The sequence below is a fragment of the Streptomyces sp. TLI_55 genome, from assembly GCF_900206255.1.
GTDB lineage: Bacteria > Actinomycetota > Actinomycetes > Streptomycetales > Streptomycetaceae > Streptomyces > Streptomyces aquilus.
In genome coordinates this window covers 113,383-565,567 of record NZ_OAOJ01000001.1, presented here as the reverse complement: position 1 = coordinate 565,567, position 452,185 = coordinate 113,383, and the positions used below count along the sequence as shown (strand labels likewise).

Below are 452,185 nucleotides of genomic sequence, written 5' to 3'. Positions count from 1 at the left end.
GGCGGTCGTGTCGAGGGTGACGGTGACCGTCCGCCACTCGTCCGCCGGGAGCATCGCATAGCCGCGGACCTGGGACTCCGCACCGTTTCCACCGGTGGTCACGGAGGTCTGGAACAGTCCGTTGCCGTTGTACGGGGTGCTGAACAGGTACTTCGTGGTGTTGGTGCCCAGGTCGAAGAGGCGCTGCCAGGACGACTTCTCGCCGCTCCACTTCACGCGGGCGGAAACCGTCAGGTCGTTCGCGTCGCCGACCACCTCGCGGGGCAGTCGGACGTAGGCGCCGTCGGAGGTGGGAGCTCCGCCGGGCAGGGAGAGGGCCTTGCCGCCGCCGGTGCCGTCCACCGAGCGGGCCGTGGAGCCGTTCACCAGGGTCGCGGTGAGGCCGTTGCCGGAGCTGTCGGTGATGCGGCCGGAGGCGAGATCGTCCTGGTCGAAGGTGTAGCGGGCGGTGGGCTGAGGGGCCTCGGCCGCCTGCGCGGGCACGGCCGGCGCGGCGAGCAGGCCCGCGCCGAGGGTCAGCGCGACGGCGGCGGAGGCGCGGCGCGGGCCGGGCGGGGTGGGGCGCCGGGAAGGGGTGTCGGGGGAGGGGGATGCCATGGATTGCGTCCTCAATCCTTGCGTTCGGCGACTCGAACCGGTTCGACTGCGCCGGATGCGGCGGTCAACTGGTGCTGAGGATCTTCTTGTCGAACCGGTTCGGCAAGCTAGCACCGGGGCAGGGGGCGGGCAATCCCCCGGGACAAGGAACTCCGGATGCTGTCAGAGGTGTTGACAGGCGCCGGGGCCCTTCCTACCGTCACTTCACGCGAACCGGTTCGACAGCGGTTCGCACGTGAATCGGTTCGTCAGCGGTTCGCGCATGAATCGGCTTCGACTTCGACGAAGGAGTCCCCGTGAACATCGGTGAGATCGCCCGGCGGGCCGGTGTCTCGCGGAGCACCGTCTCCTACGCGCTGAGCGGCAAGCGCCCGGTCTCGGAGGACACCCGCCGCAAGATCCAGCAGGTCGTCGACGAGCTGGGCTACCGGCCCAGCGCCAGTGCCCGTGCCCTGGCCAACGGGCGGACCAGCACGATCGGGCTGGTCTTCCCGCCGGCCGGGAACCACTACACGGGCATGCAGCTCGATTTCATCGGCAGCGTGGTCGAGGCCGCCGCGGCCTACGACTACGACGTGCTGCTGTCACCCAGCGGCGTCGACAGCGACCGTTCCTTCCAGCGGATGCTGGGGGAGCGGCGGGTCGACGGCGCGATCCTGATGGAGATCAGGCTGGCCGACGACCGGGTCGATCACCTGGCCGAGCTGGACTTCCCGTCCGTCGCCATCGGCCGCACCGCCCACCCCGAGGGCACCTGGTGGGTGGCCCTCGACCACACCGCCCTCGCGGCGGCGTGCGTCCACCACCTGGCGGACCTCGGCCACCGCCGGGTCGCCTTCGTCAACCGGCCCGAGCAGCTGCTGCGGGCCGGGTACGAGTCCGCGCACCGTGGCCTGGACGGCTTCACCAAGGCCGCGGCCGAGCGCGGGCTGACGGTCCGGACGTACTGCTGCGGGGACGACGCGGCCTCGGGCCAGGGCTGCGTGGAGCGCATCCTGCACGACGACCCGGGCACCACCGCCCTGGTCACCCTAAACGAGGCCGCCCTCGGCGGCATCTACCGGGGGCTCGCCCAGGCGGGCCGCCATGTGCCGCGCGACTTCTCCGTCACCGGGGTGGTGGCCGGCCGCTGGGCGGAGACGGTGACCCCGCGGCTCACCGCGGCGGACGTACCGGCGGCGGAGCTGGGCCGGCTCGCCGTCGAACTGCTCGTGGAGCGACTGGACCAGCCCGACGCACCGCCCCGCCACCATCTGCTCACACCGCCGATCTCGCTGCGGGCCAGCACCGGGCCCGCGGGAGCCGGCACCGCCTGACCCCGGCTCGCCCGGAACCCTTCTCGACCCGCCGCTTCTTGGCTCGCCCGGAACCCTTTCCCGACGCCATCGCACCACGGCGCCCTCCGCCGTGCCCGTTTCCGCCCGGCACCCCACTGCCCCGGCACCGCCCCGCCCGAAAAGTCCGTGCCTCGGCACCCGCATGCCGAAAACCGTTAAGGAACCCGCGATGAACAGCACTTTCAGGCACCGTCGCCTGACCGCCGCCGCCCTCGCCGCCCTGGCCCTCGCCGGCACCGCCACCGCCTGTGGCTCGGGCTCGGACGGTGGCTCGAACACGGCGGACAGTGGGACGTACACGATCTGGGACCCCTACCCGCAGTTCGACAAGACCTCGGCCTGGGCGAAGCTGCTGGACTCCTGTGGCACCGAGGCCGGGGTGAAGGTCAAGCGGACCGCCTTCGACACCAGCGACCTGTCGAACAAGGCGCTGCTGGCGGCCCAGCAGGACAACTCCGCGGACGTCCTCATCGTCGACAACCCGGTGGTCTCGACGCTGGCCGAGGCGGGCGTGCTCACCACCACCGACGACAACAAGCTGGACACCTCCAAGGTCGACCCGAACCTGCTGGCGGCCGGCCAGACCGGCGGCAAGACGTACGGCACCCCGATCGGCGCCAACACCCTCGCCCTCTACTACAACAAGGACGTCCTCAAGAAGGCCGGCGTCGACGTCGCCTCGATCAAGGACTGGGCCTCTCTGACGGCGGCCCTCGCCAAGGTCGACAAGGCCGGCAAGAAGGGCATCACGTTCTCCGCGATCGGCACCGAGGAGGGCAGCTTCCAGTTCCTGCCGTGGTTCTGGGGCTCCGGTGCCCAGCTGACCCAACTCGACTCCGCCGTGGGCGTGTCGGCGCTCGCGCTGTGGAGCGACTGGCTGAAGAAGGGGTACGCGCCCAACTCGGTCATCAACAACACCCAGACCACCAGCTGGCAGGAGTTCGCCAGCGGCGACTACGCCTTCGCCGAGAACGGCACCTGGCAGCTCGCCAACGCCAAGAAGGCCGGCTTCGACTACGGCGTCCTGCCGATACCCGGCGCCAAGGGCGGCAACGCGGCGGCCCCGACCGGCGGCGAGTTCGTCACCCTCCCCGTCCAGAGCGACACCGAGCGCTACGCCACCTCGCAGAAGCTCGTCGCCTGTCTGACCAGCACCGACCACCTCTACGACACCGACACGACCCTGTCCTACGTGGCCCCCACCAGTGAGGTGCAGGCCAAGCAGGTCGCGGCGAACGCCGAGTTGAAGCCGTGGGTCGACGCGGTCAAGGCCGCCAAGGGGCGGACCAGCGACGACCTCGGCACCAAGTACCCGAAGATCTCCGAGCAGATGTGGAAGGCCGTCCAGTCCGCCCTCAGCGGCTCGAAGTCCCCGAAGGACGCGCTGGCCGCCGCCCAGTCCGCGGTCAAGTGACCCCACGTCAGGGCGATCTGATGAGTGCCACACTCCAGAAGTCGGACCACCGGGCCACGCTCGGTGGCCCGGCCCCCACCGCACCGCGCCGCCGCCGTCCGACTTCCCAGCAGTGGGCGGCCTGGGCCTTCCTCACCCCGGTCACCCTCTACCTCCTGCTCTTCTACGCCTATCCGCTCTACCGCAACCTCGACCTGAGCCTGCGCCACTACACCGTCCGCTCCTTCGTCCAGGGCGACGCGCCCTTCACCGGCCTCGCCAACTACCGCACCGTCCTGGACGATCCGACCTTCGCGCCGGCCCTGCTGCACACCGTGGTCTTCACCGCCGTGTGCCTGGTCTTCCAGTACGCCCTCGGCCTGGCCCTCGCGGTCTTCTTCAACCAGCACTTCCGGCTCTCGGCCACCCTGCGCGCCCTGTTCCTGGTGCCGTGGCTGCTGCCGCTGATCGTGTCGGCCTCCACCTGGTCCTGGATGCTCAACAGCGAATCGGGCGTGGTGAACGCCCTGTTGAGCGCGGTCGGCATCGACCCGGTCAACTGGCTGACCTCACCGGACTGGTCGCTGGCCTCGGTGATCATCGCCAACGTCTGGATCGGTGTCCCCTTCAACCTGGTCGTCCTCTACAGCGGCCTCCAGTCCATCCCGGCCTCGCTCCACGAGGCCGCCGCCATCGACGGCGCGAACGCCTGGCAGCGGTTCTGGCGCATCACCTTCCCGCTGCTGCGCCCGGTGTCCGCGATCACCCTGCTGCTGGGCCTCGTCTACACGCTCAAGGTCTTCGACATCATCTGGATCATGACCAAGGGCGGTCCCGCCGACTCGTCCACCACCTTCGCCACCTGGTCCTACCAGCTCGGCTTCGGCAACCTGGTGCCCGCCTTCGGCCCGGGCGCCGCCGTCGGCAACCTGCTCGTGGTCGCCGCGCTGGTCTTCGGACTGATCTACGTCCGGGTGCAGAGAAAGCAGGCGATGTCATGAAGACACGGAAGACCCGATGGAAGACGGCCCTCGGTGTCCTGCTGACCGGGATCATGCTCTTCCCGGTCTACTGGATGGTCAACGTGTCCTTCACCCGCGACCAGGACATGCGCAAGAGCCCACCGGACCTGTTCCCGATCCACGGCACCCTGGCCGGCTACCGCACCGTCCTCGACGAGCAGTTGCCGTACCTCGGCACCAGCCTCGTCGTGGGGCTCGGCACCGTCGTACTGACCGTGGCCCTGGCCGCACCCGCCGGCTACGCCCTGGCCAAGCTGCGGCCCCGTGGCGGCGGCGTCCTGAGCTTCCTGCTGCTGGCCGCGCAGATGATCCCCGGCATCATCATGGCGATGGGCTTCTACGCCATCTACCTCCAGCTCCACATGCTCCAGTCCGTCCCCGGCCTGATCGTCGCCGACTCCACCCTGGCCGTGCCCTTCGCGGTGCTCATCTTCACCGCGTTCATGTCCGGCATCCCCGGCGAGCTGATCCAGGCCGCGCAGATGGACGGAGCGAGGGCGCTGCGCACCTTCTGGTCGATCGTCCTGCCGATGAGCCGCAACGCCGTCGTCACGGTGTCGCTGTTCGCGTTCCTGTGGTCCTGGTCCGACTTCGTGCTGGCCAGCACGCTCGTCAACGGCGGTGCCCACGAGCCGATCACGCTCGGCATCTACCACTACATCGGCAACAACAACCAGGAGTGGAACGCCATCATGGCCACCGCCGTCGTGGCCTCGCTGCCCGCCGCGGTCATCCTCGTCCTCGCCCAGCGCTATGTCGCAGCGGGCGTCACCGCCGGTGCCGTGAAGGACTGAAGCGACCTCCGCACCCCCTCGCTGAAGAGCACCCCTTGCTGAAGTGCATCCCCTGCTGAAGTGCACCCCCTGCTGAAGAGCACTCCCTCGCTGAAGAAACGAGTAGCCCCTTCATGACCGTCGCCCGAACCGGCCCGGCCTTCTCCCTCGCCGACATCCCGTTCAGCACCTACGGATCGTGGTTCGACGTCTCGCCCGTGGTGGCGGAGAAGACGTACGCCGACGACCTCCATCTCGTCTCGCACCAGAACGGCATGCACGCCGTCCTGCGCCTGGTCCCCCTGTCCGCGGGCGAGCGGGCGGAGACCGACCGGCAGGGGACACCGGGACTGCTCACCTGGACCGGGGAGGCGGGCCGCGTCGAGCTCGCCTACGAGTCGCCGGACACCGTACGGCTGCGGGGCAGCGGCCTGGACATCGGGGTGTTCGCCGCGGCGCGGGCCCTGACCCCGTTCAGTGGTACGTACTTCTTCCACGACCCGGCGGCGGACGCGCACGTGTTCACGTCGTACGAGACCGGACGCCGCTACCGCGTCACCCTGCTGTCCGGCGCCATCGCCGCCACGCCCGGCGACCAGACCCTGGGCAGCACCGACCGAGGTCTCGCCGTCACGGCGTCGGCGGGCGGCGGCTGGGAGATCGCCATCGAGGAACTGGACACCGCCCGCCCGCCGTACGTGTCCTCGACTGCTTTCGACGACGTCGTGGAGGCCGCGCGGAGTGCCTTCGCGGACTTCGTGGACGCCGTGGCCCCCTGGCGCTCGGCCGCCACCCCGGCCGCCGAACTCGCCGCGTACGTCGTCTGGTCGGCGACCGTCCGGCCGGCGGGACTCGTCACCCGGCCCGGCGTGCTGATGTCCAAGCACTGGATGGACAAGGTCTGGAGCTGGGACCACTGCTTCAACGCCCTCGCTTTGGCGTCGGGTTGTCCCGAGCTGGGCCTCGACCAGTTCCAGCTGCCCTTCGACCACCAGGACGCCAGTGGCGCCCTGCCCGACTCGGTCACCCACTCCGAAGTGCTGCACAACTTCGTCAAACCGCCCATCCACGGCTGGGCCTTCGGCCATCTGCGCCGCCGGTTGCCGACGCCGCCGGGCCGGGCCGAACTGGCCGAGGTGTACGAGCGGCTGGAGCGCTGGACCCAGTTCTGGCTCACCGCCCGCCGCGCTCCCGGCGCCCAACTGCCCTACTACCAGCACGGCAACGACAGCGGCTGGGACAACGCCACCACCTTCGACCCCGAGCGGGTCGTCGTCACCGCGGACCTGGCTGCCTTCCTGGTCCTCCAGATGCATGAACTCGCCGCCATCGCACGGGAGTTGGGAAAGGAGGACGAAGCACGCCGGTGGACCCTGACCGCCGAGGAGACGCAGGCCACGCTCCTCGACCAGCTCTGGACCGGCGACCGCTTCGTCGCCCGGGGAGTCGCCACCGGGGACACCTGGAGCACCTCCAGCCTGCTCGACCTGATGCCCGTCGTGCTGGGCGAGCATCTGCCCGCCGAGGTCGGCAGCACGCTGGCCGATCACATCAAGGCCCACCTCACGCCGTACGGCCTGGCCACCGAACTGACCACCTCCCCGCACTATCTCGCCGACGGCTACTGGCGCGGCCCCATCTGGGCCCCGGCCACCGTCCTCATCGAGGACGGACTGCGCCGGGCCGGCCACCACCGGCTCGCCGACGACATCAGTGCCCGCTTCCGGACCCTCTGCGAGACGCACGGCTTCGCCGAGAACTTCGACGCCGTCACCGGAACGGGTCTGCGAGACCGCGCCTACACCTGGACCGCCGCCAGCTATCTCCTGCTGGCCGAGGCGCACGCACACAGAGACGGCCGCTGACCGGCCGCCTCCTGCACCACCCCGGGCCCGACCGGGCCCGGGGCCCACCCCCACCCCCGCAGGAGCCGCACCGTGACATCGCCCCGCAGATCCCGACGCAGGTCCACCGCCTCCCTCGCCGTCCTGTTGGCCGCCCTGGCCACGACCCTGCTCCCCGCCGCCCCCTCCCAGGCCGCGGACACCGCCGTCACCGTCGACTTCGCCACCGCCGGAGGCGCCCCCACCTACCGCGCCTCCGGCATGATCTACGGACTGACCGTCGACGGGTCACAGCCACCGGACCACTTCTTCAAAGACATCAAGTGGCATTTCGAACGGGCCGGCGGCGCGCAGCTCAACGGCGGCGGCTACGCCTCCAGCCTCGCCGAGTACCGGACCCGCTGGAACGCCACCCTCGCGCAGTACAAGCGCACCAAGGCGCTCGGCGGCACCTTCGTCATCCTGCCGCACGACCTGTGGGGCGCCGACGGCACCACCAACACGGGCTTCCCCGGCGACAACGGCAGCTGGACGCAGTTCGACAACTTCGTCAACCAGCTCATCTCCGACGTCAAGGCCAACAACATGACGGTGGAGTGGGACCTGTGGAACGAGCCGGACCTCAGCGGCTTCTGGGGCCGCTCCCAGAGCCAGTACCTCCAGATGTGGTCCCGCTTCTACGCCGCCGTGCGGGCCAACCTGCCCGGGCAGCTCATCGTCGGCCCCAGCATCGCCAACCCGCCCAGTTCCTCCAACAGTTGGTGGACCACCTTCCTGAACCACGTCAAGGCCAACAACGTCGCCCCCGACATCTACAGCTGGCACGCCATCCCGCACGACCCCGTCACGGCCGTCAACAACGCCAACTCGACCCTCGCCGCGGCGGGCCTGACCAACACCCGGCCGTACCAGATCAACGAGTACGCCGGGCGCGAGCAGCAGAACCCCGGTGGCGGCGGCTGGTTCATCAGCCGCCTGGAGCGGGCCGGCGCCGACGGCCTGCGCTCCAACTGGGGAGGGGGCCCCAGCCTGCACGACTACGCGGCCGACCTGCTCACCAAGGACAGCTCCGGTCGGTACCTGCCGAAGGGCGAGTGGTTCCTCTACCGGTACTACGGCTCCCAGACCGGGAACATCGTGAACCTCACGCCCGGTACGAACACCGACGGGCTGGCGACCAAGGACAACACGGCCCGCAACGCCAAGATCCTGCTGGGCACCAACAACAACACCGGCAACGTCACCGTCAACCTCAACCGCCTCGACACCACCTCGGTGGTGGAGAACGGCCGGGTGCGCGCGGTCGTCCAGCGCATCCCGAACAACGGCGGCGGCGCGGTCACGGGCCCGGTGACGGTCTCCGACCAGACCCTGACCGTCAGCGGCAACTCGGCCTCGGTGAGCGTGCCGTGGACGGACGCCGCCGACGGCTACACCGTCACGCTGCTGCCGCCGTCCGACACGACCGTCTCCACGGTCGCGGTGGCACAGCACAGCGGTCAGTGCCTGGACGACACCAACCTCAGCACCGCCGACGGCACGCAGTACCAGCAGTACCTGTGCGAGGGCGGCTACCAGCAGATGCTCGACTTCAAGCCGGTGGCCGGCCGGGCGAACACCTACACCATCGTCAACGAGCACAGCGGCAAGTGCCTGGACGTCTCGGGCGCCTCCACGGCCGACGGCGCCGCCGTCATCCAGTGGACCTGCAGCGGCACCACGAACCAGATGTTCACCCTCAACCCCGTCACCGCACTGGGCAACGGCAAGGACTACCAACTCGTCGCCGTGCACAGCGGCAAGTGCGTCGACGTCAGCGGCGTCTCGACCACGGCCGGCGCCCTGGTCCACCAGTGGACCTGCGACCCGGCGAGCGCGCTGAGCACCAAGAAGAACCAGATCTGGCGACTCCTCGGCAAGAGCTGACGGGGAGGGAGCGCACGGCGCCCGGCCGTCCCCGAGGGTGATCGACCCTCGGGGACGCCGGAAAAGCAGGTGTCCACCGCCGGGCGCCGTTGCTACCCTCGTCGTCATGATCACGCCTTCGACTCAGCACCGGATGATGCCCCCGCACTGGGGCTGCTGAGCACGGACGCGTACCGAATCCGAGGCCCCGGGACGGGGCCTCGACGCGTGGTGCGGACAGGTCCCGGTACCGGCGGGAGGACCGATGACCACACCACGCCACTACATCACCACGACCATCCCGTACGTCAACGCCCGCCCCCACCTGGGCTTCGCCCTGGAGCTCGTCCAAGCGGACACCCTGGCCCGGCATCGCCGGCAACGGGGCGACGACGTCCGCCTGTTGAGCGGCACCGACGACAACTCGCTGAAGAACGTGCTCGCCGCGGAGGCGGCGGGCGTGGACGTGCGGACCCTGGTGGACCGCAACGCCGACGCGTTCGCCGCCCTGCGCGACCCGCTCGCCCTGTCCCTCGACGACTTCATCCGCACCAGCAGCGACCCGCGGCACCGGGCGGGGGTGGAACGCCTGTGGCGCCGGTGCGCGGCGGCCGGGGACCTCTACCGGAAGGCGTACGAGGGGCTGTACTGCGTAGGCTGCGAGCAGTTCTACACCCCGGAGGAACTGGTCGACGGCCGGTGCGCCGAACACGGCACCGCACCGCAGCGGGTCGCCGAGGAGAACTGGTTCTTCAGACTCTCGCGGTATGCCGACCGACTCCGCGAACTGACCACCGGCGGCGCGCTGCGCATCGAACCCGCCGCCCGCCGCAACGAGGTCCTCGCCCTCATCGACGGCGGACTGCACGACTTCTCCGTCTCCCGCTCCCACACCCGTGCCCGCGGCTGGGGCATCCCCGTGCCCGACGACCCCGACCAGGTCGTGTACGTGTGGTGGGACGCCCTCGGCAACTACGTCACCAGCCTCGGCTACGGCACCGACGACCCCGCCTACGAGCGGTGGTGGGCCGCCGGGGACCGCCGCGTCCATCTCGTCGGCAAAGGCGTCGTACGCTTCCACGCCGTGTACTGGCCGGCCATGCTGCTGTCGGCGGGCCTGCCGCTGCCGACCGACATCCTCGTCCACGACTATCTGACGGTCGGCGGACGGAAGATCAGCAAGTCCGGGAAGGGGACGACCACCGTCGATCCGGTCGCCCTGACCGCCGCGTACGGCACGGACCCGGTGCGGTGGTGGCTGCTGCGGGACGTTCCCCGGGTCGGGGACGCCGACTTCACCGAGGAACGGCTGACCGCCCGTGCCGACGCCGACTTCGCCGGGGGCCTCGGGAACCTGGTCCACCGGATCGTGACCATGGTCCACCGGTACCGCGCGGGCACCGTACCGGCGCTCGGCACCGACCGGTTCGCGGTGACGCCGCTGCTCGACGTGTGCCGGGCGGCGCCCGGGCGGATCGACGCGGCACTCGGCGACTTCGACTTCCGGCGGGCCGTCGACGCGGCCTGGGCCATCGTGGAGGAGGCCAACCGCTGCATCGACGCCACCCGCCCCTGGGAACTGGCCCGGGCGGAGCGCCAGGGCAACGCCGACGCGGCCGAACGCCTCGACGCGGTCCTCGCCGCGCTGGTCACGGCATGCCGGGTGCTCGGCGAGGAACTGGGGCCCTTCGTGCCGGGCGCGGCGGAGCGCATCGCCCGCCAGGTGACCCCGGTGGGCGGCGCCCTCCCGGAGGCGGCTCCGCTCTTCGGCCGCCTTCAGGAACAGCGCTGACGGCGGGGGCGGGTCAGTCCTCCTTGCCGCGGCCCGTCAGCGCGTCGCGCATCCGGTCGACCAGGCCCAGGCCCGGCGCGAGCAGCTTGTTCGCCGGCGGCTCGCTCGGGGTGGACGGGTGCGGGCGGGTCGGCGCCAGCTTCTTGGCCTTGCGGATCTTGTCGCCCAGCTCGTCCAGGCGCTCCGGCGGACAGACCGCGCGCAGCTGGGGGAACAGGTTCTCCTCCTCGTCGGCGATGTGCGCGCGCACCTCGGCCATCAGCTCGCCGACGATCCGGTCGAACTCCGGGTCGTCGGCCTCGCAGGACTCCAGGTCCTTCATGAGCTGCTCGGCCTTCGCGTGGTCCTCGATTTCCCGGTCGGCGAGGGTGTTGCCGTTCGCCAGGTGCTCCCGCACGGCGGGATACAGGTACTCCTCCTCGGCGACCGAGTGCCGGACCAGCTCGATGGTGGCCTGGTCGGCATGGACCTTGCGGTCCTTGTCGCCCGGGGGCAGTGCCTCGATGCGACCGAAGAACTCCTCGACCTCGCGGTGATCGGTGACCAGCTCGTCGATCACGTTTCCGCCGTGCCCCATGCTCTCCACCTCCGACTGGATCGGGCGACTCCGGAGGGAAGCCGCCGCGGCCCCCGAGTGCCCCGGCCGCCCGAGGGGTAACGCGGTCGGGCGGCCCGGGTTCGATCATGCGTGGCGGCTCATCCGTGCAGGCCGCGCAGGCCGACGACGAGATCGCGGGGCAGACCGTGGGTGTCGTGGAGGTAGCGGTAGTCCTCTTCCGTCAGCTGCCCTCGGAACTGAGGGCGGGAGAGGACGCGGTGGCCCCGGTCGAGGAGCTTGCCGAAGCGGCGCTCTTCCTCCAGCAGGACGCCGAGCACGGGGTCGGTGCCGCCCGGCAGCCGGAAGTGGTCCAGGGTGTGCTCGACGAGCTCCCGTGGCAGGTCGGACAGGGTACGGCCGCGGTCCTGCTGCCAGAGGGTGGTCAGGAGGCGGCGGACGAGGCGGCGCAGGACGTAGCCGCGCCCGGTGGGGGAGGGCCGTACGCCGTCACCGATGACGACGACACCGGAGCGCAGATGGTCGCAGACCAGGCGGAACGAGGGCTCGTCCAGGTCCCACAGCCGCGGGAGCAGCCGTGTCCAGGGTTCGAACAGATCCGTCTCGTAGACCGAGCTGCGCCCCTGGAGGACGGTCAGCAGGCGTTCCAGCCCCATGCCCGTGTCGATGTTCCGCTGCGACAGGGGCGTGAGACTGCCGTCCTCGTGGCGGCGGTAGCGCATGCCGACGTGGTTCCAGACCTCCACCCAGCGCGGGTCGGTGGTGGGGCTGCCCTCCGGCGAGGTGTCGCCGGTCCAGACGAAGATCTCCGAGTCGGGGCCGCACGGGCCGACGGGGCCGTTGGACCACCAGTTGTCCTCCACGGTCGGCTCGACGGGGACGTCCAACTCCTCCCAGGTGCGCAGGGATTCGGTGTCCGGGCCGACCTGGTCGTCGCCGCCGAAGACGGTGACGTACAGGTGCCGCTGCGGGATGCCGAAGCCGTCGCGGAGCAGTTCGTGGCCCCAGCGCAGGCTTTGCGAGTGGCCGTAGTCGCCGAGCGACCACGAGCCGAGCATCTCGAACACCGTCAGATGGGTGCGGTCGCCGACCTCCTCCAGGTCGGTGGTGCGCAGACAGCGCTGGACGTTCACCAGCCGCCGCCCCTGGGGATGCGGGCGGCCCTCCAGATACGGGGTGAGCGGGTGCATGCCGGACGTGGTGAACAGCACCGGGTCCGAGGGCGGCGGGAGCAGGGTGCTGCCGGTGATCAGGTGGTGGCCGCGCTCGACGTAGAAGTCGGTGAAGGTGCGCAGGGTGCGGTCGGTGTTCATGACGGTCTTCCTTCAAGTGCGGGGCACCGGAAAGGACCGTGCAAACAGCGAGGGGCGTACGCGCACTGCACCGGCGGTCCGTTTCCGGCCGCCGGGGAGAGGTGACGTGAGGTCAGGCGGTGGCAGCCGGGGAGCTGGTCGCTCGCGCGGCTGCGGTGTGGGTGTGCTGGGTGACCTCCATGGGTCAACGGTAACGATCGGCGCCCGGGACGTCTTCCGGATTTCCCGGCGTGATGAGCCCCGACTCGTAGGCGAGGACGACCGCCTGGACACGGTCGCGCAGCTCCAGCTTCGACAGGATGCGGCCGATGTGGGTCTTCACCGTGGTCGGGCTGAGGAACAGGCGCTCCGCCAGCTCGGCGTTGCTCAGGCCCGTCGCGAGCAGCCGCAGCACCTCCACTTCGCGCGGGGTCAGCGCGGAGAGGTCGCGGTGCGGGGAGGCGGTCGGGCGCGGCTCCTCGCGCTGGGCGAAGCGCTCGATCAGCCGACGGGTGATCGCCGGCGCGAGCAGGGCGTCGCCGGACTGCACGAGACGTACGGCGGCGACCAGGTGCTCGGGGGTGACGTCCTTGAGCAGGAAGCCGGAGGCGCCCGCGGTGAGCGCCGCGTACACGTAGTGGTCGAGGTCGTACGTGGTCAGGATGATGACGCGGGTGCCCTCGGCCGTGTCGTCGGCGAGGATGCGCCGGGTGGCCTCGATGCCGTCCATGCCGGGCATCCGGATGTCCATCAGCACCACGTCGGGGCGGGTGCGCCGGACCGCGGCGACCGCCTCGGCGCCGTCGGCGGCCTCCGCGGTCACCTCGATGCCGTCCGCGGCGAGGATCATCCCGAAGCCGGTCCGGACGAGGGCCTGGTCGTCGGCGATGACGGCGCGCAGCGCGGGCCCGCTCACGCGGTCCGCCACGGGACGAGGGCTCTGACGCGGTAGCCGCCCGCGAGCGTCGGACCGGCGGTCACCTCACCGCCGTAGACGGCGAGTCGCTCGCGCAGCCCGATCAGACCGCGGCCGTTGCCGTCCGGCGGTGCGGCATCGCGGACGGCGCCGGTGTCGACGACCTCGATCTCCAGCCGGTCGTCGCCGTAGCCGATCGTGACGGACGCCTCGGCGCCCGGCGCGTGCTTGATCGTGTTGGTCAGCGCCTCCTGCACCACGCGGTACGCCGTCAAGTCGACGCCGGGCGGCAGGGGTTCGGGCGGCAGCGACACCGCGATGCCGACCGGCGTACCGGCGGCCCGCACGCGGACGATGAGCGCGTCGAGCTGCGCGAGCCCCGGCTGGGGCTCCAGTGCCTCGGGCTGGTCCGGGTCCGGGGCCGCCAACAGCCCCATGACGTGCCGTAGTTCGGACATCGCCGCCCGGCCGCCCGCCTCCACCGCCAGCAACGCCTCCTTCGACCGCTCCGGTGCCGCGTCCATCACCTTGCGGGCCGCGCCCGCCTGGATGACCATCACGCTCACATTGTGGGTCACGACGTCGTGCAACTCGGCGGCTATCCGGGCGCGTTCCTCCTCGACCGCCCGGCGCATCGCCTCCTCCTGCTCGCGCTCCAGGCGGGCGAACCGCTCCCGGCCCGCCGCCAGCTGCCGCTGCCACACCCGGGCGAGCCCGGCCAGCACCCCGGCGATCAGCAGGACCACCGCGGGGCTCGACCACCCCGGCAGCACCGGCTCGGTGTCCCGGAACGCCAGCCCGGCGAGCACGGCCGCCACGAACAGCCCGGCCAGCGCCCCCACCCGGTGCCTGCTGTACATGACGGCGCTGTACGCCCCGACCACGCAGGTCAGCACGTTGATCCAGGAGGCGTCGTCGCCGATGGCCAGCGTCGCGCCCATCACCACGGCGAACACCACGAACGGATAGCGCCGCCGGACCGCCAGCGGCAGTGCGGAGAGCACGACCAGGACCAGGGGCGGGGTGACCGGCCGCTCCTCCACCCCCCACCGTCCCGGCGCGGGCGGCCGGGGCGGGGTCGGTCCACCGAGGTCGACCGGGGTGACGTTCATCGGCCCGTCGCCCGGATAGCGCGCCGCGACGAACAGCGCGACGGCGGTCAGCAGCACCGCCAGCACCGCGTCCGCCCACACGGCCCGCCGGGACAACGGCTCACGCCTCGGCTCAGGGCGCAGCGTGTCCCGCAACTGCCGCCGCCACCCGCGCCGGTCCTCCGTCTCCATCCGCACATTGTGCGGTCCCCCGACCGGGGACGCGTCCGCCTGTCGGACCGGCGAACCGTCCCCGAGGCGTACGCCGCAGGGATGACCCCAGGACCGGATCGTCCGCGCGAAGGGGCGCAAGTCGGTGCCCCGGCCGACGCGCCGCGCCCGCGCCCGCCCCTACTTTCGCTGGGCCGGTGCACAGCAAGAGCCCACTCCACTCACAAGGACGGACGACTCCCATGACTCAAGTGATCGAACTGTCGGGCGTGGCCAAGCGCTACGACAGTTCCGGCGCGCCCGCGCTCGGACCGATCGACCTCGGTGTCGCCCAGGGCGAGGCCCTCGCCGTCACCGGCCCCTCCGGCAGCGGCAAGTCCACGCTGCTGAACCTCGTCGCGGGCCTGGACAAGCCGACCAGCGGCACGGTGACCGTCGCCGGTGAGCGCGTCGACCGGCTGAGCGAGCACGCGTCGGCACGGTTCCGCCGTGAACGGATCGGCATGGTCTTCCAGTTCTTCAACCTGCTCGACGACCTCACCGTCGCCGACAACATCCAGCTCCCCGCCCAACTGACCGGCACCGCACGCCGCAAGGCCGCCGCCCGGGCCGGCGAGCTCATGGAGCTGCTGGGCATCCAGAAGCACGCCCGCGCCTACCCGGGCCGGTTGTCCGGCGGTGAGCGGCAACGGGTAGCGGTGGCAAGGGCGTTGGTGAACCGGCCCGCGCTGCTCCTCGCCGACGAACCGACCGGCGCCCTCGACAGCGCCTCGGGCCACGACGTACGGGAACTGCTGGTGGACCTGCACCGGGGCGGCCAGACCATCGTGCTGGTCACCCACGACCCGTCCCTCGCCGAGGCGGTGGCGAGCCGCACGATCCACCTGGTCGACGGTCACCTCGCTCTCGACACCCAGGCGGGGGCGGCCCGATGAGTGCGCTCAGTCGTGTCGTGCGGTCCGGGGTGGGGCGGCGGCGGGTGCAGACCGTTGTCATCGCCCTCGCGACCCTCATGGCCGTGGCCTCGGCCGTGGTCGCCGGATCGCTCATGGTCGCCTCCAACGCGCCCTTCGACCACGCCTTCGCCGCGCAGAACGGGGCGCACCTCGTCGCGCAGTTCGACCCGGCCAAGGTGAGTCCGGACCGACTCAAGGCCACCGGACGGCTCGACGGGGTCACGGGCAGCGCGGGCCCCTACCCCGTCACGACCATCCGGCCGGTGGACGAGGGGGGTGGCCACCTGCCGCCCGTGACGCTGGTAGGACGGTCCGAGCCGCACGCCGAGGTCGACCGGCTCGACTTGAAGTCGGGACGGTGGCCGACGAAGGCCGGCGAGGTCGTCCTGTCCAGCGAGTTCGAGGGCCCCGCCCTCCGGCTCGGTGCCACGCTCCACACCGCGGACGCCGCGGACAGCACGGCCCTCACGGTCGTCGGCTTCGCCCACTCGGTCGGCGAGACCGCCGACGCCTGGGCAACCCCCGCACAGGTCACCGCGCTCGCCTCCGACGACACCCGCGTCACCCGTCAGATGCTCTACCGCTTCGACTCCGCGGACACCAAGGCGCAGCTCGCCGCCGACCGCCGCGGGCTCACCGCCGCCCTGCCCTCCGGCGCGCTCATGGGCACCGAGTCCTGGCTGGACACCAAGCGCGCCGCCGACCAGAGCGCGGCGCCCACCATCCCCTTCCTCATGGCGTTCGGCGTCCTCGGCATCGTCATGTCGGTCATCATCGTCGGCAGCGTCATCAGCGGCGCCGTCGGCACCAGCCTGCGCAGGATCGGCATCCTCAAGGCCCTCGGCTTCACCCCGCGCGAGGTGGTCCGCGCCTACGTCGCCCAGGCGCTGGTCCCCGCCGGAGCCGGGATCGCGCTGGGCGTCGTACTCGGAAACCTGATGGCCATGCCGCTCCTGGAGGACACCGAGACGGTCTACGGCAGCGCGTCGCTGTCGGTGGCCTGGTGGGTGGACGTCCTGGTGGCCGGAGCCGCGCTGCTCGTCGTCGCGGTCGCCGCGCTGGTGCCCGCGCTGCGGGCCGGACAGCTGCCGACCGTGGAGGCCATCGCGGTCGGCCGGGCGCCACGCACCGGGCGGGGGCAGTGGGCCCACCGGGCGGCGGGACGGCTGCCGTTGCCGCGCGCGGTGACGTACGGCCTCGCCGGTCCCTTCGCGCACCCGGTGCGCACCCTCGCGATGCTGCTCGCGGTGGCCTTCGGTACCGTCGCGGCGACTTTCGCGCTCGGGCTGACCGCGTCCCTCAACGCGGTCGGTTCGGCGCAGGACCCGGAGGACCGCGCCCCGGTCACCGTCTTCACCGGCCAGCCCCGCTCGGGACCCGGCGGCGGCGAGACCGCCACGGCCGATCCCACGCGGGTGGCCGCGGCCATCGAGCAGCAGTCCGGCACCGACACCTCCTACGAAAGGACCCAGACGGACGGCACCGCGCTCGGCGTCCCGGGTGCCGTGCAGGCGGTGCTCTACGACGGCGACCTGCGCGCCGCCGCCTACGAGATGATCTCCGGGCACTGGATCACCGGGCCCGGCCAGGTCGTGGTCTCCACCCACTTCCTCAACACCACCGAGACCGAGGTCGGCGACCCGCTGCGGGTGACGGTCGGCGAGCAGACGCGGACCCTGACGATCGTCGGCGAGGCCTTCGACACCTCCGACGACGGACTCCGCTTCCACGCGAGCCTCGCCGACTTCCCCACCGTCGAGCCGCAGATGTTCCTCGTCGACCTCAAGTCGGGCGTCCAGGCCACCCAGTACGCCATGAAGCTCGACCGGACGGTGAGCGCGCTCGGCGGTCAGGCCATCGCCAACTCCCCCTCACGGCAGGACAACCTGATCCTCGTCCTCGACGCGATGGCGGCGCTGCTCACCCTGATGCTGGTCTCCGTCGCCGGCCTCGGCGTGCTCAACTCCGTCGTCCTCGACACCCGGGAGCGCGTCCACGACCTGGGCGTGTGCAAGGCGCTCGGCATGTCGCCGCGGCAGACGGTGAGCCTCGTGCTGGCCTCGGTGGCCGGGATCGGCGTGGTCGGCGGGCTGATCGGGGTGCCTGTCGGGTTCGCGCTGCACGGTTACGTCCTGCCGAAGATGGCGGAGACCGCCGACACCGGCCTGCCGAAGGCGGTCCTCGACGTGTACGACACCCCGGAACTGCTCCTGCTCGGCTGCGCCGGCCTCCTCATCGCCGCGCTCGGCGCGCTGCTCCCGGCGAGCTGGGCGGCGCGGACCCGCACCGCGACGGCACTGCGCACGGAGTAGCCGAACACCCCGCTCATCAGCACATTTTCATTACGACACCTCCACAATCACGGTCCCCCGGGCGATGATTGATCGCGCAACAGAACCATCCCTGGGGGGACCATGAGTTACGACAACACGCAGCCGCCCATGCCCGGCTACAACCCGCCGCCCGGGCCCGGCTATTACCCGCCGCAGCCGCCGCAAGCGCCGCAGTCGCCGAAGAAGACCACCACGGTCCTCATCGCCGCCGGCGCGGCGGTGGTCGCGGCCGTCCTCGCCGCCGTCGTCACCGCGAGCGTGACCGGTGACGGCAAGGCCGAGGCGGCGCCGACCGTCACCGTCACCAAGACGGCACCGGCCGAGGGCGGCGACAGTGCCGCCGACGACTCCGCCACCGACGCGGCGGACTCCGACGCCCCGGCCGAGGACTCCGGCGACGACTCCTACGGCTTCGACGACACGATCGCGTACGACAACGACGTCGAGATCAGCCTGACCAAGATCACTCGGGCGGTCTCCAGCGAGTACGCGTCCCCGGAGAAGACTCCGTACGCCAAGTTCACCATCAAGATCGTGAACAAGTCGGACAAGAAGATCGACGCCTCGATGATGACGGTGAACTGCGCCTACGGCGACGAGGGCAAGGAAGGGGAGTCCATCTACGACGACGGACTCGACGGTCTGCCCGACACCAACATCCTGGCCGGCCGGTCCCTCTCCGTGCCGTGGGGCTGCGAGCTGCCCAAGGGCGAGTCCTTCCTCCAGATCGAGGTGGCGCCGGACTACGAGTCGGAGACCGCGATCTTCACCGGCAAGGTGAAGTAGCCCGCGCGGCGGCCACCGCGTTTGCGCCGGGTGCCCGGCCGACGGCAGGGTGCGGGGTGTGCCTACCTTGCTGATCGTGCATCACACCCCCTCGCCCAACTGCCAGGCGCTGCTGGAAGCCGTCGTCTCCGGGGCCACGGACCCGGAGATCGAGAACGTCCAGGTCGTGCGGCGGGCCGCGCTCGCGGCCACCGCCTCCGACGTGCTCGCCGCCGACGGCTTCCTGCTGGGCACACCGGCGAACCTCGGCTACATGTCCGGGGCCCTCAAGCACTTCTTCGACCAGGTCTACTACCCGTGCCTGGACGAGACGCGAGGGCGGCCGTTCGGCTACTGGGTGCATGGTGGCAGCGACGTGACCGGCGCGGTACGCGGCATCGAGGCCGTCACCACGGGCCTCGGCTGGCGCCACGCGGCGGACGCCGTGACGGTGACCGGAACACCGGACAAGCCCGACGTGCAGGCCTGCTGGGAACTGGGCGCGACACTCGCGGCCGGGCTGATGGAGTGACGGCTACCGGGCCGTGCGTCAGCGTTCCGTCGTCCAGGGCCGGAGCTTGTCCGGGTTGAGCAACGCCCAGATGCGCGCGGCAACGGGCCGGCCGGCGTAGAAGCGGGCGATCGAGCAGGCCGACGAGAGCGTCGATGTCCTGCGCCTCCCAGGCCTGTCCGAAAGCCCTGACGACGTCGGCGTGCCGGGCGGCCGGTGCGGCGGGGCCGCGTCTCGTGCCCCCGGCGGCGGGCGACGGACGCCAAGTGACGGCAGGCGACCGGCGTACGTTCCAGTCGGGAAACCCCTACGGCGCCTCCCACGTGGCCGGCGACGGTCCGCCCGGAGAGGTCTCCCCGCAGGCGGCCCGCCATCAGGCGCGCCGCGTGGTCGACACGGCGGCCGCCCTCAAGGCCGGTCGAGCCGCCTGACCGGCGTTCCACGCCGGGATGACATGCTGGCCGTATGGGCGATCACGCGCGGCATGAGTCCGTACGGCACAGCTACGACACCGTGGCCGAGGAGTACACGACCCGGCTCCATGCCGAGCTCGAAGGCAAGCCCCTGGACCGGGCGTTGCTGACCGCGCTCCTCGAACAGACCGAACCGGGGGCGGTGATCGGTGACTTGGGCTGCGGCCCCGGGCATGTGGCGGCCTGGCTGGCCGGGAAGGGCGCCCGGACGGTCGGGATCGACCTGTCCGCGGGCATGGTCGAGGCGGGTCGCGGCCGCTTCCCGGAGGTCGAGTTCCGCCAGGGCGACCTGCTGGAACTCCCGGCGAAGGACGGCGAGTTCGGCTCCCTGATCGCCCTCTACACCGTCATCCACCTCGAACCCGGCGAACTGCGGAGCGCGTTCGAGGAGATGGTGCGGGTCCTGCGCCCACAGGGCCTGCTCCTGCTCTCCTTCCACGTCGGCGAGGAGGTCCGGCACCTGGACGAATGGTGGGGCCACTCCGTCGACGTCGACTTCCGTTTCCTCGACCCCGCGCACCTCACGGACCTTCTCGCATCGGTCGGCTTCACGGTGGAGATGCAGCTGGAGCGCACGCACTACGCCCACGAGGCGGAGACTCGCCGCGCCTACCTGCTGGCCCGCCGCACCTGACACGTCACGACCGGCTGGTAGAACCCCGTCGCCTCCGGCGCGTGCCACAGGACGTCGGCGTAGCCCGCCTCGGCGAGCAGCCGGGTCAGCTGCGGCCGCGGCAGCGCCCAGGAGGTGGCGGTACGCCGCCGGACCGTCCAGCCGTCCCCGGCGGGGATCAGCTGGAAGTGCTCCAGGTCGTAGCGTTCGCCGTCCTCGTGCCAGTGCCAGAGCTGAAAGGTGACCACCCGGCCTTCCGGCGTCTCCGTGACCTGCGGAGGTGTCGCGGTGGGCCGGGTCCGGCGGAGTTCGTCGTAGTCCCGGACCGTGAGCACCAGCACCCCGCCGTCCCGCAGCACCCGTCGCATCTCGCCCAGGGCCGCCGCGACGTCCTGCGCGGAGAGCAGGTGAGCGAGCGAGTTGTCGGCGCTGACGACGACGTCGAAGACGGACGGCGCGAACGGCAGCCGGCGCATGTCGGCGGCGGCCGCCGGCAGGCCGATGCCCCGGGCCGCCGCCTCGGCCGTGGCGCGCGCTGCCGCGCGGGGACTGAGGTCGCTGCCGACGACGTCGTACCCGGCCCGGGCCAGCCCGATCGCCTGGGTGCCGATCCCGCAGGAGCAGTCCAGGACGCGGTGCGGGCCCGCGCCCAGACGCTGCCGGACGAGGGTGTCGAGGGCGGCGGCCTGGCGGGCCGTGCTCGCGTCCCAGTCCGCGAACATCAGGTGGTAGTCGGAGGCCAGGTCGTCGTAGAAGTCCCGGGTCGAGGGCATCCGCGCACCTTCCGCCGCCGTGCTCAGGTCAGAACCGCTTCCCAAGTGTCGACGGCGTAGTGGAGCTTCATCCCGTTACGTCCGTACAGCTCGGGCGCCCCGGTCGCGTTGGCCGTGTCCACCCCCAGCCCCACGGTGTCCCGCCCCCGCGCGGCGAACGCGGCGAACACCTGCCGCAGCAGCAGCCCGCCCAGCCCCCGCCCCCGGGCTTCCCTGAGCACCCCCACGCTGCGGATCCACCCCATGGCCGGGCGGTCGTCCCGCGCGATCAGGAACCCGGCGTCGCCCAACTCCTCGGTGGCGAGGAGCCACACCAGCGACCAGTCCAGGCGCTCGGCGTCGATGTCGTGCAGCCACTGCTCATAGGCGCGCGGCTGGAAGTCGAAGTGCTCCGCGAAGGTGGACTGGTAGAGCAGATGGGCGCGTTGCCGGTCCGCCTCGGTGGCGCAGAGACGGATGCGTACGCCCTCGGGCAGCTCCGGGGTGTGATCCACGGCCTGGTCGAGCCGGCGTTCCAGCACGTGGTAGCGGCGTACGACGTACCAGCCCCGTGCCTCGATCAGTGAAGTGTCCAGGGTCGGCCGGGTGTTGAGGTGCAGATGGACGACGGCCTTGGCGGCGCCGTTCGCCCGGGCCCGCTCGACGGCCCTGATCTGGAGGGCGTCCAGGATCTGTTCGCCGGCTTCCTGATCGTCGGGCAGGACGTAGTGGTCGACGTCGATCCGCTCGTTACCGGAGTCGTCCCACAGCAGCCCGTACGCCACCAGCCGCTCCCCGTCGAAGGCCAGCCAGGAGTCGCGCTCCAGATCGACCTCCGGATGCCTGAGATCGGCCTCGACCTCGGGGAGGTCGGTCTCGCGCCGGCCGATCTCGATCTCGTCGACGGCATTGAGCAGCTCGGTGATCGCGGGCGCGTCGCCGAGCCGCGCGGAGCGCAGGAGGTAAGGCATGAGGGCCAGGGTCCAGGGGGAGGCGGGCGGCCGCAACGGGTTTTCGGCGTCACCCGCGGCGCGGTTTGCCCGGACGCGGGACACCGTGCAAGCCTCGTACGGCATCTCTCCGGAAGGACCCCTCGTGACCCTCGGCATGGTGCTGGGCGACGTCTCCTCGCGCGCTTCGACGCGGGAGCCGTAACTCTTCCTGCCCGCATCCCGAGCCCGTGCCGCGGCACGGGCCGCCGGTGCTGCTCCTCGTCGAAGTGCTCTTCGTGCCCTTGCACGTTCGATCACGAGGAGTACCTCCGTGTCCACGATCCACTGGACCGAAGACCGCACCGCCCGATCCGCCCGCTGGCACTCCGAGAGCGCCGCGCCCCCGCCGCGCCGGGTCGTCGTCGCCGACGACCGGACGACAGCGGCCACCGCCCACCGACTCGCCCGCGAGGGAACGGCGTTGCTGTGGCGGGGCGACTTCCACAACGCACGCCAACTGCTCAACGCGATGCGCCGCCGCGCCGACCGGCGACCGCTTCGTCAGGGGAACACCCCGGCGGAGACCTTCCACCTCCACCGCCAGGCCCGCGGCCACCGGGCCCGCCTGCTGGGCAGGTTGATCGTGCTGCTGGAGGACGACCACACCCTGGCCCTGCGCCGGGCGCCCGACGTGCGCCAGGCGTGCGTCGAGGCGTACGGGGCGCCGGCCGGTCGTACGGCGGTCGCCCTGACGGAACTGCTGGGCGTCCTCGGCGCGCGGCAGTGGCGGGAGAGGGGCGTCGACGTACCGGCCCTCGGCGGCCGCATCCACCCGCACTACGGCGTGTTCTCCCCGGTCAGGGGCGAGTACGTCGACCTCGTCGCGCGAGCGCCTCTGCCCGCCTCGCCGTCCAGCCGAACCGCCTTCGACCTCGGCACGGGGACCGGTGTGCTCGCCGCCGTCCTGGCCCGGCGCGGTGTCGGCCAGGTCGTGGCCACCGACATCGCTCCGCGCGCCCTGGCCTGCGCCCGTGACACCGTGCGGCGGTTGGGGCTCGGCGGACGGGTGGAGGTGGTGGGACCGGCCCTGTTCCCCGAAGGCCGCGCCGACCTCGTCGTGTGCAACCCGCCCTGGCTCCCGGCCCGGCCGACGTCCGCGGTCGAGCAGGGGGTGTACGACCCGGACGGCGAGATGCTCCGCGGCTTTCTGGACGGCCTGGCGGGCCGTCTCGTCCCGGGCGGCGAGGGATGGCTGATCCTCTCCGACCTCGCCGAACACCTCGGGTTGCGCAGCCGCCGTGATCTGCTGACCGGCATCGAGGCGGCGGGGCTTCGTGTGGTGGACCGGCTCGACACCCGGCCCCGGCATCCCCGGGCGAGGGACACCACGGACCCGCTCCACGCCGCCCGAGCCGCGGAGATCACCTCGCTGTGGCGCCTGGCCCCGCGATGAGCTCAGAGCCTGTGTCATATCCGTGTCGGGCGACCGGAGGACACAGGCTCTCAGCCCACCCGGCCGCCCACGCCCGAGCGCCCCTCGGGCACTGCTGTCAGGCTCACCGCCACCTCCTCGCGCACCGGCTCACCCAGCACGTCGACCACCGCGTCCGTGATCGCGGCGATCAACCGGGCCGGCGCGTCCGGCACGTCCGGGAGCCGGTAGGCCGGCTCGCGCAGGCTCAGCCTGATGTCCGGGGCGGCCCGCTCGCTCGGCACGCCGCCGACGCCCCGCCGGTGGCGCGGGATGCCGATGAGGTCCACGGCGACCATGCGGCGGAACGGCTCGCCGTAGACCGCGCCGACCGCGTCCGCGAGCCCTCGGATCAGGCCCTCCTCGGTCTTGCCGTCGAGCACGCTCTCGCTGATGTGCACGGTGAAGTGAGGCATGGTGGAATCTCCGTTCGGGCCGGTTCTCGGGCGTGACGTTCTTGGGCGTGACGTTTTTCCGGTTTGATGTGAGTGGGTGTGATGCCTTTGAAAGCAAAGCATCTTTGACATCAAAGGTAAATGGCGAGGGGTGCGTGATGGCCGGATCCGTGCGGCGCGAGGCCGAGACGGATGGCGTGGACACCGCGGTGCGTGAGCTGCTGCTGCTCATGCCGCGCATGGTCGGCCGGGTGAAGCGCATCCCCGTGCCCGAGGCGCTGGAGTCGCTGTCGCTGGCGCCCCGCCATCTCTCCTTGCTGGCCTGCCTGTTGTTCGACGGTCCCTTGACCGTGAACGACCTCGCCGCCCGTCTGGAGGTGGCGCCCACCACGGTCAGCCTGATGGTCGGCGACCTGAGCGGCAAGGGCGTCCTCGACCGCCGCGAGGACCCCGCCGACCGGCGCCGTCGCATCGTGGCCATCGCCCCGGACCAGCACGAGGCCATCGCCGCCTGGCTCGCCCCCGGCGCCGAGGCCTGGCGTCGCGTGCTCACCCCGCTGGAGCCGGAGCAGCGCCGCCTCTTCGTCGACACCCTGCTCGCCTACGAGGCGGCGGTCGCCGAGGAACGTGAACGCTGAGGCGCCTGCGCGGCGGCGACGGTCGTCGGCGTGTCGGGCGCAAATCACCCTGTAACGTCGCGAATCCAGGCCCGCTCGCGCTCGGGGGAATCCCATGGACTACTACGACCTCGGCACCCACACCCGCACGGTGACCACTTCGTCGCCCGAGGCCCAACTGTGGTTCGACCGAGGGCTGGTGTGGACGTACGGCTTCCATCACGAGGAAGCGGTCGCGTGCTTCCAAGCCGCAGCAGAGGCCGATCCCGACTGCGCCATGGCCTACTGGGGCATCGCGTACGCACTCGGCCCCAACTACAACAAGCCCTGGGAGTTCTTCGACGGCGACGACCTCACCCGCACCGTCGAGCGCACCCACGCCGCCGTCGAACGGGCCCACGAGAAGGCCGGGGTCGCCGCCACCCCCGTGGAGCGGGCCCTGATCGAGGCCCTGCGCGCCCGCTATCCGCAGGCGAAGCCGGTGGCGGACTGCTCGGTGTGGAACGAGCCGTACGCCGACAGCATGCGCGCCGTCCATCAACTCGCCCCCGGCGACCCCGACATCGCCACGCTCTACGCCGACGCCCTGATGAACCTCACCCCTTGGCAGCTGTGGAACCTCAGGACCGGTCAACCGGCGGAAGGCGCCCGCACCTTGGAGGCCAAGGCGGTCCTCGACCGGGTGCTCGCCTCGGGCACCGGAGCGCGGCACCCCGGCGTGCTGCACCTGTACATCCACCTCATGGAGATGTCCCCGACACCCGAGCAGGCCCTGCCCGTCGCCGACCGGCTGCGCGGCCTGGTCCCCGACGCCGGGCACCTCCAGCACATGCCGTCCCACCTGGACGTCCTGTGCGGCGACTACCGCCGGGTCGTGTCCGACAACAGCGCCGCCATCAGCGCCGACGAGAAGTACCACGCCCGGGCCGGCGCGATGAACTTCTACACCCTCTACCGGTCGCACAACTACCACTTCAAGATCTACGGCGCGATGTTCCTCGGCCAGTCCCGCATCGCCCTGGAGACCGCCGCCGAGCTGGAGGCGTCGATCCCGGAGGACCTGCTGCGCGTACCGAGCCCGCCCATGGCCGACTGGCTGGAGGCCTTCCTCGCCATGCGGGTCCACGCGCTGATCCGCTTCGGCCGCTGGACCGACATCCTCCAACTGCCGCTGCCCGCCGACCCGGAGCTGTACAGCGTGACGACGGCCATGCTCCGCTACGCCCGCGGAGTCGCCCTGTCCGCCCTCGGCCGCGTCCCCGAGGCCGAGGCCGAACGCGTCCTGTTCCACGAGGCGGTGGCCCGGGTCCAGGAGACCCGCATGCTGTTCAACAACACCTGCGCCGACATCCTTGCCGTCGCCTCCGCGATGCTCGACGGTGAACTCGCCTACCGCAAGGGCGACTTCGACGCCGCCTTCGCCGCGCTGGAGCGGTCGATCGCACTCGACGACAACCTGCCCTACGACGAGCCGTGGGGGTGGATGCAGCCCACCCGGCATGCGTACGGCGCCCTGCTCCTGGAACAGGGCCGGGTCGCGGAGGCGGAGGCGGTCTACCGCGCCGACCTCGGTCTCGACGACACCCTGCCCCGCGCGGTCCAGCACCCCGGCAACGTCTGGGCGCTGCACGGCTTCCACGAGTGCCTGGTCCGGCTCGGCAAGACGGGGGAGGCGCGGATCGTCGCCCAGCAGCTGAAGCTCGCGGTCGCGCTGGCGGACGTACCGATCGAGGCGTCGTGCTTCTGCCGGCTCGACGCGGTGTCGGGGGACGGGGGAGGGGGTGGGTGCTGCGGGTGAGGCGGCGCGGTTCCTCCGTCAACGTGACCGCAGAAGCGGGTCTTTGCTCATTCTATTGACGTGTACCTGGCGCGTCGCTTTCATGGGAGCGCTCCCATAATCGATCCCGCCATGCTCCCCTCCCATGCCTGAGTTTCTTGGCGCTCACTCCCAGGAGTCGCAGTGAGAAGAACAAGAAGCACGACGAGAAAGAGCACGTCAGGGAAGACCCTGTGCGCCCGCCTCGCGGCAGCCCTCCTCGGGCTCGTCCTCCTGGGCGCCCTCTGGCCGGCCGCCGCGTACGCCCAGGCCGAGCCGCCGGACACCCGGGCCACCGGGCTCCACATCGGCAACGGCCGGCTGCTCGAAGGCAACGGCAACGACTTCGTGATGCGCGGCGTCAACCACGCCCACACCTGGTACCCGAACGAGACGCAGTCACTGTCCGACATCAAGGCCCTCGGCGCCAACGCCGTCCGTGTCGTCCTCGCCGACGGGCACCGCTGGACCGCCAACAGCGCGGCGGACGTTGGCAACGTTGTCAGTCAGTGCAAGGCCAACCGGCTCATCTGCGTCCTGGAGGTGCACGACACCACCGGGTACGGCGAGGACACCGCGGCCGGCACCCTCGACCAGGCCGCCGACTACTGGATCGGCCTCAAGGACGTCCTGGCCGGCCAGGAGAACTACATCATCATCAACATCGGCAACGAGCCCTGGGGCAACACCGACCCCGAGGGCTGGACCGCCCCGACCATCGCCGCGGTCAAGAAGCTGCGCAACGCCGGCTTCGCGCACACGATCATGGTGGACGCGCCCAACTGGGGCCAGGACTGGCAGGGCGTCATGCGCGCCAACGCCCAGAGCGTCTACGACGCCGACACCACCGGCAACCTGATCTTCTCGATCCACATGTACAGCGTCTTCGACACCGCGGCCGAGATCACTGACTATCTCAACGCCTTCGTCGACGCCGAACTCCCCCTCCTCATCGGCGAGTTCGGCGGCCCCGCCGACCAGTGGGGCGACCCGGACGAGGACACCATGATGGCCACCGCCGAGCGGCTCCACCTCGGCTATCTGGCCTGGTCCTGGAGCGGCAACACCGACCCGATCCTCGACCTCGCCATCGACTTCGACCCCAACAAGCTCAGCTCGTGGGGCCGGCGCATCTTCAACGGCACCAACGGCATCGCCCAGACCGCCAAGGAAGCCACCGTCTACGGCGGAGGCGGGTCCGGCGACACCCAGGCGCCCACGACCCCCGGCACCCCGAGCGCCTCGGCGGTGACGGCCACCTCCGCGGCCCTCACCTGGACCGCGTCCACCGACAACGTCGGCGTCGCCGGTTACGACGTCGTCCGGATCAGCGGCGGCACCGAGACGAAGGTCGCCGCCTCCACCACCAACTCGGTGACTCTGACCGGGCTTTCGGCCGAGACGGCGTACACCTTCGCCGTCTACGCCCGGGACGCGGCGGGCAACCGCTCGGCCCGCTCGGCGACGGTGAACGTCACGACCGGCAAGGCTCCGGTGCTCAACTGCTCGGTCGGCTACCGGGTCGTGGGAGAGTGGCCGGGCGGCTTCCAGGGTGAGATCACCATCCGCAACACCGGGACCACCGCCATCAACGGCTGGACGCTCGGCTTCTCCTTCGCCAACGGCCAGACGATCTCCACCATGTGGGGCGGCACCCCGGCCCAGAGCGGTGCGAACGTCAGCGTCACCCCCGCGTCCTACACCTCCACCATCGCCGCCGCCGGTGCCGTCACCGTCGGCTTCATCGGCGCCAAGAGCACGGCCAACGCGGCGCCGACCGCCTTCACGCTGAACGGCGTTACCTGCGTGACCAGTTGATGCCTGCGCCCGGCTGAGGGGCGGGTCCCGAGGCTGACCGGCGGTGTCTTCACGCGCCGGTCAGCCACGGCCTGGCTGTCAGAGGTCGAACTCGTGCGGCGGCAGGTCCAGAGCGAAGCAGGCCTCGCGGACTACGGCCTGCTCGGTCTTGTCGAAGTCGCCGTCGGCGCCGCCGATGACGATGCCGATCTGGATCACGGCACGCGCCTCGGCCGGCTTCTTCTTGGCCTTCCCGATCTCCTGGAGCACGCTGACCTTGCCGAAGGCGAAGTCGGCGGTGAGCTTGTTCAGGTTCTCGTCGAAACGTCGCTGGAGGTCCATGGCGTCGAAGTTCTGAAGAACCTCGTTGGTGGCGATCAGCTGGGCGACGCGCTGGCGCTCGGAGGGATCCACCGTGCCGTCGGCGGCGGCCACCAGCGCGCACATCGCCATGCTGGCATCACGGAACGCCCCGCTCTTGAGGTCGTTCTTCTTCGCCACGAGCTGGGTCTGCATCGTCGACGCGGACTCCTTGATGCGGTCCCACAGAGCCATCGGTACTCCCAAAGGTGTGTCGGGGCCCGGCCCGTCCCGCTGACGGACCGACACCCCTCATATCTACAGCTACGTAGAAACTAGCGGCCGGGCCGATAAGTTCCGGCGCGCACCAGGAGGCCCGGTCAGGCGTTCGTGTAGGGGCGGGCGGCGGCGAGTGCCTGTTCGGCGTAGGAGCGGCCGAACAGGACGGCGTGGACCAGGAGCGGGAACAACTGGTGCAGTCCGACGCGCTGCCGCCGGCCCGGGGCGAGGGGCGCCGACTCCTCGTAGCCCTCCAGTACCTGGGCGAGGTGCGGGCAGCCGAACAGTTGGAGCATGGCCAGGTCGGTCTCGCGGTGGCCGCCGTGCGCCGCGGGGTCGATGAGCCAGACGTGGCCGTCGGCGCCCCACAGCACATTGCCGCTCCACAGATCGCCGTGCAGTCGCGCGGGCGGCTCGGCGGGGCCGGCCCACTGGTCGACGCGCTCGCAGACCCGCTCGATCACGGCGGCCTCGGCGGACCGCAGCGTGCCCTCGTCGACGGCGCGGCGCAGATAGGGCAGGACGCGGTGACGGGCGTACCAGTCGGGCCAGTCGTCCCCCGGCACGTTGCTCATCGGGGCGGCGCCGATGTACGCGTCCGTCGGGCCGCCCGGGGGCGGGGCGCCGAAGGTCTCGGCGCCGGCGGCGTGCAGTGCGGCCAGCTCGCGGCCGAAGCGCAGGGCCGCCGCGGCCTCCGGCCGCCCCTCCGGGACCGACCCGGTGACCAGCCACCGCCCCTCGCACCCGTGCACCACCGGTACCCGTACCGCACCGGCCGCGCCCAGCCAGTCAAGGCCCGCGGCCTCGGCACGCGCCGCCCTCGCGCTGCCGGCGTCCTTGACGACCACCGGCCCGCCGTCGAGGGCGACTTCGGTGACCGCCCCGGTGAGCCGCCGCCGCGTCACCACGGTCCGCCCGGTGAGCCGGGCCGCCACGGCGTCGGGGCCCTCGCCGCTCATCCCTCGGGCTCCGTGTCCAGCAGCATGCCGACCTCCCTCGCATCCGGCCCACGAGTCTAGGAACCGGCGCTCTCCAGGGCGGCGGCCGACACCCTGTCCGCCGGGTGGCGCAGGGTGCGAACCTGGGGTGACAGCAGGGCGGCCGCCGTGGCGAGCACCACCAGGGCCGAGCAGCCGGCCAGCGCCGGGCCGACGCCCACGGCGGAGGCGATCGGGCCGGCGACCAGGAGGCCGAGCGGGGCGAGACTCAGGGAGCCGAACCAGTCGTAGGAACTGACCCGGGACAGCACGTGTTCGGGGATCTCCCGCTGGACGGTCGTGGACCACAGCACACCGAAGACGTCACTGGCGACGCCGGCGGCGAACATGGCCGCGGCGATCACCCACACCGGGGCCCGCGCGCTGAGCAGTGCGATGGGTACGGCGGCCGGGAACATGCACACCACGGCGACCAGGAGCGGACGGCGCACCCGCACCCGGGCGGCCAGCCCCGCCCCGGCAATCGTCCCCACGGCCTGCGCGGCCACCACGACCGACCACGCGCGCGCCCCGCCCAGGTACCGGTCGGCCATCAACGGGCCCAGGACACCGAGGTTGGCGTTGAGCGCGGCGACCACGACCGCGCTCTGGGCCACCACCACCCACAGCCACTGCCGCGAGGCGAACTCCCGCCACCCCTCCCGCAGTTCGTGCCAGCCGGACGCCTTGGCGCGCGGCCGTGCGGCCACCGCGAGCCGGGCGGTGAGGACGGCACTCAGGGCGAACGAGCCCGCATTGACCGCGAGGGCCCAACCGGCACCGACCAGGGCCACGGTCACCCCGGACAACGAAAGGCCCAGCAGCAGGGCGGAGTTGGTGCCCATCCGCAGCAGCCCGTTCGCCCGTTGCAGACGGTCGGCCGGCACCAGCAGCGGCACCAGGCCGTCCATCGCGGGGGCGAACAGTGCGGTGGCCGTCCCGGCGGCGACGGCCAGCAGACACATGCCCACCAGCGGGGCGTGACCGCTCAGCACCATCCCCGCCAGACCGGCGTACGCCGTCGTGCCCAGCACGTCCGCCATGACCATCAGCCTCGACCGTGACATCCGGTCCGCGATGACCCCGCCCGCCAGCACGAACACCAGCTGCGGCAACGCCTGGCAGGCCAGCACCAGGGACAGGCGGCCCGCGCCTGCGCCCGGCAGGGTGAGCACCGCGAACGCGAGCGCCACGCGGGCGAAACCGTTGCCCAGGACGGAGACGACCCGCGCGCACAGCAGCAGCACGAACCGCTGGTCACGCCACAAGGGCGAAGGGTCCGAAGAGCGTGTCATGACCACGGACCCTAGAAGATCGAAACCGGGAGAGGATGTGAACCGGCCATCCCGTACGGACGACCTTCTGGGGGAGCGACATGGAGTACTTCATCTACTGCCGGGACCGGGCGGACTCCCTCGACCTGCGCATGCGGCTGAACGAGGACCACTGGACGTTCATGGACGGCTACGCCGAGGAGATGATCGCGCGCGGGCCCACGTTCCCGGCCAAGGGCGACGGTGTGAGCGGCAGCATGCACATCGTCGACCTGCCCGACGCGGCCGCCGCGCAGCGGTTCGCGTTCGAGGAACCCAACTACAAGGCCGGTGTCTACCGTGACGGCCTCATCCGTCGCTGGCGGAACACGCTGGGGCGCACGATGTGGGAGTACACGGGGACGACGGCCGGATTCGGTCGCTTCCTGATCATCGCCCAGGGCGGGCCGGAAGCGGTCGCGGAGCTCGGACTCCTCGACGCGGCGCAGCGGCGCTACCTCGAGGACGGCTTCCGCGACCGGCTGATCGCGTACGGGCCGCTGCTCGCCGAGGACGGCGTCACCTGGCGGGGCACCGCGGTGCTGGCCGAGCTGGCGGACCGTGAGGCTGCCGAGGCGATGATGGCGGGCGATCCGTACGCGCGGGCGGGGCGGTACGAGAGCGTCGAGATCCACGACTGGCGGTTCGGCGGACGCCCGGAGGACTGAGCAGGGGGCCGGCCGCCGCCGCTCAGCGCGGGTCGGCCTCGGGGAGCGGCTGCTCGAACCAGACCACCTTGCCCGAGCTCAGCCGCGTCGCCCCCCAGCGCTGGGCCACCTGGTCGACCAGGAACAGCCCCCGGCCGCCCTCGTCGCTCAACCGGGCGTGCCGCATTCTCGGCACCACCGGGGAGTCGTCCCCGACCTCGCAGCGGAGCACGTCCGTGCGCAGCAGACGCAGGGTGATCGGGCGCGAGGCGAACCGCACGGCGTTGGCCACCACCTCGCTGACCATGAGCTCGGTGGACTCGATCAGGGATTCGAGCCCCCAGCGGCCCAGCGTCCTGCGGGTCAGCCGGCGGGCCTGGCCGGCGGTCTGCGGGCGCGGGGCCAGGTACCAGTACGCGACGGTCTCCGGCAGCAGGCCTTCGAAACGGGCGGCGAGCAGCGCCACGTCGTCGTCCCGCTCGCCGCCGCCCAGGGTGTCGAGCGCCGCGTCGCACAGGGTCTCCAGTGACGGGGGCGCGGCCCCCGCGGTGGCCGATTGCAGCCGGGCCCGCAGGTTGTCGATGCCGGTCACTACGTCGGAGTCGCGGGACTCGACCAGGCCGTCGGTGTAGAGCAGCAGGGTCGCCCCAGCCGGCGCGTGGATCTCGGTGGCCTCGAAACCGCCGCCGCCCACGCCGATCGGCGCCCCGGGCGGGACCGAGAGGATCTCGCCGTGCCCGTCGGGGTGCAGCAGCACCGGCGGCAGGTGGCCGGCGTTGGAGACCAGCAGCCGTTGGAGGACCGGGTCGTAGAGGGCGTACAGACAGGTCGCGGTGTGCTCGGTGCCCAGCCGTTCCGCCTGCTCGTCGAGGTGGTGCAGCACCTCGGCGGGAGGCAGGTCGAGCAGGGCCAGGGTCTGCACGGTGGTCCGCAGCTGCCCCATGATCGCGGCCGACGTCATGGAGTGGCCCATCACGTCGCCGATGACCAGGGCGACCCGGTTGCCGGGCAGCGGGATCGTGTCGTACCAGTCGCCGCCCACCTGCGCGGTCCGCGAGGCCGGCAGATAGCGGCTGGCCAGCCGGACGCCGGGCGGCTCGGGCAGCGACGGCGGGAGCATGGTGCGCTGGAGGGCGTCGGCGACGGACGCCTCGCGGGCGTACAGCATCGCCTTGTCGATGCCGAGCGCGGTGTGGGTGGCGAGCTGGGAGGCGACCAGCAGATCGTCGTCGGTGAAGCCCGGGCGGCCGGCACCGCGCAGGAGGGTGACGCTGCCGAGGACGTGGCTGCGACCGTGCAGGGGAGCGAGGATCAGGCGCCGACCGCGCGGCAGTGCCCCGGGCGGGTGCGCCGCGCCCAGGAGTTCGGCCACCGTGGCGGCCGCGTGCGGGGCGTCGCCGAAGATCGGCCGGCCGTCCCGCAGCCGTGTCGCCAGCGGGCCGCCCACGGCGGGATGGACGGCCTCGGCCGCGGCGGCCGGGGCCTCGGAGGACGCCTGCTCGGTGGTGAGCAGCCGCAGGACGCCGGGGACGGGGCCGGTCTCGTCGCCCACCGGCAGCGGGTCGTACAGATGAACGAGAGCCGTGTCGGCGAAGGCCGGGACGGCCGCCCGGCACAGCTCGGACAGGGTCTCGTCGAGGTCCATGCCGCGGGCGATGCTGCGGGTCGCCGCGTCGAGGTACCGCAGCCGGTCCGTCTGCGCCTCGGTCCGGCCCTCGTCCGGACGGTCACCGGAGACGGGCGGCGGGGCGGAGCGCGTCGGCAGACGGGAGGCAGCGGCACGCCCGCGCGCCCCGGCCGCCTTGCCGCCGGTGCGTTTGCCGCTGCCGAGGCGCTTCGTCATGCGTGTCCTTCCCGCCGGGCGGCCCGCGTGGGGCGGCCGGAACAGGAGTCGTCAGGCGTGCCGCCGTCGGCAGCGCAGGAAGATCTGCACCTCGGGTGGGATGTCCGCGGAGGCCGGGGCGTAGGTGAACGACGACTCGTCGACGATCTCGAAGCCCGCCGCCTCGACCACCTCGCGCAGCTCCTCCCTCAGATAGCCGGAGACCCGGATGCTCTCCCCGACGAACGGGATGGAGAAGTCGTCGACGTCGGCCTCCACCATCGACAGCGCGAACAGGCCGCCCGGCACCAGCAGGTGGTGCACGGTCCGCAGCGCCAGCGGGATCTCCGCGCGCGGCAGCATGAGCAGCGAGAAGAAGGCGGCCACCGCCTCGAAGCGGCCGAGGTCCAGCGGGCCGCCCGGCCGCAGATCGGCGATGTCCGCCTGCTGGAACCGCCCGCCGGGCACGTTCTTGCGCGCCAGGGCCACCATCCCGTCCGACAGATCGACACCGACCACGTCGAAGCCCGCTTCCGCCAGCTGGAGCGCGGTCGGAATGCCGGTGCCGCACCCCAGATCAAGGGCGCGGGACCCGGTGGGCAGCGACCGGACGAGCCACTCGGCGGCCGCGACCTGCCCCTCCTTGTGCGGGAAGGCCTCGTCGTAACGGTCGCCGAGGGCGTCGAAGGCCGCGGCCTGACCTGTGCGGTCGAACTGGATGTTCCCGTAGCCGGACTCGTCGGCGGGGCTGCTCACAGGAGTTCTCCTTCGGTGCCGCTATAGGCGATTTTTTCATAGTTGCACCGATGGCGGCGTGGCTGTACCGCGAGGGGCGCGTGGAGGTGAGCGGGGGCCCGGCTCGCCGAGCGGCCGCCGACGAGGGACCAACGGCCCCGTCCCCTCGCCCGGCGCCAGGGGCACGCTCGAAGGACCGTGCCGCTTCTGTGCCGACGTTCGTGCGGGAGTGGGTGCGAAAGGAGGTCATCATGCGATCGACACCCCTCGACGCCAGGACCCTGGAAGCCTGCCTCGCCGCGGCCGTGGCCGCGCCGTCGATCCACAACACCCAGCCGTGGCGGTTCCGGCTGGACGCCGAGACCCCGGCGTTCGAGGTGTGGGCCTCGGCGGAGCGGGGCCTGCGCCACACCGACCCCGTCGGCCGTGCCCTGCATGTGTCGGTGGGGACGTCCGTCTTCAACCTCCGTGTCGCGGCCGCCCACTTCGGCTGGTCACCGTTCGTCCGACTGCTGCCCCGCCCGGACGACCCGGGCCTGCTCGCCACCGTCCGTCTGGACGGCTGCCGCAGCGGGCACCCCACCGGCCACCGCGACGACCTCTACCCGGCCGTCTGGCGCCGACGCAGCAGCCGCTTCCCCTTCTCCGGCCGCCCCCTGCCGCAGCACGCACTCGCCGAACTCGCCGATGCCGCCCGGACGGAAGGCGCCTCGCTCGGCTTCCCGGCCGTCGACGAGACCGCCCGTCTGCTCCGGGTGGTGCAGGAAGCCGAACTCCGCAACCGAGCGGACGGCGCGCGCGGAGCCGAGAGCCGTCATTGGGTGCACCAGGACCCGGACTCGCCGGCGGAGACCGGTATGCCGTGGGCCGTGCTCGGCCCGCAGGACTCCCGGGAACGCATCCCCATGCGCGACTTCACCGCGCAGCGGCACGCCGAACGGCTCCCCGCCCAGCCCTTCGAGACGGAACCGGTCGTCGGGCTCCTCACGACGGGCCACGACCGCCGTACCGACTGGCTGCGCGCCGGGCAGGCACTCGAACACGCCCTGCTCGTCGCCACCGTCCACGGCCTGCGCGCGTCTTTGCTGCACCAGCCGATGGAGTGGCCCGACCTGCGGCGCACCCTGAGCCCGCACCCCGATCGCAGCGGACACGCCCAGATGCTGATCCGCATCGGCTACGGCCCCGAGGGCCCCCTCACACCCCGATACGACCCGCACGCCGTGCTCGACGCGCAGTCGCCGCCCAGTTAGCCGACGGCGGGGCGCGGGGGCGACCCCCTCGGGCAGCCGGGACAGCACCTCGAAAGCGTCGCCCAGATCCACACACCGCAGAATCCCCAGCAGCCGGGCGCTCTCGGTGACCAGGCGGAACCGTCCGCCGCGGGCGAGGACCCGGTTGCGCGCCCGGCACAGGGCGCGCAGTCCGCTGCAGTCGACGAAGGACACCGGGCGCAGGTTCCACCGATCAGGGCGCACCGAGTTGGCTCGGACCATGTTCAAGACCCACGAGGAGTCCACGCCCTGCCACACGGAACGTCGAGGGCCGGTCGGCCCTGTTCAGGAGGCTGGCCGGGGCCTTGGCGGATGGCTCGCCGCGGCGGGCGGCGGAACCGGGCAAAGGGGGCCCGACCGGCCCAAGCGGGCACCGGCCGTCAGGGCCGATGCTGAACCTCGGGGGACGCGAGGGGGACCGGCGGCAAGGGCCCGGTCCGCCCCGGGCCGTTCAGGCGGCCCGGCACCAGCAGGAGGTGAGACATCGTGGCCGACACGACATCATCCGGTACGACGGCACGCACCGAACGCCCCGGAGGCGACCTGGGACGCCGCCTCGTACGGCGTCGCACGGAACTCGGGCTGACCCGGGCCGACACCGCCGACCGGGCGGGCATGTCCTGCTCCTACCTTCGGTACCTGGAGGAGTCCTCCGCCGCGATCCCCGGCAGGAGCGCCCTGCTGCGGCTCGCCGCCGCGCTGGAGACCGGGGTCACCTCCCTCACCGGCGGCGAGACCGAGGCCCCGCCGGGCCGGGAACAGGCGGCCCGGCATGCCGAACTCGTCGCGCTGAGCGACGCGGAGTGCCGTCGCCGGCTGGGTACACACGGGGTGGGCCGCCTCGCGGTGACCACGGCCGACGGGCCCACGGTCCTGCCCGTCAACTACACCGTCGTCGACGGCACCATCGCCTTCCGGGCGGCGCCCGGCACCGCTCCCGCCGAGGCCCTGGGCCGGCGCGTCGCCTTCGAGGTCGACCACATCGACGAGGCCATGAGCGGGGGCTGGAGCGTGCTCGTCCGCGGACGGGCCAGGCAGGCGCAGGAGCCCGCCACGATCCGCCGGCTGACGGAACGGGCGTACAGCGCGCCCTGGGCGGGCGGCCGGCGCGAGCTGTGGGTGTGCGTCGACGCCGACGAGATCACCGGCCGGGAGATCCGACAGATCCCCGCCGACCTTGACGACGACCCTCCCCGACAGGCCTGAACGGGCCCTGCGGGCAAGGCCGTTCGGCCCCCCGACGCAGGCCGCGCAGCCCCTCCGCCGCCGGCCGGCGCAGCGGGACATTGAGGGTGCGACGACAGTCGTCGAGCACCCGAGCGTCACCCCTGGAAGGGATGAGCACCATGGCCGTTCACGATCACCCGCACCGTCACCCGGGATTCCGCTTCCCGTCCCTGCGCCGGAGCGGGACGGCGAGCTCCCCGACCGAGACGAGCGCTGTCACGACGGCGACGGCGAACAGCCCGTACGTCCTGGCGGTGCTCCGCGTCCTGACCGGGTTCGTCTTCCTGTGGGCGTTCCTCGACAAGACCTTCGGCTTCGGCTACGCCACCCCGTCCGGCAAGGGCTGGATCGACGGCGGCTCGCCCACCAAGGGCTTCCTCGGCGGGGTCGCCGCGGGACCCATGGAGTCCACCTTCCACGACTGGGCCGGGGCCGGCTGGGCGGACTGGCTGTTCATGCTCGGCCTCCTCGGCATCGGCCTCGCGCTGATCGCGGGCATCGGGCTGCGCCTCGCCGCGGTCGCCGGGACGGCGATGATGGCGCTGATGTGGATCGCGGAGTGGCCGCCGGCGAAGCACCTGTCCGACGGGACGCCGAGCATGTCGACCAACCCGTTCACCGACTACCACGTCGTCTACGCCATTGTCCTGATCGCCCTCGCCGCCGCCGGCGCCGGCGCCACCTGGGGGCTGGGCAGGGCCTGGGCGCGGCTGCCCTTCGTCAGCCGGAACCGCTGGCTGATGTGAACCGGCCCGCCCGCACGCACCGGGGCCACGCCGCACGGACGCGGCGTGGCCCCGGCGCGTGCGATCAGGCGTCCGCCGCGGTGAGGAGGACCCCGGTCACCAGATCGGGGCGGATACGGACCGCGTAGTCCATCGTCTGCTCCACCCAGGGCCGCAGCATCGCCCGGTAGCGGGCCAGCTCCCGCGGGTCCGTCACCAGATGGGCGTAGCCGGTGACGACGACGCTCCAGCCGAGGTGGGTGTCGGGGTCGATGAGGTCGGCCTCGTACGCGACCACCACGCCCGGGCCGTCCGCCTGGCCGGTGTGCGAGGTCAGGGCCGCGCCCTCGTGGGTGCGGATGACGATGTCGCCGCCGTCCACCACGTGATTGACCGGGCGGATCTGCGGCAGCGCGTGACGGGTGAAGACGACCCGGCCCAGGGACACCCCGCCGAGCAGTCTCAGCGCTTCGGAACTGTCCAGTTCCCTCTTGATCGTCATGAAGGTCTTCCGTGAGCTGCGGCACCGGCTGTGCGTTCTGCCGAAGGGCGGGGGACAGATCGATGGAACGCCCGGTGGCGGGGGAGGGCCAGGGCCGTTCGGCCCTGCCCGTCGTCCGTCCGGCCCCCCGGGACGCGGCCGGGGCGAGAGAGGGCCGACCGGCCCTGGTCTTTCGGCCCGGGAAAGAGAAGGATCTCCAGAAGAGGCCGATGCGACCCACGAGCAGCGGGCACCGGCACGGCACACGGGACGAGGAGTGTTCGATGGCGGACGGCGCGGGACAGCCCGGCCCCGACAACCCGATCAGGGTCTTCCTGCTGGACGACCACGAGGTGGTACGACGCGGGGTGCGCGACCTGCTCGACGACGAACCGGACATCACCGTCGTCGGCGAGGCCGGCACCGTCGAGCAGGCCCTGGTCCGGGTTCCCGCCCTGCGTCCGCGGGTCGCGGTCCTCGACGTACGGCTGCCGGACGGCGACGGAGTGACCGTCTGCCGGGAACTGCGCTCCCGCATGCCCGAGCTGACCTGTCTGATGCTGACCTCCTTCGACGACGAGGAGGCCCTGCTGGACTCGATCATGGCAGGGGCGTCCGGCTACGTCCTCAAGCAGATCCAGGGCTCCGACCTGGTGTCGGCCGTGCGCACGGTGGCCGCGGGCCAGTCGCTGCTCGACCCGAGCGCCACCGCCAAGGTGATGGCCCGGCTCCGTCAGGGACAGCAGCAGGAGGAGGAGCCGGAGGCGCTGCCGGGCCTGACCGGGCGGGAGCGGGAGATCCTGGCCCTGATCGGTGAGGGGCTCACCAACCGGCAGATCGGGCAGCGGCTGTATCTCGCCGAGAAGACCGTGAAGAACCACATCTCCCGGCTGCTGGCCAAGCTCGGCGTGGAGCGGCGCATCCAGGCCGCCGTCATCGCCACCCAGGCCCAGGACCGGCTCCGGCAGGAAGGCCGCTGAACCCGGACGCGGCACGGGCGTTCCCGGACTCCGTACCGTTCGCTCCGGCGGGCCGATACCGTGGCAGGAAACCGGCACGGTCGGCCGCCGCAGGGCGTACGGGACCTGGAGGATCGCAGGTGGGAAGCGCCGAGGAGTTCGATCGGGCCCGGGTGCGGCTGCCGCAGCTGAGGCTGGACGAGCTGCTGGAGGAGCTGCAGGCCCGGCTGGACGCGGCCCGCGGCACCCGGGACCGGGTGCACAGTCTTCTGGAGGCGGTGCTCTCGGTGGGGCGCGAGCTCGACCTGGAGCAGGCCCTGCGCAGCATCGTGGAGGCCGCGGCGGTCCTGGTGGACGCCCGGTACGCGGCCCTGGGCGTGATCGGCTCGGACGGCAAGCGGCTGTCGGCGTTCCACACCGTCGGCGTCTCCGAGGAGCAGATCGCCCGGATCGGCCCCTACCCCGAGGGCCACGGCATCCTCGGCGAACTGATCACCAACCCGGAGCCGCTGCGGCTGGCGAAGCTCTCCGAGCACCCCTCCTCGTACGGGTTCCCGGCCCACCATCCGCCGATGAACACCTTCCTCGGCGTCCCCATCCGGGTGCGTGACCAGGTGTTCGGCAACCTGTACCTGACGGAGAAGCGGGGCGGGGCGCAGTTCGACGAGGAGGACGAGTCGGTCCTGTCGACGCTCGCCGTCGCCGCGGGCGTCGCCATCGACAACGCCCGGCTGTACGAGGAGTCCCGGCTCAGGGAGCGCTGGCTGCGGGCGAGCGCGGAGATCACGCACAGTGTGATGTCCGGCAGCGAGCGCGGCGAGGTCCTGCGCGTGATCGCCGAACGGGCCCGGGAGATCACCAACGCCGTGCTCGCGCTCGTCGCCGTCCCGGTCGAGGGCACCGGCTCGCTGACCATGGAGCTGGCCATCGGCGAGGGCGCCGAGGCCTACCGCGGGCTGCTGGCCCCCGTGGACGACGGGCTGATCGGCCGGGCCTTCACCAGCGGCGTCCCCACCACCATCGCCGACGTCTCACGGGACGCCTGGACCGCGGCCGTGCCGTCGGGCGTCGGCGGACTCGGCCCCGCGGTCGCCGTGCCCATCGGGACGGGGGAGGGCGTAAGGGGTGTCGTCCTGCTGGGACGGGAGGCCGGACACCCGGTGTACTCGGGGCAGGAGATCGAACCGCTCCAGGCGTTCGCCGCGCAGGCCGCGGTCGCCATGGAGCTCGCGGACCGCCGTCGTGACGCCGCCCAGATCGCCGTCCTCCAGGACCGCGACCGGATCGCCCGCGACCTGCACGACCTCGCCATCCAGCGACTGTTCGCCACCGGCATGACGCTGCAGAGCGCGGGCCGCTTCATCGACCACCCCGAGGCGTCCAAGCGGGTGCTGCGGGCGGTCGACGACCTCGACGAGACCATCAAGATCATCAGGTCGACCATCTTCGGCCTGCGGGCCCGCGAGGACACCCCCGGCTCCGGGCTGCGGGCCCGCGTGGTGCGCGTCGTCGGGGAGGCGGCACCGGTGCTGGGGTTCGCGCCGAGCGTGCGGATGGAAGGCCTGCTGGACACCCACGTGTCCAAGGACGTCGCCGAACACGCGGTGGCCGTTCTCTCGGAGGCCCTGACCAACATCGCCCGGCACGCCCACGCCACCCGTGCCGACGTGGTCCTGGCGACGGACGGCCGCGACCTCCGGCTGACCGTCTCCGACGACGGGGTGGGCATCCCGGCCCAGGGCCGCCGCAGCGGGCTGCGCAACATGGCCGAGCGCGCCGAACAGCTGGGCGGGGAACTGGAGTCGACCTCACCGCCCGGCGGCGGGACGAGGCTCGTGTGGCGGGTGCCCGTCCAGGAGACATAGCGGCCGCGCCGCGCCTCACAGCTTCAGCGTGAACCACGTGGTCTTGCCCTCGTCGGTGGGCCGTACCCCCCAGCCGTCGGCCAGGGCGCGCACGAGCAGCAGACCGCGGCCGGACTCCTCGTCCTCCGCCGCGATCCGCGGCTGGGGCAGGTGCGGACTGCGGTCGCTCACCTCGACCGTGAGGTCCGTGGCCGTCCGGCACAGATGCAGCGTGATCGGGCCCTCGGCGTGCTGGACCGCGTTCGTGAGGATCTCGGAGAGCAGCAGCCGGGCCTCCTCCGCCGACTCGGCGCACTCCCAGGCGATGAGCGCCTTGTTGAGGAACGTGCGCCCGTCCGGGACCGAGGACGGCAGCGCCGGCAGATCGGTGGTGAGCGCCGCCAGCGGCGCCGCCGGCAGCTGGGCCAGCAGCAGGGTCACGTCGTCGTCATGGCTGTCGGCGTCGGGCAGCAGGCTCGTCAGGACATGGTCCGCGGCGATCTCCAGAGAGGGGGTGTCGACGAAGAACCCGTCCAGGACGGAGGTGAGTTCACCGAGACGCTCCTCGATGTCGCTGCCGGGCGTCTCGATCAGCCCGTCGGTGTACAGGACGAGCGTGGCGCCGGGCGGAATGTCGGCGCAGGACTGCTCGTAGAGGATGTCGCCGACGCCGAGCGGCGCGTTCACCGGGGTCGTCAGCCCGCGGACCCCGCAGCCCGGGGGAGCGACCAGCACCGGCAGATGACCGGCCGAGCAGACGGTGACGGTTCCGCTGTCCGGGGCGACGACCAGGTAGCAGCAGGTGACCAGCTGGTCGGGGACGTCCAGATCGGCGACACAGGTGTCCAGGGCCTGCATCAGCTGCCGGGGCTGCATGCCGGTCTTGGCCAGGGCGTGTGCGGCGGAGCGCAACTGGCCCATCACCGCGGCGGCTTCGAGGCCGCGGCCCATCACGTCACCGATGAGGACCCCCACCCGGCCGGCGCCCAGCGGGATCAGGTCGAACCAGTCGCCGCCCACGCCCGCGCCCTGGGTGGCGGGCCGGTACCGGCTGGCCGTGGCCAGGCCGGGGACCGCGGACGGGGTACCCATCAGGCTGCGTTGCAGGGTGAGCGCGATGTGCCGCTGCTGCTCGTAGAGGATGGTGAGTTCGGCCTCGGCGCGCTTGCGGTCGCTGATGTCGCGGACGATGGCGCAGGCGCCGACGACCGTGCCCGCCGTGTCCCGGGTGGGCCACAAGGTGACGTCGACGTCCAGCAGTTCGCCGGAGCGGGTCAGGCGCAGGGTCTCGAAGTGCTCGACCTTCTCGCCGTGGCACAGCCGCTTGAGGAGGGCCGTCACCTCGCCGCGCTTCTCCCTCGGCGCCAGCACGGACACGTGCCGGCCGATGGCCTCCTGGGCGGTGTAGCCGTACAGGCTCTGCGCGGCGGCGTTCCAGTAAGTGATGTAGCCGTCGAGGGTCTTGGCGAGGATCGCGTCCTGGGACGACTCCACGAGCGCGGCGAGCTCGTTGATCCGGGCCTCGGCGGCCCTGCGGTCGCTGACGTCGCGGACCGCCGCGGAGACCAGGAGCCCGTCCGCGGTCTCCAGCGGCGAGAGACTGATCTCGACGGGGAACTCGGTGCCGTCCTTGCGCAGTCCGTGCAGATCGAGTCCCGCGCCCATGGGCCGGACCTGGCGGTTGGCGGCGTAGCCCCCGCGGTGCCGGGTGTGGTGCGGGCGGAAGCGGTGCGGGATCAGCAACTCCACCGGATGACCGAGGAGTTCCTCGCGGCCGTAGCCGAACAGGGCCTCGGTCTGGGCGTTGACGAGTTTGATGATCCCGCCGTCGTCGACGATGACCATGGCGTCCGGGGCGGCTTCCAGAAGACCGCGGAACCGGTCCTCGTCGGCCCCCGGCTCGGTGGGACGGACCTCTGCGCCGCAAGTGCACGACGTCCGCTCGGGGCCGTCCGCCACGTCCGGTACTGGAATCGGACCCATGTCTCTCCCCACCCGCTGCCGGTCACGGTTCGGGTCATCTCACCGCACCAGGACGGGACTTGAGGCGCCATGTCACTTACTGTCCGCACCCCGGCGGAACCTGTCCGCCGCATATGCGTCTCGTGGCTGTCTCGGTGCGGTACGACGGTCAGGAACCCCTGGGGGTACGACAGTCACGGACCTCCGGCCGTACGACAGGTACGGCACTCGGCGGCCGCCGTCGGCTGTCCGTTCCGGCGGCGGCCGCCTGGGCGAGGCGGCACGGCCCCCACCGCACGGCCTCGCATGGTCGTCCCCGCGGCGCGGCGCACGAGCGAGCGTGCCGCCGGAGCGGGACGCGGGGACGAGGCTGATCCAAGGGCGCCCACTGACGCGTCAGTTGCGCTTCCACCCTCCTCCGGAGTGAAGGACCGCGCGAGCGGTACCGCGTCAGGACGCGTCCGGCAGCCACAGGTCGGGGCCGAACACCTCGTAGCGGATGTGCCGCGGCGGGACACCCCGGTCGAGCAGCTGGGTGCGGACGGCGCGCATGAACGGCAGCGGGCCGCACAGGTAGACGATGGCGTCCGTCGGCACGTCGATCCCGTCGAGGTTCATCAGGCCGGAGCGAGCGCCGGGTTCGGCGATGCCGTAACGCTCGTACCAGAACACGGCCTCGGCGTCGGGCAGTTGTGCGGTGAGCGCGCGGGTCTCGGTGCGCAGGGCGTGGGTGCCGGGGGAGACGTCGGCGTGCAGGGTCAGGACCCTGCGGGTGGAGCCGGTGGCGGCGAGGTGGGCGAGCATGCCGACCATGGGGGTGCAGCCGATGCCGGCGGAGACCAGGACGAGCGGTGTGTCCGTCTCGTCGAGGACGACGTCACCGAAGGGCGCGGACAGGGTGAGCTCGTCCCCGGCCCGCACCGCGCCGTGCAGGAGGGTGGACACCTCCCCGCCGCCGACCCGCTTGACGGTGATACGGCGCAACTCGCCGCCCGGGTCGCCGGACAGGCTGTACTGGCGCAGCTGGTGCACGCCGTCCGGCATCAGGGCCCGGACGCTGACGTACTGCCCGGCCTTCGCCGCGGGGGCCGGACCGCCGTCGGCCGGACGCAGGACGAAGGAGACGACGTCCGCGGTCTCCTCGTGCCGGTCGACGACCGTCCACGGCCGCCACACCTCACCCGCCACGACCCCCGCCTCCCGGTAGATACGGGCCTCCTGGGCGATGAGCGCGCCGGCCATCAGCCAGTACACCTCGTCCCAGGCGGCGGCCACCTCCGGGGTGACCGCGTCGCCGAGCACCTCGGCGATGGCACCGAACAGGTACTTGTGGACGACCGTGTACTGGTCCTCGGTGACCCCGACCGCGGTGTGCTTGTGGGCGATCCGCGCCAGCAGCGCGTCCGGGCGGGCGTCCGGATCGGCGAGGAGGGCGCTCGCGAAGCCCGCGATCGCTCCGGCCAGCGCACGCCGCTGGGCGCCGCTGGCCTGGTTGCCCCGGTTGAACACCCCGTCCAGAAGTTCGGGGCGGTCGTGGAACATCGCGCCGTAGAAGCGCGTGGTGATCTCGTCGAGGGCTCCGGCCACGGCGGGCAGCGTGGCCCGGACGACGGCGGCGGACTCTGCGGACAGCATGAAGCCTCCGGGAAGAGAGGTGGAACAAGAACAAGTCGGTGCCGGGCACGGTTCCCGGGACACACCACCCTCGCTGCCGGCCCCTCCCGTGCCCCAGGGCCCCATGGGGACGGCCCACAGGGCCGATCGGCCCAACGGCGGCAGGGCCTCCCGCGACGCGGGGCGACCCCCGGGCGCGTCGGCCCGGGCGTCAACTTCACGTCCCGTCACGGCAGTTCCGGTCTCCCGAACGATCCCGTCGCGCCGTTGTTCGGTCGTTGTCCGCCGCGCACGGGTCAGTCCCAGAGAGTCGGTCCGCGCGGCGCGGCCGCATGCGTACGGTCCGGGGGCATCGAGGCGGGTCGGCGGCGCCGGTCCGTCGCAGTCAACCAGCGCAAGGGAGGCACTGTGGCGAGTGTGGAAGTGTCGCTGAAGGAGATGATGGCCGGGGTCGAGGGGGCCGTGGGAGCCGCGGTCGTCGACTACACCAGCGGAATGGCGCTGGGCACCCTGGGCGGGAACAAGGACCTGGACCTGACGGTCGCCGCAGCCGGCAACACGGACGTCGTCCGGGCCAAGGTGCGCACCATGGAGCAGGTCGGCCTCAAGGGCCGTATCGAGGACATGCTGATCACGCTGGACAGCCAGTACCACCTGATCCGGCCGGTCACCGGCCGCAGCGGCAACGGCCTGTTCCTCTACCTCGTCCTCGACAAGACCCGCTCGAACCTGGCCATGGCCCGGCACCAGCTCAAACGCGTCGAGGAGGCGATCGAGATCTGACCCGGGCGACGCAGCCGGGGCCACCGCTGCCCATCATGTGAAGACTTCTTCAAGTCACCACATCAGCATGGTCCCAATGTGTGTTCGCGCACGGCCCGGGGCGTGAAGGATCGGCATCCGAGGGCGGCCTGTGATGCGGCGGTGCCCCCTCAGGTGCCGTCGCACCGCGGTCCCACCCAGCCGACAAGGAGCGAGCAGCCATGCAGGCCCCCCTCTACCAGGTCAAGGCGGAGTTCTTCCGCATGCTCGGCCACCCCGTGCGCATCCGGGTGCTGGAACTCCTCCAGCACGGGCCGGTGTCCGTGCGGGACCTGCTCGCCGACATCGAGATCGAGCCGTCCAGCCTGTCCCAGCAGCTGGCCGTGCTGCGCCGCTCGGGGATCGTGGTGTCGATGCGCGAGGGCTCGACCGTCCGCTACGCGCTCGCCGGCGGCGACGTCGCCGAACTGCTGCGCGCCGCCCGCCGGATCCTCACCGAACTGCTCACCGGCCAGAACGAACTGCTCACCGCACTCCAGCAGGTGGACGACGCCCCCGCCGAACCCCTGCACACCGGCCGGTGACGGCGGGGCGTCAGAGACCTGCCGCGTGGTCCGGGACGTAGGTCTGGAGATCGCGCGGTGTCCGCACATAGCCGGTGGACTCCGGACGCTCCGGGAGCTCCAGCACCGGCGGCGGGACCTCCTGGTAGGGCAGCGAGGCCAGCAGATGGGCGATCATGTTCAGCCGGGCCCGCTTCTTGTCGTCGCTCTCGACGACGTACCAAGGGGCCTCGGTGATGTCGGTGTGCACCATCATCTCGTCCTTGGCCCGGGAGTACGCCTCCCAGCGGGTGAGTGACTCCAGGTCCATCGGGGACAGCTTCCAGCGGCGCAGCGGGTCCTCCAGCCGGCGCCGGAAACGGTCCTGCTGCTCGGTGTCGCTCACCGAGAACCAGTACTTGCGCAGCAGGATGCCGTCCTCGATCAGCATCCGCTCGAAGATGGGGCACTGGCGCAGGAACAGCTGGTACTCCTCCTTGGTGCAGAAGCCCATCACATGCTCCACGCCGGCCCGGTTGTACCAGGACCGGTCGAACAGCACGATCTCCCCGGCGGCCGGCAGATGCCCGACGTACCGCTGGAAGTACCACTGCGTCCGCTCCCGCTCGGTCGGCTTCGGCAGGGCCGCGATACGGGCGACGCGGGGGTTGAGATGCTCGGCGACCCGCTTGATGGTGCCGCCCTTGCCGGCCGCGTCCCGCCCCTCGAACACGACGACCAGCCGCGCGCCCTCGGCCCGCACCCACTCCTGAAGCTTCACCAACTCGGTCTGCAGGCGCAGCAGTTCACCCTCATAGACCTTGCGCGACAACTTCTCCTTCGCCTTGCCTGCCATGCGTCCACCTCTTCGCCTACGTGGTCGAGTCCCCGTGTCGGCACAGTACTGTCCGACACCCTGAGATTCGGGAGTCGGCTCAACGGGTCGGGTGAATTTCCCCTCGTGGAGCCTGTTGATAGTGCGGCGGACGCGCTGTGAGAATTCCCGTCCTCCCACGCGAATCGGCAAATTCCGCAATTCGCCGACCCCATATCGACTCGAAGTAGTGAATTGTCCTCGCCATGGGGGAGTTCGTGGCGGACCTGTGGATATTTCGTCGATCACCCACGCGGTCTTGCCTCGCCAACTTCCGTGCAGTAATTAGGTGAATCATGAATTTGTTCAGTCGTGGTACTCCATTCCGCCGCACGGAGCCCACCCTCACCCCCACACCCCCCACCGGCCGGCCGGGCACCCCCACCACACTCCTGCCGGACCCCACCCTGGCCGCCCTGACCGGCGAATGGGTCATCGACCCGGCTCACAGCAGGATCGGCTTCTCCGTACGGCACGCCATGGTGACCACGGTCCGCGGAGCCTTCGCCGAATACCAGAGCCGCCTCTACTTCGACGGCCGGGACCCGTCCCGTTCGCAGGCCGAGATCACCGTGTCCACGGCCAGCGTCGACACCGGAGTGGAACAACGCGACGCCCACCTCGTGGGCCGCGACTTCTTCGACTCGGCGAACCACCCGCGCATGCGCTTCACCAGCACCGCCGTGGAGCCCCTTGGCAACGATGTCTATCGCATGGCCGGCGATCTCACCATCAAGGCCACCACCCGCCCCGTGCTCCTCGAACTCACCTACATCGGCCACGTCACGGACCCCTTCGGCTACCAGCGGGCGGGCTTCGACGGCACCACGACGATCGACCGCACGGAGTGGGGCCTGAACTACAGCTCCAGGCTGGCCGAGGGCGGCGCCATGGTGAGCGAGAAGGTGCGCCTGCAGTTCGACATCGCGGCCATCCGCACGGCTCCCATCGGCTGAGGCGGCGCCCGGTCCGGGCGATAACATCATGATCATGGCGGACTGGGAGCTGCGGGCGGCGTCGATGGCGGATCTCGAGGAGATCGTCGAGATCCGTGCCGTCGCGATGAGGGCGGACCTGGAGCGGCTCGGGCGGTACGACGAGCACCGGGTGCGGCAGCGGCTGCGTGACGCCTACCAGCCGGAGCACACCTCGGCGATCGAGGTGGCCGGCGCCCTGGTCGGCTGCGTGGCGCTGCGGCCGGCCGACGACGCCTACTGGCTGGAGCACTTCCTCCTCGTCCCGGAGCTCCAGGGCAAGGGCATCGGCTCGGCCGTCCTGGGCAGCCTGCTGGAACGCCCCGACCGGGAGGGCGCCCTGACCCGGCTGAACGTCCTCCAGGGCAGCGCGGCCCGCAGACTGTACGAGCGACACGGCTTCGTCCTGGAGTCCGAGGACGGGGTGGATGTGTACATGGTCCGAACCCCCGGCAGCCGGTCCGGCCCCCCGGCGGCCGGCAGCCGGTCCGGCCCCCCGACGAACCACACGTCCTGACCCGCCTCAGGTACGTTGCCGCAGCAGGAGGCCGAAGCCGGCGGTCTCCAACCGCTTGGCGAGCACGGTGGCCTCGACGCCGAACTCGGCGGCCGTGTCCGCGAGATGCCAGTCGTGCGCGGCCAGCCGGCTGAGCAGGAAGCCGCGGCGGACCTGGTTCTCGGAGAGCCGGAAGGTCTTGAGGTAGACGGTCCGGCCGTGCTCGTCGAGGATCGCCTCCCCGATGTGGTTGTCCTGCTTCGGACGGAACTCCGGCAGGAAGCGGGAGAGCGTGAAGCGCCCCATCCGCCGGACCTGCTGCCAGCTGCTCTCCTGCTCCACCAGCCCGGCCGACATGGTCGTGTCGTGGAACTCCGCCCACCGGTCCGTCTGTTCGGCCGCGGCCGCCCGCAGCTCGCCCAGCGAACGGATGCCGCTGTCGTCGACGCGCGCCCGGAAGTCCGCCACCGGCGGCATCAGCGTCGCGTAGTGGTGCACCAGATCGCCGTACAGGTCCTGGACCAGCGTCGGATGCAGCGTCCGGTAGTCCTCCGGATGCGGCACCACGAACGCGGCGGCCAGCGCGTCGGCCAGGTACACGAGGACACCGCACTGGCCGGGGTGGATCTCGAAGACGCTCAACGCCTCGGCCAGCCCCGGCACCTGGAGCCCCAGGTAGGCGGCCTCGACGCGCGGCGACAGCCCCTGCCGCACCGCGTGCCGCGACCACTCCTCCCACGCGATGGTGGGACCGCCGAAGTGCAGCGCGAGATAGCCCTCCAGCGCGAGATGCAGCGGCAGGAACCGCAGCCGCCGCTTGGCCTCCTGACGCGCCATCCGGCGATGGAAGTGCAGCCGCACCGCGGCCACCGACTCCCGCTCCGCCGGGCCCTCGGCCAGCTGCGTGCCGTAGGCGGCGGCCGGGGAGCCGTCCCCGGTCCACTCGGCGACGAAGCTGTGCGGGATGTAGGAGCAGTAACTGCCCTTCCGGCCCAGGTCGACGACCCCGGGCCCGGGGTGGATGCGTGGATGCAGCCGCAGATCCGTCACCGGCTCGGCGCGCACCAGCGGCACCAGCCGCACGGCGCCCCACACCTGCGCGGGCCGCGTCCGCAGCCCGTCGAACAGGGCCGACGGGGCATGGTCTTTGCTGTACGTCGTCATCGCGCACCCCCGGCCGCGGTCCGCTGTCCCGGCACGGCGACGAGCTGATCCGCGCGGGCGTCCAGATAGGCCGTCAGCTCGGCAAGACCGGTCCGCCCCTCGGCGAACTGCGCGATCTCGACGAGCGCCGGCAGATCCTCCGCGTCCCGCACGCCCGCCGTCGGCACACTCGGGGCGAGCCGTCGTACGTCGAAGTCGTCGGCGTCGTAGACCGGGTTGAGGTGGACCACGCTCGTGCGGTGCTCCGGGTCGAGGCGGGTGCGCCAGACGCGGAGCACCTCGGCGGCGAGTCCGGGCGGGGCGTTGTCCCAGCCGTCGGAGACGATCACCAGCCGGTCCGGGGCCGTCTCCAGCGCGTCGAGGATCCGCTCGCCCAGCGGGGTCGGACCCACGGGATGCGCGAGCAGCGCCTCACGGCGGCCGGACGTCCACAGCCCGGCGTACCGGCCGGCGAGCGCCTCCAGCAGGTAGTGGCAGGCGAGGGCGACCGCGAGCGGCCTACGCCGCTTCACGCCCGAGCCGTAGGAGGAGAAGCTGTCGTCCAGTACGGCGGTGACCCGGCCCCACGTCCCGCGGTGTGCGACGGCGACCCGCGCGGCGGCCGAGCGCAGCGCGCCGGTGAGCTCGTCGCGCCGCTCGACCCGCTCCGCGGCCGGCAGGGAGAGCACATAGCCGGCGAGCCGGGTGAGCGGCATCCGGGCGAGGTCGACCGCGACCGCGTCCGCGACGCCTCGTCGCTGCGCCGTCTCCTGGAGCCGCAGCGCCTCGAGTCGGGTCATCCGGGGCGCGATCCGCTCCAGGAAGACGGCACGCGGAATGCCGTGCTTGGCCGCGAAACCCTCGGCCACGGTGTACGGCAGCTCGTACACGGCCGCCTGCTCGTAGTGCGCCCGGCGCCAGGTCTCCAGGATCGGGGTGTCGTAGGGGGCGCGGCTCAGCGGCGCGAACAGGAACGTACCCAACTCGCCGTCGCCCGGCGCGAGATGCGCGTGCCGCAGGGCCTGCTTGAGGCCGCTGCGGTACTTGACCGCGTCGAAGGCCAGATCGGGGCGGCCGGCCAGCCAGTCGCGCAGCAGCGCGCGGGTACGGCGGTTGTTCACCCCGGCGCGGCGCAGCGCGCGGAAGAGCCCGTAGACACGCTGCGGCGGCAGCAGCGCCAGCCGCCCCGCGATCAGCCGCCCCTCGCTGCGGCGCTGCTCCACGGTGGCCTCGGCGGAGGTCTCCAGCAGCCGGCGGACGATCAGCGCGGCGTTGTGGTCGTTGATGTCCAGCGCCAGCACACCCGCGTAGAGATCGCGGTAGTTGCCGAGCATGTACGCGTGCAGGAAGTCGAGCGAGAGCCGCTGCTCGTCCGCGTCGGCGTGGAACTCGCGCTGCCCGGTCGCGGTGATCGCCGCGTTGACGAAGAGCAGCACGTCGTCGGCCGCGACCAGATCCCCGTACGACTCCATCCCTCTTCCCGCCCCCTTGTTGCTGAATGCCGGCCGGGGAATGGAGGCACGAGCTGCGAATCATTGCTTTATAGGCAGGTTCCGGAAGTCGCACCGAAGTCCCGCGGCCGGCGTGGGGACGCTAACACGCCCCCGAGCTGCGGCTCCACGGCATTTCCCCGGGCCGGGCTCCGGTCACCCGGCGGTGCCGAAGCGCGCCTGCCACAGGTCGCGCAGGAGGGCGATCTCGGCCATGTGGTGGATGAACTCCAGGTTCGCGCCCCACAACACAGTGATGTACGGCTCGTCGGCGTCGCCACCGTACGGGTACTGGGAGAATCCGACCGTGTCGAGCTGCTCCTCCGTCATCCGGCCCACGCTCTCGCGCCAGCGGTCGATCACCGGCCAGAACCGCTCCAGCGTCACGGCCGCCGAGGGCGAGAAGTCGACCATCAGCTTCGGATCCCGGCGCCGCTCGCCGAAGGCCCACTCCCACGTGCCCGCGAACTCGAAATGCAGATGTCCGAGGCGCCACGCGATGGTGGTGACCGGCGTCTTCGCGGGTTCCAGCGGGCCGGTGTGGTCGAGGACCTCCTGGACGCGTTCGACGCTGACGCTCCAGTCATCGGCGATCTTCTCGACGGACATGCCGGAGGCGGCCTGCCGGGCGACCTCCGTGTACTCGTTCGGGGGGATGTCCGGCGCGCCCAGGTCGAGCACCCACTCACCGGGCCCGAACGCCCTGGGCGTCACCGCCTCCGCGCGGCGCCGCAGCGACCAGCAGTCGGCCACGGGCTCCCACAGGTACTCCTCGTCGCTGAGGCCGGTGAGCCGGACCTCGGCCATCTCCCGGGCCCGGTCGAACTGGTCGAGCAGCAAGCCGAAGCGATCGGTGCGTGAGCCGGGCGTTTCCATGGTGGTCCCCTCGCGGTCGTGTGTCGCGTCCCAGGTGCGCGGGCGGGAGCCTATGTGCCCGGCTTCCGGCCGGGCGAGTGAATTACCGGCTGGGGAAGTGAAGTTGCGCGGGCGGGGGCGGCCTAGGCTTTCCCCGACCCGCCCGACCCCGAGGAGCACAGCGTGTCCCACCCCGCACCGGAGTACCCGTACGGCGAAGCCCACGGGCCGGACGCCGCACCCGCACCCCACGCCCTGCTGAAGCCGGTGCTCGGCTTCCTGGGCACCTGGCGCGGCCGGGGCCGCGGGGGATACCCGACCCTCGACGGGGACTTCGCCTACGCGCAGGAGGTCACCTTCAGCCACGACGGCCGCCCCTTCCTCCGCTACGAGGCCCGGGCCTGGCTGATCGACGCGGACGACACCCCGATCCGCCCGGCGGCCCGCGAGAGCGGCTGGTGGCGGCTGCAGCCGGACGGCCGGGTGGAGGCGTTGATCACCCAGCCCACCGGCATCGCGGAGATCGCCGTGGGCCATGCCGAGGAGCGCGCGGTCGACCTGTCCACCCACGAGGTGGCGCTGACCCCGACGGCCAAGGAGGTCGAGGCCACCCGCCGCCGCTACACGCTGACCGACGCCGACACGCTCACCTTCGTCCACGATCTCGCGGCGGTCGGGCAGCCGTTGCAGCATCACCTCTCGGCGGAACTGCGGCGCAGGGAGCAGGGCTGACCGCTGTCGCACAGGGTTCACCCTGGTGGGCAGCCGGGATACAGTCCCCCTCCAGAAAATCCGGGGCAGCGGAGTTCACCAGGGGGAGATGCGTGATGGCTGGTACCGAAGACGGCGCTTACGAGGGGTTCACGGCCGAGGAGCGGGCCGCGATGAAGGAGCACGCGCGGGAGATGAAGACCGCCGCGCGGCGCCGCTCGAACGCGGACAAGGCGGCGGAGGCCGAGCGGGACGTACTCGCGAAGATCGCCGAGATGCGGGACCCGGACCGGGTGATGGCCGAGCGGGTGCACGCCGTCGTCACGGCCGCCGCTCCCGCGCTCGCGCCCAAGCTCTGGTACGGCATGCCGGCCTACGCGTTGGACGGCAAGGTCGTCTGCTTCTTCCAGAGCGCGGAGAAGTTCAAGGCGCGCTACGCGACCCTCGGGTTCAGCGACCTGGCGAAGCTGGACGACGGTCCGATGTGGGCGGCCGGGTTCGCCCTGACCGAGGTGACGGCCGAGGTGGAGGAACGGATCGGCGCGCTGGTGAAGCGCGCGGTGGGCTGAGAGGGGCAGCTGGGGCGCGGGCTCCGCGGGGCCCGCGCCAACGCGCCTTGGCGCTCCCGCCGTTGAGCACCCCCGAAGCCGTCTGTTCGACCCGTCGGACATTGTTCGAAACCTCTTGACGCTGCCCCACAACCCGTTTGACACTCTCGCAACACGACGTCACACAGCCGCAACGTCAGGGCGCCCTTGGCCGAGGCGCCCGTTCCCGGCTGACTCCTGCTTGCCCCCCTCCTCCGTCAGCCATGCCTCAGCAGGGAAACCCCACATGACGCACCTCGCACGTCCGCGCCCCCGCGCGAGACGCTGGGCGGGCCGCCTCGCGGGCCTGACCGCCGTGTCACTGTTCCTCGGCCTCACCGCTCCGGTGACCTCCGCGACCGCCGCCGACACCGCGGACATCACCGACGGACTCGCCCTCTGGTACAAGCTCGACAACGCCTCCGGCAGCACCGTCACCGACGCCTCCGGCCACGGCCGGGACGGCACGGTCAGCGGTACCGCCGACTGGTCGGCCTCCGGCCAGGGGCTCACCTTCAACGGCTCCGACACCTACGTCAAGGTGCCGAACGACGTCATGAAGGGCATGAGCGCGATCACCGTCTCGACGGACGTGCTGGTCGATGCGGCGCAGTCCACGCCGTACTTCATCTACGGCTTCGGCAACTCCAGCGGCAGCAGCGGCAACGGCTACCTGTTCACGACCGGCAACGGTTTGCGCACCTCGATCGCGACCGGCAACTGGTCGACGGAGCAGACCACCAAGCCCTCGGACGCGCACAACCTGACCCGCGCGGTGTGGAAGCACCTCACCTACACCCAGACCGGCTCGACCGGTGTGCTGTACGAGGACGGCGTCGAGGTCGGCCGCAACACCGCGGTCACCATCACCCCGGGCGCCATCGGCTCCGGCACCACCACCGCCAACTACATAGGAAAGTCCGTCTACTCGGGCGACAAGCTCTTCAAGGGCCGCATCCGCGACTTCCGGGTCTACGACCGTGCCCTGGACGCCTCCGAGGTCGAGCGGCTCTCGCTCCCCGTGGCCGCCCAGGGCGTCGCCGACGACAAGGCGGCCCTCGACCTCGGTGACACCAGCGCCGTCACCGCCGACCTGGACCTGCCCAAGACCGGTACGGCGGGCGGCTCCACGATCAGCTGGGCCAGCGACAACACCGCCGCCGTCTCCGACACCGGCCAGGTGACGCGCCCCGCCGCGGGCGAACCGAACGCCCACGCCACGCTCACCGCGACCCTGAAGAAGGGCACGGTGACGGACACCAGGTCCTTCGACGTCACGGTCCTGCCCGCCTTCGACGACAAGACCGCCACCGAGCAGGCCGCCGAGGCCCTCACCGTCCACAACCTCGACGACGTACGCGGCAACCTCACCCTCCCCGCGGACGGCGACTACGGCACCAAGGTCGCCTGGTCCTCGGCGAGTTCGGACGTCATCACCGACGACGGAGTCGTCCACCGCCCCGCGCACGGCGCCGGCGCCACCACCGTCGACCTGACCGCCACCGTCACCAAGGGCGAGGCGTCCACGACCCGCACCTTCACCGCGAAGGTCCCCGAACTCCCCAAGCAGGAAGCCCTCAAGGGCTACATGTTCAGTTACTTCACCGGTGAGGGCACCTCGGACGGCGAACAGCTCTACGCCGCCCTCAGCAAGGGCGACGACCCGCTGAAGTGGCGGGAGTTGAACGACGGCAAGCCGGTGCTGACCTCCACGCTCGGCGAGAAGGGCCTGCGCGACCCGTTCATCATCCGCTCCCCGGAGGGCGACAAGTTCTACCAGATCGCCACCGACCTGCGGATCTACGGCAACGGCGACTGGGACGCCGCCCAGCGCAGCGGCAGCAAGTCCATCATGGTCTGGGAGTCCACCGACCTCGTCCACTGGACGAACCAGCGCTTGGTCAAGGTCTCCCCGGACAGCGCCGGCAACACCTGGGCCCCGGAGGCCTTCTACGACGCCGAGCGCGGCGAGTACGTCGTCTTCTGGGCGTCGAAGCTGTACGACAACGAAGCGCACTCGGGCGACACGTACAACCGCATGATGTACGCGACCACCCGCGACTTCTATACCTTCAGCCAGCCCAAGGTCTGGGTCGACCGCGGCTACTCGGTCATCGACTCCACGATGATCCGTCACGACGGCACCTACTACCGCCTGTCGAAGGACGAGCGGAACAACTCCTCCTCCACCCCCAACAGCAAGTTCATCTTCGAGGAGAAGAGCGACTCGATCCTGGGTTCGTGGAGCCCCGTCGCCGAGGGCATCGGCAAGGGCGCGATGAGCGCCGCCGAGGGGCCGCTGGTGTTCAAGTCGAACACCGAGGAGAAGTGGTACGCGTTCCTCGACGAGTTCGGCGGGCGCGGCTACCTCCCCTTCGAGACGACCGACCTCGACTCCGGTGTCTGGACCCCGGTCGCCGACTACGACCTGCCGTCCAGGCCGCGCCACGGCACGGTCCTGCCGGTCACCCAGGCCGAGTACGACCGGCTGCTGCGCGCCTACCAGCCCGACCAGTTGGTGGAGAGCGTCGAGGGTGTCCAGGTGAAGACGCGGACCGGTGAGGCTCCGGTCCTGCCGGGCACCGTGATCGCCACCTACGCCGACGGCGTCAAGCGCCCCGTCGCCGTCGACTGGGAGGACGTCCCGGCGTCCAAGTACGCGCAGCCCGGCACCTTCACGGTCACCGGCAGCCTGCCCGACGGCGCCGCACTGCCGGTGCAGGCCGAGGTCACCGTCTCCGCGGAGGGCCCCGACGTTCCGGCGGACCTGCTCCTGGAGTACGACTTCGACGAGACCGGCGGCAACATCGCCCGCGACGCCAGCGGCCACGGCTACCACGGCACCTACGCCCGAACTCCCGCGTTCGGCACCGGAGTCCACGGCGGCTCGTTCAAGATGTCCGGCGATGCCGGCACGTCCCCGTACGTGAAGATCCCGAACGGCGTGCTGAAGAACGCCGACAGCGTGACTGTGTCGACGTACGCCAAGTGGCAGGGCGGCGCGAGCTTCCAGTGGCTGTTCGGGCTGGGCCCCGACAGTGACAAGTACCTGTTCGCCACCCCGTCCAACGGCGGCTCCAGCCTCTACTCGGCCATCACCAAGGCGAGTTGGTCCGCCGAGTCGAAGCTGACGGCCGGCTCCCAGCTCACCCCGGGCGAGTGGAGGCACGTCACCGTCACCCTCGACGGCACGACCGGCACGATGATCCTCTACGTCGACGGCGTCGAGGCGGCCCGCACCACGACCGGCATCAAGCCGTCCGAACTGTACGACGCGAACAAGGACTACAGTGGCTACATCGGCCGCTCCCTGTACGCGGCCGACCCCTACTTCGGCGGCGAGGTCGACGACTTCCGCATCTACGACCGCGCCCTGACGGCCGCGGAGGTCATGGAGCTCAGCGGCAACACCGCGGGCATCGCCAAGGCGACGCAGTCCGGTCTGAAGGTCGACGCGATCATCGACAACGCGGACGGCAAGATCACGCTGCCGCTGAAGGAAGGCGCCGATCTCACCTCGCTGGCACCGGAGTTCACCCTCGCGCACGGCGCGGCGATCAGCCCCGCCTCCGGCAGCGTCCAGGACTTCAGCAAGCCGGTGACGTACGAAGTGACCGGCTCCGACGGCAAGAAGCGCACCTGGACGGTCTCGGCGCTCATCATGAAGAGCCCGGTCCTGCCCGGCCTCAACGCCGACCCGAACATCGTCCGCTTCGGCGACACCTTCTACCTCTACCCGACCACCGACGGCTTCGAGGGCTGGAGCGGCACGCAGTTCAAGGCCTACTCCTCGACCGACCTGGTCCACTGGAAGGACCACGGCGTCATCCTCGACCTCGGTCCCGACGTCTCCTGGGCGGACAGCCGCGCCTGGGCGCCGACCATCGCCGAGAAGGACGGCAAGTACTACTTCTACTTCTGCGCCGACGCCAACATCGGTGTCGCGGTGTCCGACTCGCCGACCGGCCCGTTCAAGGACGCCCTCGGCCGACCGCTGCTGAAGGCGGGCCAGCTCAGCGGCCAGATGATCGACCCCGCCGTGTTCACGGACGACGACGGGACGTCGTACCTCTACTGGGGCAACGGCCATGCCTACGTCGCGCCGCTGAACGCCGACATGGTCTCGATCGACACCGCGAAGACGAAGGACATCACCCCCAGCGGCTACAACGAGGGCTCCTTCGTCATCAAGCGCAAGGGCACCTACTACTTCATGTGGTCGGAGAACGACACCCGGGACGAGAACTACCGGGTCGCCTACGCCACCGGCTCCTCGCCCACCGGCCCGTGGACCAAGCGCGGGGTGATCCTGGAGAAGGACCTCGCGCTCGGCATCAAGGGTCCTGGCCACCACTCCGTCGTCCACGTCCCCAACACGGACGACTGGTACATCGCCTACCACCGGTTCGCCATCCCGGGCGGAGACGGCACACACCGTGAAACCACCGTCGACAAGCTGGAGTTCGACGCGGACGACCTGATCAAGAAGGTCGTGCCGACGCTCACCAGCATCGACCCGGTCACCGTCGTGCACGCCGGCCCGAACGCCGAGGGCACCGAGGGCGACGCGCTCGCGCTGAACGGCACCCTGTCGGGGGCGGGCAGCCCGAAGTGGACGGTCGAGGACGGGGCACCCTGCGCCTTCGCCGACCCCACCGCCACACACACCACCCTCACCTGCACCGACGACGGCACCTACACCGTCACCCTGACCGGCGGCCGCAGCCGCGACACGGCCACCGTGAAGGTCGCCAACGCGGCACCGGCCATCACCGCCGCCACCGGACCCCGGTCCGCGGTGTCGGTGGGCAGGACCGCCGTCGTCACGGCCGCCTTCACCGACCCCGGCTCCTCCGACACCCACACCTGCAAGGTCGACTGGAAGGACGGCACCGCACCCCAGGCCGGCAAGGTCACCACGACCGGCTGCCGGGCCGAGCACACCTACACCAAGGCCGGCATCCGCCGCCCGGTCGTCACGGTCACCGACGACGACGGCGCCGCGGACAGCAGGACCCTCCCCGAGCTGATCGTCTACGACCGCTCCGCCGGACCGGCCTTCGGCACCGGGGTCTACACCTCCCCGGCCGGCGCCTACCCCGCCCGCCCGGCCCTGACCGGCAAGGCCGCCTTCTCCCTCGTGGCCCTGTACGAGAAGGGAGCCACCATCCCCACGGGATGGGCGTCGCTCGACTTCGGCCCGGCCAAGCTGAAGTTCCGCTCGACCGGCTCCGACTGGCTCGTCGTCACCGGCGACCAGGCCGTCTACCAGGGGTCCGGCACGGTCAACGGCGGCAGCGGCTACGGATTCCGGGTCACGGCCACCGCGGACACGTTCCGGATCAAGATCTGGAAGAAGGCGGGCGGCGAGGTCGTTTACGACAACGCTACCAGCCCGAAGCTGGCCGGCATCATCACCATCGGCGCCGCCCGACGGTGAGCCGGACACCGGGCGGCGCGGGCACTGACCGGTGCCCGCGCCGCCCGTCACCGTGACCCCTCCGGGAGGGCCCGCCCATGGCAGAGCTTGAGATCGACGCCGTCGTGTTCGACGTGCTCGGCACCCTCGTCGACGAACCGGCGGGACTCCGCGCCGCCATCCGCGCACTCGATCCCTCGCTCGACGAGCCCAGGGTCGAGGAGCTCCTCGCCCTCTGGCAGCGGCACGTAGAGCACGAGCAGGCCCGCGTCGTGGCGGGGGCGAGGCCTTTCACCACCAGCGAGGTGATCGACCGGGAGGCGGCGCGGCTGGTCGCCGACGCCACCGGAGCCGACGACTCGGCGGCCGCCGCGCTGGCGCTGTCCGCTCGGCGGCTCCCATCGTGGCCCGACACCCTGGCGGGTCTGGCGCGGCTCGCCCAGCGGTTCCCGCTGATCGGGCTGTCCAATGCAAGCCGTACGGCTTTGCTGGAACTCAGCGCCCACGCCGGACTCCGCTGGCACCAGGCGTTGTCCGCCGCGGAGGCCGCGACCTTCAAGCCGGACCCCGCGGTCTACCAACTGGCCGTCAGCGTCTCCGGACGACCGCCGGAGCGGCTGCTGATGGTCGCCGCCCACGCATGGGACCTGCGCGGAGCCCAGCGCCTCGGCCTGCGCACCGCGTACGTCGCCCGCCCGGTCGGCGATCCGCCCGCCCCCGAGGACCGCTTCGACCTGTACGCCGACGGCCTGGCCGATCTGGCGGACCAGCTCGACAAGGCATAACTGAGCGAGGCGCGGAACCGTGCCCGCGTAGGGTGCCGATCATGAGCGCACCCGCCCCTCGCCCCTCCTCCTCCGGCTCCGCTCCTCGGGCCCGGGACATCGGGCTCGGCGTCGGTGATCTGCCCACGGGGCCGCACAACGCGCTCACCGACGTGCCGGGCGTCCGGGTCGGCCACACCACGCTGATCGACCCGCCGCGGGTGCACAGCGGTGTCACCGCGATCGTGCCGGACGGGATCGGCCCGCAACGTCCGCTGCCCGCCGGGGTGTTCGTGGGCAACGGGTACGGCAAGCTGCTGGGCGGCACGCAGCTGGCCGAACTCGGCGCGCTGGAGACGCCGGTGCTGCTCACCTCGACCCTCTCCGCGTTCCGGGTCGCCGACGCCCTGGTCGGCTGGATGCTGGAGCGGCCGGGCAACGAGGACGTGCGGAGCCTGAACCCCGTGGTGGGGGAGTGCAACGACGGGCTGCTGTCCGACATCCGCTCCCGCCCGGTGCGCGAGGAGCATGTCCGGTCCGCGCTGGAGAACGCGTCCGACGGACCGGTGGCCGAGGGCTGCGTGGGGGCGGGCACGGGGACCTCCGCACTCGGGTTCAAGGCCGGTGTCGGCACCTCGTCGCGACGGCTCGCGCTGAGCGGCCGGGAGGTGACGGTGGGGGTGCTGGTGCAGGCCAACTTCGGTGGCACGCTCAGGATTTCGGGCCGCACGGTCACTCCGGTCGACGTCGGTCTGCCCGACCCGGACGCCGGTCCGGACCGCGGTTCCTGCATGGTCGTGGCCGCCACCGACGCGCCGCTGGACGCCCGCCAGCTGACCCGGGTGGCCCGCCGCGCGGTCTACGCGCTGGCCCGCGTCGGTGCCGCGTACGGCCACGGCAGCGGCGACTACGGCCTCGCCTTCGGCACCCGCCCGCTGGGCGAGCCCGCCGGTCCGGCCGTGCTGCCCGACGACCGGCTCGACCCGCTCTTCGGCGCCGTGCTCGACGCGGTGGAGGAGGCCGTCCTCAACTGCCTGCTGACGGCCACCACGACCACGGGCCCGCGCGGCCACACCCGCCATGGACTGCCGGCGGAACCCCTGCGCACGCTGCTGGAGTGAGCCCGCTCAGTGGGAGCGGGCCGCGGCGATGAAGGCGGCCATCTTCTCCCGGCTCTTGATCCCCGGCGCGGTCTCGACGCTGCTGGAGACGTCCACGCCGTAGGGGGCGAAGGTTTCGATCACGCCCGCCACGTTGTGCTCGTCGAGGCCCCCGGCGATCACGACCCGCCCGGGCACGTCCTTCACCCACGCGGGGATGTCCGCGAAGACACCGCTGCCCGTGCTGGCGTCGTAGAAGAAGTACTCCAGGGCCTCCGGGTGCTCGGGTGGTGTGCCGGAGGCGAGGGCGAGATGGGGGATGTCGACCATCTCGTAGACCTGGATCGTGTCGAAGTGCTCGGCGACGGCCTCGGTCTCCTCATGGGCCAGCGCCACGGCGAACGTGGGAATCCGTCCGCGCGCGTGGTCGGCGAGCGCCACGGCCCGCTCGGGCGGGCAGTACCGCTTGCTCTTGGGGGTCACCACGACCCCGATGGCGTCGTAGCCCAGCTCGATGGCCCAGTCGATCTGCTGCTCCTGGGTGAGCCCGCACACCTTAACGAACCCGCCGGACCCCGTCGGCCGCCGCCCGCTCATCCTGTCTCCTTCTCGCACACGTCACGAAGCTGTGCTCACCGTATGCGCAGTCGGTTCAGTCGTCGGACAGCAGCCAGCCGATGTGCAGTTCCTCCGCGGCCGGGCGGAACGTGCGGATGAGTTCGGCGCGCTCGGGGTCGTCCTCGGGGAGACAGCGGGCGAGGAGCGCCTGCGCGGCGACGGTCTGCGGCCGGGCGCCGAGCGCGCCCCGCAGGTGGAGCGAGCGGCGCAGCAGCGCGATCCGCTCGGCGGGCTCCCTGCGCGGAGCGATGTGCCGGATGATGTACGACTCGAGGAACTCGTCGCCCGTAGCCGTGGCGATGGCGAGTGCCGTGTCGTAGTGCGGGTCGGCGGCTGCCGGGTCCTCGTCGATGTTGTCCAGCAGGACCCCCCAGTGGAACTCGGCCCAGCCGCGCAGCTTCTCGTCGCCGCCCTCGACCGCCGCACGGTAGCCGGCCTCGGCGACGGCGCGGTCGTCGGGACGCGGGTCGCGGCGGAACAGCAGTCGGCTGTAAGCCAGTCGTGCCGTGAGCAGCTGCGCGGTCGGCGACGCGGGGTCGAGCGCCGCGACCGCCTTCTCGGCCTCCTCGTGACCCTGGATCGTGAAGAACCAGCGCTCTACGGCGATTTCGGCACGCAACTCGGGTTCACCGTCGGGACCCAGGACGGCCAGCGCGGCATCCCATTCCCCGAACAGATGCAGTCGACGGGCAATGTAGGTGTCGTCAGATATCATGGTGCCTACATTAGGAAGCGGCGATGTAGGTGGTCAAGTGCAATACGGTGACTACGTCGGGAACGTGACGAGGCTGGCCGTCGAGTTGGCCAACACGAGGACCCTCGACCCACACGGCGAACTGGTCGGCCAGTTCTTCGAGGAACACGAGGTCACTCCGCCGCCGGGCGGCGACTACGGCGCGCTGCCGGACCTCGTGCGGGAGGCCTTGGCGCAGGCGGTCGACGGCACCGCACCCGAGGCCGTGCACCGGCTGCTGCGTGACTATCCGCCGGAGATGCACCTGTCCGACCACGACGGACTCGGCGGCTGGCACGTCCACTTCAGCCGCAACGGCACTCCGGCCCAGCGCTGGGCCGGCCAGCTGATCGCCGCCCAGCTCGCGCTCGTCGTGGCCGGGGAGCCGGCGGTGACGCTGGGGCGGTGCGCGGCGGAAGGCTGCGACAACTACTTCGTGGACCAGTCACGGAACCGGACACGCCGCTTCTGCTCCAACGCCTGCGCGAGCCGGACGACGGTCGCGGCGTACCGGGCCCGGACGGCGAAGAAGTCCTAGCGCGGTCCTTGAGCGGTCCCGCTGCGCTGTCAGTGGCCGTCCGTAGGGTGGTGGCACATCCAACGGGGAGGCAGCGATGCGCAGGCCGGTCGAAGGCGAAGTGTTCGTGCACTACGGGCAGATCTATGTCGAGAGCGACCCGGACAGCTTCGGCCCGGATCTCTCCGAGGCGTTCGCCGGACAGCGCGCGGGCCTGTGCGGCGCTGCGATCCCGGGCGCCCTGTGGCTGACGACCGGGCTGCACACGGGGGACGTCGGTTTCACCGTCGAGGTCCATGAGGAGCCGCCCGCGTTGGACCCGCAGTGGGAGGACGTGGTGGAGGTGTCCTTCCGTCCCGTCTCGGCGGACAGCCGACTGGTGCAGTGGGCGGGCGAGGCCGTCTGGGAGCTGGACCTGGAGGAGACCGACTACCGCGTGCGCTACTGCGCGAAGGGCATGGACGAGGCGAACAGACAAGACACCCGGATGGACGACGAGCCACAACTGGACAGCTATCTCCTGCAGTTCTGGCCCGCCCCGCCGGCCACCGACCGCGTCCTCAAGCAGACGTCGGAGATCGCCGCCTACTGGCACAACTACGCGGCCGAGCAACATCCTCCGCCCACCCCCGAGGAGCGGGCCGAGGCCGAGCGCCGTGAGCGACTCGAACAGGAGCGGGTCGAGCGGGAGAACCGGCTCGCCCTGGAGCGCTGGGAGTGGGGCGGGCAGCTGCCGAGCCAGGCCCTGCGGGAGGTCCTGGGCAACGTCCGTGGTCTGGTGCCGTTCGACCCGCCCCTGGTCCATGCGATCGACGCCGCGGGTCCGGAAGCCCAGCGTGCCGTCGCCCTGTTGGCGGCTCGGCGCGCCTGCGAGCGGTCCGGTCTCACGGCCCTCGACTGGGTCACCGACGGGCTGACCGCGCTGGCGGAGGGACGCCCCCTGCCGCCGCCCTTCGACGACTGGGACCGCATGTGGCGGACCTTGGCCGACGACCCGCACGCCCCGGACGGGACCGTGGGCGAGGCCGTCCCGCCCGAGCGGCCCCCGTTCCAGCCGCCCGTGCCACGGCCGGAGCTGACGGCCTGGGAGGAGCCGCAGGTGGTGGGCCCGGCGGCTGCCGTCGTGGAGTGGCCGAACCCGCAGCCGGTGCCCGGGCGGCGGTCCCGAACCGCCGCGTTCACCATGGCAGTCACCTACGGAGCCCCGGACCCGTCCCGGCGGATGTCCCAGCCGCACATGGCGCTTCCCGCGGTGACCGGAGCCGCGGAGGCGGACCCGCTGCGGGCCGCCCTCGACGCGGTGTACGCGGGCGTGGTCACTTACGGGGAGCACTACGAGACGCTGCTGCAAGAGATCTGGGCGGCGCTGCCGCCGGTGGGCGACACGCCGTAGGGCTCGCCGCGCCGGGCCCGGGCGCGGGCCCAGTCAGTCGCCGCTCCTGACGGGCGCGCTGCTGCGTCCGCTGCGCCGACCGCTGAGCTCCGCGTCCAGCGTCTCCTGGGCCACGCGCATGGCCTCGGCGTACACCGGCTCGCGCAACCGCTGCCACATCTCCGCCTCGGGCACGTCCTCCACATGGCTGACCACCCACCAGATGTTGCCGAACGGGTCCCTGATGCGACCGCCCCGCTGCCCGAAGGCGTCGTTCGTCACGGCGGTGACCACTTGGCCGCCCGCCGCCAGGGCCCGGGAGAACGCCTCGTCGGCGTCGCCGACGAAGACGCGCAGCAGGCTCGGCATGACCGGCCAGTCGGCGCGGCGATCGAAGGCGAGCACGACCGTGTCGCCGACGCGGATCTCCCCGTGTCCGATCAGGCCGTCCTCGGTCACCACCCGCCCGAGCTCCTCACCTTCGAATGCCTGGGCGACGAAGTCGAGAAACGCCCCCGTGTCGTCGGTGACGACCCAGGGGGCCACGCTGGTGTAGCCCTGGGGAGCGGCAGTCCTCTGCTCGGTCATGGTGTTCCCCTTCGCCGGTGGTGCCCGATGTGTCGACGGTAGGCCGCTCCTAGGTCGGTTCCTGTCCTATACGGCGGACGACGCCCGGTCGTCCCTCCGGCGGGCCGTGTTCTCCGGCCCTGCTGCCCCCTGCCCGGGGAACTCTCTGTCCCGCCGCACCACCCTGCCGGCCACACGCACGGCCGCGGTCACCGGCCTGTTGGCGGCGGTCCTGCTCGATCAGCTGAGCAAGGAGCGCCGGGCAGCCGCGTGACAGGGCCGTTGTCCGGAACATCCGGGACTGACGGCCCTTCGCGCACGATGCCCGTTCGCCGACCATGGACGGACGACGTGCTCCTCACGCCTGCCGCTCCCGGCGAAAGACGGTCTGGCCATGTATCCCAACGACGGATTCCGCGAACTCGAACGGCAGGAATGCCTGCGGCTGTTGGCCGAGGTGCCCATGGGCCGGATCGTCCACACCCGCCAGGCCCTGCCCGCCGTGCTGCCGGTCAACTTCTGTCTGGACGGCGACGGCGCCGTGCTGCTGCGCACCGCGGCCGCATCGGAGCTGGTGCGCGCCATCGACGGCGCGGTCGTGGCCTTCGAGGCCGACCAGGTCGACGCCGGCACGCACTCCGGCTGGAGCGTCGTCGTCACCGGCGCCGCCTCGGTCGTCAGGGACCCGGCCGAGCACGACCGCCTGACCCGCACCGGTCCGCGCTCCTGGGTGCCCTCGCCCGACGAGGTCTTCGTCCGGATCGAGCCCGACCTCGTCACCGGCCGCGCACTCGTCGGCGGCCACACGCTCTACGGCGTCCACCTCCCGGACTGACACCGGTCCGTACGGCCCTGCGAAAGGGGCCGTACGACGCTTCATCGGGTGCGCCCGGCCCCTGCCCGGGGTGGTGCGGGCGGACAAGCATCGGGACCACAGAGCAGAGGAGGAGGGGACATGACTCTCCAGCAGGTGGTCGTGGGAACGGACGGTTCACTGGTCGCCGTACGGGCCCTGGACTGGGCCTCGGACGACGCGGTGCGGCGCGGTGCCGAGCTGCGGATCGTCTACGCCGTGCCCGACCGCGACCAGGCCGGACCGGTCCCTCGCCTCGGCCGTCGCACGCGTGCGTGAACGCCACCCGGGCCTGACGGTGACGTCCCGGGCCGTCGCGGGCAGCCCCGTACGGGCGCTCGCGCAGGAAAGCGAGGGCGCGGCCCTCACGGTCGTCGGCACCCGGGGCTTCAACGGGGTCACCGGCCTGATGGCCGGTTCCGTGAGCCTGCGGCTGGCCACACGGGTGCGGGGCCCGCTGCTCGTCGTACGCGGTGATCACCCGTGCGACGGCAAGGAGGAGGTGCTGCTGGGCCTGGAGGACGACTCCGACGCCGAGGCCGCCGCGTACGCCTTCGACGAGGCGGAGCGCCGCGCTGTCCGGCTGTGCGTCGTGCACGCCCGCATCCACCGGCACATCACGCCCGAGCAGCCCTCGCCAATCCCCGCCACCGGCCCCGGGCAACGGCGCCGCGAGCGCGAGGACCGGGCCGAGGAAGCCGTACCCCGCTTCAGCCTGGCCCGGCTGGAGGAGCAGCACCCCGGCGTCGGCGTGGCGGCCCGCACGGTGCGCACCGGACCGGCGCACGCCTTGCTGGCGGCCACGGGCGACTCGGCCGTCGTCGTCATCGGCGTCCACCGCCGTGCCGGTCACCTCGGCCCCCGGCTCGGCCCGGTGGCCCACACCCTGCTGCACCGCTCGCACTGCCCGGTGGTGCTGGTGCCGACGACCTGACGACCGTCCGCACGACGTGGAAGGGGTGAGGCCCATCCGGCCTCACCCCCTCTTCACCCCTTCGTCCCCGTCGCTCAGCCGTCGGTCTCCGTACCCGGCCCCCCGCGCCACGGCGGCGGTGTCGCCGCCTTGCGCGCCTCGTCGCCGCGATGGGCCAGTCGGTTGGCGCGGCCACGCAGCCGGTCCTGCAACCGGTCGGCGAGCTCGGTCGCGCTCGCCTCCTGGGCGTGTACGACGACGAGGGCGTCGCCCACCCGGATCTCGGCCGCCGCCGACCAGGGCTGCGCCACGTGCTGCGCCGCCGCGTGGTCGATCCGTACCTCGCCACTGACGTCCGGGAGCCCGGGCCGCTCGAAGGCTGCGACGACCTTCGCCCGGACGTACCCGAGCGCCTCGGCGTCGACATCGCCCGTCGCCCGCACCTGGATGCCGCTGAAAGCCATGTGCCCCATCTCCCTCTGATCTTCTGCCGACGACTCCACCCTCCCGCCCACTGATGCTCGCTCCCAGGGCCGGGTGGCCCGGGCCCCGTCCCCGTACGGCCCCTCCCGCGGCGGGCACCCGGGCCGGAGGCTGGCAGCGCACCGCAACCACCGGACACCGATCAGGAGGACGACGGACATGAGCGTGCGCGTGGGCATCAACGGATTCGGCCGCATCGGCCGCAACTACCTGCGCCTCGTACTGGAGCGCGCGGAGCGGGCGGTCGGCACGCCCGTGGAGGTCGTGGCGGTCAACGACATCACCTCGCCGGCGGCGCTGGCGCACCTGCTGGCATACGACTCGACGTACGGCCGAATCGGCCGCACCGTCGAACACGACGAGGACTCCCTCACGGTGGACGGCCGGCGGATCGCGGTGACCGCAGAGCGGGACCCGGCCGCGCTGGCCTGGGGCGACCTGGGCGTCGACATCGTCATCGAGTCCACCGGACGCTTCCGCACCCGCGAGGACGCCGGTCTGCACCTGAAGTCGGGCGCCCGCAAGGTGCTGCTCTCCGTACCGGGCAAGGGCGTCGACGCCACCGTCGTGATGGGGGTGAACGAGGGCTCCTACGACCCGGAGAGCGACCACGTCGTCTCCAACGCCTCCTGCACCACCAACTGCGTGGCGCCCATGGTGAAGGTGCTGGACGAGTCGTTCGGCATCGACAAGGGGCTCATGACGACCATCCACGGCTACACCAACGACCAGGTCGTCCTCGACGGACCGCACAAGGACCTGCGCCGCGGCCGCAGCGCCGCCGTCAACATCATCCCGACCAGCACCGGGGCCGCCCGCGCCGTCGGCCTGGTGCTGCCGGAGCTGGCGGGCACCCTGGACGGCATCGCCGTGCGCGTGCCGGTGGAGGACGGCTCCCTGACCGACCTGACCGTCGTGCTGGAGCGGCCGGCGACCGCGGACGAGGTCAACGCGGCGTTCCGGGAGGCGGCCGCCGGGGCCCTGAAGGGTGTGCTGCGGGTCTCCGACGCCCCGATCGTCTCCCGGGACATCGTGGGCGACCCCGCCTCCTGCGTCCTGGACGCACCGCTCACCCAGGCACACGGTGAGCTGGTCAAGGTGTTCGGCTGGTACGACAACGAGTGGGGATACACCAACCGCCTCCTGGACCTGACCGAGTACGTCGCCGCGCGACTTCGGCGCGACTGACGCCCCCGGGCCCACCTGCTCGGATTCTGTATTGCTTCTCGCCCTGGACCATTACCGTGGCATGTGACCGCGACGGTCGGTCTGAACGTCGCGAGGAGACGTGGAGGAGCGCGGGTGGGAAGCCATGAGCGGGCCGGGGAGGCCCGCGTCCGGCTGCCGCAGCTCAAGCTCGACGAGTTGCTGGAGGAGCTGCAGGCCCGGCTGGACGCGGCCCGCGGCACCCGCGACCGGGTGCACAGCCTCCTGGAGGCGGTGCTCTCGGTCGGCCGCGAACTAGACCTCGAACAGGCCCTGTACAGCATCGTGGAGGCCGCAGCGGTCCTGGTGGACGCCCGGTACGCCGCCCTGGGCGTGATCGGCTCCGACGGCAAGCGGCTGTCGGCGTTCCACACCGTCGGCGTCTCCGAGGAGCAGATCGCCCGGATCGGCCCCTACCCCGAGGGCCACGGCATCCTCGGCGAGCTCATCACCCATCCGGAGCCGCTGCGCCTGGTGAAGATCTCCGGGCATCCCGCGTCCTACGGGTTCCCGGCCCACCATCCGCCGATGAACACCTTCCTCGGCGTCCCCATCCGGGTGCGTGACCAGGTGTTCGGCAACCTGTACCTGACGGAGAAGCGGGGCGGGGCGCAGTTCGACGAGGAGGACGAGTCGGTCCTGTCGACGCTCGCCGTCGCCGCGGGCGTCGCCATCGACAACGCCCGGCTGTACGAGGAGTCCCGGCTCAGGGAGCGCTGGCTGCGGGCCACGGCGGACATCGCCCAGAGTCTGATGTCCGGCAGCGAACGCGGCGCGGCCCTCGCCCTGATCGCCGAGAGCGCACGGGAGATCACCGGCGCGGCCCTCGCCGTGATCGCCATGCCCCTGGAGGGCACCGAGTCGCTGCGGGTGGAGCTGGCTGTCGGGACGGGCTCCGAGGCGCATCACGGGCTCGTCCTGCCCGTGGGCAACAGCCTGATCGGGCAGGCCTTCGCCGACGGCTCCCCGGTGATCAGCCCGGACGTGTCGCGTGACGAGCGGGTGCCGAACGCCGAGCCGCGCTTCGCCGGCCTCGGCGCGGCCGTGGCGGTGCCCATCGGCACGGGGGAGGGCCTGCGGGGTGTGCTGCTGCTGGTGCGGGAGGCGGGCCGGCCGGCGTTCTCCGAGAAGGAGACCGAACCCCTGTACGGTTTCGCCGCGCAGGCCGCGATCGCGCTGGAACTGGCCGAGCGCCGCCAGGACGCCGAGCAGATCGCCCTGCTCCAGGACCGTGACCGGATCGCCCGCGACCTGCACGACCTCGCCATCCAGCGGCTCTTCGCCACCGGTATGACCCTGCAGAGCGCGGGCCGCTTCATCGACCACCGGGAGGCCTCCGAGCGGGTGGCCCGGGCCGTCGACGACCTCGACGAGACCATCAAGATCATCCGGTCGACCATCTTCGGCCTGCGGGCCCGCGACGGCGCCTCGGGCACCGGCCTGCGGGCCCGTGTCGTCCGGGCGGCGGGCGAGGCCGCCACCGTGCTGGGCTTCGCGCCCAGCGTCCGCATGGTCGGCCTCGTCGACACGGATGTGCCGCGCGAGATCGCCGACCAGGTCGCTGCCGTCCTGACCGAGGCCCTGACCAACGTCGCCCGGCACGCGCACGCCACCCGTGCCGAGGTGTCCCTGGAGACCGACGGGCACGAGGTGCGGCTGACGGTCACCGACAACGGGGTGGGCGTCCCGGCCGGCGGGCGGCGCAGCGGCCTCGACAACATGGCCGAGCGGGCCCGGCAGTCGGGCGGCGCGTTCGAGATCCGCACGCCGGAGGGTGGGGGGACCAGGCTGGAGTGGCGGGTGCCGGTGCCCCGCGACGAGGAGTAGGAGCGCCCGTCCGGCACCACCGCTACTGTCCGATCGCGGCATTCACCACGGCCATCCTCTCGCCCGTGATGGCTGTGCTCACGGCCCAACGTCAAGAGCGAGGAAAGCGCAGAGCCACCGACCTCGAAAAGCTCCAGTTGGCTGTTCTCGCCTTCCGCTCCCACCTCGTCCATCACCGATCTAGGGCTTCAGTCCGGCGGGAGTACGACGCGGATTTCCTGCCCGATGTGGTGATCGAGAACTTCGTCGAGGAGGTGGTCAACAGCTCTCTCAGCCAGGAGGGCCGTCGGCAGGAGGCGATCCGAGCCTCGTTGGTACGCATCGCGGGCGACATGCGGGTGCGTATGGCGGAGGAGATCGGTCTGGCCGCGGCGAAGCTCAAACAAACCAAACTTGAAGAAGACGCCATCAAGCGGCAGGATGCACGGTTGGGTTGGCACCAGCAGAACTACGTAGTGCCAGGGCTCGTAGACATCTCGGGGGTTCTGGACCGGCTGAGCCAGAACCCGAACACTGACGAGCTGTACGATGCGGCGCTGAAGGAAGTGGACGCTCTCCTGAAGACCGTAGGCATCAAACGGATCGGGCTGAAGGGGAGGCACCCCCTTCCTGATGCGGCCTCCCTTCCAGACCCCAACTACGTCTCCAACTGACAAGAACAACCGAGCCCAGTCGGAACCGGTTTCGGACGGCTCGCGCTCCTCGAACCCCGGCTGCCCAGGGCACGCGATTTTCCCTACCAATAAAGGGTCCAGCCCGGAGCAGTGGAATCCGGCGTCCACCCAAAACAACACCCGGACCTTCAGCTCGCCCGCCCCCGGCCACCGACAACGTAATGGGCCCCCGACTCCGTCGGCGGCCCATTACGAAATTACGGCTAGGGATTATTGAAAGGTGTCCTTGCTGCCAGAGAATTGGGGTCGCTCCCAAACAAGCTCAGCGCAGGCACCTGGGTCGGCCCCATCTGGGACACGATCGCTTTGTGGAAGGCCAAGTATGAACCTGTAAAGCTGTTGTTGGCCCATGTCCTCATCAGGGTCGTGGTGAAGACTCCGTTGCCGTTGGATTCCTGAGAGAGCTGAGAATCTAGGCATCCCGAGATGAGAAGTCCATTGGCTACAATGACCCCTCTGGACCTCGCGACCTCCTTAGCGGCTTCGAGTGATTCGGCCTGTGCTGAATTGGCAGCGGCGTTGAACCCCAGCGGCAACTCACGCGTCTCGACACCCGTTGTTGTGTCTGCGTCTCGACCTCCGCTGGTGCTGCCGCGTTCAAGGACATTGGCCATCCGCTCACTACCCTGCCCCGGGAACCGCACTACGTAGGGACTCTCGAAAGCCTGTAGAGGGCGGCCCATACGCGTTCGCCGACTCGCTTGCGGGTCTTGGCGTGGTGGGTGAGGCCGAAGCGTTCGGACCACAGCGACTGACCGGGTGTGCGGCCGAGCGGGTCGTCGGGACTGTCGGCGATGGCGGGCAGGTCGATGACTCGCCAGGCGTTGCGCTCCGTGGCGAGGATGCGTCCGGCGAGGTCGTCTTCGTGCCACCGGGTCTGAATGAGGCAGATCGCGCCGACGGGTTCGAGACGGGTCTGCAGGACGGAGGTCCACCAGTCCCAGGCGCGCTTGCGCATGGTGGGGCTGTCAGCGTCCGCCATGTCCTTGACCGGGTCATCGACGATGGCGATGTGCGCGCCGCGTCCGGTGATGCCACCGCCGATACCGGCCGCGAGGAGGCCGCCTTCGCCGTCGGCGATGTCAAAGCGGTTGGCCGCCTGGTTCCCCGCCTTGAGTTGGATGCCGAGGTCGTCGCCCCAGGTGTTGATGGCGTCCCTGATCCACCGGCCGTGATCGTCGGCAAGGTCGGCGGAGTAGCTGGCGATCATCATGCGGTGGCCGGGATTGCGCCGCAGGTACCAGAGGGGCGCCCACCGAGAGGCCCGTCGGCTCTTGCCGTGCCGCGGGGGCATGGTCAGCATGACCCGGTCGCATCGGCCATGTCGATGAACGCGCGGTCGATGAGATCCAGGTGTGGGGCCTGCATCTCGCGCCCGCCGGTGAGGACGGCGGCGAGCGCCCCTGGCGAACAGTCCATGGCGAGTTGGCGTTCGACGCGCACCAACTCGGCGCGCAGCGTGGGAGATGCCGCCCGCACGATGGACCGCCGCTGCGCTGACGGAAGGGTCTTGTAGTGGGCTATGACGCTCTCGTGATCGCGCGGGGTCATGCGCCGTCCGGATCGGTCAGCGCGATCAGAGCGTCGAGTTCGTCGACGGCCACGTTCTCGACCTGGACCGGTCCACCGGCCGGGCCGGACAGTTCCGCACGGACAGGCATGTCGAGGCCGAGCAGCCGTGCCCGGCGCTCCATGATCCGCAGGGTGCGGTCGATGGGAGCAAGGTCCTGGTCCCGGACGGCCTTCTTGCACGCAACGAAGAACAGCCGGTCGAGCCGGTCGGCTTCCAGTGCACGCAACTCATCTACGTCGTCGTTGAGTTCGGCGCGGCGGTCGGCCAGTGCGGTGCGGACGTCCCGGCAGGCGGCATGAATCAGGGCCTCGTTGGTGGGCGGGTCCTGGTCCTTGCGGTACCGCTCGACCCCGTAGCCCTGCGGGTAGGCGATCCCGTCGGAGTTGACGGTCGGGTCGGCGGCGAGCTTACGGGCGATCGTCAACCAGTCCACGCCAGCGAGACGTGGATCGATGGCGTCCGAGCGGCGGCGCGCGATGGCCGCACGCGCGGCTTTGTCGGGGCGTCCCACGGCGGGAGTCCTTCACAGCTCGGGTGCGCCCCCGCGCCCGCACCCATGATCGCACCCATGCCCGCAACTTGGGCTAGTCTCGCCTCATGCGCGCCCCACTCGTCCCCTTCACCCTCCCGGTTGGCCCCCCGGCCGGTCGCGAGCTGGGTGGCCGGGATGAGTTGGGAGCAGTTGGAGCAGCAGTCACCCGTCTTGTCATCACAGCGGAGCACTACCTTGCACCGCAAAGGGTGGGTTGGAGGGCCCTAGAGACTGCAACGGGCAAAACTTTCCAACTGGCCATCATTTGGGGTAAGGCACGGGCAGGGATTGAACCCGAAGTCCTGTCCCGGAACCAACTCGTTTCTGACCTACGGGGTGCGCGACGCGCCGTTCACGCGTACCAGCAACTCACGGATTGGCGCCTTTCCGAGTCTTGCGCAGATAAAGCAGCACAAGGCACGGTTCCCAGCATTCCCACTTTCACAGCGAAGTCTTGCCTTGCAACAGCCTTTGTGACGAGGGAGTGGGGCGCCCTCCAACGCGCCGTGACAGCCATCCTGCAGTTCCTTGGCCAGTTGGTTGAGCAACTGCGCATACTGCTGCGAGCGTTGCCGGTAAGAATCCTCCCCGCACCCCCGCCTCCAGTGGGCACCGCTCCATGCGCCGTAGCTCGACTGCAGGGGACCCGCGTGCCGCGAGCACCGCAGGCAGTGTTCTCCCGCTTCCTGTTGACGCCCTAGCTGCATCACGGCACGCCCCCGGGAGGGGCCTCGAAGCAGTGCTGACGCGCGCTGGGCGAAAGTCACCAAGGGGACAAACTGGTGGACTCCGCCATCTTGTGGATTGTTGGCATTTCAGGCGTATTGGCGATCACCTTGTTCGCAATCAAGGGTCTCCTCGATCAGCTACCCGATATCGCCGAGTCGTGGCATCGCGCGAAGCGAGCGTTTCGTGATCCGGACGACCCTGGGGACGATGGTTCGTGACACGGGAGCACCCCCGCACCACGCCGCTCAGATGAATGACATCTGTTCCTCGCCAGGCCGCTTGGGCGGCGCGTACTCAGCTGGCGCGTCGGGCGCGTTGCGCTCAGTGCGCAACCACCAGGCGAACTGGTAGCTGCGGCAAGTCCGGAAACGGACCGACTTTCGGCGCGGCTCGTTCTCTGAATGTTGTGCTCGCCCCATCCGGTGATGGGGCGAGCGTTCGCCAGGTGCACATACAGGCCCGGTACCAGGGCGGGCCTCCCGCTGCTCTCCCGGTGCACTCTCGAAGGCAAGGTGCGCGTTATCGCTCCACTTCCACGGATTGAGCGGCGCGCACAGATACCAGGCCGGGGGCGGGTTGCTCTCGGGGAGCTCGATCGTCTGGCGCCGGCGGCTAATGTCGAGCCGGGGGTGGTCGGGCTGGCCGAAGCTGCGCAGGCAGTGTTGGTCGAGGGCTACGTGCCGCACGCCTGCCGGCCACATGATGTAGTACCGAGTTCGTGATTCAATTTGGACCTGTATTCGCTGCGACATGCGCTCCCCATTCACCCGTTTCAATTGGCAAGAGATTCATTTCTCTCTACTGTCAATTTTATCAAATTTCCCACCAATTCCAGATGCCTGTCATGTCGGAAGCCGTTCGGGTGCGGCATGTTGAATTCCTCTTCGAATGCCTTCTCGTATTCCTCCTTGGGGAGCGCGATGGGGTGTCGACAGGTGGCCTTGATGTTGGAGCCGCTGAGGTCGGTGACTTGCACGTCCTCGAAGTAGCGGCGTAGCAGCGGCTCCAGGGTCTCGGGGGCGTGGAAACGCAGCTTCTGCCACTTCCCCTTGACGAAGTTCATCTCGACGTTGTCCTCGTCGAGGAAGCTCATTTTCGTTGTGGCTGTCTGGGAGGTGACCCGCTTGGCTTGCTCGTCCCTGAGTTCGCGGGCGAGGTTGCGGGTGCCGAGGCATACGACGCCGTCCGCCGCGCAGAGGGCATTGACGGTGGTCATCACCCAGTGTTAGTAGTCGAGGGTGGTGGTGGCGTTGATGACGGAGTTGAGGACCACCACGTCGTACAGGCCGTTGACCTGGATGTCCTTGTCGATGTCGCGGATCATGCCGACGACGGCGCGGATGTCAACGGCGTATGAGCCGTCGCGGCAGCGGTAGGGCTCGTAGTCGTGGATACTGAAGCCCTTCGCGCGTAGGTACTTGGCGTAGTCGCCGTACCCCGCGCCGAAGTCCACGACCCGGTGGGTGGGCTTGAGCCAGGGCGTCTCCAACTGGTCCCAGGTCTCAGAACCATAGGCGAGCTTTCCGGCCTTGGCCTTGGAGGAGAACTTGCGGAGCCTCTTGGGCTGCACGATGTGCTGGTTCCACACCGGGGCTTTACTCTCGATGGCGGTCCAGTCGTAGACGCCGTACTCGCCGGTGAGGTCGGCGTGGAGTTGGGCGGCGTCAGCGGACGTGACGGTCCAGGCGAGGAGGTCGAAGCGGTTGATGGAGGCGACGACGGCCTATTCGGCGTTGAGGACGATGCGGCCCTGATCGTCGATGACGACGCTTCCCCAGGGGCCATGGCCGGCGGTCATGTGCCCGATGGCGTTGATGAAGGAGAGGTTCTTTCCTTCCGCGACCCGGATGGACTGCCATGGAATCCACGACCAGGCGCCGATGACGCCGGGCTCGGCGCAGACGACACTGGCCTCGGGCTCGACGCGGTTGTGCAGCAGGTTGAACTCCTCCGGGCCCATCTCCTCCCGCACGACATGCAGAGGCGCGCCTCGAAGAGCGCCGTGGATGCCGGAACTCCCGCGCGATGTCCGGGATCATCTCCAGCGCTCCGCCAGCCGGAAGGCCTGCGGATGCAGATCGGCGGCCTCCTGGTTGGCGCGGGCGTACAGCTGGATCCAGCCGGAGTCGCGCTGGGACATGGAGTCGCTGTGGTCGTTCCAGATGTTGATGGACACGCCGATCGCCCGGTTGGCGACCGTCATCACGATCGGCAGCCCGAGCCCCGAGGCGTTGTAGAAAGCCTCCACCATGTACAGCAGGCCCTGGCTCGCCGTCGCGGTATAGGTACGAGCGCCGGCCGCCGAGGCGCCGATGCACAGCGACATCGCCGCGCATTCCGACTCGACGTTGACGTACTCGCACGGCTTCAGCGCACCGGACTTCACCAGGTGGCTGAGCTCCTCGAGGATGTGGGTCTGAGGGGAGATCGGGTAGGCGGCGATCACTTCCGGGCGGCAGGGTGCGACGGTCTCTGCGACCGCGCGGGCGAGGCCGAGAGGCTCCGATATGGCCCTTCCCCGTCGGTGTACCCGCGTCCCGACCGGGAAGGACGATCTCTGCCCTCTCGGCTCACTCGTGAGGTACGACGGCGACCGGGCAGGGGACATGGTGCATCACCGCGTGCGCGACCGGCCCGGTGTGCGTGCCGACATGGGGCGGCCGGAGCCTGCGGCCGACGGCCAGCAGGCCGGCGTTCTGGGCCGCGTACGTCAGTTGCACCGCGGCACGGCCCTCCGGCACCAGCTCGTGCACCTCCACGGTGGGGTACTTCTCCCGCCACGGTTCCAGGGCCGTCTGCAGAGCGTGCGCCGCGGCCCCGACCACCGCCATGCGGGCCCTGGCCTCGATGGCGCGGGACAGGTACGGCAGCCGCCAGGTGTACACCGCCCGCAGCGGCGCGGCTCGTATCATCGCGCTCTCGAAGGCGAACGCGAGCAACTCCTCGCAGTGGTGCGCGGGGTCGACGCCCACCACCACGTCGCGGTACGGCGTGCCGACCGAGGGCCGGCCGTCGGCGTCCGGCACGTGCTCGGACTCCGGCGTCTGGGGGGCCCGTACGAGCACCACCGGCCGCGTCGCCCGGGCCACCGTCGCCAAGGCCACCGATCCGGCCATGAAGCCACCGAAGCCGCTGAAGGCGCGGCTGCCCAGCACGAGCAGCTCGGCCTCGGCGGCCGCGGCCACCAGAGCGTCGGGCGCGGAGTTGGGGACCTGATCGGCGCTCAGCCGCACCTGCGGGTAGCTCTCACCGAGCCGGTCCAGGCCGGCGCGGAGAATCCGCTGCGACCAGTAGCGGGGCGCCGCCAGTTCGGGCAACCCCGGCTCGCCGGCCGACGTCCCGCCCTCCCACGCGTGCACCAGGCGTAACGGCAGGCCGCGCCGCAGTGCTTCCCGGGCCGCCCAGTCGGCGGCGGCGAGACTCTCGCGCGATCCGTCCAGTCCTACGACAACGGGGCGAGGCACGGACCTCACCTCCCCGCATCAGTGTCCGCGCGCCGGTGCGCGGATCCCTTCGTCACCAGCCTCCGTCGGGCCGGCGCGGTGCGGGCAGGGGCTGACCCGGCCCGGCAGGGGGCCGAACGGCCCCTGTGGGCAGCGCCGGAGCGGCCACGCCGGGGAGATTGCCCTGTCGGGGCCCTTGACGAGGGCCGGTCGGCCCAAGCCCGCTGATGGTCGCTCGCCCCAGTCTGGAGACAGACGTCGTCCCCGCGACGACGGCCGAGCTCAGCCGGAGGCCACCATGCACAGCACCCCCCGCCTCGTGAGCGACGTGATGACCCGCACCGTCGTCGCCCTCGGGAGCACCGTGACGTTCAAGGACATCGTGAAGGCCATGCGGCGCCGCCAGATCAGCGCGCTGCCCGTGGTGGACGCCGGGCACCGGGTCGTGGGCGTGGTCTCCGAGGCCGATCTGCTGCCCAAGGAGGAGTTCCGTGCGCACGACCCCGACGCGGACGTCCGCCTGCGCCGCCCCGAAGCCCTCGCACGAGCCCAGGCGCGTACCGCGAGCGAGCTCATGACGGCACCCGCCGTCACCGTCGGCGCGGACGTGAGCCTCGCCCGGGCCGCCCGGATCATGGCACGGCACCAGGTCAAGCACCTGCCGGTCGTCGACGACGCCGGTGTCCTGACGGGCATCGTCAGCCGCACCGACCTGCTCAAGGTCTTTCTGCGCACGGACGCGGACCTCGCCGAGGAAGTGCGCCGAGAGGTCGTCGGGCCGCTCTTCCCCGACCCGCTGGAACCGGTCCGGGTGGACGTGCGCGACGGCGTCGTCACCTTGACCGGCCGCGTCCGGGACACCGGGCTCGTCCCCATCGCCGTACGGCTCACGCGGGCCGTGGAGGGCGTGGTGGACGTGGAGAGCGCGCTCACGGGCCCGCCATGGCGGCCGCTCCTCGACCCGGATCTCGTGGAGGAGCCCTGAGCACCAGGGACACGGGGACCCCGGGTCCGGGCCGGTCGGCTCATGTGCCCGGTGTCGTGCCGGAGTTTGCTGGAGGTGTGAGGGAAACGACGCCGACCGAGGAGGGGGCGAGGACAGTGGGCACGAGTCTGACACCGGAGTTCTGGGAGAGGTTCGCCCTGTTGCTGTTCGCGGCGATGGGCCTGACCTTCGCGCTCGCCGCGCTCTTCGACGAGCTGTGGCTGCGCCGGATCAACCGCCGTACGCACCGCCCGCCGACGGCACCGCGGCCGACCCCGTCACGTACCGGCACCACGGACCACCGCACCTCTGTTTCCTGCTGAGCGACCGGGGCGCCGCACCCGCCTCGGCCCTCGTGGCCCTGCTCAACGCCACTGCTCGGGGATGTTCGCCAGCTGACGCAGCAGGTCCCAGTCGCGGCTCTTGTGCCGGCGTTCCGCGCTCGGACTGCGCCACGGGGCGCCCTGCCCGACCCAGTAGCCGCGGTAGGTGCGCAGGCCCATGACGCTTGCGTCACCGACATCGGACTCGTTGCCGCAGCAGGAGCAGATCTCCGCCGTCGGCCAGCCGTCCGCCCAGAAGACGTCATCGTCGTCGTACCCGCACACCCTGCAGACGGTCTCCCAGGTCTCGGTGTCGTTCATGCGCTCAGTCTATGAACCAGTCCGGGGCGCGGCCTCGGCTTTTGTGCGTCCGGGCCGGGCCGCCACGGGGACGGTGCCGTCGGTGGTCACGCGCGGTAGTTGCGGTGATCGTCGTGGTCGCCCGTGGAGGGCCGCTCGACGACCGTTTCCCGATCGCCCGATCGCCCGATCGCCCGATCGCCCGATCGCCGACCCGTGCCCGGCTTGGACATGAAGGCCGTGCGGCCGATGAGGCCGGCGGGCCCGGTGGAGAGCACTCTCTCCGGCTTCTCACTTGCAGCTCCTCGGGCCGGCGGAGCCCGGCCAGGGGCCGATCGGCCCCCGGCCAGGGCCGATCCACCCCTCCTGTGGTGCGCCCGCGCATGGGACGGTGAGCGTGGAGCTCCGCGCTGCAACGGTGCGGCCCGACACAAGGCGGTGGAAGCCATGGAGCTGCCCCTGGTCGTGGGCGTCGACGGATCGGAACCGAGTCTGCTGGCGGTCGACTGGGCCGTGGACGAGGCGGCCCGGCACGGCCTGCCGCTGCGCCTGGTGTACGCCTCCTTGTGGGAGCGCTACGAGGGCGCCCTGCCGTCGACGAGCCCGGACCGGCCGTCCGAGCAGGTGAGGGCCGACAACATCGTCGCCGACGCGGCGGATCGTGCCGGCCGGCGCAACCCCGAGGTCAAGGTGTCCACCGAGGTGATCGCCGACGAGGCCGCCGAAGCGCTGCTGCGCGAGGGCTATGGTGCCTCCGCCCTGGTGACGGGCAACCGTGGCCGCGGTGAGCTCCAGGGCCTGCTCCTCGGCTCGGTCGGGCTGATCGTGGCCGCCCGCGCCCACTGCCCGGTGATCGTCGTCCGCGGCGACCGCGCGGGCCGGGAGGGCGCCCACGAGCGGATCCTCCTGGGCGCCGGTGAACCCGCCACGTCCGGCGAGGCCGTACGCTTCGCCTTCCGCGAGGCCGAGGCACGCCGGTGCACCCTGGACGTCGTGCGTGCCTGGCGCTGCCCCGAGTACGAGACGGCCGATCATCCGCTGCTGTCCGGACACCCGGCCCACGAGCACTCCGAACAGGCCTCCGCCCTGCTGGACGCGGTGCTCCACGACGCCGCCTCCGACCACCCGGGAGTCCCCGTGCGCCGGGCCACCGTGGAAGGACCGGCCCGCAAGGTGCTGCTGAACCGGTCGGCCGCCGCGGATCTGGTGATCATCGGTGCGCGCCGCAGGACCGGTAACTTCGGTCTCCAGCTGGGCCGGGTCGGACACACGCTGCTGCACCATGCGGACTGCCCGGTCGCCATCGTCCCGCAGCAGGTGTGACCGTGGGCCGCTCCGGCACCCCCGCGGACCTCGGCGAGGAACTCGCCCCCGCCCTGCGTGACATCCGGGCCGTCGTCTTCGACACGGACGGCGTGATCATCGACTCGGCCCGGGTGCACGCCGCGGTGTGGAAGACGGCCTTCGACGCCTTCCTGCGCGCCCACCCGCCCGACGACCCCGCCCTGCGGCGCCCGTTCGACGTCCGCGACGACTATCTGCGCCACGTGGACGGAAAGTCCCGCCTCGACGGCGCCGCCGCCTTCCTCGCCTCCCGTGGCCTCGACACCTCGGACGACACCGTGCGGGCCGTCGCCGCCGACAAGGAGCGCCTGTTCACCGAGCGGCTGCGCGCGCACGGCGTCGACGCCTATCCGGGTACGGTCCGCCTGGTGCGCGCCCTGCGCAGGGCGGACGTGCCCGTCGCGGCGGCCTCCGCCTCCCGCCACGCCGGTGAACTGCTCGACCATGCCGGGGTGTCGGACCTCTTCGACGTCCTCGTGGACGGCGGCGAGGCCGCGCGGCTCCAGCTGCCCGGCAAACCGCGGCCCGACCTGTTCCTGGAGGCGGTACGACGCCTCGGCGTCCCCGCCGCTCGCGCCGCCGTCGTGGAGGACGCCCTGGCCGGTGTGTCGGCGGGCCGCAGCGGCGGATTCGCCCTGGTGGTCGGTGTGGACCGCGCCGCCACGGGGGACTCGGGGGACCGGCTGCTGCACAGCGGTGCCGACATCGTCGTACGGGATCTCGCGGAACTGGTCGGGGCAGGGGAGACGCAGTGACGGGCTGGACCTGGGAGTACGAGGGCTACGCGCCCGCCGGCGAACGGCTCCGCGAGTCGCTGTGCACGCTGGGCAACGGCTACTTCGCCACCCGGGGCGCGCTGCCGGAGTGCGCTGCCGACGACGTGCACTACCCGGGCACCTACGTCGCCGGCTGCTACAACCGGCTCACCTCCGAGGTGGCGGGCCGCAGCGTCGAGAACGAGGACATGGTCAACGTCCCCAACTGGCTTCCGCTGCGCTTCCGTCTCCCCGGCGGGACATGGCTGACCCCGGAGAGCACCAAGGTGCGCGACCACCGGCTCACCCTGCATACGGCCTCCGGCGTGCTGGAGCGGCGCACCCGCTACGACCTGGGCGGGGAAGGGGTGTTGACGGTACGTCAGCTGCGGATCGTGCACATGGCCGACCCCCATCTGGCCGCCCTGCGCACCGAGTTCACGGCCGAGGGCTTCGCCGGGCCGCTGGAGGTCGAGGCGGCGCTCGACGGGGGTGTCACCAACGCGGGCGTGCCCCGCTACCGCGACCTCGACGGCCGCCATCTCACGCATGTGCACACCGGCACCGCCGACCCGGACACCGTGTGGCTGCGCTGCCGCACCCGCACCTCGGACATCCGCATCGGCATGGCGGCCCGGCTGACCGCCGGCGCGCCCGTCACCGTACGGCACGAATCGCCGTATGCCATTCAGGAGTTGAGCCTCGACCTGGAACCCGGCCGGCCCGCGACCGTCGACAAGACCGTCGCCCTGCACACCTCCCACGACCCGGCGATCAGCGACCCCCTCTACGCCGCGGTCGACCGGGTGGGCCGGGCACCGGGCTTCGATGACCTCCTGGAGTCGCATCTGACCGCCTGGGACCAGCTGTGGCGCCGGGCCGCCCTGGACGTGGCCGGGGAGGCGGGCCGTGTCTTGCGGCTGCACCTCTTCCACGTCCTGCAGACCCTCTCCCCGCACACCGCCGACCTCGACGTCGGCGTGCCCGCCCGCGGGCTGCACGGCGAGGCCTACCGCGGCCATGTCTTCTGGGACGAGCTGTTCGTCCTGCCCTACCTCAACCTGCACTTCCCCGAGGTCTCCCGCGCCCTGCTGCGCTACCGCCACCGCCGCCTCGAACAGGCCTGCGCCGCCGCGCGCGAGGCCGGCCGCAAGGGGGCGATGTACCCCTGGCAGAGCGGCAGCGACGGACGCGAGGAGACCCAGCAGCTCCACCTCAACCCGCGCTCCGGGCGCTGGCTGCCCGACCACTCCCGGCTCCAGCACCACGTCGGCTCGGCCGTCGCCTACAACGTCTGGCAGTACTGCGAGGCCAGCGGCGACACGGAGTTCCTGCACACCAAGGGCGCCGAGACGCTGCTCCAGATCGCCCGTTTCTGGGCCGACTCGGCCGTCTACGACGACGATCTCGGCCGGCACCGCATCAAGGGCGTCGTCGGACCCGACGAGTACCACGAGGCCTACCCCGACGCGAGCACACCCGGCCTCGACGACAACGCCTACACCAATGTCACCGCCGCCTGGGTCCTCACCCGCACCCTGGAACTACTGCGGGCCCTGCCCGAACCCCGTCGCCGCGAACTCGTCGAGCGCACCGGCCTGGACGAGGGCGAGCTGGAGCTGTGGGAGGACGTCTCGCGCACCCTGCACGTGCCCTTCCACGCCGGAGTCATCAGCCAGTTCGAGGGCTACGGCGACCTCGCCGAGCTCGACTGGGACGGCTACCGCGGGCGCTACGGCGACATCCGGCGCCTGGACCGGATCCTGGAGGCCGAGGGGGACAGCGTCAACCGCTACCAGGCCTCCAAGCAGGCCGACGTGCTGATGCTCGGCTACCTCTTCTCGCCGGCCGAACTGCGCGGCCTGTTCGACCGGTTGGGGCTGCGGCTCGACGACGAGACGTGGCGCCGTACCGTCGACCACTACCTGCACCGCACCAGCCACGGCTCCACCCTCAGCGGCCTGGTGCACGGCTGGGTGCTGGCCCGGGCGAGGCGGGCGGAGGCCTGGAAGTACTGCCAGGAGGCACTCCAGGGCGACATCGCCGACATCCAGGGCGGCACCACCGGCGAGGGCATCCACCTCGGTGCCATGGCCGGCACGCTCGACCTGGTCCAGCGCGGACTGACCGGCCTGGAGACACGGGGCGGGGCCCTGTGGCTCGACCCGGTGCCGCTGCCGGAGCTGTCCTCGTACGGCTTCAACCTCCGCTACCAGGGCCACTGGGGCGTACGGCTGCACCTGGAGCGCGGCCGGCTGGAGATCTCGGTGCCGTCGTCCGACGCCACCCCCATCGATGTGCGGCTGCCGGACCGCGCGGTGCGTCTTGCGCCGGGGGAGACGGGGCACCTGGACCTGCCGGACTGAATCCCGGCCGACCGGCCCCCTGCGTGCCGGGGCCGTCCGCCGTCACGAGGCGATCCGGACACCGGAGATCAGCCGGCCCTTACCGCCAGTCGCGCGCGGGGATCAGTGAAGATCCGCCTGCTCGCCGTGGTCGAGCCGGAACTCGATGTCCACGACCCCCTCCACCGCGCGGACCAGCCGTGCCGCCACCGGGACCAGGGACGTGTCACGGACCCGGCCGCCCAGCCGTACGACACCGTCGCGGACCTCGACGCGCACCGCGTCCGCCTGGGTCGGGAACAGATACGCGACGACCTCCCGCCGCACTTCCTCCGCGATGTCCTCGTCGCCGCGCAGGAACACCTTGAGCAGGTCGGCCCGGCTGACGATCCCGGTCGGCCGGCCCTCGGCGTCGACGACCGGCAGCCGCTTGACCCTGGCCCGCGCCATCGTCCGCGCCGCCTGGGCGAGCGTCACGTCGGGCGTGACGGTCAGGGCGGGGGAGGTCATCAGCTCGCCGGCCGTCACCGAACCGGCCTTCGCCAGGTCGGCCAGCCGCCGCAGCTGGGTGTACCGGTCGGGGTCGCTGTCGCGGAACTCCTCCTTCGGCAGCAGATCGGCCTCGGAGACCACCCCGACGATGCGGCCGCCGCCGTCCACCACGGGCAGCGCGCTGACCTTGCGCTCCTGCATGGTCCGCACGATGTCCTTGAAGGCGGCGCCGCGCTCCACGCAGGCCACGTCGCGCGTCATGACGTCACTGACGATGTGCGGTGCTCCGGACACGGTGACTCCTCGGTACGAGATCGATACGGACTCAGGTCAGCGCAGTCCGCCGCTGCCGTAGGGGGCGTACAGGTCGAGCAGCCGGGTGCGGGCCGCCTGCAGGCGATGCGCGACGACCTCGGCGACCCACCGGGCGATCGTCCGGCCGAACTCGGGGTCGTCCTCGCACAGTCGGCGCACCGCGGCCGCGTCGAACTCGTACGCCCGCAGCGGCGACGATGTGCCGGCGCCCAGGTGCCAGACGTACGGCGGGAACAGCCAGGACCAGCCGACGAGTTCGTTGTGTCCCAGGGACTCGATGACCGCGGCCCGCCGGCCCGGCACATGGACGTCCAGGTCGACCGTTCCGGTGCGGATGATCCAGAACCGGTCGGCGTGAGAGCCCTCCTCGAAGAGCCGGACGCCCTCGGGGAAGGAGACCTCACGGCCGATGCGCATCAGGCGGTCGCGGTGTGCGGCAGGCAGCGCCCGCGGCATCGTCGTCGTTGCGGGTGCGTTCATGGCGTGCCTCCAGAGGGTCGTGTGCCGCACGGACCCGGGGTGGGGAGCCTCGGGCGTCGGGGACGGCATACGGAGCTACCACCACCAGCGTGGACGCCCGGGGACGTCCCGACCATGGGCCACCCGGCCCCGTCCCAGGGCCGGCCGGCGGCGCGCCGATGCCCTTCAGCACCCTGCGGACGGGGGCGGGGACGCCGTTCGATGGGACCAGCTCCAGCGGACCCGGATCGAGGAGTCCAGCCATGCGCATCGTCGTCGCCCTCGGCGGCAACGCCCTGCTCCGCCGCGGCGACCGCCCCGAAGCGGACGTCCAGCGGGCGAACGTCGTCCGCGTCGCCACCGCCGTGGCGGCCCTCGCCCATGAACACGACCTCGTCATCACCCACGGCAATGCCCCCCAGCTCGGCCTGCTGGCCCACGAGAGCGTGGCGGACCGGTCGCTCGTCGAGCCCTACCCGGTGGACCTGCTCGGCGCCCAGACCCAGGGCCTGATCGGCACCCTGCTGGTGCGCGGTCTGCGGGACGCGCTGCCCGGGCGCCGGGTCGTCGCCCTGCTCACCCATACCCAGGTGCGGGGCGACGATCCGGCCTTCGAGCGGCCCACGGAGCCCGTCGGACCGGCCTACCCGGACAAGGTGGCCGACTTCCTGGCGGCCGAGCACGGCTGGGTGATGGCCAGGACGCGGGGCGGCCGGCGGCGGATGGTCCCGGCACCGCAGCCCGAACGGGTTCTGGAGTGCGACTCGGTCCGGGTGCTGCTGGAGACGGGCAGTGTGGTGGTGTGCGCGGGCGGTGGCGGCGTACCCGTCGTCTCCGACGGGGTCACCGGAGCGCTGCGCGGCGTGGAGGCGGTCGTCGACAAGGACCTCGCCGCCGCCCGGCTCGCCGAGGACGTGAAGGCCGACTTCCTGCTCGTCCTCACCGACGTCCCCAACGTCTACGCCCGACACGGCACCCCCGACCGGCGGCCGGTGCTCGACGTCACCCCCGCCGAACTCCGTGCCGCCGCCTACGACCCCGCCACCATGGGGCCGAAGGCGGAGGCCGCCGCCCGGTTCGTGGAGCACACCGGTCAGCTGGCCGCGATCGGGGCGCTGGACGCGGCGTACGAGATCGTGCACGGCCGCTCGGGGACCCTGGTGCGACCCGATCTGCCGGGCGCCTGACCGGGGTTCAGCGCGCGGCCGACCAGCTCCGGTACGCCGCCACCGCCGTCGGCAGCGTCGGGAAGATCAGCTCCCGGCCCACCGACTCGACGAGCCCGTACGCCTCCAGGTCGTCCAGCAGATCCTGCTTCACCCGGGCCAGGGCGAACACGACGCCGCGGCGGGTCAGTTCGCGCCGCAGGTCGTCGACCGCGTCGAGGGCGGTGATGTCGACCTCGACGTTCGCCTCCGTGTTGAGGACGAACCAGCGGACCGGCTCGGTCTGTTCGTCGACGGCTGCCAGGGCGCGGCGGTGGAAGTCCTGGGCGTTGGCGAAGAACAGCGGGGAGTCGTAGCGGTAGACGAGCAGCCCGGGGATGGTGCGGGCCGAAGGATAGTCGTCCACGTCGTGCATGCCGGCCACGCCGGGCACCAGCCCCTCCACCGCGTCGTGCGGCCGGGCCACCCGGCTGAGCAGCTCGGCGACCGACAGACCGACGGCGACCAGCACGCCGTACAGCAGGTCCAGCGTGAGCACACCGGCCAGGCAGCCGAGCGCCAGCAGCAGTTCGCGGCGGCGGAAGGAGGCGAGGCGGGCGAAGCCGGCCAGGTCCATCATGCGGACCGCGGCGTAGGCGACGAGCGCGCCGAGCACCGCCGACGGGGTGCGGGCCAGCAGCGGGCTGAGGAACAGCAGCACGGCGAGCACCGCCACGCCGGCCACCAGGGAGTACGCAGGGCTGCGGGCGCCCGCCGAGGAGGCGAGCGCGGTACGGCTGGCGCTGCTGCTGACCGGGAAGCCCTGCAGAAAGCCGGAGCCCAGGTTGACCGCGCCCAGCGCCAGGAACTCCTGGTCGGCGTCGAGCCCCCGGCCACTGTCGTCGTGGGGGTCGAAGGCGCGGGCGGTGAGGATGAAGTCCGTGTAGGCGACCAGCAGGACACCGAGGGCGGGCAGCACCAGCCGCGGCAGCTCGGTGAGGTCGGGGGTCGCGACGGAGGGCAGGCCCGAGGGGACCGCGCCGATCACCTTCAGGCCGTGGGTGTGGTCGAGGTCGAACACGGCCACGGTCGCGGTGCCGAGGACCACCGCGAGCAGCGGACCGGGGACCGTGCGGAACAGGCGTGCCACCGTGAACAGGAACGCGAGCGCGACGGCGGCGAAGATCGTGGTGGCCGGGTCGAGCTGCTTCAAGTTCCCGAAGAAGGACCACAGTTGGGGGAAGAAGCCCTCGCCTGAGGTGTCGACGCCCGTCAGCTTCGGCAGCTGGTCCACGATCATGATCAGGGCCACGCCCGCCAAGTACCCGATGAGGACCGGACGGGACAGCAGATCGGCGACGAAACCCAGGCGCAGCAGCCAGGCCGCCAGACACAGCAGGCCGACCGTCACCGCGAGCGTCGCGGCCAGCGTGGCGTAACGGTCGGGATCGGCTCCCGCCAGGGGTGCCACCACGGTCGCCGTCATCAGCGCGGTCGTCGACTCCGGGCCCACCGACAGCAGGCGTGACGACCCCAGCACCGCGTACAGGCCGAGCGCGGGCAGGATGGCCCACAGCCCGGCGACCGGCGGCAGCCCGGCCACGCCCGCGTACGCCATCACCTGAGGCACCAGATAGGCCGCCACGGTGACCCCGGCCAGCAGGTCCCCGCGCCACCAGGCCCGGCGGTAGCCCGCCAGCGCGGCCAGTCCGGGCGTGAGGCGACGCCATCGCGGGGCGCGTCCGCCCGAGCCGTGTGACATGCGGATCCCTTCGCCGGCTGCCTTCAGGTTCGGCGACGGTACCCCCTGCGGCGAAGGGCCCTTCAGACCACCGCCCGAGGGTGGGCCGTTCGGCCCCGTGCGGGGACCTGCGGCCCCTGCTGCACCGGCGTCACCCGGCGCGACGCTGAGCACAGACACCGACAGGAGGCAGAACTCATGGTGCGCACCGTTGTCGCAGGTCTCGACGGCTCCTCCGAGAGCCGGGCCGCCGCCGAATGGGCGGCCCGCGAGGCGAAGCTGCGCGGCCTGCCGTTGAAGATCGTCCATGTCTGGGAGCCCGTCCCGGACCCCATGGCCCAGGCCCCGCTCCTCGGCGAGGAGACCCGGCAGCACTGGAGCGAGCGCATCCCCCGCGAAGCCGCCGAGGGACTGCGGCTGCGGCACCCCGGTGTCGAGGTGACCGTGGAGCAGTCGACCGGCGGCGCGGCCGAGGTCCTCACCAAGAGTGCCGAGGACGCCGAACTGCTCGTTCTCGGCTCGCGCGGACTGAGCGGGATCGGCGGATTCATGGTCGGCTCCGTCGGCCTGTCCGTCATCGCCCACTGCGAACGGCCCGTCGTCCTGGTCCGCGCCGGGGAACAGGCCGCCGACGAGCACGAGGCGGACCCGGCCGGCATCCCTTCGGCCGCCACCCCCTTCAAGCCGGTCGTCCTCGGACTGGACCCGCACCGCCCCGACGACACCGTCATCGGCTTCGCCTTCGAGACGGCCGCCCGGCGCGGTACCGGCCTGCGGGCCGTGTACGGCTGGAACCTGCCGCCGTACTACGTCTACGGCCTGTCCGCCGACCCGTATCTGCACGACGAGATCACCCGTCACCAGGCCGCCGCCCTGACCGAGGCGCTCAAGCCCTGGCGGCAGAAGTACCCGGACGTCGAGGTCACCGAGGCACCCGCCTCCGGCAGCCCCGGCAACCGGCTCGTGGACGCCGCCCGCGACGCCGGCCTGGTCGTCGTCGGCCGCCGCATCCGGCGCAGCGCCCTCGGCGCCCACATCGGGCCCGTCGCGCATGCCGTCCTGCACCACGCCACCGCGCCTGTCGCCGTGGTTGCCCACAACTGACGTCACCGACAGAGGAGTTGACCCCATGAAGGCAGCCGTCGTACGGGCCTTCGGCGAGCCCCTGGTCATCGAGGAGCGCCCCGACCCCGCACCCGGCCCCGGCCAGATCCGCATCCGGGTCGAGGCCTCCGGGCTGTGCCACACCGACATCCACGCCGCGCACGGCGACTGGCCCGTCAAGCCCAGCCCCCCGTTCGTGCCCGGGCACGAGGGCGTCGGCATCGTCGAGGAACTCGGCGCCGGCGTCGCCCACCTGAGCCTCGGACAGCGGGTCGCGGTGCCGTGGCTCGGCAAGGCCTGCGGGCGGTGCGAGCACTGCCTGTCCGGCTGGGAGACGCTGTGCGAGCAGCAGATCAACACCGGGTACGGCTGTGACGGCGGGTACGCCGAGAAGATGCTCGCCTGGGGCGACTTCGCCCAGCCGGTGCCCGACGGCGTCAGCGCCGTCGACGCCGCCCCGCTGACCTGCGCGGGCGTGACGACGTACAAGGCGCTCAAGGTCGCGGGGGTGCGCCCGAGCCAGCTGGTCGCGATCTCCGGCGTCGGCGGACTCGGTCATCTCGCGGTGCAGTACGCGAAGATCGCCGGTGCCACCGTCGCCGCGATCGACGTCACCGACGACAAGCTCGAACTCGCCGCGGAACTCGGCGCCGACCTCGTCATCGACGCCCGCAAGCAGGACGTCGCCGAGGTCCTCAAGGAACACGGCGGGGCCCATGCGGCGATCGCCCTCGCCGTGAACGAGGCCGCCTTCACGGCCGTCAACGCCGGGCTGCGGCGCGGCGGGAAGCTCGTCATGGTCGCGCTGCCCGCGCACGGCACGATCCAGGTCCCGATCTTCGACACCGTTCTGAACGGGACGAGCGTGATCGGCTCCATCGTCGGCACCCGGCAGGACCTCGCCGAGGTGTTCGACCTGCACGCGGCCGGTCGCACGAGGGTCATCAGCGAGACCCGGCCGCTGTCGTCCGTCAACGAGTCGATCGAGGACGTCCTGCGCGGCCAGGTCAAGGCCCGCATCGTCTTCGACCTCGCCCCGGGGAGGTGAACGTGATGGAACTGCCCGTCGTCGTAGGCGTCGACGGCTCCGAACCGAGCCTGCGCGCCGCGGACTGGGCGGCCGACGAGGCCGCGCTGCGGGGAGTGCCGCTGCGGGTGGTGTACGCCTGCCGGTGGGACCGCTACGAGAGCGCCGCCCTCGCCCGGGACCTCGGCAAGCCCGACGCCGAGGTGCTGCCGCAGGACGTCGTCGCCGGCGCCGCCCGACGCGCCCGCAGCCGGCAGCCCGAGCTGAAGGTGACCACCGACGTCGTCTTCGAAGAACCCGAGTACACCCTCGTGCACGAGGGCCGCAACGCCTCCGTGCTGGTCGTGGGCACTCGCGGCCGCAGCGGCATCGCCGAAGCGCTGCTCGGGTCGGTCAGCCTGACGGTCGCCGGCCACGCCCACTGCCCGGTCATCGTGCTGCGCGGCAACCACGACACCAAGGCCTCGCACGGCACCCACGGCCGCGTCGTCGTGGGCATCGGCGAGGACCCCGACGAGGCGGCGGCCGTACGGCGGTTCGCCTACGAGGAGGCCCGGCGGCGCGGGGTGGTCCTGGACGCCGTGAAGGCCTGGCGATGCCCCGCGCACGAGACCACCGACCACCCCCTGCTGGCCGACGCTCCCGCCCGGCTGCACGCGGAGGAGGCCGAGAAGTCCCTGACCGAGGCCCTGCGCGACGCCCCGCCGGACGTCGAGGTACGTCCCCGCACGCTGGAGGGCCCCGCCCGCCACGTCCTGGTGACCACCTCGCACGGCGCCGACCTGCTGGTGGTGGGCGCGAAGCGGCGCAAAGGCCACCTGGGTCTGCAAATCGGCCGGGTCGCCCACGCCGCCCTGCACCACTCGGCGTGCCCGGTGGCGGTCGTACCGCATCCGGTGTGAACGGCGCCCTTGCCGCGCGATCCCGGGCTCCGGCCCGCGGACCGCGCGGCGGGCAGCCGCAGTCCGCCGTACGCCGAGACGCCGCCTCCCCGAGCGGCGGCAGACCCTCGGCCGGAGGGGCCGACCGGTCCGGCGGAGCCACCCGGGTGGCCCATGGGAGCGGTGCCGGTTCCGCAGGACGCTCCGAGTACGAGAAGACCTGTGAGGAGATCCGTCATGACGGACGACACACTCGACCGGCCCTCGGTCCACGCCCTGCTCGCGGACGGCCGCACGGTCCGCATCCGCCCGGTGCGGCGCGACGACCACGACCAGCTCCAGGGGCTGTACGAGGAGATGTCCCCGGAGAACCTGCGCCTGCGGTTCTTCGCCGCGAGCCGCCGGTCGGCCGCGAGGGCCGCCGACCGGGCCTGCGCCCCGCGCCACCCCGGCTACCGGGCGCTGCTGGCCGAGACGGAGGGCCAGGTCATCGGCCTCGCCGAATACGACACCGGCGGCACCGAACCAGACGCCCGCACGGCCGAGATCTCCATCGCGGTTGCCGACGGACTGCACCACCGCGGCGTCGGCACCCTGCTCGTCGAGCATCTCGTCTCGGCCGCCCGCGCCGAGGGCATCACGACCTTCACCGCCGACGCGCTCAGCGAGAACCACGAGGTACTGCGGCTCTTCGCCGACCTCGGCCTGCGCACCGCCCGCCGCTTCGAGGGCCCGGAGGTGCGCTGCACCATCGCTCTCGACGACAGCGACAGCTACCTCACCGCGGTCGAGGAACGCGGCCGGGGCGCCGGCATCGCCAGCATGGAACCGCTGCTGCGACCGCGTGCGGTCGCCGTCGTCGGCGCCGGACGCAAGGCCGGCTCGGTGGGCCGGGCCGTGCTGCACCAGCTGCGCACGGGCGGCTACACCGGGCAGCTCTTCGCGGTGAACCCCGGCGCGCATGCCATCCTCGGCGTGCCCTGCCACCCTTCCGTCACCGCGCTGCCCAGGACACCGGACCTCGCGGTGCTCGCCGTACCGGCCGCCGCCGTCCCCGCGACCGCCGAGGAGTGCGGCAAGGCGGGCGTGCGCGCCCTCCTCGTCGTCACCGCGGGACTGGACACGGACCAGGCCAGGGCCCTGCTGACGGCCTGCCGCGAGCACGGCATGCGCCTCGTCGGCCCCAACTGCCTCGGCCTGTCGAACACCGACCCCGCCCTGCGCCTCGACGCCACCTTCGCCGCCGGCCACCCGCACCCCGGCACCGCGGGCGTCGCCGTGCAGTCCGGCGGCGTCGGCATCGCCCTGCTGGACGGGATGTCCCGGCTCGGCATCGGCGTCTCCTCCTTCGTCTCCCTGGGCGACAAGTACGACGTCAGCGGCAACGACATGCTCCAGTGGTGGGAGAGCGACGGCCGCACCGACCTCGCCCTGCTGCACCTGGAGTCCTTCGGCAGCCCCCGCGCCTTCTCCCGCACCGCCCGCCGCGTCACCCGCCGGATGCCGGTTCTCACGGTCGACGCCGGCCGTACCGAGGCCGGACGACGCGCCGCCGCCTCGCACACCGCGGCCGCCGCCACCCGCACCATGACCCGCGGCGCCCTGTTCACCCAGGCCGGCATCACCGCCACCCGCTCGGTCGGCGAACTACTCGAAGCCGCCGCCCTGTTGCACTCCCAGCCGGCGCCCGCCGGACCCCGCGTCCTGATCGTCACCAACGCGGGCGGCGCGGGCGTCCTCGCGGCCGACGCCTGCGCCGAGGCCGGGCTCACGCTGCCGACGCCCACCCCCGAACTCATCGACGAACTGCTCGCCGTACTCCCCGAGGGCGCCGCCGTCGGCAACCCCGTCGACGCCACCGCCGCCGTCTCGGAGGGGCAGCTCATGGACTGTGTCGACCGGATCATGCGGTACGGCGGGATCGACGCCGTCCTCGTGGCCCTGGTCCCCACGGCGGTCGCCGCCGCGACCGGCGACGACCTCGTCCGGGCTCTTACCGGCGCCCCCGGCCCGAGGACGAAGCCGGTCGCCGCGGTCCGGCTGGAGCAGGCCCTGCCCGTCGAACTGCTGCCCACCGCGCAGGGCGACGGCACCGTCCCCTCGTACTCCGAACCCCAGGCGGCGGCACGGGCGTTGGCCCACGCGGCCCGCCGTGCGGCCTGGCTCGCGCGCCCGGCCGGCACGGTCCCCGACCTCGACGGCGTGGAGACGGAACGCGCCCACACCGTCGTGGCCGCCTGGCTCGACGCCCATCCGGACGGCGGCTGGCTCGACCCGCGCGACTGCGCCGAACTCCTCGACTGCTACGGCATCCCCCAACTGTCCTGGGCATGGGCCGACACCGAGGACGGCGCCGTCCTCGCCGCCCAGCGGCTGCGCGGTGCCGACGGCCGGGTCGTGATGAAGGCCCACTGGCCGGGACTGCTGCACAAGAGCGCCGAGCACGCGGTCCACCTCGACCTGCGCGGCGACGCCCAAGTGCGCGCCGCCTACCGCGACTTGGAGACCAGGTTCGCCGGCCGGCTGACCGGAGTCGTCGTGCAGCCGCTCGCCGACCGCGGCACCGAGCTGTTCGCGGGGGTCGTACAGGACGAGGTGTTCGGACCGCTCGTGCTCTTCGGGCTGGGCGGCACCGCCACCGAGATCCTCTCCGACCTCCCCCAGTCTCGGCTTCGCTCGACCGGGGGGACCCCCATCGCCCGCCTCGCCCCGCTCACGGACCACGACGTACACGACCTGATCACGGCACCGCGCTGCGCCCCGCTTCTCCTCGGAGCCGGCGGCGCCCGGCCCGTGGACCTCGAAGGCCTCGAACAACTGCTGCTGCGGCTGTCCCGCATGGCGAGCGACCTGCCGCAGCTCGCCGAGGCCGACTTCAACCCCGTTCTCGCGACACCGGGCGGGATCAGTGTGCTCGATGCGCGCGTACGCCTGCTGCCCCGCAGCCCCCACGACCCGTATCTGCGCCGTCTCCGCTGAGGAGGGACAACGATGAAGCACAACAAGGTCGGCTCCGTCATGACCACGGACGTCGTTCGGGCCCGGTACGGCACGCCCTTCAAGGAAGTGGCCCGGCTGCTGGGCGAGCACCGCATCAGCGGACTGCCGGTGGTCGACGAGGACGAGAAGGTCGTCGGCGTCATCTCCGAGACCGATCTCATGGTCCGGCAGGCCGACGCCCCGGACCCCTACGAACCGAGGAAGCGCTACCGGTTCGCCGCGCTCACCCGCCGGGGCCGTGCGCGTGCCGTGAAGGCCAGGGCCCGTACGGCAGGCCGGTTGATGACCGCGCCGCCCGTCACGGTCTTCGCCGACGACACCATCGTCGAGGCCGCCCGCACCATGGCCGAGCACCACATCGAGCGGCTGCCCGTCCTGGACGAGGAGCAGCGCCTGGTCGGCATCGTCACCCGCCGCGACCTCCTCCAGGTCTTCCTGCGGCCCGACGCCGAGATCCGCGCCGAGGTCATCGACGAGGTTCTGATCCGCGCCCTGTGGCTGCCGCCGAGGAGTGTCGAGGTGGCCGTGGTCGAGGGCGTCGTCACGCTCTCCGGACACATGGAACGCAAGAGCGAGACGGAGATCGCCGTCTCGATGGCCCGCCAGATCGACGGCGTGGTCGATGTCGTCGGCAAGCTCACCTACCGCCTCGACGACTCCCATGTGGAGCCCGCGGCACAGGCGCTGCACGGCGTGGGCGACGACTGGCTCCGCAAGCCGTGAACTCATGAATCCAAGGGTGGAAAGGAGGTGGACCGTCATGTCGGCCGGCGTGCTGGTCGCCTACGGGACGACGAACGGATCCACCGCACAGATCGCCGAGACCGTCGCGGACGTACTGAACAAGGCGGGCCTGCATGCATGGGCCCGGCCGGCCGCCTCCGTCGCGAGCGTGGCCGATTACGACGCCGTGGTGGTGGGCGGAGGCTTGTACGCGGGGCGCTGGCACCGGCAGGCGCGCCGCTTCGTCCGCCGCCATCACCGCGCACTCGCCGAGAAGCCGCTGTGGCTGTTCAGCAGCGGACCGCTGGACGCCTCGGCGTCGGAGAAGGACATCCCGCCGGTGCCCGGCGTCCGGCGGGCCATGAACCGGCTCGACGCCCGCGGCCACGTCACCTTCGGCGGCTGTCTGGTGGAGGGCGCCGAGGGACGCATCGCCAAGATGATCGTCCGCAGCGGAAAGGGCGGCGACTTCCGGGACTTCGCCCGCATCGAGGAGTGGGCCCAGGGCATCGCCGACGAGCTGACGAAGGACGCGACGGAGCGCTGAACGGGCGGCGAGAGCGCAGATCCGTCGAGGGAGGGCTGCTGACGCCGCGCGCCGAGCGCACCGCGGAGCCCACCGACAGGCACCGCACCGAGTTCCGGCACGGCACCTTCGCCCGCTGCGTCCGGCTGCCCGCCGGGGCGAAGGGCGACATGACGACCGCCGCGTACCAGGACGGCGTGCTGACGATCACGGTCCCGGTGCCCAGGGCGAAGTCGGGCACCACGACCATTCCGGTGCGGCACGGCGGCTGATCGGGGCCCGTGCCGTCACGTCCGCGCACCCGGGCAGGGAAGACCGGGTGCGCGGACGGCCCGCACACCTTCCCGCCGGACGCCATGGAGGAGGCGTACGACGTCTTCGCCCGCGTCGCCGACACGTACGCGCGCTGCCACCCGGGCGTCGGCCCGCCCCCGGAGGACGCGCGCGGGATCTCTCCGAGGACGATCCTGGACGCAGGAGGTGCCGCTCATGCTTCGGCACGGACCGCGGGCATGGACGGGCCCGTGGGCCGGGTGAGCCGCTGGGCCGGTCGGGTGCCGGACGCACCCGAAGGTCCCTGGCGGACGTCCGGTCGGCCCCTGCCGCTCATGCTGCCGGGGCTGGGAGATTCGTCGGCAGGAGCGGTCTTCGGCTGTGGTTCGCCGACGAGGAGGTGTCGGACGATGACGCGGACAGTTCGCGGGAAGGCACGCAGGGTGCGGCTGTGGCGGTGGCGGGGCAACCCGCTCAGGCGGCGCAGCGATGTCGTCGAGGGCTGGCTGCTGCTCACCCTCTGGTTCCTGGCCCTCGTCGCGGGAGCCGCCGTCGGCATGGTGACCGCCCACGCGGTGGAGCAGAGCCTCGACGACCGGCGGGCCCAGCGCCACCCCGTGTCGGCCGTCCTCACCCAGGACGCCTCCGACACCGCCACCACCTCCACCTCGTCGGGCGACTACGCCTGGGCCAAGGTGCGCTGGACGGCCCCCGACGGCTCGCCCCGCACGGGGCTCGCCCGCGTCGAGCCGGGGATCAAGGCCGGCAGCGTGGCCCGGATATGGCTGGATCAGCGCGGCAACCTCGCCACCGCGCCCGTGAGCAGCGAGGAAGCCGAGCTCCAGGGCGTCGTGCTGGGCGCGGCGACCGCGGTGTGCGCGAGCGTGCTCGTCCTGCCCCTCGGCTGGGTCCTCCACGAGCGTCTGGACCGGCGGCGCATGGCGCAGTGGGACAAGGAATGGGCCTGCGTCGGCCCACGCTGGGGTCACAAGACCGGCTGATGTCCCGTCGACCGCCCGACACCCCACCAGGCCTCAGCCACCCCTCAGCAGACCGGCACCCACCGCCGTCCCTCCTCAGCAGACCGGCACCCTGGGCCGCTCAGACAGCCGGGCCAGCACGGCCCAGCCCACGCCGTCGTCGCGCCGGAACTCGTTCCCGACGCCGATGACGGCGATGCGACCAGGCCTCTGCATGTCTCTCACGGTGCGATGCGGCCGCCCCGGCCCACAGGGGCCGAAGGGCCCCGGCGCGAGGGCCGACCGGGACTCGGGCGGGTGGGACGGCGACCGGGTCTCGGGCGGGTGGGACGGCGACCGGGACTCACGCGGGCACGACGGTGAACAGGGCTCACCCGGGTGCGACGGCGACCACGGCTCACGCGGGCACCACGGCCACCGGGCAGCGCGCGTGTTCCAGCAGGGCGAGCGCCGTGCCGCCCGAGCGGCGTCCGGTGACCACCAGGCCCGAGTTGCGGGCCGTGTGGGCGAGCGCCTCGGCCGGCGTGAACAGCACCACGTCCTCCAGGACGTCGACGTGCGGGTACTTGCCGCGCCACGGCCGCAGCGCGTCCGCCAGCGTCTGCACCTCCTGGTCCTCCCAGGTCGCCCGGTCCTCCTCCAGCACCGGGAACGGCGAGTGCGCCGCCTGGGGCGGAAACCTCCAGGCGTGGACGGCGTGCAGCCGCACGGCCCGCAGCCGGGCGGCCTCGAAGGCCAGGTCCACCGCGGGGCCCACCGGGTCGCGGGCGTCGATCCCCAGGGTCACCCCGTCGGCCCGGCCCGGCGGCTCCTCGCCGGCGAGGGTGCCGGGCACCAGGACGAGCGGCCCGGGGCAGGACACGGCCAGTGCCGCAGCCGTCGACCCGACGGCGACTCCGGCGTGACCGCCTTCGCCGCGCAGGCCGACCACCAGCAGTTCGGCATCCTCCGCGAGGGTACGCAAGACGTCCGCGGGCGCCCCGTGAAGGGTGCTGCCGCGACCCGCCAACTCCGGGTGTCGCCGGACGAGTGCGGCGAGCACCCGATCCGCCACCGGGTCCGGGCGGTGCGGCCACTCGTCCGACGCCGTCACGTGGACCACGTGCAGGGGCAGGTCCCGCAGCAGCGCCTCGCGCGCCGCCCAGTCGGCCGCCGCCCTGCTGCGGGCGGACCGGTCGACGCAGGTGATGATCATTCGGCCCATGGTGTGCCGCCTTTCGGAGCCGCGGTCTCCACCCTCGCCGCGCGCCCGCCTCCCACACAGGGGGCCGAACGGACCCGGAACGGGCCCCTGGGGCCCCTACCTGCCGGTAGCGCGCGGGACGACGCTGGAGACGAGCAAGGGACGACCCCTAGGAGGTGCGCGCCATGCTGCTGCCCGTCATCGCCGCCGTCGACGGATCGGCCGAGAGCCTCGCCGCGGCCGAATGGGCCGCGCGGGAGGCGGCACGGCGCGGTCGCCCGCTGAAGCTGCTGCACGCCTGGAGCCGGCACCCGCGCCAGGACGGCGAGCCCGCCACCGCCGCGCAACGGCACCTCGCCCGGCGCTGTCTGCGCCAGGCCGAGGAACGCGTTCAGCACACCTGCCCCGGCGTCCGCGTCGAGGAGGAGCAGGTCGAGGGGCCCGCGACCGCCGCTCTGCTGCACGCGGCCGAGGAGGCCGACCTGCTGGTGCTGGGCTCGCGTGGCCTGAGCGGCTTCACCGGGTTCGTGGTCGGCTCCGTCGCCCTCGGCGTGGTGGCCAGGGCCGCCCGGCCCGTCGTCCTCGTGCGCGCGGAGGAGACGGCGCCGGACGAGCACGTTCCGGACGCCGCCGGACACGACTCCACCCGTACCCCCTACCGGGACGTCGTCCTCGCCCTCGACCTCGACGACCGCTGCGACGAGGTGATCGAGTTCGCCTTCGAGGCCGCCCGGCTGCGCCACGCTCGGCTGCGTGTCGTGCACGCCTGGCAGCAGCCCTCCGCGATCGCGCTCGGCCCCGGGGACATCGGCCTGGTGCAGGAGCCGCAGCGCGCCGACGAATGGCTCGGCTTCATGACCGCCGTCCTGCAGGTGTGGCGGGAGAAGTACCCCGAGGTCGAGGTCGCCGAGACCGTCACCGAGGGCCGTGCCCGGTCCGTGCTGGTCCGCGCCGCGTCCGGGGCGAGCCTGCTCGTCGTCGGCCGCCGCGGCACCGACCGCCCGGCGGGCCCGCGCACCGGCCCCTTCGCCCATGCCGCCATCCACCACGTCGGCTGCCCCGTGGCCGTCGTACCCCACGCCTGAGAGGCCACGATGAACGCGCCGGTCAAGTACGTCCACGCATTCGCCGAGGGCAGCCGCGACCTGGCCGACCTGCTCGGCGGCAAGGGAGCCGGGCTCGCCGAGATGACCCGGCTCGGGCTGCCCGTCCCGCCCGGGTTCACCGTGACCACCGAGGCCTGCAAGGTCTACCTGGCCACCGGCGAGGAGCCGCCCGAGCTCGCCGTCGAGGCCGCGACCGCCCTCGCCGCGCTGGAGCGCGCGATGGGCCGGACCCTCGGCGCCCCCGACGACCCCCTGCTGGTGTCCGTGCGCTCGGGCGCCCGCTTCTCCATGCCCGGCATGATGGAGACCATCCTCGACATCGGCCTCAACGACCGGTCCGTCACCGGGCTCGCCAAGGCGTCGGGGCAGGAGCGGTTCGCCTGGGACTCCTACCGCAGGCTCGTCCAGATGTTCGGCCGCACCGTGATGGGCGTGGACGGAGAGCTGTTCGAGCAGGCCATCGCCGCGCACAAGGCCCGGCGCGGCACGACGGACGACCACGACCTCGACACCGGCGAACTCGTCGAACTCACCGAGGAGTTCAAGGACGTCATCCGCCGCGAGACCGGCGAGGACTTCCCGCAGGACCCCGCCGACCAGCTCGCCCGCGCCGTCCGCGCGGTCTTCGACTCCTGGAACGGCGAACGCGCACATGTCTACCGCCGCCGCGAGCACATCCCCGAGGACCTCGGCACCGCCGTCAACGTCCAGGCGATGGTCTTCGGGAACCTCGGCCCCGACTCCGGCACCGGCGTCACCTTCACCCGCGACCCCGCCACCGGCCGCCGCGGCATGTACGGCGACTACCTGCCAGACGCCCAGGGCGAGGACGTCGTCGCGGGCGTCCGCGACGCCCTGCCGCTCAGCGCGCTGAAGTCGATCGACCCGCGCGCCTACGTCGAACTCCGCGACCACCTGCGCACGTTGGAGGACCACTACCGCGACCTGTGCGACGTGGAGTTCACCATCGAACGCGGCAAGCTGTGGATCCTGCAGACCCGCGTCGGCAAGCGCACCGCCGAGGCCGCCTTCCGCATCGCCCACGACCTGCGCGTGGACGGCACCATCAGCGCCGACGAGGCCCTGATGCGGGTCGACGGCACCGAGCTGACCCGGCTGATGTTCCCCCGCTTCGCCACCACCTCGACCGACGTGCCCATCGCCCACGGCGTGCCCGCCTCACCGGGTGCGGCGGTCGGCGCCGTGGTCTTCGACTCCGCCGAGGCCGTACGACGGGCCGCCGCCGGCGAGAAGACGGTCCTGGTCCGCCGCGAGACCACCCCCGACGACCTGCCCGGCATGATCGCCGCCGAAGCGGTCCTGACCAGCCGGGGCGGCAAGACCAGCCACGCGGCCGTCGTGGCCCGCGGCATGGGCAAGGTCTGTGTGTGCGGCGCGGACGGACTGGCCGTCGACCCGGTGGCCCGCCGGTTCACGACCGCCGAGGGTGTCGTCGTACGCGAGGGAGACACCGTCTCCGTCGACGGCACCGCGGGCACCGTCCACCAGGGCGCGCTGCCGCTCGCCGCGTCCGAGGTCGGCAGCGCTCTGGAGAACGGCACCGGCAGCGGGTCCCTGACACGGGCCGTGCTGGGCGCCCTCGCCCACGCCGACGCCGTACGCCGCCTCCAGGTCCGGGCCAACGCCGACACCCCGCGGGACGCCGCCCGCGCCCGCGCTCTCGGCGCCCAGGGCATCGGCCTGTGCCGCACCGAGCACATGTTCCTCGGCGAACGCCGCAGCCTGGTCGAGGCGATGATCCTGGCCCGCGACGACGCGGCGAGGGAGCAGGCGCTCGCCGCTCTCCTGCCGCTCCAGCGCGCCGACTTCACCGGCATTCTCGAGGCGATGGACGGCCTGCCCGTGACCATCCGGCTGCTCGACCCGCCGCTGCACGAGTTCTTGCCCGACCGCACCGAACTCGCCGTCCGCCTCGCCTCCCGCGCGCACCCGGACCCGCACGACCGGGCCCTGCTGCACGCCGTCGAGCGCATGCACGAGCAGAACCCCATGCTGGGGCTGCGGGGTGTCCGCCTCGGGCTCGCCGTGCCGGGGCTGATGGCGATGCAGGTGCGGGCCGTGGCGGAGGCCGTGATCCGGCGGCTGCGCGACGGCGGCGCCCCGCGCGCCGAGATCATGATCCCGCTCGTCGCCACGGTCGAGGAACTCCGCCTGGCCCGGACGGAGACGGAGCGTGTCCTCGCCGAGGTCGCGGCGGAGACCGGCACCCCGCTCGACCTGCCCATCGGCACGATGATCGAACTCCCGCGCGCCGCCCTCACCGCCGGACGCATCGCCGAGGCCGCCGACTTCTTCTCCTTCGGCACCAACGACCTCACGCAGACCACCTGGGGCCTGTCCCGCGACGACGCCGAGGCGTCGTTCTTCCCGCTCTACCTGAGCAAGGGTGTGTTCACGACATCGCCGTTCGAGACGATCGACCAGGACGGCGTCGGTCGCCTGGTGGAGCTGGCCGCGCAGGCCGGCCGCGCCGTCAACCCCCGCCTGGAGGCGGGGGTGTGCGGCGAGCACGGCGGCGACCCGGACTCGATCCACTTCTTCCACCGGGCCGGTCTGGACTACGTCTCCTGCTCGCCGTTCCGCATCCCCGCGGCCCGGCTGGAGGCGGGCCGGGCGGCCGTGGCGGACGGCACCGGGAACAGCGACAGCAGGTGACGTCTCTCCAGTGTGAGCCTCACGGCGTACGGAACCCGCGGAACGTCACCGGCTTCCGGCTCTCGAAGCCGAGCCGTTCGTAGAGCGCGAGCGCTCCGGTGTTGCTCTCGGCCACGTGCAGGAAGGGGCGCTCGCCGCGGGCGGTGATGCGGGCGGTGAGCGCACCGATCAGACGGCGGGCGTGGCGGCGCCCGCGTGCCTCGGGCGCGGTGCAGACCGCGCTGATCTCGGTCCAGCCCGGCGGCCGCAGCCGTTCGCCCGCCATGGCCACCAGGCGGCCGCCGTCGCGGATGCCTAGATACGTGCCGAGTTCGTGAGTGCGCGGCCAGAACGGGCCCGGTTCGGTCCGCGTGACGAGGTCGAGCATCTCGGGCACATCGGCCGCGCCCAGCTCCACGACATCGGTCGGCTCGACCGGGCCGTCGTGGGGTCCGATCATCTGTCGGCCGTCCAGGACGAAGACCGGTTCCCAGTCGGACGGCGGGGTGGCGGTGCAGCTGAACAGATCGGCGAACCGGCCGCCCCCGAGGAGCTGGGCCAGATCCGCCCAGTCCGCCGCCTCCGCGTCGGCGGGCACCGCCGAGAAGGTCGCCACCCCTGGCACATAGGTCGCGGCCCGGCCGAGCCGCCGGCCGAGATGAGCGTGGTGACCGCGCAGCGACGAGCCCACCGGGTCGTCGAGTGCGGTGACATCGCCGTACGTCATCGTGCGGGGCCTTTCGTGAGATGCCGGGGCGGCCGGAACGGCCCGGGCATCGTACGTCCCGGCCGGTAGGAAACGGCCCAAATGCCGTGCCGCGCAAGCGGGGAGAAGGACCTGGCTACGCCGCCGCGCGGGCCTCCACCAGCCAACAGGCCGCCGTGAAACGGACCTCGGGACCCTGCACGAACGGCTCGAACGCGGCACGGACCGTCTCGACGACACGCTGCCGGGTGTCCTCGTCCACGTCGGGCAGGACCAACCCGAGCGGGCCGAGCTTGGTGAAGTAGCCCACGAGCTCGCTCGTCGGCAGCGTGCACGGCAGCTCGACCGGTCGGACGGTGACCTCGCCCCACCCGCTCTTCGCCAGGATGCCGCGGACCGCGTCGGGGTCCGCGAAGGCGAACTGGCCCGGCCCGTCCGGCCGGCGGGGCGGAAGCTGCGGAAGCAGTGGCGCGGCGGCCTGTTCGGCGGTCGTCATGAACGGGTTCTCGGCGGCGCCGCGCCAGGCGACGAACCGCAGCGATGCCCGGTCCTTGGCCGCGCGCCGCAGCCGGGTGAAGGCGTGGATCGGGTCGTCGAAGAACATCACGCCGAGGCGTGAGACGACGGCGTCGAAGCTCGCGGGCTCGAACGGATGGTCCGCCGCGTCGGCCACCACGAACGACGCCGCCACGCCCGCCCGCTGCGCCCGGTCCCGGGCGGCGGCGATCATCGGCTCGGAGATGTCGACGCCGACGCAGTGCCCTTCCGGGCCGAGCCGCCGGGCGACGGCGACCGTAGTGCTGCCGGTGCCGCAGCCGACGTCGAGCACCCGGTCCCCGGTGCCGCTGGGGAGCCCCTCGACGAGCACCTCCTCCAGGGGCCTGAGCAATCCGTCCAGCAACTCCTGCTTCTCGACCCAGACATGGCCGGCCCGACCCCAGCGGGCCCCCTGGTCGTCGTCGGGCGACTGCTTGAACTCCATGAGCGTCTCCTGTGCTTGCGTGCCATCGGCGGCTTCTTGCCATCGGCGGGCTCGAATGACAGCGTGCTACTTCAAGTCGACTTGAGGTCAAGAAGATGACAGTGCTGGACATCGGCGAGGTGGCGCGACGCGCGGGCGTCCCCGCCTCCACCCTGAGGTACTACGAGGAGAAGGGGCTGATCACCTCCTCCGGCAGGCGTGGTCTGCGCCGGCAGTACGACCCCGGCGTGCTCGAACGCCTCGCGCTGATCGCGCTGGGGCGCACCGCGGGGTTCTCGCTCGACGAGATCGGACGCATGGTCGCGCCGGACGGGCGGCCCGACCTCGACCGGCAGAAGCTCGCGGCCAAGGCGGACGAACTGGAGGCGCGGATGCGGGAACTGGCCGTCCTGCGCGACTCCCTGAGACACGCCGCCGCCTGCCCCGCCCCGAGCCACATGGAATGCCCCACCTTCCGCGGCCTCCTGAGAGCCGCGGCGACGGGGGTGGTGGCCGTACCGCCGAAGCGGACCCCTGGGCCGCCCTGATCCGACCGGCATCAGGGACAACGCGTACGGTGAGGGCCGTCCCAGCTGCCGGCGGCGAGGACGGCGGCCGCCGCGCCGGTGCCCAGGACAGCGCCCGCGATGACGTCACCCGGGTAGTGCACCCCGGTGTGGATGCGGGAGTAGCCCACCGCGCAGGCGAGCAGCCCGAGCGGAAGCGTGGCGACGGGGAGGACCGGGCCCACGGCGGCGGCGAAGGCGACGGCCGACGCGGTGTGACCGGAAGGGAACGACGCAGACTTCGGCATGGGCACATGCCGGCCGGGGAAGGGCGAGTCCTCCGCGCGGTGCGGGCGGCGCCGGCGCACCAGCCGCTTGCCCAGCAGGTTCGCGGTCGTCGAGGCGACACCGATGGCCGCGACACCCAGGACCGCCGCGCGGCGCGGCCGCCCGGGGCACAGAGCGAGCAGACCGGCGACCGCGAACGAGATCTTGGAGTGGTCCGCCGCCGCGGACAGCCGGCGCAGGGCATGGTCCAGGGTCGGCGTGTCGGTGACCGTCACGGCCTCGTACAGCGCCTGGTCGAGGGCGGCGAGATCGCGCAACAGTGCTCGGGAGGCGCGGGGGTCACGCTGCGGGCGGTCAGGCATCGTTGTGCTCCTGCGGTGTGCTGGTGGTGGGGGAGGGGCGGTCGAGAGCGAGGCGGACGATGTGCCGCCAGTCGACGGACGGGGCCGTGTAGGGCGCACCGGGCCGATGCCGGGGCACCCGGACCCGCAGCGCGCCGGGCCGTACGGTCACGACCACCGGCGGCGGCAGAGTGAGCGCCTCGCCGTCCACGGCCACCGCGATCCGGTCCGCTTCGGACTCGACGGTCACCTGACGTGCGGTCAGCGAGGTGATGCCGCTGGCTCGCTCCCCCCGGAACGCCAGCTCGGCGGCCTGGGCCGCGCCCTCGATCCGGACGGCGACCACCCCCAGCCGGCCGGTGTCGAGCCGGGCCCGCCGCCCCGCGCCGAGCGGGTCGGCGAGGACGTAGGGGTTGTTGCTCACCAGGAGCGCCTGCGGCACCGGCAGCCGGTCGCCGTCGGCCTGGGCCTGAAGCCTCGTGGCCGCGTCGGGGGCGAGCAGGTCAGGCAGCTGGTCGAGCGCGGTGACGGCCTTGGCGTCGCGGTAGTCGGGGGACTGCACGATCTCGGCGTACGCCCCGAAGGAGACCGTGTTCACGAACGGCAGCCCGGCCACGTCGCCGAGGTCGACGCGGAGCTCCACGCCGTCCGTGAGGGCGTCCAGGCCGGTCGCCGGGTCGGTGCGGTCCAGGCCCAGGTCCATGGCGAAGTGGTTGCGGGTCCCGGCGGACAGGACCATGAACGGCACGTCGTGCGCGGCGGCCACCTGCGCGACGAGGGCCTGGGTGCCGTCGCCGCCGGCCACGCCGAGCAGATCCGCGCCCTCGGCGACGGCCTGCCGGGCGATCGCCGCCGGGTCGGGCCGGGCGTCGAGGTCGAGCAGGATCACCCGGGCGCCGAGCGCCTCGGCCCGCTCCACCAGCGAGTGCCGGCCGACCTTCCCGCCTCCCGACCGCGGATTCATGATCAGCACGGGCCGGACGGGCCGCCGTACGGAACGCGAACGCATGCCGTGCGGTCTGCGGCGCCGGCGCAGCGCGCTCCGGGCGCAGGCCAGCGCCGCGGCCCAGGCCCCCAGCGCCGCCACCGCGACCAGCCACAGGCCCGAGACGGCGTACAGGACGAGGACGCCGACCGGCGCGCACACGGCCAGCAGCGCGCCGCACAGACGCGCCGGCCCGCGATGCGCCAGCGCCCACCACAGGCCCGCCCCGGCCAGCCCCAGCCCGCCCAGGCCCGCCAGCAGGATCAGCAGCTGGCTCGCACCGGCCGCCACGGCCGCGACGGCACCCGCGAGACACACCAGGGCGAGCCGGGCCAGCGCCCGCGCCCGTCTGTCGAAGCCGTCGGGCTCCGTTCGGTTCGTCGATGAGGCCGGGTTCATGACGCTCCGGGCGAGTCGCGAGGTCCCACGGGTGGGGTGGTCGCTGCCATTGTCCCCGCAAAGATCGCCCGACCGCAGTCCTTTGCTCCGCCGGGTGCCGCCAGGGCGGTCCGCACGGCACGATGGGGAGGCGCGGGAGCGCGGACCGGCACCTGGGACGGCGGCCAGTCCTGGGCCTGCCTGACGGGGGAGTGGCGGGGCATGGGTGAAGACGGGCGGGGGAGCGGGTCGAACGGCTCTGGGGACGACGACGCCCGGAATGGGGGAGACGGCTCTAGGACTGGGGGCGGCGGCTCTGGGACCGGAGGCGATGGCTTCCGGAGCGGGGGAGACGGTTCTGGGACCGGAGGTGACGGCCTCCGGAATGGGGGCGACGGTTCTAGGCACGCGGGCGACGGCTCTCGCGACGGAGGTGACAGCACCCGGAGCGGCGGCGACGGCACCCGCAGCGCGGGTGACGGTTGGCGCACCAGCCTGACGGCGCTGGCGATGGCATCTGTACTGGCGTTCGTCACGGTGTTCTTCGGCTGGCTGCCCAACCCGTTCGCGCCCGGTGACGAAGGCCCGGCGGGCGGCGCCGCGCAGTCGGCCCCCGTGAGCCCGGCGGCGCCGTCGAAGTCGGCCCGGGTCGAGGTCGTCGCCCGGGAGTTCCCGGCGCCGCAGAAGATTCCGGCGAGGTTCCGTGCCGGCACGCGATGGCGCGCCGGCACCGTCCTCGCGACGAGACTCACCCTCACTCTCCGCAATCCGGGCGAACTCAAGGCGGCGATCGGCGAGTTCCGCTTCACCCTGCGCGAGGTGCGGGACCTGCTGCCGCCAGACGACGCACCGCCCTGCCTGCCCAAAACCGGCGGCATCACGAAGATCACCGCGGACTACGACATCGACCTGTCCCCGACGGCGGATCGGCATCTCCCCGCGACCGTGTCCGTCGACGGGGACTACGACCTCGCGGCGGGGGAGGTGGAACGCGTCCTGTTCACGATCGGCGACGCACCGTCCTTCAGCCCGAGCCTCTACCTCCTGGACGTCACCCTGACAGAGGGGTCCGCGAGGACGCCCGTCCCGGTAGGTTCGGTCGCCTTCCTCGGCCCGCTCGCGTACGACGCTCCGGCCGGGCTCGCCACCGGACTGGACACAGCGGACGACTACCTGCGCCGGCTCCACGCCGTCGCCCACTCGGACCGCGGCATCTGCGACAACGCGCTGATCGCGGACGCGGCCCGGATCCTCGCGGCGGCCGACGACCTCAGCCCGGAGGCGGAACGCCTCAAGACCGAGATCGAGGCGCTGCGACAACGTCGGGAGTCAGCCCGCGCCCACTGATTGACATCCTGGCCGCAGCACCATGAGGGACTCCTCGCGTCGCGCCACCATCGCGAAGGAGAAGCGGTCGACCTCCAGGCAGAGTTCGACATCGTCCCGATGAACTCCCCGGTATCCGAGCCGCACTCCCTCCGCGAGATCGGCTGCGGCCCGGGAAGCCCGCGCCCTGCGGAGATACGGGGCTGCTTCGACATCGTCCCCGTCGATCCGCCGGCCGATGTACTCGGCGCAGGCCAGATCCTCGTCGGCCCGGCCCTCCTCACCGGTGACGACGAAGGTCACGGGACCATGCCCCGCGGCCCGCAGCAACCGTGCCGTCGCCCCGGCCACCACGAAGCTCGCGCACAGCACCAGCGGCGCGTCGGCGACGGCCAGCGCGCCCACGGTGCCGGCGGTCGTCTTCTGCACCACCGTACGACCGCTGAGTTCGGCCGACTTGATCAGCCCCGGGGAGTTCACCGTGTCGAAGCCCGCGGCCGGAGGACCGTCCTTGAGCGCCAGCCAACCCGGGCGGCTCTCCTTCAAGGCCAGGGCCTCCTCCTCCGACGAGGCCAGGACGATCCGCTCGGCACCGCGCGTGAAGGCCCAGGCGGCCACGGTGAAGGCCCGCATCACATCGATGACGACCGCGACGCGCGGAACCTCGGTCAACTCCCCGATACCGACGGCCACGCGGTCGACCGCACCGCTGTCCACGTCGTCCTGGTCGGTGCCGTCTTCCCGCACTGAACCCGCCCTTCCGATCGAAACAGTGTTCCTATCCAGAGAAGCGTGGGATATGGTCACATTCCGTAAGGATCTTGTACGGAGGTGCCCCGGATGGAGAACACAGCGCCCGCCCGCCGGGGCCGTCCCCCAGGCGCGAAGGTCGCCGAAGGCGAGCTGACGAACCGCCAGGCGGCCATCGTGCGCTACATCACGGAGACGGTCGCGCGGCAGGGCTACCCGCCGTCGATGCGGGAGATCGGCCAAGCCGTGGAGCTCGCCAGCACGTCCTCGGTCGCCCACCAGCTGATGGTGCTGGAACGCAAGGGCGTCCTCTACCGCGACCCCCACACGCCCCGTGCCTACCAGGTCCGGCCCTCCTGGGCGCCCGACCTGGGGCATCGCGGTGCCGTACCCGTCGAGGTGCCGCTCGTCGGCCGGATCGCCGCCGGCGCCCCGCTGCTCGCCGAAGAGATGGTCGAGGACGTCTACTCCATGCCCCGGCAGGTCGTCGGTGAGGGAGACCTGTTCGCGCTGACGGTGTCCGGCGACTCGATGATCGAGGCGGCGATCTGCGACGGCGACATCGTGACCGTCCGCCGCCAGGACAGCGCCGACCACGGCGACATCGTCGCCGCGCTCCTGGAGGACGAGGCCACCGTCAAGGTGCTGCGCCGCCAGGACGGACAGGTGTGGCTGATGCCCCGCAACCCCGCCTACGACCCGATCCCGGGCGACCAGGCCCAGATCCTCGGCAAGGTCGTCGGAGTCCTGCGCGTCCTCTGACCCACCCCACCGGCAGGCTGGCCCCGCGACCACCGTCCGCCGCCGGGGGCATCGCCGGAGGCTGTGGCCACGGCGGAACATGCCGTATCAGCGCCTCCAGGATGGTGTGACTGATCCCGCACTCCCGTCGCACCACCGCGACCGTCCTCCCGGCGGCGCCCTCTGAGGGCTCCCGAAGACGAACCGAGACGGACAACGTCGAAGGGCCCCACCGCGGACGGTGGGGCCCTTCGGCATCGTGCCCGGTGAGGTACTGGCGGAGGGCACGAGATTCGAACTCGTCGGGGATCGCTAGGCGGCCTTGGGTCGCGCCGGACCCGTGCCCGGGGCGGGCACCTGCGCATCCTCGGACCAGAGGACCTCGGCGTCTCCGAAATCCGGGGCTTGGAAGGGGCTGATCGTCGGAGGCGGCGACACAGCGGTGGAACGGCTTGGCTGCCCTTCCGGGGCGGAGAACAGCGACGTGGGGTCGATGAGAGGTCTGCCTTTCGTTGCAGGTCCCTTACGGGGCCTGGAGTGCCGTGACGGGCACCGTGGTCCTACAGCTTGGTCATCTTGGCGTACGGGCTCAAGATCCGCATCTGCGTCGAGCCGAAATCCACGAGCGCCGCGATCCCGTCCTCCATGCCGACCACCCGGCCGAGGCCGTACATGTCGTGGGTGACCTGGTCGCCCTCGGCGAAGTGCTTGGGAGCCGGTGTGGCCGGGGCTTTGAAGGGGCTTGTGGGCAAATGACGCGTTCGTGCCGCAGGCTTTGTCATGGCTCAGTATGCGCCTTCGTGCAGCCGGCTTGCTGTGGCTGTCGACACAGACCCGGACGGGAATCATCGCATCTCGTGACAAAACGCACCATCGTCTGAGAGGGACGTCGACGCGATTGCGCAGGTCAGGGCCATCGGTGGCAGTCACCCCAGCTGCTAGAGCTCCAAATCGAAGTCCTCCTCGAAGTAGCTGTCGTGCCGGATGCGGAACTCCTTGAGTTCCTCGCGGCTGCGCCGGGTCATCTCCGCGACCTGCTCGAAGTACTCCTCGCGGGGAGCGCCGGGGGAGAACAGCATCAGCATGGACATCGGCTCGTCGGTCACGTTCTTGAAGGCGTGCAGTCCGCCGACGGGGACGTAGAGGAAGTCGCCCTCGCGGCCGGTGACCCATTTCTCGCCGTTGTAGAGCTCCAGTTCGCCGGAGAGGATGTAGAAGGACTCCGACATCGCCTTGTGGAAATGCGTCTGGGCGCCGGCTGCCCGTGCCCCCAATTCGACTTTGTAGAGCCCGAATTCGCCGCCGGTCGAGGCGTGTGTGGCGAGGTAGTGGGTGGAGGCGCCGGGGGAGGAGATGTCCGGTGGGGTGCCGGCCGGGCGGAAGGCCGCGTTCACCTCGCCCTTGTCTCCGTGGTAGCGGGGCTCCGGGTAGGCGATGTTCGACATGCTGCGCTCCTTCGGCGGGGTGACGCCGAAAGGATGGCTGCCGCCCCGGGAGGCTGCATCGGGCTCGCGGACGATCTTCAGGCGGAGCCCGCCTCGTGCCGCGGACCTAGTACCCGCGGCACCAGGCACGGCCCGGAAGGCCGGGGCGTCAGGGCCGCTCCGCGTCGCGGCGGCAGTGCAGGAACAGGTGGGGCTCGGGGGCGGCGTCCGGGTGGTCCGGGGTGAAGGTGGGGTGCTGCCGGGCCAGCACCGTCAGGCCCGCCTCCTCCACCGCGGCGGCGACGTCCTCCTCGGCGAAGCTCGTCGCGCGGACCGCCCGGCCCATGAAGGCCACCTCGACGTCCTCCACGTCGGCCGCCACCGTGGCCAGCACCAGATGCCCGCCCGGCCTGAGGGCCCCGCCCAGGCGCCGCAGCAGAGCCGACTGCTCGGCCCGGCTCATCTGCAGCAGTGAGAAGAACACGCACACCCCGTCGAACGACGCCGACTCCAGCGCGAGTTCACGGATGTCGGCCTGGCGGAACTCGGCCTCCGGCACCTGGCGGTCGGCCAGTTCGACCATGACGGGGGAGACGTCCACGCCCAGCACCGAATGGCCCGCCGCGACGAGCGCCGCCGCGGTGGGCCGCCCCGTGCCGCTGCCCACATCCAGAACGCGCGCGGCGGGCGGCAGCCGCTCGACCAGCCACTCCAGCGCCGCCAGATGCGCGGGCGCGTGGGCGAACGCCTTCTCGTAGTCGGCGCCCAGCGCGTCGAACAGCACTGCGGCAGGCGGCCGTTGGTCCTCGCGCGTCACGTGGATGTTCCCCTTCGCTCGCCGACCTGCATCGTCGCAGCCGCCGTAGGCGTGGCACAACGGTCGCCCGGTGCGCGTCCCTCCGGCCGGCGCAGGGGAGAATGGGGGCCGTACGCAATGGTCGACTCTTGCGGAGGTGCGGGGAAATGCAGGACGCGCGAGCGGGACAGGTCGCCGGACCCGAGGACCTCATCGACGTGGCCCGGCTGGTCACGGCGTACTACGCGCTCCACCCCGACCCGGCCGAACCCGGGCAGCGCGTGGCGTTCGGTACCTCGGGACACCGCGGCTCGTCCCTCGTGGCGGCTTTCAACGAGGACCACATCGCCGCCACCAGCCAGGCCATCTGCGAGTACCGCGTCGCCCAGGGCACCGACGGCCCCCTCTTCCTCGGCGCCGACACCCACGCCCTGTCCGAGCCCGCCCGGATCACGGCCCTGGAGGTGTTCGCCGCCAATGACGTCACCGTCCTGATCGACCAGGCCGACGGCTACACGCCCACCCCCGCCGTCTCGCTCGCGATCCTCACCCACAACCGGGGCCGCACCTCCGGTCTCGCCGACGGCGTGGTCGTCACTCCCTCGCACAACCCGCCCGCCGACGGCGGCTTCAAGTACAACCCGCCGAGCGGCGGCCCGGCCGGCTCCGAGGCGACCTCCTGGATCCAGGACCGCGCCAACGAGATCATCACGGGTGGCCTGAAGGACGTACGACGCATCCCGTACGCCCGCGCGCTGGCCGCCCCCGGCACCGGACGCCACGACTTCCTCGGCGCCTACGTCGCCGACCTGCCGAGCGTGCTCGACCTGGACGCGATCCGGTCCGCCGGTGTGCGCATCGGAGCCGACCCGCTCGGCGGCGCCTCGGTCGCCTACTGGGGCCGGATCGCCGAACAGCACCGCCTCGACCTCACGGTGGTGAACCCGCTCACCGACCCCACCTGGCGGTTCATGACCCTGGACTGGGACGGCAAGATCCGCATGGACTGCTCCTCCCCGTACGCCATGGCCTCCCTCATCGAGCAGCGCGACCGCTTCGACATCGCCACCGGCAACGACGCCGACGCCGACCGGCACGGCATCGTCACGCCGGACGGGGGCCTGATGAACCCCAACCACTACCTGGCCGTGGCGATCTCGTACCTGTTCTCGCACCGGCAGCAGTGGCCCGCCGGTGCCGGGATCGGCAAGACCCTGGTGTCGTCGAGCATGATCGACCGGGTCGCCGCCGACGTCGGCCGGCCGCTGGTCGAGGTGCCGGTCGGCTTCAAGTGGTTCGTGGACGGCCTGTCCGACGGCTCGCTCGGCTTCGGCGGCGAGGAGTCGGCCGGGGCGTCCTTCCTGCGCCGCGACGGCTCGGTGTGGACCACCGACAAGGACGGCATCCTGCTGGCCCTGCTCGCCTCCGAGATCACGGCCGTCACCGGCAAGACCCCCTCCCAGCACTACGCCGAGCTCACCGACCGCTTCGGCGCCCCCGCCTACGCCCGCGTCGACGCGCCCGCCTCCCGCGAGGAGAAGGCCCTGCTCGCCAAGCTCTCCCCGCGCCAGGTCACCGCCGACACCCTCGCCGGCGAGCCGGTCACCACGGTCCTCACCGAGGCGCCCGGCAACGGCGCCGCCCTCGGCGGCATCAAGGTCGGCACCGCCAACGCCTGGTTCGCGGCCCGCCCCTCGGGCACCGAGGACGTCTACAAGATCTACGGGGAGTCCTTCCTGGGCGCCGACCATCTGCGCCAGGTCCAGGAGGAGGCCAGGGCCGTGGTGCTGAACGCGCTCGGGAGCTGACGCGTCAGTCGCCGACGCGCGGCGGTTTCACTTGCGCGTCAGCGTCAGATGCGTGACCCCGCTCGGCGAGGAGACGGCCTCGATCGCGTACGCCGTCTCCAGTTCCTCCAGCCCGTCCCACAGGCGTACGCCCCGGCCGAGCAGGATCGGTACGACCACCACGTGCAGGTGGTCGATGAGCCCGGCGGCGAGGAAGTCACGGATGACGGTGGGGCCCCCGCCGATGCGGACGTCCAGGCCGCCCGCGGCCTCGCGGGCGGTTTCCAGCGCCTCGGCGGGCGAGGTGTCGAGGAAGTGGAAGGTCGTGCCGCCCTCCATCTCGATCGACGGACGGGTGTGGTGGGTGAGGACGAACGTCGGTGTGTGGAAGGGCGGGTTGGGTCCCCACCAGCCCTTCCAGTCCGCGTCCTTGTGCCACCCGGGGTAACCGAACTTCCCGGCGCCCATGATCTCGGCGCCGATCCCGGGGTCGAACCGGCGCACGAAGACATCGTCCAGGCCGCTGCTCCCGCCGTTGCCGCCGGTGGTCTCCTGCCACCACCGGGTGGCGAACATCCACCCGTGCAGCCGTTCACCCGCGTGGCCGAACGGTGCCTCGAGACTCAGGTCCTCGCCGGTGGCGAAGCCGTCGAGCGAGATCGAGAAGTTGTGCACGCGGGCGAGTGACATGACGGGCGTCTCCTTGTGTGCTTGCGGGTGTTCCGGTCGTCGAGCCGGCGAAGAACCCGAGATGCTGCCCGCCGGCGCCCCGTCAGTCCACCAGATCCCCGGCGGAGCCGTCGGAAAATGAGTGGAGCGGCGTCACCGAACGGCCCTACGGTGCTGCCGGACCGAGTCGTCTGGCAAAGGACGTGCCGTTGTACACCGTGTGAGACCCCCCGAGAGCTGATCTGTCGCGCGTCGCACCTGTGCGCCGCGCTGCTTCCTGCTGCGGATTTCTCACTGAAACCGGTGTATCTCTGTGCTCAACACCTGGGTCGTCATGCCCACTTGCCTGCCGACCGTCCTGCGCCGCTGCCCCGCGTGCGCGTCCCCGCGCTTCCGGGCGAACGGCAAGTTCCGCGTCAACGCCCATCACAAGCGCCTCGACGCCTGGCTCCTCGTGCTGTGCGCCGGGTGCGGCGACACGGCCAAGCTCACCGTCTGGGAGCGGATGAACGTCCGCTCCGTCCGGCCCGACCAGCTGGACCGGATGCACGCCAACGACCCCTCCCTGGCAGCCGAGTTGCTCCAGGACCCGGTAGTGCAGCGCCGTAACCGCGTCGCCCTCGACTGGGACGGCGCCTGGCGTCTGGACACCGGCGGATCGGATCACCTGGAGTGCGAGGTGCTCGACGTGTCGGTCCGCTTCGCGGCGCGGATCCCGGTCCGGCCGGTGCGGCTGATCGCCGAAGCCTGCGGTCTCTCGCGGGCCGAGGCCGAGCGACTGATCGCGGAGGGAAGGCTGGTCTCGGCGGTCCGGCTGACCGGCAAGGTCTCGGACGACTTCACGTTCACGCTGAAGCGCTGAAGCGCTGAGCGTTGATTACCGCTGGGTACCGCTGAGTACCTGTCACCTCTGAGACGGCGCGGCCGGACATCGCGATGATGTCCGGCCGCGCCACCCACCAAGCGCTTGTCAGCTCGTCGCGCGCACCGCGTCGCGGATCAGGTCGGCGACCTGCTCGGGCTGGGATACCGCCACCGCGTGCGAGGCACCCTCCAACTCGACGATCGTGGCTCCGGCCCGCTTGGCGCCGAAGCGCTCGACCTCGGGGTTGATCGCCTCGTCCGCGCCGGCGACGAGCGCCCAGGACGGCTTGGTCTTCCACGCGGCCACGGGTGCGGTCTCCTCGAACGCCGAGGCGGCCAGCGGGCGTTGGGCCGCGGCGAGAACCTTGGTGAGGTCCGCGGGCACGTCGGCGGCGAACACCGACGGGAAGGCGCCCTCGGCGATGGTCACCTCGACACCCGGGTCGGCGCCCGGGATCGGGTAGGTCCCCTGCTTGAGGTTGCTGACGAGCGGGGAGAGCGGGAAACGGCCCTGCAACTCGCCCAGGCTCTCGCCCTCTTCGAGGACGTAGGCGGCCACGTAGACCAGACCGACCACGTTCTCCGTGACGCCGGCGACGGTGATGACAGCACCGCCGTAGGAGTGGCCGACGAGGACGACGGGGCCGTCGATCTGGGACGCCAGGGAGGCGATGTAGGCGGAGTCCGAGGCGAGGCCGCGCAGCGGGTTGGGCGGCGCGATCACGGGGATGCCGTGGCCCTGGAGTTCCTCGATCACGCCGGACCAGCTGCCGGCGTCCGCGAAGGCGCCGTGCACGAGGACGACGGTGGGAGTGGTGGACATGGGTGGTTCTCCTTCTCGGGTCAGCCGTGCAGCGCGGTGCGCAGGGTGGCGACGGCCTGGTTGATGGCGGCTTCGGCGGCGTGGGTCTCGCGCAGGGCGTTGAGCATGACGAAGTCGTGGATGACGCCCTGGTAGCGGACGGCGGTGACGGGGACGCCGGCGGTGCGGAGCTTGTTGGCGTAGGCCTCGCCCTCGTCGCGCAGGACGTCGGCCTCGCCGGTGATGACCAGGGCCGGGGGCAGTCCGGTGAGCTGGTCGGTGGTGGCGCGCAGCGGGGAGGCGGTGATCTGGGCGCGTTCGGCCTCGTCGGTCGTGTACTGGTCCCAGAACCACTGCATGGCGTCGCGGCGCAGGAAGTAGCCGGTGGCGAACTGGTGGTAGGAGGCGGTGTCGAAGCTCGCGTCGGTGACCGGGTAGAACAGCACCTGCTGGACCAGGGGGACGTCGCCGCGCTGCTTGGCCATCAGGGTCAGCGCGGCGGCCATGTTGCCGCCCACGGAGTCTCCGGCCACCGCGATCCGGCTGGCGTCCATGCCCTTGCCCGCGCCCTGTTGCACGACCCAGCGGGCGACGGCGTAGTTCTGCTCGATGGCGACGGGGTAGCGGGCCTCGGGCGAGAGGTCGTACTCGGGGAAGACGACCGCGGCGTTCGCGCCGACGGCGAGTTCCCGCACCAGGCGGTCGTGGGTGTGGGCGTTGCCGAACACCCAGCCCGCGCCGTGGATGTACACGATCACCGGGAGGCTGCCGGTGGCGCCTTGGGGCTTGACGATGCGGGCGCGGACGCTGCCGGTGGGGCCGCCGGAAACGGTGATCCACTCCTCGTCGACGGCGGGCTTGGTGATGTCCCCGGACTGCACCTCGTCGACCGCCTTGCGGCCCTCGACCGGGCCGAGATCGAAGAGGTAGGGCGGGTTGGCGGTCGCCTCGGCGAAGGCCTGGGCGGCCGGCTCCAGCACCGGCTGGACCGGCTCGACGGCGTCGGACATGGGGTTCTCCTCGGTAAGGGAATGCGTTGTAACGGGCGCCTCGACGACGACGCTAGAACTGCGAGGCCAGGGTCGATTGCTCATCAGTGCACCGATGCCGGTCCGGCAGCGCACGGCAGCGCGCGCCAGGTCCTTCAGCCACCCTGCCGCTGCCCCCGGTACTGCACGGGAGACACCCCGTACGCCTTGCGGAAGGCGTGGCTGAAGTGGGTCGGGCTGGCGAAACCCCAGCGGGCGGCCACGGCGGCGATGGTGCGGTCGGCCGCCGAGGGGCGGGCGAGTTCGGCCCGGCACGCCTCCAGCCGGCGTCTGCGGATCCAGCCGCCGACCGTGGTGCCCCGTTCCTGGAAGAGCTTGTGCAGATAGCGCAGCGAGATGCCGTGCTCCGCGGCGAGGACGCCGGGGGAGAGCTCGGGTTCTGCCAGGCGCGCCTCGATGGTGGCCTTGACGCGGTCCAGCATCGCGGCCTGCCCGGTCCCGGCCGACGGCCCCGTGTCGGCTGCCTCGGCGCCGGTCGACCGGGTGGCGGCCAGGGCCGCGAGGAGGTCCGCGACGGCACGCGCGAGGTCCTCGCGGGTGGCCGGGGCGACCGCGTCGATCTCGCGCACCAGCCCGTCCAGCAGCGGAAGCAGCAACGCGCCCGGGCTGTCGGGTGTGTCGTCGATGACCTTCGCGGTGACCCGGCTCAGTTCCGCCTCGCCCAGCCTCAGCAGCGGCCGGGGGACCATCAGGACCCGCGCCCGCTGCTCCTCCGGCAGCACCACGCTGAACGGCCGGCCAGCGTCGTAGAAGACCAGGCCCCCCGGGCGCAGGCGGGCGCGGCGGCCGTCCTGGAACACCAGGGCGGTGCCGTGCAGTTGGAGACGGGCGAACAGATGCGTGCGGCCGTCCGCCGCCGTGTCCCGCGTGGTCCGTACGACCTCCACGGCGTCCGTCTCCTCGCTCGCCACCTGGAGCACGCCCAGGTGCAGCAGGCGCAGGGAGCCTCGCCAGGACGCCGGGTCGGTACGGGTGACCAGTTCGACGTCGCCGTACGCGTGCGAGAAGGACCGCTGCTCGCACGCGGGCCCGTTCAAGACGGCTCCAGGCAGCGGCGGTCGCGTTCGGTGAGCAGCCAGTCGGTGGGAGAGGTGCCGTACTCGCGGCGGAACGCCCGGGCGAAGTGCGCGGTGCCGCTGAATCCCCAGCGGCGGGCGACCGCGCCCAGCGCGGCGGTGTGGGTCAGCTCCCTGCGGCACTCCTTCAGCCGCAGCCGGCGGATCCAGTGGCCGACCGTCGTGCCCTCCTGCTCGAACAGCCGGTGCAGATAGCGCACCGAGATGCCGTGGGCCCGGGCGATGACCGCGGGTGTGAGGCCGGGGTCCGCCAGGTGCCAGCGGACGAACCGCTGGACGCGCAGGAGCAGCACCCGCTCGGCGCCGGGCAGCTCGGCCGGTGCCCCGCCCAGCTGCTCGGCGGCGGCCGCGGCCAGCAGGCCGACGGCGCTCTCGGCGATCCGGTCGGCGACCGGCCCCGAGTAGGACTCGGAGGTGTCCGCCAGACGTGACAGGAACGGCGACAGCAGTGCGGCGAGCCCGCCCCGCGGGCGGACGGCCCGTGCCGTGATCCGTCCGAGGGCCGCCTCCGGCTGGCCGAGGAGGCCGCGGGGCACGGCGAAGATCTTCAACTGGAACCGCTGCGGGAAACGCGTGCGGTACGGGCGTACGGTCTCGAAGAACGCGATGTCACCGGGCCGCAGTTCCGTGTACCGGCCGTCCTGCTCGACCTGGGCGGTGCCGCTGGTCTGGACGGCGACGAACACCTGGGTGCCGTCCCCGCGGGCCACACGGTCCGCGTTGCGGTGCACCTCTCCCGGGTCGCAGTCGACCGTCGTGATCCGCAGGTCGCCGAGGCGGTCCGTGCGCATCGTGGCGTCGTAGGTCCCGCTCTCCGTGCGGATGTCCATCCCCACCAGCGTGGCGAACACCGCGTCGTGCCAGAACTCCAGGCTCTCGCGGGGCGGCACCGAACGGGTGCAGAACACCTGGCCGCGCCCCCGCGCCGCGCAGTCGTCTTCCGTGAAGGAATCGTAGAAGGCTGACATACCCGTCAGCCTGCCTGGGGGCGGGCACTTCAGGCATCAGTCGGTCGACTGGTTCGCGCCGCCGAGCCGCTCGCGCAGGAAGGCGGCACCCTGCCGTACGGCCGCCCGGGTCGAGGGGCTGTCGCGCAGGCCGGTGAGGGAGACGAAGTCGTGGACGGTGCCCAGATAGCGGGCCGCGGTCACCTCGACGCCTGCTCGGCGCAGCCGTCGCGCATACTGCTCCGCCTCGTCGCGCGTCACGTCCGCCTCGGCCGTGATCACCAGTGCCGGTGGCAGTCCCGTCAGTTGGGCGGTGCCGGCGCGTGCCGGGGAGGCGGTCGGCTCGGTGAGCCGCCGGGGATCGTCGCTGTAGTGACGCCAATAGGCGCGCAGGGCTTCCCTGGTGAGCAAGTACCCTTCGGCGAACTGCCGTTGGGAGGCACTCGCGCAACGGGCGTCGGTGATCGGGTAGTAGAGCAGCTGGGCGCCGAGGCGCGGGCCGCCACGCGACTTCGCCAGCAGGGTGAGCGCGATGGCCAGGGTGGCGCCGGCGCAGTCTCCGGCGACCGCCAACCGGGCGGCGTCCACGTCCAGTTCGGCGGCGTGCTCGGCCACCCAGGACAGCAGGGCGTAGCACTCCTCGACGGCCACCGGGTAGCGCGCCTCGGGGGTGCGGCTGTACTCGGGAACGACGGCGGCCACCCCCGCGCCGACCACGAGGTCGCTGATCAGCCGCGCGTGCGTGTGCGCGTCGCCCAGCATCCACCGGCCGCCGTGGGTGTAGAGCAGGGCGGGCAGCGGCCCCCGGGATCCGGCGGGTCTGAACAGCCAGAACCCCACCAGCCCGGACGGCCCCACGGGCGCCACCTGGAACACGGCGTCCACCGCGAAGTCCTCGATCCGCTGCACCTGGGACTCCCTCAGGACCTGACGGCCGGCCGCCGGGGACAGCTCGTGGAGGAACGGCGGCGCCGAGGACGCGTCGAGCAGGCGCTGCGCCAGGGGCTCCAGAACCAGCGGGGACGGGTGCTGCCCGTCCGGCTCCATGCGATGTCCGCCTCTCGCCCGGTCACTTCTCGCACACGAGGAGATCACGCAGCTGATGGCGGCTGCTGACGCCGAGTTTGGGATAGACGTTGTACAGGTGCGAGCCCACTGTACGCGGCGACAGGAAGAGCTGTTCGCCGATCTCCCGGTTCGACATGCCCTTCGCGGCCAACCGGACGATCTGCCGTTGCTGGGCGGTCAGTTCGGCCAGCGGATGCTCCGCTGCGGGAGCCTCGGCCACCCCGCTCGCACGCAGCTCGCCCCGCGCCGATTCGGCCAGCTGCCGGGCACCGAGCCGCTCGGCTGCCTCCCGTACGACGGTCAGCTGGGCGCGCGCCTCCAACGGCCGCCTGCGTCGACGCAGCCAGCGGGCGAGGTCCAGCCGGGCCAGAGCGCGTTCCAGCGGCCAGTGGGCCGCCTCGGAGTTGACCACCGCCAGCTGGAAGTGGTGCTCGGGGTCCGCGTCCTCGTCGACCAGGGCCGCCGCGTGGTGCATGAGCAGCGTCATCCGGGTCGTCGGGCGGTCACCCTGACGATGCCGGACCCGGGCCAGGACATGGGCCGCCTCCCGCTGCCGGCCCGTGCGGTGCGCGGCGACGGCGAGTTCGGCGACGGACCGCGGCGAGAGGAAGGGGTCCAGGGGCTCGCCGTCGTCCGCGAACAGTGTCCGCAGCTGCCGGAAGGCGCCCTCCGCGTCCCCGAGGGCGAGCGCGGTCAGGCCGCGGGCCCGCAGCAACCGGGCATGGGTGGCCCGGTTCTCGTGGAGGCTGACGGAGCGCCGGTCGGGGCCGGTGAGGGCGGTGCCCGGGACGCTCTCGCCGCGCAGCGCCCGCAACGTCATGCGCAGGGCCTGGAGGTCCATCTCGACGCGGGTCCAGCGGTGGACGGCTGCGCGGTCGAGGCCCTCCTCGATCAGCGACTCGGCCTCCGCCCACCGCCCGAGACCCAGCAGGGCGTCCACCTGGTCCGGCAGCATCCACCCCAACGGCCCCAAGGCGCCCTGGGCGCGCAGCAGTTCGCCCGCCTGACGGTACTGCTCCGCGCACCGGTCGGAATCGTCGGTGTGATGGGCGAGCGAGGCCGCCGCGAGCAGCCGGCCCGTCCGGCTCGACCCCGATGCGGCCGAGGCCCGCGCGCTCAGGGCCGCGAGGACGTCGTCGGCGTCCACGCCGGCCAGCCGCCCGACCTCCCGCCGGTGCTCCGGAAGCCCGGACTGACGGGCGACGGCGATCGCGAGGGCCAAGAGCGTCGACGGGTCATCCGTCCGCCCCATCACCAGGTCGAACGCCTCGCGCTGGTGCGACTGGAGCGACAGCGCCCCGCTCAGGGCGCAGACCGCGGCACCCGATCCCGCCGCGCCAGGACTCGCCTGCGCCAGCGCCGCGTACAGCTCGCGCACCCACTCCGGGTCGCCATGTTCGCTCGCGGCGGTGAGGGCCGCGGTGAGCCGGCGGACGCGGTCGGAGGGGCGGGGGCTGAGTTGCGCGGCGCGCTCCAGTGCGCGGGCCGCGGTGAAGCGGTCGGCCCGGTCGGCGGCCTCTTCGAGTGCTGCCGCCACCGATTCGTCGGGGCCGATGGCCGCCGTGGCCAGATACCCGGCGCGGTGGACCGACCGGGCGGCCAGGTCCCGGCAGGCCTGCCGGCGCAGTGCCACCGGTTGCCGTTGCAGGGCCGCGAGGCGCGTCAGCGCGTTGCGGAAGACGACGCGGCCGTCGGTGACGGTGACCAGTCCGGCCGCCTCGGCCGCCGCCCACACCCGCAGGTCGTCGGTGCCCAACGCGGCCATCAGGGTGGCGAGTTCCTCCTGCGGTTCGGCGAGGGCCGCGTACAGCAGGGCACGGCAGGTGTCCTCCGGCAGCGCGTCGACAGCCTCGGCGACCGCGCGCGGGATGCGCCCGGGCCGGCCCGCGGCACGGCTGAGCTCGATGACCGCCAGCGGATTCCCCGCAGCCTGCCGGAGCAGCTCCAGCCTGGCCCGCCCGGTGGGCGCACCGGGCTGCGCGTCCAGCAGCCGGGCCGCCGCCTTCGGGGTCAGGGGGCGCAATGACCGTACGGCGATGTCATCGGGGAGTCCGGGAGGGGGCGTGTCGCCGCTCGCCGTGAACAGCGCGGTGACCGCCTGGCCGGTGAGCCGCCGGGACACGAAGGCCAGCACGGCCGCGGAATCGCGGTTGCAGTGCTGGAGATCGTCGACCGCCAGCAGCACGGGGCCCGACCGCGCCAGGTGGGTCAGCAGAGCCAGGACGGCGGTGGCCAGGTCCCGTGGCCGGGGTGGGTCGTCGTACGCCGTGAACAGGGCCTGCACCACCCGGCGTTCGTCCTCCGCCAACATCTCGCACTCGTCCCGGACCGGCAGCAGGAGCTGGTGCAGGCAGGCGTACGGTTCCCGCGCCTCCGACGGACAGGCGCGCGCCGCCAGCACACGTGCCCCCTGGGCCGTAGCCCTCCGCGCGGCGATCAGCAGCGTCCGGGTCTTGCCGCTGCCGGGTTCCCCCAGTACCAGCAGGGACCGCGGTTCGCCGGCATCCGTCAGGAGCCGGTCGACGTCCGCTTCCCACCCCACCGCTGCTCCCGCCTCTGTGTCCTGCCCGGTGCTCGCAGGCTGCCAGCGAGGGGGCGGGCCGCGCTTCTGTCATGTGACCAGTCCTGTGCCGGTGACCTGGCAGTATGAGGCGTGAGCAGTGGCGGGCGGGAACGGGACTTCATGGACTTCGGCGGGATCAGCGGCTTCGACGACTTCGGAGCCGGGCAGGAGGACATACCCGCACTGCTCGGCCGGGAGCGCGAACTGTCACGGATCGCCCGCCTGATCGACGCGGCGGACGGCGACGGCCCCCGCGTGCTGGTGCTGACCGGTGAGCCGGGAGCGGGCAAGAGCGCCCTGGTCGACCGGGCCGCCGCACAGGCCACCGAGCGCGGCCGCCGGGTGCTGCGGCTACGGGGCTGCGAGGGCGAGCAGGACCTCGGCTTCGCCGGGGCGCACCAGCTGCTGCGCCCCGTCCTCGACGGCGTCGACCGGCTGCCCGCACACCAGCGTGACGCCCTGCGCCAGGCGCTCGGCATGGACCCGGCCGGCGGAGCGGCGGCGCCGGACCCGCTGACCATCAGGGCCGCGGTGCTGACGCTGCTGCTGGCCGCGGCGGCCCGGCAGCCGCTGCTGATCGCCGTCGACGACGCCCAGTGGCTGGACGTCGGCTCACTGGACGTCCTCGCCTTCGTCGCCCGGCGCCTCGACGGGGAACCCGCGGTCCTGCTGCTCGCCGCGCGTGAGGCGGCGGTACCGGCGCGCTTCGACCGCGACTTCCCGCATCTGATCGCCGGGCCGCTGGACCGGGCCGCGGCGGGGCGGCTGCTGGACGCGCAGCCGCAGCCCCCGACGGGCCGGATGCGCTCCCGCATCCTCGCGCAGGCGGCGGGCAACCCGCTCGCCCTGATCGAGCTCACGCGCGCCTTCGCCCGCGACCCGGGCGGCGCACCGCCCATGGCCGACCGCGCCCTCGGTTCCGCCGCCGACGCCCTGCCGCTGACCGCCCGCCTGGAGAATCTGTTCGCCGCCGACCTGCCCGCCCTGCCGGCCGCCACGCGACGCGCCCTGCTCCTGGCGGCGGCCGCGGGCACCGCCCGGCTCTCCGATGTCCCGGACGTCGGTGACCCGGAGATCTGGGCCCCGGCCGAGCAGGCGGGGCTGGTCCGGGTCGAGGGCGGCCAGGTGCGGCTGCGGCACCCGCTGGTCCGCTCCGCCGTCCAGCAGGCGGCCACCTTCGCCGAACGCCGTGCCGCCCACCTCACCCTCGCCGCCGCGTTCGCCCACGAACCCGACCGCCGCGCCTGGCACCTCGCCGCGGCCGCCCTCGGCCCCGACGCGGAGATCGCCGACGCCCTCGCCGAGAGCGCCCGCCGCTTCCGCGACCGAGGCGGACACGCCGCCGCGGCGACCGCCCTGGAACGCGCCGCGGACCTCACCCCCGACCCGGGCGAACGCGCCCGCCGCCTGCTCGCCGCGGCCGAGTCCGCCATGTACGCGGGGCACCCGCAATGGGTCGGAGAGATCGCGGGCCGCGTCACCACGCTGACCGACGACCCCCAGCTCCTCGCCGAAGCCTCCCTGCGCGCGGGCTGGTCCCTCGCCGTCACCCTGCGCCACGACGACGCCCTGGCCTTCCTGATCCCCGTCGCGGAATCCATGGCCACGCCCGCACCGGCCCTCGCCCTGAGCGCCCTGGGAACGGCGGCGACCCCCGCGTACAACTCCGGGGACCCCCGCCACCGGCACGACATCCAGCGCATCGACGGCCTCGTCGCACCGCAGCCGGACGGCACCGACCGGGTCTGGACCCGGGGGGCGACCCACCCGTTCACCGACCGGCCGCAGCTGGTGAAGCAGCTCACCGCCGCCGTCGACACCCTGCCGGACGACTCCGAGCGCACCCTGCCAGGACTCGTCACCCTCGGCGGCGCGGCCTGGATCCTGGACGAGACCGATCAGGCCGTACGTCTCCTCGGTCGCGCCCGGGACCACCTGCGCAGCGCCGCCACCGCCGGCGCCAACTGCACCGTCGCCCAGGCCCTGGCCCTGGCGCACTTCGAGAGCGGGTCCTGGGACGCGGCACAGGCCGCCGCCGAGGAGGCCTTCTGGATGGCGACCGAGGCGGGCGCGGACAACGTCTCCGTCGGCTCACCGATCCTCCGGGCCACCCTGCGCGCCGCCCGCGGCGACCACACCGGCGCGCGGGCCCAGGCGGCGGACGCCGTCCGCGGCCGGGACCTGCGCGGCTCCCGCAGCCTGTACGTGCGTCACCGTTATGCGCTCGCCCTGGCGGCGACGGCGGAGGGCGACCACGAGACGGCGTACGGACAGCTCCGCGCCACCTTCACCGACGAAACCCGGCCCGCCCCCGTCCACTACCACGCCTCCCTCTACCACCTCGCCGACCTCGCCGCCGCGGCCGTCCGCGCCGGGAGGGCGGACGACGCCCGGGCCGTGCTCGACGCCGTGCAGCGCACCCTCGGCCGGCCGCGCTCCGCCCGGCTGGCCGCGCTCGTGCACCGCGCCGCGGCCCTGCTGAGCGAACCCGAGGACGCCGAACCCCACTTCCGCGCCGCGACCGAGGACCCGGCGGCGGCCCGCTGGCCCTTCGAACTCGCCCTCGCCCGCCTGGACTTCGCGGAATGGCTGCGCCGCCGTCGGCGCACCGCGGAGGCCCGCCCCCAGCTGACCGCCGCCCACGACACCTTCGTACGACTGGGCGCGCGCCCCTGGACCGAACGGGCCGCCGCCGAACTCCGCGCGGCGGGCGTGTCCTTGACCCCCGCCGACGCCGTGGGCGACCTGACCCCGCAGGAGCGGCAGATCGCCCGGCTGGCGGCGGAGGGCCTGACCAACCGGGACATCGGCGCCCGGCTCTACCTCTCCCCGCGCACCGTCGGCTACCACCTGCACAAGATCTTCCCCAAGCTCGGCGTCACCGGCCGCGCCCAACTCCGCGATGCCCTCGGCCGGTTGCCGGAGCCGGACTGACGACTCCTCAGCGCCTCACAGTTGCACGAGCTTCTCGAAGAAGAACTCGTGCTTGAGGAACGAGGTTTCGTGCTCCGCGCCCGGGTAGGGCGGGATGAGCTGGGCGGCCTGGAAGAGCCGCCAGCCGTCCTCCAGCGCGGCGACGCCGGTGGCGTAGGGAGGTTCGTCGCTGTCGCCGGTGGTGGGACGGGTGGTGCCGGTGCCGTCGTAGCGGGCCCAGCCGACCACCTGCGCGTCGAGCGCGGACGTGGACAGGTACAGGACGAGGACCTGCTGGCGGGTGACGCCCGCGGGAATCGGGGTCGCCTCGTGTTCCGCGATGGTCATGCCTGGCTCCTCAGGGCGGGCCGGTTGGCGATACGGGTGGCCCAGTAGTCGATGTCGAAGCCGCTGTCGCCGCTCAGGGCGCGCCACAGGTGGATCCGGTTGTGGATCTCCAGCCGGCCGGTGGCGCCCTCGTACCAGGGGAAGGTGCGCACCAACTCCTCCGACACGGCCGGGGAGTTCAGATCCGACACGTCCCACAACCGCACCTGCGGCACGGTCGGGTTGAAGCGGATCTTGTACATGTGGCGGACGGTGTCGCTGTCGTTGCGCCGCCCGCCGTGCCAGATGCCGTGGTGCAGCAGCATGACCGTGCCGGCCGTGCAGGTCAGCCGGGTCTGGCCGAGCAGGTTCTGGTAGCGGCCGGTGTCCGACTCGTTGATGCGGCGCAGATGGCTGCCCGGCACGACGAGCGTGCCGCCCATGTCCGCGGTGACGTCCTGCGGGTAGTACATGAGCTGCACGTCGAAGGCGTCCGGGCGTACGTCGATGAGGGCGTCGGCGTGCAGCGGTTGTGCGCTGCCCTCGTGCGGCTGACGGGTGTGCACGAAGTGGTGGTCGACGGTCGGGTCCGGGCCGACCAGGCTCCGCAACGCCCCTGCCACGGCGGGCAGTTCGACGAGCCTGCGGGCGAACGAGTCCTCGGGGAACGCCTTCGGCACGGGTGTGCCGTACGGCACGACGGGCAGATCGGCGGCGAAGACGCCCAGCGCCTCCGCGTTCATCTCCGCCGGCACGACGCCGTCGAGACGCAGGAAACCGTGCGCCACGAACCGCGCCACCTGGACGCTGCTCAGCAGCTGAGGTGTGGTTGACATACGGCGAGCCTAGGATCGGTCACCGCTCCCGCAATGGGCTGTAATCGACGACCACTGGTAATTTTCCACCATGCGGCATGACGTGGAACTGGCCCTCGACCTCCCGCCCGAGGTGGCGAACGCGGGGGTGGGCGTGCACGGGGCGGCCGGGCCGCACGAGGTGTTCCGGCTGCCCAGGCTGTGGCAGCTCCATCTCTACAGCTACTCCGGGACCTTGGAGTTCGGCGGGGTGTCGCACCCGATCCGGCCGGGGCATCTGAGCCTGGTGCCGCCCGACACCGAGGTGCACTTCCACTACGACGCCCCACGCTGCGAGCACCTGTACGCCCACTTCCGGCTGCCGGGCGAGGGCGAGCGACGCCGGCTTCCGGCTATGCAGGACACCGGAGCCGACGCGACCGCGCTGAGCGGGCTGCTGCGTCAGACGGTCGCGGCGATCACCCAGTCCCCACTGCGCGCCTCGGCGGAACTGTGGACCGTGCTGTGGCGCACGACCACCCTGACCGACTCCGCCGAGAACAGCCCGAGCCCCCGGCACCCCGCGCTGCGCACCGCCATGGCCCACATCGAGGAACACCTGGCAGGCCCCCTGACCATCCCGGCCGTCGCCCGCGCCGCCGGTGTCTCGCACACCCACCTCACCCGCCTGTTCCGCGAGGACACCGGGTACACGGTCGTCGGCTACATCAGACACCGCCGCATGGAGCGCGCCCGGCACCTCCTCAACGCCTCCACCCTGGCCATCCCGGCGATCGCCGCAGCCGTCGGCATCTCCGACCTCCAGGCCTTCAACAAGACCTGCCGCAAGGAACTGGGCGCCTCACCTCGGGCGGTGCGGCAGGCGGCGAGCGGGTGAGCGCCCGGCACGTCTAGTCGGCCCGAGTGAAGGTGCCCAGCCCCTCGGCGTCGAGGTACTCGACGGTGAAGGACTTCCTGCCCGGATCGAAGGTGACGCCGGTCCGGCCGACCGCGCCCTGGTCGACGGCCCGCTGCACTTTGAAAGACTCCCGCCGCCGTCTGTCGCGCGGTGCCCGGCGTCGCTACCGCGGCGGGATCGGACGGGCGTACACGTGGTCCGGCGTCACGATCTCGGTGATCGCCCGGGCCAGCAGGGTCGACGGCTCCTGGCCCTGGGAGAAGATGTCGGTGTTGATCATCAGGACCAGGGTGGCCTTCTTCGAGGGCAGGTAGACGGTGACCGTCTCGTATCCGGGGATGGACCCGTTGTGCCCGATCCAGCCGCCGCTCTCGAAGATGCCCAGGCCGTAGTCGGTGCCGGGGAAGCCGGTGGGGAGCATCTTCAGCCGCTGCGCCTGGGTCTCGGGCCGCAGTAGGGTGCCCGTGGCGACGATCTTCGCCCACCGGCGCAGGTCGTGCAGGTCGGAGATCATCGCCCCGGCCGCCCAGGCCCAGCTGGGGTTCCAGTCCGTGGTGTCGGCTACCTCACCGGTCAGCGTCTGGTCGGTGTACCCGCGCGGGTGCGGCTGCGGGAACTCGAAGCCTCGCGGCAGCAGCGTGCGCGACAGCCGGGCGGGCCGCAGCACCCGCTCCTCCAGGAAGTCCGCCAGGGGCCGCCCGCTGACCTTCTCCACCACCAGACCGAGGAGCACGAGGTTGGTGTTGGAGTACTCGAACTTCTCGCCCGGCGCGAAGGTGTTCTTGTGCTTGAAGCCGTACGCCAGGACCTCCCGCGGGGTGAAGAACCGCTTCGGGTCGCTCAGCAGATCGTGCTGGAAGTCCGCGTCGGCGGTGTAGGGGTAGAGGCCGCTGCGCATCTCGGCGAGCTGGCGCAGCGTGATCCGCTGCCCTCGGGGCACGCCGTGGACGTAACGGGAGATCGGGTCGTCGAGCCCGATCAGGCCGTCGTCGACGAGTTCGAGCAGCGCGGTGACCGTGAACGTCTTGGTCTCGCTGCCGATCCGCACGAACACGTCCGAGGTCATCGGCCGGCCGGTGGCCTTGTCGGCGACGCCGGTGGCGCGGACGTAGCTGCCCTTGCCCGGCATCCACAGCCCGGCGACGACACCGGGGATGCCGGCTTCCCGGCGGACCTTCTCGATGGCCGCGTCCAGCCGGGCGACCAGCTTCGGATCGAGTTCACGCGGGGGACAGTCGTCGCCCGCGCTGCTGCGGGGCGACTCGGCGGCGGTGGCGGGGGCCGCCGCCAGCGGGGTCAGCAAGGACGCCACGAGCAACGCCGCGGCGAGGACACGGCGGGCGGGGATACGTCGTCTCACGTCTCGGTGCCTCTTCCAGGTCTGGGGCGAGGCAGTCACGTCACCATCCGCGCCGTGAGCGCGCGTTCTCCGCAGGGGCGCCCACCGCGCAAGTCCACCCGTTCGCGCCGCACGAATCGCTCCGACGTACGCACTGGTCGGAGGGTGACGGGGTGCGTCATCGTTGTTGAGCTGCCAACCGTCCGGTGTTGAGGGGGAGACGCGAGTGAGGATCGTCGTGACGGGCGCGTCCGGGTTCCTGGGACGCCTGCTGGTCAGGGAACTCCGGCGCGCCCGGACGTTCACCGGCGTACCGATCACCCGGCTGGTGCTGGTCGACCGCGTGGCTCCGCCCGAGGCCGGGCCGACCGCTGACGCGTTCACGCAGGTGGTGACCGGCGACCTGGTCGACCGTCTCGCCGAGGTGTTCGCCGAGCCGGTGGACGTGGTGTTCCATCTCGCCGCGGCGGTGTCCGCCGAGTGCGAGGCCGACTTCGACCTCGGTATGCGGGTCAACGTGGACGCCACCCGAGCCCTGCTGGAGGCGGCGCGGACGCAGTCGGCGACCGGTGGCCCGACGGTACGGGTGGTGTTCACAAGCAGCATCGCCGTCTACGGCCGACCGGCGGGCGGGGACCTCCCCCAGCCGGTCTCCGAGACGACCCTGCCCGCACCGCGATCGAGCTACGGCACACAGAAGTTGATGTGCGAGCACCTCATCGCGGACATGAGCCGCCGCGGCTACGTCGAGGGACGCGTGGCCCGGCTGATGACCGTGGCGGTACGACCGGGACGGCCCAACGCGGCCGCGTCCGGTTTCGTCTCCGCGATCATCCGCGAGCCCCTTGCCGGACGGCCGACCGTCTGCCCGGTCGCCCCGGAGCTGACGCTTGCCCTGGCCTCCCCGCGGACCACGGTCCAGGCCCTGCTGCGCATCGCGGAAGCCGAGCACGGCGACGGGCCGGGCCGGATCCAGGGCCCGGCCCCCGTCAACGTGCCCGCCCTCACCGTCTCGGTCGCCGACATGCTCGACACCCTGCGCCGGCTCGCCGGGCCGGAGACCGCCGACCTCGTGACGTTCACCCCCGATCCGACCGTGGAGTCCGTCGTGGCCTCCTGGCCCGCCGACTTCGACAACACCCGCGCCGCACACCTGGGCCTGCGGCCCGACGCGAGCTTCGAAGCGGTCGTCCGGGAATATGCCGCCGACCATCCCGAGGCGCTCGTGGACCGCCTGCGCCTACGGCAACTCGGATGAAGGGCGGACCTGTTGTGGGGCGACGGGCGAAGGCGTTCCACCACGGCGAGTCCTGATCTGTGCGCTGCCGACCGTCATCCGGTCAGTGCCGCGAAGAGGGGGTCCAGGCCTCCGCGGACCCTGGCCGCGGCGAGGTGGTCGAAGTAGTCGCGGGAACTCACGATCTGCCCCTCGCGCACCCGCAGGACGAAGATGCCGGGGAGGGCGAACTCCTCGCCGCTCTCGGCGACGTGGCCCTGGTACTCGAACTCCGCGACGATGACCTCGGGGTCGGCGGTCTCATGGATGGTGATGTTCGCCGGGCGGCGGATCAGGAGCGGGCCCGTGCCGGTGGGAGCGAAGTGTGCGCGCAGCTCCTCGCGGGTGCGCAGGGCCGGGGCGCGCAGCGGGTGGAAGGGGTGGACGACGTCGGTGTGCTCGGCGTAGAGCTCGGGGAGTTCCTCCCAGCGGCCCTCCGCGACACCGTTCACCAGGGCGAGGAAGACGTCACGCGGGCTGCGGTGCTCGGGCTCGGGGACCTCTGACATGGACTCTCCTCAGGCGTGCGGTCCGCTATTATCCGGAGTGATGACTCCGAATATATGGAGTCGTCACTCCGGTAGTCAACGGACTTACGAGAAAGCGGTGTTGGATGGCACGGCGAGCTGACGCGCAGGCCAATCGCGAGCGTGTCCTCGATGTCGCCGAGGACGTTTTCGGGCACGGCGGAAAGTCGGCGTCCACCGAGGAGGTGGCGCGCCTCGCCGGGGTCGGCATCGCGACCGTCTTCCGGAACTTCCCCACCAAGGCCGCCCTGTTGGAGGCCGTGCTCGTCCGGCACTTCGAGCGGCTCACGGCGGAGGCCGAGGCGCGGCTCGACGCCCAGGAGCCGGGGGAGGCGTTCTTCGGCTTCTTCCGCCATCTCGTCGCCGACGCGACGAAGAAGATCGCCCTCGCCGAGGCCTTGTCGGAGGCGGGCGGCGCCGCCGACAGCCGGGCGACGGACGCCGCGCAAGCCCTGCGCCGAGCGGTGGGCGAACTCCTCGACCGCGCCCAACAGGCCGGCTCGGTCCGCGACGACGTCGAACTGCCCGAGGTCTACGCCCTGTTGGTCGGTACGTCCCGCGCCGCCGCCCACGCGCCGCTGGACGACGAGGTGCGCTCCCGCATGCTCGACATCGTGTTCGCGGGCCTCGCGCCGACCACCGGTCTCGCGTAACCCGTGATCCCAGGGCCCGGCACCGGTCAGACGGATGCCAACCAGGCCGCGGTGTCCTCAGGACGGGTGAAGCGGAGGGTCTTCAACGGGGCGAAGCGGGGATCGTGGACCCGGCGTTCGATCTCGCGCCGGCGGGGCCCGTGCTGGGACCAGGCCCACCAGGCCGGATGCTCCCGGCTCAGCCAGCCCCTCCAGGTCTCCCTGTTGCCGCCGAAGAGGGACTCGCGGGTGATGCTGCGCCGGAGGGAGCGGCGGAGTACGCGCGGCATGACGACCCGCTTGGGATAGTCCAGCCAGACCACGCTGTCGGCCCGGTCCCACAGCAGGTCACGCACCTCCGGGTAGCCGAGGGAGTCGATGACCCACCCGCCTTCGGCGGTCAGCCGTGACACGTCCTCGGCCAGGTTGCCGTTGACCACCCACCCGGGGCCGTTGAAGTACAGCGCGTCCATCTCGTGGTAGTGCAGCCCCAGTCGACCGCCGAGGGCTCGCGCGAGCGTCGACTTGCCCGCGCCGGTGACACCCACCACCAAGATCCGCTTCAAGAGTGCACGCCTTGCTCCCGACTGCCGCTGGAACGCTGTCGTCCGTCTGACTTCAGCAGTATGGCGTAGTGACCCATACCCCACCGATCCGTACGCTCCCCGGTGGTACCGATCCCTGACCGAGCGATTCGCTCGAAGTGGAGGCTCGCTGTGCACCCTGGTCGTGTCCGTCTGCTGCTCTGGACAGCCCTGGTCGCCTTGGTCATGGCGGTCCTGCCGGGGACCGCGACCGCGACCGCGGCGGCCGGTGGGGCGGGAGGCGGCGGAAGCGGCGGCGCCAAGGTGGTGGCGGAGGAGAAGGTGGGCAACCGCCTGGTCGACCTGACCGTCTCGTCGCCCGCGCTGGGCCGCACGGCCAAGGTGCGGCTGCTCACCCCGGACGGCTGGGGCGAGCGGCGCACGCACCAGCGCTGGCCGGTGCTGTTGCTGCTGCACGGCTGCTGCGACACGTACGACAGCTGGACCCGCCAGACCGACGTCGCGACGCTGCCCGAGCTGCGCGGCACCCTGGTCGTCATGCCCGAGGGCGGGGAGTACGGGTGGTACAGCGACTGGTGGAACCACGGCAAGGGCGGGTCGCCGGCCTGGGAGACCTTCCATCTGCGGGAGCTGCTCCCGCTGCTGGAGCACGGCTACGGCGCCGGCCATCGCAGGGTGATCGCCGGCCTCTCCATGGGAGGCCTCGGCACCCTGCTCTACGCCGCCCACCACCCCGGCATGTTCCGGGCGGCCGCGAGCTACAGCGGCGTGGTGCATCCGCTGTACGGCGACTTCCCGAACGGCCTGATGAGCCTGTTGCGGGACTACGGTCAGGACCCGCTCGCGATGTGGGGCGACCCGGTGGCCCAGCGCGCCATCTGGGAGGAGCACGACCCGTACTACCTCGCGAAGCGGCTGCGCCCGACCCCCGTCTTCCTGTCGAGCGGCGACGGCACCGCCGGCCCCTTCGACCCGCCCGGCGTCCACGACGACCTCGAGGCGACGCTGAACGAGATGAACCACGCGGTCGCCGACCGGCTGAAGGCGGCCGGGGTGCGGCTCACCACCGACTTCTACGGCCCCGGCACCCACGACTGGCCCTACTGGGAGCGCGAACTCCACCGCTCCCTGCCCCTGTTGCTGGGAGCCCTGGGGCCGGCGTAGCCGCGGAGGCTCCGAGACGCGTCGAGTGTTCGCAGGGGTCCTTGATGGCCGGATGCCGTCTGTTCACGGGTGGGTGAACGCCCGTACCGTGTGCGGGCTTCGCAGCCTGGGAGGTCTCGTGAACGGTCTCCGCGCGATCATCATCTGCCTTGTCGTCACCTGTGCCGCGGTCGTGTCACCGGCCGCGGTCGCGACGCCGGCCACGAGGAGCTGGTCGGTGCTGCCGGTGCCGGCGGCCGCACCGCCGGTCATCGTGTCCGATCTCGCCGCCCGCGGACCGGGGGAGGCGTGGGCGACGGGCTACGAGCAGGCCGCCGACGGACTGCGGCCGATGCTGTACCGGTGGGACGGCACCGCATGGAACCGTGACACCGATTTCCCGGGTGCCGCCGAGCCGGGCTGGCTCGGGAAGGTGCAGTTCGTCGGCGAGGACATGTGGATCCTCCGCAACCGCCAGGGGACGGGAGAGCTCCTGCGCCGGTCGGCCGGCGGGTGGAGTGCCGTGCCGTTGCCGCAGACGCTGTGGACCTACCAGGACTTCGCCGCGGTGCCGGGCGCCGCGTGGGTGGTCGGTGAGGACGACACCGGGCTGAAGGTGCTGCACTACGACGGTTCCGGCTGGACGGCCCAGACCACCCCGGACGGGGTGCTGTTCCTGATGGGGATCACCGCGCGCTCCGCCACTGACGCCTGGGCCTGGGCGGACACCAGCACCGGGACGGCCGTCCTGCGCTGGGACGGCACGGCCTGGCGGGACGCGAAGGTGCCGCTGCCGCCGGACAGCAATGTGCACACGATGCTGCTCGAACCGTCCGGAAGGATCACGATCGGCGGCAGCCAGTACACCGACGGTGTGTCCCGCACCTACCTGATGACCTTCAACGGGCATGCCTGGCGCACCACTTACCCACCCGTGGGCGACACCTACACCGCGGGCATGGTGCGCGGCCCGGACGGCGCGCTGTGGATCCCGCTGCGCAGCGACCGCGCGTTCCAGTCGAAGTACGGACGCGTGGACGGCTCGCGCACGAGCTTCTCCTACGGCCCGCAGCGCACGAACGCGATCGACGTCAAGCCGAGCGTCCTGGCGAGGGCCGGGTCCGCGCTGCTGTCCTTCGGGACCGTCGAGATCTACGGCTCGAAACCGAACCTGATGAGCGAGCGGCTGGGAGGCTGACCATGGCACGCCGACTTCTCGTCGCCGCTCTCGCCGCCGCCATGACCTTCCTGACGCTCATGACCTCGGCCGCGGCGGACACCACGTCCTGGCAGCACGTTCCGCTCCCGGCGCAGGTGCGCCCGCAGGCCGCGCTGAACGAGGCCGTGGCCTTCGGTCCGGACCGGGCGTGGGCGGTGGGCGCCGACGCCGTGGGGCGTGAGGCGCCGGGCTTCCCGCTGGTGCTGCGCTGGGACGGCACCGCGTGGCAGAGACAGGCGCTGCCCGGGATCGGCTGGCAGGGAGAGCTGCTGTCCGTCGCCGCGACCTCGCCGACCGCGGTCTGGGCGGTGGGCCGCGACGCGGCGGGCGGCACCCGTCTGCTGCACTGCGACGGCACCACCTGGTCCGAGAGCCGGCCGCCGCGCGGGGTCGTCCTGACGAAGGCCGTCGCCGGCGGCGGTGAGACCTGGCTGATCGGTACCCGGGACGGCGCGCAGGCGCTGCTGCGCCGGGACGGGCGCGGCTGGCGGGACGTGCCGGTGCCGCCGGGGTCGGTGTACGGCCTGCACCTCCTGGCGGCCGACGACGTGTGGGCCGCGGGGGAGACCAACTCGGGGGCGGCGGTGTCCCATTGGGACGGCCAGGAGTGGCAGCAGACCGTCGTCGACGGGTTCCCCCGGTCCGCCGTGGGCAGTGTGCTGGCCGTCTCGCCGACGGAGGTGTGGGCGGGCGGCACGGCCGGCTTCGTCGGCGGTCCGCCGGGGCGGCCGATCCCGCCGCTGCTGGTCCGCTTCGACGGGCAGACGTGGAACAAGGTGACCGTACCTACCGACTTCGGCGGGGTCACGTCCCTGACGCCCGCCCCCTCCGGCGCGCTGGGCTGGATCTCGGTGGCCCGCTCGCAGAAGTGGGGCCCGCCGGGCAGCACGCCCCCGCTGGTGCCCGGACCGGACTTCCTCGCCTGGGACGGGCAGTCGTTCACCGGGTACGACGAACCGGCCGTGGCTGGTGAGGGGGATTCCCGGACGCTGCGGCTGGCGCCGGTGCCGGGTACGGCGACGGTGTGGTCGGTCGGCCGCGCCGACGGCCCCGAGGGCACCTTCGCGCCGCGCGTCCTGCGGTTCGGCTGAAGCGAGAACCAGCGGACGACGAACAACGAGCCGCACAGGGCGGCTCGTTGAGCGTCAGGGGGCCGGCAGCGGCCCGGGGATGCTGCGGTCGGTCTACTCGTCGATCACCGAGCCGAAGTGCGCGCCGTGGGCGGTGCCGCCGAGGGCGGAGGCCCCGTAGGACCGGGAGCCCTCGGCGAGCAGGCCGCTGCCGCTCGCGGGCAGCAGCCACACCGCGCCGTCGCCGGCGTTCTCGTCGGGGGCGGCGGCCACGAGCTCGGCGCGGCCGTCACCGTCGGTGTCCACGAGCCGCACCTGGGCGCCCCACGCGTCGCTCGCCTCGGCGGTACCGGGGATGTTCGCGGTGTTCTGGTCGAAGGACTGCGAGCCGGTGCCGGTCAGGCCGGTCCGCGAGCCGCGCAGCAGCCACACCGCGCCCGCGTCGGCGACGGTGCCGACGTCCTCGCCGGGTGCGCCGACCGCCACGTCGGCGCGGCCGTCACCGTCGACGTCGGCCACGGAGAGGTCGTTGCCCCAGGCGTCGCCGCGCTCGGCCGTGCCGGGCACGCCGGGGGAGTTCTGCGACCACCACTGCGGGGTGCCGGCGGGGCCGTGCGCGCCGCCGTAGTACACGCCGACGAGGCCGCCGGGTGCGTCTGCGTCGCCCGTGGTGTCGTCGACGCCGCTGAGCTGGCCGACGACGAGGTCGTCGTACCCGTCGCCGTTGATGTCGCCGGAGGCCGAGCCCAGACCGCCGTGCAGGTCCCGCTGGTAGGCCAGGCCCTCGGGGCCGCCGGCGTAGAGGGCCGACCAGCCCTTGCCGTAGTCGTCGTCGGGGCTGTAGCCGGAGACGACGAGGTCGGCGAAGCCGTTGTGGTCGTAGTCGCCCGTCGTCAGATAGGCACCGTTGAGGGCGTGTCCGGTGGAGTGCGGGGTGCCGACCTGGCGCAGGACGCCCGCGTGGTACGTGAAGACGTTCAGGCCCGACTGGTCGAGCACGGTGAGCTGGTCGGCGTCGATGTCCCCGGTGAACCGGGCGGCGGCGAGCGCCAGGCCGAAGCGGGCGTCGGCGGTGGGAGTGGCGGCGGTGAAGCTCGCCGTGCGTCCGGTGTCGAGGCCTTGGGCGGAGCCGTACACGACGGTCACCCGGCCCGCGTCCTCGACGCTGCCCTCGTCCTCGCCGGGCGCGCCGACGATCAGGTCGTCATAGCTGTCGCCGTCGAGGTCGCCGGTGGCGATCGCCTGTCCGAAGCGGTCGCCGAACTCGGAGGTTCCGGGCACGCCGGCGGTGGACTGGCTGAGGAGCTGGACCTCGCCCCTCGGCACGGTGTTGTTGGTGCCGATTCCGTTGGGCGCGCCGTACTGCACGGTGACGTACCCGGCGATTTCCTTGCCGTCGACGGTGCCGTCGGGGGCGCCGGTGACGACGTCGTTGTAACCGTCGCCGTTGAAGTCGCTGTTGCGGTCGGCGGCGGCGGTGCCGCCGGGGACGCCCGCGAACGCGGTGGGCGCGGCCAGGATGCCGGCCCCCGTCAGCACCAGGAAGGAGGCCGCGGCGACGGCGGCCGAGCTCGCGGTGCGGCGGGTGTTGCGCAGGGTGAAGCTCATGTCTGTTTCCCCCGTGGAAGGTTGATGGTCAGTCAGTGATGGCGCTGTCGGCTGGTCTGGGTCCGACGCGGTGTTCGACACGGCTGCCACGCGTCAGGTTGTGAGGCCCGGGAGGGCTGTGACACGCCGGTGACATCTGTTGCGGCGCCGAAACGCGCGGTCACAGCCGTCTATTGGTAGCAAGGATCGCCGCACTGCACGGTGACCGTGCCGCTGGTCTCCCAGGGCATCGGCGCCGCCAGGGCCGGAGCGGTCAGGCCGGCCAGTCCGGTGATGGTCAGGAAGGTCACGGCCAACAGGCGCTTGCGGAGGTTCATTTGCTTCCCCTGTTCCTCTCGGTGGTCACCGGGACAGTCGCATCGGACCCTCGGGCGCGGCCATGCTTTCGATCCTCATCGAATCGTCGCCCCGGTGCCGGACAGGAGGTTGTGCGCCAGCGCCGTGGCCGAGTGCTCCACGTGTTTGCCGTCGCGGTGGCTCACGATCAGGCCCGCCTCGCGCAGGACGCCGATCTGGTAGCTCGCGCTGGCGGGTGCCAGCCGCAGGCCCCGCGCCACCTCGCTCGTCGTACGGGTGCGGTGGCCCGCCACGTCGGCGAGGACGGCGCTGCGGGTCCGGCCCAGCAGCCGGTCCAGCCGTTCCCCACCGGTGCGCAGGATCTCGATCGGCTGCTTGGTGACGGGGTACACCAGCACCGGATCGAGGCCGGGATCCGCGAGCGCGGTGGGTCTGCGCCAGCAGAAGTACGAGGGCACGAGCACCAGCCCGCGGCCCTCCAGCCGTAACTCCCGCTCGACGGGATAGTCGACGTCGAGGTACGGCGGGTTCCAGCGGGCGAACGGGCGCAGACTGCTCAGGAGGGCGGCGGTTCCGCCGTCCAGCAGGGCCCGGGTGCGCAGGGAGACGTCGTCGCTCACCGCGGACCGCACATGCCCCCAGTACGGCTCCAGCAGGGTGCGGAAGGAGTGCCGCATGACGTCCGCGACGAGCATGAGCGAGCCGTACGTCGGCTCGTACAGCCCTCTCGCGCGTCGTGGCAAGGGCGTTGACACGGCGAGCCGGGTCAGTTCGGCCACCAGCCGGTCACGGGGTGTCGCCCGGACCGCCTCCAGCCCCGCCTCCAGCCCTTCGCCCGTGAGCGGCGGCGTGAGGAAGTCGGGGATGTAGCCGGTGGCCGGGACGAAGGTCCGCAGGGTGCGCAGGGCGCGAGCGGCGCGGACGTCGAGCGACAGCCGCTGCGTGGTCTCTCTGCGCCAGTGGCCGAAGGACAGGGGGCCCTGGCGAGTCTGCCAACGGCAGATAGCGCACATCAACTCCCACAGCGGGTCGGGCTGTTGAGCGATCCGCACGTTCTGCAGGTCGCTCCAGTCGAAGTGGATGCGAAGCACGGGTGGTCCTCGACGGCGATGAGATTCGGATCGGCTCGGACCGCCGGCGAGCGGTGGGACGGCGGGCCCTTGCCGTCCCCTCGCCGCGGCAAGGCCCCGTCATCGCCTGCGGGTTCGCCCGGCAGCTGTGTCGATCCTGTCCAGACCGCCTCGCACCGGAAAGATCAGAAGGCGGAGAGGATCGGCTCCTTCTCGATAAACTTCCCTGTATGAGTCCTGGTCGTGGGCCCGGCGGCACACGCGAGCCGAGCATCCACCAACTCCGTCTACTGCTGGTCCTCGCGGAGGAACTCCACTTCGGGAGAGCCGCGGCGCGCGTCTACGTCACCCAGCCCGCGTTCAGCCAGCAGATCAGGTCCCTGGAACAGCGGTTGGGCGTCGAACTGGTCGAACGCGGCAGCCGGGCCGTGCGGCTCACCCCCGCCGGTCAGGGGCTCGTCCACGAGGCGAGGGCGGTGGTCGACGCCATGGCCCGGCTGCTCCAGGCCGCCGACGTCCATGCCGGAACCACCCGCGGACGCCTGCGGATCGGCAGCCTCGGCGCCGAGGCCGCGATGCCGTACGCCCAGGCGATCCTCGCCCGACTCCGCGGCGGCCACCCGGACTTGGAGATCGAGGTCCGCAACCTCACCTTCGTCGACATGTTCAGCAGGCTCGGCACCGGCGAGGTCGACGCCGCCTTCCTGCGCGGCCCGCTGCCGCCGGGCATCCAGTCCCTGCACCTGGCCACGGAGACCCGCGTGGTGTGCTTACCCGCCGACGACCCGCTCGCCGACCGGGACGTGCTCACCCTCGCCCAGCTCGCCGACCGCGTCGTCGTCGACATGCCTCCGGAAGTACCGCGCTCGTGGTGGGACCACCTCACGGTCAACCCGCGCCCCGACGGGACGCCGGTCCGCTTCGGGCCGGTGGTCCGGGACACCGAGAGCATGGTCCTGGCCGTCACCCAGCAACAGGCGATCACCTTCCTGCCCTCCGCCGCCCGCCGGCTGTATCCGCGCGCGGGCCTCACCTACGTCGACGTCCCGGAGCTGGGCGTCTCCACCGCCGAACTCGCCTGGCTCCCCGGGAACCGGGACAAGCCCGCCGTGGCCGCGCTGCGCGAAGTGGCCCGCCAGGTCCTGCAACAGGCGCGGACCACGGAGCCCGCGGCACCCTCCGGTGTCACAGCTGCGGCCGAGCATCCTGACGGGGCGTGAGCGCCGTACCGGTCCAGCGGTGGTACGCCGCCATGTCCACGTTGCTGCCGCAGACGATCGTGACCACATGCCGGCCCGCGAAACGGTCGCGGTCCTCCAGGACCGCCGCGATACCGAGCGCGGCCGACGGCTCGACGACGAGCCCGGCGTGGTGGAGGAGCAGTCGCATCCCGGCCATGATCGACGACTCCTCGACCAGGACGGCGTCGTCGGCGACCAGCAGAAGGTCGTCCAGGACGGCGGGAATGGGGTGCCGGCCGGCGACACCGTCGGCGATGGTGTCGGCCGACTCGGTGCTGACGACCCGCCGGGCACGCCAGGACAGGGTCAGCGCCGCAGCGCCCCGCGGCTGGACGCAGATCACCTCGACGCCGGGCGCCAGATCCTTGAGCACATGCCCCACGCCGGTCGCCAGCGCCCCGCCACCGAGAGCGATCAGGACGGCGTCGTGCGCCGGGACGGCGGCCTGCTGGGCGACGAGTTCCAGGCCGATGGTCGCCGCGCCCTCGCAGGTCTCGAGGTCGAGGCTGTCCTCCAGCAGTCTGATGCCCTCACGCCGGGCGAGGGCCGCCGCGCGCTCGCGGGCCGCCTCGTGGTCGCCGTCCACCAGCTCCAGCCGGGCGCCCAGCGCGCGGATGCGGTCGAGCTTGGCCGCGGTCGCGAAACGCGAGGCCACGACGGTGACCTCGAGGCCGCGGTCGCGGGCGGACCAGGCGAGGGCCTGACCGAGGTTGCCCGCGCTGGCGCACACCACGGCTCCGGGTCCGTGCTCGGCGAGTCGGCTCGCGACCAGTTCGGTGCCGCGGCCCTTGAAGCTGCGGACCGGGTTCGCCGTCTCCAGCTTGACGCTCACCGCGCAGCCGAGCTCGGCTTCGAGCGCGTCGCAGCGGTAGAGCGGGGTGTCGAGGAACGCCGGGTCGATCACCTGGCGGGCCGCCCGGATGCGGGCGGTGTCGAGGCGTGTGGGCCGCATGGCGCACGAGCGTAGCGACGTCCGCGATGACCTGGCGGAGGTCGAATTCCTGGGGGCCGGCCTCGGCGAGGCCGGCCCCCTTCGTCAGGGCGGGGTCAGCAGGAGGTGACCCAGCGGTGGGAGCGGATTCTGACGTTGAAGTCGTCGTCCCAGCCGCCGTTCTGGGACAGGCAGCCGAGGTAGCCGCTGTAGTTGGCGCCCGAGTAGAAGGCGACGCCGGCGTAGGAGGAGGACGTGCCGCGGTTGTAGGCCGAGCGGGCGTTCTGCGTGTCGGACCAGGAACACTGGATGGAGCCGCTCCACCAGTCCGGGTCGGCGTTGGTCCAGGAACACCGGCTGCCGGTGCCGTTGGTGGCGTTCCAGACGCACACATCACCGCTGCTGCACTCCCACGCCTGTGCGGAGGCGTTGGCCGTGCCGGGCACGACCAGGCTCAGGGCGGCCAGGGCGCCGGTGAGGACGGCGACCGCGAGGGGCCGGCGGAACCGGCGCGGCCGGCGCGGTGCGGGGGTGCTCTCGTGCTCGTGCTCGTGCTCGTGCGAGGACATACGGATCCCCTTCTGGTGGTCGGTGCCGTGATCCGCCGTGGGCGCCGCGTCGACCGCGGTCCTGCGACGGCGGTGCCGGGCGCCCCGTAGCCCCGTTTCGCCCGACGGACCCGGCTGGCGTGAACTCATGTTCCGCGCCCCTCCCGTCGCTGTCATGCTCATGCGACAGAGGTGAAACATCGCAGGTGGCAGTCGGGGAGGGAGGGGCGAATGGGATGCTCCGCTTTCATTTCACGCCGGAGGACCTGACCCGCCTCACCGTGGCGGCCGGGCCTCATCCGCTGTGGGAGGTCGCGGCCAGCCTGCACCGTTTCCAGACCCGCGACGGCCGCTGGGCGCACGCGCTCTGGTACCGCACCGCCCGTTCGACACTCCACCGGACCGGTCTGGACCGCACCGTCATGCCGCTGCTCCTGCCGCTCTTCCCACGGGCCAGCTACTTCCCGGACTTCCTCACCCCGACCGAGGGCGTCGACGGTCTGGACGCCGGTCTGGAGAGCATTCTCGCGACCCCGCGCCACCGGGTGACCGAGGAGGTGACGCGGCTCTGCGGGACGGTGGGCGGCCCGGCCTGGGCGCACCGGGTGGCCGAGCGGGAGACCCGGGGCGAGCTCGTGCACGCCCTGCGCGCCTACCACCACGCCGTGATCGCCCCGCACGAGGAGGACATCCACGAACGCCTGTACGCCGAGCGGGCCCGGCATGCCCGGACGCTGCTGCGCGCCGGGACCGAGGCCGTGCTCGCCGGCCTGTCGCCCGCGATCCGCTGGCGCCACCCGGTGCTGGAGATCCCGGGATATCCGCGGCGCCGCGACGTCCACCTCGACGGGCGCGGACTGCTGCTGATCCCCTCCTACTTCTGCTGGGACGCCCCCGTCGCGCTGGCGGACCCCGGCCTCCCGCCCGTCCTGCTCTACCCCGTCCAGCATGTCCCGACGGCAGTCCCCCGTACTGACGCCGCGCCCCTGAACGGCCTGCTCGGGCCCACCCGCGCCGCCGTCCTGCGCGCGGCCGCGGCCGGCGCCACGACGACGGAGGCCGCCCGGTACGCCGGCGTCACACCCGCCACGGCCAGCCACCACACCACGCTGCTCCGCGACGCCGGTCTCATCACCAGCCACCGGTACGCCAACACGGTCGTGCACACCCTGACCCCGCTCGGCGCGGCCCTGCTCCGACGCGACGCGTGCGGAGAGGAACGCCAGCGGCACCTCCGGAAGGCGGAGACCGGCGGTGCGATGCGGTCGCCGCCTACGAAACGACCGCCGGCAGTTCCACCGTGATGTGGATCCCGCCCGCGGCGCGCGGAGTCAGCGTGAGCGTTCCGCCGTGAGCCTGCGTGATGGTCTTGATGATGGCCAGCCCCAGGCCGACACCGGCATGGTCGGCATGGATGCGCTCGGTGCCGCGCTGGAACGGCTCGGTCAGGGTCGCGGCCAGCTCCGGGGTGAGCCGCTCGCCGGTGTTCTCGACCGAGAGCACCACCGTCCCGCCCCGGACACCGGTGCCGACCCACACGGTGCCCTGTTCCGGCAGGTTGTGGACGATCGCGTTGTGCACCAGGTTCGTCGTCAGCTGGAGCAGCAGCGCCGGCGACCCGCTCGTCAGGGCGAGGTCGGCGTCGGTCTCGATGGTCACCCCGTGCTTCTCCGCGAGCGGCAGCAGCGTTTCGGTGGCCTCCTCCGCAAGGAGGGAGAGGTCGACGGGTTCCCTGACGAAGGACCGCTGGTTGGCGCGGCTGAGCAGGAGCAGCGCCTCGGTGAGGTCGATCGCCCGGGCGTTGACGGCGTGGAGGCGCTCGACGAGCTCGCCGGTGTCGGCGTGCGGGTCGCCGCGCGCCACGTCGAGCAGCGTCTTCGAGATCGTCAGGGGGGTGCGCAGCTCGTGCGAGGCGTTCGCCGCGAACCTCTGCTGCTCGGCGACGTGGGCCTCCAGCCGGGCGAGCATCGCGTCGAAGGCGTCGGCGAGTTCACGGAACTCGTCCCTGCGGCCCGGCAGCCGGATGCGGTGGGCCAGCGAGCCGTGGGTGGCCAGGCGGGTGGCGTCCGTGATCCGGGTCAGCGGGGCGAGCATCCGGCCGGCCAGGAGCCACCCGCCCACGAGCCCGAACACCAGCAGGAACGCCAGCACCGCGGCCGCCCGCGGAGCGAAGACGTGCTGGAGGGCACCCCGGACGGGAAACACGCCGTTCGGCTTGTCGTCGGGGTTGTAGAGCATCGCCCGGTCGGGGACGTACCGCAGCAGGAACAGCCACACCGCCGCGAGCAGCAGCAGACCGGCGACCATGAGGAACCCGGCATAGCTGAGCGTGAGCTTGAGGCGGACACTCACCCCGGGCTGCCTATCCACGGTCCCCACCCGCGCCCCCGGCCCCCGGCTGCGCGTCGATGCGATAGCCGACGCCCGGCACGGTGGCGATGATCCACGGCTCGCCGAGCCGCTTGCGCAGGGCCGACACGGTGATGCGCACGGCGTTGGTGAACGGGTCGGCGTTCTCGTCCCACGCCCGCTCCAGGAGTTCCTCGGCGCTGACGACCCCGCCCTCGGCGGCGACGAGGACCTCCAGCACGGCGAACTGCTTCCTGGTCAGCGCGACGAACCGGCCGTCCCGGTAGACCTCCCTGCGGAACGGGTCGAGGCGCAGCCCCGCGATCTCCCGCACCGGCGGCCTGCTGTGCGCCCGCCTGCGGTCCAACGCCCTGAGCCGGAGGGCGAGTTCGCGCAGTTCGAAGGGTTTCGTGAGGTAGTCGTCCGCGCCGAGTTCGAAGCCGGAGGCCTTGTCGTCGAGGCGGTCGGCCGCGGTGAGCATGAGGATCGGCATCCCGCTGCCGGAGGCGACGATGCGCTTGGCGACCTCGTCACCGGACGGCCCGGGGATGTCGCGGTCGAGGACGGCGATGTCGTAGGAGTTGACGCTCAGCAGTTCCAGCGCGGTGTCGCCGTCACCCGCGATGTCGGCCGCGATCGCCTCCAGGCGCAGCCCGTCGCGGACGGCTTCTGCCAGATACGGTTCGTCCTCGACGATCAGCACACGCATGCACTCCAGGCTACGAGCCCCCACATATCGTCGGCATATCGAAAACCGCATACGGCCAGGCAACACCGCCCTGCCTTGACTGGCCGCATGACTCGAACCACCCCACGGACATCGGTGCAGGCCCACGCCCCGGAACGGCCCCAGGAGGACGCCGTACGGCGAGACGTGGGCCCCGCCACCTGGCGTGCGGGCGTCCGCCGGGCGGTCCGCGGCGTCCTGCGGCCGGAACCCTGGAGGCGCGGGCCGGTCCTCGCGGCGCTGGCGCTGCTGCTGGGCCTGGTCATGCTGCTGCACGCGTCGATCACGGACCGCGGGGGCCTCGGCAGCCTGGTGGAGACCTTCCTTCCATGGTTGGGGCTGCTCGTCCCGCTGCTGCTCGCCGGGGCACTGTGGCGCCGCTCCGCCGCGGCCGTCGTGGCACTGCTCCTGCCGACGACGGTGTGGCTGAGCCTCTTCGGCGGGCTGCTCACCGACAAGTCCCACGGCGCCGGCGATCTCACCCTCGTCAGCCACAACGTCGGCGCCGACAACCCCGACCCGGCGGGCACCGCCCGGGACCTCGCCGCGTCCGGGGCGGACGTGCTGGCCCTGGAGGAGCTGGCCGAGCCGGCCAAGGGGACGTACGAGAAGGAACTGGCGAAGACCTACCCCCACCACGCGGTGCTGGGCACGGTCGGACTGTGGAGCAGACTGCCGCTGTCGGACACCCGGCCGGTCGACATCAAGCAGGACGCCGGACCGCTGGGCGCCACCAAGTCGGTGGAGGAGAAGATGGGCTACCAACGGGCACTGCGCACCACCGTCGCCACGGACCACGGCCCGCTCACGGTGTACGTCGCCCACCTCGGCTCCGTACGCGTGATGCCCAGGGGCGGCTTCTGGACCGGTTCGCGGGACATGGGCGCGCAGGCGCTCGGCGAGGCCCTCGCCGCCGACCGCAGCGAGCGGATCGTCCTGCTCGGCGACCTGAACGGCACCACGGACGACCGCGCCCTCGACGCCATCACCTCGCGGCTGCGCTCGGTCCAGGAGACGGCCGGGGACGGCTTCGGCTTCACCTGGCCGGCATCGTTCCCGGTGGCCCGGATCGACCAGATCATGGTCAGGGGAGTGGCGGCGGAGAGCTCGTGGGTGCTGCCGGCGACGGGCAGCGACCATCTGCCGGTGGCGGCTGGGATCAGCTGGTGAACATCCGGGAAGGGACGAAGGTCACAGAAGCGTATCGGGCATTTAACCCTTCAACCTTCACTAAAGAATTACAAGTTGGCTAGGTTGGTCGCTGCCCGCACGACTTCCTCCGCCAGGCAGGCCGTCTCGTGCGCTCTCGTACGGAAGGAGCCCGTCCCATGTCGCCGGAACCTCTGCTCTCGCAGTCCCCAGGTGGCGCGTCGATGGACGGAGGCGAGGCGCCGAGCCGTGACGAGGTGGCCCGACGGATCAACAGCCTTTACGACAGGGCCGAGAGCGACACGGGCACCTTCAACGCGACCCGCGCGGCGGCGATTCCGCGGCAACGCGGTGCTTCCGGCCGGGGGCGCTCCCAGGGGCCCACGGAACCCGCGTTGCGGGATCTGACGCGCCAGTGGTTCGACGTGGCCCGGGCCAAGTTGGGGCCGACCGTGCCGGTGACCCAGCCGGAGGGGCGCGGCCCGGACCGCCCGAGCCGCCCGGCCCGCGCGCCGCAGCCCGCCCGCCCCGTGGAACGCCCTGCCGAGCGCAGGGCCCTTGAGGCGCCCACGGCTGCCGCGGGAGCGTCTTCAATGCCGGCTGCTCTGCCGTCTGCCGCGCAATCGGCCAGGCCTGTAGCCGAGTTGACCGCCGGACCTGCCCCGGAGAGGGCGGCGGCGGGACCTGTCGCGGAGCGTACGGGGGGACCTGTCCCGGAGTCGACGGCCGGACCTGTCGCGGAGCCCACCGCATGGCCTGCCCCGGAGCGGGCGGCCGGACCGGCTTCGGAACGCACCGTATGGGCCGCCCCGGATTCGACGTCCGGCCCGGTCTCGGAACGCACCCCATGGCCTGCCGGGGAGTCGACGGCCGGACCTGTCGCGGAGCCCACCCCGTGGCCCGCCCCGGAGCTGACGGCTGGACCCGTCCCGGACCCCACGGCATGGCCCCTCCCGCAGCAGACCCCGGCGCCCGCCCCGGTGCTGCCCGTGGCGCCCGTCCCGCCGTGGAACGCCGAGCCTGTTCCCGAGTGGAACGTCGGGGGCGTGCCGGAGCCTGCCGCCGGTGCCGTCACGGAGTGGAACGCCGGGCCCGCTCCCGAGTTGGCCGCCGGGCCCGCCGCGCCCTTCCCACCGGTCGAGCCCGTCGAGGCCTTCGGCACCCGGTCGGAGGAGGACGTCTGGCGCACGGGCCCGCTGCCGGTCCTCGGAGACAACACGGCACAGTGGCCGCTGCCCGAGCCCGCCGCGACGACACCGCCGACCGCTCAGGACCCGCTCGCCGGTTCGTATGACGCGGATCTCCGCGTGACCGTGGCCACGCCCTACGGCGCCGCACCGTCGACCGGCCCGATCGCCCCGTACCTCACTGGTGTGCCCACCGATCCGACCGCCGCCTACGCCACCGACTGGCCGACCGGCACGACCACGGCGACCTACGGCGCCGGGCTGCCGTCGATCACCGCGCCGCCGGTCACAGAACCGCCGGTCACGCAACTGCCCTTCCCTGAGCCGCCGGTCGCACAGCTACCGGTCGCCCAACCGCCGGTCACGCAGCCGTCGGTCGCCCAACCCCCTCAATCGCCCGTCACCGCCCCGGCGTTCACCGGCACGGCCGGTGTCGCCCCCACCACCAAGGCAGACCGCGTCATCGCCTTCGCCCGTGCCCAGATAGGTCGCCCGTGTGTCTGGGGAGCGGCGGGGCCGGGGTCCTTCGACGCGCCGGGTCTTGCCCAGGCCGCCTGGAGGGTGGCCGGGGTGACGCTCCCCCGAACCGCTCAGGAACAGGCCGGGGTCGGCACGCCGGTCGCCCTCGCCGAAGTGGAGGCGGGGGACCTGGTCTTCTTCCACGACGACCTCGGCCACGTAGGCATCTGGACCGGCAACGGCATGATGATCCACGCCCCGGGCCCGGGAGCCGCCGTCCGCGAGGAGTCGGTGTTCTTCGCCGGTCAGTCGGCGATCAAGGGGGCGATCCGTCCGGCCTGACCCCTCTCGCCCCGTCGTGTGTCACGGCTTCTCAAACCTCTGATGAATCACAGTTGAACATTTTGTGATCTCGGGGTGCACAACCATGCGAGGCCCTCCCGGGTCGAACTGGCGACCAACGGTGATACGGCCGTGCACAGTTCCGTGGGGGGAACCTTGTCGATGATCGTGCGTCAGTTGTGTGGTGCTCTGAGAGTGCGCGGGACGACTGACCTGTTTCTTGCTCTGCTGCTGGCGGCGGGTTTCGTGGCGCTGCCGGTGTTCGCTCTGCTGCCGTGGCTGGGGGGCTTCGCGGTGGCGTCCGTGGTGAGTTACGTCGCGGACGAGGCGCTGCATGTCCGCTCGCCGGGGTTCGTGCGGCGGCTGGCGACGCTCCAGCTGGACCGCACGCTGCGGTTCGCCGTCCGGACGGTCATGCTGCTGGCCCTGGCCGAGCGGATGGACGCGCCGGATGCGATGCTGGTCGCCGCGCTCGCCGTGTTCAGCGTCCACTTCGCGCTGGTGATGCTGTACACCGCGCTGCATCACGCGGTACGGCGGCGCCGGGTGCTGCCGCTGGTGGTGCGCAACCTGGACATGAGCGGGCTGCCGCTCCCGCAGCAGCCGCCGGCGCTGCTGTTCCGGCGCTTTCTGCGCAAGCTCCTGCACCTTGACCTCCTGGCCCACGCGGGCTTCCTGGTGGCGCTGGCCACCGGGACCTGGGCGTGGGCGTACGCCGGTTTCGCGTTGACCGTCGGCATCACCGCGCTGGCGGTGCTCGCGCTGGCGGTGCAGTACCTGAGGACACGTCACATGCCCGCGCGGGAGGACGTGTTCATCGAGGTCAACCGTCAACTCGCCGCGTACGGACCCGAGGTGGCGCTCTACTTCAGCTTCGCCGCGGTGTCGCGGGACTTCATGTACCAGGTGAACATGTGGATCGAGACGCTGGAGCGGCTGGAGCGGCGTCCGCTGATCATCCTGCGCGAGCGGGCCTCGTTCCGCCACCTCAGCCGCACCCGGCTGCCCGTCCTGTGCGTGCCCAAGGCCGACGACCTGGCGGAGCTGGACCTGTCCGGCGTACGAGTCGTCCTCTACCCGGGCAACGCCGGCAAGAACGTGCACATGCTGCGCATCGCGGAGGCCAAGCACGTCTTCATCGGGCACGGCGACAGCGACAAGCTGGCCAGCAGCAACCGGGTCAGCAAGGTCTACGACGAGATCTGGGTGGCCGGGCGGGCCGGGCGCGACCGTTACCGCCGGGTGCGGCACGCCATCAGCGACGCGGCCATCGTCGAGGTGGGCCGACCGCAGCTCGCGCCGATCCAGCTGCACGCCGACCGCCTCCCCGGCCCGCGTCCGGTCGTCATGTACGCCCCCACCTGGGAGGGGTGGAGCGACGACGACTGCCACACGTCCCTCATCCCGATGGGCACGCGGCTGATCGAGAAGCTCCTGGCCGAGGACGTACGGATCATCTACAAGCCGCACCCGCTCACCGGCAAGCGCTCGGCCGAGGCGGCGGCCGCCGACCAGGCCATCCGCGATCTGCTGCACGCCGACAACGAACGCCGCCAGGCCGTCCGGACGCAGTCCGACCTCGCCGCCGTCCGCCCGCGGCTGACGGAGATCCGGTCCCGGCTGGACGAGCTGGCCGGGCGGCTCAAGGGCGACGACGCACAGCAGACCCGTGAGGCGCGGCTGCCCGAGCACGACGACGCGGCCGAATGGCACACCCTGCGCGCCGAGTGGCACCGCCTGTTCTGGGAGAGCCACGGCACCAGCCGCCACCACGTCATCCTGGAGCAACTGCCCACGCTGTACGAGTGCTTCAACCAGGCGGACATCCTCGTCAGCGACGTCTCCTCGGTGGTCGCCGACTTCGTCGCCAGCCTCAAGCCGTACGTCCTGACCAACGCCCACGACCTGCCCGACGACGAGTTCCGCGCCGCCTACACCACGGCCGGGGGCGCCTATCTCCTCGACCGCGACTGCACCCGTCTGCCGGAGATCCTCGGCTCGGTGCGCACGCCGGCGAACGATCCGATGGCACCGTTCCGCCGCACCCTGAAGGAGTACGTCCTGGGCCCGGACCACCCCACCTCGATGGAACGGTTCAACGCGGCCGTCAACGCCCTGGCCGACAAGAGCGCGGCCGAACTGGCCGCGGACCGCCTGCTCCTGGAGCAGACCGACCTCGTCGGATGACCCCGGCGGCCCGCCCTCCTCGGTCAGGGGGGCGGGCCGCGAAGGCGGGTGGACCACCTGTATCAGCCATCGCCGACAGGTTGCCGACAGGCGGGTCGCATAGCCTCTGGTACGGAGTGGTCGTAGCTCGTGCGGGGAGGCGTCGGTGTTCGGAAGGGGCGCGCGGCTGTGTGCGGGCGCGATGATCGTGGTCTGCGTGCTGCTTCTCGGCCCCAGTGCGCCGGGCGATGCCCTCGTCGGCAGGCCGCTGCCGGCCGGCGCCGCCGGAGAGGTGGTGCCGAACCGGGTCATGACGTGGAACCTCTGCAACCCCTGCGAGAAGAGCAACGTCGACCGCGCGGCGGAGATCGCCACCTACGCGCCCCAGGTGATCGGGTTGCAGGAGGCGTGCACCGGCGACGTGAAGCGGATCCGGGATCTCCTGGAGAGCCTGTACGGGCTGGTGTACCACGTCGAGTACGGGGCGGTCCTGCAGAACTGGGGCCGCTGCGGGGGAGTGCCGTGGAGTCCGGGGGGCTTCGGCCAGGCGCTGCTCTCGGCGGCGCCGATGACCGACCGCGTCCTGGTGGAGTATCCCGACGGCGGCTCCGAGGACCGCGGATATCTGGCGGTCACCACCACGGTGGACGGCCGGAAGGTCCGGGTCTTCAACACTCATCTCGCCCAGCGGCAGCAGGAGTCGGTGCGCGTCGGCCAGGTACGGGTGCTCGCGGCGGCGGTCGCCAAGTACGACCGGGCGATCGTGATCGGCGACTTCAACGCCACGCCGGACACCCCTGAACTCGCCCCGATGTGGACCCTGGCCGCGGACACCGACCCGCAGTGCCACCCCCAGACCTCCGGCACCTGCGACACGACCACCGACTGGTACAGCAAGTTCGACTACGTCTTCCTGCGAGGCATCGCCTCGCTCCGGCACCAGGTGCACCCCACCGCGTACTCGGACCACGACCTGCTGCAGGCCGACGTGGATCTGACCTAGGGCGCCCGGGGAGCCCGCCCCGACGGCTCGGGGCGGGCTCGGGCTCACTTCAGGTGCCGGGTGAAGAACTGCCCTGCCGCGTCCGCCGCGTACTGCGGGACGCCGGTGTGGCCGCCCATGTTGGCGTGCAGGGACTTCTCCTTGGAGGCGAAGGCGTCGAACAGGTCCAGGGCCGCCTGCCGGTCGTTGCCTTCGTCGTCCCACTGCAGCAGGACGTGCAGCGGAATGGTGACCCGGCGGGCCTCCTCGAGAATCGCTCGGGGCACGAAGCTACCGGCGAAGAGACCGGCGGCCACGATGCGCGGCTCGACGACCGCGAGGCGGACGCCGATGGAGATGATCCCGCCCGAGTATCCGACCGGGCCGCCGATCTCGGGCAGCGTCAGGAGGGCGTCCAGGGCGGCCCGCCATTCCGGGACCGCTTTGTCGACGAGGGGGAGGACGAGGGGATCGATGATCTCCTCGCCCACCGGCTCGCCGGCTTGCAGGGCCCGGCGCAGCTCGGCGCGGGCCTGTTCGAGGGCGGGCCACAGGGGCCGGTCACCGCTCCCGGGCAGCTCGATGGTGGCCGTGGCGAAGCCGTCGGCGGCGGCGTGCCGGGCTCGTGCCACCAAGCGGGGGTACATCCTGTCCAGTCCGATCGGCGGGTGGCCGAGCAGGATGAGCGGCGACGGCGCGGCCGCGGAGGAGGGCGTCCAGAGGAAGCCGGGGATCTCGCCCAGGGTGAATCCGCGTTCGAGGACGCCGTCGTCGAGACGCTGTTCGGAAGTGAAGCGAAGGGCCATGGTCGTGCCTTTCGGGAGTGCGCTGGAACGGCGCTCCCGGACGACCTATCGCCCGACCGTGACCCCGGAGGAGAGCACCCACGTCGATACGTTCACGGGTACCACCTCCTCGTTCTCTCGCACGGCCTCCGGAAAGCTAGCAGCGGCCGCCGAGCTCCGCCAACGGGTTTTCCGCGAGCGGCTCCGTGGCAGGCCGCCACGGAGCCGCTCGCGGAAAACCCCTTCGCGCACTCAGACCTTGCCTGCGGCGAAGGTCGCCGCCGCGTCGGCGTTCGCCGTGTAGCCGAGGTGGGCCAGCACGTCGGTCCCGCCGCTCTGGCAGATGGGGTCGCCCGTGGCGCAGAAGTCGACGGTGCGGCTCTGGTAGACGCCGGTGACGCTCTTGCCGAGGGCCCGGATCGGGTTGCCGAACAACAGCACGGCCGCGACGCGCGGTTCGACCGCGGCCGGCAGGGTGGCGACGATGGGGCTGCCGACCACCGCGCCCTCGCTGCTGATGCCGAGGGAGTTGTCGACGACGTTCGCCCCCTGCGAATAGCCGACGAGGACGAAACGCTGGCTCGGGCAGGCGGCGGCCTGCTGATCGACGTGGTTCACCAGATCCGCGTTGCCCTGCGCGGCCGACGTCAGAGAGAGGTCGGCCGGGTAGTTCACCTTGTAGCTGGAGAAGGTCTTTCCGCTGATTTTCCGCTGCAATGCGGAATACACGGGGTCGCCGACGATGAAGCCGAGCGTGCCCGGTTCGAATGTGCCGCGGGCCGCGACGACGTCGATGTCCGTGCAGGCCGCGGCGGACGCCGTGGGCGTGGCGAGGGTGGTGACGCCGGCTCCGCCGACGAGCGAGAGCGCGGCCAGGCATAAACGGATACGCATGGAATCCTCCGCGAGGGGGGCGCGGGAAGCGCCTGCGAAAGGGGACTTCGTCAACGTATTCGCGATGCCTGAAAGGGTGTTATGAACGCGATGATGGAAGTGCCGCGCTTTTTCGTCCTGCGGTGAGTGCGGAATTCATTCCTGTTGCGGCTGTGCGGATTCCGCGCGCAGCGCAAGGATCATCTCCAGACGGGCGTCCGGATCGTGCAGGGCGTCGCCGAACAGCTTCTCCAGCTGCCGCAGCCGGTAGCGGACCGTCTGCGGATGGATGTGCAGCCGGGCGGCGACGTCCGGGACGTTGCTGCCGTTGAGCAGCCAGACCAGCAGGGTCTCGGTGAGCCGGGCGCGCTGCCCCGCCGACACCGCGTCGAGCGGGGCGAGCGCGCGGGCCTGCAACCGGCCGAGGAGCGGCTCGTCCGCGTGGAGCAGCAGCGTCGACAGATGATCGGCGCAGCGCACCACCTCCTGCCGGGGCAGCACACCGCGCCCCATCAGGCCCAGCGCCCGCGTGGCCCACCGCAAGGACTGCGCCGCCTCGGCGAGCGGCACGGTCGGCCCGATCGCGGCCGGCCGGCCCCGCAACGCGAGCGTGAAGCTGCGCCCGGCCCACCGCCCGGAGCCGTCGGGATCGGGCACCAGCATGCGGGGCGGCCGGGACTCCATGTCCACCAGCGCCCCCGACGAGGCCAGCGGCCGGTCCTCCTCACCCCGCCCGGGGCCGCCCGCGAGGGCGACGACGGCGACCTGCCGCGGCACCGTCCACCGCGCGCCGTGCGCCAGCTTCCGCACCACCTCCGGAGCCGGCGGGTCCGCACCCAGCAGCAGGTCGAGCAGCCGGCGACGGCGCCGCTCCAACTCGTCCGAGCTGCCCAGCTGCCCCTCCGCGTACCCGGCGGCAGCTGCCTCGGCGACCTCGTGCACGGTCTGGAACGCCAGCTCGCCCAGCGCGGCCACGACCGTCGAGTCCAGCCCGAGCGTCTCCGCGGTGCGGCCCATGCACCGCCAGGCGTGCATGCCGCCCACCCGCAGCGCGGACTGGAGCACCTCCAGGCTGCGGCCCTCCTGGGCCACGCCGCGCCCGAGGGCGTAGTAGGTCGCGGCGATCGACTCCCCGTCGTCGTCCGGGTCGGCGATGTGGTCCACGAACAGGGTCAGCGCCTGCACTACACCGGCCCTGAGGTTCCTGCCGTACGGACCGTCGCGCGGCACGGCGTACTCGGGCACCTGACGGCGGACCTCCTCCTCCACCTGATCGGCGACGGCGGCGAGTTGGGCGCGCAGCAGTTCGGCCAGTTCGGCCGGGACCGGTGTGGGCCCGGGGCCGCCCGTCAGGCCGCGCGGAGTGGGGAACGCCATCGCGGACACTCCTTTCGCCCGGAGTCGGCTCGCCCGCGCGGGGTTGCCCGTGGGACGGGTGGGGCGTCCCTGGTTGGACGGGCGTCCCCTCCGCTCCGTTCCGTGCCCCCACGGCACCGACATCACTCCGGTACGCCCAGGGCACGGGCGAGCATCGGCCACGACCGGGCGAACTCGCCTTTCCAGTAAGCCCAGTTGTGCCCTCCGCCCGCGTAGAAGTGGCTGTCCACGGCGATGCCGAGGCGCGCCAGCGCGTCGGTGAACCCGTGCGCCGAGGGCCACAGCGCGCTCTCCAGCACCCCGGGCAACGGATCGCCGCCGCCCCCGAGCAGACCGCTGCCCTGCGAGACGAACAGCGGTGTGCCGCGCAGTCCCTCGGCCCGGGCACGGGGATTGAAGTCCCGCCAGGTGAGGAGGTTCAGGATCGGATTACCCCACAAGGAGGCGGCGGGCAGGTTCTCCCGGGCCACGATCGCGTCCACGATGGCGGGCACGCCGAGCGCCGTGGTGTCCAGGACCCCGCTGTAGGAGGCCGCGGCGGCGAACACGCCCGGATGCCGGGCCGCGTGCGCCATCGCCCCGTACCCCCCGGTCGACACCCCGGCGACGGCCATCACGCCGGAGGCCCGGTAGTCCCGGGCCAGCAGCGCGGGGACCTCCGTCACCTGGAACGTCTCGTAGTCGACGCCGTCGCGCCAGACGCTGGGAATGCCGGTCGGCCCCGCGTCCGGCATCGCCACGATCACGTCGCGGCCCGCGGTGAAGGCCTCGATGTCCGTCTCACGCGTCCAGGACGTGTAGTCGTCGTGGGCGCCGTGCAGCAGGCACAGCACCGGATACCTCCGGGTCGGCGCCGAGTCGAAGCCCGTGGGCAGGATCAGCCGCACCGGTGCGCTGCGGCGCAGGGCGGCGGAGGCCACGGACACGTCGAACGTGCGCGCCCCCACCTGCGTCGCCGCCCGGGCACGGCCGATGCCGGTGGCAGTGCCGAACAACGCGGCCAGACCCACGGCGGTCGCCGCCTTCGCGACAGTGCGCCGGGACATTCTGGTGATGCGGTTGGGCATGGCGGCTCCTCGCGTTCGGATCGGTTCAGGGAGCGGGGACGCGTGCGGCGAGCGCCCGGCCGAGACGGGCGGCGATCTCGTCGACGTACGGCGGGTCGAGCAGCGCCAGATGATGGCCGGGCACCCGGACGACCTCCAGACGCGGGCACACCTCGTCCCAGCCCAGCGCCTCGTCGTCGCGTTCGTACGCCGGATCACGGACCGTGTGCGGAGCGGGATCGGTGGCACGGAGCAGCAGCACACGGCCGTCGTACCGTTCCGGCCGATGCGCCTCGCCGATCCTCAGGTCCAGATAGGAGGCCCGCTGGTGCTCCAACGCGGCGCGCGGCACGTCGGCGGCTTCTCGCACGGCGGCCAGCACTGCGTCGATACGGTCCCTGTCGTCGTCCATCGCCATCAGCTCGTCGAACGGCAACTCCAGCCGCACGTCGTAGGTTTCGGCGACGTACCGCGCGAAGCCCTCGAAGTGGGCCCGTATGCGGCCGCCCGGCGTCTGCCCTGGCCGGGGGAGGGGGCGCACGGAGTCGATGAGCATCACGAGCGGTATCTCGCGTCCGGCGGCTGCCAGTTGGCGTGCCGTCTCCTGGGCGACGAAGCCGCCGAAGGACCAACCACCCAGCAGAAGCGGCCCGTTGGGGTGAGCGGAACGGATCGCGTCGGCGTAGCGGAGTGCCTTGTCCGTGACCGTGCGGGCCTCGTCGAGCCGGTCGAGACCGAACACCGGTTGCTCGGCGCCCAGTCGATCGGCGAGTGGCTGGTACACGGTGCTCCGACCGCCGGCCGCGTGCACGAGGAACAGCGGCGGCCGGGAGCCGGTGGCGCGCAAGGGACGCGGGGTCGCGCCACCGGCCGACTGGGGGAGGGCCTGCTCGATGCGGGCGGCCGCGTCGGCGACCGTGGCGGCACCGAGCAGGTCACGCAGGGACAGTTCGACGCCGAACTCCCGCTCGACGGCCGTACGGACACGGACCGCCATGAGGGAGTCCAGGCCGAGATCGGCGAGCGCGGCCGTGGGGACGACGCGGGTCGGGGAGTGACCGGACACCGTGGCGATGTGGTGGCTCAGACGGGCCAGGACGGGGGAGTGCTCGGTCGGGTGCGCATGGCCTCCGGTGGCCGGGGCGGTGGCGAACTGCCCCTGTCCTCGGCCGTGTTCGACCGGACTCACGCCACCAGCAGTGGCGTGACGTCGGGCTGATTCCCCCGCCCTTCCGTCCGTCCACCAGTGCCGCACATGCCGCCACCGCGGCCTCGGCAGGTCGATGACCCGGCCGGGTGGCAGGGGCAGTCGTTGGCCCGCCGCGTACAGGGCGCCCAACTGCCCCAGGAACGCAGTCAATCCGTCCGCGTCACGCCGCAGTGTGGCCGTCGCGAGCGCGTCGGGCACGGTGTCGGCGACGGCGCCCGTGAGCACCGGATGGGGTGAGATCTCGACGAACGCGGTGTGGCCGTCGGCGGCCGCCGCGGCGACGGCCCGGTCGAGGCGTACGGGTCTGCGCAGGTTGGCCGCCCAGTGAGCGGCGTCGAACGCGCTGGTGCCGCGAGGGTCGTCGAGGACGGTGGAGTACACGGGCACGCGTGCCCGCCGCCCCCGCACCCCGGCCAGCGCCTCGGTCAGCCCCGGCAGCAGCGGGTCGACCTGCGGGGAGTGCCCGGCGCCCACGACCCGCATCGCCCGCGCCACTCGGCCCTCCCCCCGCAGACGGTCGACCAGACGGCCGACCACCGCCTCCGTTCCCGTCACGACCTTCTGTCGCGGCGAGGAGTGAACAGCCACCTGCACTCCCGGGAAGTCCCTTTCCAGATCGCCGAGTTCGCGGTCCTCCAGATCCACCACGGCCATCGCGCCACCCCGCAGTCCGCTCAGCAGCCGAGCCCGTACGGCGATGACCCGCGCCGCGTCCGCCACGTCCAGGGCGCCGGCGCACACACTTGCCGCCACCTCGCCCATGGAGTGACCGATCACGGCCGCGGGTTCCACGCCGTACGCGCGCCACAGTTCGGCGAGCGCCAACTGCATGCCGAACAGCAGGGGTTGGGCGGTGTCGAGGCGGTCCAGGCCGGTGCCGGCCGCGAGGTGGTCGTACAGGGACAGGCCGTCGCACTCGGCGGCGAGCTGCGGGTCGAGCTTCTCCACCGCTGCGGCGAACGCCGGTTCCTCGGCGAGCAGCCGGCGTCCCATGCCGGGCCACTGGGTGCCGTATCCGGAGAAGACCCACACGGTGCCGGGCCCCACGAGGTCCCGGTCGCCGATCGTGACGCGTCCGTCGGGGCGCGCGGACGCCAACTCGTCGAGGGAGGTGGCGCGTTCGTCGCGGTCGCGGGCGACGATCGCGGCACGCACCGGGCCGCGGCCGGTGCGTCCGGCGAGTGTCCTCGCCACGTCGGCGGGGTGTGCCGCGCGTCCCTCGGGCGTCCGCAACCAGGTGGCGAGGCGGCCGGCGGTGTCGCGGAGGCGCTCGGGGTCGGTGTCGGAGAGGAGGTGCAGACGGGCGGCGGGATCGTCGTGCGGGGCGGGGAGCGGGGTTCGCCACTCCTGCAGCACCGCATGGGCGTTGGTGCCGCCGAAGCCGAATCCGGAGACTCCGGCGGTGGCCGTGCCGCTGTAGCGGGGCCACGGCTCGGGTTCGCTCACGACCCGCAGCCGGGGGCCGGGCAGGGCGCTGCCGTCCGCGCAGTGCAGGGACGGAGGGATCAGGTCGTGGTGCAGGGCGAGTACGGTCTTCACCAGCCCGGCGATTCCCGCGGCGGCTTCCAGATGGCCGAGGTTGCCCTTCGCCGAGCCCACCAGCAGCGGCTGATCGGGATCGCGACCGTGTCCGAGGACCGCGTCGAGCGCGCCCGCCTCGATCGGGTCGCCGAGCGGGGTGCCGGTGCCGTGCGCCTCGACGAGGTCGACCTGCGCGGGGGTGATCCCGGCTCGCGCGTAGGCCGTCTCCAACAGGGCACGCTGGGCGGCCGGGTTGGGGGCCATGAGGCCGTTGGACCGTCCGTCGGAGTTGACGGCCGTCGTACGGATCACCGCCAGCACCCGGTCGCCGTCCCGCTCGGCGTGCGACAGTCGCTTGAGGACCACCGCCGCGCAGCCCTCGGCGCGGCCGATGCCGTCGGCCTCCGTGGAGAACGGTTTGCACCGGCCGTCCGGCGCGAGGGCGCCCGCTCGTCGGAAGGCGACGGTGACGGCGGGCGACAGCAGCAGGTTGACCCCGGCGGCGATCGCCATGTCGCTCTCGCCCGCCCGCAGACTGACACACGCGTGGTGCACCGCGACCAGCGAGGACGAACAGGCGGTGTCCACCGCCAGGCTCGGCCCACGCGTGTCCAGGACGTACGCCAGCCGGCCCGCCGTGACGCTCAGCGCCGCACCGGCCGGCGCCCAGGGATCGACGGCGTCGGGGTCCGCGCCGGTCAACTGCCCGTACTCCGGGGCGGAGACGCCGACGAAGACGCCCGTGGCGGTGCCGGCGAGGGAGGCGGCCGGGACGGCGGCGTGGTCGAGGGCCTCGTGGACGACCTCCAGCAGCATCCGCTGCTGCGGGTCCATCACGGCGGCCTCGCGCGGCGTGATGCGGAAGAAGTCCGCGTCGAACCCGGCGATGTCGTCGAGATAACCCCCGTAGGGGTGGGCGTCGGCGGGCGGGAACGCGGTGAAGTCCCGCCAGCGGTCCTCGGGCACCCGCCGGATCGCGTCCCCGCCCTCACAGAGCAGCCGCCAGTAGTCCTCCGGGCCGTGCACCCCGCCGGGCAGCCGACAGCCGACGCCGATGACCGCGACGGGCTCGCCGGGCGCGCCCGCTGCCCTCACCAGCGGCGCGGGGCCGGGAGCCGTGCCGCACAGCCGCGCCACCAGCGCCTGCCCGGTCGGCGCCTCCCACAGCAGGGTCGGAGGCAGTTCGCAGCCCGTGACGCGGGACAACTCCGCGGTCAGGGCGATCGCGTCCCGCGACGACATGCCGAGCTCCGCGAGCTGCCGGTCCATCGGCACGTCCTCCGGGGCGGTGCCCAGCCAGGAAGCCACCCGCTCGGCGATGAGCCGCCGCAGCGCCGCGGCGTCGCTCCCGCTCATCCGACGGTCCTTGACGTGACGTGGGCCGAGGAAGCGGGCGCGGTGCCAGGGGCATCACCAGCCGCGCCACGGAACGCGCCGCCGATCGAGTCATCAGGCGTGCCGCCACGCGCGGCGTCACCCCCCGACCCCCTCCCCGCCTCCCCACCCCCCTCCCGCCCATACGCCCCCTCCAGATACCGCGCCCGCGTCAGCGCCCGGGACACCTTGCCGCTGGACGTGCGGGCGACCGCCCCCGGCGGTACCAGCACGACCTCCGCGAGCCGCAGCCCGTGCCGCGTGGATACGGCGCCGCGCACCGCCCGCACCACGGCCGGCACGTCCAGCGAGGCGAGGGAGGCGGCCCGCACGTGCTCGGCCACCAGCACCACTCGCTCGCCCGCCTCACCCGCCTTGCTCGCCTCGCCCGACCCGCTCGTCTCTCCCGTCCTGCCCGGCACGGCGAACGCGGCGAGTCGGTCGCGCCGGACCGCCGGATGCGCGTCCTGGGCCGTGGCCTCCAGGTCCTGCGGATAGTGGTTGCGCCCGTCGACGATGACGAGGTCCTTCAGCCGCCCCGTGACGATCAACTGCCCGTCCAGCACCGCCCCCAGGTCACCGGTGCGCAGCCACCGCCCGTCCGGTGCATCGGCCCCACCGGCGAAGGTGGCGCCGAAGACCCGCTCGCTCTCCTCCCGCCGATTCCAGTACCCGCGCCCGACGTTGGGCCCCCGCACCCAGACCTCCCCGACCTCCCCCTCGGGCAGGACGGTACGGCTGACGGGGTCGGCGATCCGTACCCGCTGACCCGCCGGGGTGCCGCAGCCGGCCAGCAGCACGGCCCTCGGATCATCGGGGCGCGCGGGCAGCGCCTTCCCGGCGGCGAGCGCGTCCCGGTCGAGCGCGAACCGGCCGAGCGGCTGTCCGGGCCGGGCGGCACTGACGAAGACCGTGGCCTCGGCGAGCCCGTACGAAGGACAGTGCGCGGCGACGGGCAACCCCCGGTCGGCGAAGGCCGCCTGGAAACGCTCGACCGTGCCCGGGCGGACCGGTTCGCTCCCGTTGATCAGCGCGGCGACACCGTCGAGGCGCAGGTCCGCCTTCTGGTCGTCGGTGACGGCGCCGGCGCAGTAGTCGTACGCGAAGTTCGGCGCGGCGCCGATGGCCCGCGGATGGGCGCCGAGCAGCCGCAGCCACCGTACCGGCTCGTTGAGGAAGGCGGCCGGATCCATCAGCACCGACAGCGCCCCGCGCACCACCGGCGCGGCGACGCTGAGCACCAGCCCCATGTCGTGGTACAGCGGCAGCCAGCCCACACAGGTCACCGGACCGGTGTCGGCGCCGTACGCCGCCAGGGCCTGCCCGGCGTTGGCGACGACGTTCGCGTGGGTGATCTCCACACCCGCCGGGGCACGTGTCGAACCGGACGTGTACTGGAGGTAGGCCAGCGCTTCGGCGTCCACGTCGACCGGCGGCCGGTCGTCGGCCTCGTCGTCCGGCACCTCGTCGGCGCACACGATCCGCGTCCCGCTGCCGTTCAGCAGATCCCGCACCTCGCTCGCCATACGGCTCGTGGTCACGACGGCCGCGGGACGGGCGTCGGCCAGGACGCCCGAGAGCCGGTCGCCGTGCCCGGGCAGGCCGGGCGGATACAGCGGTACGGCGACCAGTCCCGCGGTGAGCGCGGCCAGGAACCCGGTGACGTACTCCGTGCCCTGCGGGCACAACACCGCGACGCGCGCACCCGGTTCGGCCTGTGCGGCGAGCCGGGCGGCGATCGCCCGCACCCGCAGGTCCAGGCGCCGCCAGGTCAGCGTCCGGTGGACGCCGCGGGAGCCCGGCGCCGGGAAGTCGACGAAGGTGAGGGCGCGCCGGTCGGGGGTGGTGTCGGCCCAGTGCCGCACGTACTGGGGCAGGGTCCGGCACGCGGGGGAGAGCGGGGGGTGGCGGCGGTCCATGGGGTGTGGCTCCTGACGTCGCGGGGGCGGGATGTGCCTCGGTGCGGATCGCTGGGAGGGCCTCAGGGCTCAGAGCGGGATGTTGCCGTGCCTGCGCTGCGGCAGCGGGGCGCGTTTGCCGCGCAGGGCGGCCAGGGCGCGGCGGATGTGGTCGCGGGTGTCGCGCGGGGCGATGACGGCGTCGACGTATCCGCGTTCGGCGGCCGGATAGGGCGTGCCGTGGGTGCGTTCGTACGCGGCGACCAGGCGAGCCCGCAGTGCGACGGGATCGTCGGCGGCGGCCAGTTCGCGCCGGTGCAGGACCCCCACCGCCCCCTCGGCGCCCATCACGGCGATACGGGCGCTGGGCCAGGCGAGGTTGATGTCGGCGCCGAGGTGCTTGGACCCCATCACCGCGTACCCGCCGCCGTACGCCTTGCGGACCACGACCGTGACCTTGGGGACGGTGGCCTCGGCATAGGCGTACAGCAGCTTGGCGCCGCGGCGGATGATGCCGCCCCGCTCCTGCCGTACGCCGGACAGATAGCCGGGGACGTCGGCGAACGTCACCAGCGGGATGCCGAACGCGTCGCAGAACCGTACGAACCGCGCGGCCTTCTCGGACGCGTCGATGTCGAGGACGCCGGCGGCGTGCAGCGGCTGGTTGGCGACGACCCCGACCGACCGGCCCTCGACCCGTCCCAGGGCGCACAGGATGTTCGGCGCGAACAGCTCCTGGACGTACAGCAGTTCACCGTCGTCGACGACCGCGCGCAGGATCTCCCGCATGTCGTAGGCCTGCCCGAGCCGGTCCGGCACGACGGCGTCGAGGACGTCCCCGGCCGGGGCGTCGCCGGGGGCGAACTCCGGTGGCGGTTCGAGGTTGTTGGCGGGCAGATACGACAACAGCTCGCGTACGACGTCCAGGGCGTCCTCCTCGTCGGCGGCGAGGAAGTGTGCGTTGCCGTTGACGGCGTTGCTGGTGCGGGCGCCGCCCAGCTCCTCGGCGGTGGCCCGCTCGCCGGTGACGGCCTCGATGACGTCGGGGCCGGTGACGAACATGTGCGAGGCGCCGTCGACCATCACCGTGAAGTCGGTGATCGCGGGGGAGTAGGCGGCCCCGCCCGCGCAGGGGCCCAGCACGACGGAGATCTGCGGGATCACGCCGGACGCCTGGACGTTGCGGCGTACCAGTTCGGCGTAGAGGGCGAGGGAGGCGACGCCCTCCTGGATGCGGGCACCGCCGGAGTCGTTGAGGCCGACGACCGGGCAGCCGGTCTTCAGGGCGAGGTCCATCAGCGCGACGGTCTTCTCGCCGAACGCCTCGCCCATGCTGCCGCCGAAGACCGTGGCGTCCTGGGCGAACAGGCAGACCCGGCGGCCGTCGACCGTACCGAAGCCGGTGACCACCCCGTCGCCGTAAGGGCGTTGGGCACCACTCCCGTCGGCCCGGGCCCGCACGAACAGCCCGGTCTCGGTGAAGGACCCCTTGTCCACCAGCCGCTCGACCCGCTCCCGCGCCCCGAACTCCCCACGCCTGCGCGCCCCGCCCGCCACCAGCGCCTGCTCACGGCGCCGGCGCAGGTCGCCGATGCGTTCCGCGGTGCTGCGCCGGGGCAGGTGCGCACCCTCCTGCGGCGGGCCGGATGTCGTCGCCTCTTGAGTCACAACCACCTCCGAAGTGGTTGTCGAATATGGCAGTCCGGCGACGAATATTTGAGCGAATCACCTTCGGCTGTGGGGGAGTTGAGTCCTCCGGATCCCGATTTCATCCCCACATGACAAGGGGCGGCGGGCCGCCGGTCCGTAAGGCGGCCAAGCCGGCCGGGGCGGTCGCGGCTCGACCTGCACCGCCCCGGCGACCGGTCAACCGGCCGCGAGCAGCGTGAGGGTGTCGATCACGCGGTGGGAGAAGCCCCACTCGTTGTCGTACCAGGCGACCACCTTCACATGACGGCCGTCGACGCGCGTGAGAGCCGAGTCGAAGATCGACGAGGCGGGGTTGCCCACGATGTCGGACGAGACCAGCGCGTCCTCCGAGTACTCCAGGACACCGGCCAGCGGCCCCTCCGCCGCGGCACGGTACGCCTCCAGCACCTCGTCGCGGGTCACGTCACGGGCGACGGTCGTGTTCAGCTCGACGATCGAACCCACCGGCACCGGTACGCGGATCGAGTCGCCGGACAACTTGCCGTCGAGGTTCGGCAGCACCAGGCCGATCGCCTTCGCGGCACCGGTCGTGGTCGGCACGATGTTGACACCGGCGGCGCGGGCACGCCGGGCGTCGCGGTGCGGACCGTCCTGAAGGTTCTGCTCCTGGGTATAGGCGTGCACCGTCGTCATGAACCCGTGCTCGATACCGGCGAGTTCGTCCAGGACCGAGGCGAGCGGCGCGAGCGCGTTGGTGGTGCAGGAGGCGTTCGAGACGATCGTGTGCACGGCCGGGTCGTAGGCGTCGGTGTTGACCCCGTACGCGAGTGTGACGTCGGCACCGTCGGACGGCGCGCTGACGAGCACCTTCTTCGCGCCCGCGTCGAGGTGGGCGGCGGCCGCCTTGGCCGAGGTGAAGCGGCCGGTGGCCTCCAGGACGATGTCGACGCCGAGTTCGGCCCAGGGCAGCTGCGCCGGCTCGCGCTCGGCCGTCACCTTGATCCGCCGGCCGTCGACGACGAGGGTGTCCCCGTCGACGGTGACCGGGCGTCCGAGCCGGCCGGCCGTGCTGTCGTAGGCGAGGAGTCGGGCGAGCGTGGCGGGCTCGGTGAGGTCGTTGACGGCGACGACCTCGAGGTCGCTGTCGCGCTCCAGCAGTGCGCGCAGCACGTTGCGTCCGATGCGGCCGAATCCGTTGATGGCGATGCGAGTCATGTGTGGGGTCCCTTCCCTTTGCCCCCAGGTTCGCGCGCGGGGCGGCCCGCCGACAGTGGCGTGATCGCCATGGTTCAAAAGGATCCCGCCAGGCCTTTACGGGGGGTCCTTGCGGGGGTCTTGAGGGGCGGGTCACTCACCCTTGGTGAAGGTGCGCCGGTACTCGCTCGGTGTCGTCCCGAGGATGCGCTGGAAGTGCAGACGCAGATTCGCACCCGTGCCGAGCCCCACGTCGGCGGCGATCTGCTCGACGCTGCGCTCGGAGCGTTCCAGCAGCTCGCGGGCCAGGTCGATGCGGGCGCGCATCACCCACTGCATCGGCGTGTACCCGGTCTCCTCCACGAAGCGCCGGGAGAACGTGCGCGCCGAGACCCCGGCCTGCCTGGCCAGCGTGTCGAGGGTGAGGGGGTCGCCCAGCCTGTGCAGCGCCCACTCGCGGGTGTCGGCGAAGCGCTCACCGAGCGGCTCGGGCACGCTGCGCGGCACGTACTGGGCCTGGCCGCCGCTGCGGTAGGGGGCGGCCACGAGCCGGCGGGCCGCGTGGTTGGACGCGGCCACGCCGAGGTCGCCGCGCAGGATGTGCAGGCACAGGTCGATCCCGGAGGCGGCACCGGCGGAGGTGAGCACGCTGCCCTCGTCGACGAACAGCACGTTCTCGTCGACCTGGACGAGCGGGTGCCTGGCGGCGAGGGCGCGCGTGTAGTGCCAGTGCGTCGTGGCGCGCCGGCCGTCGAGCAGGCCCGTCGCGGCGAGCGCGAAGGCACCGGTCGAGATGGCGGCGAGCCGCGCGCCCCGGTCGTGGGCGGCGATCAGCGCGTCGACGACGGCCGGCGGCGGCTCGTCGCGGTCCGGGTGCCGGTAGCCGGGGACGAAGACGATGTCGGCCCACGCGAGGGCGTCGAGGCCGTGTTCGACGTAGTACGCGAGGCCGTCGCCGCCGGTCACGAGCCCGGGCGTCGCCCCGCACACCCGCACCTCGTACGGCATGCTCGCGCGGGTCGTGAAGACCTGCGCCGGGATTCCGACGTCGAGCGGCTTCGCACCCTCGAGCACGAGGACGGCGACGCGATGCAGACGGGAGGGTGACACAGGGAGAGGTTACGTGGGTCCGACCTCGGCCCCTGCGCCGGTCGAAGCGGTAGACCGCTGTGCGCGGCGCGGGCTCGAGGACGACGCCGGGGCGATGGATGATCAGATACGGGCTGCGGACCCAGGGGCCGGAGCCCTGACCGTGCCCAGGGAGATCACGCGGGGCCGGAACCGGCCCCTTCCATGAGCAGCGTGCGCAGGGGAGCGGTGTCGGGTGTGTCGGCGACGGCCGCGTCGATGGCGTCGTCCATGCCCTTCTCCCACGACTCGGGCAGGACCAGCCCCGGCTGGCCCGACCAGGCGATGTCCGGCGCGACGTGACCGGACTCGGCGAGGCGCAGGTGGATCAGGCCCGCGATGCCGTCGAAGATCCTGGGCCGGATGAAGTTGCGGGCCGACTGCCCGGTCAGCCGAGCCGCCTGATACGGCTTGGGCATGCGGTCGGCGATCTCCATCCACAGCAGACCGCGGTCGACGGCGTCGAGTATCTCCTCCAGACCGGGCAGCAGGTGCTCGTCGCCCGTCTCCGCGGACGCCTCCGAGCGCAGTGTTCTGGCCACGGCGAGCCGCAACGGCCCGGACCACTCCTCGGCGTCGGCGACCGCGCGGGCCATGGTGAGGTCGTCCCAGCTCATGCGCCGCAGCAACGCCGCTTCCGGCGCCAGCGTGCGCGCCTCCAATTCGGCGAACACCCGGTCCGCGTCCCGCACCAGGACCAACGCAGACGGCTCATCGGCCAGGTCCGCCGCCGACTGCTCGGGCCGGTCATCGGCGGGCAACTGCTCGATCAGTGCGATCCGCTCCGCCAGCGGCGGGTGCGAGTCGTACGGGTGTGGCCGCGGCGGTCGCTGTCCGGCGCGCAGCGCGCCGAGCTGCTCCCCGCTCCGGGCGGCGAGCAACCGTCGGAAACCGCCGTGGACCTCGCCCACCGGGGGCAGCGCTTTCAGCGCGCTGCCCATCGCGGCGTACGTCTGCATGTAGTGGGTGTGCGCGGCGGCGAGCACCGGCAGCGTCCGCAGTGCGGCGGCCGTCACGTCACGGCCCGCGTACCGGGCGGCCATCCGGTCCGCGGCGAGTTCCTGGTGCCGGGCCGCGGACTGGGTGATGCGCAAAAACATCCTGGCGTAGCCGACGTACAGGACACCGACGACGTAGTGGAACCGGGTGCCGCCCTCCTGGAAGGCCTCCACCGTGTGGATCAGCGCCTGCCGGCCGCGCGCCGTGACACCGCCGAGCCGGGTGTCGCGGTTGCCGTAGTGCCCGAACTCGTGGACGAGGACGGACCGCAGCTGCGGGACCGTCAGCCCGGCGAGCAGCGGCAGGCCCAGGAACATCCGGCGTCGGCCGTGCAGCAGTCCCAGCAGCCGGCTCTGCTCGATCACGCCGGCGTTGGCGTCGGCGTCCAGATACAGCTCGTCCGGCGTCCGCTGCCCCGTCACTTCGGCGGCGGCCCGCACCTGTTCCCACAGTTCGGGCTGGTCGTCAGGGGCGACCGCCACCGCGTCGGTCACCGGCCCCAGCCGGCCGGCCCGCAGAAAGGCGAACATGCCGCGCAGGATCGCCCACGCCAGCAGGAAGGTGACGGTTATCGCCGCACCCTCGATCCCGGCCGCGCTCTCGGTGACCAGCCGTGTGATCACCAGCCAGTCGAACGCCACCATGACCGACAGCAGGGCTCCGCCCATGAGGAAGAAGCCGACCAGGAGCACGAACGCGCGGACAGCACGCAGTCGGTACGACATCGAGAAACCCCCACCCACGTGCCGCGACTGCACGAGAAGTTCACAAAGTGTTCGCGGATCTTACCCACAGGATGCGGGGCGGATCCGAGGCGCCCCCTCGACGAAGGAGGCCACGTTCCCGCGCGTCGCGATGAGTTCGGAGGTGTGTGGCGGTCGTACTGTCGAACCCGCCACCGAGGAGGACCACTCATGCGCACCGTGACGTACTCGATGAACGTCTCACTTGACGGCTACATCGCCGACTCCGGCGGTGACTTCGCGTGGTCGGAGCCGGACGACGAGGTGTTCCGGTTCTGGATCGACGAGATCCGCGGCGTCGACGTCCATGTGCTCGGGCGTCGGCTGTACGAGACGATGCTGTACTGGGAGACCGTCGACCAGGACGATCCGACGCTCGACGAGGCGACGCGCGAGTGGGTCGCGCTGTGGAATCCGCTCCCGAAGGTGGTCTTCTCCCGGACGCTGTCGTCGGTCCGGGGGAAGAACGTCCGGCTGGTCTCCGGGAATCTGGTGGAGGAGATCGAGCGGTTGCGGGCCGAGCCGGGGGACGGCGAGATCGCGATCGGCGGCGCGGCGCTCGCCGCTCAGGCGGCCGCGGCGGGACTGATCGACGAGTACCGGAGCATCGTGTACCCGGTGCTGGTCGGCGGCGGGAACTCGTTCTATCCGCGGCATGAGCAGCGAGCGGATCTCGAACTGGTCGAGACCCGCACCTTCAAGTCGAAGTTCGTCTACCTGCGCCACCGGGTGGTGCGCGGCGTCAGGCAGGGATGAAGCCCGGCCACCACGGCGGCACGTTTCCCGGGCACAGCGGGTCGGGATAGGAGTCCGGCATACCGAGCCACGTCATCAGGAACAGCAGGGTCATGGCGTTGGCCGCCGCACCGTTGCCGGTGTCGCACGTGGCCCACGCCTTCCCGATCGCGGTGACGGACACCACCGCGGTCAACCCGCCGAGGAGGACCCCGACGCCGACTCCCGTGACCCGAGGGTCGGGAAGGGCCCGGTGACCCTGCTTCCACGTCTGTCTCCCCCTGTCGATGTGGCCGGTCCGTCTTGTAGGTCGTCTAGCGATGCAGGCGGGTGTTGAGGCGCGCCGCCTGGCGGGTGAGGTGGTCGCGTTCGGCGAGGTTGGGGGCCTGGTGGGCGGCCTCTGCGTACAGGCGGGCCGCCGTCTTCAGGTCGCCGTCGCGTTCGTGGAGGTAAGCCGCCACCGCCGTGTGCCGGGGCAGCGCGGCGTCCAGCTCGGCGAGGGCGGCCAGGCCCGCGCGCGGGCCGTCGGCCTCCGCCACGGCGACGGCGCGGTTGAGCCGGACCACCGGACTGTCGGTCAGGCGCACCAGTTCGTCGTACCACTCCACGATCTGCACCCAGTCGGTCTCCTCGGCGCGGGACGCGTCGGCGTGCAGGGCGGCGATGGCGGCCTGGGCCTGGTACTCGCCCAACCGGTCGCGGGCGAGGGCCGCCTGGAGGATCTCCACGCCCTCGGCGATCAGGCGGGTGTCCCACCGGCCGCGGTCCTGCTCGGCGAGCGGCACCAGGCTCCCGTCGGGCGCCGTCCGGGCGGCGCGGCGGGCGTGGTGGAGCAGCATGAGCGCGAGCAGCCCGGCCGCCTCGGGATGGTCGACGACGGCCGTGAGCTGCCGGGTGAGCCGGATCGCCTCGGCGGCCAGGTCGACGTCGCCGGAATAGCCCTCGTTGAAGACGAGGTAGAGGACGCGCAGGACGGTGGCGACATCGCCGGCCTGGTCGAACCGTACGCCGGAGACGGTGCGCTTGGCGCGGCTGATGCGCTGCGCCATGGTCGCCTCGGGCACCAGGTAGGCCTGCGCGATCTGCCGGGTGGTGAGGCCGCCGACCGCGCGCAGGGTGAGCGCGACGGCGGACGACGGGGTGAGGGAGGGGTGGGCGCACAGGAAGTACAGCTGGAGGGTGTCGTCGACCGTGGACGCGGGACCGGGCTCCGGTTCCTCCTCGAAGCGGTCCTCGCGGCGGCGGCGTGCGGTCTCGGCGCGGGTCGCGTCGAGGAACTTGCGCCAGGCCACGGTGACCAGCCACCCCTTGGCGTCCCGCGGCGGGTCGGCCGGCCACACGCGCAGCGCCTCGACGAGCGCGTCCTGCACGGCGTCCTCGGCCGCCGCGAAGTCTGCTCCGCGGCGGACGAGGACGGTGAGCACGCTCGGGGTGAGGCCGCGCAGCAGGGCCTCGTCCATCGGTGGGGTCACTCCGTGACCGTGCAGTGCGTGCTCATGACCGGCCGGACCTCCAGCCACTCGTGGATCGGCCTGCCGCCCGCCCCCGGCGCGGCGGACAGCTCCGCGGCCAGCTCCAGGGCCCGCTCGTGACTGTCGACGTCGATGATCGTCCAGCCGGCGATGAGGTCCTTGGTCTCGGCGAACGGGCCGTCGGTGACCGGCGGACGCCCCTCACCGCCGTAGCGGACCCACGACCCCTCAGGGGCGAGCGCCTGACCGTCGACGTACTCGCCGGACTTCTCCAGCCGTGCCGCGAAGTCGTTCATGTACTGCATGTGCGCCGAGATCTCCTCCGGCGTCCACTGGTCCATCGGCACGTCGTTCACCGGTGCCGGGGCGCCGCGGTAGTGCTTGAGCAGCAGGTACTTGGCCATGATCGCTCTCCTCGGTGCGGGTGCGGCCCATTGTGGCCGCGTTCATCCCGGGGACGGAGCCGGACGCGGGATCTCGACATCACCGGCAGGACAATCTTCTTCTCTGCCTCACAGGGTCGGGTCGTCCTCGGTGAACGCGCTGATGAGTCCGTGGGGTGTGGTGTCGCCGAAGAGGAGCTCATGGAGGCGGGTGCCCTCGGCGGCGGCCTGGGCACTGCGGGGGAACAGGGACTGCTCGTATCCGGCGAGAGCGGCCTCGACGTCGTGGGGGTGTGCGGCGATGGCCTTGCCGAGTTCGGCGCCGTCATACATGGCGAGGTTGGCGCCCTCGCCGTTCGGGGCCGAGAGGTGGGCGGCGTCGCCGAGCAGGGTGACCCCGGGCACCCGCTGCCACCGGTGGTCGACGGGCAGCGCGTGGAGGGGGCGCAGGAGGGGTGCGGTGTCGCTGTCCGTGAGAAGAGCGGTGAGCTCCGGCGCCCAGCCGTCGAACTCTCCTACGATCCGTGCGGCGGCGGCGACGGAATCGCCGAAGTCGATGTCGGCGAACCATTCCTGCGGCCGCGCCAGCGCCACATACGTGTGCAGGGTGTCACCCTTCTCCCGGTGGGCCTGGATGCCCTTGCCGGGGGCGAGCGCGAGCAGCGAGCCGCCGCCGACGGCTTTCGCTGCGGCCGGGTGCCGGGTGTCAGCCTCGAAGAGATACGTCTCCACGAACGACATGCCGATGTACCGCGGCCCGGCGGCGGACAGCAGCGGCCGCACCCGCGACCAGGCGCCGTCCGCGCCGACCAGAAGGCTGGTGATGACGGTGCCGCCGTCGGCGAAGGTCACCTCGTGCCGGCCCTCGCCCAGGGCGCGTGTGCCGGTCACCTTGTGGCCCCACCGGACGGTCCCGGCCGGGAGCGAGTCGAGCAGCGTCCGGCGCAGCTCACCGCGCAGCACCTCGGGGCGCCCGCCCGTACCGTCGTCGGCCTCCTCGAACAGGACGGCCCCACTCTGGTCGAGGAGCCGCATCGCCTGCCGGCCCTCCAGTACGAGACCGCGGAACTCGTCCCTCAGCCCCGCCGCCTCCAGAGCCGCCTGGCCGTCGTGCTCATGGATGTCCAGCATCCCGCCCTGCGCCCGCGCCGCGGGGGAGACCTCCGCCTCGTAGACCGTGGCCGGGATGCCGTGGACATGGAGGACGCGCGCGAGGGTCAGCCCGCCGAGGCCGGCGCCGATGATCGTGACATGCGTGGTCATGACGACTCCTTGCAGCCGTACACCTGCCGACCGGGCGCCGACAGGTTCTCCGGAAACCCTCCGGCCCCACGCCGACAGATCCCCGACACCGCCCCGACAGCCCCGACAGGCAACCGACACGGGACACTGCACCGGTGCTGCTGACATGGATCGCCGAAGTGGCGAACGAACCCCTGGTGCTGGACCCCGCCGACCGGCAGGCCGAGTGCGATAGCAACACCTGGTGGCTGAGTGCGGCGGACGGGGACAGAGCGTCGCTGTCCGTCTCCGATGTGGTCGCCGCGTTCGAACGGACCGCTGCAGCGATCCGGGCCCGAATCCGTGAGCTGGGGTTCTCCGGTGCGGCGACGTTCTACGTGTGGCACGACGCGCAGGCGGGGCAGCTCAGGTGCTCGACCGGGTCCGGGACCGCGGACGAGCTGCCGTTCCGCGGTGCTTACCGCCCCTCGGACGATCTCGCGCCGATCGTCGAGGAGTTCCTGGCGGACGGGGAGCCGGGGCCGCTGCGTGTCTGGGTGAGCAGTGTGGGAACAGGCGAACGCCCGGCCGGGGAGGCCCAGCCGGGCGTTCGGTTCGATGTGAGACGGGGCTGATCAGCTCACCTCGGTGATCCGCCAGCGCTGGTTGGAACCGGAGTTGGCCTGCCACGTCGTGACGGCCGCGCCCTCGGTCGTCGCCTGGCCGCCGACCTCGAGGAGTCGGCCGGTCGCCTGGTTGACCAGCGTCCAGGTGCCGTCGCCCGTGGTCGAGAGGATCCACTCCGTCGCCGGGTCGCGGTCGCCCGTGTCGGGCTCGATCACCGGCACGTTGTCCCGTACGGCGAGCCGCTTGCCCTCGGCAGGGTTGGCGAAGACGTAGCGGGCGCGGTTGCTGCCCTTCTTGCCGTACTTGGCCTCAAGGCGCCACTCCTGCGCGACCGTGCCGTTCGCCGAGTTGATGACCAGGTTCGTCCCGTTGGTACCGACGGTCACCGCCTTGCCGCTCTGCACACCGGTCAGCGTGTACGACGCGCCCTTGCTGAACAGGCTCGCGTCCTTCGCCACGCCGGAGACACCCTTGACGGCGAAGGAGGTCACGGACTGCGCGGGGACGGTGTACGTCGCCTTGCCGTCGACGACCTCGACCGGGGCCTGCTCGACCAGCTTGCCGGCCGCGTCGGTCACGGTCGGGATGACGGTCGCGTCGTCCTTGATCTTCCCGAACTTGGACAGGTCGATCGTCACCGCCCGCGGGGCGGTCGTGGAGTTGACGTGGACCAGCGAGGCGCCCTTGCCGTCCTTCGTGACCGCGGCGGCGCTGGAGGTGTCGTTCACCTTGATCAGGCGGTCGCCGGGCTTGATGAAGTGCGTGAAGTTACGGGCCGTGTCGAACTTGGTGTTGGTGTAGATCGGGCAGGACTTCAACGTGTCCGTGGAGGTGCAGCTGAACGGGAGCTGGACGGAGCCCCAGTTGCCGCCCTTGGCGGACTCGCCGCCCGGCTTCATGTTGTCGTAGTCCTCGACCGGCTGCCAGAACACCCAGGCCTTGGGCTCCAGTTCGCGCAGGTCGTTCACCATCTGCTGGGCGAGGCCCAGCCCGGGACGCATGTCGGTGAAGCTCTGCCCGTCGCCCCAGTCGCCCTCGACCTCGCTCATCCACAGCGGCTTGTCGGCCGCCTTGGCGAGGTCGCGGACCGTGGTGCGCTGACCGGTGCCGTAGGTGTGGACGTTCATCTGGCCGACGAGGTCCTTGGACGCCTGCGAGTAGGAGTTCCAGTTGGTCGCGAACAGACCGGGGTTGGTCTCGTCCATCGCCGATATGTCGGCCCTGACCTTGGCCTTCTTCAGCGCGGGCGCCAGCGCGGCCAGCACCTTCTCCTGCATCGCCGGCCCGATGTGCGCACCCTCCTGACGGCCGCCCACGGGCTCGCCGTTCGCGTCCAGACGCGTGCCCCAGTAGCCGGTGTTGGGCTCGTTGAACGGGTCGACGGTGTCGACCTCGATGCCCTCGGACTTCTCCAGCCGCTTCGTCGCCCCGGCGAGGTAGGCGGCGAAGTCACCGACCGAACTCTCCTTCAGCTGCTCGGCGTTGGCGTTGAACCCGCCCGAGACATAGCCGCTCTCGGTCATGAACCACGGCGGGGAGTTGGAGAACGTCTCCCAGTGGTCGATGTCGTGCTTGATCCGCTCGACCCACCAGCGCTGCGTGGCGTCCGCGTCCGGGTTCCAGTCGGCGGGGTCGTCGGCGCTCCACCAGTCGGTGTCGGTACGGGTCGTGCCCGCCGGCGCCTTCCACCAGCCCTCGACCGCGCCACCGGCGCGCAGGTAGTCCTTCACGTCGGGGGCGTTGCCGCCGCCGATGTTGTAGCGCGCGATGTTCAGCGCCAGACCGTCGTCCCCGAAGAGCAGGTCGGCGAGCTTCTCGCGGATCTCCTTCGGGTAGTCGCCGGTGGCGTTGGCGAACCAGACCAGGCTGGTGCCCCAGCCCTCGAACGCGTCCTGCTTGTACGACGGGTCGGGCTGCACGGTGACCGACGCGGTGGCCGTGTCGGCCTGCGCGAGCGGCGCGGGCCCCGAGAGCAGCGCCGCTCCGGTCGCCAGCGCGGTCATCGACGCGGCCCCGAGAAGCCGTCTGCTGCGGGTGAGTCCTGCCATCGTGTGCTCCCAGCTTTCATAGGTGGAAACGCTGCGGTGGTCCCTCCCGCCGGACCTCGCGGGGAGGGTCGTGCCCCGGGCGGGGCCATGTGCCGCCCGGGGAGACAACTGCGGTCAGGCCGACGGCCGGCGCACCACGCCGACCTCGCGCGGGCCGAGGACGAGTCCGCCGTCGCCGGTCGTGCCGTACAGCACGTCACCGGCGAATCCGGGCAGCGGCACCGTGTCGTCGGTGCGGTTGACCAGGAACAGGAACTGTTCGTCGTCGTTGCCGCGGACGACCAGCTCGACCCGTCCGCGCGCCTCGGCGGGGAGTTCGCTGTGCACGCCCGCCGGTTCGAGCAGGCGCGGCAGCAGCGCGGTGAGCCCGGCGACGCCGAGGCGCGTGGAGACGTACGACGCCGAACCGGCCGCCGCCGTACGGCGGGTGACGGCGGGCCGCCCGGCCTGGTCGCCGGAGTCGTAGCGGGCGAGGACCTCGGTCCGGTCGTCGGCCAGGGTGATGCGGTCGGTCCACAGGGTGCCGGTCGAGCCGTCGTCCAGGGCGACCGACTCGTCGGCGAGCAGCGGGCCGAACTCCTCGACACGGATGCCGAGAAGGTCGCGCAGGGCGCCGGGGTAGCCGCCGAGCCAGATGTGGTCGTTCTGGTCGACGACGCCGGAGAAGTAGGTCGTGACCAGGTGGCCGCCCTGTTCGGCGTACCGAGTGAGCTCCTTGGCGAGCTCGGCCGGGACCACGTGCAGGACCGGTGCGATCAGCACGTCGTAGCGCGCGAAGTCGCTCTTGGTGGTGATCAGGTCGGCGCGCACGCCGAGCGCGAGCAGCGCGGAGTACCAGTCCAGGCCCTCCTGGCGGTAGTTGAGCAGCGAGGTGGGGTGCGAGTCCTGCTCGCTCGCCCACCAGGAGTCCCAGTCGAAGACGATGCCGACCTTGGCGCTCTCCCGGGTCGAACCGGCCACCGGAGCCAGCGTCTTGAGGGTGGCGCCGAGTTCGACGACCGCGCGGAACAACTCGCTGTCGGCGCCGGCGTGCGGGACCATCGCCGAGTGGTACTTCTCGGCGCCGGCCGCCGACTGCCGCCACTGGAAGTAGCAGACGGCGTCGGCGCCGTGCGCCACGTGCAGCAGCGCGTCACGGGCCAGCTCGCCGGGCCGCTTGGCCACGTTCACCGGCTGCCAGTTGACGGCGCTGGTGGAGTGCTCCATCAGGAACCAGGGCCGGCCGGCCGCGATGCCGCTGGTGAGGTTCGCGGAGAAGGACAGCTCGTCACGGGACTGCGGGCCGGGGTGGACGTAGTGGTCGTTGGAGACGAAGTCGATCTCCTCGGCCCAGTCCGCGTAGTTCATGCCCTTCGTCTCGCCCATCACCATGAAGTTGGTGGTGACCGGAACGTCTGGGGTGATCTCCTTCAGCAGGTTCCGCTCGGCGCGCAGATAGTCCTTCAGGACGTCGGAGGAGAAGCGCTTGAAGTCCAGCTGCTGCGTCGGGTTCGGGTGCGAGGCCGCAAGGCGCGGGGGCAGGATCTGCTCCCAGGCGCTGTAGCGCTGCGACCAGAAGGCCGTGCCCCAGGCGTGGTTGAGGGCCTCCAGCGTGCCGTAGCGGGCGCGCAGCCAGTCGCGGAAGGCGCGGGCCGCGTCGTCGGAGTAGTCGTAGACGTTGTGGCAGCCCAGCTCGTTGGAGACGTGCCAGGCGACCAGCGCGGGGTGGTCGGCGTAGCGGGTGGCCATCTCGCGGACCAGGCGCAGGGCGTGCTCGCGGAAGACGGGGGAGGTGGGCCGCCAGTGCTGGCGGGCGCCCGGCCACAGGGTCTCGCCGGTCGCGGTGACCGGCAGGATCTCCGGGTGGGCCGTGGTCAGCCACGGCGGCGGGGAGGCGGTGGCCGTCGCCAGGTCGACGCCTATGCCGCCCGCGTGCAGCAGGTCCATGACCTCGTCGAGCCAGCCGAAGTCCCAGGTGTCGGCGGTCGGTTGCAGCCGCGCCCAGGAGAAGATCGCCACGGAGACGACGGTGACACCGGCCTCCCGCATCAGCCGGACGTCCTCCTCCCACACCTCCCGGGGCCACTGCTCGGGGTTGTAGTCGGCGCCGAAGGCGAGACGCGGGGTGAGGTCACCGTCCGCCCCGCGGCGGCGGGAGTGGAGGGTGGAGATCATGGCGGTCCTTCCGAAGGGGTGGTGCACGGGGGCGGCGCGGCCCGGGAGCCGCGCCGCCCGGCGTTCAATGCTTCCGCGAGAACTGCTTCGCTTCCGCGAGCACTACTTCTCGATGGTGAAGCCCTGCTCCTCGCCGTACTTGACCGAGGCGTCCTGCCAGGCCTTCAGACCGGCCGCCAGCGTGGTGTTGGAGACGTACGCCTTGCCGACCGTGTCGTTGAAGATCGAGTTCGCGTACTGCTGGAACGGCAGGTAGGACCAGTCGCTCGCCACGTTCGCCGCGGACTCGGCGAAGATCTTGTTCGCCTCCTGGCCGTCGAAGTAGTCGAACTTCTTGCTCTGGAACGCGGGGTCCTCCAGCTGCGCCTTGGTGGCCGGGAAGGCGCCCTGGTCGACGCGGGTGGTGACGCCGGCGCCGGCGTTGGCGTACTCGGTGAAGGCGTAGGCGAGTTCCTTGTTCTTGGCCAGCGCCGGGACGGTCAGCGAGGAGCCGCCGTTCTCCGCGCTCGCCTTGTCGCCCTTGGTCCAGGCCGGCATCGCGGCGGCCCGCCACTGGCCCTTGGCGCCCGGGACGCCGGTCTCGAAGTTGGCGGGCATCCAGGCGCCGGTGGTCAGGGTGGCGATGGTGCCGTCACCGAGGCCCTTGTACCAGTCGTCGGTCCAGCCGTTGATCGGGGCGAGCAGCTTCTCGTCGATCAGCTTCTGCCAGACGGTCTCGAACTTCTTGGCGCCGGCGTCGTCGAAGTTGATGCCGACCTTGGTGCCGTCGACCTTGTACGGGCGCGAACCGGCCTGCCACAGCATGGAGGTGGTGAAGCCCGCGTCACCGGCGTCGTTGGCGATGTACGCCTTCGGGTCGGCCTTGTGGATCTTGCGGGCCGCGTCGAGGTACTCGTCCCAGGTGGTCGGGACGGCGACCTTGTACTTGTCGAAGACCGTCTTGTTGTAGAACATCGCCATCGGGCCCGAGTCCATCGGCAGGCCGTAGACCTTGTCGCCGTCGCTGACCGCGTTCCACGGACCGGCCGTGTACTTCGAGGCGAGCTTGCCGGCGCCGTACGGGGCCAGGTCGGTCAGGCCCTTGGTGAGGGAGTACTGGCCGAGCGCGAAGTACTCGACCTGCGCGACGTCCGGGACACCCTTGCCGGCCGAGATCGCGTTGGACAGCGCGGTGTAGTGCTTGTCGCCGGAGCGCTCGCTGACCAGGTTGACCTTGACCTTCGGGTACTTCTCCTGGAAGTCGGCGGCCACGGTCTTCAGGGTGGGCTCCCAGGCCCAGACCGTGATGGAACCGCCCTTGTCCAGGGCCGCCTTGATGTCGGCGGCGGAGACGGCCTTGGTGTCGGAGTCGTCGTCCGAGCTTCCGCAGGCGGTGACGCCGAGGGCGAGGGTGGAGACGAGGGCGATGCCGCGCAGGATGCGGCTCGTGGTTCTGCGCATGGAGGTGCTTCCACTTCTTCGTGGGTGGGACAGTGAGGGTGGTGGTGCTTCAAACGGGTGTTGCAGTGGTGCTTCAACGGGTGTTTCAGAGGTGCTGCATTGGGGGGTTCGGGGGCGTCGCCGAGGTCACTCCTTGACGCTTCCGGCGGCGAGGCCGGACTGCCAGTACTTCTGGAGGAACAGGAAGGCGGCGATGAGGGGGATGATCGTGACCAGGGAGCCGGTGATGACGAGGTTGAAGATCACGTCGCCGCCGATGGTCTCCGCCTGGGAGTTCCAGGCGCTGAGCCCCAGGGTCAGCGGGTACCAGTCCGGGTCCTTCAGCATGATCAGCGGCAGGAAGTAGTTGTTCCAGGTGGCGACCGTGGTGAACAGCAGCACGGTGACGATGCCCGGCGCCAGCAGCGGCAGCGCGACCTGGAAGAAGGTCCGCAGCTCGCTCGCCCCGTCCACCCGGGCCGCTTCCATCAGCTCGGTCGGGATCGCCTCGGCGGCGAACACCCACATCAGATAGAGGCCGAACGGCGAGACCAGTGACGGGATGATCACGGCCCAGGGGGTGTCCGTGAGCCCCATCTTGCTGAACATCAGGAAGGTCGGCACCGCGAGGGCCGTACCCGGCACGGCCACCGCGCCGATGACGACGGCGAAGATCCCGCGCTTGCCGGGGAAGTCGAACTTCGCCAGCGCGTACCCGCCGAGCACCGCCAGCAGCGTCGCGCCGCCCGCGCCGAGCACCACGTACAGCAGGGTGTTGAGCAGCCAGCGGACGAAGATGCCGTCGTGGTAGGTGAACGTGGTCCGGATGTTGTCCCACAGGGCGAAGTCGTGGGCGAACCACAGTCCGTTGGAGGAGCCCAGACCGGCCTGGGTCTTGGTGGAGTTGATGACCAGCCAGATCAGCGGCGCCACGGTGTAGAGGACCATCAGGGCCATCAGTCCCGTGAGCAGCAGGCTCCGCTTCGGCTTGTCGGGAGTGTGCTTCTTGCGCGTGGTGCGCAGCGGGGAGGCGCTCTTGGCGGGGGGAGCGGTGACAGAGGTGCTCATCGGGTCACGCTCCCTTGCGCATGCCGCGCAGCTGGACGGCGTAGGCCACGATCATCGTGAGGACGCCCATGATGATGGCCACCGTCGCGGAGTAGTTGTGCTGCTGGCCGTTGAAGGACAGCGAGTACGTGTAGAAGTTCGGCGTGTAGTCGGTGGTGATGGCGTTGCGCGCCAGCGGGCGCAGGATGCTCGGCTCGTTGAAGAGCTGGAAGCTGCCGATGATCGAGAAGATCGTCGCGATGACGATCGCGCCGCGGATCGCGGGCAGCTTGATCGAGCTGATGATCCGCCACTGACCGGCGCCGTCGATCTCCGCCGCCTCGTACAGCGAGGTCGGGATGACCCGCAGCGCGGAGTAGAAGATCAGCATGTTGTAGCCGACGAACTCCCAGGTCACGATGTTGCCGATGGAGGCGAGCACCCAGTCGGGGGAGAGCAGGTCGGGCAGCGAGGTGCCGAACGCCTCGTTGATGTCGCCGACCAGGCCGTACTTGGTGCCGTACATGAAGCCCCACATCAGGGTGGCGACCACGGCGGGCACGGCGTACGGCAGGAAGATCGTGATCCGGAAGAAGCTCTTGCCGTAGAGCCGGCCGCTGTCCAGCGCCAGGGCCACCAGCAGGGCGATGCCCAGCATGATCGGTACCTGGATCGCCAGGAAGAGCCCCACCCGGCCGACGGCCTGCCAGAACTGGTCGTCCTTGAGGGCCTGGGTGTAGTTGTCCAGGCCGACGAAGTGGTTGCCGCCGATGAGCTGGTTGCGGTACAGGCTCAGATAGATCGAGTACGCGATGGGCGCGAGGAAGACCAGTGCGAAGACCGCCACGAACGGGCCGATGAAGCCCCATCCCGTCCACGAGCGTCGGTCCCGTTTCGCCGGAGGCGGTGCCGGGCGCGGCTCGGCGGCTGCCGGCGGTTGCAACGTTGTCATGATCGTTCCTCGCTCGTTCACTCATGGAACCCCCGCCCCGCAGCGGTTTCCCGTTACACGGGGCGGCCGAGATGTTTACGTAAACACCGATCAGCAGAAAAAGTGACTTGAGCTGTTATGTTTACGTAAACATCCGATGGCGGCATGTCTACACTCCTCCGATGACACCGGTCAAGGGTCTCCCCGGAGGATCGTGATCAAAGCGATGCCGGGAGAGGCAGGGGGTAGGGGGAAGCAAATGGACGCGACACACGACTCGCCGCCGCAGGCGCCGCGCCGAGGTCGCCGCGTGAGCCGTTCCTCGGTCTCGATGGCCGACGTGGCACGGCTGGCCGGGGTGTCCTCCCAGACCGTCTCCCGCGTGTCGAACGGCTACGCGGGCGTCAACGAGGAGACCCGCCGCCAGGTCCTCGACGCCATGCGGGAGCTGGGCTACCGCCCCAACAGCGCCGCTCGTGCCCTCAAGCGCGGCGAGTTCCGCACCCTCGGCGTCATCACCTTCTCCCTCGCCACGACCGGCAACGTCCGCACCCTGGAGGCGATCGCCACCGCGGCCGCCGCCGAGGGCTACGCCGTGACCCTGCTGCCCCTCTCCGTCCCCACCCAGGACGAGGTGCGCGGCGCCTTCTCCCGGCTTCAGGAACTCGCCGTCGACGCGGTGATCGTCATCATGGAGGTGCACCTCCTCGACGCGGCCACCATCAACATGCCGCCCCGCGTCCAGGTGGTCGTCGCCGACTCCGACGCGGGGGACCGGTACACGGTCGTCGACACCGACCAGGCCGGGGGCTCCCGCACCGCCGTCGAGCACCTCCTCGGGCTCGGCCACCACACCGTCTGGCACCTCGCCGGACCGGAGGACTCCTACGCCGCCCAGCGCCGCAGCGACGCCTGGCAGGCCACGCTCACCGCGGCGGGGCGTCCGGTGCCGCCGCTGGTGCGTGGCGACTGGTCGGCGGAGTCCGGCTACCGGGCGGGCCTGGAGCTGGCCGCTCAGCAGGACTGCACGGCGGTCTTCACAGCCAACGACCAGATGGCCCTGGGCCTGTTGCGGGCCCTGCACGAGAGCGGCCGGCGCGTCCCGGAGGACGTCAGCGTCATCGGCTTCGACGACATCGCCGAGGCGTCGTCCTTCCTGCCGCCCCTGACCACGGTCCACCAGGACTTCGCCGAGGTCGGGCGGCTCTGCGTCCAGGCGGTGCTGCGCAAGCTGCGCCATGACGACACGCCGCACGGCACGACGCTGGTGCCGACGCGTCTGATCATCCGACAGAGCACGGCCCCGCCGCCGAGCGCACGCTGAGTGCCGGGTGCGTGGGTTGGCTATGGCAGCTCTTCCTGGGGCGTTCCGGGCGCGGTGTGCGGCGGCTGCTCGTCCGGGTGGGCCGGGCGCGGGGTTCGTTTGCGGCTGCCGGTCGAGGGTGGCCCAGGTCGGCCGTTCGGCCACAGCTGCTCCTCCAGGGTGGGCCGGATCAGGCCCGTCCGGTGGGTGACGACGAGTTGAGCCCGGTCGCGGGCTTCCAGCTTCGTCATGGCGCGCTGCACATGGGTGCGGACGGTGAAGGGGCTGAGGAACAGCCGCTCGGCGATCTCCTGGTGGGGCCGCCATCTCGCGTTCGCGCGGCGTGAGCCGTTCGGGCCGTTCGGTGTCACGGCGGGACGGTGTTCGGCGCGGTGCGGAATCGGGCGACCAGGGAGCGCGTCTCGGCGGGGCGCGGGAGCGTGCCGTCGTCGGCGATCGTCCGCACGGCGTTGAGTAGTTCGCCGGCCCCGATGCCCTCGCCGATGAACCCGCCGACTCCCACGCGCAGCGCGGCCGGCGCCAGGACACCCCGCCACACACCGCCCACGAGCCGCCGCATCGTCCTCCGCTGCACCTGCCCCCAGTAACCGGCGTCGCCCAGTGCCAATGCACCACAGGGGAACACCCCCGCTGCCCGCTGTGGCTGTCCCCACCCGCGATCCGGCGGTCTACCCGAGTGACCCCGCCCCGGTGTCTGCCTAGCGTTGTGGCGCATGGCATCCTCCCGCACCACCTCGACGCTGGGCAGACGCGCAGGCGTGGCGGCCCTGTTGGCGGCCATGGTCGTACCGGCAGCACCCGCCGCCGCGCGCCAACTCCCCACTGGACACGACACCGTGTGCGGAACCCACGGCGAACTCCGCGAGGCGCTGCGCACGCTCACCGATCGCGACCGGATCACCGGCGCCGCGGTCCTCGTGACCGACCCCACCGCGGGCGCGCCCTGCGGGAGTTGGACCGAGACCGCGGGGACGGCGGACCTGCGCACGGGCCGCGCCATGAACGCCACCGACCGCTTGCGCGTCGGCAGCGTCACCAAGACGTTCACCGCGACCGTCGTGCTCCAGCTCGCCGCCGAGCACCGTATCGCGCTCGACGCTCCCGTCGACCGCTACCTCCCCGGCCTGATCCGGCACGGCGGCCACGACGGCCGACACATCACCGTACGCCAACTCCTGCGCCACACCAGCGGGTTGCCCGACTACCTCGACGCCCCCGAGTGGGAACACCCCGAGCGCCTCCGCCACCGGCACTTCGAGCCTCGCGAACTCGTCGCCCGCGCGCTCGACCTGCCACGACCGACACACCCCTGGCACTACGCGACCACCAACTACCTTCTCGCGGGCCTGATCATCGGCAAGGTCACCGGCCGCTCCCCGGAGGAGGAGATCACCCGCCGCGTGATCCGGCCCCTCGGGCTGCGCGACACGTACTGGCCCGGCGATGACACCCGCATCCACGGACCGCACTCGCGCAGCTACTTCACCGCCGACGACGGCCGCCTCACCGACGGCACCGCCTGGAACACGACCTTCGGGGGCGTCGGTGGCGCGCTGGTCTCCACCCCCGCCGACCTGACCCGGTTCATCACCGCGCTGCTCGGCGGTCGGCTGCTGCCCGCGGACCAACTCGCCGACATGCGGCGGACGGTGGCCGCCGACCCGGACCGGCTGTGGCCCGGCGCCCGCTACGGGCTCGGCCTGATCGCCTCCCCGCTGCGCTGCGGCGGGCAGTGGTGGGGCCACGCGGGGACCGTACCCGGAGGCCACCGGGCGCTGACCGCCGTCGGCCCCGGCGGACGCAGCGTGGCCGTCGCGCTCAACAAGGTGCCCGACACCCTGCAAGCCGAACAGGACTTCCTCGACACAGTGCAGACCGCCTTCTGCGAAGGGCGGCCCGCCGAAGGAACAGCACGAACAGAAGGGACCCCTCAGTGATCCGTTTAGCCCGCTCGCCGCAGAGCGCTTCGCCTACGACGAGAAAGACGGCCCTCGGCCTGGCCGCCACCGCTCTCGCCGTCACCGCGCTGCCCGCCACCGCCCTCCCGGCCCAGGCGGCCTCAGACCCCCTCGCCCGCTACCACCACCAGCGCCTCGACTGGAAGAGCTGTGTGCGCGGCCAGGACGACACGACCGGCAAGGAGTTGGAGCAGGCGGGCGCCCAATGCGCCGACGTGACCGTGCCGTTGGACTACACGACCCCCGACGGGCGGACGATCACCGTCGCCATCTCGCGGATCCGTGCCACCGACACCGCCCACCGCGTCGGACCGCTGCTCCTCAACGGCGGCGGCCCCGGCGGGCAGACCCTCGGCGACCCGCCGTGGGTGCGCCAGGCGATGAAGGACGTCGGCGCGCGCTACGACGTGGTGGGCGTGGACCCCCGCTTCGTCGGACGCAGCACCCCGCTGGACTGCCACTGGCCGACCGGCTCCGCCTTCCGCAGCGCCGGCTTCGACCGGGCGGGCTTCGACCGTATGACGGCGTTCGCGGCAGACCTCGCACAGCGCTGCCGGCAGCACGCGGCGGACGTGCTGCCGTACGCCACCACCCGCAACACCGCCCGCGACATGGACGTCATCCGTGCCGCGCTCGGCGAGCGACGGATCTCCTACCTGGGCTACTCCTACGGCAGTTACCTGGGCGAGGTGTACACGACGATGTTCCCCACCCGCGTCGAGCGGGTCGTCCTGGACGGTGTCATCGACCCGGACCGGTACGGCCCCCGGCTGCTGCGGGGCACGGAGCAGGCCAACCGGCACGCACTGGAGGGCTGGGCCTCGTGGGCCGCCGCCCGCGACGCGACGTACGGCCTGGGTCGCAGCCGTGGGAAGGTGCTGGCGGCCGTGGACCGGGTCCAGGCGGCAGCGGCCCGCACCCCCCTCCGCGTCGGGGACCACCGGGTGGACGAGCACGTCGTCCCCCTCATCGTCTTCAACGGCCTCTCGCAGGACAACGACTCCGCCTACGGGGACTTCGCCCAGGCGATGCGCGACCTGTCGAGGGCGGCGGACGGACATCGGGTCACCGCGTCTCCGTGGCTGGCCGAAGCCCTCGCCTTCCTCCTCACCGGAGCCGACTCCTCGTACGGCAGCGTCCAGACGGCGATCCTGTGCGGGGACGTCGCCGCACCACGCGACCCGGAGGTCTACTGGCGCGACGTCCAGAAGGCCCGCGCGCGGGACCCGCTGCTGGCCCCCGTCACGAACAACGTGAACCCCTGCGCCTTCTGGGGCCCGCCCCGCGAGCGCCCGACCACCCTCAGGGACGACCTCTCCGCCCTCCTCGTCAACGCCACCGGAGACCCGCGCAGCACCTACGAGGGCGCCACCGCGGTGCGCCGGGCATGGCCCTCCTCCCGCCTGGTCACCCTGCGAGGCGCCGACCAGCACGCGGTCTACGGTGTCTACGGCACCCCCTGTGTCGACGACACGGTCAACGCCTACCTCGCCACCGGCCGCCTTCCGGCCACGGACGTCACCTGCGCCGCGCGGGTGCCGTGACGGATCACTCACACGGCCCGGCGTCGAACGGCTGGACCCGCCTCGCGCCAGGGCCGATCGTGGGAGCCGTGCACGATCACCGTACGGTCCCCGGGTCCTGGGAGGCGGAAGCCGCCGAGGTCCGTCGTTTCTGGGCGGAGCTCGGCCTTCCGGGACTCATCGACGTCCACACGCACTTCATGCCCGAGCGCGTCCTGGACAAGGTCTGGGCGTACTTCGACACCCAGGGGGCCCTGACCGGCGGGCTGGAGTGGCCGATCACGTACCGGCGGCAGGAGGCGGAACGGGCGGATGTGCTGCGCCGGTTCGGCGTGCGGGCGTTCACCTCGATGCTCTACCCGCACAAGCCCGGCATGGCCCGGTGGCTGAACGGCTGGGCGGCCGACTTCGCCCACCGCACCCCGGAGTGCCTGCACACCGCCACCCTGTATCCCGAGCCGGACGTCGAGGCGTACGTCCGCGAGGCGGTCGAAGCGGGCGCGCGCGTGTTCAAGGCGCATGTGCAGGTGGGGGCGTACGACCCGGCCGACGAGCTGCTCCGGCCGGCGTGGGGCGTGCTGGCCGAGGCCCGGATCCCGGTGGTGATCCACTGCGGCTCCGGGCCCGCGCCCGGCAAGCACACCGGCCCCGAGCCGATCGCCCGGGTGCTGGCGCGCCACCCGAGGCTGCGGCTGATCGTCGCGCACATGGGGATGCCCGAGTACGAGGACTTCCTGAGCCTCGCCGAGCGGTACCCGGAGGTGCGGCTGGACACCACCATGGCGTTCACCGATTTCACCGAGGCCTTCATGCCGTTCCCGCGCGGTTCCCTGCCCCGGCTCGCCGGTCTCGGCGACCGCGTCCTGCTGGGCTCCGACTTCCCCAACATCCCCTACCCGTACGTCCAGCAGCTGCACGCCCTGGAGCGGCTGGGCCTCGGACCTGAGTGGCTGCGCGCCGTGTGCCACGACAACGCGGCGGCGTTGTTCGAGGTGTGAGCAGGAGCTCTTCCGCGCCCGCCGCCTGCCCGGCCTCAGCGACCCTTGCGCACCCGGGCCGCCGCGCGGGCCTCCGCGATCTTGCGGGCCTCGGACGTCTTGCGGGACTCCTTCGCGGGGCGGCCCGTACGGTCGCCGAGGCCGCGGAAGGGGACGTTGCCGGTGGAGGTCTTCGTCCCGGCCGGCGGGCGCTTCGCGCCGGTGATGGCGGTCAGCTGCGCCTCGCCGGAGCGCACCTGGGTGACGGTCGGGCGGATCCCGGCCTCGGACATCATCCGGTTCACCTCGCGCCGCTGGTTGGGCGTGACCAGGGTGACCACGGTCCCGGACTCCCCGGCGCGCGCCGTACGTCCGCCACGGTGCAGGTAGTCCTTGGCGTCGGCCGGCGGGTCGACGTTGACGACGAGGTCGAGCGTGTCGATGTGAATGCCCCGGGCGGCGACGTTGGTGGCGACCAGCACGGTGATCTCACCGTCCTTGAACTGGCCCAGGGTGTGCGTGCGCTGCGGTTGCGACTTCCCGCTGTGCAGGGCGCCGGCCCGGATGCCGCTGGCCCGCAGATGGCGGGTGAACTGGTCGACGCCGGCCTTGGTGTCGAGGAACATCAGGACCCGCCCGTCGCGCGCGGCGATCTCGGTCGCGGTCGCGTACTTGTCGGCGGCGTGGATGTTCAGCACATGGTGTTCCATCGTGGTGACCGAGCCCGCCGCCGGGTCGACCGACGCGAGCACCGGGTCGTGCAGATAGCCGCGCACCAAGTGCTCCACGTTCTTGTCCAGCGTGGCGGAGAACAGCAGCCGCTGGCCGTCCGGGCGCACCTGGTCCAGGGTCTGTGTGACCTGCGGCAGGAAACCCAGGTCGCACATCTGGTCCGCCTCGTCCAGCACCGTGATCCGCACCTGGTCGAGGTGGCAGTCCCGGCGCTCCACGAGGTCGGTCAGCCGGCCCGGCGTCGCGATGAGCACCTCGACGCCGGCCCGCAGCGCCGCCTGCTGCCGGTTGATCGACAGCCCGCCGACCACCGTCGCCAGCCGCACCTTCAGCGTCTGCGCGTACGGGGTCAGCGCGTCGCTGACCTGCTGCGCGAGTTCCCGGGTCGGCACCAGCACCAGCGCGAGCGGACGCTTGGAGTCCGCCCGCAGGCCCGCGGTCCGGACGAGGAGCGCCAGCCCGAAGGCCAGCGTCTTGCCGGAGCCGGTCCGCGCCCGGCCGAGGACGTCGCGGCCGGCCAGCGCGTTGGGCAGGGTGGCGGCCTGGATCGGGAACGGCTCGGTCACCCCGAGGGCCGTCATCGCCGTCACCAGCTCCGAGGGCAGCCCGAGCGCGTCGAAGGACGCGGCCGGAGGCAGGCCGGGGGACACCGGCTGAGGCGCATCGGCATCGGAGCGTCCGGGGTGCGACGGCTTGGCGTTCATCGGGGGAACCTTCCTGATCAGGCGCCCCGGAATGGCCCGGGGCCCGTACCGCTCGGTACGGGCCCCGGCGAAGTCGAAGCGTGCGGCCATTTTATCAGTGGACACGCGGAATAAGGTGCCCGTACCACCGCGTCCACCGCACACATCGGGACGGTCGACTGACGTGTCACAACACCCTGCGGGACTGTTCGTCGGCCTGTGCACGTTCGACGTCGTCCAACTCGTCGACCAACTGCCGGGCCCGAACGAGAAGGTGACGGCCCGTCGGCAGACGGTGGCCGCGGGCGGTCCGGCCGCCAACGCGGCCGCGGCCTTCGCCCACCTCGGCGGCGCGGCCACACTCCTCACGTCGATCGGCTCCCATCCGCTGGGCGTCGCGGCCGCGGCGGACCTGGAAGGGCTCGGCGTGACGGTGCGGGACCTGTCGGCCGACTCGACCGAGCCGCCCTCCGTGTCCTCGATCCTGGTGACCGCGTCCAGCGGTGACCGGGCCGTGGCGTCGACGAACGCGGCGGGACGCCGGATCGCGCAGCCCCCTGACCTCACCGCTCTGGTGGCGGGCTACGACGTCGTCGAGTTCGACGGCCATCACATGGACCTCGCGCTGGCCGTCGCGCGCGCCGCACGGGCCGCCGGATGCCGGACCGTACTGGACGGCGGCAGCTGGAAGCCGGGAACGGAACAGTTGCTGCCCTCCATCGACGTGGCCGTCTGCGCCGACTCCTTCCGCCCACCCGGCACCACCGGTCCCGAGGAGGTCCTGCGGTTCCTGCGCGACCGTCACGTCCCGTGGAGAGCGGTGAGCCGGGGCGGGCAGCCCCTCGTGTGGGAGGGGCCGCACGGCGGTGGCACGGTCGACGTCCCGGCCGTGCGGGTGGTGGACACGCTCGGCGCGGGCGACGTACTGCACGGCACACTCGCCCACCAGCTGTCCCTGCAGCCCGAGCTGACCGACCCGGGATTCGCCGGGGCGCTGCGCGCCGCGACGGCGTGGGCGTCACGGGCGTGCACCTCGTTCGGCACGCGGGAGTGGATGAAGTAGCTGAGCCGCCCCCGAAGGTCCCGCCGGACAGTCCCCGAGGGGAAACAGAGTTCAGCGTGTGCGCGCGGCCGCGTCGAGCAGCGGGGCCAGTTCCCGGGCCGCGGTCGTCAGGGCCCGTACGTCCTGTTCGGCGCGGGCGATGAGGAGTGCTCCTTCCAGGGTGCTGATCATCAGCGTGGCCAGGTCGGTGGTCCGCTCCTCGGGTACGCCCATGTCGGCCAGCGCTCGGGCCACCGGGCCGGTCCAGGCGGCGAACGCCGCCGCTGCCGCCTCGCGGGTGGACGCGGTGGACTCCGCGCAGTCCACCGTGGCGGCGGCCACCGGGCAGCCGCCCGCGAAGCCGGCGCGTTCGTACTCGTCGGTCCACTGGCGCACCATCTCGGCGAACAGCCCGCCCGGTGTCGGCTCCGGAAGTGCGGCCAGGAAACGGGCGACACGGTTGCCCGCGTACCTGCCCGCCCAGGCCACCGCCTCGTTGACCAGCTGTTCCTTGCCGCCGGGGAAGTAGTGCTGCAGCGAACCGCGCGGCGCCTCGGCATGGGCGGCGACCTCGCGCATGCCGGTGGAGGCGACTCCGTCGCGCCGGATGAGCTGCGCCGCGCTGAAGACCATCCGCTCACGCGGTCCTCGTTCGGACATCCCCGGCCTCCCTGAGTCGTCGAACCGCCGCCATCTTATGACGGTGGTCATAGGCCTCGGCTACTATGACCGCTGTCATAGTGGATGGTCCGCCGTCCTGTGCGGTTCCGCGGTTCCTCGCGACCCAAGTGGTGGTGCCTTGTGTGCGTCGGTTTCGTCGGCCTCGGGGTCATGGGGCAGCCCATGGCGCTCAACCTCGCCCGCGCCGGCACCCCCCTCGTCGTCTGGAACCGCACAGCGGACCGCTGCGATCCCGTGCGCGCCGCCGGAGCGGAGGTCGCGGAGAGCCCGGACGAGCTCTTCGCCCGGGCACGGACCGTGATCCTCATGCTGGCCGACGAGAACGCCATGGACGAGGTCCTCGGACGCGGCACCCCGGTCTTCGCCAGCCGGGTCGCCGACCGCACCCTCGTCCACATGGGCACCACCTCGCCCGAGTACTCCGCCGGCCTGGAGGACGCGGTCCGCAGCGCGGGCGGACGCTACGTCGAGGCCCCGGTCTCCGGCTCCCGAGTGCCCGCGGAACAAGGGGAGTTGGTCGGGATGCTGGCCGGCGACGAGGAGGCGGTGGAGGCCGTACGTCCGCTGCTCGCGCCCCTGTGCCGGGAGACGTTCGGCTGCGGTCCCGTACCGGGCGCGCTGCTGATGAAGTTCTCGGTGAACCTCTTCCTGATCACCCTGGTCACCGGCCTCGCCGAGGCGTTCCACTTCGCCGACCGGCACGGCCTCGACCAGCGGCTGCTGCGGGACGTGCTGGACGCCGGCCCGATGGCCAGTGCCGTGTCCCGGGTGAAGGCGGCCAAGCTGGTGGCCGGTGACTTCGGTGTGCAGGCGGGCGCCGCGGACGTCCTCAAGAACAACCGGCTCATCGCGCAGGCCGCCCGCAAGGCCGACCTGGCCTCCCCGCTCCTCGACGTCTGCCACGCCCTCTACGACGAGACCGTGGCGCGGGGCCATGGCGACGAGGACATGGTGGCCGTACTGCACGCGCTGCGGGCCCGGACCGACGGCGATCGGTAGCGTCCGCGCCCTCGGGTACCGTTTCGTGGACGACGAGCGGGACATGTCCCGCCATTTCCGCTGATGGTCGCAGAACCCAGGGATCGGATGCTGCACTGGGATCTGCACTACGCCAACGTCCTTGCCGCGCAGCGTGAACCTTGGCTCGCCATCGGGAGCGACTCGCCGGGGACCCCGGCTTCGACCTCTGGCCCGCTCTGGACAGCAGATGGGACGACGTCGTGGCGAAGGGCGACGCCCCGCGCGTGGTGCGGCGCCGCTTCGACCTTCTCACCGAGGTCCTGACGTCACCATCGCGCAGGCGCTGCCCACGCCGTGATCGCCGGGGCTGCCTGAGGCCGTGTGCCCGGGCGGCGGAAGCGGCCTCCCGGCGGCATGACAGCATCGGGTGCGATGAGAGGGTCGGTGGCGGTGCGGAGTGTGCGCGCGGCGGTGTTCGCCGTGCTGTGCGTGCTGCTCGCCACCGGAGGACATGCGCTGGCCACGGGTGAGGCACCGCCGGTGTGGGTCCAGATCGCGGCGGCCGTTCCCGTCTTCGCGGTCGGCTGTCTGCTCGCGGGCCGGGAACGCTCGCTGACCGGCATCGGCGCGGTGACGCTCGCCGCCCAGGCCGCCCTGCACTTCGCCTTCCACTCCCTCCGGCCGCAGCACACCGCGATGGCCCTGCACGGCATGCGGATGACCGACCACTCCCACGCCCTGACCCCGCACGCCACCGCCGTCCACGTCGGAGCTGCGCTCACCCTCACCTGGTGGCTGCGGCGGGGCGAGGCCGCGCTGTGGTCGCTGCTGCGCTGGGCGATCGCCTTCGTGCCGGGGCTCGTCGCATGGTGGCGGACGGACGGAGGAGTGCCGGACCGGCCGCTGCCCGGACCGCGGACCCGTGAGGCGTCCCGGTCGCTGACGAGCGCGCGGTTGCGGTACGCCGTGCGTCGACGCGGACCGCCGGCCGGGATGTCGTACGCCGTCTGAACCCCGACATCCCTTTCGCAGTACGGAGATCCACTCAGCCATGTCCACCACCCTGCGCCGCGCCGGCGCCGTCACCACGCTCGCCGCCGCCGGTGTCCTCGCCGCCGCGGGCATCGCCTCCGCGCACGTCACCGTCCACCCCGAGAGCTACGCCAAGGGCGCCACGGACGGCGTCCTGACCTTCCGTGTCCCCAACGAGGAGGACACCGCGAGCACCACGAAGGTGCAGGTCTTCCTGCCCACCGACCACCCCGTCCTCGGCGTCCTCGTCTCCCCGCACGACGGCTGGACTCCCAAGGTCACCACCACCAAGCTCAAGACGCCGGTGAAGACCGACGACGGCAGCATCACCGACGCCGTCTCCGAGATCACCTGGACGGGAGGGAAGATCACGGCCGGGCAGTACGAGGACTTCGACGTGGCCTTCGGTCAACTGCCCGACGACACCGGCCAGTTGACCTTCAAGGCCCTCCAGACGTACTCCGACGGCAAGACCGTGCGCTGGATCGAGCAGGCCACACAGGGCGACGAGGAGCCGGAGAACCCGGCACCGGTCCTCAAGCTCACCACCGAAGGCGCCGAAGGCTCCGACTCCGAGGGCTCCGGCGCGACGGCAAGCGCCAAGGGCTCCGCGAGCACCGCCTCGACGGCGTCGACGGCGTCGAGCAGCGACTCGACCGCACGCGGCCTCGGCATCGCCGGCCTCGTCGTGGGCGTGCTCGGACTGGCGGCGGCGGTGTTCGCCGTGCGGCGCGGCCCGTCGCAGCGTAAGTGACGTAGATCACATCAAGGCTGCGGAACTTGACGCTCCGTCGACCCGACTCCTGAACCGGCGCGGCCCGATCCGACCGGCGCCGTACGACGTGATCTGGAGTCGCGGTTGATGGACGAGTTCCGGCATTCCTCCTCCGGCGTGGGCGCGGTGCTGCGGAGATGCGTGCCGCCGCCCGCGTTCTGCGCCTTCCTCCTGCTGCTGGCCCTGATGTTCACCGTGTCGTACGCCGTCGGCGCGGCCTCGGGCCCGGTGGCACCCGGCATGCGCGGCACCGGCACGAGCGGGGCAGGCGCGGGCGGCTCGGACATGAACGACATGGACATGGGCGGCGCCCGGTGACGGGCACGGAATCCGTGACTTCTCTTGTCGCCACCGACCTCACCATCGGCGGCATGACCTGCGCGGCCTGCGTGCAGCGCGTCGAGAAGAAGCTCGGCAGGCTGGACGGCGTCACGGCGACCGTCAACCTCGCCACCGGTCGGGCTCGCGTCAGCCACCCGGCCCACATCAGCCGACGAGAACTCGTCGAGACCGTCGAGAAAGCCGGCTACACGGCCGCACTCCCCGAGTCACCGAAACAGCAGCCAAGCGAGGCCGACGAGTCCCGCGAGGAGCGGCAGCGGCTGCTGACCACCGCGCTGCTCGCGCTGCCGGTGCTCGTGCTGTCGATGGTGCCCGACCTGCAGTTCCGCAACTGGCAGTGGCTGTGCTTCGTCCTCGCCGCGCCCGTCGCCGTGTGGGGCGCCTGGCCGTTCCACGAGCGCGCGGTAAGGGGGTTGCGGCACTCGGCGGCCACCATGGACACCCTCGTCTCGCTCGGGGTCATGGCCTCCTTCTCCTGGTCGGCGTACGCGCTGTTCCTCGGCGGCGCGGGCGACCCCGGCATGCGGATGCCGCTCAGCCTGCTGCCCTCCGCCGCGGATGACGGCGTGGCACACCTCTACCTCGAAGCGGCCGTCGGCGTACCCCTGTTCGTGCTGGCCGGACGCTTCCTGGAGACGCGGGCCCGCCACGGGACCGGGGCGGCGCTGCGCTCGCTCGCCCGACTCGCCGCCAAGGACGTCGCCGTACGGGAAGGCGGCACCGAACGGCTTATCCCCATCGAGGGGTTGGAGGTGGGACAGGCCTTCGTCGTGCGTCCCGGCGAGCGGGTCGCCACCGACGGGCTGGTGACGGAGGGGAGTTCGGCCGTGGACCTGTCCCTGGTCACCGGGGAGAGCGAGCCCGTGGAGGTCGGACCCGGCTCTGCCGTCGTCGGCGGGGCCGTCAACGCGGGCGGGCTGCTCCTCGTACGGGCCACCGCGGTCGGCGCCGACACCCAACTCGCCCGGATCACGCGGCTGGTGACCGAGGCTCAGGCGGGCAAGGCGAAGGCGCAGCGACTCGCCGACTCGGTGGCCGGGGTCTTCGTCCCGGTCGTGCTGGCGCTGGCCGTCACCACGCTCGGCTTCTGGCTCGGCGCCGGAGCCGATCCCCAGGCGGCCGTCACCGCGTGCGTGGCCGTCCTGGTGGTGGCGTGTCCGTGCGCGCTCGGCCTGGCGACGCCGACCGCGTTGATGGCCGCCACCGGGCGCGGGGCCCAACTGGGCGTCCTCGTCACCGGTCCGCAGGCCCTGGAAGGCCTCCGGCACCTGGACGCCGTGGTCCTCGACAAGACCGGCACCCTCACCACCGGCCATATGACCGTCGCCCGCGTCACGGCCGTACCGGGAGGTCTCGGCCGCGACGCCGTGCTGCGGCTGGCGGGCGCGGTGGAGCAGGGGTCGGAGCATCCCGTGGGGCGGGCGATCGCCGCACAGGCCCGGCGGGAGCTGGGGGAGCGGCTCCCCGCGGTGGGCGAGTTCAGCGCGCTCCCGGGCCGCGGGGTGCGCGGACGGGTCGAGGGGCACCTCGTCGAAGTCCGTTCCCCCGACGACGAGTTGCCCGCCGGACTGGCTGTCACGGAAGGCGCCGCCCGCACGCCGGTCCTCGTGACCGTGGACGATGTCGCCCAGGCGATCATCGAGGTCGGGGACGTGCTGCGGCCCGGCAGCTACCGTGCCGTGGACCGGCTGCGGCGGCTCGGCGTACGACCCGTGCTCGCCACCGGCGATCGCGAGGCCCCCGCGCGGGCCGTCGCCCAGGCGCTCGGCATCGACGAGGCGTACGCCCGCTGCACCCCCGAGGAGAAGGCCGGCCTCGTGCGCGGTCTCCAGGGCGAGGGTCACCGGGTCGCCGTCATCGGCGACGGCGTGAACGACGCGGCCGCCCTCGCGGTCGCCGACCTCGGCATCGCCATGGGCACCGGAACCGACGTGGCCATCGGCGCCGCCGACGTCACCCTCGTACGCGGCGACATCGAGGCGCTCGCGGACGCCGTCCGGCTCGCCCGGCGCACGCTCGGCACGATCCGCGCCAACCTCGTCTGGGCGTTCGGCTACAACGCCGTCACCGTCCCGCTCGCCATGGTCGGCCTGCTCAACCCCATGCTCGCCGCCGCGGCGATGTCGGCCAGCTCGGTGCTGGTGGTCGCCAACAGCCTGCGGCTGCGCGCCTGGCAGCCCTCACCCGCACGCCCCGCCCCGTCCGCCCGGAGCCGCACCCGATGACCGCACCGAACCCATGGCGCCCGACCCGACGCCGCCTCACCGACACCCTGAACTCCGCGCTCGCGCCCGTCGCCGCGTGCAGCCTCGCCCTCGGTGGACTGACGACCTGGGTCACGGCGGGGAAGGCGGGCGAGCCGCCCCGGATCGCCGTGTCCCCCGGGCGGGTCCTCCTGCCGTACGGCGACACGACACGCACCGCGGCCTTCTTCGACATCGCCAACACCGGCGACGCGGACGACCGGCTGCTCCGGGTGACGTCCACCGAGACCGGGGGAGACCTGGAGCTCAGCCGGCACGTCATGACCGGGAAGGCGGCCGCTTCCCGGGAACCGGTGGCTTCGGTCGCCGTCCGGGCGGGCCGCGGGCTGTCCATGTCGCCGCAGGAGGTGGATGTCACCCTGCGGTCCAGGGCGGGATGGCGGGAAGGCGAACTCATCGCCTTCACCCTGCACTTCGAGCACAGCGGTGCGGTCAGCACCCTGGCCCTGGTGGTCCGCCCGGGCAGCCGCTCCCGCACGGTCACAGGGGTGGGGGAGTCAGCGCGGTGAGGTTCGGGAGGCGGTGCGGGTGGTAAGCGGCCAGGCCGGCGCCGGCGAGCCACCAGCCGCGGTACACCAGCGCGCGGCACAGGGGCTGCGGCATCCGGTCGAAGACGGTCGGCACGAGGGCCAGGTCGCGGCCGTCGTAGGTGCGGTGCTCGGGGAAGGCGGCCCGCCACTTGTCCAGCTGTCCTGCGCCGTGCTCGGCGAAGTCGGTGGCCAGGGCCACCAGGACGCCCCTGCGGCTGCCGGGAGGCAGGGGGCCGTCGGGGCCCGCCGCGTGACCGCGCCGGAACCGCTCGACGATCAGCCGGGTGCGCAGGGCCGTGCTCTGCCGGTACAACAGGGAGTTGGCACGCGCCAGATCGCGGACGACGGGTACGCCGCCGTACGGGCCGGGGCGCAGCAGGCCGCCGGAGTTGAGGACGAGCAGGAAGACATCGCGGTAGCGCTCGCCGTCGACGGACTCGGTGCCGGTGTTGTCGTAGACGCCGCCGTCCAGCAGGGCGGGTGCGTCGGTGCCGCACGGGAAGCTCGCGCGGTCGAGGACCAGGGGCGGGAAGGCGCCCGGCACCGCGGCGGAGGCGGCGACCGCGCGGCACAGCTTCAGGCCGGTGCCGGCCGTGGGCGCGAGACCGATGGCGTAGTCGCCGTACACGTCCCGTTCGAAGGTGAACCGGGTGCCGGTCGTCAGGTTGGCGGCGTTGAGGATCCAGCGGACCTGCGGGTCCAGGTCGGCGAGCCCGGTGCCGTGGAAGAACCACTCGTCCAGACGCCGGGCGAGGAGGTCGGTGCGGGTCGCGGGGCCCAAAGTGCGCCACAGGCCTCGCAGGAGCGCCTTCTTGAGCGAGAGCGAGGTGATCCTTTCGAGGGTGGGTTCGACGAGGAGTTCGTCAACGGCCGCTGTCGTGAAGCCCTGTTGGCGCAGGGCGGCCCAGTGGGCGGCGAGCAGACCGTTGGCGATGGAGCCGCCGGAGACCGAAGAGGCGTATCTGAGGTCCCGCAGCATCCCCGCGTCGGCGAGGAGCCGGATGACGCCCAGTGCGGAGAGCGTTGCCCGGAAGCCGCCTCCGGACAGGGCGAGGGCGACCGGGTCGGCGGCGGGCGGCGGCGCCGCGGGGCGCAGGGTGTCGCCGCAGGGCCGGGCCTGGAGGCCGGTGCCGAGGGTGGGCGAGTCCACCGCCCAGCGGTGGTCCTTCTGGCCGTGGGACGGGGTCATGGCTCGTCACCGATCTCTATGACCAGGGCCTGCTCCTCCGGCGACCGTTCGTGAATCGTGAAGCTGCGGTGGTCGTGCAGCTCCGCGAGGGTGTCGTCGGCGAAGCCGATCCGGTTCGTCAGGTGGATGGTGTACTCGTCGTCGCGGTCGCGGGAGTCGACCAGCATGCGCAGGGTGTCCTCGCTGGGGTGATGGTGTTTCACCCCGTCGGCCGAGATGACGTAGTGATCGGCGTGGATCTGCTCGAAGAAGTCGCTCTCCACGTTGCGGTCGCTGCCGTGGTGGGGGAGTTTCAGCAGGTCCACGTGGAGCGGGCCGGTGTCGTCCAGGAGTCCGGTGGCGCGCAGTCCGTCGAGGATGCGGTCGCCGCGGGCGTCCCCGGTGAGCAGGGCGGTCCGGCCCTGGTGTGTCAGCAGCAGGACGATGCTGGACAGGTTGGGTATGGAGCCGTCGGAGTAGGCCGAGGTGATGACACCCGGGTCCTGGAGTTCGCGCGCCTTGAGCCAGCGGTCCGTCAGCTCCTCCAGAGCGGTCGCGTCCGGCGCGACCACGGTGACGTGCAGCTGGTCGAGGGTCGTCTCCTCGCCGGTGATCAGCGGTCCGTCGATGGGCCGGTTGCCCGCCAGCCCCAGTTTGGCCGCCGCGTCGCGCAGGGCCCGGCCCTGGTTGTAGCTGGCCCGCACCGCACTGCTCTCGGTGCTCGCGTGGTCGACGAGCTCCTGGGCGGAGGCGCTCAGCCCCGGCTCCTCCCGGTCGACCAGTTCCTCCACGGAGTTGAACCAGACCCGCCGCACGGCGAAGGGATCGGGTTCCTGGTCCTCCCGGGCGTGCTGGATCTGACCGAGCAGCTTGAGCAGCCCGACCGCGTGGTCGTCGTCGACGTGGGACAGGCAGACGACGTCGATGCGCGGGGCGCCCGCGCCGTCCGGCGGCAGCTGTGTCAGCCGGTCGCGCAGGGACGTCTCGTAGACCTGGCTCGGACCGCCGTCGACGAGCATGACCCGTTCGTCCGGCCCCCACCGGACCAGGAAGGAGTCGCCGTGCCGGGCGTTGAGGAAGTCGAAGGTGAACATGGCGTCCTTCCTTGGGCGTTCGGCCGTCTCAGACGGACTGCATGGCACGCAGGACGTCGACCAGGCCGGACCCCTGGTAGTGCCGCTCCCGGCCCAGGTCCGTCGCCGTCCCGCACAGGATTCGCTTGACCTGCTCCGGGCGCCCGATCAGCTCCCGGTTGCGGGCCAGCAGCATCGCGGCCGCCCCGCTCACATGGGCCGCCGCCTGACTGGTCCCGTGCAGCGCGGCGATGCCCTGGTCGGGCACGGGCCCGTCGATGTCCTCGCCCGGCGCCAGGAGGTCGGGCTTCGGTCGTCCGTCGCCGGTGGGGCCGCGGCTGGAGAAGTAACTCACGCCGTGGCGGTGCGGATTGCTGCGATGCGTGGAGCCGACCGTGATGACGGACTCCGCGTTCCCGGGATCGGAGATGCTCGCACCGCGGTAGTCCTTGCCCAGGGTGTGCACGGCGCCCGCGTAGCCGGAGTTGCCGGCCGCGGCGACGACCACGACACCGGAGCGGACCAAGCGGTCGCACTCGATGCACACCGGGGTCCAGCCGGTGGAGTGGCTCGCCACGTCGTGCGGCACCGACAGGCTCAGGTTGACCCCCGCGATGACGAACCTTCCGGCCTGCTCGTTGATGTACCGGACGGCCTGAAGGGCCGTCACGATGGAGAACTCGTCCCCCGTCCCCGTGTCGCCCAGGACCCGGAAGTCGTACAGCTGGATCCTCGGGCAGATGCCCCGGAACTCCTCCTCGGGACGCGGCCACCAGCCACCGATGATCCCGGCGATATGGGTGCCGTGCGGGTCCACCGGGGTCGTGTACTGCTGGTAGCGCGGGACCACGGAAGGCTGTGCCCTGGAGGTGACCTGGGCGAGGTCGATCTCGGCGTACGGCAGGGCCTCGGGCCAGTCGATCCGTCCGTCGTTCAACGCGTCCAGGGACAGGGTCCTGCGGACGCCGACGAAGTTGAAGGCGCGCGGGATGCGGGAGCGCAGCGGCATCGGCTCCGGCTTGGTCGTGGTGTCCCAGTCGTAGAAGGCGGGGTGCCGTGCGTCGATGCCGCTGTCGACGACGGCCCAGCCGATCGCGCTGCAGTCCACGGAGAACACGTGCTCGGCGGCGTCGGCCTTGATGGTGGCCCGGGAGCGCACGACGGCCGAGGACGCATGCCGGTTGGCCGTCACGGAGAGGATCGGATACCGCTGCCGGCGGTCGAGGACACCTTGTGCCCCCGGATCCACCGAGGGTTCGGTGTCGGCCTCCTCCAGACGGACGCCGGTCAGCATCCCGGCCACTTCGGTGCAGACCGCCTTGTCCGTCGGCCGTTTGCCGACCAGCGCCGGGTTCGACTCCGCGACGATGGCGGTCAGCAGCCTGAGGAACCACCGCTGGTGCCGGGTGCGCTCCTGGCGTCTGGCGGAGTTGTCGTGCACGTCGCTGGCCCGCTGCCTCACCGCGCCGGGGCCTGCCGTGCCCGGGTCGTCCTCCCGCAGCGCGTCCGCGACGCCGGCCCCGCCCAGCTTCCTCGCCAGCTTGTTCACATCGCGGATGACACGGTTGAGGTTCGTCTTCGGCAGCACGGTCTGGACGACTTCGCGCAGGGTCAGTTTCGCCGCGATGAAGCTGCCGGACGCGATCGGCTGGGTGTCGCCCATCATGTGCAGGTCCCGGAAGCTCTGCAGGATCTGCTGGACACCGTGTTCCTCGTTGATGGCGAGGATCAGGTCCTCGCGCGGCTCCGTCGTGTCCTCGGGCGGGTGCGCGAGGGTCAGCAGGGCGTCGAACCTTATGGGACAGTCCGTCGCCCAGGGAACGGGCCGGGGACCTTTGCCATAGAAGAGCTCTTCGAGCTTCTTGCGGTCCATCGGGGGCCTCGCCTGGGGTCAGGTGCCGGTGCGGATCGTGATCTCCCAGCTGCGCAGCATCCCCGCGGAGCCCTCGACCGCGTCCGTGACCTTGAGCTGCCAGCCGCCGGTCACGGCGTCGCCGATCAGCGGCGCCAGCAGCGACGGCGGTTGTGAGGTCAGGGTGAGACGAAGGTTCTTGGTGTCGCCGCCCGTACGGTTGTGGATCACGGCCCGACGGCCCGACGGCGCCAGCAGCACCACCCGCAGATCGCCGATGCGGGCGTGCTCGATGTCGATCGAGACGGTCAGGTCGCGGACCGTGCCCGCCCCCTCCAGCGCGATCGAGTCGGTCAGCCCGCCGACGTCCTGGTCCGGGATCTCGGCGCCCGGCGCCGACCGTCCCGTGATCTGCGTGCCCGCGATGCCCTGCTCGCCGGTGGTGAAGGCGATGACCTCGCCCGGGGCGCCGATCCCGGAGAGGGTGAGACCGGATTCGCTGCCGTCCCACCACAGGGACGCGGGGTGGCTGCCGTGCGAGAGCGCGGTGCCCGCGATCGGCCCGTACAGGTCGCCGCCGTCACCGAAGTTCAGCCCGGTCTCCAGGTCCAGGTGGCCGTCCGCCTGGAGCAGCGCGCACTGGTAGTGGCGTACCTGGTTGCCCTGCTGAAACTCGTTCGACCCCTTGATGTCGCAGTGGTAGACCGCCAGTCCGCTGGAGGTCAGCCGGGAGTCGAAGCCGAGCCTGCTGCGGTTCTCGACCAGGTAGTACTCGACGTTCTTGCGCTGCGGGTTGTGGTAGATGAGCGCCTTGTCGTACTCGCCCTGCACGGCCTCGTACGAGCCGGGTACGGAGATGTCGACGTCCCGCGTCCAGCCCACGAGCCGGCGCAGGTACACGCAGACCGCCGACGGCAGGAACCCGTCGCCCAGGTGGTCCCCGGCCGACATGGCGCAGTAGGTGCCCATGCCCGCGCTGGTGAAGTCGTCGCCCTCGCGCTCGACGGTTCCGTAGTCGTAGAGGTCGGGCCAGCGGCACAGCAGATGCCCGCTCTCGTGGCAGAAGGTGCCGATGCGCAGGTCGGCCGCCGTGTCGCCGATGCTGGTGACGGTGTAGAAGTCCGTGCGCACGTCGCCGATCTGGGCGGGGAAGCGGGAGTTGTGCGGCCACAGGTCCTCGCGGAACTCCGTCTGCCCGGCGTACATGATGCACACGGAGTCGACGATGCCGCGCTCGAGGGAGTCGAAGCGGCTGAAGTCCACACCGGCGTCCGCGGCCGCCTGCAGCGCCTCCGGCACGAGTTCGCCCCGGTGCTGCTTGAGCCCGTACGCGAGCCTGGGACGGCTCATGCGGAACGGGCCGACGACCGTGTTGGTGAAGCGGAGCTTGCCCGTCGACATGGTGCGGAAGAACTCCTTGACGGAGCAACGGTTGCCGTTCGCCGTGAAGTTCGGGCTGTTGAGCAGGGCGGAGACGTCGTCCACCGTGACGTCCGTCGCCGTGTCCGGGAAGTCGACCAGGATCGTCAGCCCCTGTACGTCGCCCGCCGTCAGGGCGTCGCCGGGCAGCAGGCCCTTGACGGGGCCGAAGGTGAGCAGGGTGTCGGGATCGAGGTGGGCCCGATCCTCCTCAGGGATCGTCTGCAGCACCCGGTCCTTGAAGACCTCCCGCCGGTAGCCCTGGCCCTCTCGCAGATGCCGCGGCAGGCCCACGGGCGCGGGCTGGGACAACGGAACGCCGCTGGAGACGAACCGGCGTCCGGGGCCGGCACTGTCGGTCTCCGCGTAGCAGTAGGCGCCCCGGTCGGCGTCGTAGACGACCGAGTAGCCGTCGACGGTCTCGTACCTCGCGTACTTGTCGTCACCGAAGGCGACGAGTTCGACGGCGCCGCCCTCCTCCTGATGGAAGGTGAGCGTGTCACCGAAGATGCCACTCATCGCGGAAGACCTCCCGAAGCGGCGTTAGAGGGTTCTCGACCTCAGTGTGGAGCGCGGAGGAGGAGCCCCACAGGGCAGAAGAACCCACATCCCGCAGGGGTAGCGTTACCCCTGCCAGGAGGCCGCGGGGATGATGTCGTGCGTGAGGGCGAAGCGGGTCAGGTCGGCCCGGCGCCGGGAGCCGACCTTGTCGCGCAGCCGGTCCAGATGGGAATGGACGGTGTGCTCGCTGATGCCCAGCCGGGCGGCGATGGCGTGGTCCGTCTCCCCGTGCGCGATCAGCTCCAGGATCTGCCGCTCCCGATGCGTGACATGGCAGGCCGGCTCGGTGTCCGGACGTACGGCGAGAGCCGCGGAGACGTACGAGCAGCCGTCGGCCACCAGCCGGACGGCGGCCAGCAGTTCGGCCTCGTCGGCCTGACGGCTGAGGCAGCCGCGGGCGCCCGCGCGCATCGCGGGCACGGCGTGGTTCTCCCGCACGGAGCAGAAGACCAGGACCCTCGCACCGCCGCCGACGAGCCGCCCCACCACCTGTGCCAGGCAGACGGGGGTCAGCTGGAGGTCCACCAGCGCGACGTCACCGGTTGCGAGAGCACGCGCCGCCTCGTCGGCCGACCGGGTGGCGAGGACGAGCGTGAGCCCCTCGGCGCCTTCGATCGCCCGGGCCACGCCGCTGCGGAGGAGCGGACAGTCGCCTACGACGGCGACCCTCCTCGCTTCCGCCCGCATCGCCACCTCGCTCCGCCCGGGCCGCCGCCCCCGGCGGCGGACATGGCCTCAGAGCTCCAGTGTTGTGCCTCCGGGGCGGACCGGCATGCGGAGGGCGGTACGACCGTCGTGGGGTGTCCGGGTCAGCGCAGGCTCGTGCGGCGGCCCGACAAGGCGATCAGGGCGAGCACGGCGAGCAGGATGGCGGCGAACCAGGTCATGACCGTGACCGAGGAGAAGCCGAGGGTGGCCACCCCGATGCCGATCGCCGGGATGGTCAGTCCGAGATAGGCGATGAGGAACAGGCCGGCCAGCGCCTCGCCGCGGTGCTCCGGCACGGCCAGGGCCGCGACGGTGCCGAGGGAGGCCTTGAACAGCACGCCCGCCCCGATGCCGGCGACCACACCGCCCGCGAGGAAGGCGGCGAGGTCGGCGGTGTGCATACCGGCGACGAGCGTCACCACGCCGACCGCCTGGGCGGCCTGCCCGAGGCGGCTCTTCGCCGTGGTGGACAGGCGTGAGGTGAGGCTCTGCGCGGTGGCGGCGCCGCCGAAGACCATGAAGACGATCGCCCCGGCCAGCGCGCGGGAGGGGTGGTGCAGGGTGCCGGCCACGAAACCGGGGGCGACGGAGGTGAACAGGCCGAAGACCGCGAAGGAGGCGAAGGCGCCCGCGGCGGCGACGAGGTAGCCGGCCCGGTCGCCGGTGTCGAGGCTGATGCGCTGCGGGCGGTAGGAGGGCCGCACGAACTGCTCCTCGACCGTCTCCGGCGCCAGCGCGACGGCGACCATGGCGAGCACCAGCAGGACGGCGAAGACGAGGTACGGGGTGCGCAGGGGCACGGCGACGAACTGGGCGAGGAGTCCGGCGACGAGGGCGCCGACCCCGAGGCCGCCGATGTTCGCGCCGGTCGACACCAGCTCGAAGCGCTGCGTCGAGGCCTGCGGACGGTGGGCGGCGTGCAGTTCCTGGAGGTGGGCGGTGGCGGTGGCGGTGATCATCCCGACCCCCAGCCCGGTGATGAAGCGGGCGGCCAGCAGCACCGGCAGCGCGGTGCCGGTGAGGAAGAGGACCGCGGCGAGCAGTTCCAGCGCGAGCGCCGGCAGCAGGATCTTCTTGCGGCCGACCCAGTCGGAGACGTGCCCGGCCAGCAGCAGGCTGACGACGACACCGACCGCGTAGACGGCGAACACGACGGTGACCATGAAGGTGGAGAAGCCGTCGCGTGCCGTGTAGAGCGGGTACAGCGGGGTGGGAACGGTGGAGAACGCCATCGCGGTGAGGAAGGCGAACGCGACGAGGCCGAAGCCGATGCCGTGGCGCCGGGCGCCGGCCCGGGGCCGCGTCGCCGTGCGGCGGGTCGGGGTGACGGGCCGGTGCTGGGTGGACGCCGTGTGGCTCACGGGAGCCTCCAACCGAAGAAGGTGGGTGAACGCTGAACAGTCTTGCGCGGCCCGATCATCGCGTCCAACGCAAGTAGAAGACCGTCACCATCTCTCTGAGAGATAGTTGGGCGCATGGAACTGCGCCAGCTCGAGTACTTCGTCGCCGTCGCCGAGGAGAAGAACTTCACCCGCGCCGCCGCCCGGCTGCACATCGTGCAGTCCGCGGTCTCCGCCACCATCAAGGCCCTGGAGCGCGAACTGGGCGCCCCGCTGCTCGACCGCAACTCCAAGCGGGTGCTGCTCACCGACGCCGGCGCCGCCCTGCTGCCGCGGGCCCGCGCCACCCTCGACGCCGCGCGCGAGGCCGCCGATGCCGTCGCCGAGGTCCACGGCGGACTACGCGGCACCCTCCGCCTGGGCACGCTCACCTCGGTCCGTCTCATCGACCTCCCGGCACTGCTCGGCGAGTTCCACCGACGTCATCCCGGTGTGCTGCTCCAGACCTCCGCGGCGCAGTCCGGCTCCCAGGGCCTGGTCGACGCCCTGCTGGAGCATCGCCTGGACCTCGCCTTCGTGTCCCTGCCCGGCCCACCGCCGGCCGGCATCAGCCTGATCGACCTCGGCTCCTCGGTGCTCGACCTGGTCGTCCCGGTGGGCCATCCGCTGGCGGAGCGCGACAGCGTGCCGCTCGCCGAACTGGCCGGCCTGGACTTCGTCGACTCCCCGGCGGGATACGGCAACCGGGCGGTGGTCGACCGCGCCTTCGCCGCCGCCTCCCTGGCCCGCCGCGTCGCCGTCGAGATCACCGACATCGGCACCGGCGTGGACTTCGTCCGCAACGGACTGGGCGTCGCCCTGCTGCCCCGCTACTTGCTGGGCGACGCACCCGGGGTGGTCACCCTGACCGTCGACGACGCGGACCTGGAGTGGCCGCTGTCCCTGGCCGCCGCGGCCGACCGCCGCCCCGGGGCAGCGGCGCGAGCGATGGTCGCGCTGGCCCGCGAACAGGTCGCCTGACCGGCGCCGGTCAGGCGACCTGTTCGCGCCGCGTCACCCGTGGGGCTTGGGCGGTGACGGCTTCACGTGGTGCGCCGACGTCCGCGTACGACAGCTGACGCACGACCAGGTGAAGGTCTCGCCGGCCTGCTGGGGCGTCAACACGGACGCGGCTCGCTTCCTGGGCGGCAACCCGCCGCAGCAGGACGAATACCGGCTCGCAGCCCGACGCGGAGGGCCACCTCGCCATCACCGTGCCCCGCACCGCTGCCTGAGAGGCGTGCGACTGATCAGGGGGTTGCGGTGGTGTCCAGGGGTTCGACGCCGGCGTCGCGTGCCAGGGCGAGGAAGCGTCGGAGGGTCTCGGCCGGCATGTCGAGGCCCTCGCACGCGGACGGCTCGTCGCCGAAGACGCGGACCGCCTCGGCGACGGCGACGGCCAGTTCGGACTCCGCCTTGCGGACCTTGCCCTCGGCCTTGTCCACCACGTCGACCGCGAGCAGCTGGCGGCGCTGCCGTTCCTGAAGCCGCTGCTTGCGCGAGAGGGACTTTTCGGGGGTGTGCACTGTCATGACCAAGATCATAGTGGCACGCGGGGACGGCATGCTTTCCCCCAACTCACGTCCACTGCCCTCCCGTTGAGGCGCATATGGTGACGGCTTACGGCTTACGTGCGAGGCCGCCGTGCTCGGCCACGATCTCCGGAGCGGGGGTACCGGGCTCCGGCCGCCACTGCGTGACCGAGACGACGCCGGGCTCGATCAGTTCCAGGCCGTCGAAGAACGCGGTGATCTCGTCGACGGTGCGCAGGTTGTACGGCACCGCGCCGCTGCTGTTGTAGGCGTCCTGGGCCTGCTCGAAGACCGGGTCGATGCCGCGCGAGCCGTCGTTGATGGAGAGGTAACTGCCCGAGGGCAGGGCGCTCATGAGGCGGGTGACGATGGAGCGGGCCTGATCGAGGTCGGCGACATGGCCCAGGATGTTGCTGAGGATCAGCCCGGTGGGCTGGTCGAGGTCCAGCGTCTTCGCGGCTTCGGCGAGGATGCGGTCCGGGTCCGTGACGTCGGCGTCGATGTAGGCGGTCGCGCCCTCGTGGGTGGAGTAGAGCAGGGCGCGGGCGTGTGCCAGGACCATCGGGTCGTTGTCGACGTAGACGATCCGGGCCTCGGGGGCGATCTGCTGGGCCACCTCGTGGGTGTTCTGCGCGGTCGGAAGCCCGGTACCGACGTCGAGGAACTGTCGGATGCCCGCCTCGGAGACCAGATACGTGATGGTGCGGCGAAGGAAGGCGCGGCTGCCGCGGGCGATGGTGACGATGCCGGGGAAGACGGCGGTGTAGGCGTCGCCGGCCTCCTCGTCGACGGGGTAGTTGTCCTTGCCGCCGAGCCAGTAGTTCCAGATCCGGGCGGAGTGCGGCACCGACGTATCGATCTTGTGGTGCTCTGTCGGTTCGGGCGTCGTCACTGGGTCAGTCATGAGTCACGTCAGTCTTTCAGCGAGGTGTGGTCCTTCCGGCGCCCAACCTACGTCTGAACTCCCTTTTCCCGCGCGTCTGTTCGGGCATCCAGGTCGATCGGACCGAGTGACGTGGGCAGAATCCGCTCGGTTCCAGCATCCTGTGGTGGGCCGCGCACAAGGCGAGGCCCCCAAAGGCTCCTCAGGAACCAGCGGCAATGCACACAACCCGAGGAGAGCAGTGACCCGTTGGTCCGCCGCCCTGACCGAGGCCGGCATCACCGACCCGCAGCTGAGGCGCTCCTACGACGCCCAGCGCAAGCTCGTGCGGCGCAACCGCCGTGAGGAGTATCTGGCGGTCAGACTGCTGCTCCCGGCCCGGATCCACCCGGCCGTCATCGCCGCCGTCGCTTTCATGGACGAGAGCGACAGACGCGTCGACACCGGCGACATCCCCGCACGGCAGGACGCCCTCCGCACCTGGGACCGACAGACGACGGAAGCCCTGGCAGGCGGACCCACCGAGAACGGAACCCTGCGGGCCCTGGCGGACACGGCGCGGCGCCACCCGGTCCTGGGTGCGCAGGTACGGCGCTTCCTGGACGGCGCACCGGTGGAAGCCACCTGGTCCGGCTTCGCGACCGACGCGGACTTCCAGGACTACGTCGACCGCTACTCCCTGCCCGCCCTGATGCTGACGGCCTCGCTGATCGGCCCGGAGCCGGACGCCGAGCACCACGACCGGTTCCGCCACGGGTGCCGTCGCCTCATCGAGGCGATGCAACGCACCGACTTCCTGGCCGACCTGGGCGAGGACGTCGACCAAGGCCGCGTCGGCATCCCCAAGGACGAACTGGAGCGACACGGGCTGGACATCGACGGACTGCGCGACAGGCCCGAGGAATGCGCCCCGGCGCTGGCACGCCTCGTCGACGAACAGGCGGCGCGCGTGGACGCCGTGCTCTCGGAGTGCCGACGCCTGCCGGAACTGGTCGCCCCGCCGTACCGCCCCTTCCTGGACGCCCTGATTTCGGTCCAGGTACTGCGACTTGATGCCGTGAAGCGCCACCGCGCCACCCTTCTGCACACCGGAGCGAGCCCGGCGAGCGCGGCAGCGCTGCGCATTCTGTGGCGGGGTTATCGGGCGAGGTGAGTCAGTGGGGCAGCGGGGGCAGTGGTGCCACGCCTTTCCGCCCGTGTTGTGGATGAACCGCTGCAGCACCTTGAGGGTGGTCAGGTATTCCTCGTCGGAGACGCCGGCGTGCCGTTCCGTCCAGAGTTCGCCCTGAAGGGCGGCCGCCTTGTCGTAGAAGGCGGATGCGGGTGACGACGGCCTTGTAGGGCGCCCAACTCCAGTATCCGATGGGCTGCTTGATCAGCTCGGTGTCGCTGTGCGAGTACTCCATGTCAGGGATCTCTTCGTTGGCCCGCTCGGTTCGACCGGATCGACCGTAGAAGCTCAACTTGACTTGAGGTCAAGGGCCGCCCGGCAGGGAACGACGACGCCGGCACCGGGAAAATGCTTCGCCGTCCGAGTCGGGTGGATGACAGGGTGCGGCGCATGGCACCCCAGTTCCAGATCCGCGCGGACTACGACGCCGACACGATCGTGGTCTACCAGGCGTACGCACCTGCCATAGCCGACGCCGCACTGCGCGCCGGGCGCTTCGTCGCGCCGTACTCGTTCCATCGTATGACCTGGATCAAGCCCTCGTTCCCGTGGCTGATGCACCGCAGCAACTGGGCCCGAAAACCGGGCCAGGAGCGCGTTCTCGCCGTACGGATCACCCGGCTGGGCTGGGAGGAGGCACTGTCCCGGGCCGTGCTCACCACCAGGGATCCGGCAGCCGTGGGCCGGGCGGCCGTACATGTCCAGTGGGACCCGGAACGCTCGGTGCGTGGAGCCGCACTGAACCACTACAGCATCCAGGTCGGCATCGGCCGCGACCTGATCCGCACCTTCGTCGACGACTGGATCGTCGGCCTCACGGACCTCACTCCCCAGGTCCGCAAGGCCGCGGCGCTGACACAGAGCGGGCACGCGGCCAAAGCCCAGCGGCTGCTCCCCGCGGAGCGCCCGTACCCCCTGTCGCGGACGCTGGAAAGTCGCCTCTGCCAGGGGAGATGACGGCCTAGCGGCACACGGGCCGGCGGTCGTGCCGGTCACCGTGTGCCGGTCCTGGTGACGTGGTGGGTCACTGTGGCGCCGCTCCAGAAGTGGACCACCCGGCTCTTCAGCGAGGCCTCATCCGCGATGCGGGGCCGCCCCCTTCTGAACAGCACCTCCAGCCAAGTCCGTATCGAGTACCGATCCTCGATTCCGTCCGCAGTCTCCTCGCCGCTGCTGATCATGTCGCTCCCCAGGCCCCCAGCGATGAGTTCTGCCGTGGCGTCCCGTCTGAATCCACGGACCCGCTCCACCACACCCCCGAGGAGAGCACCGTGACTGCCACCTACACGTACGAGGCCGAGCAGCGGATGGTGCTGGGGGCCAACACCTATCGCACGTTTGCGCAGGTCCTGACTCCAGTCTTCGAGAAGGTAGGACGTGACCCCTGGGTCGCCCGGATGATGGACCTGCCCGCGACGGTGGTGTCGAACAGCCTGGTCGACCGCGTCCAGGTCACGCTCTTCCCCGTGATCACCGGCCGGACCGATGGACTCCCGGTCTTCCGAGACGCGGCCGGCTTCGACCTCGACCTGCTCGAGAGCCGCACTCTCGACGGCAACATCCGGGAACTGATCTACCGGCCCACCCTGCACGCCTGAAGCGGCCGAGGCAGCCGAGGGGCCGCGCCGGGAACACCCGGTCCGGTCGGCGAGGTTGCACGGACACAGGGGCCGGCGCCGCACGGACGGGGAACACGGAGACCACGAGGTCGTCCGCGCCACCGGGATCCGGCCCCCAGGACCGCGGCACACCCGCCGCACTGCTTGGATGATCCACACATATTTCTCCAGGAGGACTCCATGACCAACCGGCCCTTGACGCTCATGGCAGTGCACGCCCACCCCGACGACGAGGCCACCGGGACCGGGGGAGTCCTCGCGCGGTACGCGGCGGAAGGAGTCCGCACGGTGCTCGTCACCTGTACCGACGGCAGTTGCGGTGACGGACCGGGGGGCGTGAAGCCGGGCGATCCCGGGCACGATCCGGCGGCGGTCGCCGAGATGCGCCGACAGGAACTTCACGCGAGCTGCGAGGTGCTCAAGATCAGCGACCTGGAGATGCTGGACTACGCCGACTCCGGAATGATGGGCTGGCCGAGCAACGACGCCCCCGGATCCTTCTGGCGGACCCCGGTCGAGGAAGGCGCGGCCCGACTCGCGGAGCTCATCCGTCATTACCGTCCTGACGTGGTCGTCACCTATGACGAGAACGGCTTCTACGGCCACCCCGACCACATCCAGGCCCACCGCATCACGATGGCGGCGCTGGGGATGACCGAGCTGACCCCGAAGGTGTACTGGACGACGGCGCCGCGCTCGATGATGCAGCGGTTCGGCGAGGTCATGCGCGAGTTCGCAACGGACCTGCCGGAACCGGACCCCGAGGAGGCCGCCGCTCTCGCCGAGATCGGTCTCCCCGACGACGAGATCACCACGTGGGTGGACACGACCGGGTTCAGCGACCAGAAGTTCGACGCCCTGGCCGCGCACGCCAGCCAGGGCGAGAACATCTTCTTCCTCAAGATGGGTAAGGAGAAGTTCGGCGAGTTGATGGGCATCGAGACCTTCGCCCGCGTGCGGGACACCACGGGGGCGGCCGTACCGGAGAACGACCTTTTCGCCGGGCTGCGCTGATCCGCCCGCCCCTCGCTTCGACAAGCGCTGCCGCCGTGCTGGTCCTGTTCCTTGGGGTGGGAGGTAGCTTGGTGGAGGAGGCCTTCGAAGGAGGGCGATGGGATGCCATGGTTCGTGTGGCTGTTCCTTGCCGCGACGCTGGGCGTCGCGGAGTTCTTCACCCTGACCCTGGTTCTGGGGCTGTTCGCGGGCGCGGCGCTGGTCGCCGCGGTGGTCGCCGGTGTGGGCGTCGGGACCCTCGGACAGCTCGTGGCGCTCGGCGCGACGGCGGCGGCGGGCCTGCTCCTGGCCCGCCCCGCCGCCCTGCGGTACATGGCACAGCCGCCGGTGATGCGTGACGGCAGCGACGCGCTGATCGGCAGACGCGCCGAGGTCGTGCAGGAGGTCACCGCGACCCGTGGCCTGGTCAGACTCGGCGGCGAGGAATGGACCGCGCGGGCCTTCGACGAGAGTCATGTGATCCCGGTGGGGGCCCTGGTCGACGTGATGGAGATCCAGGGCGCCACCGCCGTCGTCTACCCTCGCGAGCTTCTTCCCTGAGCGGCTGAACGCAGAGCTGCGGCTGAACGCAGAGCTATGGAGGCACTGTGGAACCAGTTGTCATCAGCATCGTCGTGGCGGCCATCGTCATCATCTTCCTCGTCGCCTCCTCGGTGCGGATCGTCCCGCAGGCGCGCCGCTACAACGTCGAGCGGTTCGGCCGGTACCGGCGCACCCTGCAACCGGGGCTGAACCTGGTGCTGCCGATGGCGGACCGCATCAACACCAAACTCGACGTGCGGGAACAGGTCTATTCGTCCGACCCGCGGCCGGTCATCACCGAGGACAACCTCGTGGTGAACATCGACACCGTGCTCTATTACCAGATCACGGACCCGCGGGCGGCGGCCTACGAGGTCGCCGACTATCTGCAGGCGATCGACCAGCTCACCGTGACCACGCTGCGCAATGTCATCGGCAGCATGGACCTGGAGGAGACGCTCACCTCGCGCGAGGAGATCAACTCCCGGCTGCGGGCCGTCCTCGACGACGCCACCGGCAAGTGGGGCATCCGGGTCAACCGCGTGGAGATCAAGGCCATCGACCCTCCGCACACCATCAAGGAGGCGATGGAGAAGCAGATGCGGGCCGAGCGGGACAAGCGCGCGGCCATCCTGCACGCCGAAGGGGAGCGCCAGGCCAAGATCCTCACGGCGGAGGGCACGAAGCAGAAGGACATCCTGGAGGCGCAGGGTGCCCAGCAGGCCATGATCCTGCGGGCGGACGGCGAGGCGAAGGCGGTGGAGCTGGTCTTCCAGGCCGTGCACCGCAACAACGCCGACCCCAAGGTCCTGGCCTACAAGTACCTGGAGACGCTGCCGCACCTGGCGAGCAGCGACAACAACACGTTCTGGGTGATCCCGGGGGAGCTGACCGAGGCGGTACGGACCGTCACCCGCGCCTTCGGGGACGACGGCGCGTCGACGGCTCCCGCTCCCTCCGCGGAACCTGCCGCCGGTGCCGCGGAGGCGCCGGGCGAGGCCCGCGGCCCCGAGCTGGAGGCGGGCTCGTCGCTGCTGCTCGACGCCGCCGCGGCCGCCGACGAGGCCGAGAAGCAGGCCGCAGCGGCGGTGAGCGACGCCAAGGCGGAGGCCGAGGCCGCGCAGTCGCCGCAGGTGCCGCGCCGGGCGTAGCACTACGGCGATCCGGCGCGCCGGACCGGGAATGAACGGCTGGGGGGCCGCGTTACAGACACTGCATGACATGACCGGGTCAATCGGCCCGGTGATGGTGGAAGGAGAACCTCATGGCACGCAGCACCGCGCGGCCCGTGGTCAAGCTCAGGTCGACAGCCGGCACCGGAGTGACCTACGTGACCCGCAAGAGCCGTCTGAACGACCCCGACCGGCTCGTCCTGCGCAAGTACGACCCGGTCGCCGGCCGGCACCTGCTGTTCCGCGAAGAACGATGACCACCGCCTCGGCCGCCGACCGAGGCACACCAAGGAGGCACCACCCATGAGGCCCGGCATCCACCCCGTCTCCCGCCCCGTCGTCTTCCGCGACCGCGCGGCGGACTTCCGACTGCTCACCCACTCCACGCTCGACGCGCAGGACACCGTCGAGTGGGAGGACGGCAACATCTACCCGGTCGTCGACGTGGACATCTCGTCCGCGAGCCACCCGTTCTACACCGGCACCTCGCGGATCATGGACACCGCGGGCCGCGTGGAGCGCTTCGAGCGGCGCTACGGCCGTACGGCTCCCGCCCGTCACTGACGGCGCCCGAGCCCTCGTCCCCACTGGAAGGAGACCGCTGTGAAGGTGCGTAATTCCCTTCGCTCCCTGAAGGCCAAGCCCGGCGCCCAGGTGGTCCGCCGACGCGGGGTGACCTTCGTGATCAACAAGAAGGACCCCCGCTTCAAGGCCCGCCAGGGCTGACGCCTCGGCTCTCGGCTCCACAGCAGCCCGGCACCGCACAGACGGTGCCGGGCTGCGCTGTATGCGATCCGCGCGAAAGCCCGCGTCAGACGCCCTTCAGAACGCGATCAAGCGCCGCCCGGCCCACAGGCCCCCAGTGCGGCTTGCCGCCGGGAAGGCCCCGATCCCCGTTCCGTCCCATGAGCATCAGGAAGAGGCACTTCATCGCGGCCAGTCCGCGGGCCCGCAGGATCGCGGCGTCGTCCGCACGCCCGTACGCGTCGAAGAACCGTGAAGCCGCGCCCGCCGGCAGCAGTACCCATGCGGCGGCGAGATCCCACGCCGGATCGCCGGCGAACATGTCACCGAAGTCGACGACGCCCGAGAGCGTTCCGTCCGCGACGACGACGTTCGCGGGATGCAGGTCGCCGTGCACCCACACGGCCGGACCCTCCCACGCGGCAGCCGCGACGGCCTCGTCCCAGACGGCCCGGATCTCGGCCGCGAGGTCGTCGTCGGGGGCCACGGCCTGGAGGAAGTTCTCGAAGCCGTCCGTGCAGTCCCTGGGGTGCGCGCCACGGTCCCGGGCGACCGGTGCGTCGGCCGGCGCCGCCACATGGAGCGCCCGGAGGAAGCCCGCCAGGGTGTCGGCCGCGTGCGCACCACGGCTGATCGAGCCGAGGTCCAGCGGCTCACCGGGAACCCACGTCATCACGGTCCAGTGCTTCGGGAACCGCGCGGACGGCTGGCCGAACCGCACCGGAGTCGGCACCGGCAGCGGCAGGCGCGGAGCCAGCACGGGCAGCCACCGCCGTTCCTTGAGTTGCAGCTCCGGGGTGGGGTCCATGCGCTGCATGCGTACGGCCAACTCGTCCCCGAGACGCCACATCTGGTTCCCCCAGCCGCCCGCCACCTCGCGGACGGCCAACCCGGCGAGGTCCGGATGCTGCTCCCGCAGCAGATCGCGGACCAGGTCCGCGGTGATCTCGATCTCCGTGTCGGTCATACGAAGCGACAGTACCGAGACGGCACGCGGAGCGGCGCCCGCTCTCCGGAACGGCCGACCGCACGTGCCTAGGGTCGGCACAACGACCGGATACGGATGTCGAGAACGTGCCACCGGCTCCGTCCCAGGGACAACAGCGGCCACCACCGGCCGCACGACGAAGGAGGAGAAACCGTCATGGCGATTCAGCGGATGGACAACGTCGGCATCGTCGTCGAGGACATGGACGCGGCCGTCGCGTACTTCGTGGAACTCGGTATGGAGCTGGAGGGCAGGGGGGAGGTCGAGGGCCTCTTCGCCGACCAGTGCACCGGGCTCGACGGCGTCCGCTGTGAGATCGCGATGATGCGGACCCCCGACGGGCACAGCCGACTCGAACTGGCCAAGTACCGCAGCCCGGCGGTGATCGAGGACGGCCCGCGCAACCGGCCGCACAACGTTCTGGGCACGCACCGCGTGATGTTCGCCGTCGACGACATCGAGGACACCGTCGCCCGCCTGCGCCCGCACGGCGCCGAACTCCTCGGTGAGATCGCCCGCTTCGAGGACAGCTACCTGCTCTGCTACGTCCGAGGCCCGGAGGGAATCATCGTGGGACTGGCCGAGCAACTGGGCTGAACCCTCCGGTGCTGCTGCTCAGCCTCCGTCGGGCCGCCACAGCCAGCGCAGGGCGTCGGGGAGCAGCACACCGCCGTGGTTGGGGCTGTGGCCGCCGTCGCCCAGGACGAGCCGGAAGTCGTATCCGGCTTCCGCGAGTGCGGCCGCGACGCGCAGGTTCTGGGCCAGCCAGTTCGCATCCGGTGCGTTCCAGCGAAGGTCGCGATGGCCGGCTTGGAGGAAGACGCGCAGCGGTTTGCGGGGGGTGCGCAGGATCAGCTCGGGGTAGGGGTTGCCGCCTGGCATCTGCGGGAAGCTGGACAGGTACCCGATGACGCGGCGGAACCTGTCCGGGCGCAGCCACGCCGCGGTGAAGGCGCAGTTGCCGCCGCTGCTGCCTCCGCAGATGCCCCACCGGTCGGGATCCGCGGCGATCGTGTACCGCCGTGTGACCTCGGAGACGATCTCGTCAAGGAGGAAACGGGCATAGCGGTCGTCGAAGGCGTCGTACTCGGTGTTGCGGTTCTTCGGGTCCTCGCGGTCAGGGGCGACGCCGGGGTCGACGAACACGCCGATGGTGACCGGGATGTCGCCGCGATGCACGAGGTTGTCCAGGACGATCCCGCCGCGGACCTGGCCCTCGGGGTCCAGGTACCACCAGCCGTCCTGGAACACCATCAGCGACGCCGGTTGTGCGGGGTCGTACGCGGCGGGCACGTGGACCCAGAACTTCCGGGAGGTGCCCGGGTAGATCGCGCTGTCGGTCCAGTCGAACTCGAGTGTCTCGCCGGCCGGCACGCCGGGCTGGACGGCCGAGTCGGGGCCGTAGGCGTAGCGGACGTCCGACTGGTCGACCGGAAGCGGCTGGAAGGGCACCTCGATGCTCACGCGGGCCAACCTAGGAGAGATCACGAGCGCTCTCAAACGGGTTGTTCGTCATCGAGCGCCCCGCCGAACTCCGCGGCATACGCGGAGGTGCCGGGCTTGTGCGCGAGGTCAGGCCGGTGCCGGTGCCGCGGTGTGTTCCAGGCGGACCATGACGCTCTTCGACGTAGGTGTGTTGCTGATGTCGGCGACGCTGTCGAGTGGCACCAGGACGTTGGTCTCCGGGTAGTAGGCGGCGGCCGAGCCCGGGGGAGTGGGGTAGCCGACGACCCGGAAGGCTTCCGCGCGGCGTTCGACGCCGTCGGACCAGACGCCGACCAGGTCGACGAGGCTGCCGTCCGCGAGGCCGAGGTCGGCGAGGTCGGCCGGGTTGACGAGGACCACGCGCCGTCCGCCCTTGATGCCGCGGTAGCGGTCGTCCATGGCGTAGGGGACGGTGTTCCACTGGTCGTGCGAGCGCAGGGTCTGCAGGACGAGGTGACCCTTGGGCGCCTGGAGCAGGGTGAAGTCGTTGACGCTGAAGACGGCCTTGCCGCTCGGGGTGCGGAACTCCCGGGAGTTGACCGGGTTGGGCAGCCGGAATCCGCCGGGGCGGCGCACCCGCTCGTTGAAGTCCTCGAAGCCGTCGACGACCCGGGCGATGCGGTCGCGGACGAGGTCGTAGTCGGTCTCGAATTCCGCCCACGGGATGTCCGGCGAGGAGCCCAGCACCTTGCGGGCGAGGCGGGTGATGATGGACACCTCGCTCATCAGGTGCGGGGACGCGGGGGCGAGGCGGCCACGGGTGGCGTGGACCTCGCTCATGGAGTCCTCCACCGTCATGAACTGCTCGCCGCCCGCCTGGAGGTCGCGGTCGCTGCGGCCCAGCGTGGGCAGGATCAGCGCGGTGCGTCCGCACACCGTGTGCGAGCGGTTGAGCTTGGTCGAGATGTGCGCGGTCAACCGGCAGGTGCGCAAGGCCTGTTCGGTGACGTCGCTGTCCGGTGTGGCCCGGACGAAATTGCCCGCCACGCCGAGGAAGACCTTCGCGTGTCCGTCGCGCATGGCCCGGATCGAGTCCACGGAGTCCAGGCCGTGGCGGGTGGGCGGGGTGAAGCCGAACTCCCGTTCCAGGGAGTCAAGGAAAGCCTGCGGCATCCGCTCCCAGATCCCCATCGTGCGGTCGCCCTGGACGTTGCTGTGTCCGCGCACCGGGCACACGCCCGCGCCCGGGCGGCCGATGTTGCCGCGCAGCAGCAGGAAGTTGACGACCTCGCGGATGGTGGGCACGCCGTGCTTGTGCTGGGTCAGGCCCATCGCCCAGCAGACGATGACGCTGCGGCTGGCCAGCACCCGCTCATGGACCCGCTCGATCTCGTCCCGGGTCAGCCCGGTGGCCTCCAGCACGGCATCCCAGGAGGTCTGCCGGATGTGCTCGGTGAAGGCGTCGTAGCCGGTGGTGTGGGCGTCGATGAACGCGCGGTCCAGGACGGTGCCCGGCTCCTTGTCCTCGGCCTCGACCAGCAGCAGGTTCAGCGCCTGGAACAGGGCGAGGTCACCGCCGGGCCGTATCTGGACGAACTGGTCGGCGATGTCGGTGCCGCGGCCGATGACGCCGCGGGCCTTCTGGGGGTGCTTGAAGCGCAGCAGTCCGGCCTCGGGCAGCGGGTTGACGGCGACGACGTGGCCGCCGCGGCGCTTGGTCTCCTCCAGCGCGGACAGCATGCGCGGGTGGTTGGTGCCCGGGTTCTGGCCGACGACGAACACGAGATCCGAGTCGTAGAGGTCGTCGAGGCTGACGCTGCCCTTGCCGATGCCCAGGGTCTCGCCCAGGGCCGAACCGCTGGACTCGTGGCACATGTTGGAGCAGTCGGGGAGGTTGTTGGTGCCGAAGGCCCGCGCGAACAGCTGGAGCAGGAAGGCGGGTTCGTTGGCCAGGCGGCCGGAGGTGTAGAACAGCGCCTCGTCCGGATGGTCCAGGGCGCGCAGTTCACCGGCGAGGAGGTCCAGCGCCTCGTCCCAGCCGATCGGCTCGTAGTGGGTCGCGCCCTCGCGCAGCACCATCGGTTCGGTGAGGCGGCCCTGCTGGTTGAGCCAGTAGTCGGACTTCCGGCTGAGCTCGTCCACGGAGTGCCGGCGGAAGAAGTCGACGGTGACCCGGCGGGAGGTGGCCTCGTCGGCGATGTGCTTGGCGCCGTTCTCGCAGTACTCGTTGCGGTGGCGCTTCCCCGGGGCGGGCTCGGGCCAGGCACAGCCCGGGCAGTCGAACCCCTTGGTCTGGTTGATGTTGAGCAGGGTCAGCGCGGTCCGCTTCGGCGAGGTCTGACCCAGCGCGTACTGCAGGGCGTGCACGACGGCGGGAGCGCCGGTGGCCCAGGTCTTGGGCGCCGACACCGACAGCCCGTCCTCACTCGGTTCGTCCCCGTCGAAGTCCCGCATCACGCCACGCCCCTTCCGCCCTGTCCTCCCGCCCACTCTTCGCCCGTGCGTCGGCCCAGGTCAAAGCGGTAGTTCCGATCACGTGAGAGGCGTTGCCGATCAACCCGGTGGAACGGCGGACCCCCGATGCCGACGTGCCGCGGGCCATGGATCATGGGCAGGGTGCTGCTGCGCCAACTCGAATACCTCGTCGCCCTCGCCCGCGCCCGCCACTTCGCGAAGGCGGCGCAGGCCTGCTACGTCTCCCAGCCGACCCTGTCCGAGGGCATCCGGAAACTGGAGGACGAACTCGGCGTGCCCCTCGTGCAGCGGGGGCGGCGGTTCGAGGGGTTCACTCCGGAGGGCGAGCGGGTCGTCATGTGGGCCCGGCGCATCCTCGCCGACCGGGACGCGATGCAGGGCGAGCTCCAGTCCCTGCGGGCCGGGCTGAGCGGACGGCTGCGCATCGGCACGGTGCCCACCGCGGCCACGGCGGTCGCCCTGCTGACCCAGCCGTTCTGCGCCGCCAACCCTCTCGCCACCGTGCAGGTCTTCGCCGACCTGCGGTCCGAGGACATCATCAACCGGCTCCGGACGTACGAACTCGACGCCGCCGTGACCTACTACAGCACCGTCGCCGCACATGATTTCAAGTTCGTGCCGCTCTACCAGGAGCGGTACGTCCTGCTGACCCGGCGCACCGCCCCCGAGTCGGGCCCGGCGGAGATCCCCTGGGCGGACGCCGCTCACCACCCGCTCTGCCTGCTGCACCCCGGGATGCAGGGGCGTCAGGTCATCGACGCGGCGTTCGACTCGGTGGGCGTGCGGGTCACCCCCAGAGTGGAGACCGACTCGATCGCCTCCCTGTTCGCGCAGGTCAGGGCCGGACACTGGGCCAGCGTCGTACCGCACGCCTGGCTGCATGTCTTCGGCGTCCCGCCCGGCATGCGCGCCGTCCCGCTGGTGGACCCGGTGCGCACCGAGCGGATGGGCCTGGTGCTGCCCGCCCGTGAACCGGTCTCCCCGATCGGCCAGGCCTTGATCGACGTCGCGGACCGCGCCGTGATCGCGGCGACGCTGGAGGGACTGCCGGACTGAGGGCGCCGTCCCGTGGGTGCGGGAGCGGCGCCGTCCGGTAGTGCTTCTCATGCGACCGGGAAATCGAAATAGGTGTCCGGGTAAGGCTCGTCGGCGAGCGTGTAGTGCCACCATTCACACTCGTACGCCCTGAAACCGCAGGTCTCCATGAGGGAGCGCAGGTGCTCGCGGTTCCGCGTCTCGACGGGCTTGATCCCTGGTGCGCCGTGGTGCGAGACGGGGTCCATCAGGTCGTGGCCGCCGCCCATGGGCACGAGTTCACCGGAGGCCAGGTCGTAGAGCGTGAGGTCGACGGTGCTGCCCCGGCTGTGGCCCGACCTGGTGGCCACATATCCCTTCTCGAACATCTGGGCCCTGTCGATTCGGGGATAGTGCCGACGCTTGGTCCGGCCGTCCTCCGGCTGCCGCGACCAGCGCAGAAAGCAGTCGACCGCGTGCTGCGGGCGGTAGCCGTCCCAGAGCAGCAGCCCGAACCCCCGTGACGCGGCCTTCTCTTGCGCCTTCTTCAGGGCCGCGCAGAGAGCCGTCGTGCCGACGACTCGATTGACGAGGTAGCCGTCCACCGGTTTGCCGGTGAAGTTGTCCCAGGTGGCGTACTTGGCGTCCCAGCGTATTCCGGGCGCCACGTCGTCCACGAAGAGGAAGTCGCCCCTCATCGACTCCATCGGCTTCATCGGAGCTTCCCCGTCAGGGCGAGGGAGATCGCCCGGTCGATGACCTCGGACAGCGGCAGTCCGGCGGCCGCCATCATCCTCGGATAGCGGCTGTAGGAAGTCATGCCGGGGAAGGTGTTGACCTCGTTGAGGACTATTTCTCCGTCCTCCTTGAGGAACATGTCCACCCGCGCGAGCCCGCCGCAACCCAGGGCGCGGTACACGGCCTTGGCCGCTTCCTGGACGCGCAGACGTGACGCCTGCGGAATGTCGGCGGGCACGATCGCCGTGGAGTTGTCGGAACCGGTCTCCGGCGTCTCTTCCTGGTGGATCCTGAAGAACCCGTGCGAGAGCGCGATCCGGTCCACCTCGCCCGCCACGAGCTGCGACCCGGCGCCGAGGAGGGCGCAGCCGATCTCGCTGCCGACGACGGCCTCTTCGATCAGCACCTTCGCGTCGTACTGCCGTGCCGCTTCCAGCGCGCCCGGAAGTTCCTCGGCCCCCGACACCTTGGTGACGCCGAAGGACGACCCCGATCGGGCCGGCTTCACGAAGACCGGATAGGTGAGTCCGGCGGGATCGATGCTCTCGCCGTCCGTGACGGTCCGGAATTCGGGCGTGGCGATTCCCGCGCTTCGGGCGACGAGGTAGGCGAGGGATTTGTCCATGCAGAGGGCGGAGCTCTGGACGTCGCAGCCGACGTAGGGGATGCCGGAGAGTTCCAGCAGGCCCTGCATCGCACCGTCCTCGCCGAGGCTGCCGTGCAGGACGGGCAGGACGACATCCAGCCGGATCGTGTCGTAGCGGCCCTGATCCAGTGTGAGCAGCCCGTGCACGTCGCTGTCCGGAGACAGCACGACGGGGCGGCATTCGGCGTTCTCCCATTCCGCGTCGGGCCCGTCGCAGAGCCTCCAGGCGCCGCTCTTGGTGATCCCGATGTAGAAGGGTTCGTATTTCTCGGGATCGAGGTGGCGGGCCACCTCACGGGCGGACTTGAGGGAGACGGGGTGCTCCTCGGAACGGCCCCCGAAGACGACGCCGACCTTCAGCCTAGCCATGCTGGATCCTGCTTTCGAATGTCAGACAGTTGGTGAGGGAGTTCGCCACGGCGTCGCGCAGGGCACGGTCCGTGTAATACGCGGTGTGCGGGCTGATGACGGCGTTCGGGAGTTCCTGCAGCCGCAACAGGGCTTTGCTTTCCAGGGGTTTGTCCCGGCAGTCGGCGTAGAAGATGCCTTCCTCGCCCTCGACGACATCCAGCGCCGCGCCGCTCAGCCTGCCGTTCTCCAGTTCCTGAACGAGGGCGTCCGTGTCGATGAGCGCACCCCGTCCGGTGTTGACGATCAGCGCGTCGTCCTTCATCTGCGCCAGGCGCTGCCGATTCAGCAGATGGTGGGTGGCGGCGGTGAGCGGGGCATGCAGCGTGACCAGGTCGCTGCGCCGCAGCAATTCATTGAGCGGTACGTACTCGACACCGGAACGGGGGCGGTTGTCATGAGCGAGAATGCGGCAGCCGAAACCACGCAACCGGTCGATGACGGCGGTTCCGATGCGGCCCGTTCCGATCACTCCGACGGTCAGATCGCGCAGCTCTCTTCCGCGGACATCGCTCAGTCGGTAGTCGTGCAGGTCGGTACGGCGGACGAGGGACTTCGCGTCCCGCAGCGCCATCAGCATGAGCATCAGCGTGTAGTCGGCCACGCTGTCCGGTGAGTAGGAGACGTTCTCGACGACGATGCCGATACCGGCCGCGTATTCCACGTCGATGTGGTTGCAGCCGATACTCCGGGTGGATATGTATCTCACGCCGAAGCGGTCGAGCGCGCGCAATGCGGCCTGCGTGACCGGAGTTTTGTGGCCGACGCTGATGCACCGGCTGCCGGAGGCCAGTTCGGCATTGGCTTCGGACACCGGCGCGGTGATGATGGCCGGCTGCACACCGAGACCGGGTGCCAACTCGCCAAACAGAACAGCTTCGTCCGGGCCGCACCCGTAGACGGTGATGCGGGTCGTTTCGCTGTGGGTCATGCCGTCAGTCAAGACGGGCCGCTGTTGCCGGAACGTATGGGGTTTTCGATATGCCCGCGATACGTCCAACTCCTTTGACTGGAGGCATGACTTGTACAACACCGTGCCTGACCTCCGGGGAGTCGGAGTGATCCCGCTGAGCCTCGGCGAGATCGCCGAAATCGTCGGTGGAAAAGCCGAGGGCGACAGTTCCTTGACCGTGACCGCGCCGGCCGTGCTCGACAGTCGGCGAGCAGAGCCGGGCGGCCTCTTCGTCGCCTTCGACGGCGAGCGTGCCGACGGCCACGACTTCGCCGAACAGGCCGGGCAGGCCGGTGCGGTGGCCGTGCTCGGCTCCCGGCCGACGCCGCTGCCCACCGTCGTCGTCGAGGACGCCCGCAGCGCGTTGCAGCTGCTCGCCGCCGCGGTCGTGGCCCGGCTGCGCGACCGGCTGACCGTCGTCGCGGTGACCGGCTCACAGGGCAAGACCGGCACCAAGGACCTGCTGGCGGCCGTGTTCTCGGCCGCGGGACCGACGGTCGCCACGGTCGGCTCGCTCAACAACGAGCTGGGTGTGCCGCTCACCATGCTGCGCGCCGGCCCTGCCACCCACTTCCTCGTCCTGGAGATGGGAGCCCGCCATCTCGGCGACATCGCCGCGCTCACCGCCCTGGCCGCGCCCGACATCGCCGTCGTCCTCAACGTCGGCGTGGCCCATATCGGGGAGTTCGGGTCACGCGCCGCCATCGCCAGGACCAAGGGCGAACTGGTGCAGGGGCTCGCGCCCGGCGGGACCGCCGTCCTCAACGCCGACGATCCCCGGGTCATCGCGATGCGTGCGCTCACCGACGCTCCGGTACTGACCTTCGGCCGGGCGGCCCACGCCGACGTACAAGCACACGACCTGGCGCTCGACCGGCTCGGCCGGCCGTCGTTCACGCTGCGCACCGGTGGCGCCTCGGCTCGGGTCACGCTGCCGCTCGTAGGCGCCCACCAGGCACTCAACGCGTCGGCCGCCGCGGCGGCGGCACATGCCGCCGGAGTTCCCCTCGACCTGGTCACGACGGCCCTGGCCACCGCCTCGCTGTCACCCCGGCGGCTGGAACCGCGCGACCTCGCCTGCGGGGCGATGCTGCTGGACGACTCCTACAACGCCAACCCCGACTCGACCCGAGCGGCCCTGGACGCCCTGGCGGCCGTCGAGGGCGGGCGCCGGATCGCCGTGCTCGGCGCCATGCTCGAACTCGGTGACGACAGCGAGGCCGAGCACCGTGCCGTCGGGGCGTACGCCGCCGCGCGGGCCGACGTGGTGGCCGTCGTCGGCGAGGCCGCCCGGCCGATCGCCGTCGGCGCGGGAGAGCGGGCGGTGGTCCTCGCCGGCAACGACGCGGCCGTCGTCTGGCTGCGCGAGCGCGTCACCACGGGCGATGTGGTCCTGGTCAAGGCGTCGCGCGGGGCTCGCCTCGACGAAGTCGCCGCCGGGCTCTAGTTCAGCGTCCGCGTCGCCTCATGTAGAGGTCGAAGGCCCGGTACACCATCGGCCGCAGCGGCAGGTCCCACTCGCCGACGTACCGCACCGCCCGGCCCCCGGTGCCGACCTTGAACCGGACCAGGCCGACGTGCGGGTCGTCGGCGTCGAGGGTCGGGGTGATGCCGCGCAGGTCGTAGACGTCGCAGCCGGCCGCGAGCGCGTCGCGGATCATCGCCCACTGGCAGGCGTTCGAGCCGCGCACCTCGCGCTTGTCGGTGGCGGAGGCGCCGTACGCGTACACCGCGTGGGCTCCGACGCGGACCAGGACGGTGGCGGCGACCAGGTCGCCCTGGTGGTGGGCCAGGTAGAGCTTGATCCGCTCGGGGGCCTCGGCGCTCAACGCCGCGAACATGGTCTCGAAGTAGCGCAGCGGCCGGGGCGTGAAGCGGTCGCGCTCGGCGGTGTGGACGTAGAGGTCGTGGAACGCCTTGAGGTCTGCCGCGCTCCCGTCGCCGACCGTGACCTCGACGCCCTCCCCGGCCGCCTTCTTGATGTTGCGGCGCCACTGCTGGCTCATGCCCCTGAGCAGCTCGTCCTCGGTCCTTCCCGCCAACGGGACCTGGTACTTGAACTGCGGATGCCCGACCCCGAATCCGTCCTGCGGGTTCTGCGGCAGCCACCCCGCGTCCTTGAGTGCGCCGCTCACGCGGGCGCCGCCCGGATCGCCTCCCTGTCCTGGCAGGTCGGTCAGCCGCCGGATGCCCGGGTCGGCGATGCCCTCCTTGACCTGGGCGGCGCTCCAGGCATCGGTGACCACGGGAGGGCCGAGCCGGATCGCGAACGCGCCGTGCTCCTTGAGATACGCCGCCAGCGGATCGAGCCACGCACCGATGTCGCCGCTCCAGTCGATGACCGGGCCCTCGGGCAGATACGCCAGCGTGAAGCGGTCGAGGCGCGGCACCGGTCGGTGCAGGACGAGCCCGGCACCGACCATGCGGCGGCCTTCGAACCAGCCGAGGGACTCGCTGCGCCACTCGGTCTTGACGCGGCCCCACGCCGGGGTCTGCAGAAAGCTGACCGACCGCTGGGACCGTACGAACGCCAAGTGATCGGCGGCGCCGATCGGCCGGACGACCGGGTTTCCGGTTGCTGCTGCTCGTACTGGTGCGCTGGAGGACATGCGACCAGCCAAGGTGGCGGGGTGTTGCTCGCGCGTATGCAGTTCTCGATACGCGGACGATATGCGCGCCCTCGTAGCCTCGACGTATGTGTGTCTCCATGCTCATCGCCACCGCTCCGAGGGCCGGCAGACGTCCCCAGGCAGCGCGGTGGAGGTGGTGACCGTGGGCAGGCCGCCGGGGTTGAGCGTCCGCCTCAAGCTCACCCTCAGCTACGCGGGATTCCTCCTGCTGGCGGGTGCCCTGCTGCTCGTCGCCGTAGGAGTCTTCCTGCTGCGACAGGGGTGGTTGGAGACCAATGAGGCGGGTGCGGTGAGGGTGACTCCCGGCACCCTCTTCGTGCGCGGGTTCGCCCCGACGGCGGGCGCGATGGTGGTCTTCCTGCTGGTGTTCGGCTTGTTGGGAGGATGGATCCTCGCCGGACGCATGCTCGCTCCCCTGGACCGGATCACCCACGCCACCCGCACGGCCGCCGCCGGATCGCTGTCCCACCGGATCCGGATGCCGGGCCGCAGGGACGAGTTCCGCGAACTCGCCGACGCCTTCGACATGATGCTCGCGCAGCTGGAGGCGCACGTCGCGGAACAGCGGAGGTTCGCCGCCAACGCCTCGCACGAGCTGCGTACCCCGCTGGCGATCTCGAAGACACTCATCGACGTCGCCCGCGCCGATCCGCACCACGACACCGGCGAGCTCGTCGAGCGCCTCCACACCGTCAACACCCGGGCCATCGACCTCACCGAGGCGCTGCTTCTGCTCAGCCGGGCCAACCAGCGGTCCTTCACCCGAGAACAGGTCGACCTGTCCCTGGCCGCGGAGGAAGCGGCCGAGACACTGCACCCGCTCGCGGAGAAGCACGGCGTCACGCTCGAGACCAGCGGGGACATCGCCCCCACGAGCGGTTCCCCCGCCCTCCTGCTGCAACTCGCCATCAACCTCGTGCACAACGCGATCGTCCACAACCTGCCCGAACGGGGCACCGTCCGGGTCCGTACGAGCAACCGCCCCCACTCCGCGGTGCTCACCGTCGAGAACACCGGCGAGCAGCTCACGCCCCGCCGTGTCGCGACCTTGACCGAGCCCTTCCAGCGGGGCACCGAGCGCATCCACACCGACCAGGCGGGCGTCGGCCTGGGCCTGGCCATCGTCAAGACCATCACCGAGGCTCACGACGGATCCCTGACGCTGACCCCGCGCCCGGGCGGCGGGCTGTGCATCACCGTGGAGCTGCCGGCGGCGTCGGGAGGGTGACGCCTGAGCCGCGGATGTCCGGGCCGCTTCCTGATCGGTCTCGCGGCGCTCAGCCTGCAGTCCGGCGCAGCGCCTGACTCAACCCAGTCGCACCGGAAGTGCGGCCAGCCCGCGCAACAGGGTGCTCGTGCGCCAGGTGAGTTCCGCCGGCTCGGTCGCCAGTGCGAGCGCGGGACGGTGGTGCAGGAGCAGACGTACGGCGACCGAGGCCTCCAGCCGGGCCAGCGGGGCGCCGAGGCAGTGGTGCAGGCCGTGGCCGAAGCCGAGATGGCCTTGGGGGCGGCGGGTGATGTCGAAGCGGTCGGGGTCGGGGAAGTAAAGGGGGTCGCGGGAGGCCGCGGCGAGTGAGACGAGGACGGCGTCGCCGGCGGCGATCGAAGTTCCCGCGAGATCCAGAGGTTCGGCGGCGAACCGGAACGCGGTGGTGTGCACCGGCGCGTCGTGGCGCAGCGTCTCCTCGACGGCGGCCTCGGTCAAGTCCGGTGTGTCGCGCAGGAGTTGGTGCTGCTCGGGGTGGGTGAGCAGGTTGTGGAGGGTGGCCGAGATCAGGTTGACCGTGGTCTCGTGTCCGGCGACGAGGAGCAGGAAGGCCATGCCGAGAAGTTCGTCGCTGTCGGGTGCGTCGGGGCCGTGGGCGAGATCGCCGAGCAGGGTTCCCTCGCGGCCGGTGAGCTCGGTCAGGCAGCCGGTCAACGCGGTCGCCGCCGCGGCCGCCGCTTCCTGCGAGGTGGGCATCACCAACTCGTTCGACCAGGCGTGGAAGGCGGTGCGGTCCTCGACCGGGACACCCAGCAGGTCGCAGATGACGGTGACCGGCAACGGCAGCGCGTACCGGGCGACCAGATCCGCCGTGCCCCGTCGCGGGAGTACGGCGATCAGCTCCTCGGCGATCTCCTCGACCCGCGGCCGCAGTCCGGCGACGCGCTGCGGGGTGAAGTGTCCGGCGACCAGTTTGCGGAGCCGGGTGTGCTGGGGCGGGTCGCTCTGCAGCATGTTCCGCCCGAGGGCATGGCCGCCGTCGCTCCGCCAGGACGCGGAGTGCCGGATGTCGTTGCGCAGCCGCGGATCGGTGAGCGCGGCGCGGGCGACCTCCCGGCTCACGACCAGCCAAGCCTCACCGCTGCCGGGTATGTGGACGCGGCGCACGGGGTGTGTGAGTTGCTCCTGCGGGCCTCTCAGCCCTGCCACGCCGCTCCCACCGTCGCCGCGGCCCTGGTCGCCTGCGCGTGGCCCGCGAGCGCCGCGGCCACGCGGTGGGCGTCGGAGGTCAGATCGCGGCCCATGGCCCGGCGGGATGCGGCGTCCGGGGTCAACAGGCTGACGGTGGCGCCCTCGGCGGTGAGGTCCATGGCCTGTCGCGAGGCGCTGGGGTGCGGTCCCACGGCCTTGTCGACCGGGGCGACGGCCAGTACGCGGTCGTAGCCGCGGGCCAGGTGGAGGTTGGCGGTGGAGCGGGTGCCGCCGTCCATCCAGTGCTGTCCGGCGGCGGCGACGGGTGCGAGGACCAGCGGGACCGCGCAGCTGGCGGCGACCGCGTCGACCATCGTGAGGCCGGAGTCGGAACCATGGACGGCCACGACGCCCGTACGGGCGTTGACCGCGGCCAGCCGCAGATCACGGGCGGGCCAGTCCTCCGCCCCGCGCAGCACCTGTCGTACGAGAGTGCGCGCGTCGGCACCGGAGCGTGCCCCCAGCGCGGCGCGCCCCAGGCGCCGTATCGACCGCTCGGGGTCAAGGGAGCCGAGCGCGGCCCACAGGAAGCGGAGAGTCTGTGCCGTCGTGACGTCCAGCAACAGCCGGTCGGTACCGGTGAGTTGGCGTTCGTACAGTTCGCGAGGTGGCTCGCCGTGCGCGAGCCGGGTGCCGAAGACGGCCCCGGCGGAGGTGCCGATGACGACGTCGGCACGGGCGAGGTCGACGCCGGCGTCGGCGAGCCCGGCCAGCACCCCCGTCAGCCACGCACCGCCGACCGGACCTCCGCCGCCGAGCACCAGTGCCGACTCGCCCATGCCATGCCCCCCCATCGGAAATGGGGAGTGCTCCCCATTTCGTGATCCGACGATAGCATGCGGACCGGGGAGCACTCCCCACTTGGGGCTGGAGGACGGCGATGAGCGCACTGCGACGCGACGCGCGGCGCAACCGGGAGCTGCTGGTGGAAGCGGCTCACGAGGTCTTCGCCGAGCAGGGCCTCCAGGCGCCGCTGGACGTCATCGCCCGCCGGGCGGGCGTGGGCAACGCGACCCTCTACCGGCATTTCCCCACCCGAGCGGCCCTCATCGACGCCGTCTTCCAGGACCAGCTGACCGACACCATGACCGCCGGAGCGCAGGCCCGGAGCGCGCCGGACGCCTGGACGGGACTGACCGCGTACCTGGAGGCGGTCTTCACGACCTTGGCCACCGACCGCGGCACCAACGACCTCATGACCATCCGCCTCGACGGCGTCGACACGCTTCTGGAGGCGCACGCCCACAACCACGAGACGGTGGAACTCCTGCTGCGGCGAGGCCAGGAGGAGGGCACGGTGCGCGACGACGTCACCGTCGAGGACGTCCTGTTCGCGCTGGCTGCCCTGGGCCGCGCGATCCCGTCCCTGACCGGCACGGCCACCCCCGACGCCTGGCGCCGCCCCCTTTGCCTGTTCCTCGCCGGCCTGCACACCGCGCGGACGGTCCAGCCCCTGCCCGGACAAGCCCTGTCCTCCGCCCAACTGGCCGACGTGCTCCAGGACTTGGGGCCGCATCGCATGGCGTGAAGACGTGGAGAGGGGAGGCCGAGCCCTCGCGTTCCGGCCGGCCCGCTCCCTACCCTGGTCCCTGTGACTGCCTTGGGGGACGGTGTCGATGCGCTGGCACGCGAGAGCGGGTTCAGTGGGGTCGTGGCGGTGGATCGAGGCGGCGTGCGGGTTCTCGCCAAGGCGTACGGTCTCGCCGACCGCCGCCACTGCGTTGCCAACACGCTGGAGACCAGATTCGGGATCGCCAGCGGAACCAAGGGGCTGACCGCACTGACGGTGGTCGGCCTCATCGAGCACGGTGCGCTGAGTCTGTCCACGACCGCCCGTTCCGTACTCGGCCGGGACCTGCCGCTGATCGACGAGCGGGTCACCGTGGAACATCTCCTCGGTCACCGCTCCGGCATCGGCGACTACGTCGACGAGGACGCAGGACATGCGATCACTGACTACCAACTGAAGGTCCCCGTTAACGAGTTGTCGACCACCGAGGCGTATCTGGCGGTGCTGCACGGCTATCCGGCCAAGTTCCCGCCCGGCGAGCGGTTCTCGTACTGCAACTCCGGCTATGTGGTGCTCGCGCTGATCGCCGAACGCGTGGCGGGCCGGCCGTTTCACGAACTGGTGCGTGACCGGGTCTGCACACCCGCGGACATGCGGGGCACCGAGTTCCTGCGCTCCGACGAACTGCCGCCGGGCACGGCCACCGGCTATCTCCCCATCGAGGGGGTGAGTCGGACCAACGTGTTCCATCTGCCGGTGTGCGGCAGTGGTGACGGCGGGATCTACTCCACCGCCGCTGACATCAGTGCACTGTGGCGTGCCCTGTTCGCGGGGAAGATCGTGTCGCGTGACTGGGTCGCCAAGATGACGCGCCCGCACAGTGACGTGCCCTCGGAAGGCAGACGGTACGGCCTGGGCTTCTGGCTGCACGCCACACACGACACGGTGATGCTGACGGGATACGACGCCGGAGTCTCGTTCCGCAGCGTGCACGATCCCCGGGCCGGCCTGACCCACACAGTGCTCTCCAACACCTCGGACGGCGCCTGGAAGATCACCCGTCACTTGGACCACAAGCTCGTCCCCGAACCCGAGTAGCACCCGATTCAAGGGTGTTTTATCGGCGGACCGCCGAGATCAGTCCGCCGGGCCGCTCCTCGCGCTGCGGCGGAGTGCTGAACGGCCGGCCGTACGCGGCGGCGCGCTCGCGCAGGGTGTGACCGGCGGCGTCCCAACCGTGTCCGGCCAGCCAGCCCACCGGGTCGTCGGGCATCTCCGAGACCCACATGGACGCCGCCGACCCCGGCGCCGCATCCGCGGCGAAACGCTCGATCACACCGCGCGAGCCCAACGTCAGCCCCATCCAACTGCCCACGGCGGACAGCGCGCTGATCCGGTCCAGCAGCAGCTCCACCGCATCTTCGGGCAGATAGATCAGCAGCCCTTCGGCGATCCACACGGTCGGCGCCGCCGGATCGTGCCCCGCGGCGGCCAGCGCACCGGGCCAGTCCTCCCGTAGATCCACGGGGACCGTGATCCGCTCGCAGCGAGCGACGGCCCGCTCCTGACGCAGCACGGAAGCCTTGAAGTCCAATGGCGCGGACGTGTCGACCTCGAACAGCCGAGTGCCCTCGGGCCAGTCCATCCGAAAGGCCCGACTGTCCATCCCGGCACCCAGCAGCACCACCTGCCGCACCCCGGACTCCGACGCCTGCCGCAACAGGTCGTCGAGGAACTTCGTCCTGATGACGATCGAGAACGCCACGGCCAGCCGTCGCCGCCGTGCCGCCTCGTCATCGGGCGGCGACGAGGAAGGCCACAGTCCGCCCGCGGCGGCGAAGGCCTGCGCCAGCGGATCACGGAACAAGGCGTCCCGCCGCTCACTCTCCAAGGCCCGCACCCGGGCAACCCCGACGGCCGTCGCCCACACCCCTGACGGCTGCACCCACTCCTGCTTCTCGGCCACCGAGCCAGCCTAGATGAGGTTCCGCGCGTTCAGGCGAGCCCGTTCTCGCCATGGCTGGAACGACGGGCTCTCCACCACGCAACTCCTGTGTTGAACTGTGCGGCATCACAGTCCGTACGCGACGACGGGGTGAACGCGATGCCGCTTGAGGGCGAGTACGAGCCGAGTCCGGCGCAGTGGGTGCGTGAACAGGTCGAGCTGTACGAGAGTTCGGGCGGCACTCAGGGCACGACGCTCTGGGACACGGGCCTGCCCGTCGTCATCGTCACGATGCGCGGCGCGAAGAGCGGCAAGATCCGCAAGATCCCGCTGATGCGCGTGGAGCACGAGGGCCGTTATGCGGCGGTCGCCTCGAAGGGCGGCTTCCCGCGTCATCCGGTCTGGTACTCCAACCTCACGTCGGACCCGCGTGTGGAGCTCCAGGACGGGCCCGTACGCCGGAACATGACGGCCCGTGAGGTGAGCGGCGACGAGAAGGCCGAGTGGTGGAAGCGCGCGGTCGCCGCGTATCCGCCTTACGCCGAGTACCAGGAGAAGACCGACCGCGAGATCCCCGTCTTTGTCCTGGAACCCGTATCCGCGGCGTAGGCGGCAAGAGACCCCGCCGCGCACCAACCCCCTCCGAAGGTGTCCCTCGTGTCCACATAGCCGACTACGACCCGAGCTGGCCCCAGCAGGCCGCTGCCGCCATCGACGCCCTTCGGGCAGCGCTACCAGGGCTGTTCGTGGAGATCGAGCACATCGGCTCGACCGCCGTCCCGGGGCTGGCCGCCAAGCCCGTCATCGACCTGATGGCCGCCGTCCACGACCTCGCGCACGCAGCACCTCATGAGGGGACGCTCGCGGACCTCGGCTTTCGACCGCACGACAACGGGATGACCGACCGGCTGCTGTACGTCCGTGCAGTGGACGGCGTCCGCAGCCACATCCTGCACGTGGTGACCCTGGAGAGCTGGCCCACCCGGAACCAGCGGCTCTTCCGGGACTACCTGCGCGCCCATCCCGCCGACGCCCTCCGATACGCGCAGCTCAAACGGTCGATCGTCGCCGCCGGAACGGGACCAGGTGAGTATGCGCGAGCCAAGACGGCGCTGGTGCAGGAACTCACCGACCGCGCTCGCTCACAGCTCGGCCTCCCACCGGTCCCCGTGTGGGAGAAACCGTGAGGCGATGCCGATCTGACGCCGGACTGCTGCTGACGCCTGGCGAGCCGAAAACTCGGTTGATCTGAATCGTGGCCCATGAAGACTGGCTGTCGTGCCAGTTGATCTGGTCCGCTTGCGGCGTTTTTCGGCCGGGCCAGGGGGAGGATGCGCGGGAATGACCATGCACGTTGACCAAGTGGACGTGACCACTGACATCGTGGCGACCTTGATCGAAGACCAGTTCCCTCAGTGGAGCGGCAAGGTCATCCGCCTCCTGTCGACGACCGGGACCGTCAACGCCATCTTCCGCATCGGGGACGACCTCTGCGCGCGCTTCCCCCTGCGTCTGATCGATGCCGCCGAGGCGCTCGCGGTTCTGGAACAGGAAGCCCGGGCGAGCGCGGAGCTGGCACAGGTGTCGCCGTTCCCCGTTCCGGAACCCCTCGCCCTCGGCAAGCCGGGCGCGGGTTACCCCATGCCGTGGTCGGTCCAGACATGGCTGTCGGGAACGGTCGCCTCCGACGCCGACCCGAGTGGATCGGACGCTTTCGCCGAGGACCTCGCCACCTTCATCGCGGCCCTGCGGAACGCCGAGACGAAAGGGCGGCGCTTCAACGGCGAAGGGCGCGGCGGCGTTCTCGCGCATCACGACGACTGGATGGCGAAGTGCTTCGCGGAGAGCGAGGCACTGCTCGACGTGCCCCGGCTGCGTCGGATGTGGGGGCGCTTTCGGGAGTTGCCACGCACGAGCGCCGACGTGATGAGCCGTGGCGACCTGATTCCGGGCAATGTACTCGTCGCCGGGAACCGGCTGACCGGCGTACTGGACACCGGCGGCTTCGGCCCGGCCGACCCCGCGCTGGACCTGGTCAGTGCCTGGCACCTGTTCCAGCCGGGCCCGCGGGACGTACTCCGGCAGACACTGGCCTGCGACGACGTGGAGTGGGAGCGCGGCAAGGCATGGGCGTTCCAACAGGCGATGGGCCTGGTCTGGTACTACGCCGAGAGCAATCCGCCGATGAGCAGCCTGGGGCGCAGGACGCTCGACCGGATCCTGGAGTCGTGACACCGATCGCTGTCCGATGCGCGATCCGGTGTCCCAATTGCGGACTTGGCGCGCCGGTCGGCCGTCGTGGGTGTCACAGTGGACACGGGGTCGATGCCAGGCCCTGGGCAGCGGGGGGTTCTGGACACACTGATGCACGGAGGGGCAGCGATGATCGCGCGCGTGGCCGTATGGGAACCGATGCCGACCGACGACCGTGACTGGGTACTGGAGGCCGCCGCCGGTGTTCCCGGCGTGCACGGTAGCTATCACCTCATCGGTCCCGTCACCGGAAACGGACTGAGCATCGCCTTCTTCGAGGACGAGGCCGCCGCCAGAGCCGCGCGAGCGGCGATCGAGAAGCGTGCGGAAGAGATCGGCTGGAACGACGTTCCGCATCCGGCGCCCGCGTCCGCGACCATGTACGAGGTCATCCGCCACGCCTGACGGCAACCCGGCCTGCCTCGCCCCAGTCCTCCACCCGTGGCGCCCCGTCGGGCAGCCTCAGGGATAGAGCCCGGCCCGGAAGATGAACGACACGAGTTGTGCCCGATCGCGTGCGCCGACCTTCGTCATGGCCCGTACCGCATGCGTCTTCACGGTGAACGGCGACACGGACATCTGGGCCGCGATCTCGTCGTTGCCGAGACCGCTCGCGACGAGAAGGACCACGTCCCGCTCCCGCGGTGTGAGAGCGTCGAAGCGCCGCAGCAGTTCCTTGTCGATCACCGGGGGCGGGTTGTCGGTCATGTGGCCTATGAGCGCGGCCGTCGCGGCGGCGGACAGCGCACCGCCACCGCCGACGACCTCGGTGATGCCGGCGACGAGTTCGGCGGGGCTCACGGTCTTGCTCAGGAACCCGTTGGCGCCCGCGCGCAGCGCGGCGAGAACGATGTCGTCCTGGTCGAACGTGGTCAGCACGATCACCCGCAGCTCTTCGGGCGGATGCTCCTTGCGGATCCGGCGAGTGGCCTCGACACCGTCGATGCCGGGCATCCGGATGTCCATCAGGACCAGGTCGACAGGGTGGTCCCGGAGGTAGGGGGCGACCTGGAGCCCGTCGGAGAGGTCACCCACGACCACGAGGCCGGGGTCGAGCCGGAGCATCGCCCGGATCCCGGCCCTGATCTCGTCCTGGTCGTCGACGATCAGAATCCGCGTCGTCATACGGCGGCTCCCAGGGGGCTGAACTCCGCGTGGACCCGGAACAGCCCGTCGTCACTGGCGATCGTCAGCCGCCCGCTGGAGGACTCGACGCGTTCGCGCATCCCCACCAGTCCCAGCCCGCCACCTGCACCGGAACCGTGCGGCGCCGCGCTGACGCGGTTCTCGACGGTGACGCAGATCCTGCCGTCGCGCTCGCTTACGGTCACCGTGGCCGACCCCTCGCCATGCCGGTAGGCATTCGTGAGCGCTTCCTGCACGACCCGGTAGACCGTCACGCCGACACTGGGCTCCACGAAACCGGCGGGGAGGACGAGGGAGGACCGGACGTCGAGGCCGATGCTCCGGAACGAGGCGACCAGGCCTTCCAGGCCGCTGAGCGCCGGGGTCGGCCGGAGCGCCTCGTCCGGCGAGACGTCGTCGCCGATGCGAAGGAGCGCGAGGATCCGCTGCGTCTCCACGACCACCGTGCGGGCGCTCGACCTGGCCGATACGAGGGCCTGCCGGGCCGGCTCGGCGTCCTCCGGCAGCCCGATCTCCGCGGCACCGAGATGCATGCTCAGCATCGCGACCTGGTGACCGATGACGTCGTGGAGGTCCCGGGCGATACGCAGCCGCTCCTCGGTCACCCGCCGGGTGGCTTCGATCTCGCGGGTGGCGATGGCACTCTCGGCCCGCTCCTCCAGCGTCCGCCAGTGCGCTCGGTGGATGCGCAACGCGGCCCCTGTCGCACCTCCGGCCACGGCCGAGAAGAGGGCGGCGGCCCCCACGACCGCGCCGCCCCGGAATCCTCCCACCGTCATGAACGCCCCGAGGAAGAACGCCGCAACGACGGCGGTCCCGGCCAGCGGCTGCTTTCCCCTGAGAGTGATCGAGAACAGTACGAGCACGGCCATCATCCACACCGACAGCGGATCGTGGCCCACCGCCGTGACGGCGAAGGACGCCGCGCTCACCACGACCAGTCCTGCCCACGGGCGCCACCACGACAGGGCGACCCCGCCACCGGCGAGGAGCACGGAGAGGGCCGTCGGCCAGTCCGATCCTCGGAGGATCACCGCCACGATCTGGCCGGTGAACACCAGCGCGGCCACCGCATAGGCCACGAGGTGCAGCGCCTCGGGCCGTCGCACCCACAGGGGTGCCACGGGACCGTCGTGACTGTTCTGCGCCTTGCCCATGGCCTGATTCTCGTGCACATGTGCCGCGGCCATGTACTTCGAACGATGTAGACGGCGAGCCCGATCCCGGCGAAGGGGGGCGCGTGAAGCCCTTCCGGCCGACGTCGATGACAGACCTACTTCGTTCGAAGTACGCACCCGCACCCGAAGCCTCTGAGACTCCTCATCGAGACGACCGTCTCACACCACCACGATCACCAACGGGACACCCGATGACTCAGACCACCGTGCCTTCGCATAGGACCACGACCATGACCGCGACGACGTCCTCCGGACTCCGATCGCTCCATCTGATCCGAGTCGCCTTCTCCCTGATCTGGGTGGCACTCGTCGTCACGACCTCCGCCTCCCTCGTGGCCACGGACAGTCCCACAGCGATCGCGGCCGTGCTGCTCGTCGTCTACCCCCTGTGGGATGTCATCGCCACGCTCCTCGAACGTCGCCTGGCCGGCACCGCCTCCGAGGACCGTGCCCGCACCGCCAACATGGCGCTCGGCCTCGCCGCCACCGCCGGGATGATCATCGCCGTCTTCTCCACCATCGGGACGACGCTGCTCGTGTTCGGCATCTGGGCCCTGCTTTCCGGAGCGATCCAGCTCATCGTGGCGATCCGGCGCCGACACACCGTCGGCGCCCAGTGGCCCATGGTCATCAGCGGCGGACTGTCCGTCCTCGCCGGCGTCTCCTTCGCCGCGATGTCCGCCTCGGCGACGAGCGGCCTGTCCTCCGTCGCCGGATACTCGGCCTTCGGCGCCTTCTGGTTCCTCGTCTCCGCGGTCGCCCTGACCATCCGCAGCCACCGCGCAAAGCAGTGACAGCGGCTCCCGTACTGGGCGGCGTCTTCGCCCGCAACGTCGCGGCTCCCTCACGCGCCGGAGCCCCTGGCGAGGTCGTCCACCGTTGTGGTCTGCCGAGGCGCGCCGGGACGTCTCCGCCACCAGCCGCCGCGCCGTGCCCATGAAGGAGATCGGCTCCTGCCGATCGGGCGGGCCTTGTCCCACCGTTCGGCGGCGGAGATCATGACCGCGTGCGACGCCGAGAGAATCTCCACGACCTGCTGACACGCGCCGACCTCAGGGTCGTGGAGGAAACACGCCCGGGCAGCCTGTTCCCGCCGGAGGCCGCCTGGCGGATCGCGCGCGGGGTCGCGGCGCCGGACGGGACGGCCCGCGAAGCGCTGGACGCCGCGTGGTGGCGCCGCCTTCGCGATGCCGGCGGCGAGTTCCTCGTCGCCGTGCTCGGCTACCGGATCGGCGGCAACGACTCCTGCTGGACCCGGGTCCGGCACACCGGGAGCGGCGTGCCGGGCTTGACCGGCGACCCCGGGTTCGTGGCGCTGTCCCTCGACGGGCAGGTGCTGCTGGCGCAGCTGCCCGTCGCGGACGGCACTCGGGTGACGGCCCTCGACCGACTGCCGGAGCGGTTGGAGGAGGCGGCCGAGGTCGTCGGGAGCGAGACGGAGGCCGAGCGCGCCGAGGTGTGGGCGGCGGTACCTGGCCGGCCCGCGTGGCCCCTGCACTGGGCCGAGGGGCTCGGGTCCAATCCGGCAGCCACGGACGCACAGTTGATCCGGCTGCTGGACGTGGAAGCGGGCTTCCTGCACGGCTGCGACCGGCCCGCCGTCCTCGACGCCGCCGTGGCACACCCGGACCCGCAGGTGCGATCGAGGCCCGCCGACACGTTCCGGCCCAAGCTCACATCGGATCAGTGGGTACGACTGGTGCGCGCCGAACCGTCACCGGAGCGACGCGTGTTCTGGGCGCAGCGCGCCCGCGTCTGGGGCGCCGGACTCCCCGACGACGTGTACGACGACCTCCTCGCCGGCCCGTCCCGAGCAGCGGCCGCCGAACTTCCGGACCTCCCCGCACAGCACCTTCCTGATCTCGCGACCGACACGCATGCCCGGGTCCGGAAGGCGGCGTGTACCCGGTGGAAGGAACTCGCCGAGCCTCTGCGTGAGCGGCTGCTGACTGACACTGACCAAGCGGTACGCACGGCTGCACTGCTCGCCCACCACACCGCCGTACCGATGCCCCGCGAAATTCTCGCCGCCCTGCCCGACCCACAGCAGGCCCTCGAACGGTGCCGCCTCGAGCCCGAGTTGGAGGCGGAACTGATCCGGGACGGGGACCCGGAGGTGCGTCTGGCGTTGGCCGCCAACCCCGCCCTGAGCGCGTACGGCGTCGCCGCACTGGCGCGGGATCCGCAGGCCGACATCCGCTCCACGGTGGCGCTGCGCCCCGACCTCACCGAGGAGCAACGCACCGCCGTGCGCCACGACTTCGACCCGACGTCGATGTCGTACACCCTTGCCTGGGTCGAGGAACTGCACGCGGACGCAGACGCGATGCGCCGTCTCGCCGCGTCGTCCCACCCGCTCATCCGCCGCAGTGTGGCCCGAGCCCGCCGCCTCCCGCCGGATGTCGTGGCGCACCTGGCGCGCGACGAGGACCGGGCGGTCCGCCTGTTCCTCGCCGAATCGTGCGAAGACGCGCCGGGCGAGCTGCTGTTGGATGTCTGGCGCTGGTGGGACGGCAGCTTCAGCCACCCCGGCCGGCCGCGAAGCCACCCCAACTTCCCGCGTACGGGCCTGCTCCACCACATCACCGACCCCAGCGGCCGGATGCGCCGCCTGGCACTGGACGACCCGGAGTCCACACCGGCCGACGTCGCACACCTGGTCCGGGATCCCGAAGCCGAGGTGCGCCGCCGCGCGGCTGAGGACCCCCGGCTGTCACCGGCCGACGCGGTACGGCTGCTCAGCGACCCGGCGGCTCACGTCCGCGACACCGTGACACGCAATCCGCGACTGCCGGCCCGCGTCCTGGCGGGACTGCTGCACGACCGCGACACAGCACACACGGCGGTCACCAACCCGGCGATCCCAGCCCCGGTCCTGGACCGCATCCTGGCCGCGGCAGCGGCGGCCGTGGCGGAGCGCCACTGACCATTGCGTGTCGCTGTCCGTCACAGATCCACCACGAACGGCGCTCGGCATATGCAAAAATGCACGGGCCGATCATCATCGTGGAGGGGCCCGTCGCCCGCCGCGCCAGGGGAGGGGGAGCCCCGCATGGCCCTGCTGTCGTCAGGCCCGAAGTGGCCCACTCTGCCTGACTACTTCCACGACTGGGCGCTGGTGGACGTGGAGACGTCCGGGCTGCGACCGGGCCGCGACCGTGTCCTCTCGCTGGCGATCCTCACGTTGGACGCACAGGGCAACCAGACAGGGGAGTTCTCGACCCTTCTCAACCCGGGCTGTGATCCAGGCCCGGTGCACGTCCACGGCCTCACTCCGGACCGTCTCGTCGGCGCGCCCACGTTCGAGGAGATCGCACCGCAGGTGGGGGCGCTGCTCAGCAGCCGCGTCCTGGTCGCCCACAACGCCCAGTTCGACTACGACTTCCTGGCCCACGAGTTCGCCCACGTCCGTTCCTGGGTCCCGGTGAGCAGGCGGCTGTGCACGCTGGCCCTCAACCGTCTGGTCGGGCCGTCGACGCCCGACCTCAAGCTGGGCACGCTCGCCGCGCACTACGGCGTGCACCAGGAGAAGGCCCACGACGCGCAGGACGACGTACGGGTGCTGTCCGGCATCCTGCGCGGCTCGCTGAGCGCCGCCGAGCAACTGGGCCTGGCCCTACCGCTCCTGGAGTGTCCGCCGCGCCAGGACTACCGGCCGTACGTGCCCAAGACGCCCTGCGCGTACCGCAATCCGGGTCGGCTCGCATCGGGTGGGCCGCTGGTGCAGGGGATGAAGGTGGCCATCACCGGGGACACCCGGGTCGCTCGTGAGGAACTCGTCGCCCGCTCGGTGGCGGCCGGGCTCAACATGATGACGTCGGTCAGCGGCCAGACCAGCGTCATCGTCAGCAACGACCCCGGTGCCGGTTCCGCCAAGCTGAAGCGTGCCGCGAACGAGGGTGTCCCCCTCGTGGACGAGCCGACCTACCTGCGCCTGCTGGAGGCGGTAGAGCCGGGCCAGGCCAAGGGCGCCGCCCGCCAGGGCTCCACCGCGCCCACCGCACCGCCTGCGCCGACACCTGCTGTTCCGACGCAGCGAAGCGCCACACCGGCAGCGTCCGTTGCCAGGGCGGATCAGCCGCTCACGGGGCGCAGGGTGCTGGTCCTGGGCGGCACCCACGACGAGGCCGTCGAGGCACGCGCGCGTGCCGTCGCCCTGGGAGCCTCCGCGGCGGTCAACCTCTCCGCCAGCGTGTCCGACGTCGTCGTGCTGCCCGGCGGGGAGGCGGACCGGCGCATGAGCCGTGTCGCCACGCTCGGCCTGCGCGTGTACGACGCCGCCTGGCTGCTCGCCCCCACGACGTCGGCGATGCCCGCGTCGGCCCGGAACGCGGCCGCAAGCCGACCGGACACGGCGGCGGTCCTGGTCCGAGGCGCCGTCCTCGATCTGACGGACACCGGCACGGCCTGGACGGTGGCCGCCGTGTGGCGCCAGCAGGCCGTGTGTGACGTGGACGTCGTCGCTTTCGCGGTCGACGCGGGCGAACAGGTGGCAGGAGACGAGGACTTCGTCTTCTACGGCGCGCCCGAACACCCCGACGGCACCGTGAGGCTCACCCCGGACGGTCCGACGGAGCAGGCCGTCACCGCCGACCTGGAGCGGCTGCCCCTGGAGGTTCACCGGGTCGTCGTCGCCGCCGCGATCGACGGTGCCGCGACCTTCGCCGACGTCGGTGCCATCGAGATCACCGCCACCTGCGGAATCGGTGCGGCCCCGACCGCCCGCGCCACCCTCGACGCGGCCACCACGGAACGCACCATGATCCTTGCCGAGCTCTACCGCCGCGGGGACGGCTGGCGGCTGCGTGCCGTGGGACAGGGCTACGACCATGGCCTCGCCGACCTCGCTCGCGGTTACGGCGTCGACGTCGCCGAATAGCCGGCAGGTCCCCCTGCAGAGCCGTCTCGCTGGAACGAACAGGTCGATCCCGGCGATGACGGAGGGCCCGCGCATGCCGCTTCCTGCGCGGCCATGACGTCATCGCCGTACTCGAAGGCCCAGGCGCCGAAGGCGTCGATCGGTGCCAGCAAGGTCCGCCCCAGCGGGGTGAGTCGGTACTCGACCCGTGATGGGGTGTCAGGGGCCGTCTGCCGGTCGACCAGGCCGTTGAACTGCAGTCGGCGCAGCGTCTCCGTGAGGACCTTGGAGCTGATGCCCCCGATCCGCTCCCGTAGTTCGACCGGGCGGCTCGGGCCGTCGCGCAGTGCCCAGAGGACCACGGCGTTCCAGGTGTTGGAGAGCAGGTCGAAGGCGAGACGGGCGCGGCAGTCGGCGAGGAAGGCGTCGGTGGTCACGTACCAAATGGTGCCCGAACGGCCTTCTAGCTTCGGTGTGAACGGTCGAAGCAGACGAGGAGAGGGACCGCGTGATGAGGATCGGCGTACTGGGCACGGGCAACATGGCCGACGCGCTCGCCACCCACTGGGTGCGGGCCGGGCACGAGGTGGTCATCGGGGGTCGGGACGCGCAGCGGGCGCAGCGGCTCGCGACGCGTATCGGAGAGGGCGCGAAGTCCGCCGGCCTGCGCGCGGCCGCCGACTCGGCAGAAGTGGTGCTGGCCGCGCTGCCCTTCGGGGCGGGAGGGGACGTGGTACGGAGCCTGCGCACGGCCCTGGACGGCAAGGTGCTGCTGGACTGCTCCAATCCGGTGGGACCGGGGTTCCGGCTGCTGACGGACGGCGGCCCTTCAGCAGCGCAGCAACTGGCCGCGGCGGCACCGGGAGCCCACGTGGTCAAGGCCTTCAACCTCTGCCACGAGGACGTGTGGCGCATGCGGCCACCGGTTTTCGACGGCCGACCGCTGGCCGTTCCGGTCTGCGGAGACGACGAGACGGCCCTCGCGCGCGTGCATGAGTTGGTACGGGACGTGGGCTGTGAAGCCGTGCCCGGCGGCGGTCTCGAACGTGCGGGACTCCTCGAAGCGACCGCCGCGCTGTTCATCGCCCTGTGGGTCGGAGAGGGAGCGGATGCCCAGGCGATCGCCCCTCCGCTGGCCTACGCGGCCGGACCGCCGAGCCGCCAGGAAGCGGAGGGCGACGACATGTAGCCGTCCCTCAGCTGCGAAGGGCAGCCGTGATTGCTGTGCCGCCGCATCGCGTGATCGAATACCGGCAGCATCGCGTGTCGGTGACGGGTCGCGTCAGACATGGAGGTGCGGAACCGAAGGGGCCGTTTTCTGTGGCTTCCCGTGACGGCGACCGTGTGGTCGCCTTGAGTCAGCAGCTCGCGCAAGCACATCGAGAACTCCGTGGCCAGATCAGCGAGATCAGGACGAGTATCGGTCACCGCCGGTTGAGCGACGACGTACTTCTCACCCATTGCCTGGCCTTTTGTGCCGCGTTGACCTCACACCACCAGGGTGAGGACGACGGGATGTTCTCCGCACTGCTACGGCAACGCCCGGATCTCGCAGCGACCGTGTCGAAGCTTGTCGAGGACCATGGGCTGATCTCCTCGATCCTGTCCCAGGTGAGCGAACTCGCTGACAGAGCCGCCGCATCGCGTGGCCCGGCTCTGGAGGCGATCGGGCGCGAACTCGACGGACTGGCGGCGATCATGGAGTCCCACTTCAGTTATGAAGAGCGGACGATCAGTGAGGCACTCGACGACGGCCTACCCGACACCGGCTGGTCCGACATGGTGTTCGGGTTCGGTGGGGCGTGAAGGGGCATGGGTTCGGCGGAGGCGGGGCGCGTGTCCGCTTGCGTGAGGGATATCTTTCGGTGTGACGTGGGGCGATTCGTCCGCTCCTGATCGGAAGGACCCGATTCTGAACACCCAGCTCGCGGAGACACTGTCCGCGGTCCTGCTCGTCCTGGTGCTGGTCTGCGCTGTCGTCCGCCCCTTCGGCTGGCCGGAGGCGGTCGTCGCCGTCCCCGCCGCCGGGCTGCTGATCGCCACGGGGGCGATCTCGTTGGACGACGCGCTGGACGAGGTACAACGGCTGGGGCCGGTGGTCGGTTTTCTGGCGGCGGTGCTGGTACTCGCTCAACTCTGCGATGACGAAGGGCTGTTCCAGGCGTGCGGGGCCTGGATGGCGCGGACCGCGGCGGGCCGGCCGCGGCGGCTGCTCGCGCTGGTGTTCATGGCCGCGTCGGCGATCACGGCGGTGCTCAGCCTGGACGCCACGGTCGTGCTGTTGACGCCCGTGGTGTTCGCCACCGCGGCCCGGCTCGGCGCCCGCCCCAGACCGCACGTCTACGCCTGCACTCACCTGTCGAACACGGCCTCCCTGCTGCTGCCGGTCTCCAATCTGACCAACTTGCTGGCGTTCACGGCGAGCGGGCTCAGCTTCACCCGGTTCGCCGCGCTGATGGTCCTGCCCTGGGTGGCCGCCATCGCCGTCGAGTACGTCGTCTTCCGGCGCTTCTTCGCCTCGGACCTGGACGCCGGAGCGCAGGCTCCCGCCGACGCGGACCCACCACGGCTGCCCATGTTCGCCCTGGTGACCGTGGCGTGCACCCTGGCCGGGTTCGTGCTGACCTCGGTGGTCGGCATCGATCCGGCGTGGGCGGCCCTGGGCGGCGCCCTGGCCCTCGCCGTCAGGGGACTGCTGCGCCGCCGCACCACGCCACGGGCGCTGCTGGACGCGACCTCGGTGCCGTTCCTCGCCTTCGTACTGGCCCTCGGTGTCGTGGTCCAGGCGGTCGTCGACAACGGGCTCGACGAGGCTCTGGGCCACCTGGTCCCCGAGGGCAGCGGGCTGCTGGAACTGCTCGCGCTGGCCGGACTGGCCGCCGTCCTCGCCAACGTCATCAACAACCTGCCCGCGGTGCTGGTGCTGCTGCCGCTGACCGCCCCGTCGGGTCCGGGCGCCGTCCTCGCCGTGCTGCTCGGGGTGAACATCGGCCCGAACCTCACCTACGCGGGGTCGCTGGCCACCTTGCTGTGGCGCCGTATCGTCCACGCCCATGAGGGCGAGGTGGAGCTGAAGGAATTCACCCGGCTCGGCGTGTACGCGGTGCCCGCGAGCCTGGGCGCCGCCGTGCTGGCACTGTGGGGCTCGCTGGCCGTCATCGGAGGAGGCTGACCCATGCCCATGTCCGTGGTCGTCTGGATCGTCGAGGGCACCTGGCCCGCCTGTGTGGACGCCGCCCGCGCCCACACCTCGGCGGATGCCGAGATCGCCCTGCTGCATGTCACACCGGCCGACGTCCCGGGTGCGGCACACGGTGCCTTCGCCGGTCTGCTCGGCCGCGGGCACCGCGAGCGCGATCCCGGCACGCGACTGGAGCGCCTCGCCGCCGCGTCCGCAGAAGACTTGCTGCGGTCCGCGGCCGACCGGCTGGAGCGCCCCTGTTCGCGTACCGAGCGCACCGGCCGCGTCGAGCGAGAGGTCGTTGCCGCGGCCGAGGGCCGCGACCTGCTGATCCTCGCCCGCGACGGCGACCGTACGCACCTCGGCCCGCACAGTCTCGGCCCCGCCAGCCGTTTCGTCGTCGACCACGCCCCCTGCCCGGTGCTCCTGGTCTGGCCCGAGGCGTCGCCGGGCCTGTCCACCATGCCGCCTCCGCCGCCGCGTCCCTGACGGCACAAGGCCCCTATGCAGAAAAATCGAGGTGCCGGAACCGGGCGGGCGTCCCTACCCTCGGGCCATGCGCGCCGAATCCTCCCTGCTGAACGTCATCGATGTGGAAGCCACCTGTTGGGACGGACAACCTCCGCCCGGCTCGGTGAGCGAGATCATCGAGATCGGTCTGACGGTCGTGGACCTGTCGGCACGGCGCCGCGTGTCACGGCACCGTGTCCTGGTGCGCCCTGTCCGTTCGGCGGTGAGCGGCTTCTGCACGGACCTGACCGGCCTGACCCAGTCCGAGGTGGAACGCGGCGTCACGTTTGCCGAGGCGTGCCGGATCCTCGTCGAGGAACACGGCGCCGGGGAGCGCCGCTGGGCGAGCTGGGGCGAGTACGACCGCCGACAGTTCGCCAGGCAGAGTCAGGCCGACGGGGTGGCCTACCCCTTCGGCTATCCGACGGAACGCACCCACACCAACGCCAAGGCCGTGTTCACCACGGCGTACGGGCTGCGCAGGAAGCCCGGCATGAGCCAGGCTCTGCAGATCGCCGGACTGCCGCTGGAGGGACGTCACCACCGCGGCGAGGACGACGCCTGGAACATCGCGGCGCTCGTCCTTGATCTGCTGGACCGCGGGGCGTGGCCCGTCACGGCCGACGTCGTATAGAGAGCGTTCCGGACCGTCAACGCACGATGTCGTCCAGCGCGCTCAAGTCCTCGTCGGACAGGGGGAGTCCCGCGCCGACGATGTTCTCGCGCAGGTGCGCGACCGATGACGTGCCGGGGATGAGCAGGATGTTCGGTGACCGTTGCAGCAGCCAGGCCAGTGCGACGGACATCGGTGTCGCCTTCGCTCGGGCGGCGACCGCCGAGAGCGCCGAGGACTGCAACGGGGTGAAGCCGCCGAGGGGGAAGTAGGGCACGTACGCGATGCCTTCGGTGGCGAGCCGGTCGACGAGTTTGTCGTCGTGGCGGTGGGCGAGGTTGTACATGTTCTGCACGCACACGATCGGCGCGATGCTCTGTGCCTCCCTGACCTGCTCCTCGGTGGCGTTGCTGACCCCGAGGTGACGGATCAGGCCCTGCTGTCGGAGTTCGACCAGTGCCGCGAACGGCTCGGCGAGGGAGCCGGGCCGGGGGCCCTCGGCGTTGCCGAGTCGGAGGTTGACCAGGTCGAGTACGTCGAGGCCGAGCGAGCTGAGGTTGTCGTGGATCTGCCGGCGCAGGTCTTCGGGGCGCCGGGCGACGGGCCACCCGCCCTGCGCGTCCCGCGTCGCACCCACCTTGGTCACGATGTGCAGTGACTCGGGATAGGGGTGCAGAGCCTCGCGGATCAACTCGTTGGCGACACGCGGCCCGTAGGCGTCGCTGGTGTCGATGTGGGTGATGCCGAGGTCGACCGCTTCCCGCAGTACGGCAACGGCACCCTCGTGATCGGCGGGCGGCCCCATCACCCAGGGGCCGGCCAGTTGCATGGCACCGTAGCCGAACCGGGTGACGGTCATGTCCCCCAGAGTCCAGGTGCCGCCGGGCAGAGGGCGGGAGGGCGTGCTCATCGAGGTGCCTTTCGTCAGGTGATCGAGGGGGTGGCGCCTGTCGGCTGCCTGGATCAGCATCGGGGAGTAACTTCCTGTCAGGAAGTAGGCACTTGAGAGTGCGTAACCCGCCGATCGGTGAGAGGTGCGATCAGTTGACGACGATGAAGGCGGCCGAGAAGAGGGCTCAGGCCAAGGTGGAGTTCAACGCGTTCCTCGCGGAGTGCCCCAGTCGGCAGCTGCTCGACCGGATCTCGGACAAGTGGGTGGTCCTGATCCTGTGCGCGTTGGGCGGCGACAACAAACCGGGACCCGTCGGCGCCGCACACGCCGATGCTCCGAAGGCGCTCCGCTATTCCGAGCTCTCTCGTCTTCTGGCCGGGGTCAGTCAGAAGATGCTGACCCAGACGCTACGGTCGCTGGAGCACGACGGGCTGCTCACCCGCACCGTGACGCCGACCGTTCCGGTCACCGTCACCTACGAGTTGACCGACCTCGGTCTCTCGCTCCACCACATGACGCGCGGGCTCCGGGACTGGGCGCAGACACACATGGCCGAGGTTCTCGCACACCGTGAGAGCGGTGATGCCTGACATCGTCGCGGTGCGCGGCCCACTAGGCTGACGTCCATGGATGCGCTCACGCCGTACCTGATCTTGATCGGTGGCCTTGCCGCAGTCCTGGGGTTCTTCACCTGGCTGGCATCACGCATCCGCCGCCGGGGTCTGGCGGGCGGCGCCATGAGCGCGGCCCTGGCTTCCTACGAGGAGGCGTTCCGCATCACAGCGCACGAATCGCATGTCGAGATCGTGGCTCAGGCAGAACGCAGGGCGCCGCTCCTGTCTCCGGACGATCACTCGGGGCGGAGCCCCGGCGAAGCCGGAGAGGCGGGAACCGAAGGCCGTCCTCCGATGCGGCCGCGTCCGCGCCGGTCGCGACGGAGTCTTACGCGCATCGTCGATCGTCTCAGGAGCCGCCGCTGACAACTTCCCGCCGGAACGACGGCCCCGGCGGGAAGCGGCGTTGGGTGAGCTGGTTGAGGTCAGACGACCGTGCAGGTGGCGCCGTTGAGCGTGTACGCGGTCGGCGCCGCCGTGTTGCCGGTGTGGGTGGCCTGGAAACCGATGGTGGTGGACGCGCCCGGCGCGATGGTCGCGTTGTGGGAGACGTTCTTGGCGGTCACCTGGCCGGAGGTGGGCGAGTAGTCGGCGTTCCACCCGGAGGTGATGGTCTGGCCTGCGGGCAGGGTGAACGCCAGTGACCAGCCGTCGATCGCGGTGGTGCCCGTGTTGGTGATGGTGATGTTCGAGGTCAGACCGTTGTTCCAGGCGCTGATGGTGTCGGAGACGCGGCAGGAGGCGGTTCCCGGTGACGGGTCGGAGGTCTGGAACTGCGAGAAGAACTTCCACACCTCGCCCGGCACCCAGCTCCTGCCGCTGTCACCGGGGGCCCCGTCCTGCGGGGCGGCGATGTGTCCTTCGTCGAACGCCGCCCAGGCGACCGGGTGTCCGGCCGAGCACCCCGTGTACGTGGTGACCCGGTGGGTCAGGCTGCCCTGCGCGGGCTCGGGCGGGTTCTGCGGGGTGCAGCCGTTGTTCTGGACGAACTTGTCCCGCATCGCCCGCCCGCCGGCGATGCCGAGGACGTTGTCCCTGAGCCCGTGCACGCCGAGGTAGGCGATGGGCTGGGTGCCGCCGCTGCACCCGCTGAGCTGTCCGCCGCTCTGGACCGCGACGGCGCGGAAGACGGTGGCGCGGGAGCAGGCGAGGGAGTACGACATGGCGGCGCCGTAGCTGAAGCCGAGGGCGAAGCGCTGCGTGGTGTCGACGCAGAGGTCCGACTCGATGCGGCGGATCATGTCGTCGACGAAGGTGATGTCCTCCCCGCCGGAGTTGGCCCAGCCGTTGTTGAGGCCTTGCGGTGCGACGAAGATGGCGCTGTTGTTCGCCAGTCGCTGGAGGCCGTAGTAGGCCCAGGTGCCCGTCTCCACGGTGCGACCCGTGGCCACGTCCGTGGAGGTGCCGCCCAGCCAGTGGAAACCGAAGATCAGCCGGTAGCCGTGGTCGCGGTCGTAACCGTCCGGGACGCGCAGGATGAAGGTGCGGTTCTTGCCGCCGCTCTGGATCGTGTAGGTGCCGCTCGTCAGGGTGGGCGTCTTGCCGCAGCCCGCGCTCACGGCCGCGGCGCGCTCGGGTGCGGCGTCCTTGGCGGTGACGCTGGCGGCGGGGCGGGTGGCCTCGGTCTGGCCGCGGCCCAGCGCGGTGCCGCCCAGGCTCAGGACGACCAGCACCGCGACCACGGCGGACCGTAAGAGGGTCCCTGTCCTCGTCATTCCTGTGCTCATGAAACTCCTTCTCTCGGGGCGTGGTTGCTCACGCGCGCGACCACTTCTGGTTGGCCTGGCCGTTGCAGGTCCACAGGACCAGCGGGGTCCCGTTCGCGGTGGCGGCTCCGCTGGCGTCGAGGCACAGTCCGGAGAGGGCGTTGCGGATCGTTCCGTCGGAGCCGACGGTCCACTTCTGGTTGCTCTGGCCGTTGCAGGGCCAGGTGATGACACGGGTGCCGTTGGTGGTGCCCTGGTTGTAGGCGTCGAGGCACTTGTCGCCGTAGACGCGGATCTCGCCGCCGGCCCAGGTGGTCCACAGCTGGTTGGCGGCGGTGTGGCAGTCCCAGAGCAGCGTGGTGGCCCCGGCGGCGGTGGAGGCGTTGTCGACGTCCACGCAGCGGCCGGAGGCGTCGCCGCGCAGGCGTGAGGTGGTGGCGGTCAGCGGGCTGCCGCCGGTCACCCGGAACACGGCGACACCGTGCGCGGGGACGCTCGCCGAGATCTGGCCGGAGGTGCTGGACGTGCCGCCGGTCCACAGGTCGGTGAGGGTGAACGAGCCACCGGTCAGGCCGACTTGGGCGGGCGTCGTGCTGATGGTCGCGGTGCTGTCACCGCGGTTGAACAGGCCCACGGCGACCGAACCGTCGGAGAGCGGCTTGGCGAAGACCTCGGTGGCGCCGTCGTCGCGCACCCGGCGTCCGCCCGCGCCCAGCGTGTCCTGGTTCACCGCCAGCAGGCGAGGGTTGCGCAGGATGGCGCTGACGTCGGCGGACATGGTGCGGATGTCGTTGCCCGCCATGAGCGGGGCGCTCATGAGGGCCCACAGGGCGAAGTGGGAGCGGGACTCGGTCAGCGACAGTCCGGGTCGGCCGACGACCAGCATGTCGGGGTCGTTCCAGTGGCCCGGGCCGGACTGCGCGGCCAGGGGCGCGGTGACGTCCAGGACGTTGCCGACGCCCATCGGGTAGCTGTTGGTGTTGCCGTTCTGCCAGATGTCGAGCAGATCCTCGGTCGTCCGCCACAGATCGGCGACCTCACCCCAGTTGTACTTGTCCCCGGTGATCGCGTGGAAGCTGTTGGGGTTGATGCTGTAGACGATCGGCCGCCCGGTGGCACGCAGGGCGTCGCGCATGATCGTGAACCGTGCGACCTGCTCGTCACGGGTGCCGCTGGAGGAACACCAGTCGTACTTGAGGTAGTCGACGCCCCACGAGGCGAACGTGGCGGCGTCCTGGGCCTCGTGGCCCATGCTGCCCGTCGACCCGGGGTAGGCGCCGGTGCCCTGCGCGCAGGTGCGCTCGCCGGGTACCTGGTAGATGCCGAACTTCAGGCCCTTGCTGTGGATGTAGTCCCCGAGGGCCTTCATGCCGCTGGGGAACTTGGTCGGGTTGCCCCGCAGGTTGCCGGCCGCGTCGCGCTGCGGGTCGAACCAGCAGTCGTCGACGACCACATAGCGGTAGCCGGCGTCCCGCATGCCCGAGGACACCATCGCGTCGGCGGCCTGGCGGACCTGGGTCTCGGTGATCCCGCATCCGAAACTGTTCCAGCTGTTCCACCCCAGGGGCGGGGTGAGGGCCGGGCTGCCCGGCGCGGCCGAGGCGGGGGAGTGGGCGGAGGCTGTGACGGACGCGGTGATGGTCAGGGCGGCGGCTGCGAGGACGCGGAACAGTCGTCCGCGTGAGCGTCTGGGCACCAGGGGCTCCTTGGGAGGAGGTTCGAAATTTCGAGCCTCGTTCGGAAACTCACGGTGTCAGGGATGTTACAGAGGCGCGTGAACATGTCAACGCGCCGGACATAATTGGCTCTGACCTGCGAGAACTGAACTTCGCCCAGCTCGAATGTTTCGACGCGGCTTGCGATCGTGTGTGAAGTCTTGACGTCCTACGTCGGCCTTCTACTATCCAGATTGCTCGACTCGCCGATCCATGTTCGACATGCCGAATGGCCTGAGCCGCTTCCTCCGAACGAAGTGCGAGGAGAACACCCCCACATGGATATGTCATGGACCCATCACGAGCTGTCCCGCCGTCACGCGCTGGTGGCCGCCACCGGCCTCGCCGCGGGCGCCCTCCTCCCCACGGCCCGGGCCTCCGCCCGGGCGGCGACCTTCACCAACCCGGTGATCTGGCAGGACTTCGCCGACATCGACGTCATCCGCGTCGGCGACACCTACTACGCCTCCGCCTCGACGATGCACTACTCGCCGGGCGCGCCCGTCCTGCGCTCGTACGACCTGGTGAACTGGGAGATCGCCGGACACTCGGTGCCCACGCTCGACTTCGGCGCCAAGTACGACCTGAACGGTGCGCGCGGCTACGTGCGCGGCATCTGGGCGTCGTCCCTGGCCTACCGGCCGAGCAACAGGACCTTCTACTGGCTGGGCCAGATCGACTTCGCCCGGACCTACGTCTACACCGCCACCGCCGCCGAAGGGCCGTGGAACAGGCTGACGACGATCAGCACGCCCTACTACGACGCGGGACTGCTCGTCGACACCGACGACACCCTCTACGTGGCGTACGGCAACACGACCATCAACGTGGCCCAGCTCTCGCCCGACGGCCGCACCCAGGTGCGCACCCAACAGGTCTTCACGACGCCGTCGAGCGTCGGCACCCTGGAAGGCTCCCGCTTCTACAAGATCAACGGGCAGTACTACATCTTCGTGACCCGCCCCGCCAACGGCCAGTACATCCTCAAGTCCACGTCCGGCCCCTTCGGCCCGTACACCATGCGGCAGGTCCTGCTCGACCTGCCCGGGCCGATCCCCGGCGGCGGCGTCCCGCACCAGGGCGGACTGGTGCAGACGCAGAGCGGTGCCTGGTACTACCTGGCCTTCGTGGACGCCTACCCCGGCGGACGGGTGCCCGCCCTGGCACCCGTCACCTGGACCTCGGACGGCTGGCCCGTCCTGCAACTCGTGAACGGCGCATGGGGCACCTCGTATCCGAGCCCGGCCGTGCCCACGCCACCGCGCCAAGTCACCCCCATGACCGGCGTCGACACCTTCGACGGCACGACCCTCAAACCGAGATGGGAGTGGAACCACAACCCGGACAACACCAAGTGGGCACTCGGCAACGGCCTGACCCTGCGCACCGCGACCGTCACCAACGACCTCTACTGGGCCCGCAACACCCTCACCCACCGCATCCAGGGCCCCACCTCCACCGCCACGGCCGTCCTCGACCACTCCGCGATGCGGGACGGCGACCGGGCCGGACTCGCGCTGCTGCGTGACTCCTCCGCCTGGATCGGCCTCAAGCGCGACGGCGGCACCACGCGCCTGGTGATGGTCAACGGGCTGACCATGGACGGCAACTGGAACACCACCGGCACCGGAACCGAGGTCGCGAGCGCTCCCGTTCAGGGCACCCGCGTCTGGCTGCGCGCGAACGCGGACATCCGCCCCGGCTCGGCACGCCCCGGCACCTTCTCCTACAGCACCGACGGCACCACCTTCACCCGCCTCGGCCCCGCCTTCTCGATGGGCAACGACTGGCGGTTCTTCATGGGCTACCGGTTCGCCCTGTTCAACTACGCCACGCAGGCACTCGGCGGCGCCGTCCGCGTCACACGGTTCGACCTGTCCACGCCCTGAACGACGTCCCTGCCGGCCGCGGCCGCCCTGGTGACCCTCCTGCCGTGGCGGGTCGGCCTGCCGCGGTCAGGTACTGGAGCGGACGACCAGGCGCGTCGGCAGGATCAACGGCGTGGGGTCCTGGCCGTTGACGAGCGAGACCAGCATGCGCGCCATCTCCCGCCCCAGAGCCTGGATGGGCTGGTGGACGGTGGTGAGCGGCGGGTCGGCGATCTGCGCGACGGCCAGGTCGTCGAAGCCGACCACGGCGACGTCGTCGGGAACCAGCCGGCCGGCCTTGCGCAGCGTGCGCAGCGCGCCCGCCGCCATGTTGTCGTTGGCGGCGAACACACCGTCCACGTCAGGGTGGTTGGCCAGCAGCGCGGCCATGGCGGCGGCGCCGCTGGGCTCGGTGAAGTCGCCCTCCTGCGGCGGGAACGGATCGAGGCCGGCCGCCAACAAGGCGTCCCGGTAGCCGCGGTACCGGGCGCGACCGGCCTCGGTGTCCAGCCGTCCGCACAGCGCGGCCACCCGGGTCCGGCCGCGTGCGACCAGGTGCTCGGTCGCCTCGCGTGCCCCGCCGGCGTTGTCGACGTCGACGTACCACCGGGGCGTCGCGCCGACCGGACGCCCGCCGAACACGACGGGCATCCGCGTCTCCTCGGCGAGGGGCAGCAGCGGATCGTCCGCGCGCAGTGCCATCAGCATGACGCCGTCGGCGCCCCTGGACCGCAGCAGTTCGGCCACCCGCTTGCGGCCCCGGTCGGAAGCGGCCAGACACAGCATCAGATGCAGGTCCGCGTCCTCCAGGGCGGCCGTGGCCCCGACGATGACCTGGGCGAAGAACGGGTCGGCGAAGATCGACGGATCCTCTCCCGAGACGACCAGGGCGGCCGCTCCCGTCTGCCGCGTGGCCAGTGCGCGGGCGCTCGGGTTGGGGACGTAACCGAGCTGCCGTACGGCCCGTTCGACGGCCTCGCGTTTGGCGCGGCTGACGTGCGGGGCGTTGTTGAGGGCGCGGGAGGCCACGGAGCGGGAGACGCCGGCGCGTTCGGCCACCTCGTCGAGCGTCGGCTGTCTGCGTGGCGGATCTTCTGCCATGGAGCGGGAGTCTGTCACAGGCGGGGAAGTCGCAACGTCGGGGTACTGGTAGCGCTTCCAGTATCTGTCGCCGCAGGACTCTGTTTTGCCCAACACTGCCTCAGCCATTGACAGTTGAACCAGCCGAATCCACGATTGGGACCGCTTCCAGTGGGAGCGCTCCCAGTCCCCGACATTCCCTGCCAGGAAACCGAGGTCCTGTGATGAGCCGCAGACTCCGTACCCTGGCGGCAGCGCTCTGCGCCCTGCCGCTGGCGCTCGCCGCCGCACCGTCCGCTCAGGCGGCCGACCCCACCACCATGACGAGCGGGTTCTATGTGGACCCCAATTCCTCGGCCAAGCGATGGGCGGCCGCCAACCCCGGCGACGGCCGGGCTCCCGCGATCAACTCCGCCATCGCCAACACCCCGATGGCCCGCTGGTTCGGCTCCTGGAGCGGCACCATCGGAACCGCCACCGGGGCCTATGCCGGAGCCGCGGACCAGGCCGACAAGCTGCCCGTCCTCGTCGCCTACAACGTCTACAACCGCGACTACTGCGGCGGCCACTCCGCCGGCGGCGCCTCCTCACCGTCCGCCTACGCGAGCTGGATCGCCCAGTTCGCCGGAGGGATCGGGAGCCGCCCCGCCGTCGTCATCCTGGAACCGGACTCCCTCGGGGACTACGGCTGCATGAACCAGGCCCAGATCGACGAACGCGAGGCCATGCTCACCGGCGCCCTCGGCGAGTTCAGCCGCCAGGCCCCCAACACCTGGGTCTACATGGACGCCGGCAACCCCGCCTGGACGAACGCGGCGACCATGGCCCGGCGCCTCCACGAGGCAGGCCTGCGCCAGGCCCACGGCTTCTCGCTCAACGTCTCCAACTACCTCACGACCGCCGAGAACACCGCCTTCGGCGACGCGGTCAACCGGGAACTCAGCGCCCGCTACGGCTACACCAAGCCCTTCGTCGTCGACACCAGCCGCAACGGCAACGGCTCCAACGGCCAGTGGTGCAACCCCTCCGGCCGCCGCATCGGCACGCCCACCCGGATGGGCGGAGGCGCCGAGATGCTGCTGTGGATCAAGACCCCGGGCGAGTCGGACGGCAACTGCGGCATCGGCGCCGGCTCCAGGGCCGGGGACTTCCTCCCCGAGGCGGCCTACAAGATGATCTACGGGTACTGATCCCGCCGTAGCGACGCCGGTGCGCGTTCGCGGCGGAGGGCGCCGTACGTCGCTCGGCGCCCTCCGGTTCCCCCATCGGTACGGGTGCTACGACCAGGGCAGGACCAGCGCGCCCCAGGCGATGACGGGGCCGAAGGCGACGATGCCGCTCGTGTAGCCGATGACCTGGCGGTAGAAGCGGCGGGTGTCCACGCCGCGGGCGTTGCTGAGGACCAGCGCTCCGTTGGTCGAGAAGGGCGAGGTGTCGACGATCGTCGTGGAGACGGCGAGCGCGGCGATCAGGCCCGCGGCGCTGAGATGGCTGGACAGCAGCAGGGGGACGGCGAGCGGGATGATCGCGGTGAGGATCGCCGTGGAGGAGGCGAAGGCGGAGGTGATGGCCACCGTGAAGCACAGCAGCAGGGCCACGACGAGCGGGGCGCCCAGGTTGGCGGCGTGTTCGGAGATCTCCTCGATGATGCCGGCCTTCTCCAGCATCGCGATGTACGTCATCATGCCCGCGACCAGCAACAGGGTGGACCAGCTGACGCCGTCCACGGCCTTCTCCTGCCGCTTCATGTCCACCAGTGCCAGCAGAGAGCCCGCGGCCAGCGCCAGGAAGCCGATCTCCAGGTGGAAGCCGAGCGCGCCGACGACGAGGGCGACCAGGGAGCCGAGGGTGAGCCACTGCCGCCAGTCGGGCCTGCCGGAGACGGCGAGGTCCTCGTCGTCGGCCGCCTCCGCGGCGCCCTCGGCCAGCGGGGCGGGACGCTTGGCGAGCAGGACGTAGGTGAGGACCGCGAGCACCAGGTTGATCGCGAAGCTGGCGCTGAACAGAGTCACGGCGGAGACGTGCACGTCGGTCTTGTCGACGAGGCCGAGCACCAGCGCACCGGAGACGGCCAGCGGGGAGAACGCGCCCGCGTGCCCGCCGCTGATCACCATCATGCCGACGACCAGCGGGTTGAGCTTGTAGCGGTAGGCGAAGTTCATGCCGATCGGCGCGAGGATCGCCACCGCGGCCGGGGTGAACGTACCGAACGCCGTCAGCAGGGCGGCCACCAGGAACAGCACCCAGGGGATGAGCTCGACCTTGCCGCGCACCAGCCTCACCCCGGCGGCGACGAGCCAGTCGATGGTGCCGTTGCGGCGGGCGACGGAGAACAGATAGGTGACGCCGACGATGGTGACGAAGAGCTTCGCCGGGAACCCCTCGAAGATCTCGTCCTCGGTGAGGCCGAGCGAGGCGGTCCCGACCGCGAAGGTGGCCACGAAGGCGAGGATGCCCAGGTTGATCGGCAGCACGGTGCCGACCACGAACATCACCAACAGGGCGCCTATGGAGATCACTTCAGCAGACATCTTTGTCCTTGGTGCGGTGGGGACGGGAGGGCGCGCCCCGAGGGCGCGAAGACAGCGCGGCGGGGAGCCGGCGTGACAGGGGGAGGTCTGGCGCGGTTCAGGCGGCCTGCGGCTGGCCTCCCTCCGGTACGTAGATCCGGGCGTCGGCGAGCAGCCGGGCCGCGCGCTGCACGGTGACCCGGTGCGGCAGGCCGTCCCGCACGTCGGTGCAGCGGACCGCGACGACACCGGCGGGCGTACCGAGGCGCAGCCACTCGTCCCGCGGGCCGCCCGTGATGCGGGAGACCACGGAGCCCTCCAGCAGCCCGGCCGCCGCGACGGCCACGGCCGAGGTCAGACCGATGGCGGGGTGCGGGGCGTTCATGGACAGCATCCGCACCGACACGTCGTAGTCCTCGGCCGCCACCCGTTCACCGAGGGGCGTGGTGTACGGCACCGGCGGGCCGACCAGGCCCACCTTGGGCACCGCGTCGCCCGGTTCCTCGCCCGGCCGGAGCAGCCCCATCAGGGGCGCGGCGGCATGACGGACGCCGCGCAGCCAGGGGACGTCCGCGCGCATCCGCTCCTCGGTCTCGGCGCCGGTGCGCCCGGCACCGGCGGCGTCGACGAGGACGACCGGAGCGCCCGCGGCCACCATGCTCACGCGGAGCGGCTCGGCGGCGCCGACCCGTAGATCCTGGGCGGCCCGGCCGGTGGGGAGCAGCCGCCCGGAGTCGCCGGCGGGGTCGCGGAAGGTGAGGCCGACCGCGACCCCGCCGGCCCGGGTGCCGGGTACCGTCTGGCGGCCGAAGTGGCGCACCACGCCGCCCTGGGTGTCGACGATCCCTTCGAGGACGGCGCCGGTGTTGATGTTGCGCATCACCACCCGCGTCTGGTCGCCGGTGACCGGAACCAGCCCCTTGGCCACCGCGTACAGGGCGACGCCGGTGGCGCAGTTGCCGCAGTTGCTCGTCCACTCCACCGAGCCCGTGCCGATGCCGACTTGGGCGAAGAGGTAGTCGACGTCGATGCCGGGCCGGGGCGAGGCGCTGACGACGGCCGCTTTGGAGGTGGTGGGGGTCGCCCCGCCCACCCCGTCCAGCTCTACGGGATCGGTGGCGCCGTACGCGGCGACCAGCAGCCTTTCGAGGTCGCCGCGGTCGGCGGGGACATCGACCTGGTTGAACAGCCAGCACTTGCTGGTGCCGCCACGTACCAGGGTCGCGGGAATGTGCACGTCTGAGGCTCTTCCTGGATCAACGGGGGTAGGGGGAAGGGCCGAGGCGGTGGTTACGGGCGCATTGCGGGCCGGTGAACCGCTCGGCGATTGCGCAGACCCTCGCAGAGGGTGTGACTTCGGAACAATCGCAGTTCGCTTCACCTGGGTTTAGCTCAGCTAAAGTCAGCGGCATGCTCAACGTGCGCCGTCTGCTGCTGCTCACCGAGGCCACCGAACGCGGGTCGCTCACGGCCGCCGCGGAGGCCCTCGGCATGACGACCTCCGCCGCCTCCCAGCAGATGTCCCTGTTGGAACAGGAGGCCGGACAGCCCCTGATCGAGCGGCTGCCCCGTGGTATCCGCCCCACCCCGGCGGGCGCCGCGCTGGCCGAGCGCGGCCAGGCCATCCGCCGTGAACTACGTGCCGCCCAGGCCGACCTGGACTCCTTCACCGCCCTCGACCAGGGCAGCCTGCGCCTCGGTTCCTTCCCCACGGCGAGCGCGTCCCTGCTGCCCCTGGCGCTCACACGTTTCCGGCGGCGTCACGCCGGCATCCGCATCGAGGTGCGTGCCGGAGTCCTCGCGGAGCTCAGGGAGATGCTGCACACCGGTGAGGTGGACCAAGGGCTGCTCTGGGACTACGAGTGGAACCGCCTCGACGATCCGGCGCTCGCCCTCACCCACCTGCTGGACGACCCCACGGTGCTGGTCGTCCCCGCCGACTCACCCCTGCGCACCCGCCCCTCGGTGCGGTTGGGCGACCTCGCCGACCAGGAGTGGATCATCCGCGCCGACAACCACCCAGTCGCCGACGTCCTGCGCCGCAGCTGCCGCCAGGCGGGGTTCGAACCGCGCATCGCCTACTCCTCGCACGACTACCAGGAGGCGCAGGCCATGGTCGCCGCCGGTCTCGGCATCGCGCTCGCCCCCCGCCTGGCCCTCACCAGCCGGCGCAGCGACGTACGCCTCCTGCCGTTCGCCTCCGACGTCCCGGCCCCCACCCGCCGCATCCTCCTCGCCCGCGCCGCGGCCCGCCCCGCCACCCCACCGGCCCAGGCAATGGCCCGCGTCCTGCGCACGGTGGCCCAGCGCTTCACCGCCCCGGACCTGCACCGGGCCCAGCTGGGGGCGGTCCGCCGCGGCTGACGGCACCGAGCCGGCTTGCGGCTGTGAACGGACACGAGCGGGCTCGGCTTTTCACCGAGCCCGCTCAGTCCGACCGGCTCAGGGGGGCCGGTCCTTTGTCATGCCGTCAGCGCTGCAAGGTCAGCAGCCCGGGACGGTAGGGCAGCAGGCCGTAGTCGCCGCCCGAGTTGGGGCTGCGGCCCTGGTAGAGCAGTTGCAGGTGGCAGGGGTCGACGGTCATGGTCTGGTCGGCGCTGGTGCGGAGCAGCTCGCCGTGGCTGATGTCGTTGGTCCAGGTGGCGCCGCTGTTGGCTTTGCCGGCGAAGGGGTTGCTCTCGGTCGCGGCCTGGGGGGTCCACGAGCCGTTCAGGCTGGTGGCGGTGAAGGAGCGGAAGAAGCGCTGCTCGCTCGCACCCCGAGCCTCGACGATCATGAGGTAGCGGTTCTGGCCCTGGAGCTTGTACACCTGCGGCGCCTCGAACAGGTTCTTCTCCGTGTCGCTCATGACCGTCGTGTACGACGAGCCGAAGTTGCCCGGGAAGTTCCCGATCGGCATGCTCGCCCGGTAGATCTTGCCGTTGTCACCGGCGAAGAACAGGTACATGTTCTGGCCGTCACCGATGAGCGTCTGGTCGATGGGCCCCGTTCCCGAGCCGGAGATGCTTCCGGTGAACAGCGCCTGTGGAGCCGACCAGCCGTTCGGGTTGGTGGGATCGGTCGACGTCCGGTAGGAGAACGCGGTCCCGCCCCACTGGTAGGTGAGCACCCAGATGTTCTTCGGCGCGAAGTAGAAGAGCGAGGGCGCGACGGCGGCGTTGGACATCGCGTTCTGGCCGGCCGAGGCCATGTCCGACCAGTTGGTGAACGGGGTGAAGTTCATCGAACCCCAACTCGACCCCGTGTCGTGCGTCGTGGCGTAGACGAGCTGCTTGCCGTTGTAGGGGGCGACGGTGAAGTCCTTGAGCGAGACCCACCCGGACTTGGGCTGCGCCAGCGCGCCCGTCGACGACCAGCGGTACGTCGACGGAAGATCGCACGCGCTCGGGGTGTCGGCACCGACCTTCACGAGCTGCCACTGCTGGTTGGTGCCGCCCCAGTCGTCGTACTGGACGATGTTCGCGCTGTCGGCGGTGGAGGCGCCCTGCACTTCGAGGGCCTTGTTCGTGTGGCGCGAGATGAGCCGCACGTAGCCGTCCGAGCTGTCGGCCAGCCGCCATTGCTGGTTGGTGGCGTTCAGGTCGGTCCACTGGACGATCGAACCGCCGTTCGCGGTGGACCAGTTGTAGAGGTCCAGGACCTTGCCCGAGAGGCGGGACTTGATGCGGTAGTAGCCGTCCCCGGAGGCGACGAACTGCCACTGCTGCTGGCTCTGGTCGTTCCTGGTCCACTGGGTGATCCGGGCGCCGTCGTTGGTCGCCATGTTGTAGACGTCCAGCGCCTTGCCGCTGTTGCGGTTGACCAGCACGTACGTGGCGTTGGGATCAACGGTTGCCGCGCTGGCGGGCTGGGCGCCGAGGAAGGTGGCCACCAGCAGGAGCGGCGAGAGGACGGCGAGTAAGCGTCTGAGCAGGACGGTGTGCGGGTGGCGCAACCACATCGGAGGGCCTCCTTCGGGGGCGGGGCGTGGTGGCGTCGGCGGACCGCGGAGCGGTGCGGCCGAAAAGAAGAACTCGCCGAAACTTTCGAGGAGTTCACGGATCTTTCGACGCCACAACATAGAAATGAGGGGTCCTTCGGTCAAGGTCTCGCGCTGTTCTGTCTTCAAATAGCTCTGACCCTTCGGGGTGGAGCGAGGCCTCGCGCCGGCCGGGAGCGCTCGGAAGGGGCGTGCTGCGGCGCACCGGTTCAAAGGGTCTGAGCAGGCATGAGAAGGTGAAACGGCACCTTCGCCCGTGGGCGGTCAACACAGCCTGGGCCGTGCGGAATCAGCCCACGCTCGCGCGCCGATGTTTGCTATCCGGCCTGATGCTCGTTCGAATGTTTCGAAGAATCCAAGGAAACTTTCTCGGTGAAACGTATTGACGATCCACTGACAATGCGTCAATCATCCGTCACCTAGGGGCGACCTGAGTTCGCAATACCGAACTGCATGAGCCGTGCGGAACGTTGAAGTATCCCCGTGCCCGTGCCGCAACAGCGCGCGGTGTCCGGTCTTCCCCCTGCGCTTCAGCCATTCCGTGATGTCTATCTTGGAGGCACAGCCATGGGCTTGAACGCCCTTCCCAGAGCCGCAGACCGCCCAAGGACCCGCAGCGCGCCGCTGGCGCTGCTCGCCATCGGACTCAGCGCGGTGGTCGCCCTGGTGACGCCGCCGCCCGCGCACGCCGCCGAAAGCACACTCGGCGCAGCGGCGGCCCAGAGCGGCCGCTACTTCGGCACCGCCATCGCCTCGGGCAGGCTGGGCGACTCGGCGTACACCTCGATCGCGAACCGTGAGTTCAACATGGTCACGCCCGAGAACGAGATGAAGATCGACGCCACCGAGCCGCAGCGGGGCCAGTTCAACTTCACCGCCGGTGACCGCGTCTACAACTGGGCCGTGCAGAACGGCAAGAAGGTCCGCGGACACACCCTGGCCTGGCACTCCCAGCAGCCCGGCTGGATGCAGAGCCTCAGCGGCAGCAGCCTGCGCCAGGCGATGATCGACCACATCAACGGCGTGATGGCCCACTACAAGGGCAAGATCGCCCAGTGGGACGTCGTGAACGAGGCCTTCGCCGACGGCAACTCGGGCGCCCGGCGCGACTCCAACCTGCAGCGCACCGGCAACGACTGGATCGAGGTCGCCTTCCGCACCGCGCGCGCCGCCGACCCCGCCGCCAAGCTCTGCTACAACGACTACAACACCGACAACTGGACCTGGGCCAAGACCCAGGCCGTGTACAACATGGTCAAGGACTTCAAGCAGCGCGGCGTACCGATCGACTGCGTCGGCTTCCAGTCCCACTTCAACAACGACAGCCCGTACAACAGCAACTACCGCACCACGTTGCAGAGTTTCGCCGCTCTCGGCGTCGACGTGGCCGTCACCGAGCTCGACATCCAGGGCGCCTCGCCCACGACGTACGCCAACGTGGTGAACGACTGCCTGGCCGTCTCGCGCTGCCTCGGCGTCACCGTCTGGGGCGTGCGGGACAGCGACTCATGGCGGTCGGAGCAGACGCCGCTGCTGTTCAACGGCGACGGCAGCAAGAAGCCCGCCTACACCTCCGTCCTCAACGCGCTCAACGGCGGCACCACCACGCCTCCTCCGTCGGGCGGCGGCGGACAGATCAAGGGCGTCGGCTCGGGCCGCTGCGTGGACGTTCCCAACGCCGGCCAGACCGACGGCACCCAGGTCCAGCTGTGGGACTGCAACAACGCCACCAACCAGCAGTGGACGTCCACCAGCGCCGGTGAACTCAGGGTCTACGGCAACAAGTGCCTGGACGCCGCCGGCACCGGAAACGGCGCCAAGGTCCAGATCTACAGCTGCTGGGGCGGCGCCAACCAGCAGTGGCGCCTCAACTCCGACGGATCCATCGTCGGTGTGCAGTCCGGTCTCTGCCTCGACGCCGTCGGGAACGGCACCGCAAACGGCACCCAGATCCAGCTGTACACCTGCTCGGGCGGCAGCAACCAGCGCTGGACCCGCACCTGATGAACCCCTGAGGTGAAAGGCCGGCCGGCTGCCCACCGGCCGGCCTCGCCGCTGCGACATACGTGTCGAGTACGTGTGTCACAGAGGTGTGACCATGTCCTTCCTCCCCACCTGCCCGGGTGTCACTCCGGTGTGGGTGGGGCGAGGGTCTGGGCGCACCAGATGGTCTTGCCTTCGGTGGTGTGCCGCGTGCCCCACCCCTGGGTGAGCTGGGCGACGAGCAGCAGGCCCCGGCCGCCCTCGTCGAAGGCGCGGGCCCGGCGCAGGTGCGGGGCGGTGCTGCTGGCGTCGGAGACCTCGCAGATCAGGGCGGTGTCGCGGATCAGCCGCAGCCTGATCGGCGGTTCGCCGTAGCGGATGGCATTGGTGACCAGCTCGCTGACGACCAGTTCGGTGACGAACGCCGCCTCCTCCAGGCCCCAGGCGTCCACCTGGTCGACAGCGAGCTTCCGGACGCGCGGCACCTGCGCGGTGTCGGGCTCGACCGACCAGTCGGCGACGTGATGACGGGCCAGCGCGCGGGTGCGTACGAGCAGCAGGGCGGCGTCGTCGGTGCGGCGATCGGGGAGCATGGCGTCCATCACCGAGTCGCACAGCGGCTCCAACGAGGCGGTCGCGTCGGTGAGGGCGTGCTGGAGGTCGGTGATCCGCTGGTCGACATCGTGCTCGCGGCTCTCCACCAGTCCGTCGGTGAAGAGCGCGAGCAGGCTGCCCTCGGGCAGTTCGAGCTCGGTGGCCTCGAACGGCAGACCACCGATGCCGAGCGGCGGCCCCGGTTGGGCGGGCACCGGGGTCCTGGTGCCGTCCGGGGAGATGACCAGCGGGAGAGGGTGGCCGGCGCTGGCCAGGGTGAAGCGCCGGGAGACCGGGTCGTAGACGGTGTACAGGCACGTGGCCCCGGACTCGCCGGTCGGCTGGAAGTGGTGGTCGGGCCGGAGATCGCTGGCGAGGTGGAGGACCAGGTCGTCCAGGTGCGTCAGCAGCTCGTCCGGTGGCAGGTCGACGTCCGCGAGGGTGCGTACGGCCGTGCGCAGTCGGCCCATGCTGGCCGCGGCGTGCAGGCCGTGTCCGACCACGTCGCCGACGACCAGGGCGACCCGGGCGCCGGACAGCGGAATGACGTCGAACCAGTCACCGCCCACCTCCGTGCCGGTGCCCCCGGGCAGGTAGCGGGAGGCGACCTCGACCGCCTCCTGGTTCGGCGGTCCCTGCGGCAGCAGGCTGCGTTGCAGGGTCAGCGCGGTCGCGCGCTCGCGCGAGTACCGGCGGGCGTTGTCGATGGCGACGGCCGCCTTGGCGGCCAGCTCTTCGGCGAGGATCAGGTCGTCGGCGGTGAAGGCCTCCGGCCGGTCCAGGCGGGAGAAGACGACGACGCCGAGCAGCGCGCCGCGGGCCCGGAGCGGCACGGTGATCCGGCCCGTCAGCCCGTCCGCGGCGAGAGACTCGTCGATCACCGGGTTGCCTGGTGGCCAGTGGGCGGGGTCGGCGGCGAGACCGGGTCCGAAGGCCCACTCGCCGCCCTGGCCGGGGTCGGCAGCGAGCTCGACCGTGGACCTGCCGATCGCCATGCAGCGGGCGGCGACCGAACCGGGGCGGTGCGTGACCGGCTCCGTGGGCCCGGCAGCCGGGTCGGTGCCGTCCCTCGCGCTGTGCTGGGCGGCGCGGACGAGTCCGACCGCCTCGTCCGGGTGGCCTGCGGACTCGGCGGGTGGTTCCTCTCCGCGCAGCACCTCCTCGAACAGATCCACACTGACCAGGTCGACGAATCGCGGCACCGGGGTCATGGCCAGCTCTCGGGCCGTGCCGATCACGTCGAGTGTCCGGCCGATGCCGCCGCTGGCGCTGTTGAGGATGAGCAGACGTTGCCGAGCCCAGTACTCGGCGCTCATGTCGAAGCCCCAGTTGGCGACCGCGCGGACCGTGCCTTCGGTGTCCCGGACCGGCCAGATGCTCGTGGCCCAGGCATTGGCGTAGTCACCGCCGCGCGGCTGGAAGACAGTGATGAGGCGCGTGGGCTCGCCCGTCCTCGCCACTTGGGCGAGTGCGTCGGTGTAGGGCTTGTCGTCCCTTTCGGGAAACAGCGAGCGGTCGAACTCGGGAAACAGCTCGCGGTACTTCTTGCCGAGCACTTGCTCCTCGGAGTGCGCGATCACCCGGCCCGAGGAGGCGTTGATCCACAGAAACCGCAGCTCAGGGTCGTAGACACCCAGAGCGAACGGACACTGCTCGAAGGCTCGGTCGGCGATCACCGGGCGGCTTTCCCAGCGCTGGACGGTCACCACGTGCCCGAGCCCCCGCCCGCCGGTGCCGGACAGGGGCTGAGCCGTCACCACGGCATCCACCGTGGAGCCGTCCCGATGGCGCAGGGGGATCGGCCCCGCGGGGGCTCGGGCGCTCTCATGGCTCTCGGGGAACCCGGCGGGTGCGGGACCGGCCAGCAGATCGGTCACCGGACGCCCGACGATGTCCTCCGCCGACCAGCCCAGCAGGAGCCGTCCGCCCTCGCTCCAGCCGCTCACTGCGCCGTCCGGGGCGACCACGACGGCGGCAGTGGGGGCATCGTGCTCGCCGGCCCTGTCCACGAGCGACACCTCCGTCCAGGTGGCCGTGCCTGCCGAGGCACACTTCCAGCGGTTGCTTCCAGGCTAGATCCGCTGAGGCGGCGCGGCAGGCGCAGGGCGCCTGGACAGGGCGTCCCTGGGCTCGGCGGCAGCCGCCGAGCCCAGGGACGCCCGGTAACCGTGGTGCTGCCGGTCACTGCGCGGTGAAGCTCCACAGCAGGTTGTTGCTGCCGTCGTACGTCCACTGCTTGGTGACGGAGCCCGAGGCGACGTTGCCGCCGCCGTCGAGGACCAGGCCGGTGGTGCGGTTGGCGATCGAGTAGCGGTTGCCGCCGCGGGCGACGATCTTCCACTGCTGGTTGCTGCCGCCGTTCCAGGCTGCCTGGCGGGCCGGATCGCCGTTGGCGGTGGCGCCCCAGCCGTCCGCGACCATGCCGTTGGTCCGGTTGACCAGCCGGTAGTAGCCGCCGTCGAGCGCCTCCGCGCGCCACTGCAGGTTGTTGCTGCCGTCCCAGGTCCACTGCTTGAGGTTGGATCCGGAGGCGACGTTGCCGCCGCTGTCCAGGGCGAGCCCGTTGGTGGCGTTGGTGAGCCGGAAGTACGTCGCCGGGTTGAACTGGACCCGCAGGGAGGCGATCTGGTCGTTGTTGCCGGTGACCCGCAGGTCGGGGTTCGCGGCGGTGAAGGTCCAGGCGGTGCCGCTGAAGTTGTCCCCGGAGTAGCCGATCACCTGGTAGCCGGGTGCCGGCCGCAGGGAGGAGATGCTGCCCGCGCCCAGCCCGGCCGAGGTGAGGTCGGCCGTGGTGTAGTCGCCGAGGGGGAGCACCGCAGCGGTTCCGGTGTAGTTGACGTCCGCGAAGGCGACCGCTCCGCCGAGCGGCTGCAGCACCGGGATCGTGCCGGAGAAGGTGAGCTTGAGGACGTACGCGTTAGCGCTGTAGGGCGCCGAGGCCGGCAGGGTGACCGTGAGGCCGGAGGAGCTCTGGGCCGGAGCGGGGAGGTCGATGTAGGTGCCGGCCGTGGTGCCGAGGAGCTTCACCGAGGACAGCGACGAGAGATTGATGCGGTCCGAGGAAAGGGTCTTGATCGTCAGGGAGCTGCCGGGCCAGCCCAGGACGGTGGCGTACAGGACGTTGCCGGCCTTGTTGCGGGTGAAGCGGATGTCCTGCGCGGTGCCGGCGTGCGGGGTGGTGAACGAGCCGCCGCCCATCTTCGTCGGACCCTCGCCGTACTCGGTCCAGGCGCGGGTCGCGTAGATCGACTCGCCGAAGCGCTTCAGATGGTCACCGATGCCCAGCAGGATGTCCTTCTGCGCCTGGGGGATGGTGCCGTCCGCCATGGGCGCGATGTTCAGCAGCATGTTGCCGTTCTTGCTGACCCGGTCGATGAACGAGTGCAGCATCTGCGGGATGGTGTAGTAGCCGATGCCCTGGGTGTAGCACCAACTGCTGCTGGAGATGCTGTCGTCGGTCAGCCAGTACGGGGTGGTGAGGTCGCCCGGGCCGCCGCGCTCGTAGTCGAAGACCTCGCCCTTGCCGTTGAACCCGTCCTTGTAGGTGGCGACGACCTCACGGCCCCAGCTGTTGGCCTGGTTGTAGTAGTAGGCCAGGAACTTCAGGCGCTGCGCTTCGTCGACGGCGGTCAGGTTGAAGTCCTGCCACAGGATGTCGGGTTGGGCGCGGTCGATGACCTCCTTGAGCTTGTCGTACCAGAGTTGGTTCTCCGCGGTCGCGCCGAGCTGCCCGTAGAGCTTCTTGAGGCTGGCGTCCGTCTGGGCGGGGGCGTACTGGTAGAAGCCGGTGAAGTTGTACGCGTGGTGCATGGCCACCAGCAGCTTGAGGTTCTTGGCGCGGATGGCGGTGGAGAACAGCCCCAGCAGGTCGAGGCCCGGGCCCTTGTTCACCGAGTTCCACTCGTTGGCCTGGCTGTTCCACATGGAGAAGCCGTCGTGGTGCTCGGCGACCGGGCCGGCGAACTTGGCGCCGGCGTCGACGAAGAGCTGCGCCCACTCGTCGGGGTCGAACTTGCCGCCGGCCGACTTCAGCTTCGGCGCGAACTTCACGAAGTTGCCCGCGAGGTCCTGGGCGCCGTTGATGAAGTTGTGGTACGGCCACGCCGCGGGCTGGCCGTAGGTCGCGATGTGGTGCTGGTTGGCGTTGCTGCCCGACTGGTACATGTTGCGCGGGTACCACTCGTTGTCGTAGGCCGGGACGCTGAAGACTCCCCAGTGGAAGTAGATCCCGAACTTCGCGTCCTGGAACCACTCCGGAGCCGGTGGGTGCTGGTCGACTGAGTTCCAGTCGGGCGTGTAGGTGCTGGGCGCCGCCTGGGCGGTGCCGGAACCGAAGATCCCTCCGGCGACGGCCGCTGCGGCCACACCGGTGGCGCCGGCCAGGAAGTGGCGTCTGTTGAACGAACTCGGCATGGAGACATCCCTGTTGCAGAGGGGGGCAGGGGAGTGCTGAGAACACAAGGGGGCGTAACTCCTGTGCGCGGAGCGCCACTTGTTACGGACGAAGGTCCGCCATGTCTCCCGGGGATGTCAACCAGCGTGCAGGGATGAAAAGCGTTGACGCTTCAGGGGTTTTGACCCTTTTTTAGGGTTTCGCTGTGATTCTCCAGGGCTTAAACATGGCATGTCTGCCAGGCTCCTCGTGGCCGGATCCGCTTGGCCAGCGATGATGATTGATGGGATGGATCTGGCCTGTACTTGCCCTTGTGGAGCGAAGTGAGCTGGCACTTCTCCAAGAAGTGCCGCAAGGGTCTGGACAGTGCGGCAGGGGCAGGCCTATAAACATCCCATCTCTGCTGAACGGCGATACGCAAATGTCGTCGAGGCGAAACATCTCCCGCTACGGGACCGGCGCGAGGAAGCACCGATGAGACTCAGGACAGCCCTCTGTTCCGCAGTATCTACCCTGTCCGCACTGGCACTGCTCACTGCGTGCGGCAGCGGCTCCACCTCGTCCTCGTCGAGCGACAAGCCGCTGGTCGGCGTCGACTACCCGCGCTCCGACACCGACTTCTGGAACTCGTACATCAAGTACACCCCCCAGTACGGCAAGGAGCTGGGGCTGGACCTGAAGACCACCAACTCGCAGAACGACGTCGCCAAGCTGACGGCCAACGCACAGACGTTCATCAGCCAAGGCGTCAAGGGCCTCGCCATGGCCCCGCAGGACACCGCCGCCATCGCGCCGACGCTGGCGCAGCTGGAGGCGAAGAAGATCCCGGTCGTCACCGTGGACACCCGCCCCGACACCGGCAAGGTGTTCATGGTGGTGCGCGCCGACAACCGCGCCTACGGCGAGAAGGCGTGCCAGTACCTCGGCACCAAGCTGGGCGGCAAGGGCAAGGTAGTCATGCTCCAGGGCGGCCTGGACTCCATCAACGGCCGTGACCGTACCGAGGCGTTCAACGACTGCATGAAGAAGAGCTACCCGGGCATCAAGGTGTTCGGTGAGGCCACCAACTGGGACGGGGCCGTCGCCGCGCAGAAGCTCCAGACGGACCTGACCGCCCACCCGGACATCAAGGGCGTCTACATGCAGTCCAGCTTCGCGCTGTCCGGCACGCTCCAGGTCCTCAAGCAGAAGGGCCTGTTGGTCGACCCCAAGGACAAGAAGCACGTCTTCGTCGTCTCCAACGACGGCATCCCCGAGGAGCTCAAGGACATCGCCGCCGGCAAGATCGACGCCACCGTCTCGCAGCCGGCCGACCTCTACGCCAAGTACGCGCTGTACTACCTGAAGGCCGCGATCGACGGGAAGTCGTTCAAGCCCGGCAAGACCGACCACGACAGCACGATCATCCAGGTCCGTGAGGGTGTGCTGGAGGACCAGCTGTCCGCGCCGCTGGTCACCGCCGACGGCGGCACCTACGGCGGGGTGTCCAGCGTGAAGAGCGACGACAAGTCGCTGTGGGGCAACAACCTCGGCTGACAGCTCTTCTGAACCCAACGGCTATCCAACACAAGGCGGTTGCGATGAGTGACGGGGAGCGAACAGCCACCCCCGCGCCCGCCCCGGCGGACGACGGCCAGGCCCACGCGGGCCTGCCCGTCGTCGAAGCGGCGGGCATAGTCAAGCGATACGGTCCGACGGTGGCCCTCAACGGCGCCGGGATCACCATCAGGCCCGGCGAGACCCATGCGCTCGTCGGCCGCAACGGAGCCGGCAAGTCGACCCTGGTGTCCGTCCTCACCGGACTCCAGGCCGCCGACGAGGGAACGGTCACCTTCGGCGGCAGCCCCGCTCCACGGCTCGCCGACCGCGACGCCTGGCGCCGGCGGGTGGCGTGCGTCTACCAGAAGTCGACGATCATCCCCACGCTGACCGTGGCCGAGAACCTCTTCCTGAACCGGCACGATCGCGCCCGCGGCCCGCTGATCAGCTGGCAGGGGGTGCGCCGGCGGGCACAGGAGCTGCTGTCGACGTGGTCGGTGGACGTGGATCCGCAGACCCCGGCCGGTGATCTCAGCGTGGAGCAGCGGCAGTTCGTGGAGATCGCCCGGGCCCTGTCCTTCGGCGCCCGGTTCATCATCCTCGACGAGCCGACCGCCCAGCTCGACGGCGCGGCCATCAACCGGCTCTTCGACCGCATCCGCGACCTCCAACGGCAGGGCGTGACCTTCCTGTTCATCAGTCACCACCTCCAGGAGGTCTACGAGATCTGCGACATGGTGACCGTGTTCCGGGACGCCCGGCACATCGTGACCGCGCCGGTCGCCGAGCTCCCCCGTACTGAACTCGTCGCCGCCATGACCGGCGAGGCCGCGGCCGACAGGCGCGAGGAACGGGCCAGTTCGCTGGACGCCGGTGCCACGGCGGCCCTCGGCGTCAGCGGCCTGGAGGGCGAGACCTACCAAGGTGTCACCTTCCAGGTGGGCGCCGGGGAGATCGTCGGCCTCGCAGGCGCCGCGGGCAGCGGCCGGACCGAGGTCGCCGAGACCGTCGTAGGACTGCGGGCGCCCGCGGCGGGGGAGGTGGAGATCGCCGGCAACCGGCCCCGGCTCGGCAGCGTGCCGGCGGCGCTCGCCGCGGGCGCCGGGTTCGTCCCGCAGGACCGCCACCACCAGGGCTTCGTCCCCGACATGTCGATCGCCGACAACGCCACCTTGTCGGTGCCCAAGAAGCTGGGCAAGAACGGCTTCCTCAGCCGTGACCGACGGGACCGGCTCGCCGGCAACATGATCGAGAAGCTGGCGATCAAGACGCCGGGGCCCGACCTGCCCGTCTCCGCCCTGTCCGGCGGCAACCAGCAGAAGGTGGTCATGGCCCGAGCCCTGGCCGACGACCCGAAGCTGCTGGTCCTGATCAACCCGACCGCGGGCGTGGACGTGCGCTCCAAGGAGTTCCTCCTCGGCAAGGTCGAGGAGACCGCGGAAACCGGCACCGGAGTGCTCATCGCCTCCGACGAACTCGACGACCTGCGCATGTGCGACCGGGTCCTGGTGATGTTCCAGGGCCGAGTGACCTCAGAGATCGCCCGCGGCTGGCACGACCACGACCTCGTGGCCGCGATGGAAGGAGTGGACCTGCATGCCTGAGACCGTCCTCGCGGACACCGCCGCCAAAGCCCCGGACTCCCCGCGGCCGAAGCGCACCGCACTGTTCGGCGGCCGGATACCCCTGGCCCGGCTGCGCGACCTCGCGCTCGTCCCGGCCATCGTCGTCATCGCCGTCGTCGGACAGATCGTCAACCCCGTCTTCCTCCAGACCGACAATCTCATCAACGTCCTGCAGACCATGTCCGAGATCGCCCTTCTGGTCCTCGCCCAGACCATGGTCCTGATCGTCGGGAAGATGGACCTGTCGCTGGAGTCCACCATGGGCCTCGCGCCCGGTGTCGCGGCCTGGCTGGTGGTGCCGACCGGCGCGACCCACGGCCTCGGACTGCTCCCCGGCGCATTGGCCATTCCCATCACCCTCGCCGTGGGAGCGCTCATCGGTGTGATCAACGCCCTGCTCATCATCCGCTTCGGCCTCAACGGGTTCATCGTCACCCTCGGCATGCTGATCGTCGTGCGCGGCGTCCTCACCGGCATCTCCGGCGGCCAGACCTTCTTCCAGCTGCCGGAGTCGATGCTCTACCTCGGCACCACACAGTGGCTCGGCATGCCCGCCTCGATCTGGATCTGCCTGGCGCTGTTCGCCGTCGCGATCGTCGTCCTCGGCTGGACGAGCTTCGGACGCTCGCTGTACGCCATCGGCGGCAACGTCGACGCGGCCAAGGCCGCCGGCATCCGCACCGACCGGGTGCTGTGGATCGTCATCGTCACCGGCAGCGTGCTCGCCGCCCTCGCCGGACTGCTGCTCTCCGGCCGGCTGGCCTCCGTCGCCTCGGCGCAGGGCAACGGCTACATCTTCACCGTCTTCGCCGCCGCCGTCATCGGCGGGATCAGCCTCAACGGCGGCAAAGGCACCATGTTCGGCGCGTTCTGCGGCATCCTGCTGCTCTTCATGATCCAGAACGTGCTGACCCTGGGCGGCGTCCCCGCCCAGTGGATCGGCGCCCTCAACGGCCTGATCATCCTCGTCGCCCTCGCCATCTCCCGCATCACCGGCGGCAAAGTCCAGGAGTGACCCGGGCGGCCGTCGCCGGCCGCCCGCCCTCCGCCGTACCGCCGTCTCGTCGCACGGGCCGTACCAGCCCCTGCTCTTCCAGGAGTTGCCGCCATGTCATCCGCCCTGTCCTCCTCTCCTTCCTCTGCCCGCATCACCGCCCTGGACGTCCTGGACGTACGGTTCCCGACGTCCGAGCACCTGGACGGGTCGGACGCGATGAACCCCGAACCCGACTACTCCGCCGCCTACGTGGTCCTGCGCACCGACGCCGGCGACGGCCTGGAGGGCCACGCCCTGGCCTTCACCACCGGCCGCGGCAACGATGTCCAGGCCGCCGCCATCGCGGCCCTCGCCCCGCACGTGGTGGGCCTCTCGGTCGACCAGGTCTGCGCCGACCTCGGCGCCTTCTCCAACTCCCTCGTCCACGACCCCCAACTGCGCTGGCTCGGCCCGGAGAAGGGCGCCATCCACATGGCGACCGGCGCCGTCGTCAACGCCGCCTGGGACCTCGCCGCCAAGCGGGCAGGCAAGCCCGTGTGGCGCTTCCTCGCCGAGATGTCGCCCGAAGAGCTCGTCGCCCAGGTCGACTTCCGCTGGCTGTCCGACGCCCTCACCCCCGAAGACGCCCTGGAGATCCTGCGCCGCGCCGAACCCGGCCGCGCCCAGCGCACCGCCCAGCTCCTCGAGAAGGGCTACCCCGCCTACACCACCACCCCCGGCTGGCTCGGCTACTCCGACGAGAAGCTCGCCCGCCTGGCCCGCGAGGCCGTCGCCGACGGCTTCACCCAGATCAAGCTGAAGGTCGGCGCCGACCTGGAGGACGACGTACGGCGCATGCGCACCGCCCGCGAGACGGTCGGCGACGGCATCCGCATCGCGGTCGACGCCAACCAGCGCTGGGACGTCCAGCCCGCCATCGACTGGATGAGCGCCCTGGCCCCCTACCAGCCGTACTGGATCGAGGAACCCACCTCCCCCGACGACATCCTCGGCCACGCCGCCGTCCGCAAGGCCGTCAGCCCCATCAAGGTCGCCACCGGCGAGCACATCGCCAACCGGGTCGTCTTCAAGCAGCTCCTCCAGGCCGGCGCGGTGGACATCGTCCAGATCGACTCCGCCAGGGTCGGCGGCGTCAACGAGAACATCGCGATCCTGCTCCTCGCCGCGAAGTTCGGCGTCCCGGTCTGCCCGCACGCCGGCGGCGTGGGCCTGTGCGAGATGGTCCAGCACCTGTCGATGTTCGACTACGTCGCCGTCTCCGGCACCACCGAGGACCGCGTCATCGAGTACGTCGACCATCTGCACGAGCACTTCGTCGACCCGGTCCGCATCGTCGACGGCCACTACCTCGCGCCGACGCTGCCCGGACTGAGCGCGCAGATGCACGCCGCCTCGCTCAAGGAGTACGCCTACCCCAACGGCCCCGTCTGGACCGCCCGTGCCTGACGCACAGGCCCTCGTCGACGCCCACCACCACGTCTGGGACCTGGAGGTGCGGCCACAGCCCTGGCTGGACGAGCCCGCCCACGAACCGATCCGCCGCACGTTCAGCGCGCACGCCCTGCGATCGGCCGCGACCCGGCCGATCGCCGGACGGCGACTGACCAGCACGGTGGTCGTCCAGTGCATCGCGTCCGTGCCCGAGACCCGCGACCTGCTCGCACTGGCCGACAGCGATCCGCTGATCGGCGCCGTCGTCGGCTGGGCGGACCTGACGTCACCCGCGATCGGTGACGTACTCGACGACCTGCGCAGCGGGAACGCGGGCGGCTACCTGCGGGCCGTACGGCACGTCGTACAGGCCGAGTCGGACCCGCACTGGCTCCAACGACCCGACGTCGAGCGCGGGTTGCGGGCGGCCGGGGAGCGCGGCCTCGGATACGACGTGCTGATCGGCCCCCACCAGCTTCCGCAGGCGATCCGCCTCGCGCAGCGGCTCCCCGAGCTGCCGCTGGTCCTGGACCACGCGGGCAAGCCCCCCATCGCACGGGGGGAACTGGCCGACTGGGAACAGCGAGTGCGGACGCTGGCCCGGCATTCCCAGGTCCGCTGCAAGGTCTCGGGTCTCATCACCGAGGCCGACCACGAGAAGTGGACGGTCGACGACATCCGCCCGGTATGGGACGTGCTGCTCTCCGCCTTCGGCCCCGACCGGCTGATGTTCGGCTCCGACTGGCCGGTGGCGAACCTCGCGGGCGGCTGGAACCGCTGGGCCGCCACCGTCGACGAACTCCTCACCGACTGCTCCGCCACCGAGACCCACGCGGTCCTCGCCGGTACCGCCACCACCTTCTACCGCCTGACCCCCACCCCCACGAAGGAGGGGACCTAGTGCTTCTGACGGAACTGCTCCACCCCGGCATCCTCGAAGCCCTGGCCGGGGCCGGCCACGGCGCCCGTGTCCTGCTCGCCGACGGCCACTACCCGGCGAGCACCGCCACCGGCGAGCGCGCCAGGACCGTCCACCTCAACCTCGCCCCCGGCCTGCTGGACGTCACCACCGTCCTCGACGTCCTGCTGCGCGCCCTGCCCGTCGAGGCCGCCCAGGTGATGGTGCCGCCCGAGGGCGAGCCGGAGCCGCCGGCCATCGCGGACTACCGCAAGAGGCTGGCGCCCGTACCGGTCGACACGCTCGGGCGCTACGAGTTCTACGACGCCGCCCGCTCGCCCGACCTGGCGCTGGCCGTCGTCACCGCCGACACCCGCACCTACGCCAACCTGCTGCTGACCATCGGCGTCCGCGCTGAAGGGACCCTGACCACACGATGACTCTCGCCGTTCGTTACACGTCCGCCCGCACCCTGGACACGGCTCCCGCGCTTGATGTGCCGCCCGGTCCCGGCGAGGTGGAACTGGCCCCCGCCTTCGTCGGTATCTGCGGTACCGATCTGCACATCTTCCACGGCGACATGGACGCGCGGGTGGCCGCGCCCGCCGTGCTGGGGCATGAGATGTCCGGTCGGATCGTGCGGGTGGGCGCCGGGGTGGAGGGCTGGGCGCCCGGGGACGCGGTGACCGTGATGCCGCTGCGCTGGGACGACACCTGCCCGGCCTGCCGCAACGGCCACCAGCACATCTGCCAGCACCTGGACTTCATCGGCATCGACTCGCCGGGCGCGATGCAGCAGCGCTGGACCGTGCCCGCCGCCACGCTCATCCGGCTGCCCGAGTCGCTGCCGCTGGACCGGGCCGCGCTGGTGGAGCCCACCGCGGTGGCCGTGCACGACGTGGGCCGGGCGCAGGTCGCCGCCGGCGAGAAGGTCGTGGTGGTCGGCGGCGGTCCGGTGGGCATCCTGATCGCGCTGGTCGCCCGGGCGGCCGGCGCGGAGGTGCGGGTGGTGGAGCTCAGCGCCCACCGGCGGCTGCTGGCAGGGGAGTTGGGGCTGACCGTGTGGGACCCGGCCGCGGACGACATCGGCGCCCTGGTGGCCGCATGGACCCAGGACGCGGGCGCGGACGTCGCGTTCGAGGTGTCCGGCGCGGCGGGTGGCGTGGACACCGCGGTCGATGTGCTCGGCGTGCGTGGCCGACTCTGCCTGGTCGCGATCCACCCCCGTCCCCGCGAGGTGAACCTGCACCGCTTCTTCTGGCGCGAACTGACCCTGATCGGGGCCCGGTTGTACAACCGCTCCGACTTCGAGAAGGCGGTGACACTCGTCGCCGACGGCACGATTCCGGCCGACCGGCTGATCAGCAAGGTCGTGCCGCTCACCCAGGCACCCGCGGCGTTCGAGGCGCTGGAGGGCGGCGGAGACGTGATGAAGATCCTCGTGGACTGCACCGACGAGGCCCAGGGAGCCGCCGTATGACCGCCTTCGACCTCACCGGGAAGCTCGCCGTCGTCACAGGCGCCCGGCGCGGCATCGGCCGGGCCATGGCCCGCGCGCTCGCCGACGCCGGCGCGGACATCATCGGCGTCAGCGCCTCGCTGGAGGAGTCCGGCAGCGCGGTGGAGAAGGACGTCACCGCCGCCGGGCGCACCTTCGAGGCGATCCGCACCGACTTCGCCGACCCCGAGGCCGTTCGCGCCCTGGGTGCCGACCTCGCGGGCCGGGAACGTCCGGTGGACATCCTGGTCAACAACGCGGGCACGATCCGCCGCGCCCCGGCCGCCGAACACACCGACGCGGACTGGGAGTTGGTGCTCCAGGTCAACCTCAACGCGCAGTTCGCGCTGACCCGGGCCGTCGGCGCCACGATGGTCGCCCGCGGCCAGGGCAAGGTCGTCTTCACCGCCTCGCTGCTCAGCTTCCAGGGCGGCATCACCGTCCCCGGCTACACCGCCGCCAAGCACGGCGTCGCCGGTCTCACCAAGGCGCTGGCCAACGAGTGGGCCCCGCACGGGGTGAACGTCAACGCCATCGCGCCCGGCTACATCGCCACCGACAACACCCAGGCACTCCAGGACGACCCGCAGCGCAGCAAGGCGATCCTGGACCGCATCCCGGCCGGCCGCTGGGGCAGCGCCGACGACCTGGCCGGCGCCACCGTGTTCCTCGCCTCCGACGCGGCCGCCTACGTCCACGGCGTCACCCTGCCCGTCGACGGCGGATGGCTCGGTCGGTGAGCGACAGCGACCTGGCCTCCGTGCTCGACGGTGCCCGTGTGATGCCGGTGCTCACGGTGCCGTCCGTCTCGACCGCCGGCCGGCTGGCCGACGCGCTCGCGGCGGGCGGCGCGCGGTGTGCGGAGGTCACCTTCCGCACCCCGGACGCCGATCAGGTGCTCAAGGAGATGGCCGACCACGGTGGTCTCACGGTCGGCGCCGGCACGGTCCTCACGGCCGAGCAGGCGGAGCGTGCCGTGACGGCCGGGGCCCGCTTCGTGGTCTCGCCCGGCTTCGACGAGGAGGTCGTCGCCAAGTGTGGCGAACTCGGGGTGCCCGTCGTGCCCGGCGTCGCCACCGCGACCGAGTTGATGCGCGCGCTCAAGGCGGGCCTGGACACCGTCAAGCTCTTCCCCGCCGAGCCGCTCGGCGGGGTGCGCACCCTGCGCGCGCTCGCGGCGCCGTTCCCCGGAGTGCGGTTCGTGCCGACCGGCGGGATCGCCGCCGACCAGCTGTCCGGTTATCTGGCCGAGCCCGCGGTCCTCGCCGTCGGCGGCAGCTGGATGGCCACCCCCGGCCACCTCGACCGGGGTGAGTACGAGGAGATCCGCCGGCTGACCGCCGACGCGGTGGACAGGAGCACGACATGATCGACGTGGTGGCGCTCGGCGAGGTGATGCTGCGCTTCGATCCGGGCGAGGGGCGCATCCGTACCGCCCGCACCTTCCAGGTGTGGGAGGGCGGCGGCGAGTACAACGTCGTCCGCGGACTGCGCCGCTGCTTCGGACTGCGCACCGCCGTCGTCACCGCGCTGGCCGACAACGCGGTCGGCCGGCTCGTGGAGGACCTGATCCTCCAGGGCGGCGTCGACACCTCGCTGATCCGCTGGGCGCCCGACGACGGCATCGGCCGCGGCGCCCGCAACGGCCTGAACTTCGTCGAGCGCGGCTACGGCATCCGCGGCGCGCTCGGCGTCAGCGACCGCGCCCACACCGCCGTCTCCCAGCTGCGCAAAGGGGACGTCGACTGGGACGCGGTCTTCTCGGCCGGGGTGCGCTGGTTCCACACCGGCGGCATCTTCGCCGGCCTGTCCGACACCACCGTCGACGTCGCCGACGAGGCCATGGCGGCCGCCCGCCGCCACGGCGTCACCGTGTCCTACGACCCCAACTACCGCCCCAGCCTCTGGACCGGCCGCGGCGGAGCGGAGGCGGCCCGCGAGGTCGACCTGCGCCTGGCCCGGCACGCCGATGTCGTGGTCGGCGCCCTCGGCCTCGCCGGGGCGTGTCCGGGCGACGTGCGGGTCGCTGCCGACGAGGTACCCGACGCCCTGGCCGGCGTCGCCGCGCTCCTGCCCCGAGCGAAGGTCCTGGCGACGACTCTGCGCGCGGTGCCCTCGGCCGGGGTCAACGACTGGTCCTCGGCCGCCTGGTCCGCCGACACCGGCGTCATCACCGGCCCGTACATGCCCGGCCTGCACGTCCTGGACCGCATCGGCTCCGGCGACGCCTTCGCCGCCGGCCTCATCCACGGCCTGCTCGACGGAGCCGGCCTGGAACGCGCCCTGGCCTACGGCACCGCCCACGGCGCCCTCGTCATGACCACCCCCGGAGACGTCTCCATGGCCACCCGTACCGAGGTCGAGGCACTCATCGCGGGCGGCTCGGCCCACGTCAGACGCTGACGGCGCCCCCTCGCACGTATCCCAGGAGCAGGCCTTGCAGCAGCGGAAGATCCCTCACACGTCGGTCTCTCTCACCGAGCTCGGCTTCGGCGCGTCCGTGATCGGCAACCTCTACCGCGTCACCCCGCCCGACGACGCCACGGCCGCCGTCGACGCGGCCTGGCAGGCCGGCATACGGTACTTCGACACCGCACCCCACTACGGCCTCGGCCTCTCCGAACGCCGCCTGGGCGCCGCCCTGCGCGACCGCCCGCGCGACCAGTACGTCATCTCCTCCAAGGTCGGCAGGCTCCTCGTCCCCAACGAGGAGCCACGCGGCGTCGACACCGAGGGCTTCGTCGTACGGGACGACCTGCGCCGCCAGTGGGACTTCAGTCGCGACGGCGTCCTGCGCTCCGTCGAGGAGACGCTCACGCGCACCGGCCTGGACCGCCTCGACGTCGTCTACCTCCACGACCCCGACGACCACTGGCGCCAAGCCGCCGACGAGGCCATGCCCGCCCTGGCCGAGCTGCGCGACCAGGGCGTGATCGGCGCGATCGGCGCCGGCATGAACCAGTCCGCCATGCTCGCCCGCTTCCTGCGCGAGACCGCCGCCGACATCGTCATGCTCGCCGGCCGCTACACCCTCCTGGACCAGTCCGCTCTGGACGACGTCCTGCCCGCCGCACGGGAACTCGGCAAGAGCGTGGTGGCCGTCGGCGTGTTCAACTCCGGACTGCTCTCCCGCGACCGGCCCGCCGAAGGCATGCGATACGACTACCAGGACGCCCCACCGGAACTGATCGCGAGGGCCCGGGCCATCGCCGATGTCTGCGAGGCGTACGGGACCACCCTCCCCGCCGCCGCGATCGCCTTCCCGGACACCCACCCCAGTATCATCAACGTCACCCTCGGCATGCGGACCGCTGAACAGGTCGTACGGAACGTGAAACTCAAGGATCAGCGCGTACCTGACGGTCTCTGGCAAGATCTTCGTACTCAGGGGCTGATCAGGTCGGACGTGCTCGCCGGGCACGGTGGGGGGAGGGATGCCCAATGTCTCTGACGGACAAGGCCATCGAGCAGATCCGTGAGCTGATCCGGACCGGTGCCCTGCCGCCCGGCTCGAAGCTGCCGCCGGAGCCGGACCTGGCGGCTCAGCTGGGCCTCTCGCGCAATCTCGCCCGGGAAGCGGTCAAGGCGCTGGCCGTCGCCCGTGTCCTGGAAGTCCGACGGGGCGACGGCACCTATGTGACCAGCCTCCAGCCGAGCCTGCTGCTGGAGGGGCTCGGTGGGGCGGTGGACCTGTTGCAGGGCGACGCGGCCGCCTTGCAGGACCTCATGGAGGTACGACGGCTCCTCGAACCGGTCGCCACGGCGCTTGCCGCGACCCGGATCTCCGAGGACCAGTTGGCCGAGGTGAAGCGGCACCTGGACGCCATGCGCGAGGCCCGCGACGACGTCGAACAGCTCAACATCCACGACGCCGCCTTCCACCGGGCCGTGGTCTCGGCCACCGGCAACGAAAGCCTCCTCACCCTCCTCGAAGGGATCTCCGGCCGCACCCTGCGGGCCCGCATCTGGCGTGGTCTGGTCGACGACCGGGCCGCGGGCCGCACGCTCGCGGAGCACGAGGCGATCTTCAACGCCCTGTCCACGCGCGATGCCACCCTCAGCCAGGCCGCGGCACTGATGCACGTGAGCAACACCGAGCAGTGGCTGCGGGTGCACCTGAGCTCCGGGGAAGCCGGTCCGACGTCTGCCGTCCCACGCGTCGCCTCTCCCGGGGCCTGAGCCGCCTCAGGCCCCGGGAGGCGGGTTCATCCGGCGGTCAGAGTGGTCCACTTCTGGTTGGAACCGCCGTTGCAGTCCCACAGCACGAGCTGTGTGCCGTCCGTCGTCGAGCCGCCCGGCACATCGAGGCAGCGGCCGGAGGCGGGGTTGCGGTAGCCGCCGTTGTAGGGCTGCCAGACCTGGTTGGCGCCGCCATGGCAGGACCAGAGCTGCACCTTGGTGCCGTTGGCGGTGGCCCCGCCGGCGGCGTCGAGGCACTTGCCCATGGAGCGCAGGGTGCCGTCGGTGTAGGCCGACCAGTACTGGTTGGCGCTGTCGGCGCAGCTCCACGTCTGGACGGCGGTCCCGTCAGCGGTGCCGGCGCCGTTGACGTCCATGCACTTGCCGGCGATGCCGGACTGCACGTGTGCCGGGGCGGGGGCGGGGTTCTTCAGCCACCCCGCGCTGTCCGCGGCCTGGACACCGCGGTGGAAGGCGTCGGCCATCTTCTGGTAGCCGGCGTCGTTGGGATGCAACGGATCGGCCAGGTCGGCCGTGGTCAGGCCGCTCATGTCGACGAACGCGACATGCTTGCCCGCACCCTGTGCGTCGCTGACGATCTGCCGTGTGGCCTGGTTGTACGTGCCCCGCCACTGTTCCTCCGAGCTGCTGGTTGACACCACCAGGGAGGCGACGAGGACGGTCGCGTCGGGGACGTCGGCGGTGATCTGGTTGACCAGCGACCTCAGCCGGGCGATCGCGCTGTCGACCTCGGAGGCCCCTTGGAGGTCGTTGGTACCGATGTGCAGCGTCACCACGTTGGGCCGGTAGCGGGTCAGCGAGGCGTCGGCGAGGGCGGCGATCTGGTCGGTGCGGTACCCGGAGTGGCCTTCGTTGTCCGGGTCGGACATCGAGCCGTTCCGCACCGTGCCGACGAAGTCCAGCGAGTGGCCGTCCGCGGCGAGCTCGTTCCACAGCGGACCGCGGTAGCCGTTACCCGTGCTGCTCCCCACACCCCAGGTGATCGAGTCGCCCAACGGCATGACGCGTAAAGGGGTGTTGGGGGCGGCGGAGGCAGGGGCCGCTCCTGTCGCGGTCACCCCGAGCGTGGCGGCGACCAGGGTGAGCACCGGCAGGATCCAGGGCTTTCTCATGCGTGCGTCCTTTGTGCGAGTGATGGCTGAATCAGCGGGTCGGCGGGCACGGCACCGGAAGCCGGTGCCGTGCCCGTGGGTCAGCGCTGCAGGGTGAGCAGGCCCGGCCGCCACGGCAGCAGGTTGTAATCGGTGCCCGGCGGGGTGTTGGGGGACAGCCCCTGGTAGAGGAGTTGCAGGTTGCAGGGGTCGATGGTCTTGGTCTGGTCGGGGTTGTTGCGGACCAGGTCTCCGTGGCTGATGTCGTTGGTCCAGGTGGCGCCGCTGTTGGCCTTGCCCGCGAAGGGGTTGGACTCGGTGGCGGCCTGCGGGGTCCAGGAACCGTTCAGGCTGGTGGCGGTGAAGGAACGGAAGAAGCGCTGCTCGCTCGCACCGCGCGCCTCGACGATCATCAGGTACTGGTTCTGGCCCTGGACCTTGTACACCTCAGGTGCTTCGAACAGGTTCTTCACCGTGTCGCTCATGACCGTCGTGTAGGACGAGCCGAAGCTGCTCGGGAAGTTCCCGATCGGCATGCTCGCCCGGTAGATGCTGCCGTTGTCACCGGCGAAGAACAGGTACATGTTCTGGTCGTCGGCGATCAGGGTCTGGTCGATCGGGGCGGCACCGCCCGGGAGGCTGCCGGTGAACAACGCCTGCGGCGCGGACCAGCTGTTGGGGTTGGTCGGGTCGGTGGAGGTGCGGTAGAAGAAGGGCCACTGACCCCACTGGGACGCCAGTACCCAGATGTTCTTGGGCGCGAAGTAGATCAGGGTGGGCGCGACCGTGCCCTGGTTCATGCCGGTCTGGCCGGCCGACGCCATGTCGGACCAGTTCGTGAAGGGCGCGAAGCCCATCGAGCCGTAGGACCCGGACTGGTTGACGGTCGAGCCGTAGACCAGGTGCTTGCCGTTGTACGTCACGTTGGTGAAGTCCTTCAGCGAGACCCAGCCGTTCGCCGGCTGCGCCAGCGGACCGGTCGAGTTCCACCGGTACGTCGACGGCAGCGAACACGTGCTGCCCGTCCCGGACAGGCCGGTCCACTTCTGGTTGCTGCCGCCGCTGCAGTTCCAGAGCTGCACCGCCGTGCCGTTGGCGGTGGCGCCGCCTGACACGTCCAGGCACAGCCCGGACTCCACGGCGACGACCGTGCCGTCGGAGTTGACCCGCCACTGCTGGTTGGTCCCGCCGTTGCAGGACCAGATCACCGGCCGGGTCCCGGCCGTGGTGGCATGGCCCGGAACATCCAGGCACTTGTTGCCGTACACGGTCAGCTGGCTGCTGTCGGTCAGCGTCCACTGCTGATTGGTTCCGCCATGGCAGTCCCAGATCTGCAGGTTGGTGCCGTCGGTCTGGCTGGCGCCCGGCACATCGAGACACCTGCCGGAAGCGGTGGCGCGCAAGGCGCCGCTGGTGGCGGCCTGAGCGGGGTCGGCGACGAGCGTCGCCGCCGAGGCGACCAGGGCCGCGAGCAGCACGGGCAGGTGCCTGCGGCTGAACGTACGTCTGTGCATGGGGGACCTCGTTCCTTGAGTGAGCGGTTCCCTCGCCCCGTCAGGGGCTGCTGGACAGGCGTGCTGTTGACCTTCCTCGATGTTCGAGGTATCGAACAATGGTCGACAGGCTGGGCGGACGAGAACTGAGCACAAGAAGCTCAGTCGGCAGCTGGTCCCGTCGTCCCGCTCCATCGACACGTGGGATGGATTAACGGGCATGAACGTTGCCCGTGTCTAGAGTCGCGACACAAAACACCGCCTGCGTCCGGAAGTTTGGCCGGTCGGCGCCTGGCACCGCGTCAGACATGGGATGTCATGCGGCCAGGCTCGCCTGAGAAATGTCGAATCCCACGGCAACCCTGGGCGGTTCCTGCGGCGACTAGGAAGCGGGTTCGGTCGTCACGGTGATCGAATCCGCGCTGCCACTGGTGAACGGCTGCAAGGAGGACACCCCCATGAGGCCCCGCGAGTCCTCGTGCGCGAACAGCGGATACGGCACCCGGATGGCCGGCACGCCGAGCACGGCGACGGTCGACGGCGGCGCCTGCTGCGGGCTGGTGTCGGTGGGGAGCGGCAAGGTGCTGGACGGCCTGGACACCGTGGCGTACGCCGAGCTGTGCGAGCGGTTCAACGGCGGGGTGTTCCTGCACCAGGTGCCCAAGGTCGACATGAAGGACGACGGGTCCGTGATGAAGGCGGCGCACATCGTCGGCGCCGACGGCTGGGAGGTCGACCTGCCGCTGTGGGCGGACGCCGCCGAGTGCGAGCGCCATGCCCCCCGGGTGACGACTCACACTGACCGCGCCATAGTGCGGGCACCTGCGGGGCTCTGGCGAGACGGCCGCAGCCCCCGGGTGACATTCCGTCGAAGCTGCCCGCCGCCAGGTCCAGGACTCCGGACCCGGCGCAGAGGCCTTAAGGCGACCTGGTCGGTCGCTGCGTGGGTGACCCTGGCGCCGGGGTGGCCCGACATGCAACTACTTGACCGCCGGCACGCTTTCATGTGGCCAACGACGTAAATGATCGTGGCCGGCCACGGATAGGCGTCACCGGCCGTGCTCGCGGCCAGGGCCCGGCACCTACGCGGCCGCATCATCAGGGACCTGCTGGTTCCGCGCTGCCGGTCGCGGGCGGATCTCGGGGGCCGTCGCGACCGCCGTTCCGCCCTCCGGTCCCGGTAATACTTGGCTAGCCACATGATTGCTGTTACGGTTTCTATGTGGCCAGCCACATTTTTTGTGGCGGAACTATCGGAATGAACGGAATCACCATGAAGGCAATCGTTTTCGACGAGTTCGGCGGCCCGGACGTGCTGCACGAGGCGGACGTCGAGGTCCCCCAGCCCGGCCCCGGCCAGGTCCGGGTCCGGGTGAAGGTCGCCGGGCTCAATGCCATCGACGGCAAGACCCGCGCCGGAATGCTCGAGGCCGTCTACCCCACGACCTTCCCCGCCATCCCCGGCGGCGAGCTGGCCGGCGTGGTCGACGCCCTCGGCGCGGGCGTGAGCGACGTGCAGGTCGGCGACGAGGTGCTCGGCTGGGCCGACACCGGCGCGTACGCCGAGTACGCGCTGGCCACCACCGTGGTGCCCAAGCCTCCCGGCCTTTCCTGGCAGGACGCGGCCGCACTGCCGGTCGCCAGTGAGACCACCGAGCGGGTCCTTGACCAGCTGGAGGTGGCCGCCGGGGAGACAGTGCTGATGCACGGCGCGTCCGGAGCGGTCGGTACCGTGGCCGTCCAGCTCGCCACCGCCCGCGGCGCCCGCGTGATCGCCACCGCCGGCGCCTCGAACCAGGACTACCTCGCCTCGCTCGGTGCGACGCCGACCACGTACGGCGAGGGTCTGGTCGAGCGGGTGCGCGCGCTGGCTCCCAACGGTCTGGACGCGGTCTTCGATCTGGCCGGCAAGGGAGCGCTGCCCGACTCCATCACGCTGCGCGGCGGCACTGACCGCATCGTGACCATCGCCGACTTCGCGGCGCGCCAGCTGGGCGTGACCTTCTCGCAAGGCACCCCGAGGCACTCCGCCGAGAGCCTGGCCGCTGTGGCTCAGGAGGCCGCGGCAGGGAAGCTGACCACCACTGTCACCGCCTACCCCCTGGCGCAGGCTGCCGAGGCCCAGGGCGCCAGCGACACCGGACACGTGCGCGGCAAGCTCGTCCTGACCGTCGACTGAGCACACCCGCCTTCAACTTCCCTTCCCCCCACCCCTGTTGCGGTGGCCCGTTCGGTCACCGCATTACTGAAGGACGCTTTGATGCTGGAATCCCTCTGGACCCCGACCACCCTCGGCGGCGTCTCTCTGCCGCACCGCCTGGTCATGGCCCCCATGACCCGCGACCGCTCCACCCCCGAGGGCGTGCCGACCGAGCTGAATGCCGAGTACTACGCGCAGCGCGCCTCCAACGCGCTGATCATCACCGAGGGCACCCAGCCGTCGGCCGACGGCCAGGGCTACCTGCTCACCCCCGGCATCTACGACGAGGCCCAGATCGCCGGTTGGCGTACGGTCACCGACGCCGTACACGAAGCCGGTAGCCGCGTGTTCATCCAGCTGATGCACGTCGGCCGGATCTCCCACCCCGACAACACCCCCACCACCGCCAGCCGGTCGCGCCCTCCGCGATCCGCCCGCAGGGGGTGATGTTCACCGCGTCCGGCCCGCAGGAGATGCCCGAACCTCGCGCCCTGTCCACGCAGGAAGTCGCGGACACGGTTGCCGACTTCCGGCGTGCTGCCGCGGCCGCCGTTGCGGCGGGCGCGGACGGCGTGGAGATCCACGGCGCCAACGGCTACCTGATCCACCAGTTCCTCTCCGACAACACCAACCAGCGCACCGACGCCTACGGCGGCTCGATCGAGGCCCGTATCCGCTTCGCCGTCGAGATCGCCGCAGCGGTGGCCGACGAGATCGGCGCCGAGCGCACCGGCATCCGTATCTCGCCCGGAAACCCGTACAACGACATCGCCGAGTCCGACACCGCCGAGCTCTACCCGGCGCTCGTCGCCGCGCTGCGCCCGCTGGGCCTGGCCTACCTGCACCTGATGCACGCCGGCGACGAGGCGCTGCTGGACACGCTGCGCGCGCAGTGGCCGGGCACCCTGATCCTCAACCGGGCCGGCGCTGACATCCCGACCCGCGCCAAGGACGTCGAGAACGGCAATGCCGACCTCGTCTCGGTCGGCGCGCTGGCCCTGGCCAACCCCGACCTGGTCGAACGTCTGCGTGCTGGCGCGCCGCTGAACAGCCCCGACCCGGCGACCTTCTACGGTGGCGGGTCGGTCGGATACACCGACTACCCCACTCACACCGGCTGAAGAAGCGGAGACCATGCACCAGATTCCCACTACTGCCGCAGGAGGGCCGATGGGTTACGCGATCTTCCAGCTCGCCCGCGCCCACCGCGCCTACGCCGGCGCCCTGCTGCGCAAGATGGATCTGCACCCCGGCCAGGAACTGCTGTTGATGCAGTTGTTGGACCGGGAAGGGCAGACCCAGTCCGAGCTCCTCGAGAGCGTCGGCCTGGACCACTCCACCGTCTCCAAGTCCCTGCGCCGCATGCAGGAGGCGGGCCTGCTCACCCGTGAGCCGGCACCGCACGACCGGCGCGTGATGGTCGTCCACCTCACCGACAAGGGCCGCGCCATGCGCGAACCCATCGCCGCCCTGTGGACGGGCCTGGAGGAGATCTCCGCCGGCAACCTGACGGAGCAGCAGGCGCAGGCCTTCGTCGAGACCGCCTACGTGATCGCCGACGCGATCACCAGCCGGCCCATGCCGACAGAAGAACCCGGCTGACCTGCCGGTAGAGCACAGAGGCCCGTCAACGGCCGGTGGTGTGGCAGCAGCCGAAGGAAGCCCGTGAGGGACATCGACCCGCCTCCACACCGCCGGCCGTCGGCGTACCGGCCCCCGTATGGACCCGTGGCCCCTGCCCCTGCGCGCTCTCAAGCCCTCCTTGACCCGAAGGAAGCGAGACCCCCGTGCCTGACACCGACTCCACCCTTCTCCCCGTCCTCGTCGTCGGGGCGATCGGCTCCCTGGGGAGCAAGGTCGTCGACGAACTCCTGGCCCGCGGCAAGAAGGTCCGCGCCCTGGTACGGCCCACCAGCGACGCCGGCCACCTCGAGGACAGGGGCGTCGAGATCGCCCGCGGCGACATGCTCGACGTCGACTCGCTCGTCGCCGCCATGAACAGCGCCGCGAACAGCTCGGCGTGCCCTTCGTCGCCCTGCGTCCGGGAGCCTTCCTCGACCAGATCGCGACCGGGGCGGGCGACCCGCTCGACAAGGGCCGCATGATCTGGATCGGCAAGACCGCCGTCCCGCTGACCTTCGTGCGCATGACCGACCTCGCCGGCTACCTGGCCGCCGCCGTGGATGCCGAGGTGGCGGACGGCGAACGCATCGACATCGGCTGGGACCGCCCCGTCAGCATGCGCGAAGTAGCCGACCGGATGGGAGCCCGCGCCGGAAAGAAGATCAAGGTGTGGTCCGTGCCCTCCGGTGTCGCTCGCGCCGCAGCAGCCGTCGCCGGCCGCTTCATGCCCCTGCTCAAGGACATGGCCGCGATGTTCCACTGGTTCGACACCGGCCGCTACGTCGCCGACCCCACCCGCCAGGAACAGCGCTTCGGCCCCGCCCCCACGGCCGAACAGGCCCTCACCGGCTTCACCGACGAACTGCGCACCGCGCGCCGCCGGTGATCACAGCGACCACAGCGCACCCGCAGCTGCCGTGCCTGGCGTTCACGCCCGGCAAAGGCCCGGAGCAGTGCTTCACGGTCTCGCGGCGTGGACGGAGTTCGTCAAGCGGGTGCGGGGGCTCGCGGAGACGGACTGGTACCGCTACGACGAGCCGGCCGCCTACATCGGCTACCGGGAAGCCGCTGCCTCGTAGGGGTCTCCGGATGGGTCCAGGCCGGGTTCTCGTCGCGCCCGTAGGGATACGGCTCCACTTCGGCCGTACTGCGGCGAGCAGCCCCAATGCCTCATCGGCCTGGCTCTCTTCCAGGGCCTCGGTCAACTCGGCATCCCGCCGTTGCCGTCGTGGTCGTTGCCTACGGGACGTCAACTGTCTTGCCGTCTTCGTCGAGGGTGTGGGTCTGCCAGTACACGTCCCACTTGTCGCCGACCTCCTGCGGCACCTTCCCCTCGGGGTATCTGGCGTACCCCGCAGAGGGTTCCTCCTTGTCCGAGACGCAGGCGGAGCCGGTCGAGCCCACGGCCAGGACGGGGTACTCGCCACTGCTGCAGACGTTCTCCCGGTACTCCCAGCCCGCGCATCCCGTCAGCGCCAGAGCTGCGACCGCGCTCGCCAACACCGCGGCGATACGGGGCTTTTGGGGCCACAGGCCGGATGCGGCGCGGCTGTCGATGCGGGGCGTGATCATCGTGTCTCTCCTGTCGTTCGGTGTGCCTCCACTCTCGCTGCCGAGGGGCCGCCGCCTCCTGAGCCCACGTACTCAGAGAGACCCGTGCGGATGCTCAATGTGCCGGTGGTGACGTGCGTCGTCGAGCGGTCGCGCAAGTGACCGAACCGGCCAACTTCCTTTGAGGACGGGCGGTTGACGGACAGAGTTGATGGCAGGTACATGACCGACGGGGTGTCGCGGGCATACCATCGCAAGGCCTCGGAGGGGCGGTCGACGGCGTGTCCGCCCGACCGGAGCACCTGTGCCGCTCCTTCGTGTACCCGGCCCCGCCGGGGCCGGAAATCCCCCCACGGATGAAGGAGCAGCAATGCCCCTCGGCACATGGCTCAAGGCAGGAACGTCCGCCGCGGCGCTCGTCCTCGCCATGGCGGGCGCCGCGACCGCCGCCCCCGCGAGTGAACCGCCCTCCGCCCAGGCGGCAGTGGTGACCCTTCGCTACGACGACAGCCGCGCCGGCGGCTGGGAATCGGCGATCGCGGCCGGAGTCGCCTCGTGGAACGCGAACGTGAGCAACGTCAGGCTCGTGGAAGCGGCACCCGGCGCCGGCGCCGAAATCGTGATCGTCGCCACCACGGGCTGGCCGCAGGCCACCCTCGGCCCCGTGCGTCCGGGCCGGCAGGTCCGCGTCGAACTCGGCAGCCAGGCCGTGAGCCAGGGGTACGACAAGACCCGGATCGCCGCCCACGAACTGGGCCACAGCCTCGGCCTGCCGGACACCAAACCCGGCCCCTGCTCACAACTGATGTCGGGGTCGAGCGCCGGCACGGCATGCACCAACGCCGTACCCGACGCGACCGAGAGGTCCCGCGTCCAGTCCGCCTACGCGAGTGCCGTCGCCGCGCTCCTGCGCACTGAGGGCCGGACGCTCGTCGACGCACCCTGAGCACGGACCCCCGGGCGACCACGGCCTCCCGAGGACGTGGTCGCCGCGGCACCCACCTACATGACGGGCTCAGCCGCGAACTGCCTGCCCACTGGCCGACCGCCGGGTGATGCCCTACGTGACCGCACTTCTCGGCCGCGTAGGACAATCCCATCCGGGATCCGAGCCGGCGGAGCGGAAGGAACTGACAGCATGATCGAGTGGGTGTCCCTCAGCGCGGAGGCAAAGCCCGTTCCCCGACCCGTCGCCACCATGTGGGTATGGGCCACCGCCTGCTGCGGTGCCCTGACCCTCGTGGCGCTGCACAACACCCTCATAGGACCGGACCGCCCCGGCCCCGCCCTGGCCGCGCTGTCCCTGCTGGCCGCCCTGCTCGGCCTGTGGGCCCGCTTCACCGCCGCCCCGGGCACGGCCGTGCTCTGCTGGGTGTTCCTCAACGGCTTCGCGATTCCACCCGCCGGCACCCTCACCTGGGCCTCGTACCGCGACACCTTCTGGCTCACCTGCCTGTGCACCGCCGCCCTCGTGGGCACGGCCATGGCCCGCATCCACCACGCCCGAGCCGCCTACCGCCGCGTCACCGAAGTCGCTGCCCCAGCCGAACCGGACCCTGAACACCGCGCTCACTGACCAGGGCTTGTCCTCGAGCGGCGATCTACTTGGGCGGCAGGCTCGCCGCGAAAGTGCGTCCCTCGTCCAGCCAGGCACCGAGCGCGTCGTCCTCCGCGACCGCCGCCCCGTCGACCACGATCCAGCCGCGCATCGGGCGGCCGGTCATGTCGAAGACACGTGCACCCGGCCGGGCGAGGGCGGTGTCGGTCGCGTCGGGGCCGACCCGGACCATGAGGTCGTCTCCCGTGACACCGACGGCCATGTTGCCGTCGTACAGAAACGCCACCCCGCCGAACATCCGCTTCTCGGTGACGGCCGGGTCCGCACCGAGCCGCTCCCTGATCCGCTCCGCCAACCCCGCGTCGTACGCCATCGTCGCCTCATTCCTGTTCCACAGGCCTTGCTCCGAGCGGGTCACAGCTCCACGTTCGGCCAGTCCAGCAACCTGGCGCCGATGACCGCGGTCTGGAGCATGTAGCGGTGGGCCGGGTCGGACGGGTCGGCGCCGGTGAGCTGGTGGATGCGTTGCAGACGGTACGTCATGGCCCGCACGCTCAGTGAGAGGCGGCGGGCGGCCTCGGCGGCGACGCAGCCGGAGTCGAAGTAGGCGGTGAGGGTGTCGAGGAGGGGCTGGGCGCCCCCGCGGGCGGTGGTGAGCGGGCCGAGCGCGTTCACCACGAGGTCGGCCATGGCCTGCCGGTCCCGGGTGAGGACGGGGTAGACGAGCAGGTCGGTGGCGCGCAGGACCGGCTGGTCGAGGTCGAGACGCTCCGCCAGTTCCAGGGCTCTCAGGGCCTCTTCGTACGACTGGACGACCCCGCCGGGACCCGGCTGCGGGCGTCCGATCGCGACCCGGCCGCCGTCGGTGGCGGCGTGCGCCCGCTTGGCGAAGTAGGGCAGGATCTCGTCCTCGTGGCCGGGGGCGATGCACAGGAGCCGGCCGTCCTTGGTGGTGAGCAGGACGTTGCGGTTGCCGAAGCGGGTGATCAGGGCCTGCTCCACCTGTCGGGGCACCGCCCCGCCCTCGTTGTAGGCGGCCGGGCCCTGCGCGACGGCCACGGCGTGGGCGTGGGCCAGGCGCAGCCCGAAGCGCTCGGCGCGTTCGACGAGGCGGCCCAGGTCGCTGCGGCCGTAGAGGAGGTCGTCGATGAACTCCCGGCGGGCGGCCTCCTCCTGACGTACCGCCAGGCGCTGGGCACGTTCGTAGCCTTCGGCGAAGGCGTCGATGACCTGCTGTACGGCGGCGAGTGTGCTGTCGGCCGAGCCGGGCGCGCCCGGCCAGGCGGCGCGGGCCGCCGCGAGGTGAGTGACGACCAGGGCGCGCAGACCGTGGCCGGCGTCCGCGGCCTGTTCGCCGAGTGCGCGCCGGGACTCGATCTCCGCACGGGTGAGACGGCGACCGGTGGCCGAGACGTCCGCCAGGATGCGGGCATAGCCATCCAGATAGTGCTCGGGTATCTCCCGCTCCGTCACGCCGCCCCCGTAATCCTGACGCGCCGGTGACGGTTTCTCAGCGCTTCACCGGCATGCAGACCTTAGTGAACTCTGCCGGGAACCGGCAATGCGCGGGCGGACGTCGTGCGGGCATCATGACGCGAGGGGAGCACTGCGGATGGTTCCGATGCCGGGCACCGGCAGGTGTGCGGTGTCGGAACCGCTCGTATGTGAGGGCACACGGGCGTGGCTTCCGTCATGCGTAACGGAACTCTTCCTCAGGCCTTGCGGATCCGGTCGGCGATCTCAGGCATGGCCGTGAATCCGGCCGCCTTGTAGGTGGCGACACCGCCCACGTTGGCACTCGGTGTGCACACGCGCACACTCGACGAGCCCATCGCCCGCAGTGCGGCCGCCCCGGCCAGGGTGATCGCCCGGCCGTAGCCACGGCCGCGGTGGTCCGCGTGGACGCCCATCGGCTCGACCAGTCCCGGCCTTCCGGAGCCGGCAGACCAGACCGTCACCACCGCTGCCGGGTTGCCGTGGTCGTCGTACGCACCCAGACAGCGGGCCTCGGAGAAGAACGGTGCCGCGGACATCCCGTGACGGTAATCGCGCGTGGGCTTCGTGGTGTTGAACGCGGACCGCAGGACGTCCGCGAAGTCCTGCGCCTGGTCCAGGCCGATCTCCCTGAGCGACACACCGGGGTCCTCCACCGCTTCGGCGAGGTCGCGGAAGAGCGGCGTCCACGGCTCGTCGACACCCCAGCCCTCCTCGGTCAGCAGGTCGTGGAGCAGTAGCCCCCGAGGTGCTTCGACGGACACGGCTCCTTCCGGCAGCACGCCGCGCTCGGGCAGCGAGAGGTCGCCGACGAGTCGCCGCGCCAGGTCCTCGTCCTGGAAGGCGTCGGGAGCGACCGTCATCCGCACCAACGTCGGCGAATCCAGCATCCCGACCGCGAGGATCCGTCCGTCCCGGCTCCAGGTGCGGATCGCCGCGGCCGTCTCAGTTGTTCCGAACCGGTAGTTCCAGCCGATGTCGCCGGGATGCAGCTGCATCGGCGCTGCGTCGTACTGCCACTCCCGCAACGCCGTCATGGCTTCGCGGACTTGGCCGGCCGTCGGCGTGCTCAACACCATCGTCATGGCCGAGGATCACACACAACGTCTCGGCGGCACGCAACCGATTAACCGGTCCACCGCTTCGGTGTCGCCGTGCAGGGCTCAGGACTGCACGGCGAGTTGGAAGGCCTGCGCGGTCGAACCGTCGCAGGTTCGTTGGGTGAGCTGGACGCTGTTCGTCGCCGCTGCGGCGGCCGTCAGGCACTTGCCGCTGTGCCGGGCGACGAAGTGGTAGAGCCCGCTGGTCTCGCGCACCGGCTGCCACTGCTGGTTCGTGCCGCCGGAGTACACCCACAGCTGCAACGCCGCGTTGTCGGCCGTCGAGCGGTCGGTCACGTCGATCACCTGTGCGGGGTCGTTGCGGGCGGTGATCCGCAGGTATCCGCTGTCGGTGCTCCGGAACTGGTAGTGCTGCGCGGTCGTGCTGTTGCAGGCGTACTGCTGGATCGCCGTCCCGTTGGCGGTGGCGGCCGAACGGGCGTCCACGCACGTGTTGTTGCCGGCGTTGCGCAGGGTGTACCAGGCGGTCTCGGAGATCTGGTCGCCGGTCGGTGGGGTCGTGGTGCCGTTCCCGCCCAGCCACTTGAGTCCGTCCAGCAGAAACCGGTTCTGGGTCGCGCTCGCGAAGGTCGACGAAAGCCGCGTGTTGGTCGTGTAGTTCATCGCGTTGTGACCGAAGTTCGCGTACAGCATCCGGTACTTCGTGTTGGTCCACAGGATCGGGTAGTACCCGCTGTACCAGGACTGGTTGGGGTCCGTGCCGACCGGGAAGCTGCTGGGGTCGATCGACGCGAGGATCTTGATGTCCGGGTTCTGCCGCAGATCTCTGGACCAGCTGTACCACTCGCTGACCGATGAGGTGAAGGTGGCCGGCAGGTTGGCGGTGGCCGGGTGGGTGCGGTCCTCCACCTTCAGGGTCACGGCGGTCGGGCCCCAGGTGTTGGACGCGAAGTCACCCGAGCCGAGGAACGTGTTGTGGTACCAGGACCAGCTCGCCGCGTCGGTCGTGAACGCCGAGACATGGAAGCCCATGAAGCCGCCTCCGCCTCTCATGTACGCCTCGAAACCGGTGCGTTGGGCCGACGTCTGCGGCAGATCATCGAGGAACAGCACGACTTGGTAGGTGTTGACCCCGCCGTTGGCGAGCAGGTCCCAGTTGGTGCTGGCCGTGTAGGTGAAGCCGTTGGCGGCCGCCTGCTGCGGGAACCAGGCGTTCGCCTCCTTGCCGAAGTCGATGTGCGCCGCGTCGTAGGTGCCGCTGTACAGGGCCAGGACCTTGAACGGGGTCGCGGAGGTGCTCGCGCGTGCGAGGGGCGGTACGGTCGCGAGCCCCAGCAGCGTGGCGAGCAGGAGCAGGACGCGCAGGAGTGCGCGGGTGGGGCCGGATCTGACGGTGCTCATCGTCTGGTCGGTCCTTTCCGTGGGGCCGCGGAGCGAACCTAAAGGTCTATACCAAAACCGTCAAGAGGTGCGGAAGTACAACTCCCGTTCCCTGCTGATGAGTTGAAGACCTGGAAGGGGCAACTTCGCGCGCCGGACCGATCTGCCGCGTGTGGGGTGCCCGGCGGCCACCTTCCGCTCGGTCCTCGTTCATCTATCGCCTTGATCCTCCACACACGCGGCGCGGTCGCGCGGCGGAAGGCAGCCGCGGAAGGCAGCGGCAACCAGGAGGCGTCATGGGACACGGACATCACCACCACAGTCACGACCACGACCACAGTGACGGTCACCCGCACGAGGCGGCCCCCGCCCTGCCCGCGGCCTTCGACACCTCCGTGCCCGACGAGGCCCTGACCCCCGAGCAGCAGTCCCGCCGCACCTTGCTGCGCCGGGCCGGCCTGCTCGGCGCGGGACTTGTCGCCGCTAACGTCCTCGCCACGACCACCCCGGCCGCCGCTGCCCCCGCCTCCGGCGGCCGACGGCCCCAGGGCTTCCTGTGGCTGGCCGGGGACCACCACATCCACACCCAGTACAGCAGCGACGGCAAGTACCGCGTCGTCGACCAGGTCCGCCAGGGCGCCCGGCACGGCCTGGACTGGATGGTCATCACCGATCACGGCAGCGCGACGCACGCCAAGATCGGCGTCGACAAGGTGAACCCGGACATCAGACAGGCCCGCGCCGCCTACGAGGACACCCTCGTGTTCCAGGGGCTGGAGTGGAACATCCCGGCCGCCGAGCACGGCACCGTCTTCGTGCATCCCGGCAAGAACGAGGTAGCCGTCCTCAAGCAGTTCGAGACCGACTACGACGGCAGCGTCAACAGCGCGAGCGACTCCACGCCCGCCAACGAGGCGCTGGCCGTCGCGGGCCTGAACTTCCTGGCCGAGCAGGTGCAGCGGCGCAAGGTGAAGGACGCGCTGATGCTCGCCAACCACCCGGCGCGGCGCGGCGTCGACTCCCCGCACGAGATCCGCGGCTGGCGGGACGCCACCGGCTCGGGCCGCCAGATAGCCGTCGGCTTCGAGGGCGCCCCCGGCCATCAGGCCGCCGGACTGCCCGCGCCCCTGGGCATGGCCCGCGCCCGCGGCATCTACGACAACAGCCCCAGCGCCAACTCCTTCGCCGGCTACCCGCTGGAGAGCTACCGCACCTGGGGCGGCTTCGACTGGATGACCGCCACCGTCGGCGGACTGTGGGACAGCCTCCTCGCCGAGGGCAAGCCGTGGTGGATCACCGCCAACAGCGACAGCCACCAGGTCTACGCCGACACCGCGGTGCGCGGACCCGGCGGCGACTTCAACGCCAACGGCCGCTACGAGGACCCGGTCTACGGCGGCAAGATCGACGTCACACAGGGCGACTACTGGCCCGGTCAGTACAGCCGTACCCACGTGGGAGCCGACGGCTTCTCCTACGCCGCGGTCATGGACGGCATCCGCGCCGGCCGGGTCTGGGTCGACCACGGACAGCTTCTCGACGGCCTGGACGCCAGGCTCGCGGGCGGCGGCCGGTGGGCCACGCTGGGCGGCGCCCTGCAGGTGAAGAAGGGCACGAGCGTCACGCTGACGGTCGACGTGGCGCTCGCGGGCGGCCCCAACTGGGCCGGTTACCTGCCCAAGTTGGCGCGCGTGGACGTCATCCAGGGCGATGTCACCGGACCGGTCGCGGACCAGGACACGTTCACCGCGCCCACGGCGAAGGTGGTCCGCTCCTACGAGGTGGACAAGTCCTCCGGTGTCGTCCGGCTGACCTATCAGCTCGGCCGGGTCGACCGGCCGCTGTACGTCCGGCTGCGCGGCAGCGACGGCAACCGGAGCGCCGTCGGTGCGATGGGCGCGGCCGTCGACCCGGCGGGCCCGGCCATCGACGTCGTGGGCGACGCAGACCCGTGGCTCGACCTGTGGTTCTACTCCAACCCGATCTGGGTCCTGCCGTCGTGACGCGGTACGCACTCACGCTGGACCCCGGCGTCCGGGAGCTGCGTGCGGGCGATCACCTGCTCCAGGAGCTGGCCGCCGAACTCGCCCTACCTGAGGGCGTGTTCGGCTGCACGCACCTGGTGCGGGGAGACCGCCCGCGCGTCGCGCTCTCCCTCACCGTCCCGTCCGAGCCGCTCCTGAGCACCGTCCGGGAGCGGCTCGCCGCGCGCGGCCACGAGGTGCGCGACGGCCTGCCCGACCCGGTGGGCCGTGCGGTCCTCTACCCGGGGGCCGCCGCCGCCACCGGCACTCTGACGATCGCGGAACTGCTCACACGCTCGGCGATCGACCGCGTGACGGTACTCGGCACCCCGGGCCCGCCCGCTCCGGGCACGGTGCTGGTGACACGCGATCACGTTCGCCCGCAGTGGCAGGGCGGCGAACTCGTACTGGCAACTCTGCCGGCGGCCGGGGGAGTGCTGGTCCCGTTCGAAGTACCGGAACCGACCCCGTGCTGCGCCGACCACTGACACTCCCCGACGGCCTCGGCGCGTTCCCTTCATCAGGGAGGTAGCCCTGCCGTTCCGCACACCCGTACAGGAAGTGCACGAACTCGGCCTGCGGTTCGGCCTGCACATCATGCGCGGCATCCCGCGCCGTGCCGTCGCCGCCCGACTGCCCGTGGCCGGCACCGACTTCGCCGCCGACGAGATCGCCGACACCGACTCGGTCCTCGGCCAGCTGCGGGAGAACGCCATCATGTGGCGCGTGTGCGACGACCCGTGGGACCGGTGGGAGGACGTCGAGGCGCAGTTCTCCCGTATGGCCCGGTGGGCCCCCTGGCAGGGTGAACGCGGCTGGGCGGACGCCGACATGCTGCCCCTCGGCCGCATCGGCATCCGCGCCGAGCGCGGCGAGGACCGCATGTCCCGGCTCACCCATGCCGAGCAGATCAGCCGAGGTGCTCCGGGAGGGGGACCTGGTGCTGTGGACCGCCGGGGACACCGACGGCCGCATCCGCTACGCCGCGGCGTTCTCGCTCGCCGACGGCCCTCAGCGGATCGACGTGCCGCTGGGCTCCGTCGGCGCCCGGCCCGATGACCGGGTGCGGGACCTGTGGACCCACACGGACCTGCCGCACGACGGCCGCGTCCTCCACCTCGACCTCCCCGCACACGGCGCCGCCCTTTCCGGCGGACCCCTTGAGACGTCATACGCCCACAGGGGCCAGGACGATGCCGTGTGCGCGGTGAGGAGATCCGTCCGCGTCCGCGTCAGGGGGTGAAGATCTCCTCGAGGCTGTCGATGGCTCCGTCCGCGCCCACGTGGTACTGGAAGACCAGACCGCTGTCGGGGTGTGCTTCCAGCCAGTCCAGGAACTCCTGGACGCCGATGTGCTGGTTCTCGGTGCTGGTCACGATGGGGTTGGTGACGGTGATGTACGCGGCCTGATTCAGCGGCAGGTAGGTTTCCTTGCCGACGGTCTCGAACGGGGCGCCGTCGGAATCGGGTGTGCCGCAGCCCCAGTTGCCGTGCCGGAAGATCAGGCTCAGGGAGCCGCCTTCGGGTGTGTAGCGGTAGACGGCGATCTCGTCCGGCGAGATGGGCATCTTGTGGTCGCAGCCGTCGTCCTCGCCACCGGTGCCGGCGGCGATCGGCGTGCCGGCAGGCGACGAGGTGGGGGACGCCGGGGGAGGGGTCGCCTTGGAGGCGGGCGGCGTCGAGACCTTCCCGGCGGGCACGGCCGTGGCGGGTGCGGTCGCCTCGGAGCCCTTCCCGGCCTTGGCCGGCGAGGCAGTGGCGGCGGTTGTCGCAGCGGTCCCGTCCGGCGAGTGGGAGGAGCAGGCGCTGAGCGCCAGGACGCCGGCCGTGCAGGCGCTCAGGGCGAGCGTCCGGAGCGCGATCTGTCTGCGGCGGTGCGTGACCTTCATGATGTCCCCCGAGGGTGGTTGCCGCGGCTGCCTGTGCGACCGCGTGAGCTGGAGAGAACATATTCAGCCACGCCGTGGCGTATTCGATCACCGTGGCGCCGTCTGTTGCGAATCGGTGACCAGTACCGCGCAATGTCATGGATACGGCTGCCACCGCCCGGGCCGGCGCGGGTCAGGGGGAGTCGTCGGCGCGCTCGTCCGCGGGGGTGCGGCGGATGCGCCGAACACCGAGAACTCCTCCCAGAGTTCCGCCCACCACAGCTGCCACGCCTGCGATGGCGTCGCGCCCTGAGAACCCTGCCACGACCAGACAGGCCGTCAGGGCCCCGAGCAGCGAGTACATGACGACGATGAAACCCGCGGCCAAGTGACGGTCCCGCAGCGGTGATATGCCGCCGTTCACCGGCGCCCTCCGCGAACCAGGTCCGCGAGAAAGCCGTCGTCCGGAGCGTGCCGCTGTGTGAAGCGTGCGGTGGATCGGCATCGGCGCATGAGGTTTCCTCGATCCGTGTGACGGTTTTGTCTTCCTTACGCATGCCCCTGAACGACTCCGACAGCCGGGCCCCCTGCCGCTGATGCTCTCCCTGGACCTTTGACGGCAACGACCCAGCGTGTTTGTCATCGGCGTGCGCGGCAACGCGCAATACATGAGCCAATCGAACAGCGACACGAATCAAGATTCCAAGGCCGGGCAGAGCGCTTCCGTCAAGACCCGGCGCGCCACGGCGAAGGCGACCGCTCCCGCGTCGAAGGCGGCGGACAAGGCGACCGAGAAGGTCGGTGACGCGTCGTCAGCGGCTGTGGACGCGACAGAGCGTGCGGCCGGGACGGCCACCGCGGTCGTGAACAGCGCGGCTGAGCGTGTCCAGGCCGGCCGCCAGGCCGTCATCAACGCTTCGGGGCAGGCGGCGGCGCTGGCCAAGACGACGTGGACGTTGATCGCCCACCGCAAGGCCCTCGTCGCCGGTGTGGGCGCGGGCCTGTCGGCGCTGGGCGCGACGTCCTACCTGGCGGGCCGTCGTGCGGGTCGCCGCACGCACGGTCCGATCACCCGCCTGACCGGCGGACGGATTTGAGGCGAGGGGCGAGCGGTGGGGCCAACCGCCGGGTTGACCCCACCGCGCGCCTTGCGCTCCAAGGTCTGGACAAATGACGGACGTTCGCGCCCGTTGACGCGCGTAGCCGACCGGCCTCACGCTGAGCGGTGAAGGATCACGCCGGTGCGGCCGATCCGTGGGTCGGCGCTGTTTCGGGACGTACGATCGGGAGGCCGGAATGTTCGTACGGGTGGCACGCTTGGTCGCCTCTCTTGTCATGATCGCGTCAGGTGTGGTGGTGGGGGTGGGATTCGGAGCGGGCACCGCCGCGGCCGACGACTGCTACACGTGGAGCCGCACCCTCTCCCAGGGGACGTCCGGCAGTGATGTGACACAGCTGCAGATACGGGTCGCCGGATGGGTCACCTCCGGCGAGCGGTTGTCCTACGACGGCCAGTACGGGGCGCGAACCGCGGCGGCGGTCGCCAAGTTCCAGTCGGCGTACGGTCTGACGGCCGACGGCGTGGCGGGCCCCGCGACCTATGCCAAGATCTACGCCCTCCAGGACGCGGACTGCACGCCGGTCCACTTCAGCTACGCGGAACTCAACAAGTGCAATGGCGACTGGTCGGGCGGCGCGGTCTCCGCGGCCACGGCGAAGGCCAACGCGCTGAAGACCATGTGGAAACTGGAGGCGATGCGCCACGCGCTGGGTGACGTGCCGATCACGATCTCGAGCGGCTTTCGTTCCTACGCCTGCAACAGCGCGGTCGGCGGATCGTCCACGAGCCGTCACCTGTACGGCGACGCGGCCGACCTGACCGGCTCGGTGAGCCTGTGCCGGCTCGCCCAGCAAGCCCGTACGCACGGTTTCTCGGAGATTCTCGGCCCGGGCTACCCGGACCACGACGACCACACGCATGTGGCGCTCGACCCCTCGCCCTATTGGTCCGCACCGACCTGCGGCATCTGACCGGGCGTCGCACGAGGCGTCCGATCCGGCCGTCCGCGCTCGACATGCCCCGAGGCCCCGGGCACGAGATACTGGTGTGTCGATCCTCGGAGCGGAGGGATCCAAGATGTGCCGCTGGATCGCCTACTCGGGCACCCCGATCCTGCTCAGCCAGGTGCTGTTCGAGCCGTCGCACTCGTTGATCGACCAGAGCCTGCACTCCCGTATGGGGGTGGAGACGACCAACGGCGACGGCTTCGGTATCGGCTGGTACGCCGACGGGTCCGTGGCCACTCCGGCTGTCGTGCGGGACGTGGGCCCGGCCTGGAACAACCGGAATCTGCGCGAGGTCGCCCACCACGTCCGCTCGGGTCTCTTCTTCGCCCACATCAGGGCGGCGACCGGGACGGCCGTGCAGCAGTCCAACTGCCACCCCTTCCGCCACGGCCGCTGGCTGTGGATGCACAACGGCATGATCGACGGCTTCCGGCTCCTGCGCCGCGACCTGGCTGTGGCCGTCGATCCGGCGCTGTACCCCGACATCGAGGGGTCCACCGACTCCGAACTCATGTTCTTCCTCGCCCTCACCTTCGGTCTGACGGACGATCCGCCCGGTGCCGTGGCGCGCATGGCGGCCTTCGTCGAGAGGACGGGGCACAGGCACGGCGTGCAGCACCCTCTCCAGATGACCGTCGCGGTGGCCGACGGCGAGCGGCTCTGGGCGTTCCGCCACTCCAGCGAAGGCCGCTCGCGGTCGCTGTTCTACAGCACCCGGGTGGAGACCCTGCGCGCCCTCCACCCGGACGCCGCGTTCCTGCGGGAGGTCTCCGACGACACCCGCCTGGTCGTGTCCGAGCCGCTGGGCGACCTGCCCGGCGCCTGGAACGAGGTACCGGAGAACAGTTACGGCGTCGTCCAGCCGGGCCATGACGCGTTCCACGCGTTCCGGCCCGACCTGGAACAGGACGTGATCCGAGGCTGAGCGGCGCGCACAAGGGCTGGTGAACGGGCCTGTGGCGCCGTGCGCCGAGCGCCGTGCCCGCAAGGCTGGGATGCTGGAGGGGGAGCGCCGCCCGTGATCTGGTCCCGACGGACAGGGGTGAGGGTGGTGAATGGCGTGGCCGAGACTTCCAGCGGCGATACGGAGCCCACGGCTCCGTCCGTCCCTGGCACCGATCCGCTGGGTGACCCCTTCCTGCGCACCCGGTTCGCCATCCCCGCGAGGCCGGCCACCTTCGTGCGGCGGCAGCGGCTCGTCGAGCATCTCGAGCAGGCGCTGCGGACACCGCTGACACTCCTCAACGGCTCGGCCGGAGCCGGCAAGACCCTGCTGGCCGCCGACTGGGCGACCGGTCTGCGGCACCCGGTCGCCTGGCTCAGCGTCGAAGAGGGGGACCGGCATCCAGGGGTGTTCTGGGCCTACGTCGTCCAGGCCCTGCATGCCGCCGGCGCACGGGCAGCCGGCCCGGCCGGATTCCCGGCGGACCCGCCCCCGGTGGACGGCAGGCTGCTCGCCACGCTCGCCGCCGAACTGAACGATCGCGACCGGCCCGTGGTCCTCGTGCTCGACGACTACGACCGCGTGAGCGCACCCGAGATCGCCGAGCAGCTGGAGTTCGTCCTGCACCACGCCGGACGGGGGCTGCACCTCGTCCTCGTCACCCGCACCGAACCACTGCTGCCACTGCACCGCTACCGGGCGGCCGGTGAACTGACGGAGATCCGTGCCGCCGAGCTGGCCTTCACCCCGGAGGAAGCCGTCACCCTGCTGGAACTGCACGGTCTGAGCCTTCCGGTGACCGCCGCGCGCGCCCTGGTGGACCGCACCCGGGGGTGGGCCGTCGGCCTGCGTCTGTCCGCGCTGGCCGCCCGGGAGAACGCCGATCCCGAGCTCTACCTGAAGGAGTTCGAGGCGGAGCGGAGCACGATCGCGGACTTCCTGCTGACCGAGGTCCTCAAGGGGCAGACGGAGGAGACACAGGACCTCCTGCTGCGGGTCAGCGTCCTGGAGCGGTTCTGTCCCGAGCTGGCGAACGCGCTGACCGGCCGGACCGATGCCGAGCCGCTTCTCCTCGGCCTGCACCGCGCGAACGCCTTCGTCGAGCACCTCGGCCACTCCTGGTACCGGCTCCACCCGCTGTTCGGGGAGATCCTCCGGGTGCATCTGCGCATGCGCCTGCCCGGGCTGGAGCCGGAACTCCACCGGCGAGCCGCGCAGTGGCTGCGCGGTTCCGGATTCCTGCCGGAGACGGTCGCGCACGGCGCCGCGGCGGGCGACTGGGACGCCGCGGCGGGCGCCCTCGTCGACGACCTCGCGATCGGCCGACTCCTCACGGGAGCACCGTCGGACGACCTCGCCCAGCTGTTCTCCACCATGACGCCCGGGGCCGGGAGCCCCGACACGGAACTGGTGCGGGCGGCTCGCGAACTGGCCCGGTACGACCTCGACCACGGTCTGGCAAGCCTGCGTCACGCCGAGGAACAGCTGGCAGGCGAGGCGCCGGACCGGGTGGCCGCCCAGCTGAGCTGTGCGCTGCTGGAGACACTGGCCGCCCGCCTGTCCGGATGCCTCCCAGAGGCCGAGAGGGCCGCCGAAGCCGCCGACGCACTGCGCAGGGAAGTGCCGCAGCACCTTCTGGACCGGCATCCCGAACTGCCCGCCCTGCTGCTGACCCATCTGGGCTCGGTGCGGCTGTGGGCCGGGCACTTCGAGGAGGCACGTGCTGCCCTGACCGCGGTGGCCGGTGCTCCCGAAGGTGCCGCCACCGCGATGCCCCGGGAGGAGTCGAGGTCGCACCTGGCCCTGCTGGACTATCTGAACGGCTGGCTCGGCCGGGCGGAGCGCAAGGCCCTGGCGGCGGTGTCCGAGGCCGAGCAGGACGGGCTGCCGCAGTCCGGCTCCGGCATCGGGAGGCTGGTCCTGGCGGCCGTGGCCGTCGACCGCAACGAACTGGACCGGGCCCAGGCCCTGCTGGACGAGACGGCCGAACTGCCCGCGGGAACGCGCGATCCGGTGCCGAGGGCGGGGCGCGCCCTCGCCACAGCGCGTCTCCTGCTGGTCAAGGGCCGGGCACGAGCTGCCGTCGAGGCGTCGGACGCGGCCGTTTCCGGTGCGGTGTCCTCGCCGTGGGCGGAAAGCCACGAAGCGGTCGTCACCTCCGCCGCGCACCTGGCCGAAGGACGGCCCGACGAGGCCGCGGAGGCGCTTCGGAGCGTCAGCGCGGACCAGCCGGCCTGTGCCGTGGAGGCCGCGGCCATCCAGCTCGCCGCAGGACGCCCCGCGGAGGCCATCGACCTGCTCGACAGCATCCACACCCAGGGTGGGACGGGCCCGGCGGTGACCGTGCGTGCGGCGCTGGTGCGGGCACAGGCCGCCGCGGAGGCGGGCGACTCCGCCACCGCTCACCGGCTCGTGGCGCGGGCGCTCCTGGACGCCCGCCGCGAACGACTGCGGCGTCCGTTCCTCGACGCCGGAGCCTGGATCCGGCCGCTGTTGGCCACGTCGGCGCTGCACGAGCTGGCGGCGGGCTGGCTGACACCGGGGCCGCCGGCAGACAGTGACCGGGCGCGACCGGAGGCAGCGCTCCCACCGCTCGTCGCGGTCGAGCTGAGCGGACGCGAGCGGGACGTGCTGGAGCGGCTGGCGAGGATGATGTCGACGGAGGAGATCGCCGCCGACCTCTACCTGTCGGTGAACACGGTCAAGACGCACCTCAAGAGCGTCTACCGCAAGCTCGCGGTGAACCGGCGGGGTGACGCGGTGCGCCGCGCCCGGGACCTCCGGCTGCTGTGATCCCGCTGCCGGAGTGGGCGGAGTTCAGTCGGCCGGCGGCAGTGTCTGCTCGGTCCAGATCGTCTTGCCCGACGTCGTGTACCGCGTGCCCCACGCCTGGGCGAGCTGGGCGGCGATGAACAGGCCGCGCCCGCCCTCGTCCGCGACACCGGCGTGCCGCAGCCGGGGAGAGGCCGAGCCGGCGTCCCGGACCTCGCACGTCAACGTCCGGTCGCGGATCAGGCGGAGCTCGAGGGGAGGAGTGCCGTAGCGGACGGCGTTGGTGACGAGTTCGCTGACGATGAGCTGGGTCTCGTCCGCCGTCTCGCCCTTCAGGCCCCAGGTGGCGAGCTGCTCGCGGGTACGGCGTCGGGCGACGGGGACGGCCGAGGGGCTCGCGTCGAGCCGCCACGCGGCCCGCCGGTCGGCGGGAAAGGCCCGGGTGCGCGCGACGATCATCGCGGCCGCGCCGATCCCCGGGCCGGCGCCAAGGGCGAACACTAGGGCGTCGCACAGGTCCTGGAGCGGGCGGTCCCGGAAGCGGGGCGCCGAGGTCAGCGGCCCGGAGACGTCCGACAGGTACGAGGTGAGGAGCGGGTCGCTGGTGAACACCAGCACGCTGCCGGCCGGCACGTCGATCTCGGTGGCCGCGAAGGGGGCGTCGGGTGCCGTGCCCAGGCGCGGTCCTGACGGTGTCCGGGGAAGCAGCACGGTGGCGTCGGGGCGTACGACCAGCGGGACGAGAGCGCCGGCCGCGGCCAGCGTGCAGGTGTCGGACAGGGGGTCGTGGACCGCGTACACGCAGTCGGCGGTGAGGGCCTCGCGGCGCAGCGGATCGCCGAGGGGGAGGTTTGCGCGTTCCGCGGCCAGGTGACCGGCGGTCGCGTGCAGGCGGGCCATGAGCTCGTCGGGAGGCAGGTCGAACGCGGTCAGCGAGCGCACGGCGGTGCGCAGCTGGCCCATGGTCGCCGCGGCGTTCAGGGCGCGGCCCGACACGTTGCCGACGACGAGAGCCGTGCGCGCGCTGGAGAGGGCGATCGTGTCGTACCAGGCACCGGGGTCGGCGCCCGTGAGGGTGAGATAGGCGGCCTCCAGGGAAGTGTGGGTCTCCGGCCGGCGGGGCAGCAACTGCCGCTGCACCGTGGCCGCGACGGTGTGTTCCCGCGTGTAGCGGCGCGCGTTGTCGATGCACAGGGCGGTGTGGGCGGCCAGCTCCATGGCCAGTTCCTGGTCGCCGGCGTCGAAAGCGGGCGACTGCCCGGTGCGGTAGAGGCTGACCACGCCGAGCGCCGCGTCGCGCAGCGCGAGGGGGACCACGAGCAGCGAGTGGGCCTTCGAGGTGCGGATAGCTTCCGCACGCGGGGGATCGACGGAGTACCAGGGGGCGGTGCCGTCCAGTGCGACCGTCCGCGGGCGCAGGTCGGCCAGAGCCTGGGTGAAGGGGGTGGGCGCCGGCAGGCTGCACACGTCGCCGACCGGGTGGGCCTGGGGCGAGGGCGTGCGGGTGCTGCGGAACGCGGTGCGCATCAGCGGGGTGCCCGGCGGCAGGGGGGCCAGGGGCGGGTCGTCCCCGCGGATCACCGCGTCCACCACCTCCACGATGGCGACATCGGCGAATGCGGGGACCAATGAGGCCACGAGCTCTTCGCCGGTCACGGTGGGGTCCAGCGTGCGGCCCACGTGCACGCGCACGGTGTCGAGCACCCGGGCGCGGGCGCGGTTCCGCTCGCTGTCGGTGACGTCGACGACGGCGAGCGCCACACCGAGGACCCTGTTCTGCGGGTTCTGCAGCCGCACTGCGGTCACCTCGTAGTGGTGTGGCACTCCGTCGAGGCGGGCCGGTACGAGGTGCCGTACCAGGGGCACGCCCGTGTCCAGGACCTCGCGCAGAAGGGCCTCGACATCGCCGTCGACCATGGCGTAGACCTCGCGGGCCGGGCGCCCCGCCGGCTCGTCCTCGGCCACACCCCGCATGGCGGGAGTCGAGGTGTTGACGCGTACGACCCGCAGGTCGGCGTCCAGCAGATGCAGCCCGATCGGTGCCTGGTCGAACAGCGCGTCCAGCATCGAGACCGCCGTCTCGTCCACCAGCCGGCCGGCAGCACCGTCTGCCATGGAGATCACCTACCGCTTCCCTCACGCACCGGGACGTCCTCCCAGCGTCCTCCGCGCTCCGGGCCCCTGCATCCTCGGGCGCGCCGGGCCCGGACGCCGGCGGCCCGGCGCGGACTCACCCGCGACGGGGGAAGCCGGCCCGGTCGGGGCGTGGCCAAGGTGGCAGGGTCCGGGCGCGCCACGACGACCGGGACGTGCCGCCGGAAGGAGCCCCGCACATGCGTCGCTACCCCCCGATCGCCGATCACGGGATGGTCGGAGACCTGCAGACGGTCGCGCTCGTCTCCTCCGAGGGAACGGTCGACTGGCTGTGCGCCCCGAGATTCGACTCGCCCAGTGTGTTCGCCTCGCTGCTCGACCACGATCGCGGCGGACACTTCAGCGTCCGCGCCGACACCCCGCGGCCCCCGGTCCAGCTGTATCTGCAGGACACCGCCGTGCTCGTGACCCGTTTCCTCGCGGAGGACGGGGTGGGCGAGGTGGTCGACTTCATGCCGGTGGCCTCGACACGGCGGCCGGAAGGCCGGCATCGGCTGGTCCGCGTCCTGCGGGTCACGCGCGGCCGGGTCCGCTTCACCCTCGAGTGCCGCCCCCGCTTCGACTACGGCCGCGCCGCCCACCGGGTGGATGTCGCCGAGGACGCCGTGCGTTTCCAAGCGCCCGGCGCCCAGGCCACGGTGCAGAGCGTCGGACCGGTGACCTGGCGCGGGGACGGCGACGACGTCCGTGGCGAGGCGATCCTGGGGCCGGACGATTTCGCCGCCGTCGCCCTGACGGTCGGGGACCCGGACGACGCGGCCCCGCCACCGCTGAGCCGGGCCGACGTGGCGACGCTGTTCGAACAGACCCGTGACTTCTGGCACGCGTGGGTGCGCCGCAGCCGGTACCGCGGACGCTGGCAGGACATGGTGAACCGGGCGGCCATCACTCTCAAGCTGCTCACCTACGCGCCCACCGGAGCGCCCGTCGCGGCTCCCACCATGGGGCTGCCGGAGCAGATCGGCGGCGGGCGCAACTGGGACTACCGCTACACCTGGGTCCGGGACGGCTCGATGTCGGTCGGTGCCCTGCTGGGGCTCGGCCACCTGGAGGAGGCGCACGCCTTCCGCGACTGGCTGGGCCAGCGGATCAGGGCGGGAGGCACGGTCAGCGGTGAGCCCCTGCAGATCATGTACCGGATCGACGGCGACCCGGACCTGCCGGAAGAGGTCCTCGACCACTGGGAGGGCTACCGAGGCTCCGCGCCGGTCCGCGTGGGCAACGGCGCGGCGGGCCAACTGCAGCTCGACATCTACGGGGAAGCGACCCTCGCCCTGTCCCAGGCCGTCGAGGACGCCGCCACGGCTCCGCCGTACGACGGCTGGCAGTCCCTGGCCGGGGTGCTCGACTGGCTGGTCAAGGCGTGGGACCGGCCCGACGAAGGCATCTGGGAGACCCGGGGCGGGCAGAAGGACTTCACCTACAGCCGGCTGATGTGCTGGGCCGCCTTCGACCGGGGCATCCGGATGGCCCGCGACTTCGCCCGCCCCGCCGACCTCACGGGGTGGGTCACGGCCCGCGACGACATCCTGCGCCAGGTGATGGAGCGCGGCTGGAGCACCGAGCGCCAGGCCTTCGTCCAGCATTACGACGCCACCACGCTCGACGCGTCCCTGCTGCTGATGCCCTCCGTCGGATTCATCGCACCCGACGATCCCCGCTGGCTGTCCACGCTGGACGCGATGGAGGAGGAACTGGTCTCCGACAGCCTCGTCTACCGCTACGACCCCGCGGCGTCCCCGGACGGCCTGCGGGGCAGCGAAGGCACCTTCTCGCTGTGCAGCTTCCTGTACGTGAACGCGCTCGCCCGGGCGGGACGGCTCGGGCAAGCCCGGTACGCCTTCGACAAGATGCTCACGTACGCCAATCACGCAGGGCTGTTCGCGGAGGAGGTCGGCCCCACGGGAGAACAACTGGGCAACTTCCCGCAGGCCTTCACCCACCTCGCGCTGATCACGGCCGCCCTCTCCCTCGACGAGCAGATGGACGCGGCCCGCTGAGCGGGACGGACCCGGCGAGGTGGCGAGCGTGAAGCACTGGCGGGCTCTGATCGTCCTCGGAACGGCCCAGTTCCTGATGGTCCTGGACACCTCCGTCATGAACGTGTCCGTCAGCCAGCTGGTCGAGGACTTCGACACGGAGGTCACCGCCATCCAGGCGGTCATCACCCTGTATGCCCTGGTCATGGCCGCATTCATGATCATCGGGGGCAGGTTCGGGGACATCCTGGGCCGGCGCCGCATGTTCCTCCTGGGACTGGTCGTCTACGCCGTGGGCTCGGCACTGACCGCGGTGGCGCCCACGCTGTGGGTCCTCACCCTGGGCTGGTCCGTCATCGAGGGCCTCGGAGCGGCCATGGTGCTGCCGGCCATGGCCGCCCTCGTGGCGGAGTCGTACCGCGGCAAGGACCGGGCGGTCGCCTACGCGGTCATCGGCGGGCTCGCTGGTGCCGGAATCGCGGTCGGCCCCTTGCTGGGCGGCTGGGTGACGACCTATCTGACCTGGCGGCTGGTCTTCGCCGGCGAGGTGGTGATCGTCGTGGCGATCCTGCTGTGCCGGCGGGTGATCGCGACGCCCGCCCCGACCGGTCCGCCGCCCCGGCTGGACTGGGTCGGCGCGGTGCTCTCCGCGGCCGGGCTGGGGCTGTGCGTGCTCGGCGTGCTGCAGAGCAGCACCTGGGGGTGGGTGCAGCCCCGCAACGCTCCCTTCACCGTCCTCGGTTTCGCCCCCACGCTCTTCGTCGTCGCGGCCGGGGCGGCCGTCCTGGCCGTCTTCCGGCACTGGGAACGGCGCCGCGACGCCACCGGCGCCGACCCCCTCGTCCACCTGTCCCTGCTGGGCAGGCCGGTGCTGCGGTCCGGGCTGCTGACGCTGCTCAGTCAGAACCTCATCCTGCTGGGGCTGTTCTTCACCATCCCGCTGTACTTGCAGGTGGTTCAGGGGTTCGACGCCTTCGAGACGGGGCTGCGGCTGCTTCCGGTGTCCGTGACCATGTTCGTGACCTCCCTGTCGGGGTCGTCGCTGGGCCGGATCCTGGGGCCGCGCCGGGTGGTCCGGCTGGCCCTGCTGATCCTGACGGGTTCCATCGTGTGGCTGCTGGCCACCATCGAGCCGGCCATCGACGACGCCCAGTTCGCCGGCGCCATGGCCCTGCTGGGCGTAGGCGTCGGCCTGCTCGCCTCGCAGCTGGGCAACGTTGTTCAGTCCAGCGTCGGCGAGGAGGAACGCAGTGAGGCCGGAGGGCTCCAGTTCACGGCGCAGAACCTGGGCTCCGCGCTGGGCACCGCGCTCATCGGGTCCATCCTGATCGGTGCACTGGCGCACGCTTTCACGGCACAGGTGGAAACCCATCCCCAGCTGTCCGAGGCGACGCGTGAACAGGTCGGCGTCTCCCTCGAAGCCGGGATCAGCTTCGTCCCCACCGACCAGGTGCGCGCGGCCGCCGAGCGCGCCGGGCTGCCGGACTCCGAGGTGGAAGCCGTCACGGACTCCTACGCCGACGCGCAACTGGACGGTCTGAAGGCGGCCATCCTGGCCACGGGCGGTATCGCTCTCGCCAGTTTCCTGGTCACGCACCACCTGCCGGCCGCACGGGAGAGCCGGCCGCGGCGGCCCGACGCCGACGCGCCGGCCGAAGCCACCGGTTCGACGCGCTGAGTCCGGAGGGAGTCACCCGTGTCCAGAATCAGGACCGGCACGGACACGGCCCGGGAACCGCGGGAGGACTACACCGGCGGTGTCTACGGGTCCATGCTCGCGGCCTCCGTGGTGATCGGCGCCGGTTCCCTGGGCTCGTTCCCCCGCACCGAGCTGGTGCTGCTGCTGTTGCTCACGGGTGTGGTGTTCTGGATCGCGCATGTGCACGCCCAGCTGTTCGGGGCCCGACTCGCGCGACAACCTCTGGACCGGCGGGTCGTGGCGCACGTGTGCCGGGACGAGTGGCCGATCGTCAAGGCCGCCGTCCCGCCGGCCGTCGCGGTGGCCGTCAGCCCGCTCCTGGGCATGGACGTGCGCGGTGCCGGGTGGCTGGCCCTGTGCGTCGCCGTGGCGGGCCAGGTGGGCTGGTCCGTGGCCGCGGCACGACACGTTGGTGCCTCGCCGCGCCTGATGGCGGCCACCGCGTCGGTCAACCTGGTGCTCGGCCTGCTGATCATCGCCTTCAAGATCGTCCTGACGCACTGATCGACGGCGTCCGACCTGCACAGCACGGTCACCTGTACCGGGTGAGGCTCGAACGGGCACGAGGCGAGACGATCGCAGCCAAGGGCACGTCCACCCGTCCCTCGCACTTCGTGGGAGAACAGCTCGTGCGCTACGAGATCCGAGTCGAAGGACATCTGTCGGAAACGCTGGCCAAGGCCTTTCCGGAACTCGGCCACGTGGTGATGGCCGGTCAGACCGTCCTGTTCGGCCCCGTCGTGGACGAGGCGCACCTGTACGGCCTGTTGGCGAGGTGCCAGTCGCTGGGACTGCGGGTCCTGGAGATGCGCCAGCTGCCGGAGTGAGGGGACGAGGGGAGCGGCGCGGTCCGCTCAGCGCTGCTCCGCCTTGATCCGGCCGGCGTGGCGGGCGGCCTCCAGCGCCGCGAAGTCCCGCTCGTTCTGGTCGGCGTAGGACTGGGCGAACTCGGTGAGCGCACGGTCGAAGCGGTCGCTCGTGCCCAGGTAGGCGGCGAGGGCGATGGGGTCCCCCGAACGGGCGTGAGCCCGCGCCAGGGACGCCCCGCACAGCCGGCCGAACAGGTCGAGCAGGTCCGGCCCCATGGTCTCCGTCTGGGCGATGCCCTTCCAGTCCCACAACTGGCGGACGTAGAAGTCCCGGTCCTGGCCGTCGAGGCCCACGACGCTCGTCCAGCCCAGGAAGATGTCACTGGTCGTCTGCATCAGACGCTGCCCGGTCACCACCCGGCGCCCCTGGTTGTCGAACCGGTCGCCGCCCGTGTGGGCGGACAGCACCGACTCCCCGGCCTCCTTGGCCTGCAACAGCAGTGGATCGTCGTCGTCCCTGCCGAGCAGCAGCAGAATCCAGCAGCGCGTGCCGACACTGCCGACGCCCACCACCTTGCGGGCCATGTCCACCAGGCGGTAACGGCTCAACAGATGGCGGCGTTCGGACGGGAGCGTCTGTGCGTACTGGTCGACGAGGCCGCGCAACTGCTTCTCGCGCCCTTCTTGGGAAGGGTCGTCCAGCAGCTGGTCGAGCGGGGTGATCAGCGGCGGGTCGGGGGTGATACGACGGCCCTGGTCCGTCATCTCGGTGAGCTTGCCGTAGGCCTTGAGATGGGTGCGGGTGCGGGCCCGCTCCGTGGCGCGGGCGGTACGGCGGGCCTCCTCCTCGTCCATCGCCGAGGCCAACAGCTCCCGCAGCCGGTCGACGGCGTCCTGCGCGTACCAGACGTCCAGGGTGCGCATCCCGGCGAACTCGTGCATCCGCTCCCGGTAGGCCTGCACGCAGGCCCGCACGGTGCTGTTCTGCTGCTTGCGCGAGAAGCCGTTCGCCCGGGCCGCCGTCACGAAACCGGCCGCCAGCCGTTTGACGTCCCACTCGAACGGCCCGGGCAGCGTCTCGTCGAAGTCGTTGACGTCGAAGACCAGACGGCGCTCGGGCGAGGCGAGCAACCGGAAGTTCAGCGGGTGCGCGTCCCCGCAGAGCTGCACCTGCAGCCCGGTGTCGGGCAGCGGCGCCAGGTCGGCCGCCATGATCGCGGCCGCGCCGCGGTAGAAGCGGAACGGTGACTCCAGCATGCGGCCGTAGCGGATCGGCACCAACTCCGGTACCCGCTCCGCCGACTGACGCTCCACCACCTCGACGGGGTCGAGCCGCCGCGGTGCGGCCTCGTACCGGCCGTGCGACGAACGCGGCGCACGCCGACGCGCCTCCCTGCCGTGGGCCGCTCGCTCGGCCGGGGACAGCGACGCGGTGAAAACGTTCGGCACGGTCATGGTCCCGCCTCCTTGTCCGGTGCCCCGGAGCCGCCCGCTGCCACGGGACGAGCGCGCCACGGTCGCGGCCGGCGCCGGATCAGCCCGACGCCGGGGGACCTCCAGCTCACCGCCACGGCGGCGTCGACGGCTCACCCGTGGTGGGTGAGCCGGTCACCCAGCGGCAGGCGTGACTCTGGACCGGTCGGGTGCACCCCCCATCACCCGCCCCGTCGGCTCTCGGAGCGGCGGCTGATCACGCGAGGAGGAGCCATGACCATGTCGCGTGAACCGGTATCGGGTACCGGGGAGCCGTACGGGCCTGACGGGGCGGGTGACCCTCCGACGGGCGACCCCGCGGAGGAACTCGCCCGGCTCGGCCGTTCCTGGACCTGGCTGCTGGCATCGGCTGTGGCGACGCTCGTGCCGGGGGTGCTGGTGCTGGTCTGGCCGGATGCGACCCTGCACGTCCTGGCCGTCCTCATCGGCCTGTACCTGCTGGTGACCGGCGCGTTCCGGTTCGTGGCCGTCTTCGGCCGGGAGGGGCACGAACGGTTGCCGGGACTGCTGCTGGCCGTGCTGTACGTCCTGGCCGGCGTGCTGAGCCTGCGCAACCCGCTGCAGACGATCGCCGCGCTCTCGCTGATCACCGGGGCCGTCTGGCTCGTGTCCGGCATCCTCACCCTCTACACGGCGATCTCCGCCACGTACCTGCCGCACCGAGGCGTCATCGCGGCCGCCGCCCTGCTCGGCATCGTCGCCGGGATCGTGGTGCTCGCCCTGCCCACCGAATCGGCCCGCGCCCTGACCCGGCTGCTCGGTCTGTGGCTCGTCCTGCTGGGGCTGGCGGAGGTTGCGGTCGCCCTTGCATGGCGAGCCGTGCTGCGAAAGACGCTCCCTCCGGGGCCGGGTCCCGACACGGCGGCATGACGCCACACCCGGTTTCCGGCGTGGCTGACCCCGCACGGACGGCCCCGTGAGCCTCGGTCGCAGCGGTCGCAGGACCCCGCCACCGGCGCGCCTTCCGCAGCCGACCCAACGTCGTCGAGTGCTCCGTACGGCTCGCCGACACCCTTGAGGAGCTGCGAGAGGTCCTCTCCGCCACCGGCCCGACCAGCAACACCACCGGAGCCGTGGGCGTGGTCGTCACCTTGGCGTCGGCCACCGCTCCAGGCGCCGCTGCGCGACGGATTCGGCGCCGGTGCCCTGACCGGGCTGGTGCTCTCCCCGCTGAGCCCTCGGCGAGTACATCGCCGCCACCGCCTGGTACCGGGCGGCTGCCCGGTCGCGCCCGTTCACCCGCGCCGGGTGAGGCCACGGGGCCCTCGTCCCGTCCACGCTGAGGACAGCAACGGCGGCGGGACGGGGGCCCGGGACGGAGGAGAGACATGAGCGCGCAGACCTACCTGGCGTACGACTATCCCCTGCTGAGCGTCTTCTGGAGCATGCTCTGGTTCTTCCTGTGGATCATGTGGTTCATCCTGCTCTTCCGGATCGTCGTCGACATCTTCCGCGACGACCAGCTGAGTGGATGGGCGAAGGCGGGCTGGCTGGTGTTCACCATCGTGCTGCCCTTCCTCGGCGTGTTCGTCTACGTCATCGCCCGCGGCAAGAACATGGGGCGCCGGGAGGTCGCACAGGCGCGTGCGCAGCAGGACGAGTTCAACGCCTACATCAGGCAGACCGCGGCCGGCGGGACCAGCAGCGTCGACGAGCTCGCCAAGCTGTCCGAGATCCGCTCCCGCGGCGACATCACGGACGAGGAGTTCCGCAGGGCGAAGGACCTGGTCCTGGCAGGCCAGGGACCGGCGCAGCCCACCGGCTCCGCGCCCGGCACGACCGGCCGCTGAGCGTCCGGGCCACACGAATCGAGGCGCAAGATGACCGCGACACACACCCGGCCGGCGCATACGGCCAAGCAGGAGTGGGCAACGGGCCTGGCGGCCTTCGCAGCCGTGATGCTCTTTCTCGTCGGCCTGCTCGACATCTTCCGGGGCATCATGGGCATCGCCGAGGACGACATCTTCGTGACCACACGCAACTACGTGTTCGAGTTCGACCTGACCGGCTGGGGCTGGGTCCACCTCGGCCTCGGCGTGGTGGCCGTGATCGTCAGCATCGGGCTGCTCCAGACGGCGACCTGGGCACGCGTGTCCGGCGTGGTCATCGCCAGCCTCGTCATCATCGCCAACTTCCTGTCCCTGCCGTACTACCCGGTGTGGTCGGTGGTGATGATCGCCCTGTCCGGCTTCATCATCTGGGCCCTGTGCGTGGTCCAGCGCGACAACCTCTTCGACCTGTCCGAGCAATCCCCGATGTCCGAGGAGCGCCCACCGGTCTCCACACCGCACGGTCCCGCGTGAGGACACCGATCGTGGACGTGTCCGCTGTATCGGCGAACCCGGCGAGTTGAGCGGGTGAAGCTGGGGCCCGCGCCGAGGCGGGCGGGGCATGCATGAGGCTCGCGGCCGTATCCGGCCGGTCGACAGACACAGCGAGCCGAAGGCGGGCCATGGAACGAAGTACGGAACCAAGAGACGACCAGACCGAGCACTCGATGGAGCACGTCCCCGTCCTCATCGTCGGGGGATCACTCGTCGGGCTGTCGACCTCGTTGTTCCTGAGCCGGTTGGGCGTACGGCACATCCTGGTGGAGCGGCATTCCGGGACGTCCATTCACCCTCGTGGGCGCGGGAACAACGTCCGGACGATGGAGCTGTTCAGGACGGCCGGCGTCGAGCCGGGGATCCGGGAGGCCGCCGCCACCCTGGACGACAACCACGGGATCCTCCAGACACCCACGCTGGTGGGTGACGCGGGGGAGTGGCTGTTCAAGGAGATCGACGCGGGCGGCGCACTGGCCCGCTTCAGCTCCAGCTCATGGTGTCTGTGCAGCCAGAACGACCTGGAGCCGGTGCTGCTGGAGCACGCCGAGCGGCTCGGCGGCGATCTGCGTTACGGCACCGAACTGCTGTCGTTCGACAGTGACTCCTCCGGCGTCACCGCGGTGGTCAAGAGCCGGGAGACCGGTGAGCACACCACCATCCGCGCGGACTACCTCGTCGCCGCGGACGGACCCCGCAGCCCTGTTCGTGAGCAACTCGGCATCGCCCAGAGCGGTCCTGGCGACCTGTTCAGCAACGTCAGCATCACCTTCCGGTCCCGCCGCCTCGCCGATGTCGTGGGCGACCGCCGCTTCATCGTCTGCTATCTGACGAACCCGGAGGCGGACGGGGCGCTGCTGCCGGTGGACAACCGGGAGAACTGGGTGTTCCACGCTCCCTGGCATCCCGAACAGGGCGAAACGCTGGAGGAGTTCACCGACGAGCGGTGCGCGGAGCACATCCGGCGCGCGATCGGCGTGGCCGACCTCGACGTACAGGTCACCGGCAAGGCTCCCTGGAACGCCGCCGAGCGGGTCGCCCGCAGCTACCGGGCGGGGCGGGTCTTCCTGGCCGGCGACTCGGCCCACGAGATGTCTCCCACCGGGGCCTTCGGCTCCAACACCGGCATCCAGGACGCGCACAACCTCGCCTGGAAGCTGGCCGCGGTGCTGGGCGGCTGGGCGGGGGAGGCGTTGCTGGACAGCTACGACGCCGAGCGGCGCCCGGTGGCCGAGGCGACCAGCGCCCGCGCCTCCGCACGGTCCGTGGAGCACAGCCACCCCGGCTTCGCTCCGCCACCCGGCATGGGCGGCGGCGGTGGCGGTGGCGGCGGCCCGCAGCGCGGCATCCTCGGCGTGGTCCTCGGCTACCGCTATCCACGCGGAGCCGTCCTCGGAACCGACCCCGACGCTCCGGTCGTACCAGAACGCTTCGAGCTGTCCGGAGAACCCGGCAGCAGGGCACCGCACCTGACGGTCCGCCATCGAGGCGAACGGATCTCCACCCTGGACCTCTACGAGACGTCGTTCGTCCTGCTCAGCGATGCCGATCACCCAAGTGGCTGGCACGAGGCGGCCATCCGCGTCGCCGCGTCGATGTCCGTCCCGCTGACCTCGTACCGGGTGGGCAGCGGCTCTGATGCCGAGCTGACGCCCGAGGGCGAGACGGACTGGGCGGCCGCTCATGGAACGACGCCCGCGGGTGCCGTGCTGGTCCGGCCCGACGGGTTCGTGGCCTGGCGGGCCGCAGGGGCGGAGCCTGACGCCGAGTCAGTGCTGCGCGATGCCCTGAGCACGCTGCTCGCACTCGTCTGACCTTGGAAGACGCGGCCGACCGGTCCCTCGACGGGGCCGGTCGGCCGCGTCGTGCGGTCGTGGTTCTGCCGCCGCCGGGCGAGTGGATCGTTCACCCGAGCGATCGTCCCGAGTGGTGCGCGGCACCGCGGGCCCTGACGGTGGATCACGTCGGGGACGGATCACCTCAGCTGACGAAGCGCCAGCTGTCCGCTCCTCGGCGGAGGGAACGTCAGATGCACTCTGCTCGCATGCTCCTCGCCACCGCGGCGGCTTCGACCGTCCTCGTCCTGGGCGCACCCGGCGCCCATGCCGCCGGCAGCGACTGGGAGGACCACTCGGACTCGTCGTACAGCAAGGACGACTCCTCGTACAGCAAGGACGACTCCTCGTACAGCAAGGACGACTCCTCGTACGGCAAGGAGCACGACAAGGACAGCGGTCACGACTCGCCGCGCGGTGGCATGCACACCGGTGGTGGGGCCCTGACCGCGGTGAACGCGGACGGTTCGGACACCGCGAAGGACCCCAGGTTCGACCCGGAGACGTACAAGGACAAGGGACAGGGCAAGGACTCCGGCAGCACGAAGCAGGAGGACTCCTGGAGCGGGAAGCAGGACAACGACGAGTGGAGCGGGAAGCAGGACAGCGACGGGTGGAGCGGCCGTGAGGAGAAGCCGAGCGGCGGCATGCACACCGGCGGCGGCGCACTCGCCTCGCCGGCCGTGACCGCGGGTGGGCTGGCCGTGCTGGCGGTCGCCGCCACCGGTCTGTACGCGGCCCGTCGTAAGAAGTTCTCCGAAAGCGTGGCCTAGACCATGCCGGATGCGATAGCCGCCGCGGCCGCCACGCGCGTGTCGCGTGGCGGCCCGCCGGCTCCCCCTGTCCGTCCCTGATCCGAACTTCTGTCACGCCTTGGTGAGGTAGCGTCCGATGGCAGACCACCCCCCTTCCCTCGCAGACAACCCGCCCCGCACCAAAGCGCTGGTGGTGGCTGCGGTAGCGGCCCTGGTGCTGGCCATGGGCCTGTTCGGCGGCCATGACGGCACGCCGTCCGACGCCGCCCGTCCCACCCGGGCCCCGCACACCGACGCCGCGGCGGCTCCGCCGGCCGCACGGGACACGGGGAAGCATCTGCCGCGTTCGAGACCCGTACGCCTGCTCATTCCGAAGATCTCCGTCGATGCCCCCTTCACGGACCTCGCCATCGGCCCCACCGGACAGCTGCAGCCGCCCCCGGCCGGCGACACCAACCTCGTCGGCTGGTTCGCCAAGGGCGCCTCCCCCGGGGAGGCGGGCACCTCGATCATCGCCGGGCACGTCGACACGACGACCTCCGCCGCCGTCTTCGTGGACCTCGGAGAGCTGGAGAAGGGGGACACCTTCAAGGTGCGGCGGGCCGACGGGCGCACCGCGTCCTTCGTGGTCGACAGCGTGGAGACGTTCGAGAAGGACCGCTTCCCGAGCCGGCGTGTCTACGCCGACACGGCCCAGGCGCAGGTCCGGCTCATCACCTGTGCGGGTGACTACGACCATTCGGTCCGGGACTACACGGACAACCTGGTGGTCTTCGCCCACCTGGTCTGAGCGGGCCTGGTCCGCCGGCCCCCGGGATCGCCCGCACAGTCGCATACGAGTCGCGCACCTCCGGAAGCGGGCTCAGGATCGAGGGATCGAGGGATCGAGGCACGTCGGAGCCGCATCGACGTGATCGAGACCCGTCCGGTCCGTACCCGTCAAGGAGATGTGCGCAGGATGACCACCACGTCCGAACGTGTTTCGGAAACACTCATGCGAGAGGCGTCGCAGCGCGTCGCCCAGTCCGTGTTCGACGGTTCCCGGCTCCGTGTCGTCCTGCTGGTGGACGTCTACGAAGGTGCCCAGCAGCAGTTCCTGGAGGCCTACGAGCAGCTGTGCAACCAGGTCGCCTCCGTCCCCGGGCATGTCAGCGACCAGCTGTGCCAGTCCATCGAGAACCCCTCGCAATGGCTCATCACGAGCGAGTGGGAGAGCGCCCCGCCCTTCCTCACCTGGGTCAACAGCGAGGACCACGTACGGATGGTGGAGCCGCTGCACAGCTGTGTCCGCGACACCCGGTCGCTGCGCTTCCACGTCGTACGGGAGACCGGCGGCCCGGCGGCCGCCGCCGAGCCCGGCGCCCGTGGGCTGCAGGCCTCCCCGAGAATCGGCGACGGGCTGGTCCGGCACGCGCTCACCTTCACGGTCAAGCCGGGCAGCGAGGACGCCGTCGCCGAGATCCTGGCCGGCTACGCCTCGCCGGAGTCACGCGTCGACGACACCACCCAACTGTGCCGCACCTCCCTGTTCATGCACGGCAACCGGGTGGTGCGGGCCATCGAGGTGCGGGGCGACCTGCTCGCCGCGCTGCGGCACGTCGCCAAGCAGCCCGAGGTGCGAGCCGTCGAGGAAGCCATCAACCCCTATCTGGAGCAGGACAGGGACCTCGACGACCCCGAGGCCGCCCGCCTGTTCTTCACCCGCGCGGCGCTGCCCGCCGTACACCACGTGACCTCGGGTCAGGACAGCGCGAAGGCCGTGCGGCAGGCGTTGTACTACCCGGCCCGTGAAGGGCGCGGCATGCGCCTGGCCGAGCTGCTCGCCCGGCAGGACGCGGCGGCGTCCGACGATCCGCGCACGCCGCTGCTGCGCAGCACGATCTTCCAGCGCGACGACGTGGTGGTTCGGCTCGTGGACGTGCGTGAAGGGTTCGACAACGTTGCCATGCTCGGCCTCTCGGGGCCCGACCAGGCGAAAGAGCTCGCGGAACTCCTGGACGCGGAAGCCCTCGACGCCGACAGCAAGGGACCGAGGGACGGCGCTGCCGCACACCTCGACGTCCCCCGTATGGACCTCGTCACTGACCGCCGGGCGTCCGACGCCTGAATCGCCCCGTCGGCAACCGGGCCGTGATGTCCACGGCGCCATGCCGACGAAACACCTGTTCGGAGGAACGTCGTGACCAAACTTCCCGGAATCGTGGACCTGAGCGAGGTCGAGCCCAACACCCGGCGTGGCGGGGACCTGCGCGCCCTGCTCACCCCCGCCACCGTCGGCTCCACCAGCGGTTTCATGGGCGTGGCCATCGTGCAGCCCGGCGACCGCATCGCGGAGCACTACCACCCCTACTCCGAGGAGTTCATCTACGTCCTCTGCGGACAGCTGGAGGTGGACCTGGACGGGGAGACCCATCCGCTGCAGCCCGAGCAGGGGCTGCTGATCCCCGCCTACATGCGCCACCGCTTCCGCAACGTCGGCAGGGTGGAGGCCCGCATGGTCTTCCACCTCGGCCCGCTCGCCCCGACCCCGCCGCAGGGCCATGTCGACACCGAGGACGCGGACGGAGCGCCGATCGCGGTGGAACCGACCCACACGGGCGCGGGGCGGGTGGCCGAGCGACCTCAGGTCCGTTCATGACCAGGCGCGTGGCGGTCACCGGCCTGGGCATCGTCGCCCCGCAGGGCATCGGGGTCCCGGCCTTCTGGGACCTGCTGTCCCACGGGCGCACGGCGACGCGGGGCATCACCTTTTTCGACCCGGCCGGGCTGCGGTCGCGGATCGCCGCCGAGTGCGACTTCGATCCGGCGGACCACGGCTTGGATCCGGAGCAGATCGCCCGGTGCGACCGGTACATCCAGTTCGCCCTGGCGGCGGGGGAGGAGGCGGTACGGGACTCCGGCCTCGACCTCGCCGTGGAGAACCCGTGGCGGGTGGCGGTCTCCCTGGGCACCGCGGTCGGCGGCACCACCCGGCTGGAGCACGACTATGTGCTGGTCAGCGAGCGGGGCCAGCGCTGGGACGTGGACCACCGGCAGGCCGGCCCGCATCTGCACCGCGCGTTCTCGCCGAGCACCCTCGCCTCGACGGTGGCCGAGCGGTTCGAGGCTCGCGGCCCGGTGCAGACGGTCTCCACCGGCTGCACCTCGGGTCTGGACGCGGTCGGATACGCCTTCCACACGATCGAGGAGGGCCGGGCCGACATCTGCATAACCGGGGCGTCGGACTCGCCGATCTCACCGATCACCATGGCCTGCTTCGACGCGATCAAGGCCACGTCCCCCAACAACGACGATCCCGCCCACGCCTCGCGTCCCTTCGACGCGGACCGCAACGGGTTCGTCATGGGGGAGGGCGGAGCGGTCCTCGTCCTGGAGGAACTGGAACACGCCCGGGCCCGCGGCGCGCGCGTGTACGGCGAGATCGGCGGCTATGCCACGTACGGCAACGCCTACCACATGACCGGTCTGACCAGTGAGGGCCTGGAGATGGCCCGGGCCATCGAGGACGCCCTGGACCAGGCCCGGCTGGACCGCACCGCGATCGACTACGTCAACGCGCACGGCTCGGGCACCCTCCAGAACGACCGGCACGAGACGGCCGCGGTCAAACGGGCCCTGGGCGCGCACGCCTACGACACGCCCATGAGCTCCATCAAGTCGATGGTGGGCCACTCGCTCGGCGCGATCGGGGCGATCGAACTCGTCGCTTGCGCGCTGTCCCTGACCCACCAGGTCGTCCCGCCCACCGCGAACTACGAGACGCCCGACCCCGAGTGCGATCTGGACTACGTCCCGCGCATCGCCCGTGAGCGAAGGCTGAACAGCGTTCTCTCCGTGGGCAGCGGATTCGGCGGCTTCCAGTCCGCGGTGGTCCTCAACCTGCCGAGGGAGGAGAGACGATGAGCGGACATCCTCCGCGTGCGGCCATCACCGGCATCGGCGTGGTCGCGCCCAACGGCACCAGCACCGACACCTTCTGGAAGTCGACCAAGGAGGGCCTGTGCGTCCTGGACCGCATCACCCGTGAGGGATGCGGACACCTGCCGCTGCGAGTGGCCGGCGAGGTCCGGGACTTCGATCCGCCGGCCCTGGTCGAGGAGCGCTACCTCGTCCAGACCGACCGGTTCACCCACTTCGCGATGGCCGCGGCCGACCAGGCACTCGACGACGCCGGCCTCGGCCGCAGCGACACGGACCCGGCGCCGTTCTCCGTGGGTGTGGTGACCGCGGCGGGCTCCGGCGGCGGCGAGTTCGGCCAGCGCGAGCTCGAGCAGCTGTGGGGCAAGGGCAGCCGTTTCGTCGGGCCGTATCAGTCCATCGCCTGGTTCTACGCCGCGAGCACCGGCCAGATCTCCATCCGCCGTGGCTTCAAGGGGCCTTGCGGTGTGGTCGCCGCCGACGAGGCCGGTGGCCTCGACGCCGTGGCGCATGCGGCACGGGCCGTGCGGCGCGGCACCGACGTGCTCGTGGCCGGCGCGACCGAGGCCCCGTTGGCCCCGTACTCGATGGTCTGCCAGCTCGGCTACGAGGAGTTGAGCACCGTCGAGGACCCCGAGCGCGCCTACCGCCCCTTCACCACGGCGGCCTGCGGATTCGTGCCCGCCGAAGGCGGTGCCATGCTCGTCGTGGAGAGCGAGGCCGCGGCCCGCGACCGGGGCGCGGCCGTGCGCGCCACCGTGGCGGGCCACGCGGCCACGTTCACGGGTGCCTCCCGCTGGGAGGAGTCCCGGCAAGGGCTGGCCCAGGCCGTCCTGGGTGCCCTGGCGGAGGCCGACTGCGCGCCCGAGGACATCGACGTGGTCTTCGCCGACGCCCTCGGCGTACCGGAGGCGGACCGTGCCGAGGCGCTCGCGATCGTGGACGCCCTGGGCCCGCACGGCAGGCGCGTCCCCGTCACCGCGCCGAAGACCGGCACCGGCCGCGGCTACGCGGCGGCGCCCGTCCTGGACGTCGCCGCGGCCGTGCTCGCGCTGGAGCACGGTCTGATCCCGCCCACCCCCAACGTCTTCGACGCCTGCCACGACCTCGACCTCGTCACCTCCCGCGCCCGCGCCGCCGAACTGCGCACCGCGCTCGTCCTCAGCCGAGGACTCATGGGGTCGAACTCGGCGCTCGTGCTCAGGCGCGGCGCCGGTGACGCCTCCTGACGAGGCATCGCCAGCACTCCTCACCCAGCACCCGACACAACAGGGAGAAACACCGCATGAGTGACCGCATCACAGTGGAGGAGCTCACCGAGCTCATGAAGAAGTCCGCCGGAGTGACCGTCTCCCCGCAGGAGCTCCGTCAGGGCTACGAGACCGGCTTCGACGCCTTCGGGATCGACTCCCTCGCGCTGCTCGGCATCGTGGGCGAGCTGGAGAACCGGTACGGCACGCCCATGCCGGTCGACGCGGAGAAGAGCAAGACCCCCCAGCAGTTCCTGGAACTGGTCAACAGCGTCCTTCTGACGGAGGCCTGACATGCCCGGGCACACCGAGAACGAGATCACCATCGGCGCGCCGCTCGACCTGGTCTGGGACATGACCAACGACGTCGCCAACTGGCCGCAGCTGTTCAGCGAGTACGCCTCCGCCGAGATCCTCTCCCAGGAGGGGAACCGGACCACCTTCCGGCTGACCATGCACCCCGACGAGAACGGCAAGGTGTGGAGCTGGGTGTCGGAACGCGAGCCGGACCGTGACACGCTCACGGTGCGCGCCCGCCGCATCGAGACCGGGCCCTTCGCCTACATGAACATCGTGTGGCGGTACGAGAAGGTGCTCGAAGGCACCCGGATGGTGTGGACCCAGGACTTCGCGATGAAGCCGGACGCGCCGGTCGACGACGACTGGATGACGGACAACATCAACCGGAACTCCAAGGTCCAGATGGCGCTGATCCGGGACCGGATCGAGCAGGCAGCCACGGAGCGCCGGCCCGCGCCGGTGCTGTCCGACTGACCCGGACGGAGGACAGGACGATGCACCAGTCCCTGATCGTCGCCCGCATGGCGCCGGAGTCGGCCCTCGACATCGCGAAGATCTTCGAGGAGTCGGACCGGGGAGAGCTGCCGCACCTCGTGGGCGTCGCCCGACGCAGCCTCTTCCAGTTCGGCGACGTCTATCTGCACCTCATCGAGTCCGAGCGGGACCCCGGCCCCGCCATCGCCAAGGTGGCCGGGCACCCCGAGTTCCGGGACGTCAGCGAACGGCTGTCGGCGTACGTCAGCGCGTACGACCCGGAGACCTGGCGGTCACCGAAGGACGCGATGGCGCGCTGCTTCTACCGCTGGGAGCGGGACGCCGACTCCTGAAGCACCCGCACAAACCGCCGGTCGCCGGGCACGCGAGGGTTGCGTGCCCGGCGACCGGCGGTTCGAAGGGGTTCGCCGGGGTCTCGATCACCCGGGGACGGTGCAGTCGAAGGCGTGCAGATACGGGTTGACCGGTTGTACGTCGTCGATGACCAGGCCCGCCTTGGTCAGCCGGTCGGTCATGCTGGCGGTGGTGTGCTTGGCGCCGCCCACGTTCAGGAGCAGCAGCAGGTCCATGGCGGTGCTGAACCGCATCGACGGGGTGTCGTCGACGAGGTTCTCGATGACCACGACCCGCGTTCCGGGACCGCCCGCCCGGATGACGTTGCCCAGGGTGCGGGTCGTACTGTCGTCGTCCCACTCCAGGATGTTCTTGATGACGTACACGTCGGCCTCGACCGGGACGTCCTCACGGCAGTCACCGGGCACCAGCCGCATCCGGTCGGCGAGCGCGCCTCCCGGCCGCAGCCGCGGGTCGGCGTTGGCCACCACGCGCGGCAGATCGAGCAGAGTGCCTTGCAGCGACGGGTACTTCTCCAGCAGGCTCGCCACCACATGCCCCTGGCCGCCCCCGATGTCGGCGACCGAGGTGGCTGTCGACAGGTCGAGGAACGCCGCGACATCGCGCGCGGACTGCATGCTGGAGGTCGTCATGGCGCGGTTGAAGACGTCGGCCGACTCGGGGGCGTCTTCGTTGAGGTAGGGGAAGAACTCCTTGCCGTAGAGCTCCTCGACGACGTTGCGGCCGGAGCGCACCGCTTCGTCCAGGCGCGGCCAGGCGTCCCAGGTCCACGGCTCGGTGCACCACAGCACGATGTCGCGCAGGCTGTGCGGGTCGTCCGTGCGCAGTTGCCGGGACATGTCGGTGTGGGTGAAGGTGCCGTCCGGGCGCTCGGCGAAGACGCCGTAGCAGGACAGGGCCCGCAGCAGCCGTCGCAGCGGCTTGGGTTCGGTCCGCACCGCGGCGGCGAGTTCCTCGGCGCTCCGCGGGGTGTCACCGAGGGCGTCGGCGACGTTCAGGCGGGCCGCGGCGCGCAGGGCGGCCGCGCAGGCCGCCCCGAAGGCGAGTTCCCGAAGCCGCATGGGCGGCGGCGCGGTGGCGGTCGTGGGTGAGGTCTGTGCGGTCGTCATGGGCCGCCCTCCTTCGTGGAGTTCATGAGCCGTGCCGCGGCGGTCAGCACAGGCCCGCGGGCCGGGACGCCCGGCAGGAATTGCCCTGGAAGGTGTTGCCGTCGCCGGTGCCCGCGTTGACGAGATCCGCCGGGGAGTTGCCCTGGAGCACGTTGCCGGTGATCCGGTTCCGGTCGTTCGAGGTGCCCACGAAGCTCTTGGCCAGGACGATGCCGCCGGACATCGAGGAGTCGCCGGCGTTGTCCATGACGCGGTTGTTCGTCACCACGGTGTCCTCGGCGCCGGTGAGCACGATGCCGGAGCCCTGGAGCGCCTCGAGGCGCTCGGTCTTCGGGCAGGACTTGTTGTTGCGGGCGATGCGGTTGTCGCGCACGGTCAGGGCGCCGGCCTTCGGCTTGTTCTCGTCGCCCACGACGAAGACGCCCGCGCAGTTGCCGGTGACGCGGTTGTGCGCGACGGTGAGGTCGCGCAGCCGCCGGACGGTGACACCGATCCGGTTGCCCTCCAGGCGGTTGCCCTCGATCAGGGTCCCCCGGGTGTCGACGGCGCCCTCCTCGGCCTTGATCGTGTTCGCGAGGAACAGGCCGGCGTCGCCGCTGTCCCGGACGGTGTTGCCGCGCAACACGGTGCGGACCGAACGTTCTTGCGCGATCCCCCAGACCTTGTTCTTCAGCGCGGTCACGTTCCGCACGGTCAGCCCGTCGGTCCCCACCGCGATGACCCCGGCGTTGGAGAAGCCGGTCACGGTCAGGTCGGCGATGGTGACGCCTTCGATGTCCTTGTCCTTCGTGCCGATCACGCAGATGCCGTTGCCGTGCTCACCACAGCTCGCGGCGACTTTGGTCTGGGCGGGCTCCAGGACGGTGAGGCGGCCCATGCCGCGCAGGGTGAGGTCAGGGGTGGTCACCTTGACGCTCTGGCGGTAGGTGCCGGGGGTGAGCAGAACGGTGTCTCCCGGCTGGGCGGCGTCCACCGCCTTCTGGATCGAGTCCCCGGGAAAGACCAGGTGCGTCATGGGGGCGGCGGCGACCGCCGGTCCGGCGCCGAGCGCTGCCCCGGTGAGTGCCGCGGCACATGCCAGCGCGGCGACATGAGTTTTCATCATATTCGGCACGTTATGACCAGAAGATCGGTAAATGGTCTCCATAGGCCATCCGGCGGCGTGTCACGGAGCCGACGCCTTCGACCGGGGCCGACGCAGCGCGGGCCCGCAGGTCAGGAGCTCAGGCAGCTCCTGACCTGCGGGCCCTGACGGTCGCTCAGTGGCGGACGTCGTACCGGTCGAGGTTCATCACCTTGTCCCAGGCCGCCACGAAGTCCCGTACGAACTTCGCATCCGCGTCACGGGAGGCGTAGACCTCGCTGAGGGCGCGGAGCTGGGCGTGCGAACCGAAGACGAGGTCGACCGCGGTCGCCGTCCACTTGACCTCGCCGGTGTCCCGGTCCCGGCCCTCGTACACGTTCTCGTCCGTGGCCGACGGGGACCACTGGGTGCGCATGTCGAGGAGGTTGACGAAGAAGTCGTTGGTCAGGACCCCGGGCCGGTCGGTGAAGGCGCCGTGGGCGGAGCCCTTGTGGCCGGTGCCGAGCGCCCGCATGCCGCCGATCAGGACGGTCAGCTCGGGGGCGGTGAGGTTGAGCATGTTCGCGCGGTCGAGCATGAGGGTCTCGGGGGAGAGCTTCTCGCCCGCCTTGAGGTAGTTGCGGAACGCGTCCGCCCTGGGTTCGAGTACGGCGAACGACTCCACGTCGGTCTGTTCCTGCGTGGCGTCCGTGCGCCCCGGGGTGAAGCCCACGGTCAGCTCGTGTCCGGCGTCGGCCGCGGCCTTCTCGACGGCCGCGCAGCCGCCCAGGACGATCAGGTCGGCGAGGGAGACCCGCTTGCCGCCGGCCTGCGAGCCGTTGAAGTCCTGCTGGATCTGTTCGAGGGCGCGTACCGTCTCGGTCACGTCGGGGAGGGCGTTGACCTCCCAGTCCTTCTGCGGCGCGAGCCGGATGCGTGCCCCGTTGGCGCCGCCGCGCTTGTCCGTGCCGCGGAAGCTGGCGGCCGAGGCCCAGGCGGTGGTGACGAGCTGGGGCACGGACCGGCCGGAGGCGAGGATGGTGGCCTTCAGGGCGGCGATGTCCGAGTCGTCGATCAGATCGTGGTCGACCGGGGGAACGGGGTCCTGCCACAGTTGCGGCTCGGGGATCCACGGGCCGAGGTAGCGGGAGCGGGGGCCCATGTCGCGGTGCAGGAGTTTGAACCACGCCTTGGCGAAGGCCAGCGCGAACTGGTCCGGGTTCTCGTGGAAGCGCCGGGCGATCGGCTCGTAGACCGGATCCACCTTCAGCGCGAGGTCGGTCGTCAGCATGATCGGGGCGTGCCGCTTGGACGGATCATGGGCGTCGGGGACCTTGTCCCGGGCGGAGGGGTCGGTGGGGGTCCATTGGTGGGCACCGGCCGGGCTCGTGGTGAGTTCCCAGTCGTAGCCGAACAGATTGTCCAGGTACCCGTTGTCCCACTTCGTCGGCTCGTACGTCCACGCCCCTTCGAGCCCGCTCGTCAGCGCGTCGCCGCCGACCCCGCTGCCGTGCGTGTTGCGCCAGCCCAGGCCCTGCTGCTCGACGGGGGCGGCCTCGGGTTCGGGGCCGACGTAGCTGGGGTCGACCGCCCCGTGACACTTGCCGAACGTGTGGCCGCCGGCGATGAGCGCGACCGTCTCCTCGTCGTTCATCGCCATCCGGGCGAACGTCTCCCGGATGTCCCGGGCGGCGGCGAGCGGGTCCGGGGTGCTGTTGGGCCCTTCCGGGTTGACGTAGATCAGCCCCATCTGCACGGCGCCGAAGGGGCCGGCGAGTTCCCGGTCCCCGCTGTAGCGCTCGTCCCCGAGCCAGGTGTCCTCGGGGCCCCAGAAGATCTCCTCGGGCTCCCACTGGTCCTCGCGGCCGAAGCCGAACCCGAACGTCTTGAACCCCATGGACTCCATGGCGCAGTTGCCGGCGAAGATGAGCAGGTCCGCCCACGAGATCTGCTGCCCGTACTTCTGCTTGACCGGCCACAGCAGGCGGCGCGCCTTGTCCAGGCTCGCGTTGTCCGGCCAGCTGTTGAGCGGAGCGAACCGCTGCGCGCCGGCGCCGCCACCGCCGCGGCCGTCCGCGATCCGGTACGTTCCCGCGGAGTGCCAGCTCATCCGGATGAAGAGCGGACCGTAGTGGCCGTAGTCGGCGGGCCACCAGTCCTGCGACGTGGTCATCACCTCGAAGACGTCGCGCTTGAGCGCCTCGACGTCGAGGGTCGCGAACTCCTTGGCGTAGTCGAAGCCCTCGTCCAGCGGGTTCGAACGCGCGGAATGCTGATGGAGGACCTGAAGGTCCAGCTGATCCGGCCACCAGTCGCGGTTCGTCCGGGGCCGGTGCGCCGTGGGGGTGGGGGAGGGGATCGCCGGGTTCTCGCTCTCGCTGGCGGACATGCGCGCAACCTGCTTCCTGGTCGGATGTGTCCCGTTGCTGCTTGTTCCTCCTGACGTTGTTCGCTTTACCGGAACGGGGCAATCCGACACGCACACGGAGACAGCCTTGGCCCTCACAGGAGGGAAACCAGGCGTCAGGGAGTTTCCGCCTGGAGGCGCAGGCCCGCCAGGGTCAGTTCCAGTGCGGCGAGGAACTGGTCCCTGTCGTCGTGCTCGGCGAAGTCGTCGGCGATCTCGTGCACGAAGGGGAACGTCGCGGCATCCAGCTTCCGCCAGGTCTCGGCGTAGCGGCTGAGGTACTCCACGCGGTTCATCTCGCCTTTGAGCACCTCCTGCGGGAGTTCCGCGCCGAGGTCGGCGGCGGTGCCGACCACGACGCCCACGATCGCCGAGACGGCGTGGAAGCGCTGTCGCGGTGTGAGGTCGAGGCGCAGGGTCTGCTGGCCGAGCTTCTCGTACAGCCGCAGTGAGTTGCCCTGGACGTCGGTGTTGCGCATGAAGTAGGCCGCGAGCCAAGGCCGGTCCATCATCGCGTCGAAGAGGGTGATGGCCATCTCGCGCAGGGCGGCGATCGGGTCGTCGCTCAGCGGCTGTTCCTCGACGGCGGTCAGGATGGCGCCGACCGCGTGGTCGGTGGCGCGGTCGAGCAGTTCGTCCTTGCTGGAGACGTACCAGTAGATGGTCCCGACGCCCGTGCCGAGCCGGGCGGCGAGGGCGCGGAAGGTCAGGGCCGACTGGCCCGCCTCGTCGAGCAGGGCCACTGCCGCGGTGAGGACGGCCTCCATGGAGTGCGAGGCACGTTGGCGGCCCCGGGGCGAGGTCTCGGTGGCGGTACGTGGTCGCGGGCGTGGCATGCAGCCATCCAATCACAGACTTGCGTGTTCATCGAACGACGTTCTACTCTCGAACGGCGTTCCAGTATGGAACGTCGTTCGTTAATCGAATCCCGTTCCACCGCTTCCGTTCCCACGCTTCCGTTCCCACGTACAGGAGGCCGGCCATGACCGCGACCACCACCACCGAGTCAGCCCCAACCCGTACCTACTCATCCCTGCGCGCTGCCTGGATTCCGCTGGCCGCGCTCTGCCTGGCCTTCTTCGTCGAGATGGTCGACAACACCCTGCTCTCGATCGCGCTGCCGACCATCGGCCGCGACCTCGGCGGCGGCACCACCGACCTGCAGTGGGTCACCGGCGCCTACTCGCTCACCTTCGGCGGCCTCCTGCTGACGGCCGGCTCCCTGGCCGACCGCGTCGGACGCCGCCGCGTGCTGCTGATCGGCCTCGCCGTGTTCGGCCTGCTGAGTCTGTGCGTCATCGCCGTCGACTCCGCCGGGCAGCTCATAGCCCTGCGCGCCGGGCTCGGCATTGCCGCCGCCGCCATGGCGCCGATCACCAACTCGCTCGTCTTCCGGCTGTTCGACGAGCAGGCGCTGCGGATGCGCGCGATGACCCTGATGATCGTCGTCGGCATGTCCGGGTTCGTGCTCGGACCGCTGCTCGGCGGTACGGCACTCGCCCACGTGAGCTGGCAGTGGCTCCTGCTGATCAACGCGCCGATCGCGCTGATCGCCGCCATCGGGGTGCGGCTCGGCGTCGCCGCCGACCGCCCTCAGGACCTGACGAACGACCGGCTCGACCTCCCGGGCGCCGTCCTGAGCGTCCTCGCCATCGGCCTGGCCTGCTACGCGCTGACCAGCGGTGTCGAGCACGGCTGGCTCTCCGCGACCACGCTCGCGTCGATCGCCGGAGCCGTGGCCGCGGGCCTCGGGTTCGTCCGGCACGAGCGCCGCAGCTCGGCGCCCATGCTGGACCTCGCCGTCTTCTCCAGCGGGACCGTCCGCGGTGCCGCCATCGCCCAGATCGGAACGTCCATCGCGATGGCCGGCGTGATGTTCGGGCTCATCCTCCATTTCCAGTACGCCTACGGATGGAGCCCCGTGCGGGCCGGCCTGGCGAACCTGCCGATCATCGTGACGATGATCGTCGCGACCCCCGTGTCGGAAGGGCTCGCCAAGAAGTTCGGCCACCGCGTCGCCTGTCTGGTCGGCGCGGCCTGCCTGGCCGGTGCGCTCGCCGGGCTCGCCTGGGGCGTCGACCACGGGTACGCCGCCATCGCCGCCGCCATGGTCGTGATGACCATCGGGCTGCGCACCGTCATGACGATCTGCGCCATCGCCCTGGTCGACGCGATGCCGGACAACCGCACCTCGATCGCCGCGGCGCTCAACGACACCGCCCAGGAAGTCGGCACCAGCGTCGGCACCGCCGTCGTCGGCACCTTGATCGCCGCGCTGGTCACCACCCAACTGCCCGCGGGCACCTGGAGCGGCGACCTCGTGCAGTCCTTCTTCGACGGCGAGCGGATCATCTACGGCGTCCTGGCCGTGCTCGTCGGCCTGATCGCGGCAGCCGGCGCTCTCACCCTGACCAACTCGCACACGGTGGAGGAGTCGGCCTGAGGCGTCAGGGCCAAGCCCGGCAGTGGTGTCCCAATGGGTCAGATGTCTCATTGGGACATCAAGGTGTACGGTGGAAGACATGACTGAGGACCGGCGACAGCGCAAGGCACGACAGACCAGGAACGCCATGGCCGTCGCCGCCGTCGACCTGATCCTGGAACGCGGCCTCGCCCACACCACCGTCGAGGCGATCGCCGAGCGCGCGGACGTCACCCGCCGCACCTTCAGCCGGCACTTCACCGGCAAGGAGGACGCCGCACTCGACTTCGTGCGCGGCGACGGCGACCGCATCAACGCGCTGCTGCGGGACCGCCCCGCGACCGAGCCGCCCCTGCTGGCCTACCGACGTGCCGTGCGCGCCTGGCTCGCCGACGACGACAACCCGGCCCACCATCTGCGCCCCAAGATGCGCGCCCTGATGGCCCTGGTCGACCGCGAGCCCGCCCTGTTCGCCGCGTACGAACGCATCCGCGTCGACGCCCAGGAGGACTCGATCCGCATCCTCGCCGAGCGGCTCGGCACCGACGACGTGCGGGACCTGCGCCCCGCCGTCGTCGTCGACGCCGCCGCCGGCGTCCTCACGGCGGCGCTGCGTCTCTGGGCACGCCGCGCCGCCGACCCCGACTCGGGAGCCGCAGACCTCGCCGCCCTGGTGGAACAGGCCTACGACGCCCTGATCGCGGAGGCCGCGTCCGCGGCCCCCGACAGCACTGCCGAAGAGTGAGAGCACCATGAGCACCACCACCGAGAACGCGACCGGGACCACGACCGACTACGCCACCGAGTTCGCCGGGCGCACCGCCCTCGTCACCGGCGCCGCCTCCGGCATCGGCCTCGCGACCGCCTGCCGACTGGGCGCGGGCGGCGCCAACGTCGTCATCGCCGACCACAACGCCGAGGGCGCCGAGCAGGCCGCCGCCGCACTGCGCGCCGAAGGCATCAAGGCCGCCGCGGTCGAACTCGACGTCACCCGCCCGGACTCCGTCGAGGCGGCCGTCGCCTTCGCCGTCGAGACCTACGGCGGCCTCGACCTCGCCGTGAACAACGCCGGCATCGGCGGTCCGAGCGCCCCGACGGGCGCGTACGACATCGCCGCCTACGACCGCGTCGTCCGCACCAACCTCGACGGGGTCTTCTACTCCCTGCGCTACGAACTCCCCGCCATCGAGTCCACCGGCCGCGGCGGCGCCATCGTCAACGTGGCCTCCATCCTCGGCTCGGTCGGCTTCGCCGGCTCCCCCGCCTACGTGGCCGCCAAGCACGGAGTGGTCGGCCTGACCAAGACCACCGCCGCCGAGTACGCTGCCAAGGGCATCCGTGTCAACGCGGTCGGCCCCGGCTTCATCGAGACTCCGCTGCTGAAGGGCATGGACCAGGCCGCCTACGACGGCCTCGTGGGCCTTCACCCGGCCGGCCGGCTGGGCCGCCCCGAGGAGGTGGCCGAACTGATCGCCTTCCTCCTCTCCGACCGCGCTTCCTTCGTGGCCGGCAGCTACCACCTGGTCGACGGCGCCTACACGGCCGTCTGAGTCGCAGAGGAGTTCGATCATGAAGGCGCTTCAGTACCGAACCATCGGCGCACCGCCCGAGGTGGTCACCGTCCCCGACCCCGAACCCGGCCCCGGCCAGGTCCTGTTGAAGGTCACCGCCGCCGGCGTGTGCCACTCCGACATCGCCGTGATGAGCTGGCCCCCCGAAGGGTTCCCCTACGAGCTTCCGCTCACCCTCGGCCACGAAGGCGTCGGCACCGTCGCCGCGCTCGGCGCGGGCGTCAGCGGTGTACGGGAGGGCGACTCCGTCGCGGTCTACGGACCCTGGGGCTGCGGGACCTGCGCCAAGTGCGCCGAGGGCAAGGAGAACTACTGCCTGCGCGCCGACGAGCTGGGCATCCGCCCGCCCGGACTCGGGGCGCCGGGCGCCATGGCGGAGTACCTGCTCGTGGACGACCCGCGCCACCTGGTGGCGCTCGACGGGCTCGACCCCGTCGCCGCCGTGCCGCTGACGGACGCCGGGCTCACCCCGTACCACGCGATCAAGCGGTCGCTGCCCAAGCTGGTGCCGGGCTCGACGGCCGTGGTCATCGGCGCCGGCGGGCTCGGGCATGTCGCCATCCAGCTGCTGCGCGCGCTGACACCGGCCCGGGTGATCGCGCTCGACGTCGGCGAGGACAAGCTGCGCCTGGCCCGTGAGGTCGGCGCGCACGAGGCGGTCCTGTCGGACGCCGGGGCCGCGGACGCGGTCCGTCGGCTCACCGGAGGCCTGGGAGCCGAAGCGGTCTTCGACTTCGTCGGCGCCGAGCCGACCGTACGCACCGCGGGTGCCGTGGCCGCCGTGGAAGCCGACGTGACCATCGTCGGCATCGGCGGCGGGGCGCTGCCCGTCGGGTTCGGACACCTCCCGTTCGAGGTGTCCGTCACCGCGCCCTACTGGGGCAGCCGCGGCGAACTCATCGAGGTCCTCGGGCTGGCCCGGGCCGGTGCGGTGTCGGTCCACACCGAGACGTTCTCGCTGGACGAGGCCCCGCTGGCCTACGAGCGCCTGCACGCCGGGAAGATCAACGGACGCGCGGTGATCCTGCCGCACGGCTGACGCGGACGGGGCTGTAGAGCTGCCGTTCAGTCGAGGACTGCGGTGGCCTCGATCTCGACCAGATGGTCGGGGACGTCCAGGGCCGCGACACCCAGCAGCGTGGCCGGCGGGACCGGGGTGACGCCCAGCTTCGCGGACGCCCGGGAGATGCCCTCCAGGAGCGGGGGCATCTTGTCGGGGGTCCAGTCGACGACGTAGAAGGTCAGCTTCGCCACGTCGTCGAAGGAGCCGCCGGCCTCGGCCAGAGCGGTGCCGATATTGAGGTAGCACTGCTCGACCTGCGCGGCGAGGTCGCCTTCGCCGACGGTGATCCCTTCGGCGTCCCAGGCGACCTGGCCCGCGATGAAGACGAGCTTCGACCCCGTTGCGATGGACACCTGCCGGTAGACATCGATCGTGGGCAAGCCGGTCGGGTTGACGAGGTTGATGGCCATGCTGCGTGTCTCCTGTCTTGAGCGCCCGCGGGTGCCGACGCTCTCTTGTGGTTACTCAGAAACCGTAGGAGAGTGAACGCTGACATGGAAGAACGCACTTTTCAGTGACTGGGGAACCTCATGGTGACCAAACAGATCAAGGGCCCGAACGAGGACGCAGACCTCAGGCGCGCGGACTCGTTGGCGCGAGAGATCTTCTCCGAAGTTGCCAACAAGTGGGCGTTCCTGATCATCGAGACTCTCGGTGAACGCACCTTGCGCTTCAGCGAACTGCGGACCGAGATCGAGGGCATCAGCCACAAGATGCTCACCCAGAACCTGCGCATGCTGGAGCGCAACGGCCTGGTCGAGAGAGACGTGCACCCCACCGTCCCGCCGCGTGTCGAGTACACCCTCACCGAGCCGGGCCAGGGCCTACGCGCCACCGTCGACGGAATGTGCGACTGGACGCACCGCTACTTCGGCCACATCGAGGCCGCCCGCCACCGCTTCGACGCCTGAGCACGCGGTCTGGTGGGAACTGGGCTGCCCACGACCGGCGGTCGCCCGGGTGTGTGCGGGAGCGTGGGAGGGAACCCGTCCTCTGATCGTGGAGCGGTGGAAGGGGACCTGTGGCAGCGGTGTCGGAGTCGGATGCGGGCGGACCGCGGGCGGGCGGTGACGAGACCGGGTACACCCCGGATCCGAACCGGTGGCATGCGCTGTGGGTGACGCTCGTCGCCGGATTCATGAGCCTGCTCGACGTGACGATCGTGGCGGTGGCCCTGCCCACCATCCAACGGGGTCTGGGCGCCACACCCGCCCAGGTGCAGTGGGTGGTCTCCGGTTACGCGCTGTCGTTCGCGCTGGCCCTGGTCACCGCCGGACGGCTCGGCGACGCGCTCGATCGACGGCGTATCTTCCTGCTGGCCCTGAGCGCGTTCACCCTCTTCAGCGCGGCGTGCGGCGCGGCCCCCGACATCGCTCTGCTGGTGGCGGCCCGACTGGCCCAGGGCCTGGCCGCCGGCTTCATGGCCCCGCAGAACTCCGCACTCATCCAGCAGATGTTCCGCGGCGCCGAACGGGGCCGCGCCTTCGGTTTCTTCGGCGCCACCGTGGGCATCTCCTCCGCCGCCGGGCCCCTGACCGGCGGGGCGATCCTCGCTCTCGCCGGCTCGGCAGACGGCTGGCGGTGGATCTTCTTCGTCAACGTCCCGATCGGCGTCCTCGCCGTCCTGCTCGGCCTGCGCCTGCTGCCACGCGTCGAACGCTCCGGACGAGGATCGGTGGACGTTCCCGGCGTCGTCCTGCTCGGACTGGGAGTCCTGGCGGTCATGTACCCCTTGGTGCAGGCCGACGCCGGCGGCCTCGGGCGCCTCTGGTGGCTCTTCCCCGTGGGCGCGGTGCTCCTCGTGTTCTTCATCCGCCGCCAGTACCGCCTCGTCGCCCGCGGCGCCCAGCCCCTACTGGACCCGCGACTGTTCTCCACCGTGCGCGGCTACGCCGTCGGCGCGGGCGTCGGCACGCTCTACTTCGTCGGCTTCAGCGGGGTGTGGCTCGTCTTCGCCCTCTTCTTCCAGCGGGGGCTGGACTTCACCCCGTTGCAGTCCGGGCTGGCGGTCACTCCCTTCGCGCTCGGGTCGGCCGCCGCCGCGGTGATGTCCGGCCGCCTCGTGGACCGCTTCGGCCGCGTGCTCACGGTGTGCGGGCTGAGCGCGGTCATCCTCGGTCTGGGCACCACCGCGCTGCTGCTGTGGCTGGTGTCGGACGACGCGGCGCGCTGGGCGGCCGCGCCGGCCCTCTTCGCCGCCGGCATCGGCGGCGGGTTCGTGGTCTCCCCGAACATCACCATGACCCTGCGCGAGGTCCCCGTCCGTATGGCCGGGGCGGCGGGCGGCGCCCTCCAGACCGGCCAGCGTCTCGGCGCGGCCGTGGGCACGGCGGCGCTACCGGGCATCTACTACCTCGTCCTGGGCGACACCGACCACTACCGCACCGCCCTGCTGGCCGCCCTCGGGGTGGCGCTCGTCGGCATGACCGCCTCACTGGCGCTGGCCGTGACGGACTGGCTGCGTGATCGGGGCGCCGAGGCCGCGCAGCGCCGCTGCCCGGAGGAAGTCGCCAACAGCCCGGTCCACTCCCGTCAGAGCTGAGTGGGCCGCCCCGTGGCAGGCAGTACCGCCTCCGGCGACTCGGGCAACGTCTGACCGCCGTCCACAGTGACGACCTGCCCCGTGATGAACGACGCCCGTTCGCTCGCGAGGAACTCGACCGCGTCGGCGATCTCCTGGGGCCGTGCCAGGCGGCCGAGCGGGATCGCCGCCGTCATCCGGGCGAGGTACTCCTCTCCCATGCCGTCGAGCCCCTCGGTCGCCACGTTCCCGGGGGCAACCGCGTTGACGGTGATCCCGAAGGGGGCGAGTTCCAGGGCCGCCGTGCGCATGAAGCCCAACTGGGCGGCCTTGCTCGCGCCGTAGTGGCTCCAGCCGGGGAAGCCGGTGACGGGTCCGGTGATCGACGAGGTGAGGACGACCCGTCCCGCCGCCGACTCCCGCAGCAGCGGCAGACATGCGGCGACGGCCAGCATCTGGCTCTCCACGTTCACCGCGAACACCTCACGGACATCGGCGTACGTCAGCTCCGCCAGCGGTTTGTTGGGGAAGATCCCCGCGTTGAGGCACAGCACGTCCAGGCCGCCGAGCAGTGAGGAGGCGGCCTCGGCGAGCCGCTCGGCCGAGTCCGGCGCGGTGGAGTCGAGGGCGAGCGCCTCGACACGCTGGCCCTCCCGTGCCGCTTCGGTACGGAACTTCTCCAGGACGACCTGAGGGACGTTCCGACCCGTCAGCAGGACGTCGTGGCCGGCGCGGACGAAGGTGGAGGTGACGGCGGCGCCGATACCTCGGGTGCCGCCGACGACGGCGACCTTCCTGGTCTGGGGCTGTGAGTTCATATGGGTTCCTTGATCGGGGAGTTGGGGGGAAGGAGTCCGGCCGTCACGGGGAGGTTCTGGATGTCATGGCCGTACCTCCGGGCGGTTCGTCGACGAGACGTGGAGTTCGGTGCGGTCGGCGCGGAAGAGGTCGTAGGAGAACTCCAGGGGCTCGCCGTGCTGGTCGTGGGAGGTGCGGGTGATCGCCAGCAGGGGCTGGCCGACGGATACGTCGAGGTGGTGGGTGTGGTGGCTCTCGGCGAGGCGGACGCGGATCCGCTCGGACACCTCGCACGCCGTGACGCCGTAGACGTAGCGGAACACCTGGGAGAGGGAGCCGGTCAGGTCCTGGTCCAGGAGCCGGGGGAAGCGTTCGGCCGACACGAACAGCCGCTCCCACGACAGCGGCACCCCGTCGGCGAGCCGTACCCGCTCGATCGCCACCGTGACGGCCCCCTCCGGCAGTCCGAGCCCGGCGCAGACCTCCGGAGCGCCGCGCCGCAGCCCGGTGGACACGACCCGGGTCGCTTCGGCGAAGTCCTGGTGCCGCAGCAGCGCGGGGACGTTCACGTCCACTCCCGGCTGCCGCGCCACCAGCCGGTCGCGGCCGTGTGCGAGCCGACTCCAGCTGTACACGGGCCAGTTGGGGTTGGGGCGCAGCGCGAAAGTGCCGCCGGCCTTCCCGCGCAGCCTGCGCACCTCGCCCTCCGCTTCGAGCCAGGCCAGCGCCCGCCGGACCGACTCCCGGCTGGTGCCGAACATCTCCGTCAGCCGGCGCTCGGGAGGCAGCCGGCCTCCCATGCGCACCTCACCGCGCCCGATCATCGTCAGCACACCGGCCGCGACCCGGCCCGCGGCCGGGCCGAGCGGGCTCCGCTCAGTGGTCATGGCGTACGGCGGTGAGGTAGCCGTCGGCCAGGTAGTGCCGGGCGACTTCGACGGACTGCGCCGCGAACGCCGGCCGGAGCGAGGCGGCGAAGGGCGTGTCCCCGCGCTTGTGCACCCAGGCGACGAGCATCAGCCGACGCAGCATCACCAGCGCGGGAACGGCCCGTACGTCCTCCTCCCGCAGCGGCCGACGTGCCTCGTAGCCGCGCAGCCATGCGGCCACCCAGTGCGCGGCCCGCGGATCGTGCTCGACGAACGACAGGGAGCACGCCAGGTCGTACAGGAACCAGCCGTTGCCGCAGTCGTCGAAGTCGATCAGCCGTACGGCGTCGGAGGCGACGAGGAGGTTGGCGGCGCGCAGGTCGCCGTGGATGAGACCGAACTCGGCCGGGCCTTGGCCGTATGCGTCGAGTTCGCGGGTCAGTTTCTCCTCGGCCCGGGCGAGGACCTCGACGCCGTCCGGGCGCACATCGGGGTTGTCCCGCCAGCGGCCCCACAGCGAGGCGGCGCCGATCAGGTGGTCGAGGTCCCACTCGGGCCGAGTGAAGCCGTCGGGCCGCTGCCACCGCGACGCGTGCTCGTGCAGGGCCGCGGTCTCCCGCCCGACGATCTCCATGACGCGGGCGAAGTCGGTGGTGTCGGGCTCGGTGCCGGGCGCGAACTCGAAGAGCGCCGCGTGCTGGAGCACGCCGCCCGCACCGGGGAAGCTCGCCGCCGCCTCGCCCGCCGAGGTCGGAACGACCGCGGGTGTGGCGACCGCGCCGTCCGCACGCAGCCGCTCGGTCCACATCAGCTCGCTGCGGATCTGCGGCAGGGTGCGAAACCCGGGCCGGTGCAGGCGCAGGACGAGCGGTTCGGGGGTGTCGGTGAAGGTGCACAGGTAGGTGGCGTTCTCCGAGAGGCTCAGCAGCCGGGCGCCGGACAGGGCGCCGGCACGGCCGTACGCGGTGAGCGCGGCGGTGATCTGCCCGTCCCAGGTGTCAGACATGGGAAGCCACCTTCCGTACGGCGTCCCGCAGGCGGGTGAGGATCTCGGCCGTCTCCTGCCCGGTGAGCAGCAGACCTGGCTTGAACTGGAGGACGGCCGGGTCGAGCGTGGAGAAGATCGCCCACACGCCCTGCCGGTAGAGCTCGGTCATGACCGGCTTCGCACCGACGGCGCCGAACTCCAGGCCGATGACCAGGCCCTTCTGGCGGATCCCGGTGAGCGCGTCGGGCAGCTCGGCGCGCAGTTCCGCGAGGCCCTCGGCGACCTGGTCGATGCGCCGGCGGACGTTGGCGCGGGTCTCGGCCCGCTGGGTGATCTCCAGGACCTTCGCGGCCACGGCACAGCCGAGTTCGGCGCCGCCGAAGGTCGCCATGTGGGCGAAGCCGTCGTGCTCCAGCCAGCCGCTCGCCGCCGGGCCGAGGAGGGCGGCGCTGACCGGGTAGAGGCCGCCGCCGAGGCCCTTGCCGGTCACCAGGACGTCCGGGGTGACGCCTTCGTCGTACACGCCCCACAGCTCGCCGGTCCGGCCGAGGCCGGTCTGGACCTCGTCGGCGACGTAGAGGGTGCCGGTGTCCTCGCAGGCCCGTTTGACGGCGGCCAGATAGCCGGGCTCGGGCATCGGGAAGCCGTAGGTCGCCGGGATCGTCTCCATGATGACGGCGGCGGTGTCCTGGCCGGAGAGGGCCGCCGTCATCGCGTCGAGGTCGTTGAACGGCACCTGGACGAACTCGCCGGGGTTGTCCGAGCGGAACAGCCGCGAGAACCGCGAGTCGCCCGTGGCGACGGCGAGTCCGGTGTGCCCGTGGTACGCCTTCACGACCGACACGATCTTCCGCCGGCCGGTGGCGTACCGGGCGCTCTTCAGCGCGACGTCCACCGCTTCCCCGCCGCTGGACCCGAAGACGACCTTGTCCGCACCCGGCGTCGCCTCGACCAGCCGGCGGGCCAGGGCGGCGCGGCCCGGGGTGGGGAAGTGGTGGTTGCCGATGTCGAGATGCCGGACGGCGTGGGTGAGGGAGTCCACCAACTCGGGGTTGCGATGCCCGAGGTTGTAGGTGCCGCCGTTCAGATGGACGTCGATCACCTCGTGCCCGTCGACATCGGTGAGGCGGTACCCGGACCGGTCCCCGACGACGAGCGGGACGCCCTCGTCCTGCCAGAACGCGGTCTTGTCCGGGTTCCAGTACCGCCGCGCGTCGGCGAGCACCTCCGCCTTGGACCCGTACCCGTACATCGACAACTGCTCGATCCCCAACGCCCGGCCTCCTCGAGAGCGGCTCTCCGTGAACGACTCCACGGTCGGCCGGGCTCTTTGCGTCCTGGTGTGGCCGCTGGATCGGACGCGTAACGCTTGAGGTCCGGTTGTGGTCCGGTACCGGGCACACATGCAGGTGCCCCAGGTCCGTGGCTCAGGGATGGTGCGTGACCCGGCTACGGGACAGGCGGACCGCAGACCCTCATCGGCGCTCTCCAAGACGTCGTCGGAACGCGGGGAACCCTCATGGTGACCAGCAGCGGCCGAGCTGATGGCCGACCACAAACGGTTCGTCGACTACGAACAGCCGGCCTCGGCCCCCAGGTTGCAGTCAGCGAATCAGCGCGACACCCAGCGGAGGCTGTCGCGGTCAAGCGTGTCATTTGTCGATCGGGGTGGGGGATTGGGGCAGGCGTAGCTCGAAGCAGGCCCCCAGGGTCCGGGGAGCCAGGGTGAGGGTGCCGCCGTGGCGGTGGGCCAGGTCGCGGGCGATGGCGAGGCCCAGGCCGGTGCCGCCGTGGTCTCGGGAGCGGGCGTCGTCGAGTCGGACGAAGCGTTCGAAGATGCGCTCGGTGTGCTCAGTGGGGATGCCAGGGCCGTCGTCGTGCACGGTGAGGATGACCCCGTCAGCTTCCTTGCGGACGGTGATCTGGATGCGGTGCGTGGCGTGACGGACGGCGTTGTCGACGAGGTTGCGCAGGAGGCGTTCGTATTCGTCGGGGTTTCCGCGCACGTAGGCGGGGGCGGTGCTGTCGCAGGTGAGGGTCAACGGCCGTTCGGCGAGGGGGTATTGCTCGGTCAGCCGGGAGGCGAGGGCTGTCAGGTCGACGGTGTCGGGGTCGGTTGCGGCGGTACGGGTGTCGAGACGGGCGAGGAGCAGCAGGTCTTCGGCGAGGGCCTGGAGGCGGCGGGTCTGTCGTGCGGCGGTCGTGGCCGCGGCGGGCCAGTCGGTGCGTTCCGGGTAGGCGAGCGCGACTTCCAGGCTGGTGAGCAGTGTGGTGAGGGGGCTGCGCAGTTCGTGGGCGGCGTCCGCGACGAAGCGGCGCTGCTGGGCGGCGGCGGTGTCGAGGCGTTGCAGGGTGGCGTTGATGGTGGTGGCCAGGGCGGCGATCTCGTGGCCGGTGGCGGGGACGGTGACGCGTTCGCGGGGGTCGTTCGGGGTGACCGAGGCGGTGAGGACGCGGATGGCCTCCACCGGCCGCAGCGCGATACGGACGGTGAAGTACGCGGCGGCGGCGATCAGTACGAGGCCGACGAGCCCGGCGCGCAGCAGCAGGCCGTCGGTGGTCTGGGTGATGGCCTCGGCCGTGTCGGGAAGCAGCACCACATAGGCCCGTAGCGTGGCGTCGGCGGAGACGCCCAGAGCGGCGGCTTCGGCACTGCTCAGTTCGGCGGCCCGGACATCGGCGTACAGGACCGGGTAGGTCCCGCCCGCCAGGTCGAGTCCGCTCCCGGGGTCGTAGTCGCGGCGCACCGGTATACGGAGGGGACGGACCGTGTAGGACCATGCCGCGGTGTCGTCCACCGGGGCGGAGGGACCGGACGGGGCCGGCAGCACATGGCGGGTGCCGGAAGCGAAGTCGTCCATGCCTCCGCCGGCGGCGACAGCGGAGCGTCGGCCGGTCGCGACGACCTCGTACGGCACGGCGCTTCTGCGTACGGGAACCACCCCGTCGTTCAACTGGTCGACGAGGGCGAGGAGATGCTCGCGGGCTTGTTCCTCGGCGATCTGCGTGCTCTGGCGGTAGACCTCGCGGTGCACCCACCAGCCCATGCCGGTCAGGATCACGGCCGCGGTGACGGCGGCGGCCAGGGCCGCGCGGGCTCGTACCGAACGCGGCCACCAGCGACGCCTCGGCTCAGTCGCGTTCACGGTCGTCCACCAGCCGGTAACCGATACCGCGTACGGTCTGCAGGGACTGCCGGTGGAACGCGGCGTCCACCTTCTTGCGCAGGGCGCTGACCCGCGCCTCCACCAGGTTGGGATCCCAGGCTTCGTCGGGCCACGCGTGGTACAGCAGATCCGCTTTGGAGACCGCCTGGCCCGCCCTGCGCGCCAGCAGTTCCAGCACGGCGAACTCCCGGGGGGTGAGCTCCACTCGGACCCCGGCCCGGCGACAGATCCGGCCGCCGACGTCCAGCGAGAGGTCGCCCACGGCGAGGACGGTCGGGGCGACCGTGGCGGCTCGTCTGACCAGGGCGCGCAGGCGTGCGACGAGCACCACGTAGGAGAAGGGTTTCGCCAGGTAGTCGTCGGCCCCCGTGTCCAGGGCCTCGGCCTGATCCCAGTCGCCGTCCTTGGCGGTCAGTACCAGGATGGGAGTGGAGTTGCCCTCCCGGCGCAGTTGGGCGCAGACCTTGTAGCCGTTGAGTCCGGGCAGCATCAAGTCCAGGACGACCAGGGCGTATTCGCCGGTGCGGGCCATCCACAGTCCCTGCCGGCCGTCATGGGCGAGGTCGACGCTGTAGCCCTCGGCGCTCAGGCCGGTGTGCAGGGTGTGGGCAAGGTCCACTTCGTCTTCGACGACCAGGATGCGCATGCCGTGCAGCCTCGCACAGCACCTGACCGCGTTCCTGATCGGCCGGTCAGGTTGGGTCAGCATCGCGTCAACGAGGTCCGTGCACGCTGACGGGGTTTTTCGCTCCCGCTGAAAGGACCCGTCGTCGATGTCCGTTGCCGCACGTGGCCCCGCCCTGGCCAGAACCGTTTCCCTTCCCGTACGTCGACCATCACCGAGCCGGGCCACAGCAGTGGTCGTCATCGCGCCGTCGTCACTGGCCATGGTGCTGGGGTTGTGGGGTGTCCGTCGGCAGAACACCCTGTGGGGGGACGAGGTCGTCACGTATCAGCTCGCGCACCGCGACCTTTCGCAGATCTGGCTCACCGCCCAGCACGTCGACCTGGTCCACGCCGTCTATTACGCCGTCATGCATGAGATCTTCGCTGTTTTCGGCGGCGGCCTGGTGACCCTGCGCCTGCCGTCCGTGCTGGCAACATGCCTTGCCGCAGGTGGAGTCGGGCTCGTGGGGCTACGCCTGGCGGGCCCTCGCGTCGGGCTGCTGGCAGGGCTGGTGTTTCCGGTCCTTCCCCAGGTGCAGAGGTACGCGCAGGAAGGCCGCTCCTATGCCATGGTCTGCGCCCTGGTCACCTGGGCCACCTATGCGCTGGTGACCGGCGTCCCGCAACGCACCCGGTGGCGGTGGGCGGTCTATGGCTTCACCATGCTCGTGGCCTGCCTGCTCCACGAGTTCGCGGTCCTCGCCCTGGCCGCACACGGCGTCACCCTCGTCGTCTCCCGCGTCCCACGGCCGGTGCTCGCGGCATGGAGTGTCGCGGCCGTGGGCGTGGTGGCCGGCCTGTTGCCGCTGGCGATCTGCAGTGTGGGGCAGTCGGGGCAACTGTCCTGGATGGCCGGACCGGTGCGGCCCGGCTACTTCCTGGTCGTCGCGGTGGTGGGCGTGGCGTGTACCCGGGCGCCCCTGGCGGGAAGGAAGCCGGTGCGGCTTTCCACGCTGGCGGTGCCGATCCTTGTGCTTCCGGGCCTTGTGCTGCTGACCGCCTCACTGGTCAGGCCGTTTTTCGTCGACCGGTACGTGCTCTACGGCAACATCGGATTCGCCTTGCTGCTGGGTGCCTTGATCGACTGCTTCGACCGGCGTCAGCGGTTTCGCCGCACGGCGTGGATCGCCACGGTTGCCGTACTGGCCGCGCTCGTCCCGCAGAGCCTGGCGCTGAGAACACCCCAGGCCCGAAGCAACGACGCCACAGCCATCGCCGCCGCCGTACGCAAGGCAGGCCGCCCTGGCGACGGGCTGCTCTACCTCTCCGGTCAACACCGGATCCTGACCGCGGCCAACCCCTCGGACATCCGTCACCTGACGGACCTGGCCCTCGCACAGGCCCCTGTTTCGTCCAACACGCTGGCAGGTGTCGAGCTACCCGCCCAGGACATCGCGGCCCGCATGCTGGAATTCGACCGGATCGTCGCCGTCCGCGCGGCGGGTGCCCACTCGCTGAGCAGCCCGCAGGAGACAGCGAAGACAAGCACTCTGCGGCGCTACTTCCGCGAGTCCGGAACAACCCATGTCAACGGGGCGCGGGTCACCGTCTATGTACGAGACCACCACGCGTCTGCGGAGAAGGGGCCCTGATCTCCCGGCCCGGCCATCGCCCCTGCGTTTGACGAGGGCCTTTTTCGGGGCTGCACTGGAATCAGGGATGCTGCGCGACTCCGTTCTAGGGAGAGCAGCGATGCACACCATGGAAACGTTCAACCTTCTGCAGCCGTACAAGATCGCCGAGGAGACGTTCGTCATCCCGTGGGCCCTCGAGGCCCCACCGGTCGGCCACTTTCCGATGAACTCGATGGTCATCCGGGGAGCCGAGCCGGTTCTGGTGGACACCGGGGCACCCGCAGTGCGCTCTCAGTGGCTGGAGGCAGCCTGGTCCGTCGTGGATCCTCTGGACGTACGGTGGATCTTCCTCACCCACGACGACCGCGACCACGCGGGCAACCTCCTGGCGGTGCTCGCCCAATGCCCGAATGCGACCCTGCTGACCACATGGTTCTCCATCGGCCGCATGGCCGAGGAGTGGGAGACCCCCATCAACCGGTGCCGCTTCATGACCGACGGCGACACGATCGACGTGGGTGACCGCACCCTGGTCGCCAAACGACCGCCCCTGTACGACAACCCCACCACGCGCGCCCTCTTCGATTCGAAGACCAGCGTTCTGTGGTCCGTCGACACCTTCGCCACGAACGTACCGACCCCGATGCCGGACGTAGCGGCGTTGTCGCCGGACGAATTCCGCGACGGCCAGTTCTTCGGCGGACGACTGGTTTCTCCCTGGGTGGCATTGCTGGACAGCCAGAAGTTCCGGACGGTCGTGGACGACTTCCAACGCCTGAACGCCGAGGCCGTCGTCGGCTGTCATTGCCCGGTCCTCCAAGGCACCAAGATCTCCGAGGCCTATGACTTCCTCCGTCGGCTCCCCGAGATCCCCCCATGGACAGAGTTCACTCAGGCTGACCTGGACCAGTGGATGGCGATCGCCGAGAGCTCGGTTCCGCCGGAACAGCCGCGGCCGTCGGGGACGTGACTGCTGCCTTGGGGCGTGGCCTTACGCCGCATGCGGGTCCGCGTGACGAGCGTTCGGTGTTGGGCCGTGCGGAAGCCCGGCTGGCCGTCGTCCTGGCCGACCTTACCGGGGTCGAGTTCGGCCCAGGGTTTTCGCGGCGGCCTCGGCGAAGTCGTGGAGGAGCGGGGAGCGGCGTGACGCCACCCACGCCAGGGCCACTTCGTTCGGGCCGATGTCCTCCACGGGCAGCGCGATCACGTCGGGGCGGGTGTAGAAGGTGGCGGTGGACAAGGGGAGTACGCAGATTCCGGCGCCGGAGGCCACCAGTTCCAGTTTCTCCTCCACCTGGTGGATCGCCGGGACCTCGGGGCGTCGCCCGTCACGCAGTTCCAGCGCCACGTCCCGCCACTCGGGTACGGCATCGGGGTCCTGGAGCAGGTGCTCGCCGGCGAGGTCGCGGACGGTCACCGACACCCGGTCCGCCAGGGGGTGTTCGGCCGGCAGCATGACGAGCCGGGGCTCCGTGAAGAGGGGCCGCACCTGGAGGCCGCGCTGGTCGATGGGCAGTCGTACGACCCCGATGTCCGCCCGGCCGTCCAGCAGTACGTCCACCTGGTCGTCCCAACTCGTGCGCAGCAGGCGTACGTTGACGCCGGGCCGGACGGTGGCGAAGGCGGCCGTGGCCGGGGTGAGGGTGATGCCCGGCATGAAGCCGATGGTCAGCGTCGGAGTGTCCTGCCCGGCCGCCTTCGCACGCCGCAACAGCGCCTGTGCCGAGGCCAGCAGCGGGACGGCGTCCTGCAGCAACTGCTCGCCGGCCGGGGTGAGCAGCGTGCCGCGCCGGTCACGGTCGAAGACCTCGACGCCCAGCTCGTCCTCCAGGCTGCGGATCTGCCGGGACAGCACCGGTTGCGCGATGTGCAGCCGTTCGGCGGCGCGTCCGAAGTGGAGCTCCTCGGCGACGGCCACGAAGTACCGGAGCTTTCGCAGGTCAAGATCCACCCGGACTCACCGCTCACTTCCTCTGGGTCTCCGGCCGACGGCTCAGTCGGTCACCAATCTACCGATATGGGCCAGGTGGCCCGTCGCCGGCGACGGGCCCCCATTGCCTGCTCGTTCACTCGCCGCCGGCGAGGACGGCCAGCGGGTCGGTGTGCACGGGGACCCACCCCACCTCGGCCTCGGCGCGCGCGGGGGTGAGCTGTTGGTCCAGGGCGAAGGCGTCCGCGATCGGGCCCATCTGCTCGCGGGCCTGCTCCAGCGTGATCGGGACGACCTTGCCGTCGAGGCCGACAGAGCGGGCGACGGCCAGCGAGCACTCCCTGGCCGTCGGGTTCACCCCGCCCACGCCTACGTACACCGAACCGGGCTTCGCCTTCAGAGCGGCGACGTACAGCGTCGCGATGTCGTCGACGTGCACCAGCGCCCAGCGATTGGCACCGTCGCCGATGTAAGGGACGGCGCCGGCTGCCCTGCCCGGAACGCCGTAGAAGAGGTCGATCAGACGGTTCTCGCCGCCGTACAGCAGGCCGGGCTGCACCACGACCGGCCGGCCGCCCTCCCGCGCGCGTCGCAGGACGGCGTCCTCGACCGACTTGCGCCATGCGACCACGGACGGGGGGTTCCAGGGGGCGGTCTCGTCCACGACCCCGTCGGTGTCGCCGTAGACCCAGGTGCCGCCGGTGTGCACATACGGGCCGGTGCCGATGCCGTCCTGCATGGCGGTGGCGGCCGCGAGGTCCTCGTCGCCGGTCTCGGCCTGTGCCAGGTGGATGACCGCTTCGGCGCGGGCCGCGGCCGTGTTCAGCACCCCGAGATCGGCCAACCCACCCCGCACCGGCGTCGCCCCGAGGGAGCCGACGGTCTCGGCGGCGCGGTCGTTGCGGGCCAGCGCCTCCACGGTGTGCCCCTCGCGGATCAGCGCACTGAGCGTGGCCTTGCCGAGGTATCCGGACCCGCCGGTGAGGAAGATCTTCATGGTGGTGGCTCCTGTCATTCGTAGGCCTCTGCCTTCGCTGACCAGCCTGAATCCAGGGGTGCCTCCCCGTCCAAGACCTCTTTCGACGCCCCTGATACCCGAAGGGCATCAGTGAGCCTGAGTTGAATGCACAGCGCTACGGACCAGACCTCTTCAGGCCTCGACGTTGTTCCGCAGGTCGGTGAAGCCGGTCTCGGTGTCACCGCGGAAGGTGAGGGCTGCCTCGCCGATGCCGAGCGCGTTGAGCAGGATGTCGAGCGCCGCATCGGTATCAGCTACGGCGCGGCCGACCCAGACCAGGACATCGGGACTGGGACTGCCCTCCAGCCGGCTGAGGGCGAAGTCGATCTTCTGGATGCGGAACATCGCCACATCCACCGGGCCCAGATCCTCCCAGCCCCGCTCGATGTCCAACCGCAGTCGTGCGGCCAGGACCTCCAGCGACGGTGACAGGCCCGCGACCAGCCGGAAGGCTCCCGCCGCGTACTCCCACATGCTCGCTTGCAGAGCTGGGTTGCGCTTTCCGCCCTGGTGTTCCGGCGCCCGCTCCCAGTCCGGCTCCGGCCCAGGAACCGCAAGCTCCGCCATGTGCTGTCCTCCCCGCCCCTGATGCCCTGCCGCGACGCCTCACTCTAGAAGTGCGCCCCCTCAAGGCAGCGAGCGGTCCGGTCTGCCGGTACGAGGCGTTGCTCCCGTCTCTCCTGAGGGCCCACCCCTCCTTCAGGGCTGAGTGGGCGGCTGCGTCCCCCTCAACGCGAACGCCGCCTCCGTCGTCCGGCACAACGCCTGCACCGCGTGCCGCAGCGTGCGCCACGACGCCAGGCCCAGCAGAATGCCGGCCGGCGCCGCGGGCCACCACCACGCGCCGAGGATCGTGAACGCCGCGCTCCACACGAGGGCCTCGCAGGCCGCGTCGTAGGCGTCGCGGGCCTCGGCCAGGGCGGCGCGGGGTGGGTCCTGGGCGCCGAGGAGGAGGGAGGTCCAGCCGGTGACGAGGTCGTCGCCCTGCTGTCTGATCGTCTCCTCGGTGCGATGGAACCGGTCGCCGGACCAGGTGGGTGAGCCGGGCCGTCCGTTCTCGAGCGCGGCGGCCCTGCGCACGTCGAGGCGGGCGGCCCGCAGTGCGTTGCCGTCGGCGCTCGCCCGTACGGATCTCCTGGCCAGTTCGTCCGGCTCCACCCAGCGCCGTCGCCGCCACCGGGTCACGAGATCACCCACCGGCATCAGCCACCACGGCCAGGTCCCGGCGGCCAACGCCCCTATCCCGGACGCGAGATAGGGCACCGCGAACGCCGCCGCCACCACCGGCACCGCGAAGAGCACGAGCGAGGCGGCGGTGTCCGCGGACAGGCCGCCGCCCGTCCGCAGCGCGTCGGCGATCTTCTCCCGTGCGAGGGACACGTCGTTCCAGTGGGCGTGCCCCAGCTCGCCGCCGCCCACGACCGCGACCACGAAGAACAGCACGGCGGGCAGCAGCCGTCGCAGGAACCAGCCGTCGGGTATGCGCTTCTGCAGCTCGATGAGAAGCCCCATCGCCGTCAGCCGCCCGCCGGACGCATCTCGGCGCCGCCCAACGCACACGTCGGGGTCGGGGTAGCGGCCCCGTTGCGCAACTCGACGCGGCCACAACGGTTCTGCTTGGGGCACACCCAGCCGGACGCTCGCGGTACCCGGTGACTGGGCCAGTCGCCCACGCCCATCACCGCGGGCAGCCCCAGCCCGTTCGGGACACCACCCGCCTCGACGGCCTCGTGCAGCTCGCGTACGGCGTTGCGCCACGCGTCATCGGCCGGGTCCGCGTCCCGTACGACCGGCACCGCCGACTCCCAGACGGCGTCGGGGATCAGTGGTCGCAGCTCTTCCGCATGACGGCACAGGTATTCCACCGCATCCTCGTACAGTTTGCGCGCGTTCGCCCCGTCCCCCACGGCGGCCTCCCTCAACGTATGGAGAATCACTGCCCTCTGACTTTCAGTCAGACTAATGTAACGATCTATGACCGACCTTCGCGGCCGAGTGGTCTCCCGCCTCGTCACGGCTCAGAACACCCGCGATCCAGCGCCGTTGAGGGATCCGGAGGCGGTGGCCGACGCGCTGGCCCTGCTGCGGCAGGCCGCGCCCGCGCCGGAGGCGCCGGTCGATCTGGAGTCGGTCGTCCAGGTCTTCTGGACCTTCTGGTTCCGGCACCTGGGCGACGAGGATCCCGAGGCGGAGCAGAATCTGTCCGTCATCGTCGGCACTTTCGTGCACCTGTGCCCGCGACTGCCTCCGCAGGCCGGGCTCCCGGAGATCCTCGTGGAGCGCTTCGATCCCGCCGACCCGTCCAACGAGGCGAGCTTCGCCTATCTGGTGAGCAGGGCGCACGCCGATGCCGCGGTCACCGGCCCGCCGGAGGAGCGGCCGGCTGCGCTCGCCGCCGCGATCGCCTGGTCGGAGTCGGCGTTCGAGTCCGTGCTCGACGAAGACCACGCCGGATTCCTGGAGTTGACGGTTCACCTCCTCGAACTCCACGTCGAGCGCTTCAAGCTCATGGTGGACCCGGACGCGCTGCTGGTGGCCGTGCGCTACGCGCGTGCGGTGTGCGCGCGGCTGAATGCCGTCGCGCCCGCCCCTCCTGACCCCGCTCTCGCGCCCGCCACCCTCGACCCCGCCATCGTGCAGGCCGCCGCCGCGCCCGCCCTGCGCACCCTGGTCGACACCTGCCGACTGCTCGGCACGCCTCCGCTCGCCGTCGTCGAGGAGCTGATCGCGGCGGTCCCGCAGGTCACCCTCCTGCCCGAGACCGCCGAGGGGCTCGGCCAGCTGCGCCACCTCCACACCCTGCCGGTCACCTGGCCCGGCGAGTTCGACCTGCGGGTGGGCTCGGCCTTCGCCGACGCCGGTGTGGCCGAGGACGACTTGGGCCGCGTCGCCTGCGCCGTACGGCGGCTGCGCGCGTCCCTGGCCGCCACCCCCGCCCTGCACCCCGCGCACCCCCAGGTCGTCACCGCCCTCGGCCGGGCCCTCGCAGCCCTGGCGGCGGCGCGCCAGGACGGCGCGTCGGCCAGGGAGGCAGCCGAACTCCTCGCCTCCGTCGGCGCCTTGGACGACCGGCACCGGGACCTGCTCGACGCCTACCGGCAGTGGCAGGAGGTGAGCGTCGACACCGCCACCGCCGAGGACCTGGAGCGGATGCTGCCGCTCCTGGACGGCGTCGCCCTGAGTGACGAGCAGCGGGAGATGTTCGCCGCCTTCCGGGAGCTGCAGGAGGCGAGCGAGAGCGAGGACCCGGCCGACCTGGAGCGGGCCGCCCCCCTCATCCGGCGGCTGGCCGAACAGGCCCGGCAACAGGCCCTGCTCGACGGCACCCCCGTCGACATCGACATCGAACTGGCCTTCCTGTCCACCGGGTTCGAGCCCGACGACAGCGGCGACGAGCACATCGCCCGCTACCGCACCGCCCTCGCCGCCCTCCCCGCCGACCGGCTGCACCGGCACGCCTATGTCGCCGTCCTGGCCGCGCTCACCGGAATGCGGGCCGAGGCACTGCGCGACAGCGCGCCCGCGCGGGCCGGGCTGTTCGAGGCCGAGTGCCGGGAGCTGACCGAGGAGGCGGTGGCCGCCGCCCCGGCCGGGTCCCCCGTGTCGGAGCTGCTGCGGCAGGGCCGGTTCGAGGTCGCGTTGCCCGTCGCGGTGGCTTCGACCGAGACCGGGGGCGTGCCGGACGGCGAACTGGGGCGCATGCTCGAGGTGTTGACCCGCATGGGCGAGGTCCGGCTGGAGGGCCCCGAGACCCTCGACGCCGACATCGCGGCCATCCGGGAACTGCGTGACCTCACGCCCGAGGGCGACGAGATGCGCCCCTACCTCTCCGCCGTGCTCGGCAGCGCCCTGTCCGCCCGGAACACCAAGGCACCCGACTACGCCGCCCTCGAAGAGATCGTGGCGCTGCTGCGCGAGAGCCGCGAGCACGGGGTCGACCTCCCGGGCGGCTTCGACCGGATGCTCGCGAACGCCCTCACGGTCCTGTCGTTCCGCGGTTTCGACGCGGAGGGCGCCCGGGAGGCGGCGGCCCTGCTCGCCTCCAACCCGGGGGCACCCTTCGGGCCGGAGGTCCTGGCTGAACTGCGGCCGGGCGACCCGGTGCCGACCGAGACCGACACCGAACTGCTGGGCGCCCGCACCGAGTTCCACAACGCCCTGCAGAACTACCTCTTCGGTCATGAACCCGCCCAGCTGGAGCGGGCCCGGCAGATCGCCCGCCGGATGCGGGACGTCATCGAGGCCGCACCCGCCACCGCCGAGCGGCCCTGGTACGACCTGATGGGCGACATCTACGTCAACCTCGCCGACACCGTGGGACCGGCGGGCGGCCGCCGCCCCGACCTCTCCGACACCGTGGTCGAGGAGTGCCGGTCGACCTTCGCACGGTGCGGCCCGGGACACCCCATGCGCGTGATGGCCGCGACGACCCTCGCCCGGGCGCTCGCGCAACGTGCCGTCGAGCTCCGGGCCACCGAACCGGCGCGTGCGCAGGAGCTGTTCGCCGAGGCGGACGAGGTGAGCCGGGCGCTCTCGACGGAGGAGCTGCCCGAGGGCGCCCCGTTCGACCTGGCCGCCGTGATGCGATCGGCCCTCGACTTCTTCGTCCGGGGACGCCTGCCGGACATGACCTCCGGCGCGGACGGCACCCCGCAGGACTTTCTCGCCGCCCGCCTCGCGCCCGTCCTGGGCCGGGTCGACGGCACCGCCGGACCCGAGGCGGTGCGGGACGCGGGCGTCCCGGTGTGGCTGCGGGCGCACGGTGAGATCGGCGCCGCGGCCGGCGCGCTGGGCCGGCAGCAGATCGGCCAGGCCCTGGATCATCTCGAAGAGGCCATCGAGGCGATGGCGACCCTCACCGACCGGGGCGCCGACCAGGCCTCGGCCGAGCACGGTCTGTCGCAGTTCGAGGGAGACATCAGAACGATCGTCGAGCTGATCCTCTGCAATGTCGAACTGCGTGACGTCGCCCCTCGCCTCCCGGAGTATCTGAAGGCTGCGAAGGAGTCGATTCAGGAACTGCAAGCGGGGCGCCTCCCGGGCGCACTCCCCGCCATCGACCGCACCCTCGTGGGCCCCGACGTCGACCGCGCCGCCGAACTCCTGGAGCGGGGCCGCGGGTTGCTGCTGACCCGGCGGATCGAGGCCCGCGCCGACCTCGGCGAGCTGCGCTCCCAACTTCCCGGGCTGGCCGACGAGTTCGAGCGGCTGACGGCACAGATCGAGGCGCAGCCGCAGACGTCCGCGCCCGGCGACGCCGAATGGGCCCGGCTGGCGGGCCTGCGCGCCTCCCGCGCGCTCGACGACCTCGTACGGGAGATCCGCACCCGGCCCGGCTTCGAGGGCTTCCTGCGACCGCTCACCGCGGGGGAGTTGAAGGGGCTCGCGGCCGACGGCCCGGTGGTCGTCCTCAACCACGGTGGCAAGCGCTACTGCCATGCCCTGGTCGTCACCGACCGGACGATCACCGCCCTGCCCCTCGAAGCCACTGTCGAGGAGGTCACCGACAAGTCCCGACAGCTGCGGGAAGCGGTCGACGCCATCAACACGCAAGGCGGGTCGAGACCGTCCCCGCTCCAGCTCGTCGCCGCCGGGAACACGGTCCGCCAGACGCTGGACTGGACGTGGCACACGATCGTGCGCCCGGTGCTGGAGGCGATGGGCTGTGCGGGCGCCGTCCCCGCCGATGCCGAGTGGCCGCGCATCTGGTGGGTGCCGACGGGAGCCTTCGGCGCCCTGCCGCTGCACGCGGCCGAGTGCCGGTCGCCCGACTGCGCGCCCGACGGCTGCGGCGCCGCGCTCGACGCGGTGGTGTCGTCGTACGTGCCAGGGCTGCAGACCCTGGCGTACACCCGGGCCCGCGCGCGGCAGCGCGGCACCGCCGAGCACGGGAGGGCGTTGCTGGTCGCCGCGGCCGAGGACGACCTGCCCGGGGTCGCGGGCGCCGCCGACTACGCCGCCGGACTCCTCGGCGCGCACCGGACGTTGATCGGCCCGCAGGCCACCCGGGACGTCGTGCTCGGGGCGCTGCACGAGGCCTCCTGGGCGCACTTCGGCTGCCACGCGGCGACGGACCCCTCGGAGCCTTCGGGTGCCCTGCTCCACCTGCCCAGCGGCGAACACGTCTCCGTCCGGGAGATCTGCCAGGTCCGCCCGCGCGCGGCCCAGCTCGCGTTCCTGGCGGCCTGCGGCACCGCACGCACCACCGAGCACCTCTCGGACGAGGCCGTCCACATCACGAGCTCGTTCCTGCTCGCCGGCTTCCCCACCGCGGTCGGCACCCTGTGGAAGATCGACAGCACCCACGCGGACCAGGTGACCCGCGACTTCTACCGCCGTACGACCGCACCCGGCACCCCCGGCCCCGCCCGCGCCCTGCACGACACGATCCGCGAACTCCGCGAGCGCGTCCCCCACCCGCACATCTGGGCCGCGTACGTCCACGCTGGACCGTAGCCGCCCGATCTCGGTCTGCCGTACCGCTCAACTCCCTTCGCCCGCCCATCCCATGGCCCACAACGGGGCGTGATCGATACGCTGGGAAGGTCGAGACGGGGAGGATCCGGCAGTGTCGCCGAGTTACTACGTGTACATCTCCGACAGCAAGGTCGACATGCTGTTGCCGCAGATCGACCCCGGGTTCGGGGCCAAGCGTCAGACGGAGGTGGGCGTGAACCTCTCCGTGCTGTTGGCGAAGCGCACCACCGAGGGCCTGCCGAGCGACCGGATCACCCGTCTCGAGGCGGTCGTCCGTTACCTCCACGACCATGGTGACCTCGGCACGGTGGACGAACCCGGCCAGTACTTCTGGGGCTCGCTGCCGATGCGCTGGGGCGCGTTCCGCGACGACCCCGCGTCCTCCCTGGTGTTCTTCGGCGGGCGCACCGAGCACACCGTCCTCGCCCTGGGCGGCTCGTACCGGCACGTGTTCGACCACGTTCCGAACGCCGAGGCGCACGGCGTGGGGCGCTCGATGATGTCCTCCATGCTCGACGGCCTCGGGATCACCTCCGATCTGGAGGACGAGTACGTCGCCGACGCGGTGGACGGCGACCTGGACCACGTCGATCGCGCGGCACTGGGCCGGGTTCAGCGGGCCGTCGAGCGGCTGCGCTGGCCGACGGAGCACGTCGAGTTCGTGGCGAAGCGGCTGCTGCACGGCGAGAGCCCGGACGGCAGCGGCAGGTCGGTGCTGCTGGGAACACCCCTGTACGCCGCCGTGGTGGACTGACGCCGATGGCCACCTGGCGCCGCGGGGACGTCATCCTGGACCTGTACGAGGTCCTGGACGTGGTGCGTACCGGCGGCCTGGGACTGGTGCACCGGGTCCACCACCGCGGCTGGGACATCGATCTGGCCGTGAAGACCCCGCGTCCGGCCGTCGTCCGCTCGCCGGAGGGGCTCGGGGACTTCGAGCGGGAGGCGGAGGTGTGGGTGGGGCTGGGCCTGCACCCGCACATCGCCAACTGCGTCTACGTGCGCACCCTGGAGGACGTGCCCAGGGTCTTCGCCGAGTGGGCCGACGGCGGGAGCCTCGCCGAAGCCGTCCGCAACCGGACCCTGTACGGCGACGACCCCCTGGCCACGCTGCTGGACGTCGCGATCCAGTCCGCCTGGGGCCTGGAGCACGCGCATGAGAACGGCGTCGTGCACCAGGACGTCAAGCCCGCCAACGTGATGCTGACCCGGGGCGGCACGGTCAAGGTCACCGACTTCGGCCTGGCACGGGCCCGCACGGCCGGGGACGCGGAGCCGTTCGTCAGCCGGGGCGGCCTGGACCCCGCGTACTGCTCACCCGAGCAGGCACGCTCACCGTCCGGGCTCACCCCGGCCACGGACGTCTGGTCCTGGGCGGTCACCGTGTTCGAAATGCTCCTGGGCAGGCCACCGGTGCGGGACGGGACCACCGCCGGAGACGCTTTCGAGGACTACACCCGGTCCCGGGCGCCGGGCGCGATCCAGCGGGTGCCGGTCGAGATGCTGGACGTCCTGCGCGAGTGCTTCACGCAGGAGCCCACCGCCCGCCCCTCCCGGCTCGGCCCGCTCGCCGAGCGGCTGGTCGAGGTGTACCGGCGCGAGGTCGGCCCCTATCCCCGCCGCGCCCCGTCGGCGGCCACCCTGCTCGCCGACAGCCTCTCCAACCACGCGCTGTCCATGCTGGACCTCGGCCGCCGCGACAGCGCCGAAGAGCTGTGGACCCGCGCCCTGCGGGCGGACCCCCACCATCCGCACGCCCGCTACAACCGCGGACTGCACCGCTGGCGTACGGGTGTGATCACCGACGCCGAGCTGGTCGACGAGCTGGAGTCCGTGCGGTTCGGCGACCCCGACGACGGCACCTACCTGCTGGCGCTGGTCCACCGCGAGCGGGGCGACGCGCCCGCCGCCGCCGAACTGCTGCGGGACGCGTCCACCCGGATGCCCGACGACCCGCAGATCGCCGCCGCCCTCGCCTCGGTGCAGGACGCGCCCGTCCCGGCCCAGTCCGTCCTGCCCGGGGAACACGACGACTGGATCACCGCCCTCGCCCTGACCCCGGACGGCACGACGGGAATCTCGGCGGACGGTTCCGGCGGACTGCGGATCTGGGACCTGGACGCGGGGGAGTGCCGCCAGGAACTGCACCTGGACACCTACCGCGCCTCGGCACTCGCGGTCAGCGACGACGGACGCGTCCTGGTCGTCGGCGGGGACACCCGGCGCGCGTTGGTGCTCGACTTCGAAACCGCCACCGGCTTCGAACTCCCCGGCCACCCCAGCTGGGTGCTCGCCGTCGCGCTGACGGAGGATCAGCGGCACGCGGTCACCAGCGGGTACGAAGGAGAGGTCGTCACCTGGGACCTGGACACCGGCGAACCGGTGGAGGTACGGGAGTTCGAGAGCAGGGTCGACTTCCTGGGCGCCCGGGGCACCCTGTGCTGCCTCGTCGACCACACACGCCGGACGACCTCGGTGCACGACGTCCGAACCGGCGCACTGGTCCACCGGTTCGACCACGCCTGCCTGAGCGTGCGGTTCACCGACGACGGCCGACTCGTCGCGGTCACCGGCGGAAGCCCCGACGTCCGCCTGGCCGACTTGGGCTCCCCTGATGCGCCACGGGTGCTCAAGACCCGGTACGGCCGGACAGCCCTGAACACGGACGGCACGGTCGGCTTCTCCAGCGGCGGACGCAACGAGCCGTCACGGGTGTGGGACCTCGCCACGGGCCGCTGCCGCCTCTCCCTGGAGGCCACGCCCGACACCAAGCAGGTCGCGCTGAGCGCGAGGGGGCACCGCGCCCTCACCGCCGAGGGCAAGACCGTACGCGTATGGCACCTGCCGCCCGCCGGACCGCCGGCCCCCTGGAGCTACGTCCGCCCCCACCAGGCCGCGGACCTCACCGCCGCGGCCGCCCGAGCGGCCGAACTGCTCGACCGGGCGGCCACGCACGGCGCGGCCGGACGGCTGGAGCAGGCGGCCGAACTGATCCGCGCGGCCCGCGCGTTGCCCGGCCACCGGCGCCACACCGCACCCGTACGCCTGTGGCGCCGGCTCGGTGCGCTCGGCCGCCGTACCGCACTCGTCGACGCCTGGTCGGCTGGCCGGATCACCCCCGACGACGACCGGTCCTGGGCCCTGGCACTCAGCGGGCGCAGCCCCACCGCGCTCGCCCGGGCGGGCAACTCCGAGGCCTGGGTCTTCGACGTGGAGACCGGGCAGCTGCTGCACACGCTCAGCCTGCACACGGGGCACCTCAACGCCCTGGCGATGACCGCCGACGGCCGGCTCGCTGTGTCCGGCGGCGAGGACGGCCGGGTCGTCGCCTGGCAGCCCCGCGACAGACGCATCGTCCAGCTGTTCACCAGCCCCCGCGACCGTGTGTACTACGTCGCGGTCAGCGAGGACGGACACGTGGCCCTCTCCGGGACCGCCGACGGCGTCGTCGCCGCCTGGGACATCCCCAGCGGCCGGTCCCTCGGACGCTGGGAGGCCCACCCCGGAGCCGTGCTGGACGTGGCGGTCAGCGCCGACCACCGTTACGGGCTCTCCCGCGGCCAGGACGTCACCGTGAAGATCTGGGACCTGCACGCGGGCGAACTGTGCTGGGTGCTGGGCGGACACGCGGAGTGGATCGGCGCCGCACGGCTGAGCGAGGACGGCCGCTATGTCGTCACCGGCGGCGCCGACGCGACCGTACGCGTCTGGCGGACCGCCGACGGACAGTGCGAGGCGGTCCTCACCGGACACACCGACGCCGTGGTCGACGTCCTGCCCGGCGCCGACGGCCGGCACCTGCTGTCCTGCTCCGCCGACGGCACCGTCCGGCTGTGGGACGTCGCCGCCGCGCGCTGCGTCCATGTGCTCACCGGACACACCGCGGCCGTGCGCGGCCTCGCCGTCACGCCGGACTTCCTCCTCGCGGCGTCCGGCGGCGAGGACCGCCAGGCACGCCTGTGGGACCTGACGGCCGGCCGGGAACTGCGGGCCTTCACCGGCTTCTCCGGCGCGGTCACCGACATCGCGCTGGCCCCTGACGGCGCCCTGCTCCTGGCCGGCGACGACGGCGGCCGCCTGCTGACCTGGGCCCTGGACTGGGAGTACGACTTCGGCTCGGCGACCGGAGTGCTGCGCGCGGAGTCCGAGCCCGTGATCGAAGAACTGCGTGCCGAGGTCGCCGTCGAGCTGCCGTCCCGTGACGCCGGCCGCCCGGCGCTCATCGAGGCGATGGCGCGCCTCGGCGAGCGGCAGCGGCACGCCGTCACCCGCACCCTGGAACTCGCCGCGGAACTGGACAAGGTCCCGTCCCGCGACGACACCGGCTACCGCCTCTACATGCACTCCGTGGCCCAGGACCTGGCGAGCCGGGAGCCCGACAGGACACCGGGCACGGCCGAGGCGTTCACGCTGCTGCTGAGACCGGAGGACGAACTCGACCGGTCCGAGACCTTCTGGGCCAACCACTTCGCCCTCCAGCTCCAGGACGACCTCGACACACTCGCCGAGGCCGCTCACCTCCTGCACCGCGAGGGCGATCCGGCCGCGGCCGAGCGGACCTGGCAGCTCGTCGTCGACGTGCGCTCCCACCTGTGGGACGCCGGGTACGTCGAGACGCAGCGCGCGATGCTCGGCTGGGCCGCGGCACTGATCGACCTGGACCGGCAGATGGAGGCCCTGGCCCTGATCCGGGCGGTGACCGCGGAACGCGAGCGGGACCTGGGACCGGACCATCCGGCCACCCTGGAGGCGATCGCGGCACTCGCGTCCCTGCTCACCGACAAGGACGAACTGGACGAGGCCGAGGGGCTGTACGTCAGGCTGGTGCCCCAGCTCGTGCGGCGCTACGGCCCCGACGGCCTCCAAACCCTGGAGGCCCGGGTGGGGTTGGCCCGGGTGCAGCGCCGGCTCGGACGGCACGGTGACGCGGCGCGGGCCCTGCGCGAAGTACTGGCGAAACGGCGGCTGCGTCTGGGCGAGCACCACCCGGACACCCTCGCCGTCCAGGCCGAACTGGACACTCTGCCCGGCCCGGTGCCACCCGGGCCGGCCCGGAGGGGTTGGAGGAGACGGCGATGATTCCGGACCGGTCCAGCATCGGAGCCCTGATCACCGGCAAGGTGTTCATGGCGGAGGTCGGGGCCTACTTCCCCCTCAGCATGGCCCTGCGCGGTGACGCGTTCGAGGCCGTGTTCATGATGCGGGAGAGCGACCTCGGGCACCGCACCAGCGGACCCTACTCGCCGGAGCGGCTCCCCTCCGACGCGATGAACTGGGCCCAGCTGCGGACGGGGATGGGCATGGCGGGCTGCTTCCCCTCCTTCCGGATCGAGGCCGGCGGACACTGGCCGCGCATCCATGTCGCCCTGGCGGGCACCAACGTCCGCGGTCTGATCGTGATGCCGGAAGAGGTGACCGCGGAGGCGGTGAACGCGCCCTACCTCGGCAAGTGGCAGGACCAGGCCTCCGACATAAGGATCGGGCTGGACTACCTGGCCAATTGGCTGAGTTCCTGTCACCACGAGGCGGGCGGCGGCCCGGAACCGTCGATCGACCTCGACCTGGTCTACCGACCGTACGACTACGAGGCGAGCCTCGCCGGGTACGACCAGCGCGTACGCGACCTCATCCCACCGGTCCGCCCGGTCCTCGAACTGCGTTGGCGCTCGGCGACCCCGGCCCAGCGCAGAGCCTTCGTGAAGCACCTGAAGGGCGCCCGCAAGACCGGCTCCCGGTCCGACCGGCGCTGGAACTACCCGATCGCCGGCATCGAGGTGGAAGTGCCGCGCTGACACGCCGCCCGACCGGGGGCCTGGCAGGATGGCGGCATGGAACGTGTGCTCGGAATCGGTGGCTATTTCCTGCGGGCAGCGGACCCGGCGGCTCTGACCGCGTGGTATCGCGACTGCCTGGGCCTGGACGCCGATGAGAACGGCTTGTGGCGACAGGAAGCGGGGGCGACGGTGTTCGCACCCTTCGAGTCCGGGACCGACTACTTCGGGTCCCCCGCCCAGCAGACCATGCTCAACTTCCGCGTGCGCGACCTGGACGCCATGCTCGCGCAGCTGCGCGCGAAGGGAGCTGATGTGGCCGAGGAGACGCAGGACATGGAGGGGGTTGGCCGGTTCGGCTGGGTCACTGATCCCGAGGGCAACCGCATCGAGCTGTGGCAGCCCGCGTGACCCCTCGGTCTCGTTGAACCAGTCGTTCCCCGTGGTCACTGAGGTCCCCGCGGTCCCGCGTGTCCGTTGTGAGCTGTGTCACCTTCCCGGACTTGAGTCAGGGGACGGGGTTTCCCGCGTACCCCCTGACGACGACCGGACGCCGGGTGCGAGGATGGGCGGGTCATGACTGTCCGAGGGGGATGCCGCGCGACGCGGGCCGGTGTGTTCGCCGCCGTCTGCGTGCTGCTCGCTGCCCTCGGTCACGCGACCATGTCGGGAACGTCCGTGCCTTGGTGGGGCATGGCCGGCGGTGCGGCGGCGACCGGTGCGGTCGGCTGGCTGCTGGCCGGCCGTGAGCGCGGCCGCACCCTGATCGTCGCCGTCGTGACGGCCGTCCAAGCGGTGCTGCACGAGACCTTCTCCCTGGCGCAGACACTCTCCTCGACAGCCGCGCCCATGCCCCACGCCGACGCGGGCGCGATGGACATGGGCTCCATGGCCGGGATGGACATGGGGTCCGCCGCTCACCTCGGGCACGGCGCGGTCGGCATGGACCACATGCACGGCATGAGCGGCACGAGCGGTGCCGCCACAGCCGGCATGTTCGCCGCGCACCTGCTGGCCGCCGTCCTGTGCGGACTGTGGCTGGCCTACGGCGAGCGCGCCGTCTTCCGGCTCCTGCGGGCGGCGGCCGCCTGGCTGGCGGCGCCCCTGCGGCTGCTGCTGGCGTTGCCCGCCCCGTTGGGTCCTCCGAGTGTGCGCAGGTGGCGTGGCGCCGCCTGCCCGGCACCGGTGCGACTGCTGCTGTGCTCTTCCCTCACCTTCCGTGGTCCGCCCACGGGTGCCGCTGTCCTCTGAGACAGCCGGATCCACCGGAGCCCCTCCGCCTCCCTGACCTGCGGCGCACGCGCGCGCAGGCCCCTGGCGGGCCCCTCGCCCCAGCGTGAACGCGCTGCCATGAGCGGCCCTCTTCGTCCCGGGCTCCGGACTCCGCCGTACCGCTCGCGTACGGCCGCACCCAAGTGCCGGTGAGCCGAGCCCTCTTGCGGGCCTGGCGCCGGAAGACCCGAGAAGGACACACGTGATGATCTCTGTCCTCCCTGTTCCCTGCGCGGACCGCGCCACCGCCGACGCCTCGGCGACCGCCTGGGCGCTGGCCGCCCGTGCCGGAGACCCCGAGGCGGCCGACCACTTCGTCCGCGCCCTCCACGGCGACGTCCTCCGGTACGTCACCCACCTCAGCGGAGACCCCCAGACCGCCCACGACCTGACCCAGGACACCTTCGCGCGGGCCTTCAGCAGCCTGCACCGTTACGAGGGCCGGGCTTCGGCCCGCACCTGGCTGCTGTCGATCGCCCGGCGCGCGGTCGTCGACAACCTGCGCCGCGCCGCCGTACGTCCCCGGCTGGCCGACACCACGGACTGGCAGACGGCGGCGGAGCGCAGCCAGCCGTGCGGACTGCCGGGGTTCGACGAAGGCGTGGCCCTGCTCGACCTGCTGCAGACGCTGCCCGAGGAACGCCGGGAGGCGTTCCTGCTGACTCAGGTGGTCGGGCTGTCGTACGAGGAAGCGGCCGGCTTCGTCGGCTGCCCCGTCGGCACCGTCCGCTCCCGGGTGTCCCGCGCCCGCGTGAGCCTGGACCGGCTGCTCCTGGACTCCGAGGCGCTGAGCAGCGGGGCGGCCTGAGCGCGGGTGAACACCGCTCCGGGCGGCGGCGCGAGCGCGAAGACGCGGCGTCGGCGAAATAGTCCCCAACCGCCGGGAACTCACGGCCACTTCACCCCGACTACTGCAACAGAACCCGTCGGACCAGCGGGTTCAACGCGCAACCAAGGAGCCCGAATGTCGATCAACCGGCCGGTCGTCACCGCCCTGGCCGCAGCCTGCTGTCTTCTCACGGCGGCCTGTGGCTCGTCGTCCGACGACAAGGGGAGCGACCAGAGCACCGAGGCCGCGGCCCCGAAGGCCGGCTATCCGGTGACCCTCGACAACTGCGGCCGCAAGGAGACCTTCGAGAAGCCGCCCAGCCGGGTCGTGGTCATGAACGGCGCCTCCGTCGCGGAGGTCTCCACCCTTCTCGCCCTCGGCCTCGGCGACAAGATCGCCGCCAACCAGCAGACCTACGGCATGTCCGAGGTCGCGGGCCGAGCCGATGCCATCAAGGACCTGCCCACCGGTGACGTCAGACTCAACGACGCCTACGACATCCCCCGCGAGGCCATGCTCGGCCTGCGCCCGGACCTGGTGCTGTCCACCACCTCGTACGGCTTCGACGAGAAGAACGGCTTCGCCACCCGGGACCAGTTGAAGGACGTCGGCGCGAACAGCTATGTCTCGCCTCAGGGTTGCGACCAGGACACCTCCAAGATGACCATCGCCGACAGCTATCAGCTGCTGCGCGACATGGGCCAGGTCTTCAACGTCAGCGACCGGGCCGAGAAGCTGATCGCCGCCTCCGAGAAGCACATCGCGGCCGTCTCGGAGAAGGTGAAGGGAAAGAAGGCACCGAACGTCATGGTGCTCTTCTCCAACATGTCCATGGGCGGCAACGACTTCAGCTCGGTCGTCGCCAATGGCATCTTCAACGACATCCTCGCCAAGGCAGGCGGCTCGAACGCTTTCGGGAACGCGTCCAAGACGTCCTTCGCCGACCTGAGCAAGGAGAAGGTCGCCGCCACCGACGTCGACGCCCTCGTCGTCGTCGCCTACAACGACCCCAACCCGGCGGCGTACGCCAAGAAGCTGCTCAAGGAGTTCCCCCAGTGGCCGGCCGCCAAGAACAACGCGTATGTGACGCTCTCCGACTCGATGTACCTCGGCCCGAGCAACGACCTGGCCGTCGAGAAGATCGCGAAGACGCTGCACCCGGACGCCTTCTGACCCGGCTGAGGGTCACGCTGGCGTTCACGCTGCTGCCCGTCGCGCTGCTCGGCACGATGATCGTGGCGATCAGCATCGGCGCGGTCAACGTCCCCGTCGGTGACGTGTGGTCGATCGTCCTCCACCACGTCACCGGCGCCGGGGCGGCGCCCTCCGACCGCGCGCTCGATCAGATCGTCTGGAACTTCCGCACCCCGCGGGTGCTTCTGGCGGCGCTGGTCGGCGCGGGCCTGGCGGTGACGGGTGCGGTGCTGCAGACGGTGGTGTCCAATCCGCTGGCGGACCCCATCGTGCTGGGCTTCTCCTACGGCGCCACGCTCGGCGCGGTCCTGGTCATCACCCTCGGTGGCGGCGCCGCGCTCGCCGGGTTGGGGGTGTCGGCGGCGGCCTTCCTCGGTGCGGTCGTGGCGGGCGCCCTGGTCTTCGCGCTCGGCCGACGCCAGGGGCGGCTGGCCCCGACGCGCCTGGTTCTGGCGGGTGTGGCCATCGGCTACGTCTTCCTCTCGGCGACCAGCTTCGTCCAACTCCAGGCGACTCCCACCGAGTTGCGGACGGTGATGTTCTGGATGCTGGGCAGCGTGGCGGGCGCCGAGTGGGACCAGATCCCCACGGTCACCGTGGTCGTGCTGGGCACGACGGTCCTGTTGTCGCTGTTCGGCCGCCGGCTCAACGTGCTGCTGGCCGGCGACGAGTCGGCCACCGCGCTCGGCGTGGACGTGAACCGACTTCGGGCCGTCCTGCTGGTCCTCAGCGCACTTCTGACCGGCACCGTCATCGCCGTCGCGGGCGGCATCGGCTTCGTCGGCCTGATGATCCCGCACCTGGTGCGGCTGACCATCGGCGCCGACCACCGCCGACTGCTGCCGCTGGCAGCGTTGCTGGGAGCCGTCTACCTGGTCCTCGTCGACCTGCTCTCCCGCACCCTGAACCGCCCCAACGAACTGCCGCTGGGCATCCTCACCGCACTGCTCGGCGCCCCCTTCTTCCTGTGGCTGCTGCGCCGAAACAAGGGCCTGGACTGACTCTCATGAAACTGACCGTCGACCAGCTCCACGTCACCCTGGACCGCGCCCCGATCCTGCGGGACGTGAGCCTGGAGGCCCGCAAGGGCGAGATCGTCGGCCTCGTCGGCCCCAACGGCAGCGGCAAGTCCACCCTGCTGCGCACCGTCTACCGCTCGCTCCGCCCGGCGGACGGCGTGGTCAGGGTCGGCGAGGACGACGTCTGGGAACTGACCCCGCGGGCGGCCGCCCGCCGTACGGCCGCGGTCCTCCAGGACGCAGGTGGCAACACCACCGGGCTGACCGTGGAGGAGATCGTCGCGCTGGGCCGTGCCCCGCACCACGGCCTGCTGGGCCGCGACGGCGCCGAGGACCGAACCGCGGTCTCCGACGCCCTGGACCGCTGCGGCGCACGACCCTTCGCTGACCGCGACTACGCCTCGCTGTCCGGCGGCGAGCGCCAACGCGTCCTGCTGGCACGGGCGTTGGCCCAGGACCCCCAGCTCCTCGTCCTGGACGAGCTCACCAACCACCTCGACATCCGGGCCCGGTTCGAACTCCTCGACCTGATCCGCCGCACCGGCGTCACCACCCTCGCGGTGCTCCACGACCTAGACCTCGCCGCCCGCCTCTGTGACCACCTGGTCGTCCTGCACGGCGGTGCCGTGGCAGCGGCGGGCCCGGTCCTCCAGGTGCTCACCCCGGAACTCCTCGCCGACGTCTTCGGCGTCCGCGCGAGAACAGAACGGCATCCCGACGGCGTCGTCCGCATCACCTACGCGGCCCGACCCCTTGCGCAGGACGAGACTGGAAGCGCATCGGCGTGATCTGCTTGACGTCGTAGCGGCTGCGCATGCGCTCCACCGCCTCCGGGTCCACGGACTTGCCGGTCGACCAGATCTCCGCGATCTCCTCGAAGTACAGCTCGTGTTCGGGGGAGGGGAAGCACTGGAACAGCATGCGCACCGGCTGGTCCGTGGCGTTCCGGAAGGCGTGCGGGGTGTTCGGCGGAACGAACATGGCGCTGCCGGCGCTCGCGCGCACGAGACGGTCGCCGTCGGCGGACTCCCAGTCGAGCCAGTCGTCGTCCGTGCGCTCGGTCGGCTCGAACGCCATGAGTTCCAGCTCGCCCTCCAGGATGTAGAAGAACTCCTGTGCGTGCTCGTGGAAGTGGGCGCCGGTGTCGAAACCGGGCGGTACGACCACCTCGAAGATCGACACCGAGGAGCCCTGCGCTCCGGTGGCTTTGAAGGTGACTTCCTGCGCCTTGGTGACCAGTTTCCGTCCCTGTCCCGGCAGCACGATGAGATCGCTCATGAGGTCAACTCCTTGATGCGTGATCGGTCGACGTCTATTGCAGAAGATCAGTTGTTGCAACTCATCTGCAATAAGTGCACGTTAGGATCTAGCTCTCGAGAGTTGCTTGAGAGTGCGTCGGTAGTGAGGCCGACGGACGGGGCCAACTCGGCTGTGCCGTGCGGGATGTCGGCGCTGCGGCCGACGGCTCGCCATGAGGGTGGCCCCGGAGGTCTTCTACCTGCCCGGAGGCGAGCCCGATCCGGGCGAGACGCCGCTGGAGGCACTGGCACGCGAGCTGGACGAGGCCGAGGTCGGCCGGACACCTCGCCCTGCCGCCGAACTGGCGGACCTGCGCTGGATCTCCGGCGCCGAGGAGGACGTCGAGCTGGCTCCCGCGGTCAGGGACCACGTTGTGCCGCTGCTGAGGGGGCGGGGCCTGTTGAGCTGCTGAGTGGGCGCACTGGCCGGGCAGGCCTAGGACGCGGCGGAGCCCGAGGACGACGGGGACCGATCAGGTCCCCGTCCAGGACACCGCCGCGCCGACGCCCAGGCACGTCTCGGTCGGCCGACAGCACCGCCAGGCGGCACAATGATTCGTCGTGCTCGCCCGTCCGGACACCTGCCGGCCCGCCAGCAGCGTCACCCGATGCACAGCACGAGCAGGCACAGCTCCGTCGGAGACGTCGAGGCCGGTGCGGAACCGGAATCGGAACCGGAACCGGTCTGGGAGGTACCCGAGTCCGTGCTCTCGGTGGGTGCAGGCGCCGAGGGCTGCTCCGCTGCCGTACCGGCGGGGTCGTGATCGTTGCCGCTGGAGGGGGAGGCGGTGTTGTTCGGCTGCGGAACCGATGTCGTAGCCGGGGCGGGAGGCGCGGCGGCGTCCGGCTGCGCGATCGGCGGTGTGGGGCGGGGCGAGGCCGCCAGGGTCTGCTGCCTGGGGGCGCCGGAGGCCGGAGACCCGGTCTCGGGAGTGCCGGACGACCGCTGGGGGGTGGGCGGCGCGGATGCCGGGCGGGCGTAAGCGGGCGTCTGCTCCTTCACGCCGCCCATGCTCTGCTCGTCCGGTGCCGTGGCCGCCCTTGCCTGGTCGGGGGCGTGCCGGTTCATCGCGGTGAGGGTCAGGCCGCCTCCGACGAGTGCGACGGCAGTGGCGACCGCTGCCCGCCGTTTGTTCTTCTTCCAGCGCGCCAGCTGGCGACGCCGGGCGGCACGTCCTTCGCGCACCACAGGTACGTCCTCGACATCGACGGGGGTGTCCCAGGTGGCGCCGTCCTCCCCGCCTTCCAAGGCGCCGTCGTGCCATGTGCCGAAGGCCAAGGGATCACGGACCGCTTGTGCGGGCGGCGCGCTGTCGGTCGCCACCGCCTGCGAACTCATACGCCCTGTTGCCGGCGGAGCGATGTCGGGGGCGTAGGCGCCGCACCCGGGACACACCAGGGCGCCGTTGAGATGGCGTCGACACGTGGAGCAGTAGTCCATCTGTGGTGTTCCGGTCTTTCTGGGTCGGCGGTGCCGTCGGCCTGCCTGGCCACGGCCTGTGCGCGTTCGCACGGGAGGTTGGCCAGTCACGGTAACGAGGGTTTCGATCACCTGTGTGCAGTCTGTGTGATGCTCCTGCGCGGATTCTTCGGGCATCGCCCGCGAGCCGCCGGTCCGCAGCCGCCCGCGCTGCCCGTCCGATGTCGGAGGCGATGCGCGCGGGGGTGCTGAACGCGGCCGAGTCAGGCGGGTGTCCATCATGAAAATGTCCTGCGACCACCAGGCCGGCAAGTCCGCCGTTCCCTGTACGTCTGATATCCGGGAATCGGGTCAGTGTTGCTCACAGGAAATCCGATCTGACGTGGAGTGATCTCGGGTGCGCTCGGTCCGGGCGCTGGAAATGCGGCGGCCTGGCTCATGGATGCATCGGTTGAAGTCGGCGGGGTGTGACAGTCCCGGGCTCCGGTGCGCTGTAGCAGGTGGCCCCAAGACCCAGGGGTCTCGCGCAGTCCGCTCGCCCCCTTTGTAGGCTTGGCCCGCGACCCGAATGGTCACAAAACATGCCAATCGGATCGGCAAGGGTACGAGCAGCATGGTGATCGGGGTGGGTGTGCAGGAGCTGCTGGCAGGCCGCTATCAACTGCAGGAACTGCTGGGACGCGGCGCGATGGGCGAGGTGTGGCGGGCGTCCGACGAGGTCCTCGGACGTCTCGTGGCGGTCAAACTCCTACGTGCCGAAGAGGCGGCGGACGCCGAGCGTTTCCGCCTCGAGGCGCAGACCGCGGCGCGGCTCAACCACCCCAACGTCGTGGGGATGTACGACTTCGGTTCCCACCATGACCAGCTCTACCTGGTCATGGAACTCGTCGACGGCTGGAGCCTGGCCCAGGAACGTTCCCTGCGCGGCGTCCTGCCCCCGACGGAGGCCGCAGCCATCGCCGCCCAGGCAGCCGCCGGCCTCGCGGCGGCACACCAGCAGGGTGTGATCCACCGGGACATCAAACCCGCGAACCTGATGCTCGCCACCGACCGCACGGTGAAGGTCGCCGACTTCGGGATCGCGCGCTTCGCCGCCGCCGACAGCACGCTGACCGCGACGGGAAAGATCCTCGGCACCGCCGACTACCTCGCGCCCGAACGGGCCCTGGGCCGCCCCGCCCAGCCCGCGTCCGACGTCTACTCCCTCGGCTGCGTGCTGTACGAACTCCTCACCGGACGCCCTCCGTTCAGTGGAGGGACCTCGCTGTCCGTGGTGCAGCAGCACGTCAGTGCCGCTCCGCCACCGCCCAGCCGACTGCGCACCGAGATACCGCAGCCGCTCTCCGACCTTGTGCTGCACCTGCTCGCGAAAGACCCGGCGAGCCGGCCCACCGCCGAGCAGGCAGCCGACCGGCTCGCCGGGCAGCATGGGACACCGCAGCCACCCGTGCCGGACGGCACCGCCCTGATGCCCGTCCCGCCCGCCCCGCCGGCACCCGCACCGCTGCCCCGCGAGACCCGCACCACCACCAGGCACTCCCGCCCTCGCGGCGGTCGCAAACTGGCCTCGAAAGCAGTCCTGTACGGCACCGGCCTCGTCGTGTTCAGCGCGGCCATGGCTCTCGGAGCATCGCTGAATTCAGGCGACGACGACCCAGCCCCAACACCGTCCCCAACCCCCACCCCCATGGCCGCCACTTCAGCACCCCCGGCCGACACCGCCCCGACGTCGACCCCTCCGTCCACGCCGACGCCGTTGCCGGGAGACGATGACGAGGAGCGCCATGAGCGCCCGGGCAAGCACGGCAAGGGCAAGGGTCGGCACTCGGACGACTGATCTCCTTGCGAACACGCCTTGCTGCTGAGGCGCGCAAGCCGGCAGTAGGCGCTTCAGCCGCGGCGCCACTGCTCGATGCGTTGCGCCCAGGCCCGATCGTCCGTGGTCTCCAGGAAGCCGCGGTGGTTGATGAGCAGGTACACCTCGTCGGCCGATGCGTGGGTGGTGGTGAGGATGAGGGGCTGGCCGGCGTTGAGCAGGCCGCCGAGGAAACGGCCGTAGAGGTGGGTGAAGCGGGTTTCTGCCGCGGTGATGTCCGTGCGGGTGAGGGTGAGATCGCCGGTGCCGGACCAGCCGGTGAGGACGAGCTGGTCGGGGTGGAGGACGATCCGGCCGCGGCGGTGGAAGAGAGTCTTTTGGCTGATGCCGGCGGCGACCTTCGCCCCTGCTCGCTTCTCGCTCAACTCGCGGGCGGTGGCGCCGATGTAGTCGGCCTCGGCGAGCGGAGTGCCGGTTTCGCTCATGGGGATCCTCCGGAGGGGGTCGTTCGTACGGTCCACGGGGGTGTGCGGATCTCGGCGTCAGGAGTTGCCCGACCAGAAGGCGCACCGGTGTTCGGCCGCCGCGTCCACCCCGGAGAACCCGCTCCGGGAAAGTCGGCGGGTGTGGGGGAAGGGCAGCCAGTCGTCGCCGGGTGTGCCGGTTCTGGCGAACGTCGTCCACGCGGTGATCATGCGTAGGGAGAGGGCGGCCTGCCCATCGTCGAGGCGGAGGTCGCCCATGCCGAACAGGTAGGGCAGCTCCGCGCTGTGGTAGGCGCCCAGCGGAAAGTCGGGGCGGAGGTCGGGCGCGGGTGGGTGGCGGTCGGCGAACTCGTAGCTGTAGACCGGAAGATGCCGGGCCAGCAACCGGTCGGCGGTCAGGGTGGGACACACCCAGCTGCGGTCGGTGCCGACCTTGGCCCAGGCCAGTGCCGGTGTGGCACCGGGCGGGTACGCGCGGGCGATGCGGGCCGCCTGCCGCCGGCCGTAGGTCTGTGTGAGGAGGCGGCGGTAGTCCGCTGCTGTCATCGGCCTGTCCAACGTGAACAGGGCGGCGAACAGCCGGTGTTCGTCACGGGTGTTGCCCTGCAGGACGGGCACGCGGTGGAAGGTGCCGGCGGCGAGCGCGCGGGCCGGCGAGCGGGGCAGGACACTCGTCCCGTAGGCGGGCTGGTGGAAGCGCCCGTTGAGGGACAGCACGTCCTTGACGGGCTTGGCGCGCAGGCACTTCAGACTGCGGCAGCCCAGAGCACCGCGGCCCTTGGCGGCCAGCTCGCTCTGGTGGGCGAAATAGGTGGCGGCGGGGTCGCCGGGCGCGAGCGTGTTCTTGGGCCAGTTCTGCAGGCAGGATCCGCTTTGGACGACCGCGCGGTGGAACAGGCCGGCGGCCTTGGGCGACGTGAGTTGGGCGCACACGCTCGCGCCTCCGGAGGACTCGCCCATGAGCGTGACATTGCCGGGATCACCGCCGAACGCACCGGCGTTGTCCCGTACCCAGCGCAGAGCCGCCTGCTGGTCCTGCAGGCCGAAGTCCCCGGAGTCCGGCAGGTCCGGATGGGCGAAGAAGCCCAGGGCGCCCAGGCGCGAGTTGACGGTTACGACGGTGACGTCGCCCTGCCGGGCCATCCGGGTGGCGTCGTACTGATCGCCGGAGCCGGAGCTGAAGGCGCCGCCGTGCAACCACACCACGACCGGCCGCGGGGCCGCGCGGTCCGCTTCATCGGCGGGTGTGATGACGTTGAGGTAGAGGCAGTCCTCCGCGGAGTCCGGCAGCTCGGGCTGCGCGCAGGCCGGTCCGGGCTCGGCCGCCGTCCGCGTGCCGGCCCAGATGGGGGGCGCGGCCGGGGGTTGCCAGCGCAGCGGGCCGACCGGAGGCGCGGCGTAGGGGATGCCCTGATAGGTGGTGACGCCGTCGGCGGTCACCCCCCGTAGGCGGCCCTGACGGGTCAGGACGGTGTCCGACCGGGCCTCGGGGAACTGGCCGTGGGCACGCTGTCTGTGCGGGTGCTGCGCGGCCGCCGCCGACGAGCTCGGCACCGCGTCCGCTGTGGCCGTCACCGCCACGAGGAGAGCCGCGCCCAGCGCGGCAGCGGTGGTGGAATGTCGCATCGCCATGGTCCGGTCCGTCCCCTCCCTCTTGCTGCTGCAGCGCCCCGGAGGCCCGTCCCTCGTTACGATACATTCGTATTGCAAAAACGACATTAGGCTCTAGCCGCCCACGAAGGCAAGCAGGGGGAAGGTCGGAAGGAAGGTGCCCGCGACGTGCCGCGACAGGTGGATCACAAGGCTCGCCGGGACCAGATCGCCGAGGCGCTGCTGGACATCGTCGCCGACCAAGGACTGGAAGCGATCTCCGTGAGGGCCGTGGCGGCGCGGGCGGGTGTCTCAGCCGGGCGCATCCAGCACTACTTCGCCAACAAGGACGAACTGCTCGCCTACGCGATCGAGTACCAGGACTGGCTGGTGCAGCAGCGGTGGAACGAGCAGACATGGCCCGAGGGCGAGCCCACCCCCCGGGAAGCGCTGCGGTGGGTGCTGCTGGAGACGATCCCCAGGGACGACCGGCGCCGCCGCGAGTGGCTCGTCGGCGTCGCGTACCTCATCCGCATGCTGGCGAACCCCAAGCTGCGCGCCCTCTACGTCGACGGGCTGCCCCGCCTCTACCAGCTCCTCGCCGGCCTGGTCCGCATGGCACAGGAAGCCGGCGACATCGCGCCGGACCGCGACCCCGACATGGAAGCAGAACTCCTCTTCGGCCTCGCCGACTCGCAGGGCCCACCCGTCGTCCTGGGCCTGCGCACCCCCGAACAGGCAACCGCTGCCATCGACTATTACCTCGACCATCTGTTCCGGTAGCCGCCGATAGCGGGGCATTTTCTCAGCCGGATAGGAACCGTACGGGCTTCGTGCTTGCGTTGCTCGGGGGATCAGAGTGGGCAACTTCCCTCCTGAACACGGGGAGGCGTTTGTGGGTAGGGGCAAGCGGGAGCGTGACAGAGCGCTGGCCATGGGGGCGGACGCCGCGTATGGCCGCTTTGTTCGGTTCGCCTGTCCTGCCTATTCGAACGGCTGGATCCTCTTCGGGCCATTTGCTGTGGTCCTGGGATGGTTCACCGCGCTCGATCTCGTGCACATCGTCCGAGGAGAAGGGGGTCTGGGGCACGGCTGGTTCGCGCCGCTCGGTGTCCTGGGCACCGCGCTCAGCGGCTTCGCCCTTTTCTCGGACCGTTTCGAGCGGCGCGTGGGTGGTCCCACTCCTCGGCTGTACTGCTTCGAGTTCGGCGTCGTGGTGGCCACTCGAGGTGTCTTGAGGGCTCATCGCTGGACCGAGCTCACGATTCACCATCAGAAGTGGGAGCGGGGGACCGGGGACGGTGTCGACATGGGAACCAGAAGCACTGTGAAGGCCCGGGACGGCAGCGTGGTCGTCGTGTTCGAGGGGAACGAGCCGGACCGCGCCGGCGGTTGGGACATGGAACGGCTTCACCAGGCGGCGACGCGCGGAGCCGGGAACCCGTTGCCGGTCACGTCATCAACGCCACGCCCTGGACGAACGCCGCCTGGGCCCCCGTACAAAAGGCGGGCCTCGGGCCGTCAGGGTTCTCGGAATCGCGCACGGGGGCGACGCCGGGGCGGGCGTCGGTGATGTCCGGACAGTCGCCGTCGGCGGGCACCGGCCTCGGCCCTCGCGGTGGTGGTCCCACGGTGCCGATCACACGCGAGGCCGGTTCAACAGCCGGGACAGCACGATGGCGCTCTCGGTCCGTTCCACAGGAGCGGTGGCGCGCACGCGTTGGATGGCTCGTTCGAGGTGGGGGATGTCTTCGGCGAGCATGTGGACGACTGCGTCGGCGGCGCCCGAGACGGTACAGGCTTCGACGACCTCGGGGATGGCCTCCAGGGCTTGGCGCAGTTCGGCGGGCGTGGGATTGCCGGTGCAGTAGACCTCGACGAACGCCTCGGTATGCCAGGCCAGCGCCTGAGGATCGACGAGAGCGGTGAACCCGCGGATCGCGCCCGTGGCCACCAAGCGATCGAGACGCCGCTTGGCGGCGGGCGCGGACAGCCCGCACGCCTTGCCGATCTGGGCGTACGTGGCCCGCGCGTCGCGCAGCACGTGCCGGATGATCGCTTGATCGATGGCGTCCATGACCTCACTCCAGACGTCGGAACCCACGGGCCGGCGCAAGAAACAGCCACAGGCCCGCTGACTTTGCAAGAAAGCGACAGCTGACGGCAGCAAATGGCGATTGTTTGCGTTGCCCGCCGAACCTAGTCTCCGGCTTGTCCTGATGTCACGTGCGGGGAGCAGTGGTGAGATGACAGCAAGCCTGAGCGATGTGGAAGCCTCGGCCCTGGCCGCGGTGGACGAGGCGGCCATCGCCCGGTTGCTGCTGGAACTTCTCGCTGTTCCGAGCGTGACGGGGAGCGCCGCGGAGTCAGAGATTCAGCACATTCTGGCCCGGCATCTGACGCGGATGGATCTCGACGTCGACCTGTGGTCGATGAACCTGCCCGAGCTGCGTGCCCATCCCCGTTTTCCCGGCAGCGAGGCCCCGCGCACCGAGGCGTGGGGCCTGGTGGGCGGCACGGCGCCCCAGGGCGACGGGCCGACCCTGATCCTCCAGGGCCACGTCGACGTCGTTCCTTCCGGAGACCTGGCGCGTTGGGAGGGCGACCCCTTCCGTCCCCGCGTCACCGGGGACGCGGTGCACGCACGAGGCGCGTGCGACATGAAGGCGGGAGTGGTGGCGATACTCGCCGCCCTGGCCGCGATACGGGAAGCGGGCGCAAGGCTCCGCGGCCAGGTGTCCACGCATTTCGTCGTCAGTGAAGAGGACGGAGGACTCGGGGCGTTCGGCACCCTCCGACGCGGCCACACCGGCGACGCCTGCATCATCACCGAACCGACCAGCGGCGCGGTCATGACGGCGAACGCCGGCGCCCTGACCTTCCGCATCCGCGTACCCGGCCAGGCCACCCACGGCAGCACCAGATACGCGGGAGTGAGCGCCATTGACGCCTACCTGCCCATCCACCGCGCCCTCGCCCGCCTGGAAGCCCGCCGCAACGTCGGCTCCGACCCGCTCATGTCCGAATACCCCATCCCGTACCCGCTGTCCGTCGGCACCGTCCATTCCGGCGACTGGGCCAGCAGCGTGCCCGACCTCCTGGTGGCCGAGGGGAGACTGGGCGTCCGGCTGGGCGAGGACCCGGCCCAGGCACGCACCGAACTGGAGGCGTGCGTGGCCGAAGCCTGCGCGGCCGACCCCTGGCTGCGCTCCCACCCCGCCACGGTCACGTGGCCCGGCGGTCAGTTCGCCAGCGGACGGCTGCCGGCCGGGCATCCGCTCGCGGCCCAGGTCGCCGACGCCCACGCCGACATCACCGGCGGCCCGCGACCTACCGAGCGAGGCGCCCCCTACGGCAGCGACCTGCGCCTGTACGCCGGGGCAGGCATCCCCACACTGCAGTACGGCCCCGGCGACGTACGCCTCGCACACGGTCCACAGGAACAGGTCAACGTGAGCGACATCGTCACCGTCACCCGGGCCCTGGTGCTCGCCACACTGCGCACGGTCGGCACCAAGTAGAAGCTCCCAGTGCGGCGAGCCGAAGGCGGCTGGAGGGGTGCCCAGCCGCGGTTCCGACCGTACGACAGTCCGCGGCCACCGACCCGAGAGCCACCACCGCAGTCCTCGGCCACCGCCCCAAGAGCGAACACCGCACTCCTCTCACCCCGCCCGAACCGCTCACGGCATGCCTCGCTGGCACATGATGAGATCGTGCGCGCTCAACTTTCGTACCAGCCCCAGGACGAGCGCCAGGCCTCGTCCCTCGCCGCCGCCCTGTCGCGAGCCGGTGCCGATGTCGTCCCCAGTGCCGACGCGGGCACCGAAGCAGCCGGGACAGACGCCGTCGTCCTGCTGTGGTCGTACGCCGCCCAGGCCGCCGGGGTCGCCGCCCGGGCGGAAGGCGGCCGCGTCGTACCCGTCCGCCTCGACGACTGCCCCCTGCCGCCCCTCCTGGACCGCCTGCCCCAGGTACGCCTGGCCGTCGGCGTGACGGACGCGGCAGCGGCCGCGATCGCGCGCCTCGCCCTGACCGCCACGCTCGCCGGCGACCAGGGGACCGAACCCGAACTCCCTGTGGTCATCAGCGACTTCGGCCCCCTGGGTCAGTACGAGACGTGTCCGCGGTGCGGTGTCGGCAGTGACCGGCTGCGCCCCTACGTCACCGTCGACCACCACGACGACCGTGCCCTGCGCCTCGTCATCTGCGGTTCGTGCGGCTGGCAGGACCACGGCGACCTCTGACGGTCCCCCTCCCGCATCGGCGGCGGCGCGGCATTTCCGTTCCACCGGCGTGAGATCTTGGCAACTCCCCTTTATTCCGGATGACTTGGTTCGGAAATCCCCGAGGGCTGGAGTTGGTCTCCACGGACAGCGGCGAGGTGTCGAGACCTCGGCGCCCGGCATGGAGGATGTCATGCCCGAGATGTATTTTCAGGTGCGCTGGCCCGATGGCATGACCCAGCGCTGCTATTCCCCCTCCACGGTGGTCGAGGACTATTTCGTTCCCGGCAGCCAGTACGCACTTGGGGATTTCGTAGAGCGCAGCCGTACGGCACTCGGCATCGCCGGGGAGCGCGTGAAGGAGAAGTTCGGCTTCTTCTGTACCGGTGCCTCCGACCAGCTCGCGCAGATCGAGCGGACCGCCGCCGCGTACGCCACCGTCAGCGATGCCAAGGTCACGGTCGAAGCCCTGACCGGCGCCGACGGGAGCACGCGGTGAGCTCGGCTGGGGCGATACGGCCGGTCGGCGCCCTCCCTGACAGCCTGACGGGCAGGGGAAGTTCGCCGATCCCGGTGGTCGTGGTCGGCGGTGGTCAAGCGGGGCTGTCGATGAGCTACTGCCTCGGCCGGCGTGGCGTCGAGCACGTAGTCATCGAGGCGAACCGGGTCGGGCACGAGTGGCGTGAGCGCCGCTGGGACTCCTTCTGCCTGGTGACCCCCAACTGGCAGTGCAGGCTGCCCGGTTACCCGTACCGGGGCGACGAGCCGGACGGATTCATGGTCCGCGACGAGATCGTCCGGTACCTGGAGGACTATGTCTCCTTCTTCCGGCCGCCCCTGGCGGAGGGTGTGACGGTCACCCGGCTGCGCCGCTCGCCGAGCGGGCTGTTCGAACTGTCCACCACCGCCGGGGACTTCACCGCCGAACAGGTGGTGGTCGCCACCGGCCCCTACCACACACCGTCCGTCCCGCCGATGGCCCAACGCCTGCCAGACGACATCACCCAGGTCCACTCCTCCCGCTACCGCAGCCCCGACCAACTCCCCGAGGGAGCCGTCCTGGTGGTCGGCACCGGCCAGTCCGGCTGCCAGATAGCCGAGGACCTCCACCTCGCCGGCCGCCAGGTGCACCTGGCGGTCGGCAGCGCTCCTCGTGTGGCCCGCTTCTACCGCGGCCGCGACTGCGTTGCCTGGCTCGACGACATGGGCCACTACGACAAGTCCATCGACGACTTCGACGACGCCGACGCCGTGCGCATGCGGGTCAACCACTACGTCACGGGACGCGACGGCGGCCGCGACATCGACCTGCGCGCCTTCGCCCGCGACGGTATGCGGCTGTACGGGCGGCTCACCGCCATCACCGGCACCGGCCTGGAGTTCGCCGACGACCTGAAGGTGAACCTCGACCACGCCGACGCCGTCGCCGAGGGCATCAAGGACGCCATCGACGCCCACATCACCACGCACGGCATCGACGCCCCGACCGAACCCCGATACGTCCCCGTCTGGGAGCCGAACGAGCAGCCGCGCGCACTGGACCTGGAGGCCGCCGGTATCACCTCGGTGATCTGGTCGACCGGCTTCCGGCGCGACCACCGGTGGATCGAGGCCCCCGTCTTCGACGGCCGCGGCTATCCGATGCACTGGCGCGGCGCCACCAGCACGCCCGGCCTGCACTTCCTGGGTCTGCCCTGGCAGTACTCGTGGGGCTCGGGCCGCTTCGAGGGGGTCGGCCGGGACGCCGAGTTCCTCGCGGACCACATCGACGCCTCGCGCCGCCTGGCCGACGTGTGCGGCACGCTCACCGGCGCCCCCAGCGAACTCGCCTCCGCCCTCCCGATCGGCTGAGAAACCACACCCCTGCGGCTGAGAAACCACACCCCTGCGGTTGAGGAACCGCACCACGCGGCTGAGGAACCACACCATGGTCCACGACGCACACCGCCACATCGGCGTCCTGCCCGCCTACCCCTTCTACGGCGGCCCACCCGTCAACCCGGACACCACCGCCCGCGCCACCGTCAAGCAACTCGTCGCCGACCTGGACGCGGAGGGCACCGAACGGGCCCTGGTCATCCCCAACTACGGCGTCCCGGACCCCGCGATCGCCTTCTCCTTCAACGAACTGGCGCTGGAGGCCGCGCAGAGCGACGACCGCATCCGTGCCGGACTGTGGGTCTCCCCGCGCCCCGAGGACGCCCAACGCACCGAAGAGGCCCTCCGGTTGGCGGGTGAGCCCGGAGTCAAAGCCCTCAAGCTGAGCTTCCTGCTGGGCGGTCGCCCCACGGACCCGGCCTGCCGCCCCCAACTGGACCGCATCTTCGCCGAGGCCGCCCGGCACGGGCTCGTCGTCCACGTCCACACCTCTCCCGGCGCCGCCTCCGACATCGACGAGGTCGGCCACCTCGTCGACTGGTATGCCGGTCAAGTGCCCGTCCATCTCGTGCACTTCGGCGGCGGGATGAGCGGCCACATCAAGCTCGTCGGCTCCCGGTTCTTCGACTGGATCAGCGCCGGCAAGCGCGTCTACACCGATCTCTCCTGGGCCATCGGCTTCACTCCCCGCTGGCTGGCCCAGGAGATCGAGCGCCGCGGCATCGGCCACGACCGGGTGCTCTTCGCCAGCGACCAGCCGTGGGGTGACTTCACCGGCGAGTACGCCCGACTCGCCGAAGCCACCGGCGGCGGCGAACTCGGCGACCTGGTCTTCCGGGACACGTTCGCCGCGCTCTACGACTGACCGACCGATCCCCCTTCCGCACCCACAAGGAGACAGCCATGTCCGAATCCGCCGTCACCGCCGAACTCTCCGACGTCGAGCAGAAGTCCCTCGACGAGATCCCGCACCCCTCGCTCCCCGAGGGCACCAGCATCTACGGCTCCACCAAAGTCTTCCCCGACTACCAGGCCGAGAACGGCGAGACCTACTTCACCCTCGTCCACGGCATCGCCCACGAGTCGTCGGTCTCCTTCGTCGCCGTCCTCCAGGCCACCCGCGCCCTGCGCAAGGGCTTCGAGACCGCCATCTACTTCTACGGCCCCGGCTCCCTCAACTGCCTCGCCACCCGCGGCTTCCCGACCACCGGCAACTCCGCCTTCCCCGGCGAGCACAACATCAACAACCAGCTCAAGACGTTCATCGCCGAGGGCGGCAAGGTCTACTGCTGCCGCTTCGGCCTGTCCCTGCACGGCGCCCGCGAGGAGGACCTCATCGAGGGCGTCATCCCCACCCACCCTCTGGACGTCCAGGACGCGCTGATCCACTACGCGCGCAAGGGCGCCATCATCAACTCCACCTACCAGCTGTAGGGAGCACGACGTGAGCGTTGGCACCGGGAACAGCGGTACGGCGGTGGACGTGCGGATCATGACCCGCGCCGAACTCGCCCTGCGCGGCGTCGCGTCGGACGCGCCCGTGCGGCGGCCGGACGGCGCGGGGCCCAGCGACGACGGACACGTCCTCGTCGACGGTGCCAACGCCGCGCTCCCACGCAACCCCCACAGTCCCTACTCCGTGCGCGACGGCAAGGTGTGGCTCGGCGACGAGGACACCGGCATCTCCCTCACCCCCGTCCAGCGACCGCAGTTCTACGACCTGACCACCGCCGACGGCATCCGCTACGAGCAGATCGCCCGCCTGCACGGCTCGGACGTCCTGGCCACCACCGTCGTGCAGACCTGCATCCGCTATGCCGAGTCCGACCGCTGCCGCTTCTGCACCATCGAAGAGTCGCTGCGCTCGGGCGCCACCGTGGCCGCCAAGACCCCGGCACAGCTCGCCGAGGTCGCCGAGGCCGCCGTACGGCTCGACGGCGTACGGCAGATGGTGATGACCACCGGCACCACCACCGGACCCGACCGCGGCGCCCGCACCCTCGCACGGTCGGTCCGGGCCGTACTGGCGGCCGTGCCCGGTCTGCACATCCAGGTGCAGTGCGAACCGCCCGGCGACCTCGCCTGGATCCGCGCCCTGCACGACGCCGGGGCCACCGCCATCGGCATCCACGTCGAGTCCCTCGACGACGAGGTGCGCCGACGCTGGATGCCCGGCAAGTCGACGGTCCCGCTGGCCGAGTACGAGGCCGCGTGGGACGAGGCGGTGCGCGTCTTCGGACCCAACCGCGTCTCCACCTACCTCCTCGTCGGACTGGGCGAGGATCCCGACGAACTCATCAAAGGCGCAGGCGAGTTGATCGGCCGCGGGGTGTACCCGTTCGTAGTCCCGTTCCGGCCCATGGGCGGCACCCTCGCCGCCCGCGACGGCGTCGGGGCACCGGGCGCGGAGCTCCTGACGTACGTCACCGAGGGCGTCGCCGCGAAGCTGCGTGCCGCCGGGATGAGCGGCGCCGACCAGAAGGCCGGCTGTGCGGCCTGCGGAGCGTGCAGTGTGCTCCAGGCGGCGGGCGGGTGAGCGCCGTGAACCTCGACGGCTCCGTTGCCGTGCCGACGGTGGACGATCCGCAGGACATCCTGGCCCTGCTCGGCGACCGCAGCACGCTCGCCCGCCGCCCCGCCTTCCGCATCGAGGAGGCGGCCGACACGGCGGACACGGCCGCCTACCGGGAGCTGCGCCGCGCCGCTTTCGTCCAGGAGCAAGGACTCTTCGCGCATCACGACCTGGACGACCACGACACCGACCCCCGCACTGTCGTCCTGGTCGCCAAGGACGCGGAGGGAACCGTGGTCGGCGGAGTGCGCCTGGGCCCGGTCGACGACGGTCCCGACCTCGGCTGGTGGCAGGGCGGGCGCCTGGTCGTCGCCCGAGGGGCGCGCGGCCCGCACGGCATCGGCGCGGCGCTCGTCCGGGCCGCCTGCGCCCGCGCCGAGGCGGAGGGCGTGCTGCGATTCGACGCGACCGTCCAGGCGCGCAACGAGGTGCTGTTCCGGCGCCTCGGCTGGCAGCGGGTGCGGGACACGACGGTCGCGGGCGTGCCGCACGTCCTGATGCGCTGGCCGATCGGCCGCGTCGCCGCCCTCACGGCAGCCACGAAGTCCCCGCTCGGACCGCTCCTCACCGCCCTGGCGCCGCCCCCGGGCTTCGTCGGTGACGACGGCGCCCCCGTCCCCGGCACCGACGTGATCGCGGCCTGCGACGCGATCGTGCCGTCCATGGTCGAACGGGACCCCGAGTGGGCGGGCTGGTGCGCCGTCCTCGTGAACGCCAACGACCTCGCCGCGATGGGCGCCGCACCGCTCGGCCTGCTGGACGCGGTCGGCGCCCGCGACGCCGCGCACGCCGCCCGGATCCTCGCCGGACTGACCCGGGCGGCACATGCGTACGACATCCCCGTGCTCGGCGGACACACCCAACTCGGCGTCCCGGCCGCCCTGTCGGTGACCGCGCTCGGCCGCACGGACCGGCCGGTGCCCGGTGGCGGCGGCCGCCCCGGACACGCCGTACGGCTCGCCGCTGACCTCAGTGGGAGCTGGCGACCGGGCTACCGGGGCCGCCAATGGGACTCGACCAGCTACCGCCGTACGGACGAACTGCGCACCATGACCGGCGCGGTGGCCGCCGCGCGGCCCGCCGCCGCCAAGGACGTGTCGATGGCGGGCATCGCCGGCACCCTCGGCATGCTCGCCGAGGCGAGCGGCTGCCGGGCGGTGCTCGACGTGGCCGCCGTACCCCGGCCGGAGGCGGCGACCGTGGGGGACTGGTTCACGTGTTTCCCGGGCTTCGCGATGCTCACGGCCGACGAACCGAGCGCACCGCCCCTGCCCGCCGGACCCGCCACAGGTGCGGTGTGCGGGGAGCTCACCGAAGGAGAAGGCGTCGGGCTGCGCTGGCCCGACGGAGAGATCACCGAAGCGGTCATGTCCACCGTGACCGGGATGGGGACAGCATGACCACCCTGCGCATGGCCGCCGTCGCCGCCGAGTTCGGCCGCGACCTGGAGGAGGATTTCCAGATCGCCGAACGGCTGATCAAGGAAGCCCGGGAGGAGGGCGTACGCCTGCTGGCGCTGCCCGAGGCGTGCCTGGGCGGTTATCTGCTCAGCCTCGACGATGCCACCGAACTCGACGCGGGCCCGCCCGCGCTCGCCCTCGACGGCCCCGAGATCCGCCGACTGGCCTCCCTGGCAGGGGAGATGACGGTCGTCGCCGGATACTGCGAAGCGGCTGGGGAAGCCCGCTACAACAGCGTCGTCTGCGTCACCGGCGACGGCGTCCTCGGCAACCACCGCAAGGTCCACCAGCCACTCAGCGAGGACGCCAGCTACGCCTCCGGGGACCGCTTCCACGCCTTCGACACCCCGGTCGGCCGGATCGGCATGATGATCTGCTACGACAAGGCGTTCCCGGAGTCCGCCCGCGCGCTCGCGCTCGACGGCGCCGAGATCGGGGTCTGTGTCTCCGCCTGGCCCGGATCCCGTACGAACGCGGCCGCCGATCTCGTCGACGACCGCTGGAAACGCCGCTTCGACCTCTTCGACCGGGCCCGCGCGCTGGAGAACCAGATCGTGTGGCTGTCGGCCAACCAGGCGGGCACGTTCGGGTCGCTACGCTTCGTCGGCAGCGCCAAGGTCGTCGACCCCGGCGGCGAGATCCTCGCCGACACGGGCGTCGCCGCCGGCGTCGCCGTCGCCGAACTGGACGTCGCACAGGCACTGGAGACCGCCCGTCGGTCGATGGGACATCTGCGCGACCGGCGGCCCGAGACCTACGACGTACCCACAGGAGCAGTCAGCACATGAGCACGATCCGGATCGCGGCCGCGGCCGCCCACTTCGGCCGCGACCTGGAGTTCGACCTGGCCCGCATCGCCAAGCTCATCGACGACGCCCGCACATCCGGCGCCGGCCTGCTGGTCCTGCCCGACGCCGCGCTCGGCGGCTACCTCGCCGACCTGCGCCACCCCGACCCCGAGGCCCTGCCGCCGGCTCTGAAGCCGGACGACCCGCTGATCCTCCAAGTCGCCCGTCTGGCCGCCGAGATGGTGGTCTGCCTCGGCTACTGCGAGGACGGCGGCGACGAGCGCTACAACGCCGCGGTCTGCGTCAGCGGCGACGGTGTCCTCGGCCGCCACCGCAAGGTGCACCTGCCGGCCGGCGAGGTCGCCGCCTACGCGCCCGGTGACGGCTTCGACGCCTTCGACACCCCCGTCGGCCGCATCGGCATGCTCATCGACTACGACAAGACGTTCCCCGAGTCGGCCCGTTCGCTGGCCCTGGACGGCGCCGAGATCCTCGCCTGCCTCTCCGCCTGGCCCACGTCCATCACCAACCGCGCCCCGCGCATGGCCCAGGACCGCCAGGCCAAGCTCTTCGACCTGTACGACCAGGCCCGCGCCGCCGAGAACCAGGTCGTCCTCGCCTCCTCCAACCAGACCGGCGCCATGGGCGGCATGCGCTTCCTCGGCCAGTCCAAGGTGGTCGGCCCGGGCGGTGACATCCTCGCCCGCACCTGGTCCAAGGCCGGCCTCGCGGTCGCCGAGATCGACGTCGCCGAGGAGATCGACCGGGCCCGCCGCATCCTGCGCCACCTCGACGAACGCCGGCCCGACGCCTACCGGGAGAACCCGTCGTGAAGATCGCTCTGCTGAGCTACTCCACCAAGCCGCGCGGCGGTGTCGTCCACACCCTCGCCCTCGCCGAGGCGCTCGCCGCGGCCGGGCAGGACGTCACGGTGTGGACGCTGGGCCGGGGCGGAGACGCGGGCTTCTTCCGGCCGGTCGACCCCGCCGTACGGCTTCGGATCGTGCCGTTCCCGGACGGCCCGCCCGAGGAGTCCGTCGGCGCGCGGATCCTGCGCTCCATCGCCGTCCTGGGCAAGGCTTTCGAACTCTCCGCGGTGGCGTACGACATCGTCCACGCCCAGGACTGCATCAGCGCCAACGCGGTCGGTGGCCGCTGCATCCGCACGGTCCACCACATCGACCACTTCACGACCCCCGAACTGGCCGCCTGCCACGAGCGGGCCATTGTCGAGCCGTACGCGCACCTCTGCGTGTCTGCGGCCGTCGCCACCGAACTGGCCGACGGCTGGGGCATCAAGGCGACGGTCATCCCCAACGGAGTGGCCTACGACCGCTTCGCCACCACCGATCCGGCCGCCCGCGCCAACTGGCGTGCGCGCCTGGGCCGTTACGTCCTCACCATCGGCGGCATCGAACCCCGCAAGGGCTCGCTGGACCTACTGGAGGCGTACGCCCAACTGCGCTCCGCCCACCCGGACGTACGGCTGGTGATCGCAGGCGGCGAGACCCTCTTCGACTACCGCGACTACCGAGCCCGCTGGGAGGCCCGCGCAGCCGAACTGCGCATCGAACCCGTCGTGTTGGGCCAGATCGCCGAGGACGAGCTGCCACCCTTGGTGGCCGCCGCCTCCGCTTTCGCTTTCCCCTCCGTCAAGGAAGGCTTCGGCCTTGCCGCAATGGAGGCACTTGCCGCGGGAGTTCCGCTGGTCGTACGCGATCTCCCCGTACTGCGCGAGGTGTTCGACAGCGCGGCCCGTTTCGCGACCACCCACCAGGACCTGGCCGCCGAACTCGGCGCCGCGCTCACGGAGGACAGCCGCGCGCGCCGGGAGAGGGGCCGCCGCCTGGCCGCCCGCCACACCTGGACCACCGCCGCGGAGCGCCACCTGGCGTTTTACGGCTCTCAGCTGAGGGACGCCGAGGAACCCGGCCGCACCTGACGGGCTGTTGATCCTCTCCTTTGAGAGGATCAAGGCATGGCGGACTCATCCATGCAGATCAATGCCCTCATCGTCGATGCCACGGACCCCGAACGGCTCGCTGCTTTCTGGTCCGAGCTGCTCGGCAGGCCGGTTGTGGGCCGTATGGGCCCCTACGTGTGGCTGCGGCGGGAGAACGAGCTGGGTCTGGGATTTCAGCGCACGGACGAACCCAAGTCGGGCAAGAACCGGATGCACTTCGACGTCACCTCTCCCGACCCCGCCGCCGAGCAGCAACGGATCGAGGCCCTCGGCGGGCGCAGGCTGGAGCAGTACGCCGACGGCGGGTTCCTGGTGATGGCGGACCCCGAGGGCAATGAGTTCTGCGTCATCCCCGAGGGCCCCTTCGAGCTCGACGACGAGGGGCGCGCGGACTACCTCGGCTGAGGGGCGAACGTCGATTGCGTGATCGGCGGCGCATCGCCAGGTCCGAGGGCGACGCAGACCGACACCTGCGGTGCGCCGCAGAACGCGGCGAGGACGATGCCCGCCGTCCGCAGCGCGGCCTCGCCGTCAGTGGCGTGGTGGGCGCCGCTGCGGACGTCGGCCCAGAGCAGACCGACGCACAGCAGGGCGGCGAGCGCAGAATCAAGGAGCACCAGGGGCTGCGGTCGCCTGGTGAGAAATGGCTGGACCCGCCGCGCTGGAGCGGTGCCGGACACGCCATCGGGCTACTCATGAGAAGGGGGCCGGTTCGTCAGCCCACAGTCGTGTTCACCGCGTCCATCGACGGCTGTACGCCGTCGGGCGATGAGGCTCCTCCTGGCCCCTCATCGGTGCGCATGGGCGCGGTAGGCGGCCACGCCGAGGAGCAGCCCGAGAACCGCCAGGATGGCCGCGAGAGTCAAGGCCGCGGGGCGCATGCCGTACCCATTGACGGCGTATCCGGTGGCGACGGTGAGGATCGCGGCGGGGAGGTAGGCGCTGATGTTCAGTGCGGCGTTGGCCTCGGCGCGACGGTTGCCCTCGACGTGGTGGGCAATGAGTCGGAGGCCGCCGAGCTGGCCGAGCCCTTGCCCGCTGCCCGCGAGGACGGCCGAGGCGACGAAGAGTGCCGGGTTCCTGGTGAACAGGGTGAGCACGACGGCGCCCATCGCGAGGACGGTACCGGCGGTCCCCAGGGCGAACAGCCGATGTACGGCAAGCCTGGTGAGAGCGATCTGCGAGCCGGTGGCGGCGAGGAACATCACGCAGGCCGCGCCGCCGGCGAGGAGCGGCGAGGTGGTTCCGACGGCGAGCACCAGCAGGGAGGGGCCGAGGGACAGCACGAACGACGTGGCGGTCAGGCCGGGGGCGAAGACCGCGGCACCGCCGGCGATCTGCCCACGGTTCCGCGCGGGGACACGGGGAAGACGCGGCCACAGGAACCCTGTGGCCTGGCTCGACGGACGTTCCAGCGGCAGTCCGATGTATCCGAGCAAGGCGACGACCAGCAGCACGATGTTCACTGTGAAGACCCAGCCGACGGGGTGGGGTGTGGCCTGGTAGACGACTCCGCCCAGGAGCGGCCCGAGGCCGGCGCCGAAGACCATGGCGATCGAGGCCAGCGTCGACGTCATGTGACGGCGGTCCTCACCGCCGAGGTCGACGACCGCGGCCATGCCGGCGGACACGACGATGCCGACGGCGACACCGACGAGCAGCCGCGCCACGACCAGGGCAGCGACGCTGCCTGCGGTCATGAACAACACGGCCGAGATCAAGGCGATCAGGATGCCCGGTACGACCACCCGCTTGCGGCCGTACCGGTCGGCCGCGCGTCCCGCGACGAGCAGCGTCACCACCAGGCCCGCGACATAGGCGGCGAAGACGATCGTCAGGGTGCCTGAGGAGTAGCCCATCTCATGCTGCCAGTACACGTACAGCGGGGTGGGTGAGTTGGACAGGGCGAAGACGGCCGTCACCGCCCATGCCGCCCTGACGAGCTGCCATCCCGTCCCGGTCCGCGCCGGGACCTCTTGTACAACTGCCACCCCAACCTCCCTGTACGAGAAAACTCGTACAGGACCGTAGCAGTACGAGAATTCTCGTACAACCGGCTATGATGGCCGCATGCCTGACGCCGTGACCGAGTCCGAGAGGCCGCCACTCCTGCCGGAGCCGCCTGTTGATGCGCTACGGCTCGAGGTCGTGATGGGCGCGCTGGCCGACCCGCTGCGCATGACCGTGGCGCGCAAACTCCTGCTGGACTCCGACGAGTTCGACCACCCCTGTGGCTGGTTCGGCTTCGACCGCCCGAAGTCCAGCCTCACCCACCACTTCAAGGTCCTCCGTGAAGCCGGTGTGATCCACCAGAGGCAGTACGGACTGGAGCGGCGCAGCCGCCTTCGAATCGAGGACCTCAACCAACGCTTCCCCGGCCTGCTCGATCTCATCGCCTCGACAGGCCGGGATTGACGCCACGGAAACGCTGCCCGGCGCGCTGTGGATCAGGGCGGGGTGATGTCCGTGTCCGTCCTCAGGCCGCCGCCAGTTCCGCTGCGAGGAACTCTTCCACGGCCTTCTGTGCGCGGCGGTCGAACTCGGCGTACTGCGCCTCGCGTTCGGCTCCCGCAACCGCGTCGCCGACCAGCAGATTGCCCTCGGCGTCGAGGCGCTGCGGGCGCTCCTCGGCGTCGGGGAGCAGGGCGACGGACGAGTGGGAGAACCCGCAGTAATAGGCGATGCCCTCGCTGAGGTTGGTCTCCAGCAGGGCCTGCATGCCCTCGGTGACGGGGTCATCGGAGGTGGCGCCGGCCAGGCCCAGCCACAGCATGCGCTTGCCCGCCAGTCGCGGCTTGCTGCGGCCGTAGGCGAACCCGTAGTTCCACACGCGATCGATCCAGCCCTTGAGGAGGGCCGGCACGCTCTGCCAGTACACGGGGAACACGGCGACGACGACATCGGCGTCGAGAACCCGCCGCATATGGGCCTGGACTTCGTCCGAGTACGACTTCTCCCGGTTGCCCCAGTCCGGCTGGTCCGCCACGTTCATCCGCGGGTCGAACCCTTCGGCGTGCAGGTCGAGCAGGTCGACGCGGTATCCGGCACTCTCGAGTTGCGCCGCGGTACGGCGGGCGGTGTGCGCGGTGAGGGAATCGGCCCGGTGGTGTGCGACGACCACAAGTGCGGTCCTGGCAGCGCTGCTTCGGTGCGACACGTCTTCTCCTGGCTGGTCTCGGTCAGTTCGACCAGTCCAGTACACCCGTGATCCATTAGACGATCCATAGGGAAAACGCTCTTCTGCATAGGAGTTCGTCTACGATGGTGACGGTGGACCCTTTGAGTGCGCTGCTCAGCGGCATCCGGGCCGAGGGCTCGGTCGTATGCCACGCCGTACTGGAAGCACCCTGGACCATCCGCTTCGTCGACGGCGCCCCGCTCACGATGGTCACCGTCCTGCGGGGCGGTGGCATCCTGCTGCTGCCCGACGGCGCCGAACAAGCGGTCGGCGTCGGTGACACAGTCGTCGTGCGCGGCCCCGACACGTTTCACCTCGTGGACCAGTCGGCCGCCCTCGACCGCCCGCACGTCGAGTACGAAATCGCATGCTTCGTAGAGGATGCCGAATGCACTGCCCAGGATCTCGGCGGCATCTGCTGGGGCAACGAACCGGACGAAGCAACCGCACTGATCGTGGGCGCATACCGCGCCTCGGGCCATCGCCATGAACGACTGCTCCGCGCGTTGCCGCCCGTCCTCGTGATCAGTGAGGGCACGGAGGTCTGCGACTGGCTGGAGACGGGCGCCGTCGACGCCTCCCTGCGCTCGGCCGGCTCCCAGGCCCTGATGGACCGACTGCTGGACTGGGCCCTGGTGTGCACGCTGCGCACCTGGTTCGAGCAGGCAGGCTCGGAAGCCCCCGCCTGGTACCGCAGTCTGGCCGACCCGATCCTCGCGCCCGCCCTCGAAGCCTTCCACGCCCGGCCCTCCAGGAGATGGACGGTAGAGGCGCTCGCCATCGAAGCCGGCGTCTCCCGCGCGCTGTTCGCCAAACACTTCACCAAGGTGATGGGCTGCCCGCCACTGACCTACCTCACCGAATGCCGTATGGACGAGGCCGAGGCACTCCTTTCCGACACCGACTCCTCCATCGCCCAGATCGCCAGGTCCGTCGGCTACGCCGACGCCTTCGGCTTCAGCGCCGCCTTCAAACGCCACCGGGGCGTGAGCCCCAGCGCCTTCCGGGCCCGCAACACCGCCTGAAGGGCTGGTGGGACCGCCGCGACTCCGACCTCACGCGTATGGCAGCCTGCCGCCATGCCGGCTGAGCTGCGAGAACATGCGGGGCATCACTGCGCCGTCCAGTTCCACCATGCCCTGTCCGATGATGCCTGGGCTGTGGAACTGAGCGAGGCCGTGCCCTGCGCGATCGCCTGGTTGGTCTGTCCCGTGGCCGCCTGGGTGAGCACGTCCAGCTCGCGACCGGCCCGGACGTGTGGCGGTGCAGGATCACCCGGTGCCAGGCCCCCTGGCTGGCCACAGCAGCCACCGCCCGCCGATGTCGGTGAAAGCCCGCAGCAGCTCGTGGCCGCCGCATCGTTCAACGCTCGTGCGCGCTCGCGCCCGGGTACGTCGATCACCGAGCCGTCGCTCACCAAGCTCGCCGGGCTCGCCGGGCGGTCGGCCCAGCGGCCCCGACCAGTGCGTGCCGCTCGCCAACGCCCTGCGCGCCTACACCGCCCACCATGACACGGGTTCAGGTGGATCCCACCGTGTTCGACGGGCGGGTGGTGCATGAGCGGTGAAGGCGACGGACTCTGCACAACCGGGCAGGGCTCCGTGTGTGTTGCAGCGGTATTCAGGAGCATGGGGGCCAATGCCGGGCTAGCATCCGCAGTCGACTTCTCCCGTCCGCCACCACCCAAGGAACCCGCCTATGCCACAGCGTCCGACCGTTTCCATCACGGAGTTCCCCGTCTCCGACCGCGAGGCCGGGCCCTACGGAATCACTGCCGGACCGGACGGCGCGTTGTGGTTCACCTTGGTCCATCACGGACGGATCGGCCGGGTCACGCCCGACGGCGACCACACCTCCTACTCGCTCGACGAGGCATCCAGCGGACCGTCGATCATCGTGGCGGGTCCCGATGACGCGCTCTGGTTCACCGAGTTCCGCGGCCACCGCATCGGCCGCATCACCACGTCCGGGGACATCACCTCGTTCCCGCTGCCGACTTCGGAGGCCGGGCCGTTCGGGATCGCGGCGGGGCCCGACGGCGCACTCTGGTTCACCGAAGCCGGCGCCGACCGTATCGGCCGCATCACGACCGACGGTCGTGTCACCGAGTTTCCCCTCCCCGTCGCGGGAGCCTTCCCGTCAGCCATCGCCGCAGGTCCGGACGACCGACTGTGGTTCACGATGAATCAGGCGAACGCGATCGGCGCCATCGCAAGCGACGGCGCCGTCACCGTCCATCCGTTGCCGACCCCTGCCAGTGCCCCCGTCGGCATCACAGCCGGCGCCGATGGCGTCCTGTGGTTCGTCGAGATCGGAGCGGGTCGGATCGGACGCATCACCCCGGACGGCAAGCTCGATGAATTCGCTCTGCCCGACCCCGCGTCACGCCCGCACGCCATCGCGGCCGGCCCCGACGGGAACTGCTGGTTCACCGAGTGGGGAGCCAACCGCATCGGACGGGTCACCCCTGACGGCCGCATCGACGAACACGATCTCCCCAGCCCGTCTTCGGAGCCCCACGGCATCGCCCAAGGACCGGATGGCGCAATGTGGACCGCTCTCGAGATCGGGACGATCGCACGCCTCGCCACACATTGAGACGGCACATCACGGCGGCGACGGCGAGCTCAGCGGCTCGTCGGACGGTTTCGTTCCTCGGCGTCGGCGTCGGCGTCGGCGCCGGACCGGTCAGGGGCGCAGCAGGGTACCGGCGGCCTCTTCCAACAGGGCTACGGCAAGGAGTTCGCCGTCCACAGGTCCGAAGCGCTCCAGGGCCAGGCGGTGCAGGCGCAGCACGGTGTCGGCCATCTCGTGCGGGGTGCCGAGGTCTCGGGCCTCATCGGTGATGACGGCGAGCTGGTCGTGGATGCGGTCGAGGCCGTAGGAGCGAAGGTAGTCCCCGGCGAACAGGGCCGGCAGGTCCCGGCGGATGAAGTCGCTCCCCGCCGCGCTGTCGGCCAGCGTGTTGTGGAGGGCGGCGAGGTCGATGCCCGCTCGGCGTCCGAGCAGCAGGGCCTCGGCGGTTGCCGCGGCCTGCCCGAACCAGAGGAGGTTGATGAGGAGTTTCGTCGTATAGCCGGTTCCCGGGAACTCCCGGGCGACTGCGGGGGCGTTGCTCGTCATGTCGATCCACACCGCCCCAGGAGCGAGGGCGGCGAACACGGCATCCGGAAGAGCTGCCGCAGCCTCATCGGGTCCGGGAACCACGGTGACCAGCACATCCGCCCCGGCTGCGGCGGCCGCGACGGAGGGCGCCCAGCCCGCCCCCAACGACCGCACCGTCTCTTCCCGTTCGGGACGCAGATCGGAAACGGTCACTGTGTGGCCCGCCGAAACGAAGCGTCCACACAGGGGTGTCCCCATTCGGCCGGCACCGACGAGGGCTATGCGCGAGGGCAAGGAATCACCGCCATGGCAGTCGTTGCGTCTGTCGTTTCCTTCCGGCGCACCCGAAAGACCGCCGCTGTCCGGTTACTTGCGCCCGGCACATGGTGGGTGGGGCACCGTGCTCGCGCTGGTGTCGGCCTCAGCCCCAGTCCTGCAGCTGCTGGAGCAGGTCGGCGTCGCCCTCGATCCGTACCGAGTCGGCCGGGATGCGCATGTACATGAGCAGGGCCATCTCGCTTGCCGCGCCGTAGATGGCGGCAGTGGGCTTGCTCTCGGCGGCTTCCGCCGCGGTGAGGCGGGTGAAGCGGGAACCGGCGGAGTCCACTGTCTGGCGCCAGGAGCCGGCCTCGGCTGCGTGGTAGTCCATGGTGGAGGGCTCGCCCGGCCACGGGACTGTGCCGGTGCAGACGGTGGCGAGGAACTCCTCGATGGCGTCGATCGCCTCGGTCGTCGGCAGATCCTGCGGGGTGCCGGAGGCCAGCTGGGCGTCGTAGGTGTGGATCAGCGATTCGGGGACGCGGCGGCGGGCCACGGCGGCCACTGTGTGCGGCGAGGCAATCGGCTCCCACCAGGCCCAACAGCCCCGCTCCGGGCCGACCTCGCGCAGGGCAGTGAGCAGCTGCTCCGTCGAGTCGGCCAGCCAGGTTATGAGAGCCTCGCGCTCCCTGGGCGCCGCCAGGCCGTCCTTGCTCGGCCGCTCGTCGCCCGGCGCGGTGTTCCGCACGATGTAGGCCCAGAAGCGGTCCCCCTCACTGAGGTGGTTCGCCAGGTCGTACAGCGTCCAGCCCGGGCAGGACGGGACGTCGGCGTCGAGGCTGGGGGCCTCGGCGACAGCGGCGCGGAACGCGGCGGAACGCTCGTCAATCATCCGCAGCAGGGTGGGGAAGTCGAGATGATCAGTCACGCGCACCTTGTATCACCCGGGCCGAGACTCTCGCACTCGATTAAGACCGATCTTCTTCGATGCGAGCCTCCCGCGATCGGCCGGATTCTGTCCGGCCACAGGCCTCCTCTTCCTCTGGTGGTGCGGACGCCTCATCGCCGTAACGACGCTTGTGACACCAGTGACAGGACCGCGACAAAGAAGCCCACAACTGTCAGTGGGGCCTGCCGGTCTCACTCTGCGTGGACGGCAACGACCGGCCGTCCCGCCACAACATCACCAGGGGGAACTCCATGAAGTCGATCCGCCACAAGGCAGTCACCGCCGGCGCCCTTGCCGTTCTGGCACTGGGTGGCACGCTCGCCGCGACCGCTCCGGCCTCGGCCTCCACCGCCGGCGCCTACAACGGGGCATGCGGCAAGGGATACGAGGTCTTCATGTCCACTCCGATCAACTCTTCGCGGACCACCGTGGCAGCCACCACGTACGTGGCCTACAGCTCGGCGGACAAGCAGTGGTGCGCCGTCACCGTACGCAACAAGCCCGGCGCCCGCGTTTTCATGGAGGTCACCCTGGACACCTGGCCGACCAGCACCTCCACGGCGAGGGACGCCGGCTCGTACACGACCTACGCCGGCCCGGTGTACAAGGCCCTCCCCGAGCCGGGCCAGTGCATGACCTGGAGCGGTTCGATCGACATCTACTACAACTCCGACCGCGGTCTGTGCCCGTGACCTGACGGCTGTGGGCGCGGCGGAAACGCTCCCCGCCGCGCCATGCGTGAACTCCCTCTCCTCCGCGGAAGCACAGAGGTGCGCCCGCGCGGCGGGAGCCCCCTCGGTCACCGATGAGTTTGGGTGTACGGCACGGTCCAAGCTGGCACACCTGACAATCAAGGAGAACCCGATGGGTAAGGCGCGCACGGACTCGACGACTCACATCGCCCGTCGCATGTACGAGCTCTGGGAGCCGATCTGCCTGGTCACCTACTTCGCTGACGAGTGCAACGAGGAACTGGCCGCGCTCGGCCACCGCACCTACTGGGACGGCTACTTCGCCAGTCGCGCCGCGCCGCTGGGACGGGTGTCGGCCGAGGTCGTGCACGCCGCGTTCTACAGCTTTGCCGACGGGGAAGCCGCACGGCACATCCCCAGCGCCTGGGAGACGATCCCGCCCGAGGCGTCCCTCGCGGCACGGGAACGGGGCAGCACGGCGTCGCTGCGACGGATCCTCGGCGATGACCTGGCCAAATCCCCGGGGCTGGTGCGCACCGCGGATCTACTCACCAAGGCCGCGACGAGCGCGCCCACGCAAGGCCGGGTGATGTACGCCGGGATGCGCACCCTCGCGGTGCCGAGCGACCCCGTCGCCCGGCTGTGGCATTCCGCGACGATGCTGCGCGAGCACCGCGGTGACGGGCACATCGCCGCGCTCGTCGGAGCGGGCATCGGCGGCACACAGGCCCACGTGCTCTCCGCGCTGGACATGGGCATTCATCCTCCGCAGTCGTTCGGGCGCATCCACCACCTGCCGAAACAGCACCTGGCCGCGGTCATGGACGGCCTGCGCGAACGCGGACTCATCGACGCCGACGACCACTTCACCGACGCGGGCCGTCAGACCAAACAACGCATCGAAACCCTCACGGACGAACTGGCCGCCGCGCCCTACGACTGCCTGACCCCCGTCGAACTCGACGAACTGATCACCGAGCTCGAACCCATCACCGTCAGGCTGGTGGCCACAGGCTCACAGTGATCAGCCGCAATGGCCGCGGCCCGCTGCGGCCCTCTGCCGCCCGGTCATCCGTAGAAGGGCCATCGCATCACTACAGGCATTTCGCCGGTGGATGTGGGGAAGACACTCGCCCGCATCGACGTCCACACGAGGAGTGTCCCAACTGTGAATGCTTCCGCCGCCGTATCCGCCCCCGTCCCGACCGCCCCTGGCGGGCTCCCGTTGATCGGGCACGCCCATCATCTGGTGCGTACTCCGCTGCCGTTCATCTCATCGCTGCGCGATCACGGCAGCGTCGTCCGAATACGTCTGGGGCCGACCCCCGCCTACGTCGTCACCGATCCCGTGCTCACCCGCACCGTGCTGGTCACCGAGGCAGCGCACTTCGCCAAGGGTGGAAAGATCTTCGACGTCCTGCGAGGTGTCTTCGGCGACGGTCTGGCCACGATCGGCGACGGCGACACCCATCTGCGCAACCGGCGGCTGATGCAGCCCATGTTCAACAAGGCCCACATCGCCACCCGCCGCACCGCCATGATCGAGCAGGCCAGGGCCATGGTCGCGGGGTGGGATGAGGGGCAACTCCGCGACGTGTTCGCGGACATGAACGACGTCACGCTCGCCGCCTTCCTCGTCGCGCTCTTCGGCGCGGACCTCCCCGCGCACCTGCAGAGGGAGTTCACCACCCTCATGCCCGAGCTGATGAAGGGGGCGATCCGGCAGACCGTGCTGCCGCCGTGGGTGACCCGGCTGCCGCTGCCCGCCAACCGAGCCCAGGCCCGCGGGATCGCTCGGCTGCGTGCCCTCATGGACCAGGCCATCGACCACCGCTCCACCCGGTCGACGGAAACGCCCGCCGACGTCGCAGAGGCGGGAGGATGCCCTCATCAGGCCGCCGCCGACGTCGAACAGCCCGGGCTGTTCGAGACCCTGCGGGCGGCCGAGGACCAGTTCACGCGCGAGCAACTCCAGGACGAGGCCATCACCCTGATGAACGCGGCGATCGAGACGACCGCCACCGCCCTCGCCTGGACCCTGTACGAGCTCACCCGGCACCCCGAGATCGAAGAACGGCTGCGCGCTGAACTGGCCGCGGTCTGCGGCGGGCGGCCTCTGCGCGAGGAAGACCTCGATGAGCTCTCCTACGCCATGCAGGTCCTCCAGGAAGGCGTCCGCAAGTACGGGCCGGCCTGGATGGTGACCCGGACCGCCACCCGGGACGTCGACCTGGGCGGGTATCGCATCCCGCAGGGCGCCGACGTCGTGTGGAGCCCGTACCTCCACCAGAACGACCCCGCCCACTTCCCCGACCCCGACGCCTTCGACCCCGACCGCTGGGCCGACGGCCGTCTGCCGTCGACCCGCGAGTCGTTCTTCGCCTTCGGGGACGGCCGCCGCAAGTGCATCGGAGAGAACTTCGCCTGGGTGGAGATGCAGGTCATCCTCGCGACCGTCCTGGAAGCCTGGCCGCGGTTCCGTCTCGTCTCCCGCCCGCCCCGCCCCGAGACGGCCATCACCGTCAAGCCGGACCGACTGACCATGGCCTTCGGAACCTCCTGAGCGGGCCCCTGAGCGGGCGCCTGAGCTGGATCTTCTGCGCTCACGGTGTGCGTGGTCGTGACGTTTCTCGAGGCCCGCGGGCGCAACGGCGCGCTGGAGTTCGTCGCCGTGTCGGCTGAGAGGTACGTCCGGCGGGGATACCCGGGTCCGTACCCGCTCACATGGCCCAGCTCCGGCCCTCGGCGCCGTGCCCCGACCATGCGAGAGAACGAAGAAGCGGCCTGTTGGTCAAAGGGCCAGCAGGCCGCAGCGTCTGCGCTCAGTTCTGGACTACCTGCTCGCCCTGGCCGTGCCATACAGCCCGGCCACCGTCAGAAAGCTGTACTCCGTTTGTTCGTGGCATTGGCGGTGGTGTTTGCCGTAGTGCCGCTCGCCAGTGACGACCGGGGCGAGACCGTTGCCTGTTGCACCCCCATTGGGGCCAGCCGTAAGGAGCTGGTTCCGCTGCAGCACTTCCGAGCGGGTTCGGGAGGCGCTGGGTGCCCAGTTGGCCGTGTGTGGGAGAAGTGGCTCTGGCCCAACTTCCGTGCAGCGGACATAGATGCGCTGGTGGGTAGGGGCTGCGTTCCCGGGTCCGTGCAGCGGGCGCGTGGGTAGATCCCCGGTGTCGGTGGGGCGATGTCCGCCGGTACGGTGACAGGGGGGCGGATGGGAGGCGCGCTGGTGTGCAAGGTGGATCACGAGGCAGCAGCGGTGACCGCAACAGCGGCGCTGACGGCGGCTTACCCGCACCTGAGGCAAGAGGCTTGTCTTCATCCGGCACTGGAAGGGTGCGAGGACGTGGAGTGGTCCTCCGTTCCTGGCTGCCGGGTTGATGTCCCAGTCGTCCTGCGGGGGCTGGCCGATCCAGACGCGGCTGAGATGGCAGAACGGGCACTGGACTGGCTTGTGATGTCCGGGCCGATGTCCATCAGTGCGACGATGCCGGCTGTCGTCCCGTACCTTCTTCGGCTGACTGCCGATCCGTCGGTCCCACGTCGGAACGAGTTGTTCGGGCTCCTGCTCGCAGCCGCCGCCTTGTCCGCACCGACCGACCCCGACAGCGCGTGGGACATGGCGGTCGGCGGCCCTGAAGAGGATCACCCTGAACGGGCCCTGTGCCGGGCGGCGTTCGTTGCCGACGCGGCATGGGTGCGACGTCTGCTGGCCGACGATGAGCTGTTGGCCGGCTTTCACCTGGACGACGGCGATCGGGCGTCACTGGTCCAGGCGGCCGGGCTGTGAGGGCCTGCGGTTGAGAGAGCGAGAGAGGGTGCTGTCGTGGAGCGACGTGACGAGCCACTGCCCTCTTGCGCAGAAGGCCACCACTGCTGGCGCCAGTCTCACAGGGGGCACAGCCCCGAGCCAGGTGCGCGGGAGGAGTTCGGCGTATCACCGCGACGTGCTGCTTGCGGCCGTTGACCACACAGTTGCCGCGCAACCTGGGCCGCTGCTGTTGGAGTGCGAAGGGGTGCCGCGTGCAGTTGTGGTGGCGGTGGCGGGGTGAGTGCTCGGTTTCGAGCACTGCAGACGCTGCGCGGCCCGGGCGCTTTCCGCTGTGGACGTCAGTGAGCGGCGCGTCCGCACCCGCGCGGGAGACCGGACGGTCCCACCACAATGGCCTAGCGGTCGAAGCCGCTGCCGAGGTGGCTGGCTGTGGTGCCCAGGCCCAGTGCCGGCGGGCCGAAGGTGGCGGAACCGGTGCCGGTCGGCACGGGTGACGCGCCCTTGAGTACCCAGACCCCGCCCGCCGGGTTGTTCTCGCCCGGGGCTCCGATCCAGAGTTCGGCGCGGCCGTCACCGGTCGTGTCCGCCAGATGCACGGCGGCTCCGAACGTGTCGGAGCGCTCCGCGGTGCCGGGCACGGAGGTGCTGTTCTGCGTGAACGTCTTCGCGCCGGAGGCGGTGATGCCGGATGGGCTGCCGTGCAGGAGGGTCACCGCGCCGGCGTCGGCGGCGCTGCCCACGTCCTCGCCCGGTGCTCCGACGGCGAGGTCGAGACGGCCGTCGCCGTCGACGTCGCCGAGACAGACCAGGCCGCCCCAGTCGTCGCCGTACTCGCCGGTGCCCGGGACGCCGACGGTGTCCTGGTCGAAGCGGATGCCTGGAACGGTGGTGTCGGGGCCCGAGGGGCCGCCGCGCACGATCTCGACGGCGCCGCCCACGGCGTTGACATCGTCGGTGCCCTGCATGTCCTCGTCGCCGGGGCGTCCCAGGACGATGTCGGCGTGGCCGTCGCGGTCGAGATCGCCGACGGCGACGTCGCGGCCGCCGTCGATGGTCTGGCCGGTGGCCGCATCACGCAGGGTCTGCCCGGTTGAGAGGCCGTGCGCGGAGCCGGGGAACCAGTTGACCAGACGCGGACCGTGGTAGGGAAGTTCGTCCTCGCCGTGGGAGATGACGGCGACGACGTCGTCGAGGCCGTCGCCGTTCACGTCCCCCGCGGCGAGCACGGGCGGGTTCCACACCTCTTCCGGGTTGCCGCCCACGCGGGCGTCCATCGCAGCCGTGTGCGCCGGGCCGGTGGTGCGGCCGAAGGGGCCGTACGCGACGGTGGTGCCGGTGGCGAGGTCGCGGTGGCCGTCGCCGTCGAAGTCCCCTGCGGTCAGGGCGACGCCCAGGCGCTCGAACGGGGCGCCCTTGATCACCGTGCCCCCGGTCAGGCCGCCCTTGGCGCCCCACAGCACGGTCAGCGTGCCCGCCTGGTTGTCGGTGTCGCCGACCGCCTCGCCCGGGGTGCCCACGACGAGGTCGGTGAAGCTGTCGCCGTCGAGGTCGGCGGCGGTCAGGGTGGAGCCGAAGGTGTCGTCCCTCTCCGCGGAGCCCGGCACCCCGGGCGTGTTCTGGCTGTAGACGCGGCGGGTCTGGTCCTTGAGGGCCTTCGTGCTGTTGCCGTACGTCACGGCGACGTACCCGGCGCGCTCCTGGCGGCCGACGGTGGCGAGGGACGCGGCCGCGGCGGTGTCGGCCACGCCGTCGCCGTTGAAGTCGGCCCGGGTCGTGCCGGTGGCCTGCTCGGCGGTGGCTGGCCCGGCCAGGGCTGTGGGGGAGAGGGCGGCGGTCGCGGCCAGGACCACGCAGATGGCCGTCGAAGTTCGAAGGGTGCGGGTGCGGGTGTGCACAGAACCTCCTGCTCACAAATGCACTGATGCGGCAGACCCCTGTATCGGTCCACGCACCAGCTCAAGACCCCGCACATCACCGGAGGGTTGTACAAGATCCACCGGCAGTTCGCCGGGAGGCGGGAGGGCGCCGACAAACCACCCGGGCACTTCACCCCCGTAGGGAATATCCGGTGTCGCGGTCGGCTGGACTGTCCCTACCCTCGATTTCGCCGGTGTCCGTGCTGGATATCGGCTGTGGCTGGGGCGAGTTCATGCTTCGCCTCCTCGCGTCGACGCCCGCCGCCACCGGCGTCGGCATCGACATCAACGAGGAGGATCTGGCCCGTGGGCGCGCCGCCGCCGAGGCCTGCGGCCTGGCCGAGCGCGTCCGCTCCACCCGACAGTCCGCCGTCGACACCACCCACGGTCCTGCCGAGCTCGGTGCCGCCTCGGCAGGCGCCTGGCCGGTGGGCCGGGGGATTGAGCGGGCTTCAGAAGGCGGCCTTGCCGCCGAGAGGGACGTGGTCGGTGTACTGGGGCTCCTTGGGCAGGAGCGGGTCGATCTGCGCCAGGATGGCTCGGGCGGCCTCACCGGCGAAGATCCGGTGATGGTCGTCCTCGCTGGTCCAACCCTCGATGACGTGGGCGACGTCGGGATCGGAATCGGAGCGGGAGACCAGGTAGACGACGCAGTGCTCGCTCGCGCCGGGGCTGCCCTCGGTCAGGCCGGTCAGCAGCAGACGCACCAGCCGGTCGCCCATGCCGGGCCTGGCGGTCAGGGTGGCACTGAATCCATAGTTGGCGATCACGGTTGCCCTCTCGGTCGGTGGTGGAGTGCGGTGATTCCATTGAATCCACCTGACCTGCGGCAACGGTAGAACAATGCTTGCCCGCACTTGCACGATCCTCGCGAATACGGGAGTCAAGGCCTGCAACGGTGCTGAAATGTCCCCATGCCTCTCGAAGAGCTCCGCACCCTCCTGGCCCGGCACGCCCGGCCCGACTGGACCACCGCCATCGACGGCGTCCTCGTCTCGAAGGTCGACCGCTCGGAACCGCCGGCCCCGTCCATGTCCGGCATGGTGCTGGCGGTCATCGCCCAGGGCGCCAAACGACTCGCCCTGGGCGACCGGGTCTACGAGTACGGAGCCGGGCAGTACCTGGTCGCATCCGTCGACCTGCCCGTCACCGGACAGTTCACCCAGGCCGACCCCGAACAGCCGGCGCTCGGCTTCGGGCTCGTCCTGGAACCCTCCGCCGTCGCCGAGTTGCTCCTCCAGGCCGGCCCCGGAGACGCCCCCCGCGCCGGCGCAGGCACGCCCTCGGGAATCGCCGTCAGTGATGCCCCGCCCGCGCTGCTCGACGCCGTGGTCCGGCTGCTGCGGCTGCTCGACGAGCCCCGCGACCGGGCCGTACTGGCCCCGCTGGTCAAACGCGAGATCCTCTGGCGGCTCATCACCAGCGAGCAGGGGGCGACGGTCCGCCAGCTCGGCCTCGCCGACAGCGGCCTCAGCCACGTCTCCCGCGCCGTGCGCTGGATCCGTGAGAACTACGCGCAGCCCTTCCGCGTCGAGGACGTGGCCCGCATGTCCGGCATGAGCGCCTCCGCCTTCTACCGCAACTTCCAGGCCGTGACCGCGATGAGCCCCATCCAGTTCCAGAAGCAGATCCGGCTCCAGGAAGCCCGGCTGCTGCTCGCCACCCACCCGGGCGATGTCACCGGAGTCGGCCAGCGCGTCGGCTACGACAACCCCTCCCAGTTCAGCCGGGAGTACCGCCGCCAGTTCGGCGCACCGCCCAGCCGGGACGCCGTACGGCTGCGTCAGGCCGTGCGCGCCCCCACCGGCGTGCTGCCCTGAGCGGCAAGGCAACCGGAGGAGGATCAGGCAAGGGGAAGCGAGGATAGTTCTATCGTTCCCGCAGGTCAGAGCGATCCAATGGGATTGGCAGTTCTTCAGCGGAGCAGGAAAGCGCACATGCTCCGCACCTCCCAACACATCGCCGAGGGGCACACATGAAGACCGTTCTGATCACGGGTACATCGTCCGGATACGGCCGGGAGACCGCCCTCCACTTCCACGCGCAGGGGTGGAACGTCATCGCCACGATGCGCACCCCCCGTACGGGCGTCCTGCCCGAGTCCGACCGGCTCCGCGTCGTCGAACTCGACGTGACCGAGCCCGCGAGCATCACGGCCGCGCTCGAAGCGGCGGGCCCCATCGACGCCCTCGTCAACAACGCGGGCGTCCCCGCGATCAGCGTGTTCGAGGGCACCCGCATGGCCCTGGTACGGGAGGTGTTCGAGACCAACACCTTCGGTGTCATGGCGACCACGCAGGCGGTGCTGCCCCAGTTCCGCGAACGCGGCTCCGGCGTGGTGGTCAACGTGACCTCCAGCGTGGTGCTGGGGCACATGCCGCTCACAGCCGTCTACAAGGCGAGCAAGATGGCGATCGAGGGGTTCACCTCGTCCCTCGCGCTCGAACTCGCGCCCTTCGGTGTGCGGGCGAAGACGGTCCAGCCGGGCGCCTGCCTGACGACGAACTTCGCCACCAGGGCGACGCAAGGCGCCGCACCGGACGAGCTGGTCCCGGCGCCCTACGCACCATGGGCGAAGAAGGCCATGGAGTCCTTCATGGGGCAGGAGCTGTTCACCAAGGAGACCGATGTCGCCGAGGCGGTGTGGCGGGCCGTGCACGACACGACCGGTCAGCTGCGATTCCCGGCCGGCCCCGACGCGGTCTGGCTCGCCGAGGCGAAGTGACCTACCCGCAGGCATGGTGACGTGCACGGGGGCCAGAATCCGGCCCGCGCCCACGGGCGGGGCCGGGCCGGGCTTCCGTGTGACGCCTGCTTGAGACAGCCTGGCCGATCGGTCCGCGTGAGCGGCGCCCGGTCGGCGGGTGAGCTCCTCGAGACGGGCAGCGCGTCGACCCGATCAGCTCGCCAGTCGGGCTTTCCAGATTTCCTCGCTGGGCCACTGCTGCGCCCAGTCGGCGGAGACTTCGAAGTAGTCCCGCGCGGACGGGGGCGCCTGAATCTCGATCAGGTCCTCGACGACGAAGTTGCAGGACCGCAGCAGGCGGATCATCTCGCCGTGCGGCAGGACGAATTCCACGTGGTTTCCCCAGTCCAGCCGTGTCAGGCCGAATTGGCTGCGGGTCAGAGTGGTGGATGCCGGTCCCTCGGGCGGTACACACAGCGCGAACAGCGGTGAGTAGCGCGAGAACACCAGTCGGCCTCCGGGAACGAGGAGCCGGGCGGCTTCCGGGATCCACTGGTAGGGGTCGCACCACAGTGAGGCGCCGTACTCGCTGATCGCCAGTCCGAACGAGTTGTCCTCGTAGGGCACCTTTTCGGCATTGCCCAGCACCAGGGGGAAGTCGAGGCCGAACTCCGCCTGCATCGCGCGGGCAGTGGCGAGCTGCTTCTCCGAGAGGTCGATCGCGACCGGGTGGGCTCCGGCTCTGGCCAGCCATGCGGAAACGTAGGCAGTACCGCAGCCCAGCTCAATGGTGCGCATCCCGTCGATGTCGTCGGGGAGCAGGAAAACCTGCGACTCAGGGGTGGACCACAAGCCCCAGGACGGCTCCGCCTGCGCCCAGTGGTCACGGGCGAGCGGCCCGTGCCATGCGGCGGCCTCGTCGTCCCAGAAGCGCCGGTTCTGCTTCACATGGTCCGCCGGGGCGTCATGAGTCATGGAGACATTTGACCGACGATGCAGTTGTTCCGGCAACGGAATTCCCACTACTTGGTTTTGGCCCGGTCGCGAGTGCTGGTGCCGCGCTTGTCGTCGGTGCTGGTGGAGACGGTGGAGTCGGGCCGCGGCCTGCTCAGGATCACGGTACGGCCCCCGGACGCAAGCCCCGGCCGACCCCATGGCTGCGCGGTGGATCCGTGCGGAGTGCACCGTCCTTGGCATGGGCCCCCAGGGGGCGGGAAGCATGCGCTGCCATGGAGATGGTGTCGCCTGCGGTCGTGAGGGCGGCCGCGACGTTCGTCACCGCGGCACCGTCGGCGGTCGCCGGGTTCGGCGGCGGGGTGCTCCTGCTGCCGGTGTTCGTGACCGTCCTCGGTACCCGGGGCGCGGTCGCGGTCCTGACCGTCGCCCAACTGGCCGGCAACTGCAGTCGGGTGTGGTTCAACCGACGCGACGTCGACCGGCGCCTGGGCGGCATCTTTGCCGCAGGGGCCGTCCCCGCCGCCGCGGCCGGGGCGCTGGTGTTCGCCACCGCGCCGTTGCCCGCCCTCACTCGTGCCGTCGGCGTGTTCCTGCTCGTCATGGTCGCCTGGCGGCGCTTCAAACCGGACGCGGCCCGGCTCGACGACATCGCGTTCTCCGCCATCGGCGCCGCTTCCGGCTTCGGTTCCGCGCTGGTTGGCTCCGTCGGCCCGATGGTCTGGCCGGGGCTGGCGGGCCTCCCTCACCAGCAACGTCCATGCCGAACCGCCGGGGGGACCATGCCTCACCGAAGGCGCAGGGCTCTCGTCGGTCAGCCGCATGCTGTGTAGGGCGGGAAAGCAGCCTCGCGGCCGGTGAAATCCTGGTCCGTGTCGGGCCAGCGTCGGCGCAACAGGCTCGGTCGCTGCCCCCTGCTCGACATCGACATCGCGGTCGCCACCCCGAACTCCTTCTCACCGGCAAAGCCGTCGTCGCCAACAGGCCGCTGCTGCATCGGGTGCGCACCTCCGTCACAGCGTGCCCGACTGTGGGCCCGGCCGGGCCTACGGGGTTGGTTCGGGTGGATGTTGGATGTTGCCCTGGCCCGTGGGGGAGTTGAGTACGTCCCCCACGGGGGCGTGGGGTGTGGTCGTCAGTAGCCGATGGTGAAGCGGCGCTGCACGAAGCGCGGCAGCTCCGCCTCGTCGATCAGGGCTATGGCCGCGTCCTCCACCGAGATGCGGCTGCGGCCGTCGGCGTCCAGGACGGGCTGGTCGCCGCCGATGCGGAAGCGGCCGGTGCGTTCGCCGGGGCCGATCTCCTCCGCAGGGCTGAAGTAGGTCCACAGCCGGTTCGATGTCCGCAGGACGTTCAGGGCGTCACGGTGACCGCGTACCGCTGCGGCGTATTCACGGGGCAGCCCGAGCTGGTCGAGGGCGGCGTGCAGCAGTTCGTCGGAGTCCGCTCGCACCACTCCGGGTTCGATTTCGAGGCTGCCGGCGCCGCCGATCACGATGAGCCGGGTCTGCGGGCGGCCCTCCAGCGCCTTCAGCAGAGCCCGCGCCGCCGTCGCGTAGGCGGTCGGGTCGGCGATCGAGCGCCGGACGGTGTCCGCGAAGTCCTTCGCGGCGTTGCCCGGCTGGAATGCGCTGATCAGGACGTCGAGTCCGGGCAGGACGCCGGCGATGCTCTTCGGGTCCAGGACATCGACGCTCGTCCAGGTGATGTTCTCCCGACGCTCTTCGCGCTGCGCCTGATCGGCGTCCCGGCTGAACGCCCTGACGCTGTGTCCGCGATCGAGGGCCTCGCTGACGACCCGGCTGCCGATGGTGCCCGTAGCTCCGATGACTCCGATGTGCATGGTTCTCCCCGGTGCATGCAGAAGTGGGACGCCACGAACGGTGACGCCGTGCGGAAACTATACGCCGTGAAGTTTCTATACGGCGCTGAGTAAGTCGACGCTGTAGAGTGCCTGTTGTGACAGCCACGGGAACCGGGGGACGGCGCGAGCGGCTACGGGCCGAGACCACAGCCGAGATCAAGAAGGTCGCACTGGCCCTGATGGCCGCGGCCGGACCGGACGCCATCACCCTGCGGGCCATCGCCCGCGACATGGGGATGACCGCCAACGCCATCTACGGCTACTTCCCGACCAGGGACGACCTGGTCACCACGCTGATCAACGACGTGTACACCGCCCTGGCCGACGCCGTGGATGCGGCATGGCAGACCACGCCCTCCACCGAGCCCGCCGTCCGGATCGAGGCATGGGCCGACGCCTTCCGGACCTGGGCCCTGTTCAACCCCCAGGGCTTCCGCCTCATCTACGGCGACCCCGTGCCCGGCTACCAGGCCCCCGAGGCGGGCCCCGCCCCGGATGCCGCGCGCCGGGTCTGCACCGGCCTCACCGCCCTCGCGGCCGCCGCCTGGCCGCACGCCGGGCACCTCTACCAGGACAGTGCCTTCGACTGGCCCGACTTCGACCCCGGGCTCCTGGAGAAGGTACGGCCCGCCTTCCCTGACCTGCCGCCCGCAGGCGTCGCCCTCGCTCTGCGTATCTGGGGGCATCTGCACGGACTGGTCTCGCTGGAGGTCTACGGCCACATGGGCACCCAGACCACCAGCCCGGACAAGCTCTTCCGCGAGGAACTCGCCCAGCTCATACGGACACTGGGCATCCCGCGCCCGCGCTGAGCGCCGAGAGGATCCGTGAATCACGGACCTTGATTGTGCGGCCACCTGGGGCGCCGGGTGCGCGGGGTGTGCTCAGAGGCAGTCGGTCTGCCCCTTGTTGTGTGAGCCCGCGTTGTCACGTCGTCCAGTACGGTCGCGCACGGCTCTGGGGGCAGTGCCGCCGTCAAGCCCGGAAAGGTCGTATGGGCGGAGCAAGGTCACCTCGCCGTCGACGAGGCGGTCAACGTGGCCTGCTGGTGCGACACCGAGCACGCCACGCATGACATCGACGCTGTCAGAGTTGTTGTCGACGACGAGACCTCGATGGGGCTCGCTTATGAGTCGTTCGCCGGCGAAGCAGGACGTCTCACAACGTTGCTGAAACTCATGGACATTGCCCGCACCGACCCCGCCCACACGTCGCCGGAACTCATCGACAAGCGTTGCCGCCCATCGACATAGGCATGCAATTAATCGGTGTGTAGCGGGTTTCGGCATCTGTAGCATCGGCGGACGTCGCCAGGGGCCCGGTCACCAGCCACGACCGAACGGCTGCGACATTCGTCAGGCGAGAGCGCCCACCGGCGTCGACCACATGCCTCGGGGGCACACATGGGCACATTCAAGCGCGTCAACCTGTTCTACGGCGTCGACCACGAGCAGGTGTACGCCGCGTTGGAGGAGTTCTGGCACCAGGAGGAGCACACACTCCACCTGGAGGACGTCCACGACATCAACCTCGATTCCTACGCCCTGCGCGAGCGGCGCGGCGACTGGACCGTGCTGGACTGGACCCGGGGCTGGGAGTGGGTCCTGCGCCGACGCGCCCAGCTTCACGTTTCACGCGTCTACGACTGTCCGGGCCTGCTGGTCTTCATCTACGACGACGACTTCTGGGGCTGCGAGCTTTTCCACCACGGCACGACGATCGACCAGTTCCAGCAGGAGACCGGCATCATCGGCTCGTTCTTCGGCGATCTTCCGTGCCAAGGGCGCCCCGACCTGCTGCTGGCCCAGTTCCCGGCTCTGAACCTGAACATCGAGCATGCCCGGGGCTATCTGACCCACTACGACATCGACGACCCCGGGTACGCGGACATCGACTGGGAGGACGAGCACGACCCTCTCAACCAGCCCGTCCGGCCGAGCGATGCGTACGGCCGCCTTGACGGAGGTGTCTTCTGGGACTTCCAGACCTTCCTCGGCGCCGACTACTGTGCCCCGGTCTGGCGGAGGTTCACCGTCTCGCCCCAGGCGCACGGGTGACCGGACAAATGATCGAACTCCGGCAGCGGCAGCCCAGGTTGCACGGCGACTACGTCTACCGACGCCAGAGCCGCGACCCTGCCCAGAACGGACACGGACATCGACGGCTCGCCCGACGAGCCGTTGTCGCCGTGATACCGGTCTGTGGCAATGGAGCGCCGCGTTCACCCAGCAGCGGCCAGCACTGCCGCGAGGCCTTCTTGCAGGTCCTTGACGAAATACTCGGGAACCTCCAACGACGGGAAATGGCCCCCGGTTTGGGGCAAGGACCACCGGACGATCTGCCGGAACCGCTCCTGTGCCCAGGGGCGCGGACACTTCTCGACGTCGCGGGGATACATGGTGAGTGCCGACGGGACGTCGACCCGAAGGTCCGGGTCGAGCGATCGGTGGCTTTCGTAATAGATGCGGGCCGCCGATGCGCCGGTGCGCGTCAGCCAATACAGGGTGACGTCGTCGAGAACCCGGTCACGGGAAATCCTCTCGAACGGGCTGTCCTCGGTGTCCGACCACTCGGCGAACTTGTCGAGGATCCAGGCGAGAAGCCCGACCGGTGAGTCGACGAGCGAGTAGCCGATGGTCTGCGGTCGGGTCGCCTGTTGTTTCGCGTAGGCCGCGCGGTGGTGCCAGAAATCGCGGGTTTCCTCGGTCCACTCGCGCTCGACCGCAGTCAGCCCGTCCGTCGTCAGCCTGGGCGGTGCCTCCACGGACGTTGTGTGGATGCCGAGAACGTGTGCCGGGAACCTGCCGCCGAGGACCGTGGTGACATTGCCTCCCCAGTCGCCGCCGTGGGCTACGAACTCGCTGTAGCCGAGCCTGCCCATCAGCTCCACCCACGCGGCCGCGATCTTTTCGGTTCCCCACCCGGTGGTGGCGGGCTTGTCGCTGTAACCAAAGCCGGGCAGCGAAGGGATCACGACGTGGAACGCCGGCGTGCCTGTGTCTTTCGGATCGGCCAGTTCGTCCACTACGTCGATGAACCGAGCGATGCTGTCCGGCCAGCCGTGGGTCAGGATCAGCGGAGTGGCGTCTGCGCGCGCGGAGCGACGGTGCAGGAAGTGGATTCCGAGACCGTCGATGGTCGTGCGGAACTGGCCGATCCCGTTGAGGCGCGCTTCGAACGACCGCCAGTTGTACCCGGTGCGCCAGTAGTCCACGATCTCGACGAGGTCGGCGAGCGGAACACCCTGGTCCCATCGGCGGGGATCGGGTGCGGCGTGACGGACCGTCTCGGCCTCCGGTAGCCGCGCCGCGGCCAGTCGCGCGCGCAGATCGTCGAGGTCGGCGTCCGCTGCATGGGCTTCGAATGCTTGCACGTCGCTGGTTGAACGGGGCATGGGACCTCCTGGGCATCACGGAACTGGCTGCGAACCCTGGCGAACCAGCTAAGACGGTTCTCCACGTCTTCACGCTGCTTGTAACCGGCTAAGGTGGTTCCATGCGCGCTGGATTCCCAGACTTCCGTCTCGGCAACGTTCTGGCGACCAGCTTCACGGGGACCCTGTCGGAGCGTCACGGCAACGCGGTGGAGCGCATTCCCACGCCGCACCGACTCGTTGACTGGCTGGCGGTGAACGGCCTCGCCGTGGACTCCTGCACCACTGCCCAGCTCGACCTCGCTCGGGAACTGAGGGAGTCGATTCACGCCGCCGCTACGGCGGCCGCGCTCCAGGCTGCTATGCCTGCGTCTGCTGTCCAGGTCATCAATGACTGCAGCACTCAGGGCCGGGCCGCAGCGATCCTGACGCCCGAGGGCAAGCGGCAATGGCGGCTCAGCTCGGCTTCCTGCGTGGAAGATGCCCTCAGCGTGATCGCCGCCGACGCGATCAGCATCATCGCAGGTGAACGAGACGGAAGGTTGGCCTTGTGCGCATCGCCAACCTGCCGAGCCGCCTTCTTCGACACCAGTCAAAGTCGCACCCGCAAATGGTGCGACATGAACACGTGCGGGAATCGTCAGAAGAAAGCGCGCTTCAATGCCCATCACCGCGCAAGCCGGGGATCAGCGAAGCCCTGAGAGGGCGTTGAACCGATACGCGGGCATGGACTGAAGCCCGTATCCGAGTGACGTGTCGGATCGGGGGCGCAGCCATCAGGAGCCGGCGGTCGAGAGCCCGCTCACGGGCCTGACGTCCAGGAAGTCGATGCCGGCTGCTGCCTTCCGTCGGTCACACAACTGCAGGTGTCGGCGGCGGAATGGAGCCGCTGCGTGAAACCCGGCGACTGCAGAAAGCAACCGCCCCTACACTCCTCGTCATGACGGGGGTCGAGTGGGGAAACCTGGTGATCGGGATCGTCGGCGTGGTCGCCGCAGTGGCGGGCGTCTTCTACGCCCATCACGAATACCGCGAGCGGCGCTCGGCTGCCGGCCACGGTGGTGGTGGCGGCGGACGCCGACCACCCGAGCCGCCGGACCCCTCGGCGCGGCGGAGGTCCTACGACGTGATCGTGTCGTACGCCGCCGGAGATGCCGATGCGGCCGAACTTCTCGCCGGGCGACTGCGCGCGGTGGATCTGGAGGTGTTCCTGGCGCGCTGGGTCGCGCCCGGCCTGGTTCCGCTGCTGGAGGCCGACCAGGCGCTCATGGAGGCCGGCTGGGGTGTGCTGCTGTATGGCTCCGGGACCACGGCCGATGAGCGCGCCCGCCACGAATACGCGGCGCTGCTGCACCGCAAGTTCGAGGGGGGACTGCGGTTCGTGCCGGCCCGGACCAGCGACGACCCGCTGCCCCCGCTCGCCGCGATCCACCAGGCACTCGACCTCACCCGTCCCGGCACCGAGCACTACGACCGCGAGGTCGCCCGCCTGGTGCGGATCGTTTCCGCGCCGCGTCGCCCGGCGGGGGCCTGACATGGGCGTCACCCGGCAGTGGCGGCTGCCGCGCTGGACCGAGGTGCGGGAGCTGCACCAGGGCCGGTGCGGACGGATCGTGCTGGCGTGGCCGGCTCCGACCCGGGACCGCCGGGACGGCGTGCCGGTCGTCGGCGACGCCGGCGGGGCGGCGAGCCCGTTCGACAGCGCCGGGTTGGGGCAAGTACGCCCGGCCGTGGTGCGGTACGTGCCCGCGCGGCTTCTGGTGCACCGGGTGCGGGCCACCGCGTTCCGTGGGGACGTCGACCGGCTGGGCGGGCTGCGTTTGCCGGAGGCGGCCGTGCCGTACATGTTCGTACAGGCGCCCGCGTACCGGGTGGCGTACGAACGGTCGGGCGCGGCTGTCGGCGGGGCGCTCGTCAGTGACGCGGTACAGGGAACGACGCTGGTACGTCTGTTGGACTGCCATGGCGCGCTGTCCGGTCCCGCCGCGACGGTCCTGTGGTGCGGCGTCCTGCGGGCGCTGGCCGCCGTACACGCGCGCCGGACCACGCACGGCGATCTGCGGGCCGGGAAGGTGATGGTGGGTGCGGACGGGGGAGTCACGGTGATGGGTCTCGGGCTCGCGTCACTGGCCACGGGCGCCCCCGAGTCGCGCGCGCCGGAGCTCTGGCGCGGTACCGGCTCGCCGACCGCCGCGGCGGACGTGTACGCCGCCGGATGCTTGCTGCATCTTTGCCTGACCGGCCAACAGCCTTTTCCCCCAGGGAGGTTGTTCAGCCTGATGGCATGGCACACCACTGCGGCGATACCGCTTACGGGTGTGCCCGCGCCGCTGCGGGAGCTGTTGGCCGCTGGACTGACGAAGGACCCGGAGCGGCGCCCGGGCGCCGACGCCCTGCTGGCCGAGGTGGAACGTTCGGTGCTTCCCGGCTGGGAGGATCAGGGCAGGTCCGAGTTGGGGACACGCGCCGGGCCCTTGGCGGAGGTGCTGCCGCGGACGCCTCCTCGGACGTCTTCGGCCTCGCTGTGGCCGATCCGCCCTCTCGGAGGCACCGCAGGCCGCCTGCCACCTCCGGTGGTACGGCCTCATACACCGAAGAGTTTGGATTAGTACGACATAAGCAAATTCCGTCCTGTGTGCGGAAATCAAGCCCTACTCTGATGTCCCCGCGGGCCGCCGGTCCGGCGGGAACGGCCCCAACGCGTCCAGGCCCGGGAGGTCCGAGCCGTTGAACGACCTGCCGAACGACGTGTTCCTCTCCTACGCGGCCGACGACGCCGACTGGGCGGAACGGCTGGCCGGCGAACTGGTCAGGCACGGGCTGACGCCCTTCTTCGCGCCGTGGAGCATCGAGCCGGCAGACGTGATCGTCCACCGCTTGGACGGTGCGCTGCTCGGTACCCGCAACGGAATCGCCGTGATCAGCCCGGCCTCCGCGCGTTCACCCCGTGCCATGGACGAGTACGCGGCGCTCGCCACCGCCTCGGCCGAGCGGGGACTGCGTTTCATACCGGTCCTGCTGGGCCGCGTCGCCGTACCGCCGTTCGCCGCGAACCGGGTCTGGCGGGACTTCAGCGAAGTGAGCGACGAGGAGTTCGCCGAGAAGGCGGCCGAACTGGCCGCCGTCATCGCGGGCCGGCCCGGGCAGGCGGGCCCGGCGGGCGCCCGCGACAACCTCACCGCCGCCCAGCGCTCCCCGTCCCGGCCGCTCACCGCACCGGACGTTCCCGCCTTCGTCGTCTGCTACGCGGACGCCGACGCCGAGTACGGCCGGGCGCTGGCCGGTCAGCTGCGCACGGCGCGCCTGCCGGTCTGGTCGGTCGATGATCTGCGCCCGGGTGACGCCCAGTTCTGGGCGATCCGTCGGCAACTGCGCGAGGCGCTGGCCGTCGTGGTGGTGATGACCCCGCGGTCGCAGGACTCCGACGACGTCACCCGGATGATCCTGGAAGGCCAGGTGCACGGGCGGCCCTTCGTCCCTGTGCTGCTGGACGGGGAGGCCAACTACCATCTCGCCACCGTCTGGCACATCGATGCCCGCGACGGTGCCCTGCTCGATGACAGTGCCCTTGATCTATTGCGCCGCCTGCGCGAAGACATCGCCGGCGCCCGGACGCCCCGCCTGCCCGAGCCTGCCCGTCGCGGCCACGTCCCGGCGGCGCGACTGACGTCCTCCGCCGGGCTGGAAGAGCTGCGCGACCACCTCGCCGAGGGCGAGTACGAGCACGCGGACCTGCTGACCACCCGGCTGGTGATGGAGGCGGCCGGCCGGACCACGCAGGGCTGGCTGAGCGCGCGTGACGCCGCAACCGTCCCGCGTGGGCTGCTGGCGGGCATCGACGCCTTGTGGGCCGGACGCACCGACGGGCGGCAGGGTTTCCGGCGTCAACTCTCACTCGCCCCGGTCGGGGGACGGCGTGGTCCGCGCTTTCCCGATCTGAGCGCCGCGCTGGGGTGGCGTGACTCCGCCGAGTCCGCCGTGCCCCGGCTCTACCGTGACTTCGCACAACGAGCAGGACCCGGCAGACGATCCGGGTTCTACCCGACCCTGCGGGACCCGGGTCACGAGAACGACCCGGACTGGTACGACCGTTGGAGTTCCACCGTGCTGGCGCTGCACGCCCGGCTGCGGGAATGGGGATATGGCCCGTGATCTTATTCTTGATTCTCTTCCTCGCCGTTGCCCTGGCAGTGGCCTGGAACGCGCGCGTCATCGTGCCCGCCGACCATGTCGGCATCATCACCCGAAGGTACGTGCCCCAGCATCCGGACCGCGCGTACCAGCATGTCAACCCGCACAACGCCCGCGGTGTGCTGGCCCGTACGCTGTCACCCGGCGTCCACTGGCTGTGGCCGGTGTTCAACTCGGTGGACTGCGTGCCCAGGGTGCATGTGCCGCAGGACATGATCGGCGTGGTGACAGCCCTGGAAGGCCAGAACAGGTCCGGCCGGGGACGGCTGGCGCGGCATGTCGACTGTGACAACTTCCAGGACGGTGTGGGGTTCCTGCTCGGCGGCCCCGACGGAGCCAAGGGTGAACAAGGCATCCAGCTACGGACGTTGAGCGGCGGTCAGGCGTACTACATCAACACCCGCCTCTTCCGGGTGGAGATGCGGCCGCGCACGTATGTGCCGCCGGGCACGATCGGTCTGGTCCAGGCGAGGGAGGGCGGTGTCCGGCCGCCGGACCAGCGATTCGGCCGGCACGTCCCGTGCGAGAGCTTCCAGGACGGGGAGGCCTTTCTCGCCGGTGGCGGCGAGCAAGGCAGGCAACTGGCCATCCTGGGCGGCGGGAACAGCTACGACATCAACCCGGAGTTGTTCGACGTGATCACGGTCGACAACGTGGCGGCTTCCCGCGAGGGCCTCACCGAGGCTCATCTGCGAGAGATCTCGATCAAGGAGGACTACACCGGCGTGGTCATCGCCCTGGACGGCGCCGATCCCGGCCAGGAGGCGGACGGCGCGGTGGCTCCCCTGGTGCCCGGCCACCGCAACTTCCGCCTGCCGTGGGTCTTTCTGGAGAACGGCGGACAGCGGGGCGTCCAGCAGGAGACCCTGGGCAAGGGCCCTTCGTACGCTCTCAACCCGTGGTTCGTCCGTGTGCTGGTGATCCCCACGCGCGTGCTGATCCTCAAGTGGCACAACAAGCAGCAGTCCGAGGCCGACAACTACGACGCGGATCTGGGACAGATCACCGTCAAGGTCCAGGGCCGCTTCGAACTGTCCGTGGACCTCTGGCAGAACCTCCAGATCCCGCCGCGGGTGGCACCCGCGCTGGTCAGCCAGTTCGGCGGCGACAGTACACCCGGCCATGGCGGTCTGGGCGGCTTGGTCGACGATCCGGCACCGATGAAGCGCTTCGTACGGGACGTCCTGGGCGTGGCCGTCACCGGCTACTTCAACGAGATCGCCATGACCTACTCCGTCTTCGAGTTCCTGGACAGCTACGAGGACGTGCGCAAGAACCTCACCGACCGGGTCAAGCACGCGCTGGGCAAGTGGGGCGTGAAGATTCTGGAGACCAACCTCGGCGACTTCGAGCCCGTCGACCCGTCGATGCTCGAGGCGCTCAAGGCGGAACTCATCGAGGAGATGCGGGGCAAGACGCTCGACCAGGCCGTGAAGAACGCCGAGCGTGAGGACATCATCGACAAGTACCTGGCGCGCGCCGAGGCCCGCCGCGTCGGCCTGGAGATCAAGGCCGAGGTGGAAGCGCTCGGCCGGGACAACGTGGCGATGATCCGCATCGTGCGCGAGTTCGCCGGCTTCGACGTCCCGCAGTACATCGGCGGCGGCGGTGACATCTCGGCGTACCTCTCGACCATGCCCCTGCCCGCCGTGCAGGACCTGTTGGCCCGACTCCGGCAACTCCGCCTCGACCAGCAGCTCACCCCGGGATCGAACCGGCAGGAACTGACGTCGGACGATGCCGGGAAAGGGGAGGTGCCCACGGGCACCGAGCAGACCGTGTCCACAGCGGACCTCGTCGGCGCGGCGCATGACGCGGCCGACGGTGAAGCCGAGAGCCTGAACACCGGCGAGGCCTACAGCCCTGAGACACGGCCGCGGACCTGACCGGCACCAACCCACGACACGGACGGGGCGGCACGACAAGGCCGTCTGCCGGGAAGGGGAACCCGCGCGTTCTCCGCGGAGATCGGTGAGCCGTCGTACTGCCTGACTGCGAGGAGCCTCAGGTGCGTCGGCTTGCCGTGGTCTCGGCGGCCACCGTCCGGCCTCCGGGCGGTGGGAAGCCGCCGTACCGCTGTCGCCCGGACCCAGCTGCCTGCTGCGGAGTGCCGCTCGGCAGCCGGCGGGCGTCGCTACGGCGCCCACCGGCCTCGCCCAGGGTCCGGCACAGCGTCACGCAGCGGCGTAGGACGTGGGCCAGCGGCGAGTCGTGGCGGTGCCGGTGGTCCACAGCGTGTTGCCGTTCGGCGCCAGGCGGCGGAGGTGAGGGCCTCGTCCTGGACATTCAGCGAGTAGCGGATGTGGGGTACGTCGGCGGAGGCGTCCCACACGGAGGCTGAGACGGCGGCAGGGACAGCACGTGGCTGCGGTCGGCAGGGGAGAGCACGGAGACTCCGGGGGCAGCTGCGCCTGCTGTGCGAGCGAGACCAGAGCGGAGCCTCGTCGGTCCAGAGGGACAGGGCATCGGTGCCGGCAGGTCACGCCACGCCTCACCACAAGATCAATTATCAGGCGGCGCTTGGCGCTTTCGTCGTGTGCGGCCGGTACTTCAGATCTACGTCTCCATGGTGATGCGGGGACCTCTCAGTACTTGTGAGGGACATCGAGGCTCGTCCCGGCAGGGGACGATCAAGATCATTCGTGACTCTAGCGTGGTTTGCAGCCGTGATCGGAGCGGCGTGTTGATGGCCGCTTCCTGGAGTTCCCCATGCCTACGAGTCCCACCGTGCCGTCATCGCGGCTGCACGTGCTGTGCGTGTCAGCCCTGGCGCTGATCCTTGGCCTTTGGGGGATCGCCCGCGAGAACAGCATGTGGCGTGACGAGGCGGCGACGTGGACGGCGGTCCACCGGACCGTGCCCCAACTCGGGCACCTGCTGGGGCAGATCGACGTCGTTCACGGTCTCTACTACCTGTTCATGCACGGCGTCTTCCAGCTCTTCGGCGACAGTCTTTACACGCTGCGCCTGCCTTCCGTCGCCGCCACCACGTGCACCGCTGCGGTGATCGTCCTCCTGGGCTCACGCCTGGCCGGCCGGTATGCGGGACTGGCGGCGGGCCTGTCTTTCGCGCTCCTGCCCGCCGTTCAGCGGTACGCCCAAGAGGGGCGCCCGTATGCGCTGGTCATGCTCTGTGCGGCCCTGGCCACTTGGCTGCTCGTCGTGTCGATCGACGATCCGGCCCGAGGCCGTTGGACGGCGTACGGCGCCGTCGCGCTGACCGCGGCGCTGCTCAACTGGTTCTCGCTCCTGATGCTGACCGCACATGCGATCACCATCGTCGTGACGAGACCGGCAACCACCGTCGTTCGACGCTGGATGGTCACCGCGTGCACCGTCGTGCTGTGCACTTTGCCCCTCATCATCGCGAGCCAGGCGCAGGCTCAGCAGATCGCCTGGATACCCCCGGTCAAGCCGAGTACCCTCCTCAGCCTTCTCCTGCCCCTGCTCATAGGGGCAGCCTGCGCATGGTGCGCACGATCCGAGACGGCTGCCCGTACTGCTCACGGCGCCCAGCCCACACTCATCGCCGTCGCCCTGCCGCTCCTCGGACTTCCGCCGCTCCTGCTGGTGGCGGTGTCGTTCGCTCAGCCCGTCTACCAGACTCGCTACGTTCTCTTCAGCTACCTGGGACTTGCGTTGCTCATCGGGGGAGCCTGGCAGGGGATGACGAAGCGCTTTCGGGCATCGTCCCAGCGCATCGGCGTATCAGTCCTGGCCATCGCTTTCGTCGGACTGCTTCCCGTTCAGATATCGATGCGCAGCGCGAGCAGCCGTGTTGATGATGTCCTGTTCGCGGCCCACGACGTCGCGGGCGCCCGTCAGCCGGGAGACGCGGTGCTGTTCATACCTGCAGCGCGTCGCGACACCGCTCTAGTCTCGCCGAGCGCGTTCACCGAAACCAGAGACGTTGCCCTGGCCCAAGATCCCTCTGCTTCCGGCACCTTGTACGGGCGGGAGAGGCCACCGCTGGAGATTGCAGATGCCATGCTGGCCGCGGACCGCATCATCGTTGTCAGTGACGACCACGTGTCCGCGCCCACGACTGACCGTGACCGGGCCAAACTGCAAGTCCTCGCCGACCAGTTCGTCCGCTGCACAGAATCAAGAGGCCACGGCCGCAAGGTCACGGTGTACCAACGTCGCTCGTGAGACTCCGTCAGGCGCAGGTCTAGGACGCGCTGGTGATGCCGGCAGCAGACTGCCGGACTTCGACCGTCGAGCCGGAGCGGTTCACCACGCTCGAGCGGGCCGCGATGGTGGCGAGACGGGAGAAGATCACCCCGGTCGGGACCGCCCCTGCTGCTGTGCCGGCGATCCCGAGCTCACTGATCGCTCCCGACCTGCACGTGCTTGAGGAGGGACAGGCCTTTCCATGAGGGGCGTCGGCTTCTGCTGGCCTCGTCGACCGAGCGCAGGGCGTTGCTGATCCGGCCCGACGGACTCGTCGCCTTGGACTTGCTTACCGGGCAGGACCTCGACGCCACCACGCTGGTGCGTGCGCTGGGCACATGGTTCGGCCAACGGGCCTGAGCACCGCTTTAACAGTCGTCTCAGGTTCGCTCGGTACGAAGTACGCATCCAGATGAGCGCTGCAACCCGTATGGAAGCGGCTGGTGATGGCAGTGGACGCAGCGCCCTCGGAAGCGCCTGGTAACGACGAAGGGGCGATCTGAAGTGTCTTGCGGACGGATGCCGCATGGATACCGCACCACACAAACACTTGAGGAGAAATGGACATGAAGTCCAACGGAAACCCTCTGAAGCACTTCACGATGGGACGCCGCGGCTTTCTGGCCGGCACGGCACTTGGCGTTGGTGCGGGCTTCTCCACGCATGCCATTGCCTCCCGTGCGGGAGCGGGCGAGACCTCGGAATATTCGCTGCGCGACCAGGACCTGCCTTTCATTGGCGCGGAAGAGACCTTTTCCACTCATGAGTTGATGGTGCTGAACGACAGACTGTTCCTCGAGGATACTGGTCTTGCCGAGATCGGTCAGCGCCGCATCGGCGCTATGGATGAGGCGGGGCTCAACGTTCAAATCCTCTCCGCACACACGCCAGGTGTGCAGAATGTCCCAGGTTCGAAGGGAATCGATTTTGCGTATCGTCTCAACAAGATGCTCGTCGATGGACCGATGGCCACTTATCCAGGGCGTTTTCAGGCATTTGCAACCTTGCCGCTGCAGAGTCCGGAGGCCTCGGCGGACGAACTGGAACGCACAGTTCGGGAAGATGGCTTCCTGGGGTGTCTGACCAATGGAATCATCGGGAAGAAGTTCCTCGACCATCCCGACTTCGATCCCCTGCTGGCGCGCGCCGAAGCCCTTGATGTGCCGATATACATCCATCCGGGCCTGCCGCCCGACGAGGTTTTCCAGATCTACTACAGCAATATGCGGCCGGAATATCAGAAGGAGTTCCAGGATCAGGTTCTCAGTATCTCTGCGTACGGATGGCACCAGGAAGTCGTTACCCAGTGCCTCCGGATGATCACCGCAGGGGTATTCGACAGATATCCCAAGCTCCAGATCATCATCGGCCATATGGGAGAGGGTCTTCCGTTCTTCTACAAACGCATCGTGGAGAAGATGAGCGAAGTGACCGAGAAGAGCCTGGAAAAGCCGTTCGAGCAGTATTTCCATGATAATTTCTGGTTCACAACCAGTGCATTCCCTCAGACTGAACTGCTCGATCTCCTGCTGAAGTACATAAGTGTGGATCGAGTACTGTTTGCAACCGACTACCCGTTTGCGGACATGAAAACCCAGACCGACTGGTTCCGGGCGGTCGCTTTACCGCGCGAAGCCAAGGAGAAAATCGCGTTCCGAAATGCGGAAAAGCTGTTCGGAATAAAAGTCTGACACCGATCCTCCGCCTCTGTGATCTCGTCGTCTACCCAGGCGAACGCCGCCTCTTCTTCCCGCGTTGTCGCCCACGCCGGGTCGAAGGGAAGTGTGTCCAGCGCCGATCCATGATCCGGGTTGAGCCACACCCGCAGCGGCTTCACGGGCTTGTTCGGCAGCCCCCACTCCGCCAGTTGGCGGCGCTCGGCGGCCTCCCGGCGCCGGGGTCAGCAGACGGTGCGTCTGAGAGCCCTCGAGTCGACGGTGCGGCTTCGCGGCAAACGGGTTCAGCGGTCCGTCCACACCCACGCGGGTTCGTGGGGAGTGGGTCAGGATCCGGCGTCGTATCGGGCGCGTGCTGTCCGCATCTCGGTCTCGTGGGCGGCTGTGCCGGGGTGAAGGGTGCGGCTGATGAGTCCGTCGCGTTCCAGCGATCGCAGCGTGCGCACCAGCATGCGGCGGCTGATGCGCTGGACCGACCGGTCGAGTTCGTTGAACCCGTGGCTGCGCTGCGCCAGGAGCGACAGCAGTACCGGGCTCCACTTGTCGTCGACACGACGCAGCAGCGCCGTTGCCGGACACCGCTGGTGGTCGTCGACGGTTACCAGCACCGTGACGCCGCCGACGGGTTTGACTGCCGGGGTTTCAGGGAGGGGTGACATCAATGTGCCTTCTTACGGGACGACGTCCAGCGCACCGACGCCGCCCGCGTCCTGGCGTTGTCCCGCACTCCGGAGAGGAGTGCCGACTTGGGCGTCGCGAAGGCGGGTGTGGGGAACGTCGTCTTCACCTCTCGCACCCGCGCCGAAGTCCCGGGACGCCCCAGCCCACTTGTCCCCGACTACAGGGCCACGGAACGGTTGCTGGCGGACTCTGGGCCGCCCTTTGCGGTAGTCCGCTTCAACGTCTGGGTCGAAATGCTGACCCTGATCGGCGTGGCCCCCAGGGCCATAGCCACCGGAGTCCTTCCCGGTAACAGCCGGGACGGGCGCATCGGCCATCTCACCCTTGACGACAGCGCTGCCGTGGCCGCCACCGTCCTGGCCGAGGGAGGCAGCCAGGGGGAGATCCTGGAGGTCACCGGGCCCGAGGCAGTGACGGACACAGACATCGCTGCTGCGCTGACCGAGGCCACGGGCCACCGCGTGCGGCTTACCGGTCGGCCGGCCGCACCGGTCGCCGACTACTTCGCGGCGCACCGCGCCGATCTGGTCGGCTGACCCTGACCCTGCGGTGGCGCCTGCACCGCTACGTGGATCTCCACTTCGGTCGCGGCTGTTGCGTGGGTGGACTGAGGGTTCGTGATGACGGCCGTAGCCAACCGCCTGACCCCGCCTGGCGAAGGGGTGGCCACCGGTCCAAGCACCGGTGGCCACCCCCTCGTTCCGACGCCGGACTGCACAGCCACGCGCCTGCCTGAATGGCGCGCAGGTGCAGCTGGGCCTGCGCCTCTGGTTCCGCAGGTGAGATTTGAGAACCAAGCCGCAGCTCATGCGGGCACAGCCGGCTTCATCGGGCCTGCCCTGGCATCACCCCCTGAAGGCTGACGGTGGGTCAGGGCGCCTGGAGCGTGCACGACTTGCACGGATTCTGATGTCCCAGGGCTTGCCGAACACTGAGGTCAACATTTAAATCAAGATGTGAACTAAGTGCCGGCGCAACGTGGTTGCATCGTTCACCACATTGCGCGCCGCACCCCGCACCCCGCATGCAGCACGGCCTTTCACGACGATCCTTCATCCACCCCCAGGGGAACATGGCATGAGACTCAGATCTCTCGGTATCGCGCTCGCCAGTACGGTGGCGCTGATCACCCTTCCTGTCGTCGCACCACCGTCGGCCCTCGCGGCCGACGCCAACCTGTCCCAGGGCAGGACAGCCGCATCGTCCTCGACGGAGAACGCGGCAACTCCCGCCGCCGCCGCGGTCGATGGCGACACGGGCACCCGCTGGTCCTCGGCCGCCACCGACGACCAGTGGTTGCAGGTCGACCTGGGGGCCGCGGCCTCGATCAGTCAGGTGGTCCTGAACTGGGAAGCCGCTTACGCCACGGACTACAAGATCCAGGTCTCGCCGGACGGCGGCTCCTGGAGCGATCTTCGGACCGTCACCGGTGGGGACGGCGGCACCGACACCCTCACGGTCTCGGGCCAGGGCCGCTACGTCCGTATGCAGGGCATCCACAGAGCCACCCCCTGGGGATACTCGCTCTGGGAGTTCCAGGTGTTCGGGACGCCCGGCACCACCCAGCCCGCCGCCTGCTCAACCGCCAACTCGGCGCAGGGCAAGACCGCTTCGGCGTCCTCCACGGAGAACGCCGGCACCCCGGCATCCGCGGCGGTCGACGGTGACGACTCCACCCGCTGGTCCAGCCAGGCCGCCGACCCGCAGTGGCTGCGCGTCGACCTCGGCTCCTCCCAGGACATCTGCGGGATCGACCTCAACTGGGAAGCCGCGTACGGCAAGGACTTCCAGCTCCAGGCTTCCCCCGACGGTCAGAACTGGAGCACCCTCAAGACGGTCACCGGCGCGACGGGGGGCCGCGTCTCCTACGACGTGAGCGGCACGGGGCGCTACGTCCGCGTCCTCGGCACGGCCCGCGCCACCTCTTGGGGCTACTCGCTGTGGGAGTTCGCCGTCCACACCACGTCAGGCGGCACCGGTGGCCCGATTCAGGGCGGCGGTGATCTCGGCCCGAACGTGATCGTCGTGGACCCCTCCACGCCCAACCTGCAGCAGAAGTTCGACCAGGTCTTCACCCAGCAGGAGTCCGCCCAGTTCGGCTCCGGCCGCTACCAGTTCCTCCTCAAGCCGGGCACGTACAACGGCATCAACGCCCAGCTCGGTTTCTACACGTCGATCTCAGGCCTCGGCATGAACCCCGACGACACCCAGATCAACGGCGACATCACCGTCGACGCGGGCTGGTTCAACGGAAACGCGACGCAGAACTTCTGGCGCTCGGCGGAGAACCTCGCCCTCACCCCGTCCAACGGCACCGACCGCTGGGCCGTCGCCCAGGCGGCCCCCTTCCGTCGCATCCACGTCAAGGGCGGCCTCAACCTGGCCCCCAACGGCTACGGCTGGGCTTCTGGCGGCTACATCGCCGACTCCAAGATCGACGGCACCGTGGGACCGTATTCGCAGCAGCAGTGGTACACCCGTGACAGTTCGGTCGGCGGCTGGACCAACGGCGTGTGGAACATGACCTTCACCGGGGTCCAGGGCGCCCCCGCGACCAACTTCGACACCGGCCCGTACACCACGCTGGACACCACTCCGATATCCCGCGAAAAGCCGTTCCTCTACCTCGACGGCACCACCTACAAGGTCTTCGTGCCGGCCAAGCGGACCAACGCACGCGGCGTGTCGTGGCCCGCCAACGCCGGCACCTCGCTCCCGCTGGACCAGTTCTACGTGGTCAAGCCGGGGGCGACGGCGGCCACCGTCAACCAGGCGCTGGCCCAAGGGCTCAACCTGCTGTTCACCCCCGGTGTCTACCACCTCGACCAGACCATCAACGTCACCCGGTCCAACACGGTGGTCCTCGGCCTGGGCCTGGCCACGCTGGTACCTGACGGCGGCATCGACGCCATGCACGTAGCGGACGTCGACGGGGTCCGGCTCGCCGGATTCCTCATCGACGCCGGCGCGACCCGCTCCGACACCCTGCTGCAGATCGGCCCCGCCGGAGCGGCGGCGGATCATTCCGCGAACCCGACCACCATGCAGGACGTGTTCATCCGCATCGGCGGCGCGGGCCCGGGCCTCGCGACCAACTCCGTCGTCATCAACAGCGATGACGTCGTCGTCGACCACACATGGATCTGGCGCGCCGACCACGGGCAGGGTGTCGGCTGGGAGACCAACCGCGCCGACTACGGTCTGGTCGTGAACGGCGACGACGTCCTGACCACCGGCCTGTTCGTCGAGCACTTCAACAAGTACGACGTGCTGTGGAACGGCGAACGCGGGCGCACGATCTTCTTCCAGAACGAGAAGGCCTACGACGCCCCGAACGCCGCCGCCATCACCCACGACGGCATCGTCGGCTACGCCGCCTACAAGGTCGCCGACGCGGTCAACGTCCATGAGGCCTGGGGTCTGGGCAGCTACTGCAACTACACCTCGGACCCCTCCATCGTGCAGCGCCACGGGTTCCAGGTGCCGGTCAAGTCCGGCATCAAGCTGCACAGCATCCAGGTGATCTCCCTTGGTGGTAAGGGTCAGTACGCCCACGTCGTCAACGACACGGGCGCCCCCACCTCCGGCACGGACACCATCCCCTCCAAGATCACACAGTTCCCGTGACAGGCGGCTGGTGAGCCGTACGCCATCGACGAGAACACCGACCCTGAGGTGCTGCGGGCCGCGAGTGCGGCCCGCAGCACCTCAGGGTGTGCGATCACGGGCCGTCCGAAGTGAGTGATGAAGCAGCGATTCCGGCGACCGCCCCAGAGACAGCTGTCAGGCGCCAGCCCGAGCATGAGGCCGAGGAACCGCCTGGAGGGCGATGTCGACGGTGGCGTGGAGGGCTGCACGGGCCGCGCCGGCCGCCGCGTGTACGGCGTTGCCTTCGCTGACGACCATGACATAGCGGGCCAGTGCGTGAGGGTCGGTCCCTGTGGGCAGATCACCTTCCTCGACGGCACGGGCCAGGCGCTGCGCGAGGGCGTGCTCGCCGGCGAGGCGGCTGTCGGCCAGGAATCGGGCGATGCGGCCGCTGTCGCCGCCCTCGGCCAGGGCGCCTTGCACGGACAGGCATCCGGAAGGACGGTCGGGGCGGGTGAGGGCGTCGGCATTGGCGCGGAGGAAGGTTTCGATGACCGCGTAGGCGGTCGGCTCGGCGAGAGCCTCGCGGGCGTAGGCCATGTCGGCCTCGGCGTAGCGGGCGACGGCACGGTGGAAGAGTTCCTCCTTGTTGCCGAACGCCGCGTACATGCTCGTGCGGTTGATACCCATCGCCTCGGTGAGGTCGGCGAGCGAGGCGCCGTCGTAGCCCTGGCGCCAGAAGACCTCCACGGCACGGTCCAGCGCGGCCTCCGCGTCGAAGCCCCGAGGTCTGCCGCGTACCGCCATGACGCCCTCCCGTGTAGGTCTCCAAAATTTTAACCGCTCGGTACGGAATAGCTGCTCCCATGCCGCGGTTCTCCACGGGTGAACGACTTAAGTACCGAGCGGTACAGAAAAGGAGAGCCCCTCATGGGTCAGCTCGACGGCAAGACCGCCCTCGTCACCGGTGCCACCTCCGGCATCGGCCTGGCCGCCGCACGACGGCTCGCGGCAGAAGGCGCGCACGTCTTCCTCACCGGCCGACGGCAGCAGGCACTCGACGAGGCGGTGGCCTCCATCGGCGACCGCGCCACGGGAGTACGAGCCGATGTCGCCAACCTCGACGACCTCGACCGCCTCTTCCTCCGCATCCGGGAGCACGGCAGCCTCGACATCGTCTTCGCCAATGCCGGCGGCGGACAGTTCGCGGCGCTGCCCGACATCACCTGGGACCACTACGCCGACACCTTCAACACCAACGTCGCAGGCACCCTGTTCACCGTGCAAAAGGCGCTCCCGCTGCTCAGCCCGGGCGCGTCGATCATCCTGACCAGCTCCAACATCGACACCAAGGGCGCCGCCTCCTTCAGCGTCTACGCCGCGACCAAGGCCGCGCTGCGCTCGTTGACCCGCAGTTGGGCGGCGGAACTCGTCACCCGCGGTATCCGCGTCAACAGCATCGCGCCCGGCCCGATCGAGACACCCGGCCTGAGCGGTCTCGCGGGCGGTCCCGAGGCTGCTGAACAGCTGCTCCAGGGCCTGGCTGCCGGAGTCCCCATGCAGCGCCTCGGCCGCCCCGAGGAGATCGCCGAGACGGTCCTCTTCCTCGCCGGCGAGGCCAGCAGCTACATGACCGGTGCCGAGATATACGTCGACGGCGGCGCAAGCCAGATCTGACCATCACCATCACAGCCGACCATCCCTCATCCGCCGCCTGACACCAGTGCACCGGGACGGCCCGCCGAACTCTGCCGGCCGTCCCGGTCGCCCGGTACACCCTTGGAGGAATCATGCGCAACGTGGCCGACCTGCTCGCCGCCAACCTGCACGACGTATTCGGCAACCGTGACGCCGCAAGCCGGCGCGCGGCCATCGACCGCCTCTACACCCCGGACGTGGTCTTCACCGACCCCGAGGGCGCCACGACCGGGCGCGACGCCCTCGCGGACAAGGCTGCCGAGCTCCTCGCCAACGCTCCTGCCGACTTCGACTTCACCGAGGACGGCCGGCGCTACGCCGGGCCCGACACCGGGGCACTCGCATGGGCATTCGGCCCGCCCGGCGCACCCGCGGTCCGCGGGATCGACGTCATCACCGTGCGCGACGGAAGGATCGCCGCCATCATGACGATGTTCACCGCCTAGCGGATTGCGGATCGGGACACCGACGTCCGGGTACCCGTCGTCGGGCCGGGCGGTTACACGGAAAGATCGGGATCGGCCCCCCGGTCGGCGCCTTGGTAGCGGGCGAACTCCCATGGGTCGTGGGCGCAGAAGGTCTCGACCCGGTCGCCGTGGTCGCGGAGCAGTTCACGCAGTCGGGCCTGGGTGCCCAGGCGCAGATCGCGGTGGACCTCGGCGCCCGTCTGGACGAGGTCCAGCAGAGGGTGCGGCTCCTTCGCGTCCTCGAGTTCGCGGTGGTAGTAGTAGGCGTCGCCGCAATGAAGGAGCCATCGGTCGCCGGTGTGCACGGCGACCGCGGTATGGCCTGCGGTGTGACCGCCCAGGGGGACCAGCTTGAACTGCGGTGGCAGTCCTTTCGGTTGTACGGCGGTGAAGCCGAACCATTCATCACCAGGCCCGGGTTCGTAGGTGACCCAGCGGGGTCCGTGTGCCCAGTGAGCCGGGCGGTAGCGGAAACTGGGCGACTCCGCGTGCGCCGCGTCGAGTTCGGCGGCGAGCACATGGACCTGAGCGTCAGGGAAGTCGGGGAGGCCGCCGCAGTGGTCGACATCCAGGTGGGTCACGAGGATGTGGCGGACGTCGGACGGCGCGTACCCGAGCCGGGCGACCTGCCGTACGGCCGTCTCCTCCTCGGCGAGCGTGGGCTGCGCCATCTCGACCCACTCGGCGCCGAGCGTGCCGATCGGGTCGCGGACGTCGGCCAGGCCGAGCCCGGTCTCGACCAAAACCAGACCGTCGGTGTCGGTCTCGATCAGCAGACAGTGGTTGACGGCGGGTGCGGGCTGCGGGCCGTTGTAAGTGGCCTCGATGGTGCGGACCGATCCGCAGTTCAAGTGATGGATCCTCATGGCGACTAGGCTGCGACTTGAACCGCGGTTCAAGTCAAGGAGGCTTTGATGGACGCGTCGCTGCTGGACATCGCCGAGGTCGCACAGCGGAGCCAACTCGCGCCGTCGGCGCTGCGCTTCTACGAGAAGAAGGGCCTGATCGCTCCCGCCGGCCGCAACGGGCTGCGCCGCACCTATCACCCGGACGTCCTCGAACGCCTGGCGCTCATCACCTGCGCACGCAGCGCCGGATTCACCGTCGCCGAACTCGGCCGCTTCCTCCAGGCACGGCCGTCCGACACGGACCTGCGGACAGGGATGACCGCCAAGGCCGACGCCCTCGACGAGCAGATCGGCCGGCTCACCCGGCTCCGCGACAGCTTGCGGCACGCGGCCGTCTGCGCGCACGAACCGCTCGTCGACTGCCCCGACTTCAAGCGAGCCGTGGGCAATGTGGCCTCGGCGAGCACCGCCGCGCCAACAGCGGGTCAGGCGGAGCGTGCGGGTTCCTCTCGATGAGTCCGCATACTGGCTCCCGCTGGGCGGTCCGGCCCGTTCAGGGTGGGGTACTTGGCCTGTCACGTGTCCCATGGCGCGTCGGCCCAGGATCAACGGTTCACGAATTCACGCGACTGCAATGAGGCGGCGGCGCGAGGGCACGGGGGAGCACCGACCCTGTCCCTGACCGTCAGGCCGGCAGGACGAACGGGGGGTGGGCGCCGTTGAGGAAGTAGTCCCCGGCGTCGCGGAACTGGTGGGCGACGGGCCGGTGCAAGGTGTGGGCCCGGGCGTTGCGCCAGAAGCGGTCGAGGCCCAGCCGTGTGGAGGCGGAGCGGGAGCCGACGACGTCGAGGGCGCGGTGGGTGGTTTCCTGCGCGGCCCTGGAAGCGGCGGCTTCGGCCATCGTCACGTGGACCGAGATCTCGGCGTACTCGTCGTAGGTGAGGTCTTCGGCGCGGGCCAGTCCGGTGTTGACCGCTGCCAATGCCTGTTCGGTGAGGGCCGCGGCGGAGCGGGTGAGGATCGTGAGTTCCCCGTAGGTGGACAGTACGTGCGGATCCTGGGGGGAGCCGTCCGGCCAGGAGGAGCGCCAGGACGACTGGCCCGCCCTGCTGAACTCGCGCGCTTCGGCGAGTGCGCCTTCGGCGAGGCCGAGAAGGAGGTGGACGGAGAGGAGACGCCCGATCGGCGAGGCCAGAGAGGCCGACGGTGACAGCACGTCGTCGTCGGCGGCCAGCGAGCCGAGCACGTCGCGGGCGGCGACGGGCACGGCGTCGAATTCCACGTCGCCTCCCGCCGCGAGTCGCTGACCGAAGGCTTCCGCGGTGTCGATCCGCACCCCGTGATGCGTGGGATCGACCACGACGGCGACCGGTTCGCGGTTGCCGGCCCGCTCGGCCCGCACCATGAGGCGGTCGGCGATCAGAACTCCGGTGGCGTAGCTCTGCCGGCCCTCGAGTACATAGCCCCTTCCTTTCCTGCTCAGGATCAGCGGGACATCCTGCGCGGCGAGACCTCCTCCCCAACACCACTGCTCCGTCGCTGACAGCCGTTCCAGACTGGCGGCGAGGTCGGGGTCGGTGAAGGACCGGGGACTCCATGACAGGAAGTAGTGGGAGCCCAGCAGTTGGGCGATGGCGGCGTCGGTGGCCGCGATCACCCGGACGACTGCGTACGCGGTGGCCCAGTCCGCGCCGCCTCCGCCGAGTTCGGCCGGTATGAGCAGGGTCAGCAGTCCGGATTCACGGAGTCTGGACACCTCCTCGAAGGGGGGCTTGCCCGCGTGCTCCCTGGCCGGGGCGTCTGTGGCGAGGTCGTCGGCCATCTCATGGGCCACGTGCAACCAGTGGGCGGGGCCGGGCCCTGTCCGGTGGGATGCCGTGGCGGGCTGGGACGGCTTGGTGGCAACGCCCATGTCGGTGGTCTCCTCGAGGTCGTTGGTGTGGCGCGGTGTCTCCACGCACCGGGAGGACCGGACATCTTTCTTTCCCTAGTAATCCGATAGGAATTATAGGGAAAGTGCAAGGACGGTAGAGCCTGCGAAACCGGTCCGTCGGAGTCGGGACGTCGCCCTACTCGACGTCTCCGGCTCCAGCGCCCCGTCCTCCATCAGGCATGCCGGCCGTGCCGAGGCGGCGTCGATGCGCTCGCTGTCGGCAGGTCGCTCCGCAGTACCGGGCCGGGCGGCCGGTGGGCCGGAGCTCGAACCAGGCGCCGCATTCCTCGCACTGTGACGCTGTGTGCAGCGCGCCGGGAGTGTCACGAAAGCCCCACCCTTGCGTGACGGACGAGGGTGCCCGCAGGCTCTCCAGGGCGAGCCGCACCATGCGGGTGCCGCGGTTCGGGTCGCGGTGGGCGGCCCGCATCGTCGCGCACCCGACGGTGAGGGCTGAGACGTCGTCCGTGGTCACGTCGGTGCGGATGCCGCCGGCGTGCTGGGCTGCGCGGAGCAGTTGCTCAAGTGCCTGGCGGTACCGTCGCGCCGACGCGGCCAGGCTCGGCCGTGGCCAGTTCGTGTGCGTGGTCAGGGCGTCGCAGGCGTGCTTGCGGCCGTCGGACGTGTCGACGACGTCCAGAAGGAAGCCGAAGAATGCCGAGGTGGGGTCCGTTCGGGCCGCCCACTGGCGAGCGGTGTCCACCAGGTCGTCGACCTGCTGGGCGAGTACGGCCTCCAGCAGGATCTCCTTGCTGGGGAAGTGCCGGTACACGGTGCCGGCGCCGACGCCCGCCTGCTGTGCGATCGCACCGAGTGAGACGTCCAGGCCGTGCTCGTCGAACGCCTGCGAGGCGGCGGCGAGCACCTTGCGGCGGTTACGGCGGGCATCGGCCCGGCCGGCGTCCTGGGGAGCTGCCGTCATGTCACGCAATCCCTTGTCCGTACCACTCAACCGGGTGGAGCATTCCACATCGCCCCCGGGGCCCACTACACCACACCACACCGCACCCACCGACCATCCCGGGGTGGAGGACGACATGACCACAGACCGCTTGGTCGTTGTGACCGGTGCGACCGGCCGGCAGGGCGGCGCCACCGCACACCGGCTCCTGGCGGCCGGCAGGCCGGTGCGGGCGCTCGTGCGGGACACGACCGCCCCCGCCGCCAAGGCACTTGAGAGCGCGGGAGCGCAACTCGTGCGCGGCGACTTCGACGACCCGTCGAGTCTGCCCGCGGCGCTGGAGGGAGCAGCGGCACTGTTCGCCGTACCGCCCGTGGCGTACGGGCCGACCGGCCTGGACACGGAGCAGGAGTTCGCCCGTGGCCGGGCGCTGACCGATGCCGCGGCCGTGGTGGGAGTGGAGCACGTCGTGTTCACGGGGGTCGCGTCCACACCGGGCCGTCCGGGCGGCTCCGAGGGGAAGAAGCGCATCGAGGACTATCTGCGGGAGCGGATCCGATCGGTGACCGTGCTGCGCCCGGTGCGGTTCATGTCGAACTATCTCGGTTCGACGGCCATCGACATCGACGGGATCACCGACGGCGTGCACCGGCACATCTTCCCGCCGGACGAGCCTGCCCAGATCATCGCGGTGGAGGACATCGCCGAGTTCGCGGCCCTGGCCTTCGACCAGCCCGACCGGTACGCGGGACGGAGTCTGGAGCTGGCCGGGGACGCACCTACCCCGGCCGAGGCGGTCGCCGCGATCAGCGAGGCCACCGGTGCCGCGATCCGCTATGAGCAGATCACCCACGCCGAGGCGACCGCACTCAACCCCGAGATCGCCCGGGCGCGGGAACGCTGGGCGGCCGGATCACGCTGGAACGCCGACATCGAGGCACTGCGCGTCATCCATCCCGGACTGCGCACGCTCGCGGACTGGCTCGCCGAATCCGGCGCCGCCGTGCTGCGGAAGCGACTCCTCGAAACCGGGTCTCCAAGCCTGTGAAGTCGCGCACGGGGAACGTGAGTTGTCAGCGTGAGCCGGTTCCGTGGACGCCGTGCTGGTCGATCAGGCCGAGTTCCTCGTCCGTCAGTGGCGGGAACTCCAGTGCCTTGAGGTTGTGGTCCAGTTGCCACGTGGAGCTCGCGCCGATGAGCGCGCTGGTCACCTGAGGCTGTCGCAGGACCCACTGCAGCGCCAGCTGCGCCAGCGACTGGCCCCGCTGCCGGGCGATCTCGTTGAGTGCCGTGACCCGCTCGCGGTAGGTGGCGTCGATGACGTCGGGCGACAGGAAGGCGCTGTCGCGCGCGCGGGCGTCCGGGGGGATCGTGCCGTCGAGATACTTGTCGGTGAGCAGTCCCTGGGCGAGTGGACTGTAGACCACGAGGCCGAACCCGTCCCGGTCGGCGAGATCGAGCAGACCGTTGAGCTCCGGGGTGCGGTCGAAGATCGAGTAGCGCGGCTGGTGGACCACGAGCGGGACTCCTGCCCTGCGAAGCAACTCCGCTGCCTCGTGGGCCCGTTCAGGGGTGTAGTTGGAGATGCCCGCGTAGAGCGCCTTTCCTGACCGGACCGCCGTCACCAGGGCTCCGACGGTCTCCTCCAGCGGGGTGGAGAGGTCGGGGCTGTGGCTGTAGAAGATGTCGACGTGGTCGGTGCCGAGATCGCGCAGGCTGTGGTCCAGCGAGGCCAGCAGTGACTTGCGGGAACCGCCCTTGAGGTAGGGACTCGGGCCGAGCGGGTTGCCGGCCTTCGTCGACAGGACGAGCTCGTCCCGGTACGGAGCGAGGTCCCTGCGCAGCACGGTGCCGAAGAACTTCTCGGCGGCGCGCGCAGGTGGACCGTACCGGTTGGCGTTGTCGAAGTGGGTGATGCCGAGGTCGAACGCGTGCAGGACGATGTCGCGCTGGGTCGCGTAGGGGCGGTCGGTGCCGAACTTCTGCCAGAGGCCGAACGAGAAGACGGGGAGGCGCAGACCCGAGGCGCCGGCCCTGCGGTAGTCGCCGAGCTTCTCGTAGCGGTCGTCGGCCGCTCGGTGGGAAGGGGCGCCGAAACTCATGCGTGGAGGGTCCGTTCAGGCGGGAACTGGGGACAGGAGAAATACAACCAGGCGGGAAGCGGCAGTTGGCGGGCGGCACCACACCGGCGGTGCCGCTGCGGATCGGGCACATTGACATTCCGATCGATCACTCGGAGACTCGATCGCATGCCTGAGGTCCTGCTGCTCACCAGCGAGCGATGCGTCGACCTCGTACGCGTGTCCAGCGCCCAGTGTTGATCCTCCTGGTGCCTTTCGCCGTTCCACTGCCGCGTGCTGTCGCGTCCGCTTTGACCTGAGAGGACGTACGTCCGGTCGTCCCGGGCGTCCGACACCGATCCGCGCACAGTGCCCCGAGGCGCCCTCCGACGGCCACCACCCCGCACACAGCGATCGGAAGCTTGATGAGCCCGGAATTCCTCTGGTACATCCCCAACACCGTTGAGCCGGGGCACCGCGGTGACGACACGACGACCGGCTGGGGCTCCGTCGAGTACTCCACCGACCTCGCCCGCACGGCGGAGGACCACGGCTGGGGCGGCGCACTCCTGGGAACCGGGTGGGGGCGACCGGACACCTTCACCGTTGCCACCGCGCTGGCCGCCCGGACCACCACCTTCAAGCCCCTGATCGCGATCCGCCCCGGCTACTGGCAGCCGGCTCACTTCGCCAGCGCGGCGGCCACCCTCGACCAGCTCAGCCGCGGCCGGGTCCTGGTCAACATCGTCAGCGGCCTCGACAACCTCGCCGCGTACGGGGACACCCGCAGCGATCCCGCGCAACGCTACGACCGTACAAGGGAGTTCCTCCATCTCGTACGACGGCTGTGGACCGAGGAGGACGTGACGTTCGACGGCGAGCATTTCCAGGTCGCCGATTCCACGGTCGCCCCACGTCCGTACGCGATCGGTACGAGAGCGCATCCCACGCTCTACTTCGGCGGTGCGTCCGAGGCCGCCGAGCGGGTGTCGGCGGCGGAGGCGGACGTTCAGCTCTTCTGGGGCGAACCGCTCGACGGACTCGCCGAACGGATTGACCGGCTCAAGGAGTTGAGCGAGCAGGTGGGCCGCAGGCACCGGCCGCTGGAGTTCGGGCTGCGCATCACCACGGTGGTCCGGGACACCACCGAGGAGGCCTGGCGCGCGGCCGAGGAGCGGGTCGCGAGGATGGCGGCGGAGGGCGGGAAGGAACTGACCTGGGCGGGGGACCGCAGGACCGCCGTGGGACAGCGGCGGCTCTTCGACCTCGCCGCTCGGGGCGAGGTGCTCGACACCTGCCTGTACACCACGCCCGGGAAGTTCGGCGGCGGGGGAGCGGGAACCACCTGGCTGGTCGGCTCCGCCGCCGACGTCGCCACGGCCCTGGAGAACTACCGCAAGCTCGGCATCACCCACTTCGTCCTCTCCGACACCCCCTACAAGCAGGAGATCAGCCGTGTCGGCGACCAGTTGCTGCCCCTGCTGCGCTGACCGTCACGCGATGGTCAGCTCCGGATGATGCTTGCTCACCACAGCCGGATGGGCGCGGACCCAGCCCTTGAGCTCGTTCCAGCCGAACTCCGCGAACAGCGGGTTGTCCGGGTCCTGCGTCACGCCGGTCGCGTGCGACGCGCCGGGGAAGGGGAGCGGGGCGATCCGGGCGTCCAGCCGGGGGTTGTAGAAGAACGGTGCGGAGAAGCGCTCGCGTGATCCGGGAGGGGAGACCACGCGGTGGTTCGTCGCCTTGAGGTAGCCGTTCGTCGCGACCTCCAGCAGCTCGCCCAGGTTCACCACGAACGCGCCCGGCAGGTACGGCACGTCGATGAAGCCCTGTCCGTCCGGTGTCTCCACCTGGAGTCCGGGCACCTCGTCCGTCAGCAGCAGGGTCAGGAAGCCGTAGTCCTTGTGCACGCCGACGCCCTGGTCGTCGCCCTGCGGGGCCCGCCCGGGGTAGCGGACCAGTTTGAGGTGGTTGCGCGGGTGGCCCGAGAAGGCGTCGTCGTAGAAGTCCTCGGGGCCGCCGATGGCCGCGAGCAGTTCGTGCAGCAGCCGGTGGGCGACCGCGCTGAGCCGGGCCATCCACTCCAGCGAGACCTCCCGCAGCACGGGCAGGGCCGCGGGCCACTGGTTCGGCCCCTCCAGCCACCAGTACGGCGGCTCGCCCGCGGCCGGTACGCGAGCGGGCAGCTCGTTGCTGATGTCGAGTTGGTCGCGCCAGTCCCGCCGGCCCTGGGTGTGCTCGTTGCCGATGCGCGTGTAGCCGCGGAAGTGGGGCGAGTTGAGGTTGTCGAGGGCGAGCCGGTCGGCCTCGGGCAGGGCGAAGAAGGCGCGGGCGGTACTGAGCAGCCGGTTCTGTTCGGCGGCGGTGACGCCGTGACCGACCAGCTGGAAGAAGCCGACGTCGCGGGCGGCTCGGTGGAGCACGTCATGGTCGGGGGAGGAGAGGTCGATCACCGGGAGGGAGGTGGGGTGGGGCATGGGTGGCGTTCCTTGCGGGCGATGCGGGTTCGGAGGAGGGGGTTCGGGGATGCGGGTGCTCGGGCGTGTGGGCGTGCGCTCGGCCTTGGGATGCCGCTCAGCGGTCTGTCGGCGCAGCCCCGACGCGTTCGGCCAGCTCCTTGATCTCCGCCGGGCCGACCCGGCAGCAACCGCCGACGAGTGCCGCGCCGGTGCGGAGCCAGGCGGGCGCGAGGTCCGCGATCTCGTCCTGCGCGCCCAGCCAGCTGCGGGATTCGGGGTCCCAGATGCCGCCCCCGTTCGGGTAGACGACGCCGGGCAGTCCGGAGACGAGGACCAGCGCGGCGGTCGCGTCGGCGGCGGGGGCGCAGTTCACCCCTGTGGCGACGACGGCATCGCTGCTGCGGGCCAGCGCGAAGGCCTCGCTGAGCGGCTGGCCTGCGCTGGTGGTCGTCCCGCGGATGCTGTACGAGAGCCAGGCCGGGATGCCCAGCCCGTCCAGGGCGATCAGCACGGCCTCGGCCTCCCGCAGGTCGGGAATGGTCTCGACGGCGAAGACATCGGGAGCGGCCTCGGCCAGCGCCTCCAGCCGGGGGCGGTGGAAACGGGTCAGCTCGGCCACGGTGAGGCCGTAGTCGCCCCGGTATTCCGAGCCGTCGGCCAGCATCGCGCCGTACGGGCCCACGGACGCCGCGACCCAGCGCGCCGCGCCACTCTGGGCCTGGGCGGCGTCGGCGGCCTCGCGGGCCAGGGACACGCTGCGTCGCAGCAGTGCCGTGGTCTCGGCGCGGGAGATGCCCAGCCGGGCGAAACCGTCGTAGGTGGCCTGGTAGCCGGCCGTGATGGCGACCTGTGCGCCTGCCGCGTAGTAGGCGCGGTGTACGGCCGCGATCGCGTCGGGGTCGTCGCGCAGCAGACGGGCGGACCAGAGGGTGCCGCTCAAGTCGTGGCCCTGGGCCTCCAGTTCGTTGGACATGCCGCCGTCGAGGACGAGGGGGCCGGCGGCCAGGGCGTCGCGGAAGGTCGTCACAGCACTCTCGTCACGAAGTCGCGGGTACGGGGGTGTTCGGGGGCGGTCAGGACGCGGGAGGGCGGTCCGGATTCCAGGATCTGTCCGTCGTCGAAGAAGACGATCTCGTCGGCGACCTCGCGGGCGAAGCCCAGTTCGTGGGTGACGACGAGCATCGTCATGCCGTCGGCGGCGAGGCCGCGCATGACGTCCAGCACCTCGCCGACGAGTTCCGGGTCGAGGGCGGAGGTCGGCTCGTCGAACAGCATGAGCTTCGGCCGCATCGCCAACGCGCGGGCGATGGCGACCCGTTGCTGCTGGCCGCCGGAGAGCTGGGCGGGGTAGGCGTCGCGCCGGTCGGCCAGACCGACCCGGTCCAGGAGCGCCAGCGCCTCCTTGGTGGCCTCGGCGCGGGGACGGCCCGCGCCGACCGGTCCCTCGGTGACGTTGGCGAGGGCCGTCAGGTGCGGGAAGAGGTGGAAGCGCTGGAAGACCATGCCGATGTCACGGCGCTGCCGGGCCAGGTCACGGCGGCGCAGTTCGCGCAGCCCGTCCCGGTACGGCTCGTACCCGATCGGTTCGCCGTCCACCAGGATCCGGCCGCCGTCGGGTACCTCCAGACGGTTCACGCACCGCAGGAAGGTGGACTTCCCCGACCCGGAGGGCCCGATCACACACGTGACCGACCCGCGCGGTACGGAGAGGTCGATGCCGCGCAGTACTTCACGCCCGGCGAAGGACTTACGGACATTGGTGGCCTCGATCATCATCGACTGCCGCCCTTCGCGAAGTGCCGTTCCAGGTAGTGCTGGCCGATGTTCAGCACGGTCGTGACGGCCAGGTACCAGATGCTGGCGACGATCAGCAGCGGGATCGTCTGGTAGGTGCGGGCGTACACGATCTGCACGGAGTACAGCAGCTCCGCGTAGGCCAGCACGCTCACCAGGGAGGTCGTCTTGAGCATGGAGATGGTCTCGTTGCCGACCGGCGGGATGATCACCCGCATCGCCTGCGGCAGGACGATCCGGCGCAGCGTCCTGGCCCGGGACAGGCCCAGCGCGTCCGCCGCCTCCAACTGTCCGGGGTCGACGGAGACGATCCCGGCCCGGATGATCTCGGCGAGATAGGCGGCCTCGTTGAGGCCGAGACCGAGCAGGGCCGCGGCGAAGGTCGTGATGACGGAGTTCGCAGGGACGTCACCGATCGCCGGCAGGAAGGGCAGATGCAGCGACAGCGTCGGGTACAGCGCGGAGATGAAGCCCCAGAACAGCAGCTGGACGAGGAGTGGGGTGCCCCGGAACAGCCAGATGTAGGCCCAACTGACGCTCCGGGCAACGGGGTTGTCCGACAGCCGCATGAGCGCCAGCGCGATGCCGAGCACGAGTCCGATCGCCATGGCGGCGGCGGTGAGCTCCAGGGTGGTCAGCAGGCCCGTCATCACGGTCCGGCTGAACAGCCAGGCGCCGACCGTGTCCCAGCCGAAGCGCCGGTTGGTGATCAGCGACTGAAGCAGGCTAGCGGCCAGGAGCACGACGACGAGGGTCAGCACCCACTGGCCCGGCCTGCGACGGCGGTAGACCGGCAATTCCCCGCTCATGAGGCCGCGTTGATCTCGAACTTGTCCAGGGCGCCGGACTGAAGGCCCCACTTGGCGAGGACCTGCTCGTAACCGCCGCTCGCCTTGAGGTCCTCCAGAGCCGACTTGAGCAGCCCGGTCAGCTCACTGTTCTTCGGTACGGCGATGCCGAAGGGCGCGTTGCCGTAGGAGTCGCCGGCCACCTCCAGCTTGCCGCCGGACTGCTTGGCGGCATATGCGGCGACGGGGGAGTCGGCGAGGGCGGCGTCGGCGCGGCCGCTGGTGACGGCGAGGTTCACGCCGGTGCCGTCCGGGAAGGTGCTGACCTTGATCGGCGTCTTGCAGGTCTTGGCGCGGGCCGGCAGGTCCACGAGCGCCTGCGTGGACCCCTTCGCCACGGCGACGGTACGACCGCACAGCGAGTCACCGCCGGGCTTGAGCGCCTTGGGGTTCCCGGCCGGGACCAGCAGGGACGTGCCCGCGTCGAAGTAGGTGACGAAGTCGACGACCTTCTCCCGCTCGGCGGTGTCCGTGAAGGACGAGACGCCGAGCTGGTACTTGCCCGACTGGAGGCCCGGCAGGATCGAGTCGAAGGGCACGTTGACGATGGTGACCTTGACGCCGAGGACGGTGCCGAGGGCCTTGTCGAGGTCGGCCTCGGCGCCGACGACCGTCTTGTTGTCGGTGGCGAAGAAATCCATCGGCGGGTAGCTGACATCGCTGGCGATCTTGATCCCGCTCGCCTTCAGCGCGGCCGGGACCTTGGCGGCGAGCGCGGCGTTCTTCGCGATCGGGGCAGCGGCAGAAGCGCCGGACGACGGGCTGGAAGAGGCGTCGGCCGACTGGGAGGGATCGGCGCAGCCCGCCAGAAGCAGCGTCGCGGAACCGAGGAGAACTAGCGGGCGCAGAGCGGACAAGGCGAACTCCTGATGAGCATGAAGTGCGAGGGATGGCTGGAGACTATCCCCGGATGCGTAATAGGCAAGTCCAGTTGCTCATGATGCACGGATCGTGCAATGAAGCTGCAATGTTCCCGCAATGAAGGGGCGCGGTGGCGCTGCGGCCTGGCGCTATGCTCGGCCCCCGATGACCACCGACAGCAGCCTGAAACGCGGCCTGGCCGTGCTCCGACTCTTCGCCCAGCACCCGTCGCAGGACCCGCGCGGCCACACCGCCGCCGAGGTCGCCGCGCTGCTGGGCCGCGAACGAAGCCAGGTCTCCCGCATCCTGCGCAGCCTCGAGACGGCCCGGTTCCTGCGCCGTGATCCCGCTTCGCTGCGCTACTCCGTCGCCTGGGAGCTGTACGCGCGGGCCCAGCAGATCACCGAGGCCCGCCTGCGCCGGGACGGCCGCACCGCGCTGGAGGGCGTCGCCGCCGACACGGGGGAGTGCGCCTACCTGGGAGTCCTGCGGGGCGCCAGCTCGGTGACGATCCTCGAGTCGATGCCGCCGGCGCTGTCCTCGTTCGTCTCCTGGGTGGGCCGCGCCTACCCCGCCTACTGCAGCGACGCCGGGCAGGCCCTGCTGTTCGACGCGGACGACACCGAGGTCGCCGCCGTCTTCGCCCGTACCGCCTTCGTCCGGCACGGCCCCAACACCCCGGCCGGCTTGGACGACTTCCTGGCCCGACTGGACGCGGCCCGCAAGCGGGGCTACTCGATCGTCGATCAGGAGGCCGAACCCGGCCTGTACTCGCTCGCCGCTCCGGTCAGGGACTTCCGCGGGGAGATCGTCGCCGCCGTGCAGGTCGTAGGCCCCCGCCGCCGTCTCGAGCCGGCGACGGCGACCTGCGCGGAATCGGTGGTCCGCTGGAGCGACTGGCTGACCGCGGCACTGCGCTCAACGGACCATGAGACGCGCCGGGACTGAACAGCCGTGGTCCAGTCGAGGTTCAGCCGAGGAGCGAGGCCAGTCGCGCCGCCGCGTCACCGATCGCGGCGACGATCTCGTCCCGGTCGTCCCTGGCCGCCGCGTGCGGCACGACAGCGCTGACCGCCGCCACGACGTCTCCACGCGAGTCCCGTACGGGCGCGGCCACCTCCAGCACGTCCTCGTCGTACTCGCTCTCGCACACCGCGATCCCGCGCCCGGCGTCCGCGGCGACCCGCGCCAGCAGATCGTCCACGGTGCGCGGCGCGTAGGGGCCGCCCGCCCCGATGAAGTCCTCACCGCCCAGGAGTTGTGCCACCTCCGCCCGCGAGTGGTCGAAGAGCAGCGCCCGCCCCGCCCCGGTGCACCACACCGGCGTCAGCCGCCCCGCCCGCGCCCAGGAGAACTCGGCCCACGCCGCCAGCTCGGCCCGCACCGAGAGCACCATCGCCTCACAGAGCACGTCGACGTACGCACACGCTCCGAACCGGACCACCAACTCCCGCAGCAGCGCCCGGCTCTCCACGCCCCACGGCCCGGCCTCCGCGGCGACGGCCAGCAGATCCGCCCCGGCACGGAACTCGTTCCCGTCCCGGGCGAGCGTCCCGGTGCCGACCAGATCCCGCAGCAACCGCGACGCCTGCCCCTTGTCCAGCCCGCTCTCCTCAGCCAGCCGGACCACCCCGGGTCCCCCTCGGCTGTCGAGCTCCCCCCGGACCACTCGCTCCACCAGCCCGAGCCCCCTGGGCAGTGCACCCGTCGCCACGTCCATGCGCCGGATGCTACCTGCGCACGTCGGCAGGCGGCCTTGCGGTCCCGTACTCCAGCGGCACATGATGATGCCGTTGATCAAAGTGATCCGCGCTCTGCCGGGCCCTTGAGCCCCGTCCGATGGGAGTCATGGTGAGGGCAACGCACGTCGGACCGGTCGCGGCTGTGCCGCCGGTCTGGACGAAGCGCCGCCATGTCGACCTCTGCCGGACCCACGCCGCGCTCTGTCGCTGACCGCACCTCCCGGCCTGCTGCCGGCAGCCCCCTCGTGATGCCCGACCGGGCTTGATTACGCGTGCCCGGCGGGTCACCCCCGGGCTGCCAGAAGCAGCCGCCGTTCCTGGATGCCATCGACCACGATCAGAACGGATGAACAGTTGAGCGCAAAGCAGCCCAGAACACTCAAGACGGTGACCGGAGCCGGTGGCACGTCGGAGACGTACGACCTGGCGATCGACCCGACCCGATCCACCCTGGACACCGCAGTGCGGGTGGCGAAGCTCGCCGAAGCGGCCCGGTTCGACGCGCTGTTCACCGCCGACCTGCTCAGGTTCGACGCCCAGGGCGCCATCGGTTCGCAGGAGCCGCTGGTCTTCGTCTCGGCGCTGAGCCAGGTGACCTCGCGGATCGGCCTGATCGCGACGGTGTCGAGTACCTTCCACCACCCGTTCAACCTGGCCCGGCTCTTCGGCACCCTCGACCACGTCAGCAACGGGCGGGCCGCCTGGAACCTGGTGACCTCCTCGATCGGTGAGGAGAACTTCGGTGCCGGCGAACTGCCCAGCCCGGAGGAGCGCTACGCGCGCGCCGCGGAGACACTGGAAGTCGTCAACGCGCTGTGGGACAGCTGGGAACCCGGCGCGCTGACGGCCGACGCGGACGGAAGGGCGGTACTGCACCGCGACCGGGTGCACCCGATCCACCACTCCGGCCGGTTCTTCACCGTCACCGGTCCGCTGAACATCCCGCCACTGCCGCAGCGGCGCCCGGTGCAGATACAGGCCGGGCAGTCCGAGGCGGGGATCGCGCTGGGCGCCCGCTACGCGGAGATCGTGTTCACATCGCTGCCCACTCTCGACCACGCCCTGGACTTCACCCGCAAGATCCGCGACCAGGCCCAAAGCCTGGGACGGGCCGACGGACTGCCCCTGATCTTCAGCTCGTTCCACGCCACGTACGGAGCCACCGAGGAGGAGGCCAAGCGACTCGTACGCGAGAAGCGGGAGTCGATCGACTTCGAACGCGGCCGAGCCCAGCTGGCCGACATGCTCGGCGGCGGAGTCGAGTTGTCGGAACTCCCGCTCGACGCGCCGCTGCCGGAGAGCCTGCTGCCCGAGGTGGCGTCGGTGAACCGCCGCCGCGGCCGGGTCGACATCTTCACCGGCTACGCGCGGCAGGGCTACACGCTGCGGGAACTGATCATCGCGGCACAGGACACCGGACACTGGGCCGCAGCGGGGACCCCCGAGCAACTCGCCGACGCCGTCGAGGAACGCTTCCGCGCAGGCGTCCTGGACGTGATCTCGCTGGGCGGTCTCGCGGACCCGCGCCAGCACGACTTCGTCGTCAACGGCCTCCTGCACGAGCTGCGCAAACGAAAGATCGTCGCCGCCGACTACACCGGCACCACACTCCGCGAGAACCTCGGACTCGAACTACCGGCCCGCGCCACGGCACCCGTCCGTGTCTGACCGAGCGGCGCCGGCCTCAAGGCCACGAGGCTGAACGGCGAGCCGCTCCCTTACGACCACGGCCACCCGGTGCGACTGCACGAACCCGCGGTCGCACACGTCACGGGCTCATCGCGGCCGGAAAGGGGCGGTGCAGCCCCCGTCAGTCGATCCCGGACCGTTCCACGCCCGCCGGTAGCCCAGCCCGTCGACCTGCGCCGCGTCCTCCAACTCCGCGGGGAAGCCCAGGAAGTACTGCCGGAAGACGAAGCAGGCGAAGGCCGGGAACAGCGTCGGGACGATCAGCCCCCGATACGTCGAGATCCAGCCCAGCGACGACACGAACACGAAGCTCGGGAGGAAGGTGACGGCGATCAGCGCGGAGTTGAGCAGGGAGCGGGCGAAGGGAACGGAGGTGTCGTCGAAGAGTTCCCGCATGTGGCCCCAGCGCAACTCCGAGGGAAGAAGGTCCATTCGGGAGCCGTGATGTCCTGCTCGCTCGCAAGCCCGTTGCGTACGAGCAGATAGAAGGGAAGGGAGTGTTGCGGGAGTCTGTCCGGATCGAGCGGTGCCCGGGCGACTCCGGGGTCACTCGGGGAGGCTTTCGTGGTCGGGGCCGTGCCGACGGGCGAGCATGGTCCACGACCAGAGCCAGAACACTGGTTGCGCGCTCGCCCTGAGCGGAGGCGCCGACACGGGCAGGCGTGTCCGTGCCGGCACCTTCACTCAGCTGCTCTTCCAGCCTGTGCGTCGCCGGACCGTCAGCTCATGCCGTCCTCGGCGGGGCCCTCGGGGGCGAGCAGCACTGCCGCGCTGGTGCGGTGCGCGACCGCGTCGCTCACCCGCGGGTTGAACAACGCCTCGACGGAGCCCCGATGATGCGGGGTCAGGATGATCAGATCCGCGCCGAACGCCTCGGCGGACTCGGTGATGGACTCGGCGACCTGGGTGGTCAGTCCGCGCGCGAGGCTGCCCTCCGCGCGGACGCCCTTCTCGGCAAGGATCGCCAGCGCCTCGTCCACGACGGCCTTGCCCTCGGCGTCGTCCTCGAGGGGGACGACCGTGGCGAGGGAAGCGGCGGAGGCGAGGACGTGCAGAACCCGCACCTCGGCGTTGGTCAGCTTCGCCAGGTCTCCTGCCAGGCGGATCGCGGAGAGCCGGGCGGGGTCGGGATCGACGGCGACGAGGATGCGCTGGAACACGGACATGGTTCATTCCCCTTCCGTGGACACGGAGGATGCTCCGGCTGGTCGGGGCCGCCGGTGGACGGCATGACGCTTCGGCGCGTCCGGCGCCGAAGGAGTTCTTCCGGTCTCCACCTCGTGATCTTCTCACCGGCGGAGGCAGGCCCGGACGGCGGGTCCATGTAATGGCCATCAACTTGGCCCGGCGTCGGCTCAGGGCACCGGATCGGGGTGGGGATCGGGGGCGCGAGCGCGTGGAGCGGGCGCGCACTCGTGCTCACGAGGCAGAGGGGGAGGCCCGTCGCCGAGAGGACGCCCTCGGCGAGGCCGAACGAGCGCACCAGGCCGCCGTTGCCCGTGCCGGGGAGGCGGAGGCGCACCTGGCTGAGCTGGAGGAACAGCTGAGCCGAGCCCGAGCGGAACTGCGCGAGGCCACCGAGGAGGTCGGCCGGGCGGACACCGCGGTGAAGGACGCCGCCCCGGCCGCCCGCAGTGCCCGCCGCCGTGCGGACCGTGCGGCCCGGGACCTGGCCGCGCTCGCCGACGACGCCGACGAGGCATAGCCGGTCCCTGCGGGACGCCGTCGGACGCGACGATGCCGGTGATGTGGCCGGATCCGCCGGGCCGACTGATGGACAGAGAGCGAGCGGCGGGCTCGTCCAGTTGGCGTGATCAGGCTGTTTCGGGGCATTCGGGAGCTACGGCAGGTCACAACAGGAGGTAGATCATGATCGCGCTCGGCATCATTCTTCTGATCGTCGGTTTCCTCACCGGCATATCGATCCTGTGGACCCTCGGCATCATTCTTGCCGTCGTCGGCGCCGCCTTCTGGATCATGGGGTCCATGGGGCACGCGGTCGCCGGTCGACGTCACTATTGGTGACCGTTCCGTTCACTGCTCGGCGCCCTCGTACTGAGGGGGCGTCGCCTGCGAGGCCGGGCCCTGCGGAGGCAAGGGTCCTTGAGACAGCGAAGGATCCTTGCCCCGCAGGGCGAGAGCGGCCGTAGGTCTCAGAACGCGCAACGCACCCCCAGTCACGGCACCCCGAGGTTGACCTGGTGCAGGTCCTCGTCGTGGGTCAGCATGATGACTTCCGCCGCGGCCCGCTGCGCGATGGGGGCGAGGTTGAGGTGACCGTCGTACCCGGTGTCCGCGAAGTCGGCCGCGGCGGCGATGTGGTCTACAACCGCCGAGATCAGATGCGGTCGCCCCGGAAGAAATCCAGGGTTGCATCTTCCTTGCCGGAGAAGTGCCGGCTGAAGGCGCGGCGGGTGACGTCGGCTCGCTCCGTGATCGCCGCGACCGTGGTGGCGGCCGCCAGCTGTGTTCCAGGAGCCGCTCCATCGCGGCCGAGCCAGGGCGCTCAAGCCGGGGTGACAGGCTCCGCTGCCTTCATGTCCCCCCACTGCACGCCTTCATGTCTCATTGGGACATCAGTGGCAGTGCGGCATACGTCCCAAGGGGACGGAATGTAGGCAACAGCGGCTGTTCTCGCGCTCCGCCGGCCCTGGGGTTGATCGGCTTTGCCGTCGGTGATCGGCTGGGGTGACGGACGCGGATCGGCTCACCTGGCCGGCCCGCCGCGCCGCTCTACGTGGCTGACGGCGGCCCGTGGATCTTTACCCCTGGGGCTCGATGAGCCGCTGTCGGGCCGCCACTAGGGTGGGCGTATGTCTGTGAACATCCATCTCTACCTCGACATCGAGAACCTTGCCTCCGCCGAGGAAGCCGACACGGTGGGGGTGGCAGTGGAAGAACTCTTCAGGGAGCACGGGATCGAGTCGTGGATGTGGGTGAGTGTTTTCCATGACCCGCCCAAGGTTCTGACGAGCAGTGAGCACGGGCCGCTCATCATCACCGGGTTCGGGAGATGGTCCGAGCAGTTCGAGTCCGATGTCGCCAAGGCGATCGGCGCTGTCGCGCCGAAGGCCCGCATCGACCTGAAGTGGGACTACCCGGACGAGGCGTGACAGGGCGTGGGCGTCCACCGGTGCGCGGAGTGCTGAACCGGCCGGGGGCGGGGCACGGAAGACGCCCCGCCTCAACGGCGGGGCGGCGAGGAGCAGTTGGCCGGAAGTGAACCCGGGAGTGTGTGCCGATCGGTCTGGACCATTGACCCGGACCCGTCATAGCGGCACCCTGAAGCCCGTCGACGGACGTGTGGCTGAACGACCGTCACATACCTGAACTGACTAGGTAGGTGACTCTCCCGCGTCCCCGTGCACCGCCACCCCCCCGGCTCACGACGAGGTGAACGCTCATGAGCACCACGCGAAGGAAGCTCCTCGGCTACGCGCTCGGCGGCGCGGCCGCCACCACGGTCGGCCTCCCCGCCGCTCCCGCACACGCCGCCTCCTGGCAGCTGAAGTGGTCCCCCTCGGCGAGCGGCGACGGACTCGGCGCCTTCGAGACCGTCGAGGACGACCGCGCCGGCTCTCACCCCTCCGGCGCCCCGCACATCTACACCACGGGCAACAACTGGCGCTTCACCATGCACACCGTCGACCGCGACACCTCCACCGACCGGCAGCGCCACGAGGTCACCGGCCTTCGCCTCGGCAGCGGCAGCAACTACCTCCGGTGGACCGAAGGCCAGTCGTGGCGCCTCACGTACTCGATGTACATCCCGAGCTCCCTGAAGGCGACCACGAGCTTCACCCACATCATGCAGATGAAACAGCCCGGCACCGGCTCCTCGCCCATCGTCGTGCAGTCGTTGCGCCGCGTGAACGGCGTTCAGACCATCGAACTCAAGCAATTCACCGACGACATCCTCATCGGCCGCACCGAACTGGAACCCCTCCAGGACCGCTGGATCGACGTGGACTTCCAGATCAAGATCGGCAACGGCTCGGCGGGCTCGCTGCGCTGGATCCTCAAGAACGGCTCGACCACCGTCCTCGACCAGTCCCGCACCGGCATCGACACCTTCCTCGCCGACCGCGTGCGCCCCAAGTGGGGCATCTACCGCTCCCTGGGCGACACTTCGGGCTCCCTGCAGAACTGCTATCTGCAGCTCACCAATCTGCGCGGCTATCAACTCGTCTGACGGGCGGCGCAATTCGGTGGTGAGGCGGCTGCTGGCCATCCGCGCTGCCGTCGAGTCGGATGGACCAAGTCCTCAGCGCAGCCGGTCTGTGACGAGAGGGCCGGTCAGTGCGTCATCCGCGCGGTCGGCCCCGTCCGGCGCGGCGGCCGGTCACCGTCCGGTGGCCAGCCAGACGGTCACAGCCGCGGTGGCGAGGAGCCCGATGTTGAGGGTGATGCGGCGGTCTTCGCCGGTCAGGTGCACGGCGATCGCGCCGATCTGCAGCAGCACGAAGCCGACGGCCGCGGCCGCCGCCAGTGAGGGGGCGATGCCGGTCAGCGGCGGCAGGATCAGTCCGACGGCGCCGAGTGTCTCCACCGCCCCCAACATCCTCACGACGGGCAACGGTATGCGGTCGACCCAGGCCATCATCGGCCGGAGCTGATCGCGGTTGCGGAGCGCCTTCAGCGCCCCTGAGTAGAGGTAGAAGAGGGCGAGAAGCCCCGCGACGATCCAATAGGCGATGTTCATGGTTCCCGTTCACGGGCCACCGGGTATCGGCAGCCTCATCGATGCGGTCGATCGGCGTCTTCGTCGGAAGCGCCCTGGAGAAGGTCCGGTTGCGGGCGGTGTCAGGTGGTCGTGCCCACGAGTGGACCGCCGGGGCCCCGCCGGTGTCCAAGACCCGTTCCGTGGCGCCGATGCCCGATGGGTATCGTTGCAGCGTGGAGCTACGAACCCTGCGCTATTTCGTGGCGGTTGCCGAGGAGCTGCACTTCAGCCGGGCCGCGACCCGGCTGCACATGAGTCAGCCGCCACTGAGCCGGGCGATCAAACGGCTGGAGACCGAGGTAGGGGCACCGCTGTTCGTCCGCTCGCCGGTCGGCGTCACCCTCACCGCTGTGGGCTTGGTGCTGCTCGACGAGGCGCGGGCCCTGCTCGACCATGCCGACCGCGTCCGCGCACGGGTGAGTGCGGCGGCCGGCACCACGACCCTCACCATCGGCATCCTGGGCGACGGCACCGATCCGGCCGTGACCAGGCTGGCTGCCGCCTACCGTCGACGCCACCCCGGCATCGACATCCGCATCCGCGACACCGATCTGACCGACCCAACGTGCGGGCTGCACGCCGGACTGGTCGACATCGCCCTGACGCGGGCACCGTTCGACGAGACCGCCCTGACGGTACGTACGCTGCGCGCTGATCCGGTCGGCGTGGTCCTGCGCGCCGACGACCCGCTGGCCTGCCGCGACCGCCTCCGCCTGGCCGACCTGAGCGACCGCCGTTGGTTCCAGTTCCCGCAGGGCACCGACCCCGTCTGGCAGTCGTACTGGAACGGCGGCAGCCCGCGTGAGGGCCCCGTCGTACGCGCTGTCCAGGAATGCCTGCAGGCTGTGCTGTGGAATGGCACGGTCGGCCTGGCCCCGCTCGGCCACGACCTGCCCGCGGAGTTCGCCGTCATACCGCTGACCGACATGACACCGAGCCGCGTCGTGGCCGTCTGGAACGAAGGTGACACCAACCCGTTGATACGCTCCTTCGTCGACGTCGCGACCGCCGCGTTCCGCCACTGACCAGGGGCACACCGCAATGGCCACGCAGCCGAGACCGGGACGCGGACGCTTCGCGGTAGAACGAAGCATGATTGACCCTGGCGCCAGTAAATTCGGCGTCTTTCACGTGGGCACCGCTAAATGATGCGTTGGAGCTCTGAGCGGACCCTCTGGAGGGCAGCCCTCTGGGGTCCGGCTGTCCATGGCCTCAGGGTGCTTCCGCCCAGCTGTGTCTGCTCGTCGCGTACCTGCCGCGTGTGGCCAGATGCGCTGCCGACATACGCGATGGCCTGCCGACCTCGACGGCGTGCCCCGGGGGGTGTCGTCGTTCACGAGCCCGGCTCGCGTACGTCGGCGCGCCCCGGCCGTGTCGGCGGACGCACAGGAAGTGGACCGTGCCCGGGCGGAGTTGGCGTCATTCGTTGCTCCTGCGTTCGGAACGGTTGAACGCGGAACCTGTCGGCGACAGCGTGCCGTGGCCCTGAGATGCGGAACCTCTCGTCCAGGCGCACCATGTGAATTGGGGGCCGACGCGTTGCGGAGGTGTCGCCATGCCCATGCTGCTCATCAAGGGTTTCTACGAGGTCAAGGGCTCCCAACCGGACGGGGACACGGTGCATTTCACGGCCGACGACCCCGCGCAGTGGAGCCTGGTCGGCGGCGGACTGGGCCGCGGAGTCGAACACACCGCGGCGGGCCGCGCCTCTCTGCGGCTGGACGCGATCGACGCCCTGGAGACGCACTACGGACCCAACCGCGTTCACCAGCCGCTGCAGTTCGCCCACGCCGCACGGGACGAGCTGCTCAACTGGCTCGGCTTCACCGACGTCCAGCACGCCGACGAGACCGTCACGGCCACCACACCGGAGCAGGTGCCCGGGTTCATCCTCACCCGCGGCTCCGATGTCCACGGCCGTTGCATCGCCCTGGCCGGGCGCGGAGCACCGCCCGGGGCCAGCGGCCTGGAGATCGACGTCGACGCCGCCGTGCTGCGGACGACGCTCAACCACCACATGCTGACGACGGGTCTGGTGTACCCGACGTTCTACCGCAGCCTGTTCACCAGCCTGCGGGCGGAGCTGACCACCGCGGCCAAGGAGGCCCGGGAGGCCGGACGCGGCCTGTGGCCCGGCGATGTCACCACGACCGGGGCGAAGATCACCGGCCTGGCCTCGCTGACCGACGAGGCCGTACTGCTCCCCAAGCTGTTCCGACGGCTGGTGGACTACCTCAATCTGGACATGCCGCTGACGTGTTTCCCGGCCTTCCTGGCAGGAGTCGGGGACCGCTTCTCCATCCTGTCCACCGGCGAACGGTGCGTGGGCCTGCACCGTGTCGTGGAGACCTCGAACGGTCAGACCGTGCGCATGACCCATCCCCCCGAGGACCTGCTCTTCGAGGACGCCTGAGACAAGCCGCCCGCGGCGAAGCCGACCGGGAAGGACAGGGGCCATGTCGTGGGGACTGCGCGAAGCGGTCGGTCTGACCGACGAGGGCACCCAGTGCCCCAACCACGCCTCCGACCAGCAGCAGGTCGCCGAACTCCTCGATGCGGTAGGACTGCCGGCCGGCGGAACGCCACTGGACTCGCTCCCGCCGATCGAGGACGGCCATGCGTCGGACGAACTGTGCGAGGCCGTCCGGGAGTTCCAGACCGTTCAGGACGGCCTTGTCGCGGACGCGCGTGTGGACGTGGGCGCGGGCACCTGGACGCGCCTGATGGAACTGGTCGATCCGGGCAGCGCCCCCGCCGGAGTCGGGACACCACTGCTGCTCGCCGTCTCCAACTACGAGGTCTACGAGCTGCCGGAGAACGCCGCCGCCCCATGGCCGTCCTTGAGCTACACCCTCCGGGGCAAGGTCGCGGAATGGGACGGCCCCGGTCTCCACATGGAGCTCTGGGTGAACGGGCCGGTCAAGGTCGCCTGGAGCCATGAGGCGTACAACCTGGGCTGTGAGGTGTCCCCGGACTTCAAGGCCCTGGACACGGCTGTGGCGTCCGGCAGCGCCCGAGCCATCGGGGGAGTGGCCCTGGACCAGCTCTGCTCCCGGTTGCGCGCGGAATCGAGGGAGGCGATCGGTTCCCTGTTCGCGGCCGTCAGCATCGGCACGGGCCTCGACGGCACACCCCGGATCGGCGGCACCATCGGCGACGAGACGGCCTTCCTGCGCGTCGAGTTCGAACCGGTGGAACGCACGGTGATCTACACCGGCAGCGTGCCCCTCTTCAAGTCGCACCCCGTCACACAGGGCGAGGCCCAGGTCTCGGGCGACCTCCAGGTGCAGTTGAGGATCACGACCGGTGCGGAGGACTACGCCGCGAGCGTGGCGACCGCCTTGGCCGTCCTCGCGATCGGGGCGGTCTTCCTGGCGCCCACGGCGGCCTGGGTGGGCGGTGCGATCGTCACCGGAGTCGGCGAGGGTGTGGCGGAAGTCCTCGTCCGCGTCCCGTTGCGGATCCCGGCATTCCAGTAGGACCGTGGGCGTGGGCCCCCTCACCACTGGGGCTTCGCGACGTTGCCGTAGGACCAGGACGAGCCCTTCGACATCTCGAAGTGCAGGTGCGGCCCTGTGGAGTTGCCGGTGGTGCCCACCTTGCCCAGCTGCTGTCCGGCGGTGACCCGCTGGCCCGCCTTGACCTGACGCTGTGAGAGATGGCAGTACGTGTAGACGTGACCGTTGTCCGCCGAAAGGCCGATCCACTGGCCGTAGGCTCCGCCCTGCCCGTTGGACCAGGCGATGGTGCCGCCGCGCACGGCGACCACGGGCACACCGGAGCGGGCGGCGAAGTCCTGCCCGGTGTGCCGGCCGACCCCGTCGGGCTTCCAGGCGTAGTCGCCGCGCTCGAAGAACTGGAAGGTGACCTTGTGCCCGGGCACGGGCGAGGCCACATGCCGCTTGCCGGCGGGCCGCGGTGAGGGGGACGCGCCCCCGCGTTGGACGGTGAAGTGGGCGAAGTGGCCGAGGGTGGTGAGGGAGGTGAGGCCGGGTTTGCCGTCGGCGTCGCTTCCTTTGAAGCCCTGGGCGAGTTGTTCGGCGCGGTAGGCGGCTCGGGTCTGTTCGCCGAAGAAGCCGGTGGCCCCGCCGGGGATCTTGTGGCCTCGTTTGATGAGGGCCTTCTGCACGGTGCGTACGTCCTCGTTCCGCTTGCCGAACTGGACGTTGGACAGAGCGACCATGAGGGTCTCCTAGTACCCGTGGGGTGCCCGGTGCGGATCGGCCTGTTGGACGCGGGCGGCGAAGTTCGAGCCGGACTGGTTCACGTGGTAGCGGTGGCGTACGTAGTTGATCGTCGCGCACATGCAGGCGACCACGTCATAGGGCGTGTCGGCGGTGCCCGCCTGGTGGTACGTGGCGAACGTGGACGGAATGCACTGGGTCGCGCCCCGGGAGCAGTTGAGCGGATGGCCGTCGGCGGCCGTGCGGCCGTGCGCGTTGACGTCCGTCGTGTTCACCCGGAACTTCGGGTGGTTGCAGGCGGACTCACGCCGGGCGATGGTGGTGAGCGCGGGGACACCGAACTGCGGGTCCATGCCGGTCAGTTGACAGGCCTTGCGCGCATAGCGCTGCATCGCCGGCTCCCCCGACTCGTCGCCCGGATCGCGGAAGGTGACCCGGGTCAGGGGGAGCGCCCCGGCTCCGTTCGACGGCGTGCCGCCGCGTACGACGGTGAAGTGGGCGAAGTGGCCGAGGGTGGTGAGGGAGGTGAGGCCGGGTTTGCCGTCGGCGTCGCTTCCTTTGAAGCCCTGGGCGAGTTGTTCGGCGCGGTAGGCGGCTCGGGTCTGTTCGCCGAAGAGGCCGGTGGCCCCGCCGGGGATCTTGTGGCCTCGTTTGATGAGGGCCTTCTGCACGGTGCGTACGTCCTCGTTCCGCTTGCCGAACTGGACGTTGGACAGAGCGACCATGACGGCTCCGCTCCCGGTCTCCCGTTCCTGATGTGATCGGTTGGTCCGAAGGTACGGAGGAGGCGTCAGCACGGCGTCATCGGGGCGTCATCGGGGAGGCGCGGAGGCGTTCCGGTCGAGTTGCCGGGGGTGCGGCAGAGGATGAAAATGGTTGCGGAACACCGTGCGTGAGGCGGTCAACGTGGTGTCTGGTCCTCCCCGGCTGCGACTGCTCGGCCAGTTCCGTCTGGAACTGGGCTCCGAGAGCGTCGAACTGTGCCGCAACGCCCAACGGCTGCTGGCCTTCATGGGCTTGCGCGGGCCGGTCTCCCGCTCCGTCCTCGCCGGCACCCTGTGGCCCGAGGTCACCGAGGGGCACGCCAGGGGCAGCCTGCGCACCGCCCTGTGGAAGCTGCCGCGGGACGAGTCGTCCCTGGTCGAGTGCCACGGCGACACCCTGCTGGTCACTCCCGCGCTGCGGGTGGACGTCCACACGCTCACCCGGACCGCGCTGGGCGTCGTACAGGGCGACGGCACCGCGCTTCACGCGCTGCCCCTACTGGGACTGCTGACCGGCGAGGACCTGCTGCCGGGCTGGGACGAGGACTGGGTGCTGCTGGAGCGCGAGCGGCTGCGGCAGCTGCGGCTGCACGCCCTCGACGCGCTTGCCGAGGCGCTGACACGGCAGGGCAGACCGGCCCTGGCAGTGGAAGTGGCGTGGGCCGCCGTACGGGCCGAACCGCTGCGCGAGAGCGCCCACCGGGCCTTGGTGTCGGCGCATCTCGCGGAGGGCAACGTCGGCGAGGCCGTCCGGCACTACGAGGCGTTCTGCCGCCTGCTGGACGAGGAGCTCGGCGTCGGGCCCTCGCCCCGGTTCGCGCGGCTCTTTCCCGGACGTGGCGGAGACAGAGCGAGAAAGGCCGCACCATGCACCAGAGCGTTCGCGACTACTGGATCTCCTTCAACGACCCTCTCGAAGGGCGTGTCCACTTCATGTACCTCGATGTGAAGGGCTATGTGAGCACCGGGATCGGCAACAAGATCGACGAGACCGCGCGGGACAACTCCGCACCGACCCCCCAGGAGCGCGCCCTCTCCCTGGCCGCCGCCGGACTGCTGCGCTGGCTGGTCAACGACGCGGACACCGAGGCGACGCCCGAGGAGGTCGCCGCCGAATGGGACACGGTCAAGTCGCGACTGGACCTCGCGCCCTTCGGACATGGCAACTTCCGGCCGCCGCTGACACGCCTGCACGTGGAGGACGACGAGATCGACCGCCATGTGTTCGCCAAGCTCGACGAGATGGAGACGGTGCTCACCGGCCGCGAGGGCTTCGGGGAGTTCGCCTCATGGCCGGCCAACGCCCAGCTGGCCACGCTCAGCATGTGCTGGGGGATGGGTCCGAAGTTCCGCTTCCCCAAGTTCCAGGGGCATGTGGCGGCCCGGGAGTGGGTGGGCGCCGCGGACGAGTGCCACTTCACACCGGACGTCGGAACCATCGGGATCCGCAACAAGCTCGACCGGGCCCACTTCCTGCTGGCGTCGCAGGCGGAGTCTCAGGGGGTGCCCGTCGAGCAGCTCGTGCTGGACGTCTCCGACGTGTTCGGCGTACAAGGCGCACTGCTCGCCCTGGGCATCAAGCCGCTGACGCAGGACGGAGTGGACGGCCCCCTCACCCAGGGCAAGGTCAAGGAGTTCCAGGCGGCCAACGGCCTGGCCGAGAACGGGGCGTTCGACGACCCGGACACGGTGTCCGCCCTCGCGTCCCAGCTCGCCGGGCTCGGATTCACCGTGTTCGGAGCCTGACCCGCGACCCCGTGCGCGCCGATCCGGTGCGCCGCTCAGCACACGGTGTTGGGGTTGAGGAGGTCCCGCAGGAACGACTCGGGGCTGGGCACGAGGTCCGCGAGGATCCCGAGGTCCATGTCCGGTACCAGCGGAACGGGAATGGCGAGAGGGCCGAACACCACCGGGGCGAGGAGCTGCCAGTTCTCCATGTGCTGGAGGCTGCGCAGCAGTTCCCGCAGCACCTCCCGCCAGTCCACGGCGGGAACCTGCGGCGGAACGGGGAAGTTCACCAGGTGACCGATCTTGCCGCCCCCGGTCGGCATCCGGCCGAGGCCGACCAGCGGGTCCTCGTGCAGCGACGGGTCCTCGTTGAGGTGCTCGCCCCAGATCTGGGTGCGCAGATCACGGACGGACACGCCGAAGCGGTGGGGTGCGCCGCCGACGGTTCCGTCGGCCAGGTCCATGTCGAAGACGCCGAGATGCAGCTCGGAATCCGTCGTGTGCGACCGGAAGTTGAGGTTGGCGCTGCCCGCGGCGGCGTACTGGTCGTCGACGATCATCAGCTTCGCGTGGACGTAGACCTGCGAGGCCGTTGCCGCCTGCTCCAGATGGAAGCAGTGGACGTTCGCGGGCGCCGCGGAGGCGATGCGCTGGAGAGCCTCGGCGCGCAGCGTCTTGTGGACGTCCCCCAGGCCCGGCGCGTCGAAGTCGCGCGCGGTGACCAGGATGAGCTGGACACCCCGGGCGGTGGCGTCCCGCAGGTCGTCGACGAGCGGCGAGGGCCACAGGTACTGGTCCTCGATGTAGATGTAGTGCTGCGCCCGGCGTATCGCCTTGCGATAGGCGGCCGTGACGGTGAACTCGCCGCCCGGCAGGAAGGAGTAGACCCCCTTGCAGGTGAGGGTGCGCAGCACCTGGACGGCCTGGGTGCCCGCGGTCGGCGACGGCCCGGGCTCCTCCGAGGAGGGGATCGGCACCGGCGTGGCGTCGATGCGGCTGGGCGTGGTGGGGTCGTTCCAGCGCTGGACCAGGGCCTGCCAGATCTGCGCGGTGGCGGGCCCGAACACCCCGCACTGCACGTCGTGCCAGCCGGGCAGGCTCGCTTTGACCCCGAGGAAGTCGGGCTCGCGCTGCCGGACGGGCGGATCGATGTGGGCGGCGTTGTCCCAGCGGTCGAGGCAGACGTCGATCCCGCCGACGAACGCGCACGGCCCCTCGGCGGCCCCCTGCACCACCGCGCACTTCTGGTGGTGCGAGCCGAAGTGCCCCACCCGGGCGTCGAGGACCGCCTGGGCGCCCGCGCCGACCAGGGCGGTACGGAAGTCGAAGTTGTCCTTGGACGGCAGGGTGGGCACCCTTGGCCTGCGCACCGGCAGGGTGGAGAACTGCGAGCCGTACAGCAGGGCGCGCACCACGACGCCGTCGGTGTGGAGTTTGAGGAGCCGGTCCAGGATGCCCGGTGAACCCGTGACCACAGGGCGCAGCATCTGCTCGGGCGAGAATCGCCAGCCCGCGAACAGCACCCGGTCACCGGCGGTCAGCGCGTCCAGCCGGGCGGCCAGGGTGTCGTAGTACGCCTCGCCGTCGACGAAGAAGAGCACCAGGTTGTCCAGGGTGAAGGCGGGCGAGCGGAAGGGGCCCATCTCTGCCTCGGTCAGCAGCCAGTCCTCGGGTACGACGCTCTCCACGGGCGGGACGGGCGGGTTTTCGACGGCCGCGCGTATCTCGTCCAGCTTCTGCACCGTCAACGGGCCGACGTCGTCGATCACCTCGGCCTCGGGCACGCCGAGCACCTCGACCTTGAACCGGGCCACCGCACCGGCGGTCTCGTCGCCGTAGTCGCCGTCGGCCCCGAACCGGGGCAGACAGTCCGGGTCCCGGTCGAGCAGGGCGATCTGCACCTTCTGCACGGCCGGATCGTTGCGGTGCCGGGTCCGCGAGATGCGGTCCTGGTCCTGCGCGATCGCTTCCAGCAGCGGGTCGCCGGCAAAGAGCGCGGACGTCAGCATCCCGGTTCTCCTTCACCAAGGCGGGGCCCGCCTTCGCGGGGTCCGGCAATCGGCGGCTGTGGCCGCAGCGGCCACAGCGGTGTCACGTCGTGCGGTGCAGGTCGTCGTTCGTGGCGGCCGGTCCCTTCGGCGCGGACGGCGCGGACGGCAGCGGCGGCAGGCCCGAGGCGAGGCCCGGCAGCAGGACGGGCTCGAGGCGGATCCGGTCGGGACGGGCGAGATACCGCTCCAGTTCGGGCGGCCGGTAATCGCTGTTCTGGTCGTAACGCTCCTTGGCGGGCACCGCCAGGAACTCGTTGCCGTCGGGTTCGCCCTTGTCGTTCGCCGCTCCCGCGATCGGCCGGTGCAGCGGTTTGGCCAGCTTGTACATCCCGGTCCGCGAGGAGTGCAGTGACCCCAGCGCGTCGGGCCGTACCCGGAAGTCGATGCTCTCCTCGGGTTTCATCACCTTCGGCCCGGCCTCGCTGAGCGCGTCGGGGTCGAACTCCAGCCCGTGGCGGCGGGCCTGATCGACCATCCACAGCAGGGGGATGTCGGACAGTCCCGTTTCCTTGTAGCCGCCGCCGACATCGCAGTGCACCCCGGAGAACCAGACCTGCTGGAGCTCCTGCCCCTGCTCGGCGGCGCCGGGCTGCTGGTGCCACAGGGTCGGCCGGAACGCCGAGCGCTGTTCGTCGATGGCGAGCGCGTGGAAGGCGGCCCGGACCCAGCCGCTCAGTTCGGTGTTGTGGAAGGCCCAGCGGCGGTTGAACCGCTTGGCGGCCGGCTGGAGCCAGGCCGCGTCCGGAACCGGGATACCGAGGGAACCCACCGTGTCCCACACCCCGATGAAGCGGATCTCCGTCTCGCGCGCGTACGAGCGGCGGAACAGCGTGGCCGCCGCGCCGTTGGGCTGCTCGATCCGGTCGCGGTACAGCCCCCACGCCTCCGGGATGCGGTCGGTGTGGTCCCGGCGCACGATCCCGCAGTTGCGGGTCAGCCCCGCCAGACTGCGAGCGGTGAACGCGCCCCGGCTGAAACCGAAGAGGAACAGTTCGTCGCCCGGCTCGTACGTCTCGACGAGGAAGCGGTAGGCGTCGACGATGTTTTGCGACAGACCCGCGCCGAACGCGCCGCCCCGCAGCCGTTCCCGCCGACGGGTTCCGACGCCGCTGTGGTAGTAGACGCGCTGTTCCTTGCCCGCGGCGGTTCCCGAACGCACGGACAGGGCGACCTTGGCCACGTTCGTCTTGCTGGGCTGGTCGGCGAAGTTCCAGGTGCCGTCGCAGCAGACGATCAGACGTTTCGCCATGACCATCCCTCCTCGCGAGAGCGCGAAGCGGCATATCACACCACCTCCATGCTCGCACCGCTGACAGGGGCGCGCCATGCGACACCAGTTCGGGTCGGTGACCTGCGACGGTTCATGTGGCGAGCGTCGACATTCCGGCTAGGCTGGTGAGTTGCCTCGATCGCACACAGCGTCACCTCGATCGTGCACAGTCGCACCTCGCCGTCGAACTCCTCGCCTCAAGGAGGAGCCGCTCATGAGTGAGCCGGGCACCGTGGCACTCACCGTCAAGCACGACGATTCCGTCCAGGCGATCGCTTTCAGCCCGGACAGCACCCGTTTCGCCAGCGCGGGCAGCGACTCCCTGCTCCGGGTGCGCCCGGTCGGCATCGGTGTCCCGCTGGACATGCCCGTCGACGGATCCGTGACCGGCATCGCTTTCAGCCCTGACGGCAGCAAGATCGCCGTAGCCGACTTCGAGTCCGTGTCGCTGCGGGACAGTACGTCCGGCGCGGTCGTCTGGCAGGGGCCGCTCGATCCGGGGAACTCGGTGAACACCGTGCGGTTCGGGGCGAACGGACAGGTCGTCGCCGTCACCGACACCCTGGTCGCGGTGCTCGACCAGGCCACCGGCGCGACCGTCAAGCGGATCACCGTCGACACGCCGCTCATCGCGGATGTGGACGTGAGCCGGGACGGCACCCGGATCGCGCTGGCCATCGACGAACGCCACGGCGGCAACCACAAGTTCGCCGGCTCCGCGCGGGTCCTCGACCTGGCCACCGGCACCGAGGTCGGGAAGCTGACCCCCGCCAACGCCGTCCACGCGGTCGCGTTCAGCCCGGACGGGTCCAGGGTGCTGTGCTGCTCCGCGGACGACACCACCCGCATGTTCAAGGCGCAGGGAGGGGCGGAGGAGTGGCGGGTAGGGGGCGAGGCCGAGGACGAGGTCACCAGCCCGAACTGTGTGGCGTTCGACCCGAAGGGCAAGTGGACCGTGGTCGGCGGCTCCGACGGGTTCGCCCGGATCCGGGAAGCGGAGAGTGGCGAGGAGAGGGGCCGGACACCGAAGCTGATCGCCGGTCAGCCGAGCCCGGGAGCCGTCACGCACGTGGCGTTCAGCCCGAACGGCAAGCATGCGGCCAGCGCCTGCATCGACAACCTCGTGCGGCTGTTCAACCTCGGTGGCGAGAAGGTCTACGAGGTGAGCACCGACGAAGTGCTGACGATGACGTTCAGCCCCAACGGCCGCTGGCTCGGCGTCGGTTGCTTCGACCGAGCGCTGGTCATCGACAACGGCGAAGCCAACCAGGGGTGAGACGCCATGGACCCGCACGAGCTCCTGCACCAGGTAGCCGACCAACTGCGCGCCCTGACCCGGGACGCCGTGGAGGGGCTGGTACGCGATCTGCCCGAGCTCGGCGAGGATCCGTCCGCCGCCGGCACGGTCCTCGCCGGACGGCTGCTCGCCGTGCACGACCGGCTGCCCGCCGGGAACTCGCTGGTGGAACTCGTCCGGGAGATGCTCGGCGACCTCGGCGGCGACTCGGCCGTGCCGTTGCGGCTGCACGGCTGGCGGCGGGCGCCCGGCGCGCCGCTCGGAGTGGCGCTGGTGCTCACCGACCCGTCTGGAGCGGCATCCGGGCGGGCCGTGCTCGGAGTGACTCCGTCCCCGGCCCCGGACGGGCCGGTGTTCGACGTGGTGGTCACCCCGGGGACCGCCCTGTCCCTGCCCGCGACGGCCACGCAGGCATGGAGCGCGGAGGCGACCATCGCCGCCCCGCCCGAGGGCTGGGACGCCGCCTTCGGCCCCGGCCTGCCGCCCCCGGCTCCCGGCGGCACCGCGACCATCACGCTCCAGCGCACCGGGCGACTGGCCGCCGGGATGACCGACGGGCCGGGGATCGGCGTCGACGGCATCGGCCTCACCGTGACCGTGGCCCCGGGAGTGCCCGCGGCCGTCGAGGTCGAGTTGCGCCGGCTCACCGCCGCCGTCCTGCCCGCAGCGCTGGCCCGGCTGGTCGGCCTCGGCGGGGCCAGTCCGATGTCCGACGGCTCCGGTGCGGTCAACGTCACCGTCCGGGCGGACGCGGGCGAGGGCCTGCGCTTCACCGGGACCGGTGCGCTGCGCGTCCCCCTCCCGCTGCGGGTGAACGCGCCGTATGTGTCCACCCGGGGCGCGGCCCTGGAACTGACCTCCGACGGGGGCGAGCCACGGCTCGCACTTTCCGTGTCCGCCACCGCCGGGCTCCCGGGGCTGCCCCTGCGGGTCTTCCTCGACGGCGCCGGCATCGACCTGCCGGTGGCCCTGTCACCGGCGACCCGTCCGGGCGTCGACCCGCGCCGGCTGCGCGAACTGTTCCCGGACGGCATCGGCACCGAGCTGAAACTGCCGCCCGTCTCCGGCGGCGGAGTGGTCCGGCGGACCCCCGACCAGGGGTACGCGGGGCTCATCTCGGTCGACCTCGGGGTGCTGCGGGTGCAGGCCGTCGCACTGTTCCGGCCGCCCGACGGAAAGGCGCCCACCAGCTTCCTGGTGCTGCTCTCCGCCCAGTTCCCGGCCCCCGGCATCCAACTGGGGTTCGGGTTCGCGCTGGACGCGGTCGGCGGACTCGTGGGTGTCAACCGGCGCGCGGACATCACCGCCCTCCAGCAGCTGGTCTGCGACGGCAATGCCGACCATGTGCTGTTCCCGGACCGCGTCGTGGAACGCGCCCAGGAGATCACCGGATCCCTCGGTGCCGCCTTCCCGGTCGCCTCCGGGCGCTTCCTCGTCGGGCCGATGGTCCGCATCACCTGGGGCGGACGGATGGTGTCGCTGTCCGGCGCCCTCATCCTGGAACTGCCCGCCCCGGCGCGCGCGGTTCTGGTGGGCCGGCTGCTGGTCGGGCTGCCCGACCCGGCGGTGCCGCTCATCCGGTTGCAGGCGAGTGTGCTCGGCCGCCTGGAACCGGCCGTCCCGCTGGTCGAGCTGTTGGTGTCACTGTCCGGCTCGTGGATCGTGGGACTCGCTGTGCGGGGCGAGCTGTATCTGCTGGTACGCGGCGGCGCGCAGCCGGAGTTCGTCCTGTCCGCCGGTGGCTTCCACCCCCGCTACACCCGCCCCGCCCGGGTGCCCGCGCTGCGCCGGCTCCAGGTCGACCTGGCCCCGGGCAACGGGTTCGGACTGCGGATGGAGGCCTACTTCGCCATCACCTCTAACGCGCTGATGTTCGGCGGCCAGGTGCAGCTGGACGCGACGATCGCCGGCTGCGGGGTGCAGGGCTGGCTCGGGCTCGACGCCCTGTTCGTGTTCGATCCGTTCGCGTTCACGGTCCACGTGCGCGCCGGGGTGGCGGTGCGCGCCTTCGGCCGCCGACTGGCAGGCATCGGCCTGGACTTCACCCTGGAGGGTCCGGCGCCCTGGCACGCCTTCGGCACCGGCAGCATCTCGGTGCTGTTCTGGGACGTCGAGCTGGACTTCGACGTCCGCTGGGGATCACCGCCCGCGGTCGGGCAGCAGCCCGCGCGCCCGCCGATCGAGGCGCTGACCGCGGAGCTGGCGCAGGCGAAGGCCTGGGCGGCGGAGCGGCCGGCCGAGGAGCGCACCGCGCTGGTGTTCACCCCCGCGGCGACCGAGAAACTGAACCAGGGCAGCCTCGTCCACCCCGACGCCACTCTGCGGGTCACCCAGCACGTCGTTCCGCTGGGCGTGCCGATCTCCCGCTTCGAACGGCGACCGGTACCGGTGCAGACGTGGACGATCACGGAGATCACCCTCGGTACGCCGAGGTCCGCCGCCGGACTGCCCTCGTTGGCCGAGCGGTTCGTACCCGGCGAGTTCTTCGACCTGACCGAGGACGAGCAGCTGACCAGGCCCGCGTTCGTCAGCCACGCCGGCGGGCTGCGGACGGGCGCCGACGACGGCATCCGGCTCGGCGCCGGTCACCGGGTCGACGACGGCTACGAGACCGGTTACGAACCGCCCCTGCCAGAGCCGCAGTTCTCCCCCTGGCCGGGTTTCTTCCACCGCGAGGCGGTCTGCACGGTCAGCGCCGCCGAGCGGCTGGAACGGTGGCGCACGCGCGAAGCGGCCCTCGCGGTGCGCCCGCCGACGCTCAGCGTGGCCGCCGCCGGCACCCTGCGACCGCTGCTGGACGACGTCACGCTGGTCGACGCCACGACGGACGCCTGGGAAGCGGTCCGCGGACAACTCGCGCAACAGCCCGACGAGGTGCGGCTCGTCGAGCACTGGGAGGTACGTCCATGACGGCGCCGCACGGGAGACGTCCGCCGCCACCTTTCGAGTCCGGCGGGAGCGGCGCATGAGCACCCGATGGTTCTTCTCCTCGGCGCGGCTCGGGGCCGCCGCCTCGGCCCAGGGCCAGGCGCTGGCGACCTCGGTGCGGTTCACGCGGGACAGCGGCGGCCGCCGTGAGGAGCAGCCGCCGGTGCACGGGCCGACGCTGTCCCTGGTGGGTCCGGGGGACGTGTTCGGGTTCGACCGCGGCATGATCCTGCGGGAGGAACCACCGCCCGGCACCGCCGACGCCGCGGAGAACGTGCTGGCCGGAGTCGAGCTGGCCCACGCCGACCTGCCCTGGCTGCTGTCCCCGAAAACGGTGTCCCCCTCGGGCGGGCCCACCCCGCAGCCCTGGATCGCGCTGATCGTGCTGGCCGAGGACGAGGCCGCGCCACCGCGTGACGCGCGCCCGCTGCCGGTGCTGACCGCTCCCGTCGCCGCGCTGCCCCGGCCGGCCGAGCGATGGGCCTGGGCCCATGTGGAGGCGCGGCTGCCCGACGACGTCACCGACGACGCCGGTGCGCGAGCACGTGTGGAGCAGCACCTGCGCACCCACTCGGCCGACGTCGTCGCACGGCTGCTGTGCCCGCGCCGACTGGCCCCGGACCGGGGGTGGATCGCCGCCGTGGTGCCCGCCACCGCCGCCGGACGCGACGCGGGCCTGAACGTGACGCCCGGGGGAGCGGCCACCGAGGACGCCTGGCCGATCGCCGGCCGCGACACCGTCGACCTGCCCGTCTACCACTGGTGGAGGTTCCGCACCGGGAAGGCGGGCACCTTCGAGGAACTGGCCCGCCGTTTGCGCTTCCGGTCCGCCGCCGAGGCCGGACTCGGCAGCCGCGTCATCGACGTCGGCCGCCCCTGGCCCGCCGAGGCATCCACCGGAGCGGCCACCGTGGCCATCGACGGTGCACTGCGCGCCCCCGGCACGGCCGTCCCCGAGACCTGGTCGGAGCCCGCCGCACAAGACCGCTTCCGGGCCCTGCTCACCCAACGCCTGGACGCACCCGCCCGGCGCCGCGAGGAGCCCGTGGCACCGGGCGAGGAGGGGCCGGCACAGCCGCCGGTCGAGGACCGGGACACCGCCGCCGTGGCCCCACCCCTCTACGGCAGCCACCACACCGGCCGGCAGACCGTGCCCGACGAGCCCGACCACTGGATGAACACCCTCAACCTGGAGGTCCGCCGCAGGGTGGCGGCCGCACTCGGCACCCGGTATGTGCAGCTGGAGCAGGAGTTCCTGATGGCCCGTGCCTGGGAACAGGTCGGCGAGATCCGGCAGGCCAACCGGCTGCTGGCGACCGGGGAGCTGGCCGCCGCCGCGGCCGAACAGGCCCAGCGCAAGCACCTCGACGCGCTGGACACCGCCGACCTCGTGACCGTCATGGCACCGCTCAGCGGACGCCTGCCCCTGTCCGTCCCCGGGTCGGAGGCGACCGAGAACACCCTGGCCGCAGGCGCGTCGGGCACGATCGAGACCACTCTGGCCGAACTGCTGGCCTCGGCCAAGGACAAGGTACTGGCCGGCACGGCCAGCACCTCGTTCGTCCGGCTGACCCGCAGCAACGGCGCCCTCGCCCGTCGCACCCGGCGGGGCTCGACCGGCGACACCTCCGGCGACCAGCCGCCCGACCCGGTCCTGGCGCGGGGGCTGAGAGACATGGACGTCATGGGCGACGGCGCACCCGAGGACGCCCTGCCGGGAGAGCTGCGCGCCGGGCTCGCCGCGACCCGGCTGCAGATGCGGCGTATGGCCGACCGCATCCCCGCCGACTTCTGGTCGCAACGCGCTCCGACCGACACCCGCCCCCTGCGCCCGATCATGGCCCACCCGAAGTTCACCGTGCCCATCGCCGAGGAACTCCTGGCCCGCTGGCCGGAGTGGGCACTGCCGGGCATCAGCGCGCTGCCGCCCGACTCGGTGACGCTGCTGGAGACCAATCCCGAGTTCATCGCCGCCCTGCTCGTCGGACTCAACCACGAGTTCAACCGGGAACTGCTGTGGCGGGAGTTCCCCACCGACCAGCGCGGCACCCCCTTCGCCCGGTTCTGGCCCGGTGACGACGCGGACGTCGAGGAGATCGCGCTGTGGCCGCCCGACACCCCGCTGGGCAGCCAATTGCGCACCGGCGGCCAGGGCAATCTGGTGCTGCTCGTGCGCGGCGACCTGCTGCGCCGCTTCCCCGGCACCGCCCTGCTCGCCGTACGCGGTGTCGACGGCAAGCTGCCTCGCACGTTCGACGGCGTGCCGGGCACCCCGCTCGCACTGGACGAGTCCACGGTGCTCTACCTCTTCGCCGGTCTCGACGCGGCCCGGGCCCGCGCCGAGGACTGGTTCTTCGTGTTCCGCGAACCCATGCGTGGCACCCAGTTCGGGTTCGACGCCGGATCTCCGCCCGGCGAGCTGAAGACCTGGGCGGACCTGACCTGGGACGCCGTCGGCGTGCCCGAGGGCGCGTGCGTCCGGCTCGACCAGGCGCCCGGACCACCGACCCAGCAGCCCGATGCCCCGCTGTGGAACCACGACCCGGCCGACATGGCCCGCATCGCCTTCCAACAGCCGTTCCAACTGGCCTTCCGGGCCACCACCTTGCTGGGCGGCTGACCACCGCGCGAGGACAGGAGCACCCCCGACATGACGGACGCCTTCGCGGCCCGCGCGCAGCTGGACCGGGCACGCACCGACGCGGATGCCGCCCAGGCCCTCGCGGACGAGCAGGAGGCCGTGGTGCGACGCCTCCAGGAGCACATCCGGGCCGGACTCCCCGACCCCGTCCAGATCGGCCAGCGCCCCAGCGCCGAACTGCTCACCGAGGCCGAGGCCGCCCTCGCGCAACTGCGGGCCGCGGCCGAACAGGCGAACGGCTTCGCCGCCAATGCCGAGGAGGAGCTGACCAACGCCCTCGGCGAGGGCACCGCGCTGTTCCCCGACGGCAACACCGACCCGATCGCCCTGCTGCCGGTGCGGGTGGAGACCATCTGGTGGGAGCCGAGCACCCTGCGCGTGCGGATCTATCCGGACGACATCCTGCTCTCGCCGTTCGATCCCCGGCTGACCCCCGCCGAGGCGGCCGCCGCCACCGAATACTGGCGAAACCCGGGCCCGGAAGCCTGGCAGAAGGTCCTCACCAGACTGCGTCCGGCCCGCGCGTCCTGGGCGGTCCGCGCCGCCCGCCCCGGCTCCCCGCCGCCCCAGCAGCGCCCAGACGACCCCGGACAACCGAGTCGGCGGCAGGTCGCGATGCCGAAACGCTGGCGCTTCCTCGGCCTGCTCGACGGCCAGGTCGTCGTGGACAAGCTCGGCCGTCCGGTCCCAGACCCACTGCCCATCGGCCTGCTGCGCGCCGAGGACGAGGGCTGGGAGACCGACTGGTTCCAGGCGCTCAAGGCCGGCATGGGCATCGAGCTCAACTTCCCACCCGACGGCACCGAGCACCTGGACGAACTCCTGGTCGTCGGCGTCCGCGACGACTCCGCGACGGACGGCGCCGCCCGGCTGCGCGACCTGCTGCACGGCCACCGGTTCGGCGGCGGACTCGGCATCCTGCCCTCCGGCACTGCCACCAACAACACACCGCACACCCGCTCCGGCTGGTCCTCCGCGCCCGCCTACCCCGGCCCCGACCCGGACCCGGAGGCGGGCCGGCGGCCGGTCGCCGACGCCCTGGCCGCTGCCCTCGGTCTGCCGGACGCCGGGTTCCTGCGCGGCTGTTCCGGCGCGGACGACCCGGAGCCGTCGGCCGTCGCCGCGCTGACCCTGCTCACCTGGCCCACCCTCGGCAAGGGATTCGCCGAGGCCGCGCTGAGCACGCTCGATCTGGGCACCCGGCAGGTCACCGGTGTCGCCCCCGGCGGCCCGTGGCGTGCCGTGCGCGACCACCTCGCCGAGCATGTGCGCGGGCGCGGGCCGCTGCCGATGCTGCGGGTCGGGCGCCAGCCGTACGGCGTGCTGCCCGCGACCGCGCTCGGCGACTGGCGTGCCGAACGCACCCGCGACGTGGATGCCCTCCTCGCTCCCTGGCTGCTGCGCCTGCGGGAGTGCTGGCGGGCGGCCCTGAACAACAAGATCCCCATCGACCCCATCCCCCGGGTCCAGCCGGGCCTGCCGGTCGACCAGGTGACCGTGGACGCGCTGCAACGGCTGCCCGTGGCGACCGGCCTGGCCATGCGCCGCATGGACGGCCCCGCCTTCGCCGTGCCGAAGACCGCACGCGACGAACCCCCGGCCCGACCGGGTCTGCCCGGCCTCGCAGCCGACGGGATGCTGCGCTGGACCACGAGCGGCGACGGCTGGACCTCCCTCGGCTGGGGCCTGGACGACAGGACGGGCGTCCCCGAGTTCGTCACCCGGCTCACGCCCGACGCCACCGCCTTCCCGGCCCGGGCCGCGGCCACCGCGGACTATCTGGGGGCCGTACGCGCCTTCCTCGCGGGCCGGCTGGACGCCGCGGGCTTCGACGCGGCATGGCCGGTCGAGCTGTCCTCGGGCCGCGAGACCCCGCCCCGGCGCAGCACGTTCTTCGACCTTCCGGGAGTGCAGGCCGAGGAGCCGGGCCAAGGAGGCGGGCAACCACAGGACGGCGACGACGCGCCGCCCGAGGACGACGACACAACCCCGCCAGACCTCCCGCCGGAACCCCCACCGGACGCGAGCGGACTGCTCGATGCCCTGCTGTTCCTGCCCAACTGGACGTTTTTCCAGGGCGACGACGGCGAGGAGGGCACCGACGACCCCCTGCGCCAGGCGCTCGCCGTCACCAGCGACGTGGACCAACTGGTGGCCGACGTCATCGACGGACTCGACGAGCAGGAGCGCGCCGAACGGGTCGCCGCCGCCACCCGTGCCGCCGCCGCGCTACCCCGCCTCGAACAGGCGCTGCGGACGCTCGCCGCCGTACCGGTGACCCGGCTGCCCGAGCTGTTGCTGGAGGTCATCGACACGTACGCGCACCGGCTGGACGCCTGGATCACCTCCTTGGCGTCACGGCGGCTGGCCGAACTGAGGGCGTCCGGCGTCGAGGGTGTCCGGTTCGGCTGCTACGGCTGGGTGGAGAACCTGCTGCCCCCGGAAGAGCGCGAACAGGTCGACATCGAACTGGACGACGTGGACACCACCGTCGAGGTGTCCGCCCAGGACGGCTACATCCACGCACCGTCCCTGCACCACGCGGCCACGGCGGCCGTCCTGCGCTCGGGCTTCCTCGGCAACCCCGACGAACAGTCCTACGCGGTCAACTTGACCTCCCGCCGCGCCCGCATCGCCCGCTGGCTGCTCGGCGGGGTACGCCAGGGCCAGAACTTGGGCTCCCTGCTGGGCTATCGGTTCGAACGGGCCCTGCACGACGCCCAACTGGACGAACTCGTCGAACGGTTCCGTCGCCAGTTCCCCCTGCCGGTCGTACCCGAACCGCAAGGAGAGGCGGGCGAGACCGACTTGTGGGCGCGCAGCGCGGAAGTGATCGCCGCACGCAATGTGGTCGACGGGATGGCCCTCGCGCGGGCGGGCGCCGGTGCGCCGGCCCTGTCCAGTGTCATCGACACCGCGCCGGTGGTCCCGCCGGAGAAGCAGGCGGCGGTGACACCGTTGCTGGAGGACCTCGTCGACGCCCTGGACGCGGTCGGTGACCTGGTACTGGCCGAGAGCGTGCACCAGTTGGTGGGCGGCAACCCCATCCGCGCGGGGCTGACCGCCGACACCCTGGGCCGTGGCGAGGACGTGCCGGACACCTTCCGCGTGCTGCGCACTCCGC

The 452,185-nt window shown here is 71.2% G+C and carries 416 protein-coding genes and 12 pseudogenes (2 of these 428 running past the window's edge); 244 read left to right on the top strand and 184 right to left on the bottom strand.

Annotated features, from left to right (window positions below):
• Positions 1 to 597 carry the beginning of a LamG-like jellyroll fold domain-containing protein gene (locus tag CRP56_RS02780; RefSeq protein WP_097259821.1) on the bottom strand. Its footprint begins 3,084 nt before the window's first position, so the window shows 597 of its 3,681 coding nt (coding positions 1-597); the start codon lies at positions 595 to 597; the stop codon falls past the left edge of the window.
• Between the two features lie 296 nt (positions 598 to 893).
• Between CRP56_RS02780 and CRP56_RS02775 the strand changes: the two genes are divergently transcribed.
• From CRP56_RS02775 to CRP56_RS02745, 7 genes are all read left to right on the top strand, one after another.
• Positions 894 to 1,913, top strand: a complete 1,020-nt coding sequence (locus tag CRP56_RS02775) for a LacI family DNA-binding transcriptional regulator (RefSeq protein WP_097259820.1) — start codon at positions 894 to 896, stop codon at positions 1,911 to 1,913.
• Positions 1,914 to 2,103: 190 nt separating this feature from the next.
• Entirely contained in the window at positions 2,104 to 3,348 is a 1,245-nt protein-coding gene (locus CRP56_RS02770; RefSeq protein WP_097259819.1) for a sugar ABC transporter substrate-binding protein, read from the top strand.
• Positions 3,349 to 3,368: 20 nt separating this feature from the next.
• Positions 3,369 to 4,328 carry a carbohydrate ABC transporter permease gene (locus CRP56_RS02765; protein ID WP_097273656.1) on the top strand — a complete coding sequence of 320 codons (960 nt, stop codon included), beginning with the start codon at positions 3,369 to 3,371 and terminating at the stop codon, positions 4,326 to 4,328.
• Entirely contained in the window at positions 4,325 to 5,143 is an 819-nt protein-coding gene (locus tag CRP56_RS02760) for a carbohydrate ABC transporter permease (RefSeq protein WP_097259818.1), read from the top strand. Before CRP56_RS02765 ends, CRP56_RS02760 begins: the two co-directional genes overlap by 4 nt.
• Positions 5,144 to 5,256: 113 nt before the next feature.
• A complete protein-coding gene (locus CRP56_RS02755; RefSeq protein WP_097259817.1) occupies positions 5,257 to 6,987 on the top strand; it encodes an amylo-alpha-1,6-glucosidase in 1,731 nt (576 codons plus the stop codon).
• Positions 6,988 to 7,059: 72 nt separating this feature from the next.
• Entirely contained in the window at positions 7,060 to 8,892 is a 1,833-nt protein-coding gene (locus tag CRP56_RS02750) for an RICIN domain-containing protein (protein ID WP_257039996.1), read from the top strand.
• 244 nt (positions 8,893 to 9,136) lie between these two features.
• Positions 9,137 to 10,663 (top strand): methionine--tRNA ligase, encoded by a 1,527-nt coding sequence (locus CRP56_RS02745; RefSeq protein ID WP_097259816.1) that lies wholly within the window; start codon positions 9,137 to 9,139, stop codon positions 10,661 to 10,663.
• Between the two features lie 13 nt (positions 10,664 to 10,676).
• Here the strand turns inward: CRP56_RS02745 and CRP56_RS02740 are convergent, their stop codons facing one another.
• From CRP56_RS02740 to CRP56_RS02725, 4 genes are all read right to left on the bottom strand, one after another.
• Positions 10,677 to 11,240, bottom strand: a complete 564-nt coding sequence (locus CRP56_RS02740; protein ID WP_097259815.1) for a hemerythrin domain-containing protein — start codon at positions 11,238 to 11,240, stop codon at positions 10,677 to 10,679.
• Between the two features lie 119 nt (positions 11,241 to 11,359).
• The gene (locus CRP56_RS02735) at positions 11,360 to 12,532 is read right to left on the bottom strand and encodes an alanine--tRNA ligase-related protein (protein ID WP_097259814.1); all 1,173 of its coding nucleotides are present in this window, start codon (positions 12,530 to 12,532) and stop codon (positions 11,360 to 11,362) included.
• A 184-nt stretch (positions 12,533 to 12,716) separates the two neighbouring features.
• Positions 12,717 to 13,439, bottom strand: a complete 723-nt coding sequence (locus CRP56_RS02730; RefSeq protein WP_097259813.1) for a response regulator — start codon at positions 13,437 to 13,439, stop codon at positions 12,717 to 12,719.
• A complete protein-coding gene (locus CRP56_RS02725) occupies positions 13,424 to 14,710 on the bottom strand; it encodes a sensor histidine kinase (RefSeq protein ID WP_097259812.1) in 1,287 nt (428 codons plus the stop codon). Before CRP56_RS02725 ends, CRP56_RS02730 begins: the two co-directional genes overlap by 16 nt.
• Before the next feature lie 221 nt (positions 14,711 to 14,931).
• Between CRP56_RS02725 and CRP56_RS02720 the strand changes: the two genes are divergently transcribed.
• The 6 genes from CRP56_RS02720 to CRP56_RS02690 all read left to right on the top strand — a co-directional run bounded on the left by CRP56_RS02720 (position 14,932) and on the right by CRP56_RS02690 (position 20,361).
• Positions 14,932 to 15,624: an ABC transporter ATP-binding protein gene (locus tag CRP56_RS02720; protein ID WP_097259811.1), complete on the top strand. Its 693-nt coding sequence runs from the start codon at positions 14,932 to 14,934 to the stop codon at positions 15,622 to 15,624.
• The gene (locus CRP56_RS02715) at positions 15,621 to 17,957 is read left to right on the top strand and encodes an ABC transporter permease (protein WP_097259810.1); all 2,337 of its coding nucleotides are present in this window, start codon (positions 15,621 to 15,623) and stop codon (positions 17,955 to 17,957) included. The genes CRP56_RS02720 and CRP56_RS02715 overlap by 4 nt, the downstream gene beginning before the upstream one ends.
• A 102-nt stretch (positions 17,958 to 18,059) precedes the next feature.
• Positions 18,060 to 18,764 carry a hypothetical protein gene (locus tag CRP56_RS02710; RefSeq protein WP_097259809.1) on the top strand — a complete coding sequence of 235 codons (705 nt, stop codon included), beginning with the start codon at positions 18,060 to 18,062 and terminating at the stop codon, positions 18,762 to 18,764.
• Between the two features lie 58 nt (positions 18,765 to 18,822).
• Positions 18,823 to 19,275, top strand: coding sequence for a flavodoxin family protein (locus CRP56_RS02705; RefSeq protein ID WP_097259808.1), 453 nt, complete (start codon positions 18,823 to 18,825; stop codon positions 19,273 to 19,275).
• A 245-nt stretch (positions 19,276 to 19,520) separates the two neighbouring features.
• Positions 19,521 to 19,685 carry a hypothetical protein gene (locus CRP56_RS02695; RefSeq protein WP_373559623.1) on the top strand — a complete coding sequence of 55 codons (165 nt, stop codon included), beginning with the start codon at positions 19,521 to 19,523 and terminating at the stop codon, positions 19,683 to 19,685.
• Between the two features lie 34 nt (positions 19,686 to 19,719).
• Complete coding sequence (locus tag CRP56_RS02690; RefSeq protein ID WP_097259807.1) at positions 19,720 to 20,361, top strand: class I SAM-dependent methyltransferase; 642 nt, start codon at positions 19,720 to 19,722, stop codon at positions 20,359 to 20,361.
• On the opposite strand, the gene CRP56_RS02685 is transcribed toward CRP56_RS02690, so the two are convergent.
• Together CRP56_RS02685 and CRP56_RS02680 are read right to left on the bottom strand one after the other, a co-directional pair.
• On the bottom strand, positions 20,337 to 21,113 hold the full coding sequence (locus tag CRP56_RS02685; RefSeq protein ID WP_097259806.1) for a class I SAM-dependent methyltransferase: 777 nt from the start codon (positions 21,111 to 21,113) through the stop codon (positions 20,337 to 20,339). The genes CRP56_RS02690 and CRP56_RS02685 overlap by 25 nt on opposite strands.
• 23 nt (positions 21,114 to 21,136) lie before the next feature.
• A complete protein-coding gene (locus tag CRP56_RS02680) occupies positions 21,137 to 22,063 on the bottom strand; it encodes a GNAT family N-acetyltransferase (protein WP_097259805.1) in 927 nt (308 codons plus the stop codon).
• 292 nt (positions 22,064 to 22,355) lie between these two features.
• On the opposite strand from CRP56_RS02680, the gene CRP56_RS02670 reads away from it, so the two are divergent.
• Positions 22,356 to 23,477: a methyltransferase gene (locus CRP56_RS02670; RefSeq protein ID WP_097259803.1), complete on the top strand. Its 1,122-nt coding sequence runs from the start codon at positions 22,356 to 22,358 to the stop codon at positions 23,475 to 23,477.
• A gap of 50 nt (positions 23,478 to 23,527) precedes the next feature.
• On the opposite strand, the gene CRP56_RS02665 is transcribed toward CRP56_RS02670, so the two are convergent.
• Positions 23,528 to 23,911: a tautomerase family protein gene (locus CRP56_RS02665; RefSeq protein WP_097259802.1), complete on the bottom strand. Its 384-nt coding sequence runs from the start codon at positions 23,909 to 23,911 to the stop codon at positions 23,528 to 23,530.
• A gap of 137 nt (positions 23,912 to 24,048) precedes the next feature.
• Here CRP56_RS02665 and CRP56_RS02660 point away from each other — a divergent pair, with 137 nt between their 5' ends.
• The 3 genes from CRP56_RS02660 to CRP56_RS02650 all read left to right on the top strand — a co-directional run bounded on the left by CRP56_RS02660 (position 24,049) and on the right by CRP56_RS02650 (position 28,141).
• Positions 24,049 to 24,528 carry a MarR family winged helix-turn-helix transcriptional regulator gene (locus CRP56_RS02660; RefSeq protein WP_097259801.1) on the top strand — a complete coding sequence of 160 codons (480 nt, stop codon included), beginning with the start codon at positions 24,049 to 24,051 and terminating at the stop codon, positions 24,526 to 24,528.
• Positions 24,529 to 24,622: 94 nt separating this feature from the next.
• The gene (locus CRP56_RS02655) at positions 24,623 to 26,305 is read left to right on the top strand and encodes a hypothetical protein (protein ID WP_097259800.1); all 1,683 of its coding nucleotides are present in this window, start codon (positions 24,623 to 24,625) and stop codon (positions 26,303 to 26,305) included.
• A 162-nt stretch (positions 26,306 to 26,467) separates the two neighbouring features.
• Positions 26,468 to 28,141 carry a cellulase family glycosylhydrolase gene (locus tag CRP56_RS02650; protein ID WP_097259799.1) on the top strand — a complete coding sequence of 558 codons (1,674 nt, stop codon included), beginning with the start codon at positions 26,468 to 26,470 and terminating at the stop codon, positions 28,139 to 28,141.
• A 78-nt stretch (positions 28,142 to 28,219) separates the two neighbouring features.
• On the opposite strand, the gene CRP56_RS02645 is transcribed toward CRP56_RS02650, so the two are convergent.
• The 3 genes from CRP56_RS02645 to CRP56_RS02635 form a co-directional block, all read right to left on the bottom strand.
• Positions 28,220 to 28,675: a tellurite resistance TerB family protein gene (locus CRP56_RS02645; RefSeq protein ID WP_097259798.1), complete on the bottom strand. Its 456-nt coding sequence runs from the start codon at positions 28,673 to 28,675 to the stop codon at positions 28,220 to 28,222.
• 125 nt (positions 28,676 to 28,800) lie between these two features.
• On the bottom strand, positions 28,801 to 29,658 hold the full coding sequence (locus tag CRP56_RS02640; RefSeq protein WP_097259797.1) for a fructosamine kinase family protein: 858 nt from the start codon (positions 29,656 to 29,658) through the stop codon (positions 28,801 to 28,803).
• A gap of 56 nt (positions 29,659 to 29,714) precedes the next feature.
• A complete protein-coding gene (locus CRP56_RS02635) occupies positions 29,715 to 30,971 on the bottom strand; it encodes an MFS transporter (protein ID WP_097259796.1) in 1,257 nt (418 codons plus the stop codon).
• An 80-nt stretch (positions 30,972 to 31,051) separates the two neighbouring features.
• Between CRP56_RS02635 and CRP56_RS02630 the strand changes: the two genes are divergently transcribed.
• Positions 31,052 to 31,657, top strand: a complete 606-nt coding sequence (locus CRP56_RS02630; protein WP_097259795.1) for a YciI family protein — start codon at positions 31,052 to 31,054, stop codon at positions 31,655 to 31,657.
• A gap of 22 nt (positions 31,658 to 31,679) precedes the next feature.
• On the opposite strand, the gene CRP56_RS02625 is transcribed toward CRP56_RS02630, so the two are convergent.
• Positions 31,680 to 33,479 carry a SpoIIE family protein phosphatase gene (locus tag CRP56_RS02625; RefSeq protein ID WP_097259794.1) on the bottom strand — a complete coding sequence of 600 codons (1,800 nt, stop codon included), beginning with the start codon at positions 33,477 to 33,479 and terminating at the stop codon, positions 31,680 to 31,682.
• A gap of 51 nt (positions 33,480 to 33,530) precedes the next feature.
• Positions 33,531 to 34,214: a class I SAM-dependent DNA methyltransferase gene (locus CRP56_RS02620; protein ID WP_097259793.1), complete on the bottom strand. Its 684-nt coding sequence runs from the start codon at positions 34,212 to 34,214 to the stop codon at positions 33,531 to 33,533.
• 230 nt (positions 34,215 to 34,444) lie between these two features.
• Here CRP56_RS02620 and CRP56_RS02615 point away from each other — a divergent pair, with 230 nt between their 5' ends.
• Positions 34,445 to 35,446, top strand: a complete 1,002-nt coding sequence (locus tag CRP56_RS02615; RefSeq protein WP_097273652.1) for an Acg family FMN-binding oxidoreductase — start codon at positions 34,445 to 34,447, stop codon at positions 35,444 to 35,446.
• A 63-nt stretch (positions 35,447 to 35,509) separates the two neighbouring features.
• Here CRP56_RS02615 and CRP56_RS49250 read toward each other — a convergent pair.
• Positions 35,510 to 35,689 (bottom strand): annotated as a pseudogene (locus CRP56_RS49250) (STAS domain-containing protein); the annotation flags it as partial.
• A gap of 264 nt (positions 35,690 to 35,953) precedes the next feature.
• Here CRP56_RS49250 and CRP56_RS02610 point away from each other — a divergent pair.
• Together CRP56_RS02610 and CRP56_RS02605 are read left to right on the top strand one after the other, a co-directional pair.
• Positions 35,954 to 36,673: a pyridoxamine 5'-phosphate oxidase family protein gene (locus CRP56_RS02610; protein ID WP_257039995.1), complete on the top strand. Its 720-nt coding sequence runs from the start codon at positions 35,954 to 35,956 to the stop codon at positions 36,671 to 36,673.
• Between the two features lie 140 nt (positions 36,674 to 36,813).
• The gene (locus CRP56_RS02605) at positions 36,814 to 37,440 is read left to right on the top strand and encodes a DoxX family membrane protein (RefSeq protein WP_097273648.1); all 627 of its coding nucleotides are present in this window, start codon (positions 36,814 to 36,816) and stop codon (positions 37,438 to 37,440) included.
• A gap of 64 nt (positions 37,441 to 37,504) precedes the next feature.
• On the opposite strand, the gene CRP56_RS02600 is transcribed toward CRP56_RS02605, so the two are convergent.
• A complete protein-coding gene (locus CRP56_RS02600; protein WP_097259792.1) occupies positions 37,505 to 37,921 on the bottom strand; it encodes a pyridoxamine 5'-phosphate oxidase family protein in 417 nt (138 codons plus the stop codon).
• A 263-nt stretch (positions 37,922 to 38,184) separates the two neighbouring features.
• Here CRP56_RS02600 and CRP56_RS02595 point away from each other — a divergent pair, with 263 nt between their 5' ends.
• Both CRP56_RS02595 and CRP56_RS02590 read left to right on the top strand, forming a co-directional pair.
• Positions 38,185 to 38,880 carry a response regulator gene (locus CRP56_RS02595; protein WP_097259791.1) on the top strand — a complete coding sequence of 232 codons (696 nt, stop codon included), beginning with the start codon at positions 38,185 to 38,187 and terminating at the stop codon, positions 38,878 to 38,880.
• 119 nt (positions 38,881 to 38,999) lie between these two features.
• Positions 39,000 to 40,724 (top strand): sensor histidine kinase, encoded by a 1,725-nt coding sequence (locus tag CRP56_RS02590; RefSeq protein ID WP_097259790.1) that lies wholly within the window; start codon positions 39,000 to 39,002, stop codon positions 40,722 to 40,724.
• A 15-nt stretch (positions 40,725 to 40,739) separates the two neighbouring features.
• Here the strand turns inward: CRP56_RS02590 and CRP56_RS02585 are convergent, their stop codons facing one another.
• Complete coding sequence (locus tag CRP56_RS02585) at positions 40,740 to 42,686, bottom strand: PAS domain S-box protein (protein WP_097259789.1); 1,947 nt, start codon at positions 42,684 to 42,686, stop codon at positions 40,740 to 40,742.
• A 429-nt stretch (positions 42,687 to 43,115) separates the two neighbouring features.
• Positions 43,116 to 44,300, bottom strand: a complete 1,185-nt coding sequence (locus CRP56_RS02580) for a globin domain-containing protein (RefSeq protein ID WP_097259788.1) — start codon at positions 44,298 to 44,300, stop codon at positions 43,116 to 43,118.
• 387 nt (positions 44,301 to 44,687) lie between these two features.
• On the opposite strand from CRP56_RS02580, the gene CRP56_RS02575 reads away from it, so the two are divergent.
• Positions 44,688 to 45,062, top strand: a complete 375-nt coding sequence (locus tag CRP56_RS02575) for a hypothetical protein (RefSeq protein WP_097259787.1) — start codon at positions 44,688 to 44,690, stop codon at positions 45,060 to 45,062.
• 200 nt (positions 45,063 to 45,262) lie between these two features.
• Positions 45,263 to 45,625, top strand: a complete 363-nt coding sequence (locus CRP56_RS02570) for an ArsR/SmtB family transcription factor (RefSeq protein ID WP_097259786.1) — start codon at positions 45,263 to 45,265, stop codon at positions 45,623 to 45,625.
• A gap of 10 nt (positions 45,626 to 45,635) precedes the next feature.
• Here CRP56_RS02570 and ppk2 read toward each other — a convergent pair whose 3' ends face one another.
• Positions 45,636 to 46,439, bottom strand: coding sequence for a polyphosphate kinase 2 (gene ppk2 / locus CRP56_RS02565; protein WP_097259785.1), 804 nt, complete (start codon positions 46,437 to 46,439; stop codon positions 45,636 to 45,638).
• A gap of 314 nt (positions 46,440 to 46,753) precedes the next feature.
• Here ppk2 and CRP56_RS02560 point away from each other — a divergent pair, with 314 nt between their 5' ends.
• Both CRP56_RS02560 and CRP56_RS02555 read left to right on the top strand, forming a co-directional pair.
• On the top strand, positions 46,754 to 47,413 hold the full coding sequence (locus CRP56_RS02560; protein ID WP_097259784.1) for a YceI family protein: 660 nt from the start codon (positions 46,754 to 46,756) through the stop codon (positions 47,411 to 47,413).
• A 34-nt stretch (positions 47,414 to 47,447) separates the two neighbouring features.
• Positions 47,448 to 47,948, top strand: a complete 501-nt coding sequence (locus tag CRP56_RS02555) for a GNAT family N-acetyltransferase (RefSeq protein ID WP_097273645.1) — start codon at positions 47,448 to 47,450, stop codon at positions 47,946 to 47,948.
• Between the two features lie 6 nt (positions 47,949 to 47,954).
• Here CRP56_RS02555 and CRP56_RS02550 read toward each other — a convergent pair whose 3' ends face one another.
• From CRP56_RS02550 to CRP56_RS02540, 3 genes are all read right to left on the bottom strand, one after another.
• On the bottom strand, positions 47,955 to 49,091 hold the full coding sequence (locus CRP56_RS02550) for an ARPP-2 domain-containing protein (RefSeq protein WP_097259783.1): 1,137 nt from the start codon (positions 49,089 to 49,091) through the stop codon (positions 47,955 to 47,957).
• Positions 49,088 to 50,542: a hypothetical protein gene (locus CRP56_RS02545; RefSeq protein ID WP_097259782.1), complete on the bottom strand. Its 1,455-nt coding sequence runs from the start codon at positions 50,540 to 50,542 to the stop codon at positions 49,088 to 49,090. Before CRP56_RS02545 ends, CRP56_RS02550 begins: the two co-directional genes overlap by 4 nt.
• A 174-nt stretch (positions 50,543 to 50,716) precedes the next feature.
• Positions 50,717 to 51,436 carry a DinB family protein gene (locus tag CRP56_RS02540; protein ID WP_097259781.1) on the bottom strand — a complete coding sequence of 240 codons (720 nt, stop codon included), beginning with the start codon at positions 51,434 to 51,436 and terminating at the stop codon, positions 50,717 to 50,719.
• 162 nt (positions 51,437 to 51,598) lie between these two features.
• Here CRP56_RS02540 and CRP56_RS02535 point away from each other — a divergent pair, with 162 nt between their 5' ends.
• The 5 genes from CRP56_RS02535 (at position 51,599) to CRP56_RS02515 (ending at position 60,017) form a co-directional block, all read left to right on the top strand.
• Positions 51,599 to 52,147 (top strand): FABP family protein, encoded by a 549-nt coding sequence (locus CRP56_RS02535; RefSeq protein ID WP_097259780.1) that lies wholly within the window; start codon positions 51,599 to 51,601, stop codon positions 52,145 to 52,147.
• 95 nt (positions 52,148 to 52,242) lie between these two features.
• A complete protein-coding gene (locus CRP56_RS02530; RefSeq protein ID WP_097259779.1) occupies positions 52,243 to 52,695 on the top strand; it encodes a hypothetical protein in 453 nt (150 codons plus the stop codon).
• 265 nt (positions 52,696 to 52,960) lie between these two features.
• Positions 52,961 to 58,153: a family 43 glycosylhydrolase gene (locus CRP56_RS02525; protein ID WP_097259778.1), complete on the top strand. Its 5,193-nt coding sequence runs from the start codon at positions 52,961 to 52,963 to the stop codon at positions 58,151 to 58,153.
• A 77-nt stretch (positions 58,154 to 58,230) separates the two neighbouring features.
• The gene (locus CRP56_RS02520) at positions 58,231 to 58,917 is read left to right on the top strand and encodes a haloacid dehalogenase type II (RefSeq protein ID WP_097259777.1); all 687 of its coding nucleotides are present in this window, start codon (positions 58,231 to 58,233) and stop codon (positions 58,915 to 58,917) included.
• A gap of 41 nt (positions 58,918 to 58,958) precedes the next feature.
• Positions 58,959 to 60,017 (top strand): P1 family peptidase, encoded by a 1,059-nt coding sequence (locus CRP56_RS02515; protein WP_097273643.1) that lies wholly within the window; start codon positions 58,959 to 58,961, stop codon positions 60,015 to 60,017.
• Between the two features lie 6 nt (positions 60,018 to 60,023).
• Here the strand turns inward: CRP56_RS02515 and CRP56_RS02510 are convergent, their stop codons facing one another.
• Both CRP56_RS02510 and CRP56_RS02505 read right to left on the bottom strand, forming a co-directional pair.
• The gene (locus CRP56_RS02510; protein WP_097259776.1) at positions 60,024 to 60,593 is read right to left on the bottom strand and encodes a phosphoribosylanthranilate isomerase; all 570 of its coding nucleotides are present in this window, start codon (positions 60,591 to 60,593) and stop codon (positions 60,024 to 60,026) included.
• A gap of 55 nt (positions 60,594 to 60,648) precedes the next feature.
• On the bottom strand, positions 60,649 to 61,329 hold the full coding sequence (locus tag CRP56_RS02505) for a hypothetical protein (protein ID WP_179850936.1): 681 nt from the start codon (positions 61,327 to 61,329) through the stop codon (positions 60,649 to 60,651).
• A 64-nt stretch (positions 61,330 to 61,393) separates the two neighbouring features.
• Between CRP56_RS02505 and CRP56_RS48215 the strand changes: the two genes are divergently transcribed.
• Both CRP56_RS48215 and CRP56_RS47465 read left to right on the top strand, forming a co-directional pair.
• Positions 61,394 to 61,885 carry a CGNR zinc finger domain-containing protein gene (locus tag CRP56_RS48215; protein ID WP_257039994.1) on the top strand — a complete coding sequence of 164 codons (492 nt, stop codon included), beginning with the start codon at positions 61,394 to 61,396 and terminating at the stop codon, positions 61,883 to 61,885.
• A 76-nt stretch (positions 61,886 to 61,961) separates the two neighbouring features.
• A complete protein-coding gene (locus CRP56_RS47465) occupies positions 61,962 to 63,257 on the top strand; it encodes a hypothetical protein (RefSeq protein ID WP_179850935.1) in 1,296 nt (431 codons plus the stop codon).
• A 33-nt stretch (positions 63,258 to 63,290) separates the two neighbouring features.
• Here the strand turns inward: CRP56_RS47465 and CRP56_RS02490 are convergent, their stop codons facing one another.
• Positions 63,291 to 63,824 carry a VOC family protein gene (locus CRP56_RS02490; RefSeq protein ID WP_097259774.1) on the bottom strand — a complete coding sequence of 178 codons (534 nt, stop codon included), beginning with the start codon at positions 63,822 to 63,824 and terminating at the stop codon, positions 63,291 to 63,293.
• Positions 63,825 to 64,197: 373 nt separating this feature from the next.
• Here CRP56_RS02490 and CRP56_RS02480 point away from each other — a divergent pair, with 373 nt between their 5' ends.
• Both CRP56_RS02480 and CRP56_RS02475 read left to right on the top strand, forming a co-directional pair.
• Positions 64,198 to 64,638: a pyridoxamine 5'-phosphate oxidase family protein gene (locus CRP56_RS02480; protein WP_097259772.1), complete on the top strand. Its 441-nt coding sequence runs from the start codon at positions 64,198 to 64,200 to the stop codon at positions 64,636 to 64,638.
• A 120-nt stretch (positions 64,639 to 64,758) separates the two neighbouring features.
• Positions 64,759 to 65,590, top strand: a pseudogene (locus tag CRP56_RS02475) (universal stress protein).
• A gap of 74 nt (positions 65,591 to 65,664) precedes the next feature.
• Here the strand turns inward: CRP56_RS02475 and CRP56_RS02470 are convergent.
• Positions 65,665 to 66,033: a hypothetical protein gene (locus CRP56_RS02470; RefSeq protein WP_257039993.1), complete on the bottom strand. Its 369-nt coding sequence runs from the start codon at positions 66,031 to 66,033 to the stop codon at positions 65,665 to 65,667.
• A gap of 178 nt (positions 66,034 to 66,211) precedes the next feature.
• Here CRP56_RS02470 and gap (CRP56_RS02465) point away from each other — a divergent pair, with 178 nt between their 5' ends.
• The 3 genes from gap (CRP56_RS02465) to CRP56_RS02455 all read left to right on the top strand — a co-directional run bounded on the left by gap (CRP56_RS02465) (position 66,212) and on the right by CRP56_RS02455 (position 69,738).
• Entirely contained in the window at positions 66,212 to 67,240 is a 1,029-nt protein-coding gene (gap, locus tag CRP56_RS02465; protein ID WP_097259770.1) for a type I glyceraldehyde-3-phosphate dehydrogenase, read from the top strand.
• 114 nt (positions 67,241 to 67,354) lie between these two features.
• The gene (locus CRP56_RS02460; protein WP_097259769.1) at positions 67,355 to 69,085 is read left to right on the top strand and encodes a sensor histidine kinase; all 1,731 of its coding nucleotides are present in this window, start codon (positions 67,355 to 67,357) and stop codon (positions 69,083 to 69,085) included.
• A gap of 65 nt (positions 69,086 to 69,150) precedes the next feature.
• The gene (locus tag CRP56_RS02455) at positions 69,151 to 69,738 is read left to right on the top strand and encodes a hypothetical protein (RefSeq protein ID WP_143664888.1); all 588 of its coding nucleotides are present in this window, start codon (positions 69,151 to 69,153) and stop codon (positions 69,736 to 69,738) included.
• A gap of 664 nt (positions 69,739 to 70,402) precedes the next feature.
• Here the strand turns inward: CRP56_RS02455 and CRP56_RS02450 are convergent.
• From CRP56_RS02450 to CRP56_RS02440, 3 genes are read right to left on the bottom strand one after another with little or no spacing between them, the layout of a single operon-like run.
• Positions 70,403 to 71,062 (bottom strand): terminase large subunit domain-containing protein, encoded by a 660-nt coding sequence (locus CRP56_RS02450; RefSeq protein WP_097259767.1) that lies wholly within the window; start codon positions 71,060 to 71,062, stop codon positions 70,403 to 70,405.
• The gene (locus CRP56_RS02445; RefSeq protein ID WP_097259766.1) at positions 71,056 to 71,310 is read right to left on the bottom strand and encodes a hypothetical protein; all 255 of its coding nucleotides are present in this window, start codon (positions 71,308 to 71,310) and stop codon (positions 71,056 to 71,058) included. The genes CRP56_RS02450 and CRP56_RS02445 overlap by 7 nt, the downstream gene beginning before the upstream one ends.
• Positions 71,307 to 71,843: a hypothetical protein gene (locus CRP56_RS02440; RefSeq protein ID WP_097259765.1), complete on the bottom strand. Its 537-nt coding sequence runs from the start codon at positions 71,841 to 71,843 to the stop codon at positions 71,307 to 71,309. Before CRP56_RS02440 ends, CRP56_RS02445 begins: the two co-directional genes overlap by 4 nt.
• Before the next feature lie 803 nt (positions 71,844 to 72,646).
• Between CRP56_RS02440 and CRP56_RS47460 the strand changes: the two genes are divergently transcribed.
• Positions 72,647 to 72,811, top strand: coding sequence for a hypothetical protein (locus tag CRP56_RS47460; protein ID WP_179850934.1), 165 nt, complete (start codon positions 72,647 to 72,649; stop codon positions 72,809 to 72,811).
• Positions 72,812 to 73,365: 554 nt separating this feature from the next.
• On the opposite strand, the gene CRP56_RS02435 is transcribed toward CRP56_RS47460, so the two are convergent.
• From CRP56_RS02435 to CRP56_RS02415, 5 genes are all read right to left on the bottom strand, one after another.
• Complete coding sequence (locus CRP56_RS02435; protein ID WP_143664887.1) at positions 73,366 to 73,812, bottom strand: hypothetical protein; 447 nt, start codon at positions 73,810 to 73,812, stop codon at positions 73,366 to 73,368.
• A 6-nt stretch (positions 73,813 to 73,818) separates the two neighbouring features.
• A complete protein-coding gene (locus CRP56_RS02430) occupies positions 73,819 to 74,163 on the bottom strand; it encodes a methyltransferase domain-containing protein (protein WP_179850933.1) in 345 nt (114 codons plus the stop codon).
• Positions 74,164 to 74,316: 153 nt separating this feature from the next.
• On the bottom strand, positions 74,317 to 74,565 hold the full coding sequence (locus tag CRP56_RS02425; protein WP_143664886.1) for a hypothetical protein: 249 nt from the start codon (positions 74,563 to 74,565) through the stop codon (positions 74,317 to 74,319).
• Between the two features lie 63 nt (positions 74,566 to 74,628).
• Complete coding sequence (locus CRP56_RS02420; protein WP_257039992.1) at positions 74,629 to 75,039, bottom strand: hypothetical protein; 411 nt, start codon at positions 75,037 to 75,039, stop codon at positions 74,629 to 74,631.
• A gap of 124 nt (positions 75,040 to 75,163) precedes the next feature.
• Positions 75,164 to 76,057, bottom strand: coding sequence for a universal stress protein (locus CRP56_RS02415; RefSeq protein ID WP_097259761.1), 894 nt, complete (start codon positions 76,055 to 76,057; stop codon positions 75,164 to 75,166).
• A gap of 277 nt (positions 76,058 to 76,334) precedes the next feature.
• On the opposite strand from CRP56_RS02415, the gene CRP56_RS02410 reads away from it, so the two are divergent.
• Together CRP56_RS02410 and CRP56_RS02405 are read left to right on the top strand one after the other, a co-directional pair.
• Positions 76,335 to 77,021: a CBS domain-containing protein gene (locus CRP56_RS02410; RefSeq protein ID WP_097259760.1), complete on the top strand. Its 687-nt coding sequence runs from the start codon at positions 76,335 to 76,337 to the stop codon at positions 77,019 to 77,021.
• Between the two features lie 116 nt (positions 77,022 to 77,137).
• Positions 77,138 to 77,344 (top strand): hypothetical protein, encoded by a 207-nt coding sequence (locus tag CRP56_RS02405; protein WP_097259759.1) that lies wholly within the window; start codon positions 77,138 to 77,140, stop codon positions 77,342 to 77,344.
• 42 nt (positions 77,345 to 77,386) lie between these two features.
• Here the strand turns inward: CRP56_RS02405 and CRP56_RS02400 are convergent, their stop codons facing one another.
• Both CRP56_RS02400 and CRP56_RS47455 read right to left on the bottom strand, forming a co-directional pair.
• A complete protein-coding gene (locus CRP56_RS02400; RefSeq protein WP_097259758.1) occupies positions 77,387 to 77,665 on the bottom strand; it encodes a hypothetical protein in 279 nt (92 codons plus the stop codon).
• 86 nt (positions 77,666 to 77,751) lie between these two features.
• Positions 77,752 to 77,922: a hypothetical protein gene (locus CRP56_RS47455; RefSeq protein ID WP_179850932.1), complete on the bottom strand. Its 171-nt coding sequence runs from the start codon at positions 77,920 to 77,922 to the stop codon at positions 77,752 to 77,754.
• 169 nt (positions 77,923 to 78,091) lie between these two features.
• Between CRP56_RS47455 and CRP56_RS02395 the strand changes: the two genes are divergently transcribed.
• From CRP56_RS02395 to CRP56_RS02385, 3 genes are read left to right on the top strand one after another with little or no spacing between them, the layout of a single operon-like run.
• On the top strand, positions 78,092 to 78,967 hold the full coding sequence (locus tag CRP56_RS02395; protein ID WP_097259757.1) for a universal stress protein: 876 nt from the start codon (positions 78,092 to 78,094) through the stop codon (positions 78,965 to 78,967).
• 2 nt (positions 78,968 to 78,969) lie between these two features.
• Positions 78,970 to 79,743 (top strand): HAD family hydrolase, encoded by a 774-nt coding sequence (locus CRP56_RS02390; RefSeq protein ID WP_097259756.1) that lies wholly within the window; start codon positions 78,970 to 78,972, stop codon positions 79,741 to 79,743.
• Positions 79,740 to 82,109: a glycoside hydrolase family 65 protein gene (locus CRP56_RS02385; protein WP_097259755.1), complete on the top strand. Its 2,370-nt coding sequence runs from the start codon at positions 79,740 to 79,742 to the stop codon at positions 82,107 to 82,109. The genes CRP56_RS02390 and CRP56_RS02385 overlap by 4 nt, the downstream gene beginning before the upstream one ends.
• A gap of 102 nt (positions 82,110 to 82,211) precedes the next feature.
• Here CRP56_RS02385 and CRP56_RS02380 read toward each other — a convergent pair whose 3' ends face one another.
• A complete protein-coding gene (locus tag CRP56_RS02380; RefSeq protein WP_097259754.1) occupies positions 82,212 to 82,874 on the bottom strand; it encodes a CBS domain-containing protein in 663 nt (220 codons plus the stop codon).
• A 36-nt stretch (positions 82,875 to 82,910) separates the two neighbouring features.
• Entirely contained in the window at positions 82,911 to 83,375 is a 465-nt protein-coding gene (locus tag CRP56_RS02375; protein WP_097259753.1) for a Crp/Fnr family transcriptional regulator, read from the bottom strand.
• A 242-nt stretch (positions 83,376 to 83,617) separates the two neighbouring features.
• Here CRP56_RS02375 and CRP56_RS02370 point away from each other — a divergent pair, with 242 nt between their 5' ends.
• On the top strand, positions 83,618 to 84,541 hold the full coding sequence (locus CRP56_RS02370; protein WP_097259752.1) for a carbamate kinase: 924 nt from the start codon (positions 83,618 to 83,620) through the stop codon (positions 84,539 to 84,541).
• A 7-nt stretch (positions 84,542 to 84,548) separates the two neighbouring features.
• Here the strand turns inward: CRP56_RS02370 and CRP56_RS02365 are convergent, their stop codons facing one another.
• Positions 84,549 to 86,261, bottom strand: a complete 1,713-nt coding sequence (locus CRP56_RS02365) for a SulP family inorganic anion transporter (protein WP_097259751.1) — start codon at positions 86,259 to 86,261, stop codon at positions 84,549 to 84,551.
• Positions 86,262 to 86,438: 177 nt separating this feature from the next.
• On the opposite strand from CRP56_RS02365, the gene CRP56_RS02360 reads away from it, so the two are divergent.
• From CRP56_RS02360 to CRP56_RS02325, 8 genes are all read left to right on the top strand, one after another.
• The gene (locus tag CRP56_RS02360; protein WP_097259750.1) at positions 86,439 to 87,344 is read left to right on the top strand and encodes a universal stress protein; all 906 of its coding nucleotides are present in this window, start codon (positions 86,439 to 86,441) and stop codon (positions 87,342 to 87,344) included.
• A gap of 25 nt (positions 87,345 to 87,369) precedes the next feature.
• The gene (locus CRP56_RS02355) at positions 87,370 to 88,392 is read left to right on the top strand and encodes a zinc-dependent alcohol dehydrogenase (RefSeq protein WP_097259749.1); all 1,023 of its coding nucleotides are present in this window, start codon (positions 87,370 to 87,372) and stop codon (positions 88,390 to 88,392) included.
• 5 nt (positions 88,393 to 88,397) lie between these two features.
• A complete protein-coding gene (locus CRP56_RS02350) occupies positions 88,398 to 89,273 on the top strand; it encodes a universal stress protein (protein WP_097273636.1) in 876 nt (291 codons plus the stop codon).
• A gap of 216 nt (positions 89,274 to 89,489) precedes the next feature.
• On the top strand, positions 89,490 to 92,231 hold the full coding sequence (locus CRP56_RS02345) for a bifunctional acetate--CoA ligase family protein/GNAT family N-acetyltransferase (protein ID WP_097259748.1): 2,742 nt from the start codon (positions 89,490 to 89,492) through the stop codon (positions 92,229 to 92,231).
• Positions 92,232 to 92,243: 12 nt separating this feature from the next.
• A complete protein-coding gene (locus CRP56_RS02340; protein WP_097259747.1) occupies positions 92,244 to 92,975 on the top strand; it encodes a CBS domain-containing protein in 732 nt (243 codons plus the stop codon).
• Between the two features lie 37 nt (positions 92,976 to 93,012).
• Entirely contained in the window at positions 93,013 to 93,522 is a 510-nt protein-coding gene (locus CRP56_RS02335) for a flavodoxin domain-containing protein (protein ID WP_097259746.1), read from the top strand.
• On the top strand, positions 93,471 to 93,773 hold the full coding sequence (locus CRP56_RS02330) for an Hsp20/alpha crystallin family protein (RefSeq protein WP_097259745.1): 303 nt from the start codon (positions 93,471 to 93,473) through the stop codon (positions 93,771 to 93,773). The genes CRP56_RS02335 and CRP56_RS02330 overlap by 52 nt, the downstream gene beginning before the upstream one ends.
• 411 nt (positions 93,774 to 94,184) lie before the next feature.
• Positions 94,185 to 94,775 carry an Rv1733c family protein gene (locus CRP56_RS02325; protein ID WP_097259744.1) on the top strand — a complete coding sequence of 197 codons (591 nt, stop codon included), beginning with the start codon at positions 94,185 to 94,187 and terminating at the stop codon, positions 94,773 to 94,775.
• A 96-nt stretch (positions 94,776 to 94,871) separates the two neighbouring features.
• On the opposite strand, the pseudogene CRP56_RS02320 reads toward CRP56_RS02325, so the two are convergent.
• Positions 94,872 to 94,970, bottom strand: a pseudogene (locus CRP56_RS02320) (hydrogenase maturation protease); the annotation flags it as partial.
• A 181-nt stretch (positions 94,971 to 95,151) separates the two neighbouring features.
• Positions 95,152 to 95,958: a universal stress protein gene (locus tag CRP56_RS02315; protein WP_097259743.1), complete on the bottom strand. Its 807-nt coding sequence runs from the start codon at positions 95,956 to 95,958 to the stop codon at positions 95,152 to 95,154.
• Positions 95,959 to 96,122: 164 nt separating this feature from the next.
• On the opposite strand from CRP56_RS02315, the gene CRP56_RS02310 reads away from it, so the two are divergent.
• Positions 96,123 to 97,022, top strand: coding sequence for a universal stress protein (locus tag CRP56_RS02310; RefSeq protein WP_097259742.1), 900 nt, complete (start codon positions 96,123 to 96,125; stop codon positions 97,020 to 97,022).
• Between the two features lie 9 nt (positions 97,023 to 97,031).
• Entirely contained in the window at positions 97,032 to 99,719 is a 2,688-nt protein-coding gene (gene ppdK / locus CRP56_RS02305) for a pyruvate, phosphate dikinase (protein WP_097259741.1), read from the top strand.
• Positions 99,720 to 99,738: 19 nt separating this feature from the next.
• Here ppdK and CRP56_RS02300 read toward each other — a convergent pair whose 3' ends face one another.
• Positions 99,739 to 100,425 (bottom strand): GNAT family N-acetyltransferase, encoded by a 687-nt coding sequence (locus tag CRP56_RS02300; RefSeq protein ID WP_097259740.1) that lies wholly within the window; start codon positions 100,423 to 100,425, stop codon positions 99,739 to 99,741.
• A 115-nt stretch (positions 100,426 to 100,540) separates the two neighbouring features.
• Positions 100,541 to 101,386 carry a class I SAM-dependent methyltransferase gene (locus CRP56_RS02295; protein WP_097259739.1) on the bottom strand — a complete coding sequence of 282 codons (846 nt, stop codon included), beginning with the start codon at positions 101,384 to 101,386 and terminating at the stop codon, positions 100,541 to 100,543.
• A gap of 95 nt (positions 101,387 to 101,481) precedes the next feature.
• Between CRP56_RS02295 and CRP56_RS02290 the strand changes: the two genes are divergently transcribed.
• On the top strand, positions 101,482 to 101,913 hold the full coding sequence (locus CRP56_RS02290; protein ID WP_097259738.1) for a helix-turn-helix domain-containing protein: 432 nt from the start codon (positions 101,482 to 101,484) through the stop codon (positions 101,911 to 101,913).
• Positions 101,914 to 101,924: 11 nt separating this feature from the next.
• On the opposite strand, the gene CRP56_RS02285 is transcribed toward CRP56_RS02290, so the two are convergent.
• Both CRP56_RS02285 and CRP56_RS02280 read right to left on the bottom strand, forming a co-directional pair.
• On the bottom strand, positions 101,925 to 102,521 hold the full coding sequence (locus tag CRP56_RS02285) for a phosphatase PAP2 family protein (RefSeq protein ID WP_097259737.1): 597 nt from the start codon (positions 102,519 to 102,521) through the stop codon (positions 101,925 to 101,927).
• The gene (locus tag CRP56_RS02280; protein ID WP_097259736.1) at positions 102,514 to 103,884 is read right to left on the bottom strand and encodes a diacylglycerol/lipid kinase family protein; all 1,371 of its coding nucleotides are present in this window, start codon (positions 103,882 to 103,884) and stop codon (positions 102,514 to 102,516) included. The genes CRP56_RS02285 and CRP56_RS02280 overlap by 8 nt, the downstream gene beginning before the upstream one ends.
• Before the next feature lie 489 nt (positions 103,885 to 104,373).
• Here CRP56_RS02280 and CRP56_RS02275 point away from each other — a divergent pair, with 489 nt between their 5' ends.
• On the top strand, positions 104,374 to 105,210 hold the full coding sequence (locus CRP56_RS02275; protein ID WP_097259735.1) for a hypothetical protein: 837 nt from the start codon (positions 104,374 to 104,376) through the stop codon (positions 105,208 to 105,210).
• Here CRP56_RS02275 and CRP56_RS02270 read toward each other — a convergent pair.
• Complete coding sequence (locus CRP56_RS02270; protein ID WP_257039991.1) at positions 105,193 to 105,936, bottom strand: 2-phosphosulfolactate phosphatase; 744 nt, start codon at positions 105,934 to 105,936, stop codon at positions 105,193 to 105,195. The genes CRP56_RS02275 and CRP56_RS02270 overlap by 18 nt on opposite strands.
• 93 nt (positions 105,937 to 106,029) lie before the next feature.
• On the opposite strand from CRP56_RS02270, the gene lexA reads away from it, so the two are divergent.
• A complete protein-coding gene (lexA, locus tag CRP56_RS02265) occupies positions 106,030 to 106,701 on the top strand; it encodes a transcriptional repressor LexA (RefSeq protein ID WP_097259734.1) in 672 nt (223 codons plus the stop codon).
• Between the two features lie 539 nt (positions 106,702 to 107,240).
• Here the strand turns inward: lexA and CRP56_RS02255 are convergent.
• The 3 genes from CRP56_RS02255 to CRP56_RS02245 all read right to left on the bottom strand — a co-directional run bounded on the left by CRP56_RS02255 (position 107,241) and on the right by CRP56_RS02245 (position 108,921).
• Positions 107,241 to 107,462 carry a hypothetical protein gene (locus CRP56_RS02255; RefSeq protein WP_097259733.1) on the bottom strand — a complete coding sequence of 74 codons (222 nt, stop codon included), beginning with the start codon at positions 107,460 to 107,462 and terminating at the stop codon, positions 107,241 to 107,243.
• 156 nt (positions 107,463 to 107,618) lie between these two features.
• Positions 107,619 to 108,125: a cupin domain-containing protein gene (locus tag CRP56_RS02250; protein ID WP_097259732.1), complete on the bottom strand. Its 507-nt coding sequence runs from the start codon at positions 108,123 to 108,125 to the stop codon at positions 107,619 to 107,621.
• 148 nt (positions 108,126 to 108,273) lie between these two features.
• Positions 108,274 to 108,921 carry a class I SAM-dependent methyltransferase gene (locus CRP56_RS02245; protein ID WP_097259731.1) on the bottom strand — a complete coding sequence of 216 codons (648 nt, stop codon included), beginning with the start codon at positions 108,919 to 108,921 and terminating at the stop codon, positions 108,274 to 108,276.
• Between the two features lie 146 nt (positions 108,922 to 109,067).
• Between CRP56_RS02245 and pgm the strand changes: the two genes are divergently transcribed.
• Entirely contained in the window at positions 109,068 to 110,708 is a 1,641-nt protein-coding gene (gene pgm, locus CRP56_RS02240; protein WP_097259730.1) for a phosphoglucomutase (alpha-D-glucose-1,6-bisphosphate-dependent), read from the top strand.
• A 27-nt stretch (positions 110,709 to 110,735) separates the two neighbouring features.
• On the opposite strand, the gene CRP56_RS02235 is transcribed toward pgm, so the two are convergent.
• Entirely contained in the window at positions 110,736 to 111,377 is a 642-nt protein-coding gene (locus CRP56_RS02235; RefSeq protein ID WP_097259729.1) for a dihydrofolate reductase family protein, read from the bottom strand.
• 292 nt (positions 111,378 to 111,669) lie between these two features.
• On the opposite strand from CRP56_RS02235, the gene CRP56_RS02230 reads away from it, so the two are divergent.
• A complete protein-coding gene (locus tag CRP56_RS02230; protein WP_097259728.1) occupies positions 111,670 to 112,218 on the top strand; it encodes a DUF1062 domain-containing protein in 549 nt (182 codons plus the stop codon).
• Between the two features lie 108 nt (positions 112,219 to 112,326).
• Here the strand turns inward: CRP56_RS02230 and CRP56_RS02225 are convergent, their stop codons facing one another.
• From CRP56_RS02225 to CRP56_RS02200, 6 genes are all read right to left on the bottom strand, one after another.
• The gene (locus tag CRP56_RS02225) at positions 112,327 to 113,043 is read right to left on the bottom strand and encodes an alpha/beta fold hydrolase (protein ID WP_097259727.1); all 717 of its coding nucleotides are present in this window, start codon (positions 113,041 to 113,043) and stop codon (positions 112,327 to 112,329) included.
• A gap of 20 nt (positions 113,044 to 113,063) precedes the next feature.
• Entirely contained in the window at positions 113,064 to 114,032 is a 969-nt protein-coding gene (locus CRP56_RS02220; protein WP_097259726.1) for an alpha/beta hydrolase, read from the bottom strand.
• A gap of 134 nt (positions 114,033 to 114,166) precedes the next feature.
• A complete protein-coding gene (locus CRP56_RS02215) occupies positions 114,167 to 115,108 on the bottom strand; it encodes a helix-turn-helix domain-containing protein (RefSeq protein WP_257039990.1) in 942 nt (313 codons plus the stop codon).
• On the bottom strand, positions 115,105 to 116,115 hold the full coding sequence (locus CRP56_RS02210) for a helix-turn-helix domain-containing protein (RefSeq protein WP_097259725.1): 1,011 nt from the start codon (positions 116,113 to 116,115) through the stop codon (positions 115,105 to 115,107). The genes CRP56_RS02215 and CRP56_RS02210 overlap by 4 nt, the downstream gene beginning before the upstream one ends.
• A gap of 36 nt (positions 116,116 to 116,151) precedes the next feature.
• Entirely contained in the window at positions 116,152 to 117,141 is a 990-nt protein-coding gene (locus CRP56_RS02205; protein ID WP_097259724.1) for an alpha/beta hydrolase, read from the bottom strand.
• 22 nt (positions 117,142 to 117,163) lie between these two features.
• The gene (locus tag CRP56_RS02200) at positions 117,164 to 119,704 is read right to left on the bottom strand and encodes a helix-turn-helix transcriptional regulator (RefSeq protein WP_097259723.1); all 2,541 of its coding nucleotides are present in this window, start codon (positions 119,702 to 119,704) and stop codon (positions 117,164 to 117,166) included.
• Positions 119,705 to 119,815: 111 nt separating this feature from the next.
• Between CRP56_RS02200 and CRP56_RS02195 the strand changes: the two genes are divergently transcribed.
• Complete coding sequence (locus CRP56_RS02195) at positions 119,816 to 122,659, top strand: LuxR family transcriptional regulator (protein ID WP_257039989.1); 2,844 nt, start codon at positions 119,816 to 119,818, stop codon at positions 122,657 to 122,659.
• 15 nt (positions 122,660 to 122,674) lie between these two features.
• Here the strand turns inward: CRP56_RS02195 and CRP56_RS02190 are convergent, their stop codons facing one another.
• Both CRP56_RS02190 and CRP56_RS02185 read right to left on the bottom strand, forming a co-directional pair.
• The gene (locus CRP56_RS02190) at positions 122,675 to 122,986 is read right to left on the bottom strand and encodes a hypothetical protein (RefSeq protein ID WP_097259721.1); all 312 of its coding nucleotides are present in this window, start codon (positions 122,984 to 122,986) and stop codon (positions 122,675 to 122,677) included.
• Positions 122,983 to 123,801, bottom strand: coding sequence for a phytanoyl-CoA dioxygenase family protein (locus CRP56_RS02185; RefSeq protein ID WP_179850930.1), 819 nt, complete (start codon positions 123,799 to 123,801; stop codon positions 122,983 to 122,985). The genes CRP56_RS02190 and CRP56_RS02185 overlap by 4 nt, the downstream gene beginning before the upstream one ends.
• A 70-nt stretch (positions 123,802 to 123,871) precedes the next feature.
• Between CRP56_RS02185 and CRP56_RS02180 the strand changes: the two genes are divergently transcribed.
• Entirely contained in the window at positions 123,872 to 124,657 is a 786-nt protein-coding gene (locus CRP56_RS02180; RefSeq protein ID WP_097259720.1) for an AraC family transcriptional regulator, read from the top strand.
• A 13-nt stretch (positions 124,658 to 124,670) separates the two neighbouring features.
• Here CRP56_RS02180 and CRP56_RS48210 read toward each other — a convergent pair whose 3' ends face one another.
• Positions 124,671 to 124,796 carry a hypothetical protein gene (locus tag CRP56_RS48210; protein WP_257039988.1) on the bottom strand — a complete coding sequence of 42 codons (126 nt, stop codon included), beginning with the start codon at positions 124,794 to 124,796 and terminating at the stop codon, positions 124,671 to 124,673.
• 45 nt (positions 124,797 to 124,841) lie between these two features.
• The gene (locus CRP56_RS02175) at positions 124,842 to 126,038 is read right to left on the bottom strand and encodes a serine hydrolase domain-containing protein (protein WP_097259719.1); all 1,197 of its coding nucleotides are present in this window, start codon (positions 126,036 to 126,038) and stop codon (positions 124,842 to 124,844) included.
• A 205-nt stretch (positions 126,039 to 126,243) separates the two neighbouring features.
• Between CRP56_RS02175 and denD the strand changes: the two genes are divergently transcribed.
• Positions 126,244 to 127,275: a D-erythronate dehydrogenase gene (denD, locus tag CRP56_RS02170; RefSeq protein WP_097259718.1), complete on the top strand. Its 1,032-nt coding sequence runs from the start codon at positions 126,244 to 126,246 to the stop codon at positions 127,273 to 127,275.
• A 74-nt stretch (positions 127,276 to 127,349) separates the two neighbouring features.
• Here denD and CRP56_RS02165 read toward each other — a convergent pair whose 3' ends face one another.
• A complete protein-coding gene (locus CRP56_RS02165; RefSeq protein WP_097259717.1) occupies positions 127,350 to 127,802 on the bottom strand; it encodes a nuclear transport factor 2 family protein in 453 nt (150 codons plus the stop codon).
• 104 nt (positions 127,803 to 127,906) lie between these two features.
• On the opposite strand from CRP56_RS02165, the gene CRP56_RS02160 reads away from it, so the two are divergent.
• Positions 127,907 to 128,473, top strand: a complete 567-nt coding sequence (locus CRP56_RS02160; protein WP_097259716.1) for a TetR/AcrR family transcriptional regulator — start codon at positions 127,907 to 127,909, stop codon at positions 128,471 to 128,473.
• Between the two features lie 26 nt (positions 128,474 to 128,499).
• Here the strand turns inward: CRP56_RS02160 and CRP56_RS02155 are convergent, their stop codons facing one another.
• On the bottom strand, positions 128,500 to 129,018 hold the full coding sequence (locus CRP56_RS02155; RefSeq protein WP_097259715.1) for an adenylate kinase: 519 nt from the start codon (positions 129,016 to 129,018) through the stop codon (positions 128,500 to 128,502).
• A 204-nt stretch (positions 129,019 to 129,222) separates the two neighbouring features.
• Between CRP56_RS02155 and CRP56_RS02150 the strand changes: the two genes are divergently transcribed.
• From CRP56_RS02150 to CRP56_RS02140, 3 genes are all read left to right on the top strand, one after another.
• Positions 129,223 to 130,161: an alpha/beta hydrolase gene (locus tag CRP56_RS02150; protein WP_097273626.1), complete on the top strand. Its 939-nt coding sequence runs from the start codon at positions 129,223 to 129,225 to the stop codon at positions 130,159 to 130,161.
• Between the two features lie 118 nt (positions 130,162 to 130,279).
• Positions 130,280 to 131,338: a hypothetical protein gene (locus CRP56_RS02145; protein ID WP_097259714.1), complete on the top strand. Its 1,059-nt coding sequence runs from the start codon at positions 130,280 to 130,282 to the stop codon at positions 131,336 to 131,338.
• Between the two features lie 2 nt (positions 131,339 to 131,340).
• Positions 131,341 to 132,450, top strand: a complete 1,110-nt coding sequence (locus CRP56_RS02140; RefSeq protein WP_097259713.1) for a hypothetical protein — start codon at positions 131,341 to 131,343, stop codon at positions 132,448 to 132,450.
• Positions 132,451 to 132,543: 93 nt separating this feature from the next.
• Here CRP56_RS02140 and CRP56_RS02135 read toward each other — a convergent pair whose 3' ends face one another.
• The 3 genes from CRP56_RS02135 to CRP56_RS02130 all read right to left on the bottom strand — a co-directional run bounded on the left by CRP56_RS02135 (position 132,544) and on the right by CRP56_RS02130 (position 135,425).
• Entirely contained in the window at positions 132,544 to 134,037 is a 1,494-nt protein-coding gene (locus tag CRP56_RS02135; protein ID WP_097259712.1) for an integrin alpha, read from the bottom strand.
• Between the two features lie 170 nt (positions 134,038 to 134,207).
• Positions 134,208 to 134,354 (bottom strand): hypothetical protein, encoded by a 147-nt coding sequence (locus tag CRP56_RS47450; RefSeq protein ID WP_179850929.1) that lies wholly within the window; start codon positions 134,352 to 134,354, stop codon positions 134,208 to 134,210.
• Positions 134,355 to 134,429: 75 nt separating this feature from the next.
• Positions 134,430 to 135,425 carry a helix-turn-helix domain-containing protein gene (locus CRP56_RS02130; protein WP_257039987.1) on the bottom strand — a complete coding sequence of 332 codons (996 nt, stop codon included), beginning with the start codon at positions 135,423 to 135,425 and terminating at the stop codon, positions 134,430 to 134,432.
• A 209-nt stretch (positions 135,426 to 135,634) separates the two neighbouring features.
• On the opposite strand from CRP56_RS02130, the gene CRP56_RS02125 reads away from it, so the two are divergent.
• Positions 135,635 to 136,624, top strand: a complete 990-nt coding sequence (locus CRP56_RS02125) for a LysR family transcriptional regulator (protein ID WP_097259711.1) — start codon at positions 135,635 to 135,637, stop codon at positions 136,622 to 136,624.
• On the opposite strand, the gene CRP56_RS02120 is transcribed toward CRP56_RS02125, so the two are convergent.
• Positions 136,590 to 137,597 carry a threonine ammonia-lyase gene (locus tag CRP56_RS02120; RefSeq protein WP_097259710.1) on the bottom strand — a complete coding sequence of 336 codons (1,008 nt, stop codon included), beginning with the start codon at positions 137,595 to 137,597 and terminating at the stop codon, positions 136,590 to 136,592. The two genes, CRP56_RS02125 and CRP56_RS02120, sit on opposite strands and share 35 nt — an antisense overlap.
• 95 nt (positions 137,598 to 137,692) lie before the next feature.
• Entirely contained in the window at positions 137,693 to 138,145 is a 453-nt protein-coding gene (locus tag CRP56_RS02115) for a peptidase inhibitor family I36 protein (RefSeq protein WP_097259709.1), read from the bottom strand.
• 215 nt (positions 138,146 to 138,360) lie between these two features.
• On the opposite strand from CRP56_RS02115, the gene CRP56_RS02110 reads away from it, so the two are divergent.
• On the top strand, positions 138,361 to 139,428 hold the full coding sequence (locus CRP56_RS02110) for a DUF5937 family protein (protein WP_107484040.1): 1,068 nt from the start codon (positions 138,361 to 138,363) through the stop codon (positions 139,426 to 139,428).
• On the opposite strand, the gene CRP56_RS02105 is transcribed toward CRP56_RS02110, so the two are convergent.
• Positions 139,397 to 140,476 (bottom strand): sensor histidine kinase, encoded by a 1,080-nt coding sequence (locus tag CRP56_RS02105; protein WP_097259708.1) that lies wholly within the window; start codon positions 140,474 to 140,476, stop codon positions 139,397 to 139,399. The genes CRP56_RS02110 and CRP56_RS02105 overlap by 32 nt on opposite strands.
• A gap of 10 nt (positions 140,477 to 140,486) precedes the next feature.
• Entirely contained in the window at positions 140,487 to 141,182 is a 696-nt protein-coding gene (locus tag CRP56_RS02100) for a response regulator transcription factor (RefSeq protein WP_097259707.1), read from the bottom strand.
• Positions 141,183 to 141,269: 87 nt separating this feature from the next.
• Between CRP56_RS02100 and CRP56_RS02095 the strand changes: the two genes are divergently transcribed.
• The 4 genes from CRP56_RS02095 to CRP56_RS02080 all read left to right on the top strand — a co-directional run bounded on the left by CRP56_RS02095 (position 141,270) and on the right by CRP56_RS02080 (position 147,506).
• The gene (locus CRP56_RS02095; protein WP_107484039.1) at positions 141,270 to 142,370 is read left to right on the top strand and encodes an endonuclease/exonuclease/phosphatase family protein; all 1,101 of its coding nucleotides are present in this window, start codon (positions 141,270 to 141,272) and stop codon (positions 142,368 to 142,370) included.
• Between the two features lie 1,025 nt (positions 142,371 to 143,395).
• On the top strand, positions 143,396 to 144,337 hold the full coding sequence (locus CRP56_RS02090; protein WP_257039986.1) for a C40 family peptidase: 942 nt from the start codon (positions 143,396 to 143,398) through the stop codon (positions 144,335 to 144,337).
• Positions 144,338 to 144,532: 195 nt separating this feature from the next.
• Positions 144,533 to 146,524, top strand: coding sequence for a hypothetical protein (locus tag CRP56_RS02085; RefSeq protein WP_257039985.1), 1,992 nt, complete (start codon positions 144,533 to 144,535; stop codon positions 146,522 to 146,524).
• 181 nt (positions 146,525 to 146,705) lie between these two features.
• A complete protein-coding gene (locus CRP56_RS02080) occupies positions 146,706 to 147,506 on the top strand; it encodes an endonuclease/exonuclease/phosphatase family protein (protein WP_097259703.1) in 801 nt (266 codons plus the stop codon).
• 44 nt (positions 147,507 to 147,550) lie between these two features.
• On the opposite strand, the gene CRP56_RS02075 is transcribed toward CRP56_RS02080, so the two are convergent.
• The 10 genes from CRP56_RS02075 to CRP56_RS02025 all read right to left on the bottom strand — a co-directional run bounded on the left by CRP56_RS02075 (position 147,551) and on the right by CRP56_RS02025 (position 163,265).
• Positions 147,551 to 148,291, bottom strand: a complete 741-nt coding sequence (locus CRP56_RS02075; RefSeq protein ID WP_097259702.1) for an alpha/beta hydrolase — start codon at positions 148,289 to 148,291, stop codon at positions 147,551 to 147,553.
• Between the two features lie 231 nt (positions 148,292 to 148,522).
• The gene (locus tag CRP56_RS02065) at positions 148,523 to 149,164 is read right to left on the bottom strand and encodes a cutinase family protein (protein ID WP_097259700.1); all 642 of its coding nucleotides are present in this window, start codon (positions 149,162 to 149,164) and stop codon (positions 148,523 to 148,525) included.
• 135 nt (positions 149,165 to 149,299) lie between these two features.
• Positions 149,300 to 150,520: a PucR family transcriptional regulator gene (locus CRP56_RS02060; protein WP_097259699.1), complete on the bottom strand. Its 1,221-nt coding sequence runs from the start codon at positions 150,518 to 150,520 to the stop codon at positions 149,300 to 149,302.
• 122 nt (positions 150,521 to 150,642) lie between these two features.
• Entirely contained in the window at positions 150,643 to 151,587 is a 945-nt protein-coding gene (locus CRP56_RS02055; protein WP_097259698.1) for an alpha/beta hydrolase, read from the bottom strand.
• Positions 151,588 to 151,612: 25 nt separating this feature from the next.
• Positions 151,613 to 155,653 carry a type I polyketide synthase gene (locus tag CRP56_RS02050; RefSeq protein WP_097259697.1) on the bottom strand — a complete coding sequence of 1,347 codons (4,041 nt, stop codon included), beginning with the start codon at positions 155,651 to 155,653 and terminating at the stop codon, positions 151,613 to 151,615.
• The gene (locus CRP56_RS02045; RefSeq protein WP_097259696.1) at positions 155,650 to 157,590 is read right to left on the bottom strand and encodes a fatty acyl-AMP ligase; all 1,941 of its coding nucleotides are present in this window, start codon (positions 157,588 to 157,590) and stop codon (positions 155,650 to 155,652) included. The genes CRP56_RS02050 and CRP56_RS02045 overlap by 4 nt, the downstream gene beginning before the upstream one ends.
• A 69-nt stretch (positions 157,591 to 157,659) precedes the next feature.
• Positions 157,660 to 159,237: an acyl-CoA carboxylase subunit beta gene (locus CRP56_RS02040; RefSeq protein ID WP_373559746.1), complete on the bottom strand. Its 1,578-nt coding sequence runs from the start codon at positions 159,235 to 159,237 to the stop codon at positions 157,660 to 157,662.
• A 198-nt stretch (positions 159,238 to 159,435) separates the two neighbouring features.
• Positions 159,436 to 160,434 carry a type I glyceraldehyde-3-phosphate dehydrogenase gene (gene gap, locus CRP56_RS02035; RefSeq protein ID WP_097259695.1) on the bottom strand — a complete coding sequence of 333 codons (999 nt, stop codon included), beginning with the start codon at positions 160,432 to 160,434 and terminating at the stop codon, positions 159,436 to 159,438.
• Positions 160,435 to 160,566: 132 nt separating this feature from the next.
• Complete coding sequence (locus CRP56_RS02030; protein WP_097259694.1) at positions 160,567 to 161,523, bottom strand: GlxA family transcriptional regulator; 957 nt, start codon at positions 161,521 to 161,523, stop codon at positions 160,567 to 160,569.
• A 155-nt stretch (positions 161,524 to 161,678) separates the two neighbouring features.
• Complete coding sequence (locus CRP56_RS02025) at positions 161,679 to 163,265, bottom strand: M48 family metallopeptidase (protein ID WP_143664885.1); 1,587 nt, start codon at positions 163,263 to 163,265, stop codon at positions 161,679 to 161,681.
• Between the two features lie 189 nt (positions 163,266 to 163,454).
• On the opposite strand from CRP56_RS02025, the gene CRP56_RS02020 reads away from it, so the two are divergent.
• Positions 163,455 to 164,039, top strand: coding sequence for a dihydrofolate reductase family protein (locus CRP56_RS02020; protein ID WP_097259692.1), 585 nt, complete (start codon positions 163,455 to 163,457; stop codon positions 164,037 to 164,039).
• Here the strand turns inward: CRP56_RS02020 and CRP56_RS02015 are convergent.
• The 4 genes from CRP56_RS02015 to CRP56_RS02000 form a co-directional block, all read right to left on the bottom strand.
• Complete coding sequence (locus CRP56_RS02015) at positions 164,026 to 164,205, bottom strand: hypothetical protein (protein ID WP_257041869.1); 180 nt, start codon at positions 164,203 to 164,205, stop codon at positions 164,026 to 164,028. The genes CRP56_RS02020 and CRP56_RS02015 overlap by 14 nt on opposite strands.
• Positions 164,206 to 164,332: 127 nt before the next feature.
• Positions 164,333 to 165,478, bottom strand: coding sequence for an RNA polymerase sigma factor (locus tag CRP56_RS02010; protein WP_097259690.1), 1,146 nt, complete (start codon positions 165,476 to 165,478; stop codon positions 164,333 to 164,335).
• An 8-nt stretch (positions 165,479 to 165,486) separates the two neighbouring features.
• Positions 165,487 to 165,894: a YciI family protein gene (locus CRP56_RS02005; protein WP_097259689.1), complete on the bottom strand. Its 408-nt coding sequence runs from the start codon at positions 165,892 to 165,894 to the stop codon at positions 165,487 to 165,489.
• A gap of 108 nt (positions 165,895 to 166,002) precedes the next feature.
• Positions 166,003 to 167,136, bottom strand: coding sequence for an FAD-dependent oxidoreductase (locus CRP56_RS02000; protein ID WP_097259688.1), 1,134 nt, complete (start codon positions 167,134 to 167,136; stop codon positions 166,003 to 166,005).
• A gap of 134 nt (positions 167,137 to 167,270) precedes the next feature.
• Between CRP56_RS02000 and CRP56_RS01995 the strand changes: the two genes are divergently transcribed.
• Positions 167,271 to 167,729, top strand: coding sequence for a hypothetical protein (locus CRP56_RS01995; protein WP_097259687.1), 459 nt, complete (start codon positions 167,271 to 167,273; stop codon positions 167,727 to 167,729).
• Here the strand turns inward: CRP56_RS01995 and CRP56_RS01990 are convergent, their stop codons facing one another.
• From CRP56_RS01990 to CRP56_RS01970, 5 genes are all read right to left on the bottom strand, one after another.
• On the bottom strand, positions 167,730 to 169,769 hold the full coding sequence (locus CRP56_RS01990; RefSeq protein ID WP_097259686.1) for an RICIN domain-containing protein: 2,040 nt from the start codon (positions 169,767 to 169,769) through the stop codon (positions 167,730 to 167,732). It lies immediately after the preceding gene.
• 114 nt (positions 169,770 to 169,883) lie between these two features.
• A complete protein-coding gene (locus tag CRP56_RS01985; protein ID WP_097259685.1) occupies positions 169,884 to 171,923 on the bottom strand; it encodes a beta-galactosidase in 2,040 nt (679 codons plus the stop codon).
• Positions 171,924 to 172,025: 102 nt separating this feature from the next.
• Positions 172,026 to 173,363 (bottom strand): ABC transporter substrate-binding protein, encoded by a 1,338-nt coding sequence (locus CRP56_RS01980; RefSeq protein WP_097259684.1) that lies wholly within the window; start codon positions 173,361 to 173,363, stop codon positions 172,026 to 172,028.
• A 126-nt stretch (positions 173,364 to 173,489) separates the two neighbouring features.
• Positions 173,490 to 174,410: a carbohydrate ABC transporter permease gene (locus CRP56_RS01975; protein WP_097259683.1), complete on the bottom strand. Its 921-nt coding sequence runs from the start codon at positions 174,408 to 174,410 to the stop codon at positions 173,490 to 173,492.
• Between the two features lie 4 nt (positions 174,411 to 174,414).
• Positions 174,415 to 175,341, bottom strand: coding sequence for a carbohydrate ABC transporter permease (locus CRP56_RS01970; RefSeq protein ID WP_059193663.1), 927 nt, complete (start codon positions 175,339 to 175,341; stop codon positions 174,415 to 174,417).
• A 310-nt stretch (positions 175,342 to 175,651) separates the two neighbouring features.
• Between CRP56_RS01970 and CRP56_RS01965 the strand changes: the two genes are divergently transcribed.
• Positions 175,652 to 176,644, top strand: a complete 993-nt coding sequence (locus CRP56_RS01965) for a LacI family DNA-binding transcriptional regulator (RefSeq protein WP_179851281.1) — start codon at positions 175,652 to 175,654, stop codon at positions 176,642 to 176,644.
• A gap of 164 nt (positions 176,645 to 176,808) precedes the next feature.
• Here CRP56_RS01965 and CRP56_RS48205 read toward each other — a convergent pair.
• Positions 176,809 to 177,155 (bottom strand): annotated as a pseudogene (locus CRP56_RS48205) (LuxR C-terminal-related transcriptional regulator); the annotation flags it as partial.
• Positions 177,156 to 177,357: 202 nt separating this feature from the next.
• Between CRP56_RS48205 and CRP56_RS01955 the strand changes: the two are divergent.
• From CRP56_RS01955 to CRP56_RS01945, 3 genes are all read left to right on the top strand, one after another.
• Positions 177,358 to 178,581: a serine hydrolase domain-containing protein gene (locus tag CRP56_RS01955; RefSeq protein ID WP_179850927.1), complete on the top strand. Its 1,224-nt coding sequence runs from the start codon at positions 177,358 to 177,360 to the stop codon at positions 178,579 to 178,581.
• Positions 178,578 to 180,146, top strand: coding sequence for an alpha/beta hydrolase (locus tag CRP56_RS01950; protein ID WP_097259680.1), 1,569 nt, complete (start codon positions 178,578 to 178,580; stop codon positions 180,144 to 180,146). The genes CRP56_RS01955 and CRP56_RS01950 overlap by 4 nt, the downstream gene beginning before the upstream one ends.
• 68 nt (positions 180,147 to 180,214) lie before the next feature.
• Entirely contained in the window at positions 180,215 to 181,123 is a 909-nt protein-coding gene (locus CRP56_RS01945) for an amidohydrolase family protein (protein ID WP_257039984.1), read from the top strand.
• Between the two features lie 35 nt (positions 181,124 to 181,158).
• Here the strand turns inward: CRP56_RS01945 and CRP56_RS01940 are convergent, their stop codons facing one another.
• Entirely contained in the window at positions 181,159 to 182,538 is a 1,380-nt protein-coding gene (locus CRP56_RS01940) for a DEAD/DEAH box helicase (RefSeq protein WP_097259678.1), read from the bottom strand.
• Between the two features lie 163 nt (positions 182,539 to 182,701).
• Here CRP56_RS01940 and CRP56_RS01935 point away from each other — a divergent pair, with 163 nt between their 5' ends.
• The gene (locus CRP56_RS01935) at positions 182,702 to 183,580 is read left to right on the top strand and encodes a PfkB family carbohydrate kinase (protein WP_257039983.1); all 879 of its coding nucleotides are present in this window, start codon (positions 182,702 to 182,704) and stop codon (positions 183,578 to 183,580) included.
• A 51-nt stretch (positions 183,581 to 183,631) separates the two neighbouring features.
• On the opposite strand, the gene CRP56_RS01930 is transcribed toward CRP56_RS01935, so the two are convergent.
• Positions 183,632 to 184,219 carry a TetR/AcrR family transcriptional regulator gene (locus tag CRP56_RS01930; protein WP_179850926.1) on the bottom strand — a complete coding sequence of 196 codons (588 nt, stop codon included), beginning with the start codon at positions 184,217 to 184,219 and terminating at the stop codon, positions 183,632 to 183,634.
• A gap of 141 nt (positions 184,220 to 184,360) precedes the next feature.
• Here CRP56_RS01930 and CRP56_RS01925 point away from each other — a divergent pair, with 141 nt between their 5' ends.
• The 7 genes and pseudogenes from CRP56_RS01925 (at position 184,361) to CRP56_RS01895 (ending at position 190,122) form a co-directional block, all read left to right on the top strand.
• Entirely contained in the window at positions 184,361 to 185,239 is an 879-nt protein-coding gene (locus CRP56_RS01925) for an NAD(P)-dependent oxidoreductase (RefSeq protein ID WP_097259675.1), read from the top strand.
• A 63-nt stretch (positions 185,240 to 185,302) separates the two neighbouring features.
• Positions 185,303 to 185,523 (top strand): annotated as a pseudogene (locus CRP56_RS01920) (aminoglycoside phosphotransferase family protein); the annotation flags it as partial.
• A gap of 109 nt (positions 185,524 to 185,632) precedes the next feature.
• A complete protein-coding gene (locus tag CRP56_RS01915; protein ID WP_257039982.1) occupies positions 185,633 to 186,211 on the top strand; it encodes a hypothetical protein in 579 nt (192 codons plus the stop codon).
• 40 nt (positions 186,212 to 186,251) lie between these two features.
• Positions 186,252 to 186,986: a YcnI family protein gene (locus CRP56_RS01910; RefSeq protein ID WP_097259674.1), complete on the top strand. Its 735-nt coding sequence runs from the start codon at positions 186,252 to 186,254 to the stop codon at positions 186,984 to 186,986.
• Between the two features lie 108 nt (positions 186,987 to 187,094).
• On the top strand, positions 187,095 to 187,325 hold the full coding sequence (locus tag CRP56_RS01905; protein WP_097259673.1) for a hypothetical protein: 231 nt from the start codon (positions 187,095 to 187,097) through the stop codon (positions 187,323 to 187,325).
• Between the two features lie 14 nt (positions 187,326 to 187,339).
• Complete coding sequence (locus tag CRP56_RS01900) at positions 187,340 to 189,574, top strand: heavy metal translocating P-type ATPase (RefSeq protein ID WP_373559622.1); 2,235 nt, start codon at positions 187,340 to 187,342, stop codon at positions 189,572 to 189,574.
• Positions 189,571 to 190,122 (top strand): copper chaperone PCu(A)C, encoded by a 552-nt coding sequence (locus CRP56_RS01895; RefSeq protein WP_097259672.1) that lies wholly within the window; start codon positions 189,571 to 189,573, stop codon positions 190,120 to 190,122. The genes CRP56_RS01900 and CRP56_RS01895 overlap by 4 nt, the downstream gene beginning before the upstream one ends.
• On the opposite strand, the gene CRP56_RS01890 is transcribed toward CRP56_RS01895, so the two are convergent.
• The 6 genes from CRP56_RS01890 to CRP56_RS01865 all read right to left on the bottom strand — a co-directional run bounded on the left by CRP56_RS01890 (position 190,094) and on the right by CRP56_RS01865 (position 198,285).
• On the bottom strand, positions 190,094 to 191,332 hold the full coding sequence (locus CRP56_RS01890) for a patatin-like phospholipase family protein (protein WP_097259671.1): 1,239 nt from the start codon (positions 191,330 to 191,332) through the stop codon (positions 190,094 to 190,096). The genes CRP56_RS01895 and CRP56_RS01890 overlap by 29 nt on opposite strands.
• Complete coding sequence (locus CRP56_RS01885; protein ID WP_097259670.1) at positions 191,329 to 192,405, bottom strand: ComEC/Rec2 family competence protein; 1,077 nt, start codon at positions 192,403 to 192,405, stop codon at positions 191,329 to 191,331. Before CRP56_RS01885 ends, CRP56_RS01890 begins: the two co-directional genes overlap by 4 nt.
• Positions 192,406 to 192,433: 28 nt before the next feature.
• On the bottom strand, positions 192,434 to 194,257 hold the full coding sequence (locus CRP56_RS01880; RefSeq protein WP_097259669.1) for a S8 family serine peptidase: 1,824 nt from the start codon (positions 194,255 to 194,257) through the stop codon (positions 192,434 to 192,436).
• Between the two features lie 18 nt (positions 194,258 to 194,275).
• Complete coding sequence (locus CRP56_RS01875) at positions 194,276 to 196,174, bottom strand: M6 family metalloprotease domain-containing protein (RefSeq protein WP_097259668.1); 1,899 nt, start codon at positions 196,172 to 196,174, stop codon at positions 194,276 to 194,278.
• Between the two features lie 105 nt (positions 196,175 to 196,279).
• Positions 196,280 to 196,903 carry a LuxR C-terminal-related transcriptional regulator gene (locus CRP56_RS01870; RefSeq protein WP_097259667.1) on the bottom strand — a complete coding sequence of 208 codons (624 nt, stop codon included), beginning with the start codon at positions 196,901 to 196,903 and terminating at the stop codon, positions 196,280 to 196,282.
• A gap of 122 nt (positions 196,904 to 197,025) precedes the next feature.
• Positions 197,026 to 198,285: an MFS transporter gene (locus CRP56_RS01865; protein WP_257039981.1), complete on the bottom strand. Its 1,260-nt coding sequence runs from the start codon at positions 198,283 to 198,285 to the stop codon at positions 197,026 to 197,028.
• A gap of 114 nt (positions 198,286 to 198,399) precedes the next feature.
• On the opposite strand from CRP56_RS01865, the gene CRP56_RS01860 reads away from it, so the two are divergent.
• The gene (locus tag CRP56_RS01860) at positions 198,400 to 199,284 is read left to right on the top strand and encodes a LysR family transcriptional regulator (RefSeq protein ID WP_097259666.1); all 885 of its coding nucleotides are present in this window, start codon (positions 198,400 to 198,402) and stop codon (positions 199,282 to 199,284) included.
• 269 nt (positions 199,285 to 199,553) lie between these two features.
• On the opposite strand, the gene CRP56_RS01855 is transcribed toward CRP56_RS01860, so the two are convergent.
• Both CRP56_RS01855 and CRP56_RS01850 read right to left on the bottom strand, forming a co-directional pair.
• Positions 199,554 to 199,835 (bottom strand): hypothetical protein, encoded by a 282-nt coding sequence (locus tag CRP56_RS01855; protein ID WP_257039980.1) that lies wholly within the window; start codon positions 199,833 to 199,835, stop codon positions 199,554 to 199,556.
• A gap of 88 nt (positions 199,836 to 199,923) precedes the next feature.
• On the bottom strand, positions 199,924 to 200,739 hold the full coding sequence (locus CRP56_RS01850; protein WP_097259664.1) for an SAM-dependent methyltransferase: 816 nt from the start codon (positions 200,737 to 200,739) through the stop codon (positions 199,924 to 199,926).
• A 220-nt stretch (positions 200,740 to 200,959) separates the two neighbouring features.
• On the opposite strand from CRP56_RS01850, the gene CRP56_RS01845 reads away from it, so the two are divergent.
• Positions 200,960 to 201,871: a phytoene/squalene synthase family protein gene (locus CRP56_RS01845; protein ID WP_097259663.1), complete on the top strand. Its 912-nt coding sequence runs from the start codon at positions 200,960 to 200,962 to the stop codon at positions 201,869 to 201,871.
• 21 nt (positions 201,872 to 201,892) lie between these two features.
• On the opposite strand, the pseudogene CRP56_RS48200 reads toward CRP56_RS01845, so the two are convergent.
• Positions 201,893 to 202,124 (bottom strand): annotated as a pseudogene (locus CRP56_RS48200) (MarR family transcriptional regulator); the annotation flags it as partial.
• 155 nt (positions 202,125 to 202,279) lie between these two features.
• Between CRP56_RS48200 and CRP56_RS01835 the strand changes: the two are divergent.
• The gene (locus tag CRP56_RS01835; protein WP_097259662.1) at positions 202,280 to 202,846 is read left to right on the top strand and encodes a DUF4291 domain-containing protein; all 567 of its coding nucleotides are present in this window, start codon (positions 202,280 to 202,282) and stop codon (positions 202,844 to 202,846) included.
• A 35-nt stretch (positions 202,847 to 202,881) separates the two neighbouring features.
• Here CRP56_RS01835 and CRP56_RS01830 read toward each other — a convergent pair whose 3' ends face one another.
• Positions 202,882 to 203,070: a hypothetical protein gene (locus CRP56_RS01830; RefSeq protein WP_143664884.1), complete on the bottom strand. Its 189-nt coding sequence runs from the start codon at positions 203,068 to 203,070 to the stop codon at positions 202,882 to 202,884.
• Positions 203,071 to 203,178: 108 nt separating this feature from the next.
• Between CRP56_RS01830 and CRP56_RS01825 the strand changes: the two are divergent.
• The 7 genes and pseudogenes from CRP56_RS01825 to ykgO form a co-directional block, all read left to right on the top strand.
• A pseudogene (locus tag CRP56_RS01825) lies at positions 203,179 to 203,487 on the top strand (dihydrofolate reductase family protein); the annotation flags it as partial.
• A gap of 201 nt (positions 203,488 to 203,688) precedes the next feature.
• Entirely contained in the window at positions 203,689 to 204,522 is an 834-nt protein-coding gene (locus CRP56_RS01820) for a PIG-L family deacetylase (protein WP_097259660.1), read from the top strand.
• 102 nt (positions 204,523 to 204,624) lie between these two features.
• The gene (locus CRP56_RS01815) at positions 204,625 to 205,062 is read left to right on the top strand and encodes an NfeD family protein (protein WP_097259659.1); all 438 of its coding nucleotides are present in this window, start codon (positions 204,625 to 204,627) and stop codon (positions 205,060 to 205,062) included.
• Between the two features lie 47 nt (positions 205,063 to 205,109).
• Complete coding sequence (locus CRP56_RS01810) at positions 205,110 to 206,195, top strand: SPFH domain-containing protein (RefSeq protein WP_097259658.1); 1,086 nt, start codon at positions 205,110 to 205,112, stop codon at positions 206,193 to 206,195.
• A gap of 113 nt (positions 206,196 to 206,308) precedes the next feature.
• Positions 206,309 to 206,473 carry a 50S ribosomal protein L33 gene (rpmG, locus tag CRP56_RS01805; protein ID WP_059193627.1) on the top strand — a complete coding sequence of 55 codons (165 nt, stop codon included), beginning with the start codon at positions 206,309 to 206,311 and terminating at the stop codon, positions 206,471 to 206,473.
• 46 nt (positions 206,474 to 206,519) lie between these two features.
• Complete coding sequence (locus CRP56_RS01800) at positions 206,520 to 206,780, top strand: type B 50S ribosomal protein L31 (RefSeq protein ID WP_097259657.1); 261 nt, start codon at positions 206,520 to 206,522, stop codon at positions 206,778 to 206,780.
• 39 nt (positions 206,781 to 206,819) lie between these two features.
• Positions 206,820 to 206,942, top strand: coding sequence for a type B 50S ribosomal protein L36 (gene ykgO / locus CRP56_RS01795; RefSeq protein ID WP_014669332.1), 123 nt, complete (start codon positions 206,820 to 206,822; stop codon positions 206,940 to 206,942).
• A gap of 85 nt (positions 206,943 to 207,027) precedes the next feature.
• Here the strand turns inward: ykgO and CRP56_RS01790 are convergent, their stop codons facing one another.
• Entirely contained in the window at positions 207,028 to 207,927 is a 900-nt protein-coding gene (locus tag CRP56_RS01790; protein WP_097259656.1) for an aminoglycoside phosphotransferase family protein, read from the bottom strand.
• Between the two features lie 177 nt (positions 207,928 to 208,104).
• On the opposite strand from CRP56_RS01790, the gene CRP56_RS01785 reads away from it, so the two are divergent.
• Positions 208,105 to 208,545 (top strand): VOC family protein, encoded by a 441-nt coding sequence (locus CRP56_RS01785; protein ID WP_097259655.1) that lies wholly within the window; start codon positions 208,105 to 208,107, stop codon positions 208,543 to 208,545.
• An 18-nt stretch (positions 208,546 to 208,563) separates the two neighbouring features.
• On the opposite strand, the gene CRP56_RS01780 is transcribed toward CRP56_RS01785, so the two are convergent.
• Both CRP56_RS01780 and CRP56_RS01775 read right to left on the bottom strand, forming a co-directional pair.
• Positions 208,564 to 209,412, bottom strand: a complete 849-nt coding sequence (locus CRP56_RS01780) for an alpha/beta hydrolase (RefSeq protein WP_097259654.1) — start codon at positions 209,410 to 209,412, stop codon at positions 208,564 to 208,566.
• A gap of 108 nt (positions 209,413 to 209,520) precedes the next feature.
• Positions 209,521 to 211,827 (bottom strand): FdhF/YdeP family oxidoreductase, encoded by a 2,307-nt coding sequence (locus tag CRP56_RS01775; RefSeq protein WP_097259653.1) that lies wholly within the window; start codon positions 211,825 to 211,827, stop codon positions 209,521 to 209,523.
• Positions 211,828 to 211,989: 162 nt separating this feature from the next.
• Here CRP56_RS01775 and CRP56_RS01770 point away from each other — a divergent pair, with 162 nt between their 5' ends.
• Positions 211,990 to 212,904, top strand: coding sequence for a LysR family transcriptional regulator (locus tag CRP56_RS01770; protein WP_097273614.1), 915 nt, complete (start codon positions 211,990 to 211,992; stop codon positions 212,902 to 212,904).
• 47 nt (positions 212,905 to 212,951) lie between these two features.
• Here CRP56_RS01770 and vanX read toward each other — a convergent pair whose 3' ends face one another.
• From vanX to CRP56_RS01755, 3 genes are read right to left on the bottom strand one after another with little or no spacing between them, the layout of a single operon-like run.
• Positions 212,952 to 213,560 (bottom strand): D-Ala-D-Ala dipeptidase VanX, encoded by a 609-nt coding sequence (gene vanX, locus CRP56_RS01765; RefSeq protein WP_097273612.1) that lies wholly within the window; start codon positions 213,558 to 213,560, stop codon positions 212,952 to 212,954.
• A gap of 14 nt (positions 213,561 to 213,574) precedes the next feature.
• Positions 213,575 to 214,615: a D-alanine--(R)-lactate ligase gene (gene vanA, locus CRP56_RS01760; protein WP_097259652.1), complete on the bottom strand. Its 1,041-nt coding sequence runs from the start codon at positions 214,613 to 214,615 to the stop codon at positions 213,575 to 213,577.
• Complete coding sequence (locus CRP56_RS01755; RefSeq protein ID WP_097259651.1) at positions 214,608 to 215,585, bottom strand: D-isomer specific 2-hydroxyacid dehydrogenase family protein; 978 nt, start codon at positions 215,583 to 215,585, stop codon at positions 214,608 to 214,610. The genes vanA and CRP56_RS01755 overlap by 8 nt, the downstream gene beginning before the upstream one ends.
• A gap of 127 nt (positions 215,586 to 215,712) precedes the next feature.
• Between CRP56_RS01755 and CRP56_RS01750 the strand changes: the two genes are divergently transcribed.
• The gene (locus CRP56_RS01750; protein WP_097259650.1) at positions 215,713 to 217,053 is read left to right on the top strand and encodes a UDP-N-acetylmuramoyl-tripeptide--D-alanyl-D-alanine ligase; all 1,341 of its coding nucleotides are present in this window, start codon (positions 215,713 to 215,715) and stop codon (positions 217,051 to 217,053) included.
• Position 217,054: 1 nt separating this feature from the next.
• Here CRP56_RS01750 and CRP56_RS01745 read toward each other — a convergent pair whose 3' ends face one another.
• Positions 217,055 to 218,215 carry a lipid II:glycine glycyltransferase FemX gene (locus CRP56_RS01745; protein ID WP_097259649.1) on the bottom strand — a complete coding sequence of 387 codons (1,161 nt, stop codon included), beginning with the start codon at positions 218,213 to 218,215 and terminating at the stop codon, positions 217,055 to 217,057.
• A gap of 163 nt (positions 218,216 to 218,378) precedes the next feature.
• Between CRP56_RS01745 and CRP56_RS01740 the strand changes: the two genes are divergently transcribed.
• Entirely contained in the window at positions 218,379 to 219,464 is a 1,086-nt protein-coding gene (locus CRP56_RS01740; RefSeq protein WP_097273610.1) for a sensor histidine kinase, read from the top strand.
• Between the two features lie 78 nt (positions 219,465 to 219,542).
• Here the strand turns inward: CRP56_RS01740 and CRP56_RS01735 are convergent, their stop codons facing one another.
• Both CRP56_RS01735 and CRP56_RS01730 read right to left on the bottom strand, forming a co-directional pair.
• The gene (locus CRP56_RS01735; RefSeq protein ID WP_097259648.1) at positions 219,543 to 220,652 is read right to left on the bottom strand and encodes a cytochrome P450 family protein; all 1,110 of its coding nucleotides are present in this window, start codon (positions 220,650 to 220,652) and stop codon (positions 219,543 to 219,545) included.
• Entirely contained in the window at positions 220,640 to 221,473 is an 834-nt protein-coding gene (locus CRP56_RS01730; RefSeq protein WP_097259647.1) for a patatin-like phospholipase family protein, read from the bottom strand. The genes CRP56_RS01735 and CRP56_RS01730 overlap by 13 nt, the downstream gene beginning before the upstream one ends.
• 101 nt (positions 221,474 to 221,574) lie before the next feature.
• Here CRP56_RS01730 and CRP56_RS01725 point away from each other — a divergent pair, with 101 nt between their 5' ends.
• Together CRP56_RS01725 and CRP56_RS01720 are read left to right on the top strand one after the other, a co-directional pair.
• The gene (locus CRP56_RS01725) at positions 221,575 to 222,222 is read left to right on the top strand and encodes a TetR/AcrR family transcriptional regulator (RefSeq protein WP_097259646.1); all 648 of its coding nucleotides are present in this window, start codon (positions 221,575 to 221,577) and stop codon (positions 222,220 to 222,222) included.
• Positions 222,223 to 222,285: 63 nt separating this feature from the next.
• Entirely contained in the window at positions 222,286 to 223,302 is a 1,017-nt protein-coding gene (locus CRP56_RS01720) for a serine hydrolase domain-containing protein (RefSeq protein ID WP_097259645.1), read from the top strand.
• A 19-nt stretch (positions 223,303 to 223,321) separates the two neighbouring features.
• On the opposite strand, the gene CRP56_RS01715 is transcribed toward CRP56_RS01720, so the two are convergent.
• On the bottom strand, positions 223,322 to 224,134 hold the full coding sequence (locus tag CRP56_RS01715; protein WP_179851280.1) for a class I SAM-dependent methyltransferase: 813 nt from the start codon (positions 224,132 to 224,134) through the stop codon (positions 223,322 to 223,324).
• A 174-nt stretch (positions 224,135 to 224,308) separates the two neighbouring features.
• Between CRP56_RS01715 and CRP56_RS01710 the strand changes: the two genes are divergently transcribed.
• The 4 genes from CRP56_RS01710 to CRP56_RS01695 all read left to right on the top strand — a co-directional run bounded on the left by CRP56_RS01710 (position 224,309) and on the right by CRP56_RS01695 (position 226,807).
• The gene (locus CRP56_RS01710; protein WP_097273608.1) at positions 224,309 to 224,758 is read left to right on the top strand and encodes a nitroreductase family deazaflavin-dependent oxidoreductase; all 450 of its coding nucleotides are present in this window, start codon (positions 224,309 to 224,311) and stop codon (positions 224,756 to 224,758) included.
• Between the two features lie 56 nt (positions 224,759 to 224,814).
• The gene (locus CRP56_RS01705; protein ID WP_097273606.1) at positions 224,815 to 225,336 is read left to right on the top strand and encodes a GrpB family protein; all 522 of its coding nucleotides are present in this window, start codon (positions 224,815 to 224,817) and stop codon (positions 225,334 to 225,336) included.
• A gap of 154 nt (positions 225,337 to 225,490) precedes the next feature.
• Entirely contained in the window at positions 225,491 to 226,381 is an 891-nt protein-coding gene (locus CRP56_RS01700; protein WP_097259643.1) for an aminoglycoside phosphotransferase family protein, read from the top strand.
• Positions 226,382 to 226,531: 150 nt separating this feature from the next.
• Positions 226,532 to 226,807: a hypothetical protein gene (locus tag CRP56_RS01695; RefSeq protein ID WP_097259642.1), complete on the top strand. Its 276-nt coding sequence runs from the start codon at positions 226,532 to 226,534 to the stop codon at positions 226,805 to 226,807.
• A 57-nt stretch (positions 226,808 to 226,864) separates the two neighbouring features.
• Here CRP56_RS01695 and CRP56_RS01690 read toward each other — a convergent pair whose 3' ends face one another.
• Both CRP56_RS01690 and CRP56_RS01685 read right to left on the bottom strand, forming a co-directional pair.
• Positions 226,865 to 227,527 (bottom strand): response regulator transcription factor, encoded by a 663-nt coding sequence (locus CRP56_RS01690; RefSeq protein WP_097259641.1) that lies wholly within the window; start codon positions 227,525 to 227,527, stop codon positions 226,865 to 226,867.
• Entirely contained in the window at positions 227,524 to 228,738 is a 1,215-nt protein-coding gene (locus CRP56_RS01685) for a sensor histidine kinase (protein ID WP_257039978.1), read from the bottom strand. The genes CRP56_RS01690 and CRP56_RS01685 overlap by 4 nt, the downstream gene beginning before the upstream one ends.
• 218 nt (positions 228,739 to 228,956) lie before the next feature.
• Between CRP56_RS01685 and CRP56_RS01680 the strand changes: the two genes are divergently transcribed.
• From CRP56_RS01680 to CRP56_RS01670, 3 genes are all read left to right on the top strand, one after another.
• Positions 228,957 to 229,520: a DUF308 domain-containing protein gene (locus tag CRP56_RS01680; RefSeq protein ID WP_257039977.1), complete on the top strand. Its 564-nt coding sequence runs from the start codon at positions 228,957 to 228,959 to the stop codon at positions 229,518 to 229,520.
• Positions 229,521 to 229,732: 212 nt separating this feature from the next.
• Positions 229,733 to 231,652 (top strand): hypothetical protein, encoded by a 1,920-nt coding sequence (locus tag CRP56_RS01675; protein ID WP_097259638.1) that lies wholly within the window; start codon positions 229,733 to 229,735, stop codon positions 231,650 to 231,652.
• A gap of 126 nt (positions 231,653 to 231,778) precedes the next feature.
• Entirely contained in the window at positions 231,779 to 233,605 is a 1,827-nt protein-coding gene (locus tag CRP56_RS01670) for a TerD family protein (protein WP_097259637.1), read from the top strand.
• Here the strand turns inward: CRP56_RS01670 and CRP56_RS01665 are convergent.
• The gene (locus CRP56_RS01665; protein WP_257039976.1) at positions 233,581 to 234,021 is read right to left on the bottom strand and encodes a winged helix-turn-helix transcriptional regulator; all 441 of its coding nucleotides are present in this window, start codon (positions 234,019 to 234,021) and stop codon (positions 233,581 to 233,583) included. The genes CRP56_RS01670 and CRP56_RS01665 overlap by 25 nt on opposite strands.
• Before the next feature lie 74 nt (positions 234,022 to 234,095).
• On the opposite strand from CRP56_RS01665, the gene CRP56_RS01660 reads away from it, so the two are divergent.
• The 5 genes from CRP56_RS01660 (at position 234,096) to CRP56_RS01640 (ending at position 237,909) form a co-directional block, all read left to right on the top strand.
• Positions 234,096 to 234,773, top strand: coding sequence for an NADPH-dependent F420 reductase (locus CRP56_RS01660; RefSeq protein ID WP_097259636.1), 678 nt, complete (start codon positions 234,096 to 234,098; stop codon positions 234,771 to 234,773).
• Between the two features lie 26 nt (positions 234,774 to 234,799).
• Positions 234,800 to 235,390, top strand: coding sequence for a hemerythrin domain-containing protein (locus CRP56_RS01655; RefSeq protein WP_257039975.1), 591 nt, complete (start codon positions 234,800 to 234,802; stop codon positions 235,388 to 235,390).
• Positions 235,391 to 235,496: 106 nt separating this feature from the next.
• Complete coding sequence (locus CRP56_RS01650) at positions 235,497 to 236,756, top strand: arsenic transporter (RefSeq protein ID WP_097273604.1); 1,260 nt, start codon at positions 235,497 to 235,499, stop codon at positions 236,754 to 236,756.
• 9 nt (positions 236,757 to 236,765) lie between these two features.
• On the top strand, positions 236,766 to 237,254 hold the full coding sequence (locus CRP56_RS01645; protein WP_097273602.1) for a universal stress protein: 489 nt from the start codon (positions 236,766 to 236,768) through the stop codon (positions 237,252 to 237,254).
• 67 nt (positions 237,255 to 237,321) lie between these two features.
• Positions 237,322 to 237,909 (top strand): 3'-5' exonuclease, encoded by a 588-nt coding sequence (locus tag CRP56_RS01640; protein WP_097259634.1) that lies wholly within the window; start codon positions 237,322 to 237,324, stop codon positions 237,907 to 237,909.
• Between the two features lie 16 nt (positions 237,910 to 237,925).
• Here CRP56_RS01640 and CRP56_RS01635 read toward each other — a convergent pair whose 3' ends face one another.
• Positions 237,926 to 238,798 carry an aldo/keto reductase family oxidoreductase gene (locus tag CRP56_RS01635; RefSeq protein ID WP_097273600.1) on the bottom strand — a complete coding sequence of 291 codons (873 nt, stop codon included), beginning with the start codon at positions 238,796 to 238,798 and terminating at the stop codon, positions 237,926 to 237,928.
• A gap of 134 nt (positions 238,799 to 238,932) precedes the next feature.
• Between CRP56_RS01635 and CRP56_RS01630 the strand changes: the two genes are divergently transcribed.
• Together CRP56_RS01630 and CRP56_RS48195 are read left to right on the top strand one after the other, a co-directional pair.
• Positions 238,933 to 239,370 carry a winged helix-turn-helix transcriptional regulator gene (locus tag CRP56_RS01630; protein WP_097273598.1) on the top strand — a complete coding sequence of 146 codons (438 nt, stop codon included), beginning with the start codon at positions 238,933 to 238,935 and terminating at the stop codon, positions 239,368 to 239,370.
• Between the two features lie 36 nt (positions 239,371 to 239,406).
• Complete coding sequence (locus CRP56_RS48195) at positions 239,407 to 239,760, top strand: hypothetical protein (protein WP_257039974.1); 354 nt, start codon at positions 239,407 to 239,409, stop codon at positions 239,758 to 239,760.
• 59 nt (positions 239,761 to 239,819) lie between these two features.
• Here the strand turns inward: CRP56_RS48195 and CRP56_RS01620 are convergent, their stop codons facing one another.
• Positions 239,820 to 241,121, bottom strand: a complete 1,302-nt coding sequence (locus tag CRP56_RS01620) for a cellulose binding domain-containing protein (protein WP_257039973.1) — start codon at positions 241,119 to 241,121, stop codon at positions 239,820 to 239,822.
• Between the two features lie 28 nt (positions 241,122 to 241,149).
• Entirely contained in the window at positions 241,150 to 242,796 is a 1,647-nt protein-coding gene (locus CRP56_RS01615; protein WP_097259632.1) for a glycoside hydrolase family 27 protein, read from the bottom strand.
• Between the two features lie 297 nt (positions 242,797 to 243,093).
• On the opposite strand from CRP56_RS01615, the gene CRP56_RS01610 reads away from it, so the two are divergent.
• The gene (locus CRP56_RS01610; RefSeq protein WP_097259631.1) at positions 243,094 to 244,704 is read left to right on the top strand and encodes a glycoside hydrolase family 43 protein; all 1,611 of its coding nucleotides are present in this window, start codon (positions 243,094 to 243,096) and stop codon (positions 244,702 to 244,704) included.
• Between the two features lie 66 nt (positions 244,705 to 244,770).
• Here the strand turns inward: CRP56_RS01610 and CRP56_RS01605 are convergent, their stop codons facing one another.
• Complete coding sequence (locus CRP56_RS01605) at positions 244,771 to 245,784, bottom strand: LacI family DNA-binding transcriptional regulator (RefSeq protein ID WP_179850924.1); 1,014 nt, start codon at positions 245,782 to 245,784, stop codon at positions 244,771 to 244,773.
• A 203-nt stretch (positions 245,785 to 245,987) separates the two neighbouring features.
• On the opposite strand from CRP56_RS01605, the gene CRP56_RS01600 reads away from it, so the two are divergent.
• Entirely contained in the window at positions 245,988 to 246,953 is a 966-nt protein-coding gene (locus CRP56_RS01600) for a glycoside hydrolase family 6 protein (protein ID WP_097259629.1), read from the top strand.
• An 87-nt stretch (positions 246,954 to 247,040) separates the two neighbouring features.
• On the opposite strand, the gene CRP56_RS01595 is transcribed toward CRP56_RS01600, so the two are convergent.
• Together CRP56_RS01595 and CRP56_RS01590 are read right to left on the bottom strand one after the other, a co-directional pair.
• The gene (locus CRP56_RS01595) at positions 247,041 to 248,294 is read right to left on the bottom strand and encodes an SLC13 family permease (RefSeq protein WP_257039971.1); all 1,254 of its coding nucleotides are present in this window, start codon (positions 248,292 to 248,294) and stop codon (positions 247,041 to 247,043) included.
• Positions 248,295 to 248,391: 97 nt separating this feature from the next.
• Positions 248,392 to 249,510, bottom strand: a complete 1,119-nt coding sequence (locus CRP56_RS01590) for a PrpF domain-containing protein (protein WP_097259627.1) — start codon at positions 249,508 to 249,510, stop codon at positions 248,392 to 248,394.
• Between the two features lie 173 nt (positions 249,511 to 249,683).
• Between CRP56_RS01590 and CRP56_RS01585 the strand changes: the two genes are divergently transcribed.
• A complete protein-coding gene (locus tag CRP56_RS01585) occupies positions 249,684 to 250,637 on the top strand; it encodes a LysR family transcriptional regulator (RefSeq protein WP_097259626.1) in 954 nt (317 codons plus the stop codon).
• Between the two features lie 106 nt (positions 250,638 to 250,743).
• On the opposite strand, the gene CRP56_RS01580 is transcribed toward CRP56_RS01585, so the two are convergent.
• Entirely contained in the window at positions 250,744 to 252,213 is a 1,470-nt protein-coding gene (locus CRP56_RS01580; protein ID WP_097259625.1) for a non-reducing end alpha-L-arabinofuranosidase family hydrolase, read from the bottom strand.
• Between the two features lie 606 nt (positions 252,214 to 252,819).
• Between CRP56_RS01580 and CRP56_RS01575 the strand changes: the two genes are divergently transcribed.
• Positions 252,820 to 254,256 carry an endo-1,4-beta-xylanase gene (locus CRP56_RS01575; RefSeq protein ID WP_097259624.1) on the top strand — a complete coding sequence of 479 codons (1,437 nt, stop codon included), beginning with the start codon at positions 252,820 to 252,822 and terminating at the stop codon, positions 254,254 to 254,256.
• Between the two features lie 122 nt (positions 254,257 to 254,378).
• On the opposite strand, the gene CRP56_RS01570 is transcribed toward CRP56_RS01575, so the two are convergent.
• On the bottom strand, positions 254,379 to 256,838 hold the full coding sequence (locus CRP56_RS01570) for a SpoIIE family protein phosphatase (RefSeq protein ID WP_097259623.1): 2,460 nt from the start codon (positions 256,836 to 256,838) through the stop codon (positions 254,379 to 254,381).
• Between the two features lie 172 nt (positions 256,839 to 257,010).
• The gene (locus CRP56_RS01565; RefSeq protein ID WP_097259622.1) at positions 257,011 to 259,242 is read right to left on the bottom strand and encodes an alpha-L-fucosidase; all 2,232 of its coding nucleotides are present in this window, start codon (positions 259,240 to 259,242) and stop codon (positions 257,011 to 257,013) included.
• 454 nt (positions 259,243 to 259,696) lie between these two features.
• Here CRP56_RS01565 and CRP56_RS01560 point away from each other — a divergent pair, with 454 nt between their 5' ends.
• From CRP56_RS01560 to CRP56_RS01505, 12 genes are all read left to right on the top strand, one after another.
• A complete protein-coding gene (locus tag CRP56_RS01560; RefSeq protein ID WP_097259621.1) occupies positions 259,697 to 260,758 on the top strand; it encodes a sugar ABC transporter substrate-binding protein in 1,062 nt (353 codons plus the stop codon).
• A 44-nt stretch (positions 260,759 to 260,802) separates the two neighbouring features.
• Positions 260,803 to 262,365 carry a sugar ABC transporter ATP-binding protein gene (locus tag CRP56_RS01555; RefSeq protein WP_097259620.1) on the top strand — a complete coding sequence of 521 codons (1,563 nt, stop codon included), beginning with the start codon at positions 260,803 to 260,805 and terminating at the stop codon, positions 262,363 to 262,365.
• Positions 262,358 to 263,401: an ABC transporter permease gene (locus CRP56_RS01550; protein ID WP_097259619.1), complete on the top strand. Its 1,044-nt coding sequence runs from the start codon at positions 262,358 to 262,360 to the stop codon at positions 263,399 to 263,401. The genes CRP56_RS01555 and CRP56_RS01550 overlap by 8 nt, the downstream gene beginning before the upstream one ends.
• A gap of 93 nt (positions 263,402 to 263,494) precedes the next feature.
• Positions 263,495 to 264,829: an L-fuconate dehydratase gene (locus CRP56_RS01545; RefSeq protein ID WP_097259618.1), complete on the top strand. Its 1,335-nt coding sequence runs from the start codon at positions 263,495 to 263,497 to the stop codon at positions 264,827 to 264,829.
• Positions 264,822 to 265,715, top strand: a complete 894-nt coding sequence (locus CRP56_RS01540) for an amidohydrolase family protein (protein WP_097259617.1) — start codon at positions 264,822 to 264,824, stop codon at positions 265,713 to 265,715. The genes CRP56_RS01545 and CRP56_RS01540 overlap by 8 nt, the downstream gene beginning before the upstream one ends.
• On the top strand, positions 265,715 to 266,152 hold the full coding sequence (locus tag CRP56_RS01535) for an RbsD/FucU domain-containing protein (RefSeq protein WP_097259616.1): 438 nt from the start codon (positions 265,715 to 265,717) through the stop codon (positions 266,150 to 266,152). Before CRP56_RS01540 ends, CRP56_RS01535 begins: the two co-directional genes overlap by 1 nt.
• Positions 266,149 to 267,192 (top strand): zinc-dependent alcohol dehydrogenase, encoded by a 1,044-nt coding sequence (locus tag CRP56_RS01530; protein WP_097259615.1) that lies wholly within the window; start codon positions 266,149 to 266,151, stop codon positions 267,190 to 267,192. The genes CRP56_RS01535 and CRP56_RS01530 overlap by 4 nt, the downstream gene beginning before the upstream one ends.
• On the top strand, positions 267,189 to 267,950 hold the full coding sequence (locus CRP56_RS01525; protein WP_097259614.1) for an SDR family oxidoreductase: 762 nt from the start codon (positions 267,189 to 267,191) through the stop codon (positions 267,948 to 267,950). The genes CRP56_RS01530 and CRP56_RS01525 overlap by 4 nt, the downstream gene beginning before the upstream one ends.
• A gap of 41 nt (positions 267,951 to 267,991) precedes the next feature.
• Complete coding sequence (locus CRP56_RS01520) at positions 267,992 to 268,579, top strand: bifunctional 4-hydroxy-2-oxoglutarate aldolase/2-dehydro-3-deoxy-phosphogluconate aldolase (protein WP_373559745.1); 588 nt, start codon at positions 267,992 to 267,994, stop codon at positions 268,577 to 268,579.
• Positions 268,576 to 269,613, top strand: coding sequence for a sugar kinase (locus tag CRP56_RS01515; RefSeq protein WP_097259612.1), 1,038 nt, complete (start codon positions 268,576 to 268,578; stop codon positions 269,611 to 269,613). The genes CRP56_RS01520 and CRP56_RS01515 overlap by 4 nt, the downstream gene beginning before the upstream one ends.
• 34 nt (positions 269,614 to 269,647) lie before the next feature.
• A complete protein-coding gene (locus CRP56_RS01510) occupies positions 269,648 to 270,661 on the top strand; it encodes an aldo/keto reductase (RefSeq protein WP_097259611.1) in 1,014 nt (337 codons plus the stop codon).
• Complete coding sequence (locus CRP56_RS01505) at positions 270,652 to 271,389, top strand: FadR/GntR family transcriptional regulator (protein ID WP_097259610.1); 738 nt, start codon at positions 270,652 to 270,654, stop codon at positions 271,387 to 271,389. The genes CRP56_RS01510 and CRP56_RS01505 overlap by 10 nt, the downstream gene beginning before the upstream one ends.
• Positions 271,390 to 271,415: 26 nt before the next feature.
• Here CRP56_RS01505 and CRP56_RS01500 read toward each other — a convergent pair whose 3' ends face one another.
• Together CRP56_RS01500 and CRP56_RS01495 are read right to left on the bottom strand one after the other, a co-directional pair.
• Positions 271,416 to 272,522, bottom strand: a complete 1,107-nt coding sequence (locus tag CRP56_RS01500; RefSeq protein WP_097259609.1) for a ricin-type beta-trefoil lectin domain protein — start codon at positions 272,520 to 272,522, stop codon at positions 271,416 to 271,418.
• Between the two features lie 80 nt (positions 272,523 to 272,602).
• Positions 272,603 to 274,015 carry a non-reducing end alpha-L-arabinofuranosidase family hydrolase gene (locus CRP56_RS01495; protein ID WP_097259608.1) on the bottom strand — a complete coding sequence of 471 codons (1,413 nt, stop codon included), beginning with the start codon at positions 274,013 to 274,015 and terminating at the stop codon, positions 272,603 to 272,605.
• Between the two features lie 437 nt (positions 274,016 to 274,452).
• Between CRP56_RS01495 and CRP56_RS49025 the strand changes: the two genes are divergently transcribed.
• The 7 genes and pseudogenes from CRP56_RS49025 (at position 274,453) to CRP56_RS48185 (ending at position 278,896) form a co-directional block, all read left to right on the top strand.
• Positions 274,453 to 275,016: a hypothetical protein gene (locus CRP56_RS49025; RefSeq protein WP_143664883.1), complete on the top strand. Its 564-nt coding sequence runs from the start codon at positions 274,453 to 274,455 to the stop codon at positions 275,014 to 275,016.
• Between the two features lie 251 nt (positions 275,017 to 275,267).
• On the top strand, positions 275,268 to 276,173 hold the full coding sequence (locus CRP56_RS01480) for an NADP-dependent oxidoreductase (RefSeq protein ID WP_097273595.1): 906 nt from the start codon (positions 275,268 to 275,270) through the stop codon (positions 276,171 to 276,173).
• Positions 276,174 to 276,254: 81 nt separating this feature from the next.
• A pseudogene (locus tag CRP56_RS01475) lies at positions 276,255 to 277,315 on the top strand (alkene reductase).
• 49 nt (positions 277,316 to 277,364) lie between these two features.
• On the top strand, positions 277,365 to 277,796 hold the full coding sequence (locus CRP56_RS01470; RefSeq protein WP_257039969.1) for a MarR family winged helix-turn-helix transcriptional regulator: 432 nt from the start codon (positions 277,365 to 277,367) through the stop codon (positions 277,794 to 277,796).
• A 185-nt stretch (positions 277,797 to 277,981) separates the two neighbouring features.
• A complete protein-coding gene (locus tag CRP56_RS47990) occupies positions 277,982 to 278,299 on the top strand; it encodes an SDR family oxidoreductase (protein WP_218877949.1) in 318 nt (105 codons plus the stop codon).
• Positions 278,215 to 278,703: a hypothetical protein gene (locus CRP56_RS01465; RefSeq protein WP_218877948.1), complete on the top strand. Its 489-nt coding sequence runs from the start codon at positions 278,215 to 278,217 to the stop codon at positions 278,701 to 278,703. Before CRP56_RS47990 ends, CRP56_RS01465 begins: the two co-directional genes overlap by 85 nt.
• Positions 278,704 to 278,770: 67 nt before the next feature.
• Entirely contained in the window at positions 278,771 to 278,896 is a 126-nt protein-coding gene (locus tag CRP56_RS48185) for a hypothetical protein (protein WP_257039968.1), read from the top strand.
• A gap of 160 nt (positions 278,897 to 279,056) precedes the next feature.
• Here CRP56_RS48185 and CRP56_RS01460 read toward each other — a convergent pair whose 3' ends face one another.
• Positions 279,057 to 279,389 carry an SCO0607 family lipoprotein gene (locus CRP56_RS01460; protein WP_257039967.1) on the bottom strand — a complete coding sequence of 111 codons (333 nt, stop codon included), beginning with the start codon at positions 279,387 to 279,389 and terminating at the stop codon, positions 279,057 to 279,059.
• 349 nt (positions 279,390 to 279,738) lie between these two features.
• Between CRP56_RS01460 and CRP56_RS01455 the strand changes: the two genes are divergently transcribed.
• Both CRP56_RS01455 and CRP56_RS01450 read left to right on the top strand, forming a co-directional pair.
• Positions 279,739 to 280,314, top strand: a complete 576-nt coding sequence (locus CRP56_RS01455; protein ID WP_097259604.1) for a snapalysin family zinc-dependent metalloprotease — start codon at positions 279,739 to 279,741, stop codon at positions 280,312 to 280,314.
• Between the two features lie 192 nt (positions 280,315 to 280,506).
• The gene (locus CRP56_RS01450) at positions 280,507 to 280,944 is read left to right on the top strand and encodes a hypothetical protein (protein WP_097259603.1); all 438 of its coding nucleotides are present in this window, start codon (positions 280,507 to 280,509) and stop codon (positions 280,942 to 280,944) included.
• Positions 280,945 to 280,969: 25 nt separating this feature from the next.
• Here the strand turns inward: CRP56_RS01450 and CRP56_RS01445 are convergent, their stop codons facing one another.
• The 4 genes from CRP56_RS01445 to CRP56_RS01430 all read right to left on the bottom strand — a co-directional run bounded on the left by CRP56_RS01445 (position 280,970) and on the right by CRP56_RS01430 (position 284,882).
• Positions 280,970 to 281,299: a TfoX/Sxy family protein gene (locus CRP56_RS01445; RefSeq protein WP_097259602.1), complete on the bottom strand. Its 330-nt coding sequence runs from the start codon at positions 281,297 to 281,299 to the stop codon at positions 280,970 to 280,972.
• A 41-nt stretch (positions 281,300 to 281,340) separates the two neighbouring features.
• Positions 281,341 to 282,399 carry a PucR family transcriptional regulator gene (locus tag CRP56_RS01440; RefSeq protein ID WP_097259601.1) on the bottom strand — a complete coding sequence of 353 codons (1,059 nt, stop codon included), beginning with the start codon at positions 282,397 to 282,399 and terminating at the stop codon, positions 281,341 to 281,343.
• Positions 282,400 to 282,638: 239 nt separating this feature from the next.
• Positions 282,639 to 283,505 carry a GNAT family N-acetyltransferase gene (locus tag CRP56_RS01435; protein ID WP_097259600.1) on the bottom strand — a complete coding sequence of 289 codons (867 nt, stop codon included), beginning with the start codon at positions 283,503 to 283,505 and terminating at the stop codon, positions 282,639 to 282,641.
• 78 nt (positions 283,506 to 283,583) lie between these two features.
• Entirely contained in the window at positions 283,584 to 284,882 is a 1,299-nt protein-coding gene (locus CRP56_RS01430) for a ThuA domain-containing protein (protein ID WP_097259599.1), read from the bottom strand.
• Between the two features lie 275 nt (positions 284,883 to 285,157).
• Between CRP56_RS01430 and CRP56_RS01425 the strand changes: the two genes are divergently transcribed.
• The 4 genes from CRP56_RS01425 (at position 285,158) to CRP56_RS48180 (ending at position 288,128) form a co-directional block, all read left to right on the top strand.
• The gene (locus tag CRP56_RS01425) at positions 285,158 to 286,864 is read left to right on the top strand and encodes a PHP domain-containing protein (RefSeq protein ID WP_097259598.1); all 1,707 of its coding nucleotides are present in this window, start codon (positions 285,158 to 285,160) and stop codon (positions 286,862 to 286,864) included.
• Positions 286,861 to 287,373: a hypothetical protein gene (locus CRP56_RS01420; protein ID WP_097259597.1), complete on the top strand. Its 513-nt coding sequence runs from the start codon at positions 286,861 to 286,863 to the stop codon at positions 287,371 to 287,373. The genes CRP56_RS01425 and CRP56_RS01420 overlap by 4 nt, the downstream gene beginning before the upstream one ends.
• A gap of 73 nt (positions 287,374 to 287,446) precedes the next feature.
• Positions 287,447 to 287,944: a hypothetical protein gene (locus tag CRP56_RS01415; protein ID WP_257042094.1), complete on the top strand. Its 498-nt coding sequence runs from the start codon at positions 287,447 to 287,449 to the stop codon at positions 287,942 to 287,944.
• On the top strand, positions 287,826 to 288,128 hold the full coding sequence (locus CRP56_RS48180) for a hypothetical protein (protein ID WP_257041865.1): 303 nt from the start codon (positions 287,826 to 287,828) through the stop codon (positions 288,126 to 288,128). The genes CRP56_RS01415 and CRP56_RS48180 overlap by 119 nt, the downstream gene beginning before the upstream one ends.
• Here CRP56_RS48180 and CRP56_RS47445 read toward each other — a convergent pair.
• On the bottom strand, positions 288,118 to 288,774 hold the full coding sequence (locus CRP56_RS47445) for a hypothetical protein (RefSeq protein ID WP_097259596.1): 657 nt from the start codon (positions 288,772 to 288,774) through the stop codon (positions 288,118 to 288,120). The two genes, CRP56_RS48180 and CRP56_RS47445, sit on opposite strands and share 11 nt — an antisense overlap.
• Positions 288,775 to 289,421: 647 nt before the next feature.
• Here CRP56_RS47445 and CRP56_RS01400 point away from each other — a divergent pair.
• From CRP56_RS01400 to CRP56_RS01385, 4 genes are all read left to right on the top strand, one after another.
• Positions 289,422 to 289,850 carry a hypothetical protein gene (locus CRP56_RS01400; protein WP_097273591.1) on the top strand — a complete coding sequence of 143 codons (429 nt, stop codon included), beginning with the start codon at positions 289,422 to 289,424 and terminating at the stop codon, positions 289,848 to 289,850.
• Between the two features lie 199 nt (positions 289,851 to 290,049).
• Positions 290,050 to 290,784: a D-Ala-D-Ala carboxypeptidase family metallohydrolase gene (locus tag CRP56_RS01395; protein WP_097259594.1), complete on the top strand. Its 735-nt coding sequence runs from the start codon at positions 290,050 to 290,052 to the stop codon at positions 290,782 to 290,784.
• Between the two features lie 106 nt (positions 290,785 to 290,890).
• A complete protein-coding gene (locus tag CRP56_RS01390; protein ID WP_097273589.1) occupies positions 290,891 to 291,745 on the top strand; it encodes a class II glutamine amidotransferase in 855 nt (284 codons plus the stop codon).
• A gap of 135 nt (positions 291,746 to 291,880) precedes the next feature.
• Positions 291,881 to 294,556, top strand: a complete 2,676-nt coding sequence (locus CRP56_RS01385; protein ID WP_097259593.1) for a LuxR C-terminal-related transcriptional regulator — start codon at positions 291,881 to 291,883, stop codon at positions 294,554 to 294,556.
• A gap of 24 nt (positions 294,557 to 294,580) precedes the next feature.
• Here CRP56_RS01385 and CRP56_RS01380 read toward each other — a convergent pair whose 3' ends face one another.
• Positions 294,581 to 296,650, bottom strand: coding sequence for a SpoIIE family protein phosphatase (locus CRP56_RS01380; protein ID WP_097273586.1), 2,070 nt, complete (start codon positions 296,648 to 296,650; stop codon positions 294,581 to 294,583).
• 218 nt (positions 296,651 to 296,868) lie between these two features.
• Between CRP56_RS01380 and CRP56_RS01375 the strand changes: the two genes are divergently transcribed.
• The 4 genes from CRP56_RS01375 (at position 296,869) to CRP56_RS01360 (ending at position 301,194) form a co-directional block, all read left to right on the top strand.
• Positions 296,869 to 298,689, top strand: coding sequence for a glycoside hydrolase family 15 protein (locus CRP56_RS01375; protein WP_097259592.1), 1,821 nt, complete (start codon positions 296,869 to 296,871; stop codon positions 298,687 to 298,689).
• Between the two features lie 28 nt (positions 298,690 to 298,717).
• On the top strand, positions 298,718 to 300,346 hold the full coding sequence (locus tag CRP56_RS01370; protein ID WP_097259591.1) for an MFS transporter: 1,629 nt from the start codon (positions 298,718 to 298,720) through the stop codon (positions 300,344 to 300,346).
• A gap of 18 nt (positions 300,347 to 300,364) precedes the next feature.
• On the top strand, positions 300,365 to 300,871 hold the full coding sequence (locus tag CRP56_RS01365; RefSeq protein WP_097259590.1) for a hypothetical protein: 507 nt from the start codon (positions 300,365 to 300,367) through the stop codon (positions 300,869 to 300,871).
• Positions 300,872 to 300,996: 125 nt separating this feature from the next.
• The gene (locus CRP56_RS01360) at positions 300,997 to 301,194 is read left to right on the top strand and encodes a hypothetical protein (RefSeq protein ID WP_059193549.1); all 198 of its coding nucleotides are present in this window, start codon (positions 300,997 to 300,999) and stop codon (positions 301,192 to 301,194) included.
• Positions 301,195 to 301,221: 27 nt separating this feature from the next.
• On the opposite strand, the gene CRP56_RS01355 is transcribed toward CRP56_RS01360, so the two are convergent.
• Positions 301,222 to 302,631 carry a DUF2252 domain-containing protein gene (locus CRP56_RS01355; protein WP_097259589.1) on the bottom strand — a complete coding sequence of 470 codons (1,410 nt, stop codon included), beginning with the start codon at positions 302,629 to 302,631 and terminating at the stop codon, positions 301,222 to 301,224.
• Between the two features lie 252 nt (positions 302,632 to 302,883).
• Between CRP56_RS01355 and CRP56_RS01350 the strand changes: the two genes are divergently transcribed.
• The 13 genes from CRP56_RS01350 (at position 302,884) to CRP56_RS01290 (ending at position 313,879) form a co-directional block, all read left to right on the top strand.
• Positions 302,884 to 303,540: an HdeD family acid-resistance protein gene (locus tag CRP56_RS01350; RefSeq protein WP_179850923.1), complete on the top strand. Its 657-nt coding sequence runs from the start codon at positions 302,884 to 302,886 to the stop codon at positions 303,538 to 303,540.
• 458 nt (positions 303,541 to 303,998) lie between these two features.
• The gene (locus tag CRP56_RS01345; protein WP_097259588.1) at positions 303,999 to 304,460 is read left to right on the top strand and encodes an SHOCT domain-containing protein; all 462 of its coding nucleotides are present in this window, start codon (positions 303,999 to 304,001) and stop codon (positions 304,458 to 304,460) included.
• Positions 304,461 to 304,490: 30 nt separating this feature from the next.
• The gene (locus tag CRP56_RS01340; RefSeq protein WP_097259587.1) at positions 304,491 to 304,973 is read left to right on the top strand and encodes a DUF7144 family membrane protein; all 483 of its coding nucleotides are present in this window, start codon (positions 304,491 to 304,493) and stop codon (positions 304,971 to 304,973) included.
• Between the two features lie 149 nt (positions 304,974 to 305,122).
• Complete coding sequence (locus CRP56_RS01335) at positions 305,123 to 306,808, top strand: FAD-dependent oxidoreductase (RefSeq protein ID WP_097259586.1); 1,686 nt, start codon at positions 305,123 to 305,125, stop codon at positions 306,806 to 306,808.
• A 215-nt stretch (positions 306,809 to 307,023) separates the two neighbouring features.
• Entirely contained in the window at positions 307,024 to 307,602 is a 579-nt protein-coding gene (locus tag CRP56_RS01330; protein ID WP_097259585.1) for a hypothetical protein, read from the top strand.
• 118 nt (positions 307,603 to 307,720) lie between these two features.
• Positions 307,721 to 308,374: a class F sortase gene (locus CRP56_RS01325; protein ID WP_097259584.1), complete on the top strand. Its 654-nt coding sequence runs from the start codon at positions 307,721 to 307,723 to the stop codon at positions 308,372 to 308,374.
• A gap of 168 nt (positions 308,375 to 308,542) precedes the next feature.
• The gene (locus CRP56_RS01320; protein ID WP_097259583.1) at positions 308,543 to 309,691 is read left to right on the top strand and encodes a SchA/CurD-like domain-containing protein; all 1,149 of its coding nucleotides are present in this window, start codon (positions 308,543 to 308,545) and stop codon (positions 309,689 to 309,691) included.
• Between the two features lie 93 nt (positions 309,692 to 309,784).
• Positions 309,785 to 310,222: a cupin domain-containing protein gene (locus CRP56_RS01315; RefSeq protein ID WP_097273583.1), complete on the top strand. Its 438-nt coding sequence runs from the start codon at positions 309,785 to 309,787 to the stop codon at positions 310,220 to 310,222.
• Entirely contained in the window at positions 310,219 to 311,487 is a 1,269-nt protein-coding gene (locus CRP56_RS01310; protein ID WP_097259582.1) for a beta-ketoacyl-[acyl-carrier-protein] synthase family protein, read from the top strand. The genes CRP56_RS01315 and CRP56_RS01310 overlap by 4 nt, the downstream gene beginning before the upstream one ends.
• The gene (locus CRP56_RS01305; protein WP_097259581.1) at positions 311,484 to 312,731 is read left to right on the top strand and encodes a beta-ketoacyl synthase N-terminal-like domain-containing protein; all 1,248 of its coding nucleotides are present in this window, start codon (positions 311,484 to 311,486) and stop codon (positions 312,729 to 312,731) included. The genes CRP56_RS01310 and CRP56_RS01305 overlap by 4 nt, the downstream gene beginning before the upstream one ends.
• A gap of 56 nt (positions 312,732 to 312,787) precedes the next feature.
• Positions 312,788 to 313,045, top strand: coding sequence for an acyl carrier protein (locus CRP56_RS01300; RefSeq protein WP_097259580.1), 258 nt, complete (start codon positions 312,788 to 312,790; stop codon positions 313,043 to 313,045).
• A gap of 1 nt (position 313,046) precedes the next feature.
• Positions 313,047 to 313,526, top strand: coding sequence for an SRPBCC family protein (locus tag CRP56_RS01295; RefSeq protein ID WP_097259579.1), 480 nt, complete (start codon positions 313,047 to 313,049; stop codon positions 313,524 to 313,526).
• 20 nt (positions 313,527 to 313,546) lie between these two features.
• Positions 313,547 to 313,879 (top strand): TcmI family type II polyketide cyclase, encoded by a 333-nt coding sequence (locus tag CRP56_RS01290; protein ID WP_097259578.1) that lies wholly within the window; start codon positions 313,547 to 313,549, stop codon positions 313,877 to 313,879.
• An 87-nt stretch (positions 313,880 to 313,966) separates the two neighbouring features.
• Here CRP56_RS01290 and CRP56_RS01285 read toward each other — a convergent pair whose 3' ends face one another.
• From CRP56_RS01285 to CRP56_RS01270, 4 genes are all read right to left on the bottom strand, one after another.
• The gene (locus tag CRP56_RS01285) at positions 313,967 to 315,010 is read right to left on the bottom strand and encodes a methyltransferase (protein ID WP_097259577.1); all 1,044 of its coding nucleotides are present in this window, start codon (positions 315,008 to 315,010) and stop codon (positions 313,967 to 313,969) included.
• A 43-nt stretch (positions 315,011 to 315,053) separates the two neighbouring features.
• Positions 315,054 to 316,115, bottom strand: a complete 1,062-nt coding sequence (locus CRP56_RS01280) for a right-handed parallel beta-helix repeat-containing protein (protein WP_097259576.1) — start codon at positions 316,113 to 316,115, stop codon at positions 315,054 to 315,056.
• A 154-nt stretch (positions 316,116 to 316,269) separates the two neighbouring features.
• A complete protein-coding gene (gene katG / locus CRP56_RS01275; protein ID WP_097259575.1) occupies positions 316,270 to 318,462 on the bottom strand; it encodes a catalase/peroxidase HPI in 2,193 nt (730 codons plus the stop codon).
• A gap of 134 nt (positions 318,463 to 318,596) precedes the next feature.
• Positions 318,597 to 319,247, bottom strand: coding sequence for a TetR/AcrR family transcriptional regulator (locus tag CRP56_RS01270; protein WP_097259574.1), 651 nt, complete (start codon positions 319,245 to 319,247; stop codon positions 318,597 to 318,599).
• Between the two features lie 215 nt (positions 319,248 to 319,462).
• On the opposite strand from CRP56_RS01270, the gene CRP56_RS01265 reads away from it, so the two are divergent.
• The 4 genes from CRP56_RS01265 (at position 319,463) to CRP56_RS01250 (ending at position 323,512) form a co-directional block, all read left to right on the top strand.
• Complete coding sequence (locus CRP56_RS01265) at positions 319,463 to 320,923, top strand: MFS transporter (protein WP_097259573.1); 1,461 nt, start codon at positions 319,463 to 319,465, stop codon at positions 320,921 to 320,923.
• Positions 320,924 to 321,002: 79 nt separating this feature from the next.
• The gene (locus CRP56_RS01260; protein ID WP_097259572.1) at positions 321,003 to 321,647 is read left to right on the top strand and encodes a TetR/AcrR family transcriptional regulator; all 645 of its coding nucleotides are present in this window, start codon (positions 321,003 to 321,005) and stop codon (positions 321,645 to 321,647) included.
• Positions 321,648 to 321,654: 7 nt separating this feature from the next.
• Complete coding sequence (locus CRP56_RS01255; RefSeq protein WP_097259571.1) at positions 321,655 to 322,452, top strand: SDR family NAD(P)-dependent oxidoreductase; 798 nt, start codon at positions 321,655 to 321,657, stop codon at positions 322,450 to 322,452.
• Between the two features lie 19 nt (positions 322,453 to 322,471).
• Positions 322,472 to 323,512 (top strand): NAD(P)-dependent alcohol dehydrogenase, encoded by a 1,041-nt coding sequence (locus CRP56_RS01250; protein ID WP_097259570.1) that lies wholly within the window; start codon positions 322,472 to 322,474, stop codon positions 323,510 to 323,512.
• 26 nt (positions 323,513 to 323,538) lie between these two features.
• Here CRP56_RS01250 and CRP56_RS01245 read toward each other — a convergent pair whose 3' ends face one another.
• Complete coding sequence (locus CRP56_RS01245) at positions 323,539 to 323,946, bottom strand: RidA family protein (RefSeq protein WP_097259569.1); 408 nt, start codon at positions 323,944 to 323,946, stop codon at positions 323,539 to 323,541.
• Positions 323,947 to 324,066: 120 nt separating this feature from the next.
• On the opposite strand from CRP56_RS01245, the gene CRP56_RS01240 reads away from it, so the two are divergent.
• Together CRP56_RS01240 and CRP56_RS01235 are read left to right on the top strand one after the other, a co-directional pair.
• Positions 324,067 to 324,447 carry a winged helix-turn-helix transcriptional regulator gene (locus tag CRP56_RS01240; RefSeq protein ID WP_097259568.1) on the top strand — a complete coding sequence of 127 codons (381 nt, stop codon included), beginning with the start codon at positions 324,067 to 324,069 and terminating at the stop codon, positions 324,445 to 324,447.
• Between the two features lie 119 nt (positions 324,448 to 324,566).
• Positions 324,567 to 326,078: an MFS transporter gene (locus CRP56_RS01235; protein WP_257041864.1), complete on the top strand. Its 1,512-nt coding sequence runs from the start codon at positions 324,567 to 324,569 to the stop codon at positions 326,076 to 326,078.
• Here the strand turns inward: CRP56_RS01235 and CRP56_RS01230 are convergent.
• From CRP56_RS01230 to CRP56_RS01205, 6 genes are all read right to left on the bottom strand, one after another.
• Positions 326,069 to 326,875 carry an SDR family NAD(P)-dependent oxidoreductase gene (locus tag CRP56_RS01230; protein ID WP_097259567.1) on the bottom strand — a complete coding sequence of 269 codons (807 nt, stop codon included), beginning with the start codon at positions 326,873 to 326,875 and terminating at the stop codon, positions 326,069 to 326,071. The genes CRP56_RS01235 and CRP56_RS01230 overlap by 10 nt on opposite strands.
• 63 nt (positions 326,876 to 326,938) lie before the next feature.
• Positions 326,939 to 327,742, bottom strand: coding sequence for a GntR family transcriptional regulator (locus tag CRP56_RS01225; protein ID WP_097259566.1), 804 nt, complete (start codon positions 327,740 to 327,742; stop codon positions 326,939 to 326,941).
• The gene (locus tag CRP56_RS01220; protein ID WP_097259565.1) at positions 327,732 to 328,730 is read right to left on the bottom strand and encodes a phosphotransferase enzyme family protein; all 999 of its coding nucleotides are present in this window, start codon (positions 328,728 to 328,730) and stop codon (positions 327,732 to 327,734) included. The genes CRP56_RS01225 and CRP56_RS01220 overlap by 11 nt, the downstream gene beginning before the upstream one ends.
• Positions 328,723 to 329,985 carry a class-III pyridoxal-phosphate-dependent aminotransferase gene (locus tag CRP56_RS01215; RefSeq protein WP_257039966.1) on the bottom strand — a complete coding sequence of 421 codons (1,263 nt, stop codon included), beginning with the start codon at positions 329,983 to 329,985 and terminating at the stop codon, positions 328,723 to 328,725. Before CRP56_RS01215 ends, CRP56_RS01220 begins: the two co-directional genes overlap by 8 nt.
• Positions 329,986 to 330,364: 379 nt before the next feature.
• The gene (locus CRP56_RS01210; protein WP_097259564.1) at positions 330,365 to 331,858 is read right to left on the bottom strand and encodes a sensor histidine kinase; all 1,494 of its coding nucleotides are present in this window, start codon (positions 331,856 to 331,858) and stop codon (positions 330,365 to 330,367) included.
• Positions 331,845 to 332,525, bottom strand: coding sequence for a response regulator transcription factor (locus tag CRP56_RS01205; protein WP_097259563.1), 681 nt, complete (start codon positions 332,523 to 332,525; stop codon positions 331,845 to 331,847). Before CRP56_RS01205 ends, CRP56_RS01210 begins: the two co-directional genes overlap by 14 nt.
• 127 nt (positions 332,526 to 332,652) lie before the next feature.
• Here CRP56_RS01205 and CRP56_RS01200 point away from each other — a divergent pair, with 127 nt between their 5' ends.
• Positions 332,653 to 334,137: a glycosyltransferase family 39 protein gene (locus CRP56_RS01200; protein ID WP_097259562.1), complete on the top strand. Its 1,485-nt coding sequence runs from the start codon at positions 332,653 to 332,655 to the stop codon at positions 334,135 to 334,137.
• A gap of 100 nt (positions 334,138 to 334,237) precedes the next feature.
• Positions 334,238 to 335,089 carry an MBL fold metallo-hydrolase gene (locus CRP56_RS01195; protein WP_257039965.1) on the top strand — a complete coding sequence of 284 codons (852 nt, stop codon included), beginning with the start codon at positions 334,238 to 334,240 and terminating at the stop codon, positions 335,087 to 335,089.
• A gap of 102 nt (positions 335,090 to 335,191) precedes the next feature.
• On the opposite strand, the gene CRP56_RS01190 is transcribed toward CRP56_RS01195, so the two are convergent.
• The 5 genes from CRP56_RS01190 to CRP56_RS01170 form a co-directional block, all read right to left on the bottom strand.
• Positions 335,192 to 336,070 carry a LysR family transcriptional regulator gene (locus tag CRP56_RS01190; RefSeq protein ID WP_097259561.1) on the bottom strand — a complete coding sequence of 293 codons (879 nt, stop codon included), beginning with the start codon at positions 336,068 to 336,070 and terminating at the stop codon, positions 335,192 to 335,194.
• Positions 336,071 to 336,185: 115 nt separating this feature from the next.
• Positions 336,186 to 337,046, bottom strand: a complete 861-nt coding sequence (locus tag CRP56_RS01185) for an NAD-dependent epimerase/dehydratase family protein (protein ID WP_097259560.1) — start codon at positions 337,044 to 337,046, stop codon at positions 336,186 to 336,188.
• Positions 337,047 to 337,199: 153 nt separating this feature from the next.
• Positions 337,200 to 337,634: a hypothetical protein gene (locus CRP56_RS01180; RefSeq protein ID WP_143664882.1), complete on the bottom strand. Its 435-nt coding sequence runs from the start codon at positions 337,632 to 337,634 to the stop codon at positions 337,200 to 337,202.
• A gap of 132 nt (positions 337,635 to 337,766) precedes the next feature.
• Positions 337,767 to 338,579: a hypothetical protein gene (locus CRP56_RS01175; RefSeq protein WP_097259558.1), complete on the bottom strand. Its 813-nt coding sequence runs from the start codon at positions 338,577 to 338,579 to the stop codon at positions 337,767 to 337,769.
• A gap of 5 nt (positions 338,580 to 338,584) precedes the next feature.
• Positions 338,585 to 338,974: a hypothetical protein gene (locus CRP56_RS01170; protein WP_097259557.1), complete on the bottom strand. Its 390-nt coding sequence runs from the start codon at positions 338,972 to 338,974 to the stop codon at positions 338,585 to 338,587.
• Positions 338,975 to 339,041: 67 nt separating this feature from the next.
• Between CRP56_RS01170 and CRP56_RS01165 the strand changes: the two genes are divergently transcribed.
• The 10 genes from CRP56_RS01165 (at position 339,042) to CRP56_RS01120 (ending at position 354,417) form a co-directional block, all read left to right on the top strand.
• Positions 339,042 to 343,523, top strand: a complete 4,482-nt coding sequence (locus CRP56_RS01165) for a CHAT domain-containing protein (RefSeq protein WP_143664881.1) — start codon at positions 339,042 to 339,044, stop codon at positions 343,521 to 343,523.
• 112 nt (positions 343,524 to 343,635) lie between these two features.
• Positions 343,636 to 344,298 (top strand): DUF7019 family protein, encoded by a 663-nt coding sequence (locus CRP56_RS01160; RefSeq protein ID WP_097259555.1) that lies wholly within the window; start codon positions 343,636 to 343,638, stop codon positions 344,296 to 344,298.
• Positions 344,299 to 344,303: 5 nt separating this feature from the next.
• Entirely contained in the window at positions 344,304 to 348,623 is a 4,320-nt protein-coding gene (locus CRP56_RS01155) for a protein kinase domain-containing protein (protein ID WP_097259554.1), read from the top strand.
• Complete coding sequence (locus tag CRP56_RS01150) at positions 348,620 to 349,336, top strand: hypothetical protein (protein WP_097259553.1); 717 nt, start codon at positions 348,620 to 348,622, stop codon at positions 349,334 to 349,336. The genes CRP56_RS01155 and CRP56_RS01150 overlap by 4 nt, the downstream gene beginning before the upstream one ends.
• Positions 349,337 to 349,372: 36 nt before the next feature.
• Entirely contained in the window at positions 349,373 to 349,726 is a 354-nt protein-coding gene (locus CRP56_RS01145) for a VOC family protein (RefSeq protein ID WP_097259552.1), read from the top strand.
• A 165-nt stretch (positions 349,727 to 349,891) separates the two neighbouring features.
• Positions 349,892 to 350,566 (top strand): hypothetical protein, encoded by a 675-nt coding sequence (locus tag CRP56_RS01140; RefSeq protein WP_097259551.1) that lies wholly within the window; start codon positions 349,892 to 349,894, stop codon positions 350,564 to 350,566.
• A 226-nt stretch (positions 350,567 to 350,792) separates the two neighbouring features.
• Positions 350,793 to 351,395: a sigma-70 family RNA polymerase sigma factor gene (locus CRP56_RS01135; RefSeq protein ID WP_097259550.1), complete on the top strand. Its 603-nt coding sequence runs from the start codon at positions 350,793 to 350,795 to the stop codon at positions 351,393 to 351,395.
• 156 nt (positions 351,396 to 351,551) lie between these two features.
• Positions 351,552 to 352,589: an ABC transporter substrate-binding protein gene (locus CRP56_RS01130; protein WP_097259549.1), complete on the top strand. Its 1,038-nt coding sequence runs from the start codon at positions 351,552 to 351,554 to the stop codon at positions 352,587 to 352,589.
• A gap of 56 nt (positions 352,590 to 352,645) precedes the next feature.
• A complete protein-coding gene (locus tag CRP56_RS01125; RefSeq protein ID WP_097259548.1) occupies positions 352,646 to 353,611 on the top strand; it encodes a FecCD family ABC transporter permease in 966 nt (321 codons plus the stop codon).
• 5 nt (positions 353,612 to 353,616) lie between these two features.
• Positions 353,617 to 354,417 (top strand): ABC transporter ATP-binding protein, encoded by an 801-nt coding sequence (locus CRP56_RS01120; RefSeq protein ID WP_097259547.1) that lies wholly within the window; start codon positions 353,617 to 353,619, stop codon positions 354,415 to 354,417.
• On the opposite strand, the gene CRP56_RS01115 is transcribed toward CRP56_RS01120, so the two are convergent.
• A complete protein-coding gene (locus CRP56_RS01115; RefSeq protein WP_097259546.1) occupies positions 354,362 to 354,907 on the bottom strand; it encodes a cupin domain-containing protein in 546 nt (181 codons plus the stop codon). The genes CRP56_RS01120 and CRP56_RS01115 overlap by 56 nt on opposite strands.
• Before the next feature lie 193 nt (positions 354,908 to 355,100).
• Here CRP56_RS01115 and CRP56_RS01110 point away from each other — a divergent pair, with 193 nt between their 5' ends.
• On the top strand, positions 355,101 to 355,340 hold the full coding sequence (locus tag CRP56_RS01110) for an NUDIX domain-containing protein (protein ID WP_179850921.1): 240 nt from the start codon (positions 355,101 to 355,103) through the stop codon (positions 355,338 to 355,340).
• A gap of 188 nt (positions 355,341 to 355,528) precedes the next feature.
• Here the strand turns inward: CRP56_RS01110 and CRP56_RS47440 are convergent, their stop codons facing one another.
• Positions 355,529 to 356,368: an SCO2400 family protein gene (locus tag CRP56_RS47440; protein ID WP_441349494.1), complete on the bottom strand. Its 840-nt coding sequence runs from the start codon at positions 356,366 to 356,368 to the stop codon at positions 355,529 to 355,531.
• 592 nt (positions 356,369 to 356,960) lie between these two features.
• On the opposite strand from CRP56_RS47440, the gene CRP56_RS01095 reads away from it, so the two are divergent.
• Complete coding sequence (locus tag CRP56_RS01095; protein ID WP_097259542.1) at positions 356,961 to 358,184, top strand: protein kinase domain-containing protein; 1,224 nt, start codon at positions 356,961 to 356,963, stop codon at positions 358,182 to 358,184.
• Positions 358,185 to 358,237: 53 nt separating this feature from the next.
• Here the strand turns inward: CRP56_RS01095 and CRP56_RS01090 are convergent, their stop codons facing one another.
• Positions 358,238 to 358,648 carry a hypothetical protein gene (locus CRP56_RS01090; protein WP_097259541.1) on the bottom strand — a complete coding sequence of 137 codons (411 nt, stop codon included), beginning with the start codon at positions 358,646 to 358,648 and terminating at the stop codon, positions 358,238 to 358,240.
• Positions 358,649 to 358,705: 57 nt separating this feature from the next.
• A complete protein-coding gene (locus CRP56_RS01085; protein ID WP_179850919.1) occupies positions 358,706 to 360,280 on the bottom strand; it encodes a carboxylesterase/lipase family protein in 1,575 nt (524 codons plus the stop codon).
• 147 nt (positions 360,281 to 360,427) lie between these two features.
• Here CRP56_RS01085 and CRP56_RS01080 point away from each other — a divergent pair, with 147 nt between their 5' ends.
• Complete coding sequence (locus tag CRP56_RS01080) at positions 360,428 to 361,021, top strand: TetR/AcrR family transcriptional regulator (RefSeq protein WP_097259539.1); 594 nt, start codon at positions 360,428 to 360,430, stop codon at positions 361,019 to 361,021.
• 856 nt (positions 361,022 to 361,877) lie between these two features.
• Here the strand turns inward: CRP56_RS01080 and CRP56_RS01075 are convergent.
• Positions 361,878 to 362,315, bottom strand: a complete 438-nt coding sequence (locus tag CRP56_RS01075; RefSeq protein ID WP_097259538.1) for an Lrp/AsnC family transcriptional regulator — start codon at positions 362,313 to 362,315, stop codon at positions 361,878 to 361,880.
• 169 nt (positions 362,316 to 362,484) lie between these two features.
• Between CRP56_RS01075 and CRP56_RS01070 the strand changes: the two genes are divergently transcribed.
• The 12 genes from CRP56_RS01070 (at position 362,485) to CRP56_RS01015 (ending at position 373,527) form a co-directional block, all read left to right on the top strand.
• Positions 362,485 to 363,759 (top strand): ArgE/DapE family deacylase, encoded by a 1,275-nt coding sequence (locus tag CRP56_RS01070; protein WP_257039963.1) that lies wholly within the window; start codon positions 362,485 to 362,487, stop codon positions 363,757 to 363,759.
• Between the two features lie 192 nt (positions 363,760 to 363,951).
• On the top strand, positions 363,952 to 364,482 hold the full coding sequence (locus tag CRP56_RS01065; protein WP_097259536.1) for a hypothetical protein: 531 nt from the start codon (positions 363,952 to 363,954) through the stop codon (positions 364,480 to 364,482).
• 172 nt (positions 364,483 to 364,654) lie between these two features.
• A complete protein-coding gene (locus tag CRP56_RS01060) occupies positions 364,655 to 364,960 on the top strand; it encodes an MSMEG_0570 family nitrogen starvation response protein (RefSeq protein ID WP_097273575.1) in 306 nt (101 codons plus the stop codon).
• Positions 364,957 to 366,312 (top strand): MSMEG_0569 family flavin-dependent oxidoreductase, encoded by a 1,356-nt coding sequence (locus CRP56_RS01055; protein WP_257039961.1) that lies wholly within the window; start codon positions 364,957 to 364,959, stop codon positions 366,310 to 366,312. Before CRP56_RS01060 ends, CRP56_RS01055 begins: the two co-directional genes overlap by 4 nt.
• A 76-nt stretch (positions 366,313 to 366,388) precedes the next feature.
• Positions 366,389 to 367,204, top strand: a complete 816-nt coding sequence (locus CRP56_RS01050; protein ID WP_097259535.1) for an amidohydrolase family protein — start codon at positions 366,389 to 366,391, stop codon at positions 367,202 to 367,204.
• Between the two features lie 38 nt (positions 367,205 to 367,242).
• Positions 367,243 to 367,773 (top strand): MSMEG_0572/Sll0783 family nitrogen starvation response protein, encoded by a 531-nt coding sequence (locus CRP56_RS01045; RefSeq protein ID WP_097259534.1) that lies wholly within the window; start codon positions 367,243 to 367,245, stop codon positions 367,771 to 367,773.
• 10 nt (positions 367,774 to 367,783) lie between these two features.
• Entirely contained in the window at positions 367,784 to 368,875 is a 1,092-nt protein-coding gene (locus tag CRP56_RS01040; protein ID WP_257039960.1) for an MSMEG_0568 family radical SAM protein, read from the top strand.
• A complete protein-coding gene (locus CRP56_RS01035; RefSeq protein WP_257039959.1) occupies positions 368,872 to 370,311 on the top strand; it encodes an MSMEG_0567/sll0787 family protein in 1,440 nt (479 codons plus the stop codon). The genes CRP56_RS01040 and CRP56_RS01035 overlap by 4 nt, the downstream gene beginning before the upstream one ends.
• The gene (locus CRP56_RS01030; RefSeq protein WP_097259533.1) at positions 370,308 to 371,159 is read left to right on the top strand and encodes a carbon-nitrogen hydrolase family protein; all 852 of its coding nucleotides are present in this window, start codon (positions 370,308 to 370,310) and stop codon (positions 371,157 to 371,159) included. The genes CRP56_RS01035 and CRP56_RS01030 overlap by 4 nt, the downstream gene beginning before the upstream one ends.
• Complete coding sequence (locus tag CRP56_RS01025; RefSeq protein ID WP_097259532.1) at positions 371,156 to 371,992, top strand: carbon-nitrogen hydrolase family protein; 837 nt, start codon at positions 371,156 to 371,158, stop codon at positions 371,990 to 371,992. Before CRP56_RS01030 ends, CRP56_RS01025 begins: the two co-directional genes overlap by 4 nt.
• The gene (locus tag CRP56_RS01020) at positions 371,989 to 373,101 is read left to right on the top strand and encodes an MSMEG_0565 family glycosyltransferase (protein WP_097259531.1); all 1,113 of its coding nucleotides are present in this window, start codon (positions 371,989 to 371,991) and stop codon (positions 373,099 to 373,101) included. The genes CRP56_RS01025 and CRP56_RS01020 overlap by 4 nt, the downstream gene beginning before the upstream one ends.
• Positions 373,102 to 373,137: 36 nt before the next feature.
• Positions 373,138 to 373,527 (top strand): VOC family protein, encoded by a 390-nt coding sequence (locus CRP56_RS01015; protein WP_097259530.1) that lies wholly within the window; start codon positions 373,138 to 373,140, stop codon positions 373,525 to 373,527.
• Here the strand turns inward: CRP56_RS01015 and CRP56_RS01010 are convergent.
• A complete protein-coding gene (locus tag CRP56_RS01010; protein ID WP_143664878.1) occupies positions 373,515 to 373,739 on the bottom strand; it encodes a hypothetical protein in 225 nt (74 codons plus the stop codon). The genes CRP56_RS01015 and CRP56_RS01010 overlap by 13 nt on opposite strands.
• Positions 373,740 to 373,910: 171 nt before the next feature.
• Entirely contained in the window at positions 373,911 to 375,113 is a 1,203-nt protein-coding gene (locus CRP56_RS01005; protein WP_097259528.1) for an MFS transporter, read from the bottom strand.
• A 79-nt stretch (positions 375,114 to 375,192) separates the two neighbouring features.
• Here CRP56_RS01005 and CRP56_RS01000 point away from each other — a divergent pair, with 79 nt between their 5' ends.
• Entirely contained in the window at positions 375,193 to 375,537 is a 345-nt protein-coding gene (locus tag CRP56_RS01000; RefSeq protein WP_097259527.1) for an ArsR/SmtB family transcription factor, read from the top strand.
• A gap of 61 nt (positions 375,538 to 375,598) precedes the next feature.
• On the opposite strand, the gene CRP56_RS00995 is transcribed toward CRP56_RS01000, so the two are convergent.
• Entirely contained in the window at positions 375,599 to 376,279 is a 681-nt protein-coding gene (locus CRP56_RS00995; RefSeq protein WP_097259526.1) for an NAD(P)H oxidoreductase, read from the bottom strand.
• Between the two features lie 113 nt (positions 376,280 to 376,392).
• Here CRP56_RS00995 and CRP56_RS00990 point away from each other — a divergent pair, with 113 nt between their 5' ends.
• Positions 376,393 to 377,325, top strand: a complete 933-nt coding sequence (locus tag CRP56_RS00990) for an AraC family transcriptional regulator (RefSeq protein WP_441349493.1) — start codon at positions 376,393 to 376,395, stop codon at positions 377,323 to 377,325.
• Positions 377,326 to 377,998: 673 nt separating this feature from the next.
• A complete protein-coding gene (locus CRP56_RS00980) occupies positions 377,999 to 378,898 on the top strand; it encodes a Vgb family protein (RefSeq protein ID WP_097259523.1) in 900 nt (299 codons plus the stop codon).
• Between the two features lie 90 nt (positions 378,899 to 378,988).
• Here CRP56_RS00980 and CRP56_RS49245 read toward each other — a convergent pair.
• Together CRP56_RS49245 and CRP56_RS00970 are read right to left on the bottom strand one after the other, a co-directional pair.
• A pseudogene (locus tag CRP56_RS49245) lies at positions 378,989 to 379,708 on the bottom strand (NAD(P)-binding domain-containing protein); the annotation flags it as partial.
• A gap of 118 nt (positions 379,709 to 379,826) precedes the next feature.
• On the bottom strand, positions 379,827 to 380,591 hold the full coding sequence (locus CRP56_RS00970; RefSeq protein WP_097259522.1) for a maleylpyruvate isomerase family mycothiol-dependent enzyme: 765 nt from the start codon (positions 380,589 to 380,591) through the stop codon (positions 379,827 to 379,829).
• A gap of 272 nt (positions 380,592 to 380,863) precedes the next feature.
• Here CRP56_RS00970 and CRP56_RS00965 point away from each other — a divergent pair, with 272 nt between their 5' ends.
• The 4 genes from CRP56_RS00965 to CRP56_RS00950 all read left to right on the top strand — a co-directional run bounded on the left by CRP56_RS00965 (position 380,864) and on the right by CRP56_RS00950 (position 385,091).
• Positions 380,864 to 381,304: a hypothetical protein gene (locus tag CRP56_RS00965; RefSeq protein ID WP_097259521.1), complete on the top strand. Its 441-nt coding sequence runs from the start codon at positions 380,864 to 380,866 to the stop codon at positions 381,302 to 381,304.
• A gap of 172 nt (positions 381,305 to 381,476) precedes the next feature.
• The gene (locus CRP56_RS00960; protein ID WP_257039958.1) at positions 381,477 to 382,328 is read left to right on the top strand and encodes an SCO6745 family protein; all 852 of its coding nucleotides are present in this window, start codon (positions 381,477 to 381,479) and stop codon (positions 382,326 to 382,328) included.
• A 144-nt stretch (positions 382,329 to 382,472) separates the two neighbouring features.
• The gene (locus tag CRP56_RS00955; RefSeq protein WP_097259520.1) at positions 382,473 to 383,867 is read left to right on the top strand and encodes a cytochrome P450; all 1,395 of its coding nucleotides are present in this window, start codon (positions 382,473 to 382,475) and stop codon (positions 383,865 to 383,867) included.
• Between the two features lie 648 nt (positions 383,868 to 384,515).
• Positions 384,516 to 385,091 (top strand): hypothetical protein, encoded by a 576-nt coding sequence (locus CRP56_RS00950; RefSeq protein WP_257039957.1) that lies wholly within the window; start codon positions 384,516 to 384,518, stop codon positions 385,089 to 385,091.
• A gap of 377 nt (positions 385,092 to 385,468) precedes the next feature.
• Here CRP56_RS00950 and CRP56_RS00945 read toward each other — a convergent pair whose 3' ends face one another.
• Positions 385,469 to 386,968: an FG-GAP-like repeat-containing protein gene (locus CRP56_RS00945; protein ID WP_097259519.1), complete on the bottom strand. Its 1,500-nt coding sequence runs from the start codon at positions 386,966 to 386,968 to the stop codon at positions 385,469 to 385,471.
• 26 nt (positions 386,969 to 386,994) lie between these two features.
• On the opposite strand from CRP56_RS00945, the pseudogene CRP56_RS49240 reads away from it, so the two are divergent.
• A pseudogene (locus CRP56_RS49240) lies at positions 386,995 to 387,354 on the top strand (SAM-dependent methyltransferase); the annotation flags it as partial.
• 87 nt (positions 387,355 to 387,441) lie between these two features.
• On the opposite strand, the gene CRP56_RS00935 reads toward CRP56_RS49240, so the two are convergent.
• Positions 387,442 to 387,759: a putative quinol monooxygenase gene (locus CRP56_RS00935; protein ID WP_097259518.1), complete on the bottom strand. Its 318-nt coding sequence runs from the start codon at positions 387,757 to 387,759 to the stop codon at positions 387,442 to 387,444.
• Positions 387,760 to 387,903: 144 nt separating this feature from the next.
• Here CRP56_RS00935 and CRP56_RS00930 point away from each other — a divergent pair, with 144 nt between their 5' ends.
• Together CRP56_RS00930 and CRP56_RS00925 are read left to right on the top strand one after the other, a co-directional pair.
• The gene (locus tag CRP56_RS00930; RefSeq protein WP_097259517.1) at positions 387,904 to 388,809 is read left to right on the top strand and encodes an AraC family transcriptional regulator; all 906 of its coding nucleotides are present in this window, start codon (positions 387,904 to 387,906) and stop codon (positions 388,807 to 388,809) included.
• 155 nt (positions 388,810 to 388,964) lie between these two features.
• The gene (locus tag CRP56_RS00925; RefSeq protein ID WP_097259516.1) at positions 388,965 to 389,714 is read left to right on the top strand and encodes an SDR family oxidoreductase; all 750 of its coding nucleotides are present in this window, start codon (positions 388,965 to 388,967) and stop codon (positions 389,712 to 389,714) included.
• Between the two features lie 174 nt (positions 389,715 to 389,888).
• Here CRP56_RS00925 and CRP56_RS00920 read toward each other — a convergent pair whose 3' ends face one another.
• Entirely contained in the window at positions 389,889 to 390,650 is a 762-nt protein-coding gene (locus CRP56_RS00920; protein ID WP_097259515.1) for a class I SAM-dependent methyltransferase, read from the bottom strand.
• Positions 390,651 to 390,904: 254 nt separating this feature from the next.
• On the opposite strand from CRP56_RS00920, the gene CRP56_RS00915 reads away from it, so the two are divergent.
• The gene (locus tag CRP56_RS00915) at positions 390,905 to 391,462 is read left to right on the top strand and encodes a sulfite exporter TauE/SafE family protein (RefSeq protein ID WP_097259514.1); all 558 of its coding nucleotides are present in this window, start codon (positions 390,905 to 390,907) and stop codon (positions 391,460 to 391,462) included.
• Positions 391,463 to 391,764: 302 nt separating this feature from the next.
• Here the strand turns inward: CRP56_RS00915 and CRP56_RS00905 are convergent, their stop codons facing one another.
• Positions 391,765 to 392,472 carry an NAD(P)-dependent oxidoreductase gene (locus CRP56_RS00905; RefSeq protein ID WP_097259512.1) on the bottom strand — a complete coding sequence of 236 codons (708 nt, stop codon included), beginning with the start codon at positions 392,470 to 392,472 and terminating at the stop codon, positions 391,765 to 391,767.
• A gap of 116 nt (positions 392,473 to 392,588) precedes the next feature.
• Between CRP56_RS00905 and CRP56_RS00900 the strand changes: the two genes are divergently transcribed.
• Both CRP56_RS00900 and CRP56_RS00890 read left to right on the top strand, forming a co-directional pair.
• Positions 392,589 to 393,305, top strand: coding sequence for a TetR/AcrR family transcriptional regulator (locus tag CRP56_RS00900; RefSeq protein ID WP_257039956.1), 717 nt, complete (start codon positions 392,589 to 392,591; stop codon positions 393,303 to 393,305).
• Positions 393,306 to 393,896: 591 nt separating this feature from the next.
• Positions 393,897 to 394,550 (top strand): hypothetical protein, encoded by a 654-nt coding sequence (locus CRP56_RS00890; protein WP_097259511.1) that lies wholly within the window; start codon positions 393,897 to 393,899, stop codon positions 394,548 to 394,550.
• Positions 394,551 to 394,714: 164 nt separating this feature from the next.
• On the opposite strand, the gene CRP56_RS00885 is transcribed toward CRP56_RS00890, so the two are convergent.
• A complete protein-coding gene (locus CRP56_RS00885; RefSeq protein WP_097259510.1) occupies positions 394,715 to 395,887 on the bottom strand; it encodes an epoxide hydrolase family protein in 1,173 nt (390 codons plus the stop codon).
• Between the two features lie 101 nt (positions 395,888 to 395,988).
• Here CRP56_RS00885 and CRP56_RS00880 point away from each other — a divergent pair, with 101 nt between their 5' ends.
• The 8 genes from CRP56_RS00880 to CRP56_RS00845 all read left to right on the top strand — a co-directional run bounded on the left by CRP56_RS00880 (position 395,989) and on the right by CRP56_RS00845 (position 405,921).
• A complete protein-coding gene (locus CRP56_RS00880; protein WP_097259509.1) occupies positions 395,989 to 396,567 on the top strand; it encodes a CGNR zinc finger domain-containing protein in 579 nt (192 codons plus the stop codon).
• A gap of 239 nt (positions 396,568 to 396,806) precedes the next feature.
• The gene (locus CRP56_RS00875; RefSeq protein ID WP_179850918.1) at positions 396,807 to 397,400 is read left to right on the top strand and encodes a toll/interleukin-1 receptor domain-containing protein; all 594 of its coding nucleotides are present in this window, start codon (positions 396,807 to 396,809) and stop codon (positions 397,398 to 397,400) included.
• 1 nt (position 397,401) lies between these two features.
• Entirely contained in the window at positions 397,402 to 398,475 is a 1,074-nt protein-coding gene (locus CRP56_RS00870; protein ID WP_097259507.1) for a protein kinase domain-containing protein, read from the top strand.
• Positions 398,476 to 398,593: 118 nt separating this feature from the next.
• Positions 398,594 to 400,018, top strand: a complete 1,425-nt coding sequence (locus CRP56_RS00865; protein WP_257039955.1) for a TIR domain-containing protein — start codon at positions 398,594 to 398,596, stop codon at positions 400,016 to 400,018.
• Positions 400,015 to 401,943 (top strand): SPFH domain-containing protein, encoded by a 1,929-nt coding sequence (locus CRP56_RS00860; protein WP_257039954.1) that lies wholly within the window; start codon positions 400,015 to 400,017, stop codon positions 401,941 to 401,943. The genes CRP56_RS00865 and CRP56_RS00860 overlap by 4 nt, the downstream gene beginning before the upstream one ends.
• A gap of 823 nt (positions 401,944 to 402,766) precedes the next feature.
• Complete coding sequence (locus CRP56_RS00855) at positions 402,767 to 404,209, top strand: glycosyltransferase family 39 protein (RefSeq protein WP_097259506.1); 1,443 nt, start codon at positions 402,767 to 402,769, stop codon at positions 404,207 to 404,209.
• A gap of 201 nt (positions 404,210 to 404,410) precedes the next feature.
• Complete coding sequence (locus CRP56_RS49235; RefSeq protein WP_373559621.1) at positions 404,411 to 404,590, top strand: aromatic-ring hydroxylase C-terminal domain-containing protein; 180 nt, start codon at positions 404,411 to 404,413, stop codon at positions 404,588 to 404,590.
• A 206-nt stretch (positions 404,591 to 404,796) separates the two neighbouring features.
• Positions 404,797 to 405,921, top strand: a complete 1,125-nt coding sequence (locus tag CRP56_RS00845) for an amidohydrolase family protein (protein WP_097273559.1) — start codon at positions 404,797 to 404,799, stop codon at positions 405,919 to 405,921.
• 311 nt (positions 405,922 to 406,232) lie between these two features.
• Here the strand turns inward: CRP56_RS00845 and CRP56_RS00835 are convergent, their stop codons facing one another.
• Complete coding sequence (locus CRP56_RS00835) at positions 406,233 to 406,565, bottom strand: winged helix-turn-helix transcriptional regulator (RefSeq protein ID WP_257039953.1); 333 nt, start codon at positions 406,563 to 406,565, stop codon at positions 406,233 to 406,235.
• Positions 406,565 to 406,693 (bottom strand): hypothetical protein, encoded by a 129-nt coding sequence (locus CRP56_RS48160; protein ID WP_257039952.1) that lies wholly within the window; start codon positions 406,691 to 406,693, stop codon positions 406,565 to 406,567. Before CRP56_RS48160 ends, CRP56_RS00835 begins: the two co-directional genes overlap by 1 nt.
• Before the next feature lie 127 nt (positions 406,694 to 406,820).
• Between CRP56_RS48160 and CRP56_RS47435 the strand changes: the two genes are divergently transcribed.
• Both CRP56_RS47435 and CRP56_RS00825 read left to right on the top strand, forming a co-directional pair.
• Positions 406,821 to 407,123: a hypothetical protein gene (locus CRP56_RS47435; protein WP_179850917.1), complete on the top strand. Its 303-nt coding sequence runs from the start codon at positions 406,821 to 406,823 to the stop codon at positions 407,121 to 407,123.
• Positions 407,124 to 407,664: 541 nt separating this feature from the next.
• A complete protein-coding gene (locus tag CRP56_RS00825) occupies positions 407,665 to 410,214 on the top strand; it encodes a discoidin domain-containing protein (protein ID WP_097259503.1) in 2,550 nt (849 codons plus the stop codon).
• Between the two features lie 156 nt (positions 410,215 to 410,370).
• Here the strand turns inward: CRP56_RS00825 and CRP56_RS00820 are convergent, their stop codons facing one another.
• Positions 410,371 to 410,982, bottom strand: a complete 612-nt coding sequence (locus CRP56_RS00820; protein WP_097259502.1) for a TetR/AcrR family transcriptional regulator — start codon at positions 410,980 to 410,982, stop codon at positions 410,371 to 410,373.
• A gap of 123 nt (positions 410,983 to 411,105) precedes the next feature.
• Between CRP56_RS00820 and CRP56_RS00815 the strand changes: the two genes are divergently transcribed.
• On the top strand, positions 411,106 to 411,852 hold the full coding sequence (locus tag CRP56_RS00815; RefSeq protein WP_097259501.1) for an SDR family NAD(P)-dependent oxidoreductase: 747 nt from the start codon (positions 411,106 to 411,108) through the stop codon (positions 411,850 to 411,852).
• 113 nt (positions 411,853 to 411,965) lie between these two features.
• On the top strand, positions 411,966 to 412,319 hold the full coding sequence (locus tag CRP56_RS00810; protein WP_097259500.1) for a nuclear transport factor 2 family protein: 354 nt from the start codon (positions 411,966 to 411,968) through the stop codon (positions 412,317 to 412,319).
• A gap of 53 nt (positions 412,320 to 412,372) precedes the next feature.
• On the opposite strand, the gene CRP56_RS00805 is transcribed toward CRP56_RS00810, so the two are convergent.
• Positions 412,373 to 413,206 carry an MBL fold metallo-hydrolase gene (locus CRP56_RS00805; protein WP_097259499.1) on the bottom strand — a complete coding sequence of 278 codons (834 nt, stop codon included), beginning with the start codon at positions 413,204 to 413,206 and terminating at the stop codon, positions 412,373 to 412,375.
• 48 nt (positions 413,207 to 413,254) lie between these two features.
• On the opposite strand from CRP56_RS00805, the gene CRP56_RS00800 reads away from it, so the two are divergent.
• Positions 413,255 to 413,704 carry a MerR family transcriptional regulator gene (locus CRP56_RS00800; RefSeq protein ID WP_097259498.1) on the top strand — a complete coding sequence of 150 codons (450 nt, stop codon included), beginning with the start codon at positions 413,255 to 413,257 and terminating at the stop codon, positions 413,702 to 413,704.
• 169 nt (positions 413,705 to 413,873) lie between these two features.
• Here the strand turns inward: CRP56_RS00800 and CRP56_RS00795 are convergent, their stop codons facing one another.
• Complete coding sequence (locus CRP56_RS00795) at positions 413,874 to 415,100, bottom strand: acyl-CoA dehydrogenase family protein (protein ID WP_097273557.1); 1,227 nt, start codon at positions 415,098 to 415,100, stop codon at positions 413,874 to 413,876.
• A gap of 157 nt (positions 415,101 to 415,257) precedes the next feature.
• Positions 415,258 to 416,043 (bottom strand): TetR/AcrR family transcriptional regulator, encoded by a 786-nt coding sequence (locus tag CRP56_RS00790; protein WP_097259497.1) that lies wholly within the window; start codon positions 416,041 to 416,043, stop codon positions 415,258 to 415,260.
• Between the two features lie 115 nt (positions 416,044 to 416,158).
• On the opposite strand from CRP56_RS00790, the gene CRP56_RS00785 reads away from it, so the two are divergent.
• Entirely contained in the window at positions 416,159 to 417,070 is a 912-nt protein-coding gene (locus tag CRP56_RS00785; protein ID WP_097259496.1) for an NmrA/HSCARG family protein, read from the top strand.
• Positions 417,071 to 417,095: 25 nt separating this feature from the next.
• On the opposite strand, the gene CRP56_RS00780 is transcribed toward CRP56_RS00785, so the two are convergent.
• Positions 417,096 to 418,124 carry an aldo/keto reductase gene (locus CRP56_RS00780; protein WP_097259495.1) on the bottom strand — a complete coding sequence of 343 codons (1,029 nt, stop codon included), beginning with the start codon at positions 418,122 to 418,124 and terminating at the stop codon, positions 417,096 to 417,098.
• Between the two features lie 383 nt (positions 418,125 to 418,507).
• Between CRP56_RS00780 and CRP56_RS00775 the strand changes: the two genes are divergently transcribed.
• Positions 418,508 to 419,572: an LLM class flavin-dependent oxidoreductase gene (locus CRP56_RS00775; RefSeq protein ID WP_097259494.1), complete on the top strand. Its 1,065-nt coding sequence runs from the start codon at positions 418,508 to 418,510 to the stop codon at positions 419,570 to 419,572.
• Between the two features lie 3 nt (positions 419,573 to 419,575).
• Here the strand turns inward: CRP56_RS00775 and CRP56_RS00770 are convergent, their stop codons facing one another.
• The 5 genes from CRP56_RS00770 to CRP56_RS00750 form a co-directional block, all read right to left on the bottom strand.
• On the bottom strand, positions 419,576 to 420,559 hold the full coding sequence (locus CRP56_RS00770; RefSeq protein WP_097259493.1) for an isopenicillin N synthase family dioxygenase: 984 nt from the start codon (positions 420,557 to 420,559) through the stop codon (positions 419,576 to 419,578).
• A gap of 97 nt (positions 420,560 to 420,656) precedes the next feature.
• Complete coding sequence (gene mmuM / locus CRP56_RS00765) at positions 420,657 to 421,568, bottom strand: homocysteine S-methyltransferase (protein ID WP_257039951.1); 912 nt, start codon at positions 421,566 to 421,568, stop codon at positions 420,657 to 420,659.
• Positions 421,565 to 422,314, bottom strand: a complete 750-nt coding sequence (locus tag CRP56_RS00760) for an amino acid ABC transporter ATP-binding protein (RefSeq protein WP_097259492.1) — start codon at positions 422,312 to 422,314, stop codon at positions 421,565 to 421,567. Before CRP56_RS00760 ends, mmuM begins: the two co-directional genes overlap by 4 nt.
• A complete protein-coding gene (locus CRP56_RS00755) occupies positions 422,314 to 423,144 on the bottom strand; it encodes an amino acid ABC transporter permease (protein WP_097259491.1) in 831 nt (276 codons plus the stop codon). The genes CRP56_RS00760 and CRP56_RS00755 overlap by 1 nt, the downstream gene beginning before the upstream one ends.
• Entirely contained in the window at positions 423,141 to 424,040 is a 900-nt protein-coding gene (locus CRP56_RS00750) for an ABC transporter substrate-binding protein (RefSeq protein WP_218877947.1), read from the bottom strand. The genes CRP56_RS00755 and CRP56_RS00750 overlap by 4 nt, the downstream gene beginning before the upstream one ends.
• A 169-nt stretch (positions 424,041 to 424,209) precedes the next feature.
• On the opposite strand from CRP56_RS00750, the gene CRP56_RS00745 reads away from it, so the two are divergent.
• Positions 424,210 to 424,992 (top strand): IclR family transcriptional regulator, encoded by a 783-nt coding sequence (locus CRP56_RS00745; protein WP_097259490.1) that lies wholly within the window; start codon positions 424,210 to 424,212, stop codon positions 424,990 to 424,992.
• Positions 424,993 to 425,014: 22 nt separating this feature from the next.
• Here CRP56_RS00745 and CRP56_RS00740 read toward each other — a convergent pair whose 3' ends face one another.
• The gene (locus CRP56_RS00740; protein ID WP_179850916.1) at positions 425,015 to 425,764 is read right to left on the bottom strand and encodes an IclR family transcriptional regulator domain-containing protein; all 750 of its coding nucleotides are present in this window, start codon (positions 425,762 to 425,764) and stop codon (positions 425,015 to 425,017) included.
• A 409-nt stretch (positions 425,765 to 426,173) separates the two neighbouring features.
• Here CRP56_RS00740 and CRP56_RS00735 point away from each other — a divergent pair, with 409 nt between their 5' ends.
• Entirely contained in the window at positions 426,174 to 427,454 is a 1,281-nt protein-coding gene (locus CRP56_RS00735; RefSeq protein ID WP_257039950.1) for an NtaA/DmoA family FMN-dependent monooxygenase, read from the top strand.
• Between the two features lie 162 nt (positions 427,455 to 427,616).
• Here CRP56_RS00735 and CRP56_RS00730 read toward each other — a convergent pair.
• Positions 427,617 to 427,969, bottom strand: a pseudogene (locus tag CRP56_RS00730) (carbohydrate ABC transporter permease); the annotation flags it as partial.
• 225 nt (positions 427,970 to 428,194) lie between these two features.
• Positions 428,195 to 428,641: a universal stress protein gene (locus CRP56_RS00725; RefSeq protein ID WP_306459433.1), complete on the bottom strand. Its 447-nt coding sequence runs from the start codon at positions 428,639 to 428,641 to the stop codon at positions 428,195 to 428,197.
• A 161-nt stretch (positions 428,642 to 428,802) separates the two neighbouring features.
• Here CRP56_RS00725 and CRP56_RS00720 point away from each other — a divergent pair, with 161 nt between their 5' ends.
• Both CRP56_RS00720 and CRP56_RS47090 read left to right on the top strand, forming a co-directional pair.
• Positions 428,803 to 429,180, top strand: coding sequence for a hypothetical protein (locus tag CRP56_RS00720; protein ID WP_179850915.1), 378 nt, complete (start codon positions 428,803 to 428,805; stop codon positions 429,178 to 429,180).
• 164 nt (positions 429,181 to 429,344) lie between these two features.
• The gene (locus tag CRP56_RS47090) at positions 429,345 to 429,500 is read left to right on the top strand and encodes a DUF6131 family protein (protein ID WP_097259486.1); all 156 of its coding nucleotides are present in this window, start codon (positions 429,345 to 429,347) and stop codon (positions 429,498 to 429,500) included.
• Between the two features lie 322 nt (positions 429,501 to 429,822).
• Here CRP56_RS47090 and CRP56_RS00710 read toward each other — a convergent pair.
• Positions 429,823 to 429,998 (bottom strand): annotated as a pseudogene (locus CRP56_RS00710) (TetR family transcriptional regulator); the annotation flags it as partial.
• Between the two features lie 290 nt (positions 429,999 to 430,288).
• On the opposite strand from CRP56_RS00710, the gene CRP56_RS00705 reads away from it, so the two are divergent.
• Together CRP56_RS00705 and CRP56_RS00700 are read left to right on the top strand one after the other, a co-directional pair.
• Positions 430,289 to 430,588 carry a hypothetical protein gene (locus CRP56_RS00705; RefSeq protein ID WP_097259485.1) on the top strand — a complete coding sequence of 100 codons (300 nt, stop codon included), beginning with the start codon at positions 430,289 to 430,291 and terminating at the stop codon, positions 430,586 to 430,588.
• A gap of 290 nt (positions 430,589 to 430,878) precedes the next feature.
• Entirely contained in the window at positions 430,879 to 431,667 is a 789-nt protein-coding gene (locus CRP56_RS00700) for a heparin lyase I family protein (RefSeq protein WP_097259484.1), read from the top strand.
• Positions 431,668 to 431,817: 150 nt separating this feature from the next.
• Here the strand turns inward: CRP56_RS00700 and CRP56_RS00695 are convergent, their stop codons facing one another.
• Positions 431,818 to 432,177, bottom strand: a complete 360-nt coding sequence (locus CRP56_RS00695) for a DoxX family protein (protein ID WP_097259483.1) — start codon at positions 432,175 to 432,177, stop codon at positions 431,818 to 431,820.
• A 170-nt stretch (positions 432,178 to 432,347) separates the two neighbouring features.
• Here CRP56_RS00695 and CRP56_RS00690 point away from each other — a divergent pair, with 170 nt between their 5' ends.
• The 3 genes from CRP56_RS00690 to CRP56_RS00680 all read left to right on the top strand — a co-directional run bounded on the left by CRP56_RS00690 (position 432,348) and on the right by CRP56_RS00680 (position 435,677).
• Complete coding sequence (locus CRP56_RS00690; protein ID WP_179851276.1) at positions 432,348 to 433,223, top strand: LysR family transcriptional regulator; 876 nt, start codon at positions 432,348 to 432,350, stop codon at positions 433,221 to 433,223.
• A 530-nt stretch (positions 433,224 to 433,753) separates the two neighbouring features.
• Positions 433,754 to 434,611: a thermonuclease family protein gene (locus tag CRP56_RS00685; protein ID WP_097259482.1), complete on the top strand. Its 858-nt coding sequence runs from the start codon at positions 433,754 to 433,756 to the stop codon at positions 434,609 to 434,611.
• A 43-nt stretch (positions 434,612 to 434,654) separates the two neighbouring features.
• Entirely contained in the window at positions 434,655 to 435,677 is a 1,023-nt protein-coding gene (locus CRP56_RS00680; RefSeq protein ID WP_097259481.1) for a hypothetical protein, read from the top strand.
• Between the two features lie 20 nt (positions 435,678 to 435,697).
• Here the strand turns inward: CRP56_RS00680 and CRP56_RS00675 are convergent, their stop codons facing one another.
• On the bottom strand, positions 435,698 to 436,381 hold the full coding sequence (locus CRP56_RS00675; protein WP_097259480.1) for a peptidoglycan DD-metalloendopeptidase family protein: 684 nt from the start codon (positions 436,379 to 436,381) through the stop codon (positions 435,698 to 435,700).
• A 9-nt stretch (positions 436,382 to 436,390) separates the two neighbouring features.
• Positions 436,391 to 437,107, bottom strand: coding sequence for a peptidoglycan-binding protein (locus CRP56_RS00670; RefSeq protein ID WP_097259479.1), 717 nt, complete (start codon positions 437,105 to 437,107; stop codon positions 436,391 to 436,393).
• 151 nt (positions 437,108 to 437,258) lie between these two features.
• Between CRP56_RS00670 and CRP56_RS00665 the strand changes: the two genes are divergently transcribed.
• Together CRP56_RS00665 and CRP56_RS00660 are read left to right on the top strand one after the other, a co-directional pair.
• Complete coding sequence (locus tag CRP56_RS00665; protein ID WP_257039949.1) at positions 437,259 to 438,095, top strand: AfsR/SARP family transcriptional regulator; 837 nt, start codon at positions 437,259 to 437,261, stop codon at positions 438,093 to 438,095.
• Positions 438,014 to 438,892 (top strand): peptidoglycan-binding protein, encoded by an 879-nt coding sequence (locus tag CRP56_RS00660; RefSeq protein ID WP_097259478.1) that lies wholly within the window; start codon positions 438,014 to 438,016, stop codon positions 438,890 to 438,892. The genes CRP56_RS00665 and CRP56_RS00660 overlap by 82 nt, the downstream gene beginning before the upstream one ends.
• Positions 438,893 to 438,927: 35 nt before the next feature.
• On the opposite strand, the gene CRP56_RS00655 is transcribed toward CRP56_RS00660, so the two are convergent.
• Together CRP56_RS00655 and CRP56_RS00650 are read right to left on the bottom strand one after the other, a co-directional pair.
• Complete coding sequence (locus tag CRP56_RS00655; RefSeq protein ID WP_097259477.1) at positions 438,928 to 440,883, bottom strand: phospholipase D family protein; 1,956 nt, start codon at positions 440,881 to 440,883, stop codon at positions 438,928 to 438,930.
• An 82-nt stretch (positions 440,884 to 440,965) separates the two neighbouring features.
• Positions 440,966 to 442,174 (bottom strand): DUF2235 domain-containing protein, encoded by a 1,209-nt coding sequence (locus CRP56_RS00650; RefSeq protein ID WP_097273545.1) that lies wholly within the window; start codon positions 442,172 to 442,174, stop codon positions 440,966 to 440,968.
• Between the two features lie 235 nt (positions 442,175 to 442,409).
• On the opposite strand from CRP56_RS00650, the gene CRP56_RS00645 reads away from it, so the two are divergent.
• The 4 genes in view from CRP56_RS00645 to CRP56_RS00630 are tightly spaced (at most 55 nt apart) and all read left to right on the top strand, a layout consistent with a single transcriptional unit that may run on beyond the window.
• Positions 442,410 to 443,471, top strand: a complete 1,062-nt coding sequence (locus CRP56_RS00645; protein WP_097259476.1) for a WD40 repeat domain-containing protein — start codon at positions 442,410 to 442,412, stop codon at positions 443,469 to 443,471.
• A 6-nt stretch (positions 443,472 to 443,477) separates the two neighbouring features.
• Positions 443,478 to 446,402: a DUF6603 domain-containing protein gene (locus tag CRP56_RS00640; protein ID WP_097259475.1), complete on the top strand. Its 2,925-nt coding sequence runs from the start codon at positions 443,478 to 443,480 to the stop codon at positions 446,400 to 446,402.
• Between the two features lie 55 nt (positions 446,403 to 446,457).
• A complete protein-coding gene (locus CRP56_RS00635; protein ID WP_097259474.1) occupies positions 446,458 to 449,040 on the top strand; it encodes a hypothetical protein in 2,583 nt (860 codons plus the stop codon).
• 30 nt (positions 449,041 to 449,070) lie between these two features.
• Positions 449,071 to 452,185: the 5' portion of a hypothetical protein gene (locus CRP56_RS00630; RefSeq protein ID WP_097259473.1), read on the top strand. 2,951 nt of this gene lie beyond the right edge of the window; the window shows 3,115 of its 6,066 coding nt (coding positions 1-3,115); the start codon lies at positions 449,071 to 449,073; its stop codon lies off the right edge, out of view.

Bases quoted from the DNA above. Each gene is read 5' to 3' on its own strand.
- CRP56_RS00805 (WP_097259499.1), bottom strand. From the start codon at position 413,206: ATGAGGATCCATCACTTGAACTGCGGATCGGTCCGCACCATCGAGGCC.
- CRP56_RS02445 (WP_097259766.1), bottom strand. From the start codon at position 71,310: ATGACCCCGCGCGATCACGAGAGCGTCATAGCCCACTACAAGACCCTT.
- CRP56_RS01345 (WP_097259588.1), top strand. From the start codon at position 303,999: ATGAGCGCGCAGACCTACCTGGCGTACGACTATCCCCTGCTGAGCGTC.
- CRP56_RS01290 (WP_097259578.1), top strand. From the start codon at position 313,547: ATGCACCAGTCCCTGATCGTCGCCCGCATGGCGCCGGAGTCGGCCCTC.
- CRP56_RS00855 (WP_097259506.1), top strand. From the start codon at position 402,767: ATGCCTACGAGTCCCACCGTGCCGTCATCGCGGCTGCACGTGCTGTGC.
- CRP56_RS01060 (WP_097273575.1), top strand. From the start codon at position 364,655: ATGCCCGAGATGTATTTTCAGGTGCGCTGGCCCGATGGCATGACCCAG.
- CRP56_RS00780 (WP_097259495.1), bottom strand. From the start codon at position 418,124: ATGAGTTTCGGCGCCCCTTCCCACCGAGCGGCCGACGACCGCTACGAG.
- CRP56_RS00890 (WP_097259511.1), top strand. From the start codon at position 393,897: ATGGGCACATTCAAGCGCGTCAACCTGTTCTACGGCGTCGACCACGAG.
- CRP56_RS01640 (WP_097259634.1), top strand. From the start codon at position 237,322: ATGCGCGCCGAATCCTCCCTGCTGAACGTCATCGATGTGGAAGCCACC.
- CRP56_RS01330 (WP_097259585.1), top strand. From the start codon at position 307,024: ATGCACTCTGCTCGCATGCTCCTCGCCACCGCGGCGGCTTCGACCGTC.
- CRP56_RS02555 (WP_097273645.1), top strand. From the start codon at position 47,448: ATGGCGGACTGGGAGCTGCGGGCGGCGTCGATGGCGGATCTCGAGGAG.
- CRP56_RS01150 (WP_097259553.1), top strand. From the start codon at position 348,620: ATGATTCCGGACCGGTCCAGCATCGGAGCCCTGATCACCGGCAAGGTG.
- CRP56_RS01220 (WP_097259565.1), bottom strand. From the start codon at position 328,730: ATGTCTGACACCTGGGACGGGCAGATCACCGCCGCGCTCACCGCGTAC.
- CRP56_RS01550 (WP_097259619.1), top strand. From the start codon at position 262,358: ATGCCTGAGACCGTCCTCGCGGACACCGCCGCCAAAGCCCCGGACTCC.
- CRP56_RS02290 (WP_097259738.1), top strand. From the start codon at position 101,482: ATGACAGTGCTGGACATCGGCGAGGTGGCGCGACGCGCGGGCGTCCCC.
- CRP56_RS02525 (WP_097259778.1), top strand. From the start codon at position 52,961: ATGACGCACCTCGCACGTCCGCGCCCCCGCGCGAGACGCTGGGCGGGC.
- CRP56_RS02095 (WP_107484039.1), top strand. From the start codon at position 141,270: ATGACTCGAACCACCCCACGGACATCGGTGCAGGCCCACGCCCCGGAA.
- CRP56_RS00745 (WP_097259490.1), top strand. From the start codon at position 424,210: ATGACCACCGACAGCAGCCTGAAACGCGGCCTGGCCGTGCTCCGACTC.
- ppk2 (WP_097259785.1), bottom strand. From the start codon at position 46,439: ATGGCAGGCAAGGCGAAGGAGAAGTTGTCGCGCAAGGTCTATGAGGGT.
- CRP56_RS01965 (WP_179851281.1), top strand. From the start codon at position 175,652: ATGGCCGACGTGGCACGGCTGGCCGGGGTGTCCTCCCAGACCGTCTCC.
- CRP56_RS01560 (WP_097259621.1), top strand. From the start codon at position 259,697: ATGAGACTCAGGACAGCCCTCTGTTCCGCAGTATCTACCCTGTCCGCA.
- CRP56_RS01045 (WP_097259534.1), top strand. From the start codon at position 367,243: ATGTCCGAATCCGCCGTCACCGCCGAACTCTCCGACGTCGAGCAGAAG.
- CRP56_RS02310 (WP_097259742.1), top strand. From the start codon at position 96,123: ATGCTGCTGCCCGTCATCGCCGCCGTCGACGGATCGGCCGAGAGCCTC.
- CRP56_RS02120 (WP_097259710.1), bottom strand. From the start codon at position 137,597: ATGCGGCCCACACGCCTCGACACCGCCCGCATCCGGGCGGCCCGCCAG.
- CRP56_RS01180 (WP_143664882.1), bottom strand. From the start codon at position 337,634: ATGGCGGAGCTTGCGGTTCCTGGGCCGGAGCCGGACTGGGAGCGGGCG.
- CRP56_RS01620 (WP_257039973.1), bottom strand. From the start codon at position 241,121: ATGAGCACAGGAATGACGAGGACAGGGACCCTCTTACGGTCCGCCGTG.
- CRP56_RS02285 (WP_097259737.1), bottom strand. From the start codon at position 102,521: ATGCCTGACCGCCCGCAGCGTGACCCCCGCGCCTCCCGAGCACTGTTG.
- CRP56_RS01310 (WP_097259582.1), top strand. From the start codon at position 310,219: ATGACCAGGCGCGTGGCGGTCACCGGCCTGGGCATCGTCGCCCCGCAG.
- CRP56_RS02570 (WP_097259786.1), top strand. From the start codon at position 45,263: ATGCAGGCCCCCCTCTACCAGGTCAAGGCGGAGTTCTTCCGCATGCTC.
- CRP56_RS01470 (WP_257039969.1), top strand. From the start codon at position 277,365: ATGGGTTACGCGATCTTCCAGCTCGCCCGCGCCCACCGCGCCTACGCC.
- CRP56_RS02740 (WP_097259815.1), bottom strand. From the start codon at position 11,240: ATGGGGCACGGCGGAAACGTGATCGACGAGCTGGTCACCGATCACCGC.
- CRP56_RS01520 (WP_373559745.1), top strand. From the start codon at position 267,992: ATGCCGGTGCTCACGGTGCCGTCCGTCTCGACCGCCGGCCGGCTGGCC.
- CRP56_RS02205 (WP_097259724.1), bottom strand. From the start codon at position 117,141: ATGGAGCCGGACGGGCAGCACCCGTCCCCGCTGGTTCTGGAGCCCCTG.
- CRP56_RS01030 (WP_097259533.1), top strand. From the start codon at position 370,308: ATGACCACCCTGCGCATGGCCGCCGTCGCCGCCGAGTTCGGCCGCGAC.
- CRP56_RS01500 (WP_097259609.1), bottom strand. From the start codon at position 272,522: ATGAGAAAGCCCTGGATCCTGCCGGTGCTCACCCTGGTCGCCGCCACG.
- CRP56_RS00920 (WP_097259515.1), bottom strand. From the start codon at position 390,650: ATGACTCATGACGCCCCGGCGGACCATGTGAAGCAGAACCGGCGCTTC.
- CRP56_RS01325 (WP_097259584.1), top strand. From the start codon at position 307,721: ATGGCAGACCACCCCCCTTCCCTCGCAGACAACCCGCCCCGCACCAAA.
- CRP56_RS48195 (WP_257039974.1), top strand. From the start codon at position 239,407: ATGGATGCGCTCACGCCGTACCTGATCTTGATCGGTGGCCTTGCCGCA.
- CRP56_RS02025 (WP_143664885.1), bottom strand. From the start codon at position 163,265: ATGTCGTACCGACTGCGTGCTGTCCGCGCGTTCGTGCTCCTGGTCGGC.
- CRP56_RS01175 (WP_097259558.1), bottom strand. From the start codon at position 338,579: ATGGGGCTTCTCATCGAGCTGCAGAAGCGCATACCCGACGGCTGGTTC.
- CRP56_RS47445 (WP_097259596.1), bottom strand. From the start codon at position 288,774: ATGAAGGTCACGCACCGCCGCAGACAGATCGCGCTCCGGACGCTCGCC.
- CRP56_RS02000 (WP_097259688.1), bottom strand. From the start codon at position 167,136: ATGACCACGCATGTCACGATCATCGGCGCCGGCCTCGGCGGGCTGACC.
- CRP56_RS02765 (WP_097273656.1), top strand. From the start codon at position 3,369: ATGAGTGCCACACTCCAGAAGTCGGACCACCGGGCCACGCTCGGTGGC.
- CRP56_RS00795 (WP_097273557.1), bottom strand. From the start codon at position 415,100: ATGGGCGTTGCCACCAAGCCGTCCCAGCCCGCCACGGCATCCCACCGG.
- vanX (WP_097273612.1), bottom strand. From the start codon at position 213,560: ATGAGGGGCGACTTCCTCTTCGTGGACGACGTGGCGCCCGGAATACGC.
- CRP56_RS02660 (WP_097259801.1), top strand. From the start codon at position 24,049: ATGGCCGGATCCGTGCGGCGCGAGGCCGAGACGGATGGCGTGGACACC.
- CRP56_RS02185 (WP_179850930.1), bottom strand. From the start codon at position 123,801: ATGTCAACCACACCTCAGCTGCTGAGCAGCGTCCAGGTGGCGCGGTTC.
- CRP56_RS02625 (WP_097259794.1), bottom strand. From the start codon at position 33,479: ATGACGAAGCGCCTCGGCAGCGGCAAACGCACCGGCGGCAAGGCGGCC.
- CRP56_RS01725 (WP_097259646.1), top strand. From the start codon at position 221,575: ATGAGCGCACTGCGACGCGACGCGCGGCGCAACCGGGAGCTGCTGGTG.
- CRP56_RS02450 (WP_097259767.1), bottom strand. From the start codon at position 71,062: ATGCTGACCATGCCCCCGCGGCACGGCAAGAGCCGACGGGCCTCTCGG.
- CRP56_RS01600 (WP_097259629.1), top strand. From the start codon at position 245,988: ATGAGCCGCAGACTCCGTACCCTGGCGGCAGCGCTCTGCGCCCTGCCG.
- CRP56_RS01915 (WP_257039982.1), top strand. From the start codon at position 185,633: ATGAGAGGGTCGGTGGCGGTGCGGAGTGTGCGCGCGGCGGTGTTCGCC.
- CRP56_RS00725 (WP_306459433.1), bottom strand. From the start codon at position 428,641: ATGTCCGTGTTCCAGCGCATCCTCGTCGCCGTCGATCCCGACCCCGCC.
- CRP56_RS01690 (WP_097259641.1), bottom strand. From the start codon at position 227,527: ATGACGACGCGGATTCTGATCGTCGACGACCAGGACGAGATCAGGGCC.
- CRP56_RS00695 (WP_097259483.1), bottom strand. From the start codon at position 432,177: ATGAACATCGCCTATTGGATCGTCGCGGGGCTTCTCGCCCTCTTCTAC.
- CRP56_RS01295 (WP_097259579.1), top strand. From the start codon at position 313,047: ATGCCCGGGCACACCGAGAACGAGATCACCATCGGCGCGCCGCTCGAC.
- CRP56_RS02355 (WP_097259749.1), top strand. From the start codon at position 87,370: ATGAAGGCAGCCGTCGTACGGGCCTTCGGCGAGCCCCTGGTCATCGAG.
- CRP56_RS01775 (WP_097259653.1), bottom strand. From the start codon at position 211,827: ATGCGGGACTTCGACGGGGACGAACCGAGTGAGGACGGGCTGTCGGTG.
- CRP56_RS01240 (WP_097259568.1), top strand. From the start codon at position 324,067: ATGGTGACCAAACAGATCAAGGGCCCGAACGAGGACGCAGACCTCAGG.
- CRP56_RS00760 (WP_097259492.1), bottom strand. From the start codon at position 422,314: ATGATCGAGGCCACCAATGTCCGTAAGTCCTTCGCCGGGCGTGAAGTA.
- CRP56_RS01645 (WP_097273602.1), top strand. From the start codon at position 236,766: ATGTCCGTGGTCGTCTGGATCGTCGAGGGCACCTGGCCCGCCTGTGTG.
- CRP56_RS02020 (WP_097259692.1), top strand. From the start codon at position 163,455: ATGCGCACCGTGACGTACTCGATGAACGTCTCACTTGACGGCTACATC.
- CRP56_RS02100 (WP_097259707.1), bottom strand. From the start codon at position 141,182: ATGCGTGTGCTGATCGTCGAGGACGAACCGTATCTGGCAGAAGCCGTC.
- CRP56_RS02250 (WP_097259732.1), bottom strand. From the start codon at position 108,125: ATGTCGAACATCGCCTACCCGGAGCCCCGCTACCACGGAGACAAGGGC.
- CRP56_RS01685 (WP_257039978.1), bottom strand. From the start codon at position 228,738: ATGGCCGCGGCACATGTGCACGAGAATCAGGCCATGGGCAAGGCGCAG.
- CRP56_RS02685 (WP_097259806.1), bottom strand. From the start codon at position 21,113: ATGCCCTCGACCCGGGACTTCTACGACGACCTGGCCTCCGACTACCAC.
- CRP56_RS01695 (WP_097259642.1), top strand. From the start codon at position 226,532: ATGATCGCGCGCGTGGCCGTATGGGAACCGATGCCGACCGACGACCGT.
- CRP56_RS01970 (WP_059193663.1), bottom strand. From the start codon at position 175,341: ATGACAACGTTGCAACCGCCGGCAGCCGCCGAGCCGCGCCCGGCACCG.
- CRP56_RS02140 (WP_097259713.1), top strand. From the start codon at position 131,341: ATGGCACGCCGACTTCTCGTCGCCGCTCTCGCCGCCGCCATGACCTTC.
- CRP56_RS00870 (WP_097259507.1), top strand. From the start codon at position 397,402: ATGGGCGTCACCCGGCAGTGGCGGCTGCCGCGCTGGACCGAGGTGCGG.
- CRP56_RS01205 (WP_097259563.1), bottom strand. From the start codon at position 332,525: ATGCGCATCCTGGTCGTCGAAGACGAAGTGGACCTTGCCCACACCCTG.
- CRP56_RS01135 (WP_097259550.1), top strand. From the start codon at position 350,793: ATGATCTCTGTCCTCCCTGTTCCCTGCGCGGACCGCGCCACCGCCGAC.
- CRP56_RS01280 (WP_097259576.1), bottom strand. From the start codon at position 316,115: ATGATGAAAACTCATGTCGCCGCGCTGGCATGTGCCGCGGCACTCACC.
- ppdK (WP_097259741.1), top strand. From the start codon at position 97,032: ATGAACGCGCCGGTCAAGTACGTCCACGCATTCGCCGAGGGCAGCCGC.
- CRP56_RS00960 (WP_257039958.1), top strand. From the start codon at position 381,477: ATGGGTAAGGCGCGCACGGACTCGACGACTCACATCGCCCGTCGCATG.
- CRP56_RS02165 (WP_097259717.1), bottom strand. From the start codon at position 127,802: ATGTCAGAGGTCCCCGAGCCCGAGCACCGCAGCCCGCGTGACGTCTTC.
- CRP56_RS02150 (WP_097273626.1), top strand. From the start codon at position 129,223: ATGGCGGTCCTGCCGGGGACCGCGACCGCGACCGCGGCGGCCGGTGGG.
- CRP56_RS01050 (WP_097259535.1), top strand. From the start codon at position 366,389: ATGGTCCACGACGCACACCGCCACATCGGCGTCCTGCCCGCCTACCCC.
- CRP56_RS01975 (WP_097259683.1), bottom strand. From the start codon at position 174,410: ATGAGCACCTCTGTCACCGCTCCCCCCGCCAAGAGCGCCTCCCCGCTG.
- CRP56_RS02715 (WP_097259810.1), top strand. From the start codon at position 15,621: ATGAGTGCGCTCAGTCGTGTCGTGCGGTCCGGGGTGGGGCGGCGGCGG.
- CRP56_RS01075 (WP_097259538.1), bottom strand. From the start codon at position 362,315: ATGGACGCCATCGATCAAGCGATCATCCGGCACGTGCTGCGCGACGCG.
- CRP56_RS02690 (WP_097259807.1), top strand. From the start codon at position 19,720: ATGGGCGATCACGCGCGGCATGAGTCCGTACGGCACAGCTACGACACC.
- CRP56_RS01305 (WP_097259581.1), top strand. From the start codon at position 311,484: ATGAGCGGACATCCTCCGCGTGCGGCCATCACCGGCATCGGCGTGGTC.
- CRP56_RS02050 (WP_097259697.1), bottom strand. From the start codon at position 155,653: ATGAGCGGGAGCGACGCCGCGGCGCTGCGGCGGCTCATCGCCGAGCGG.
- CRP56_RS00770 (WP_097259493.1), bottom strand. From the start codon at position 420,559: ATGCCCCACCCCACCTCCCTCCCGGTGATCGACCTCTCCTCCCCCGAC.
- CRP56_RS02615 (WP_097273652.1), top strand. From the start codon at position 34,445: ATGCGATCGACACCCCTCGACGCCAGGACCCTGGAAGCCTGCCTCGCC.
- rpmG (WP_059193627.1), top strand. From the start codon at position 206,309: ATGGCACGCAGCACCGCGCGGCCCGTGGTCAAGCTCAGGTCGACAGCC.
- CRP56_RS01755 (WP_097259651.1), bottom strand. From the start codon at position 215,585: ATGACCCACAGCGAAACGACCCGCATCACCGTCTACGGGTGCGGCCCG.
- CRP56_RS01230 (WP_097259567.1), bottom strand. From the start codon at position 326,875: ATGAACTCACAGCCCCAGACCAGGAAGGTCGCCGTCGTCGGCGGCACC.
- CRP56_RS00790 (WP_097259497.1), bottom strand. From the start codon at position 416,043: ATGACGGCAGCTCCCCAGGACGCCGGCCGGGCCGATGCCCGCCGTAAC.
- gap (WP_097259770.1), top strand. From the start codon at position 66,212: ATGAGCGTGCGCGTGGGCATCAACGGATTCGGCCGCATCGGCCGCAAC.
- CRP56_RS01130 (WP_097259549.1), top strand. From the start codon at position 351,552: ATGTCGATCAACCGGCCGGTCGTCACCGCCCTGGCCGCAGCCTGCTGT.
- CRP56_RS00810 (WP_097259500.1), top strand. From the start codon at position 411,966: ATGCGCAACGTGGCCGACCTGCTCGCCGCCAACCTGCACGACGTATTC.
- vanA (WP_097259652.1), bottom strand. From the start codon at position 214,615: ATGGCTAGGCTGAAGGTCGGCGTCGTCTTCGGGGGCCGTTCCGAGGAG.
- CRP56_RS01555 (WP_097259620.1), top strand. From the start codon at position 260,803: ATGAGTGACGGGGAGCGAACAGCCACCCCCGCGCCCGCCCCGGCGGAC.
- CRP56_RS01300 (WP_097259580.1), top strand. From the start codon at position 312,788: ATGAGTGACCGCATCACAGTGGAGGAGCTCACCGAGCTCATGAAGAAG.
- CRP56_RS01890 (WP_097259671.1), bottom strand. From the start codon at position 191,332: ATGACCCCGTCCCACGGCCAGAAGGACCACCGCTGGGCGGTGGACTCG.
- CRP56_RS01595 (WP_257039971.1), bottom strand. From the start codon at position 248,294: ATGTCTGCTGAAGTGATCTCCATAGGCGCCCTGTTGGTGATGTTCGTG.
- CRP56_RS01125 (WP_097259548.1), top strand. From the start codon at position 352,646: ATGATCGTGGCGATCAGCATCGGCGCGGTCAACGTCCCCGTCGGTGAC.
- CRP56_RS02720 (WP_097259811.1), top strand. From the start codon at position 14,932: ATGACTCAAGTGATCGAACTGTCGGGCGTGGCCAAGCGCTACGACAGT.
- CRP56_RS01400 (WP_097273591.1), top strand. From the start codon at position 289,422: ATGAGCCAATCGAACAGCGACACGAATCAAGATTCCAAGGCCGGGCAG.
- CRP56_RS01185 (WP_097259560.1), bottom strand. From the start codon at position 337,046: ATGAAGATCTTCCTCACCGGCGGGTCCGGATACCTCGGCAAGGCCACG.
- CRP56_RS01390 (WP_097273589.1), top strand. From the start codon at position 290,891: ATGTGCCGCTGGATCGCCTACTCGGGCACCCCGATCCTGCTCAGCCAG.
- CRP56_RS00655 (WP_097259477.1), bottom strand. From the start codon at position 440,883: ATGCTGACGTCCGCGCTCTTTGCCGGCGACCCGCTGCTGGAAGCGATC.
- CRP56_RS02190 (WP_097259721.1), bottom strand. From the start codon at position 122,986: ATGACCATCGCGGAACACGAGGCGACCCCGATTCCCGCGGGCGTCACC.
- CRP56_RS02160 (WP_097259716.1), top strand. From the start codon at position 127,907: ATGGCACGGCGAGCTGACGCGCAGGCCAATCGCGAGCGTGTCCTCGAT.
- CRP56_RS01120 (WP_097259547.1), top strand. From the start codon at position 353,617: ATGAAACTGACCGTCGACCAGCTCCACGTCACCCTGGACCGCGCCCCG.
- CRP56_RS01580 (WP_097259625.1), bottom strand. From the start codon at position 252,213: ATGTGGTTGCGCCACCCGCACACCGTCCTGCTCAGACGCTTACTCGCC.
- CRP56_RS02325 (WP_097259744.1), top strand. From the start codon at position 94,185: ATGACGCGGACAGTTCGCGGGAAGGCACGCAGGGTGCGGCTGTGGCGG.
- CRP56_RS01110 (WP_179850921.1), top strand. From the start codon at position 355,101: ATGAGGGTGGCCCCGGAGGTCTTCTACCTGCCCGGAGGCGAGCCCGAT.
- CRP56_RS01460 (WP_257039967.1), bottom strand. From the start codon at position 279,389: ATGATCACGCCCCGCATCGACAGCCGCGCCGCATCCGGCCTGTGGCCC.
- CRP56_RS01680 (WP_257039977.1), top strand. From the start codon at position 228,957: ATGACCGCGACGACGTCCTCCGGACTCCGATCGCTCCATCTGATCCGA.
- CRP56_RS02755 (WP_097259817.1), top strand. From the start codon at position 5,257: ATGACCGTCGCCCGAACCGGCCCGGCCTTCTCCCTCGCCGACATCCCG.
- CRP56_RS02135 (WP_097259712.1), bottom strand. From the start codon at position 134,037: ATGAGCTTCACCCTGCGCAACACCCGCCGCACCGCGAGCTCGGCCGCC.
- CRP56_RS01155 (WP_097259554.1), top strand. From the start codon at position 344,304: ATGGCCACCTGGCGCCGCGGGGACGTCATCCTGGACCTGTACGAGGTC.
- CRP56_RS01730 (WP_097259647.1), bottom strand. From the start codon at position 221,473: ATGGGCGAGTCGGCACTGGTGCTCGGCGGCGGAGGTCCGGTCGGCGGT.
- CRP56_RS02300 (WP_097259740.1), bottom strand. From the start codon at position 100,425: ATGACGTACGGCGATGTCACCGCACTCGACGACCCGGTGGGCTCGTCG.
- CRP56_RS02225 (WP_097259727.1), bottom strand. From the start codon at position 113,043: ATGTCCACCACTCCCACCGTCGTCCTCGTGCACGGCGCCTTCGCGGAC.
- CRP56_RS02295 (WP_097259739.1), bottom strand. From the start codon at position 101,386: ATGGAGTTCAAGCAGTCGCCCGACGACGACCAGGGGGCCCGCTGGGGT.
- CRP56_RS02595 (WP_097259791.1), top strand. From the start codon at position 38,185: ATGGCGGACGGCGCGGGACAGCCCGGCCCCGACAACCCGATCAGGGTC.
- CRP56_RS02760 (WP_097259818.1), top strand. From the start codon at position 4,325: ATGAAGACACGGAAGACCCGATGGAAGACGGCCCTCGGTGTCCTGCTG.
- CRP56_RS01985 (WP_097259685.1), bottom strand. From the start codon at position 171,923: ATGATCTCCACCCTCCACTCCCGCCGCCGCGGGGCGGACGGTGACCTC.
- CRP56_RS01000 (WP_097259527.1), top strand. From the start codon at position 375,193: ATGCCTGACGCCGTGACCGAGTCCGAGAGGCCGCCACTCCTGCCGGAG.
- CRP56_RS02350 (WP_097273636.1), top strand. From the start codon at position 88,398: ATGGAACTGCCCGTCGTCGTAGGCGTCGACGGCTCCGAACCGAGCCTG.
- CRP56_RS01395 (WP_097259594.1), top strand. From the start codon at position 290,050: ATGTTCGTACGGGTGGCACGCTTGGTCGCCTCTCTTGTCATGATCGCG.
- CRP56_RS49025 (WP_143664883.1), top strand. From the start codon at position 274,453: ATGAGGCCCCGCGAGTCCTCGTGCGCGAACAGCGGATACGGCACCCGG.
- CRP56_RS01670 (WP_097259637.1), top strand. From the start codon at position 231,779: ATGGCCCTGCTGTCGTCAGGCCCGAAGTGGCCCACTCTGCCTGACTAC.
- CRP56_RS01070 (WP_257039963.1), top strand. From the start codon at position 362,485: ATGACAGCAAGCCTGAGCGATGTGGAAGCCTCGGCCCTGGCCGCGGTG.
- CRP56_RS47450 (WP_179850929.1), bottom strand. From the start codon at position 134,354: ATGAACCTCCGCAAGCGCCTGTTGGCCGTGACCTTCCTGACCATCACC.
- CRP56_RS01870 (WP_097259667.1), bottom strand. From the start codon at position 196,903: ATGCGGGCGGAAGCGAGGAGGGTCGCCGTCGTAGGCGACTGTCCGCTC.
- CRP56_RS01165 (WP_143664881.1), top strand. From the start codon at position 339,042: ATGACCGACCTTCGCGGCCGAGTGGTCTCCCGCCTCGTCACGGCTCAG.
- CRP56_RS02065 (WP_097259700.1), bottom strand. From the start codon at position 149,164: ATGCGTATCCGTTTATGCCTGGCCGCGCTCTCGCTCGTCGGCGGAGCC.
- CRP56_RS02560 (WP_097259784.1), top strand. From the start codon at position 46,754: ATGAATTTGTTCAGTCGTGGTACTCCATTCCGCCGCACGGAGCCCACC.
- CRP56_RS00980 (WP_097259523.1), top strand. From the start codon at position 377,999: ATGCCACAGCGTCCGACCGTTTCCATCACGGAGTTCCCCGTCTCCGAC.
- CRP56_RS00720 (WP_179850915.1), top strand. From the start codon at position 428,803: ATGGCCATCAACTTGGCCCGGCGTCGGCTCAGGGCACCGGATCGGGGT.
- CRP56_RS00835 (WP_257039953.1), bottom strand. From the start codon at position 406,565: ATGTCACCCCTCCCTGAAACCCCGGCAGTCAAACCCGTCGGCGGCGTC.
- CRP56_RS01505 (WP_097259610.1), top strand. From the start codon at position 270,652: ATGTCTCTGACGGACAAGGCCATCGAGCAGATCCGTGAGCTGATCCGG.
- CRP56_RS01565 (WP_097259622.1), bottom strand. From the start codon at position 259,242: ATGCCGAGTTCGTTCAACAGACGCCACTTCCTGGCCGGCGCCACCGGT.
- CRP56_RS02045 (WP_097259696.1), bottom strand. From the start codon at position 157,590: ATGGACCGCCGCCACCCCCCGCTCTCCCCCGCGTGCCGGACCCTGCCC.
- lexA (WP_097259734.1), top strand. From the start codon at position 106,030: ATGGAGAACACAGCGCCCGCCCGCCGGGGCCGTCCCCCAGGCGCGAAG.
- CRP56_RS02600 (WP_097259792.1), bottom strand. From the start codon at position 37,921: ATGACGATCAAGAGGGAACTGGACAGTTCCGAAGCGCTGAGACTGCTC.
- CRP56_RS00880 (WP_097259509.1), top strand. From the start codon at position 395,989: ATGCGCGCTGGATTCCCAGACTTCCGTCTCGGCAACGTTCTGGCGACC.
- CRP56_RS02490 (WP_097259774.1), bottom strand. From the start codon at position 63,824: ATGACCGAGCAGAGGACTGCCGCTCCCCAGGGCTACACCAGCGTGGCC.
- CRP56_RS01700 (WP_097259643.1), top strand. From the start codon at position 225,491: ATGACCATGCACGTTGACCAAGTGGACGTGACCACTGACATCGTGGCG.
- CRP56_RS00645 (WP_097259476.1), top strand. From the start codon at position 442,410: ATGAGTGAGCCGGGCACCGTGGCACTCACCGTCAAGCACGACGATTCC.
- CRP56_RS01875 (WP_097259668.1), bottom strand. From the start codon at position 196,174: ATGAGTGGCATCTTCGGTGACACGCTCACCTTCCATCAGGAGGAGGGC.
- CRP56_RS02280 (WP_097259736.1), bottom strand. From the start codon at position 103,884: ATGAACCCGGCCTCATCGACGAACCGAACGGAGCCCGACGGCTTCGAC.
- CRP56_RS01195 (WP_257039965.1), top strand. From the start codon at position 334,238: ATGCACACCATGGAAACGTTCAACCTTCTGCAGCCGTACAAGATCGCC.
- CRP56_RS01200 (WP_097259562.1), top strand. From the start codon at position 332,653: ATGTCCGTTGCCGCACGTGGCCCCGCCCTGGCCAGAACCGTTTCCCTT.
- CRP56_RS02515 (WP_097273643.1), top strand. From the start codon at position 58,959: ATGAGCGCACCCGCCCCTCGCCCCTCCTCCTCCGGCTCCGCTCCTCGG.
- CRP56_RS00815 (WP_097259501.1), top strand. From the start codon at position 411,106: ATGGGTCAGCTCGACGGCAAGACCGCCCTCGTCACCGGTGCCACCTCC.
- CRP56_RS02335 (WP_097259746.1), top strand. From the start codon at position 93,013: ATGTCGGCCGGCGTGCTGGTCGCCTACGGGACGACGAACGGATCCACC.
- CRP56_RS01435 (WP_097259600.1), bottom strand. From the start codon at position 283,505: ATGACGATGGTGTTGAGCACGCCGACGGCCGGCCAAGTCCGCGAAGCC.
- CRP56_RS02400 (WP_097259758.1), bottom strand. From the start codon at position 77,665: ATGAACGACACCGAGACCTGGGAGACCGTCTGCAGGGTGTGCGGGTAC.
- CRP56_RS01660 (WP_097259636.1), top strand. From the start codon at position 234,096: ATGAGGATCGGCGTACTGGGCACGGGCAACATGGCCGACGCGCTCGCC.
- CRP56_RS02710 (WP_097259809.1), top strand. From the start codon at position 18,060: ATGAGTTACGACAACACGCAGCCGCCCATGCCCGGCTACAACCCGCCG.
- CRP56_RS02125 (WP_097259711.1), top strand. From the start codon at position 135,635: ATGAGTCCTGGTCGTGGGCCCGGCGGCACACGCGAGCCGAGCATCCAC.
- CRP56_RS02255 (WP_097259733.1), bottom strand. From the start codon at position 107,462: ATGACAAAGCCTGCGGCACGAACGCGTCATTTGCCCACAAGCCCCTTC.
- CRP56_RS02545 (WP_097259782.1), bottom strand. From the start codon at position 50,542: ATGGAGTCGTACGGGGATCTGGTCGCGGCCGACGACGTGCTGCTCTTC.
- CRP56_RS01850 (WP_097259664.1), bottom strand. From the start codon at position 200,739: ATGACTGACCCAGTGACGACGCCCGAACCGACAGAGCACCACAAGATC.
- CRP56_RS00930 (WP_097259517.1), top strand. From the start codon at position 387,904: ATGCCTCTCGAAGAGCTCCGCACCCTCCTGGCCCGGCACGCCCGGCCC.
- CRP56_RS02370 (WP_097259752.1), top strand. From the start codon at position 83,618: ATGCGCATCGTCGTCGCCCTCGGCGGCAACGCCCTGCTCCGCCGCGGC.
- CRP56_RS01430 (WP_097259599.1), bottom strand. From the start codon at position 284,882: ATGAGCACCGTCAGATCCGGCCCCACCCGCGCACTCCTGCGCGTCCTG.
- CRP56_RS00640 (WP_097259475.1), top strand. From the start codon at position 443,478: ATGGACCCGCACGAGCTCCTGCACCAGGTAGCCGACCAACTGCGCGCC.
- CRP56_RS01895 (WP_097259672.1), top strand. From the start codon at position 189,571: ATGACCGCACCGAACCCATGGCGCCCGACCCGACGCCGCCTCACCGAC.
- CRP56_RS00755 (WP_097259491.1), bottom strand. From the start codon at position 423,144: ATGAGCGGGGAATTGCCGGTCTACCGCCGTCGCAGGCCGGGCCAGTGG.
- CRP56_RS01885 (WP_097259670.1), bottom strand. From the start codon at position 192,405: ATGTTCACCTTCGACTTCCTCAACGCCCGGCACGGCGACTCCTTCCTG.
- CRP56_RS01265 (WP_097259573.1), top strand. From the start codon at position 319,463: ATGACCGCGACCACCACCACCGAGTCAGCCCCAACCCGTACCTACTCA.
- CRP56_RS01830 (WP_143664884.1), bottom strand. From the start codon at position 203,070: ATGATCAGCAGCGGCGAGGAGACTGCGGACGGAATCGAGGATCGGTAC.
- CRP56_RS01355 (WP_097259589.1), bottom strand. From the start codon at position 302,631: ATGACCGTGCCGAACGTTTTCACCGCGTCGCTGTCCCCGGCCGAGCGA.
- CRP56_RS02005 (WP_097259689.1), bottom strand. From the start codon at position 165,894: ATGGCCAAGTACCTGCTGCTCAAGCACTACCGCGGCGCCCCGGCACCG.
- CRP56_RS01545 (WP_097259618.1), top strand. From the start codon at position 263,495: ATGTCATCCGCCCTGTCCTCCTCTCCTTCCTCTGCCCGCATCACCGCC.
- CRP56_RS02080 (WP_097259703.1), top strand. From the start codon at position 146,706: ATGATCGTGGTCTGCGTGCTGCTTCTCGGCCCCAGTGCGCCGGGCGAT.
- CRP56_RS02630 (WP_097259795.1), top strand. From the start codon at position 31,052: ATGGAGTACTTCATCTACTGCCGGGACCGGGCGGACTCCCTCGACCTG.
- CRP56_RS02055 (WP_097259698.1), bottom strand. From the start codon at position 151,587: ATGCCCAACCGCATCACCAGAATGTCCCGGCGCACTGTCGCGAAGGCG.
- CRP56_RS00915 (WP_097259514.1), top strand. From the start codon at position 390,905: ATGGAGATGGTGTCGCCTGCGGTCGTGAGGGCGGCCGCGACGTTCGTC.
- CRP56_RS02520 (WP_097259777.1), top strand. From the start codon at position 58,231: ATGGCAGAGCTTGAGATCGACGCCGTCGTGTTCGACGTGCTCGGCACC.
- CRP56_RS01525 (WP_097259614.1), top strand. From the start codon at position 267,189: ATGACCGCCTTCGACCTCACCGGGAAGCTCGCCGTCGTCACAGGCGCC.
- CRP56_RS00685 (WP_097259482.1), top strand. From the start codon at position 433,754: ATGCCCATGCTGCTCATCAAGGGTTTCTACGAGGTCAAGGGCTCCCAA.
- CRP56_RS02680 (WP_097259805.1), bottom strand. From the start codon at position 22,063: ATGCCTTACCTCCTGCGCTCCGCGCGGCTCGGCGACGCGCCCGCGATC.
- CRP56_RS02410 (WP_097259760.1), top strand. From the start codon at position 76,335: ATGCACAGCACCCCCCGCCTCGTGAGCGACGTGATGACCCGCACCGTC.
- CRP56_RS02540 (WP_097259781.1), bottom strand. From the start codon at position 51,436: ATGGAAACGCCCGGCTCACGCACCGATCGCTTCGGCTTGCTGCTCGAC.
- CRP56_RS02365 (WP_097259751.1), bottom strand. From the start codon at position 86,261: ATGTCACACGGCTCGGGCGGACGCGCCCCGCGATGGCGTCGCCTCACG.
- CRP56_RS01425 (WP_097259598.1), top strand. From the start codon at position 285,158: ATGGGACACGGACATCACCACCACAGTCACGACCACGACCACAGTGAC.
- CRP56_RS01085 (WP_179850919.1), bottom strand. From the start codon at position 360,280: ATGGCGATGCGACATTCCACCACCGCTGCCGCGCTGGGCGCGGCTCTC.
- CRP56_RS02275 (WP_097259735.1), top strand. From the start codon at position 104,374: ATGGCATCTGTACTGGCGTTCGTCACGGTGTTCTTCGGCTGGCTGCCC.
- CRP56_RS01495 (WP_097259608.1), bottom strand. From the start codon at position 274,015: ATGCACAGACGTACGTTCAGCCGCAGGCACCTGCCCGTGCTGCTCGCG.
- CRP56_RS02640 (WP_097259797.1), bottom strand. From the start codon at position 29,658: ATGAGCGGCGAGGGCCCCGACGCCGTGGCGGCCCGGCTCACCGGGCGG.
- CRP56_RS01855 (WP_257039980.1), bottom strand. From the start codon at position 199,835: ATGACAGTGCACACCCCCGAAAAGTCCCTCTCGCGCAAGCAGCGGCTT.
- CRP56_RS01745 (WP_097259649.1), bottom strand. From the start codon at position 218,215: ATGTCCTCCAGCGCACCAGTACGAGCAGCAGCAACCGGAAACCCGGTC.
- CRP56_RS01530 (WP_097259615.1), top strand. From the start codon at position 266,149: ATGACTCTCGCCGTTCGTTACACGTCCGCCCGCACCCTGGACACGGCT.
- CRP56_RS01480 (WP_097273595.1), top strand. From the start codon at position 275,268: ATGAAGGCAATCGTTTTCGACGAGTTCGGCGGCCCGGACGTGCTGCAC.
- CRP56_RS01910 (WP_097259674.1), top strand. From the start codon at position 186,252: ATGTCCACCACCCTGCGCCGCGCCGGCGCCGTCACCACGCTCGCCGCC.
- CRP56_RS01905 (WP_097259673.1), top strand. From the start codon at position 187,095: ATGGACGAGTTCCGGCATTCCTCCTCCGGCGTGGGCGCGGTGCTGCGG.
- CRP56_RS02645 (WP_097259798.1), bottom strand. From the start codon at position 28,675: ATGGCTCTGTGGGACCGCATCAAGGAGTCCGCGTCGACGATGCAGACC.
- CRP56_RS00650 (WP_097273545.1), bottom strand. From the start codon at position 442,174: ATGGCGAAACGTCTGATCGTCTGCTGCGACGGCACCTGGAACTTCGCC.
- CRP56_RS02580 (WP_097259788.1), bottom strand. From the start codon at position 44,300: ATGCTGTCCGCAGAGTCCGCCGCCGTCGTCCGGGCCACGCTGCCCGCC.
- CRP56_RS01785 (WP_097259655.1), top strand. From the start codon at position 208,105: ATGGCGATTCAGCGGATGGACAACGTCGGCATCGTCGTCGAGGACATG.
- CRP56_RS01800 (WP_097259657.1), top strand. From the start codon at position 206,520: ATGAGGCCCGGCATCCACCCCGTCTCCCGCCCCGTCGTCTTCCGCGAC.
- CRP56_RS02665 (WP_097259802.1), bottom strand. From the start codon at position 23,911: ATGCCTCACTTCACCGTGCACATCAGCGAGAGCGTGCTCGACGGCAAG.
- CRP56_RS02115 (WP_097259709.1), bottom strand. From the start codon at position 138,145: ATGTCCTCGCACGAGCACGAGCACGAGCACGAGAGCACCCCCGCACCG.
- CRP56_RS00740 (WP_179850916.1), bottom strand. From the start codon at position 425,764: ATGGACGTGGCGACGGGTGCACTGCCCAGGGGGCTCGGGCTGGTGGAG.
- CRP56_RS01445 (WP_097259602.1), bottom strand. From the start codon at position 281,299: ATGGCGTACGACGCGGGGTTGGCGGAGCGGATCAGGGAGCGGCTCGGT.
- CRP56_RS00775 (WP_097259494.1), top strand. From the start codon at position 418,508: ATGAGCCCGGAATTCCTCTGGTACATCCCCAACACCGTTGAGCCGGGG.
- CRP56_RS00875 (WP_179850918.1), top strand. From the start codon at position 396,807: ATGACGGGGGTCGAGTGGGGAAACCTGGTGATCGGGATCGTCGGCGTG.
- CRP56_RS02470 (WP_257039993.1), bottom strand. From the start codon at position 66,033: ATGGCTTTCAGCGGCATCCAGGTGCGGGCGACGGGCGATGTCGACGCC.
- CRP56_RS02180 (WP_097259720.1), top strand. From the start codon at position 123,872: ATGCGGCATGACGTGGAACTGGCCCTCGACCTCCCGCCCGAGGTGGCG.
- CRP56_RS01285 (WP_097259577.1), bottom strand. From the start codon at position 315,010: ATGACGACCGCACAGACCTCACCCACGACCGCCACCGCGCCGCCGCCC.
- CRP56_RS01095 (WP_097259542.1), top strand. From the start codon at position 356,961: ATGGTGATCGGGGTGGGTGTGCAGGAGCTGCTGGCAGGCCGCTATCAA.
- CRP56_RS02480 (WP_097259772.1), top strand. From the start codon at position 64,198: ATGTATCCCAACGACGGATTCCGCGAACTCGAACGGCAGGAATGCCTG.
- CRP56_RS01320 (WP_097259583.1), top strand. From the start codon at position 308,543: ATGACCACCACGTCCGAACGTGTTTCGGAAACACTCATGCGAGAGGCG.
- CRP56_RS02635 (WP_097259796.1), bottom strand. From the start codon at position 30,971: ATGACACGCTCTTCGGACCCTTCGCCCTTGTGGCGTGACCAGCGGTTC.
- CRP56_RS02060 (WP_097259699.1), bottom strand. From the start codon at position 150,520: ATGGCGTTCCCCACTCCGCGCGGCCTGACGGGCGGCCCCGGGCCCACA.
- CRP56_RS00820 (WP_097259502.1), bottom strand. From the start codon at position 410,982: ATGGCGGTACGCGGCAGACCTCGGGGCTTCGACGCGGAGGCCGCGCTG.
- CRP56_RS02220 (WP_097259726.1), bottom strand. From the start codon at position 114,032: ATGTCCGACGCCGTCGAGCCGGTCCAGCCGGTGCTGGAGCCGGCCGCC.
- katG (WP_097259575.1), bottom strand. From the start codon at position 318,462: ATGTCCGCCAGCGAGAGCGAGAACCCGGCGATCCCCTCCCCCACCCCC.
- CRP56_RS01260 (WP_097259572.1), top strand. From the start codon at position 321,003: ATGACTGAGGACCGGCGACAGCGCAAGGCACGACAGACCAGGAACGCC.
- CRP56_RS01860 (WP_097259666.1), top strand. From the start codon at position 198,400: ATGGAACTGCGCCAGCTCGAGTACTTCGTCGCCGTCGCCGAGGAGAAG.
- CRP56_RS00785 (WP_097259496.1), top strand. From the start codon at position 416,159: ATGACCACAGACCGCTTGGTCGTTGTGACCGGTGCGACCGGCCGGCAG.
- CRP56_RS01585 (WP_097259626.1), top strand. From the start codon at position 249,684: ATGCTCAACGTGCGCCGTCTGCTGCTGCTCACCGAGGCCACCGAACGC.
- CRP56_RS01015 (WP_097259530.1), top strand. From the start codon at position 373,138: ATGGCGGACTCATCCATGCAGATCAATGCCCTCATCGTCGATGCCACG.
- CRP56_RS02510 (WP_097259776.1), bottom strand. From the start codon at position 60,593: ATGAGCGGGCGGCGGCCGACGGGGTCCGGCGGGTTCGTTAAGGTGTGC.
- CRP56_RS02315 (WP_097259743.1), bottom strand. From the start codon at position 95,958: ATGGGCCGAATGATCATCACCTGCGTCGACCGGTCCGCCCGCAGCAGG.
- CRP56_RS01790 (WP_097259656.1), bottom strand. From the start codon at position 207,927: ATGACCGACACGGAGATCGAGATCACCGCGGACCTGGTCCGCGATCTG.
- CRP56_RS02605 (WP_097273648.1), top strand. From the start codon at position 36,814: ATGGCCGTTCACGATCACCCGCACCGTCACCCGGGATTCCGCTTCCCG.
- CRP56_RS02395 (WP_097259757.1), top strand. From the start codon at position 78,092: ATGGAGCTGCCCCTGGTCGTGGGCGTCGACGGATCGGAACCGAGTCTG.
- CRP56_RS00680 (WP_097259481.1), top strand. From the start codon at position 434,655: ATGTCGTGGGGACTGCGCGAAGCGGTCGGTCTGACCGACGAGGGCACC.
- CRP56_RS02550 (WP_097259783.1), bottom strand. From the start codon at position 49,091: ATGACGACGTACAGCAAAGACCATGCCCCGTCGGCCCTGTTCGACGGG.
- CRP56_RS00670 (WP_097259479.1), bottom strand. From the start codon at position 437,107: ATGGTCGCTCTGTCCAACGTCCAGTTCGGCAAGCGGAACGAGGACGTA.
- CRP56_RS01635 (WP_097273600.1), bottom strand. From the start codon at position 238,798: ATGAGCACGCCCTCCCGCCCTCTGCCCGGCGGCACCTGGACTCTGGGG.
- CRP56_RS01455 (WP_097259604.1), top strand. From the start codon at position 279,739: ATGCCCCTCGGCACATGGCTCAAGGCAGGAACGTCCGCCGCGGCGCTC.
- CRP56_RS02735 (WP_097259814.1), bottom strand. From the start codon at position 12,532: ATGAACACCGACCGCACCCTGCGCACCTTCACCGACTTCTACGTCGAG.
- CRP56_RS02655 (WP_097259800.1), top strand. From the start codon at position 24,623: ATGGACTACTACGACCTCGGCACCCACACCCGCACGGTGACCACTTCG.
- CRP56_RS00660 (WP_097259478.1), top strand. From the start codon at position 438,014: ATGCACCAGAGCGTTCGCGACTACTGGATCTCCTTCAACGACCCTCTC.
- CRP56_RS47440 (WP_441349494.1), bottom strand. From the start codon at position 356,368: ATGGACTACTGCTCCACGTGTCGACGCCATCTCAACGGCGCCCTGGTG.
- CRP56_RS01990 (WP_097259686.1), bottom strand. From the start codon at position 169,769: ATGGCAGGACTCACCCGCAGCAGACGGCTTCTCGGGGCCGCGTCGATG.
- CRP56_RS02340 (WP_097259747.1), top strand. From the start codon at position 92,244: ATGAAGCACAACAAGGTCGGCTCCGTCATGACCACGGACGTCGTTCGG.
- CRP56_RS00675 (WP_097259480.1), bottom strand. From the start codon at position 436,381: ATGGTCGCTCTGTCCAACGTCCAGTTCGGCAAGCGGAACGAGGACGTA.
- CRP56_RS01380 (WP_097273586.1), bottom strand. From the start codon at position 296,650: ATGGCAGACGGTGCTGCCGGCCGGCTGGTGGACGAGACGGCGGTCTCG.
- gap (WP_097259695.1), bottom strand. From the start codon at position 160,434: ATGACTCGCATCGCCATCAACGGATTCGGCCGCATCGGACGCAACGTG.
- CRP56_RS01245 (WP_097259569.1), bottom strand. From the start codon at position 323,946: ATGGCCATCAACCTCGTCAACCCGACCGGCTTGCCCACGATCGATGTC.
- CRP56_RS02585 (WP_097259789.1), bottom strand. From the start codon at position 42,686: ATGGGTCCGATTCCAGTACCGGACGTGGCGGACGGCCCCGAGCGGACG.
- CRP56_RS01255 (WP_097259571.1), top strand. From the start codon at position 321,655: ATGAGCACCACCACCGAGAACGCGACCGGGACCACGACCGACTACGCC.
- CRP56_RS47435 (WP_179850917.1), top strand. From the start codon at position 406,821: ATGCTGACCCTGATCGGCGTGGCCCCCAGGGCCATAGCCACCGGAGTC.
- CRP56_RS01820 (WP_097259660.1), top strand. From the start codon at position 203,689: ATGACCAACCGGCCCTTGACGCTCATGGCAGTGCACGCCCACCCCGAC.
- CRP56_RS01145 (WP_097259552.1), top strand. From the start codon at position 349,373: ATGGAACGTGTGCTCGGAATCGGTGGCTATTTCCTGCGGGCAGCGGAC.
- CRP56_RS01115 (WP_097259546.1), bottom strand. From the start codon at position 354,907: ATGAGCGATCTCATCGTGCTGCCGGGACAGGGACGGAAACTGGTCACC.
- CRP56_RS01140 (WP_097259551.1), top strand. From the start codon at position 349,892: ATGACTGTCCGAGGGGGATGCCGCGCGACGCGGGCCGGTGTGTTCGCC.
- CRP56_RS02210 (WP_097259725.1), bottom strand. From the start codon at position 116,115: ATGTCAGCCTTCTACGATTCCTTCACGGAAGACGACTGCGCGGCGCGG.
- CRP56_RS02345 (WP_097259748.1), top strand. From the start codon at position 89,490: ATGACGGACGACACACTCGACCGGCCCTCGGTCCACGCCCTGCTCGCG.
- CRP56_RS00800 (WP_097259498.1), top strand. From the start codon at position 413,255: ATGGACGCGTCGCTGCTGGACATCGCCGAGGTCGCACAGCGGAGCCAA.
- CRP56_RS00700 (WP_097259484.1), top strand. From the start codon at position 430,879: ATGAGCACCACGCGAAGGAAGCTCCTCGGCTACGCGCTCGGCGGCGCG.
- CRP56_RS01270 (WP_097259574.1), bottom strand. From the start codon at position 319,247: ATGGAGGCCGTCCTCACCGCGGCAGTGGCCCTGCTCGACGAGGCGGGC.
- CRP56_RS02110 (WP_107484040.1), top strand. From the start codon at position 138,361: ATGCTCCGCTTTCATTTCACGCCGGAGGACCTGACCCGCCTCACCGTG.
- CRP56_RS02075 (WP_097259702.1), bottom strand. From the start codon at position 148,291: ATGGCCCTTCGCTTCACTTCCGAACAGCGTCTCGACGACGGCGTCCTC.
- CRP56_RS02505 (WP_179850936.1), bottom strand. From the start codon at position 61,329: ATGATATCTGACGACACCTACATTGCCCGTCGACTGCATCTGTTCGGG.
- CRP56_RS01225 (WP_097259566.1), bottom strand. From the start codon at position 327,742: ATGACCACTGAGCGGAGCCCGCTCGGCCCGGCCGCGGGCCGGGTCGCG.
- CRP56_RS00690 (WP_179851276.1), top strand. From the start codon at position 432,348: ATGCCCGATGGGTATCGTTGCAGCGTGGAGCTACGAACCCTGCGCTAT.
- CRP56_RS01930 (WP_179850926.1), bottom strand. From the start codon at position 184,219: ATGTCCGAACGAGGACCGCGTGAGCGGATGGTCTTCAGCGCGGCGCAG.
- CRP56_RS00925 (WP_097259516.1), top strand. From the start codon at position 388,965: ATGAAGACCGTTCTGATCACGGGTACATCGTCCGGATACGGCCGGGAG.
- CRP56_RS00905 (WP_097259512.1), bottom strand. From the start codon at position 392,472: ATGCACATCGGAGTCATCGGAGCTACGGGCACCATCGGCAGCCGGGTC.
- CRP56_RS01880 (WP_097259669.1), bottom strand. From the start codon at position 194,257: ATGGACCGCAAGAAGCTCGAAGAGCTCTTCTATGGCAAAGGTCCCCGG.
- CRP56_RS00885 (WP_097259510.1), bottom strand. From the start codon at position 395,887: ATGCCCCGTTCAACCAGCGACGTGCAAGCATTCGAAGCCCATGCAGCG.
- CRP56_RS01980 (WP_097259684.1), bottom strand. From the start codon at position 173,363: ATGCGCAGAACCACGAGCCGCATCCTGCGCGGCATCGCCCTCGTCTCC.
- CRP56_RS00825 (WP_097259503.1), top strand. From the start codon at position 407,665: ATGAGACTCAGATCTCTCGGTATCGCGCTCGCCAGTACGGTGGCGCTG.
- CRP56_RS01090 (WP_097259541.1), bottom strand. From the start codon at position 358,648: ATGAGCGAAACCGGCACTCCGCTCGCCGAGGCCGACTACATCGGCGCC.
- CRP56_RS01940 (WP_097259678.1), bottom strand. From the start codon at position 182,538: ATGAACGCCAAGCCGTCGCACCCCGGACGCTCCGATGCCGATGCGCCT.
- CRP56_RS02770 (WP_097259819.1), top strand. From the start codon at position 2,104: ATGAACAGCACTTTCAGGCACCGTCGCCTGACCGCCGCCGCCCTCGCC.
- CRP56_RS02745 (WP_097259816.1), top strand. From the start codon at position 9,137: ATGACCACACCACGCCACTACATCACCACGACCATCCCGTACGTCAAC.
- CRP56_RS01250 (WP_097259570.1), top strand. From the start codon at position 322,472: ATGAAGGCGCTTCAGTACCGAACCATCGGCGCACCGCCCGAGGTGGTC.
- CRP56_RS01350 (WP_179850923.1), top strand. From the start codon at position 302,884: ATGACCATGTCGCGTGAACCGGTATCGGGTACCGGGGAGCCGTACGGG.
- CRP56_RS02375 (WP_097259753.1), bottom strand. From the start codon at position 83,375: ATGAACGCACCCGCAACGACGACGATGCCGCGGGCGCTGCCTGCCGCA.
- CRP56_RS01605 (WP_179850924.1), bottom strand. From the start codon at position 245,784: ATGGCAGAAGATCCGCCACGCAGACAGCCGACGCTCGACGAGGTGGCC.
- CRP56_RS00845 (WP_097273559.1), top strand. From the start codon at position 404,797: ATGAAGTCCAACGGAAACCCTCTGAAGCACTTCACGATGGGACGCCGC.
- CRP56_RS01710 (WP_097273608.1), top strand. From the start codon at position 224,309: ATGCCGCTTGAGGGCGAGTACGAGCCGAGTCCGGCGCAGTGGGTGCGT.
- CRP56_RS00965 (WP_097259521.1), top strand. From the start codon at position 380,864: ATGAAGTCGATCCGCCACAAGGCAGTCACCGCCGGCGCCCTTGCCGTT.
- CRP56_RS01450 (WP_097259603.1), top strand. From the start codon at position 280,507: ATGATCGAGTGGGTGTCCCTCAGCGCGGAGGCAAAGCCCGTTCCCCGA.
- CRP56_RS01610 (WP_097259631.1), top strand. From the start codon at position 243,094: ATGGATATGTCATGGACCCATCACGAGCTGTCCCGCCGTCACGCGCTG.
- CRP56_RS00635 (WP_097259474.1), top strand. From the start codon at position 446,458: ATGAGCACCCGATGGTTCTTCTCCTCGGCGCGGCTCGGGGCCGCCGCC.
- CRP56_RS01815 (WP_097259659.1), top strand. From the start codon at position 204,625: ATGCCATGGTTCGTGTGGCTGTTCCTTGCCGCGACGCTGGGCGTCGCG.
- CRP56_RS02360 (WP_097259750.1), top strand. From the start codon at position 86,439: ATGGTGCGCACCGTTGTCGCAGGTCTCGACGGCTCCTCCGAGAGCCGG.
- CRP56_RS01955 (WP_179850927.1), top strand. From the start codon at position 177,358: ATGGCATCCTCCCGCACCACCTCGACGCTGGGCAGACGCGCAGGCGTG.
- CRP56_RS01340 (WP_097259587.1), top strand. From the start codon at position 304,491: ATGACCGCGACACACACCCGGCCGGCGCATACGGCCAAGCAGGAGTGG.
- CRP56_RS47465 (WP_179850935.1), top strand. From the start codon at position 61,962: ATGCGCAGGCCGGTCGAAGGCGAAGTGTTCGTGCACTACGGGCAGATC.
- CRP56_RS47090 (WP_097259486.1), top strand. From the start codon at position 429,345: ATGATCGCGCTCGGCATCATTCTTCTGATCGTCGGTTTCCTCACCGGC.
- CRP56_RS01835 (WP_097259662.1), top strand. From the start codon at position 202,280: ATGGCACCCCAGTTCCAGATCCGCGCGGACTACGACGCCGACACGATC.
- CRP56_RS01335 (WP_097259586.1), top strand. From the start codon at position 305,123: ATGGAACGAAGTACGGAACCAAGAGACGACCAGACCGAGCACTCGATG.
- CRP56_RS01025 (WP_097259532.1), top strand. From the start codon at position 371,156: ATGAGCACGATCCGGATCGCGGCCGCGGCCGCCCACTTCGGCCGCGAC.
- CRP56_RS01375 (WP_097259592.1), top strand. From the start codon at position 296,869: ATGCGTCGCTACCCCCCGATCGCCGATCACGGGATGGTCGGAGACCTG.
- CRP56_RS00950 (WP_257039957.1), top strand. From the start codon at position 384,516: ATGGGAGGCGCGCTGGTGTGCAAGGTGGATCACGAGGCAGCAGCGGTG.
- CRP56_RS02235 (WP_097259729.1), bottom strand. From the start codon at position 111,377: ATGTCACTCGCCCGCGTGCACAACTTCTCGATCTCGCTCGACGGCTTC.
- CRP56_RS01575 (WP_097259624.1), top strand. From the start codon at position 252,820: ATGGGCTTGAACGCCCTTCCCAGAGCCGCAGACCGCCCAAGGACCCGC.
- CRP56_RS02725 (WP_097259812.1), bottom strand. From the start codon at position 14,710: ATGGAGACGGAGGACCGGCGCGGGTGGCGGCGGCAGTTGCGGGACACG.
- pgm (WP_097259730.1), top strand. From the start codon at position 109,068: ATGCAGGACGCGCGAGCGGGACAGGTCGCCGGACCCGAGGACCTCATC.
- CRP56_RS01515 (WP_097259612.1), top strand. From the start codon at position 268,576: ATGATCGACGTGGTGGCGCTCGGCGAGGTGATGCTGCGCTTCGATCCG.
- CRP56_RS02530 (WP_097259779.1), top strand. From the start codon at position 52,243: ATGGCTGGTACCGAAGACGGCGCTTACGAGGGGTTCACGGCCGAGGAG.
- CRP56_RS02010 (WP_097259690.1), bottom strand. From the start codon at position 165,478: ATGGACGAGGCCCTGCTGCGCGGCCTCACCCCGAGCGTGCTCACCGTC.
- CRP56_RS00705 (WP_097259485.1), top strand. From the start codon at position 430,289: ATGTCTGTGAACATCCATCTCTACCTCGACATCGAGAACCTTGCCTCC.